Genomic DNA, 334,758 nt, shown 5'->3' with positions numbered 1-334,758 from the left:
CCGCGCTACGTGCACGTGGTCGAGGAGTTCCCGATGACGGTCACCGGCAAGGTCCGCAAGGTCGAGATGCGCCAACAAGCCCTCGACCTCCTCCACCTCCAGTGACCCACGGCGGGTTCTCATCGGAGTCCGGTCGAGCCTCGTCGCCGGTGCGGCTGCTCAGCCCATGACCAAGCCACCGTCGACCACCAGGTTCTGGCCCGTGACCGCCCGCGACCACGGGGAGGCGAAGAACAGAGCCGCGTCGGCGAACTCGCCGGGTGTCACCACGTGGCGCAACGGCGTGTTCGCCGCGATCGCGTCGAACACCGCCTCGGGAGTGGCGGCGCTCGCGTCGGTGGTGCGCAGCAGCCCGCCCGAAACCATGTTGACCGTGATGCCGTCGGGACCGAGCTCGGCGGCGAGGGTGCGGGTCAGCGACAGCAACGCCGCCTTCGCCGCGGTGTAGTCGTGGTAGGGCACCACCGGGTTCTGGAACAGGTTCGTGCCGACGTTGATGATCCGGCCACCACCGAGCTCCCGCATGCCCGGCAACGCGGCCTGCGAGGCGTGCAACGCACCGCGGACGCTGCCCTCGAACTGCCCGGCGAACTCACCCCACGTGATCGTGTCGGCGTGCGAACGGGCCTCACCGTTGAACGCGAAGTCGGCGAGGGCGTTGTTGACCACCGTCGTCACGGGAGTCCCGAAGCGCTCCCGCGCCGTGGCGAACAGGGCGTCAACCTGGTCTCGATCGGTGACGTCGGCCGCGACGGCGATCACCCGGTCGCCGAGCTCGGTGGCCAGGGCCTCGGCGTGCTCACGGCTGCGGCGGTAGTCGATCACGACACGGGCGCCCTGGCCCGCGAACGCACGCACCAACGCGGCGCCCAGTCCGCGTCCGCCTCCGGTCACCACGACGAGCTGCTCAGCGACATCCACACCCCGCACGGTAGCGGTCAGGGGTCAGCCCGCCGGGACGGGGAGCGCTCCAGGAGTTCACTCCCGCCTGGTGGAACCGGGGGCGCACCTGCCTCAGGTGCGCGCACTTCCGCTCTTCCGCCGGGAGGTGCAGCGCAGCCACCCCGGCATCCGCACCTCACGCCGTCGTGGAACCCCTTGGGCGGTAGTCGGATCCGGGTGAGCGGTGCGGCTCGGCGGGTGAACGGTCCGCCCTTCCGAAGGTGATCCCGATCACCGTAGCCTCCGTGGTCATCACGGGTTGATCGTCCGGTGGCCGGAGGTCGAGGCATGCGCACCGCCGTTCCACCGCAGGGAACGCCTGTGCTGGAAATTCGCTCCACACCGCGAATTCGGTGTCCGCAGCTGATCCCGGGGCCGGTTCCCGGTCGTCCTGTGCGCGGTCCGGATGCGGATTCGAACGAGGAGGTGAGGTCCGATGACGTCTACCCAGGAACGCGAAGACCTGCTCAGTGAACTCGGCTTGGACGCGCAGAACGGCGCAGCGCTCGGCCGGGTTCTCGGGACCGGCAGGATCGAGCGGGCCACCGAGCGCCCCGACGGCACGATGGAAGCGACCATCCGGATCCGGGAGGACGAGATCGCCTGGGACCCGGCGATCCTCGTCCTGCCGCACGGCGGTGACCTGGAGCTGACGGTCATCAACGACGACAAGAACACCCACGCCTGCCTGCTGCCCAGCAACGGCGACAAGAAGTTCCTGTGGCTGCTCAACCACTCCAAGGGCAGGGCGAAGCTCAACCTCGACGGCCCCGGCTACTACTGGTACAGCTCGCCCGGCGGCAACGACGAGGGGCGCGGTCTGACCGCCGCCATCGTCGTGCTCGGCGAAGTGCCTCCGGAAGCCCGTCTCGACCGCCCCGACCAGCCGCGCCCGTAGGGAGGACGAACCGATGACGATCGAGTACGTCGACGCAGGTGACGCGATCGACCACGGTGCCCTCAGCGCCGTCTCCGGCACGGCGCCCGGCGTCACCGACAACATCAACTACGAGCGCATCCTCGACGCGCGTGCGGAATCGCACAACTGGATCACCTACTACGGCGCCTACGACGGCCAGCGGTACAGCCTGCTGGACCAGATCACCACCGACAACGTCAAGCGCCTCGGCCCGGTGTGGATGTTCCAGGCCGGCACCGCCGGCCAGATCGCGGGGGCGTCCACCTACGCCTTCGAGGCGTGCCCGCTGGTCGTGGACGGGGTCATGTTCGTGACAGGCTGGGACGGCTGGTTCTGGGCCCTGGACGCCACGACCGGCGAGCAGCTGTGGCGCTACAAGCACGCCGTGCCGTTCGACGTCTCGCTGTGCTGCGGCAACGTCAACCGCGGCTGCGCGGTCGCCCACGGCAGGGTCTACTTCGTGACCCCGAACGCCCACCTGCTGGCGTTGGACGCCAGAACGGGCGAGAAGGTGTGGGACCAGACCATCGGCGACGTGCGGGCGGGCGAAAGCGCGTCGCTGGCGCCCCTGGTCGTCAAGGACACCCTCATCACCGGCAGCGCAGGCGGTGAGTTCGGCGTGCGCGGGCACATCGACTGCTGGGACCTGGAGACCGGTGCGCACCGCTGGCGCTGCTACACCGTGCCGAAGCCGGGTGAACCGGGTTCGGAGACCTGGCCGGACGATGGAGAGGCGTGGGCGCGCGGCGGCGCGAACCACTGGATCACCGGCACCTACGACCCGGACACCAACCTGTACTACGCGGGCACCGGCAACCCGGCGCCGGACTTCGACGGCGCGGTGCGCGAGGGCGACAACCTCTACACCGACAGCGTCGTCGCGGTCGACGTGGACACCGGTGAGATCAAGTGGCACTACCAGTTCACCCCGCACGACCTGTGGGACTACGACTCCACCATGGAGATGACGCTGTTCGAGCGGGACGGCAAGAAGCTGCTCGGCCACTTCGACAAGAACGGCTACTTCTTCGTGCTCGACCGCACCAACGGCGAGCTGCAGCACGTGACCCCGTTCGTCGACCGGATCGACTGGGGCACCATCACCCGCGACGGCAAGGTGATCCCCCGGAAGTACCCGGACAAGGAGGGGGAACCGGTCCACTTCTACCCGGGCCCGGCGGGTGCGAAGGAGTGGACGCACGCGGCCTACAACCCCACCCACGACCTGTTCTACGTCCCGGTCGCCGACGTGGGCGCCACCGCCACCCGGCGGCGTCGCGAGTTCAAGGAAGGCATGCCCTACTGGGGTGCGGCCGTGCAGGTCGACATCGACGACATGGCCGGGTCGATCAGCGCCTTCAACTCGAAGGGCGAGGAGGTGTGGCGCTGGCGCAACCCGCACCCGATGGCCTCCTCGGTGCTCACCACCGCCGGAGACCTCGTGTTCGCGGGCACTCCGACCGGCGAGTTCCTGGCGCTCGACGCCCGGACCGGTGAGGAGCTGTGGAAGTTCCAGTGCGGGAGCGGCCACCACGGCAGCCCGATGACCTACTCCGTCGACGGCAAGCAGTACGTCGCCGTGCCGGTCGGCTGGGGAGGATGGCTGGAGGGCATCATCCCGGGGATGCTCGGGGCCGGCCACGGCAGTGCCCTGATCGTCTTCGCGCTGCCGGACTGATCACCGCCTCGCTCGCGGCGTCCGGGCGTGCCCGGACGCCGCGACGCGTCGGCGCCACGCGGGAACCCTCGTGGCCACTGTGGACACCTGCCGTGGGATCACCTGTGGTGGGCGAGCAGCTCGTGGGCGGAGTCGGCGCCGGAGGCGGGCTCGGTGTGCACGATCGCGGTGGTCAGCCGGGGCACGTGGTGCACCAGCTGGTGCTCGACGTCGTGGGCCAGCCGGTGCGCGCGTTCGACGGTGAGCGCGGGGTCGACGGCCACGGCCAGTTCGGCGTGCAGGCTGTGGCCGATCCAGCGCATCCGCACCCGGTCGACACCCCGCACCCCGGTGACCTCGGCGGCGGCGCGTTCGGCGAGGTCCACGGTCCGCGGGTCGACGGCGTCCAGGAGCCGGTGGAAGACCTGCTTCGCCGCGTCGCGCAGGACGAACAGGATCGCCACCGTGATCACGAGGCCGATGACCGGGTCGGCCCAGGGGAACCCGAGCGCGACACCACCGGCGCCGAAGACCACGGCCAGCGAGGTGTACCCGTCGGCGCGGGCGTGCAGCCCGTCGGCCACCAGCGCGGCCGAACCGATCTGATGGCCGACGGAGATCCGCCAGCGGGCGACGACCTCGTTCCCCGCGAACCCGATGACACCCGCCGCCGCGACGACCCACAGGTGCTCGACCGGTCGCGGCTCGAACAACCGGAGCACCGCCTCGTACCCGGCGAAGGCGGCTGAGGCGGCGATGATGAGCACCACCACGACCCCGGCGAGGTCCTCGGCTCTGCCCAGCCCGTAGGTGTAGCGGCGCGTCGCCGCTCGGCGACCCAGCAGGAACGCGATCCCCACCGGGAGCGCGGTGAGCGCGTCGGCGAAGTTGTGGACGGTGTCGCCCAGCAGCGCCACCGAGTGCGTGTGCAGCACGAGCGCGAGTTGCGCGACCGCGGTCACCAGCAGTGCTGCGAACGACCACACCAGGGTCCGCACACCGCGCTCGCTGGTCTCCAGCTGCGAGTCGAACCGGTCGGCGCTGTCGTGGCTGTGCGGTGTCACGGCGTGCGTGACGTGGTGCCACCACCTCCGCCAGGCCACGCCGTGCCCGTGCCCGTGCCCGTGGCCGGTGGAGTGCTGCGCCATGAACTCGCCACCCTTGATCGCGTCCGGTTCCTTGCCAGAATGCCCTGGTCGAGGGCAACATGCAAGCATGCGCGCGCACGACGAAGTGGCAACTGCCAACGCCTCGCAGCAGCCGGACGACGCGCGGTTCGCGGTGGCGGCGGAGGTCCTGCGGCACCTGGCCGACCCGACCCGCCTGCACCTGCTGCGGCTGCTGAGCACCGAGCAGGACGTCAGCACCCTCACCGAGCAGGTGGCGGCCTCGCGCTCCTCGGTCTCGCAGCACCTCGGCCGGCTGCGGCTGGCCGGGCTCGTCCGCGCCCGGCGCGAAGGTCGGCGGGTGCTCTACCGCATCGCCAGCGACCACCTCGCCGTCCTGGTGGCGGAAGCGCTCGACTTCGCCGACCACACCGTCCGCGACATCCCGCACCACACCGGCGCCGGCTGAGCTACTGCAGGGCGAGCTTGTCCTGGTGCTGCTCGCGGGAGCCGGGGGAGAGGATGGCGTTGAGCACGAGCGCGGTCTGCTTGCTGACGTAGTCGTCGAAGCTCTGGGTCCGCTCGAAGTACCAGTGCTTGAGCGCCCAGCCGTGCGCCATGAGCAGCATGTCGTGGGCCACCAGGTCCACGTCGACCGGGACGAACGCCCCCGCGCGCATGCCGTCGCGGATCGCCTCTCGAAGCGGTTCGCTCGTCTGGACTTCCAGGTCTTTGATCTTGTCGCGGCCCGCTGCGCTCAACGTCCGGCTCTCCCGGTAGGTCAGCACCGCGGCGTGCCGGTGCTCGTCGATCACCTCGCAGTACGCGCGGAAGGACGCGGCCAGCCGGTCGACCGGATCCTCGACCGCCGCGACCGACCTCGGCACGCGGGTGGCGAACGAGCCGAGGACGTCGACGATCACCGCGAGCAGCAGGTCGTCCTTGCCGCCGAAGTAGCGGTAGATCAGCCCGACGCTGACCGAGGCCTCCGCGGCCAGGGCCTGCATGGAGACGCCGTGGAACCCGTCCCGGTCCATCAGCCGGGCGGCGGCGTCGAGGAGCTGCCTGGTGCGCCGCTCGGCGCGGACCGCGCGGGCCGCCTCGTCCGGGTCCTCGTGCGCCGGGTGCGCGAGCGAAGCCACCTGATCTCCCTTCCGCGGTGACCGGAGTTCACCGTCGTCGCTCCATCGTCACAGGGCCGATCTTCCTCGTGGCCTGCCGGGTTGACAGCCCGATGTTAGCTGAACCACTATTCATTGGCGATGAACGTTGATTCATTCGATGTGAACAGAGGTTCATCACACCGCCGGTGCCTGCGACGAGGAGAGGACGCACATGGGCTACGAGGACATCGAGTACGCGGTGGACGGACCCGCCGCGGTGGTGACGATCAACCGGCCGAGCCGCTACAACTCCTTCCGCGGCAAGACTGTCGAGGAGCTGATCGCCGCCTTCCGCACGGCCTGGGCCGACCCGCAGGTGCGCGTCGTGATCCTCACGGGGACCGGCGAGAAGGCCTTCTGCACCGGCGGCGACGTCAAGCAGCGCGCCGAGACCGGCGACTACGGGCCCACCGAGAGCGGCCGGTTCGAGATCGGCTACCTGCACAAGCTCATCCGCGACATCCCGAAGCCGGTCATCGCCGCGGTCAACGGGGTGGCCATCGGCGGTGGGCACGTCCTGCACGTGCTCTGCGACCTCACGATCGCCGCCGACACCGCCAAGTTCGGGCAGGCCGGGCCCCGGGTCGGCTCGTTCGACGCGGGTTTCGGAACGGCGTACCTGGCGCGGGTCGTGGGGGAGAAGCGCGCCCGCGAGATCTGGTTCCTGTGCCGCCAGTACGACGCGGCGACCGCCGAGCGCTGGGGGTTGGTGAACGCGGTCGTCCCGGGCGAGGAGCTGCTGGCCGAGGCCAAGCGGTGGGCCGAGGAGATCGCGGTGCTGAGCCCGACCGCCCTCAAGTTCCTCAAGCAGTCCTTCAACGCCGACACCGACCACCAGGCCGGGCTGAGCAACCTCGCGATGTCGGCCCTGGACGTCTTCAGCGAATCCGCCGAGGCGCACGAGGGGGCATCGGCCTTCGCCGAGAAGCGCAAGCCCGACTTCACCGACTACGCCGCGGTCTGACCACGACGACTTCGAGGAGCTAGGCCGTGGACTTCACCCTGTCGCCGGTCCAGGAGGAGCACCGCGACGCGGCACGCCGTTACGCCGCGGAGCGCCTCGCGCCGGACTACCGCGCTCGGGAGCACCGCGGTGCCGTGGGCCCGGACGTCCGCCGCGAGATGGGCGAACTCGGGTTCATCGCGCCCGAGCTCCCGCGCGCACTGGGCGGTCGGGACCTGGACCGGGTCACGACCGGCCTCCTCGCCGAGGAGATCGCGCGCGGCGACTTCTCGGTGTCCTACCTGCAGATCGTCGGTTCGCTGGTCGGCCAGATCGTGGCCACCAACGCCCGGCCGGAGCTCGCCGAGCACTGGGTGCCCAAGATCTGCGGTGGTGAGGAGGTCGTCGGCATCGGCCTCACCGAGCCGCACGCCGGTTCCGACGCGGGCATGCCGTTGCTGCGGGCCCAGCGCGACGGTGACGACTACGTGCTCAACGGGGTCAAGTCGCTGTCCTTCTGCACCGAGGCGGCGGCCGTGGTCGTCTTCGCCCGCACCGGCGAGGAGACCGCGCGCGGCAAGGGGATCAGCGCGTTCCTGGTGCCGCTGGACCTACCCGGGGTGGTGCGCGAGCCGTACCCGGACATGGGCACCAAGGCGGTCGGGCGCGGTGCCGTGCACCTGACCGACGTCCGCGTGCCTGCTGACCACCTGCTCGGCGAGGAGGGAGCCGGCTTCTCCCAGGTGATGCGGGGTTTCGACTTCAGCAGGGCGCTCATCGGCCTGCAGTGCGTCGGCATCGCCCAGGTCACGGTGGACGAGACCTGGCAGTACGTCAGCACGCGGGAGGCGTTCGACCAGCCGCTGAGCAGGTTCCAGGGCGTGTCCTTCCCACTCGCGGAGTCGGAGACGCTGCTCACCGCGGCGCGCCTGCTCTGCTACCAGACCCTCTGGCTCAAGGACCAGGGTCTGCCGCACACCGCGCAGGCCGCGATGTGCAAGTGGTGGGCGCCGAAGACGGCCTTCGACGTGGTGCAGAACTGCCTGCTGCTGCACGGCCAGTACGGCTACCGCACCGACCTGCCCGTCGAGCAACGGCTGCGGGACGTGCTCGGCCTGCAGATCGGTGACGGCACCGCGCAGATCATGAAGCTGATCATCGCTCGGGAGCGGGTCGGGCGGAAGCTCGCCCCCTGAAGCACTTCCCGATGACTCGAGAGGATTGAGATGGGACGACTGGAGAACAAGACCGCCGTGGTCACCGGTGCCGGCCGGGGCATCGGACGCGCGATCGCCGAGAAGCTGGACGCCGAGGGAGCCACCGTCGTGGTCTCCGACGTCGACGAGGCCGCAGCGGTGGAGACCGCCAAGGCCATCGGAGGTGACTCCCTCGGGCTGCGCGCGGACGTGACCTCGCGGGAGTCGGTCCGGTCCATGGTGGACCAGGTCGCCGACCGCTTCGGCAAGGTCGACGTGCTGGTGAACAACGCGGGTTGGGACAAGGCCGGGCCGTTCATCGACAGCGACGAGGCCGACTGGGAACGCGTCGTGGCGATCAACCTCTTCGGCGTCCTGCACACCACGAAGGCCGTGCTGCCCCTCATGGTCGCCGAGGGCAGCGGCTCGGTGGTCAACCTCGGTTCGGACGCCGCCCGCGTCGGGTCCTCCGGTGAAGCCGTGTACTCGGCCGCCAAGGGCGGCGTGGTCGCCTTCACCAAGACGCTGGCCCGCGAGATGGCGCGTCACCGCATCAACGTCAACTGCGTGTGCCCGGGACCCACCGACACCGAGCTGTTCGCCTCCGTCGGCGGTGATGACCCGAAGCTGCGCCAGGCGCTGACCAAGGCGATCCCGTTCCGCCGGCTCGGCGAACCGCAGGACCTCGCCAACGCGGTCGCCTTCCTGGCCTCCGACGAAGCCGGCTTCATCACGGGGCAGACCCTCAGCGTCAGCGGTGGCCTCACGATGAGCTGACCCGGGCGGACGAGGTCCCGCCCCCGCACTGTCCTCCCCATCCCGCCGCTCACGCCTCAACGAGGAGGTACCGGGAATGACGACCTACGACCCGCAGGCCTACCGCGAGTTCATCGAACGCGACTTCAGCTACATCGCCGGTTTCCGGCGCAACACCCACCGCTACGCCGACCGCGTCGCCGTGCTCGACCCCGCCACCGGGCGGAGCTGGACCTACGCCGAACTCGGCGCGGCCGTCGACCGGCTGGCGGCCTCGCTCGCCGACGCGGGCGTCGGACGGGGTGACGTCGTGGTCTACCAGCTCCACAACGGACCGGAGTTCGCCTTGCTGTACCTGGCGGCTCAGCGGTGCGGCGCCGTGGGTTCGCCGATCAACTTCCGCCTCTCACCGGGCGAGACGGCCTACATCCTCGACGACAGCCGGCCGAAGGTCTTCGTGCACGACGCGGCGCTGGGCGAGGTCGCCGGACCGGCGCTGGAACGCGCCCAGCACGAGCCGGACCTGGTGGTCGTGGTGGGCGACGGGGACGTCCCTGGCGGCGCGGTGCGCTTCGACGAGCTGCTCAGCGGTGACGGGCAGCCGCCCGCGCGGTCGGGTTCGGTCTACGACGAGACCACCCGGCTCTACACCTCGGGCACCACGGGCATGCCCAAGGGCGTGCCGCTGAACAGCATGATCGAGATCTTCACCGCCCACGACGTGATCATGCACTTCCTGCTGACCCCGGACGACCGCACGCTGAACATGACGCCGTGGTTCCACCGCGGCGGCCTCTACGCGGGCGGGCCGAACCCGGCCTTCTACGTCGGCGCGCAGGTCGTGCCGATGCGGGCGTTCGACCCGCAGCAGTGCTTGAACACCGTGGAGCGCCACGGGATCACCTACCTGATCGGTGCTCCGACGAACCTGGAGATGCTCTCGCGTGCCCAGGCCGAGCAGCCGCGGGACCTCTCGACCCTGCGCGGCATCGTCACCATGGGCGCACCCCTGGCGCGAGAAGCGGCGCTGCGCTACCAGGAACAGCTGTGCCCGCGCATCTTCAACGGCTACGGCACCACCGAGGCCTTCTGGAACACCTTCCTCCGCCCGGACGACCTGCCGGAGCAGGCCGGTAGCGCGGGACGTGCCTGCACCGACGACGACGTGGCGGTGGTCAAGGTCCTCGACGACCGGCTGGCCGGCCCTGAGGAGACTGTCGCGAAGGACGGGTCCGAGGTGGGCGAGGTGATCGTGCGCTCCCCGAAGTGCGGCTTGGCCTACACCAACGCCCCGGAGCAGGAGGCCGCGAAGTTCCACGACGGGTGGCTCTACATCGGCGACCTCGCCACCTGGGACTCCCAGGAGTTCGTCACGATCGTCGGCCGCAAGGACGACATGATCGTCTCGGGTGGCGAGAACGTCCACCCGGTGCAGGTGGAGGAGGCGCTCAACGAGCACCCGCTGATCGCCGACTCGTTGGTGGTCGGGATCCCGCACGAGCGGTGGGGACAACTCGTCGTCGCCTACGTCGTCCCCACCGAGGAGGCGGAGCTGACTGCCGCGGAGTGCGACCGGCTTTGCCGCGAGCACCCCTCTCTGGCCAGCTACAAGCGCCCCCGCGCCTACCGGTTCGTCGACGTGCTGCCGCTGACCGCGACCGGGAAGAAGGTCCACTACAAGGCTCGCCGCCAAGCCACCACGGACTACGAGCTCGGCCTCTTCGACGTGGTGGAGCCGAGCTTCACGGGGGTCGAGGAGAGCACGCGCTGACGGGCCACCGGGCACCGGTGGCCCGGCCGGTTACGGTCTGGGCTCAGGTCAGAACCCGAGGTCGAGGAGCCCCGATGCCGCACGTGAACATCAAGCACTTCCCCGAGGAGGTCACCGACGAGCAGAAGCGCGCGCTCGCCGAGTCGATCAGCGCGGCCCTGGTCGAGCACCTCGGCACCCGCGACGGAGCCGTCTCGGTCACCCTGGAACCGGTGGAGAAGGACGCCTGGAACGCCACCGTCGTCGAGCCCGAGATCCAGGGGCGCCCCGACCTCCTCATCAAGCGTCCCGACTACCTGTGAGCCGCAGGTAGGTCTCGACGAAGCCCGCGCGCACCCGCAGGGATCTCCGGCGGGTGCGCCTCGGCAACCCGCACGACGGTCGCGGGACGTCCGTGGCACCTGAGTCAGCGGTTCGCCGGAGCTTCGCTGAGCAGCTGCGGCGCGATCGCCACGCCTTGCGCGAAGTTCTGCTCGACCTCGGCCTTCTCCTCCGGGTTGGGGAGGTTGTTCTGGCAGTCGGTGCCGGCGCTGGCACCGGACATCAGGTCCTCGCACACGCCCGTGCGGTTGTCGGGCAGGCCGAGGATGTGTCCGATCTCGTGGGTGGCGATGCGCGGGATGTGGTGCCTCTCGTTCACGGCCTCGCGCCCCATCCACACCGTGCCCGCGCCGAGGTCCTCGACCTGTGCGCGCGGCCAGCCGTCGTCGGCGACGACCGTGAGGTCGGCTTGACCGTCGGTCGCCTTCTCGAACTTGACGTTGGTGACCTGCTCGTTCCACGTCGCCGCGGCTTCGTCGACGGCGGTCTGGAACTCCTCGGCCTGGCTGGCGTCGTAGGTGACGACGTGCGGCTCGGCGGTGTCGGTGGGGACCGCACCGGCCAGCGGTGCGCTCGCGACCAGGAGGAAGGCGGTCGCGGCACCGGCGAGCGCGGTGGTCGTCGAAAACCTGGGCATGTCGGCTCCTCACTGTCGACGTGCTCATCGGGATGCTGATGAACAAGTCCGGAGGCTAAGCACCCTCCACTCCCAGATCTGGACACTGGCGGGTACCCGCCAGCCGCGACCCCGCACTGTCCGAAGTGGATCCCAGGCTCCCCCGAAGTCTGAACGAACCCGCGCGGTCCGTCCCGGGGATGCCGCAGAACCGCAGCTCCCAGCCGCGGAGCACCACCGCCACCACCACCGCCCGTGGCGAGTGCCGGCTTCAGTACCGGCGGTCGATGACGGAGTTGTTGTAGGCGTACCAGCGGACGTAGCCGTGCTGGAAGTTGTTCTGCCTGCCGCCCGAGACCGAGAACTCGCCCGTCGTGGGGTATCCCAGGTAGGACCGCTCCCACCCCAGCGCCGCCCACCGCTCGCGGATCCGGCCGTAGACCTCGTGCGCCCAGGTCTGAGGCGTCCAGTAGATCGAGGCGGCCTTGCTGAAGTGGTTGTAGCGCCCGGTCCCGTCGGGCGTGACGGTCTCGTCGGTGGTCGGGTAGCCCATCGGGCCCGTCTCCCAGCCGATCTGGCTCCACAGGTCGCGGATCGCACCCCACACGCCGTGCGCGCCGGTCTGCGGGGTCCAGTAGATCGAGGCGGCCTTGCTGAAGTGGTTGAAACGCCCGACCCCGTCAGGTGTGCCGGTTTCGTCGGTCGTCGGGTAGCCGATCTCACCGGCCTCCCACCCGAGCCGGGCCCACTGCGCGCGGATCTCGCCCCACACGCCGTGCGACCCGGTGTCGGGCGTCCAGTAGATCGAAGCGCCGTCCGCGAAGTGGTTGTAGCGGCCGACACCGTCGGGCGTGGCGGTCTCATCGGTGAGCGGAGCTCCGAAGAACGCGTGCCCACCGAGTTCGAGGTACTGGGCGAGGTTCCCGCCGTGCACCTCGTGGACCCCGGTCTCCTTGGTCCAGTACAGCCTGCCGCCGGTGTAGGAGCGGTGGTGCACCGGTCCGTCGGTGATCTCCGGTCCGGTCGGTCCTCCCAACAGGTCCCGCAAGGCGGGGTCGTTGGCGTAGCGCTCGTCGATCGGGGACAGGTACTCGGCCGTGAGGGTCTGGTCGGTCGGCCCCATCGTGATGAACCGGGACCGCGTGGTGGGTCCGTCGGTCCACCGCACGAACGTCGACCCGCCGTCGGTGGCGGTCTCGGCGGCCACCACGTCCAACTGCGCGCCTTCGGTGACCATCGCCGAACTCACCGCGCCCTCGACGGGGATCTGCAGCACCGCCGGGACGTTGCTGGTCAGCGTCAGCAGGTGCTCCCGCGGGTGGGCCACGTAGCTCACCGACGAGGTGACGCCCTCGGAATCGGTCGCGGTCGCGGTGAACTCCATCCGCGAGTCGGGGTGCTCGGTGAACGTGGCGTCGTAGGTCGGGCCCTGCGCTCCGCTACCCGGGTGGTCGTGGCAGGTGCTCTCCTCCGGGCAGTGCAACACCGCGCTCGACCACCTCACCTCCAGCGGGCCGTCCTCGGTGTCGGTGGCCTCGGCCGAGAGCGAGACCGGGTCGCCCACGGCGAAGTCGGCCTGCGCGGGTGGGTTGAGCGTGAGGGCGGGGGAGTGGTTCGACGGTGCTACGACGATGTCGACCTGGTCGGACGCGTCGAGCGGGTCGCGCACCGTCAGTCGTGCCGTGAACCGCGGTGTTCCGGGAGCGTAGGTGTGCGTGACCCGCTCACCGGTGCCGGTGGTGCCGTCACCGAAGTCCCAGTCGTAGCGCACGGTGTCGCCGTCGAAGTCCATCGAGCCGGAACCGTCGAAGGTCACCGTGCGGGTGGCCGGGTCGGTCGTCGTGCTCGCCACCGCCACCGGCGGGTTGTTGGCCGCGGAGTAGCTCAGCCGGCGCAACGACCCGGTGTAGATGTCGGCGTAGACCAGGTCGCCGTTGGGTGCGGCCTCGAACTTGACCGGCCCCCCGATCCCGGTGCCCAGCGGCGGGCTCTGCGGCCGTTGCACCAGGTTCCCCTGCTCGTCCATCCGCAGGCTCCACAGCTTGCTCTGGCTGTAGTCGCCGAAGAAGTAGGCGCCCCGGTAGGTCTCCGGGTAGCTCTCACCCTGGTAGACGATGCCGCCGGTGACGCTGTCGCCCTGGTCGGTGCCGTTGCCGTGGTGGTACTCCCAGACCGGAGGCGTGTTGGCGACGTTGGTGCACTCCGGCAGCTCGGCGTACCCGGGGGACGGGTGGTTGCCCTCCCAGCAGGGCCACTTGTAGTTCTCCCCCGGTCGCACGAAGTCGATCTCCTCCCAGGTGCCGTAGCCGACGTCACCGACGATCGGCGTTCCGGTGGAGGGGTGCAGCGACAGCCGGAACGGGCTGCGGAAACCGCTGGCGTAGACGCGACTCCGCCACGAGTCCGGGGCCGAGGGCTGGAAGTGGGGGTTGCTCGCCACCCCGCGCCCGTCCGGCGTGACGTGCAGGACCTTGCCCGCGGGCGAGTCGAGGTCGTAGGTCCGGAAGGCGGCGGGATCGGTGAACCGGTAGTCGGAGAGGTCTCCGACGGAGACCCACAGCGTGCCGTCCTGCGCCGCCCCGATCCCGGTCAGGCCGTGCACGTCGGAGGAGCTCCGGAGCTCGAAGACGACCTGTTCCTGGGCGATCCCGGTCGGCTCCGGGCTGCCGGTGACCGTCCAGCGCGCCAGCCGCAGCAGGTGCCCGCTGGCGCCGTCCGGGACCGAGCGCGCGAGGTAGACGTGCCGCGAGGTCGCGTAGTCGGGCGCAGCGGCGATGCCGACCAGGCCCAGGTCCTGCGCGGTGACCACGGGCAGGGTGGCCAGCGTGGTGACCTCCCCGCTGGGCGAGACCCACGCGACCTTCCCCTGCTTGCCGGTGGTGAGCACGCTGTCGTCCGGCAGGAAGGTGAAGTCCGTGAGGTCGTAGGCCGCCTGCCCGCTGGGCTGGTCGCGGAGCACGAACCCAGGTGGCAGCGAAGGAGCCGCGGAAGCTTCGGGCGCCGGCGCGGCCACCAGCAGACCGACGATCATCAGCAGCGCGCACAGCACACCGCACGTTCTCCCACGACCTACGTCAACCATCGCCCACACCCCAGTTCTGCCGGGAACCAAGCAACTGTTGCGCTCCTAGGTCAACAACGAACAGGGACTGAAGGCCCTGTGCGGCACGGCTCCTCGGGTGTAAGGGCTCAGCGCGGCTGGAGGGTGTGCGGGAGCACGAGCTCCCCGGTGGCCCTGCCGTGCCGGTCGAGGACCCAGCCCATGCGCTTGCGGGTGCGCAGCGTCAGGACCGATTCGGTCAGCTGCAGCCACGGCAGCTTCTCGTCCACCGAGCGCTCGATCCGCATCAAGTCGCCCGAGGACCGCGCCCACAGCAGGAACATCAGGTTCGACTGGCCGACCGTGGAGACCAGGAGGCGCAGTTCGGGCAGCGTCGACAGCGCGCGGACCGTGTGGTCCAGCTCGGTCATCGGAACCCGGGCGAACCACGTGCACACGATCGGCCAGCGGCTCCGCAGGCCGGCGACCTCGCATCGGAACGCCAAGGCGTCGGTGGCCAACAGCCGGGCGACCTGCCTGCGCACCGTCGCCGGATCCCGGTCCAGCGCGCGGGCGATCTCGGCGGCGCTCTGCCTGCCGTCCCGCGCCAGCCGCTGCACCACCGGCCAGTAGGAGTCCGGAACCCGGCCAGGACCAGGGCTTTCCGCGTTGCGCGCCGCGTCGCGCAACGCCGCCTGCTGGTCGCGGTCGAGCGCGTCCAGCCGCCAGTCCGATCCCTGCCGGTGCACCCTGGTGGCCACGTGGGTGTTCACCGCCCGCACCCCCGGGGTCGTGGGCAGGTCGTCGAGGGTGAACGCCGCGAGCGAGTCGTAGTCCGGCACGATCACGGTCAGCACCAGGTCGCGGCCGCCGGCCGCCTCCTCGACCGAGGCCGCCCGGGGATCGCGGCAGATCCGCTCGATGGCCGCCGCCCGGCGCGCCGGGTCCACCTGCAGGTCCACGAAGGCCACCACGTCGCGCGACTGCTCACCGGAGTGCACCGTCACCCACGCCATGCCCGCTTCGCGCAGCCGCTGCCAGCGCGCTGCCAGCGCCGTCGGCGAGGAGTCCAGCACGCGTGCGGCCTCGGCCCAGCTCACCCGCGGTGCGATCTGCAGCGCGTGGATCAGCGCGAGGTCCGCTTCGGACAGCTCCGGGGCAGCGGAACGCACGAATCACCTCCGTGGACGGCGGCCGGTGCACGAATCCTGTGATTCGCCACGCCGGACCTGCCCGACATCGCACACTGACGCGCCCTGGCGTCGTTATGAAGCAGGTCACTTCCGGAGGTAGCAGTTGACTGTGCACGAGGACGCGCGGGCGATCCACGAGGAGCTGATCGCGCTGCGCCACGACTTCCACCGGGAACCCGAGGTCGGGCTGCAGCTCCCGCGCACGCAGGAACGGGTGCTGGCAGCCCTGGACGACCTCCCGCTGGAGATCACCACCGGGCGGGACACCACCTCGGTGACCGCCGTCCTGCGCGGCGGCGACGGGCCGACCGTGCTGCTGCGTGCCGACATGGACGGACTTCCGGTCCGCGAGCGCACCGGGCTCGACTTCGCCTCGCGGACCGGCGACACGATGCACGCCTGCGGCCACGACCTGCACACCACCATGCTGGTCGGCGCGGCCCGGCTGCTGTCCGCGCACCGGGACCGGCTCGGCGGTGACGTGGTGCTGATGTTCCAGCCGGGGGAGGAGGGCTACGACGGCGCGCGGGTCATGGTCGACGAGGGCGTGCTGGAGGCCTCCGGGCGCCGGGTAGACGCGGCGTACGGGATGCACGTGTTCTCCTCCGGCGCGCCGCAGGGCCGGTTCGTCACCAGGCCCGGCACGATGCTCTCCGCCTCGGACGAGCTGCACGTCCGCGTGCACGGTTCCGGCGGGCACGGGTCGGCGCCGTACCGCACCCAGGACCCGGTCGCCGCGATCAGCGAGATGATCACCTCGCTGCAGACCATGGTGACCCGGCAGTTCGACGTGTTCGACCCGGTGGTGCTCTCCGTGGGATCGCTGCACGCCGGGACCGCGGTCAACGTCATCCCGGAGACCGCGACCTTCGGCGCCACCGTGCGCACCTTCTCCCCGGAGGCGCGCGACCGGATGCGCGAGCGCTCCGCCGAGGTGGTGCGGGCGGTCGCCGCCGCGCACCGGGTCGACGTCGAGGTCGAGCACCGTCCCGGCTACCCGCCGACCAGCACCGATGCGGAGGAGACGGCGTTCGCCGACCGCACGATCCGCGGGCTCTTCGGTGAGGAGCGGCAGGAGACCCTGGTCAACCCGCTGACGGGGTCGGAGGACTTCTGCCGCGTGCTCGACCAGGTGCCGGGCAGCTTCATCGGTCTGGGCGCCGTTCCCGACGGACTCGACCCGCAGGCCGCGGACTACAACCACTCGCCGACGGCGCTGTTCGACGACGCGGTGCTGGCCGACGGCGCCACCGCCTACGCCGAACTCGCCTTGGCCCGCACCCGAGCGGAGGGATGACATGACGACGTCCGTGCCCCAGCCGGTGCGCCGCAAAGCGGTGCTCGCGGCCTCCATCGGCAACTTCATCGAGTGGTTCGAGTTCGGGCTCTACGGGTTCTTCGCCGCCGCCATCGCGGCGAACTTCTTCCCGGGCAGCCACAGCCTGATGGCCACCTTCGCCGCCTTCGGCGTGTCGTTCGTGCTGCGGCCGCTGGGCGCGCTGATCTTCGGCCACTACGGCGACCGGATGGGTCGGCGCACCACGCTGTCGATCTCCATCATCGGCATGTCGGTGGCGACCTTCGTCATCGGGCTGCTGCCCACCTACGACGGGATCGGGTTGGCGGCACCGGTCCTGCTGGTCATCGCCCGCGTGGTGCAGGGCTTCTCCGCGGGCGGGGAGTTCGGCGGCGCCACCGCCTTCATGGTGGAGTACGCCCCGACCCACCGGCGCACCTTCTACGGCAGCTGGCAGATGTTCACCCAGTACGCGGCGACGTTCGCCGCCACCGTGTTCGGTGCCGTGCTGTCGCTGGCGCTCGCGCCTGAGGCGCTCAACGAGTGGGGGTGGCGCATCCCGTTCCTGATCACGCTGCCGCTCGGTGCGATCGGGTTGTACCTGCGTTTGAAGCTCGACGAAACACCGGAGTTCCAGGCCGAGGCCACTGAGCACAGCGGTGCTCCGCTGCTCATCACGCTGCGGGAGCACTGGCCCAGCGTGCTCAAGGTGATCGGCCTGATCATCTCCGGCACCACCTGCACCTACATGGTCCAGGCGTTCTGGCCGGCGTTCCTGGTCAAGAACCTGCACGTCCCGCAGGTCGACATGTTCACCGCGATGCTGGTCGGCATCACCGCGCTGCTGCTGACCGTCCCGGCGTGGGCGCTGCTGGCCGACCGCGTCGGGCGGCGCAAACCGTTCCTGGTCGCCACCCCGCTGGCGCTGATGGTGCTGGCCGTGCCGATGTACCAGCTGATCCTCTCCGGCACGTTCGCACTGATCACGCTCGCGTACGTGCTGCTGGGACTGCTCATGGCACCGAGCCTGGCCGCGATCTCCACCGCGATCGCCGAGGCCTTCCCGACCAAGGTGCGCTACAGCGGTCTCTCGCTCGCCTACAGCGCGGCGGTGTCGATCTTCGGCGGCTCGACGCCGCTGATCCTGTCCACGCTGGTGGAGTCCACCGGCAACCCGATGACGCCGGCCTACTACCTGATCGGCGTGGCCGCGGTCTCGGTGCTCGCGGCGGTGCTGCTCGCCGACACCGCCCGCAAGCCCGCCACCGCCGAGTCGGTGGTACCGGTCTGACACACCGAGAGCTCGTGCGTGTGGCGGGACCGCGCTCGGCGGTGGACGATCAGAGCATGGCCGGTGAATTCCAACGGGACATGAACTACATCGCCACGCGGATCACCGCCGACGGGCGGGACGGACATCCGGTGGAGCCCGGGCGCTACCGCCTGGTGGTCGCCCGGGCCTGCCCGTGGGCGAACCGCGCGGTCATCGTGCGGCGCCTGCTGGGGCTGGAGCCGGTGCTGTCGATGGGCATCGCCGGACCCACCCACGACGAGCGCAGCTGGCGGTTCGACCTCGACCCGGGCGGGAAGGACCCGGTGCTGGGCATCGAACTCCTCCAGGAGGCGTTCCTGGCGCGCTTCCCCGACTACGACAAGGGCATCACGGTGCCCGCGATCGTCGACATCCCCAGCGGGCAGGTCGTCACCAACGACTTCCCGCAGATCACCCTCGACTTCTCCACCGAGTGGCGCGAGCACCACAGGCCGGGCGCACCCGACCTCTACCCGCAGGACCTGCGCGCGGAGATCGACGAGGTCAACGACCTGGTGTTCCGGGTGAACAACGGCGTTTACAAGACCGGTTTCGCCGAGACCCAGGACGCCCACGACAAGGCCTTCACCGAGCTGTTCGAGGCAGTGGACCTGCTCGCGGAACGGCTCTCGGGCCAGCGCTACCTCGTTGGCGACACGATCACCGAAGCCGACGTGCACCTGTTCCCGAGCCTGGTGCGCTTCGACGCGGTCTACCACGGGCACTTCAAGTGCAACCGCCACAAGATCTCCGAGATGCCGGTGCTGCGCGACTACACGCGGGACCTGTTCCAGACCCCGGGTTTCGGCGACACCATCCACTTCCCGCAGATCAAGGAGCACTACTACGTGGTGCACCGCAACATCAACCCGACCGGCATCATCCCCGCCGGCCCGGACTTGACCTACCTGCTGGAGCCCCACGGCCGCGAGGAGCTCGGTGGCCGCTCCTTCGGCAACGGCACCCCACCCGGACCACCACCAGCAGAGGAGCAGGTCCCCAGCATCGCCTGACCGCTGCACGACCGTGGAGGCGACACCCCCTGCGCACCTGGGACTGCGACGCAGCGGCGTGACTCAGCTCGCACCGCAGCAGGGTGCGAGGTAGCCCGCGGTGGCAGCCGCTTCGTCAGGTGCGGTGTGGCACTCAGCTCGCACCGCCGCAGGTTCTGAGCGGCTTCGTGGCGAGTACGCCGCGACGCCGCGTACCGGCGTAGATCAGGAGCGGCGCACGGGGTCCACCGTGCCGCTGTGCCCTCCCCTTCCGTGGGTCTCTGCTACCCGCGCCGATGAGCAGACCGAGCACATGCTCGATCACCCGCGGAGTTCGGGGAACTGGTCGTCGCGCCACTCGGTGCGTTCGTGGCTCGCGGCCTCCTCGCGGGCGCGCAGTTCGACGCGGCGGATCTTCCCGGAGATCGTCTTGGGGAGCTCGAAGAACTCCACGCGGCGGACCCGCTGGTAGGGCGCGAGGTGTTCGCGGGCGTAGCGCACGATCTCGAACGCCGTGGCCTTGTCGGGCTCGTGGCCGGGAGCGAGCGCGATGTAGGCCTTGGGAACCGCGAGCCGCACGGGGTCGGGGGCCGGGACCACGGCGGCCTCGGCGACCGCGGGGTGCTCGATGAGCACCGATTCGAGCTCGAAGGGGCTGATCTTGTAGTCGCTGGCCTTGAACACGTCGTCGGTGCGCCCGACGTAGGTGATGTAGCCGTCGCCGTCGATGGTCGCCACGTCACCGGTGTGGTAGTACCCGCCGTCCATCGCGGCGTCGTTGCGCTCGGTGTCGTCGCGGTATCCGGTCATCAGCGGGAGCGGGTGCTGGTCGAGGTCGAGGCAGATCTCGCCCTCACCGGTGCCCTCCACCTCGCGGCCCGTGGCCGGATCGACCAGCACGACCGGAACACCCGGCAGCGCACGGCCCATCGAGCCCGGGCGGACTTCGGAGCCCGGCGTGTTGGCGACCTGCGCGGTCGTCTCGGTCTGCCCGAACCCGTCGCGCAACGTCAGCCCCCACGCCCGCTGGACCTGTTCGATCACCTCGGGGTTGAGCGGTTCGCCCGCGCCGATGACCTCGCGCAGCGTGGCCGGTCGTTCGCCGAGGTCGGAGTTGATGAGCATGCGCCACACGGTGGGCGGCGCGCAGAAGGTCGAGACCTCGTACCGGCGCAGCCGGTCCAGCAGCACCGCCGGGTCGAAGCGGCGGTAGTTGCACACCAGCACGGTCCCCTCGGCGATCCACGGCGCGAAGAAGCACGACCAGGCGTGCTTGGCCCAGCCGGGCGAGGAGATGTTGAGGTGCACGTCGCCCGGGCGCAGGCCCAGGAAGTACATCGTCGTGAGGTGGCCGACGGGGTAGGAGATCTGGGTGTGCTCGACCAGCTTGGGCTGCGAGGTCGTGCCCGAGGTGAAGTAGTACAGCAGCGGGTCGTTCGGTGCGGTTCCCGGGTGGGCCACCGGCGTTGCGGGCAGCTCCGCCGCGTCGCGCAGGTCCGACCACCCGGCCGCGGGGCCGACGCTGATGCGGGTGTAGTCGCCGGGCACGTCGGCGAACTTGGCGGTGTCGTCGGCGTTGGCGATGACGTGCGCGGCTCCGCTGCGCGAGATCCGGTCGACCAGCTCGGCCGACCCGACCGCGGTCGTGGTCGGCACGATCACCGCGCCCAGCTTCATGATCGCCAGCATCGACTCCCACAGCTCGACCTGGTTGCCGAGCATGAGCACGACCGGATCGCCGCGCTCCACACCACGCTCGGACAGCCAGGCGGCCAACCGGTCGGAGGCGTCGGCCATCTCGGCGAAGCTGCGGCGCAGCTCGCCGCCGTCCTCCTCGACGATCACCAGTGCCGGGCGGTCGTTGTCGCGGGCGATCGCGTCGAACCAGTCGACGGCCCAGTTGAACCGCCCGCCCAGTTCCGGCCAGCGGAACTCGGCGACCGCGCGGGTGTGCTCACCGCGCAGCGCCAGCAGCTGGTCGCGACTCCGCCGGTACGCGCCGGTGACGTCCATGCGGCTTCCCCTTCGGTGTGACGACGCTGTCCCGAGGAGACTGCACCGGCGGCCCGGGCGGGGAATACCCACTCGCGGGGGTAGCGGTGCCGAGTCGCGGCGGGATATCCACCACCTGGACCGGCGATGGAGCTGGGGAGGGCGCATGGACGACGACGTGGTGGCCGACTGGATCGATCGGCTCCTGCCGGAGCGGCTGCGCTGGTTGGAGCGCTCGACCGGCGTCCCGGTCGTGTTCGGCGGGTCCACCTCCAAGACACGCCTGGTCATCGGCAGGTTGCGGGGCACTTACGGGACCGGCCTGAGCGGCCTGGAAGTGCGCCCGGGAACCGGACTTGGTGGCAGGGTTCTGCGCGATCGCACCCCGCACCGCGTCAACGACTACGCCCGCACTGCCGACATCACCCACGAGTACGACCCGATCGTCGTCCGGCAGGAGCGGCTGACCTCGGTGTTCGCCCTGCCCATCACGGTCGGGGACGCGGTTTGCGGTGTGCTCTACGGCGCTGTCCGCGACCACCTTCCGGTAGGTGACCGCGCGGTGCGCACCGCGGAGGTCGCGGTGGCCCAGCTCGGCCGGGATGTGGAGGAGCGGCTGCGGCCTGATCCGGGACTCGACGGCGCCGACCCGCTGGCCGAACTCGCCGCCGTCATCGCCGAGACCGACGACGAAGCCCTCCGGACCCGCCTGATGCGGATCCACCGCGAACTGGGTGGGCGCGAACCCGCGACCGAACCGCAGGTCACCCTCGCGCCACGGGAGGTCGAAGCCCTCCGCCTCGTCGAGGTCGGGGCGTCCAACGTGGAGATCGCGGCACGGATGGGCCTCAGCCCGCAGACGGTCAAGACCTACCTCCGCAACGCCGCCAGGAAGCTCGCGGTCCGCAACCGCACAGCAGCAGTGCACGCAGCCCGCACAGCAGGCCTCCTCTAGAACCGCGCCGCGCTCCGCGCGGCGGGTGCGGACACACAACGCCCCGAACCGGACAACGACTCCGCAGACTCCGAGCAACGCCCCCGCCCCCGACGCACGCCGGTGCACCGCATCCCGACAGCCACGGACGTCACCTGAGTGGGGCAAGCGCGAAACCCGCAGCGGTGCCGGTCGATTCCCGCCCTGAGGCCAGCGGCTCCGCCGGCTCGTCAACGCCGGGCCTCAGCCCTCGATTCCTCTCGCCACTCGCGGTGGGTGCCGGATCACCCCGGCTATCCGATCCCGGGTCACCTCGGTGATCCGTGGCCTGATCACTCCGTGATCCGGCACCTCGATCCCGGTGATCCGCCACCCGTACACCCCGTTCGGCGGCTACTGACGACGGTCTGCGGGGCGTGCGTCGCGGGTGGCGGTCGTGCGGTTCGCGGTGACGACGAGTGCGCTGGCCGCCAGGGCGGGGAGGGCCCACAGCGCTGCGAGGACGTAGTCGTGCTCGGGCGGCAGCGGTGCTCCACCGGCCGCCAGGAGGAGGCCGGCCAGCGCGCTGCCCATGCTGAAGCCGATGCTGCGGGAGATCTGGTTGATCGACAGCACGCTGGCCGTCTCGCCCTGCGGCACCCCGGCGAGGACGAGCCGCGGCATCACCGCCGAGATGCCGCCGACGGCGAACCCCAGCAGCGCGATCGCCGCGAGCACCACCACCAGCGACTGGTTCGCGGCGGCGAACAGCAGCGCGGCGGCGACGGCGATCGCGGTGGACAGCGCGTAGGCCCCGCGCTCGCCCACCCGCGCGATGAGGGACGGCAGCGACTTGCCCGCGACGAACCCGAGCACCGAGAACGGGATCAGCGCCGCACCCGCGGCGACACCGGGCAACGCGAACCCGTAGTCCACGCCCGCCGGGGTCTGCACGAAGCGCGTGAACAGGCTGAACAACAGGTACAGGCCCACGCCGGCGACGAGCAAAGCCGCATTGGCGCGGAGCACGGGACCTTGGCCGAGCACGCGCAGGTCGACCAGCGGGGCCGGCACCCGGAGTTCCACGGCCACCCACCCCGCCAGCACCACCGCGGCACCGGCGAGCACGCAGCCCACCCACCACGGCGACGCCCAGACCTCCGGCTCGGCGACGACCAGCAGGACTCCCGAGGTGCCGAGTGCCAGCAGGACCGCGCCCACGGTGTCGACCCGCGGCAGCTCACCGGGTTCCTCGACGGGCAGCGCGCGCCAGGCGATGCCCAGCGCGGCCGCGGAGAGCACGAACCCCAGCCCGTAGGCGGCGCGCAGGCCGGCGACCTGGTCGACGAAGCTGATCAGCGGGTAGCCGACCCCGATGCCGACCGTCGACGCCACGGAGAGCGCTCCGATCGTCGACGCCGCGCGTTCCGGGGGCAGGTGCGCCCGCGCGACGCTCATCAGCAGCGCTCCGCCCGCCACCCCGAAGCCCTGCAGTCCGCGCCCGACCAGCAGCACCCAGAACGGCAGGGGCAGCACCGTGAGCAATCCGCCGAACACGACCACGGCCAGCGTGATCAGGATGGTGACGCGCCGGTACGGCCCGCTGCCCAACCGGCCCAGCAGGGGGCCGGCGATGGCGCCGGTGAACAACGGGATCGTCAACGTCCACTGCGCGGCGTCCAGCGAGACGCCCATCCCCGTCGCCACCGCGGTGATCAGGGGCGCGCCGACGCTGCCGATGACCGCCGCCAGCAACGCCGTGCACACCAGCGAGCCGCCCAGCCGGGACCTCATCGGTTCGTCTCGCTCGTGATGTGCCGGAACAGGCCCGGTTGGACGCGGGTGCGGACGCCTTCCGCCCAGACCTCGTCGACCTGGTCGACGTCCAGGGCGGCACCGGCGTTGAGCAGCATGCCGAAGGCGAGGAACGCCTTGACCGCGACCGGGTCGAGCCCGGTGCCGTCCTCGGCCGTGCTCCACATCCGCGCGAAGCACGTCCGCACCGCGTCCTTGACCTCCGGGTCCCCGCACGCGGCGAACCCCTGCAGCTGCAGCAGCAGCGAAGTCCGGTCGGCGAGCAGGTCGTAGTACTCCGCACCCATCGCCGACAGCGCGTCGAGGCCCGACTTCTCGCCGCCGGCCTCGCGCATCGCCTCGCTGACCCGGTCGAACGCGGCTCGGACCAGCTCGAGGAACAGGGCCTTCTTCGTCCCGAACATCCGGAACACGTAGGCCTGGGTGATCCCGGCCTCGCGCGCGATCGCCTCCGTGGAGGCGCCGTGCAACCCGTGCTCGGCGAACTCCTCCGCCGCGATGGCCAGGACCTGAGCTCGCCGCTCGGCCCCGCTCATCCGTTGAGCCATGAGGCCAACTTACCAGTTACTCACTACTCACCTGAGCTGTCCCCACCGCGGGCTCGGCTCGCCTCGGCTGCTGCCCGGTTGGCATCCCCGGTGGTTGCGGCCCGGGTGGCCAGTTCGCGGTAGGTGAGGGGTGCGCGTTCGAAGCGGCCCTCGTGGGCGGCGATGGCCTCCTGGCGCGTGTGGTGCTCGGGGTGGCGCGCCTCGAACTCGCGGCGCGCCTCGGCGGTGCGGCGCCAGTGCGTGATCGTGGCCGGGTCGCCGTTGTTCAGCCCCTCCCAGGACTTCGGCGTGGAGCTCAGCGGCGTCGGGGGTGCGGCGCGCCCGTGCACCGCGGGGGACGGTGGGCGGCGGTGGGTCCGCGCGCCGCAGTCCGGGCAGTCGGGCGCGGGGGAGGACCAGGAGGGCACCAGCACCTCGAACGTGGTGCCGCAGTCGCAGGAGTAGTCGTACATCGGCATGGCGGCTCCCGGGGAGGTCGGCCCGCGCGGGCGGGCCGACCTGCTCGTCGATCAGGTGTAGTAGTTGCCGGGTCCGGTGCGCAGCTGCGTGATCTGCTCCGGGTCGTGGCCGAAGATCACCTGCGCGTTCGTGCGCTCCTGGATGCCGCGGATCTTCTCCACCGACTCCAGCCACGCCACCGAGTCGTAGACGATGCCCGCGCCGATGGGCGGCGGCCCGTAGGACTCCCTGCGGTACAGCGAATCCGAGGCGAACAGCATGGTTCCGCTGTCGGCCAGGTCGACCTGCAGGCTCATCGTGCCCCAGGTGTGCCCGGGGGTGCTCAGCAACGTCACGCCGGGCATCAGCTCGGTGTCGCCGCTGACCGTGTCGAGCTCCAGGCCGTCGTAGTCGGACTTGATGTGCGCGCCCTTGTTGTAGCCGTCGAAGGAGAACGCGCCTTCCTTCTCCTTCTGGTCCACGATGATCTTGGTGCCCGCGTCCTGCCAGAACTTCGCGTTGGCCGCGTGGTCCATGTGCAGGTGGGAGAGCACCAGGTAGTCGATGTCGTTGGGTTCGACGTCCAACTGCTTGAGCCGGGAGTCCAGCCACTCGTCCTCGGGGACGGTGTCGACCGGGAAGAACTGGTCGAGACCCGTTGGTCCCCAACGGTCCTCCCAGTCGCGCGGGACGCCGGCGTCCCACATCAGCTTCTGGCCGTTCGGATGTTCCAGGTAGACGACGTGGGTGGGCACCTCCACCCAGTCGCGCTGCTTGGACGGCGTGCCCTGGGTGGCCATCCGGTTGGGGTCGATGAGCAACCAGGTGAGGTCGGCGTGCATCGTTCCCGTCGGGATGATCGTGACCTTGATCTTGTCGTTGTCGGACATGTCGGTCTCCCTCAGTCGTGCACGATGACTCCGCGGATGAGCTTGCCGTCCTTGAGGTCCTGGTAGCCCTCGTTGACCTGGTCGAGCGTGTAGGTCTTGGTGATGAGCTCGTCGAGCTTGAGGCGACCGGTGTTCCACAACCGCAGGAGCTTGACGATGTCGTACTGCGGGTTGCACGAACCGAACTGCGCGCCGCGGATGACCTTCTCGTTGCGGGTGAACATCGCGCTGGGCAGCTGGATGGTCATCTCCTCCGGGTTGGCCTGCCCGACGACCACGATCGTGCCGCCCTTGCCGACGATGTCGAAGGCCTGGCGCACCACGACCGCGTCCATCACGCCGACCGTCAGGATCGCCTGGTCCGCGCCTTCGCCCCAGGTCAGCTCGTTGACCTTGCTCGCCGCCTCGTCCGGATCGGCGAAAACGTGGGTCGCCCCGAGCTCGAGCGCGGTCTGCCGCTTGAACTCCACCGGGTCGACGACCACGACGTACTTCGCACCCGCGTAGGCCGCGCCCTGCACCGCGTTGATCCCGACGCCGCCGGAACCGTAGATGACCGCCGTGTCACCGGCTTTCACGCCACCGGCGTTGACCGCGGAGCCCCACCCGGTCGGCACCCCGCACCCGGCGAGCACCGCCACCTCGAGCGGCAGCCACGGGTCGACCTTCACCGCCGAGCGGGCCGGGATCGTCGCGCGCTCGGAGAACGTGCCGAGCATGCACATCCCGCCGAGGTCGCGGCCGTCGCGGTGGTAGCGGAAGGTGCCGTCGGGCATGTGGCCCTTGAGGATGTTCGCCCCGAGGTTGCACAGGTTCGAGTGCCCGGAGGCGCAGTAGCGGCAGACACCGCAGCTGGGCATGAAGCTGCACACCACGTGATCACCGGGTTCCACGTGGGTCACGCCGGGTCCGACCGCCTCGATGATGCCGGCGCCCTCGTGCCCGGCGACGATGGGGTAGCGGGGCGAGTTGCCGTACACGCCGTCGGTCAGGTGCAGGTCGGAGTGGCACAGCCCGGAGGCGGTGAACTTGACCTGCACCTCCCCGACGCGTGGTTCGTCGACGTCGAGTTCGACGATCTCGAACTCCTTGCTTCCTTCTTCCAGAACTGCAGCACGGGACTTCATCGACCACCTCTGCGGAGTGGGAGCGAGCAAGCGCGGGAGGAGGACGGGCCGCGGGCCCATCACGGGTGCCGGGAGCGTGCGATCCGAGCCGGGGAGAACCCGGCTGAACTGGCGGGAATCGGAACTCAGATATGTACGGCCAAAGCCCCGGTAGTTTCTCGCCGGGGTCGTGGGGTGTCAAGTCGGACGCGCGAAAAGCAGGGTCTCGCAAACCAGTTCAGCGAACGTTGACACGCGGTGACCGCGCCCGCAGGATTGGCCGTACATTGTCTCCCGCGCGGCGTGCGCTGCGCACGATCGGAGCGCGGATGGATTCGACCGCTGAGACGCTCGCCCGGTGGGCGCAGGAGTTCGTCCCCGCCGCCGCAGACCTGGCGCTCGCGCAGCGCTCACTGGTGGACACCCTCGCGGTCACCCTCGCCGCCCGCGACGACGAGTTGGTCCGGGTCGCGGCTGAACTGCCGGACGCGGCGCGCTGGGCGGCGGTGGGGCACGTGCTGGACTTCGACGACCTGCACATCGAGTCGACCACCCACATCAGCGTGGTCTGCGTGCCGGCAACCCTCGCCGCAGGAGGGGACGCGCGTGCCTACCTGGCCGGCGCCGGGGTCATGGCTCGGCTCGGAGTGGCGCTGGGCTGGTCGCACTACACGAACGGGTGGCACGCGACCTGCACCGCGGGAGCTCCGGCTGCCGCCGCGAGCGCCGCCGTGGCCCTCGGGTTGTCGACCGAGCAGATCGCGACCGCGATGGCGCTGGCCGTGCCGGCGGCTGGGGGAGTGCAGCGCGCGTTCGGATCGTCGGGCAAGTCCCTGCAGGTCGGGTTCGCGGCCGAAGCCGGCGCGCGCGCCGCGGGGTTGGCCGCCAGAGGGGCCACCGCCGACCCGTCGGCGCTGGACGCGTGGCTGCTGCTGGTCGGGGGCGACCCTGACCGGATCGACGTGAGCGGGCCGGCGGTGCCCGGCGGGCTGGCGATCAAGGTGTTCCCCTGCTGCTACGCCCTGCAGCGACCGATCAGCGCGCTGCGCGAAGGGCTCCCGGAGCCGGTCGCAGCCGACGACGTGGCCGACGTCGTGGTGCGCACCCCCGCCGGAACCGTGCAGCCGCTCATCCACCACCGGCCGACGACCGGTCTGCAGGGCAAGTTCAGCTTGGAGTACGCCGTGGCCGCCGCCCTGCTCGACCCGCACCCCGGGTTCGCCAGCTTCACCGACCACGCGGTCAACCGTCCCGAAGCCCAGCGCCTCGTCCGCCTGGTGAAGGTGGACGAGGCGCCCGGCGGTGACTGGCTGCTCGACGGCCAGGTCGACATCACCGTGCAGCTGCACGACGGCACCACCCACGCCGTCGCCCTGCGGTTCCCGCCGGGCTCGCCCGATCGTCCGCCGTCCGAACAGGACGTGGACGCCAAGATCGCCGACTGTGGCGAGGACGTACCGGATCTGCTGTCCGAAGTGGACTGGCGCAGGGCCGCGCGTCTGCTCGCCGAACACCTCCCGGGAAGATGAGGAGGACCAGCGCGTGAACACCTTGAACGAAGAAGAGCGGGCCATCGTCGACACCGTGCGCGACTTCGTCGACCGCGACGTCCGCCCGGTCGCCCGCGACCTGGAGCACGCCGACGAGTACCCGGAGGAGCTCATCGAGCAGATGAAGCGGCTCGGGATCTTCGGCCTCGCCATCCCCGAACCCCACGGCGACGTGGCCGTGTCCACCCCGTGCTACGCGCAGGTCACCGAGCAGCTCGCGCGGGGCTGGATGAGCCTCGCCGGGGCCATGGGCGGGCACACCGTGGTCTCCAAGCTCATCCACACCTTCGGCACCGAGCAGCAGAAGCAGCGCCACCTGCCGAAGATGGCCACCGGCGAGGTGCGCGCCACCATGGCGCTGACGGAACCGGGCGGCGGCTCCGACCTGCAGGCGCTGACCACGACCGCGCGCCGCGACGGCGACCACTACGTGATCAACGGGTCGAAGACGTGGATCACCAACGCCCGCCGCTCTCAGCTCGTGGCTCTGCTGTGCAAGACCGACCCGAAGGCCGATCCCCCGCACCGGGGCATCAGCATCCTCCTGGTCGAGCACGGTGACGGGTTCACCGTCTCCGAGGACCTGCCCAAGCTCGGCTACAAGGGCGTCGAGAGCTGCGAGCTGTCCTTCGACGACCACCGCGCACCCGTCGAGGCGCTGCTCGGCGGGGAGGAGGGCCGCGGTTTCGCGCAGATGATGAAGGGCCTGGAGATCGGCCGCATCCAGGTCGCCTCCCGCGCGCTCGGGGTGGCGCGGGCCGCGCTCGACGACGCGCTGCGCTACGCGCAGGAACGCGAGAGCTTCGGCAAACCGATCTGGAAGCACCAGTCGGTCGGCAACCACCTGGCCGACATGGCCACCCAGTACACCGCCGCCCGGCAGCTGGTGCTGCACGCGGCCGACCGCTACGACAGCGGCGAGCGGTGCGACATGGAGGCGGGCATGGCCAAGCTGTTCGCCTCGGAGACCGCGATGGAGATCGCCCTCAACGCCGTCCGCGTGCACGGAGGCTACGGTTACTCCACCGAGTTCGACGTCGAGCGCTACTTCCGGGACGCCCCGCTGATGATCGTCGGCGAGGGCACCAACGAGATCCAGCGCAACGTCATCACCTCGCAGCTGGTCGCCCGGGGCGGACTGGACGCGTGACGGTGTCGGCGAGCTGACGGGACCGGCGCGGAGGACGGGTGCGGCGAGGTGTGATGAGCAGCAAGGACCAGAACGGCGAGGCGGCGTACAAGGTCCTCGCCCGGGAACTGCGGCAGGCGATCCTCGGGCGGCGTTACGTCGACGGCACGCGGCTGCCGACCGAAGCCGAGCTCGCCGCCGAGTACCAGGTCAGCCGGCAGACCGTGCGGCGCGCGTTCCACGACCTCGTTTCCGAAGGCATGGTCTACCGGGTCCCGGGGCGCGGCACGTTCGCCGCGCCCCGGGACGGGCAGTACCTGCGCCAGTTCGGGTCCATCGAGGACCTCATGGGGCTGTCACTGGACACCCAGCTCGAAGTGTTGCGGCCGCTGCGCCGCAAGGTCGACATCGACGCCGCCAGTCGCTTGCGGCTGGACAGCGACGCGGTGCACACCGTGGTCTTCCTCCGCACCCACAACGGCGAAGCCTTCTGCCACACCACCGTCCACCTGCACCCGGCTGCCGCGGAGGCCCTCGGTGACGTGGCCGAGCTGACCGAGCGAGGCGCGGTCAGCGACGTCACCATCATCGGCCTGCTCGACACCAGGCTGCCGTCCCCGATCGCCGAGGCCGAGCAGAGCATCACCGCCGCAGCGGCCGAGAAGCCTCTCGCGAACGCCCTCGGCTGCCACGCGGGCGACCCGCTCCTGCGGGTGGACCGCATCTACCTGACGACGGACCAGCAGCCGGTCGAACTCGCCATCAACCACTTCCTCCCGGAGCAGTACTCCTACCGGGTCAAACTTCGCAGGAACACCCGATGACCACCCCAACACCCAGGCGGGACCCCCGACGACCAGGCCACGACCCCCACGGCGGGCGGCACTCCATCGCCCGCACCCGGGCCGCGCCTCCTCACGTGGAACGGCGGTGCAGCCCGGCCGTCGAACTTCGCGCGAGGTTCGAAGCCGCCTGCGTGCGCGGGGCCGGACACGGCCGGGCCTCCAGTGACCTCGCCACCCGGTCACGTGCGGTCAGCGGAGGAGGCGCCGCCGCTCCAGACGAGGACTTCGGTGCGGGGAGTCCCGAAGTGCAACCCCGGGGCTCTCGGGGCTGCCCTCGGTCTGCCTCGGGAAGGCGTAGGAGAAGACCTCCACCCTGGTGTGGGTGGAGGTCTCCGCGGGTCCTCGAGGTTCCAGCCGGTGTGCCCGGCACCCTGACGGCGTCAGATCAGCGACGCGCACATCTCGCCGATCATGTACGACGGCGCGTTGGTGTTGCCGCCGGTGATGCTGGGCATGATCGACGCGTCGGCGACCCACAGGCCGTCGATCCCGCGCACCCGCAACTGCGGATCCACCACCGCGCGCTCGTCCACGCCCATCCGGCAGGTGCCGACCGGGTGGTAGACGGAGTGGATGCGCGTCGGCAGTTCGCGCCGCAGCGCGGCCTCGTCGAAGTACGCCGGGCCGGGGCTGAGCTCCTCGGTGACGTCCGCGGCGATCGTCTTGTTCGCCATGATCTCCCGGATCATGCCCATCGCCTCGATGAGGAACTCGGTGTCGGCCGGTTCGCTGAGGTAACCCGGGTCGATGAGCGGCGATGCCGTCGGATCGGTCGAAGCCAGCCGGACCTCGCCGCGGCTCTGCGGGTAGATCAGGGTCGGGAAGATCGTCATCGCCGGACGGGTGTCGGTCCGGTAGAGCTTGTCCTCGTCCTGGTTGGGAGTCGGGTAGCTCCACGGGATCGTGTGGATCTGCATGTCCGGCACGTCGCCCTGGGCCCGCGAGGTCTTCACGAACCCGACGGTCTCGAAGAGGGTCCTGCCGAGCCAGGACTCACCCCGCTTGCCGAGCGCTTCCTTGAGCATGCCCGACGCCATGTAGGTCGCCGTGGAGCGGTGCACGGCCTTCTTGGTCACGAAGGTCATCGGCACGAAGAGGTGGTCGTGCAGGTTCTGCCCGACCGGCAGGTCCGCCTTGACCTCGACGCCGACATCCTTGAGGTGCCCGGCCGGCCCCACACCGGAGAGCATCAGGAGCTGCGGCGAGCCCACGACACCGGCCGAGACCACGACACCGCTGCCGGCGCGCAGGGTTTCCCGGCGACCGCTCTGGGTGTCGATGACCTCCACCCCGGTGGCCTTGCCGTTCTCGATGATCACGCGCGCGACGTGCACGTGGGTGCGCACCCGCAGCGACGGCAGCTCGCGGTTGGTCAGGTACCCGCGCGAGGAGCTGTAGCGGCGGCCCTTGCTGGCGCTCTGCTGGAAGATGCTCACACCTTCCTGCGACTCACCGTTGTAGTCGTCGATCCGCGGCACGCCCAGGGTTTCCTGCGCGGCGGTCATGAACTGCTCACCGGCCGGGGTGATGTCCTTCTGCCGCGTGACCTCGATCGGCCCGCCCTCGCCACGCAGGTCGCTGGCGCCGTCCTCCCAGTTCTCCAAGCGCTTGAACGCCGGCAAGACGTCCTGGTAGCTCCACCCCTCGCAGCCCTCGGCGGCCCACGAGTCGTAGTTGGCCTTGTTGCCGCGCACGAAGAGCATGCCGTTGACCGAGCTCGACCCGCCGAGGACCTTGCCCCGGGTCATCGGGATCTCGCGTTCGTGGGCGTGCTTCTGCGGCGTCGAGTACTGCTTCCAGGCCACCTGCTTCTTCAGCTGCGGCACGACGTGCAGCACCGAGATCATGCCGGGAACCGTGACCGTGGGGAGGTCGTCCTTGCGTCCGGCCTCCAGCAGGAGCACGTTGGCGCCTCGCTCGGCCAGCCTGCTGGCCACGACGGATCCGGCGCTGCCCGCGCCCACGACGATGTAGTCGGCATCGCTCATGTTGTTCAACTTCTCCAGTGGTCGCCGTTGACTGCCCCGGTGCGCGTGATCACGTCCGGCTGGAAATCGGTGTCGCGTCGTCGAACCGCATCGACAGCTCGCCGATGTGGTTGGTGAACAAGGCTCGTCGCGGAAGCCCGAGCCGCCGCAGGTCGTCGCTGATCGGGTGGTCGCCGAGGTCGACCCGCGCGCCCCCGGGACGCATCCGGGTGCCGCCGGCGCGCATCGTCCACGGGGTGCGTCGCAGCACCCCGTCGCGGTGGGTGTAAGCGTCGAGGGTCATCGCCCCCAACGTCGAGGGAGCGGGAACACCGCGCGCGAACTCCACCGCGATGACCGAGCGCTCTTCCAACCGCACCTCGCAGCGGGTGCGCGTGCCGCGGGTGCGGACGTCGATGGCGGCGATCTCCTTCGGGAAACCCCAGATGGTCTGGCCCGCCTCGCAGGTGAAGGCCTGGTCGACGGGCAGCCAGTGGATGAAGACGCCGGTCGATCCGCGCACCCCGGGCTGCCTGCACATCAGCGCGACCAGGAACTCGTAGTACCCGCCCAGGTCGCAGTCGAGGTAGTGCATGAAGCCGAGGGTCGCCGCGATCCGTCCCGGCACCGGGGTCACCGGTTCCAGTCCGGCCGCGGCGAGGGTGTCGCGTGCCGGACCGGACGGCAGCAGGAACTGCGCGGTGATGCCGGTGGCCGCGCGGACTTCGACGGGCATCCGGACCTGCTCGCCTCGCACCAGGTGCACGGAGTCCGTGAGGGGCTTCTCGCTCACCGCTGACCTGCCCTTCCCCTCACGTGCCGGTACCGCTTCGGACCACGATCACCACGCGACAGTCATACAGATGATGGATTTGTGTATGGCTCGCGTCAAGACCGCGACGGGCGTGGAGGCAGGGTGGCTCGGCTGGGGCGGCGTTATGACACGGCGACCAGGGGACTGGCCAGAACGCGTGAACCACCCGCTGCGGCGCGCCTTTTCTCGGCTCGAGGGCCGCTCTCGCGTTCGCAGGGAGCAGGGGAGTGGTCAGCGCGACGTGCCCGCCATCAGGACGGACCAGCAGCGATCACGGGCTCCCGGTCCCGGATGCGCCGCAGCATGCGCGTGTCGGCGAAACCGACGGCCCGCGCGGCCCGGGTGTGGTCGACCAGCCGCGAGACCGGGTCGACGATGCCGGGATTTGCCACAGCGACCGGCGGCGGAAGGATTCCTGGACGTCCACGACGAGGAGCGCTCTGTTCACACCCCGAACCCTGCGCGACGCCGCCGCTTTTCCGACGGCACGATCCCGCCGCCTCCCGCACGATCCGGTCACGACCCCGGCTCGTGTGCGGGCCGGGGTTGCCCGCTGCGAGCTAGCAGATGTCGAACGCCGTACTGCCAGGCCGCTGGGGGCGGGGAGAGCTCTTCCTCGTCTCGGGCCTGACGAGAAGCCGGGGTGGGGAGCTCCCCTGGGAACGCCCCCACCCCAGCAGGGCTCAGCTCATGGGTGGGTTGGCGACGGCGGTGACCGTGCAGTAGCCGAAGGGGCCCTCGGGGTCGTGGAAGGTCGTGGAAGCCGTGGCGATGCCGGTGTGGCTGAGGTGGCCGGTGGCTTCCACGCCGATCTCCGGGGTGCTGGGCATGCGGCTGAGCGTGAGCGTGTAGTCGGCGTTGATGAAGCCGAGCGCGCCGCCCTTGGGCATGTTGGCCAGTGGGCTCGCGAAGTCGGCTGCGGTGGCCGTGCGGACGAACGGGCTCATGGGTTCGCCCTCGACGAGGTCGTGGATGTCGCGGAGCCAGGCGCGGCGGGCGCCCGGGTGCGCCCAGTCGGTGGGGGCGCCGGATTCGTCGAGCATCCAGACGTCGAACGGCGGCTCCCACTGGCCCGCAGCGCCTGCGGGAGGACCGAGCTCCGCGGTGGTGGGCATCGGCCACGGTGGTGTGGTCGGCACGTCGCCGTCCGGCTGCTCGCCCTGGCGCAGCAGGACGGCACTGGCTCGGGCGACCACCTTGTCGCCCTGGAGGACGGTGGCGTCGGCGACGCGGATGCGGCGCCCGTCGCGCACCCGCTGCGTCTCGACCCGGACCGGGGCGAGCTCGGCGCTGCGGAACAGGTCGACCGTCAACCGGGCGAACTGGAACTCCTCGGACGCGTGCTCGAGCTCCAGCGACCTGGCCAGCAAGCCGCCGAAGAGCCTGCCGTGCATCATCTGCGGCGACCACGGGCTGTTCGCGTGCGGGGCCGGGACCAGGAGGTCCCCGTCTGGGCGGAAGAACGGTTCGCCAGGGATGTCGACCATGTGCGGAGTCTAGAGCTCCGCGCAGAACACCCCCAGCAGCGGCTTGACACCCCGGTGACGTGCTGATCGACTGCTCTGCGCTGGTGCGGGACGTTCGAGGAACGGCGGAACCCATGGCGAACCACCACTTCCCCGGGAAGCTCTTGATCGGTGCCGTGGCGATGCTCACCGCCCTCCCCCTGGTGGTCGCGCCGGCCGCCCAGGCGCACCCCGCCTGCGACGCGTTCACCCCGCCCACCGTCGACGACGGCGTGCCCACGGCCCGCGACGTCCTGGGCTTCGGCCTCGGCGAGCGCGAGGTCTCCGCCGCGCAATCCGACACCTACCTGCACGCTGTGGCGCAGGCCAGCCCCAACGTCGTCGACGGTCGGCTGGCCACCTCCAGCGAGGGACGACCGCTGAACTACGCGGTCGTCGGGAAGCCGCAGTGGACCGGCCCCGCCGCGTTGGAGAAGATCGGGCACGACCTGAACCTGCTGCGCGACCCCGCCACTCCCGAACCGGTCGCCCAGAAGATCGTTCGGGACACGCCTTCGGTGCTGTGGGTGGCGGGGAACGTGCACGGTGACGAGGAGAGCGGGGCCGACGCCGCGCTGCGGGTGCTCTACGAGCTCGCCGCCCGCACCGACTGCACCGCACCGTCCCTCTTGGACGACGCGGTCGTCGTGGTGCTGCCGATGCAGAACCCCGACGGGCGCGAACGCGACACCCGGCGCAGCGCAGCCGGTTTCGACCTCAACCGCGACTGGTTCGCCCGCACTCAGCCCGAAACCGACGGCAAGCTCGAGAAGCTCCGCGCACTCCCGCCGCAGCTCTACGTCGACGCGCACGAGATGGGCAGCGACGACTACTTCTTCCCGCCCAACGCGGACCCCGTCTACCACGACATCGGGGAGGCACCGCTGGACTGGGTCTACGGCCTCTACGGCCCGGCCATGCAGCGCTCGTTCGAACGCTTCGGCATCCCGTACTTCAACGGCAGCTCCTACGACCTCATGTACATGGGCTACGGCGATACCGTGCCGTTGACCGGCTTCAACGCCGCGGGCATGACCTTCGAGAAGAACAACGCCGACCCGCTGGCCGACCGCGTGCGCGAGCAGTACACCGCGATCTGGACGACCCTGATGGCCGCGGGCGAGCAGAACGCGCAGCTGCGCCGGCAGTGGCGGGCCGAGCACGTCACCGCCCAGCAGCAGGGGCAGCGGGGCGAGCTGGAGCCGAACGAGCTGCGCTGGCAGGACGGCGAGATCACCAACCCGGTGCCCGACATCGCCGTCAAGCACTACTTCCTGCGCACGGACGACCCGGCCAAGGCCGAAGGCGTGCAACGCCTGGCGCGGCGGCTGCAGCGCATGGACGTCGAGGTCCACCGCCTCACCGCGCCGCTCACGGTGCCCGACTACACGCCCTACGGCCGTCCCACCGGCGAGACGACGTTGCCCGCGGGAACCCTGTGGGTGCCGTTGGCGCAGGGGCAGAAGCACTGGGTGCAAGCGATGCTCAACGAGAGCAGCTACGTGCCGTTCCCGTACTTCTACGACGTCACCGCCTGGAGCGGACCGCTGCTGGAGAACGTCGCCGGTGGTCGTTCGGGTGCCGACCTGCGGCCCGTCGCCACGCCCTTGCCGCCCCAACCCGAGCCCGCGCCGTCGGTCGTGCGCGCGCCGAAGACGGCCGTCTACCAGATCTCGGCCACCGACGGCTCCACGATCGAGTCCGCCGGGTGGTTGCGCCACTGGCTGCGGGAGCGGGGCCAGGACTTCGGCGACCTCACCGCCGAGCAGATCGCCGGGGGTGCGCTCGACGAGTACAGCACGCTGATCGTCCCGAACGGTTCGGACGAGGAAGCGGTGAAGGCGCTTGGACCGCAGGGCCAGGCCGCGCTCGCCGACTGGGTGCGCGGCGGCGGGACGCTGATCGGCCTGCGCGACGGGTCCCGGCTGGCGAGCCGCCTCGGGCTGACCTCGGCGACCTACGCCGAGCCGACCTCCGACATCCCCGGTGCGCTCATCCGCACCGAGACCACGCCCGGCAGTCCGCTCGCCGAGGGCGTGGGGGAGACGGCCTGGGCGATGTACGAGTACGACTTCGTCTGGTCGGCCCCGCCCGAGGCCAGCGCGGTGCGGTTCCCCGCGGCCGGTGACCCGGACTGGTACGTCTCGGGCTTCGCCGACGGCGCCGAGGAACTGCACGGCAAGACCGCTGTCGTCGACGAGAACGTCGGTACCGGCCGGGTCGTGCTGTTCGGCTTCGACCCGAACTACCGGGCCTTCACCCACGGCACCGCCCGGATGCTGCACAACGCGATCACTGGGCCCCGGCCTGCGACCGCACCGGCCTCGCGCACCGCCGCGCAGCAAGCCCCGGTGCCGTCGGCCGCCGGGCGCATGGTGCTCACGGTGCGGCCCGAGGTCGCCGATCGGGTGAGGGCCTCGCTGGGAGCCCGCTCGGCGGTGTTCGACGAGCTCAGGACCGGTGACTCGGTGCGGTTCCTGGTCGACCTCGGTGGCCGCAGCGCCGACGACCACCCGTGGGCGCGGTCCGTGGCCGACGAGGTGGCCCGCCTGGGAACCTCCGTGGTGGCGATCCGGCTGCCCTAGACCCCCGGAGACCCCTAGGCCCCCGGAGACCGCTCTGCGCTGCGGTGCGGCAGGACTGAGCGGCCCGTGGACTCCGCGCGGCTCCCCGCCAGGTCCGCGGCGTCACGGCAGCCTCGTCGCGAAGCCGATCGAGAGCCTGCGGCGATGCCGACGCCCGGGCGCCCCGTTCGCACTTCGCGAGAAGTTCGAGGGGACCTGCGTGACGCGGGTGCCAGTGACACGGGTGCCTGGGGACGGATGCCTGGAGACGGTTCCTCAGGCGCGTTCTTGGGCGGGTCCTGGTCAGCCGCGGGGTTTGGCGAAGGTGGAGGCGCAGGTCCAGGATTCGCCGACCTCGGCCCAGGTGCGTTCGCTGCTGAGCAGGGCGACCGCCGAGGTCTTCAGCTGGACCGGTTCACCGGTCAGCAGGTGGACCAGGTCTTCCAAGCCGGGGTTGTGGCCGACGAGGGCGGCCGTCATCGCGTGCACAGGCAGCTCGCGCACGATCTCGAGCAGCCGCTGGGCGGTGGCGTCGTAGATGCGCTCGTCGAAGCGCACCTGCGGTTCGGCGGGGATGTGCGTCCTGGCGAGCTCCCAGGTCTGGCGGGTGCGCAGGGCGGGTGAGCAGCGCACCGCCTCGATGGCGTAGGCGTTGTCCCGCAGCCACCGGCCGACCGCCGGGGCGTCGCGCCGGCCGCGGTCGGCCAAGGGGCGGTCGAAGTCCTCCGCACCGTCCGGGTGCGCCGACTTCGCGTGCCGGATCAAGATCAGCTTCCGCCGCGCGTTCGTCATCTCACGTCCTACGAGCTCGCCGTTGAATCGGCACCACACTACCCAACGTCCAGCCGCTTCCGCCCCGCGGAAGACTTGTGATGTTCGCAGGTAGCGGGTCTTCACCTGATGTTGGCCCGGTGTTCGGCGCACACCCGTTCACGTCCACAGTGGATGGTCAAGCGGAACTGTGACGCCCGCCCGCCCGAGGGTGAGGAAGCGTTCACCGCGATCTGTGCGGCACCGCCGCTGAGTGCGGGATCGTCCGGAGCCCCACGACATCACGACTGAGGGTGAGCTCGTTGCCCGACCTCGCACGAACCCCTGCCTCGCCGGTCCCGCGACGATCCGCAGTGCTGGCGCTGTCGTTGTTGGTGCTGGTCACCGCGTGTTCCGGTGGGGTTCCGAGGCCGGCCGGGTCACGCTGCGCATGGCGTGGTGGGGCAGCGACACCCGCCACCGGCAGACCGAGCGGAAGGAGGCGGAGCACCCGGACATCGACCTCGAACCGGAGTTCACCGGTTGGACGCCTACCGGGACCGGCTCGCCACCGGCCCCGCCGACGACCTGCCTGAGGTCGTCCAGCACGACGCGGACCACCTCGCGAACACGCCGACCGAGGTCATCTGGAGCTCGACGAGCACATCCCGCGCAACCTGGACACCCCGAGCTCGACCCGTCGGTGCTCCACACCGGCGAGGTCGAGGGCGGGACCGTGGGCATCCCGTCGGGCATCGACACCTGCGGCATCGCCGCCGACCCGGTGGTCTTCCAGCAGGCCGGGGTGCCGATCCCCGACGACAGGGCCTGGACTGGCAGCAGTTCGGCGACACCGCTGCGCAGATCACCGCGAACACCCCGGACGGTGTCCACGGCCTGCAGGACATCGGCTTCGTCGACGCGGGCCTGGTGGTGTTCGCCCTGCAGCGCGGCGAGCAGCTCGACACGCCCCAGGGCGGCCTCGGCGTCTCGGACCGGACGCTGGCGGGGTGGTTCAGGTTGATCCAGCGGACCCGCGACCAGCGAGCCGAACCGTAGCCCTCACGCACCACCGGGTGTACGCGGGCAACGTCGAGCGATCGCTGATCGCCACCCACCATGGCGCGGTGGGCGCCTGGTGGACCAACCAGCTGCCGACCATCACCGGGCTCTCCGGCCGCGACCTGCGGTTCCCGACGAGCAGGGCAGGCCGGGGATGTACCTCGAGCCCGCGATGCTGTGGACGGCCTCGTCGAGCGATGACCACCCGGAGGGGCAGCGACCCTGACCGACTGCCAGTGTCAACAGCCCGCAGGCGGCCGAGATCCAGCTCGGCGACCGCGGTCTCCCGATCAACACCGACGTCCGCCAGCACATCACCGGGGCTCTCAAGCCCGCCGATCGCCAAGCGCTCCAGTTCTTCGACGAGGTCGGGCCGACCCTCGCGCCGCCGCCGGAGGTTCCGCCGCCGGGCTCGCCCGAGGTCCAGGACGTGCTGGTGAAGATCAACGCTCAACGAATCGGTGCTGTTCCAACCGGCTCCCGGTCGACCAGGCCGTCCAGCAGTGCCGCCAGCAGGCCAGAGCGGCGTTCACCTGACCGCCGACTCCACCGTGGCCCGGTGCGGGGTCATCAGGTGCTGAAGGCGCGGACGTAGCGGCGTTGCCAGGGGGTTTCGACAGCGCCCGGGTGGTAGTGGGCGCGGACGGAGGCGACGGCGTCCGCGGGCGGCACACCGTCGAGGACCGCCAGGCAGGCCAAGGCCGTGCCGGTGCGACCTCGACCTCCGCCGCAGGCGAGCTCGACGCGTTCCGCGGCCGAGCGCCGCCAGGCCTCGCGGAGGGCGTCGGCGGCGTCGTCGCGGTCGCTGGGCAGCCAGAAGTCCGGCCAGCGCACGCACCGCGACTCCCAGTCGACCGGCTCGGGGCGGTGACCCAGCAGGTGCACCGCGAACTCCGGCCGAGGGCCGTCGGGGAGAGGCCTGCGCAGGCCGCGTCCGCGCACCCGCCTCCCGGACGGCAACGTCACCACTCCCGGCGCCTCGGCGTCCCAACCACCCATGCCCCGAGTCTCCACCCCACGCGCCCGTGCACACCGCTCACCGGAGCCTGGTGGGCACGCGTCCTTCGGCCTCTTCCCAGCGGCTGGTGGAGCCCTCCGGCGCGTAGTGGCGGAGGAGGTGGGAGGCGGCGCTGATCCGGCGCATCTCGTCCAGGTCGCCGACCTGACCCGCCGTCCGGGCCTGGACCAGGAGGTTCCCGGTGGCCGTGGCCTCCACCGGACCGGCGACGACCGGGGCTCCCACAGCGTCGGCGGTGAGCTGGCAGAGCAGCTCGTTGCGGGCACCTCCGCCGACGAGGTGGACCACGTCGACGTCCTGGCCGGACAGCTCCGCGGCCTCGCGGAGGGCGCGGCGGTGCGCCAGCGCGAGGCTTTCGAGCACGCAGCGCACCAGGGCGCCGCGCGTCTGCGGCACGGGCTGGCCGATCTCGCGGCAGGCCGCGGCGATGCGGGCCGGCATGTCGCCGGGTGCCAGGAAGCGGGTGTCCTCGGCGTCGACGACCGCGGTGAGCGGTTCGGCGCGAGCCGCCTCGGCGAGCAGGCCGGGCAGGGCCTCGCTGGTCAGGCCCCAGGTGCGGAGGCTCTCCTGGAGCAGCCACAGCCCCATGATGTTGCGCAGGAAGCGGACCGCGCCGTCGACGCCGAGCTCGTTGGTGAAGTTGGCGCGACGGGCCTCCTCGGTGAGCACCGGCGCGGGCAGCTCCAGCCCGGTCAACGACCAGGTCCCGGTGCACACGTAGGCGAAGTTCGCCGTCTGCGCGGGCACGCCGGCCACCGCCGAGGCGGTGTCGTGCGAGCCGACCGCCACCACGGAGGTGCCGGACAGCCCGGTCTCCGCGGCGACCGCCGGCAGCAGCTCGCCGACCACGTCACCCGGCCTGCGCAGCGCCGGCAGCAGGGACAGGTCGATGCCCGCCGAGCGCGCGAGCTCCGGGGACCACTCGCGGGTCCGCGCGTCCAGCAGCCCGGTGGTGGAGGCGTTGGTCAGCTCCGCACCCACCTGCTCGGTCAGCCAGTACCCGATCAGGTCCGGGACCAGCAGCAGCGCCTCCGCCGACGCGACCGCCGCTCCTCCCGCCGCAGCGAGCTGGAAGATCGTGTTGAAGGGCAGGAACTGCAACCCGTTGCGCGCGAACAACTCCCGTGCCCCGAAGAAGTCCACGAAGGACTGCGCGACCCCGTCGGTCCGCGCGTCCCGGTAGTGGAACGGTTCGCCGAGCAGCGAACCCGAGCCGTCGATCAACCCGTAGTCGACCGCCCAGGAGTCCACCCCGACCGACACCGGGTCACCCGCCTCGCGCAGCCCGGTGAGCACCTCCCGGAACAGCCCGACGGCGTCCCAGTGCAACCCGTCCGGCAGCGGCACCGGACCGTTGGCGAACCGGTGCACCTCGGTGGCCTCCAGCCGCCCAGCGGTGAGCCGTCCGAGGACGACTCGGCCGCTGGAGGCGCCCAGGTCCACCGCCGCGAACGTCGGCGAATCCGCCACAGCTGCCCCTTCCCTCAGCGGAGGAACGCCGCGGCGACACCCGCGTCGACCGGCACGTGCATCCCGGTGGTGTGCGTGAGATCGCCGCCCACCAGCACGAACACGGCCGCGGCCACGTGCTCGGGCAACACCTCGCGCTTGAGGAGGGTGCGCTGGGCGTAGAACCGGCCGAGCTCGCTCTCCTCCACGCCGTAGACCTTCGCGCGCTGCGCGCCCCAACCGCCGGCGAAGATGCCCGATCCGCGCACCACGCCGTCCGGGTTGACGCCGTTGACGCGGATGCCGTGCTCGCCCAGCTCGGCAGCCAGCAGTCGTACCTGGTGCGCCTGGTCGGCTTTGCTCGCGCCGTAGGCGACGTTGTTCGGGCCCGCGAACACCGAGTTCTTGCTCGCGATGTGGACGATGTCGCCACCCATGCCCTGGGCGATCATCACCCGCGCGGCCTCCCGCGATGCCAGGAACGATCCGCGCGCCATCACGTCGTGCTGCAGGTCCCAGTCGGCTGCGGTCGTCTCCAGCAACGGCTTGGAGATCGACAACCCGGCGTTGTTGACCAGCAGGTCCACGCCGCCGAAGGACAGCGCCGCGGTCCGGAACGCCTCAGCGACCTGCTCCTCCTCGGTGACGTCGACGTGCACCGCGACCGCCTTGTCCGGACCGCCGAGCTCCTCGGCCAACGCCTGCGCGCCGTCGAGGTCGCGGTCGGCCAGCACCACGCACGCGCCTTCGGCCGAAAGCCGTTGCGCGGTGGCCTTCCCGATGCCCGAACCGGCTCCGGTGACCAGCGCGACGCGGGTCGCCAGCGGCTTCGGCTTCGGCATCCGGGCCAGCTTGGCCTCTTCCAGCGCCCAGTACTCGATGCGGAACTTCTCCGCTTCGTCGATCGGCTGGTAGGTCGAGAGGGCCTCGGCGCCGCGCATCACGTTGATCGCGTTGCGGTAGAACTCGGCGGCCACGCGGGCGGTCTGCTCGTCCTTGCCGAAGGAGAACATGCCGATGCCCGGCACCAGCACGATCGCCGGGTCGGCCCCGCGCATCGTGGGCGAGTCCGGCTCGGCGAAACGCTCGTAGTAGGCGCGGTAGTCCTGCCGGTAGCGCTCGTGGAGCTCACCGAGCCGGGCCACGACCTCGTCGAAGTCGGCGTTGGGCTTGAGGTCGAGCACCAGCGGGCGGACCTTGGTGCGCAGGAAGTGGTCCGGGCACGAGGTGCCCAGGGCCGCCAGGCGCGGGTGCTCCTCGCGCGCCAGGAACTCCAGCACCTCTGGCGCGTCGTCGAAGTGGCCGACCTGCGGGCGGTCCGTGGAGGCCAGGCCGCGGACCACCGGCGCGAGCTCGGCCGCCCGCCTCCTGCGCTGCTCCTCCGGCAACGGCTCGAACCCCTCGACCACCGGGCCGAACGGCTCCGCCTTGCCGCGCTCGGCGATGAACTTCTCCGCCGTGCGGATGATGCGCAGCGAGTTGCGCTGGCACTCCTCGCTCGTGTCGCCCCAGGCGGTGATGCCGTGTCCACCCAGGACCACGCCGATCGCCTCCGGGTTCGCCTCCTTGATCGCGGCGATGTCCAGCCCCAGCTGGAACCCGGGACGCCGCCACGGAACCCACGCGACCTGGTCGCCGAAGCACTCCCGGGTCAGCGCCTCGCCCTCGGAGGCCGTGGCCAGCGCGATCCCGGCGTCGGGGTGCAGGTGGTCGATGTGGGCGGCCTCGACCAAGCCGTGCATGGCGGTGTCGATCGACGGTGCCGCGCCACCCTTGCCGTGCAGGCAGTAGTCGAACGCGCCGACCACCTCGTCCTCGCGGTCCACCCCGGGGTAGACGTCGACCAGCGCCCGCAGCCGGTCCAGCCGCAGCACCGCCAACCCGGCCTCGGTCAGCGTCCCGAGGTCACCGCCGGACCCCTTCACCCACATCAGCGGGACGTCGCCGCCGGTCACGGGGTCGGTGTCGGTGCCCTTGGCCGAGGCGTTGCCCCCGGCGTAGTTGGTGTTGCGGGGATCCGCGCCCAACTCGTGTGCGCGCGCAAGCAGCGCAGCCACTTCGGGATGCGTCGAGCTCATGGCCAACCTCTCGGTGCGTAGCGGAACATGTCGTCTCGGCCCCGCTCCCACCCGTCGCATCCGGTGGGACGTGGGTGCCTCCGGGGGAGGTTCCAGTGGAACTTCCGTGGCTCAGGCTTCCCAGCCCGCGGGGGTGCCCTCCTTGCGTCCGGCGATGATCTTCTCGCCGTAACCGGAGCGCTGGTAGGCGGCGATCGGGTCGGGATCAATGCCCATGTCCTCGCGGACCTCAGCGAGCAGCGGGCGGACGTCGGTGTTGTAGGCGTCCATGAGGACCGCGTGGGCACCGAGGACGTCGCCCTCGCGCTGGGCCCGGGCCAGGGCGTCACCGTCGACCAGCAGCGCCTTGGCGGTGGCCTCCTGGACGTTGAGCACCGAGCGGATCAGCGCCGGGACCTTCGGTTCGAGGTTGTGGCACTGGTCGAGCATGAACGCCACGTCCGCCGAGTCCTCCAGGGCGCCCGCGCGCACGATCTCGTGCATGATCCGGAACAGCTGGAACGGGTCGGCGGCACCGACCATGAGGTCGTCGTCGGCGTAGAAGCGGCTGTTGAAGTGGAACCCGCCGAGACGGCCGCGCCCGAGCAGGAACGCCACGATGAACTCGATGTTGGTGCCCGGCGCGTGGTGGCCGGTGTCGACCAGCACCTGCGCCCGCTCACCCAGGTCCAGGCAGTGCGCGTACGAGGTGCCCCAGTCCGGGACGTCGGTGGCGTAGAAGGCAGGTTCGAAGAACTTGTACTCCAACAACATCCGCTGGTGCTCGCCGAGTCGGTCGTAAGCGATCCGCAGTCCCTCCGACAGCCGCTCCTGGCGCTCGGCGATGGAGTCCTGGCCCGGGTAGTTGAGCCCGTCGGCGAACCACAGGCTCAACGCGTCGGAGCCGGTCACGTCCATGATGTCGACGCACTCCAGCAGTTGGCGTTGGGCCTTCTCGCGCACCGCCGGGTCGGGGTTGCAGAGGCTGCCGAGCTTGTAGTCGTCCTCCTGGAACGTGTTCGGGTTGATCGCCCCCAGCTCCAGGCCGAGCGATTCGGCGTGCGCGCGCAACGCGGCGTAGTCGTCGACCCGGTCCCACGGGATGTGCAGGGCGACGCTGGGCGCCACGCCGGTGAAGGCGTGCACCTGGGCGGCGTCGTCGAGCTTCTCGAACGGGTCGCGCGGAACACCCTCCTGCAGGAAGGTCTTGAACCGCGTCCCGGAGTTCCCGTAGGCCCAGGAGGGGGTTTCGATCCGCTGCTTGGTCAGCGCCGCTTTGACGGTCTTCTGGTCAGGCATCGTCGGCTCCAGTGCGCATCGCGGGCGAGGCACCACCGCAGCTCCGGACGGAGGGACGCGGTGACGCGAAGAGGGGGTTGAAACGTTTTAAGCTCCGAGGAAGCGTAGGCGGGTCCGGGAGCGCGAGTCAACAACCGTCTCGAAACCGCAGGTGGTGGGAAGCATCGCCTCGTCGGACGGGTTCGTCGTGGTCAAGCCCCCAGTGCGTCTCCGCTTCGAGGTCTTGTGGGCAGCTTGGCGCTGCAGGAAGTGACCGACGTGTGAAGCGTTGTGCGGCCAGGGGCTGGTGATGGCGGGTGTGGGGCGCTCGCCACGATCAGCGCTTCGCCTCTCGCGCTTGGGCGCGCAGGGGCGCTCCGCGGCCGGGCGGCTGCGGTACGACCGTCAGGCACAGGACTTGAGTCATCGGAGTGGTAGCCGCACGTGGCTCGGCGATGTCCAACCTGGACATCGACCCGTCCTTCTCGTGACGGCTCCCAGTGCGACCCCGTCCGCGGAGGTTCTGCTCCGAAGGCCAACGAATTCCGGCGCCGCCACGAGCACGCCTCCTGCCAGCAATCACTCGTCTTCGGGTGCTCCTCGCCGACGCGCCCGTGAGCCGATCAGCCTCTTGACGCGGGTGGGCCACCTCTCTAGTGTGCTCGCCACTAAAAACGTTTCAAGCGTCGTCTGCGCCCTGGAGCGGCCGACGTCCCGACTCGACGAGCTGCATGAAGGACAACGATGACTTCATCCGCTGCAGGAGTTCAGCAGAGCGAGAACGCCTCACCCCGACAGCACTGGAAGTGGTCGTTCGTAGCGGCGATGGCCAGCTACATCGACGCAGGATCGATCGTCGCCGGCTCGGTCGCGCTGAGCGTGTGGGTCTCGGCCTTCGGCCTCGGTGACAGCACCGTCGGCCTGCTCGGCGCGCTGAGCTCCAACGCGATCTCGGCCGGTGTGGGTGCGCTGGTCGGTGGGTACATCTGCGACCGCTACGGGCGCAAGAAGATCTACGCCTACGACCTGCTGCTGTACATGTTCGGCACGCTCTGGCTGATCTTCGCCGTCGACACCTGGATGCTGTTCGTCGGCTACATCCTGGTCGGCTTGGCCGTGGGCGCCGACATCCCGGCGTCGTGGAGCCTCATCACCGAGTTCTCGCCGGCTCGCAAGCGCGGCAAGCTCGGCGGCCTCTCGCAGGTCCTGTGGTCGCTCGGCCCGATCGTGACGCTGGCGCTCGGCCTGCTGCTGCAGCCCCTGGGCATGCTGGGCATGCGGTTGCTCTTCGCGAGCCTGTTCCTCGTCGCGCTGGTCACCTGGTGGATGCGGCACGGCATCGGCGAATCCGCGCGCTGGGAGTCGGAGGCCACCGGATCCGGTCCGGTGACGTGGGGCGCGGCGCTGCGCCCGCTGCTGAGCGGCAAGGGGCTGAAGCTGTCGCTGACGCTCATCGGCATGTACGGCATCTGGAACCTCTTCGCCGGCACCAACGGCTTCTACACGCCGTACCTGCTCAAGGCCTTCGGCAGCCAGAGCGACGCCGCCAGCGTCGGGTTGCAGTGCCTGTACTTCCTGCTGGTCGCGGTGTTCACCGTGCTGGTCTTTCATGCCGTTCAACGACCGGTTCAACCGCCGCCTGATGCTGGCCCTGTCCACGGTGGTCCAGGCGGGCGGCATGGTGCTGCTGGCGGTGCTGCCGCTGAACTTCGGTTCCGCGTTGGGCTACATCGTGGCCATCGGCATCGGTGGCGGGTTCGGCGCCCAGCACTTCTTCCAGATCTGGTCCGGTGAGCTGTTCCCGACCAAGCTGCGCAGCACCGCCCAGGGTCTGATGTTCGCGGTGGTGCGCATCGGTCTCGGTTTCTGGAGCTTCTTCGTGCCGATCATCACCGCGACCGGCTTCCAGACGCTGGCCTACATCCTGACCGCGTTCATCGTGATCAGCGGTGTCATCGGTGTCGTCTGGGGTCCGAAGACCGAAGGTCTGACCTTGGAGGAGATCGAGCAGGAGCAGGGATGGGCGACGTGATGCAGCGGATCTGCTTCGTCCTGCACGTCAGGCCCGACAAGGTCGACGACGCAGGAAGAGCGAGTAGTTGCGCCAGCCGGTGTCGTGCAGCGCCTCCCGCATCTCCGGCCACACCGCGCGGTGCCGTTCCCGGTACCCCGCTCCCCCAGGAACCTGCGTTCGCTCCGTGCGCGACTCCGCATCCGCTTCACCGCCCCGGAGCGGGTGAACGGCCTCAGATGGTGAAGGCGAGGTTCTTGGCGATGTGCTCGCCGAGCGCCTCATCGCCCTCGAAGGACACCGAGGGCAGGGCCTCGGCGGGGTCGACCCTGCCGCCGCAGAGCCGGGTGAACACGCCGAGCGGCAGGGTGATCCGGACGGTGGGGTCGCCGGGCAGCGAGTCGACGACCTTCGCCCGGCCGTCCACCGCGACGTGCAGGGTGCGCGACCCGAGCTCGAAGGTGACGCGGGATCCGTCCGGCGCGCTGGCGCGCTTGCCGACCACGAAGCCCAGCGCGGTGGTGATCTCGTCGATCGACAGGTCCGCCGGGGCTCCGCCGTCGCTCCCGGGCAGGCCCACCGCGTCGCGGACGTCCTGCTCGTGCATCCAGCAGTCGAAGACCCGGATCCGCATGAAGCGCGCGTAGGTGTCCTGGCCGGCCGGGGTCTTCGCCGGGGCGTGGAACTCCTCGTCCGGCATCATCCGCAGCGACTCCAGCCGTGCGGCCGTGGTGTCGCGGAACGTGGCGAGCACCGCCTCGTGCGGCTGCTCGCGGAAGTGCTCGACGTAGTGCTCGTTGCGCGCGCCGACGTCGTTGTGCACGTGCGGGTAAGAGGTCACGTCCTTGCCGCTGTCCGGGGTCGGCTCACCACTGAGCATCAGCTCGGTGCCGATGAGGTGTGCGGCGATGTCGCGCACCCGCCAGCCCGGCAGTGGCGTCTCCTGCTCCCACTGCGCGTCGTCCAGCTCGGTCAGCAACCGGTCCAGCTCGTCCCACTCGGTCGCCAGCGCGTCCACGATCCGTTCTCGATCCAGCACGCCTCGACACAAGCACCCCGAGCCCGGCGGGTCAACCGGAAGCGGTGAGGCAGACTGCGGGACATGCGTTCGGGTGTGCAGCGCGGCGCGATCGCCGTGGTCCAGGTGTTCGGGCTGGCAGTGTGGTTCTCCGTGTCCGCCGTGGTCCCCCCGCTGCGCCAGGAGTGGGGGATCAGCGCTGCCGCGGCGGTGTGGTTGACCGGATCGGTCCAGCTCGGTTTCGTCGCCGGCGCCGTCGGCTCGTCGCTGCTGAACCTCGCCGACCGGATCCGCCCGCACCTGCTGCTCGCGGCCAGCGCGGCCCTGGCCGCCGGGTGGACGCTGCTGCTCGCGGGCGCCGTCGACGGCATGGCCGGGGCGATCCCGCTGCGCTTCATGACCGGTGTGTGCCTGGCGGGCGTCTACCCGGTCGGCATGAAGCTGATGGCTTCCTGGGCGCCCAGCCGGGGGAGAGGTTTGGCGATGGGCCTGCTGATCGCGGCGTTGACGGTCGGTTCCGCGCTGCCGCACCTCATCGGCGGCTTCGGGGAGCTGCCGTGGCGCGCGGTGCTGGTCGCGGCCGCGGGAACCGCGTTGCTCGGCGCGTTGGTGGCGGTGACCGTGGTGCGGCCTGGCCCGCACCTGGCGGCCTCGGCGGGTGTGCACAACCCGCGCTACGCGGTGTCGATGTTCCGCGAACGCGGGCCGCGGCTGGCCAACCTCGGCTACTTCGGGCACATGTGGGAGCTCTACGCGCTGTGGACGTGGATCCCGACCTTCTTGCTGACCAGCGAGGCCGGGCGCGACCTGCCGGCCTCCACCGGGATCACCGTGTTCGTCACCATCGGCATCGCGGGTGCGATCGGCTGCCTGCTCGGCGGGTGGGGTGCCGACCGCTACGGGCGGTCCCCGGCGGCGGTGACCGCCCTGGTGATCAGCGGGGCGTGCTGCGCCCTGTCACCGCTCGCCTTCGACGCCGGACCCGTCGTGCTGGTGGTGTTCTGCGTGGTGTGGGGCGCTGCGGTGATCGCCGACTCGGGAGTGTTCTCGACGTCGCTGAGCGAGGCCGCCGACCCGCGCTTCGTGGGCACCGCGCTGACCGCGCAGACCGCCATCGGATTCGGGTTGACGGTGGTGAGCATCCAGCTGGTGCCGCTGCTGGCCGCGGCCGTGGGATGGCGCTTCGCGTTCCTGCTGCTGGCGCCGGGCCCGTTCATCGGCGCGGTCGCGATGCGCGCGTTGGGATCGCGCCGGGCGCGGTGAGTGGATTCGCGCCGCTCGCGCTGGTACCCACGGGGAGGAGTTCGCAGCGATCCGGAGGCGTGCATGAGCGACCCGTGGCCCCAGGGCAAACCCCAGGTCGGTAACACCGCGGAGATGTCCCGCACCATCGGGCCGACCGACATCCGGCTGTTCACCCAGATCAGCGGTGACCGCAATCCGCTGCACTACGACGCCGAGGCGGCCGAGGCCTCCCAGTTCGGGGAGATCGTCGTGCAAGGCGGTGTCACCAGCGCGGTGCTCAACGCGGTGGTGGCCGAGAAGCTTCCCGGCCCGGGCACGGTGTTCCTCAACGTGAACTGGAACTTCACCGCTCCCGCGCGGCCCGGCGACACCCTCACCGGGTGGGTGCGCGTCGACGAGGTCCGCGACGACAAGCCCATCACCAAGCTCACCACCACCGTCACCCGCGACGACGGCACGACGGTGCTGGAGGGCACGGCCGTCTGCTACACCATGGCCTTGTCCCGCCCGAGCGATTAGCGTCGCTCCCGGATCGGCCACAAGGCCTGCGCAGCAGGCGTTTTCTGAGGAGGTCGTGTGCGGGACGCGGTCATCATCGGCGCGGGGTTCTCCGGGCTCTACGCGCTGCACCGCTTGCGAGGCCTGGGCATGTCGGCCGTGGTGCTCGAAGCCGGGGACGGGGTTGGTGGGACCTGGTACTGGAACCGGTACCCCGGTGCCCGCTGCGACTCCGAGAGCTACTACTACTCCTACTCCTTCGACGAGGACCTGCAGCAGGAGTGGCGCTGGAGCGAGCGCTACCCGGCCCAGCCCGAGATCCTTGCCTACCTCGAGCACGTCGCCGACCGGTTCGACCTGCGGCGCGACATCCGGCTGAGCACGCGCGTGACCTCGACGGTCTTCGACGACGTCGCCTGGACCGTGACCACCGAGCGCGGTGACGAGCTGCGGGCGAGGTACCTGATCACGGCCGTGGGGTGCTTGTCCTCGGCGAACGTCCCGGACCTGCCGGGGCTGGAGGACTTCGGCGGCGAGTGGTACCACACGGGTCGCTGGCCGCACGAAGGCGTGGACTTCACCGGCAAGCGCGTCGGCGTCATCGGGACCGGGTCGACCGGTATCCAGGCCATTCCGGTCATCGCCGAGCAGGCGGCGCACGTGACCGTCTTCCAGCGCACCCCGAACTTCAGCGTGCCGGCGCGCAACGCGCCGCTGGACGAGGAGTTCCAGGCGTGGGTGCGCGCCCAGTACCCCGAGATCCGCGCGCTGCAACGGGAAACCGGCAACGGGCACCCGTTCCACGTCTCGTCCCGCAACGCCGTGGACGCCTCGCCGGAGCAGCGGCGGGAGGTCTACGAGCAGGCGTGGCAGCGAGGCGGCCTGCGCTTCCGCGCGACCTTCAACGACCTGCTGACCAGCAGGGAGGCCAACGACACGGCAGCGGAGTTCATCCGCGACAAGATCCGGGAGACCGTGCGCGATCCCGAGGTCGCCGAGCGGCTGCTGCCGCACGACCACCCGTTCGCCGCCAAGCGCCCGCCGATCGACACCGGGTACTTCGAGACCTACAACCGTGACGACGTCACCCTCGTCGACGTCCGCAAGTCGCCGATCGTGGAGGTCACCCGGGAAGGAGTGCGCACGACCGAGGACGAACACCCGGTGGACGTGCTGGTGTTCGCCACCGGGTTCGACGCGATGACCGGGCCGCTGCTGGCCATCGACGTTCGCGGCACCGACGGCACCCTCGCCGAGAAGTGGCGGGACGGGCCGCGCAGCTACCTCGGTCTGGCCGTGGCCGGCTTCCCGAACCTGTTCACCATCACCGGGCCGGGCAGCCCGTCGGTGCTGACCAACATGCCGACGTCGATCGAACAGCACGTCGACTGGATCGCCGACTGCCTGAAGCATCTGCGGGACCACGGTTTCCACCGCGTCGAGGCCACCGATCAGGCCGAGCGCGACTGGGCCCGCGAGGTCCGGGAAGCGGCGGGACGAACACTGCTCCCGCAGGCGGAGAGCTCCTGGTACCTCGGCGCCAACGTCCCCGGCAAGCCGCGGGTCTTCATGCCCTACGCCGGAGGGCTGGCGCACTACGCCCGCCTGTGCGACGACGTCGCCACCCGCGGCTACGAGGGCTTCCAGCTCGCCTGACCGAGCACCGCCGATGAACGGCGCTTCCGCGCGCTGCGGCGGCCGGGACATTTGTCGTGGTGCGGGCCAGACATCCACCGGGGGAGCGGTGGGTCATCGCACCGACGATCCGGGCTGGTCGCGGTGTTTGAGTGGTCTGCGGACAAGCGCTCCGGCCGAGCCGGGCGAGTCGATCGAGAGTGGGAGTACCGTGACGGGACCGGAGAAGTCCAACGCCAAGCCCCCGTTCCGCGCCGACCACGTCGGCAGCCTGCTGCGCCCGCAGCGACTGCACCGAGCCAGGCAGGACCACGCCGAGGGCCGCATCGACGCGGCCGAGCTGCGCGCTGTTGAGGACGAGGCGATCCGCGACGTCGTCCAGGCGCAGCGGGACGTGGGGCTGCAGTCGGCCACCGACGGGGAGTTCCGCCGCGCCTACTGGCACCAGGACTTCATCCTGCAGCTCGACGGCATCAAGCAGGGTGATGCGACCACGACCGTGCGCTTCCAGAACGAGGACGGCGTGGTCGAGTGGCAGCCCGCCGCGCTGCAGATCGCGGGCAAGGTCGGCCTGTCGGAACCGATCTTCCTCGACGCCTTCAACCACCTCGCCTCGGTCGCCGAAGGGGTCACGCCGAAGCTGACCATCCCGTCGCCGAGCATGGTGCACTACCGCGGCGGCAAGACGGCCCTGGACCCGTCGGTCTACCCGGACGTCGAGGAGTTCTGGAGCGACCTGTCCGCCGCCTACGCCGCCGAGGTCCGCGCCCTGGCCGACGCCGGGTGCACCTACCTGCAGCTCGACGACACGAGCCTGGCCTACCTCAACGACGAGAAGCAGCGCGCTGCCATCGCCGCGCGCGGCGAGGACGCCGAGCACCAGCACCTGCGCTACATCAAGCAGATCAACGCCGCGCTGGCCGACCGCCCGAAGGGCATGGCCGTCACCACCCACCTCTGCCGCGGGAACTACCGCTCGTCGTGGGTGGCGGAGGGTGGCTACGACTTCGTGGCCGAGGCCTTGTTCGGCGAGCTCGACGTCGACGGCTTCTTCCTGGAGTTCGACGACCACCGCTCCGGCGGGTTCGAGCCGTTGCGCTTCGTCCCCAAGGGCAAGCGGGTCGTGCTCGGTCTGGTCACCACCAAGCGCGGGGAGCTGGAGAGCAAGGACGACCTCAAGCGCCGGATCGAGGAAGCCACCAAGCACATCGACCTCGACCAGCTCTGCCTGTCCCCGCAGTGCGGCTTCTCGTCCACAGTGGAGGGCAACGCCCTCACCTACGACGACCAGATGGCCAAGCTCCGGCTCATCGTCGAAACCGCGGCAGAGGTCTGGGGCTGAGGAGGGCCCGCAGCGGCCGCCTCCCACGGTCGCTGCGGATCGTCTCCTCGGTGGTGCTGGAGCATACGACGGAGGCGCTGTTCCGCCCCCGCGCCGCCGCCACGGTGGGTTCGAAGTTCGCGAGAACTCCGACGCCCGAAGTCTCCCCGTCAGACCTCGCGCGAGTGGTGACGCCCGATCCCCGTCGAACTTCGCGCGACATTCGAACGGGGCCTCGGGCGGCACCCAACGCCGCGGGTGCGCGGGCGGTGTCGTGGCGAGGAGGTCGCGACGCCGTGCACCGGCGTGGGTCAGGAGCGGCGCGGGGAGTCCGCTGAGCCGCTGTGTTGCCCTCTCCCGGGTGGTGGCCACCCCCCGAGAACGCGACTCCTGATCAGCTCAGTCCTCGACGGTGATGGCCTGGGCTGGGCAGACCGCGGCGGCGTGCTGGACGTCGTCGGCCAGTTCGGGACTGGGCGAGTCGGTGAGCAGGACGGCGACGCCGTCCTCGTCCCGCTGGTCGAAGACGTCCTCGGCGGCCATGACGCACTGGCCCGACGCGACGCACTTGTCCTGGTCGATGGTGATCTTCATGGTTGTTCTCGCTCCGTGGTGGGTGTCGGGATCACCAGGTGCCGAGGCCGGGGTGCCGCAGGTGGCGTGCACGCGATCTCGTCGAGCGCGACGGCAGCTCCCTGCCCCGAGGCGCTGGTGCACGCCGAGGGGTCGTGCGGTCGGCGACGTCCGTGGGCATGGCCACGCCTCCGGGCCGGATGACCTCCGCTGCGCCCCTGCACATCGCAGACGGCGCCCTCGGGTCGGAGGCGCTCGAAGGTGACGCGTGCGGCAGTGGTTCGGAGAGGCGGCCCGCCGGAGCGTCCCGTCCACTGGCCGAGGACAGCGTGCTGGTCATCCCGGCCTCCCCTGTGATCTTGCTCGTACCACCTCGAAACTATCCCTGCCGACTGGATTAAGTCAACTGACTGAAATAGGGTGTCCGGGACATCTGCGGACACGAGGAGGGGCTCCCCGAGCATGCGAGCGATTCCCGGCAGGGTGGAGGAACCCGCGGCTCACGGGGAACAGGGGTCCACCTCGGTGGTGCTCGTGCTGGCCTTCGCCGGCATCGCGGTCTCCATGACCCATACCACGGTGGTGCCGCTGGTGCCCATGCTGCCCGGTCTGCTGCACGCCCCCGCCGCCGACACCGCTTGGGCGGTGACCGCGACGCTGCTGGCGGGCGCCGTGGCCACCCCGGTCGTCGGGCGCCTCGGAGACATGTACGGCAAGCGGCGGATGCTGCTGATCAGCCTCGCCACGCTCATCCTCGGCTCAGCGGTCTGCGGGCTGAGCTCCTCGCTGCTGCTGATCGTGGTCGGCCGCGCCATGCAAGGCCTGTCCTCCGGCGTCATCGCGCTGGGCATCAGCATCATGCGCGACGAGCTGCCCGCCGAGCGGCTCGGTTCGGGGACGTCGCTGATGAGCGCCTCGCTCGGCGTGGGCGGCGCGCTGGGGCTCCCGGCGGCCGCGTTCCTGGCCGAACGCACCGACTGGCACGTGCTGTTCTGGACCTCGGCGGCGCTCGGCGCGCTCGCCGCCGTGCTCGTGGTGCTGTGCGTGCCCGAATCTGCGGTGCGCTCCGGCGGTCGCTTCGACCCGGTCGGCGCTCTGGGGCTCTCCGCCGGGCTGCTCTGCCTGCTGCTGGTGGTGTCCAAGGGCGCGACGTGGGGCTGGGGGAGCGCGACCACCCTCGGGCTCGCCGCGGCGTCCGTCGTGGTCTTCGGCCTGTGGAGCCGGTGGGAGCTGCGCGTCGCCGAGCCGCTGGTGGACCTGCGCACCGTCACCCGGCGCCAGGTGCTGCTGACCAACATCGCCTCGGTCGTGTTCGGGTTCGCCATGTTCGCCCAGACGCTGGTGTTCCCGCAGGTCCTGCAGCTGCCCACGGCCACCGGCTACGGCCTGGGGCAGACCATGCTCGCCGTGGGACTCGTGCTGGCGCCCTCCGGTCTGGTGATGATGGCGATGTCGCCGGTGTCGGCCCGCACGTCCCGCGCGCGGGGACCGAAGGTGACGCTGATGATCGGGGCCGTGGTCGTAGCGGCCGGGTACGGGCTCGGCGTGGTGTTCCTGTCGCAGCTGTGGCAGCTGGTCGTCGTCTCCAGCGTCATCGGCGCCGGTGTCGGCCTGGCCTACGGGGCGATGCCCGCGTTGATCATGGCGGCTGTGCCGGTGTCGGAGACCGCCGCCGCCAACAGCCTCAACACGCTGATGCGCTCGATCGGCACGTCGGTGTCCAGTGCCGTGACCGGGGCCGTCCTGGCCCAGCTGACCATCGACTTCGGCCCGGCCACCCTGCCCTCCGAGACCGGCTTCCAGGTGATCATGGGCATCGGCTGCGCGGCCGCGCTGGTCGCGCTGGGCGTCGCCGCGTTTCTGCCCGGCCGGGACGAGCCGGCCGAGGCCGTTCTGGTCGCACCGCGGGCGGTGCGCTGAAATCGGTTGCGACCGGTGGTTGGATCGGTCCCGGTGCGGTGCAGGCGACCGCGCCGCGAGCAACGAGGAGAGTGCGATGCGCGAGGTTCTGCCACCGGTTCCCTTCGACCCGGAGCTGGAGGCTTTCCTGCGGACCATGCCCAGCACGGGCATGGGCTTCACGAGGGAGGAGATCCCGGGGCTGCGCGAGATGTCGCGGCAGTTCACCACCGATGAGCAGCTGGCGGCCGCGGGCTTCACCGTCGAGCACCGCGCGGTGCCCGGCCCGCAGGACGCGCCCGAGGTGCCGCTGGTGATCGTGCGCCCGGCCGAGCTCACCGAGGCGTTGCCGGTGATCTACTCGATCCACGGCGGCGGGATGATCATGGGCGACCACCGGCAGGCGCTCGACGTCATGGGCTCGGAATGGGGCCGTGACCTGGGATGCGCCATCGTGTCGGTGGACTACCGGCTCGCTCCGGAGAACCCGCACCCCGCGCCCGTCCAGGACTGCTACGCCGGGCTGCGCTGGGTCGCCGAGCACGGCGCGGAGCACGGCCTCGACCCGGCGCGCGTCGTGATCACCGGGGGCAGCGCGGGAGGTGGTCTGGCCGCCGCGGTCGCGCTGATGTGCCGCGACTTCGACGGTCCGAAGCTCATCGGCCAGCTGCTGCAGTGCCCGATGCTCGACGACCGCAACGACACCCCGTCGGCGCGCCAGATGCGTGGCCGGGGGATCTGGGACCAGCAGGCCAACGAGGTCGGGTGGACGGCGCTGCTGGGTGACGCCCGCGGTGGCGAGGACGTCTCGCCCTACGCGGCTCCGGCCCGCGCGGAGGACCTCTCCGGCTTGCCGCCGACGTTCATCGACGTCGGCTCGGCGGAGACCTTCCGCGACGAGAACGTCGACTACGCCACCCGCATCTGGCAGGCCGGCGGGGTCTGCGAGCTGCACGTCTGGCCGGGCGGGTTCCACGGCTTCCGGATGTTCCCCGAAGCGCAGCTCAGCAAGTCCGCCGCCGAAGCCCGCACCACCTGGCTGCGCCGGCTCCTGGAAGGCTAGGGATCGCTGCGCGTGGCGGTGCGGGAGGCAACCCCCGCAGGGGAGGAGGACATCCGTGCGCCGCTCCTCGAACGGCTGTCGCGGCGTGCTCGTGCCACGAACGTCACCAGAGCGGGGGTGGCGGACATTCCGCGCGAAATGTCGCCCCTCCCTCGCCGGGGTGACGCAGCACGCAGCCTCAGAACCCGTTTCGGTCCGGGCTGAGCCCCCACACCGGGAACAGCGGCTGCCGCGGCGAACCGCCTCGAGGCGGAAAACGCCCGCGTCCCTCCACCCCTCGCACTGTGCCGGGGGCGGAGAACGACTTCGCGCGAAATGTCGTTGCCCGGACGAACGACATCTCGCGCGAAATGTCGCTCAGTCGCCCGTACGGGCGTTCACCGCGGTGATGGGTTCGCCTCGCGGCGGGATCGCGTCGGCCTCGGCCGGGTCGACGTCGTTCACGGAGCCGTCGGCCGCGGCGTTGGCGATCGCGTGCATGGAAGCCAGGGCCGAGGAGATCTGGAACTGCTCGTGCTCGGCGCCCATGTCGCTGAGCTCGATGAGCACGCTGCCGCCGCCGAGCAGGCCGTAGGCGTTGCGGGCGATGCCCTGGTAGTCGCCTCCCGGGTACTGGGAGACGTTGGCGCCGCCCTCGTCCATCGCCGTCCGCGCGACGACGGAGACCTGCTTGGCCAGGTTCAGCGGTCCCTCTGCCACGTCCGGGTGCGTCGGCCACATCAGCGACGCGGTGATCTCCCGTCCGTCGTCGCCGACGTAGCGGCCCTGCATGTGGTAGTCGACCGAGACCTGGGGCTGGAAGTCGGCGTGGTGCCGCTGGATCAGGCCCGCTTCGGTCGCTGGGTTGTCCTCCGGCGCCACCGCCGGGTCGTGGTAGCGGTTGATGTCGTAACCCTTGCCCGCTTCACCGAATTCCGGCTCGGCGTCCGGGTCGTAGTTGTAGCGCCAGTCGTGCTCGTGCCCGTCGGGGTTGGCGCGCACGACGACGTCGACCGTCACCTGGTCGCGCAGCCAGCGCTGGTGCGGGTCGTTGCCGACACCGACCTCGCGCAGGAATTCCACGGCCGCAGGGGTTCCCAGCGGTTCGTCGCCGTGCTGCTGCGTGACGTAGAGCAGGCGCGTCGGGCCGTGCCCGACGCGAGCGCTCCACACCGGACGTCCCTGGTTGCTGGCGCCGATCGGCTTCACGCGGACTTCGCCGCGGCTGCGGAGCTGCAGGTCGAACAGCTTCCGCGCGAGCTCTTCAGTGCTCGGCCGCGGATCGACCTCGCGCGCTGCGCTCGCGGGAGCGATCAGCCCCAACGCTGTCACGACGGCGATGAGCACCGGCAGGAGTGCGAACCGTGTTCTCTTCATCATGACGAGGAAGTCTGCAGCCCCGAAACCGGCCGGACAAGATCTTCCGCGTTTCACCGCACCTCGCGTCGCATGCACGCCCGCGGCCACGCGTCCAGTCCTGCGACCCGTTCGGCCGCGCGGATGTCCCGCAACCCCGGGGTGAGCTCGTGCTCGGCGAGGTAGCGGAAGCCGCACCGCAGGTAGTACGGCCCGTTCCAGGGGACTTCGGTGAACGTCGTCAACGTCAGCGCGGGCAGGTCGCGCCGTCGCGCCCAGTTCTCGAGCGTGGCGATGAGCCGGTGACCGATGCGCTGCCGGGCGTGGCCCGGGTGCACGGTGACCTGCTCGACGTGCGCGCACCCGTCGACGAGGTCGGTGATGAGGTAGGCCACCGGGACGTCGTCGACGACGGCCACCCAGGCCCGGCCGGCCTCCTGGAACTCGCGCAGCACCTCCAACGGTGGCGGGGCGTCCTCGGCCACCAACGTCATGCCGAGCTCGGCGAACAACCTGCCCGCGGCCCGCTCCACCTCCCGCAGCACCGGGAGGTCCTCGGCTCTCGCCAACCGGATCACCGCTCCACCATAGGGGCTGTCGGGGATCGCTGGGGTCGGTTCGGGTCGCAGAACTTGAGCGGCTACCTGGTCTCCGGGCAACGCTCCTGAAGCACGTCGGCACTCGCGGCGTACTCGTCACGAACCTGCGGCGGTGCGAGCTGGCTGAGTCCCCACCTGGAACGCTGCGGCTCCACCACAGGGAGCTTCCCCGCGCAGCGGGCGGCGTTCAGGCGGACCGGTCGGCCAGGAAGGCGTCGAGATCGGCGCGCAGCGGCGCGGTCGCCGGCCCTCGGCGCAGCACCGACAGGGCCGCTGCTGCGTTGGCGCGGGTCGCAGCGTCGACCAGCGGGGCACCCTCCAGCAACGCTGCGGCGAGGACACCGCAGTGGGTGTCCCCAGCTCCGTTGGTGTCCACCGCTTCCACCGGGAAACCCGGCACGCGGCGGATTTCGCCCTCCACCACGAGAACGCACCCGGCGGATCCGTCACGCACCACGACCGCCGCCGACGGACCAAGCCGACCGGCGAAGACCCGGGCCGCCGCCTCCGCGTCGGCCGCGCCCGACAGAGCGCGTGCTTCCTCGGCGTTGCAGCTGAGCACGCCGACGCGCGACAGCACCGCGTCGAGCACCTCGGCCGGGATGTCGGCGACCAGCGGGCACGGGTCGAACAGCACCCGCGAACGCACCCCGGGGAGCCAGGCCAGCAACGCCTCCTGGTTGGCGGCGTGCAGCAGGCTGTAGCCGCTGACGTGGACGACGTCCTCCGGACCGGTGCCGACCCGGGCCAGGTGTTCCGGCAGCAACCGCCCTTCGGCGCCGACACCGGTGACGAACGTACGCTCGCCACCGGGTTCGACCATCACCACGCAGACCCCGTTGTCGGAGTCGGCCTGCTGGGGTTGCACGACCTCGATCCCTTCGGCGCGCAACGCTTCTCGCGCCTGGTCGGCGAGTCGCCCGGTGCCGTGCGCGCCCGCGTGGACGACGCGGGCGCCCGAGCGCGCGGCGGCGGCCATCACGTTGAAGCCACCACCGACCAGGAGCTCGGTGCTCTCAGCGAGCACGTCCCCGCTGGGTGGCGGCAGCGACGGCACCCGCATCACCAGGTCCAGCACCACCTGCCCGGTGTGCACGAGACGACCGCTCATGCCGACGACTTCCGAGCGCCGCCGAGCAGCGCGTAGAGCCCGGCCGAGACCGCGAACGCGAGCACCCAGCCCAGGCCGTTCTCGCCCAGCCAGGTCTCGGCGAACAACCCGGTGAAGAAGTCGTTGCTGCTGAACAGGTAACCGACCACGATCGCCAGCGCCCAGGCGGAGAACGCGCGCGGCTCGACACCGCCCTTGTACCAGTAGGAACTGGTGCTGCGCATGTCCACCAACCCGGCCGGGTCGTAGGTCCGGCGGTGCAGCATGTCGGTGAGGAACACCCCGAGCCACGCGGTGATCGGGATGGCCAGCAGGCTGATGAAGGTGATGAACGGGTCGTAGAAGCTCTCCGCGACGAGCATGAAGTAGATCGAGCCGAGGAACGTCACGACCACGTCCACCGCGACCGCGTACACCCGCTTGATGTCGATGCCCATGGTCAGCGTCGTCAGGCCCGCTGAGTACACCGAGAGGTGGTTGGACAGCAGCAGACCACCGACCGCGGCGATCAGGTACGGCACCGCCATCCAGGCGGGCAGCATCGCGCGGATCGCGGCCACCGGGTCGCCGGCCTCGGCCAGCGCCGGATCACCCGCCGACAGCAGGCTTCCCAGCGAGATCAGCAGCACCAGCGGGATGCCCGCCCCGACCGCCGACGAGGCGACCAGCGAGCCGGCCTTGACGGCGGGGGACTGGTAACGCGACATGTCGGCGGAGGCGTTGGCCCAGCCGATGCCGGTGCCGGCGGCGATCGTGCCGACACCGGCGATCACCACGCCGACCGGAGCCGGCGAGGCCGCACCGACCGCGTGCCAGTCGATCGTGGCCACCAGACCGATCGCCACCACCACGTTGAGAGCGCCGAAAACCCACGTGGCCCAACGCTGCACGGCCACCAGCACCGTGTGCCCGAGGCCGGAGACCACCAGCGTCAGCAGCTCGAAGACCGCGATGCAGGCGATCGCGAGCACCGGCACCGCCTTGGCGTCCTCAGCGGTGCCCAGGATGATCGTGCACAGCGACAGCAGCGCGAACGCGGCGGTGGTGGTGTTGACGGTCTCCCAGCCCAGCCGCGAGATCAGCGACACCACGGTCGGGCCGGCGTTGCCGTGCACGCCGAACACCGCGCGGGAGAGCGTCAAACCCGGTGCGCCGCCACGACGTCCGGCGATGGAGACCACGCCGACGATCGCGAAGGACCCCACCGAACCGATGACCGCGACGATCGCGGCCTGCCAGAACGCCAAGCCTTCGGCGACGAGCGTGGCGCCGAGCGGGAGGCCCAGGATCGAGATGTTGGCGGCGAACCACACCCAGAACAGCTGCATGGGGTGACCGGTCCGCTCGTCCTCCGGAACCGGCTCGATGCCGCGCGTTTCCAGTGCGCCTTCCGCGGTTTCGGTGGCCTCTCGGACCATGCGCTCTCCTTCAGCTGCCGGACTTCCTCAGGTCGAGCAGACCGTCCACCACCGGTTCCAGGTCGAGTCCGTTGACCTCGCGCACCGTGGTGAGCAGGTCCACCGGGAAACCGGGAAGACCGTGCTGCGCACCGAGGATCGCGCCGAGGACGGCGGCGATCGTGTCGGTGTCGCCGCCGAGGCCGGCAGCCGTGGTCAGCGCTTCCACGGGGGTGTCGCCCAGCGCCTCGGCGAGGGCGAACGCGGCGACCACCGACTCCTGCACGGCGACGGACGTTCCGATGACCTTCGACACAGCGTAGGACAGCGTGGTGCGGTCCATGCCGCGCACCCAGCGCCGCGCCCAGCGGATGCGACAGGCGATGTCACCACCCGCGCACCACCAGCCCTTGCGCGCACCCAGCGCCGCGGCGTGTTCGGCCTGGTCCAGCGCGGTGGACAGGTCGGCGCCGTCGATGCCCGCCGACACGGCGGCAGCGACCGCGGCGGCGCCCGCGATGCCGATGTTGGTGTGGTGCGTGAGCTTGCTGGCCGTCACGACGGACTCGACCAGCTCGGTGAGCTCCGGACCGGTCGCGATGGCGACCGGGGTGATGCGCATGGCCGCGCCGTTGGTGGTGCCGCCGCGGCCGGTCTCCTCAGGATCGGCACCGGCTTCCAGCAGCTGCAGCGCGCGCTTGGTGGACGGCCCGAGCAGGTCGACCAAGCCGCGGGCGACCATGCCGGCTTCCCAGTCCAGCAGGGCCGCGGCGAAGACCCGGGGGTCGATGGTGCCCTTGCCGCTGATGAGCAGGTCGGCCACCAGCAAGGCTTGTTCGGTGTCGTCGGTGACGGTGCCGGCGGACAGGTTCGGCGAGATCGGTTGTTCGGCGACCGCGTCGCGCAGCGACCGGATGAAGCCGTAGTGGGTGACGATGTCCTCGCGCGACATCGATTGCGTCGGCATGCCCAGGGCATCGCCGATCGCGAGTCCGTAGAAGGCGCCCAGCGCGCGTTCGCGGCTGCTCATGAGCGGCCGAAGGTCAGGTGGAACTGGAACCGGTCGGGGTCCAGCAGGCTGGTCACCTGCTCGACGAGCTCGCCGTGCGCGGTGACGCTGGTGCGCACCGCCTGCAGGAACAGCTCGCCCTCGCGACGTTCGAGCAACTCGGCCATCTGCCGGGACAGACCCTTGGTGCCGATGCGTTGATCACCTGCGCTCGCCCGCAACCCGGCCGCCAGCAGCGTCGCGGTGATCGAGTCGTCGACCAGCCCCTTCTCGGGCAGCTCCCGGAGTTCGCCGGTGGACGGGATCAGCGAGGTCTCGACCGACACAGGACCAGCCGAGCGGTCGCGCCGCAACCGGCGGATCGCGATGAACTCCGGGAGCTCGAAGCGTGCGGTGAGCTCCGCGTCGGTGGTGCGTTCGATGGACAGCAGCTCGGTGCTGATGTCGAAGCCCGAATCGGCCAGGGCGGTCGCCCAGCCGACGGTCTGGTCCAGGGTGACGCCGTCGAAGGTGACGAAGGAGCCGACGCCGCTGCGGGTGGCGATGAGTTCCTGGCGCTGCAGCTCGGAGAGGGCGCTGCGCACGGTACCGCGGCTGACCTGGTACTTCTCCGCGATCTGGTTCTCACCCGGCAACTGCTCGCCGCGCGCGAGCCGACCCGAGCGGATCTGCTCGGTGAGCTCGGCGATCAACCGGTCACGTTTCCCGAAGGGAACCTGTCCAGTCCTGTCCATTCCTGTACAGTAGAACTACTCCCGGGTAGGCACAACGGATGACACGCCGACGGAGTAGCCGCCCGCGAGAACGCGTCCCGCGGAAGGAGAACCCGCCGGGGTTCCGTGGACCTCGTGCGCGGCTCCTGGTGCGCGAGACGTCCCGGGCGCTCATCACGAAGCGGCGGTGCCGCTGTTCCCGCACCCGGGAACAGCGGCACCGCCGCGTCCTCGGCTCTCAGAGCGACTCGACGGTGCTCGGGTACAGCTCTTCGAGCACCTCGCGGTGGTTGTCCGCCACCGCCTTCCGCTTGATCTTCAAGCTCGGCGTGACCTCGTTGTGCTCGATGCTCAGCTCGCGCGGCAGGACCTTGAACGTCTTGATGGTCTCGTGCCGGTTCAGCGTGGCGTTGAGGTCCTCGATCGCGGCCCCCACCAGCTCGTGCGTCTTCGGGTGTTCGGCCAGCTCGGCGTAGGACAGGCTGCCGAGGTCGTTGGCCCGCGCCCACTCGGCGATCGACTCCTCGTCGAGGGTCACCAGCGCCGAGCAGTACGGCTGCTTGTCGCCGAAGACCACCACGTTGGACAGGTAGGGGCACTGGGCCTTGAGCTTGCCCTCCACCGACTGCGGCGCCACGTACTTGCCGCCCGAGGTCTTGATCAGGTCCTTCTTGCGGTCGGTGATGCGCAGCCTGCCGGCTTCGTCGAGCTCGCCGATGTCGCCGGTGTGGAACCAGCCGTCGGCGTCGAGCACCTCGGCGGTCGCCTCCGGCATGTTGTGGTACCCGCGCATCACACCGCCGCCGCGCAGCAGCACCTCGCCGTCCTCGGCGATGCGGACCTCGGTCCCCGGCAGCGGCTGCCCCACGGTGCCGATGCGGAAGTCGTTGGTGCGGTTGACGAAGCTGGCAGCGGTGGTCTCGGTGAGCCCGTAGCCCTCGGCGATCAGCACCCCGGCGGCGTGGAAGAAGCGGGCGATGTCGGGGGCGAGGGCGGCGCTGCCGGAGATGAAGAAGCGCAGCCTGCCGCCGAACTTCTCGCGCAACTTGGCGAACACCAGCTTGTCGGCGATGGCGTGCTGGACCTTCAGCGCCAGACCCGGGTGCTTCCCCTCCTGCTGCAGGTGGGAGATCTCCAGGCCCACCGCGCAGGCCCAGCGGAAGATCGTGTACTTGAGCTCGCCGCCCTCCTTGGCCTGCATGACGACCTTGTTGTAGATCTTCTCGAAGATCCGTGGCGCGCCCGCGACGAAGGTCGGCCGCACCTCGGCGAGGTTGTCCACGATCTTGTCGATCCGGCCGTCGACGGCCGTCAGGTAGCCGGTGCGGATCTGGCCGACCTGCAGGACCTTGCCGAACACGTGCGACAGCGGCAGCCACAGGTACTGCACGTCCTCGGCGGTCATCTCGCCGGTCTCGTGCATGGCCTCGGCCACGTAGGTCCAGTTGGCCTGCGCGAGCCGAACTCCCTTGGGGTTCCCGGTGGTGCCGGAGGTGTAGATCAGCGTCGCCAGGTCCTCGGTGTCGACCGCGTCGACCAGCGAGTCGAACAGGTCCGGCTGGGCCTCGCCCAGCTCGCGGCCCTTGGCCTCCAGGTCGGACAGGCTCAGCACCCAGTCGCCGTCGGGCGTGCCGTCGAAGGTGATCACGCGGGCGAGATCGGGCAAGTGGGCCCGCTGCTCGCGCAGCTTGGCGATCTGCTCGTCGTCCTCGGCGAAGACGATCGTGGAGTCGGAGTCGGCGATGATGTAGGCGCAGCCCTCGGCCGTGGTGGTCGGGTAGATCGTGGTCGTGGCACCGCCTGCGCACATCACGCCCATGTCGGCGAGGATCCACTCGATCCGCGTGCTGGCGAGGATCCCGCACCGCTGCTGCGACCGCAGGCCGATCGCGTGCAGACCCAGTGCGATCGCCCGCGCCCGCTCCCAGGTCTGCGACCACGTGAGCGAGCGCCACTGGTCACCGTCGGGGTAGCGGAAGGCTTCGCTGTCTCCCGAGCGCTGCACGCGGTCGCGCAGCATGTCGGGGACGGAACGGAAGTCGGAGGTAATCGCGGCAGGCATGGCCGGAAAGTAATCGAGGTCACTCACCTGCGCAATGGAGTCCGGACAAATCGGTACGCGACGGTTCCGCTCCGCCGCCGGAATGGCGCCGTCCTGGGGCCCGGTGTGGCACCGGTGGTCGGTCGGCCCGGAGCCGATCGGCCCTCGGCGGACCCGTCGTCGAGCGGGTCCGCCTGGTGCCGACCGGGTGGTGATCATCAGGGGTTCGCCCCCGCGTTCCCGGCCAGCAGGACCAAGGCGAGGACCGACAGGACGGTGAACACGGCCGCGGGCGGGCCGAGCACCGAGCGGAGGATGCCGGCCAGGCCGGACATCGCCCGGGCCAGCACCACCGCGGTCGCGAACAACGCGACCAGGACTCCCAACAACATTCCTTGCAGAGCGGTGGACAGCGAATCCGGCGTGACGACCTGTGGGTCGCTTGCCGAGAGCACTGCCGGGAGTATCGTGAACATGCGAGCTCCCTTCACGGGTCGTGCCCGTTGCGAGGGTGATCGTGAGTCGCGTAGCGCCCCCGGTCGTGGCCAAACGATGTCCGGGGGCGTTCGCATGTCCGGCCGACGGTGAGTCGGCCGCGCGCTCTGGCGATCAGCCGAGGTGCCCCGCACCTCCCCGGGGTGAAATTTCACTTCGCCGTTGAAGTTCTTCGCCCGCGAGTGAAACGCGCCACGGTCAGTATGCGATCACCTCCACGGAGCGTCAACGTCTTGGTAGGTCGCGCACTTGCCGATGGCCGGTCGAGGTGCGAGTATCTGCAGGTCTTCAACGCTTCAGTGAATTTCGGTGAATTTTGGGACTCAGGTGAAGGAGACGGCGTGATGGCCCGTCCCGGGAGTCGGAACGACACCGGGGAGCTCGGCTCGCGACTCCGCGAGCTGCGGGAATCCCGTGGCATGACGCAACTCCGGCTGGGACGCGCCCTGGGGGTCGCGGTTTCCAGCATCTCGTCCTGGGAGAGCGGGGCGAAACTGCCGCCGCCCGCCCGGTTGGCCGATTACGCCACCTTCTTCGCCTCGGGAGCCAGCTCCGGCGGGGTGCCGCCGGAGAACGCGCTCACCGACGAGCAGCGCGAGCAACGCCTCAGGCTCAAGCGCGAGCTCGACCGGCTGCGGACCACCGGGGAGGTGCACGAGTCGGTGGAACGTGAAGCGCAGCAGGACTTCTGGCGCTTCCCCGACGACGGCCCGGTCCGCATCGTCACCGGCGGGCTCAGCGAGAAGCACTGGTCACCGCTGGGCACTCCCAGTGAACCCAACTTCCTGTCGCTGGCACGCTGCGCCGACCTCGACGCCGCGGTCGAGCTGTTCGGGCACGTGCGGGCGGCGAACCCGCGTTCCGACGTCGAGATCCGGCTGGAGTACCTCGGCGACGACGACCTGCGGGCGCACCTGGTCTTCCTCGGCAGCGGCGCGGCCAACCCGTGGGTGGAGTGGCTGACCGCCGGGTGGCCCGTCCGCCAGGTCCCCGACGAGGAGGTCGTGGACGGCTCGGTGTTCCTCATCGACGGGGAACGCAGGCTCAAGCCCGTCTTCCGCGGTGACCAGCTGGTCGAGGACGTCGGGCTGCTCGCCCGGATCCCCAACCCGAACAACATCCGGCGCACCCTGACCTTCTGCAGCGGGGTGTTCACCCGGGGCGGGTTCGGCGCGGTGCGCTGCCTGACAGATCCGCAGGCTCGGGACCGCAACCTCGCCTACCTGCACGACAACGTCGAGGACCTGACCAGCTTCGGGATGCTCATGCGCGTGCCGGTGATGCGGCACGTGACCGGCACTCCCGACCTGCAGAACCCGGCGAACCGGCTCTACGAGTGGTGACCGGGGACCTGATCTCGGAGGAGGCGGCATGGTGAGTGCGCTGCGGCCCGGCCTCGGCGCGCGGCTGCGGGAACTGCGCCAGGAGCACGGGCTGACGCAGGGAGCCCTGGCGCGCGTCTTCGGCGTGGCGGTGTCCAGCGTGTCGCAGTGGGAGAGCGGGGCGAAGGTGCCACCGCCGGCCCGGCTGGGCGACTACGCGACCTTCTTCGCCTCGGACGCTCCGTCGCGCGCGGCGAAGCTCCCGGCGCTGACGTCGCTCAACGACGACCAGCGCCGCGTCCGCACCAGCATCAGGGAGGAGCTGGAGGCGTTGCGCTCGAGCCCGCCGGCGACCGAGGCGGGAAGCGACGTCCAGCGGGACTTCTGGCGCTTCGCCGACGGCGGCCCGGTGCGCATCCTCACCGGGCGGGTGCCCGCCCGGAACGTCTCGCCGCTGGCCTCGCCGGAGCGGCGCAACTACATCGGGATGTCGGAATTCGCCGACGGTGACTCGCTCATCGAGCTCTACGGCCACGTCCGCGCGCTCAACCCCACCTCGGACGTGCGGTTCGAGATCGCCCGCCGCATCGATCCGAACGACCTGCAAGCCCACCTCGTGCTGCTGGGCAGCCCGAAGATGAACCCGATGCGCAAGCAGGTGCGCTTCGGCCTGCCGGTGCGCCAGGTCGAGGTCGACGACCTCGGGCACGGCGAGATCTTCGAGGTGGCCGAGGAATCGCGGCAGTACCGGCCCCGGCTGCACGACGACCGGTTGATCGAGGACGTCGGACTGCTCGCGCGGTTCCCCAACCCCTACAACGTGCGGCGGACCCTGACCTTGTGCAGCGGGGTGTTCACCCGCGGCGGGTTCGGCGCGGTGCGCTGCCTGACCGATCCGGAACTGCGCGAGCGCAACCACGAGCAGCTCCAGCACCGCATCGCCGACCCGGACAACTTCGGGATGCTCATGCGCGTCCCCGTCGTCCGCAACGCCACCGCCACCCCCGACCTCAGCAACCCCGACACCTGGATCAGAGCCTGGTCCCCGATCAAGACCTAGAAGTCCTCCAGAGGGAGGCTCTAGGTCTAGGACCAGTTCACACCGCCGCAGGTACGACGGACCCGCGGCGGCAGCGGCTGTCCCGGTGCGGATTCACCCCGAACGGCACGCACGATCGAGGCGGTCCGCGGTGGCAGCCGCCTCGTCAGGTGTGGGATTCCACCGGGCCCGCAGGCATCGAGGCCGCGGCGGCAGCCGCTTCTCCAGGTGTGGGACTCAGCCGGCACCGCCGCAGGCCCTGAGCGGCTTCGTGGCGAGTACGCCGAGACGCCGCGTGACGAATGCTCGAGGAGCGGCGCACGGAGTCCACGAAGCCGCTCAGGACCTGCCACCCGCGCCGCCACGCACAGCGGTCCACGACAGCTCCGAGAACTTCGGTGGGCGATTTGTCGGGGGTGTTGGTTACCGTGGCTGCAGTCGAGGAGGGAACGCCATGACGAAGCTGGATTCGACGCAGCCCCACGGGACACCGACCTGGATCGACCTGGGGGTTCCCGACCTCGACCGCGCGATGGAGTTCTACGGCGCGGTCTTCGGATGGCAGTTCGACGTCGGCCCCGAGGCCATGGGTCGCTACACGATGTGCCTGGTCGACGGGCGCGAGGTCGCCGCCCTCATGCCCAACCACGACCCCGACGCCACCGAGTTCTGGTGGAACGTCTACTTCGCCACCGACGACGTCAACACGACCGTGTCCAAGGCCGAGGCGGCGGGCGGGCACGTGGTCGTCCCACCCATGGACGTGATGGACAAGGGCCGGATGGCCATGGTCAAGGACCCGGTCGGTTCCCAGTTCGGTCTCTGGCACGGCAACCGGCACGTCGGCTGCCGGTTGGTCAACGAGCCGAACGCGTTGCTCCGCAACGACCTCGTCACCCCGGACCCAGGCCCGGCGCGGGACTTCTACGCCCAGGTGTTCGGCTTCAGCCTGGACAGCGACGAGTACCTCGGTGACGGCGACTTCACGTTCCTCCGCCGTCCGGACGGGCACGAGATCGGCGGCGTCCTCGGCGACCCCGGTGCCGCGAAGTCCTCCTGGGGAACCCTCTTCATGGTCGACGACGCCGACGCCACCGCAGCCCGGGCCCGCGAAGCCGGAGGCACCGCCGCCCCGCCCTACGACATGGTCTACGGACGGGTCGCGGAGATCGAGGACCCCTTCGGCACCCCCTTCTCCGTCGGCGCCCCCAAGTACGGCTGACCGGCTGCCGGGGAGCGGTGATGCGGATCTCCCTGGCGGCGGAACAGGTGTTCAGCCCGGAGGCGAGGCTCGCTGCGCGCGGCTTCGAGGGTTGTCCGAGACCTGAACGTGGTTAGGCTTGAGGTGCTGGTGGTTCGTCCGGTCGCGTCGTGAGCGCGAGGGGACGAGGCAAGAGGGAACCCGGTGCGAATCCGGGACTGCCCCGCAGCGGTGAGCGGGAACGACCGCCGTCATGAGCACTGGGCAACGTGTCCGGGAAGCGACGGCCAGTAGGTCCGGTCTTCCACGAGATCGGGTGCTCGCGAGTCCGAAGACCTGCCACCGGTGCGCGCGCCGACGGTGCGCGCTGGTCCGAGGTCTCGCGGGAGGACCTGGCCGACGACCGGTGGGCGACGTGCGTCTGCTGGTCGGCGCCCACCTGCCGCGACGTCCTCGACCGACGAAGTCGAGCTCGCGAGGAGAGAGCGTTGACCAGCAAGATCGGATCCACCGTACTCGGACATCCCCGGATCGGCCCGAACCGGGAGCTCAAACGCGCCCTGGAGTCCTACTGGGCGGGCCGCATCAGTGAAGCCGACCTCCGGGAGGTCGCGCGGGAGCTGCGCGCGGACACCTGGCTCAGCTTGGCCCGGGCGGGCCTCGGCTCGGTGCCGAGCGGCACGTTCTCCTACTACGACCACGTCCTGGACACCGCCGTCACCTTCGGCGCCGTCCCGCGCCGCTACGCCGAGCTGGGCCTCGGGGCGCTGGACACCTATTTCGCGATGGCGCGCGGCACCTCGGAGGTGCCTCCGCTGGAGATGACGAAGTGGTTCGACACCAACTACCACTACCTCGTGCCGGAGATCGGCCCGGACAGCCGGTTCTCGCTCAGCGACCGGACCGCGGTCGAGCAGTTCCGGGAGGCGCGCAAGCTGGGCGTGGAGACCCGTCCGGTGCTGGTGGGGCCGCTGACGTTCCTGCTGCTGAGCAAGCCCGCTGAGGACGGCTTCGACCCGCTGGACAAGCTGCCCGAGCTCACCGACGCCTACGAGCAGCTGCTCCGCGAACTCCACCGCGCGGGCGCGCAGTGGGTGCAGCTGGACGAGCCCGCGCTGGCCGCCGACCGCACGCCCCGGGAGCTCGACGCGCTGCGCGACACCTACCGCCGGCTCGGCGACCTGGCGGAGCGCCCGGCGATCCTCACCGCCTGCTACTTCGGTGACCCCGGCGAGGCCCTGGGCGTGCTCGCGGCGGCGCCGATCGAGGGCATCGCCCTGGACCTGGTCACCGATCCGTCCACTCAGGACAGGATCGCCGGAGCGGCGGGGTTGAGCGACAAGGCGCTGGTCGCTGGGGTGGTCGATGGGCGCAACATCTGGCGCGCCGACCTCGACCGCTGCCTGACCACGGCGGCGACGCTGCTCGGCTCGGCCCGCGAGGTCGCCATCGGCAGCTCCTGCTCGTTGCTGCACGTGCCCTACGACGTCGACGCCGAACCTGACCTGGACCCGCAGGTCGCGTCGTGGTTGTCCTTCGCAGCGCAGAAGGTCCGCGAGGTCGGCACCCTCGGCCGGGCGCTGAGCGAGGGTCGCGACGTCGTCGCGACCGAGCTCGCCGAGGCGCGCTCGGCCATCGCCGACCGCGCCCGGGCGGAGAGGGTGCGCCACCACCGCGTGCGGGCGCGGATCGAGGCGTTGCGGCCGGAGGACTCGCGGCGGGCGGACTACCGGACGCGGCAGGAAGCGCAGCAGGAGTCGCTCCGGCTGCCGCCGTTGCCGAGCACCACGATCGGCTCGTTCCCGCAGACCACCGACGTCCGCAAGGCCCGCGCCGCGTTCCGCGCCGGCCGCATCGACCAGTCCACCTACCGGCAGCGGATGCGAGACGAGGTCGAGCGCGTCATCGCGCTGCAGGAGGACGTCGGGCTGGACGTGCTGGTGCACGGCGAACCCGAGCGGAACGACATGGTGCAGTACTTCGCCGAGCAGCTCGAGGGTTTCGCCGCCACCGAGAACGGGTGGGTGCAGTCCTACGGTTCCCGGTGCGTGCGGCCGCCGATCCTGTTCGGTGACGTGTGGCGGCCGGAACCGATGACGGTCGAGTGGGCCTCGTACGCGCAGCGGCTCACCGACAAGCCGGTCAAGGGCATGCTGACCGGCCCGGTGACGATGCTGGCGTGGTCGTTCGTCCGCGACGACCAGACCCAGGCCGACACCGCCCGGCAGGTCGCGTTGGCCATCCGCGACGAGGTCCACGACTTGGAGGCGGCGGGCATCCGCGTGGTGCAGGTCGACGAACCCGCGTTGCGCGAGCTCCTCCCGCTGCGCGCCGAGCAGCGGCCGCCCTACCTGGAGTGGGCGGTGGAGTCCTTCCGGCTGGCCACCTCGGGGGTGTCGGAGGCGACGCAGATCCACACCCACCTGTGCTACTCGGAGTTCGGCGACGTCATCGACGCGATCGTGGCCCTGGACGCGGACGTCACGAGCATCGAGGCCGCCCGCTCGCGCATGGAGGTCCTGGCCGACCTCAACGAGGTCGGTTTCCAGCGCGGTGTGGGCCCGGGTGTCTACGACATCCACTCACCGCGGGTGCCCGACGCGCACGAGATGGCCGACCTGCTGGAAGCCGCGCGTGCAGCCGTGCCCGCCGAGCGGTTGTGGGTGAACCCGGACTGCGGTCTCAAGACCCGCGACTACGCCCAGGTCGAACCGGCGCTGCGCAACGTGGTCAAGGCAGCCCGCCAGCTCCGGAGCTGACGGGACCGGAACCGGGGCCGAGCTCGGCCCCGGCCGCTTCGGGCGCCCCGGCCGCTTCGGGCGCCCCGGCCGCTCCCGGCGAACGCCCGCCGAGGAACCCCCTGTGCAGCCGCGGCGCGCTGCAGCCGGTGCGGAAGGCGGCCAGCGACGAGTCAGCACACGCCCTCGGACCAGCTCAAGGGTGTGGCGGAGTTGCTGTGCCGGACTCCGCCGCGGCCGGGCGCTTTCGAACTTCGCGAGAACCTCGACGCCTGAAGTTCCCCGTCGAACTTCGCGCGAAGTTCGACGGGGGCCCAGTCGGGGGTGCGCACTGCCCCAGGTCCTCCAGCGGCGTCCTGGCGAGTACGTCGGGACGCTGCTGGAGACGTGCACCAGGTCGGGGTACGGGTTGACGGAAGACGTTCCACCTCTGACGCCGATCGAGCCGGAGGTCTCGCGACCGGCTTCCTGGCCGGGGAGGAGGAGCCCCTTCCGGGGCCCTCCTCCCCGCACCGCTGAGCACGAGAAACCCGTCACCAGAGCGACCGGGTCAGTCCCAGCTGAGGGAGGCGCCTGACTGGTACTCGGTGACGCGGGTTTCGAAGAAGTTCTTCTCCTTCTTCAGGTCCATCGCCTCCGACATCCACGGGAACGGGTTGTCGGTCTCCGGGAACACCGGCTCCAGGCCGAGCTGGGCGCAGCGGCGGTTGGTGATGAACCGCATGTACTGCTCGCACAGGTCGGCGTTGAGCCCGAGCATCCCGCGCGGCATGGTGTCCCGGCCGTAGGCGTTCTCCAGCTCGCAGGCCTCGCGCAGCATCGTGCGGGCCTCCTGCTGGAACTCCGGGGTCCACAGGCGCGGGTTCTCCAGCTTGATCTGGTTGATGCAGTCGATGCCGAAGTTCAGGTGGATCGACTCGTCGCGCAGGATGTACTGGTACTGCTCGGCGATCCCGACCATCTTGTTCCGCCTGCCCAGCGACAGGATCTGCGCGAAACCGGTGTAGAACCACATGCCTTCGAAGATCACGTAGAAGGCGATGAGGTCGCGCAGGAACGCCTGGTCGGCTTCCGGTGTGCCGGTCGCGAAGTCCGGGTTCTCCAGGTTCTGCGTGTAGCGCAACGCCCAGGCGTCCTTGTCGGCGATCGACGGGATCTCCCGGTAGGCGTTGAACAGCTCGCCCTCGTCGAGCCCCAGGCTCTCGCAGATGTACTGGAAGGTGTGCGTGTGCACGGCTTCTTCGAATGCCTGGCGCAGCAGGTACTGCCGGCACTCCGGGTTGGTGAGGTGGCGGTAGACGGCGAGCACGATGTTGTTGGCCACCAACGATTCCGCGGTGGCGAAGAACCCGAGGTTGCGCTTGAGCATGGTGCGCTCGTCCTCGGTGAGCCCGTCGCGGGACTTCCACAGCGCGATGTCGGCCTGCATCGACACCTCGGTGGGCATCCAGTGGTTGTTGCAGCCGGCGAGGTACTTGTCCCACGCCCAGCCGTACTTCAGCGGCAACAGCTGGTTGACGTCGGCTCGGGAGTTGATCATCGCCTTCTCGGAGACGTCGACCCGTCCTGCGTCGCGGTCGATGGTGCCGAGTCCGGTGGTGGTGCTCATCCGGGTCTCCTCCTGGGGGTTCACTGGCAGGCCTCGCAGTCGGTGTCGTCGACCGAGCAGACGGCGGCGGGCACGGCGTTGAGCTTGCCGTCGGTGCCGCGCAGCGTGGACTTCTCCACGTGGGTCGCGCTGGAGGACCGCAGGTAGTAGGTGGTCTTGAGGCCCTTGCGCCAGGCCAGCCGGTACAGCTCGTCGAGCTTGCGCCCGCTCGGCTCGGCCAGGTACAGGTTCAGCGACTGCGCTTGGTCGATCCACTTCTGCCTGCGCGCGGCGGCCTCGACCAGCCAGCGCGGGTCGATCTCGAAGGCCGTGGCGTAGAGCGACTTCAGCTCGTCGGGGACGCGGTCGACCGGCCCGACGGAACCGTCGTAGAACTTCAGGTCGGCCACCAACGCCTCGTCCCACAGCCCTGCACGCTTGAGGTCGGCCACCAGGTGCGGGTTGACCACGGTGAAGTCGCCGGACATGTTCGACTTGACGAACAAGTTGCGGTAAAGCGGTTCGATGGACTGGCCGACGCCGCAGATGTTGGCGATGGTCGCGGTCGGCGCGATCGCCATCACGTTGGAGTTGCGCATCCCGTCGGTGCGCACCCGGCTTCGCAACCCGTCCCAGTCCAGTGCGGTCGTGCGGTCCAGCTCGTCGTCGCCGCGCGCCTCGCGGACGAACTCCTGGGAGTCGATCGGCAGCACGCCCCGGCTCCACAGCGAACCGTCGAACGAGGAGTAGCGCCCGCGTTCCTCGGCCAGCCGGCTGGAGGCGTCGATCGCGTGGTAGCTGATTTCCTCCGTGCTGCGGTCGGCGAACTCCACCGCCTCCTGGGAAGCCATCGGGACGCGCAGCGTCAGCAGCGCGTCCGAGAAGCCCATCAACCCCAGGCCCACCGGCCGGTGCCGCTGGTTGGCGCGCTCGGCTTCGGGGATCGTGTAGAAGTTGATGTCGATGACGTTGTCCAGCATCCGCACCGCGGTGCGGACCGTCGCGGCCAGCCGATCCCGGTCCAGTCCGTCGGCGGTGACGTGCCGGGCGAGGTTCACCGAGCCCAGGTTGCACACCGCGACCTCGTCCGCGGCGGTGTTGAGGGTGATCTCGGTGCACAGGTTCGACGAGTGCACCACCCCGGCGTGCTGCTGCGGCGAGCGCAGGTTGCACGGGTCCTTGAAGGTGATCCACGGGTGCCCGGTCTCGAACAGCATCGTCAGCATCCGCCGCCACAGGTCCAGCGCGCTGACCCGCCGGAACACCCGGACCTCACCCCGGTCGGCTGCGGCCTCGTAGGCCCGGTAGCGCTCGGCGAACGCGACGCCGTAGAGGTCGTGCAGGTCGGGGGTCTCGTCGGGGGAGAACAGGGTCCACTGCTCGTCGGCCTCGACGCGGCGCAGGAACTCGTCGGGAACCCAGTTCGCGGTGTTCATGTCGTGCGTGCGACGCCGGTCGTCACCGGTGTTCTTGCGCAGGTCCAGGAACTCCTCGACATCGATGTGCCAAGTCTCCAGGTACGCGCACACCGCTCCCTTGCGCTTGCCGCCCTGGTTGACCGCCACGGCGGTGTCGTTGGCGATCTTCAGGAACGGGACCACGCCCTGCGACTCGCCGTTGGTGCCGTGGATGTGCGCGCCGATGCCGCGCACCGGCGTCCAGTCGTTGCCCAGACCGCCGGAGTACTTGGCCAGCAGCGCGTTGTTGCGGTAGGAGCTGAAGATCGACTGCAGGTCGTCGTCCACAGTGGTCAGGAAGCAGGACGACAGCTGCGGCCGGGTGGTCCCGGAGTTGAACAGCGTCGGCGTCGAGCACATGAATTCGAACGACGACAGCAGCCGGTAGAACTCGATGGCGCGCGCATCGCGGTCGTCCTCGCGCAGTGCCAGGCCCATCGCGACCCGCATGAAGAACGCCTGCGGCAGCTCGAACCGGGTGCCGCCGTCGTGCAGGAAGTACCGGTCGTAGAGGGTCTGCATCCCGAGGAAGTCGAAGGCCAGGTCGCGCTCGGCCAGCAGGGCAGCGCCGAGGCGGGGCAGGTCGAACCGGGCCAGTTCCGGGTCCAGTCGTCCGACCTCGATGCCGCGGTGGACGTAGTCGGCGAAGTAGGCGGCGTAGCGGTCCCGCATCTGGTCCTGGTCGGCCTGCTGCGGCGTTCCCGCCAGGTAGCTCAGCGCTTCGCCGCGCAGCTTGTCCAGCAGCAGCCGCGCCGTGACCCGGGCGTAGTTCGGCTCGGACTCCACCAGTGTTCGGGCCGACATGACCAGCGCTTCGCCGAGCTCAGCGTCGTCGATGCCGGGGTAGATGTTGCGCTCGACCTCGCTGAGCACCGCCGACGGGTCCACGTCGGGGAGGCCCGCGCAGGCCTGCTCGACCACAGTGGACACTCGGCCGCCGGTGAGCGGGATGGGTTCGGACAGTGCGGTGTCGGTCACCGGGACTCTCTCCTCGCGAGCTCGGAAGGCGTGCCCGGAACCGGCAGCGGCAGCACGCGAGGAGGCGACGGCGCGAGCGGTCGTCGCACGTCCGCGTGGACCCTCCCGCGAGGTCCCGGACGGCGCGCACGGTCGTGCGCGCGCCGGTGGCAGGTCTTCGGACTTGCGGGCGTCCGGGGGTGTCGGAGCTCCGTGGAGGCTCCGGCTCCTCAAGACCGGTCCTACTGGCCGTCGCTTCCCGGACGCGTGGCGTCCAGTGCGTGATGACGGCGGTCGTTCCCGCTCACCGCTGCGGGGCAGTCCCGGATTTCCACCGGGTTCCCTGTTGCCACACCGGACCGCGGGTCCGGTGAACCACCAGCGAGCGACACTCTACATCTTGGGGATCAGGCGCCGTCCAACACCAACATGGGCGTGTCGGAGCCGGAGTCATGCGTCACACGCGGTCACCGAACCACCGGGTCAGGCTCGCCTCCAAGCCCTCCTGCTCGTCGCCGACCCAGGCCACGTGACCGTCCGGGCGCAGCAGCACCGCCGGTGCGGTCAGCTGCTCGCTGACGTCGACGACGTGGTCGACCCGGTCAGTCCAGCCTGCGACCGACAGGGTCCCGGTCTGGTCGAGCAGCAACCCGCGGCCTCCGCGCATGAGCTCGTAGAGCCGGCTTGCTCGCAGCGGCATGTCGCGCAGCCTCCTGCCAACCAGGTCGTGGTCGTCACCGAAGTCGTAGCGGATGCCGATCGCGACGATCTTCTCGACGAGGTGCCGGTTGACCTCCTCGAAGTCCATCAGCTCGGCGACCAGCCGACGCGCTGCCCGCGCTCCGGCGTGGTCGGCCATCAGCTCGGCCTGGGCCCGGGTGTTGTCCAGCACCGCGGCCGCGACCGGGTGCCGCTCGGTCTCGTAGGTGTCCAGCAGTCCCTCCGGGGCCCAGCCGTGGACTTCCGCGGCGAGCTTCCAGCCGAGGTTGAACGCGTCCTGCACGCCGAGGTTGAGGCCCTGGCCGCCCATCGGCGGGTGGACGTGCGCGGCGTCGCCGGCCAGCAGGACCCGGCTGCAGCGGTAGCGCTCGGCCTGCCTGGTGGCGTCGCTGAACCGCGAGAGCCACCGCGGCGAGTGCACTCCGAAATCGGTTCCCGCCCACGCCCGCAGCTGGCGCGTGAACTCCTCGAACGTCGGCGGTGTCGAGCGGTCTTCAGCCACGCCGTCGGCGGGCACGATGACGCGGTGCACCTCGCCGTCGACGGGGGTCAGCCCGAAGATCCGCTGCCGCTTGTTCACCTCGGCCTGCACCGCGCGGACCTGCTCCGGTGGATCGGCCACCAGCATCTCGCCGAGCAGCGTCTCCGACCGTGCGGGCTCGCCGGGGAAGCCGATGCCGAGCAGCTTGCGGACCGTGCTGCGGCCACCGTCGCACCCGACGAGGTAGCGCGTCCGGAGCCGGGATCCGTCGGCCAGCTCGACCGACACCGAGTTCTCGTCCTGGTCGAGCCCGACGACCTCGCAGCCGCGCCGGACCTCGGCACCGAGTCCGAGGGCGTGCTCGGCCAGCAACCGGTCGATCTTCGGCTGCGGGATGCCGAGCACGTAGCCGTGCGCGGTGTCCAGTTCCGGGGCCGGTTTCTGGATCCCGGCGAAGAACCCGTGCAGCGGGTACCGCGTTCCCTCCTCGAGGAAGCGGTCCAGGAACCCGCGCTGGTCGACGACCTCGATGCTGCGCACGTGCAGCCCCAGCGCCCGCACCACCTCCGTCGGCGCGGTCTTCTCGTCGAGCACCACGACCCGCACCTCGTGCAGCCGCAGTTCCGCCGCCAGCGTCAAACCGGTCGGACCGGCACCGGCGATGACAACGTCGAACATCAGTCGAACCCCCGCGATGGACCGCGCCGCGAATCAGAGAGTTCTCGCAGGTCGCGGCTTCATGGACGGAGATTCTGCGGCATGCCCGAGGTCTTGCCGCAAGGCCCCGGGTGCGCTATACGTTGAACATGGCGGGAACACCGCCGGACACCTCAGCGGGCCTCGAACAGCTCCACGACGTTGCCCGAGGGATCGCGCACCAGCACCTGCCGGCCGCCCGGGCCGCTGACCACGTCGTTGCGGAACTCCACCCCCTCGGCGCGCAGCCGGTCCACTTCCGCGGCGAGATCGTCGACCACGAGGGTGATGCGGTTCCACCCACCGGGCCCGGGAATCGCGCCGTCCGGCATCGGTCGAGCCGCTGAACTGGTCGGGCCGCTCAGCAGCAGCCGGAGCCCGTCCCGGGTGACGTCGGCGAACGCCGGTGCGAAGTCGGTCCGGACGGTGAAGCCGAGGTGCTCGGTGTAGAACTCGATGGCCTTGTCGACGTCGTCGACCAGGTACCTGACGCTGATGAACTCACTGGCGTTGTCGGGCATGGCCGTTTCCTCCTCCGTTCGTCACGTCCTGCGCGTCCGCGGGTTCACAGTGATGAGCCCAGGCGGAGGGAGGGTGTGACAGGTGGCGGCAGACGACCTGCTCTCTCGGCGGTTCGAGCAGCAGCGACCGCAGTTGCGCGCCGTGGCCTACCGGATGCTCGGGTCGGTGGCCGACGCCGAGGACGCGGTGCAGAACGCCTGGGTGCGCTTGAGCCGCGTCGAGCCCGACGAGATCGCCAACCTCGGTGGCTGGCTGACCACGGTCGTCGCCCGCGAAGCGCTGCACCTGCTGCGCTCCCGCCGCCGTCGCCGCGAAGAGCTCGTCGACACCGCCACCTCGCTACCCGACCCCGTCGTCTCCACTGCCGAGGGCGATGATCCGGAGCAGCAGGCTTTGCTCGCCGACTCGGTCAGCCTCGCACTGCTGGTCGTTTTGGAGTCGCTGACCCCGGCCGAACGCGTGGCGTTCGTGCTGCACGACATGTTCGACCTGCCCTTCGACGAGGTGGCGCGGCTGGTCGACCGGACTCCGGCAGCGGCCCGGCAACTCGCCAGCCGCGCGCGGCGACGTGTTCGTGGCGCCGAGCCACCCACGCCCGACGAGAACGGCACCGCGCAGCGGGCGGTCGTCGACGCCTTCTACGCCGCCGCGAACGCCGGCAACTTCACCGCCCTGGTGCGGTTGCTCGACCCCGACGTCGTCTTCCGCGCCGACTACGGCCCCGAGCGGCCTCCCGCGGTGCACCGAGGAGCCGAGACGGTCGCCCGGCAAGCCCGGGCGAGCCGGGGGGCCGAGATCCACCCGGTGCTCGTCAACGGCCTTCCCGGCGTGGTCGCCGCGCGCTCCGGCCGGCCGGTGTCGCTCATGGCGTTCACCGTCGTGGCCGGCCGCATCGTGGAGATCGACGGCATCCGCGACACCGACCGCGTGCGGCGGCTGACCGCCGGAGTCGTCCCGTTCAGCGGATGACGCCTGGATCAACCTGCCCGGGAGGGAGTCCCGGAGTCGACGGCCTCCGACTGGAGGCGCGTGACGGTGTCCTCCAGCGTCGAGCTCTCGGTGATGCGGACTTCGGGGACCAGCATCGTCCGACGTCGTCGAACCGCTCTCGCACCACGTCGACCCCGAACTCCTCCGACTGCTGCGTGGCGTGCGGGCGCACGGTTTCCGGCCAGCTGACGTCGAGGTAGTAGATCGAGGTCCGCCCCCGCGTGGTCGCGGTCGTGGGCGGCGAGCACCCCCGTGGCGACGAGCGGACATGATGCCTTCGAGGATCACGTCGAAGCCCCCGTCCAAGGCGATACGCGTCGTCTCCGAGATCAGCTCGATGTTCGCCGCCCACGGCCGGTCGTGTTCCCGGAGCAGGACCGCCGGAGGTAGTCCTGCTCCGGGAACGCCACGCCACGCCGCGACCGAGGCGTCGGCGCAGTTCCTCGGCCACGGAGGACTTCCCGGCTCCTGAAGGGCAGCGCAGCACCACGAGCCGCGTGCTCTGGGTCCCCGTCATGCGCGTGGCCCGGCTGCGACGCAGAACTCGTCGCCTTCCGGGTCCGCCAGACGACGTGGTGCCCGTCGACCGTGTGGAGGCGGGTGACGCCCGCTTCCACGAGCCGGTGGGCTGGCCCGGGCCCGGATCGTCACCGCGCTCCGCCGACGCGCACCGGACGAAGTCGCGGCGGCCACCAAGGACGCCTACGACAGCGACCAGCTGGAACACCCGGCGAAACTGCTCGCCGACCAGTGAGACCGACACCAGCGAGGGCGGGGACACCACACGGTGTTCCCGCCTTCGCTCAGGCGTTTGCGACGTGGACACACCGTGTGACAGCACCGCGCCGCCAGTCGCAACTGCTGGCACGATCAGCGCCGTGAGTGCCTATCAGGCCGAGGCGTGGGCCGACTTCGGTGTTGCGGTGGCCGGTGCCAGTGGTGCGCTGGCCGGTCTGCTGTTCGTGGCGTTGTCGATCAACCTGGAGCGGATCCTGGCCGGGTACCGGCTGACGGCCCGAGCCGGGCACACCCTGATGCTGCTCGCCGCACCCCTCATCATCGCACTGCTGCTGTTGATCCCCGGCCAGAGCGAAAGCGTCCTGGGCGCGGAGCTAGTTGCGCTCGGCACGGTCACCGCTGCATGGCTGGCGGTGTTGAACCGGCCCTGGCTGCGCTCATCGGAACAGACACTCCTGTTGTGGATCATCAACAGCGCCATCCCCGCCGGGTTGCTGTCGGTAGCGACGATCGTCGGGGGACTGGGGACGATCACCGGGACGCTCGGCGGGCTGTACTGGCTTCCGGCCGGGGTGATCGTGGCCCTCATCGGCGCGTTGGTCAACGCATGGGTGCTGTTGGTGGAAATCCTCCGCTGAGGCGGTTGGTGGGCGACGGTGGCCGTCGCCGTCGGACCGGCGCCTGCGACCAACTGGAACACCTGGCGGAACTGCGCGCCGACCAGTGAGACCAGGGAGGGCGGGGACACCACACGGTGCCCGTCCTCAGCCATGCGCCAGACGTTCACGACGTCACCACCCCGACAGGTCTCAACTAGGCTGATGATCACAGCACCTTCGGCTGGCCACCACCCCGCACCACCTGAGCGCCCGGCATGAACAAGACCGAAGCCGAGGAAGCGCGGGCTTCACCCCACAGGGGGTGGGCGGAGATTTCGCGCGAGAGATGTCCGGTGGTCACTCGAAAGCGTGGCGAAAGCCGGGTCGGTCAGCGGACGCTGGTGGAGGTGATCGCCACCGCGTCGGGCAGCCAGGTCACCACGGGGTAGTAGGGCTCAGCAGCGTCCGTCCCAGCCGGAGTTCCCGCCTCGTGTCCGTCACGGTGCGGACTTCGACGAGGCGGAGGTCGTGGGACCGCTGGGCCCCGCGTGCTCGTAGGTGACACGGCGTCCTCGGAGATGGTGCAGCACCTCGGTCCGCACGGTGATCGAGGGGCCGACGAGGAGGATCGCGGAGAGCAGAACAGCGGCGCAGGCGAGGACCCAGGTCGTGGCGCGCACCCGCGGGTGTCTGCCGGCGGTGGGGCCCGCACCCGGTGCGGGCCCCACCGCGTCGGTCAGTGGATGTGCGAGCCGCCGTTGATGTCGTAGGTGACACCGGTGAGGTAGCTCGACTCCGGGCGGCACAGGAACGCGACGACGTCGGCGACGTCCTCGACCCTGCCCGCGCGGCGCGTCGGGATGTCGGCGACCATGGCCGCCTTGTGCTCCGGGTCGAGCTTGCCGGCGGTGATGTCGGTGTCGATGAGCCCCGGGGCCACGGAGTTCACCGTGACGCCCGCCGGTCCCAGTTCGCGGGCCAGCGCGCGGGAGAACCCGAGCAACCCGGCTTTGGCCGCCGAGTACGCAACCCCGCCGAACACGCCACCACCGCGCTCGGCCGACACCGACGAGAGGTTGACGATGCGGCCGAACCCGCGCGAGGCCATGCCGTCGACGACCCGCTTGGTCATCAGGTAGCTGCCCCGGACGTTGACCTCGAAGACCCGGTCCCACTCCGCGTCGGAGACCTCCGCGAACGGGACCGGTGAGGTGATGCCGGCGTTGTTGACCAAGGCACCGATCGCCGGCAACAACTCCTCTACTGTGGACACCGCTGCGTCCACGGCGGACTTGTCGGTGACGTCGCAGGCAGCGCTGACCGCAGCGACCCCGTGCGCTTCGGTGAGGGCGTTGGCGGTGTCCTTGGCGCTGGCCTCGTCGATGTCGAGCACGGCGACGTTCCAGCCCTGCGCGGCCAGCGCGTGGGCGATGCCCTGGCCGATGCCGCGGCGCGAACCGGCTCCGGTGACGATGGCTGTGCGGTTGTCGGTCATGCGATCTCCTAGGTGGGTCAGCCGAGTTCGGCGAGCACGCGCTTCTTGATCTGCGGCACGGAAAGCCCGTAGCGGTCGTGCAGCGTGGGCAGCGCTCCGGCGGCGAGGAACTCGTCGGGCAGGCCGATGGGCACGATCCGCTCGCTGACTCCGGCGAAGGCCAGGCACGACGCGACCGCCTCGGCCAGGCCGCCGACGACGGTGTGGTTCTCCAGCGTCACCACGAGCCTTCCCCGACCGGTGGCGGCCAGGACCGCTTCGTTGTCCAGCGGTTTGATGGTCGGCGTGTGCAGCACGGCGACGTCGACGTGGTCCTCGGCGAGCTCGGCGGCCGCCGACAGCGCGCGCATCGTCATCAGACCGCTGGAGATCAGCAGCACGTCCCGCCCGGTGCGCAGTTCAGCGGCTTTGCCGAGCTGGAAGCGGTAGTCGTGCTCGTCGAGCACGGTCGGCACGGCACCGCGCAGCAACCGCAGGTAGGTCGGCCCCGGGGCGTCGGCGAGCTGCGGCACCGCCTGCTCGATGTCCACCGAGTCGCACGGGTCCACGATGGTCAGTCCCGGCATGCCGCGCAGGATCGCGATGTCCTCGGTCGCTTGGTGGCTCGGCCCGTAACCGGTGGTCAGCCCAGGCAGGCCGCCGATGACGTTGACGTTGAGCCCCGGTTCGGCGATGTCCAGGCACAGGAAGTCGTAGGCACGGCGGGTCGCGAACACCGAGTAGGTCGAGGCGAAGGGCGTCAGGCCCACCTCGGCCATCCCGGCCGCGGCTGCCAGCAGTGCCTGCTCGGCCATGCCCATCTGGAAGAACCGGTCCGGGTGGGCGTCGCGGAAGACGTGCATGTCGGTGTACTTGGCCAGGTCAGCCGACAACCCGACCACGTCCTGGCGCTGCTCGGCGAGCTGCGCCAGGGCGTGTCCGAACGGGGCCTTGGTGGTCCTGTGGCCTTCGTCGGCGAACGAGGCGATCATCGCCGAGGTGGTGGCCTTCTTCGTGTTCGCGGTCGTCATGCGCGGACCTCCTGCAGGTGGTCGCGTGCCAGTTGCCACTCGTGCGGTTCGACCCGCATGAAGTGCGCCTTCTCCCGGCTCTCCAGGAACGGGACACCGCGGCCGACGCGGGTGTCGCAGATCAGCACCGACGGAGAGCCCCGGTGCTCGCGCAGCCCGTCGAGAGCGGTGACCAGCGCGTCGACGTCGTTGCCATCGACGCGGACCGCGTTCCAGCCGAACGATTCCCACTTGGCCTGGACCGGTTCGGTGCGCAGCACGTCGACGGTCGGACCGTCCGCCTGCAGCGCGTTGACGTCGACGAGGGCGATGAGGTTGTCCAAGCCGTGGTGCGAGGCTGCCAGGGCCGCCTCCCAGGTGGAGCCCTCGTCCAGCTCGCCATCGGAGAGCAGGTTGTAGACCCGCGACTGGTTTCCCCTGTGCCGCAACCCGATCGCCATGCCGACGGCGACGCCGAGGCCGTGCCCGAGCGATCCGCCGGAGATCTCCACACCGGGCGTGTAGCTGGCCATGGCCGACATCGGCAACCGCGAGTCGTCAGCGGCGTAGGTCTGCAGCTCGTCGGTGTCGAGCACACCGACCTCGGCGAGCGCGGCGTACAGCGCGATGGCGTAGTGGCCGATGGACAGCAGAAACCTGTCGCGGTCCTCCCACTCCGGGTCTTCGGGCCGGAGCCGCAGCTGGTCGGTGTACATCACGGCCAGCACGTCCGCGACACCGAGCGCTTGGGCGATGTAGCCCTGTCCTTGCAGCTCACCCATGTCCAAGGCGTTCGTGCGGATGCGGCGCGCGGATTCCGCGATCCGCCGCGTGCGATCAGACAACTGCTTCCTCCTTGCCGGTGGTGGCGCGTTCGAGGGCCGCGACCTGCTCCTTCTGCTGCGGGCCCCAGGTCTCGCGGGTGAGCAGCGCGGCGACCAGGCCCAGCACGCCGTAGCCGCTGAACAGCAACGCCGGACCGGTCCAGCCGAACTGCCCGTAGAGGGCGGTGGCGATCATCGGTGTGAAACCGGAGACGACGGCGGAGATCTGGTAGGCCAGCGATGCCCCGGCCGTGCGGGTCTTGGTCGCGAACAGCTCCGAGAACCAGGCGCCCTGCACGCCTGCCAGCGAGTTCTGGCAGATCGCGTAGCTGATCACGAAGGCGACCACGACCAGCACCTCGGAGCCGGTGCCGGCCAGCAGGAACATCGGAACGCCCCAGGCCACCGCGATCGCGCAACCCAGCAGGTAGACCGGCGCCGGCCGAAGACGTCCGAGCCGTGGCCCCACAACGTCGTGGCCGCGATGCCGAGGCCCGCGGCGGTGGTCAGCGCCAGCAGGCTCGTCGAGTCCGAGGTGGGCGAGCCGTCGAGCTGCAGGTAGGTGAGCATGAAGGTCACCGACACGGCGTAGCCCGCGGTCTCGACCACGCGCAGGCAGAACGTGCGCAGCACGGTGCGCCAGTCCTCCCGCAGCACGTCGAGGAGCGGGTTGCGCGCGACCGCACCGGATTCCTTGAGGTCCTCGAACTCGGGCGACTCGTCGATCTTGAGGCGGATCAGGATGCCCACCACGATCAGCACTGCCGAGAGCAGGAACGGGATGCGCCACGCCAGCGTGCCGCCCATGCCCGCGCTGAGCAGGAACGCCAGGTTCGCCAGCAGCAGGCCCACGGGGAACCCGGCCTGCGTGATGCCGGTGTAGAGACCGCGCCTGCGCCAGGGAGCGTGTTCGAAGGTCATCAGGATGGCGCCGCCCCACTCCGCGCCGAAGGCGATGCCCTGCACGATGCGGATGGCGACCAGCAGCACCGGTGCCCAGACCCCGACCTGCTGGTAGGTGGGCAGGCAGCCGATGAGCACGGTGGCGATGCCCATCAGCAGGAGCGAGGAGACCAGCACCGGCTTGCGGCCGATGCGGTCGCCCAGGTGACCTGCGATGAGGCCGCCGAGCGGGCGTGCTGCGAAGCCGACGCCGAGGGTCGCGAAGGACAGCAGCGAGGCGGACAGCGGGTCGGAGTCCGGGAAGAACGCATCGCCGAAGTAGAGGGCGGCCGCGGTGCCGAACCCGATGAAGTCGTAGGTCTCGATCGTCGCGCCGACTCCGCAGCCGACGGCGACTCTGAACTTGTCCGGACTGCCGTGGACCGACGCCCGTGATGAGGAGCTTGCCATCGCGATCCTCCTTGATCGGGTGGCTTGATGTTGAGTGTCAACAGTCAATGTTGACAGTCATCATAGGGGCGACCGGGTGGGTGTCAAGAACACAGCTCCAGGCCTGAGGGGCGTGCCGAGCCCAGGAGGACCGCGGCGGCCTTGGACGTACCGGGACAGGCGGGAAGTCAGGTGCACGTGCCGACCTGGCGAAGGATCGGCGAGCCCCGCAGCGTTCGAGGCGCGGAGGTCAGGCCTGTGCGGTGAGCAGCGTGACCGCGGCCTGCATGTGCTCGCGGAGGACGCGCACGGCGGTGTCGGCGTCGCCGCGCGCGATGGCCTCGACGATCGGCCGGTGGTGGCCCGCGGACATCGGGAAACGCCGGTTCTCGCTGGACGCGCTCATCACGACGACCCGGATCGGGCCCTCGAGGTGCCGCCAGGTGTCGAGCAGGATCGAGTTGCCCGACAGCTCGCACAGCTGCGCGTGGAAGGCGAGGTCGGCTTCCAGCTGCTCGTTGAGGTCACCCGTGGCGGCTTCGAGCTTGTCCAGCGCCGCGTTCAGCTCGGCGACCAGGTGGGGGAGCTGATCGGACTCGACGATCTCGGCGACGGCTTGGCCCTCCAGCGCGCAGCGGACCCGGAACAGCTCGTCGACCTCCTCGTCGGTCAGGCTGCGCACCCGCAACATGCCGCGCACGCCCGGAGTGACGAGCCCTTCCTGCTGGAGGTGCCGCAACGCTTCGCGCACCGTGCCGCGGCTGATCGACAGCTGCGAGGCGATCTCGACCTCGCCGAGGTGATCACCCGGACCGTACCGGCCCGTCAGGATCGCTTCGCGGAGCGCCACCAGGGCGCGTTCCCGCAGGGTCATGCGATCCAGACTGCGCAAAGCTTCTTCCGCCACGGACGCGATGATAACCAGGTGTCGACAGTCAACGAGCGCGGGAGGGCTGCTGCTGGAGCGCTTCGGACGGGGAGCAGCCGTACTTGGCGCGGTAGGCCGCGGCGAAGCGGCCGGTGTTGCTGAAGCTCCAGCGCGCGGCGACCTCGGCGACCGTGGCCGCGCGGGCGGCGACGAGGTCGTCGTGGGCACGGGTGAGCCGGATGTCGCGCAGGCACGCCGAGGGTGTCGCGCCGACGTACTGCTGGAAGCCCTCCTGCAGGCGGCGGACGCTGACACCGGCGATCTCGGCCATCTCGGTGGCGGTCCAGGCGTGCGCGGGGTCCTCGCGAAGCCGGTCCAGGACCCGGTTGACGATGCGGGGCCGGGCGGGCGCTGCGCTGTGCCGGTCGGGGTGCGTGGCCAGGAGGAACCCAGTCATGATCGTGCTGGCCAACTGCTGCTTGAGGCCGTCGTCGGCCAGCATCGCGTGGGTCTCGCCCAGGTCGGCGGTGAGGGTGCGGACGAAGTGCAGCCAGCCGCGGGTGGCCGCGCTGCGCCGGTCGATCTGCGCGGGCAGCTCGAGTCGACCGGGCAGGGGAGCGGCCAGCACGCGGTCCGCCTCGCGCTCCAGGCACGCGCGGTCGAACTTGACGCCCACGACGGTGCACTCCGACGACCAGCGGGTGATGGGGGTGGTCCGGTTCGGCGGGAAGATGGTGCCGGTGCCTTCGCCGGAGACCACCTGGTCGCGGCCGTGCCGGGATTCCAGGCAGCCGCTCAGCGGCATGTTGACCTCGTAGGCGTCGGGGTAGGCGCAGTCGATGGCCACGTCCACGCCCCAGCCGATCCGGCCCACGGTCACCGGGCCCAAGTCGACGGTGTGCATCGCCAGGTCGAGCCGGTCCGCGGGTGACAGCGGGTGTAGCTCGTGCGGGAAGTAGGCGCCGGTGACGGCCCGGATCGCCTCGCTCCAATCGCGCGTCGCCGCCCGGCGGACTGCGCCTTCCGTCGTTGCGGTCGCCATCTCGCCTCCTCGTCGTTGAGCCGGCTCGCCGTATTGAATCCGGTGGCAGCGCCTGGTTGAAGCGGTGACGGGCCCGAATCCCGATTTCGTCGCGCAATCCGTCCCGGCACCGCGCGCAGCGGCTCGACCGCACCGGTCGCGGCGTGGTGTTTTCCCTGGTGACACCGCCGGCCGGCGATCCCGGACCCGCTGCGGACCCACCCGAGGTGCGAAATGCGCCGGAAGAGCGACGGAGGTACTGGCGATGACGATGACGACCCCGAGCTGGATCGCGGACGTGACGGTGGAGGAGCTGGAGCGCGATCCGTACCCGTTCTACGAGCGGCTGCGTGCCGAGGCCCCGCTTGCCTACGTCCCCGCGCTGGGCTGCTGGGTGGCCTCCACCAAGGAGATGTGCCAGCGGATCGCAGGCTCCGACGACAGCGACTTCGAGGGCGTCATCGCCCCGGCTGGTCGCCGCACCTTCGGCGATCCGGCGGTGCTGGACGCCAACGGTGCCGAGCACGACGACCTGCGCGCGATGGTCGACCCGGGTCTGCAGCCCAGCGAGGTGGACCGCTACGTCGACGGGCTGGCGCGGCCGATCGCCCGCCGCTACCTGGAGGCCTTCGAGGACGACGGCAAGGCGGACCTGGTGGCGCAGTACTGCGAGCCGGTCAGCGTGCGCAGCCTCGGGGACCTGATGGGCCTGCAGTCGGTGAGCTCGGACAAGCTGCGCGAGTGGTTCCGCAAGCTCAGCGTCTCGTTCACCAACGCCGGCGTCGACGAGAACGGCGACTGGGCCCACCCGGACGGTTTCCGGCCCGGCGACGAGGCCAAGGCCGAGATCCGCGCGGTGGTGGACCCGCTGCTGGACAAGTGGACCGTCGAACCCGACGACAGCGCGCTGTCGCACTGGCTGCACGACGGCATGCCGCCCGGGCAGGTCCGCGACCGGGACGTCATCTACCCCAACATCTTCGTCTTCCTGCTGGGTGCGATGCAGGAGCCGGGGCACGCGATGGCCACCACGATCGCCGGCCTGTTCACCCGGCCCGACCAGCTGGAACGGGTCATCGACGACCCGTCGCTGGTGCGCAGGGCGATCACCGAGGGAGTGCGGTGGGCGTCGCCGATCTGGTCGGCGGTGGCGCGGCGCAACCACCGGGACATGGTCATCGACGGCATCGAGCTGCCCGCCGGTTCGGTGGTGATGATGTCCTACGGCTCGGCCAACCACGACGAGGCGGACTACAGCTCGCCGGCGGCGTTCGACCTGGACCGCACTCCGGTGCCGAACCTGGCCTTCGGCGCGGGCAAGCACGCCTGCGCGGGAACCTACTTCGCCACCGAGGTCGTGCGCATCGCCCTGGAGGAGCTGTTCGAAGCCATCCCGAACCTGCAGCCGGCCGCCGGCCACGAGGTGGGCTTCTGGGGCTGGGGCTTCCGCGGCCCGGTCGAGCTGCACGCCGAGTGGGAGGTGTGATGTCGGCACCCGAAGTGGCCCACGACGTGCGCATCGACCCGCTGGACCGGTCGACGACGTGCGCTGCGGGCCAGTCAATCCTGGAGTCCTGCCTGCGGAACGACATCTGGCTGCCGCACTCCTGCACGCAGGGCACCTGCGGCAGCTGCAAGGTGAAGGTCCTCTCCGGCGAGGTCGACCACCGCGGTTCCTCCGAGTACACGCTCACTCCCGAGGAGCGCTCGGCCGGGATCGCGCTGGGCTGCCAGGCCACGCCGAGGTCCGGGCTGGTGCTGGAACCGGTCGAGAAGGTCGACCCGGACGACGGGGTTCCGCGGCACCCGCTGCGCGACCACACCGGCACCGTGGTGGTGCTCGACGACATCGCCCGCGACGTCCGCCGGCTCGTCGTGGAGCTCGACGAGCCGATGGCCTTCAACCCGGGGCAGTACGCCGAGATCACGGTTCCCGGGACCGGAGTCGCGCGGCAGTACTCGATGGCCAACCCGCCGTCGGAGACCTCGCGGCTGGAGTTCCACGTGCGCCGCACCCCGGGAGGGATCGCGACCGACGGGTGGATGTTCGCGGGCTTGTCGGTGGGTGAGCGCGTGGAGCTCGCGGGACCCCTCGGCGACTTCGGCATGCCCCTGGCGCAGGCGGAACCGGCGATCCTCATCGCCGGGGGCACGGGGCTGGCGCCGCTGAAGTCGATCGCGCGGCACGCGCTGGCCCACGACCTCGTTCCGGAACTGCACCTCTACCACGGTGGACGCAGCCGGCAAGACCTCTACGACGTCGAGCTCTTCGAGGACCTGGTGCGTGCGCACCCGAACTTCCGGTACCGGCCGTGCCTGTGCGAAGAGGACTGGGACGGATCCACCGGGTTGGTGACCGACGTGGTGCTCGCGGACTTCCAGTCCTGCCGCGGTCTCAGCGCCTACCTGTGCGGCCCACCCGGGATGGTCGAAGCCGGCGTCAAAGCCCTCAAACGACGCCGGATGGCCCCCCGCAAGATCCACCGGGAAGAGTTCCTGGACGCCTCCCACACCCAGCGGTGAGATCTCGTGCCCCTGCGCCACCTCGGGTGGCGCAGGGGCACGAGCGTCGTGAAAGCGGCGGAGCCCCCGTTCCCGCTGCGGGACTCGACCAGCACCGCGCAGGACCCAGGCGGCTCGCGGCGGCAGCCGTGTCTGGCAGCTGGCACCGCCGCGGGTTCTGAGCGGTTCGTGGCGAGTACGACGCGACGCCGCGTACCGGACATGCATCGAGAGTGGCGCACGGAGCCACGGAGCCACGGAGCCACGGAGCCACAGAGCCACAGAGCCGCTCTGGTTCTGCACCGGCACCGCCCAGCAACGCAACACGAGGACCCTAGAAAACCACGCCGGCGTCGTGGGTGAGGAGCTCGTCCGTGGCCCGCTCGGCCACTGCGGCGATGGTCATCGAGGGGTTGCACGCGGCGGTGTTGCCCGGCATGAGCGCACCGTCGAGCACGTAGAGTCCGCGCTGACCCCGCACGCGGCCGGCGAGGTCGCAGACCACGTTCATCGACGCGCCGCCCAGGGGGTGCCAGGTGTTGGGCACCAGGGAGGTGGTGTCGAGGCGGACCGAGCCGTCGCCGGCGACCGCGGCGACGCGTTCGTCGACGCGGTCGGCCAGCACCGAGTCCGCCTGCGCGGGCCAGTCCAGCACGGCGTCGTCCTTGTCCGGGTCGTAGACGAACCGGCCGCGTCCAGAGCTGACGCCGTAGCCGACCAGCATCGTCGTGCGCAGGTTCGGCAACGGCGGCAGGGACGCTTGGATGACGGTGTTGGCCAGCGTCGGGTCGTCCCACTCCTTGCTGCCGTAGACCACCGGACCGCCTTGCGGCGAGCCGAAGTCGTCGGCCACGTCGGTCCAGGTGTAGATGCGGTCGCCGTTGGAGCCCCAGTTGGAGCCGAGACCGTCCGGCATGTCCGGGACCTGGTCCTTGGCGGCGGCGCGCATCAGCAGCCGGGTGGTGCCCGCCGTGCCCGCGGCCATCACCAGCGCGCCGGTGGTGATGATCTTCTGCTCCAGGACGGTGCCGTCGGTGGCGATGCGGTCGACGTGGACCTCCCACCGGCCGTCCCGGGTCCTGGCCACCTCGGTGACGTTGTGCTGGGCGGCGACGGTCACCTTGCCGGTCGCCTCGGCCTGGGCGAGGTAGGTGACGTCCACGGAGTGCTTGCCGCCGTTGTTCACCCCGAACGCGCAATCCCCGTTGGTGTAGGACGGTTTCATCTCGCCGCGGAGCTCGCGCAGCGCGAAGTCCCAGTCGATCGGCATCGGGATCTTCTCCACCGAGAAGCCGGCGCGCTGAGCGTTGCGGGCGAAGATGCGCGAGGCCTTGTAGGTCTCGCTCTGGATGAGCTCGTCGGGTGCGGTGGCGATCTTGAGCATCTCGGCCACGCGCGGGTAGTAGACGCGGTCCATCCGGGCGTAGTCGAGCCGCTCGGGCATGTTGGCGTTGAAGACGTCCTCGGTCGGTTGCAACGTCATGCCCTGGTAGAGCAGGGAACCGCCACCGACCCCGGCCGCGCACATGATGTCCATGCCGTTGCCGGTCACGCGCTCCAGCAGGCCGGTGTAGCGCTCGAACGGTGGCGGGGCGATCCCGAACAGCGACGGGCCCGACCCGAGCCAGAAGAACCGCTTGTCCGGGGAGGCCAAGGTGGGGAAGGTGTCGGCGTCAGGGCCGGTCGGCCAGCGCTTGCCGCGTTCCAGGACCAGCACCGGGATCCCGGCCTGGGCGAACCGCAGTGCCGTCACACCGCCGCCGAACCCGGAACCGATGACCACCACCCGGTGTTCTTCGCGGGTCAGCCGCACGCGGCGGGACGCGTGGGCGGACGGTCCCAGCAGGGTGAGACCGGTGGCTGCGGCGGTTCCGGCGAGCAGGGTCCGGCGGCTCAGTTCGGGCATCGGCGACCTCCACGGCAGGGATGTGATCAACTGCGCCGGAAGCCTAGGCAGCCGAAACGAGACATTGAACTGGTCGACGATCTCACTACTGGCTAGTAGGTTGGGTCCTCGTGCGGTCTTGTGGTGGTGCGCGGTGCTGAACTCCCGCCGTACCGATGCGCGCCGCAACCGCGAGGTCATCCTGCGTGCGGCCGACGAGGCCTTCACCGAGGACGTCGACCTGGTACCGCTGACGGAGATCGCCCGCCGGTCCGGGCTGGGCCGGGCGACGGTCTACCGGCACTTCTCGGACCGCTACGCCCTCGGGCTCGCGGTGGCCGAGAGCAAGCTGCACTTGCTGCGCGAGCTCGTCGCCGAAACCGCGGGCGCCGACTTCCTCGAGGTGCTGGCGGAGCTGTTCGAGGAGCAGATCTCGCGGCGGCCGCTGGTGCGGCTGTTCCGCGAGCTCCCACCCGCCGACCAGCGCCGGTACGCCAACCAGCTGGTGGCGGTGCTCGCCCCCGGGTTGCGCCGGGCGCAGGAGGCGGGCGTGGTCCGGGCCGACGTCACCCCGGCCGACCTCGCCCTGATCTGCGAGATGGTCGAGGGGGTGTTGTCCTCGCACCTGCCGACCGGCGGTGTCGACTCGGTCGAGCGCGTCGTGGAGGTCCTGCTCGCCGGGCTGCGCGCCTGATCAGGCCTCGCCGGCCAGCACCTGCTGCATCCGCGCCGTCACCAGCGGCCGGCGCGAGTCGTGCCGCGGGAGCCGGTGCGCGAGCTGGCCCAGGACTTCCAGGTCGTCGGTCGGGTGGTCGCGGAACAGCGCCCACAGCGCGGCGACGTCGCCGCGGTCGAGGACGGCGTTGCGCAGCGAGGCGAACAGCTCCTCGCGCTCGTCGCGGATCGCGGGCGCCTCGCTGTCCTCCAGCAGCGGTCCCCGGTAGGTCTCCGACGCGGTGCGCAGGTCGCCGTCGCGCAGCGCCCGGCGCACGGTGAGGAAGTCGGCGTCGACCTCCGCCTGCAACCGGTAGGGCTTGGTGGCGATCACGTGCTCGCCCAGGTGCGCTCGCAACCGGTGGATCTCCGCCCGCGCGGTGACCGGGTTGCCGCGTTCGCCGTAGAGCTGGAACGCCAGCCGGTCGGCGGTCAGGCCCGCCGGCCGCATCGCCAGCAGCGTCAGGATCTCCGCGTGCCGCAAGGTGAGCGGGACCTCGCGCCCGTCGAGCACCGCGCGCGGACCGGAGCAGTCCAAGAAGGACAGTGACAGCACAGGCCGGGGGCGGGACCGCGCCGTGGGAGAACCCGGCAACCGCAGCAGGTAGCCCTCGACCAGCCGTTCCAGCACCGCCTCGCGGCCGTCGGCGAGGGTGACCCGGCCGCCGGTGACGTCGACCCGCTCGGGCAGCACCGCCGCACCCGGTTCCACCGCCAGCACCCGCCCGGTGCGGGTGAGCAGTGCGCCGGCCTCGCCACGCAGGGCTCGCAGGTGCGGCATGTTGCGGGCCCGCAGCTGCTCGTCGCGCGCGGCCATCCGCGCGCGCAGGTGGCTTTCGGCGAGCTGCGCTGCGGCGCTGACCAGCGACACCATCGCCGGGTGCACCGTGCGCAGCGGACCGCTGATGTCCACCGACCCCAGCACGTCACCGGTGTCCGGGTCGTGGATGGGGCTCGCCGCGCAGGTCCAGTCGTGGTAGGTCCGCACCAGGTGCTCGGCGGAGTAGATCTGCACCGGTGTGCCGACCGCGAGAGTGGTTCCCATCGCGTTGGTGCCGATGGACTCCTCCGCCCAGCGGGTGCCCTCGCTCAGCCGCACCCGGTCGGCGCGGCGTTGCACCTCGGCGTTGCCCTCGCGCCACAGGATCAGACCGTCCCGGTCGGTCACGATCATCACGTGCTCGGCCTCGTCGGCGACGTCGAGGACGGTCTGGCGCAGCACCGGGATCGCGGCCCTGAGCGGGTGTTCGTCGCGCATGTCGCGCACCTCGTCGCGTTCGCAGACCACCGGTGCCTCGCAGGAATCGGGGTCGACGTCGGCGGCCAGCGAACGCTGCCAGGACTCCGACACCAACGCCCGGGGCGAACGGGGCGCGCGGTCCCCGCGCAGCACCGCATCCCACACCCGACCGAGCAGCGACGCGTACTCCAGCGGATCGGCGAGCATCGTCGCGGTCGGGGTCTCCTCCTCTGACTGCACCGTGCCTCCACTCCGACGTCCTCGTCGACGCGCGAGGTCATGATGACCACCGGTGCCCCGGAGGACAAGGGTGTGAGCCGCCGTCAGGCGCAACACCGTCCGTTCGGTCAGTCAGCCGATCGGCCCAACGCCCGTGCAACCTCGTTGCAACGTGAGGCGCGACACGATCCCGTTCGACAACGGAAGTTCTCGCGCAGGAGGCAACGCATGACCAAGTACGCAGCGCCGGGTACGCAGGGCAGCGTCGTGGCCTACGAGTCCCGCTACGACCACTACATCGGCGGTGAGTACGTGGCTCCGGCCAAGGGCGGTTACTTCGCGAACCCGACGCCGGTGACCGGGGCGGACTTCACCGAGATCGCCCGCGGCACCGCCGACGACGTCGAACGAGCGCTGGACGCCGCGCACGGCGCAGCCCGGTCGTGGGGTCGCACCTCGGTCGGCGAGCGGGCCACCGTCCTCAACCGGATCGCCGACCGCATGGAGGCGAACCTGGAGAAGCTGGCCGTCGCCGAGAGCTGGGAGAACGGCAAGCCGGTCCGCGAGACCCTCGCAGCCGACATCCCGCTGGCCATCGACCACTTCCGCTACTTCGCCGGCGCCATCCGCGCGCAGGAGGGCGGTATCAGCGAGGTCGACGACAGCACGGTCGCCTACCACTTCCACGAGCCCCTGGGCGTGGTCGGCCAGATCATCCCGTGGAACTTCCCGATCCTGATGGCCGTGTGGAAGCTGGCGCCCGCCCTGGCCGCCGGCAACGCCGTCGTGCTCAAGCCCGCCGAGCAGACCCCCGCGTCGATCCACGTGCTGCTCAGCGTCATCGGCGACCTGCTGCCCGCCGGTGTGGTCAACGTGGTCAACGGCTTCGGCGTCGAGGCGGGCAAGCCGCTGGCCTCGAGCAACCGGATCAGCAAGATCGCCTTCACCGGTGAGACCACGACCGGCCGGCTGATCATGCAGTACGCCAGCGAGAACATCATCCCGGTCACGCTCGAGCTGGGCGGCAAGAGCCCGAACATCTTCTTCGACGACGTCGCGGCCTCCCGGGACGCCTTCTACGACAAGGCCCTCGAAGGGTTCACGATGTTCGCGCTCAACCAGGGTGAGGTCTGCACCTGCCCGTCGCGGGCGCTCGTCCAGGGCGGCATCTACGACGACTTCCTCGGCGAGGCCGTCGAGCGCACCAAGGCCGTGCAGCAGGGCAACCCGCTCGACACCGACACCATGATCGGGGCGCAGGCCAGCAACGACCAGTTCGAGAAGATCCTCTCCTACATCGACATCGGCAAGCAGGAGGGCGCGAAGGTCCTCACCGGTGGCGAGAAGGCCGAACTCGGCGGGGAGCTCTCCGGCGGCTACTACGTGCAGCCCACGGTCTTCGAGGGCCACAACAAGATGCGGATCTTCCAGGAGGAGATCTTCGGACCGGTCGTCTCGGTGGCCCGCTTCGACGACTACGCCGACGCGATCAAGACCGCCAACGACACCCTCTACGGCCTGGGCGCCGGTGTGTGGTCGCGCGACGCCAACACCGCCTACCGCGCCGGCCGCGAGATCCAGGCCGGCCGGGTGTGGGTGAACAACTACCACGCCTACCCGGCGCACGCGGCCTTCGGCGGTTACAAGCAGTCCGGCATCGGCCGCGAGAACCACAAGATGATGCTCGAGCACTACCAGCAGACCAAGAACCTGCTGGTCAGCTACTCGCCCGACAAGCTGGGCTTCTTCTGATGGAGCACGCACGGGTCGCCGTGACCCCGGAGGCGGCGGAGCTGCTGCGCCGCCTCCGGGCCGAGCACGGGCCGCTGATGTTCCACCAGTCCGGCGGGTGCTGCGACGGCAGCGCCCCGATGTGCTACCCGGCGGGGGAGTTCCGCACCGGAGGCTCCGACGTCCACCTCGGCGACCTCGACGTGGACGGCGAAGCGGTCCCGGTGTGGATGTCAGCGGCGCAGCACGAGTACTGGAAGCACACCCACCTGACGATCGACGTCGTGCGCGGGCGGGGCAGCGGTTTCTCGCTGGAGGCCCCCGAGGGCGTCCGGTTCCTGATCCGCTCCCGACTGCTCACCGACGACGAGCTCACGGCGTTCGGACTCGTCTGACCGGCGAGCCCCGGACGGAGGGGGCGGTGGCGGGACCTGCCCGACCGGGCAGGTCCCGCCCGTCCGCGCAGCTGTGGTGCGTGTCACGTTCCGGGCTAGGATGGTCCCGGTCCGGCGCGCCGACCTGGCCGGCGCTCGCAGATGCCCGCACCGGTGCCTGGAGGAAGCCTGATGACAGTGCGAAGCCGGGTGTCCAGCTCGCCCGAACTCGAAGTCGCCGAGCTCCCCGGGCCGCAACTCGCCTGCCCTGGGGGTGATCTGCCCCGGCTGGCGAAGTTCCACGTCCCGGAGGTCGTGTTCGGTCCCGGCGCGCTGGCCGAGCTCGGCCACTGCGCGCGCCGGCTCGGTGCGCGCCGCCCGTTCCTCGTCACCGACGGCGGGCTCACCGAAGCCCGGTGGGCTGCTGAGGCTGGCACGCACCTGGAGGCGGTCGGGCTCTCGGCCGTGGTGTGGGACGAGGTCACCCCGAACCCGAAGGACCACGAGGTCGAGGCCGCCTACCGGCGCTACGCCGAGTCCGGCGCGGACGTGATCGTCGGCGTCGGCGGCGGGTCGGTGATCGACGCGGCCAAGGGCGTGGCGATCCTGTCCGGCAACGGCGGCCGGATCCTGGACTACGAAGGTGTGGACCAGGTCGTGAACCCGATCCCGCCGCTGGTGATGGCCCCGTCCACCTCGGGGACCGGAGCCGACGTCTCGCAGTTCGCGATCATCACCGACACCGCGAACGCCACGAAGATCACCATCCTCAGCCGGGCGCTCGTGCCCGAGATCTCGGTCGTCGACCCGCGGCTGCTGACCAGCATGCCGGACTGGCTCAACGCGGCGACCGGCCTGGACGCGCTCACCCACGCCATCGAGTCCTACGTCTCCCGCGCGCACAACACCCTCACCGAGCAGCACTCGCTGCACGCCGCGAAGCTGATCACCGCCAACCTCGCCCGCACCCTGTTCCGGCCCACCGAGGCGGAACCGCGCATCGCGATGGCCCAGGGCGCGCTGGAGGCGGGGATGGCCTTCACCAACGCCATCCTCGGCGCCACCCACGCGATGAGCCACCAGGTCGGCGGGCTGCTCGACGCACCGCACGGAGTGATCAACGGCGTGCTGCTGCCGCACGTCATCCGGTACAACGCCGAGACCGATCCGGACCGCTACGTGCCGCTGGCCGCCGCGATCGGCATCCGGACCGACGGTGTTCCCGCCCAGGACGTGGCGCTGACCCTCGCGGAGCGGGTGCGCGAGCTGGCCGACGTGGTGGGCGTGCCCAAGACGCTGCGCTCGCTCGGCGTGTCCGATGTGGACGTCCCGGTGCTGACCCGCAACACCCTCAAGGACGCCTGCCTGACCACCAACCCGCGCGAAGCGCGCCCGACCGACATCGCCCAGCTGTTCCGGGCGGCGCTGTGAGCGGCGGTGCCGCGTCCGGGAGCGACTACGGCGGTGACTTCGGCGACGACCTGGGCGTGCTGACCGGGCTGCGCTCCGGCAAGCGGTCCTTCTACCCGGAGTACGTGCGCTCCGCCGAGCGGCTGGAGCTGGCCGTGCAGGCGCTCGACCGCATCTCCGGCGCGCTGGTGCGCACCGTCGAAGGCCCCCGCACGCTGGTCGAGGCCGTGGTGCGCGCCGCCGCGGAGCACCTGCAAGCCGACCGGATCCTGCTGGGCATCGCCGACGGCGCCCTGCGCGCCGCCCGGCCCCGGTTCCTGCTGCTGGAACGCGGCGAACTCGTCGACGACGAGACCGCGCTACCGGCGGAGGCGCGGGCGCACCTCGAGGTGATCCGCAACCGGCCTTGGGAGATCGAGCTCGACCCCGGCGGTGAGGATTGGGTCCGGGCACCCATGACCCTCGACGACGAACCCGTCGGTGGCATCGTCGGCTGGCCCGGCGACGTGCACGTGGCCGAGACGGACCTGGCGATCCTGCGCGTGCTGGCCAACCAGGCCGCGGTGGCCGTGCACAACTCGTTCCTGTTCCACGCCGCCGCGCAGCTGCGCGGACGCACCGAGCAGCTCTCCGAAGCGGCGGCCCAGCAGGCCCGCGACCTGGCCGCCCGCAACGCCGAACTGCAGGAGACCCAGCGGCGCTTGGTCGAAGCCATGCAGCGCCAGGCCCTCGACGACGAGCGCCACCGCATCGCCCGCGAACTGCACGACACCGTCACCCAGTACGTGCTCAGCGCCGGCATGACCGTCGAGGTGTGCCGGTCCGAACTCGCCGAGATGGGGCCGGAGGCGGAACGCGTCGCCGAGAAGCTGGCCCCGGCGAAGGGTCTCACGCAGCAGGCCGTGGAACGGCTGCGCGCGGCGATCTACGCGCTGCACCACGGCGCCGAGGAACCGCCGGGCTCGCTGCCGGTGCTGCTGGAGCAGCTGTCCACTGTGCACCTCTCCAGCGAGCTGCAGGTCGAGGTGCGCGTCGCAGGCAGTCCCGCGCCGCTGCCGCCGGAAGACGAGAGCTCGATCCTGCGGCTCACCGGTGAGGCGCTGTTCAACATCATCTCGCACGCCGAAGCCACCCGCGCCGTCGTGCACCTCGTCTACGAGTCCTCGCAGCTGCGGCTGACCATCTCCGACGACGGCGTCGGCGACCCGGCCCAGCTGCGGCGGACGCTGAAGCTGTCCTCGGCCACCGACCTGGTCGGTCGGCACCGCGGTCTCGTCAACATGGCCGAGCGGGCGCGGGAGCTCGGCGGGACGCTGAACATCCGCCGTTCCCGGATCGGCGGGGTGGCGTTGCAGCTGCACGTTCCGCTCTCATCGGCGCGGGAGGGCTCACCATGACGGTTCCCGGTCAGCGCAGGGCGACCGACCAGGTGCGGATCGTGCTCGTCGACGACCACGCGATCGTCCGGCACGGCCTGCGCTCGGTGCTCGAACGCGAGGACGACCTGGACGTGGTGGGAGAGGCAGCCACCGCGGCCGAGGCGCTGACCGTGGTGGCCGACGCCGAACCGCACATCGTGCTGCTCGACCTCAAGCTCTCCACCGGCGACAACACCGAGGGGTTGGAGCTGTGCGGGGAACTCACCGGGCGACACCCGGACCTCGGCGTCCTGGTGCTGACCACGTTCCTCGACGGAGGTCTCGTCGTCGACGCGATCCACCGCGGTGCTCGCGGTTACGTGGTCAAGGACGTCGACACCACCGAGCTCGTCCGCTCCATCCGCGCGGTGGCCCGCCGGGAGAGCTCCTTCGACTCGCGCTCGGCCGCCGCGATGGTCGAGTCGATGAACGCCCCCACCGCGGAACCGCGCCTCACCGAACGCGAGCTCATCGTCCTCCGCCAACTCGCCCACGGTCTCAGCAACCGCGACATCGGTACGAAGCTGTTCATCTCGGAAACCACGGTGAAGTTCCACGTCCGCAACATCATGCGCAAGCTCACCGCCACCAGCAGGGCAGAAGCCGTCTACGAAGCCAGCAAACTCCACCTCATCTAGAGCCCGTTCGAATGTCGCGCGAAGTTCACCCTGGTCTGGCCGGGCGAGATCTCGCGCGAATGTTGACTGGGCGGAGGTTCGCGCGAACTGCGCGCTCCAGAGGGTGGTGGGCACCCTGACGCAATGGGGCGTGTCGTGCCTCGTCGGAGGGCCCGCGCTGGGATCTGCCAGGGTGTGGTGGCTTCGGTCGGGGTCGAAGAGGTGCCGGCGGACGCACATGCCCGGGCGAGTTGTGGTGCGACCGCGCGCGCAGTGGTGGTGTCCTTGCTGTTCAGGCGGTTGTCGGGCCTGTCGCTGGGTGGTGTTGCTTCCAATGTCTTGCGAACTTCAACCCTGGCTTTGCGGGCCGAGATCTCGCGCGAAGTTCGACCGCCCTGCGCGGGGCGGAGGTTCGCGCGTGGTCGCCTGCGGCGGCGGGTGTGTCGTGGTGAGCGCCGCCCAGTGGGCGTGTTGTTGCTCGTGGGAGGGTCGCGGGGGTTCTGCTGGTGTGTGGTGACTTCAGTGGGGGCTCAGTGCCTTCCGAGCAGAACGGACATGCCCGGGCGAGTTGTGGTGTGTCCGCGCGCCTCGGGTGTCTTCTGCCTGGTGGGGTGGTTGCGGAACGCACAGTGCGTGGGCCCCGACATTCGCGGGAAGTTGTGCCCCCTGCGCGGGCCGGGATGTCGCGTGAAGTTCGACCACCCTGCGCGGGGCGAGAGTGCGCGCGAAGTGGTGGGAGTCGGTGGGTCAGGGGGCTTTGAGGAGGTCGAGCCAGCCTCCGTGGTGGTGGGTGACTTCGTAGCGGTGTCCGGTGCTGGCGCCGAGGTGGTCGAGGTCGGCTGCGGTGAAGGTGCGGACGTGGCCGAAGGCCGCGTTGGGCCGGTCCTCGAAGGGCACCGCGATGATGACGCGGCGGCGAGCCAGGCGCAGCGCCTCGGCGAGGACCGCGTCGCCCCGCGCGGGCTCGAGGTGTTCGAGCAGGTGCATCGCCGTGACCGTGTCGACCGCGCCGTCCGGCAGCGGGACCTGGGCGGCGTCGCACACCAGGGTGTGCATCCGGTGCCCCCGGGACGCCGCGACCACCTCCAGCAGTCGCATGCTGCCGGGAGCCAGGTCGGAGGCGATGACCGAGTGCTCACCGCGCTCGGCCAGCAGAAGCGGCAGGAACCCGAAGCACGACCCCAGGTCCAGCACCCGGCCCGGCGGAGCGACCTGCAGCACCCGCTGGTACAGCGGGGCGAAGTCGGCGATCGACGAGTGCGGCGCGCAGCCGGCCGGCCGCGCCCAGCACTCGCGGATGCGTCCCAAGGTGTTGTCGTAGAAGGTCGTCCACGCCCGCAGCGGGTCGTCGACCACGGACTGCACCACCTCGGTGAACACCCGCTCGAAGACCTCCACGCCGCTGAGCCAGCCGGGCGCGAACAGCTCGTCGGCGAGCAGGCCCGCGAGGTTGTTGTCCAGCTGCTCGGGGCGCAGCCAGTGGGTGATCTCCATCCGGTGACCGCGCCGGTGCAGGCAGAAGTGCTCGGTGTGGGTCACCATCACACCCGCTTCGCACGTCGAGTCGTGCTTGCCCACGGTGACCAGGGGATCGTGACCGTGCGGCGCCAGCGGGTCGATGTGGTGCAGCGTCGCGCGTTCTCCCGCGGTCACCGCCCGGTCACCTCCGTGGCGATGGACTCCGCCGCCTTCGCCAGCCCGGACAGGTCGCGCACGACCTGCACCCGGTCGCAGTGCTCGGCGTAGTCCGGCAGGTCGCAGCGGCCCAACCGCCACGAGTACCGCGGTTCCGGGGTGAGCCAGATGGTTTCCCGGGCGCGACGGGCGATCTCGGCGAGCGCTTCGACCTGGGGGTCGTTGCCGTTGCCGCGCCCGTCACCGAGGATGAGCACGGTGGTCCGGCGGTTGAGCGTGCTGCCGAACTCGTCGAGGAACTTCGCGAACGTCGCGCCGTAGTCGGAGTTGCCGTCCACGTCGAGGACACCGCCATGCGGCAGGCCGTCGAAGACCAGCCCCAGCGCGCGCTCCAGCGGGTGGTCGGTGAACAGCTCCGAGATCTCCACCGGGCCGTCCACGAACGCGAACGTGCGAACCTGCGTGAACAGCGACTGCAGCCCGTGCACCAGGTGCAGCGTGAACCGCGCGGTGGAGCGCACCGACAACGAGACGTCGGCGAGCACCACCAGCCGGGGCTTGTCCTCGGCGCGGGTGACCGTGACCGGGCGGAACGGGACGCCGTCGTAGCGCATGTTGCGCCGCATCGTCCGCGCCGGGTGCACCCGTCCGCGCGGGGTGTTGCGGCGCTTGCTGGTCGGCGCACCGCGCAGGCTGTGCACGATCCGCCGCAGCGACTCCTCCAGCTGCTGCCGTTCGCCCTCGTCGACCCGGTCGAGCCGCCCGGAGGTGACCTCGCGGGACTCCGTGGCCGTGCGCTCGAGCTCGGCGAGCTTGGCCAGGTGCTGCTTGAGCAACTCGGGCAGGTTCTCCAAGACACCGGTGAGCTGCCCCCGCGGCGTGGAGTCGGGCTCCTCGTCGTCGGCGAGCCAGTCCAGCAGCGTCTGCTCCTCGGCGATGCTCAGCGAGGTCTCGATGCGCTGGCCGGTGTGCTCGGCCAGCGAGCCGGGCGTGCCGGCGTTGTGCAGGTGCTCGGTCTCCAGCTGCACCGACGGCGCCGAACCGCCACCGGCGCTGCTGTCGTCGTTCGAGAAGACCACCTCGTCGGTCATCGACGCCAGGTCGATCTTGTTGCTCTCCTGGTGCAGGTTGTACTGCTGCGCCAGGTCTTCGGGATCGAAGTAGTCCCGGATGTCAGCAGGCTTCTCGTGCGTGTGGCCCTCCTGCGGGGTCTCCGCTGGTTCCTCGGAGACGGTGAAGGACTGCAGCTCGCCGGTGTCGGAGAGGTCGTCGTGCTCGTGGCTGTGCTCGTGCGCCCGGTCGTCACCGACCACCGGGCGCAGCGTGAAGAACGCCTCGAAGACCTCGTCGAAGATCTCCTCGTCGCGGCGGTCCTTGATCATCGCGACCTTCAGCGCGTCGCGCAGCGCCTCGCGGTCGTCGAGCATGCCGGGCTGGGCGGCGCAGCGCATCGCGTCGGTGGCCTCCGAGACCGAGATGCGCACGCCGAAGAGGCGCAACAAGCGCACGAACCGGTGCAGGGCTGATTCCACGAGGGGCTCCTCACGACTTGCGGCGGGTCACCGAGGAGAACGCCCGGTGTCCCTGCCCGCCCGTGCTGCGCTGCGCAGAGCTGCTGGAACCCGGTGCCCCGTAGTAGGCCTCGTCGTGCCGGCCGGGCTGGTCCTTGGCGGCCCGGACCTCCTTGCCGTCGAGGCCGTCGTGGTCGTGCCCATGTCCGTGGTCGTGCCCATGGCCGTGTCCGTGTCCGTGTCCGTGGGTGGGCAGCTGCTCGGGGACGTCGCGGTTCGGGTCGGCCATGTGCCCGATCACGTCGAGCGCCTGGTGCAGGTCCCGCTCGTACTTCACGACCACGTTGACCGTCTCCGACAGCACGTCCGGCCCCAGGTCGTCGGCCCCGAGCACGGCCAGGGTCCGCGCCCAGTCGATCGTTTCGGAGATCGACGGCGCCTTGCGCAGCTTCAACGTCCGCAACTGCCGCACCACCGACACCAGCTGCTCGGCGAGGTGTTCCGGCAGGCCGGTGCGCTTCGAGCGCACGATCTCCAGCTCCCGGTCGTGGTCCGGGTAGTCCAGGAACAGGTGCAGGCACCGGCGTTTCAGCGCGGCCGACAGGTCGCGGGTGTTGTTGGAGGTCAGCACCACGTGCGGCGGGGTGCTGGCGGTGTAGGTGCCGACTTCGGGCACCGACACCTGGAACTCCGCCAGGCACTCCAGCAGCACCGCCTCCAGCGCCTCGTCGGCCCGGTCCACCTCGTCGACCAGCAGCACCGCGGGCTGTTCACCGCGGATGGCTTCCAGCAGCGGGCGGGCGGCCAGGAATCGGTCGGAGAAGAACACGCTGTCCTGGGCGCCGATCCGGTCGATCGCGGTGGCCAGGTCCGGCGCGTCGGCGATGATCTCGCCGATCTTGTCCCGCAGCATCTGGGTGTAGAGCAGCTGCTTGCCGTAGTCCCACTCGTAGAGCGCCTTGCTCTCATCCTGACCCTCGTAGCACTGCAGCCGCAACAACTTCCGGCCGGTGACCTCGGCGAGCGACTTGGCGAGCTCGGTCTTGCCCACGCCCGCTGGACCTTCCAACAGCAGTGGTTTGTCCAACCTGGACTGGAGGTAGACGGTGGTGGCCAGGCGTCGGTCGGCGATGTAGCCGTGCTCGCCGAAGCGGTTGATCACCTCCTCCACCGATTCGAAGGGCTTGTCGCCGGGCTGGTCCGCGATGTCCTCGAGCACTGCGCTACCTCCGGAGTACGAGTCGTGCTGCGGTGGGAAAGGCCGTGGCGCCGCAAGGGGCGCGCGCGGCGCCACGGCCGGTCCGGGAGGGGGATCAGGTCAGCAGGTCGTCCAGATCCCCGGTCATGCAGTGCTCGACCACCGGGCGAACGGTGTCGAACGTGCACTCCTTGGCGTTGCCCGGCGTGCAGGCATCACCCAGGACGTGGTGGGTGATGCGGTCGACGTCGCCGGCGTCGCCCTTGATCTCCTGGGACTGCTCGTAGAACTTCGTCGGGCCCTGGCCCAGCCGGTTCTTCGAGTAGCTGTCGGCGTTGACGTCGACGAACCGCTCCGGGATGCCCACGTCGCGCAGCAGCCGGATCGCGGCGTTGAGCGCGGCGTCAGCGGCCTGCGGGTCGGTCATGCCGTGGGTGTCGACGCCCATCGCCTCGGCGATCTCGGCGAACCGCTTGTAGGCCACCGGCATGTTGAACGCCCACACGCGCGGCAGCGCGACGGCGTTGTTGAGCCCGTGGTGGGTGTCGTAGAACGCGCTGACGGCGTGCGAGATCGAGTGGATGATGCCCAGACCGCCCGAGTTGAACGCCTGCGCGGCGATGTACTGCGCGTACATCATGCCCTCGCGTCCGGGCAGGTCCTGACCGTTCCACACCGCCTGGCGCAAGTGCTGGGCGGTCAGCTTCACCGCGTGCAGGGCGTTGCCCAGCGACGGCGGGAAGTTCAGCCGCGAGATGTAGGGCTCGGAGGCGTGCGCGAGCACGTCGAAGCCGCACTGCGCGGTGTAGTCGATCGGGCAGTCGTAGTAGAGGACCGGGTCGTCGATGGCCAGCGTGGTCACCGAGTTGTCGTCGAAGGCGACGTACTTGTGCGGGTTGTCGGGGTCCGTGGTGGTGTCGGTGATGACGTAGGCCCAGGAGGTCTCCGACCCCGTGCCCGCTGTGGTGGACACCGCGATGTGCGGCGGGTTCTTGGGGTTCTCGGACTTGTTGAAGCCCTCGAACTCGTTGACGTTGCGGCCGTCGTGGGCCACCGAGATCCGCGCGCCCTTGCACGCGTCGTGCGAGGAACCGCCGCCGATCGAGACGAACGAGTCGCAGCCGTTCTCCTGGTACATCGCGACGGAGTCCATCACGTTGTAGTCCTTGGGATTGGACTCGACCTGGTCGTAGACCACCACTTCGAGACCGTGGTAGCGCATCGATTCGACGATCTTGTGCACGATGTCGGTGCCGCGCAGACCGGAGGTCATCACCAGCGTCTTCTTGAAGCCCAGGTTCAACGCCTCCGGGCCGATCATCTCGTGCGAACCGGGGCCCATCAGGGCCCGGGGGAACGGGTGGAACTCCTTGATCGGGAACGGCTTGAGCAGCTCATCGACCTGCATGTCGCTGTCCTTTCCACGCGCGTCGTGGCACGTTGCTCTCCGGCCGGGTGGAGGAGCGCCGCGGCCGGTTCCGGGGACACCGGCGTCGACCCGGCTCGGGGCGGAAGTTAGCCGTGCCGAACCCCCGGGGAGAACGGCAGCGGAGCAAGACCCCTCGTCCGAGGACCCAGGTCCGGACGATCGGTGAGGGCAGCACCCGTCCGATCGGTCAGGTACCGGGACGGGGACCTGTTCGATCGGAGGGGTCGGGGTGGGCCCGGTCGCACGGTGGCTCACCTCGGTGGCGGCGCCTAGCGTGATGTGGCATGGCGGAGTGGTTCGAAACAGTGGCGGAGGCGCACCGGCGCGCCCGCAGGCGACTGCCCAGGTCGGTCTACCTCGCGCTGGTGGCCGGCAGCGAGAGCGGCTCCACGCTCCACGACAACATCGAGGCCTTCCGCGAGCTCGGGTTCGCGCCGCGGGTGGCGGACCTGCCGGCCAAGCGGGAGATGTCGACGACCGTGATGGGACAGGAGTTGTCACTGCCCGTTCTCGTGTCACCCACCGGCGTGCAGGCGGTGCACCCGGACGGCGAGGTCGCGGTCGCCCGCGCCGCGGCGGAGGCGGGCACGGCGATCGGGTTGTCGTCGTTCGCCAGCCGTGCCGTCGAGGACGTGGCCGAGGCGAACCCGAAGACGTTCTTCCAGGTGTACTGGGTGGGGGACAGGGAGAAGGTGCTGGCCCGTGCCGAGCGCGCCCGCGCGGCCGGCGCGAAGGGGCTCATCGTCACGCTCGACTGGTGCTTCGCCACCGGGCGCGACTGGGGCAGCCCGCCGATCCCGGAGAAGCTGGACCTGCGCACCAAGCTGAAGTTCGCGCCGCAAGGGCTGCTGCGGCCGCGGTGGTTGAGCGGGTTCGTGCGGCACGGGCTCCCGGACCTGACCACGCCGAACATGGTGCCGCTGGGGCAGGACGCGCCGACCTTCTTCGGCGCCTACGGCGAGTGGATGTTCACCCCGCCTCCCACCTGGGAGGACATCGCGTGGTTGCGGGAGCAGTGGGGTGGCCCGTTCATGATCAAGGGCGTCACCCACCCCGACGACGCCCGGCGGGCCCGCGACATCGGAGCGACGGCGATCTCCGTGTCCAACCACGGCGGCAACAACCTCGACTCCACGCCGGCCACCATCCGACTCCTCCCGGCGATCGCCGATGCCGTCGGCGACGACCTCGAGGTGCTGCTGGACGGCGGGATCAGGCGAGGCAGCGACGTGGTCAAGGCCCTCGCGCTGGGTGCCCGGGCCGTCCTCATCGGACGCGCCTACCTCTGGGGACTTGCGGCCGAAGGTCAAGCCGGAGTCCGCAACGTCCTGGACATCATGCGGTCCGGCATCGACTCGTCCCTGCTGGCCCTCGGCCGGCCCTCGATCGACGACCTCAGCCTCGAAGACCTCATCATCCCGAGGGGCTTCACCCGGCACCCGGTCAGCGAGCACTGACGCGTCGAGTGACGGGCCCCGTGCCCTCCGTGCGGGGCCTTGCCTCAGGGAGCTAGGAGCTGTTCGAGAACTGCTCCGCCTGGCGGTGCGGGTGGCGGAAACCCCCGAACGGGAGAGCGCAGCGCGTCCGTGGACTCCGTGCGCCGCTCCTGATGCATGACTCACGCGTCCCGGCGTACTCGCCACGAGGGTGCTTCAGGTGGTGAGGGAGAACGCGGCCCCCATGCTGCCTCCGGCGACTGGACCTCGGCGGTCACCGCTCCCCGGTGCGGGGACCGCCGAGGGATCACGAGGTGGCGAGGAGGTCGAGGACGACCGCCGCTGTCCAGCTGAAGTGGTGGGCGCCCTTGCCCTCGCAGGTCCGGGGATCGATGTACTCGCGGAACCCGCTCCGGTTCGCTGCCGTCAGCATGCCCGTGCGGAGCACCTGGGCGAGCTCGGGAGCTCCGTGGTCGTCGAGCCCGCGCTGGAGGAGCCAGGTGATGTTGAACCAGGCCGGGCCCCGCCAGTAGCGGGACGGGTCGAACAGCGGATCGGTGAGGTCCCAGCTGGGGACGACGCCGAGCTCCTCGGCGCGGAACCGCGGTCCGGTGGCCGTGGCGATGAGGTCCTGGGCCTGCGGCAATCCGGGCACCACCAGCGGCACCAGTCCGGCGACGCTGCCGCCGCGGACCAGGTCGCCGCCGTGCACGTCGTAGGAGTGGAACAACCCGTCCTCGAGCAGCAGGGGCAGCGCGTCGCGGATCCGCGCCACCTCAGCTTCGTGCGGGTGCGCCGGTTCGCCGAGTTCCTGCGCGATGCGGACCAGCGCGGCCTCGGAGGCGGCGAGCAGCGAGTTGGTCACCGGGTCCTCGACGGCGAACTCGTGCACCTGCAGGCCATCGGCGTAGCCGTGGTCGCGGTAGGTGGCGGCGAGGCGGACGTAGCGGCCGTAGTCGGCGTCGGTGGGACGTTCCGAAGCGTCAGCGTGGTCGAGGTCCCGGCGCTGGAACTCGGTCGGCGGCACGGGTTCCACGCGCTGCAGCGGTGCGTCCCAGGACGGGCTGTTGTCCATCCCGGACTCCCACGGGTGCACGATCGACACCAGTCCGCGGCCGCCGAGATCACGCCGTCCGCGCAGGTAGTCGTGCCAGGCGACCAGCTTCGGGTACAACCGCTCCAGGAAGCTCCGCCGGCGCGAGGTCTCCGGGTCGGAGGCGTGCACCTCCCAGGCCGCCAAGGCGTGCACCGGCGGTTGCACGATCCCCGAGGTGTCGGGGTGCTGCGGCCCGTTGACCTCCTCGGAGCGCCAGAACTCGGGCCCGGGGAAGTAACCCTGCCGCGGGGCCTCGGGGTCGAAGACGATGTGCGGCACGCGTCCGTCGGCCCACTGCGCGCCGAACAGCGATTCCAGCTCCTGCTGCGCGCGCAGCGAGGAGAGGTGCCGCAGCCCGACGGCGATGAACGCCGAGTCCCAGCTCCACTGGTGCGGGTAGAGGCCCGGTGCCGGGATCGTGTTGTGGCCGCGCCAGTTGCCCAGCAGCACCTCGGCGGCCTGGTCGCGCAGGCTCATCGCTGCCTCCTCAGGAACGTCGGCACCGAAGCCACGGCCTGCTCGGGCTCGCCGCGCAGCCGGCACTCCACCGCCAGGTACCCGTCGTAACCTCCGGCGGACAGCGCGCCCAGCAGCGCCGACCAGTCGAGGTGCCCGGTGCCGGGCTGGAACCGGTTGGACTCGCTGACCTGCACGTGCCCGAGGTGGGGCACGGAGTTCAGCAACGCGGTCACGGGATCGTCCTCCTCGATGTTCATGTGGTAGGTGTCCGCCACCACCCGGACGGAGTCCACGCCGACCTCGTCCACGAGGTCGATCGCCTGGTCCAACCGGTTGACCATGTGGTCCTCGTAGCGGTTGAGGGGTTCCAGGTAGATCTGCACGCCCTCGGCCCGCGCGTGCTCACCCAGCTCCGCCAGCCCCGCGAGCAGCACCTCGCGGTCCTCCTCCGGGGAGCGGGGCGGCTCGAACGGCGGCAACCGTCGGGAGAACATCCCCCACGACGCCGGGGTCATCGCGCCACGGCCGCCGATCTCGGCCATCACCGACAGCTGCGACTTGAGCTGGTCGATGGCGTCTCGCCGCAGCTCGGCGTCGAAGGCCGCGAAGAAGTGCGGCATCTCGACGCACACGGTCGGCATCACGACACCGTTCTCGCGGGCGCGGCGCAGTTCCGGGAGCCGGTCGCGGAAGTGGAAGTCACCGCGACCGCGCAGCTCGATCGCGTCGAAACCGGCCTCGACGGCGAACTTCCACTTGGCCTCCAGCGACGCACCGGGCAGGAGTTGTTCCTGGCAGGCGAGTCTCACGTTCACTCCTGTTCGAAGTCGAGGACGATCTGCAGCACCTCGGGCGCCCCCTCGTCGAGCAGCCGGTAGGCGCGCTCGACGTCCGAGGGGGCGAGCAGGTGGGTGACCAGCGCGGTCGGGTCGACGGCTCCGCGGGCGCACTGGTCGAGGAAGGTCGTGGTGAGCCGGTCCTGGTCCCAGCGCCCGGCCAGCTTGGGCGGCACACCGCCGATCTGGGAGCTGACCAGCTCGACGCGGTTGTGGTGGAACTCCTCGCCGAGCCGCAGCCCCACGGCTTCGTCCTGGTAGAAGCCCGCGGCGACCACCCGGCCGCCGACCACCACGGTCCGGATCGCCTCGTGCAGCGCGCGGTAGGAGCCGCTGAGGTCGATCGCCACGTCCGCGCCGCCCAGCTCGCGCACCCGCTCCGCGGCCCCGGCGCCCTCCACGGCGTGCGCGGCGCCGAACTCGAGGGCCTTGTCCCTGCGCTGCGCGATGGTGTCCACGGCGACGACCTCGACGCCGCTGCAGCGCAGCAGTCTCGTCGCCAGCAGGCCGATCACACCCTGCCCGAACACCGCGACCCGCTCGCCGAGGTGCACCTCTGCGGACAGCACGGCGTTGAGCGCCACCGCTCCCACCCGCGCGAACGCGGCGGCCAGCGGGTGCACGCCGCCCGGGACGCGCCGGACCTCCTCCGCCGGGAGAACGGCTTCGCTGCGGTGGCCCCAGATGCCCCACACCTGCTCGCTCACCCGTGCCGGGTCGTCGGCTTCGACGACCTCGCCGACCTCCGAGTACCCCCAGCCGACGACGGGGTAGGGCTGCGTCGGTGCCGAGGCGGTGCCGGTGAACAGGCGGCGCTCGGCGTCCCAGGTCCGCGTCAGGTAGGGGTTCGTGCCGCGGTAGGCGGTGAGCTCGGTGCCGGCGGAGATGCCGGAGTACCGGGTGCGGACCCGGACTTGGCCCGCCGCACGGGTTTCAGTGGGGATGGCGGTGACGTCGACCTGTCGGGGACCGGTGAACTGCACGACCCGTGGCACGGGGCCTCCTCGCTCCGAGATTTGTCGCGCAGTCTACATACTTATGTCTTGCGGGCAATCATAAGTCTCTGGTGTGATGCGGCGGCGAGGAACGCGCGAAGGAGCGTGATGGTGATGCGGGCCAGGTCCAGGCTGATGGGCGTCGTGCTGGCGGTGGTCGGCTGCACCGCGCTGCTGTCCGGGTGCGCACCCCCGGCAGAGGACGACGCGCTGGTCGTGTGGAGCTTGGAGAGCCAGTCCGACCGGGTGCGCGCGACCGAAGCCATCACGCAGCGGTTCACCGCCGAGACCGGGATCCCGGTGCGCGTGGTCGCCGTCGACGAGAACCAGTTCAGCCAGATGATCATGTCCGCCGCTGCAGCGGGCACCATGCCCGACGTCATCGGTGCGCTGCCGCTGAGCGCGACCTGGCAGATGGCCGGCAACGAACTCCTCGACACCCGCGCCAACCAGGAGGTCCTCGACGCGCTCGGACCCGACACGTTCTCCCAGCGGGCGCTGCAGCTCACCGCCGACGGCGACCGCCGACTGGCCGTGCCCTCCGACGCGTGGGCCCAAGTCCTGGCCTACCGCAAGGACCTCTTCGCCCAGGCCGGCCTTCCGGTGCCTGACACCTACGAGAAGATCGAGCACGCCGCGCGGGTGCTCAACCGCGGTGGCACCTCCGGCATCTCGATGGCCACGCACGCCAACGACACCGCCACCGGCCAGGCCTTCGAATCCTTCGCGCTGGCCAACGACTGCCGGCTCGTCGACGGAGCCGGCCGCGTCGAGCTCGACAGCCCGCAGTGCCGCGAGACCTTCCGGTTCGTCCACGGGCTGATCAGCCGGTACTCCCCGCCCGGGGCGCAGGACATCGACTCCACCCGCGCCACCTACTTCGCCGGCCGCTCGGCGATGCTGTCCTGGTCGACCTTCCTGCTCGACGAGCTCGGCGGTCTGCGTGCCGACGCGGCACCCGCCTGCTCGCAGTGCCAGGACGACCCGACGTTCCTGGCCCGCAACACCGGGATCGTCAGCGCCCTCAAGGGACCCGACGCCACCGAACCGGCCCAGTACGGCGAACTCACGTCGTGGACCGTGCCGGTGGGCGCCAAGCGCGAGCAGGCCAAGCGCTTCGTGGAGCACATGCTCGACGAGGGCTACCCGGACTGGCTGGGCATGGCGCCGGAGGGGAAGCTGCCCGCCCGCAAGGGAACCGCACAGGACCCCGAGCGCTTCACCCGCGCCTGGCAGCAGGCACCGGCCGGTGTCGACGTCAAGCGACGGCTGGGCGAGATCTACCCGCCGGAGACGATCGACGAGCTGCGCACCGGCGCCGACCGGTTCCGCCGCTGGGGCTTCGAGCAGCGCCAAGGCGTGCTCGTCGGCGCGACCCTCGGTGAGATGCCCGTGCCGCACGCCGTGAACTCGTTGCTCAACGGCGGCGATCCGGCCGAGACGGCCGGCGAGGCCGCCGACGAGGTCCGCGCCATCCAGACCTCCTTGAACTAGGAAGGCCCGACCATGACTTCGACGACGACCCCGACGACGAGGCGTCGCACGTTGCGGCAGCGCGAGAACCGGGACGGACTGCTGCTCATCTCGCCCACGCTGCTGGTGGTGCTGGCGGTCGTGGTGCTGCCGATCCTGTGGACGGTGGTGCTGGCCTTCCAGCGCATCCGGCTCATCGACATCCAGAGCGCTGGGCTGTTCGACGCCTACACGCTGCGCAACTTCAGCACCGTGCTCGGGTCCCCGGGCTTCTGGAGCTCGCTGGGCACCACGGTGGCCTACGCGGTGGGCGGCACGCTCCTCTCGCTCGGGCTCGGCCTGGTCGCGGCTCTGGCGCTGCGGCGGCCGTTCCGCGGGCGCGCCCTGCTGCGCGGCGCGATGCTGCTGCCTTACGTCGCGCCGGTGGTCGCGGTGGCGTTCGTGTGGGAGGTGATGCTCAGCCCACAGTACGGCATCGTCAACGACTGGGGGATGCGCCTGCTGGGGTGGGACGAGCCGATCGCCTTCCTCACCGACCGCGAGACCACGGTCTCCCTGCTGGGCCTGCAGGTCCCGGTCCCCGTCGCGCTGCTGACCGTGATCGTCTTCGAGGGGTGGCGGTACTTCCCCTTCGCGTTCCTGTTCCTGCTGGCGCGGATGCAGGCGATCCCGCGCGACCTCGAAGAGGCCGCCGTGGTCGACGACGCCGCGCCGACCCAGCGGTTCCGGCACATCGTCTGGCCGCAGCTCGCTCCCGTCCTGGCGCTGCTGGCGATGCTGCGGTTCGTCATGAACTTCAACAAGTTCGACGACGTCTACCTGCTCACCGGTGGCGGGTCGGGCACGGACGTGGCCAGCGTGCGGGTCTACGACTTCCTCACCGCGCGCTTCGACGTCGGTGCCGCCTCCGCACAGGCGCTGGTGCTGGCGGCGGTGCTGCTGGTCTTCCTGGCGGTCTACCTGAAGTTCTTCGCCCCCAGGGCGGACGGTGAGGAGTCGTGATGACCCGGAACGGTTTCGAGACCCGGCTCTTCGGCGCGCTGCGCTGGGTGGTGCTCGCGGGACTCGCCGTGGCGACGCTGTTCCCGTTCTACTACATGCTGCTGCTGTCGGTGCGCCCCGTCGAACAGCTGCTCCAGGACCCGGGAGCGCTGTGGGTGGGCTTCTCGGAGTGGACCACCGAGACCTACGCCGAGGTGCTGCGGTCCGAGGACGCCGAGGGCCAGGGCATGCTGACGCTGCTGACGAACTCGGCGCTGGTGTCGCTGGGGACCGTGGTGCTGACGCTGGCGGTGACCATCCCCGGCGCCTACGCCGTCAGCCGGCTGCGCTTCACCGGACGAGGACAGGTCCACTTCCTGTTCCTGGCGGTCTACATGTTCCCGGCGATCCTGCTGGCCGTGCCGCTGTTCGTGGCGTTCACCCGCCTCGGCCTGCGCGGGTCGCTGCTCGGCCTGGCGATCGTCTACATCGCCCAGACCGTGCCGGTGTCCATCTACATGCTGCGCAACTACCTGTCGACGATCCCGGACGCGGTCGAGGAGGCCGCCGCCGTCGACGGGTGCACGCGGTGGCAGACGATGTGGCGGGTCACGATGCCGTTGGCCGCGCCCGCGCTCCTGGCCAACGGCTTGTACGTGTTCATGATCGCCTGGAACGAGTTCCTGTTCGCGCTGCTGTTCCTGGTCGAGGACCGCGACGGCTGGACGGTGTCACTGGGCCTGGCGCAGCTCTCCAGCGGCATCGAGGTGCCCAAGACCGTGCTCATGGCAGGATCGGTGGTGCTGACGGTTCCGATCGTCGTGCTGTTCTACGCGGCGGAACGAATGCTGACCGAAGGGCTCACCAGCGGTGCCGACAAGGGCTGAGGACCTGACCAGCGCGGGCCACCTGCTGTGGCTGGTGCGGACCGGGCGTGCCCGCACGCGCGCGGAACTGCAGAAGGTCACCGGCCTGTCCCGGTCCACCGTGGGCCAGCGGCTCGACGCGCTGCTGTCCCACGGGTTCCTGCGCCCGACCGGCGTCGACTCCTCCACCGGTGGACGGCCGCCGGTGCGGCTCGACTTCAACCACGAGCACGGCCTGGTGCTGGCCGCCGACCTCGGCGCCACCCGCGCCCGCACCGCGCTGTTCGACCTCGCCGGCCGCGCGCTGGCCGAGGAGGTCGAGCGGATCGACGTCGCCGACGGCCCGGACGCCGTCCTGGACTGGGCGGACCGGCGCTTCCGGGACCTGCTGGAGCAGGCCGGGCGCTGCCCGGACGAGGTCCGCGGCATCGGGCTCGGCGTTCCCGGGCCTGTCGAGTTCGAGGCGGGCGTGGTGCGCCAGCCGCCGATCATGCCCGGCTGGGACGGGTTCCCGATCGCCGAGCACCTGCGTGAGCGCTGGGACGTGCCGGTCCTGGTGGACAACGACGCCAACGTCATGGCCATCGGTGAGCGCACCGCGCGGTTCCCGGAGAGCTCCTCGCTGGTGCTGGTGAAGGTCGCCACCGGCATCGGGGCGGGCATGGTCCTCGGCGGCGAGGTCTACCGGGGGGTCGACGGAGGCGCGGGCGACCTCGGCCACGTCCGGGTCGAGAACGCCTCGGAGGCGCAGTGCATGTGCGGCTCGACGGGCTGCCTCGCCGCGCTGGCCAGCGGCTCGGCTCTCGCGCGACGGCTGAACGCCGCCGGTGTGCCGACCGCCTCCAGCCGCGAGTTCGCCTCCCGCGTCCGCGAAGGGCAGCCGGAGGCGGTGCGGCTGGCCCGGGAGGCGGGGCAGCTCATCGGCGAAGTGCTCAGCACCGTGGTGTGCCTGGTCAACCCGCAGGTGCTGGTGCTCGCCGGAGACCTCGCCGAAGCCCAGTTCGTCAGCGGGCTCCGCGAAGTGCTCTACCAGCGGGCCCTCCCGCGGGCGACGCGCAACCTCCTGGTCACCACGACGGAACTGGGCGAGCGGGCCGGGATCCTCGGCCTCCACGCCACGGTCGTCGACTCGGTGTACTCGCCGTCGTCGGTGGACGTGCTGCTCGCCGCCGAATGACAGCCCGTGCTGCGCGTTCTCGACGCACCGCCGTCGCGGGCTGCGGAACGACGGAAGGGCGGGACGCCGGCCTCATCCCATCGTGGCGTCGCGCTGCACGCCTCTCGACACCTAGTACCTCTGGGTGAGCCGGAAAGGGGCTTACCTCTAGGAGGTCGTGATGCGGTTGCGTTCCACGTTCGTGGCGACGATGGCGGCGGGCTTCGTGCTGGCGGGTGGCGGGATCGTGGTGGCAGCCCCCGCGGGCGGGCCGGAGCAAGCCACCGAACTCCTGCACGGTGCTCTGCAACTGGCCCAGCAGACCGCCTCGGAAGCTGCCGGCCTGCTGGGTGCGCCCGTGCAGGAGTTGGCTGCTGCACCCCAGTAGGGACGACCACGTCCCGTGCCCGGTGGTGCGGCGGTGGTCCGTCGCTCGCACGGTCCTGCGCCTCCTCGACGGTTCCCCATCGATGTGGAACATGTTCCAGGGATGGGGTGCGGGCGGGTAGCCTCCGGCGCGGATGTCGATCGGCGAGGAGGCGGGCGCAGTGGGAATCCGGGTGGCGCACATCGGCACGGGCAACGTGGGACGACTCGCGCTCGCGGGGGTGCTGGAGGCGCCCGAGTGCGAACTCACCGGCGTGTGGGTGTCGAACGCGGCGAAGGTCGGTCGCGACGCCGGTGAGCTCGCCGGGCTCGACGGCGTCACCGGCATCCCCGCCACCGGGGACTTCGACGAGATCATCGCCGCACGACCGGATTGCGCGGTGTACTGCGCGATGGGCGACACGCGGCCGTTCGAGGCGATCGAGGACGTCCGGCAGCTGCTCGCCGCGGGCATCGACGTCGTCGGATCGGCCCCGGTGACCCTGCAGCACCCGTGGCAGGTGTTCCCGCAGGACGTGGTCGACGGCGTGGAACAGGCCGCGCGGGACGGCGGTGCGAGCCTGTTCATCACCGGCGTGGACCCGGGTTTCGCCAACGACCTCCTGCCGTTCGCGCTGATGAGCACCTGCCGGCGCGTCGAGCAGGTGCGGTGCCTGGAGATCGCCGACTACGCCACCTACGACGGCGCCACCGTCATGTTCGACGTCATGGGCTTCGGCAAGCCCGAGGACGAGACACCGATGCTCTACCTACCGGGCGTGCTGGGGATGGCGTGGGGAACCACGATCCGGCAGCTGGCGGCCGGTCTCGGCGTCGAGGTCGACGAGATCACCGAGCACGTCGAGCGCGAACCCGCGCCGGAGGCCTTCGACGTCGCCGCCGGCCACATCCCGCGCGGCGGCACCGCAGCGGTCCGCTTCGAGATCACCGGTGTGGTGGCGGGGCGTCCCGCGATCGTCGTCGAGCACGTGACGCGGCTGCGCGAGGACCTGCGGCCGGACTGGGCGCGACCGGCGCAGCCCGGCGGTTCCTACCGGGTGGAGATCACCGGAGAACCGTCCTACGCCGTCGACATCTGCCCGACCAGCCGACAGGGCGATCACAACCACGCCGCCATCGTCGCGGCGGCGGGCCGGATCGTGAACGCCATCCCGGCGGTCGTGGCCGCCGAACCCGGCATCCGCACCACCCTCGACCTGCCCCTGGGCACGGGGAAGGGCCGCTTCGCCGCGTAGCTCGGCTGCGCGGCCCTCCGGTCAGGCGTGCGGCACGTCGGCGACCAGACCGCCGTCGACGACGAACTCCGCCCCGGTGGCGAACGACGACTCGTCGCTGGCCAGGAACACCACGAACGTCGACACCTCCTCGGGGTCGGCGGCGCGGCCCAGCGGTGTCTTGATGATGTCCTCGGGCAGGTTCTCGGTCATCGGCGTGCGGATCAGCCCCGGGTGGACGGAGTTCACCCGGATCTTGTGCGGGGCGAGCTCCAGCGCCGCCGACTTCGCCAGGCCGCGCACGCCCCACTTGGTGGCGACGTAGCCGTGCGCCCAAGGGCTTCCGCGCAGTCCCTCGACCGACGAGATGTTCATGATCGAGCCGCCGCCCGCGGCCTTCATCGGCTCCACCGCCGCCTGCACGCCCAGGAACGTGCCGGTCAGGTTGACGTCCAGGATCTGCTGCCAGCGCGCGAGGTCGAAGTTCTCGATGGTGCTGCCGTTGACGATGCCCGCGTTGTTGACCAGCACGTTGAGCAGGCCGAACTCGCCGATCGCGAGGTCCACCGCCGCTCGCCAGTCCTCGGGCCGGGTCACGTCCAGGTGCGCGTAGCGCGCCGCCGGGCCGATCTCGTCGGCCAGCGCCTTGCCCTGCTCGTCGAGGATGTCGCCGATGACGACCTTCCCGCCCTCGTCGGCCAGCGCCCGAGCGTGCGCGGCGCCCATGCCCCGGGCGCCACCGGTGATGATGGCTACCTTGCCGTCCACACGTCCCATGCGGGTGACGCTACCCGAGCGCTAGAACATGTTTCAACGAGTGCTGCCGTGACCAGGGAGATCATCCCGCCGGACGGCCGATTAGGATGGCCCGGATGACTGCGTTGGACGACCTCGACCTCGAGCACCTGGACACCTCGGTCCTGCCGGAGCGCCAGCAGCGCATCCTGGCCACCATCCGGGACTGGGTGCTCAAGCACGGTTACGCGCCGAGCACCCGGCAGATCGGCGAGGCGGTCGGGCTGCGCTCGTCGTCCTCGGTGTCGCGCCACCTGGCGAGCCTGGAGGAGAGGGGCTTCCTGCGGCGCAGCGACACCCTCTCCCGGCCCATCGACGTGCGGATCTTCCTGCAGGACAGGCAGTCCCGGCCCCGCGACGACCGGAACGTGCCGGTGCCGGTCGTCGGTGACATCGCGGCCGGAACGCCCATCGCCGCGGAGGAGCACGTCGACGACGTGCTGACGTTGCCGCGCGAACTCACCGGGCGCGGCAACGTCTTCGGGCTGCGGGTGCGCGGTGACTCGATGGTCGACGCCGCGATCTGCGACGGCGACATCGTCGTCGTGCGCCAGCAGCCCGAGGCGCACTCCGGGCAGATCGTCGCCGCGATGCTCGACGACGAGGCCACGGTCAAGGTGTTCCGCCGCCGCGGCGGTCACGTCTACCTCGAGCCCCGCAACCCGGACTACGACGTCATCGACGGTGACGACGCCGTGATCCTGGGAACCGTGGTGTCCGTCCTGCGCAACGTGTGACTCACGCGTGGGCGCGCAGCGCCTCGACGAGCCACTCGAAGTTCGGGACGTGCGGGTCGAACGCGGGCCAGCCGTTGAGCACGCCCAGCAGCTGCCAGTAGCGCTCCACCCGGCGGTCGGTGAACGTCTCGACCGTGTCGGCCAGCGCTCGGCGCTCGGCCGAGCTCAGCTCCGGGTCGACGATGCGGTCCAGGACCTCCTTGCCGCGGGCGGAGTCCGGCGCGATCCCCTCCCGCCGCGCGGCGGCCGCGTGTTCCATGACCTTCTCCGGCGAGTAGCCGCCGGGCTGCTCGACGCCCTGCGCGCCGGTGACCGCCATCTCGCGGCAGCGCCGCTGGAAGTCCTCGTCGCCGACCAGCTCGGCGAGCTCGACCCACGCGTCCACCTGCTCGGTGGTGGGGTCGGCCGGCAGCTGGGGCGGCATCGAGCGCATCCCCTTCGCGATCTCCGCGCCCGGCGCGTCCTCCTCGATGCCGTCGAAGGTGCGCTGGACGAAGTCGTCGATGATGCGCTGGCGCTCGTCGGCCGACATCTTCGCCACCTCGTGCATGGTCCTCATCTCCTCGGTCGTGGTGCCACGTCGAGCGATCCACCGCAGCACCGCGCGCCTGACGTGCAACGTGCGCAGTTCCGCGTCGAGCGCCCGCAGGTGCTCCTCGGCGACGTCCTGGACGGACGCCTGCCGCGCCAGCACCTGCCGCACTGACGTCAGGTCCAGCCCCAGTTCCCGCAACGTGCGGACCAGGTCCAGGCGCGCGACGGCCTCGGCGTCGTAGAGCCGGTAGCCGCCCGCGGAACGTCCGCTGGGCGCCACCACGTCGCTGTCGGACCAGAAGCGGATGGTGCGCACCGCCAGTCCGGTCCGCTGCGCCAGCTCACCGATGGTGAACAGCTCGGGTTTCTCGCTCACGGGGACCACCTTCAACCCTCCACCGGCTGGAGACTCAAGCCCATTCTTCACCGAGGACCAAAGATGGCACTCGAACTACGCAAAGGGACGCGAGTAGTGCAGTATGAGTAAGGATGCGTAAGCATGGGGAGGGGAGTGAGAGCGGTGGGGATCTACAAGTCCGAGCGTGGCGAGCTCGCCGTGCAGCGCGCGTACCGGGACGTGCTCGACAGCTGGCCGGTGCCGGCCGAGCGTCGGACGGTCGAGACGTCCCTGGGGCCGACGTTCGTGCTCGAATCGGGGCCGGAGGACCGCCCGCCGCTGGTGCTGCTGCACGGGTCCGGCACCAACACGGCCATGTGGCGGGCGGAGGTGCCCACGTGGTCGCGGCACCACCGCGTGCTCGCGCTCGACCTGCCCGGTGAGCCGGGGCTGAGCACTCAGGTCCGCCCGGACCTGGACTCCGACGCGCACGCGCGCTGGCTCGGTGAGGTCTTCGACGCGCTCGGCCTGCGAGCGCCCGCGGTGGTCGGTGGCTCGCTGGGCGCGTGGGTCGCCCTCGACCTCGCCGTGCGACGGCCGGACCGGGTGGGGCGGCTCGTCCTGCTCGCCCCGGCGGGCGTCGGCAGGCAGACCTACGGATGGATCTTGCCGGTGGTGCTGCTGCGGTTGCTCGGGCCCTGGGGCAGGCGACGGTCGGTGGCCGCGGTCGCCGGGCTCGCCGACGAGCAGTTCCTCGACCACCTCGCCGCGACCCACCGCGCGTTCCGGCCGCGGACCGAGCGGCTGCCGGTGTTCACCGACGCGCAGCTGGCGGGGTTGTCGATGCCGGTGCTGGCGATCGCGGGGGAGCGGGACGCGATGTTCGACACCGCCGAGACCGCCCGCAGGCTCGGGGAGGTGCCCGGCGCGGAGGTGCGCGTGCTCGCCGGTGTCGGCCACTCCGTCCTCGGCCAGGCGGCGGTGGTCGAGGAGTTCCTCACGAGCCGGTCCACAGTGGAGTAGTGGGCGGCTGCGTGGGCGCGGTGCGCCGCTCGTCAACGCGGCGTGCTCCCGAAGTCGCCCAGGGCCTTCGGCGGCGAGCTGAGGCCCGCACCGGGCAGCGGCACCTGGTCGGCGCCGGAGGTCTTCCGGCTGTTCCGCTCTCGGGTGACCTGACGTCCACCGCTCCTCACGGCGAAGCCTGGGATGACGCCCGATCGGTGCACGCGACCGGTCACGCTTCTGCATCCTTGATCATGGCCCGGCCGATGTACGGGGGCGGTGCGGACACGAGGGTCCGCCAGGTTCGCCTGGAAGAGTGGGATGACCGCTGCAGGAACAGATCTGCACGGGCCGGGACCACCGACCTTGGCGCTGGGCTGTCCACTGCGCACCTAAGTGGTGCGGTGGCTGGAACCGCCGCTGCAGCGGCGGTTCTGCCCGGACTGCGCGGTGTCCTGGAGCAACCCGCGGGCCGGGTCTCCGGGAGGAGCCGATCCGCACCGCAGGCGCGGTGGTCACGACCGCACCGGCCCTGGTGGAGGGCGGCAGGTGACCACGGCGCAGTCGGTGCAGGTGCACCCCCGCACGATCACCGCGCACACCGTGTCGAGCACCCTGCCCGGCACGCTGCTCGTCGAGCGCGGCGAACCGGTGCTGGCGACGGGAGCGGTGCTGGCCGGGACGTCCCCGACGAGCTCGCGATGCTCGGGCGCAGCGGGGTGTACGAGCGCACCGCGCCGACCTTGCCGGGACAGGTCGTGCGCATCGAGGGCGAACGCGGCCCCGTACCCGACATCGGCCGCCAGACCTGGACCGCCCGCGCGATCAAGGTCGACACCGGCCGGCAAGCTGGAGTGCTGCACCACGAGGTGGCCACCGTCGACCGCGCACGCTTCTCCCGGCGGCGCCACCGATGACCACGCCGTGAACGGCGCAGGGCGGCCTGCTCGACCGCGCCGACGCCGAGCAGGCAAGGCCAGGCCCAGGGCTCAGCCCAGCGCCGCCCGGAGGTCCTCCGGGGCGGGCAGGGTGTCGAAGACGACCTCGGCGCCGGCGGAACGCAGTTCGTCGGCGCTGTAGGACCCGGTGGCGACGGCGACCAACCGCGCGCCCGACTCGTGGGCCGCGCGCACGTCGTTGAGCGTGTCACCGATCAGCACGATCCGCTCCGGCGCGAAGTCGATCCCGAGCTTGCGCTCAGCCCGCTCACGCGCGACCGGAACCAGCCCCGGCCGCCGCAGGTGGTCGTCACCGAAAGCGCCGATCTCCAGGTCGAAGTGGTCGAGCAGCGCGAACGCGTCGAGCTTGATCCGCGCCACCTCGGCGGTGTTGCCGGTGAGCACGCTCTGGTGCACCGCGGGGTCGGCGCCGAAGGCCGCCAGCGCGTCGCGCACGCCCGGCAGCACCCGGCCCTTCTCGGCCAACTCCACCCGGACCTCGTCGAAGACCCCGGCCAGCGCCGCGGTCATCTCCGCCACCACCTCGTCGGTCGGCTCGATGTCGTGCGCGCGCAGCATCTGATCGATGGTGCCGAGGTCGGTGCGGCCGTCCATCAGGGCGGGCTCGCGCACCGGTTTCCCGGTGACCTCCGGGAAGATGCGCTGGTAGGCGGTGCCTCCCAAGCCCAGGGAGTCGATCAGCGTGTGGTCGACGTCCCACAGCACCAGGTGCTGGTCCACTCGCGGCTCCTCCTTCGGGGTTGAGCGGTTGATCTGGTCGGCGGGGCAGGTGGTGCGCGCAGCGTCTCGGCGTGTTGACGGCTGCTAGTTCTCCGAGGTCTGCTGGCGCACAGTCTGCACGCCTCGGACCTCGTCGCGCAGCTGCCGGATCTCAGCGAGCAGGAGCGCGGTCTGGTTTCCCTCGGCGATCTCGTGCTCGCGCGCCACCTGCGACCGCATCGCCGAGACGGTCACCGCGATGAACAGGTTGAGCACGGTGAACGTGGTGACGGCGATGTCGGAGATGAAGAAGCCCCAGGCCAGCGGTTCGGCCTCCATCACCGACCGCGCCACCTCCGACCACGCCTCGCCCGTCATGACGAGGAACAGGGTGAACAGCGAGGCACCGAGGTCACCGAAGTACTCGGGTGCCACCGCGCTGAACAGCGTGGTGGCGATGACCGAACCGACGTAGAGGACCAGGCCGATCAGTGTGGCGATCGAGGCCGTCCCGAGCAGCGCTCCGAGCAGCGCACCGACGACCCGCCGCATGCTGGGCACGGCCGAGACCAGCCGCAGCGCCCGCAGGACCTGCAGCGCCCGGAGCACGCCGAAAGCGCCCGAGGTGGGCAGCAGTGCGACACCGATGATCACCGCGTCAAAGCAGTTCCACGGATCCGGGAAGAACGAGGGCCCGTGGGCGTCGAGGCGGGCGGCGAGCTCCACGGCGAAGATCGCCAGCGCGATCCGGTCGGCCGCGTGCAGCAGCACCCCGTGTTCGGCGACCAGCGCCGGTGAGGTCTCACAGCCCAGCGTGATGGCGTTGACGAGGATGACCCCGATGATGACTGGTGGCACCGCGGTGCGTCGACCAGCGCCCGCAAGCGCTCCCGTGTGCTCATTCGTCGTCCCCCCGGACGTCGTGATCCGACATGGCCGCTGATCAAGCTCACCGCCGCTCGACCGCGGACGGACGACCGGTCGCAGGCCTCGGGAGGTGCGGCACCGCATCGGCGTCCACCCGTGACCATGAACGGCGGTGAGGTGGACCGGCCGCACGGAATTCATCGGCGCGGGAATGCGGTGAGTTGTCCCGTGCGATCGCTGGGATCACCCTTCTCCACCGCACGATCGGCACCCATCCGCGTGGCTCGCGAGCATCCCGGAGAAACGCTCAGTCGCGGTGTGGACGTTCCTCTGAGGAAACGGCGACGTCCACCGTGGGTGGCGCGTGAGGATCGGTTCCGCGTGGTGCGTCGCGGTGCCGAGCGCGTCGCTCACGTCTCAGTCCACCTCGAAGAGCGCGAGCCCCACGGGTGAGTCGTCCTGCACCTGCTGGGAGGTGGCTGCGGTGCGCTCGTGTTCGACGGTCGACGAAGCGGTTCAGCGACGAGGTCTCATCCCGTGCGAGGAGTGACCTGGAACAACGAGTGGGGGCTGCTTCCGCTTCTGGGAGCGACCTGGCCGGAGCGCGGCAACTCCCACCACCACGGTGACAACCCGTCAGAAGACCCCCAACGGGAAAGCCTGCCTGGGTGACTCCCGTTGGGGGCCGGTGCCAATCTAAACCCGAATTCGCATTCCACCAGGTCCAACACGCCGCCGGCTCTCCCGATCAGGGGAACTCCGGGCGACGGGCACGCGCGGACTCGCCGTGCCGGTCACGCGTTCGGCGAGCTCTCCCCCTCGTGGGGTTCGCTTCGCTGGGCCGTGCGACGACGTGGGCGTCACCCGCGCGTTCCGGGCACCTCGTGCGTGGACGGCGGCGGCAACGTCTCCCGGGACGGGCGTATGCCGTCGAGGAGGAGCGCCAGGTAGCGCCGGCGGTCGACGCCTCCGGGATCGTCCGGGTGCACCGTGCTCAAGGTCATCACGATGACCGCCGCGAGGTCGCGGACCTCGAGCTCCGGGCGGACTGCGCCCGCGGCGGTGGCGCGCTGCAGCATCTGCTGCAGCGAATTCGCACAGCGTTGCACGCTGTCCACGTCGAACGCGTGGGTCTCGCGGGCAGCGGCCAGCAATCCACGGTGCCGGGCGAGCGATTCCACGGCGGTGGCCAGCAGCCCGGTCAGGTCGTGCCAGGGGTCGTCGGTGTGCGCGGCGGCCACCGGTTCGACTTCGGTGCTGAGCACGTGGTCGAACACGGCGCGGACGACCTGGTCGCGGTTGCGGAATCGTCGGTAGAGCGTCGCCACGCTCAGCTCCGCGCGCTCGGCGATCTCGTCGAGCGTGACGTTCGGGCCGACGTCCTCGAACGCCGCCAACGCCGCGTCGACGATCCGCTGGTGGTTGCGCGCGGCATCCGCCCGCAATGTCCGCTCTGCCATGGCCTCGCCACCGTAACAGCACGTCAGCCGCGTCGGCGATCACCAGGTCAACCGCAGCTCCTGCAGCCCGTAGACGACGTTGAACACCCGGAAGTCGGGCTCCGCGCCGGGATCCGCCAGCGCGAGGTCCGGGAAGCGGCGCAGCAGCGCCGGGAAGGCGATGCGCATCTCCATGCGGGCCAGCGGTGCTCCGAGGCAGTGGTGCACGCCGTGGCCGAACGCCAGGTGGCCGCCGGCGCCCCGGGTGATGTCCAGCGTCTCGGGGTCGTCGATGAACGACGCGTCGCGGTTGGCCGTGGGGATCGACATCACCACCAGCTCGCCGGCCGGGATGGTGCGTCCGGCGATCTCCACGTCCTCGGTGGTCATCCGCATGGCCAGCGAGTGCACGATGGAGAGCCAGCGCAGCAGTTCCTCGACCGCCGGTTCCACCACTGCCGGGTCGTCGCGGACCAGGGCCAGCTGGTCCGGGTTCTGCAGCAGTGCCAGGGTTCCCAGGCCGAGCATGTTGGACGTCGTCTCGTGCCCGGCGATCAGCAGCAGCGAGGAGATGCCCACCAGCTCGTCGGTGGTGATGTCGTCGCCGTGCTCGCGCACCAGCATCCCCAGCATGTCCTCACCCGGGTCCGCTTGCGCGCGGGCGACCAGTCCGGCCATGTAGTCGCGGTTGGCCCGCTGCGCGGCCACCCGCTCGTGCAGCGGAAGCGAGGCGTCCAGCAGGCGGGCCGAGACGGCCTGGAACTCGTCGCGGTCGGCGTAGGGCACCCCCAGCAGTTCGCAGATCACCAGCGAGGGCACCGGCAGCGCGAAGTGGGTCACCAGGTCGGCCGGCCGCCCGGCGCGCTCCAGGTCGTCGAGCGCGGCGTCGACGATCTCCACGATCCGCGGTTCGAGGCGGCGCATCCGCCGCACGGTGAACTCCGGGGTGAGCATCCGGCGCAGCCGCGAGTGCTCGGGCGGGTCGTAGCCCAGCAGGCCGCCGGCCCGCATGCGGGCCGCTTCCTCCTCGGTGAGCTCGGCTTCCAGCGGCGAGGCCGCACGGGCGCGGGCGTTGCTGAACCGCGCCGGGTCACCGAGCACGCGGCGGACGTCGGCGAACCGGGTCACCAGGTACCCGGTCTGGCCGAAGGGCGTTCGCACCTCCACCACGCCCTCGCGATCGCGCACCTCGCCGAGCTCGGCGATCGGGCCGAACCCGTCACGTCGCATGTGCAGGGGTAGTTCCACCGTCATCGTCCGCCCGCCCTTCCCACAACCCGGTCCTCAAGTGAAAGCCTACTAGCACTTATCCCTCCTTCGCCACGACCACGCGGGGTTCCTGCTCCCGCCGGAGCTCCGCACGGCGCTTCGGAGGGCACACCCGAGCCGCTCCTAGCGCCGTGGGTGGACCAGGGCACGGCCACCCCCCCGCTCGGGTGACGCGGCCGCTCTGAAGCCGCGGTGGTGCTGGGGGTTCCGCACCTGGCGCTGGGGCTCGGGCGGTTGCTGGTGAGGCGGGGGTCGGCGTCAGTCCTGTCGCTCACTCGGGTACGTCGCGGCTGTGCGGTCGCGCGCGATCCAGCTGCGTGCGGTGGATCTTCGGCGTGTGTGCCGGTCCTCGGCGGGGACTCGGTTCGCGCCCGGTTGCTGGGCCTTCGGGATGGCGAGGGTCGTTGTGCGGCGGGTGTTCCCGAAATCGCCGGTGGGGGCTGCGGGGTGCGCGCTAGGGTGCCGGGAATGAGTGCCCGCCTCGGGCGGCTGGAGCGCTGGGGGATCGAGTGGAGCACGTCGTCATCAGCGGGGGAGGGATCGCCGGGACGGCGCTGGCGCTGGCCCTGCGAACCGCGGGAATCGGCGCGACGGTGGTGGAATCGCGGCCCGCCGATCACGGCGAAGGCGCCATCGTGCGGTTGAACCCGAACGGGATGGACGCCTTGCGGGCCGTGGGCGCGCACCAGGCGGTGATCGCCCGCTCGTTCCCGCTGGTGCGCAGCGAGCGCGTCCGTGCCGACGGCACGCGGGTCGGGTACGCGCTCGGCGCCGACCCGAGCTCGGACCGCGGACTGCCGCGGGTCATGCACTGGCCGGTGCTCTCGGCCGTCCTGCGCGAGCTGGCGGTCGAGCGCGGAGCGCAGTTCCGCCACGGCCACCGCGTCGTCTTCGTCGACGTCACCGCACCGTCGGTGGTGCTGGACGACGGCAGCGCGGTCGAAGGGGACGTCCTCGTCGGCGCCGACGGCACGCACTCCACGGTGCGCAGCCGGATCGCCCCCGACGGCCCGGTCCCGGAACGGCTCGGCACCCGCACGGTCTACGGCTACGCCGCCGAACCGGCGTGCGAACCACCGCCACCGGAGGTGCTGCGCTCCTACGTGGGCGCGAAGAGGTTCTTCGCCGCCACGCGCGACTCGCACTCCGGCGGCTGCTTCTGGTTCACCAGCCTTCGCGCCCGGGGGAGACCGCCCACCACCGACGAACTGCGCGCCGAGCTGGCCGAGCTGTTCGGCGGTGACGGCACGATCGCACCGATCGTCATCGGCAACTCCGAGCGCGTCCTGTCCTTCGACGACCACGCCCTCCCGCACCTGCCCCGCTGGTGCACCGAGCGGGCGATCGTCATCGGCGACGCCTTGCACGTCGCCCCGCCGGCGTCCGAGCAGGGCGCGGCGATGGCGGTCGAGGACGGCGTCCAGCTCGCCCGCTGCCTGCGCGACCACGCCACCCCGGCCCAAGCCTTCGCCGCGTTCGAGCGGCTCCGCCGCGACCGGGTTGAGGCCGTCGTCGCCCTGGGCATGACCGGCACCAGCCGTGCCCACAGCCCCCTGGCACGCCACCTCCGCGGCCTGCGCACCCAGGCCAAGCGCCTGGTGCAGTGGCAGCGCACGCCGCCGATGGGCGGGGGCTGGGTCTACGACCACCACATCGACTGGCCCGCGACCACGTCCTGAGGACTTCGGCGAGTCCTTGGCGCGCGGTGCGCTGTGGGACACACTGTGGCCGTGCGTCAGGAGAGCTTCGAGGCAGCGCTGCCGGTCGGGGAGGACCCGCACCGCTACGCGCGGCTGCTCGCCCGGGTGCACGACGCCGCGGTGGCCGGTGAGACACCGCCGGCGCCTCCGCGACCGGTGATCGGTGCGTCGTGGTCGCGGATGCTCTCGCGCGGCGTCGACCCGGAACGCGGTGGCACGGCACGCCCGCTGCGGGCCGACCAGCTCGCCGAGCGCAGGCGCGCTTCGCCGCTGGCGGAGGTGCTGCCTCTGCTGCGCGGCAGGCTCGGCGACGTCGCGGAGCAGACCGCGAACATCATGGTGATCACCGACGCCGACGGCCACGTGCTGTGGCGGGACGGCAGCTCGGCCGTGCGCCGCAACGCCGACGCGCTCGGCTTCGTCGAAGGCATGAGCTGGGGCGAGGACGCCGTCGGCACCAACGCTATCGGCACGGCGCTGGTCACCGGCCTGCCGGTGCAGGTGTACTCCGCCGAGCACTACGTGCGCAGCCACCACGCCTGGACCTGCGCCAGCGCCCCCATGCGGGATCCGCGCACCGGCCGGCTGCTCGGCGCGGTGGACCTCTCCGGGCCGGCTGCCACGGTCAGCCCGACCACCTTGGCCTTGGTGCAGACCGTGGCCCAGCTGGCCGAGTCCCAGCTGCACACCAGCCACCTCGCCGCCCTGGAGGCGTTGCGCGGCTCCGCGGTCCCGATCCTGGCGCGGGTGAGCGGTCCGGCCGTGGTCACCGACCCGCACGGTTGGGTCGCCGCGTCCTCCGGGACCGCCCCGGTCGGCCACGTCGCGCTGCCCGCCGAGTGCGGGGCCGGTCGCGCGTGGCTGCCCTCGCTGGGCGACTGCGCCGTGGAACCGGTGCCGGGCGGGTGGCTCGTGCGGTTGCTCGACGAGGACCCCGACGCGGCCCTCGACGAACGCACCCGGGTGCGGCTGGACCTGCGCAGCTCCCAGGCCCGCGTCGAGGTCAGCTCGGCGTCTGGCGACTGGAGCCACCCGCTGAGCCCGCGGCACGCCGAACTGCTGTTCCTGCTGGCGGTGCACCCGGGTGGTCGCACCGCCGCGCAGCTGGCCGCCGACGTCTTCGGCGACGAGCGGCGCACCGTCACGGTGCGGGCCGAGATGTCGCGGCTGCGGCGCAACCTCGGTGGTCTGCTGAGCCGACGTCCCTACCGGTTCGGCGACACCGTCGAGGTCGCGGTGCTGCGCCCGGACGACCCGGCCGCGCTGCTGCCGCACTCCACCGCTCGGGCCGTGCGCGGCTGAGGACCGCTGCAACCCCGTGCAACCCGTGCGCTGCGGGCGGCGGTGTGGCTCCATGACTGGTGACATGTGATCGCGACCACTCAGGGCGTCGCGGCGAGGGCAACGACGCCCACGCGGGAGGTAGTCCGTGAGCCAGACCGTCGAGCACACCGCGACCCGGACCCGGGTCGAGCAGTGGATGTCCGAGTTCTCCGACGCCATCGCCGCACGCGACGCCGACCGCGTGGCGTCGCTGTTCGGCGAGGAGAGCTACTGGCGCGACCTCGTCGCGCTGACCTGGAACATCAAGACGTCGGAAGGGCGCGAGGAGATCGCCGCGATGCTGCGGGCCACGCTGGAGCACGCGGCACCGAGCCGGTTCGCGCTGCTGGGCGAGCCGGCCGAGACCGACGGCGTCACCGAGGCGTGGTTCTCCTTCGAGACCGCCGTGGGCCGCGGCACCGGCCACCTGCGGCTGGTGGACGGCGCGGCCTGGACGTTCCTGACCACCCTCGACGAGCTCAAGGGGCACGAGGAACCGAAGAACCACCGCAGGCCCCGGGGCGCCGAGCACGGCGTGAACCCCGACCGGGTGACGTGGTGGGAGGAGCGGGAAGCCGAGGCCGCGGAACTCGGCCGCACGAAGCAGCCCGAGGTCGTCATCGTCGGCGGTGGCCAGGGCGGCATCGCGCTCGGCGCGCGGCTGCGCCAGCTCGGCGTGCCCACGATCATCGTCGAGCGCAACGAGCGGCCCGGCGACTCCTGGCGCAAGCGCTACAAGTCGCTGGCCCTGCACGACCCGGTCTGGTACGACCACCTGCCCTACATCGACTTCCCGGAGAACTGGCCGGTGTTCTCGCCGAAGGACAAGATCGGCGACTGGCTGGAGATGTACACCAAGGTCATGGAGCTCAACTACTGGGGCTCCACGCACGCGCTCAGCGCCAAGTACGACGAGGCCGAAGGCCGGTGGGAGCTGGTCGTGGACCGCGCGGGTGAGGAGGTCACGCTGCGGCCGCGCCAGCTGGTGATGGCGCTGGGCGTCTCCGGCAAGCCGAACGTGCCGGTCTTCCCGGGCCAGGACCGGTTCCGCGGCGACCAGCACCACTCCTCGGCCCACCCCGGTCCGGACGCCTACCGCGGCAAGAAGGCGGTGGTGATCGGGTCGAACAACTCCTCTCACGACATCTGCGCCGCGCTGTGGGAAGCCGGTGCCGACGTCACCATGGTGCAGCGCTCCTCGACCCACGTGGTGCGGTCGGACTCGTTGATGAAGCACAGCTTGGGGCCGCTGTACTCCGAGGAAGCGGTCGCCGCGGGCATCGACACCCGGACCGCGGACCTGACCTTCGCGTCCATCCCGTACCGGATCCTCCACCAGTTCCAGAAGCCGGCGTTCGACGTGATCCGCCAGGAGGATGCCGACTTCTACGCGCGACTGGAGCAGGCCGGGTTCGAGCTCGACTTCGGCGACGACGATTCGGGCCTGTTCATGAAGTACCTGCGCCGCGGCTCCGGGTACTACATCGACGTCGGCGCCTGCGAACTCATCGCCAACGGCAGTGTCCGGCTCGCGCGCGGCGACGTTGCGGAGCTGACCGAACACGAGGTTGTGCTCACCGACGGAACCCGGCTGGAAGCCGATCTCGTCGTCTACGCAACGGGTTTCGGCTCGATGAACGGGCTCGCCGCCGACATCGTCGGCCAGGAGGTGGCCGACGAGGTCGGCAAGGTGTGGGGTCTGGGGTCCGACACCACCAAGGACCCCGGCCCGTGGGAGGGCGAGGAGCGCAACATGTGGAAGCCCACCCAGCAGGAGGGCTTGTGGTTCCACGGCGGCAACCTCCACCAGTCCCGGCACTACTCCCTCTACCTCGCCTTGCAGCTCAAGGCGCGCGCGGAGGGGATCCCGACGCCGGTCTACGGCCTGCAGGAGGTGCACCACACCTCGTGAGGAGTGGGGGAGGGGTGGGCGCGGTGCCCACCCCTCCCCTCCGGCCGCTCCGGGTCGATCCTGGAACACCAGGAGCGGAGCCGTTCCTCGCCACGCCCTGGGCTCGCCCGTCGTGACGGCCGCACCAACGCGGCTCGCTGCGCGGACTTCCGGCGAGGGCACCGCTTCCTCGCGCATGCACCCGCACGAACGTGCTCCGGGTCACAAGTCCTTGCCCCGCATCGCGCGGTGCGCCCAGGATCGGGCGGCAAGAACGATCAGGAACCCTGATGGTGCGCGCGAGAGAGGTCCACCATGTCCGCTTCGTCTGACGAAGCCCCCTGGGGCAACACCGTTCTCGTCGAGTTCGACGAGGGCATCGCCTGGGTCACGCTCAACCGCCCGGACAAGCGGAACGCGATGAACCCGACGCTCAACGACGAGATGGTCCGCACCCTCGACGCGCTCGAAGCCGACCCGCGGTGCAAGGTCCTGGTGCTCACCGGCGCCGGCGAGTCCTGGTCGGCCGGGATGGACCTCAAGGAGTACTTCCGCGAGGTCGACGAGGCCGACGACCCGTCGGTGCAGATCCGGGTGCGGCGGGCCAGCGCCGAGTGGCAGTGGAAGAGGCTGGCGAACTGGTCGAAGCCGACCATCGCGATGGTCAACGGTTGGTGCTTCGGCGGCGCCTTCACCCCGCTAGTGGCCTGCGACCTGGCGATCTCCGACGAGGAGGCGCAGTACGGCCTGTCGGAGATCAACTGGGGCATCCCGCCCGGGGGCGTGGTCACCCGCGCCCTGGCCGCTACCGTCAGCCAGCGCGACGCGCTCTACTTCATCATGACCGGCGAGCTGTTCGACGGTCGTCGCGCCGCCGAGATGCGCTTGGTCAACGAGTCCGTTCCGGCTGACCGGCTGCGCGAGCGCACCCGGGAGCTCGCGCTCAAGCTCGCCGCCACCAACCCGGTCGTGCTGCGCGCGGCCAAGGTCGGGTACAAGGTCGCCCGCGACATGCCGTGGGAGCAGGCCGAGGACTACCTCTACGCCAAGTTCGAGCAGTCGCAGTTCCTCGACCGCACCCACGGCAGGGAGAAGGGCATGTCCCAGTTCCTCGACGACAAGACCTACAAGCCAGGCCTTTCCGCCTACCGGGACTGACCGGCCCACCCGCGTGCGGAGGGCGGACATCCGCGGGATGTCCGCCCTCCGAGGTGAGTGAGGGCACGTCGAGTTCGTGGGCTGTTCCGATGTGGCGCCCGGATGTGGCCGGGGCCCGCGATGCCGAGTGCCCTGGAGCTGTCCTGGAGGAGCGGGGCGGTGTCTGCGGACCACGTCCGCTCGCCGCGGGATGGAAGGATCGCTGAGAGGTGCGCGATGATGGGGGCGTGACCGACGACGCCCAGCCGCTGACGCTGTACCTGGTCAAACGCCTGGAACTGGCCATCCGCGCTCGGATGGACGAGGCGTTGCGCCCGCTCGGGCTCACCGCGCCGCAGTTCACCGCGCTGACCGTGCTGCGCCACCGCGACGGGTTGACCTCCGCGCAGCTGGCGCGCCGTTCGTTCGTCACGCCGCAGACCATGAACGAGATGGTGCGGGCACTGGAGCGCCACGGTCGCCTGGAACGCCACCGCGACCCGAACAACCGGCGGGAGCTGCTGATCGCGCTCACCCCCTCCGGGCATGACCTGCTGGAACGGTGCGACCCGTTGATCTCGGCGATCGAGGCGGCGATGCTGGGCGCGATTCCTGCGGTGCAGCACGCGCAGTTCCGGCAGAGCCTGGAGCTCGGCTGCGACGCGCTCAGCTGATGGCGGTGGAGGAGAACGGGTGGACGTCGAGGAATACCTGCGGCACGACGGTCTGGGGCTGGCACACCTGGTCGCCTCGGGACAGGTGACGGCGGGTGAACTGCTGGAGGCGGCCAGGACCAGGGCGACGGCGGTCAACCCCGCCATCAACGCCCTCGTCGCCTGGCTCGACGAGCACGCGGACGAACGGGTCGCCGGGGAGCTCTCCGGTCCCTTCGCCGGCGTGCCCTTCTTGCTCAAGGACCTGCACCAGGACCTCGCCGGGACGCAGAGCGCCGACGGTTGCCGAGCTCTGGCCGATCGCAAGGCGACCGGGACCGACACGGTCGTGCAGCGCTGGCTGGACGCCGGACTCGTCGTCTTCGGCAAGACCAACACGCCCGAGTTCGGCTCCAAGGGCGTCACCGAACCGGAGCTGTTCGGCCCGACCCGCAACCCCTGGGACCTCGCGCGCACCCCGGGCGGCTCGTCCGGTGGTTCCGCGGCGGCCGTGGCCGCGGGCATCGTGCCGGTCGCGGCGGCCAGCGACGGCGGCGGCTCCATCCGGATCCCGGCCGCCTGCACCGGTCTCGTCGGTCTCAAGCCCGGGCGCGGTCTGCTGCCCGCGGGCCCGGTGGAGAGCGAGCAGTTCCACGGCATGGCCACCAACGGGGTCATCTCCCGCACCGTGCGCGACTCCGCGGCGATGCTCGACGCGCTGTTCGGGTCCGAACCGACCAGCCCCTACGTCGTCGAAACTCCGCGCCGCCCGCTGGCCGACCAGCTCGACGACGCTCCCGGCGCGCTGCGCATCGGGTACACCACCCGGTGCGCCCTGCGCGAGAAGCCGCACCCGGAGGCGGTGCGCGCGGTGGAGCGCTCGGCCGAACTGCTCACCGAGCTCGGCCACCACGTGGAGGAGGTCGACCCGCCGCACGACGACCGCCGTCTCGGCAGGGACTTCCTGCTCATGTGGTTCGTCAAGCAGGCCGCCGAAGTCCAGCGGATCAAGCGCGAGACGGGGTGCGGCGACGAGGCTTTCGAGCTCGACACCCTGGTGATGGCCGCGCTGGGCCGGTCGACCGGGGCCATCGCGCTGCACGAGGCGCAGGAACGGCGGCGCGAGCACGTCGCGGCACTGGCGGGTTTCCACGACGAGTTCGACCTGCTGATGACGCCGAGCCTGGGCGAGCCCCCGATCGAGATCGGCGCGCTGGACACCCCGGCCGCGCTGCGGGCGGTCGTCAAGGGCCTGCTGCGGACCAGGACCACGCGGGTGCTCACGCTGCTCGGCACGGTCGAGCAGATCGTGGACAACAGCCTGCGGTGGGTGCCCTACACGCAACTGGCCAACATCACCGGACGTCCGGCGATCAGCCTGCCGCTGCACCGCACCGACGCGGGACTGCCGCTGGGCGTGCAGTTCGTCGGCCCGCTGCAGAGCGAGGGCCTGCTGCTGAGACTGGCACGCCAGCTCGAGGTCGCCGCCCCGTGGACGCAGCCCACCCCGCTCGTCGAGGCAGCCTGAGGGGCTCGGGCCCGGTGTGCTCGCGTCGTGGAGCGCGTGCTCCACGAGCACTCTCCAGCCGTGCGGCGAAAGCCGCTGGCCCGGCCCCCACGCTGCGCATGCGCCTTCGAACTTCGCGCGAAGTTCGACTCTCGAAGTTCCCCGTCGAACATCGCGCGCAATGCGAACGCGGGAGTTGGTCGGCGGACCGCGCCAGGTGCTGCGCTGCTTCGTGGCGAGAGCGCCGTGACACCGTGCACCGCGGCGTGCACCAGGAGCGGGGGGCGGAGTTCACGGAGGGGCTCGGGTCGTGACACCCGCGCTGCTGGGCGGAGCGGTCTCGGGAGGGTGCTCAGTCGGTCCAGTCGGGGTGGCGCTTCTCGAGGAAGGCGTTCATCCCTTCGCGGGCGGCGGGAAGTTGTGAGGCGGCGGCCATGACCTCGAGCGCGATCGCGTAGGCGTCCTGCTCGGGGCGGCCGAGCTGGGCGTAGAGGGTCTGCTTGCCGAGGGCCTTGCTGGTGCGGCTGCCGCGGGTGGCGCGGGCGAGCAGGTCCGCGACCGCCTCGTCCAAGGCGTCGTCGGCGACGACGCGGTTCACCAAGCCCCAGTCGAGGGCCGTGGTCGCGTCGATGACGTCGCCGGTCAACGCCATCTCCATCAGCCGCTTGCGTCCGATGTTGCGCGCCACGGGCACCGCGGGGGTGTGGCAGAACCAGCCGCCCTTCCCGCCGGGCAGCGCGAACCCCGCCGACTCACCGGCCACCGCCAGGTCGCAGGCACCGACCAGCTGGCACCCGGCGGCGGTCGCCAAGCCGTGCACCCGGGCCACGACGACCTGGGGCACCGACTGGACCGTGTCCATCAGCTCGGTGCACAGGCGCAGCAGGTCGCGCACCCCGGTGAGGTCGCGCGCGGCGACGTCGGCGAAGTCGTGCCCCGCCGAGAACACCGGACCCGTCCCGGCCAGCACGATGCCCGAGGCGTCCGTGTCGCCGGCCTCGCGGAAGGCCGCCAGCAGTTCAGCGAGGTGCTCGTGGGAGAGGGAGTTGCGCCGCTTCGGCCGGTCCATGGTGATCGTGACGGTCTCGCCGTCCCTCTCGCTCCGGATGTGCGCGTAGTCGGCCATGCACCGACCGTACTGCACCCGAAGATCGACAACCGGAACCCGCGGCTCCGAGTGGTTCAACCAACGCATCCGATCAGCGGTACAGGTGCCCGGTGCGCGTTCGAACAATCGGTACCTCGCGAACCCGCCCAAGTCCGACAGGGGCGGGTGGCAGGAGGTGCGGGTTGTGACGGTGCCGGAGGAGTTCAGCCGGGGGGAGCGGTTCACCGCGGTCACCACCGGGGTCTTGGTGGCGTTGCTGCCGGTCCTGGCGATGCGGGGGGATTCCGCGTTCGACGCGGGGGAGCAGCGCGCGCACGCGGCGACCGCCCCGGCGCCGAAGCCGCCGATCGGTGACCGGACGGGCGTCAACGGGCGGACGTCGCACGACCCGGTCCTCAGCCCCCGCTTCCACGACGACCTCCGCAACGGCGGGATCGGGCGCGGTACCGGACGGCTGGGGCAGGTCCCGCCCGGGACCCTGGGGATCCCCGGGGTGGTGCTGGCCGCCTACCGGAAGGCGGAAGGGTCGTTGGCGAAGTCGGACCCGGGGTGCGGCCTGCACTGGTCGGTGCTGGCCGGCATCGGGCGCGTGGAGTCCAACCACGCCAGGTCCGGTCAGGTCGACAAGGCCGGGCGCACGTACTCGCCGATCTTGGGTCCGCGGCTCACCGGCGGTCCAGGCATCGCGGCGATCCGCGACACCGACGGTGGCGGGCTCGACGGCGACGCGGTGTGGGACCGAGCGGTCGGGCCGATGCAGTTCATCCCGAGCACCTGGCGCTCCTACGCGCACCGCGGGGCGGACCCGCACAACGTCTTCGACGCGGCCCTGGCCGCGGGCCGCTACCTGTGCGCCGGTGGCGGTGACCTCCGGGACCGGGAGCAGCTGGCCGCGGCGATCTTCCGCTACAACCCCTCGGAGACCTACGTCCGCACGGTGCTGGCCTGGGCCGACCGCTACGCGAAGGGCGTCATCACCACCCCGGGCCTCCCGCCTGGCGCCCCGGACCCCACGCCGTCGCTGGTCGACACGCCGCTCGGCGTTCCGATGAACGCCGCGCCGCCACCTCCGGCTCCCGCGGGTGCTCCACCAGCGCCGCCTCCGGGCCCCGCGCCCGCCCCTGGTCCCGCGCCGGGGCCAGCGCCCGCACCGGGCCCGGCTCCGGCCCCGCCACCGGAACCGGCGCCCTCGCCGGAACCGCCGCCCCCACCACCGCCGTCGTCGAGCGAACCTCCGCCGCCACCGCCGCCCTCGGAGGAGCCCCCGCCGCCTCCGCCACCGAGCGAACCGCCGCCCTCGAGCACCCCGCCTCCGGAGTCCAGCGAGCCACCCCCGCCACCACCGGAGTCCAGCGAACCACCACCGGAGGAATCACCCGAGACCACGACCTCCAGCCCCTGAAGGGCGGCCACTCCCACCCGCAGCCCGACCAGAGCCGCACCGCGCCCGCGGTGCACCGACCTGGTCGGGCTGGGGGTGGGTGCACGTCGCGACCAGCACCGCGACCGTGCGGGCCGGGTCGTCCGCGCACCGCGTCAGGAGCAACGCGGTGCGAAGCGGGTGAATCCCTTGCCGCGCGAGGTTCGCGTTCCTACCGTCGAGGCGGATCGGAGGCACCATGAAGATCGCCGACATCACCCTGGAACGGCTGCGCCTGGAGCTCGACCCGCCGCTGCGCGCCGCCTGGGACCCCGACCCGCGCAGGCACTTCGACGCCACGATCGTTCGCGTGCACACCGACGAGGGGATCGTCGGGATCGGCTCGGGCGACACCATGGACGGCTTCGACGCCGTCCGGCACCTCTTCGTCGGGCAGGACCCGCTCGACATCGTCCGCCACGTGCGCGCCATCGAGACCGCGAACTTCCACGGCGGGCGGTTCTGGCCGCTGGAGGCGGCGCTGTGGGACGTCTTCGGCAAGGTCGCGGGACTTCCGGTCGCGACGCTGTTCGGTGGTGCGGGCCGCGCGCTCCCCGCCTACGCCTCCACCGCGGAGCTCAAGGCACCGCAGGAGCGGGTCGAGGTCGCCTGGCAGGTGCGCGAGGCCGGGTTCCAGGCGATGAAGATCCGCATCGACCGGGACCGCGTGGAGGAGGGGGTCGCCGCGGTGGCGGCGGTTCGCGAGGCCCTCGGGCCGGAGTTCGGGATCATGGTGGACCTCAACCAGTCCTGGCGGATGGCCGGGGACACCGCCGACGCCACGGACCTCGCAGCGACCCGTAGGCTCGTCCGTCGACTGTCCGAACTGGACGTCTTCTGGGTGGAAGAGCCTCTCCCGTACGCGGATCGGCGCGGGTTCCAGCAGTTGCGGGCGGACAACCCGGGCGTGCGGATCGCGGCGGGGGAGATGCACCACTCCGTGCCGGAGCTGCTGTCCTGCTTGGACGAGGACGTGCTCGACGTCTACCAGATGGACGTGGTGCTGGCCGTGGGCATGCACCGGGCGCGAACGCTCGCCGAGCTGGCGCAGCACAAGCACCGCGCGTTCACCCCGCACAGCTGGACCAACGGCATCGGTCTGCTGGCGAACCTGCACGTGGCCGCGGGCGTCGGCGGCGGTCCGTTCTTCGAGTACCCCTACGACCCGCCGGGCTGGACACCGGAGCGGCGCGACTTCATGCTCACCGAGCCGGTCCGGGTCACCGCCTCCGGCGAGCTCGAGGTGCCGCAGCGGCCGGGCTTGGGCGTCGAACTGGACGAGGAGGCGGTGCAGCGGTGGCGGATCGGTTGAGCGTCGAACCACCCGGGCGGACGGAGTTCGGCGCCGGAGTGGTCGCGGAACTGCCCACGTTCCTCGAACCGCTCGAGGAGCAGCGGGTCCTCGTCGTCACCGACCGCGGACTGCGCGCCAGCGGCATCGTCTCGCGGATCGAGCAGATCCTCGGCGACGTCGAGCACGTGGTGCACGAGGACGTCGGCCCCAACCCGACGACGGACGAGGTCGATCGCGGCGCGGCCCGGTTGCGTGAGTTCGGCAGGGCCGTGGTCCTCGCCGTCGGCGGTGGCTCGGCCTTGGACGCGGCCAAGGGGATCGCGTTGCTGGCGGCGAACCCGCAGGCGACCGCGACGGGTCTGCCGGGCCGCCCGGTCGACGGGTTCCCGCTGGTGGCCGTGCCCACCACGGCCGGAACTGGCGCCGAGACCAACGGTTTCGGCGTGGTGGAAGACCCGCGCCTCCGACGCAAGGTCTACATCGGACATCCCTCTGTCCGTCCCCGCACCGCTGTGCTGGACCCGGAGCTCACCCTCGGCCTGCCGCGGTCGACCACCGCCTCCAGCGGCTTCGACGCGCTCGTGCACGGGATCGAGTCGCTGGCCTCGCGAGGCGCCAACCCCGTCTCGCAGGCCTTCGCCACGCAGGCGATCACCATGCTCGGCCGGTCCCTCCCCGCTGCCCACCGGGACGGGACCGACCTCGACGCGCGAGCGGAGGTGCTGTTCGGGGCGCACCTCGCCGGGCACGCGCTCACGCTCTCCGGGCTCGGCCTGGTCCACGGCATCGGCCACGCGCTGACCGCGCAGGCCGGCATCCCGCACGGCGTGGCGCTGGCGGCGGTGGCGCAGGAGGTGATGGCCTTCAGCGCTGCCGAAGCCGCCCACGCCTACGCCACGACGGCACGTGCCCTCGGGGTGGGCGACGCCATCGAGGCGGTGGCCGAGGTGTGCGCCGCGCTCGACATCAGGAGGCCCCTGCGGGAGCTCGGCGTCGACCGCGAGGCCCTCCCGGGGATCGCGGCAGGCGCGGCGGCCGATGCGGTCACCCGCAACGCGCCTCGCCTCCCGCGGGATGCCGAGGTCCTCGAACTGCTGGCGTCCGTCCACTGACTCAGTAGAGGGTGTTGAGCGCGTCCTTGGCGAACGGGACGAGTTCGTGCTGCCGGTCGGCGAGCACCTTCTCCGCCCACAGCGGGTCGGCCAGCAGTGCGCGGCCGACCGCGACCAGGTCGAACTCGTCGCGCTCGAAGCGCTCGAGCAGCCGCTCGATGCTCTCCACCGACGCGCCCTTGGTGCCCAGCGTCTCGGGCTCGAACATCGCGTCCAGCCCGACCGAGCCGACGGTGATGACCGGCTTGCCGGTGAGCTTCTTGGCCCACCCGGCGATGTTGAGCTCCGAACCCGACTCGGGGAACTCCGGTTCCCAGTAGCGGCGTCCCGAGGCGTGGAAGGCGTCGACGCCGGCGTCCGACAGCGGCGCGAGGACCTCCGCCAGCTCGTCGGGGTTCTCGGCCAGCTTGGCGTCGTAGTTGTTCGCCTTCCACTGCGAGAAGCGGAAGACGACGGGGAAGTTCGGCGACACCCGCTCGCGGACGGCCTTGACGATGTCAGCCGCGAACGTGGTGCGCTCGACGTGGTTGCCGCCGTAGGCGTCGGTGCGCTTGTTGGTGCGCTCCCACAGGAACTGGTCGACGAGGTAGCCGTGCGCGCCGTGCAGCTCGACGCCGTCGAAACCGATCCGCTCGGCCGCCCAGGCGGCCTCGGCGAAGGCGTTGACGAGGTCGTCGATGTCGGCCGACGTCAGCGGCGAACCGGCGCCCGGCTCGCCGTCGAGGCCTACGCCCGAAGGGCCGACCACCGGGGCGTCCTTGAACGGGCCCGCTCCGGCCGGGCGCTGGATGCCCACGTGCCACAGCTGCGGCATGATGGTGCCGCCCTCGGCGTGCACGGCGTCGACGACGCGCGCCCAGCCCGCCAGCTGCTCCTCGCCGTGGAAGCGCGGGACCCGGGAGCTCATGCCCGCCGACGGGTGGTCCACGAAGGTGCCCTCGGTGATGATCAGCCCGGTGCCCGCGGCGGCGCGGCGCGCGTAGTACGCGGCGACGTCCGCTCCGGGGATGCCGCCCGGGGACATGGTGCGCGTCATCGGCGCCATGACGATGCGGTTCGGCAGCTCGGCCGAACCGAGCGTGAACGGGCGGGCCAGTGCCTGCGAAGCGCGACTGCTCACAGCGTTGATCTCCTGTTCTGCGTTCCAGGCGTGAAGTCCCGGAGCTGAAGTGTGCTTGTCAAACGTACAGATTCGCTCCGGAAAACTGCAACTGTGACAGTCGCTGTTGTGGTGGCGTTGTTAGACTGCGGTCTGACCTGCGGACGGAGGTGAAGGCGTGCTCGACATCCGGTTCTGCCGTGCGCTCCAGGTGATGATGCGGCTGGCCATCGCCGCGGAGGATGGCTCCGAGGTCCGCAGCTCCACCCAGTTCGCCGAGGAGCTCAGCACCAACCCCAGCCTCGTGCGCAAGCTCCTCGTCCCGCTGCACGCCGAAGGGCTGGTGATCTGCACCAAGGGCCGTGGCGGCGGAGCCCGGCTGGGCCGACCGGCCGAGGAGATCACCCTCGCCGAGATCTACCGCTGCGCCGTCGGCGACAAGCCGTTGTGGGCGCGCTCACCCGACGGAGAGCACGTGTGCATGGTCGCCGCCCGCACCGGCGAGTACTTCGCCAGCCTCACCGCCGAAGTCGAGGGGGCCGTGCTGGCCGCCCTCGGCGACCGCACGCTGGCCGACAGCGTCCGCGAGGTCCGCGGCCTCGACGCCGAACCCGCGCACCGGTGACGTGCGGTTGACGCGACGTCAACTGGTTGGCTGAACGCCGTGGACCCGCTGCAGCACGCGCCGTTGACGATCGGCCAGGTCGCCGAGCTCGCCGACGTCTCACCGCGCACCCTCCGCCACTACCACCAGATCGGGCTGCTCGGGGAGGCCGAACGCGACTCCGCCGAACGCCGGGCTACCGGACCCGGCGATCGCGCGGCTGCTGTGGATCCGCAAGCTCGTCGACCTGGGCTTGCGCCTGACGCAGATCCGGGACCTCCTCGACGGCACCGCTGAACTCACCGACCTGCTCGACGCCGTCGAGCACGACCTGGCCGAGCAGGAGGCCCGCGTCGCGCGGCAGCGCGAATCGTTGCGCCTGGTGCGCGCCGCCGGGGGCGGTCCGGCGCTGATCGGCGAGGTCGGTGGCGAGAGCGAGCAGGTCGCTGCGGGGCGCCGGCTCGCCGGTGTCCCCGGCGAGCAGCAGCGGGATCTCCTGCTGCTGGTGGAGAAGGCGTTCGGCCCGCAGCGCGCCGTGCTGCAGGCCGCCACGGACAACCTCGCCGCCTCCGACGAGCGGCTGCGCGCCCTGCGCGACCGGGTCGCCGACCACTACGACCGCCTCGCCACGGCGGACCCGGACGACCCGCTGGTCGAGGAGTGCGTTCGCGACCAGCTCGCACTCGCCGAGGCGGTCCACGAGGTCGAGCTCGCGGCGGGCCTCGACGGGGACGCCCTCTGGGGCCAGCTCGCGCCGGAGGAAGCCCCGGACCCGGCCGTCAAGAAGCTGGCGATCCAGGCCATGAACGCCGAAGCCCCCGTCCTCTCGCCGGCGCAAGAGCGCGCCATGCGGCTCTACCTGCGTCGTGCGCTGGAAGCCGCCCCGGAGTGACCGGCCCCGTTCAGCCCTCCAGATCGGCGGTGCGGCGGTAGCCGTGCACCGCTGTCCGGGCCGCGCGGGCTGACTTCTCGACCACCAGCTCCGGGGTGTAGCCGTGCCGGGCGAAGACCCCGTTGAGCCAGAAGACGCCGTACCCGTGGGCCTGGGTGAACAGCTGCTCCACGAGCTGCAAGGCGTCCGGCGGCGCGGCCACCGCCATGGTGCGCTGGAGGAACTGGTCGCTGAGCCGGCGGGTCTGCTCGTGCAGCTCGGCGTGGCGGACGCCCCGCAAGCTCTCCGCGCTGAGGAGGTCCAGGCCGACCCGCTGCCGGACCAGGTGGCCGGTGTAGGCGCCCGCGGCGGCGGCCAGGGCTTCGACCGGGTCGGAGTGTGCGCCCGCCGCCCGCTCGACCTCGTCGGCCAGCTGCCGGGCCACCTCGGTGGCCACCGCAGCGACCAGGCTCTCCCGGTCCGGGAAGTGCCGGTACGGCGCCGCAGGGCTGACCTCCGCACGCCGCGCGACTTCGGCGACGGAGAAGCCGTCCACGCCGCGTTGGGCGATCAGCCCCAGCGAGACGCGCACCAGCTCAGCCCGCAGATCGCCGTGGTGGTACGTGCCGCCCATGCGTCGGATCACACCTCTCCTTCGGAATGCGAACAACCGCTGCCGCGCTGCGATGTAAGACGGCTCTTACATCGAGGGCGCGTGGACGATCTGTTCCGAGGAGATTTCATGAGCACGACCACGAACGCTATCGCCGTTCCGTCCCCGGGGGCACCCCTGGAGCAGACGACGATCACGCGACGCGACCTGCGGCCGAACGACGTCCTGATCGACATCGCCTACGCGGGCATCTGCCACAGCGACATCCACCAGGCTCGCGAGGACTGGGGCACCGCGATCTTCCCGATGGTCCCGGGCCACGAGATCGCGGGGACGGTCGCCGCGGTCGGTTCCGAGGTGACCGCGTTCCGGGTCGGCGACCGCGTCGGCGTCGGGTGCATGGTGGACTCCTGCGGCGAGTGCGAGCACTGCCGGGCTGGTACCGAGCAGTTCTGCGTCAAGGGCAACGTGCAGACCTACAACGGCGTCGGCTTCGACGGCGAGAACACCTACGGCGGCTACAGCCAGCAGGTCGTGGTCAAGGACGCCTTCGTCTGCCGCATCCCGGAGGGCATCGGCCTGGACGTCGCCGCGCCGCTGCTGTGCGCCGGCATCACCACCTACTCCCCGCTGCGCCAGTGGGGAGTAGGCCCCGGCAAGAAGGTCGCCGTCGTCGGCCTGGGCGGGCTCGGCCACATGGCCGTCAAGATCGCCGCCGCCATGGGTGCCGAGGTGACGGTGCTCAGCCAGAGCCTGAAGAAGCAGGAGGACGGGCTCAAGCTCGGTGCGAGCGACTACTACGCGACCAGCGACGAGTCGACCTTCGAGGCGCTCGCCGGCCGGTTCGACCTGATCCTCAACACCGTCTCGGCCGAGCTGCCCGTCGACTCCTACCTCGGGCTGCTGCGCGTCGGCGGTGCCATGGTCAACGTCGGTGCGCCTGCCACGCCGCTGTCCTACAGCGCGTTCTCGCTGATCGCCGGCAACAAGTCGCTGGCCGGTTCGATGATCGGTGGCATCCCCGAAACCCAGGAGATGCTGGACTTCTGCGCCGAGCACGGCATCGGCGCGGAGATCGAGACGATCTCGGCCGACCAGGTCAACACGGCCTACGAGCGCGTCACCAACAGCGACGTGCGCTACCGCTTCGTCATCGACACCGCCACCATCGGCGCCTGACGAACCGGAGGTCAGGCCCCCGGGAGGCGTTGCCTCCCGGGGCCTGTTCACTCGGGCCGGTAGACGTGGAGCGCGCCGTCGCGGGCGGCGAAGTCGAAGACGTTGCCCATGAGCGACACCTCGCCGTCGCGGGCCAGCGCCACGGGCGAACCGAGCACCTCCACCCGGACCCGGTCGCGTTCCTCCTGCACGTAGGCGCGGTTGTGGAACAGCGCTCCGGTCACCGCGCCCACCACGAAACGGGTCCGGGAGAACGGCAGGTCCGCGCGGATGTAGCGGACGTCGAGCACCCCGGTGTCCAAGCGCGGCCGCCACGTCGGAGCCAGCCCCTTCGGCTGGTACCCGTTGTTGCCGACGAACATCAGCCAGATCTTGCGGTGGATCCCGTTGATGCGCACCGGGATCGGCTCGGCACTGGCCAGCACCCGCACCAAGGCCGCCGCCCCGGCCGGCCACTTCCCCCAGCGCGGCGCCCACTTCTCGCGCAGTCGCACCATGTCCGGATAGCCGCCGAGGCTGGCGGTGTTGATGAACCACTGCTGCGGCAGGTCGTCGACCAGCACCGTGCCCAGGTCGACGTTGACCGCCGAACCGGAGCGCAGCGCACGCGTCGAGTCCTGGGCGTCGAGGACGCCGAGGTCGCGGGCGAAGTGGTTGAACGTTCCGGTGGGCACCACCAGCAGCGGCAGGCCCCGGGTGGCCGCGACCGCTGCTGCCGCCGCCACGCTGCCGTCGCCGCCCGCGACGCCGAGCGCCTTCGCCTCGCCGGTCGACTCGAGGTGCGTGTGCAGTTGCTCGACCAGGTCGGTGCCGGGCACCGGGTGCACCAGCTCGGCGCGCGGCAGCAGTCGCGACAGCTCGTCGGAGGGGTCCCGGGCCGGTTCCCCGGACGAGGGGTTGACCAGCATGACCACGCCCTCGCCGTCCTCGAGCGCGACCGTGCGCGTGCTCGGGCGCGCGAGGCCCGGGGCCGTTGGCCGCACCGGCCACCACCGGCTGGTGGCCACGGCGACGGTGCTGCCGATGGCGGCGCCGAAGACCACGTCGGTCGGCCAGTGCACCCCGGCGTGCACCCGCGAGTAGGCGACCGCGGCGGCCAGCGGCAGCAGCGCCAAGCCGAGTTGCGGCGCCTCCATCGCCACGGCCGTGGTGAACGCGGCTGCCGAGGCCGCGTGCCCGGACGGGAACGACGAGGACGAGGGAGGTGTCCGGAGCCTGCGTCGGTGGGGCAGCAGGTCGGCCGCGGGGCGGCGGCGGGGGAGCAGCGGTTTGCCGATCCCGTTGGTCACGGCGCTGGTGAAGGCGATGGCGCTCGTCCCGCGCAGGGCGGCGCGCCGCAGCCGCCCGCGCCGGGTGGCCATCACCGCGGCGAGCCCGAGCCACAGCTTGCTGTGGTCGGCCAGGTGGGTGAGCCGGCGCAGCGCGGGATCAGCGGTGCTGCGCGGCCACGTGGCGGAGTGCAGCACGAAGCCGTGGTCGGCGGACCGCAGCCGGTGGACCGTCTCGCGCACGTTGTTCAGCACGTCGAGAACACTAGTCCGCGTGAACGGGGATCACCGCACTTCCGCGTCCCGGAAGACGACCCACCGCATCACGCTGTACGTGTAGACCGCCTCGCACACCCCGGCGGTGAGCCGCGAGAGGTGGTACTGGACGCCGAGCGCTGCCAGGCCGCTGCCAAGGCCGAGGACGAAGACCAGGTAGTTGATCAGGACTGCCACCCCGTAGAGCACGGCTTGCGGGCCGACGGGGGCGTGCGAGCGGAAGTTCAGCGCCCGGTTCAGCGCGAAGCTCACCGCGAAGGCGATCAGGTAGGCCACGGTGAAGGCCACCGGCACCGGCCAGCGCAGCACGCTGCGGAACAGGGTGAGCAGCAACAGGTCGAGGGCGAACGTCGAGCCGTTGATCAGCGCGAACCCCAGGAAGCTGGGAGCGACGACGCGCCGGAGGCCGAAGGGGAGGCGCCGCGTCACCGCCTCCACCGCGGCGTGGAACCGCCGCCCGAGGTCGGGCGTTCGCGCTGTGGTGGCTTCCTGCCCGGCGGTCATGGGTTGACGCTGGCAGCTCCGGGTGAACACGAGCCGACGAAGGCCTTGCGCGCACGACGACGACGTCTGCCGCTTCAGTGAAAGGTGAAACCAGTTCAAAAGTGCTGCGGCCCGCGGGGTTCGGTTCCGGTCCACAGTGGACCGCGAGGCGGTTCGGCGTTCAACCACCCCGACGTGAAGATCGACAACGGATGCCGCATAATCGAGATCGGCAGCGCGTGCTCTCCTGCCCGAATTTGCCTTTTACCTACTCTTTCGCTGGTGAGAACTGTGTCCAAGCACGCCCAGTCCCGCCCCGAGGGCGGTCTGACCCGGCTCGCCGAAGGCGGGCGAACCTGTCCGGTCCCGTCCGACATGATCACGATGCACGGTCCGTGGGGTACCCGTCGCGCCAGGCGGCGGCTCGGCTCCACCGGCGTCGTCACCGCCGACGTCGGAGCCCGCGCCTGACCAGCCGGTCGGCAGTCGCCCCCGCCTGGCGGGGCGGCCGACCGGCACGCGCCGCCCCCGGCCCTCGTCCCGCGGGCGGGCCGCACCCGAGCAGCCGTGCGCCCCGCGGTGTGCGGTCCGCGACCTGGCGGAGGTAGAAAGGACGCCATCGGTGTCCCCGGATTTCGCAGGAGGCGGATCATTCGCATCGAGCGGCCTGTCACCAAGGCGGCCTTGGTGGTCAACGTGCACTCGCGCAGCGGGGGCAAGGCCTACACCTACGCCCTGGAACGGCTGCGCGAACTCGGCGTGCCCGTGGGCGCCACCTACCCGCTCCACGACCCGTCCCGCCTGGTCGAGACCGTCGAGTCCGCGGCCGCGAGCGGTCACGACCTGATCATCGTCGGCGGGGGAGACGGCAGCGTCAGCTCGGTGGTCGACTGCCTCGCGCACCGCGACGTCCCGCTCGGCCTGCTCCCGCTGGGCACGGCGAACGACTTCGCCCGCACCATGCACATCCCCGAGGACCTCGACGGGGCGTGCCGGACCCTCCGCGACGCGCACATCGTCGACGTCGACCTCGGGCTGTGCGGGGACAACTACTACGTCAACCGGGCTTCGGTCGGCATCGGCGCGGAGGTCGCGCAAGCCATGTCGCCGCGGTTGAAGCGCTTCCTCGGGCCGCTGGCCTACCCGGTGGGCACCGCGAAGGCGTTCCTCAAGCACCGGCCCTTCGCTGCGAAGCTGCACTTCCCCGACGGCGACCACGAGGACCGCGAGTACGACAAGCTCCTGCAGGTCTCGGTCGCCAACGGCCGCTACTTCGGAGGCGGGCAGGTCGCGGCCAGCGACTCCGGCATCGACGACAACGCGCTGGACATCACCGTCCTCCGGCAGGGCAGCATCCGGCAGCTCGCCGGCGTCGTGCGCGGGCTCAAGACCGGGGAACCCAACGACCAGATCGAGCAGTTCCGCACCCGCGCGGTCGAGGTCGGCACCGACGAGCCGCAGCCGATCAACATCGACGGCGAGGTCGTCTCCAGCACGCCGCAGACCTTCGAGGTCGCGCGCAACGCACTGCACGTGGTCACCCCACGCACCTGGACCGACGGCGAAGCCCCCGAGTAGCAGCGCAGCGGAAGCCCGCTGTTCCGGGCCCCGCGCAGCGCAGCTACCGTCGAACTTCGCGCGAAGTTCGACGCTCGAGGTTCTCCGTCGAAGTTCGCGCGAAGTGGGAACAGGCACTCCGGCGGGTTCGTGAGCCGGTTGGCGGCAGCAGGCCGGGACGCCGTGCGTCCCTCAGGGCAGGGCACGGTCCGCGGGGACGGTGAGGATCTGGCACGCGCTCTGCGCAACCGACGCCTGGACAGGGCTTGGCTCGAGTTCTGCCCCCGCCTCGTGCGATCGACACAGGGTCTTGGGCTCGGGTTCGGCCGCCCGCCCCGCACGCTCGACGCCTGGACAGGGCTTGGCTCAGGTGTACGCGGTGGGGGTGGGGAGTTCGCCCAGCAGCGTGTAGCGACCGACCTCGACCCGCTTGTAGGCGACCGGGTCGTGGAGGCTGTGGGTACGCAGGTTGCGCCAGTGGAGGTCCAGGCCCACCGAGTTCGCCGTGGCGCGGGCTCCGGTGAGCTCGAAGACCCGGTTGGCGACCTCCAGCCCCACGTCGATCGCCCGCTGCTTGGCCGCTGAGACCAGCACCGCGGCGCGGCCCCGCTGCTCGCGGGTCACCGCGTCGCGGTCGGCGTGCAGCAGATGCGCGAGGTTCGTCCCGGCGGCGTCGGTGAGCGTCTCGGCCGCCCACAGCTTCGACTGCAGGTCGCCGTAGCCCTCCAGGACGTAGAACTCCTCGGTGCCGGAGTTCTTGCCTTCGCCGCCGTACGGCCACGCCCGGGTGTGGCTCCGCGTGTAGGACAGGCCGGCGCGCATCGCGGCCTGGGCGATGCCGAGGTAGAAGTTGGCGAACACCAGGTGCAGCGCGGGCACGTGCAGCGTGCTCTGGGCCGACGGCTGGAAGCGCTTGTCGACGTAGCCGGCAGCGTCCGACCACGGCACCCGGACGTCGTCGATCTCGACGCTGCCGGAGGTGGTGAGCCGCTGGCCGAGGTTGTCCCAGTCGTCGCCGAAGGCGATCCCGTCCTGCCGGGCGGGCACCACGGCGAACACGCTGTTCCCGCTGGTTTCCAGTCTCCCCTCCAGGACCAGCAGGTCGGCGACCTTGGCGCCGGTGGAGAAGTACTTCTTGCCGCGGTAGACGAGCTCCTCGCCGTCGTCGGTGACGAGGAGGTCGTGGTCGCGCGGGTTCACCACACCGCCGAAGAAGTGCGTGCGGGAGGTGCAGAGCTCCTCGACCTCGGCGACCTGCTCAGGCGTGCCGACGAGCCGCATCGCCCACGCCCAGACGTAGTGGTGCCCGAGCAGCTGGCCGATCGACCCGTCGCCCGCGGCGACCTCGCGCACCAGGCGGAACGCGGTCGTCCAGTGCTGCTGGGCGCCGCCGTGCGCGGTCGGCCCCAGCAACGTGACGAGCCCGGACTCCTTGAGCAGGCCGACTTCTGCGGTCGGCGTCGCCCCGGCCCGGTCGCGCTCCACGGCGTCGGCGGCGAGAACTCGGGCCACCGCACGGGCTCTCGCGATCCACTCTTCGGCGGTCGAGGGTGTGGGCTGTTCGGCCCAACGCGGGGTTTCGTTGCTGCTCAAGGCATCCCCTCCGAAGAGTGCAGGGCCCCGGCGTGCGAGACGACCGCCGGTGAAGCGAAAACGCCACGGTGCCAAGCACGATAGTGCCCCCGATCACGTGCCCCCACGCGGGTGCGCACCGTGCCGCCGCGGTCACCCTGAGCTCGGCCGGGGCGGACCGTCCCGAGCGGCGGGCCGCACCTGCCCACGACCAGCGATCACGCGCCCTCCCCGCGGACGCCCGCTCGTCGGTCGGCAGCCGCGGGCGACCGATCCCGACCCGCGGAGCCGCGGACGGTCGCGCGGATCCCCCGGGGGCTCGTGGCTGTCGCGGCGACGGTGTGCGGGCCGCGTGCCGTGGGGCCGTTCCCGCCGGGTGGGCTTGGCTGCGACTCCCGTCGAACTTCGGGCGACGTTCGACGGGAGTCGCACAGCGTCCGCGGTCGGCGTCGCCGGCCCCGGGAGGCGAAACGCGCACCCCGGGCGCCTGGGTCAGGCGAGGGGAGTGGCCTGGGTTTCCGTGCGGTCGGTGGCCGGGGGCGGGGTGGGGGAGAGCAGGGAGATCTCCTCGCGGAGGTCCGGCGTCATGTCGATGTCCAGCGCCGCGAGGGACTCTTCCAGCTGGTCGAGGTCGCGGCCGCCGATGATGGGTGCCGTGACGGCCGGCGCGGACATCGCCCAGGAGACTGCGAGGGTCACCGGGGAGACGCCCTGCTGCGCCGCGAAGTGCGTGAACTTCTCGGCCGTGACGTAGTCGGACTGCTGGCCGTAGCGCCGGGCGTAGCGCTCGTTGTCCACCAGGCGCCCGGTCTGCGGACGCCGATCAGTGCCGTACTTGCCGGTGAGCAGGCCGCCGCCGAGCGGGCTGTAGGTGATGACGCCGAGACGCTCGGACTCGGCCAGCGGCAGGATCTCCACTTCGGCCTGCCTGCGCACCAGGTTGTACATGGGCTGGACGAGCTCGAACCGTGCGAGCCGGTCCTTGGCCGAGATGCCGAGGGCCTTCGCGATCTGCCACGCGGCCCAGTTGCTCACCGCCGGGTAGCGGATCTTGCCCTGCCGCTGCAGGTCGTCGAGCACGCGCAGCGTCTCTTCAACGGGGGTGTGCACGTCGAAGGCGTGCACGAAGTAGAAGTCGATCCACTCGGTGCCCAGGCGCCGCAGGCTGTCCTCCACCGCGCGAACCAGGTGACGGCGGGAGGAGCCCTGGGCGTTGATGTCGGTGCCGGTCGGGAAGAACGCCTTCGAGGTGATCACGACCTCGTCGCGGCAGTCGGCGATGAGCTTGCCGAGGATCTCCTCGGAGCGCCCACCGGCGTAGACGTCGGCGGTGTCGACGAAGTTGAGGCCGAGGTCTCGCGCCCGCTGGAACATCGCTGCCGAGGTCTGCTCGTCGGCTTCGGCCCCGAACGACATCGTCCCCAAGCACAGGGGCGACACCCGAACACCGGTCGCCCCGACGGTGCGGTACTCCATCCAGATCCCTCCCGTGTTGGTCGGACCACAGTCTCGCGCACGGACCGTGCGACGTCAGGCTTCGCCGCGCCCGCGGTGACTGCGGAGCACGGGGTGCGCGCGGCGGTGGCGGGACCTGCTCCGCCCCGCGGTCGCCGGGCCGCTCCGGTAGGGGGCGACATGTCGCGCGACATGTCGCCCCTCCCGGACCGGGTGAGGCGCGGCAGTGTCGGGGGCCGAAGCGTGGAACGCGGCTCCGCCGTTCCTGTCGCGGGCGGTGTGACCCTTCTCAGCGCCGCCGGGAGCGGGGTCCGGTCACCGCGGTCAACCGGAGTGGTGTCCTCCGGTACACGCCGTTGTCGCTGGTCAACAAGCGTCATGCTGGCCGGGGGGCGAGGTCGCCTCATCCGGACGGGTTAGCCTGGTCGGGGCTATTCGAGCGGAAGGGCTTCGTGTGACAGAGGTGGGCGCGCTGCTCGCTGACCGGTACCGCCTGGAGCGGCAGCTGGGCAGCGGCGGCATGGGCGTGGTGTGGCTGGCCACCGATGAGCTGCTGCAGCGGCCGGTCGCGGTCAAGCAGCTCAACGCGGCCGAGGGCGCCAGCCCGGAGGTCGCCGAGGAGGCTCGGCAGCGGGCGATGCGCGAGGGGCGCATCGCGGCGCGCCTGCACCACCCGAACGCGGTCGCTGTGCACGACGTCACCCAGCACGACGGGTTTCCCGTGCTGATCATGGAGTACCTGCCCTCCCGCAGCCTCGCCGAGGTGCTGGCGGGGAAGGGCCGCATGACCCCGGGCGCGGTGGCGAGCATGGGGGCGCAGGCCGCCGCGGCACTCGAGGCGGCGCACGCGGCCGGCATCACCCACCGCGACATCAAACCCGGCAACATCCTGCTCGGTGACGACGGCACCGCCAAGATCACCGACTTCGGCATCTCGCACGCCGCCGACGACGTCGCGGTCACCAGGACCGGGGTCATCGCGGGCACGCCTGCCTACCTGGCTCCGGAGGTCGCCCGTGGACAGGCGCCGACACCCGCCTCCGACGTGTACTCGCTGGGCGCGACGCTGTACGCGGCGGTGGAGGGCGCACCGCCCTTCGGCGACGAGTCGACGAACTCGATCGCCCTGCTGCACGAGGTCGCCGCCGGGGACTTCCGCCCGCCGCAGCTGGCGGGCGTGCTGGCGCCGGTGCTGACCCACATGCTGCAGGTCGACCCCGCGCAGCGTCCCACGCCCGCGCAGGCGCGCGAGGCGCTGCAGGCCGTCGTCTCCGGGGCACCCTCTCCGCTGCCCGACCTCGACCAGACCCGCCCGATCGCGGCGGCGGCCCCCGCACCCGCCGACAGCGGCACCCGGCTCGACAACGTTCCGGTGAGCACCCCGCGGCGCTCCCGGCGCGGGCTCTACATCGCCGCGGCCGCCGTCGCGGTGGTGCTCGTCGTGCTGGCCGTCCTGCTGCCCTTCAGGAACCAGCAGCAGCCGCAGGAGCAGCTGGCCGCACCGGGCGAGCTGGAACGGGTCGTCTCCGACTACTACGCGTTGCTGCCCGAGCACCCGGGCAACGCGTGGACGCGCCTGGGACCCGGTCTGCAGGCGCAGGGCCGCGCGGGCTACGAGGGCTTCTGGTCGACCGTGGCCGACGTGCGCGTCGTCGAACCGCCCAAGGCCACCGGCCCCGACGCCGTCCGCGTGACCGTCGAGCTGGTCCTGCCCGACCGCACCCGCATCACCGAGCTCCACCAGCTCGGGTTGCGCGGCGCGCAGCGACCGCTGATCGAGTCCGACTCGATCCTGAACTCCTCGACCAGCACCCCGCCGCCTCCTCCGCCTCCTCCGCCGGCACGCGTGGAGCGTCCGCAGGACGACGAGAAGGACGAGAAGAGGGAGCACCGGAAGGGCGACGAGGACCGCAAGGGCGGCGACCGCAAGGGCGACGACAAGAAGGGCGAGGACAACTGACCGGTCGCCGAGGGGGAGGCCGAGTCGTGCGCGCGCTGCTGATCGACAACCACGACTCCTACACCTACAACCTGTTCCACCTGCTGGCCCGCGTCAACGGGTGCGAGCCGCACGTGGTCACCAACGACGCGATCGACCCCCTCCACCTCGACGCCTACGACGCCGTCGTCCTCTCGCCCGGCCCCGGCACCCCGGAGCGCGCTCGCGACTTCGGCATCTGCGCCGACGTCCTGCGCCGGACCACCGTTCCGGTGCTGGGCGTGTGCCTCGGCCACCAAGGCCTGGCGGCCGCCGAAGGGGCGCGCGTCGAGCCCGCACCAACCGCCCGCCACGGCCACCTCACCCGCGTCACGCACGACGGGGACGCGATGTTCGCCGGCATCCCCGACGAGTTCCGGGCCGTGCGCTACCACTCGCTGTGCGTCGCCGAACCGGTTCCCGAGGAGCTGCTGGTGACCGCCCGTGCGGAGGACGGCGTCGTGATGGCGTTGCGGCACAGGTCCTCGCCGCGCTGGGGCGTGCAGTTCCACCCGGAGTCGATCGAGTCCGAGCACGGCGAACGGCTGCTGGCCAACTTCCGCGACCTCGCACGCGGCCGACAGGTCGCGCCATCGCTGGTCCAGCCGCGCACGACACCCACCGAGCACCGGTACCGGGCGAACGTGGTGGAGCTGCAGGGTGCGGTCGACGCGGAAACCGCGTTCGCGCACCTGTTCTCGCAGTCCGCCAACGCGTTCTGGTTGGACAGCTCCCGAGTTGAGGACGGCCTGTCGCGCTTCTCGTTCTTGGGCGACGGTTCCGGTCCGCTCAGCGAAACCCTCGTCTACCGCGTGGGTTCCGGCGACGAGCCGGTGCTCGACCGGTTGCAGCGGGAACTGGCGACCCGCGAGGTCGAGGCGCCGCCGCTGCCCTTCGACTTCACCGGCGGCTACGTCGGGTACTTCGGTTACGAGCTCAAAGCCGACTGCGGCTCGCCCAACCGGCACCGCGCATCCACCCCGGACGCGGCGTGGCTGTTCGCCGACCGCTTCGTCGCGATCGACCACCTGCAGCACCGCACCTACCTGGTCGCGCTCAGCGAGGGGGACCGCGCGGACGCGGTCGACTGGCTCGCCGACACCGCCGCTCGGCTGTCCCGCGCGCCCGAGCTCGACGAACCCGAGCAGGCCGAGGCCGGGCCGGTGGAGCCGGCCCTGACGCGAGGCCGGGCCGAGTACGTGCGCGACGTGCTGCGGTGCAAGGAGCACCTGCTGGCGGGCGAGAGCTACGAGATCTGCCTGACCGCCTCGGCCGAGCTGCCCGCCGTCGAACCGGCGCTGGAGACCTACCGGCGCCTGCGCCGCCGCAACCCCGCGCCGTACTCGGCCTTCCTGCGCCTCGGTGGTGTGGAGGTGGCCTGCTCCTCGCCGGAGCGGTTCCTCGAGGTCGGTGCGGACCGGGTGGTGGAGGCCAAGCCGATCAAGGGCACCGCGCCGCGCGGCGCCGGTGCCGAGGAGGACGCGCGCCTGCGGAGCGAGCTGGCGGCCGATCCGAAGACGCGGGCCGAGAACCTGATGATCGTCGACCTGATGCGCAACGACCTCGGCCGGGTGTGCGCGGTCGATTCGGTGCACGTGCCTGAGCTGATGGCGGTGGAGACCTACGAGACCGTGCACCAGCTGGTGTCCACGATCCGGGGAAGGCTGCGCCCCGACCGGGACGTCATCGACTGCGTGCGCGCCTGCTTCCCGGGCGGTTCCATGACGGGCGCGCCCAAACCCCGCACGCTGGAGCTCATCGGCGCCCTGGAGGACCGGGCGCGCGGGGTGTACTCCGGCTCCATCGGCTACCTGGGTTGCTCCGGCGCGGCCGACCTCAACATCGTCATCCGCACCATGGTGCTGGTCGACGGCCGGTGGGAGGTCGGGGCCGGCGGCGCGATCGTGCTCGACTCGGACCCGGAGGCCGAGTTCGACGAGATGTTGCTCAAGGCCGCGGCCCCGACGCGCGCGCTGCCCTCAACCGGGAGCGCGGACGGCGGTGGCCAGCAGCGCCGCGGCCGGACCGGTGAGCTGCAGGCCTGAGCGCCACACCGCGTGCAGCGGTCGCCGCAGGTCCAGGTCCGCGACCGGGACCTCGATCAGCCGGTCCTCGTCGAGGTCGGTGGCCGCGGCCAGGACGCTGAGCACCGCGGGTCCGGCACCGGCGACCACGGCGTTGCGCACGGCGGTGGTGGAACGCAGCTCCAGCAGCGGCGCCACCGGTGTCGCACCGACGTCGGACAGGGCGCGGTAGAGCTTCTCGCGGGTGCCCGAGCCGTGTTCGCGCACGATCAGCGGTGTCGCGGCCAGTTCGCTGGGTGTCAGCGGTCGCCGCAGCCGGGACCAGGGGTGGCCGGGCGGCACGATGACCACCATGCGGTCGCGGGTCACGTAGCGCACCGAGACGCCTTCGGGCGGGTCGGGTGTCTCGATGAAGCCGAGGTCGGCCTGCCCGTGCCGGACGGCTTCCGCGACGGCGGCCGAGTTGGTGACGTCGAGCTCGAGGTGCACCTCCGGCAGCGCTTCGCGCAACCGGCTGATCCACCGCGGCACGAGGTACTCGGCGACGGTCATGCTCGCCGAGATCCGCAACTTCGACTCCTGCTGGGCACGCAGCGCCCGGACCCCGTTCATCAGACCGTCGACCTGCGCGAGGACTTCGCGGGCCCAGCCGCGCACCATCTCCCCGGCCGGGGTGGTGGTGCAGCCCTGCCGGGTGCGTTCCAGCAGCGCCAGCCCCAGCTGCCGTTCGAGCCGGTTGAGGCGCTTGCTCGCCGACGGCTGGCTGATGTGCATCTCGGCGGCCGCGGCGCCGATGCTGCCCAACTCGCCGACCAGCACCAGCAGCCGCAGCGATTCCGTGTCAGGGGCGGTCATGCTCGAAGGGTAGGACCTGCGTGGTACCGCCGGGTGGCGGACATTCCGCACGGCTATGACGACCTGCGCGGGCAACGGCTACCGGGACGCGGCGCGGTCGGCGAACCTGATCGGTGTGAAGACGCTGACCAGCACCGATTCCGCCCTCCTGCCGGGACTCGTGCTCACCGGGGCGGTTGTCGCGGTGGCGATGGCGGTGTCCTCGCAGGTGCCCGCGCTGAGCGCGCTGACCGTCGCGGTCGCGCTGGGTGTCGTGGTCGGGAACCTGCCTAGGCTGCCCGCCGACGTGCGCCCGGGACTGGCGTGGGTGTCGCGCACACCGCTGCGCGCGGGCCTGGTGCTGCTGGGTCTGCAGCTGAGCCTCGGGCAGCTGCTCGGGATGGGCTGGGGCGTGGTCCTGGCGGTGCTCATCACCGTCGTGCTGACCTTCGCCGGAACGGTGTGGTTCGGTCGGCTGCTGGGTGTGCCGCGCGGGCTGTCGATCCTGGTGGCGACGGGGTTCTCGGTCTGCGGTGCCTCCGCGGTGGCGGCGGTGGAGGGCGTCGTGGACCGCGAGGAGGAGGACGTGGCCACCAGCGTGGCGATGGTGACGGTCTTCGGCACCGTCGCGATGGTCGCGCTGCCGGTGGCATTCGCGCAGACGGGCGTGGGCGGCGAGCTCGCGGGCCGCATCGCGGGTGCCGGTGTCCAGGAGGTCGCGCAGGTGGTGGCGGCCGCGTCGCCGCTGGGCGCCTCGGCGGTGGCGGTCGCGGTGGTGGTCAAGCTCAGCCGCGTCGTGCTGCTGGCTCCGCTGGTGACGGTCGTCAGCGCCGTGCAGCGGCGGGCGGTGACCACGCGGCGACCGCCGCTGGTTCCGCTGTTCGTCGTCGGCTTCCTCGCCGCGGTGGCGCTGCGCAGCAGCGGCGAGCTGCCGGACTTCCTGCTGGACCTGGCCAAGCCGGTCACCACGGTGCTGCTGACCGCCGCGCTGTTCGCGCTCGGCACCACGGTGCGCCTCGAGGCGCTGATGCGCACCAGCCCCCGCGCCTTCGCCCTCGGAACCTGCTCCACCCTCCTCGTGACCGCTCTGGCCACCACCACGATGACCCTGCTGAGCTAGGAACTGCGGGAGCACGAGGCGGAGCTGTTCCAGGGCCAGCGCTGCGCAGGGACGTCGAACTTCCCGCGAATGTCAAGCGCTGGCGTTCCCCTTCGAACCTCGCGAGAACGTCGACGTGACGCGAGGGACCGACATGTCTCGAGGAGACAGCGTCCGGTTCGTGCGTCATCGTCCGCGATACCGAACTCGAAGCTCGCGACGTGGGCTCCGGCCGCGGTGTTCGCCCACTTGGTCAGTCCGACCGACGAGACGCGCCTGGCCACCAGCGCCGAACTCCGGCGTTCGCCGCCGACCACGGCGTGCACCCCGCTGACGCCCGGGAGCTGACCGAGCGTCGCCACCTCGGCACGCGGGCACGACGGTTTCCTGGTCGAGACCGACCAGGTCAGCGCGATCCTCGAGCGGGCGCTCGGAGAACCGGTCGACCACCCGCGCCAGGGCGCGCACACCGCAGGACGCCGTGCCCACCGGTGAGCGCCGTTCGGAGGTGTGGCTCGGGTCATAGCGCGGGTGGGAACTGCCCGCGAGCTCCGTCCGACCACCTGGACGTGGGATCGATCGCGAGGGGAACTGCTGCGGTGGACGAGATCGGCGTGATCGGAGCCGGTGGTGAGGGCTTGGCGGTGGCCGCCCACCTGGCTTCGGAAGGGCAGCGGGTGCGGCTGTGCACCCGCGACCCGGACCGCGTCGCGGGCATCCGCGACTCGGGGGAGCTGCGGGTGACCGGGGAGCGGCGTGGGCGCTTCCCGATCGCCGAGGTCACCGCCGACCCGGGGGAGCTGGCGGCGCGCTGCCCGGTGCTCGTGGTCGCGGCGATCACCACCGCCTACCCGGAAATCGCCCGCTCCCTCGCCCCGCACCTCACGGCTGATCACGTCGTCGTGCTGTTCTCCGGGAAGCTGTGCGGCAGCGCGGAGTTCGCCACCGCGCTGCGCCGGGCCGGGGCGCCGGAGGTGGACGTGGTGGAGACCGACGCGCTGTTCGCCGCCCGTCCCGAGGGTGACGACGGGGTGCGGGTGCTCGGCGTGAAGCGCTGGAACCTCGTCTCCGGTGCCACCCCTGAGGCGGTCGCCCGCCGCGCTCCGGTGCTGCGGACGTGGTTCCCGCACCTGGAAGAAGCCGCCAACCTCGTCCACAGAGGACTCACGGACTTCGGCGCCGTCGCGCACGCGCCGATCGCGCTGGCGAACCTCGGCACCATCGACCGGGGCGAGGAGCTGCTGTTCTACCTCGACGGCGTGTCCGACCGGACGGTGGCGCTGCTCCACGAGGTCGAGCAGGAGTTCCGCGCCGTCGCCGCCGCGTACGGCGCCGCGTTGACGCCCATGCCCGAGGTCCTCGACCGCTACTACGGCTGCACCCCCACCGACCTGCTGGCGGCGATGCGCAGCGCCGAGCCGTACCGGACGATCCTCGCGCCGGAATCGCTGGACCACCGCTTCCTGCGCGAGGACATCGCCTCGACGCTCGTCCCGCTGGAAGCCCTCGCCGCCAAGGCCGGCGTGGCCACGCCGATGGTCGGCTCGATCATCACCGTGATGTCCACGCTGTCCGGGACGTCCTTCCGCCGCAGCGGGCGGACCCTGGACGGGCTCGGCTGGGCCGAGCTGACCTCCGAGGAGATCCGCTGCGAGCTCAACTCCGCGCGAAACGGCGCCGCTCGAACCTCGCCGCCAACGCCGGGTAGAGCCGCGGCAGCAGTCTGACCAGCAGGTCCACCAGCTTCGCGTCGGCGCCGACCAGCACCCGCTCCCGGCCCGCCTCGACGCCGTCGACGACGATGCGCGCGGCCTGCTGCGGAGGCATCTTCAGCAGCTTCTCGTTGTAGGTGCGCACCCGTGCCTCCTCCTCGGGGGAGACCTCGCCGCGCCGCCGCGCGTCCTCCAGCGCGGCCGAGGCGATGCCGGTGCGCACCCCGCCCGGGTGCACCACCGTGACCGTCACCGGGTGACCCGCCAGCAGCACTTCGCCGCGCAGGCTCTCGGTGAACCCGCGCACGCCGAACTTGCTGGCGCAGTAGGCGGTGCTGCGCGGCTGGCCCATGATCCCGTTGAGGCTCGAGAGGTTCACCAGGTGACCGTCGCCGGAGGCGATCAGGTGCGGCAGGAAGGCCTTGCTGCCGTGGATCACGCCGAACAGGTTGACCCCGAGCACGCGCTCGTAGGTCTCCCAGTCGTTGTCGACGACCGCACCACCCGAGGCGATACCGGCGTTGTTGTAGACCTGGTGCACCACGCCGAAGTCCGCGGCCACCGACGCCGCGTGATCTTCCACCGCCTGCCGGTCGCTGACGTCCAGCCGCGCCGAGCGCACCTCCGCGCCCAGGGCGGCGACGGGTTCGGCCGTGGCGGACAACCCGGTCTCGTCCACATCGGACACCGCGAGCCGCGCGCCGCGACGGGCCAGCTCGAACGCCAGCTCGCGCCCGATCCCCGAACCCGCTCCGGTGACGACGGCGACCTTGCCGCGAACCGCGCTCATCCGGTCTTCTCCTCCGCGTTCTTCCGGACGTGGTCGGTGGTCAGCTCCACCAGCCGGTCGATCAGCCCGGGTGCGAGGTGGTGCCCCATCCCGTCGATCTCGACGTAGCGGGCGCCCGGGATCGCCGCAGCCGTGGCCCGACCACCGCTGACGTGCACCATGCGGTCGGTGTCGCCGTGCACCACCAGCGTCGGTGCGGTGATCCGCCGCAGCTCCGCGGTGCGGTCACCGCTGGCGTGGATCGCGCCGATCTGGCGCGGACGGCCCTCCTTGGAACGGGCACCGCCGCCGCGCTCCCACAGGCCCGCCGCCCAGGCGCGCTCCAGGTCGTCGTCGGGCGGGAACGACGCCGACCCGATGTGCCGCAGCATCCACAGGTGCCGTTCCACCGACTCCTCGAGCGTGCGCGCCGGGCCCTTGGCCATCCGCACCAGCGTCGAGCGCGCGGGCTGGCCGACCTTGCGGGCACCCGTGGTGGAGAAGATCGAGGTCAGCGAGCCGACCCGATCAGGGTGCCGGGCAGCGACCGTCTGGGCGATCATGCCGCCCATCGACATCCCGACCAGCTCGGCCCGCTCCACGGCGAGGTGGTCGAGCAGGCCGATCGTGTCGGCGGCCATGTCGCCCAGGTCGTAGGCGTCGGGCCTCGGCCGGGCGAACAGCTGCCGCAGCCGTCCCGGCGGGGGAGCGTCGATGCGCGAGGAGCGTCCCGCGTCCCGGTTGTCCAGGCGCAGCACGCGGAACCCGCGCTCGGTGAACCCGTCGACGAGGCGGTGCGGCCACGAGGTCAGGTCCAGGCCCAGCCCGGCGATGAGCACCAGCGGAGTCCCGTCCGACGGACCGTCGAGGCGGTAGCAGATCCGCGGTCCGGCGGGCAGGTCGACGAAGCGGTCCTCGCTCACCTCGCCACCACCGATCGTGCCGCGGCGCGGGAGAAGCGCAGTTCCGGGTCGGCGACGCTCTCCGAGCGCAGCAGCGTGACGTCGGAGTGGTAGCTCAACGACGTCAGCCACGGCATCCGGTCACCCTGCTTGGGCAGCTGGTCCACCGCGCGCTGGATGTAACCGGCGCCGAAGTCGAGGAACGGTCGCTTGGGCATCGCCGGATCGCTCGGCTCAGGGCGGCAGATGTCGAGCCCGTAGTGGTCCATGTGGGACAGCAGGCGGCAGAAGTGCTCGCACAGCAACCCGATCTTCAGCGTCCACGAGGAGTTGGTGTAGCCGATCGCGAAGGCGAAGTTGGGCACGCCGGAGAGCATCATGCCCTTGTAGGCCACCGTGTCCGGCAGGTTCACCCGCTCGCCGTCCACGACCAGCGGGACACCGCCGAAGGGCTGCACGTAAAGGCCGGTGGCGGTGATGATGACGTCCGCCTCGAGCTCCTCGCCGGAGCGCAGCCGCACACCGCGTTCGGTGAAGGTCTCGACGTGATCGGTGACCACCGACGCATGGCCGCGCCGGATCGCCTTGAACAGGTCGCCGTCGGGCACCGCGCACAACCGCTGGTCCCACGGGTCGTACGGCGGGTTGAAGTGGGTGTCGACCGGATACCCCGCCGGCAGCGCCTTGGCGTTGATGAAGCGGATCAGCTTGCGCGCCGCCTTCGGGAACCGCTGGCAGAAGCTCCAGATGAACCGCTGCTGCAGGATGTTCTTCCGCCGCGCGATGGCGTAACCGCGGTCGGGGCCGAACAGCCTGCCCGCGAGGTTGGCGAGGGCGTCCTTCTTCGGCACCGGCATGATGTAGGTCGGCGTGCGCTGCAGCATCGTCACGTGCGCCGCTTCGTCGGCCATCGCCGGGACCAGCGTCACCGCCGTGGCGCCGCTGCCGATGACCAGCACGCGCTTGCCGGTGTGGTCCAGGTCCTCCGGCCAGTGCTGCGGGTGGATGATGGGGCCGGTGAAGCGCTCGCGGCCCTCGAAGTGCGGCGTGTAGCCCTCGTCGTAGCGGTAGTAACCGCCCGCGCTGAAGATCCAGTTCGCGCTGAGCTGGTGGTGCTCCCCGGTCTGCGGGTTCTTGACGTCGACGAGCCAGCGCGCCTGCTCCGTCGACCACTCCGCGCCGGCCAGCTCGTGGTGGAACCGGATGTGGGGTTCGAGGTCGTTCTCGGCGATCGCCTCGCGCAGGTAGTTCAAGATCCGCGGCGCCGAGGCGATGGACTCCTCGTCCCGCCACGGCTTGAACTCGTAGCCGAAGGTGTGCAGGTCGGAGTCGGAGCGGATGCCGGGGTAGCGGAACAGGTCCCACGTGCCGCCCGAGGCACCGCGCGCTTCCAGGATCGCGAAGGTCTTCGCCGGGTGCGAGGTCTTGAGGTAGCGGCCTGCGCCGATACCGGAGATGCCTGCACCCACGACGAGGACGTCGAGGTGCTCGACCGGAGGTTCGGGGTGGGTCACGTGCTGCTCCCGCGCGGACGGACTGCTGGTCCGTACGAGCATGCCCGGGACCGGTCGACTTGCGCCACAGCGGGGTGCACCAGGATCATGCGGCGGTGGTGCAGAACGCTGCGTCGGAGTGGCCGAGGCCGTCCCCGCGCGTGCGGGAGCTGTTCCGGCGGGGAGCCGAGATCGCCCTCAACCCGCACGCGGAGTGGGTCGAGGAGCTGCACGCCGCCGCCCTCGGCGGGGCGCGGGTGCGGCTGGTCGCCGAGGACCCGGCGCTGGCCGCCGCCACCCGTCGGGCGAACCTGGCCAACCTGCTGCACTGGGCGGCCGCCAACGTTCAGGACCCCGGACGGCGGGTGCCGCCCAACACCGGCTCCGAGCTGCTCGAAGCCGCGCGCGACCTGGTGCGCCGAGGTCTCGACGAGACTGCGCTGGACTCCTACCGAACTGCGCAGAACGTGGCCTGGCGGCGCTGGATCGACATCGCCTTCAGCCTCACCGAGGACCCCGACGAGCTGCGCGAACTGCTCGACGTCTCCGCGGTGTCCATCGCGACGTTCATCGACGACACCGTGGCCGCGGTGAGCGAGCGGATGCAGCAGGAGCGCGACGAGCTCACCCGGGGCGCGCACGCCGAGCGCCGCGCGGCCGTGACGCTGCTGCTGGAGGGCGCGCCGATCGGGCGGGCGCGGGCGGAGAGTCAACTCGGCTACCGGCTCGCCGGAGCGCACACCGCCGCGATCGTCTGGAGCGGCCCGGCAGGGGCCGAGCAGCTCGAGGCCGCGGCCGAGTCGGTGATGCGGGCGGCCGGGGCCGACCAGCGGCTCACGGTCATCGCCAGCGCCGCCGCGATCTGGGTCTGGCTGCCGGTCGCCACCGCGCCGGCTGCGGACGAGCTCGCGTCGCGGCTGGCCGAGTACCCCGACGTGCGGGTCGCCGTCGGCCGGCCCGGCACCGACCTGGAGGGGTTCCGCCGCAGCCACCTCGACGCGGCCACCACGCAGCGCATGGTCGCCCGGCTCACCTCGCCGCAGCAGGTCGCGCGGTACCAGGACGTGCAGCTGGTGTCGTTGCTGACGAGCGAACCGACGCAGACCGAGGAGTTCCTCGCCGACACCCTCGGCGACCTCCAGCACGCGGACGCCGACACGCGCACCACGGTGCTCACCTACGTCCGCGAACTGGGCAGCACCACCCGCACCGCCGCACGGCTCTACACGCACCGCAACACGGTCGTGCGCCGCCTGGCCCGGGCCGACGAACTCCTCCCCCGCCCGCTCGCCGAGAACGCCCTCGCCGTCGCCGCCGCCCTGGAAGCCCTCCACTGGCGCGGCACAGCCTGACCCACGGCGAGATCGGGGGCGCGAGAAGCTCCGCGATCGCGGGGGATCTGGCAACCGCGAGCGACCCCGGGAAGGGCGAGATCCCTCGACGCGAGAGGCCCTGCTCGCGAGCCGTCCGTCACGCGCGAAGCGCCCTGGACGTAGCTCGAACGGTCGACACCGGGACGCCGCCCTCGCCGTCACCAGCGCCGACGTTCGGGGTGGCGTCACCCGGACAGGCGAGGGGCGGACATGTCGCGCGACATGTCCGCCCCTCACTCGAAGAGGGCGGCCTGGTGGGAGTGGGCGGCCGCCCCGGCTGGGAGCGTCCGGTGTCAGAACCAGTGGGAACGCCCGCCGATGGCGTGGCCCGCGGAGCCGGCGATGGCGAGCACGGCGCCGAGCACGACAGCCACGATGCCGAGGACCCAGATGATCTGGACGCCGGTCAGATATCCGACGATGAGCAGCACGATTCCCAACGTGATCATGATGTGCGTCCTTCCGTCCGGGTGATCTTCCCGCCTCGACTACCCGCTTCCGCCGATCTTCACTCTTCCCGGTTGTGAACGTTTTCAGCCGAGTACTCGCGGGAACTCCTCGCACGGTCCCGATCGGGGCGAGGGGAGTGGTCGCGGTGTCGTGGTCGTTCGACCGCGCCGTGGTGACCGGCGGTGCCGGTTTCCTCGGGGCGCCGGTGTGCGCGGAACTGCTGCGTCGAGGGACGTCGGTGCGCTGCCTGGACAACTTCGCCACCAGCGCGGTCGACAACGTCCGAGCACTGCTCCTGGACCCGCGGTTTGAGCTCGTCGAACACGACATCGCCCGGGAGCCGTTCCCGGCCGAGGACGTCGACCTCGTCCTGCACTTGGCCTCGCCCGCCTCGCCGGTGGACTACCTGCGGATGCCGGTGGAAACTCTGCAGGCCGGGAGTCACGGCACCGCGCACGCGCTGGAGCTGGCCGAGCGCACCGGAGCGCGGTTCCTGCTGGCGTCCACCAGCGAGGTCTACGGAGACCCGTTGCAGCACCCGCAGCGCGAGGACTACTGGGGCAACGTCAACCCCGTCGGCCCGCGCGCGGTCTACGACGAGGCCAAGCGCTACGCCGAGGCGCTGACCTCCTGCTACCGCGCGCACCGGAGCGTCGACACCCGGATCGTCCGGTTGTTCAACAGCTACGGCCCGGGGATGCGGCCCGGCGACGGCCGCGTGGTCTCCACCTTCGTCTCCCAGGCGCTGGCCGGAGACCCCATCACCGTCAACGGGGATGGGAGCCAGACGCGTTCACCGTGCTATGTGGACGACACCGTGCGCGGGCTGCTCGCGGTGGCCGCCGGAGATCACGTCGACCCCGTCAACATCGGCCGGCCCGACGAGATGACCGTGCTGGAGATCGCTGAGCTGGTGCGCTCACTGACCGGGACCGGCTCGCCGATCACCCACGTCGCCGCCGTGGTCGACGAACCCGCCCGCCGCTGCCCGGACATCACCGTCGCCGAGCAGGTGCTCGGCTGGCGGCCGGAAGTCGACGTCGTGGAGGGGCTGCGCCGCACCATCGACTGGTTCGCCGCGCGGCCTGCCGCCACCGCGACCGGTTGATCTCCACCTCCGCATCGGCGCAGGTCAGCCGCCCGGTGTTTACGAGTCGATGCAGAGGGTAGCGGTATAGGCAGGAAGTGTGCGCTCGCCCACGACGGGAGAACGACCGTGCGAATCCTGGGGATCAACGCCGTGTTCCACGATCCGGCGGCCGCCCTCGTGGTCGACGGCCGGACCGTGGCCGCCGCTGAGGAAGAACGCTTCTCCCGGCGCAAGCACGGCAAGACACCGGTCCCGTTCGCCGCGTGGGAACAGCCCGAGCAGGCTGCGGCGTGGTGCCTGCGCCAGGCCGGCGTCGAGCCGTCCGAACTGGACGTGGTCGGCTGCTCCTACGACCCGGCGCTGGTGGACGAGGCGCTGGACGGCCTCGACCCCGGGTGGGAGTGGTTGCGCACGACCTACGCCGAGCGAGCACCGCACTTCTTGGCCACCGCGCTGCCCGGGTTGGACACCGATGTCGTGGTGTGCGTGCCGCACCACGTCGCGCACGCCGCTTCCGCGGCCCTGGCCGCGCCGTTCGGCGACTGCGCCGTGCTCACCGCCGACGGCCGCGGGGAGAGCACCTCCGGACTGGCCGGGTCCTACTCCGGCGGTCGGCTCACGACTCTGGCGGAGCAACGGCTCCCGCACTCGCTCGGCCTGATGTACGAGGAGCTGACCGAGCACCTGGGCTTCCGCCGCTCCAGCGACGAGTACAAGGTGATGGCGCTGGCCTCCTACGCCGAACCCGCGTTCCTGGCGGACTTCCGGGAGCTCATCCGCACCGGCGACGGCCACTACACCATCGATCCGATCGACTGGCAACGCTGGGCGCCGCGCCGGACCGGGCGAGAACCGCTGGGGGACAAGCACGCCCAGCTCGCTTCGAGCGTGCAGGAGCGGCTCGAAGAGGTGCTGCTCGACCTCGCGCGGTGGCTGCACGACCAGACCGGCGAACGGCGGCTGGCGATGGCCGGGGGCGTCGCGCTGAACTGCGTGGCCAACACCCGGATCGCCTGCGAAGGCCCGTTCGACGAGGTGTGGGTGCAACCCGCCGCCGGTGACGCGGGCACCGCGCTCGGCGCCGCTCTGCAACTCGCCGCCCAGCACGGCGAACCGATCGCGCCGATGCCCGGCGCCGACCTCGGTCGGGAGTGGAGCGACCAGGAGGTCGAAGCCGTCCTGCGCACCGCGAACCTCCGCTACGAACGTCCGCACGACGTCGCCGAGGTCGCCGCCGAGGCGCTGTCGCGCGACGCATCGGTGGGCTGGTTCCAGGGCCGCAGCGAGTTCGGGCCCCGCGCACTGGGCCACCGGTCGCTGCTCGCGCACCCCGGCAACGCCGACAACGTCGAGCGCCTCAACGACATCAAGGGCCGTGAGCAGTTCCGCCCGGTCGCGCCGGTGGTCCTGGCCGAACGCGCTCGCGAGCTGTTCACCCGAGGCCCTGAGCGCAGTCCGCACATGCTGTTCGTGCACGACGTGACGCCGGAGTGGCGCGACCGCATCCCGGCCGCCGTGCACGTCGACGGCACCGCGCGTCCACAGACCGTGGAGCGGGATCGAGAACCGCTGCTGGCCCGGTTGCTCGAGGCCTTCGCGGCGCGCACCGGCTTGCCGGCGCTGATCAACACGAGCTTCAACACCGCGGGCCGCCCCATCGTCGACAGCCCGGTCGACGCCTTGGAGTGCTTCGGGGCCTCGCCGATCGACCTGCTGGTGCTCGGTCCGTTCGTGGTCCGCCGCGGGGGTGAGCGCGCGTGAGCGGGCGCCACGGCGAGTACACCGTGGTCATCCCGACCACGGGCCGCGCCAGCCTCTCGGGCACGCTCGCCGCGCTCGACACCGGACGCGGACCGGGACCGCGGGAGGTCCTCCTGGTCGACGACCGGCCTTCGCCCGCAGAACCGTTGCCGTTGCCGGAGAACGACCTCCCGATCCGCGTGGTGCGGTCCGGCGGGCGCGGTCCCGCCGCCGCGCGCAACATCGGCTGGCGGGAAGCCGGTGCGGAGTGGGTGGTGTTCCTCGACGACGACGTGGTGCCCTCCGCCGAGTGGCGCGAGCAGGTCGAGGACGACCTCGACGTCGGCCCGGACGTGGCGGCCTGCCAGGGTCGCCTCGTCGTCCCGCTGCCGGGCGACCGGCGTCCCACCGACGCCGAGCGCGACACGGCCGCGCTGGCCGGCGCGCTGTGGATCACCGCGGACATGGCGTACCGGCGCGAAGTGCTGTCCGCCTGCGGTGGTTTCGACGAGGAGTTCCGCCGCGCCTTCCGGGAGGACGCCGACCTGGCGCTGCGGGTGCAGGCCGCGGGGTGGCGGCTGGTCAGCGGCGCGCGGGTGACCAGTCATCCCGCGCGTCCGTCCGGTTTCTTCGCCAGTGTCCGCGCGCAGCGCGGCAACGCCGACAACGCCGTCATGCGCCGCAAGTACGGCAGGCGGTGGCGCAGCCGGATCGGCGAGGGTCCCGGGCGCATCCGGCGGCACGTGGCGACCACGGTCGCCGGAGCGGCCGCGCTCGTCGCCTGGGCCCTGGGCGCCCGCCGGACAGCGGTCTGCGGTGCCGCGACCTGGTTGGCGCTGACCGCCGAGTTCGCCGCTCGCCGCGTCGTCCCCGGTCCCGGGACGCCGGCCGAGATCGCGCGGATGCTGGTGACCAGCGTGCTGATCCCGCCGGTGGCGTGCTGGCACCGGGCGCGCGGGGAACTGGCCGTCCGGACGCGGCGACCCCGGCGGCCCGCGGCGGTGCTCTTCGACCGGGACGACACGCTCATCCGCGACGTTCCCCACAACGGCGACCCCGGCCGCGTCCGCCCGGTCCGCGGTGCGCGGGAAGCGCTGGACCGGTTGCGCGTGGCCGGGATCCCGATCGGCGTGGTGAGCAACCAGTCCGGTGTGGCGCGCGGGCTGCTGAGCCAGGAGGACGTCGCCGCCGTCAACGGGGCCGTGCAGCGCGCGCTCGGTCCGATCGACACCTGGCAGTGGTGCCCGCACGACGAGGACGACGGATGTGCTTGCCGCAAGCCGAAGGCCGGGCTCATCGAACGTGCCGCAGCCCGGTTGGGCGTGCCGCCGGGGGCGTGCGTGGTCATCGGCGACACCGGGGCCGACGTCGCGGCAGCGCTGGCCGCCGGGGCCAGGGCGATCCTGGTGCCCACCGAGCGGACCAGGACCGAGGAGACGACCAGGGCGCTCGTGGAAGCCGAAGTCGCACCGACCATCGAGGCGGCGGTCGCCCGTGTGCTGCGGGGCGGCCGGGTGTGGGCGGCGACGCGGCGTCCCGTCCGGCAGGAGGTGCCGCGATGAGGATCGACATGGTGTCCGAGCACGCCAGTCCGCTGGCCGCCCTCGGCGGTGCCGACGCGGGCGGGCAGAACGTGCAGGTCGCGGAACTAGCCACCGGGCTGGCCCGGCGCGGCCACGACGTCGTCGTGCACACCCGCCGCGACTCGCCGACCCTGCCCGCACGGGTGCGCACCGGCGAGGGCTTCACGGTGCACCACGTGACGGCGGGACCGGCCGAACCGATCCCCAAGGACGACCTGCTGCCTCACGTGGACGCCTTCGCCGCACAGCTCGCCGAGACCTGGGCTGGTGCGCCACCGGACCTGGTGCACGCGCACTTCTGGATGAGCGGGCTGGCCGCCCAGTTGGGTGCGGCGCGCCTCGACGTCCCCGTGGTGCAGACCTTCCACGCGCTCGGTCGGGTCAAGCGCCGCGAGCAGGGCGCCAAGGACACCAGCCCACCGCAGCGCGTCGAGCTGGAGGCCCAGATCGCTTGCGGTGCCGACCGGGTGATCGCCACCTGCACCGACGAGGTCGGCGAGCTCGCCGAGATGGGCGTGCCACCGGAGCGCACCGCGATCCTGCCGTGCGGCATCGACCTCGACCGGTTCCTCCCGGCCGCACCGCGCCGGCCCCGGTCCGGTCCCGCGCGGGTCCTCAGCATCGGCAGGCTCGTCGAGCGCAAGGGCGTGGACGTGATGATCCGCGCGATGCGCGACATCCCCGACGCGCAGCTGCTCATCGCGGGTGGGCCGCCGGAGTCGGAGTGGGCCGACGACCCGGAGGTGAACCGGCTGCAGGCGGTGGCCCGGCAGGCCGGCGTCGCCGAGCGCACCGCGTTCCTCGGCCAGGTCCCGCACGACGAAGCGCCCGACCTCTACCGGTCGGTCGACGTGGTCGCCAGCGTCCCCTGGTACGAGCCGTTCGGGACCGTGCCGCTGGAGGCGATGGCCTGCGGCGTGCCGGTCGTGGTCAGCGCGGTCGGGGGCCACCTCGACACCGTCGTGGACCGGCGGACCGGGCTGCACGTGCCGCCGCACGACCCGGCCGCGCTCGCGCGGGCGGTGCGGGAACTGCTGGAAGGGCCAGGGCTGCGCGCGGAGCTCGGAACCGCAGGCGCGCACCGGGTGCGGTCCCGCTACGGCTGGGACCGGTTGGTCGCCGAGGCCGAGGACATCTACCACCAGGTGCGTTCGGCGCGGGCCGAGCGGGCCGCGGTGGCCGCCGCGCCGGGAGGGGAAGCACCGTGATCGAAGAGCACTTCCGCGACCTGGGCACCGCCGCGCGGCACGCCGGCGCTGCGGCGCCGACGTTGCGCGCGTGGGCGACCGTGCTGGCGGAGCGGCTCGGTGCCGGAGCGCGCCTGCTGACCTGCGGCAACGGCGGCAGCGCCGCGGAGGCCCAGCACTTGTCGGGTGAGCTGACCGGCCGGTTCCTGCGCGACCGCAAGCCGTACTCGGCGATCGCGCTGCACGCCGACACGTCGGCGTTCACCGCGACGCTCAACGACTACGGCGAGCAGGAGGTCTTCGCCCGCGCGGTGCGCGCGCACGGCAGACCGGGTGACGTGCTCGTCGCGCTGTCGACGAGCGGCCGCAGCCAGAACGTGCTCGCCGCCGCCAAGACCGCCCGGGAGATGGGTGTGCTGACCTGGGCGATGACCGGACCCACCCCCAACGACCTCGCCGCCGTCTGCGACGACGCGGTGGCCGTGCAAGCCGCTGGCGTGGCCACGGTCCAGGAGATCCACCTGGCGCTGATCCACGCCCTGTGCGGCGAGTTCGACGCGCTGATCGCCGGCGAGGTGTCGGAACACCAGTGACCGCAACGGTCCTCGTGCTCCGGGCGCTCGGGCTGGGTGACCTGCTCACCGCGGTGCCCGCGCTGCGCGGTCTGCGCAGGGCCTACCCGCGGCACCGGGTGCTGCTGGCCGCGCCGGCACCGCTGGGCGCCCTGCTCGGCCTGCTCCCGGAGGTCGACGAGCTCGCTCCGACGTCCGGGCTCGCCGGGTTCCGCTGGGAGCGGCGAGCACCCGACGTCGCGGTGAACCTGCACGGCAGTGGTCCGGAGTCGGTGCGCGCGGTGCGCTCGACCGGGGCCCGCCGGATCGTGAGCCACCCCCACCCGGCGGTGCCGGAGGTGCATGGCCCGGCGTGGGACGCCGAGCAGCACGAACGGCAGCGCTGGTGCCGGCTGCTGCGCCACCACGGCCTGGAGGCCGACCCGGACGACCTGCTGCTGCCCGTGCCACCGGAACCGCCCGCCCGGCCGGGCGCAGTGCTCGTGCACCCGGGTGCCAGCCACGGTGCGCGCCGCTGGCCGGTCGAGCGCTACGCGGAAGTGGCGCGCTGGGCCTCGGACGCCGGTCTCGACGTGGTGGTCACCGGTTCCGGGCCCGAGCGCGCCCGCGCCTCCCGCGTGGCCGAGCTCGCCGGGCTCGACCCGGAGTCCGTGCTGGCCGGGCGGACGGGGCTGTGCGAGCTCGCCGCGCTGGTCGCCCACGCCCGCCTGCTCGTCTGCGGCGACACCGGGATCGCCCACCTGGCCAGCGCGTTCCACACCCCGTCGGTGGTGCTGTTCGGGCCGGTGGCACCCCGCCTCTGGGGCCCACCGGTCAGCGCCCGCCACGCGGCGCTGTGGCACGGGCGCCACGGCGACACCTTCGCCTCCGAACCCGACCCCGGCCTGCTGGCCCTGACCACCGAGCAGGTGCTCGGTGCCGCGCGGGAGGTCTTGCGCGCCGCGTGAATCAGGGCCGTTCGCCGACGCCGGTGCGCAGTTCCTGCAGCCTGCCGCCCGGGATCGGCGACTGCAGCGGCGGGGTGTCGTGACCGGTGGCCGCACGCAGGCCGAGCAGGAACTCCGCGATCGCCGTGGTGGAACTGCGCTTCGGGTTCCACGCGAGTTCGACCTGCGCCCTGCTGGTGTCCATCACCGGCAGCCGCATGAAGGTGTCGAACAGCTGCGGCGAGGCCGGGACCAGGTGCAGGTGCCACGCGGCCGACAACGCCCCGCGCACCAGGCGCGGCGGCACGGGGACCGGGCGGGCGCCGAGGAGTTCGCCGAGCACCGAGGCGTCGATGAGCGGTTCGGCGGCGATGTTGAACGCGCCGCTGAGCTCCGAGCGCACCGCCAGCCGGTAGGCCTCGCCGACGTCCTCGCTGTGCACGGCTTGGAAGCGCAGACCGGCCGGCAGCGGGAACGCCGACAGCAGTTCCGGGCGTGCCAACCGGTTCGGCAGGAACGGGCCGATGAACAGGCGCCGCTGCTCCTCGGCCGACTGCGGCTTGAAGCAGAACGCCATGCGCATCCGGACGACCCGGATGTCGGGGTGCCTGCGCTCAAAGGCGTCCAGGTAGCGCTCCAGGTAGGCCTTCTCGCGGCTGTACGCCGACGTGGGGTAGCCGTGGGTCGGCCAGGACTCGTTGACCGGCTGCCTGCCGCGGCCGGGCGAGTAGGCGCCGATCGAGGAGGCGTAGACGACCGAGCGCACCCCGGCGGCGGCCGCGGCTTCGAACACCCGGATCGACCCGAGCGCGTTGTTGCGCCAGGTCGTCACCGGGTCGTGCGTGGGCTGGAACAACCACGCGAGGTGGACGACGGTGTCCACGTCGGCGAAGCGGCCCACGAGGTCGTCCTGGCAGATGTCGGTGCGTTCCCAGCGCACGTCCGTGCCGAGCGGGGGTGGTTGCCGCCGGGACATCGCGGTGATCTCGACGTCGGGGTCCTGGCGCAGCGCACCCATGACGCTGGTGCCGACGTTGCCGGTCGCACCGACGATCGCGACTCGCCGGGTGTCTCCGGTTGAAGCCATGCCCACCTCCCGTGCTCTTCGGACGGACCGCCCTCACTGGCTTCCCCGCACGGCGCAGCGCAAACGCGCGGGGTTTCACCGCACCCCGCGCGTGGAAAAGACAGGGCCGTGCCTGAGGAGGTGAGATGACCGCGTGGGAAGGCGGGTCCATCAGGGTCGGGCTGGTGGCCGATCCCGGTGTGCCCACGGAGATCGCAGAACGGCTCGCGGAGGAGCTGCCGGACGAACTCCGGGACAAGGTCGCGGACGTCGACTGGCAGGTGCGGGCGAGTTCGGAGGGGCTGCCGCTGAGCGAGGAGGGCACGATCGAGATCGCCGCGAAGGCGTCCGAGATGGGGCGCAGCGACCGCTGGGACCTGCTGATCTGCCTGACCGACCTCCCGCGCATCGATCCGGCGGGGACGGTGGTCGCCGAAGCCGACGCGAGCAGTGGTGCCGCGCTGGCCTCGGTGCCGGCGATCGGCTCGATCCGGCTGCTGCCCTACGCGCGCCGGGTCGTGGTGCACCTGGTCGGTCTGCTCGCGCGGGAGTCGCTGCGGCTGACGACCAAGGGTGACTACCACGCCGGGGCGTGGGGCGTGTTCGGCACCCGCGTGCGGCAGGTCCCGTCCCACCACGAGGACATCGACGCGAACCTGGTGCTGCCCGGCAGGCTCGGCCGGATGCGCCTGCTGTTCGGCATGGTGCGGGACAACCGGCCGTGGCGGCTGGTGCTCGGCTTGTCGCGAGCGGTCGCGGCAGCAGCGGGCACGGCGGCGTTCGGCGTTTTCTTCCCCAGCATCTGGACCCTCTCCGACAGCCTCGCCGCGCCACGCCTGGTGCTGATCAACTTCTTCGCGGTGGCGGTGATGGCCGGCTGGCTCGTCGTGCACAACAGCCTGTGGGAGCGGCCGGGCAGGAGCGCCGGCGTGCACAAGACGCGGATCTACAACGCGGCGACCGCGCTGACGGTGACCGTGGGCGTGATCTGCATGTACGCCTTGCTGTTCGCGGTGACCACGCTGGGCGCGGCGATCGTCATCAGCCCCGAGTACCTCGGCACCCAGCTCGGCCACCCGGCCGGTGCGCTGGACTACTTGGGGCTGTCCTGGCTGGCGAGTTCGATGGGCACCGTCGCCGGTGCGCTCGGGTCGAGCCTGGAGACCGAAGCCGCGGTGCGGCGGGCCACCTACAGCAGGCGGGAGCGGGAGCGTCGCGAACGTCGCCGTCGTGAGCAGCAGGAGTCACGTCAGGTTTGACCTCGGCCACGCGCGGCTATGCCGTCGGGGACGACGAGCCGATGGAGGAGGTCGCTGGTGAGAGCGTTGACCTGGCACGGTCCCCGGGACGTTCGAGTCGAGGACGTCCCCGATCCGAAGTTGGCGGACGACACCGACGCGATCATCCGCGTCACCAGCAGCGCGATCTGCGGATCGGACCTGCACCTCTACGAGGTGCTGGCGCCGTTCCTCGACGCCGGTGACGTGCTCGGGCACGAACCGATGGGCGTGGTGGAGGAGACCGGTTCCTCGGTCACGCACATCGCGCCCGGCGACCGAGTGGTGGTCCCGTTCAACATCTCCTGCGGCCAGTGCTGGATGTGCGACCGCGGCCTGTTCGCGCAGTGCGAGACCACGCAGGTCCGCGAACAGGGCAGCGGCGCGGCGTTGTTCGGCTACACCCGGCTCTACGGCAGCGTCCCCGGCGGCCAGGCCGAGTACCTGCGGGTGCCGCAGGCGCACTTCGGGCCCGTCAAGGTGCCCGAAGGGCCGCCGGACGAGCAGTTCCTCTACCTTTCCGACGTGCTGCCCACCGCCTGGCAGGCCGTGGAGTACGCCGACGTCCCCAGGGACGGCAGCGTCCTGGTGGTCGGGCTGGGCCCCATCGGGCAGATGTGCGCCCGCATCGCACGCCACCGCGGCTTCCGCCCGATCGGCGTGGACCTCGTGCCGGAGCGGTTGCAGATGGCCGAACGCCACGGTGTCCGCACCATCGACGCCCGCGCGAACGACGACGTCCCCGAGGCGGTGCGCGAGCTCACCGACGGTCGCGGCACCGATTCGGTGATCGACGCCGTCGGCATGGAGGCGCACGGATCGCCGGTGGCCGAACTGGGGCAGAAGGTCGCCACCGTGCTGCCCGAGTCGATCTCCTCCCGCTTGATGTCGACCGCCGGGGTGGACCGGCTCTCCGCGCTGTACCTGTGCATCGAGTGCGTGCGGCGCGGCGGCACGATCTCGCTCAGCGGCGTCTACGGCGGCATGGCCGACCCGATGCCGATGCTGACCCTGTTCGACAAGGGCGTGCGGATCGCCATGGGGCAGGCCCACGTGAAGCGCTGGATCCCGGACCTGATGCCGCTGGTGTCCGACGAGTCCGACCCGCTGGGCGTGCGCGACCTCGCCACGCACCGCGTGAAGCTCGACGACGCCCCGCACGGCTACGACATCTTCCAGCGCAAGGAGGACGGCGCCATCAAGGTCGTCCTCGAACCGGGTCGCTGACCGGCCGCGACGACGAACGCCGGGGCGAAGACCTCTTCTTCGCCCCGGCGTTCGCCGTTCCTCCCCGGTGGTGGTTCAGGACTTGTCGAGCTCGAAGGGGAGGAGCTCCACGCAGCGGTCGAACTTCGCCTGCAGATCGTCTTCGTCGGCGGCACCCAGGTAGACGGCGAACAGCTCGAAGCTGTAGCTGTCCTGGGCGGGCAGCTCGGAGAGCCGCTTGCCCTCCTCCGCGACGATGTCGACCATGGCGCCGGGGAACTCCTCGCGCACCCGCGCGATGTCCTCCTCGGAGGGCGTGCTCTTGACGTGCGCGTCCCGGAACACGCGGTGGAACCACTTGGCGGCCACCTGGTGATCACCTTCGCGGCTGGGCATGGTCGGTTCCTCACCGACCGCGAGCTGCACCAGCGCCTGGTGGTTGGGCATGCCGTCGACCAGCTCGAAGAGCGGGGCGTGCGACTGCGACAACCGCGGGTTGATCTCCAGGATGTTCAGCGCACCGGTGTCGGGCTCCCAGAAGAACTCGATGTTGAACGTCGAGGCGTCCAGCCCGATGTGCTCCATGACGTCGGTGCTGATCCGGGTGACCCGCTCCTGCACGTCCTCGGGGATGCGGGAGGGGTACTGGAACCGCAGGAAGCTCGACGACCCCGAGTAGCACAGCGAGTCGATGATGCCGTGGACGTGGGCCTTGCCGCCGTAGCAGTAGCCCTCGGCGGTGATCTGCTCGCCCTGCACCGCTTCCTCGGCCAAGCAGGCCATGCCGCCGGCCTCCTCGACGGCGGGCGGGAGCTCCAGCATGGACAGCAGGAAGTCGAAGGCCTCACCGGTCCGGCCGATGCCGTCGCGGATCTCAGCCACCGCTTCGCGCAGCTCGTCCTCGTCGCTGACCTTGAACGCCAGCGCCGAGGAGTAGGACTTCACGGGCTTGAGCCACATCGGGAAGCGCAGCCCGGGAGGCGTCTGCGGGTCCTCGAGGTCGACGATCGCGAACCCGGGGTGCGCGTCGGTGACCTCGCGCTGCACCAGCCTGCTCCAGTACTTGTGCTCGCACTTGACCACGGATTCCAGACTCGGCCCCGGCAGGCCGTACTCGGTGGCCAGCACCGGGACCATGGAGCTCACGGGGAAGTCCCAGTACCCGACGATCGCGTCGATCGGTTCGGAGAAGTCGTTGAGCCGCTGCCGCGCCTGCTCCAGCAGCTCGTCCAACCCGGTGTCGCTGAACATCAGCGTTTCCTTGTCCAGCAACGGGTGGAAGCGGTAGGGCTCCAAGTGGGTCAGCTCGCGCATCAGCGCGAGGTTGCGTTCGTCAGGTCCCAGCAGGAACACGTTCTTCGGCTTCTGCTTCTCAGTCACACCACCTCGCGTACCCGGATCGTGCCGGGCTAATCAGGTCGTTCGTTTCCTCACACGGCTTGCGTGCCGCTCACCGAGAAGCGATCACGCACGCGCGCACGGAGGGGGCACCACGGGGTACGACGACCCCCATCGCTTTGGGGCTCCGCCTCGGCGAGCACGGGACGACCCAGGGCGCCGAGCAGGGCACCTGCTGCGTGCCCGTGGGCGCGGGGCGCGCAGACGCCGCGGCCGGTGATCTCGCAGCGCCCGGTGAGCTGGCAGGGGTCCGCGCTCGGCGGTGTCGGAGCCGGAGGAGCTCACCGGCGCGGTCACGGCCCGACCTGCTTGCGGTCGGCGTCGTTCCTTTGGTGGCCTGCGCCCGCCGGCGGCGAGCTCGACCTGCGCAGCCAGCTGCCCAGCGGCTTCGGCGGCTGCTGCCGGGTGCCCGGAGCTGACCTGACGCACGGTCGGGTGGTGTGAGCCGCACGGGCACGGGGTACCTGCCTCGACGAGAGTGATGTGTCGACGTGGAGGACGTCATGGCCGAACCCCAGAGCGCACCTGCCCAGCAGCAGCAACCGCCCGGCGCCACGGAGCCGATGGAGCCCGACCCGCACGACGAGATGCGCGGCTACGTCGGAGCCGGGCACCTGTCGGGCAAGCGAGCCCTGGTGGTCGGTGGCGATTCCGGCATCGGGCGCGCGGTGAGCGTCGCCTTCGCCAAGGAAGGCGCCGACGTCGCCGTCGCCTACCTCGACCAGAGCGAGGACGCCGACGCCGAGCGCACCGCCGAGCTGGTGCGCGAGCAGGGCCGGCAGTGCCACCTGTTCCGCGGCGACGTCGCCGACGAGGACTACTGCAACCGCCTGGTCGACGACGCCGCCGCCCGGCTGGGCGGCCTGGACGTGCTGGTCAACCACGCCGGGACCCAGTTCCCCCAGGACGCGATCCAGGACATCAGCACCGAGCAGTTCACCCGGACCTTCGAGGTCAACGTCTACGCCGTGTTCTGGTTGTGCAAGGCCGCGCTGCGGCACCTGCCGGAAGGCGGCGCGATCATCAACACCGGGTCGGTCAATGGTTTGCGCGGCAACAAGTCGCTGATGGACTACTCCGCCAGCAAGGGCGCCGTGCACGTGCTGACGCAGTCCTTCGCGCAGGCGCTGGCGACCAAGGGCATCCGGATCAACTGCGTCGCGCCCGGTCCGGTGTGGACGCCGCTGATCCCGTCCACCTTCGGCGAGGAGAAGGTGGAGGGCTTCGGCGAGCAGACCCCGATGGGGCGGATGGGGCATCCGGACGAGATCGCGCCGTCCTACGTCTTCTTCGCCTCCGACCGCTTGTCGAGCTTCTACACCGGCGAGGTGCTGGCCCCGGTCGGCGGCGAAACGCATCCGGGCTGACGAGGTTGAGCGGGCGCCGCAGCGGGTAGATCAACGGCGTGAACGGCACCCAATCCGAGGATCGGAGAGTGCGGCATGGCCGAGACGGTGGCCGACTACTTGCTGCGACGCCTGCGGACGTGGGGAGTGGACCACGTCTTCGCCTACCCGGGTGACGGCATCAACGGCATCCTCGCGGCGTGGGAGCGCGCCGACGACAACCCGCGGTTCATCCAGGCGCGGCACGAGGAGCTCTCGGCGTTCGAAGCCGTGGGGTACGCGAAGTTCTCCGGCCAGGTCGGGGTGTGCGCGGCGACCGGGGGACCGGGCGCGATCCACCTGCTCAACGGGCTCTACGACGCCAAGCTCGACCACGTGCCCGTGGTGGCGATCGTCGGGCAGCAGGCCAGCACCTCGCTCGGCGGGTCCTACCAGCAAGAGGTCGACCTGTCCTCGCTGTACAAGGACGTGGCCGAGTACCTGCAGGTGGTCACCACGCCGCAGCAGCTGCCCAACGCGCTCGATCGCGCGATGCGCACCGCCTACGCGCGGCGGACGGTCGCGGCGCTGATCGTGCCCGGTGACGTGCAGGAGGCGGAGTACTCGCCCCCGACGCACGACTTCAAGATGGTGCCCTCCAGCGTGGGCATCTCCGAGGCCGTGACCGTGCCGGCCGAGGAGGACCTCGAGCACGCCGCGGAGGTGCTCAACTCCGGCGAGCGGGTCGCCATCATGGTCGGCCAGGGCGCGCGCAGCGCCGCACGCGAGGTCACCGAGGTGGCCGACGCGCTCGGCGCCGGTGTGGCGAAGGCCTTGCTGGGCAAGGACGTGCTGCCCGACGACCTGCCGTGGGTGACCGGTGCGTCCGGGCTGCTGGGCACGAGACCGTCGTGGGAGCTGATGCGCGACTGCGACACGCTGCTCATGATCGGCGCGAGCTTCCCCTACAGCCAGTACCTGCCCGAGTACGACCAGGCCAGAGCGGTGCAGATCGACATCGACCCGATGATGATCGGCATGCGCTACCCGTTCGAGGTGAACCTGCTCGGTGACGCCAAGGCCACCCTGCAGACGCTGCTGCCGCGGTTGCAGCGCAAGGACGACCGGAGCTGGCGGGAGAAGGTCGAATCCGGCGTGCGGGACTGGTGGGAGCTGATGGATCGCCGCGCCCACGTCGACGCCGACCCGGTCAACCCCGAGCGGGTGTTCCACGAGCTCTCGCCGCAGCTGCCCGAGGACGCCATCATCACCGCCGACTCCGGTTCGGCGGCCAACTGGTACGCGCGGCACCTGAAGGTGCGGGAGGGGATGCGCTGCTCGCTGTCGGGCACGCTGGCCACCATGGGCCCCGGTGCGCCCTACGCCACCGGCGCGAAGTTCGCGCACCCGGACCGCCCGGTGATCGCGGTGGTCGGGGACGGCGCGATGCAGATGAACGGCATCAACGAGCTGATCACGATCGGTGAGCACTGGCGGGAGTGGTCGGATCCGCGGCTGGTCGTCGGTGTGCTCAACAACCGCGACCTCAACCAGGTGACCTGGGAGCTGCGGGCGATGGGTGGTGCGCCGCAATTCGTCCCCTCGCAACGGCTTCCGGACTTCGACTACGCGGCCTTCGCGCGCAGCACGGGGATGCGCGGCATCAAGGTCGAAGACCCGGGCGACGTCGCCGATGCCTGGCGCGAGGCGTTGGAGAGCCGGCAGCCGTGCCTGGTGGAGTTCGTCACCGACCCGACCGTGCCGCCGATCCCGCCGCAGGCCGACTGGAGCCAGGTGGAGTCGATGGCGTCGGCGATGCTCAAGGGCGATCCGGAGGCGTGGTCGGTGGTCAAGGAAGGTGTGAAGGCCAAGGCCCAGGACTTCATGCCCAAGCGTCACTGATCCAGCAGCGAAGCGTGCAGCTCGCGCGCCACGGCGTCGAGCAGGGCTGGGCCGGTGCCCGCCGCGTCGCGGACCTCCGCGGCTCGGCGGGCACCGGCGTCGGAACGGCACCAGTCCCACCAGTGGTCCAGTTCCTCGCGCGACAGCGAGCCGGGGCCGAGCACCGCGGGCCAGTCGTGCGCCTGCGCCTGCGCGGTGACCTTGCCGCCACCGGTGACCGGGTCCACCGCGATCGCCGGCACTCCTTCGGACAGGGCGAACACCAAGCCGTGCAGTCGCGTGGTGACGACGAGGTCGGTGCGCGCGATGAGAGACGCGAACGCTTCGGGTGTGGCGCAGTGGCGCCAGTCGTCGTGGGCGAGTCGGGTGTCCAGCGGGACGCGAGCGGCGTCCAGGCCGGACAGCCAGTGCTGCAGGAGGTCGTGCGCCTGCTCGTGCCGGGCGCTGTCGCCGTACTCGGGTTGGTCTGGTGCGAGAACCGCGCCCAGGACCGGCACTTCGCGGTGCCGCAGGCCCGCCGCGAGGTCTCGGGAACTCCGCAGGCCCGGGCCGTCTCGGGGCAGGAGGCGGTGAAAACATCTGGCAGCGGGCGATTCCGGATCGACGACCGAGACACCGACGGCGATGCGCGTGCACTCGAAGAACCGGTGGTGCAGGTCCTCCACCTGCCAGCCGTGCACCGGACCGCAGCAGAAGAGCAGGTGCGTGTAGTCGGACGGGTCGACGTCGTCGAAGTGCGTGGAGCCGGGGGCGAAACCGGGGCTCCAGACGACGTCGTGCTCGATGCCGTCGTCGGCGAGCCGGGCGGCGACCCGCTGCAGGCTCGCCACGTCTCCCGCGGTGGCTTCCCCGTGCAGGAAGCTCGCCCAGCCGGTCACCACCACCCGCATCGAACCCCCCGGGCAGAAGAGGGCGCCCCGGGTGGTCATCCCGGGGCGCCACGCTCAATCCTTCTGGTGGTTGCCTGACTGGGGCGGCACGCGCGGACCCGTGTCCAGCAGGGAGTTCGCCCTGCCGGAAGACTCCTCGTGGGCGTTCGCCTCGTTCTTCGGCTTCACCGGGTTGTGCTGCGCGATGCCGTCGCGCACGCGCTTGGTCAGTTGGCGGATCCGGTCACCGGCCATGGTGATCAGCTCCTCTCAGCCGCTCTCCTGCAGCCGCTGGAGCAGCATCTGCTTGCCCTGCTCCCCGGCCTTGACGTTGTTCTCCTGGATCCGGTGCAGCCACTTGGCGAGCTCCTCGTCGCCCTGCGCTTCGGCATCCTTGACGTACTGGTCCAGCATCCAGGCGTGGTGCAACGACAACTGCAACACGGTGATGAGGTTGTAGTTCTTGTCCTTCACCGGGCTGTCGGGTTCGCCGGCCATGGAGTTCCTCCCGTCGTCACGGATGTTTCCGTTCGCACCACTGGGGTTGGCAGCCACGACCATGGTCAAACTCGCTGCAGCGGGTGGATTTCCCACGCGGTCGAGCGACCACCCGGCGCTCACGCTTCGTGGTCAGTATGGGGCTTGTACGTGCGAATCACCTGGTAGAGGGACGTACTTCTTGAGAGGCCGGGCACAAAACGTGTCGATCTCGGCGAACCGGCTGGCACCGTCGTGACGGTTTCCCACGACGGCTCCCGACCGTCCGGAGATCGACCGTTCGCCCTCGCCGAAAGGAAATCCACGTGCGCGAAGCCGTGGCCCCGATGTTCCGCGCGCTCCGGCATCCCAACTACCGCCGCTGGGCGGTGGCCGACTTCGTCTCCGTCACCGGGGCGTGGATGCAGAACCTCGCGCTGAACTGGTTCGTGCTCACCAAGACCGGTTCTCCCGGACTGCTCGGGCTCTCCCTGCTCTTCCAACTGCTCCCCGGTGTGCTGCTGGGTTCGGTGGCCGGAGCGGTGGCCGACCGGTTCCCCACCAAGCGCGTGCTCCTGATCACCCAGGCGCTGCACGGGGTGATCGCACTGGTGCTCGCCGGCGTGGCCTGGGTCGACGGCCCGCTGCCCGCGGTCTACGCGCTGGCGCTCATCGGCGGGGTCGTCACCGTGTTCGACGCCCCCGCGCTCGGCCGGTTCGGGTCGCAGCTGGTGCCACGCGAAGACCTGAGCAACGCGCTGGGCCTGGGTTCGATCCTGAGCTCGGGCGGACGGATCCTCGGCATGGGTCTGGCCGGGGCGATGGTGGCCGTCACCGGCGTGCCGCTGCTGCTCGCGATCAACGCGCTCAGCTTCGGCGCGGTGCTCGTGGCGATCAGCAAGGTGCGCCGCAAGGGCATGTTCGAACTCGCCAAGAGCACGGCGGAGCGCACCGGTGTCAAGGCGGGCATCCGGTACGTGCTCGGCCACCGGCCCCTGGTGCTGATGTTCCTGCTCGGCTTCGTGCTGTCCTGCCTGGGCCGCAACTACCAGGTCACGATGGCGGCGATGAGCAACGGCCCGCTCGCGGCCGGTCCCGAGGGCTACGGCCTGCTGTCGGTCCTGTTCTCGGCGGGCACCGTGCTCGGCGGGTTCGTGGCCGCCGCCTGCAAGAACCTCACGTTGCGGCTGATCCTGTGGACGGCGCTGGGCACCAGCGTCCTGCAGTTCTTCAGCGGCGCCACGCCCACCCTGTGGAGCTTCGCGGCACTGCTGATCCCGATCGCCATTGGTGCGGTCGTCCTCGACACCGCCACCAGCACCCGGATCCAGCTCGACACCGACGAGGACATGCGCGGCCGGGTCCTGGCCGCCAAGGGCATCGTGACCGCCGCGTCCGGCGCCGTGGGCGGCCCGCTGCTGGGCTGGCTGTCGGAGTTCGCCGGACCCGGGCCCGCGCTGGAGATCGCCGGTGTGGCCACGGTCGTGGCCACCGCCGTGACCTGGTGGCTGTTCGCCCGCTCCCCGCAGCGCCGCGCCATGCCCGCCGAGCAGCGCTGGGCGCGGCTGGCCGGGGTGCACCCCGCGACCCCGCAGCCGACGCACCCGCGGGTGCCTGCCAGGGCCACCACGCGCCCGGACCGGGGGACGAGGTGGACGAGGCCGGGTCAGCGGCTCACCGGCGGCCGTCGCCGGGCCGTGCGCGAGCGCGAGCCTCAGCCCACGTAACGGCGGGCGGGGGAGCGGCGCTGCGGTTCCTCGAGGAGCCGCAGCCCGCGTTCGACCTCGGCGGGCACGACGCGGCGCTCCCGCAGCACCCAAGGCCACATGCGCGCGGCCTCCAGCGCCGCAGCGGCCGTGCACCGGTCCTTCGGAGCCGACCCCAGCACCTGGCCGCTGCGGCGCAGAGCGCTGCCCACCGGCCGCCGCAGCCACGTCGTGAGCAGCGTGTTGCGGATGCCGAGGGCCCTGCGCCTGCGCGCGTCCCTCGCCCGGGACGGCGCGTGGTGGATCACCACGTCCTGCGCCCAGCACAACCACCACCCCCGGGCGACCAGGTCCAGCGCCAGCAACTCCTCCTCCCCGCCCAGCCACAACCGCTCGGAGAACCCGCCGACCTCGCGGAAGGCGCTGACGCGGAACGTGGTGAGCCCCGCCATCACGCTCAGCAGCGCGGGGCCGGGCAGCCAGTGCGGCGCGGGCACCGGCGAGGTGCGCAGCTCCGGGGTGAGCGGGTCCTCGACCAGGTCGGGCTCGACCAGGCAGCGGCCCATCACCGCCCCGATGTCGGGGTGGCGGTCGAGCAGCTCGCTGGCCCGCAGCAGCGAACCCGGCTGCCACCGGGTGTCGTCGTCGCAGAAGCTCACGTGCTGCGTGCGGACCCGCTCCACGGCGGCGTTGCGGGCGGAAGCCCCGAGGTTGCGCTCCTGCACCAGGAGCTCGACCTGCGGGAAGTGCTCCCGCACGGCCGAGGCCGTTCCGTCGCGGGAGGCGTTGTCGACCACGATGACCGGCGCCGCGTCGGGCAACGCGGTCATGTGGTCGAGGGTGCGCAGCAACTCCTCGCGGCGTTCGTGCGTCGCGATGACCACTGTGGTCCCGAACACGGTCACCTCCTCGCCAAGGCGTGCAGGTTGCGCCGCACCACGTCCTCGTCGGCCTCGTCGAACGCGCGCGAGCGGTGCGCGTAGAGGCTCAGCGCCCCGGACGGGAACGCCGGTTCGAGCGGCACGATCAGCAGGCTGTGCAGCCGCAGTTCCCGGGCGCGGCGGGCGAAGTCGGTCCAGTAGGTCCGGATCTCGTGGAGGTCGGCGAGCACCGCCCGCTGCGAAGCCGCGACCTCCACGCTCGGCCCTCGGCCGAGCAGCAGCTGCTCGGCCTCCAACGCCCGAGCCCGCTCGTCGGTGTGGGCCAGCACCGCCGCCACCGGCGCGGTCGTGCCGAGCACCGCCATGTCCGCGCGCGGGACGCGTCGCAGCAGTTCGGAGAGCCGCGTGATCGCCGGCGAGGTCCGGGAGGTCGTCATGACGTCTGGGACTCCACAGTGGTCAGTTCTCGTTCCACCTGTTCGGGGAGGCGCCGGCGGCGTCGCAGCGCGACCGGCAGGCGCCGCAGCGCCCCGGCCGTGGCACGGCGGGACCGCCGCAGGGCGTGCAGCGTCTCGGTCACCGCGGCCGGGGGAGACCGGCGCATCCACGCGATGATGACGTTGTTGCGCAGCTCCAGCGCTTCCCGCTCCGCACGGCTCATCCGCGCGGGGGACGGGTGGTGGTGCGCGACGACGTCGTCAGCGTAGACGAGGTCCCAGCCCGCGGCCGCCAGGTCGCACGCGAGCAGCTTCTCCTCCGCTCCGAAGAACAGCACCGGGTCGAACCCGCCGGCCTCCTGGAACGCGCGACGCCGGACGACGGCCGCGCACGCGGTGAAGCCCAGCACGCGCGGACCGGGCAGCCCGGGTGAACCGAGCAGCGGTGAGCGCGCCATGAGGTCGTTGACCGGGTCGAGCCTGTCCTGCGTCCCGACCAAGGTCTTCGCGGCGATGAGCCCGATGCCGGGGTGCGTGGCGAAGAGGTGTTCGGCGCGTGGCAAGGCGTCCTGCTCCCACCACGAGTCGTCGTCGCTGAAGGCCACGTACTCCGCCCGGCTGCTCAGCACGCCGAGGTTGCGCGCCGCGGCCCCGAGGTTGTGCGGGGCGCGGATCAGCTCCACCTGCGGGTGGAGCCGTTCGACCGCCTCGGCGGTGCCGTCGGTGGAGGCGTTGTCGACCACCACGACGCGGGGACGCGGGCGCAGCGCGAGCAGGTTCTGCGCGGTGCGGAGCAGTTCGTCGCGCCGGTTGCGCGTCGCGATCACCACGTCGGTGTTGATTCGACCGTCCATTCGGCACTCCCCGGGGACCGGCGTTCACGTTCCTGCGGATACCCGCAACCTGCGGGGAAAACCCGCAGTCGCTCGCTCAGAGTCAAGGACTGGTGCCGAACGGCGCTGTGCGCAGGACTTCCGGGAGCGCAGGTGTAGGAGAGCCGCTTCGCTGGGTAGCGGTGTGAAGGGAGTTCCTCGCGAACGGCGAGCGCTCCGAACAGCAGCACGAAGCGCGGGAGGCGTAGCTGTGCTCGTTCCAGGACCACACGCGACACCCGTTCTCGCCCGCCGCTCGCGAGTTCGTGCCAGGAGTGCGTCGTGAACGGGCGGGTGCTCGTGGTGCGCCAGGACAACCTCGGCGACGTGCTGCTGGCCGGTCCGGCCGTGCGCGCCGTGGCCGCGCACGCCGACTCCGTCGTCATGCTGGCCGGCCCGCGCGGTGCGGCCGCGGCCGACCTGCTGCCCGGGGTGGACCGCGTCGTCACCCGGTGCGCGCCCTGGATCGACCCCGAACCGCCACCGGTCCGCGAAGCGGCGATGCACGAACTTGTCCAGACCTTCCGCGGGATCGGCGCCGGGACGGCGGTGGTGTTCACCTCGTTCCACCAGTCCGCGCTGCCGCTGGCGCTGCTGCTGCGGATGGCCGGCGTGGAGCGGATCGCGGCGATCAGCGACGACTACCCGGGGTCCCTGCTCGACGTCCGGCACCGGGTCGAGGGTGACCCGCCTGAACCCGAACGCGCGCTGTCGCTGGCCCGCGCCGCCGGTTTCCACCTGCCCGCCGGCGACGACGGGCGGCTCGCGGTGCGCCGCCCGCTGCCCGACGTCACCGCCCTCGTCGGCGAACCGGGCTACGTCGTGGTGCACCCGGCGGCCTCGGTCCCCGCCCGCGAGTGGCCGATGTTCCGCTGCCGCGAGGCGGTGGCGGAGCTGGCCGCCTCCGGGCGCCGGGTCGTGGTCACCGGCGCACCGGCCGAGAAGGAGCTGACCGCCCACGTGGCCGGGCACGACGGGATCGACCTGGGAGGGCGCACGACCCTGCCGGAGCTGGCCGCGGTCCTCGACGGCGCGTCCGCCGTCGTCGCGCCCAACACCGGGCCCGCGCACCTGGCCGCCGCGGTGGGCACGCCCGTGGTCTCGCTGTTCGCGCCCGTGGTCAGCGCGGCCCGCTGGGCGCCCTACGGGGTGCCGCGCGTGGTGCTGGGCGAACAGCTCGCCCCGTGCCGCGGCACCCGCGCGCGGACCTGCCCGGTTCCCGGGCACCCGTGCCTGACGTTGGTGACGCCGCAGGAGGTCGTCGCCGCGGTCGGGGAGGTGACGTCGTGAGCGGTCCCGGCAACGCCCGTGAGGGCCTGCGGATCCTGGTGTGGCACCGGCACGGGTCGTGGACCACGTCGTTCGTGCACGGCCCGCACACCTACCTGCTCCCGGTGACCGACGACCGGGGCCCGGACGGGCGGGGCCGCTCGCAGACCGTCCCGTGGCCGGACAACGCCGTGGAGGTCGACCCGGCCACGTTGCGCGACGAGCAGATCGACGTCGTGGTGCTGCAACGCCCCCACGAGCTCGAACTCACCCACGCGTGGACCGGCCGCCGGCCCGGGATCGACGTGCCGGCCGTCTACGTCGAGCACGACGCACCGCGCGGACCCGCCTGGCCCGACCGGCACCCGGTGGCCGACCGCGAGGACATCCCGATCGCCCACGTCACCCACTTCAACCAGGTGTGGTGGGACAACGGGCGCGCCCCGAACACCGTCGTCGAACACGGCGTCGTCGACCCCGGCCACCGCTGGACCGGAACCGTGCCGCACGCCGGAGTCGTGGTGAACGAACCGGTGCGGCGCAGCCACATCGCCGGGACCGACCTGCTGCCCCGGCTGAGCCGGGGGGCGCCGCTGGACGTGTTCGGCATGCAGGTCGCCGCACTCCCGGACCGCCTGGGCTGCGACCGGATCACCCCGCACGAAGACCTGCCGCAACCGAAGATGCACGCCGAACTGGCCGCGCGCCGCGTCTACCTGCACCCCTACCGGTGGACCTCGCTCGGGTTGGCGCTGCTGGAAGCCATGCACCTGGGCATGCCGGTCGTGGCCGTCGCGGCCACCGAAGTCGGAGAGGCCGTGCCGCCGGAGGCCGGGGTCATCTCGACCCGGGTCGACACGCTCGTCGACGCGGTCAGGACCTTCACCGCCGACCCGGACCGGGCGCGGGCGGCGGGTGACGCGGCCCGCGAAGCGGTGCTGCGGAGGTACTCGCTGGACAGGTTCCTGGCCGACTGGAACGCGCTCCTGTCCGAAGTGGACCGGTGAACCGAGGAGGTCGACGTGAAGCTCGTCATCGTGGGTGACGCCCTGCTGGACCTGGACCTGACCGGGAGCGCGACGCGGCTGTGCCCGGACGCCCCGGTGCCGGTGGTCGACGTCGAGGCGCGACGGGGCAGGCCCGGTGGAGCCGCGCTGGCCGCCGTGCTCGCCGCCGGCCAGGGCGTCGAGGTGACCCTGATCAGCGGTCGCGGCGCCGATCCCGCGGGCTACGAGCTCGACCGCCTGCTGCCGGCGGGGATCCGCGCGGTCGACCTGCCCTTCACCGGAGGCACGCCCAGCAAGACCCGGGTGCGGGCGGGCGGCCAGTCGGTGGTGCGCCTGGACTCCGGCGCGGGTTTCGTGCCCGACGTGGCCCCGGGCCCGTCGGTCGTGCGGGAGCTGCGCAGCGCCGACGCCGTGCTCGTCGCCGACTACGGGCGCGGCGCGACCGCCAACTCCCGGCTGCGCCACGAGCTGTCCCGCTTGCCTCCCGGCACCCCGCTGGTGTGGGACCCGCACCCGCGCGGAGCCCCGCCGGTGGCCCGGGCGGACCTGGTGGTGCCCAACGAGTCCGAAGCGACCCTCTTCAGCGGCATCACCGCGCAACCGGCGGGCGCGATGGCCCTGTGGCGGGAGTGGGAGTGCGGCGCGGTGGCGGTGACCAGAGGGGAGCGCGGAGCCGCGCTGGCGCCCAGCGGCGAGCTGATCGCCGCACCGGCGCTCGACGGGGCGGTCGACACCTGCGGCGCGGGAGACGGTTTCGCCGTGGCCGTCGTCCTGGCGCTGGCGCGCGGGGAGTCCACGTCGGACGCGGTCACCGACGCTGTCCTGGCGGCCACCCGCTTCGTCGCCTCCGGGGGTGCCGGTGCCTGGACCGCGAGCGAACAACCCGCCGCCGCGACCGGTCTGGACGTCGTCCACCGCGTGCGAGAGCGCGGCGGCAGGCTCGTCGCCGCGGGCGGCTGTTTCGACCTGCTGCACCCGGGCCACGTCAACCTGCTCAACCAAGCCCGGGGCCTCGGTGACGCGCTGGTCGTGTGCCTCAACTCCGACGCCTCGGTGCGCAGGCTCAAGGGTCCGCCGAGACCGCTGGTGGGCGTCGAGGACCGCAAGTGCCTGCTGGAAGCGCTCGGGTCCGTCGACGCCGTCGCGGTCTTCGAGGAGACGACGCCGTGCAGGTTGCTGGCCGAGCTGCGGCCCGACGTGTGGGTCAAGGGCGGCGACTACGAACCGTCCCGGATGCCCGAGGCGCGCATCGTCGAGCAGTTCGGCGGCGAGGTCGTCCGGGTGCCGCTCACCGACGGCTACTCGACCACGCGGATGTTGCGAAAAATGCTGGAACTGGACGTGAATCGGGAGGACCTCCATGAACGAGCCGGGTAATGTGGTGATCACCGGAGGCGCTTCGGGTCTCGGTGCGGCGGTCGTCGACGCGGTGACCGCGGCAGGCGGGACGGCGCTGGTGCTCGACCGGGAGGCGCCCTCGGCGCCGGTGAAGCACGTCCAGGTCGACCTGGCGAACCGCCGGGAGGCCGAGCAGGCGGTGCGCGAGGTGGCCGACACCGCAGGAGGCCTCGACGGGGTGTTCACCGCTGCGGGCGTCGACTCCTGCGGTTCCCTGGGTTCGGTCCCGGCCGAGGACTGGGAACGCGTGGTGGAGGTCAACCTGCTGGGCACCGCCGCCGTCGTGCGCGCCGCGCTGCCCTACCTGGAGCGGAGCCGCGGCACGGTGGTCACCTGCTCGTCCACGCTGGGGCTCAAGGGCGTGCCGGACGCGACCGCCTACTGCGCCTCGAAGTTCGGCGTCGTCGGTTTCTCCCGCGCTCTGGCCGCCGAGCTCAGCGGTCGCGTCGGCGTGACGACGCTGGTGCCCGGCGGGATGTGGACCTCCTTCTTCGACGGCAGGCCCGAGCAGTACCGGCCCCCGCAGGACGCCAAGCTCAACCGGCCCGAGCACGTTGCCGAGGCGGTGCTGTTCGCGCTGCGGCAACCGGCCGGCTGCGAGGTCCGGGAGCTCGTCGTCTGCCACTCCGAGGAGTCGTCATGGCCGTGAGGCAGCCGCGCGCGAGGGTGTTCGGCGAGGGTCTGACGGCGGTCGCGGTCGCCACCGGACTGGCCTGGTGCGGGGTCCGGGTGAGCTGCGCGCGCCCGGACCGGGCTGTGGTGGAGCACGAACCGTGGCTGCCGGAGGTGCTGCGGTGCCTGCACCGCAGCGGCACGTTGAGCTACGGCGAGCTCGCCGCCCCGGACGCCGTGTTCGTCTGCGGCGCAGATCAGGTCAGGGCCCCGGCGGGCAGCGCGGTGATCAACTGCGTGCTGCCACCGTGGGAATCCACCCGGGACCTCCAGAAGGCGCTGGGCAGACCGGTGGTGAGCAACCCGCAGCAGCTCCGGGAAGGGTCGGCGCTGGAGGACTTCCTGGGCGCGGGCTGCCAGGTGCTCGGCGCCGACGACGCCGAGTCGCTGGTGCCCGCCGACGTGGTCCTCTCCTGGGTTCCCGTCCCGCCGCTGCACTGCGACGTCGACAGCGCCGACCTGGTGCCGCACGCGATCGACGGACTGCTCGCCGTGGAGCGCGAGTTCTTCGACGAGCTCACCGAGCTGTGCCGCGCGGTCGGGGCGGACGAGGCCCGGGTGGTCGAGTGCGTCCGCGCCGACCCGCGGATCGGCCCGGACCCGGCCCGTGACGCCGAACAGCACCCGCAGCCGCGGTGGCGCGATCCCGCGCGGCTGTTCGAAGCGCACCCGCCGCCGGTGCTCGCGGAGCTCGGAACCTTGCGCTGAGCAGCGTTGTCGAGGAGGCCCGATGGACTCGGCACGGATCGTCGTGGTCGGCTGCGGTTACGTCGGCCTCACCACGGGTGCCTGCCTCGCGCGGCTGGGCCACGACGTGACCTGCGGTGACGTCGACGGCGAGAAGATCTCCCGGCTGCGCCGCGGTGAGGTGGACCTCCGCGAGCCCGGTCTCGGCGAGCTGCTCGCGGAAGGCGTTGCGGCGGGCCGGTTGCGGTTCACCGAGGACAGCGCCCAGCCGGTCACCGGTGCCGAGTTCGTCTTCCTGTGCCTGCCCACGCCGAGGGGGGTCGAAGGCGAGGCCGACCTCAGCGCCGTCGACTCGGTCGTCGGTGACATCCGTGCCCTGCTGCCGCCCGGGGCGGTGGTCGTCGCCAAGTCGACCGTGCCGGTGGGCACCGCGAGACGGCTCGCCCGGTCGTTGGCGCGCGAGGACGTCGCGGTGGTCAGCAACCCCGAGTTCCTGCGCGAGGGACGGGCCGTCGAGGACTTCCTCCACCCCGACCGCATCGTCGTCGGGGCCGACGACCAGCGGGCCGCCGAGCGCGTCGCCGGCCTCTACGCTTCGGTCCAGGCTCGGGCTGAGCTGGTCGACTCGGTCAGCGCCGAGGTCGTCAAGTACGCCTCCAACGGCTACCTGGCCACCAAGCTCTCCTACGTCAACGACCTCGCCGAGCTCTGCGAGCACACCGGCGCGGACGTCGAGGCCGTCACCGAAGGCATGAAGCGCGACCACCGCGTGGCGCCGTCGTTCTTGAGCGCTGGGCCGGGCTGGGGCGGCTCGTGCCTGCCCAAGGACACCGCGGCCCTGCTGCACACCGCCGCCTCCCACGGGGTGGAGATGCCGCTGCTGCGCGCGGCGATCCGGGCGAACGGGCACCACCAGGCCCGCGTCGCCGACAAGGTCGTCGAGTGCTGCGGCGGTGACGTCTCCGGAGCTCGGGTGGGCTTGCTGGGGTTGACGTTCAAGGCGCACACCGGCGACCTGCGCGACTCGCCCGCGCTCGCGGTCGCCCGCCTGCTCGCCGAGCGGGGCGCGCAGCTGCGCGGATACGACCCCGCCTGCGCGGAGAGGGTGGCGGTGGAGGGGGTGCGCTGCGTCGCCGATCCCCGCCTGGCCGCCGAGAACGCCGACGTCCTGGTGCTGCTGACCGACTGGCCGGAGTTCGCGGAGCTGGACTGGGAGCAGGTCGCCGCGGTGATTCGGACGCCGGTGCTCGTCGACGCCCGCAACCAGGTCGACCCGCGCGAGGTCGCCCGCGCGGGGTTCGCCTGGCGGGGGACCGGCCGCAGCCTGCGGTGAGCGCTCAGCTCTCGGCCGCCTCGCGCAACGCCGGGAGCAGCCTCTCGCGTGCGAAGCCGAAGAAGCCGTTGGGGTTCTCGTCGACGCCGACCTGCACCAGCGCGATGTCGGTGAAACCGGCTTCCCAGTACGCCGACATCGACTTCACGATCGGCTCCACGTCCGGTCCGCAGGGGATGCCCGCGCTGACGTCCTCGACGCGCACGTGCTGGGTCGCCGCGGCGAACGCGGCCGTGCCGGGCAGTTCGGCGTTGACCTTCCACCCGCCGGCGAACCAGCGCATCTTCGACCACGCGCGCTGCGCGCCGGCCTCCGCGGAGGGGTCCCAGCTGATCGGCTGCTGACCGTACTTGCGCTGACCACCACCGGTCGCGGAGTCCCAGCTCTGGCACAGCCGGGCCTCCGGCTGGACCGCGATCATCGCGTCCGCCAGCGGTGCGCACTCCTCGATCGACTGCTCGCCCGAGACCGCGGTGGCGATCGGCACCCGCTGCTCCGGCAGGTCCCACAACGTGGCCGAGTCCACGCGGTAGTGGTCTCCGGCGAAGTTGACGTAGCCCCCCTCGAACAGCGCCGAGATGATCCGCAGCGCCTCACCCAGCATCTCGTGCCGCACGTTCACCGGGGGCCAGCCGCGGCCGACGACGTGCTCGTTGAGGTTCTCCCCGGCGCCGACGCCGAGCGTGAACCGGTTGTCGGACAGCAGGTCCACCGTGGCGGCCTTCTGCGCGACGACCGCCGGGTGGTACCGCATGATCGGGGCGGTCACGAAGCTCATCAGGTCCATGCGCTCGGTGGCCTGGGCGACCGCGCCCAGCACGCTCCACGCGTAGGGGGAGTGCCCCTGCGCGTCCAGCCACGGCGAGTAGTGGTCGCTCATCACCGCGAAGTCGAAACCGGCCCGCTCGGCCGCGCACGCCTGCTTGACGAGCTCGCGGGGACCCGACTGCTCCGTCATCAGCGTGTAGCCGAACCGCACCATGCTGCGCACCTCCACCGCAGTCGTTCGTGGGAAATCCCTGTTCGGCGAGTAGCCGCTGGGTCACGAAGCGAAACGTGCGCTGATCGTGCATGGCCGGAACGGTGGACGGGTAGTGCAACGGGTGGCGCCTGGGACCCGCCGTGACAACAGCGAGGAGGACATGTGCGCGAGGTGAGCGAACTACCGCTCGAGACCAAGCAGGAGGAGATCTGGATCCCGCTGTCCGACGGGACGCGGCTGTCCGGTCGCCTGTGGCGGCCGGTGAGCTCGGACACCGAGCCGGTTCCGGCGGTGCTGGAGCTCATCCCGTACCGGCTGCGCGATCTCACCTCCATCCGCGACTCGATCCACCACCCCTACATGGCCGGGCACGGTTACGCCTGCGCCCGGGTGGACCTGCGGGGCAGTGGTGAATCCGACGGAGTGCTCACCGACGAGTACCTGGAACAGGAGTTCTGCGACGCCGAAGACGTGCTGGCCTGGCTGGCCGCGCAACCGTGGTGCAGCGGCAGCACCGGCATGATGGGCATCTCCTGGGGCGGTTTCAACGCCCTGCAGGTCGCCGCCCGGCGGCCGGAGAGCCTCGGCGCGATCGCCGCGGTGTGCAGCGCCGACGACCGCTACGCCGACGACGTCCACTACATGGGCGGCTGCCTGCTCAGCGACAACCTGTCGTGGGCGAGCACGATGTTCGCCTACAACTCCTGCCCGCCCGACCCGGCCGTGGTCGGTGACCGCTGGGAGGAGATGTGGCGTCAGCGCCTGGACGAGAGCGGTCTGTGGCTGGACACCTGGTTGCAGCACCAGCGTCGGGACGACTACTGGCGGCACGGGTCGATCTGCGAGGACTTCTCCGACGTCACCTGCCCGGTGCTCGCGGTGAGCGGCTGGGCGGACGGCTACTCCAACGCGGTGTACCGCCTGATGGAGAACCTCGACGTGCCGCGCCGCGGCCTGATCGGGCCGTGGTCGCACAAGTACCCGCACCTGGGCAAACCGGGGCCGGCCATCGGGTTCCTGCAGGAGCTCGTGCGCTGGTGGGACCGTTGGCTCAAGGACGTCGACAACGGCGTGATGGACGGGCCGATGCTGTGCACCTGGATGCAGGAGAGCATGCCGCCCTCCACGAGCTACGAGGACCGGCCCGGTCGCTGGGTGGGTGAACCGTCCTGGCCCTCCCCGCACGTCCACCGCACCCGGTTCCCGTTGGCGCAGAACACGATCGGGCGGCCGGGGGAGGAGCACCCGAGCCCGCCGCTGACGTTGTGCTCACCGCTGTCGGTCGGCCAGTACGGCGGCAAGTGGTGCTCCTACAACGCACCGCCGGACCTGCCCTACGACCAGCGCGAGGAGGACGGCGGCTCGCTGGTCTTCGACACCGAGCCGCTGCGCGAGCGCTCCGAGATCCTCGGCGGTCCGCTGCTGGACGTCTGCGTCGAGGTCGACCGCCCGGTGGCGATGCTGGCCGCGCGGTTGTCCGACGTCAGCCCGGAGGGCCAGGCCACGCGCGTGACCTACGGGCTGCTCAACCTCACCCACCGCGACGGGCACGGTGAGCCGGAACCCCTGGAACCCGGCAAGCGGTACCAGGTCCAGCTGCGGCTCAACGGTGCCGCGCAGGCCTTCCCGGAAGGACACCGGATCCGGCTGGCACTGTCCACCTCGTACTGGCCGCTGGCGTGGCCACCGCCCGAGCCGGTGCGGTTGACGGTGCACCCGTCCCAGAGCCAGCTGGAACTGCCGCTGCGCCCGCCGGAGGAGGCCGACGAGCTGCCGACGCCCCTGTTCGGCGAACCCGAAGGCGCACCGCCGATCTCGGCGAAGCAGATCACCCCGGGGGAGCAGCGCTGGCAGGTGAGCCGCGACCTGGCCGACTACCGGTCGTCGCTGGAAGTCGTCAAGGACCTGGGCCTGGTGCACTTCGAGGAGAACGAACTCGACTGCCGCAGGAGAGCGGTGGAGCGCTACAGCTGGGTCGGTGAGGACTTCAACTCGGTGCGCGGCGAGACCGACTGGACGATGGGCTTCAGCCGCGGAGATTGGTCGGCGACCGCGAAGACGCGCACCACGCTCACCTCGACACCGCACGAGTTCGTGCTGCACGCCGAGCTGGACGGTTACATCGGTGAGCAGCGGGTGTTCTCCAAGAACTGGGACCGCCGCATCCCGCGCGACCACGTGTGACGCCGCGAGAACAGGGGCGGCGCCGGGAAGATCCCGGCGCCGCCCCTGCTTCGTCCTTCACCGACCGCCCTTGTGCACGTAGCCCCGGACCAAGTCCTCAGGAGACTCCTCAGGACGTCGTCGATCTCGTCCAGCAGGTCGTCGGTCTCCTCGTCGAGCTGCTCCCGCCGCTGCCTGCCGGACGTCGTGGGAGATGCGGCGGCCTCGTCGTCGTGGGGCGGTGTGCGCGGTCGTCCTCGGTGCTCCTCGCCTCCCCGATGGCCAACGGTGCTGACCGTCGGAGATGCCCGTGGTGGTGGAGGGGCCAGGATCCGCCCGCCGTCGCACCCGCGTCACCCGGAACGGGTGCGACGCCGTGGGAAGGGGGTCATGCAGCCGTGCCTGCCCCCGCCGACTTGCGGGTGTGGCCGAGCAGCACGCGGCGTTCCTGCTCGCCGAGCCCGCCCCACACGCCGTAGGGCTCCTGCGCCTGGAGCGCGTGCTCCCGGCACTGTGCGATGACCGGGCAGGTCCGGCACACGGCCTTGGCGTTGCGCTCGCGCTCGGCGCGCCGTTCGCCGCGTTCGTTGTCCGGGTGGAAGAAGTGGCTGGTGCGGAGGTCGCGGCAGGCCGCCCGCAGTTGCCAGTGCCACGCTTCACTGGTGGGCTTGGGAAGTCGAGTCGTGGCTGTCATTGTTCACCCCATCAGCGAGAAGCGTTGATCAGTCCGTCTCTGCTCGACTACCCGGAAGATCCCTCGTTCACACATCTGGGGTGCATGAATCGAGGAATAATCTTGTGCGCCCTGGTGTGGTCCAGGCGGCATGTGTGCACGTCCGGCCCTGAGGGGCGTGCTCGCACCCGCGATGTGCAGGATGTGCGAAATGCGGCGAGAGTCGTCGCCGGCGTTCGGTCCAGCCGGGCGGCGACGGCCCTTTCGGGAACCGTTCAGGACGAAAGGGGTGGTGGGCACAAACCGGCTTGCGCCGGAGGAGCCGGTGCGCGAGAGGGTCGGCGTGGGCGAGCTGGGGCCGGACGAGCGACGAACCAGAGGGCCGCAGCGGAAGACCTCCGCGGACACCGCCTGGGGGAGTGGGCCGCTCGACGAACGATCACGGGGTTGCCGAAACCCGTGGGTGGATCAGGAACTCGGCGCTCCACTGGGGACTGCGCCCGTGAGCTCGATGCTGGAAGTCACGTGATCAGAAGAGGGGCGCGATGTCGGGATCGCGCCGGGTGCGGACTACCCGCGATGCACCTCGGGCTCGGCGCCACGCGGCGCCGAGCCCGAGGTGAGGGAACTGCGTCCGGGAGCCTTAGCGGCAGACGCTCGGTTCGCGGTGGCGAACCGGCAGCGTCCAGCGCATCTGCACCCGCGTGCCGTGCTGACCGGAGGTCACCACGGCCTCGTCGGCGAGCCGCTCGATCAACGGCAGGCCCCGCTTGCGCATCGGGTCGCTGTTCTGCGGCGGACGCCACGTGCCGTGGTCGGTGACCGTGACCTCTATGCCCGACTCGTCGCGGACGGCGTCGACGTCGAGAACCCCATCCCCGTCCGCGTAGGCGTGCTCGATCGCGTTGGCCATCGCCTCGTAGGCGGCCAGCGCCAAGGGCTCGGCGATGTCGTCGCCGAGCCCGGCGGCGCGGGCCCACTCGTTCACCTCGTTGCGCAACCTCGGCAAGCTCGAGACCGAGGCCGGCACGTCGTGCCGGTGGAGTTCTTCAACGCCGTCGGAGTTCGACTCCGGCCCGCCTGGCTGAGCGGGTGCCATAGGTGCGTCCTCACGGTTCGGGGCTCTCCCAGCTCTCAGGGTCGGCCGGATCGGGCGTTCACAAACCTGCGGCGCCGGCGAGCGCCCCTTCCCGGTCGGCGAAGAGCTCGAACTCCTGGTCCAACCCCATGAGCTGGATCGGCCTCCTGGTGGCCGGGTTGTCTGCGACGACGCCGAACCGGATGCTCGCCGCCTCGGCGTTGCGGTGAGTGCGGACGAGCACGGCGAGCCCGGCCGAGGACAGGAACGTCACACCCGTGATGTCGAGCACCAAGACCTCGGGGCGGTCCTCGATCGCCTGCTCGAGCACCGACGCGAGCTTGGGCGCGTTGACCAGTTCGACTTCACCCGTCGCGGTGACGAGCAGCGTACGCCCCGACCATTCGGTCTCCGCGCTGAAGGGGGTCTGGTGTTCGGTGTTGTCGGGCTCCATGGTCTCCATGATGATGGTTCAGGCCGATCCTGGCAAAGATTGGCTCCCGGCCGCAGCTCCGTGAAGCCCTCACGGGGTACGGTGACGGACATGCATGCTTCCGCGGAGCTATCCGCAGAGGAGCGTTTGCGACGCATTGAACGGGTCACGGACACCTCTCTCGCCAACCTCGACGTCAACGGACTGCTGCGGGACATACTCGCTCGGGTCAGAGAGGTGCTGGGTGTCGACATGGCAACCGTGATGTTGCTCGACCCCGCCGGCGAAGAACTGATCGCCACCGCGGCGGTGGGCCTCGACGACGCCGTCAAACAAGGCGTGCGGATGCCGGTGGGACACGGTTTCGCCGGCACGGTCCTGGCAGATCGCCAAGCCTCCGTGTTCGACCAGGTGACCGATGACCTCCTCGTCAGCCGTGCGCTGCGCGAGCGGGGGATCAGTTCGCTAGCGGGTGCCCCGATGGTGACCAGCAGTGGGGTGACCATCGGAGTGCTGTGCGTAGGCGCTTTCACAGAACACGCGTTCACCGATCACGACGCCCGCCTGGTGCAGGTCGCCGCCGACCGCATCGCGTCGGTGTCGCAGGTGAGCTCCTCCCGGGCCGAACGCATCGCGGCCACAGTCCTGCAGCACAGCCTGCTGCCCGGCAAGCTGCCCGAGATCCCGTCGGCGACCATGGACGGCCGCTACGTCGGCGGAGCCGACCACGGCATCGGCGGTGACTGGTATGACGTCTTCGCCCTGCCGGGGGACCGCACCGGCATCGTGGTGGGCGACGTCGTCGGCCACGGGTTGTCGGCGGCCGTGGTGATGGGACGGCTCCGCAGCGCTCTGCGCGCGTACGCGCTCGACGACGACAACCCGGCTCACGTGCTGCACAAGCTCGACCGCAAGGTCACGCACTTCGAGTCCGACGCCATGGCCACCGTGTCCTACGCCATCTACGAGCCGGCGACGGCCCGCATGGTGTTCTCGCTAGCCGGCCACCTCCCACCGGTGGTGGCCAAGTCCGGCGGGTGTGGAGAACTCGTCGACGCCCCCGTCGACCCGCCCGTCGGCGTCGAGGTCTCGAAGAAGCCGCGGCGCACGACCGAGATCGAGGTCGCGCCCGACTCCGTGGTGTGCTTCTACACCGACGGGCTGGTCGAACGCGGCAAGCAGCCGATCGACATCGGCCTGAAGAACCTGTGCGGGGCGGTCACCTGCGCACCGGCCGGCGCGGTGTGCGCCACGGTGATGAACGAGCTGGTCACGGAATCGTCGAACGACGATGTGACCTTGCTCGTCCTGAGCAGGGCGACCGCCGCCGTCTAGCGGGTCAACTTCCGAACGCGACCTCGTCGCGCACCTCTTCCTGCGTTTCGTAGGTGCGGTCCGGAACCAGCCGCACGGCTCGCAGCACCTCGGTGTCGACGTCCTGCTCCTCGGCGATGTGCACGAGTTCGGCCTTGCTGACCGGGTAGTGCACCTCCTTGAGGAACGGCTGCACGCGGTCGGGATTGGGCGGATGCGTCATCGCCGCTCACCTCTTCGGCATGTCGGGGATCACTTCAAGGACGGTTTCCCCGGTTCGCCCGGGTTCAATCACCGACGAGCGCGGAAACGCGGTTCCTCGCGTGCTCGGCTTCCGGGAGCGACTGCAGGACCCACCCGTGGAACATCCCGGTGTACTCCTCGTAGTCGATCTCGGAGCCGCTCTCGCGGAGCCGGTCGCGCAACCGCCGCGAGTCGGCGAGCAGCACGTCCCGGGTGCCGGTGAACACGCTCATCGGCGCCAGGCCGGACAGGTCGCCGAACAGCGGGCTGATCCGGTGGTCGCGCAGGTCGAGGTCGCGGGTGTAGAGGCGGGCGGCCTCGCGCAGCCCCGGGGCGCTCAGGAACGGGTCGTGCGGCTCGAGCTCGTCGATCCGCGGATCGCTCGTGGTGAGGTCGAGCCACGGCGCGAACAGCACCAAGCGGCGCGGCTGGGGCCCGCCGTGCTGCTTGATGCGCTGCGCCACGAACAGCGCCAGGCCGCCGCCCGCCGAATCACCCATGACCACCTGGTCCTGCGGGGGCAGCCGGCTCAAGACCTGCTGGTAGGTCTGCCACACCATCGCCAGCGTCTCGTCGTAGGCCGAGGTGGGTGCCAACGGGTAGATCGGCACCGTCACCACCGACCCGGTCGCCTCGATCAGCCGCGCCAGGAACCGCCAGTGCGCGGTCTCCACTTGGTGCACGTAGGCGCCTCCGTGCAGGTAGAGGATGTGCTGGGTGTTCTCCGGCCGGCGCGGGTGCAGCGTGTAGCAGCGGTGCCCGTGCACGTCGGACGCCTCGACGCGGAAGCGCCGGTGCACCCAGTTCGGCACCTGCACGCTCTCCGCCTGGTGGCTCTCGGCGCTCTCCCGCAGCTTCTCCGGGTCGGCGAAGACCTGCTTGCGTCGAGTCAGCCAGTACTGGGCGAGGACCAGTCGTGCCTGCCAGCTCACCACGCCGCGAAACCTCCGTTCCCGTCGAACCCCGGACTCCGCTCGGAGGAGTACCCGCGCAGCGCGCCGTGAACCGTCCGGGGCGGTCGAGCGGACGCCCCGGTTCCACTTGGGACCGCCGGATCCTGTTGAGTCGCAGTCGTTTTCGTGCCAGCTGAACTGGTCACATCGTCGTCGCTCCGCGCTGGGTTACGGGTGATGTGCACCAGGCTGGAGGAATCGTGGGGCAACGTGCCCCTGGAAGCGCCGAGTGCCCTGGATCACCCTGGATGCCCTGCCGAGATCACCGGGGAGCGGCGATGGGTGTGGGTGTGGCGCGACCGGGCGGTACCGGTCCGCTCAGCGAGACGGGACGGCTGTTCCTGCACGCCGTGGACGTGGCCAGGGCGTTGTTCGTCCGGCCCTTCCAGTGGCGCGAGTTCGTCCAGCAGTCCTGGTTCGTCGCCAGCGTGACCATCCTGCCCACCGCCCTGGTGTCCATCCCGTTCGGGGCGGTGATCGCGCTGCAGCTCGGGTCGCTGACCAAGCAGATCGGGGCCCAGTCGTTCACCGGCGCCTCCAGCGTGCTGGCCATCATCCAGCAGGCCAGCCCGCTGATCACCGCGCTGCTCATCGCCGGTGCCGGCGGTTCGGCGATCTGCGCGGACCTGGGCGCGCGCACCATCCGCGACGAGATCGCGGCGATGGAGACCCTGGGCGTCTCACCGGTCCACCGGTTGGTCGTGCCACGGGTGCTCGCGGCGATGCTGGTCGCGACCTTGCTCAACGGCGTGGTCAGCGTCGTCGGCGTGCTCGGCGGCTACTTCTTCAACGTGATCATGCAGGGCGGCACGCCCGGCGCCTACATGGCCAGCTTCAACGGCCTCGCCCAGCTGCCCGACCTGTGGATCGGCGAGATCAAGGCGGTGATCTTCGGGTTCATCGCCGGCGTGGTCGCCGCGCACCGCGGGCTCAACCCGGCGCCCGGCCCGAAGGGCGTGGGCGACGCGGTGAACCAGGCGGTGGTCATCTCGTTCATGCTGCTGTTCCTGGTCAACGTGGTGCTCACCGCGATCTACCTGCAGCTCGTCCCGCCGAAGGGGATGTGAGCCGTGGTCATGGCGACGGGCCGCGTCCGGCGGCTGCTCAACCGGCCGCTGCAGGTGCTCGACACCTCCGGCGACCAAGCGCTGTTCTACCTGCGCGCGCTCGCGTGGGCGCCCCGGACGCTGCGCCGCTACTCCAAGGAGGTCGTGCGGCTGCTGGCCGAGGTGACCTTCGGCAGCGGGGCGCTGGCCGTGCTCGGCGGCACGATCGGCGTGATGGTGGGCATGACCCTGTTCACCGGCACCGTCGTCGGGATGCAGGGCTACACCGCGCTCAACCAGCTCGGCACGGCCAGCTTCACCGGGTTCGTCAGCGCCTACTTCAACACCCGGGAGGTCGCCCCCTTGGTGGCGGGGCTGGCGCTGTCGGCGACCGTGGGCTGCGGGTTCACCGCGCAGCTCGGCGCGATGCGCATCTCCGAGGAGATCGATGCGCTGGAAGTCATGGCGGTGCGCAGCGTCCCGTTCCTGGTCACCACGCGCGTGCTGGCCGGGCTCGGCGCGGTGGTCCCGCTGTACGTGATCGGGCTGATGTCGTCCTACCTGGCCTCCCGCGTGATCACGGTGTACTTCTACGGCCAGTCGGCGGGCACCTACGACCACTACTTCCACCTGTTCCTGCCGCCGCAGGACGTGCTGTTCTCCTTCGGTAAGGTGCTGCTGTTCAGCCTGGTGATCATCCTGGTGCACTGCTACTACGGCTTCCGCGCCGCCGGTGGCCCGGCCGGAGTCGGCAGCGCGGTGGGCCGGGCGGTGCGCACCGCGATCATCTCGCTCAACGTCCTCGACTTCTTCCTCAGCCTCGCCATCTGGGGCGCGACCACGACGGTGCGGATCGCCGGATGAGCGCGGGGGAGCAGGTGGGAGTGCTGCGCCGACGGGTGGTCGGCGCGGTGTTCATCAGCGTGATCGTGCTGTTCCTGGCCTCGACGGTCGCGGTGTACCAGAAGGCGTTCACGCCGGTGGTGCACGTGCTGCTGCGCACCGACCGGGTCGGCAATCAGTTGCAACCGCCCGCCGACGTCAAGGTCCGCGGACTGGTCGTCGGCGAGGTGCGGGAGGTGCGGGCCACCGCGAGCGGAGCCGAGCTCGACCTGGCGCTGCACCCGGACAAGGTCGCCCTCATCCCGGCCGAGGTCACCGCGCGCCTGCTGCCGAAGACCTTGTTCGGCGAGCGCTACGTCAGCCTCGTCCCGCCGGCGACGCCGTCCCCGGAGCCGCTGCGCGACGACGACGTCATCGAGCAGGACCGCAGCACGGCCTCGATCGAGCTGGAGGAGGTGCTCAGCGACCTGATGCCGGTCTTGCGAGCGGTCAAGCCGGACAAGCTCGCCAGCACGCTCAACACCGTCTCGATGGCGCTGGACGGACGCGGCGAGCAGCTCGGCGAGACGCTGGCGGAGACCAACCGGCTCCTGGAGCAGTTCAACCCCGCGCTGCCCGAGCTCCAGGCCAACATCCGGGCGCTGGGCGACGTCGCCCACCTCTACGCCGACACCGCCCCCGACCTGGTGGGGGCGCTGCGCGACCTGGCGGTCAACCACCGGACCGTGGCCGAGAACCGCGCAGGGCTGGAACGCCTCTACCGCACGGTCACCACCGGAGCAGGGGACCTGGACGGGTTCCTGCGGGCCAACCAGAACAACATCATCGAGCTCAACGCGGCCAGCCGCGAGCAGCTCCGCCTGCTCGCCCGCTACTCACCCGAATACCCCTGCCTGTTCGAGGACCTCGCCGACGCCGTGCCGCGCTTCGACCAGGTCGCCGGCAAGGGGACCGACACACCGGGGGTGGTCCGGCTGCGGGTGGAGATCAGCGATGACGGCGACAAGTACCTGCCCGGCCACGACGAACCCCGCTGGGAGGACCGGCGCGGACCCCGCTGCTACGACCAGGTCCCGATGCCCGCCGACCTGCCGGGTGGCGGACCACCGCGTGACGGCTCGACCCACCCGCCGCGGCGCGAGCAGCACACGCCGCCGGCGTCGACCAGTCCGAGCTCGGCCACCGGACCGTCGGGTTCGATCCAGCACTCGACGGCCGAGCGGCGCCTCATCGCCGCGCTGCTTGCCCCCTCGACCCGGTTGCGCCCGGAGGAGGTCCCGGGCTGGAGCAGCCTGCTGGTCGGCCCGCTGTACCGGGGAGCGCAGGTGGAGGTGCGATGAGAGCGATCAGGCCGTCGCTGACCAAGCTCGTGGTGTTCGTGGCGGTGACCTTGCTGGCCACCGGCCTTCTCGGGATCACCATCGCCAACACGAGCTTCGGCCCGACCACCGAGTACTCGGCGCGGTTCACCGACGTCACCGGGCTCAACGAGGGCGACGACGTGCGCATCGCCGGGGTCAAGGTCGGCCAGGTCGACTCCATCGAGATCGCCGAGAGGCGGCAGGCGCACGTGCGGTTCACGCTCTTCGGCGACCGCTCCCTGCCCGCCTCGACGACCGCCTCGATCAAGTACCGCAACCTCATCGGCCAGCGCTACCTCGCCGTCGAAGGAGGGGAGGGTTCCCCCGAGGCGATGCCGGAGGGCTCGACGATCCCGATCGATCGCAGCAGACCCGCGTTGAACCTGACCGTGCTGTTCAACGGGTTCAAGCCGCTGCTGCAGGCCCTCGCGCCGGAGGACGTCAACAAGCTCTCGCACGCGATCATCCAAACCCTGCAGGGCGAAGGCGGCACCGTGCAGAGCTTGCTGTCCCACATCGCCTCGCTGACCCAGACGCTGGCCTCCCGCGACCAGGTGATCGGCGAGGTCGTCACGAACCTCAACGAGGTGCTCGGCACCATCAGCAGCCGCAACGCCGAGCTCGACGAGGTGCTGGTGCAGACCCAGCAGGTGGTGTCCGGTCTGGCCGCCGACCGCGAGCAGATCGGCTCCGCCGTCGAGGGCATCGGGGAGGTCAACGAGGCCACCGCGGGGCTGCTCGCCGAAGGCCGGAAGCCGCTGCGGGAGAGCATCCACCACCTCGGCGTGCTCTCGCGCAACCTCGACGACCACCGCCCGCTGGTGGAGCGCTTCGCCAGTGGACTGCCCGACAAGCTCAACACCATCAACCGCACCGCCAGCTACGGGTCCTGGTTCAACTACTTCTTGTGCCGGAGCTCCGGGCAGGTGCGCATCTCCAGCCTCGGCGTGGCGGTGCCGCTGCCGACCACGCCTCCGGAGCAGATGCCGGGGAGGTGCCGATGATCCGCCGGCTCAAGCAGCGCGACCCGGCCGCCGCCGGGGTGGTGGGACTGGTGCTGATCACCGTCGTGTCATTGCTGGCGTTCTACTTCGAGGACCTGCCGGTGGTCGGCGGCACCACCTACCGCGCGCAGTTCACCGAGGCCGCCGGGCTCAAGCCCGACGACGAGGTCCGCATCGCCGGCGTCAAGGCCGGCACGGTGACGTCGATGTCGTTGCGCGGCAAGCACGTCGAGGTCGCCTTCCGCGTCGACGACGCCTGGGTCGGCGACCGCACCACGGCCTCCATCGAGATCAAGACCCTGTTGGGCCAGAAGTTCCTGTCGCTGGACCCGCGGGGAGAGCGCGAGCAGGACCCGTCCGAGCCGATCACCGCCGAGCGCACCCGCTCGCCCTACGACGTCACCGAGGCGTTCCAGGACCTCGGGCGCACCTCCGGCGAGGTCGACACCGCCGCGCTGGCGCAGAGCTTCCAGACCATGGCCGACACCTTCCGCGGCACTCCCGCGCACGTCGGTGAGGCGCTGCGCGGGCTTACGGCGTTCTCCCAGGTCATCTCGCGGCGGGACGAGCAGCTCGACCAGCTGCTCAGCGGCACCCGCCAGGTCAGCCAGGTGCTGGCCGACCGGGACCAGGTCTTCGCCAAGCTGATCGCCGACGGCAACCTGCTCATGGAGGAGATCCGCTTCCGCCGAGACGCGATCGCCACCCTGTTGCGCAGCACGCGGGAGCTCTCCGAGCAGCTGCGCGGGCTCGTCGCCGACAACCGCGCGCAGCTCCAACCCGCGCTGGCCACGCTGCAACGGGTCACCGAGGTGCTGCACCGCAACCAGGACAACCTCAACCGCGGCCTGCAGAACCTGGCCCCGTTCGCGCGCTACTTCAGCAACACCGTTGCCAACGGGCGCTGGTTCGACAGCTACGTGTGCGGTCAGGTCCCGCCCGTGCTGCAGCTCGGCCCGGTGACGGCCAACGAGCAGGGCTGTGCCCCGCCGATCGAGGGCGGGTCCGGTCGAGGAGGTCCGCGATGAACCGCCGGGTGATGGCGATGGTGCTCGCCGCAGCGCTGCTGCTCACCGGAGGTGCCTGGTGGGCCGTGGCGCTGGCCGAACGCACCTCGGTGACCGCCTACTTCAGCGCCGCCGTCGGGTTGTTCCCCGGCACCGACGTGCGGGTGCTGGGCATGCGGGTCGGTTCGGTGACCGAGGTCGTGCCGGAAGGAACCCGGGTGCGGGTCGAGATGCGCGTCGAGGACGGCACCCCGATCCCGGCCGACGCGAAAGCTGTTGCGGTCGCGCCGAGCCTGGTCAGCGACCGCTACGTGCAGTTCACCCCCGCCTACGAGGGCGGGCCCGTCCTCGAGGACGGCGCGGTGGTCCCGCGCGAGCGCACCGCCACACCGCTGGAGCTCGACGAGATCAACCGCAACACCGACCGCACGATGCGGATGCTCGGTCCGGAAGGTGCCAACCGCGACGGCGCGTTGTCGGACTTCCTCGACGTGCAGGCCGCGAACCTGGGCGGCAACGGCGCCCAGCTCAACGACATGCTGCGGCAGCTCGGCGAGGCCACCAGCACGTTGGCGGGGTCCAAGGAAGACCTCTTCGCCACCGTCGACAACCTGCAGCTGTTCCACCGCACCCTCGCCGACAGCGACCACGAGGTGCGGCGGTTCAACGCGCAACTCGCCGACACCGCCGGGATCCTGGCCGCCGAGCGCGGCGAACTCGGTGCCGCGCTGCGGGAACTCGGCCCCGCGCTGTCGGAGACCGCGGCCTTCATCCGCGACAACCGCGCGGTCCTGCAGTCCAACGTGGACCACCTGAGCGCGGTGACGCAGGTGCTCGTCGACCAGCGGGCGGCGCTGGAGGAGGTCACCGACCTGGCACCGCTGGGCATGTCGAACCTGGCCAACACCTACGACGACTCCGCCCGGGTCACCCGCACCCGGGGCAACATCAACGAGCTCACCCACCCGCCGATCGTCCTGGTGTGCAAGCTGCTGCGCGAGGCGCCGCCGCAGCGCCCGGTCCCGCCCGTGCTCGCCGACGCCTGCAAGCGCGTCGAACCGATCGTCTCCGGCGCGGTCCCGCTGCCGTCCCCGGCCGACGCGGTCGACTCGCTGCGGCACGGCCGTGCGCCGGACCTCCCGCTCCCGCTGGTCGACGCCCTGCGCGACACCGGCTCACCGCACCCGGGAGGTGGGCGCTGATGCGGGTCGCCCTCCCGCTGCTGCTGAGCCTGCTGCTGCTCGCCGGGTGCGGCCAGCAGGGCTTCACCGGCATCCACAACGCGCCGCTGCCCGGCGGCGCCGACCTCGGCGACGACCCGTACCGGGTGACCGCGCAGCTGGCCGACGTGCTCGACCTGGTGCCGCAGGCCAGCGTCAAGGTCAACGACGTCGCGGTCGGCCGGGTCTCCGGCATCCAGCTGGCCGAGGACGGCTGGACCGCCGAGGTCACCATGGAGATCAACCGCGACGTGCGACTGCCCGCGGGCGCCCACGCGCAGTTGCGCCAGTCCAGCCTGCTCGGCGAGAAGTACGTGCAGCTCGACGGTTCCGCCGAACCGGGTGCTCCGCTGCTGTCCGACGGCGACCGGATCCCGTTGTCCCGCACCCAGCGCCACCCGCAGGTCGAGGAAGTGCTGGGCGCGCTGTCGATGCTGCTCAACGGCGGCGGCATCGGCCAGCTGCAGCAGATCAACCAGGAGCTCGGTGCCGCGCTGTCGGGCAACGAGACCGACATCCGGTCGCTGCACCGCAACGTGGAGGTCTTCACCCGCGAACTCGACGGCCAGCGCGACGAGATCACCCGCGCCATCGACGGGCTCAACCGGCTCGCCGCCTCGCTGGTGGGGCAGAAGCAGAACATCGCGTACGCGCTGGACAACCTCGGGCCCGGGTTGCGGGTCATCAACGAGCAGCGCGGCCAGCTGGTCGGCATGCTGCAGCAGGTGGACCGGCTCTCCGAGGTCGCCGTGGAGACCACCGAACGCAGCGAGCAGGACACCCTCGAGAACCTCCGGTCGCTGAGCCCGATCCTGCAGAAGCTCGCCCAAGCCGGCGAAGACCTGCCGAGGTCGCTGGAAGTCCTCGTCACCTTCCCGTTCACCGACTACACGGTGAACGCCATCAAGGGCGACTACACCAACTTGGACCTGCAACTGGACATCGACCTGTCCACCTTCGTGGACAACGTGCTGCAGGGACGCCCGCCGCCCACCGGCGGCGCCGGGCCCAGCGAACTGCCGCTGCCGATCCCCGCTCCGGCCCAGCCCGGGCCCGCTCCGGCCCCGCCAGCACTGCCGCCGCCACCGAGACCGGGCGGACCGTTCGACGTCGTGCTCGGAGGTGCCCGGTGATCTCCCAGCGCACCAAGCTGCAGATCGGGGCGTTCCTGCTGATCGCCCTGGTGGGCATCACCTACGTCGGTGCCACCTACGCCGGGCTGGACCGGCTGGTGTCCTCACGCGGCTACACCGTGGTGGCCCGGTTCCGCGACTCCGGCGGCATCTTCACCAACGCCGAGGTCACTTACCGCGGACTGCCGGTCGGGCGGGTCGGGCCGCTGCGGCTCACGCCCTCGGGCGTCGACGTGCACCTGGACATCGAGGACAGCGCGCCTCCGGTCCCGGCCGACACCGAAGCCGTGGTCGCCAACCGCTCCGCGGTGGGCGAGCAGTACGTCGACCTCCGGCCCCGCTCCGACGGTGGCCCGCACCTGGCCGAGGGTTCGGTGATCACCAGCGACCGCACCTCGATCCCGGTGCCGCCGGAGGAGCTGCTGGCCAACGTGGACCGCACGGTCGACAGCATCCCGATCGGGTCGCTCCAGACGGTGGTCACCGAACTGGACCTGGCGTTCACCGGCCTCAACGGACCGCTCGGCACGCTGCTCGACACCTCCCGCGCCTACACCCGGGAGGCCACCGAGCACCTGCCGCAGACGCTGGACCTGATCACCAGCGGCCGCCGGGTGCTGGAGACGCAGCGCGAGCAGGGCGCTGAGATCGCCTCCTTCAGCCGTGACCTGCACCTGTTCGCGAGCCAGTTGCGTTCCTCCGACCAGGACCTGCGGCGCGTCATCGGCGCGGCACCGCCGGCGGCCGAGCAGGTCAGCGGACTGCTGCGGGAGTCCGGGCCGCAGCTCGGCACACTGCTCGGCAACCTGCTGACCACCGCCAACGTCTACCGCACCCGCCTCGACGGGGTCGAGCAGCTGCTGGTCACCTACCCCAGCATCGCGCAGGGCACCAGGACCACCGTTCCCGGCGACGGCCGCGCCCGGTTCGGCCTCGTGCTCAACAGCTTCGACCCGTTCGTCTGCACCCGCGGCTACGAGAGCACCCAGCAGCGCGCCGGCACCGACCTCACCGACGTCCCGGCCAACCTCCAGGCCCACTGCGCCGAACCGCCCGGCAGCCCCACCAACGTCCGCGGTGCCGAGCGAGCGCGCGAGCCGGGCTGATCCGGGCGGAGCCGTGCTGCGCGGTCAGAACCGTTCAGCGGCAGGGGACTTCCCGGAATCGGGCGTCGTGGGGCATAGTGCCTGCCGTGACTCGATCGTGGCCCTGCCCCTCCGCTCGAGTTCGGGAGCTGATCCGGGCCGGCGCGGAAAGCGCGCTGCGGCCGCCCGCGATGTGGGCGGAGGAGTTGCACGCCGCCGTGCTCGACGCCGACCGGACGCAGGCCATCGCCGCCGATCCCGTGCTGGCCGACGGGTTGCGGCAGACCAACGTCGACAACGTCGTGCACTGGGCCGCCGCCAACATCCAGGACCCCGGCTGCCGCGTTCCCCCGCACCTGGGCACCCAAGCCCTCGACACCGCCCGCGACCTGGTCCGGCGCGGGCTCGACACCAACGCCCTCGACACCTACCGGGCCGGGCAGAACGTCGCCTGGCGGTTCTGGATGGAGATCTGCTTCTCGCTGACCTCCGACCCCGACGAACTGCGCGAACTCCTCGACGTCACAGCGCTGTCCATCTCGACCTACGTCAACGACACCATCGCCGGCATCAGCCGGCGGATGCAGGAGGAGCTCGACACCCTCGTCCACGGCACCAACGCCGACCGCCGCGCCGCCGTCGCGCTCATCCTCGAGGGGTCGCCGATCAGCGCCCGACGCGCCGAGCTGAAGTTGGGCTACGGGCTGACCGGCCCGCACACGGCCGCCGTCGTGTGGAGCACCGCGCGCGGGGGCCTGGAGGAGCTGGAGGCCGCGGCCGAGGAACTGGTGCGCCTCACCGGTGCCCGTCGCCGGCTCACCGTGGTCGCCACCGCCGGAACCCTGTGGATCTGGCTGCCGGTGGCGAACACGGTGTGCACCGAGGAGCTCGCGGAGGTGCTGAGCTCGCGACCGCACGTGCGCGTGTCGATCGGCCGGCCCGGCCGGGACGTGGACGGGTTCCGCCGCAGCCACCTCGACGCGCTGACCGCTCAGCGAATGCTCGCCCGGCTCAGCTCCTCGCGCCAGGTCGCCCGCTACGAAGACGTGCAACTGGTCGCCCTGATGACCGCCGATCCCACCCACGCCGACGAGTTCGTCTCCGAGGCGCTCGGCGCGCTGCGCCACGCCGACCCCGAGTTGCAGCAGGTGGTGCGCACTTACGTCCGCGAGCAGTGCAACGCCTCCCGCACCGCCGAACGGCTCTACACCCACCGCAACACCGTGCTGCGGCGGCTGGCCAAGGCAGACGAGCTGCTCCCGCGCCCGCTGTCCGAGGACGTCGTCGGGGTCGGCGCTGCGCTGGAGGTGCTGCGCTGGCGCGGCGCCGACTCCTGAGCTCAGCCCGGGACACCGAAGGACGGGGACCGCGCTGCCCCAGGACATCGTTCGCTGCGAACCGCACCGTCCGGTGTGGACGCGAACAGCGACGTCCGTGCTCGTCGCGCGGCGTCCTGGGCCTGTCCGGCCGCGCAGCACGGCGCGTTCACCGATGGTTCGCTGCCCAGGAACTGGTGAAGGATCGCTCCGCTTGGCGGTGCGGGTGGCGGAAATCCCCAGCTCAGCCCGGACGCCGAGGGACGGGGACCGCGCTGCCCCAGGACATCGTTCGCTGCGAACCGCACCGTCCGGTGTGGACGCGAACAGCGACGTCCGTGCTCGTCGCGCGGCGTCCTGGGCCTGTCCGGCCGCGCAGCACGGCGCGTTCACCGATGGTTCGCTGCCCAGGAACTGGTGAAGGATCACTCCGCTTGGCGGTGCGGGTGGCGGAAATGCCCGAACGGGAGAGCACAGCGCCTCCGTGGACTCCGTGCGCCGATCCTGATGTGTGGCCAGCACAACGCCGTCCCGGCGTGCTCGCCACGAAGGCGCTCAGAACCCGCGGCGGGCCAGTGCTCCAGGCACTGCTGGACGAGAACGCGCATCCTTCCACCAGTTCCAGGTGGGGAGGTCGACGGCTCTCCGAGCCGTGGGTGGGGTGGGGGCTTCGTCGCCGCGGACGGCACGCTCCACTTCAGAACTCGGACGCCGGTGACGCGGGGAGGTGCGCGGTGATCGAGAGGAGAACGTGACCGGAGGTGGGTGGCGCCGTTCACCTCCGGCTGAAGCGGAAGGCCGTCGTCAGATCGGTGATCGGCGCCGGGAACCGTGCTGGTACTGTCCGGGCCGCGCGGATGATCAAGGAAACCGAGGCGCTGCACACCCACTCGCCCCGGTCGCGGTCCTCGGACGTCGTGGACTCCCGGCGAAGCGCACGCTTCGCGTCGTTCCGCGCGAAGGCCGGCTGGGGGCATGCCTCGCCCGAGCACAACCGAAGGAGTGCCGTCGACGTGCAGTTGACCAGGAGCAGAACGCGCGAGCCGGACAAGACGAGCCTCCGGCGGCGGATCCGGAACATCCTGATCACCATCGTCGCGCTCTTCTTCGTCGTCGTGCTCGCCGGTTTCGCCCCCTCCTTCGTCGACGGCCTCATCGTCCGCTACGTCGCCGTCACCGTGCAGGACACCTCGATCCCCGCGGTGCGCGCCTTCACCGCCGTCCAGGCCGAACGTCAGCTGGTCTCACGCGCTTTCGCCGGTGAGGCCCGCCAGGACGCGCTCGCCCAGCGCTACGCCGCCACCGACCGCGCCGTCGCGGAGCTCTCCGGCAAGCTCACCGACCTCGTGTCGAACCCGGCCGTCCCGGCGGACATGCAGGCCAAGATCAACCGGCTGCGCGGCCTCGTCGCGCAGCTGCCGCGCGTCCGCCCGACGACGCCGTCCGACCCGGCGCGCAGGGACGCGACGCTGCGCGAGTACAACGAGGTCCTCGAAGCCGGCGCCGACCTGTTCGACGGTCAGGCGCGGTCCGTCGAGGACGCCCAGGCCGGGCACGCCGGTGTCACCGCCACCGAGATCTTCCGCGCGGGCGACCAGATGGCGCAGACGGCGATGCTGGGCAGCCGTGGCGTGGAAGGCCAGATGCTGCCGGCCGAGCAGGTCGAGTTCGCCGTGCTCGTCGGCTCCTACCACGGCGAGCTCGACGAGCAGACGCCGCACGCCTCGCCGCGGGTGGAGGAGCGGTACCAGGAGCTCACCCGCTCGGCGAACTGGCAGCAGTTGCGGGCCGTCGAGCAGCAGCTGATCACCCGCGGCCACGCGGAGGGCGTGACTCCCGAGCAGTGGCACCAGATCAGCGACCAGGTCGGGGCCGAGATCACCGACCTGGCCGTCGAGCAGGCCCGCTACGGCGCCGACCTCGGGCTCGCCAACGGGACCAACGCACTGCTGCGGACCGCGGTGCTGGCCGGGCTGGTGCTGCTGGCCACCGCCGGGGCCGCGGTGCTGATGTGGTGGTTCGCCGGCCGCCACCTCGTGGCCCTGGTGCCGCAGCGGCTGGTCGAACTGCGCGACGCCGTCCGCACGATCGCCGACGAGGACGTCCCCGAGCTGTTCCGCAAGGTCGAGCGCGGTGAAGAGGTCGACGTCTCCGCGCCGCTGCGCTCGCTGGACTTCGGCAAGGACGAGATCGGCGACGTGGCCGACGCCTTCGCCGGCGCCTACCAGGTCGCCGTCCAGGAGCGCATCAAGCAGAAGCGGACGGGCGACGCGTTCACCCGCGTCGTGGTCGGCATGGCCGCGCGGGTCCAGCAGATCGTGCAGAACGCCATGCAGATCGTCGACACCGAGGAGCGCGAAGCCGGCGAGGCCGCACCCCGCTACCGCGCGCTGCTGGTGCTCGACAGCCTCCTGCTGCGGGCCCGCCGGCTCGCGGAGAACCTGCGGCTGCTGTCGGGGAACCGGCTCGCCCGCTACCACCGGGGTCCGACTCCGATGGAGGTCATCCTCGAGTCCGCTCGCGCCGAGATCGAGCACTACGACCGGATCCACACCCGCCACCCGGGTGCGGTCGCCGTCGACGGCCAGGCCGCCCCGTACCTGATCCGCGTGCTCGCCGAGCTGATGGACAACGCCGCGAACTACAGCTCGCCGCAGGGCAAGGCCCGGGTGTGGACCGAGGAGCGCGGTGGTGCGCTGGCGGTCGTCATCGAAGACCGCGGTCTGGGCATGCTGCCCGAGAAGCTGAGCGAAGCCAACGCGGTCCTCGGCAGCGACACCGACTTCGCGCTCAGCGACGTCCAGCGGCACCTGCAGCTGGGCCTGCCGGTGGTCGCCCGGATCACGCAGCAGTGGCAGGTCGAGGTGTCGCTGGCCGCGGGCGAGGCGGGCGGCATCCGCGCCGAGGTGACCATCCCCGCCGACCTGCTGCGCGAGCTGGAGGTCGAGAGGTCGTCGCCGATGGTCCTCTCCACCGCTCGCGGCACGCTCGGTGGCGGCACGGCCGTGCTGGCCGACCCGGTGGAGGCGCGCACCGAGAGCCGTCCGGAACCGCCGAAGCCGCGCGCCGAACCGGCCGCGGACGAGCCGCTGGAGACCTCGCCGGTCGGGTTGCCGGTGCGGCGCCGGGGTGCTTCGGCGGTCGGCCGCGCGCTCGACGAGGAGAAGAAGGCACAGGGAGCGGGTCCGTCCGATGAGGACGCCCGGGGGCGTCGCAGCGCGGGCGGCGGAGCGATGGGTTTCGTGTCCGGCCGGCAGAACCACGGGAGCGAGCAGGGTGAGGGGTGAACGCAGTGAGCGGTGGTCGTGACGACCTGAGCTGGGTGCTGACCGACTTCGCGCAGCGCGTCGCGGACGTGGACTGCGCCGTGTTGTGGTCGTCGGACGGGTTCCCCAGAGCCGCGTCCGAGGGCGTGCCGGAGGAGCAGGCGGAGGACCTCGCCGCCATGTCGGCCTCGGCGTTCAGCTCCTCGAAGCGGGTGAGCGTGATCGGCGGGGGCGGTGAGCTCGCCAAGACGGTCATCGAGGGCGCGAACCGGTTCGTGGTCCTCGCCCTGGCCGCCGAGCGCACCGGGATCACGGTGGTGGTCGACACCGCCGCCGACCCCTTGATCGTCAACGTCGAGCTCGACCGCCTGCTCGCCCAGGTCGGCGAGCACCTGGTGACCGAGGGCCGCGGTGGCTCAGCCGATCCGCTGACGGGGACGAGGCCGTAACCGATGGCAGACCAGCAGAACGTCCACGCGGAAGACCCCGGAGCAGGTGTCCGCCCCTTCGTCGTCGCCGGCGCCCCGGAGAAGTCCGACCTGGACCTGGACCTGGCCACGCAGGTGGTCGCCAAGCCGGGGAGCGCGTCCGCCGACGACCTCTCGATGGCCGACAGCGCCGCTCTGGAGCTGGCGAAGAACCCGGTGGCCATAGCAGAGGTCGCGGGGAGCCTAGGAACCCCGGTGCTGACGGCTCGCGCTCTGGTGGGTGCGTTGCTGCGGCGGGGAGTCCTCACCCTCGACGGCGCGAGCGCCTCGGGGGACACCGTTTCCGACGCAACACTGGAATACCTGCAGGGGGTTCTGGACAGTGTCAAGCAGCTTTGAGCGGCCGCCGGTCAAGCTCGTCATCGCGGGCGGGTACGGCTGCGGCAAGACCACCCTGATCAAGAGCGTGGCCGACCCGGACCGGTACGTGCGGCTGACCGACGAGCCCATCACCGGCGCCAGCGCCGGGGTGGACGCCCTCACCGGTGTCCCGGAGAAGACGACCACCACGGTCAGCATCGACTTCGGCCGGATCAACCTGAGCAACGGCACGCCGCTGTTCCTGTTCGGGATGCCCGGCCAGTCCCGGTTCTGGTCGGTGTGGGACGACCACACCCACGGCGCGTTCGGAGCCGTGGTCGTGGCCGACACCCGCCGTCTCGACGACTGCTTCTCCAGCCTGGACTTCTACGAGGACCGCAGGATCCCCTACGTGGTCGCGGTCAACGAGTTCGACGGCACGCAGCGCTACGCGCCGGAGGACGTCGCCAACGCCCTGCAGCTCGACACCGCCAAGGTGCCGGTGATGAACTTCGACGCCCGGCGCCGAGCCGACGTCAAGGACGTCCTGGCCCGGCTGCTGGAGCACGTCATCGGCACCGCCGCCGCGGACGCGGCGGCCGGGCGAGGGCGGGCCACCTCCGGCGTGTGAGCGGCCGCCCGCCGCCCGGTCACGACGCGGACGGCCACTCGGCGGGTGGTCTGCGCAGCCCGGTGATGCCGTTGCCCACGTTCTCGACATGGCTTCGGGAGGTCGCGGCCGGCCGGTTCCGGCCGCGTCGGCGTTCTCGCTGGAGCGACCGCACGTACACGGGGACGTCGATGTTGAGCGCGTCCTCGGGCCGTTCGACGCCGAAGCGCTGGGCGGTCCGCTCGAGGTGGCGGTTCACCTCGGCGGCCATCTCGTGCTCCGCGGGCAGCGTGGCGTCCCCGCAGACGAGGTCGCCGATCCACTCGGCCTGGAGCTCGGCGAGCCGGGTGAGCGCGCCGACCGGGCGCAGGAATCCGGCCAAGTACAAGCCCTGGTGGCCGAGCGGCACGATCCGCTGGTACAGCGCGAGGCGCCCCTCCGCGTCGAGGGCGACGTCCTCGGGCAGCGGAAGCTCCATGTCGTAGCCGGTGCAGAAGATGACCGCGTCAGCGTCCTCCGCGCTGCCGTCGCGGAACGCGACACCACCGGCCGTGAGCTCCTCGACAGCCGGCTTGACGGCGATCGCGCCGTGCGCGAGGCGGCTGAGCAGTTCGTCGGAGATGGTGATGGGAGCCTCCATCACCCGGTGATCGGGTTCCGGCAGGCCGTAGTCGGCGATGCGTCCGCGCGAGAGGTGCAGCAGCACCTCGATGAGCCTGCGCTGCACCCGGAACGGCAGGAACGACCACCAGCGGCTCTGGGCGATCTCGTCGATCGGCAAGCCCATCAGGGTCTTGGGCACCACGTGCGCACCCCGGCGGACCGACAGGACCGTCTTCGCGGCCACCCGGGACAGTTCGACGGCGATGTCGCAGGCGGAGTTCCCGAACCCGACCACGGCGACCTTCTTCCCGCGGAAGGGCCCCGGATCGGTGTAATCGGCGGAATGCAACCGCCTGCCCCGGAAATCTTCCGAACCCGGGGCCTCCGGCTCAGGCAACCGCGGCGTCGAGTGGTAGCCCGAGGCCACCACGACCTCGCGGAAGTGCCTGGTGCGCACGGACCCTCGCGCATCGGCGCTGGTGACCGACCAGCCCCCACCCGGAGCGGGTTCCACGTCGTGGACGGTGGTGCCGAACTCGATCCGGCCGGGCAGGTCGTGCGCTTCGGCGAAGCTGCGCAGGTAGGAGGCGAAGTGGTCGTGGCGGGGGTACCGGGGGAACTCCTCGGGGACCGGGAACCCGGTGAAGCCGGTGACCTTGCTGGAGGTGTTGAGGTGCAGGGACTCGTAGGCGGGGTGCGTGCGCTGCGACCGGGACGTGCTGAAGTTCCACACGCCACCGACCGCGTCGTCCCGTTCCAAGCAGACGAAATCAATTCCGCGGCGCCGGAGCGAGCGCATCACGGCAAGTCCGGAAATTCCGGCCCCGATCACGCACACATCACGGGAATTCGACTGGTGAGGTGGATTTCCGTCGCCTTCGTCCACAGTGCCCATTCGCACCCCTCCCAGGTTCGGGCCATTCACAATTCGGAGTTCGGATGAGATCGTGCAGGTGTCGTTGAAAGGCGCCGTGCCGAGATCAAGAGTAGCCGCGATGCGGAAGGTCGGGGTAGTGCACAGTTCACAGGAGATCTCGCCGTCGCCACGCCGGTGGGGAGTGTTCCCCGTTCACGAAGTCTCATTCACACAGTTCCTGACCAGCCAGTACCGAACCGCAGCCGAACACCTCGGGTTCTCGCCCTCCGAAGTGGAGACCCTCATCACAGAACTCAGTGTGTCGTTGAGCCCGTGGGGTGATCACCCGATCGGCTCTTGTCCGGAGGTTCCCTCTTTTGTTTCCGCGGACGGTTTTCCGGCCGAGATGTCACTCAGCTGGCGATCGCACCGCCCAGAACTCCGCGTCCTCTTCGAATCGTTCGGAGAGGACGCGACACCGGCGGGTTGCCAAGCCGCAGGCCGGGAGCTGACCGACAGGTTGGCGGATCGCGACGGCGTGGACCTGCACCGCTACCGCCTCGTGGAAGACCTCTTCGCGAGCGAGGACCCGCGGGTGAACCGTCCCACCATCTGGCATTCGCTGGCCTGGCGACCCGGTGAAGCCACGCGGTACAAGGCCTACTTCAACCCGCAGGCGAGGAGCACCGACCCGGCCGCAGTCCTGGACACCACCACGGAAGCGGTGGAACGGCTCGGGCTCGGCCGGTCCTGGTCCTCGGTGCGGGCGACGATGCCCGAGATGGCGGACCGCGGGAACGAGATCGAGTTCGTCGCGCTCGACCTGGTGGGTTCGGAGCGGGCGCGGGTCAAGGTGTACTTCCGCATCACCGGTCGCTCCTGGGAGGACCTGGACTCCGTCGCCTCGTTGGCGGCGGGGCACGACCCGGCGAGGGCCGAACGCGTCTGGCGGTCGCTCTACAACGGGCAGGACAAGGCCGAAGGTGAGGAACCCATGGTCTGCCTCGCCTTCCGGGCGGGAGCGCCGCAACCGGAGGAGGCCAACCTGTACCTGCGGTTGACGGGCAACACCGCCTCCGATGAGGAAGCCGCCGAGCGCACGGCCGGACTCATGCGGCAGGAGGGCCTCGACCCGCAGGCCTACCTCGACGTGGTCGAGGCGCTCGCACCGGAACCGCTGGCGGCCACGACGGGCTTGCAGGACCTGCTCGCCTACCGCACGACGGCTCCGGGCGCACCGGCCGACGTCGGCACCTACTTCCGCTTCTCCGTCTACGACCAACCCGTCGAACCCTGATCCGCGCTGGCGTGAGGTGGCGGTCCTGGGCGGGCCGCCACCACACGCCGCTCCTGCCGTAGCTTCGGGGCATGGACGACCTCGCAGCACGTGATCTCATCCGCTACTCCGGGCACGGCGCCTTCACCCCGGGTGTCGTCGAGCGCGCCGAGGGCGCCTCGGTGTTCACCGAGGACGGGCGTGCGCTGCTCGACTTCACCTCCGGGCAGATGAGCGCGATCCTCGGGCACTCCCACCCCGAGATCGTCGCGACCATCCGCGAGCAGGCCGCCCGGCTCGACCACCTCTACAGCGGGATGCTGAGCCGTCCCGTCGTCGACCTCGCCCGGCGCTTGACCGGCACGTTGCCGGAACCGCTGGACAAGGCTGTGTTCCTGACCACCGGTGCCGAGTCCAACGAGGCCGCGCTGCGGATGGCCAAGCTGGTGACCGGCAAGCACGAGATCGTGTCGTTCGCCCGCTCCTGGCACGGCATGACCCAGGCCGCCGCCAGCGCCACCTACGTCGCCGGGCGCGTCGGCTACGGACCATCCGCACCCGGCAACTTCGCGCTCCCCGTGCCCGACTCCTTCCACCCGGACATCGTCGACGCCGACGGCCGGCTCGACTGGCGCCGCCAGCTCGACCTGGGTTTCGACCTCATCGACGCCCAGTCCGTCGGCAGCCTCGCCGCCTGCATCGTCGAACCGGTCCTGAGCTCCGGCGGCGTCATCGACCTGCCGCCCGGTTACCTGGCCGCGCTGCGGGAGAAGTGCCACGAGCGCGGCATGCTGCTCATCCTCGACGAGGCCCAGACCGGTCTGTGCCGCACCGGTGACTGGTACGCCTTCGAGCGCGACGGCGTCGTCCCCGACATCCTCACCCTGTCCAAGACCCTCGGCGCCGGCCTGCCGCTGGCCGCGGTGGTCACCAGCGCGGACATCGAGGAACAGGCCCACGAGAAGGGGTTCCTGTTCTTCACCACCCACGTCAACGACCCGCTGCCGGCCGCCGTCGGCGGCACCGTCCTCGACGTGCTCAGGCGCGACCGCCTCGACCTGCGCGCGCGGGAACTGGGCGAACGGCTGACCGGTGGCCTCCGCGAGCTCACCGGTCGGCACCCGGTGATCGGCGACGTCCGAGGCCGGGGCCTGCTCGTCGGCCTCGAACTCACCGCGGGTCCGGGCGAGGGAGACGTGGACAAGCTCGGCGCGGCGGTCACGCGCCGGTGCACCGAGCTCGGCCTGCACATGAACATCGTCCAGCTCCCCGGGATGGGCGGCACCTTCCGCATCGCTCCGCCGCTGACGGCGACCGAAGCGGAGATCGACCGGGGCCTGTCGATCCTCGACGACGCCCTCACCGACGTCACCCGAGCCGACTGAGGCCCGTCGAAGAACCCCGAACGCGGAGCGGGACGGAGAACGAAGCGGACCTGCCCCGAAGGCACCGCGAGCCGCCCCTGCCGCACGCCGGTCCAGGGCCACGGTGTCACCTGGACGGGAGAGAGGTTGACATTTCGCGGAATGTCCACCCCTCCCCCGCAAGGGTGACGCAACCGCTGAGAGCGCCTCGATCAGCGGGTGACGTAGTCGTCGAGCCTGGCCGGGCGTGGGGCGACCACGGGCATCGTCCCGGGGTCGTTTTCACGCGCTCGGCGGTGCCGCCTCCAGCGCCACCACACCACCGTGAGTGAGGGGACCGCGAGGGCCGCGCAAACGGGGCACATGCGATGAGTAGGCCGCATGTGGGCCATCGCGTCAATCCCGCACTTCGGAACCGGTCGCCGGGCAACTCCTGGGGGAGGGGAACGCGATGGGGCGCGATTCCGCGGGAACGACTCTGCCTCGACCGCCGGGCCTGCGGGGCCCGCTGACGAACCGGCGGCTGCGGCGGGTGAGCGGACTCGGCCTCGCGCTGGTGCTGATCGGGCTGCTGCCGAACCTGCTGGGCGGCCCTGACTGGTTGCGCGCGGCCGGGCTCGTCCCCGGCTTCGGCGTCGTCTTCGCCCTGCCCGCAGCGGGGTGGTCGGTGGAGCTGTGGCTGTGGGTGCTGCTGCACCTGGTCGTCTTGCTCGCCGTCGTGACCGGGTTGCGGGTGGGCGTGCAGCGCGCGATGACCAAGGGTGACTACCTCGCCCTCCCCGCGGTGGTCCTCACCTCGATGCTGGTGGCGGCGGTGCTGGCGGCCGTGCACGACGGGCACGGGCACGCGCCGCAGGAGTGGGTGCCGGCAGCGGAAGTCCTCGCGGTCCTCGGCGTCCCGACCGCGCTGCTGCTGCGCGAACGGCGCCGGGGGCACGCTGCCCGCCTGCTGGGCGATGAGCGTCAGCGGTGCTTGGACACCGCGGAGCGCGGCGAGTGGTGCCCGAGCAGCGACGTGCCGAGCGACCAGGCCGACCGGGCGCGCCTCGCCCGCTGGGCGGAAGCGCTTGCCCTGCAGCCCTCCCACGAGTGGAACGGTTTCGGCGGGTTCGACGACGAATACCTCCTGCCCGCCATGCGCTACCGGATCTGGGCGGTCTTCCTGCTGCTGGCGACCCTCCGCCACACCCACGCGCCGGCGTGCACCGGCTACCGCGACGACGCGCTCCGGGCGTTGGTGCAGCGGATGACCGACAGGTCCGTCTGGAGCTACTGGCGGCGGGAGAACCGGTGGGGCATGCTGCGCGGCAGTCCCGATCCCATCGGCGGCCCGGCGAACGTGATGTACTCCGGGTACCTGCTGCTGATGCTCTCGGCGTACCGGCAGGCGACCGGCGACGACAGCTTCGACCAGCCCGGCGCGCTCCGGTTCCGCTGGGACGACGACACCGAGTTCGCCTACAGCCACACCGACATCGCCGAGCGCGTCAGCGCGAACTTCCAGCGCAGCCCGCTGGTGCTGTGGCCGTGCGAACCGGGTCTGGTGTTCCCGTTCTGCAACGCCGTCGCGCTGGCCGGCCTGCGGATGTACGACACCGCAACCGGAACCCGGCACGCGGAAGCCCTCGTGCCGCGCTTCCTGCAACGGCTGCGCACCGAGTTCACCGCACCGGACGGCGACATCTGCACCTTCCAGGCCACCCGGTTCGGCATCACGGCCCGATCGGCCCGGGGCATCACGAACACCGCGCAGATCGCTGCGCTGCTGTCACCGCTCGACCCGGACTTCGCCTGGCGCACCTGGCGGTTGCTGCTCGCCGAGGAGCTCCTGCCCGGCCGCTACACGCGCACCGACCGAGCGGGCAGCCCGGCCCCCACCGACGCGGACTGGGGCGGTGGCTCCAACCGCGCGAACGCCTTGGCCTGGAGCATGTTCCTGGCCCGCGGCCGCGACGAATCCTGGTTCCGCGCGCTGCGCGAGGCGGCGCGCGCCCTCGAGAACCCGCCCGGCGAGCAGCCACCGTACCGCGCGTCGGTGCACGCCAACGGCGTCCTCGGCACGGGCCTGCTCACCGACGAGAACGCCTGGCGCTGCATGCTCCTCACGCCGGCCCGCCACGCCGGGCCTCGCCTCGCCGAAGCCCCGTGGCCCGACATCACCGTCGTCACGGCCACCACCGACGGCCGCTCCCACCACGCGGTCCTGCACCCCGGCACGGACACGGCGCCACGCCGCCACCGCCTGGGCTACGACCACCTCGTGCCGAACACCACCTACACCGTCCGCGGCGCCACCGCACCCGAGACCACCTCCAACGCCCACGGCAGAGCAGTCGTCGAGGTCGACCTCCAACCCCACCACCACCTCCACCTGACCCCGAACCCCTGACCGGATCCACGGAAGGGCGTCTTCGCGGGACCGGCGAACGGCGGGGTCAGGTGGTTCCCCGCCGGGTTCACCGGCGGAGGTGGAGGACGTTCCAGGACAGCGGCGGGAGCGTGGCGGTGAGCGTTCCGCTCTCGACCGCCGCGCCGTCGAGCCGGCGGGGTCGGACGCGGTCGGGCTCGGCGAGCGTGTTGCGGGCGTGCCGGTCCGGGTCGGCGAGCACCCGGTGCTCCACGACGCGCGTGCTGCCGGCCGCGCGGACGTCGGCGACCAGGTCCAGCGGCCGGTCCGTGCTGCGGTTGACCGCGAACACCGCCACGGTGTCCTCGTCCTGCTGGACCGCGGTGGCGTGCAGCAGGTCGACCTCGCCGTACTGGGCGGTGTCGTGCCTGGTCGATCGCGGCTCGACGCGCAACACCCGGCCGTGCCCGTGCCGAGCGGCGTCGGCGAAGGGGTAGAACGTGGTCTGCCGCCACGCCGGTCCGCCGGGTTCGGTCATGATCGGTGCGATGACGTTCACCAGCTGGGCCAGGCACGCCGCCGTGACCCGGTCGCAGTGCCGCAGCAGCGTGATCAGCAGACTGCCCACCACCACGGCGTCGGTGAGCGTGTAGTTGTCCTCCAGCAGCCGCGGTGCCACCTCCCAGGCCGGTTCCGTGGCGGGGTCGCGCAGCCGCCGGTACCAGACGTTCCACTCGTCGAACGACACCTCGACCCGCTTCGGGTGGCGCAGCTTGGCACGCACGTGGTCGCAGGTCGCCACGACGGAGTCGATGAAGTGCTCCATGTCCTCCGCCGAGGCCAGGAAGCTGTCGACGTCACCGTCGGTCTCCTCGTAGTAGGCGTGGCAGGAGATGTGGTCGACGTGCTCGTAGGTGTGCTCCAGCACGGTGTGCTCCCACGCGGCGAACGTCGGCATGGCCGAGTTCGAGCTGCCGCACGCCACCAACTGCACGCCGGGATCGACCATCCGCATCACGCGGGCGGTCTCGGCGGCGACCCGCCCGTACTCCTCAGCGGTCTTGTGGCCCATCTGCCACGGACCGTCGAGCTCGTTGCCCAAGCACCAGGAGCGGATCCCGTGCGGGGTGTCGTGACCGTGCGAACGCCGCAGGTCCGACCAGGTGGTGCCGCCGGGGTGGTTGCAGTACTCCAAGAGCTCCCGCGCTTCCTGCGGGCCGCGCGTGCCCAGGTTCAGCGCCATCATCGGTTCCACACCGGCGACCTCGACGAAGCGCATGAACTCGTTGAGCCCGAACTCGTTCGTCTCCACAGAACGCCAGGCCGGGTCCAGCCGCCGCGGTCGTTGCTCGACCGGGCCGACCCCGTCCTCCCAGCGGTAGCCCGAGACGAAGTTGCCTCCTGGGTAGCGCACCAGCGTCACACCGAGCTCGCGCACCAGGTCGAGCACGTCCTGCCGCAGACCGTCCTCCCGAGCTGTGGGGTGTCCTGGCTCGTGGATGCCGGTGTGCACGCAGCGGCCCAAGTGCTCGACGAACGAGCCGAACAACCGCGGGTTGGTCTCGCCGACCTCGAAGGCCGGGTCGATCGTCAGGCTCGCCCGCGCGGTCTCGCCGTGGGTCATCTCCCAGTTCCTCCCTACCTCCCCGCCAGACCGGTGTGCGCGATGCCGCGCACGATCTGGCGTTGGAACAGCACGAACAGCAGCAGCAGCGGAAGTCCCGCGATGACCACGGTTGCCATCACCTCGGCGTAGCGGACGCCGTAACTGCCCTGGACCGTGGCCAGGCCGACGGGCAGCGTCATCGAGTTCGGGTCGGCGGTGACGATGAACGGCCAGAGGAAGTTGTTCCACGTCGTGATGAAGGTGAAGATCGCGACGGCGGCCAGCACCGGGCGCGAGAGCGGCATGACGATGCGCCAGTAGATCCGCCACTGGCTCGCCCCGTCGACGATGGCGGCCTCCTCGAGCTCACGCGGCACGCCGTCGAAGAAGACCTTGAGGATGAACACCATCGCGGGCAGCACCACTTGCGGGAGGATCACGCCCCACGGCGTGTCCACCATGCCCAGGAACACCATCTCCTGGAACAGCGGCACGATCAGGACCTCGGTGGGGACCAGCACCCCCGCGACGACCACTCCGAACAGCGCCGTGCGGCCGCGGAACTCCGTGCGCGAGAACCCGTAGGCGGCCATGCTCGACAGCAGCACCACCAGCACCGTCACCGCACTGGCGGTGAACACGCTGTTGATCAGCCAGGTCCAGATGTCGTCCGTGGCCAGCACGCTGCGGTAGGCCTCGGTGGTGAACTCGCTGGGCAGCCAGCGCAGCGGCACCTCGGTCGTCTCCGACTCGGGTTTGAGCGAGGTCAGCAGGGTCCACACGAAGGGCAGCGACCACAGCGCCGCCAACCCGATCGTCGCGAGGGTCAGAAGTGCTGTGCCCCAGCCGAACCGGCCGTTCATCGGTCACCTCCTGCGGCTCGGCGGCGTTGGACGCTCAAGTGGGTGAGCGTGACCAGCAGGATCGCTCCGAAGAAGACGTAGGAGACCGCTGAGCCGTAGCCCGTGCGGTAGTGGGTGAAGCCCGACTCGTAGACGTACTGCAGGATCGGCCTCGTGCTGTGCTGCGGTCCGCCGTTGGTGATCAGGTAGAACTGGTCGAAGACCTTCAGCGATGCCAGCACCTGCAGCACCGCGACCAAGCCCGTCGTCGGGCGCAGCCCCGGCAGCGTGATGTGCCAGAGCTGGCGCCAGCCTCCCGCGCCGTCCAGCGACGAAGCCTCGTAGAGGTCGTCCGGGATCGCTTGCAGCGCAGCGAGGTACAGCAGGAAGTTGAACCCGACGGTCCACCACACCGTCGCCACCACCACGCCGAGCATCGCTGCGACCGGGTGCGCCAGCCAGCCCACCGGCCCGATGCCGAGCCAGGACAGCAGTGAGTCGGCGAGCCCGAAGTCCGGCTGGTAGATCCACGTGAAGATGAGCGCGATGGCCGAGGAGGGCAGCACGTAGGGCGCGAAGAACGCCAACCGCCACAGCCACCGCGCCGGTGCCAGGTGGTGCGTCAGCAACGCCATGACCAACCCGGCCAGGACGAGCGGCGGCGTGCTGGCCGCGGTGAAACCGACGGTGACGCCGAACGACTGCCACATCGCGGGATCGGTCAGGGCTTCGGCGAAGTTCGCCAACCCCACGAACTCGGTGCTCCCGCCGGTCAGGCTTGCGTTGGTGAGGCTGGTGACCAGTCCCATTCCCAGCGGCAGCACCAGGAAGAGCACGTAGGCGGCGAGGAACGGGGCCACGAACGCGAAACCCGAGCCTGCTCTGCGCGTGTTCATGCGGCCTCCCCTCACGCCGTGGGGTTCGGGGTGGCGAGCAGGTCTTCGACGACGTCCCGGATCTGCGGCACCGCCCTGTCGACGCGCACCCGTCCGTCCATCGCCGGTCCGAGCACCGCGTTGAGCTCGGTCCACAGCCGGGAGCCGGAGCCGGCGAACCAGACCTCGGGGTCGAGCTGGACGTCGTCGATCACCGAGCGGTACTCCGACTGCGGCTGCATCCGCGCGTAGGCCTCGCTGCGGGTGACGGGCAGGTACGCCGGGATGTGGCCGCCCTCGGCCCACCTCGTGCTGTCGCGCAGCAAGGCGGCGATGAAGTCGTAGACCACCAGGTGGTCCTCCTCGGTGCGGTCCCGGTGCGGTAGCACGAACGCGTGCGAGTCCGCTTCGGCGAGAGGCGGGCCGAAGATGCCCGGGAAGCGGGTCATGCCGAAGTTCACCTGCGCCGTGAGGAAGGTCTGCACCTCCCACTCGCCGTACCAGAAGAACCCGGCCCGCCCGCTGCTGAACAGCGCGATGGCTCCGTCGGCGTCCATCTCACCGGTGGCCAGCTCCTCCTCGTGCAGACCCTGCACGAATGCGAGGACGTCGGCGGTCTTGCGTTCGTCCAGCGCCGAGCGGGCGCCGTCCGGGGTGAACAGTTCACCGCCTGCCTGCCGGTACAGGCTCCAGAACAACCGCCACGGGGCCACGCCGTCGCCGGTGGTCTCCAGCAGCAGACCGGTGGACCCGGTCACGCGCCGGACGGCGCGCAGCGCCTCCCGCACACCGTCCTGGCCCACCAGGGTGCGCAGGCGGCCCTGCTCGTCGAGCAGGCCGGCCGCCCGGCAGACGTCGGTGTTGTAGTACTGGACGAACGGGTGCGTGTCGAGCGGGATCGCGAAGAGCCTGCCGTCGTGCGTCGCACGCCGCCACAGGCCCGGCGGGAAGTGCTCGGGTCCGATCCCGACCTGGCGCAGCAGGTCGGGACGCATCTCGTCGATCAGTCCGCCGGGCGCGAAGGCGGGCAGGCGCCCCAAGTGCAGGACCGCCACGTCGGGCGCGCGCTCGGCGGCTCCGGCCATCGCGAGCTTGGTGTAGTAGCGGTCGCCCCACTCCAGCGTGACGTCCTCGAGTTCGACCCCGGGATGCGTGGCGCGGTAAACGTCGAGCATCGCTTTCATGGTCTCGCCGTCGCCGCCGCCGAAGAGGTTCCAGTAGCGCAGCGCGTCTCCGGCGCGCGCGGATCCGCAGCCGCTCGCCAGTCCCGCGCATCCGAGGGCCGCTGCACCGAGCAGCGTCCTCCGGCTCACCTCGCCACCTGGCACGTCGTACCTCCGAGACATCGTTGTCCGGCAGGAATGTTCGGTATTTCGCACGGTGTCCGGTTCAGGCTGTGGATCAAGCTAGAGGCTCGTCGGGGTGCGGTCAATGGGCCGGTCGGGCGCCTTCGGGGTGGTCGGGCGCGGGCGTGCGAGGATGTCGGCCGGTGAGCGAACGGTGATCGTGGGGGAGTGGTGACGGCGCGGATTCCGGTGGTCGTGCTGGCGGGCTACTTGGGCTCGGGCAAGACGACGTTGCTGAACCACCTGCTGCGCAACAACGAGGGTCGCCGGATCGGCGTGCTGGTCAACGACTTCGGCAGCATCAACATCGACGCGATGCACGTCGCCGGTCAGGTCGACGCCGCGATGTCGCTCGAGAACGGCTGCCTGTGCTGCGCGGTGGACGTCGACGGCGTCGACTCGATGCTGGCGCGTCTGGCCTACCCGGGCGCTCCGCTGGACGCCGTCGTGATCGAGGCGAGCGGCATCGCCGAACCTCGGCAGCTGGTGCGGCTGGTGCTGTCCTCGCAGAGCCCGCACGTCGAGTTCGGCGGCCTGGTCGAGGTCGTGGACGCGGCCGAGTTCGACGACACCCGCGCCCGGCACCCCGAGCTGGACGACCACGTGCGGCTCGCCGACCTGGTCGTGGTCAACAAGGTCGACCGGCTCGACGAGCCGGAGCGGGAGCGGGTGCTCACCGAGGTCCGCGACATCGCCGACGGTGCCGTGCTGGCCGCCGAACGGGGCCGGATCTCGCCTGGGATCCTCCTCGACGCCCCCGGGGCGCGGGAGTCCGTCGGTGCGAAGCAGCTGTCCTTCGCCGACCTCGAGGAGTGCGGGGGCGATCATGCCCAGCACATGCACGCGGTCTACGAGTCGGTGGAGTTCACCGCGGAGTACCCGCTGAACCCCTCGGCCTTCCTGCGCTTCCTCCACGAGCGCAGCCGAGGTGTCTACCGCATCAAGGGCCCGATCGACTTCGGCGCTTCCGGTGATCACCGCCGGTTCGTGCTGCACACGGTCGGCGTGTACGCGGCCTTCGAGAAGACCCGCTGGAAGGGCGAACGCGCCACCCGCCTCGTCCTCATCGGCACCGACCTCGACCGCCAGGAGCTCACCGAGCGCCTCGAGGCGTGCATCGACCCGGACCCCACCAAGATCGACGAGAGGGGGATGCTCAACCTGGCCCGCCACCTCGACGGTTGAGCCCGGTCGGACGGTGCCGGTGCTGCTCCGGCCGAGCGACCCGCACCTGTTCGGCCTCGAGAACCCGACCACCTCGGTCCGAAGCGGTGGCAGGCTGGGTGAACTCGGCCGAGGGGAGAGCACGTGCATCCGGAGGTCGAACCGCACGAGTCCGGGATGGTGGAGGTCGGTGGTGACCACCGCCTGCACTGGGAGGTGTGGGGGAACCCCGCGGGCAAGCCCGCCGTGGTGCTGCGCGGAGGTCCGGGGCGGGGTGCACGCCGCGGTTGCGCCGGTACTTCGACTGGAGGCCTACCGGATCGTGCTGTTCGACCAGCGCATGTGCGGGCGCAGCACGCCGCACGCGGCGATCCGGGTGCCGACCTGTCGTTGAACACCGCGGACCACCTCATCGCCGACGTGGAGCGGATCCGCGAGCACCTGCACGTCGACCGCTGGCTGGTGGAGGGCGGGTCCTGGGGGTGCGTCCTGGCGCTGGCCTACGCCCAACGGCACCCCGAGCGGGTGTCGGAGCCCGGAAGCGTGGGCCTGGTTCCGGGAGGGCGTGCCGGAACAGGACCGGGACGGCGACCTCGTGGACGCCTACCACCGGCTGCTGGTGGACCCCGACCCCGCGGTGCAGCTCCGAGCGGCCCGCAACTGGTGCGCGTGGGAGGACGCGCTCGTCCCCGACACGACGCCGAACCCGGCCTTCGCGGACCCGCGCTTCGCGCTCGGTTTCGCCCGCATCGTCACCCACTTCTGGCAGCACGGGTCCTGGCTGGCGGAGGAGGTCATCCGCTCGGTGTCGCGGCTCGCCGGTGTTCCGGCGAAGCTGCGGCACGGCGTGCTCGACCTCCGCAACCTCTTGGCCACGCCGTGGCAGCTCGCCGCGGCGTGGCCGGGGAGCGAACTCCGGATGGTCGACCCCGGACATCGAGCGGCGGGTCAACTGGCGGAGGCGGTCGTCGACGCCACCGACGCGTTCCGCGAGTAGCGCGCGGTCGGCGTCCGTCAGCGAGGCCGCTGGTCCTGGTGCCACGGGGTCACGCGTGGTGTCCAGCGGGGACTGCGCGGGCAGCAGCGCTCGTGCTCCTCGCCGAAGCGCTCCCTGAGAGGTTCCTCCCGCAGCGGGACGTGGCGGGCGGGGGAGGGATCGCGGCGAGGGCGGCCTAGGCGTGGAGGCGCGGCTGCTGCAGCAGCGGCGCCTGCCCGATCGTTATCAGGTGCACGGCAGGTGCATCGGGTTGCGCCGGGACCGGTAGAGCCCGGTGGTGACCAGCTTCGACGGTGGTGCCGCTGGGGCCGGGTGTGCTGAGTCCCTCGACCGCGAAGTGGGCGAAAGATCGCGCCGGTGCGGCACTTCCAGCGACGATCATGGTGGTGCCCAGCAGCCGGGCCGGCAGGCCGTCCGGGGCCGGTCGGCGGGTCCGCCAGGGGGTGAGCAGCCAGCGGCCAGGCCGGTCAGGCTCCTTGGGCCGATCACCAGGAACGCGGCGCTGCCCCACGCCCCTGTGAGGCGTGCCCGCAGGCCGCCCGGGCTCGGGGGTCAAGGGACGGGACCTACCGCGCATCGTCACGCCAACGGGTGAATTTTCATTCGCTCGTGTTGGAAAATCTGCATTGGCGAATGCAGGATGTGTGTGCAAGCGAGAGGAGGTACGGCCCCTGTGGGCCAGCTCGAAAGGGGGGGCGTCGGCATGACGATGGCGTTCGATCCGCTGTTCCGGGACCTGAACCGCTTGGCCAACGAGGTGTTCGGTTCCAGCCGCGCACCGCAGGCGATGCCGATGGACGTCTTCCGGACGGGCGACCAGTACGTCGTCGCGTTCGACCTGCCGGGCATCGATCCGGACTCGCTGCAGGTGCAGGCTGAGAACGGCACGCTGACCGTGCGGGCCGAGCGCAAGGGGATGCCGGCCGGCGACGGCGACGTGAGCTACATCAGCGCGGAGCGTCCGCGCGGCACGTTCTCCCGTCAGCTGTCGCTGGGTGACGGGTTCGACCTGGACGGCGTCACCGCCGACTACACGGACGGCGTGCTGACGGTGATGTTGCCCGTGGCCGAGCAGGCCAAGCCGCGGCAGATCAAGGTCGGCCATGGCGGCGGCCAGAAGGTGATCGAGAGCGGCGATCGGTGACCGTCGAGGAGGAGCAGGCCTGCGGCGCCGGGTTCGCCGCAGGCCTTCAGCTGTCCGCCCGGCGGCCGGTGCGATGACGGAGCGAGGGGGCCGTGTGGGCGCTGACCGAGCGGGTGTCGAGGGCAAGATCGACGACGCCCACTACCCGGCTTACACGATGGGTCGCGCTGCGGAGATCGTCGGCGCGACCCAGCCCTTCCTGCGCTCCCTCGAGGAGTCCGGCCTGGTGCGCCCGGAGCGCTCGGCGGGCGGGCACCGCCGGTACTCGCGCTCGCAGCTCCGGCTCGCCGCGCGGGCGCGGGAACTGGTGGACCAGGGCATGCCGGTGTGGGGCGCGTGCCGGATCATCGTGCTGGAAGACCGGCTGGCCGATCTTGGCGTGGACCCGCCGGACCACGAATCCTGAAGCGCTGCGCGGGCTCAGCCACGAGAGCCCTCGACGCTCGCCACGAGCCAGGCGGCGACGTCGGTGAGCTTGAGGTTGGTGTGCTGCGAGCTCTCCACGAGCATCTGGAACGCCTTGTAGTCGTCGATCTTGAAGCGTTCCATCAGGATTCCCTTCGCCTGGCCGATGAGGTCGCGCGTGCTCAACGCCGTGCTCAGCTGGTGGGCGTTGTGGGCGTGGGCCAGCGCCAAGCCCGCGTGGGAGGCGAACAGTTCACCGAGCAGCACTGCCTCGTCGTCGAAGACCCCCGGCCGCCGCGAGTAGAGGTTCAGCGTCATGCGCCGCCGGTCCAACCCCGTGTCGAGGCGGTAGCACAGGGCGCCCGCGATGCCCTCGTGGCGGGCGGCCTCGGCCAACGCCGGCCACCGCTCGGTCTCCTCGCCCAGGTCGTGGATGCGCACGGTGCCACCGGTGGCCAGCGCGAGCAGGCACGGACCTTCGCCGGTGTCGTTCTGCACCCGGTCCGTGCGGTCCGCGAGGTCGCAGGTGGAGACCCGTTCGACGAGGCGCCCGCCCCGGGTCAGCTCCACGATCCCCGCGCCCTCGGTGCCGGGGATCGCCGCCACCGCGCTGCGGGCGGTCGTGTCGAGGGCCTCCGCCAGGTCGTGGGCAGCGTTGAGCCGGCCGACCGCGTCGGCGAGCCAGGAGATGAGGCGCCCGGCTTCGTCCTCGGTCAACATCGGGTGCGGACCTCCCGGAGTGGCGGGGAGTTCGAAGGTACGCGTGAGCTCCGCCGCGTGCGAACGATCGACTTCGCGCTTCGTGCGAAGGTTTCACGCGTTGTGTAGGGTCGGGTGCTGTCGGTTGAGGTCACAGCCGCTGACGTTCCGCTGCGGGTGCGCGGTGCCGAGTTCCGGATCGGTCGGTTCCCCCTGCGGCGTGCCGCGCCGCTGCCGGTGGAACGCGTTCTATTGCCTCGGATCGTGCGCTGGTGCGCGCGCTCGCTCGCTCAGGTGTTGAGGTGGTGTTGAGTGACGAACGCCGACGTGTCGGGCTTGGAGAGCCCGGTGCCTGCCCCCCGCGGGACGTCCCCGCGTTCGGCCGGATCGGTGTGCGGCGCGTTGCGCGTGCGCGTGGTCCGGCCCGGCGGCGGCGTGGTGGTCGTGCAGGTATCCGGCGAGATGGACCTGGCCGCCCGGCACTTCTTGGCGGAGCCCGTCCGGCAACGGCTCGTGGGCACGGCTGCCGTGGTGGTGCTCGACCTCTCGCAGGTCACGTTCATCAACTCCGACGGTGCGCTCGCCCTGCTGGAAGCGCGCCACCTCGCCGATGCCCGTCACAAGGAGCTCGTCCTGGTCTCCTCGCGCGTCGTCGACCGCCTGCTCGGACTGCTCAAGCTCAGCGCCCGCTTCACCTACACGACCGGCGAGGAGGTCCCGGCCTCGCAGTGACGGCACGCACAGGCGTGGCTGCGGGGTGCAACCGTGATCGTCGCGCCTCACCGTGCGATGCTGTGTCCCTTGGGAAGAGGGAAGGAGCAGCATGGCCGAGCAGGACCGGGACAACGCCACCGGGGAAGCCGGTGACCCGGGTGGCGAGGTGCACGACGAGGGAACCGAGAACCACGAGCAGGCCGAGGAACTCGCCGAACGCGGTGAGCCGGAGTCGGGAGAAGCGCCGAAGCGGCGCTTGGGGCTGATCGCGGACCCGGACATGCCCGAGCGGGTCACCAGGCGCCTCGCCGACGACCTGCCCGACATGCTCGGCCAGGAGTACGTCTCCTGGGCCGTCGAGGTCGACGTCGACCCGGTCACCGCGGGCCGGCACAACACCCGCGACATCCTCGCCTCCACCCGCGACCGGATGGACCACCACAACTGGGACTACGCGATCTGCCTGACCGACCTCCCGGTGCGCACCCACGGCCGGCCCGTCGTCGCCGAGGCCGATTGCGACCGCAACGTCGCCGTGGTGTCGTTGCCCGCGCTGGGCGGCACTCAGGTCTACCGGCGGTCCAAGCAGATCATGCTGCTGATCGTTGACGAGCTCACCGGTCACCGCGGCGGCGGGGAGAACCGCTACGGCCTGGACAACACGCTCACCAGGATCCTCGCTCCGGTCGAACGCCACGAGCAGGACGAGCAGCACGAGGCCGACATCCGCTACACCACCACCCCCAAGCGCGGCCGGATGCGGTTGCTGGCGGGGATGGTCCGGTCGAACGAACCCGCGCAGTTGATCTTCGGCTTGCGCAGCGCGCTGGCCGCGGCCGTGGCCACCAGTGCCTTCGGGCTGTCGTCGAGCACCATCTGGCAGATCGGTGACCAGCTCGGCGTGCTCCGGCAGCTCCTCGCCGCGTTCGTGTCGGTCGCCCTGCTGGTGTTCTGGTTGATCACCGCGCACGGGCTGTGGGAGAAGCGCAAGAGCGGCAGCGAGGCGGACCGCGAGCAGGTGCTGCTGTACAACACCTCCACCGTGGCGACGCTGACGATCGGTGTCGGGGTCATGTACCTCGGGCTGTTCGTGATCAACCTGGCGGTGGCGATGTTCGTCGTACCCGAAGAGCTCCTCTCCAGCACCTTGGGGCACCCGGCCGACTTCACCCGGTACCTGACCTTGGCGTGGGGCTTCACCAGCATGGGCGTGGTCGCCGGAGCCCTCGGCTCCAGCCTCGAGTCGGACCAGGCGGTGCGCCAGGCCGCCTACGGCTACCGCGAAGAGCAACGCCGCACCGAGCAGAGCGAGCAGAGCTGAAGCTGGGCTTCGAGGAGCCGCTCGGGGCGCGAACCCGGGCGGCTCCGTGCTTTCCAGGTGTCTGCGGCGCGCCCGGCCACGAAGCCGCTCGCGACCCCGCGGTGGTGCGCGGGCACCAGGCAGGCCTCCGCATCCGCGGGCAGCCCCACAAGCCCGGGGCCAGGTCCCTGCACCGGGGCGTCGCCCTCCGCGAGGAACTCGACCCCCGAAGTTCCCCGTCGAACTTCGCGCGAAGTTCGACGGGAGGACGTGGCCGGAGCCGCGGCAGGTCTCCGGCGCCGCTGCGCACAGGCGACCCGCGCAAGGCGGCGACTCAGGCGTGCAGGCGGGTGAGTGCTTCCCGGCGCCAGCGTTCGGTGCGCTCGAGGTCGTTGAAGGTGAAGACGTGGACGCCGTTGATGGCGTTGCCGGGCTCGGTGATCTGGTCGGCGACCGCGGCGGCGAGCTTGTCCGGGCGGTACCCGCTGGGCAGGAAGAACCGCCAGAGCACCCCCGACTGCTTGGCCAGGAACCGCGCGGACTGACCCAAGCCCAGGCCGGCTGACACGCGGACCAGCTTCTGCCGGTTGACCTTGCCCGGGATGCCGACGCGCACCGGCGTGGTGATGCCCGAGGCGCGCAGGCCGGTGGCCCAGCGGGTGGTCGCCGCCGGGTCGAAGCAGAGCTGGGTGACGATCTCGTGAACGCGGTCGGCCTTGCGCCGCAACGCTTCTGAGATCACTTCGGCCGGGATCCTGCCGTGGCCCTCCGGGTACCCCGCGATGCCGACGTGAGCGAACTCGTGCCCGCCCTCGGCGAGGGCGAGCAGCAGGCTCTCCGCGTCGGGGAACTCCCCGGCCGGCTCGGCCGCGTCACCGCCGATCACGAACAGCCGCTCCACGCCCGACTCCAGCAACCGGCCGGCGATCTCGTCCAGCTCCGCGCGGTCGCGGACCAGCCGCGCCGCGAGGTGCGGAGCCGCGGAGTAGCCGTTCTTGGTGAGCCGGACGGCCAGGTCGATCGTCGGCTCCAGTCCCCTGGCCTCCGTGGTGGTGACCGTCAGCGGCACATCGCACGGCACGTGCGCGAGGACCTGCTCCTCGGTGCTGCGGAAGGGCAGGACCTCGTAGGAGGCGTTGCGCAGCGCACCGGCCAGCCCTGCGCTCACCGCGATGCCCACTCGTCGAACTGCGCCGCGACCTCGCCGATGGTCGTCCCCGGCCCGTGCCCGGGGCGGACCCGGGTCCGCGGGGGCAGCGGCAGCAGCCTGTCCCGGATCGAGTCGAGGATCGCGTCGTGGTCGGAGAACGACCGGCCGGTCGCGCCCGGCCCCCCGGCGAACAGCGTGTCGCCGGTGAACACGGTCGCCAGGTCCGGGCAGTAGAGGCACACCGATCCCGGGGTGTGCCCGGGCGTGTGGACCACCTGCAGGCTCAACCGTCCGATGTGGAACGTCTGCCGGTCCAGCAGCCGCCCGTCGGGCTGCCGGGACGGGTGCGTCAGCTCCCACACCGGCCGGTCGGCCGGGTGCAGGTAGATCGGCGCGCCGACCGCGTCGGCCAGCTGCGGGGCTGCGCGCGCGTGGTCGTCGTGGGCGTGGGTGGCCAGCACGGCCACCACCTCGCGGTCCGCGACGAGCTCGCGGACCGCGTCGACGTCGTGCGGTGCGTCGATGACCAGGCACTGGCGGTCGTCACCGACGACCCACAGGTTGTTCTCGACTTCGTGGACCTCGCCGTCGAGGGAGAACTTCCCGTCGACGGTGGCGTGGTCGATCCGGATGCCCATCAGAACGTCACCACCGAACGCAGCACTTCACCACGGCTCATCTTCTCGAAGGCCGCTTCGACATCATCAAGGGAGATCTCCTCGCTGACGAACTTCTCGAGCGGCAGTCGGCCCTGCAGGTGCAGTTCGGCGAGCACCGGGAAGTCGCGTTCGGGGAGGCAGTCACCGTACCAGCTGGACTTCAGCGCTCCGCCGCGGGCGAAGACGTCCAGCAGCGGCAGCTCCAGCCGCATCGACGGGTCCGGCACGCCCACCAGCACGACTGTGCCTGCCAGGTCGCGGGCGTAGAACGCCTGCTCGTAGGTCGCGGGTACGCCCACCGCGTCCACGACCACGTCGGCGCCGTGCCCACCGGTGAGCTCGCGCACGGCCTCCACGGTGTCGGCTTCGGCGGCGTGGACGGTGTGGGTGGCGCCGAACTCGCGCGCCCGCACCAGCTTCTCCGGGTCCTTGTCCACCGCGATGATCCGCCGCGCACCGGCCAGGGACGCGCCCGCGATGGCGCCGTCGCCGACGCCCCCGCAGCCGATGACCGCGACCGAGTCGCCGGGGCCGACCTGCCCGGTGTTGATCGCGGCGCCGATGCCGGCCATCACGCCGCAGCCCAGCAGGCCTGCCGCCGCGGCCCGGGTGGCGGGGTCGACCTTCGTGCACTGTCCTGAGTGGACCAGAGTGCGCTCGGTGAAACCGCCGATGCCCAGCGCGGAGGAGAGCGGGGTTCCGTCGGGCAGCGTCATCGGCTGGGCCGCGTTGTGGGTGTCGAAGCAGTACTGCGGGCGGCCGCGCTTGCAGGCGCGGCAGACGCCGCACACCGCGCGCCAGTTGAGCACCACGAAGTCACCAGGCGCGACACCCTCGACCCCGGCGCCGACCTGCTCGACGACACCGGCGACCTCGTGGCCTAGCAGGAACGGGTAGTCGTCGCTGATGCCCCCTTCCCGGTAGTGCAGGTCGGTGTGGCAGACACCGCAGGCCTGCACCTGGACGACGACTTCGCCCGGGCCGGGGTCGGGGACGTGGATGGTGGTCACCTCGACCGGCTTGCCCTTGCCGGTGGAGACCACTGCGCGTGCTTCGGTCACGTCAACGCTCCTGTCGAACGGGTTCGGTGATGCTCGGCGGCCGCGTCGCAGAGCCAGTCGGCGAGGTAGCGCGCGAACGAGGCGCGCACGAAGATCCAGTAGTGCGGCGGGTCGGCCTCGCGGCACAGCAGCAGCACGCCGGCGCGGGCCAGCAGGGTCTGCGCGCACTGGTCCGGGCCGAAGCTGCGCCGGTGCAGGTCCAGGGCGCAGCCCTTCGCGAGGAGTTCGGGAGCCTTCGGCCCGGAGACCTCGATGATCGTGCGGTGCGCGGAGACGTCGACGACCGCGCCGTGCTCCTCGCCGAGGGCATCGGTGAGGGTGGCCTGGAGCTGCCCGGCCGAGCCCTCCGGACCGACCAGCAACCACTCGTCGGGACCGAGCCAGGCGACCAGCACCCGTTCGGTGCGCGCCACCTGCCCGGCCTGGTTGGGCAGCATCGCGCCCAGCGCGGTGCCGATGCGTTCGGCGGCAGGGCTCTTCGGGTCGACCCGGAGCGAGACCTGAGCGGTGAAGGCCACTTCGGACAACCGCAGCGCACCGGGCGCCGCAGCGTCGGCCAGCGCCTCGGCGCGGGCGGCCAGCGGGGATTCGCCGTAGGGCTCAGCCATCGCGGCGTGCTCCTTCCTGGTCGTAGAAGACCGGTTCGGTGATCTCCACGGGCACCAGCTGGTCACCGACGTGGCTGTAGATCGTCTGCCCGATGCGGTCGCGACCGCTCTTGACCAGCCCGAGCGCGAAGGTGCGGCCGAGCGTGGCGCTGCGGTAGCTGGAGGTGACGTGACCGAGCATCGGGACCGGCGGCTCCGGCAGTTCCGCCGCCTCCACCAGCTGCGATCCTTCGGGCACGACCGCGGCATCGGCCGGCGGCAGCAGGCCGACCAGGTGCTTGCGGTCGGAGCGGGCGGTGTCGGCGCGGGTGAACGAGCGCATGCCGAGGAAGTCGGTCTTCTTCTTCGACACGGCCCAGCTCATCCCGAGGTCGTGCGGGGTGACGGTGCCGTCGGTGTCCTGGCCGACGATGGGGAAGCCCTTCTCGGCGCGCAGCACGTGCATCGTCTCGGTGCCGTACGGGGTGAGGCCGAACGGCCTTCCGGCGTGGTGCAGCGCCTCCCACACCTCGCGGCCGTACCAGCGGGGCACGTTGATCTCGAAGGCGAGCTCGCCGGAGAAGCTGATCCGGCACACCCGGGCCTGCCGGCCCGCCACGATGCCGTCCTTCCAGGCCATGAACGGGAACGACTCGGGGTCCAGCTCGATGCCGGAGGTCACCTGCGCCAGCACGTCGCGCGAGCGGGGCCCGGCCAGGGCAGTGGTGGCCCACTGCTCGGTGACCGAGGTCAGGTGCACCCGCAGGTGCGTCCACTCGGTCTGCAGCCAGTCCTCCAGCCACTCCAGCACGCCGGCGGCACCACCGGAGGTGGTGGTGATGAGGTAGCGGTCCTCGCCGGTGCGCATCACCGTGCCGTCGTCGAAGACCATGCCGTCGGCGGTGCACATGACCCCGTACCGGATGCGGCCGAGCTTGAGCGTGCTCATCTTGCCGGTGTAGACGAGGTCGAGGAACTCGGCGGCGTCCGGGCCCTGCACGTCGATCTTGCCGAGCGTCGAGACGTCCTGCACGCCCACGCCGGTGCGCACGGCCTCGCACTCGCGCAGCACCGCAGCCTCCAGGTCCTCGCCGGGCTGCGGGTAGTACCACGGGCGCTTCCACTGGCCGACGTCCTCGAACTGCGCGCCCTGCTCGACGTGCCAGTCGTGCATCGCGGTCACCCGGACCGGGTCGTAGAGGTCGCCCCGGTCGCGGCCGGCGAGGGCGGCGAAGGCCACCGGGGTGTAGGGCGGGCGGAACGTGGTCGCCCCGACCTCCGCGAGCTCCACCCCGAGCAGTTCCGAGATCACGCCCGAGGACAGGATCCCGGAGGTCTTGCCCTGGTCGTGCGCGGTGCCGATGGTGGTGAACCGCTTGATGTGCTCTACCGAATCCATGCCCGCGCCGACGGCCTTGCGCACGTCGGCCACCGTCGCGTCCCGCGCCAGGTCCACGTACTGCTCGTCCTCGCACGCGCCGGTGATCAGCCAGGTGGGCTGCGGCGCGACGACCGGGGGAGCGGCGGCGGTGGGGACCTCGGCGAAGTCCGCGTCGAACCCCGCGTCCCGCGCCGCGTCGCTGCCGGCCTCGGCGCCGGTGCGCAGGCAGTCGACCGTGCTGAAATCGCCTGCCGCAGCGCCGGTCGAGCGCACGCCTCGCGCGCTGCGGTCGGGCACGAACGCGCCGATCTCGGGCGAGTAGCGCAGCGTGCCCCGCGACTGGCTGTGCAGGTGCACGGCCGGGTTCCAGCCGCCGGAGACCAGCAGCAGGTCGCAGTCCAGCTCCGCGGTCGACCCGTCGTCCGCGCGCTGCGCGGTCACCCCGGTCACGCGCTCGGTGCCGGTGGTGCCGATGACGGCGGAACCGTGGCGGATGGCGATGCCGCGTTCCACGCAGCGCGACGCCCACACCGTCGGCACGACCGGGCGCACGTCGACGACCGCCGCGATCTCGACGCCGGCGTCGTGCAGGTCGATCGCGGCGGCGTAGGCGCTGTCGTTGGTGGTGAGCACGACCGCGCGCCTGCCGGGCAGCACGCCGTAGCGGTGCAGGTAGGTGCGGGCAGCCCCGGCGAGCATGGTGCCGGGCCGGTCGTTGCCGGGGAACACCAGCGGGCGCTCGTGCGCACCGGTGGCCAGCACGACCTCGCGTGCCCGGATGTGCCAGGTCCGCTGCCGGACGAAGGTGTCCTCTCCCTTGTGCTCCACGGCCACGAGGTAGTTGTGGTCGTAGTGGCCGAACACCGTGGTGCGCGGCAGCACCACGACCTCCGGGGAGTCCTGCAGCTCGGCCACGACCCGCGAGATCCACCGGTCGGCGGGCCCGCCGCCGAGGTGTTCGCCGCTGCCCAGCAGCTGCCCGCCGAACTCGGTGTCGGCGTCGGCGATGACGACTCGCGCCCCGCTGCGCGCCGCGCTCAGCGCCGCGGCCAGCCCGGCCGGGCCGGCGCCGACGACCAGCACGTCGCAGTGCGCGTGGGTCGCCTCGTAGCGGGCCGGGTCCGGTTCGGTGGCCAGGCGCCCCTGGCCGGGCAGGCCGGTGGCGGCCAGCCCGTCGCGCAGCGCGACCGTGGTCGCGGTCAGCATCGGTTCTGGGAAGGGTTCGTCGATCTGCACCAGCGCGTTCGGCTCTTCCGGGCCCGCGGCCGCGATCCCGCGCGGGCGTCCGTGCTTGATGCTGGTCGTGACCTGGTGGACGCCGTTGGCCAGCACCGCGGACGCCAGCGTGTCGCCCTGGTAGCCCTCGTAGTCGCGTCCGTCGAAGCGGAACCGCAACACGCGGTCGCGGTCGACCCGGCCGCCTGCGGCGAGCCTGAACTCGTTGCTCACCTCGTCACCGCCCTGTCGTCGTGGAGGATCTCGTTGGTCCGGGTGTCGCGGCGGAGGGTGAACCAGCGACGGCACCCGGCCTGGTGGTTCCAGCGCTCGGTGAAGGCGCCCTTGGGGTTGGCGCGGTAGAACAAGAAGTGCGCCCAGTCCACATCGGACACCGCGCTCGGATCGGCCGGGTACGACACGTCGGCCTGGCCGCCGTGGTGGAACTCCGTCTCGTTGCGAGGCCCGCACCACGGGCAGGGGATCAACATCATCGTGGGTGCCCTCCTGGGGGTTGTCAGAGGTGCGGCGGTAGCCGGTGCGCGACCCAGCCCGCACCGCCGAGCGGACGAGCCGGGAAGCTCCCGTTCAGTGCGCGACCCCGGCGGCGCCGTGTTCGTCGACGAGAGCGCCCGTGGTGAACCGGTCGAGGCTGAAGGGGGCGTTGAGCGGGTGCGGTTCGTCGTGGGCGATGGTGTGGGCGTAGCACCAGCCGACGCCCGGTGTGGCCTTGAAACCGCCTGTGCCCCAACCGCAGTTGACGTAGAGGTTCTCGAACGGCGTGGTGCCCGTGATCGCCGAGGCGTCGGGGGTCACGTCCACCACGCCGGCCCAGGTGCGCAGCACGTGCGCTCGGGCGAACATCGGGAACAGCTCCACGGCCGCGGTCAGCTCCCGCTCGATGGTGTGGAACGAGCCGCGCTGCCCGTAGGAGTTGTAGGAGTCGATGCCCGCGCCGAGGACGAGCTCGCCCTTGTGCGCCTGGCTGACGTAGACGTGCACGGCGTTGGACATGACCACCGTCGGGTGCACCGGCTCCAGCAGTTCGGAGACCAGCGCCTGCAACGGGTGGCTCTGGATCGGCAACCGCAGTCCGAGCTCGTCGGCCAGCACCGAGGTGTGCCCGGCCGCGGCCAGGGCGACCTTCCCGGCGGCGATGTCGCCGCGGGTGGTCTTCACGCCCACGATCGTGTCGCCGACCCGGTCGAACCCGGTGACCTGGCAGTTCTGCACCAGGTCCACGCCCATCCGGTCCAGCGCGCGGGCGAAGCCCCACGCCACGTGGTCGTGCTTGGCGATGCCCGCGCGGGGTTGCCAGGTGGCGCCCATGACCGGGTAGCGCAGGTCGGGGGAGGTGTTGAGGATCGGGCAGATCTCGGCCACCTGCTGGGGGTCGAGCCATTCGGCGTCGATGCCGTTGAGCCGGTTCGCGCCGACCCGCCGCACGCCGTCGCGGACCTCCTGCAGCGAGTGGGCCAGGTTGAGCACGCCGCGCTGGGAGAACAGCAGCGGGTAGTCCAGCTCCTCCTCCAAGCCCTCCCAGAGCTTCAGCGCGTGCTCGTAGAGCCCGGCGCTCTCGTCCCACAGGTAGTTGGAGCGGATGATCGTGGTGTTGCGGGCCATGTTCCCGCCTGCCAGCCAACCGCTCTCGAGCACGGCCACGTTGGTGATGCCGTGGTTGACCGCGAGGTAGTAAGCGGTAGCCAGGCCGTGACCTCCGCCGCCGACGATCACCACGTCGTAGGACGGTTTCGGGTCGGCGGTATCCCAGAGCCAGTCCGGGTGTTCGGGTAGCTCAGCGCCGGGAGTGCGCGGCATGAGAGCCCTCCGTTCGAGGTGCGAGGGAGCAGGTGCTCAGCAGGGGAGACGCGCTAGGAAGACAACTGATGTATCAGATGGATACCAAGGTAGCACCACGCGCCGCCCGGTCAAGCCCTCTCGCTCAGGCGCGGGTCAGGAAGGCGGGGGAGTTGCCATGACCGGCGGCCGGCATCCGCCGGTGCTGAGCGGGTTCCGAGTGCGCCGGCGTGCTGGCGGAGCTCCTGCTCCCGGCGCTGGGCGAACGGCCCTGACCGGGTCGAGGGAGCGCGCTCCCTCGACCTGCCGATCGCCGCGTCGTTCGCCCGTGCGAGGGAGGTTTCCCCTGGGGCGGCGGAATTTCCCGGCCACGTGTTGACCGCGGTTCGGCGGCCGCTTACCTTGATGTCCAGTTGATATATCAGTCCTCTTCCAGAGAGTGTTGATCTTTCTCCGCACGGCTCCGCTCGGTGCCGGAAATCCCTCCCCCGCAACGCCTCTCGCCTCGTCGCAGGCGGGTCTCCCCAGCTTCACGCCTCCGCCCGTTAGGAGATCAGCATGGGCACGACACCTCGCGTCGTCATCATCGGAGCCGGGATCGTCGGTGCGAACCTCGCCGACGAGCTCACCAGCCGCGGGTGGAACCAGGTCACCGTCGTCGACCAGGGACCGCTGCCGCTCACCGGCGGTTCGACGTCGCACGCCCCGGGCCTCGTCTACCAGACGAGCCCGTCGAAGACGATGACCGAGTTCGCCACCTGCACCGTCGAGAAGCTGCAGGGCCTCGACGACGACGGCGACCGGTGCTTCAACCAGGTCGGCGGCCTGGAGATCGCGACCACCCCGGAACGGCTCGCCGACCTGCACCGCAAGCAGGGCTGGGCCACCTCCTGGGGCGTTCCGGGCGAGGTCATCGGACCCGAGGAGTGCGCGAAGCTGCACCCGCTGCTGGACGCGGAGAAGGTGCTCGGCGGGCTCCACACGCCCACCGACGGACTCGCCAAGGCGGCCCGCGCGGTCGTCGCGCTGGCGCGGCGCTCGGTGGCGCGCGGCGCTCGGTTCCGCGGTGCGGTGAAGGTCGTCGGCATCAACCACAGCCACGGCCGGGTCACCGGGGTCGAGACCGACCACGGTGAGATCCCCGCGGACGTCGTCGTGAGCTGCGCCGGGTTCTGGGGCCAGGCCATCGGCGAGATGGTCGGCATGACGGTCCCGCTGCTGCCGATGGCCCACCAGTACGCCAAGACCGCGCCGCTGCCCGAACTGGCGGGGCGCAACGACGTCCGCACCGAGGCCAACCTGCCGATCCTGCGCCACCAGGACCGCGACCTCTACTACCGCGAGCACGTCGACCGCCTCGGCATCGGCACCTACGCCCACCGGCCGATGCCGGTGCGGCTGGACGAGCTGCCGCAGGACGAGGAGACCTCGGAGCGGGCCATGCCGTCGATGCTGCCGTTCACCGAGGAGGACTTCGCCCCGTCCTGGGAGCACAGCAAGCACCTGCTGCCCGCGTTGCGGACCGCGACCGTGGAGGAGGGCTTCAACGGGGTCTTCTCCTTCACCCCCGACGGTGGGCCGCTGGTCGGCGAATCGCCGGACGTGCACGGCTTCTGGATCGCCGAGGCCGTGTGGGTCACCCACTCCGCCGGCGTCGCGCGGTCGGTCGCCCAGCTGCTGGTCGACGGGCGCAGCGAGGTCGAGCTGCACGGGTGCGACGTGCACCGCTTCGACGACGTCGAGACCGCGCCCGAGCACGTCGAGGAGACCTCCTCGCGCAACTTCGTGGAGATCTACGACGTCAAGCACCCGCTGCAACCGAAGTTCTCGCCGCGGAACCTGCGCGTGAGCCCGTTCCACGCGCGGCAGGTGGACCTCGGTGCCGTCTTCCTCGAGGCCCACGGCTGGGAACGCCCGCACTGGTTCGAGGCGAACGCCCCGCTGGTCAAGGACCTGCCGATGGAGTGGCAACCGCCGTCGCGGGACGCCTGGTCGGCGATGTACCACAGCCCGATCGCCGCGGTGGAGGCGTGGAAGACCCGCACCGCCGTCGCGCTGTACGACATGACCTCCCTCAAGCGCCTGGAGGTCAGCGGACCCGGAGCGCTGGCGTTCCTGGACGGGCTGACCACCAACAAGGTCGACAAGTCGGTCGGGTCGGTGACCTACACCTTGATGCTCGACGAGGCCGGGGGTGTGCGCAGCGACCTGACCGTGGCACGACTCGGCGAGCAGCTGTTCCAGGTCGGGGCCAACGGCAACCTCGATCACGAGCACCTGCGTCGCAAGCTCCCCGACGACGGGAGCGTGGCGTTGCGCGACATCACCGGAGGCACCTGCTGCATCGGTGTGTGGGGTCCGCTGGCGCGGGACCTGGTGCAACCGCTGAGCCGGGACGACCTGTCCCACGACGGGTTGAAGTACTTCCGCTGCAAGCGGATCCGCATCGCCGGCGTCCCGGTCACCGCCATGCGCGTGTCCTACGTCGGGGAACTGGGCTGGGAGCTCTACACCAGCGCCGAGCACGGCCAGCGGTTGTGGGACGTGCTCTTCGAAGCGGGCCGTGACCTCGGAGCGGTGGCCGCCGGCCGCGCCGCGTTCAACAGCCTCCGGCTGGAGAAGGGCTACCGGGCCTGGGGTGCGGACATGACCACCGAGCACAACCCCTACGAGGCCGGTGTCGGGTTCGCCGTGCGCCTGCAGAAGGGGGACTTCGTCGGCCGGGACGCCCTCGCGCGGATCGAGCCGGAGGTCGTCGCACGACGGCTGACCTGCCTGACCATCGACGACGGACGCAGCGTGGTCCTCGGCTCGGAACCGGTGTTCCTCGACGGCGAGCCCTCGGGCCACATCACCTCGGCGGCCTTCAGCCACACGCTCGGCACCCCCATCGCCTACGCCTGGCTCCCGGCGGAGGCCGAGGTGGGAACCCCGGTGCAGATCCAGTACTTCGACCGGCTGGTCCCGGCCACGGTCGCGGCAGAGCCGCTGGTGGACCCCGACATGCACCGCATCCGCCGGTGACCCGGGCCGCCGTCCCCTCCGTCCCCGCACACGACCCGATCGGAGCACGCACATGAGCCTGTCCACGTTCGACTTGTTCAAGGTCGGCATCGGGCCGTCGAGTTCGCACACCGTCGGGCCGATGCGGGCGGCCTACCGGTTCGTCGAGCACCTGCGCGCCACCGGCGCGCTGCCCGAGGTCGCGCGGGTGCGCTGCGAGCTGTTCGGATCGCTGGGCGCCACCGGGCACGGGCACGGCAGCGTCACGGCCGTCGTGCTCGGGCTGGCCGGGGAACAACCGCACCTGGTCGATCCGGTGGCCGTGGAACCGCAGGTGCTCGCGGTGCGGGAGGAGAAGCGCCTCAGCCTCGGCGGTGAGCACAAGATCGCCTTCGACGTGGACTCCGACGTCGTGCTGCACCGCCGGACGCGGTTGGAGTTCCACAGCAACGGGATGGTCCTCGAGGCCTTCGACGACAGCGGTGCCCGTCTCGTGCGCCGCGAGTACTACTCGGTCGGGGGCGGTTCCGTCCTCGACGAGGACGAGGCGGCACGTCCGGCGCCTTCCGACGCCACCCCGCTCGCCCACCCGTTCCGCAGCGCCGCCGAACTGCTCGCCCACACCCACCGCACCGGGCGGCGCATCAGCGACCTCGTCCTGGTTAACGAAACCGCCTGGCGCACCGAGGAGGAGGTCCGCGCGCAGCTGCTGCACATCTGGCAGGTGATGCGCGAGTGCGTCGAACGGGGCGTGCGCACCAGCGGGGTCCTGCCCGGCGGCTTGCGGGTCCGCCGCCGAGCCCGCGCGCTGCGCGCCAGCCTCGACGACACCGCCGATCCGATGGAGTGGGTGTCGCTCCACGCCTTGGCGGTCAACGAGGAGAACGCCGCGGGCGGTCGGGTGGTGACCGCCCCGACCAACGGTGCCGCCGGGATCGTCCCGGCGGTGCTGCACCACGCCCACCGCTCCGTGCCCGGTTTCGACGACGACGCGGCGGTCCGGTTCCTGCTCACCGCCGGCGCCATCGGCGTGCTGTTCAAGCAGAACGCCTCGATCTCCGGCGCCGAGGTCGGGTGCCAGGGCGAGGTCGGCTCCGCCTGCTCGATGGCCGCCGCCGGACTGGCCGAGCTGCTGGGCGGCACGCCCGAGCAGGTGGAGAACGCCGCCGAGATCGGCATCGAGCACAACCTCGGGCTCACCTGCGACCCCGTGGGCGGACTGGTGCAGATCCCCTGCATCGAGCGCAACGCCATCGCCGCGATCAAGGCGATCACCGCCGCCCGGATGGCGCTGCGCGGCGACGGCCGGCACCACGTCTCGCTGGACACGGCGATCAAGACGATGCGCGAGACCGGAGCGGACATGAAGGACGAGTACAAGGAGACCGCGCGCGGCGGCCTCGCGCTGAACATCGTGGAATGCTGAGGAGAATCCCGTGACGTTCACCCTCACCTTGAGCTGCCCGAACCGCACGGGCATCGTCCAGGCCGTCAGCTCGTTCCTGTTCGAGCGCGGGTGCGACATCGGCGAGTACCGCCAGTTCGACGACGCCGTGCGCGGGCGGCTGTTCCTGCGCGTGCAGGCCACCGGGGACGCCGACCTCGAGCACCTCTCACGCGGGTTCGAGCAGGTGGCGGCGGACTTCGCGATGGACTACGCCTTCCACCCCGACCGACCTGCCCGGGTGCTGGTGATGGTGTCGAAGCTGGGGCACTGCCTCAACGACCTGATCTACCGCTGGCGCGCGGGTGGGCTGGGCGCCGAGATCGTCGCCGTGGTCTCCAACCACGTGGACCTGCGCCCGATGGCCGAGGCCGCCGGGCTGCCGTTCCACCACATCCCGGTCACGCCGGAGACCAAGCCGGCGGCCGAGGCGCGGTTGCTGCAGGTGGTCGACGACCACGCCGCCGAACTCGTCGTGCTCGCCCGGTACATGCAAGTGCTCTCCGACCAGACCTGCAAGGCGCTGCACGGCCGCGCGATCAACATCCACCACTCGTTCCTGCCCGGGTTCAAGGGCGCGAAGCCCTACCACCAGGCCTACGACCGGGGCGTGAAGCTCGTCGGCGCCACCGCCCACTACGTCACCCCCGACCTCGACGAAGGGCCGATCATCGAGCAGGAGGTCATCCGCATCGACCACACCCACGACCCGAAAGCCCTGCAGACCGTCGGCAGGGACGCCGAAGCGCTCGCGCTGTCCCGCGCGGTGCGCTGGCACTGCGAGCACCGAGTCCAGCTCAACGGCACCAGCACCGTCGTGTTCCCGTGAAAGTCCTCCCCCTGCGCTGAGAGGTTGTCGCCCATGACCACCGGTGAGCTCCCCACCACCGAGTCCCCGCTTCCCGAGAGCCTGCGCGAGACGCTGCCGGGCCACTACTACACCGACCCCGGGATCTTCCGCCTGGAGCAGGCCACGATCTTCGAGGCGAGCTGGTTCTGCGCCGTGCGCAGCGCGGACCTGACCGGGCCGGGCACGTTCGAGACCGTCCAGATCGGACGTGAGAGCGTCCTGGTCACGCGGGGCCGCACCGGCGCCGTCAAGGCCTACCTCAACGTGTGCCGGCACCGCGGTGCTCGCTTGTGCACCGAGGAGGAGGGCGAGGTCCGCCGGTCCTTCCAGTGCCCGTACCACGCCTGGACCTACTCCCTGGACGGCGCTCTGATCGCCGCGCCCAACCTCGGTGCGATGGACGACGTCGACCGCACCCGGTACGGCCTGCACGAGGTGCACGTGCGCGAATGGCTCGGCTACGTGTGGCTGTGCCTGGCCGACGAGCCGCCCTCGTTCGAGGACACCGTCATCGGCGACGTCGCCACCCGGCTGGGCACTCCGGACGCGATCGTGGGGTACCAGGTCGCGGACCTGAAGCTGGGCAGGCGTGTCGAGTACGACGTGCAGGCGAACTGGAAGCAGATCGTCGAGAACTTCATGGAGTGCTACCACTGCGCCACGATCCACCCCGAGCTCACCGACGTGCTCCCGGAGTTCGCCGATGGCCTGGCCGCGCAGTACTTCGTGGGACACGGCGCCGAGTTCGGCGAGGACGTCGAGGGGTTCACGGTGGACGGTTCGGCCGGGCTGACCAAGTTGCCGGGCGTGAACGAGGAGCAGGACCGCCGGTACTACGCCATCACCGTGCGGCCGCAGGTGTTCATCAACCTCGTGCCCGACCACGTCGTCTTCCACCGGATGTTCCCGCTGGCGCCGGACCGCACGCTGGTGCGCTGCGATTGGCTGTACCTGCCGGAGGTGGTCGACTCGGGAGCGGACATCGAGCGCTCGGTGGAGCTGTTCCACCGCGTCAACCAGCAGGACTTCGAAGCCTGCGAGCGCTGCCAGCTGGCGATGGGTTCACGCTCCTACGCCGCGGGCGGCGTGCTCGTGCCCAGCGAGCACCACATCACCGAGTTCCACGACTGGGTCCGGGAACGCACGGGCTGAGCGCAGCACCCGGGCAGCCCCGCACCGAGTCCGGTGCGGGGCCACCCGTCGTCCGCCCACCGGGGAGAGGAGTCCGTCCTGGGACCGCTGATGTCGTTGCGGCGCAACGCTCAGCGGGGCAGCTCCAGCGGCACGCCGTCCTCCGACAGCGGCGGGGGCGGGAGCTCGGCGCTGGAAGTCAGCGGAGCGGCCCCGTCGAGGGGCCTCCCTGCGTGCTCCCGCAGGAAGTGCGTGGCGACGATGCCGACGACCCCGGCGCCGACGAGGTAGTAACCCGGCCAGTCGAGGTCGCCGGTCGCGGTCACCGCGGCCTCGATGATCGTCGGAGCGGTGCCGGCGAACAGCGACACCGAGAGGTTGAAGATGACCGCGAGGCTGCTGCAGCGGATCATCGTCGGGAACAGGGCGGGCAGCGTCGAGGGGGAGACGGCCGCGAAGCACACCAGGCACAGGCCCACGATCAGCAGCCCGAGCGCCTGGCCTGCGATCCCCTCGCGCAGCAACCACACCGCCGGCAGTCCGAGCAGCACCAGCGCGACGCTGCCGGTCATCAGGACCGGTTTGCGGCCGATGCGATCGCTGAGCCTGCCCACGCCCACGACGGCGCACAGCATCACCACCATGACCGCCACCAGCAACCCGGTGGTGACGGCACCGCTGGTGCCTCCTCCGCCGTGGCGGGGGAGCGTGCTGGTGAGGTAGGTCGGCGCGTAGTTGGTCAGCACGTAGTTGGTGACGTTCCAGGCCACGATCACCCCGGCTGCGACCAGCGCGGGCGTCCGGTAGTGGCGGCGCACGATCTGCACCGCACGTCGAGTCGACATCGTGGCCAGCACCGGGGAGCGCTCCATGAGCTGCCGGAACGCCGGGGTGTCCTCGAGCCGGATGCGCAGGTAGAGGCCGACGATCCCGAGCGGAAGCGCGAGCAGGAACGGCACCCGCCACCCCCAGGACAGCAGGTCCTCGGACGGCAGGAGGGCGATCACCGCGCCGCAGGTGCCCGCGCCGAGGGTGTAACCCGCCAGGGTGCTGAACTCCAGCCAGCTGCCGAAGAAACCGCGTCGCCGGTCCGGTGCGTACTCGGCGATCAGCGTCAGGGCTCCGGTGTACTCGCCGCCCGCGGAGAAGCCTTGCAACATCCGGATGAGCAGCACCAGCAGGGGAGCCAGCCAGCCGACCGCACCCGAACCGGGGACGAGGCCGAGCAGCACGGTGGCCCCCGCCATCATCAGCACCGTGGCGGACAGGACCTTCGTGCGGCCGAACCGGTCCGCGAGCCGGCCGAAGACGAAGCCGCCCAGCGGGCGCATCACGAACGCGGCGGCGAACGCGCCGAGGGTGTAGACGGCCGCCCACGGCCCGAAGTCGGAGAAGAAGACCCGGTCGAGCACCCCCGCGGCCAGGTAGGAGTAGATGCCGAAGTCGTACCACTCGGCCACGTTGCCCACCGATGCCGCCGCGACCGCCCGGTGGACCGTGCGTTCCTCTTGCACGACAGGTGGTCTCAGGCCTCGCCGAGGCCGTCTGGGGCGATCGGTCATCAGGGTTCCCCCGGGTGCGGCGCAGCGCTGGGGCCGCGGTCCTCGTGGCGGCGCGCGGTTGTGACCGCGTTCGACAACTGATATATCTGTTGTCGAGAAGGTATCCCCTCGGCGTCGCCGAATCAAGTCCTCCACGCATCCGACCACGGGGTCGCCACGTCTCGTCGGCGGCCTCGCGACGACGCGCGCCCGCTGGCGCCGTGGACGGGAGAACCCGTTGCCCCGAACGGATTTCCCCATTGACGAGCGGGTCGCGGACCTCCATCCTGTTGTTGCGCATAGCACGCGGTGTTCCGCTATCTGCAACAGGAGGCGTCATGATCTTGGTTGGTGAGCTGGGCGATCTGCCACCGGGGGAGTCGGTCCGCGTGCACGGTGACGTGGCGATCGCGGTGTTCAACGTGGACGGGGAGCTCTACGCCATCGACGACACCTGCTCGCACCAGGACGCGTCGCTGTCCGACGGGTGGCTGGAGGGCTGCGCGGTTGAATGTCCGCTGCACGCTGCGTGTTTCGACTTGAAGACCGGGATGCCGAGCGGTCCGCCCGCCAAGAAGCCGGTCCGCACCCACGTCGTGTCGGTCGAGGACGGCCTGGTCTACGTGCACGAGTCGTCCCGCGTGGGCGGCGCGGTGCCGGAGGAAGTGGTCTAATGCGGCACATCACCGTCGTCGGGGCCTCGCTCGCCGGCCTCTCGGCGATCCGCGCGCTGCGCGAGCAGGGGTACGACGGCCGGATCACGGCCATCGGCGACGAACCGCACCCGCCCTACGACCGGCCACCGCTGTCCAAGGAGTTCCTGGCCGGGACCGCGGACGAGGACGACCTCCGCCTCACCGACTCCGACGACGACGAGCTCGACGTCGACTGGCGGCTCGGGCGGCCCGCCGCCGCCCTGGACGCCGCTGACCGCGCGGTCGTGCTCGCCGACGGCACCCGCGTCACCACCGACGGGGTCGTGCTGGCGACCGGTGCGCGGGCGCGCGAGCTCCCCGGCGCGCACCTGGCAGGAGTGCACGCGCTGCGCACCCTCGACGACGCGATCGCGCTGCGGGCCGACCTGGTTCCCGGTGCCCGGCTGGTGATCGTCGGAGGCGGGTTCATCGGCGCCGAGGTCGCCTCGACGGCGGTCGGCCTGGGCTGCGAGGTCGACCTCGTCGACAACGGGCCGGTGCCGCTGCGGCGCGCGCTCGGCGCGGAGATGGGCGAGGTGTGCGCCCGCCTGCACGCTCGCCACGGTGTGCGGGTGCACGCGCTCTCCGGCCTCTCCGAGCTGGTCGGGGAGTCACGGGTGAGCGGTGTGCGGCTGTCGGACGGGCGCGAACTCCCCGCCGACGTCGTGGTGGTCGGGATCGGCGCCGAGCCCAACACCGAGTGGCTGGCGGGCTCGGGGATCGACCTCGACGCTGGTGTCCGCACCGACGCCGCGGGGCGCACCCTCCTGCCGGAGGTGGTGGCCGCGGGGGACTGCGCCTGCTCCTTCCGGGACTACACGGCGCGGCCGATGCGGCTGGAGCACTGGACCAACGCGCTGCAGCAGCCGGCTGCGGCCGTCGCGGCGCTGCTCGGCCGCGAGCGTTCGGCTCCGAAGCACCACGCGGTGCCCTACTTCTGGTCCGACCAGTACGGGCACAAGATCCAGTTCGCCGGGCACCGCACCGAGGACTGCACCGTCCAGGTCGAGGAGGGCGACCTCGAGACCGGCGACTTCCTGGCCCTCTACCTCGACGCCGCGGACGAACCGGTCGGCGTCCTCGCCGTAGACCGCTCCCGTCCCTTCGGCCAATGGCGCCGAAAACTGGCCCAACGCCTGTAGGACTGCAGAAGCCGACGGAAGAACAACTGTCCACGAAGGACATGAGTGAGAAACGCCCCGCAACCCCGGACTCGCTCGATCGCCGCCATGCGGGGCGGTTCCCACGGCGAGGAGCTGCAGAAGCACGCGGCGAAGAAGACGCTGTTCTCAGCGTCACCCCGCAGGATCCCCCACCACTCACCGAATTCCCGCGACGTGAGAAGTCCCCACGGCATCGAGGCGGTTCGCGGCGGCAGCCGCTTCGTCAGGTGTGGGACTCAGTCAGCCGGCACCGCCGCAGGTTCTGAGCGGCTTCGTGGCGAGTGCGCCGCGACGCCGTGTGCTGGCACACATCAGGAGCGGAGCGGAGCCACGGAGCCGCTGTGCTCTCCCCTCCGGGGGTTCCTGCCACCCGCACCGCTGAGCAGAGCAAGCTCAACAGGGCGGTTCACACCAGGGACCGCATCGCCTTGTCGAAGTTGAGGACGTGCTCCCTGGCCAACTGCTCCGCCTTGTCGGCCCGCTGCGCACCGATGGCGCGCAGCAGGGCCGAGTGCTCCATGACGTGGCTGTCGAAGTCCTGCATGCGGTCGAGGAAGACGCAGAAGATCCGCGTGGCGAGGTTGTCGTAGCGGATCAGGGTGTCTTCGAGGTGCGGGTTGCCGGCGGCTCGGTAGATCGTGCGGTGGACGTGCAGGTCCCAGCGCATGATCTCGTCGCGGACCATCGAGCGGAAGTCCATGCCGTCGAGGCGGTCGACGAGCGAGCTGATCTCCGCCCGGTCGTCGTCACCGGCGACCTCGGCGGCCCGGCGCGCGGCCAGCGGTTCGAGGTGCACCCGCAGGTCGGAGATGGAGGCGAGGTCGGTGATGTCCACGGCTGTGGCGAAGGTGCCCCGGCGCGGGTACGACACGACCAGCCGGTCGATCTCCAGCCGCTTGAGGGCCTCGCGCACGGGGGTGCGGCCGATCTCGAGCGACCGTGCCAGCGCGGCGTCGTCGATGGGCGCCATCGGCGGGATGTCGAGCATGATCAACTTGTCGCGGATGGCGAGGTACGCCTTCTCCGCCATGGACAGGTTGGCCGGTTGCTCCTCGATCGCAGTCATCATCGCCCCGACTTCATCAGAACGCAGTTCTGCTGCATTCGAATTCTGGTACATCAGTAGTATAGCAGAAAGCCAATTCTACTCCGCCCACCGTTTTCGAACTGCGGAAGAATGCTGAAATGTGATTTCGTCGACTCGAAAGGCGATTGCGCGGCACCCGCTGCTCGCGGACGAGCGCAGCGGGGCGGTCAGCCACGACGGACGGACATCCAGCTCAGCGCCTCGTCAGCGGCGTCTGCGGCGCGGTCGTGCGATCCGGTTCCACACCAGCTGACCAGGGCGGCGAAGGTCGCGGCCTGGTAGCCGCTGGCCACGGCCGTGGCGCACGCGGGGGTGATGCCGGGGACGCGCTCGCGGAGGAACCCGGCGAGTTCGGCGATCCACGGCCGGTAGGCGGTCGGGGCGGTCCCGGCCAGTTCGGGTTCGGAGCACACCACGCGGATCCAGTCCGGCCCCGCCGGCGTCATCGGGTCATCGGCGATGGAGGCGACGATCGCGCGGCGGACCGCGTCGTCGACCGGGACGTCGTCGGGGACCTCGTGGAGCGCGTGGCGGAGCCGGCGGGTGGCCGCGGGCACGCCGAGCCAGGCGATGTCGGACTTGTGGGCGAAGTGCCGCACGAGGGTGCGGACGCTGACGCCGGTGGCCTCGGCGATGTCCTTCCACCCGACGTCGGCGTACCCGCGCTCGCTCCAGAGCCGGAAGGTCGCGGCGGCGATGGCGGCGCGGTCGAGGACGGTCGGGCGGCCGCGCTGCGGCGCCGGGGCATCGCTGTGGCTCACGCGGCGACCATACCGAACCCCGGTGCAGGTCAACGGCACGGCAAAAATTTTTGGCGACATGCGCCAAAATGCTGGTAGGGTTCCGACCGCGACGCTGCGGGAGGAGGCACCAATGGGCACCTACGCGGTCACCGGGTCGAGGTCGGGCATGGGCGGTGAGGCCGCGAGCAAGCTGCGCGCGGCCGGTCACACCGTGATCGGCGTGGACCTGGCCGACGCCGAGGTCGAGGCCGACCTGTCCACCCCGTCGGGCAGGCGCACCGCCGCCGACCGGGTGCTCGACGCCGCGGGCGGCCGTCTCGACGGTGCGGTGCTGGCGGCCGGGCTGGGGCCCCTCCGCGGGCGGGAGCGGCAGATCGCGCAGGTCAACTACCTCGGCGTGGTCGAGCTCCTGCGGGCCTGGCGTCCGGCGTTGGCGGGCGGCGCCAAGGTCGTGGTGATCTCCAGCAACTCGACGACCACGACACCGCTCGTGCCGCGGCGGGCGGTGCGCGCCCTGCTCGGCGACGACCCGGGCCAAGCGGTGCGCAGCGTTCGGCTGTTCGGCCCCGCGGCGCCGTCGATGATCTACGCCGCCTCGAAGCTCGCGGTGAGCCACTGGGTGCGCCGCACGGCGGTGCGGCGCGAGTGGGCCGGAGCCGGGATCCGGCTCAACGCGCTCGCCCCGGGCGCGATCCTGACCCCGCTGCTGGAGCGCCAGCTGGCCGACCCGTCCCAAGCGCGTGCGGTCAAGGCCTTCCCAGTTCCGGCAGGCGGGTTCGGCGATCCCTCGCAGCTCGCCGACTGGGTGGTCTTCATGCTCTCCGACGCCGCCGACTTCCTGGTGGGGTCCGTGGTGTTCGTCGACGGCGGTTCCGACGCCCACTTCCGTTCCGACGCGTGGCCGCGACCGGTCCCGCTGCGCGGTTTACCGCAGTACCTGCGCCTCTTCGCAAGGCGGTGAAGGACGACGTGAGGAGAAAGCGATGCGCGAGAAGGTTGTTCCCGACGTCCTCGGGCCGGCGAAGCTGGGACCGGTGCGGTTGCGCAACCGCGTCCTCAAGGCGGCCACCTACGAGAAGCGGGCGCGTCGCGGCCTGGTCACCGACGAGCTGATCGACTTCCACGTCCGGCACGCCGCCGGCGGCGTCGGGATGACCACGGTCGCCTACTGCGCGGTCTCGCCCGAGGGGCGCACCGACGGGCACCAACTCGTGTGGCGCGAGGAAGCGGTCCCGGGCCTGCGGCGGTTGACCGAGGCCGTGCACGCGGAAGGTGCCGCGATCTCCGCGCAGGTGGGTCACTCCGGCCCGGTCGCCGACTCGACGAAGACCAAGCTGCCCGCCCTCGGTCCCAGCAGGTCGCTGAGCCTGCAGTCGCTGCGCCCGGTCAAGGCGGCGACGCAGGCCGACATCGACCGGGTCGTGCAGGCGCACGGCGACGCCGCGAAGATGGCGGTGGACACCGGGTTCGACGCCGTGGAAGTCCACTTGGGACACAACTACCTGGCCAGCTCGTTCCTCAGCCCGAAGATCAACAAGCGCACCGACGACTACGGTGGTTCCCTGGCCAACCGCGCTCGTTTCGCGCTGCGCATCATGCGCGCCGTCCGCGACGCCGTGGGGGACCGGATCGCGATCCTGGCCAAGCTCAACATGGACGACGGCGTGCCCGGGGGGTTCTGGCTCGACGAGGCGATCACCGTCGCGCAGTGGCTGGAGGCCGACGGCACGGTCGACGCGCTGGAGATGACCGCGGGCAGCTCGCTGCTCAACCCGATGTACCTGTTCAAGGGCGAGGCGCCGGTCCGCGAGTTCGCCGAGGTGATGCGCGAACCGATCCGCACCGGCGTGAAGCTCGTCGGCAGCAAGTTCCTCCGCGAGTACCCGTACCAGGACGGTTACCTGCTCGACGACGCCCGCCAGGTCCGCGCGGCGGTCGGGCTCCCGATGGTGCTGCTGGGCGGCGTCACCAACCGGCAGGTCATGGACACGGCCATGCACGAGGGGTTCCAGTTCGTCGCGATGGGCCGAGCGCTGCTCCGCGAACCCGACCTGGTCAACCGCATCGCGCAGGACCCCACGACGCGGTCGCTGTGCAACCACAACAACCGCTGCATGGTCACCATCTTCACCGGCAGCCGCTGCGTGCTCGTGCCGGACGACCAGGCCGGGCCCTGATCACGACCGGGAGCTGTGGGTGTACGGCGGAGCCGCTGCTCCAGGTGTGGGGCTCAGCCGGCACCGCCGCAGGTTCTGGGCGGCTTCGTGGCTCCGTGGCGCACGGAGCCTCGGAGCCGCGGTGCTCTCCCCTTTCCGGGGGTTTCTGCCACCCGCACCGCCGAGCACAGCGACCTCTCGACCCAGCGCTCGTCAGCGGCCTCGGAAGTCGGCGGAGCGCTTGTCCAGCACGGCGTCCATGGCTTCGGCGTGGTCCTCGGTGTGGTGGGAGAGGGCCTGCATGGTGGCCGAGAGCTCCAGGACGTGGCGCAGGTCGTGGGTGCGGGACTCCTTGAGCAGGCGCTTGGCCATGCGGGTGGCGTGCGGCGGGTTCTTGGCGACCCGCTCCGCCAGCGCCCTGGCCTCGTCGAGGAGCTCCTCGGGCTCGACGACGTGGGCGACCAGGCCCCACTCGAGGGCCTTCTGGGCGTCGACGCGGTCCCCGGTCAGGGCCATCTCCGCCGCGCGCTGCGGACCGACGGCCTGGGTGAGCAACCACGCACCCCCGTCACCGGGGATGATGCCGAGCTGCACGAAGGACTCGGCGAACCAGGCGTGGGTGGAGGCCACCCGCAGGTCGCACATCAGGGCCAGGTCGCAGCCCGCGCCGACCGCCGGACCGTTGACCGCCGCCACCACCGGGACCTCGCACTCGGTCAGGGCGAGCGGGATGCGCTGGATCCCGTCCCGGTAGCCGTTGCGCATCTGCCACGGGCTGCCGCTGAACATGCCGGCCTTCTCCCGCATGTCGTTGACGTTGCCGCCCGCCGAGAACGCCTTGCCGGCCCCGGTCAGCACCACGCACCGCACGTCCAGGTCCTGCTGCACCCGTCGCACGTTGACCTCGAACGCCTCGACCACGTCCGCACCCGAGATCGGGTTGCGCTGGTCGGGCAGGTTGATCGTCCAGGTCTCCACGTGATCGGTGCGCTCGACCACCAGCACATCGGACATGAGCAGCGTTCCTCCCAGCAACCGGGCCTGATCGGCGACACCATACGTGCGCGGACGAGCCCGGGTCACCAGGAAGGTCCGTTGACCGGGGGCGTGCGTACCGGTTACGTGGGGAACGCACCCGTTCGCACGCTGCGCAGGAGTGGTCGATGCCGTCTCTGATGCCGCCGCCCGTCCGCGAGGACGAGGCGCTGATCTCGTTGCGCCGGGAGGTGCGGTCCTTCCTCACCGAGCAGGTGGAAGCGGGAGCGTTCGTGCCGACCGTGGACAGCTGGCTGAGCGGGTGGGACGTGGCCTTCACCCGAGCGCTGGCCGAACACGGCTGGCTGGGGATGACCGTGCCCACCGAGCACGGCGGGCACGGCCGGACGTTCCTGGAGCGTTTCGTGGTCACCGAGGAGCTGCTGGCGGCGGGAGCGCCGGTCGCCGCGCACTGGATCTCCGACCGCCAGGTGGCGCCGAACCTGCTGCGCTTCGGCAGCGAGGAGCTCAAACGCCGGTACCTGCCGCGCATCGTCTCCGGTGAGGTGTTCTTCGGGATCGGCATGAGCGAGCCGGACTCGGGCTCCGACCTGGCGTCCGTGCGGACGCGGGCCGAGCGGGTGACCGACGGGTGGCGGGTGCACGGCACGAAGCTGTGGGCCTCCGGCGCGCACGTCGCGGACGCCTTCATCGCGCTGGTGCGCACCTCGCCGCAGGACGGCGACCGGCACGCCGGGCTCAGCCAGCTGCTGGTGCGGCTGGACTCGCCCGGGGTGGTGATCCGCCCGGTCGTCTCGGCCAACGGCACGCACCACTTCAACGAGGTCCACCTCGACGGGGTGCACGTGCCCGACGACCACGTGGTGGGGGAGATCGGAGCGGGCTGGCATCAGGTCACCTCAGAGCTGTCGTTCGAACGGTCCGGCCCCGAGCGGTTCCTCTCCACCTACCAGTTGGCGACATCCCTGGTCGGTGGCCTGGACCCGGCCGAGGCCGGGCGGATCACCGCCAGGTTGGCGGGGCTGCACCAGATGTCGCTGTCCATCGCCGCGGCCCTGCAGCGCGGTGAACGGCCGGACGTCCCGGCCGCGCTGGTGAAGGTGCTGGGCACGACGCTGGAAGGCGACATCGCGGACCTGGCCGACCTCGCCACGCCCACCGGCGCCACCGCCCACGTCGCGGCGCTGACCCGGCGGTCGGTGCAGCAGCGGCCGGGGTTCACCTTGCGCGGCGGGACGAGCGAGGTGCTGCGCGGGGTCATCGCACGGGGATTGGGGATGCGCTGATGAGCACGGTGGACCACGACCTGCGCGGGGTGCTGCGCGACGTCCTCGCGGGCGACCTCACCGACCGCCTCGACCAGGCCACCAACGGTGTCGACTTCGACGCCGACCGGTGGGCGCAGCTGGGCGATCTCGGGTTCACCGCGCTCACCGCACCTGAGGAGCACGGCGGATCGGGTGCCGGTTGGCCGGAAGCCGCCGCGCTGCTGAGCGAGAGCGCCGCGGCGGCGCGCCACCTGCCTTTCGCCGAGAGCGACCTGCTCGCCCACTGGCTGCTGCGCGGCGCGGGACGTCCCTCGGACGATCCGACGGCGCCGCGCACGGTCGCGGTCGTCGAACCCGACGGCACGGCCCGGACGGTGCCGTGGCTCGGTCACGTCCCCGCGCTCCTGGTCTTCCGCCGCCCCGACGGCACCTGCGCCCTGGCCGAAGAACCTGTCACCCCCACGGACCTCAGCTCCGCGGCGGAGGGAGTCGAGCACCTCGGTGACGGGGTCACGCAGTCCGGGCTACCGCGGGGAGACCTGCGGTGCGCTGCGGAACCTCGAGGGGCCGTGGAGCTGGACCCGGCCCTGCTGGACCGGCTGGTGCTGCGGGGTGCGCTGGCCCGTGCCGTGCAGGTCGTGGGGGCGCTGGACAAGGCGGTGGACCTGTGCGTCGAGCACACCCGCGTGCGCGTCCAGTTCGGACGTCCGCTGGCGAAGTTCCAAGCGGTGCAACACCTCGTCGCCGACGCCGCCGCCGAGGCGGCCCTCGCACGGGCGGCGGTGGACGCGGCCGTGCTCGACGCGGTGGAGACCGACCTCGCCGGCCCGGCCTCGGCGGCCAAGGTCGCCGCGGCGCGCTCCTGCGCCGGGCACGCCGCCTCCGTCGTGGTGCGCAACGCCCACCAGGTCCACGGCGCCATCGGCACCACCCAGGAGCACCCGCTGCAGCTGTTCACGCTGCCCGCGCTCGACTGGCGCGGCGAGTTCGGCACCACCCGCGACTGGGACCGCTTCCTCGGCGGAACCGCGCAGACCGGCCCGCTGTGGGACGTGGTGCTCGGCGCACCTGCGCAGACCCCCGCGATCCCCGGCGGGCGTCGATGAACGGGGACTTGCTGTCCGGTGTGCGGGTGCTGGACCTGTCCACCGTGTTCATGGGGCCCTACGCGGCGCAGGTGCTCGCCGAGTGGGGCGCCGACGTGGTCAAGGTCGAGTCCCTGGCGGGCGACCAGGTCCGCGGCATCGGCGACGCCTCCGGGTCGGGCGTCGGCCCGATCTTCGTCAACGCCAACCGGGGCAAGCGCTCGCTGGCGCTCGACCTCAAGAGCGACGACGCCCGCGAGGTGCTGCACGCGCTCGTGCGCAGCGCGGACGTCCTGCTGCACAACATCCGGCCCCCCGCGGCGGAGCGGCTGGGGTTGACCTGGGACGCGCTGCGGGAGGTCAACCCGGAGCTGGTGCTCTGCGCCTTCCGGGGTTACGGCAAGGGCGGGCCGCACGCCGACCGGCCCGCCTACGACGCGTCATCCAGGCGGCTTCCGGCATCGCCGACGCCCAGGCCGCCGCCGGTGGTGAGCCCGAGTACTGGCGTTCGGCGGCCTCCGACAAGATCATGGGCCTCTACGGCGCCGCGGCGACCTGCGCGGCCTTGCGCGCCCGGGAGGTCGACGGTGCCGGTCGGTCGGTGGAGGTCCCGATGTTCGAGGGCATGGCCTCGTTCATGCTGCTCGACCGCCAGGGCGGCTGGATCACCGACCCGCCGTCCGGGCCGACCGGCTACGCCCGCACCGATTCACCCCACCGACGTCCGTACGCCACCCAGGACGGGCACCTGGCGGTCATGATGTAGGCCGACAAGCACTGGACGGTGTTCTTCGACCTGATCGGCCGGCCCGAACTCGCCGAGGACCCTCGGTTCCGCGACCTCCAGGCCCGCACGGCCCACATCGACGAGCTCTACGCGCTGCTGGCGGAGGAGATGGTCACCCGCACCTCCGCGGAGTGGAGCGAGGCGTTCGCACGCGCCGACATCCCGCACGGCCCGGTCAACTCGGTCGAAGACCTCTTCACCGACCCGCAGTTGACCGCGACCGGGTTCTTCCGGACCGTCGAACAGCCCGGGGCGGGACCGGTCCGGCTCGCTCGCCGCCCGATCGACTTCGGCGGTCCCGCGCCACCGCCGCGTCCGGCTCCGCTGCTCGGCCAGCACTCGCGGGAAGTGCTGTCGGAAGCGGGCGTCCCGGACGACGCCGTCCAGCGCCTGATCGAGGGGGGCGTGGTCACCGAGAGCCGGGAGCGCGGCTGAGCAGGGCGACCAGGAACTGGGAGTCGTCGCGGAGCGGGCGCAGGTCCCACGTGGCCAGCGCCAGGTCCGTCTGGAGACCGGCGGCCTCCGCGTCGGCGAAGAACTCGTCGCGCTCGTAGCCGCGGCCGGTGCCGAAGCCCACCGCCACTCGGCCCTCCGGTGCCAGGTGCTCGCGGAAGCGCTGGAGCACGGTCCTGCGCGTGCTGGGGGCGAGGAACGTCATGACGTTGCCGGCGCACACGATCACGTCGAAGGGCTTGGTCACGCCGTGCGCGGGCAGGTCGATCTCGGCGAGGTCGCTGACGATCCAGCGCGGCCCCGGGTAGTCCTCCTGGGCGGCCTGGATCAACGCCGGGTCGACGTCCACGCCGACCACCTCGTGCCCTGCCGCGGCCAGCCAGCCGGCGACCCGGCCCGGTCCGCACCCGGCGTCGAGGACGTGCGAGCCGCGCTCGGCCATCGCGTCGATCAGCCGGGCCTCACCCGCGAGGTCGTCACCGGCGCGCGCCAGACCCCGCATCCGCTCGACGTACCAGGCGGAATGCCCCGGATCAGCCGCCACCTTCTGCATCCAGATGCTCTGCTCGACCATGCCTCCATTGTGCGCACCGCAGGGGCCCGGGCAGGCCCGCGGAGACGGCCGTCACGTTCCGGGCCGGATCTGCTCGATGACCGTTGCGGCGAGATCGGCCGTCGTGGCCCGGTAGTGGTGGGCGAGCTCGCGGAAGACCTTCTCCGCGCGGATGGCCGGCCAGTCGGCGTCGAGGTGCTCGGCCGGCAAGTGCGGGTCCTGGCGGACCAGCTGCAGCCAGTCGGTGTGCAGGACGAGCTGGCGGGCCAGGTCGTCGGGGGCCGAGGGCAGCGGGTCCGGGGTGTCCCACCGCGCGAGGAACGCCCGGTAGCGCTCGGCGATGGCGTCGATGTCGAACGCCCTGCGGACCAGGTCCGCGGACTCCGTCGGGCCCGCTTGCCGCGCGGCGAACACCGTGACGTGGTCGGCGAGCCCCAGCTCCCCGACGATGCCGGTGACGTCCTTCTCGCCCGGGGCGGCCCACAGGCCGTTCTGCAGCAGCCCGAAACCGGCCCAGACGAGCTTGGACCGCAGGTCGTGCCGCTCGTTGCGCCGGGTGTCGGGCAGCGAGAACGCCACCAGCGTCCACGTCCCGTCCCAGTCCCGGTTGACCGCACCGGTGTCCCAGATCCGCTGCTCGCCGTCCTGGAGGACGTGGCCGGCGTGCTCGGTGAGTCCGAAGTAGACGCGTCGTCCCCGCCGGTGGCGGGTGAGCAGACCGCGGTGGCACATCCGGCGCAGCGTCGTGCGCACCGCCTCCTCCGAGACGTCGATCCGGCCGAAGACGTCGATGACGCTGCCGGAGTAGACGGCCGAGCCGTGGCCGAGCACGTGCAGTCCCAGGAAGCTCAGCATCAGGGACTGCGGCCGAGCCGAGTAGGTGAGGGGGTCGTCGGCGGAGGTCACGTGACCAGCGTAGTCGTTCTGAAGTTGGGCACAACGTTGACGGCCGTCAGTTCGGAGCCGTACTTTTCTTCCCGGTCGGCACGCTCGCGGAAGGACGCCGGAGGCTCCGAGGATGAACGTCGACGAACTCGTCGCCATCGATGTGCACACCCACGCCGAGATCTCCCAGGACGGGCACGGCTCGCTGAGCCCGGAGCTGTTCGGGGCGTCGGAGGAGTACTTCAAGGCCGAGGGCCACCGCCAACCCACCATCGCCGAGATGGCCGACCACTACCGGCAGCGCACGATGGCGGCCGTGGTGTTCACAGTGGACGCGGAGTTCGCCACCGGGCACCCCCGCATCGCCAACGAGGAGGTGGCCCAGAGCTGCGCCGAGCACTCCGACGTGCTCATCCCGTTCGCCAGCGTGGACCCGTGGAAGGGCAAGGCCGGTGTGCGCGAAGCGCGACGGCTGGTGACCGAGCACGGGGTGCGCGGGTTCAAGTTCCACCCCAGCATCCAGGGGTTCTCGCCGAACGACCGGATGGCGTACCCGCTGTACGAGGCGATCGAGGAACTGGGCGTGCCGGCGCTGTTCCACACCGGCCAGACGGGCATCGGTGCCGGTGTGCCGGGTGGTGGCGGCATCCGCCTGAAGCACTCCAACCCGATGTTCGTCGACGACGTGGCGGTGGACTTCCCCGAACTGCGCATCATCCTGGCGCACCCGTCGTTCCCGTGGCAGGACGAGGCGCTGGCGGTGGCCACCCACAAGCCCCACGTGCACATCGACCTCTCCGGGTGGTCGCCGAAGTACTTCCCGCCGCAGCTGGTGCACTACGCGAACTCCCTGCTGCAGGACAAGGTCCTGTTCGGCTCCGACTTCCCGGTGATCACACCGGACCGGTGGCTGGCGGACTTCGAGAAGCTGGACCTCAAGCCGCACGTGCGGCCCAAGATCCTCAAGGACAACGCCGCGAAGCTCTTCGGCTTGGCGTAGGGCGGTCACCGGACCTCGCCCTGCCCGAACTCGCCGCGCCCGAGCTCGAGTGATCGAACCACCCGTTGTGGACAGTCCATCCGTGCTGGTGCCGAGAGCGCCCCCGACGACGAGGGTTCCCGCATGACAGATCCGGCCAGATCCGACCGCGGTTCGGCGCAGCTGAGACGTGCGGTGGCGTCCAGCTTCCTGGGCAGCGTGATCGAGTACTACGACTTCCTGCTGTACGCGACCGCCTCGGCCGTGGTGTTCAGCCAGGTGTTCTTCACCCACCTCGACCCCCTGGTGGCCACGGTCGCCAGCCTGGGCACCTTCGCCACCGGCTACCTGGCGCGGCCGCTGGGCGGCCTGCTCTTCGGCCACTTCGGCGACCGGCTCGGCCGCAAGCGGATGCTGGTGCTGACGATGGTGCTCATGGGCGTCGCCAGCTCGCTGATCGGCCTACTGCCCACCTACGAGCAGATCGGCGCGTGGGCGCCGGTGGGCCTGGTGCTGCTGCGCGTCGTGCAGGGCGTCGCGGTCGGCGGTGAGTGGGGCGGTGCTGTGCTGGTCTCCGCCGAGCACGCCACCTCCCGGCGCGGTCTGTGGGCGAGCTTCACCAACGCGGGAGCGCCCTGCGGCATGGTGCTCTCCACCGCAGTGCTGACCGGATCGTCGGCCGTCCTCGGCGAGGAGGCGTTCCTGGACTGGGGATGGCGCATCCCCTTCCTGCTCAGCGTCGTGCTGCTGGTGCTGGGGCTGTTCGTCCGCCTCAAGGTCGCCGAGCCCGGTCTGTTCCAGGACGCGCGACCCACCCGACGCGCACCGCTGGTCGACGTGCTGCGCAACCGACCGCGCCAGCTCGCGCTGGGAGTCGGCGTGGGCCTCGCGGCCTTCGTCGCCCAGTCCACCCTGACGACCTTCGTGCTCGCCTACGGCGTGCAAGCCGGCTTCAGCAGGCAAGTGGTGCTCAACGCGATCACGGTCTCGTCGGTGACGGCGGTCCTGGGCATCATCGGCTGGTCGGCGCTGTCCGACCGGCTCGGCAGGCGGCCGGTCGTGCTGGTCGGCGCGCTGGCCATGGCCGCCTACAGCTTCGTCCTGTTCCCGATGGTCGACAGCGGAAGCAGCGCCCTGCTGCTGGTCGCGCTGGTGCTCGGGCAGGGCGTGATCCACCCGATGATGTACGGCCCGCTCGCAGCTCTCTACACCGAGCTGTTCAGCACCGGGAGCCGCTACACCGGTGCCTCCCTCGGGTACCAGCTCGCCGGGCTGGGCGGTGGGCTGGCGCCGGTGCTGTTCGCGCAACTGCAGAGCAGTGGCGCGGGCACGACCGCGATCGCCGGCACGATCACCGCGTTCTGCGCCCTCACCGTCGGCTGCGTGCTGGCCCTGCGGGAGACCAGCGGGCAGGACCTGGCCGAGGTGGCGGAACCTGCAGTGGAGGAGGGGAGGCGCTGATGCGCAACCACGGCTTGGGCGGCTGGCCCGCCCGTCGAGCGCTCATGACACCGGACCGCACCGCGTTCCTCTTCGCCGGCACCGCGGTCAGCTACGCCGAGTTCGCCCGCCGCAGCACGCGAGCGGCCCACCGGCTGCGCGCCAGCGGGGTCGGACCGGGCGACCGGGTCGCCTACCTGGGGCCGAACCACCTCGCCTTCGTGGAGACCATGTTCGCCGCGCACCAGCTCGGCGCGATCTTCGTCCCGCTGAACTTCCGGCTCGCCGCTCCCGAGGTCGACTACCTGCTCTCGCACTCGGGGGCCGCGGTCCTCGTCTACGCGCCCGAGTGCGCCGACACCGCCCGAGCCCTGCAGCACCGGCCCGCGCACGTCGTGGCGCTCACCGGTCCGGCCGCCGGCGAGCAGGACTACGAGACCTGGCTCGCCGCAGGTGATGAGGAACCGATCGACGTCGAGGTCGGACTCGACGACACGGCGTTGATCCTCTACACCTCCGGCACCACCGGCCGCCCCAAGGGCGCGATGCTCACCCACGGCAACCTGGTGTGGAACACCTACAACTTGCTGGCCGGGGTGGACGTCGCCAGCGACGACGTCACGCTCATCACCGCCCCGCTGTTCCACGTCGCCGCGCTCGACCAGACCCTGCTGCCGACCTTCCTCAAGGGCGCCTGCTCGGTGATCGAACCCGGCTGGAACGTCGACGCTTGCTACGACCGCATCGAACAGCACGGCATCACCTGGATGTTCGGGGTGACGACCATGTTCGCCGACCTCGCCGCCTCCCCGCGCTGGGCCGACGCGGACCTGTCCTCGCTCCGGATCGTGATGAGCGGCGGGGCGGCCATCCCCGAGTCGCTGATCCGGACCTACCAGGAGCGCGGACTGGTGTTCTGCCAGGGGTACGGCATGACCGAGACGGCACCCGGTGCGACGTTCCTGGAAGCCGGGGAGAGCCTCCGCAAAGTCGGCTCCGCCGGTGTCCCGGTGTTCTTCACCGAGGTTCGGGTGGTTCGCCCGGACGGCACCGACGTCGAGCCCGGGGAACCGGGGGAGGTGCTGGTCAAGGGACCCAACGTGAGCCCGGGTTACTGGCGCGATCCCGGCGCGACGGAGGCCGCCTTCGACGCGGGGTGGTTCCGCTCCGGCGACCTGGCCAAGCTCGACGAGGACGGCCACCTCCACGTGGTCGACCGGGTCAAGGACATGTTCATCTCCGGTGGGGAGAACGTCTACCCGGCGGAGGTCGAGAGCGCCCTCTTCGAACACCCGGCCGTGGCCGAGGCCGCGGTGGTGGGCGTGCCGGACGAACGCTGGGGCGAGGTCGGCCGCGCCTTCGTCGTCTGCCACCAGGACGCCCAGCTGACCGGTGAGGAGCTGCGGGGCTTCCTCCGCGGCAGGCTCGCCAAGTACAAGATCCCAGCGCACGTCGACGTCGTCGACCGGCTGCCCCGCACGGGGTCGGGCAAGGTCCAGAAGGCGCAGCTGCGCGCCGCACCGCTGCCGTGAGGCTCAGCGCTCCCCAACCGGGTGCACCACCAGGACCGGGCATGCGGCGTGCTGGAGGAGGGTTTGGCTGTTCGAGCCGAGGAGCATGCCGAGGAAGCCACCGCGCCCGCGGCTGCCGACCACGACGAGCTGGGCCCGCTTGCTCCAGTCCAGCAACGCGTCACGGGGCAGGTTGTTGACCGTGTCGCGTTCGACCTCGACGTCGGGGTACCGCTCCTGCATGCCCGCGAGGCTCGTGGCCAGCACGCGTGCGGGCTCCTGCGGGTCGGTCCGGGCGCGCCCGACTCCCACCTCGCGGATCGACGGCTCGTAGTCCCGGGTGGCGTGCACCGCGACGAGCTTCACCCGGCGCCACGACGCCTCCGCGAAGGCCGCGCTGAGCGCGTCGACGCTGTTCTCGCTGCCGTCGACACCCGCCACCACCGGTCCGTCCGGGGTGCGGGCGGGGCGGATCACGGCCACTGGGCAGCGCGCGTGCGCGGCGGCGGACGCGGCGGTCGAGCCGAGCAGCATGCCGGTGAACCCACCGCGCCCGGACGCGCCGAGCGCGAGCATGTGGGCCTCCTCCGACAGGCGCAGCATCAGTGAGATCGGCTGCTCTGCGGCCTTCTCGGTGGTCACCGGGAGCTCGGCGTCGATCGCGGCCGCGCGCTTGGTGGCCTCCTTCAGCCGGGTGCGGGCCAACTCGTCGATCTCGCTGAAGGCCTCGGGCGGCACGGGCATGCCTGCTCCGTAGAACCCGCGGTAGTAGGGCTCGGTCGACGAGACCAGGTGCAGCGACAGCTTGCGCGCCGAGGCCACCTTCGCGGCCCAGCTCACCGCGCTGAGCGCCTCGTCGGAGCCGTCGGTCCCGACGACGATCGCGTTGCTCAGGTCAGACATCCTCGTTCTCCCCGTCTCGGCGCGGCTCCGGACCACCCGCCCTGCACCGACCATGCCGGAGGGACTGCAGGTCCGCCCGCTGATCAGGTGTCGGATCCACCCGCGCCGCGCACGGTTGTTCGAGGAGGACCTCCTGCGGCTAGTGATCACCGTTGCGGCCCAACGCCTTGACGACGGCGGAGGTGCGGTCCCCGACGCCGAGCTTCGTGAAGATGTTGCGGAGGTGGTTCTTCACCGTGCGCTCGGAAATGCCCAACGAGCGGGCGATCTGCCGGTTGGAACAGCCCTGCGCCAGCTGGTCGAGCACTTCCTTCTCCCGCTTCGTCAGCGGTGAGAGCACCTCGCTCTGCGCGGTCCCGGCCGGATCGCTCTCGTCGTCCCCCCGGAGCATGGTGATGCGCAACGACGCGAGCTGACCGACCTGGTTCAGGACCTGGCGCATCGCCCGCGAGTGCTCGACGGCTTCGTGCAACAACGCGGTGATCGCCCGGTCCAGAGCCCGGTCAGGGGAACGGGCCATGAAGCGCCTCCACTCGGCGGGTCGTCCGGGGCACCCTGCACCCGTCCATTCCTACTCCCCATGTCGCCGCAGATTTGCGCTCGAATTACGAACCGGGCGCCGAATCCCTCGGATGGGTGGGGAAATGCCCCGGGTGGACCAGTCCGCACTCGCGGGAACTAGTGCGGAAGATGTGGTGCGAATTGTTCATGGCGACTGGTTCTCGGCCGGTCCTAGCGTGGAGATCGTTCCGATCACCGGCAGAACAGGAGCTGGCCACGATGTCTGCTTTACCGAAGGCGCACGAGGATTCATCGGTTTTCTCGGCGCATCTTCGGGGCGGGATACCTCTTTTCGGAAGGGACGCGGACACGGCGCTCGAGGTCGTCATGGACAGGCTCCGGGCGGGCCGCCGGCCCGAACGCAACCTCGCGACCTTCCTGACCACGTCGATCGAGCCGGAAGCTCAACGGCTCTACCGCACCTACCTCAACCACAACCTCGTCGACCGGGAGCAGTACCCCGAGATCGACGCGATGCTGGGCGAATGCGTCCGCATGATCGGTGCGCTGTGGCACGTCGACGGGCACCGGGCGGTGGGCAGCGCGACCACCGGGTCCAGCGAATCCGCGCTGCTGGCCGGGGCGGCGTTGCTGCGTTCCTGGGAGGAACGCACGGGCGGCGAGCTGTCCCGGCCCAACCTCGTGATGGGGGCGGGCGCGCACGCCTGCTGGCGGAAGTTCTGCCGGCACTGGGGTGTTGAGGCGCGGACCGCCCCGGCCACCGGTGACGGACCAGCGCTCGACACCGCGTCGGTGGCGCAGCTCTGCGACGAGCGCACCATCGGGGTCGTCACCATCCTCGGGTCCACTCTGGACGGGAGGTACGAACCGGTCGAGGACATCGCCGAGGAGCTGGACCGGCTCGAGCAGCGGTCCGGGATCGACGTGCCTGTGCACGTCGACGCGGCCGCCGGCGGGTTCATCGCACCGTTCCTGGACCCCGAGCTGCGGTGGGACTTCCGCGTCCCGCGCGTGGTGTCCATCAACGCCTCCGGCCACAAGTCGGGCATGGTGCCACCCGGTCTGGGCTGGCTGCTGTGGCGGGACCGGAGCAGACGTCATCCCGGACTGGGGATCCGGATCAACTACCTCGGCGGCGACGACGCCCACTACGAGCTGACCTTCTCCCGATCGGCCGCGCCGGTGGTGCTCCAGTACTACAACTTCGTGCGCTTCGGGTTCGCCGGGTTCCACGCCGTGCACGCCCGGTGCCGCGCGCTCGCGCGCAAGTTGGCCACCCGGCTGCGGGAGACCGGACGGCTGCGCGTGCTCGGCGACGGCAGCGAGCTGCCCGTCGTGGTCGTGACCGCGCACGACGGGCTCGAACTGCGAGACCTCGCCAAGCACCTGGCCGAGCGCGGGTGGTCGGTGCCCGTCTACACGCTGCCACCGCAGCTCGACGACGTCGAGGTGATGCGCGTCGTCGTCCGCAACGACCTCACCGCGGCGGCCGTGGACGACTTCGCGACCGCCGTCGAGGAATTCCTCCGGAACGACATCTGATCAGTGAGGAGCACATCCATGCGTCCAGTCCGGATCGTGAGCCGGTTGACCGACCGCGAACCACCGCGGAGCGGGACCGGGATCCGACTCGCCCTCTTCCAAGGTGAGAACCCGTCGGGCTCCTCGGCCGCGGTGGCCGAGAACCTCGCCAGGATGGAGGAGGTCCTGGCGTTGGCCGCCGGCTACGGCTGCCAGCTCTGCGCCTTCCCCGAGTGCTTCACCACCGGCTACGCGCTCGACCGCGAGCAGTGCGAGCAGCTCGCCGAACCCTACGACGGGCCCTCCGTGCAGGTGGCCCGGAAGGTGTCCACCCGCCACGAGATCGCCGTCGTGCTGCCCTACGTCGAGCGGGCCGCGAACGGCGACCTGCACGACTCGGTGGCCCTGGCTGCCGAGGGGGAACTGGTGGCCAACTACCGCAAGACCCACCTCTACGGCGAGGCCGAACGGGAGAACTTCACGCCAGGGCACGAACTCCCGCCCGTGGTGGAGGTGAACGGCTTCCCCGTGGGGCTGCTCAACTGCTACGAGTGCGAGTTCCCACCGCTCTACCAGAGCCTGGTCGGCAGGGGAGCGCGGCTCATCGTCGGGCCCACCGCCGCGGACCGGCACTTCACGCTGCGCAGCGGTTCTCCCACGCTGGTGGCCTACCCCGACGCCACCGAGCACATCATTCCCGCGATGGCCGCCGTGTGGCGGGTTTTCGTGGCCTACGCCAACCGGCGCGGCTGGGAGGTCTCCGACCGCGGGCAGTGGGAGTACCGCGGCAACTCGGGCATCTGGGCGCCTGACGGCACGGCCGTGGTCAGCGCCGGCCCGGAGGAGCGCGCCGTGGACTCGCTGCTGCTCGGCGATTGCCTGCCGAGCACCGTGCCGCCGTTCAGCCCGGAAGGTGATCACCTCGCCGATTCCCGCATCACCGCGTCGAACCGGCTGCTGCCCGTCGGCTGATTCAGCCCCGGGCGTCGGCGACCTCGGTCATCGGCGCGAGCCGGACACCTGCGGAGGCGAACCGCGCGCGGATCGCCTCCGCGATGTCCACCGCGTTCGGCCGGTCGCCGTGCACGCAGATCGTGTCGGCGTCGACCGGCACGGGCTTGCCGTCGACCGAGCGGACTTCACCGCGCAGCACCGCTTCGGCCTGGTCGGCACACGCCTCCGGAGGCTTGGCCTGCGGGTCCGGCTCGATGATGATGTGCCCGGAGTCGTCGTAGTCCAGGTCCGCGAAAGCCTCGCGGACGACCGGAAAACCGCGCTGCGCCAACCGTTCGGACACCGGACCGGCCAGCAACACCACCCGCACGCCGGGGGCGGCTGAGGCGAAGGCTTCCACCACGGCCTCCGCGGCAGACTCGTCCTTGATCGTCAGGCCGTAGAGCGCACCGTGCGGTTTGACGTGCGCGATCTCCTGGCCGAGGTGCGCGGCGATCGCCTGCAACGCGCCGAACTGGTAGAGGCAGGCCTGCGCCGCTTCGGTCGGGCTGAGCGCCATCGCGCGCCGGCCGAAGCCGGAGAGGTCGGGAAGTCCGGGGTGCGCACCGATGGCGGTGTCGCCGTCGCGCGCCAGTTCGACGGAGCGCGTCATCGTAGCGGGATCTCCGGCGTGCCAACCGCACGCGATGTTCACCGAGGTCACGAGCGGGATGAGGCGGGCGTCGTCACCGAGCCGCCACCTCCCGAAGCTCTCCCCGGCGTCGGCGTTGAGATCGACGAGAGTGCGCACGGATCACCTCCAGCTCGGGCGTCCACCTTAGGATTCAGTGTTTGCGCACGCAGATCGATGAGCTTACGCTCTCACCCGAAGGTGGTCGATTGGTGACCGACGCGCTGCGTCGAGCCGTCCCGCGGCGCATTCTCGACTGGCACTCGTCGGGGTATGCGGAGGTGCGCGGTGGCCGTGGTGGAGGTTCAACTACCGCCTGCGCGGTACGAGTTCGGTGGTGACGAGTTCGTCTTCGTCGAGATCGACCGCGAGATGAGCTTGCAGGCCAACCTCAAGGCCATGGCGATCACCGGAGCCCTGCGTCAGGAGAACATCGACGGGGTCATCGACATCTGCCCCTCGAACGCCTCCTACCTCGTGCGGCTCGACCCGGACCGCCTGCACCCCGCGGACCTGGTGTCGGAGCTGCAGCGGCTGGAGCACACCGCCGGTGAGCTGAGCAGCGACGACGCCGTGCAGACGCGGATCGTCGACGTTCCGGTGCTCTTCGACGACCCGTGGACCCGCGAAACGCTGATGCGGTTCCGCGACCGCCACCAGGACCCCGAGGTCACCGACCTCGAGTACGCCGCGCGGATCAACGGCTTCCGGGACGTCCCCTCGCTGATCGACTCGATCACGGCGGCGCCCTTCTTGGTCACCATGCTCGGCTTCGTGCCCGGCCTGCCGTTCTGCTACCAGATGGTCGAGCGGGAGAAGCAGATCGAGGTCCCCAAGTACGTGCGACCGCGCACCGACACCCCGGAGCGCGCGTTCGGCTACGGCGGCGCGTTCGCGGTGGTCTACCCGGTGCGCGGGGCCGGTGGGTACCAGCTGTTCGGGATCGCTCCGGCCCCGGTGTTCGACCTCTCGCAGCGGTTGCCCGACTTCGCCGACGACATCGCCTTCCCGCGGCCGAGCGACGTGCTGCGGTACCGGGCAATCGACCGCGACGAGTACGAACGCACCCGTGCGGAGGTGGAGGCCGGCCGGTTTCGCTACCGCATCCGCGAGGCGGAACTGGTGCCCGCCGAGCTGCTGGCGGACCCGAACGCGGTCAACGCCCGGCTGTTGGAGGTGCTCTACCGGTGAACACGCTGATCGTGCGCAAGGGTGGGCTGTCCACGACCGTCCAGGACTCCGGCCGGGACGGCCAGTACGCCATCGGCATGCCGCCCTCGGGAGCGATGGACCAGTACTCCTTCACCGTGGCCAACATGCTCGTGGGCAACCCCGATGGTGCCGCGGCGCTGGAAGCGACCTACATCGGGCCTGAGCTGGAGTTCACCGACGAGCGCAGCGTCGCGGTGACCGGCGCCGACATCGGGGTCACCATCAACGGTGAACCCGCCTCCACCTGGCGGACGCTGCGGGTGTCGGCCGGGGACGTCCTCGCGGTGCAGCAGGTCCGGGCCGGCGCCCGTCCTTACCTCGCGATCAGCGGCGGGGTGGACGTGCCGCTGTACCTCGGTTCGCGCTCCACCTACATGCTCACCGGTATCGGTGGTTTCGAAGGGCGCGCGCTGGCCGACGGCGACCGGGTGCCGCTCGGCGCGAGCACGGCCGCTCCGCCGGCGGGCACCGAGGTGCCGGCGGAACTGCGGCCGGAGTTCCCCGAGCGGACCGTGCTGCGCCTGGTCGTCGGGCTGTGCGCGTACCGGCTCACCGAACGCGCGCTGGAGTCGTTCCTGAGCACCGAGTGGAAGGTGACCAAGGACGCCGACCGGGTGGGCTACCGCTTGCGCGGCGGGTCGCTGGAGTTCATCGAGCGCGAGCAGCCCTTCGGCGCGGGCAGCGACCAGGCCAACGTCGTCGACCTCGGCTACCCCGTCGGGTCCGTCCAGGTCCCGGGCGGCGACGAACCGATCGTGCTGCTCAACGACGCGGTCACCGGTGGGGGCTACGCGACCATCGGCACGGTGATCTCGGTCGACCGGGACCGGATGGCGCAGGCCCGGACCGGCGGCAAGGTGCACTTCGAGCAGGTGGACGTCAACGAAGCGGTGGCGGCCCGGCACCAGCGGCGTGCACGGCTGGAGAAGGCGCGGGCGGCGGTCGCGACCGCCTGAGGACAGGAGGAGTCTATGTCCACAGTGGATGCTCAGATGCCCGGGGTCTTCTACCGGCGTCCGTCGCCCGACGCGGACCCCTACATCGAACCGGGCACCGTCGTGCAGCCCGGCCAGACGCTCGGGCTCATCGAGGTGATGAAGACCTTCAACGAGATCAAGGCCGAGAAGGCGTGCCGCGTCAAGGAGGTCCTGCTCGAGGACGGCGAGGAAGTCGACATCGGACAGTCCATGTTCGAGGTCGATGACGCATGAGCGGGGTGCAGCGGGTCCTCGTGGCCAACCGGGGCGAGATCGCCGTCCGGATCATCCGCGCCTGCCACGTGGCGGGTCTGGAAGCGGTGGCGGTCTACTCCGACGCCGACGAGAACTCGCGGTGCGTCCACATGGCCGACCACGCGGTGCACATCGGCCGCTCCGTAGCCCAGAAGTCGTACCTCGACCCGGACGCGCTGCTCAAGGCGGCGCGCACCGCTGAGGTCGACGCCGTGCACCCCGGGTACGGGTTCCTCTCCGAGAGCGGTGCGTTCGCCAGGGCGGTCGAGGACGCGGGGTTCGTCTTCGTCGGGCCGCGCCCGTCCGTGCTCGAGCAGATGGGGGACAAAGCGGCCGCGCGTGCCGCCGCGACCGCCGCCGGTGTCCCGGTGGTCCCGGGAACCGAGCCGATCGACGACCCCGAGGACATCCGCCGGCTGGCGGACGAGATCGGCTTCCCGCTGCTGCTCAAGGCCGCCGCGGGCGGGGGAGGTCGCGGCATCCGGCCCGTGAGCAGCGTCGATGAGCTGCTCGACGCGCTGCCCGCCGCCCAGGCCGAGGCGCGGTCGGCGTTCGGGGACCCGGCGATCTACCTCGAGCGCGCGATCCAGCACGCCCGGCACGTGGAGGTGCAGGTGCTCGCCGACGGCCACGGCAACGTGGTGCACCTCTTCGAGCGGGACTGCTCGGTGCAGCGGCGCAGGCAGAAGCTCATCGAGGAAGCACCCGCTCCTGGCCTCAGCGAGGAGACCCGGCAGGCGATCACCGCGGCGGCGGTGCGACTCGCCGAGCACGTGGACTACCGCGGCGCGGGGACGGTGGAGTTCCTCGTCGACGACGCGGGCGAGTTCTACTTCATCGAGATGAACGCACGCGTGCAGGTCGAGCACCCGATCACCGAGGTGGTCACCGGTGTCGACGTCGTCGCCGAGCAGCTGCGCATCGCCGGAGGTGAGCGGCTGGCGCGGGACCAGGAGTCGATCACGCGCAGGGGAGTGGCCGTCGAGCTGCGCATCAACGCCGAAGACCCGGAGCGCGACTTCGCCCCCACCCCGGGTGAGATCACGGAGCTGGTGCTGCCGGGCGGCCCCGGGGTGCGGGTCGACACCGGCATCACCCAGGGCGACCGGATCAGCCCGTTCTACGACTCGCTCATCGCCAAGCTCATCTGCTGGGGCGAGGACCGCGAGCAGGCCTACGCGCGGGCGCGCCAGGCGCTCGCGGAGTTCCACGTCGAGGGAGTGTCCAGCACCGCAGGCCTGCACCGCACGCTCATCACCGACCCGGAGCTCACCGCGGGCCCGGTCCACACCAAGTGGCTGGAGGAGCGCCTCGGTTAAGGTGCTCGCTCCTCGGTGCGGTCGAGGAAGTCGAGGGCCGCTGTCTTGAACGCTCGGCTGGAGACGGCGTTGACGTGGTTCCTGCGTCCCAGCGAGACGTGGACCGCGCCGATCTCCTCGGCGAAAGCCGCTGCGTCCGCGGCGATCTGGTCCTCCTCACCCGCGGCGAACAACGCCGGTGCCGGGGGTGCTCCGGTGAGCCGGTGACCGGTCATGCCCTCGACGCACGGCGTGCGGTCCTCGGCCGAGAGGGCCTGCTGGACCTCGAGCATCGCCTCGCGGCGAACCGCACCACCGCCGATGCCGCCGAGCGCCAGAGCGCGGACCCGGCCGGGCGCCAGGCGCGCGAGCTCCCAGCCGACCAGCCCGCCCATGGAGTAGGTGACCGCGTCGACCTCGGGCACCTGCGCCGCGTCGAGCACCGCCAGCGCGTCGCGGGCCAGCTCGTCGGGCGAGAAGCCCGTCGCCGCCCGCTCGCTCTGGCCGTGCCCGCGCAGGTCGGTGACGACGTGGCCGCGGTCGGCGACCGCCCGCAGCCAGCCGGTGCGCTCCCACGTCCGCTCCGAGTCGGAGGCGAAGCCGTGCAGGAACAGCACCGGCCGGGGACCGGGGACGTGGTCGTACCAGAGCTTGACGCCCTCGCGCTCGATCATCGGCATCGCTCAGTCCTCCGGCGGGGTGAGCCGGACCCGGCGCTGCGGCTTGCCGTCCTCGGGGACGGTGCCGACGATGCCGGCGTGGTCCTCGACGGTGAAGGTCACCAGCGGTGCGCCCACCTCGAGCTCCTCGTCCTCGCCGACGTGCAGCCGCGTCACGCGGCCCGTCTGCGGGGACGGGATCTCCACGGCGGACTTCGTGGTCTCCAGTTCCACCAGGGGTGCGTTGCGCTCCACCAGATCGCCCTCGGCCACGAGCCATTCCAGGATCCGGGCGCTGATCAGCCCCTCACCGAGGTCGGGCAGCGGGAAGGTCACCTCAGCCACGGCGGTACTCCAATGTGGTCTGCACTGCGGTCAGGACCCGGTCGGCGCTGGGCAGGTACTCGTCCTCCAGCGCGCCGGACGGGTAGGGCACGTCGAACCCGGCCACCCGCTGCACCGGGGCTCGCAGGTCGCCGAAGCAGCGCTCGGTGATCAGCGCCGACACCTCACCGCCCAGCCCCGCGGTCAGCGGCGCTTCGTGGACGACGACCGCGCGGCGGGTGCGCGAGACCGACTCGGCCAGGCCGTCGGCGTCGATCGGCTTGAGCCAGCGCAGGTCCAGCACCTCCAGCTCGACACCGTCCTCGGCGGCCAGCTCGGCCACCTGCCGGCAGCGCGACACCATCGCACCCCAGGCGATGAGCGTGGCGTGCCTGCCCCGGCGCACCACCCGGCTGCGCCCCACCGGCAGCGTCTCGACGGGCTCGGCGGGGTCGAACTCCTCCCGCTGCCAGTAGCGGGACTTGGGCTCCATGAAGATCACCGGGTCCGGGTCGGCGATCGCCTGCCGCAGCAGGTGGTAGCCCTCCGCCGGCCCCGAGGGCGAGACGACCTTGAGCCCGGGCACGTGCGCGAACAGCGACTCCAGGCTCTCCCCGTGGTGCTCGGGAGCCTGGATGCCGCCGAAGCTGGGCAGCCGCAACGTGATCGGCATGCCCAGCGCGCCGCGGCTGCGGTAGTGCATGCGGGCGACCTGGTTGACGACCTGGTCGATCGCCGGGTAGCTGAAGCCGTCGAACTGGATCTCCGGGACCGGGCGCCAGCCGGCCATCGCCAGTCCCACCGACATGCCCATGATCGCCGATTCGGCCAGCGGGGTGTCGAAGACGCGGTGCTCGCCGAACTTCGCCTGCAGACCGTCGGTCACCCGGAACACCCCGCCGAGCGTGCCCACGTCCTCGCCGAAGACCAGAACCCGGTCGTCGTCCTCGCAGGCGTGCTGCAGCGCGGTGTTCAGCGCCTGCTGCAGGGAGAGCTCAGGCATCCTGCCACTCCTTCCAAGCGCGGTGCTGTTCGAGCAGAGCGGCGGTCGGCGCGCGGTAGACGAAGCTGAACAACTCGTCGGCCGGCGGAGCCTGCAGTCCGCGCAGCCCCTCGGTGGTCCGGGCTACGACGGCGGCCGCGTGCTCCTCGGCCTCGGTGACCTCCTCGGCCGACAGCGACTGCCCAGCGACCTCGACCGGGTCCCGCTCAGCTCGCGCGCGCTCCTCCTCGGGGCTGCGGTAGCGGCTCGGGTCGTCCGATGTGGAGTGCGGTCCGAGGCGGTAGGTCATCGCCTCGACCAGCGTCGGCCCCTCGCCCGCGCGGGCACGGTCCAACGCCTGCCGGGTCGCCTCGAACACGGCCGTGACGTCGTTGCCGTCGACCTGCAGGCCCTCGAAGCCGTACCCGGCCGCGCGTGCCGCCACCGAACCGCCTGCGACCTGGTCGGCGGTGGGCAGCGAGATCGCCCAGCCGTTGTTCTGGCAGAAGAACACCACCGGCAGCCGGTACACGCCGGCGAAGTTCATCGCCTCGTGCACGTCGCCCTGCGAGCTGGCGCCGTCGCCGAAGTAGGTCAGCGCCGCGCCGCCGGTTCCGTCGAGCTGCGCACCCATCGCCCAGCCCACCGCGTGCAGCACCGGCCCGCCCACGACGGCGTTCGGCGGCGCGAGCCGCGCGACGTTGGCGTCGTAGAGGCCGCCGTGCCAGATGTTGCGGTGCATCGCCAGGTAGGCGACCGGGTCCACCCCCATCGCCACCGCGGCGCCCAGCTCGCGGTAGGTCGGGAAGGCGAAGTCGCGGGCCAGGTCCAGCGCCGCCGCGCTCCCGACCTGCGCGGCCTCCTGGCCGCGGAGGGGAGCGTAGGCCGGCAGCACGCCCTGCCGCTGCAACGCGATGGCCTCCTCGTCGAGGCGCCGCGTCACCACCATGAGGCGGAACAGCTCGCGCAGATCTGCGTCGTCCATGTGCGAAAGCGTGCGCACCCCAGGCGCGACCGTGCAACAGGCCTTGATCGGACTGCTCATGTTGTCCGATCTGCCGCATCGGAGCGGCCTGAGGCTGTGCACGTTGTCCAGTCCGAGGAGGCAGGTACTCCGATCGCGTGGCGCGGGCGAGCCCCGGTGCGGGCCCCCGCCCCCGCAGGGCCGACGATGGCTGCATGGTCAAGCTGGACCGGTTGATCAACGTCCTCGGCGGCTACGGGGCCCACCTGGTGTGCGCTCCGCGCAGCCGGGCGACCGAACTGCGGGCGGTGGCCCTGCACGACCCGACCGAGCAGGCGCGCGGCGGTGACGAGGTGCTGCTGGCCGTCGGCGTCGACGAAGGGCGGGCGGCCGAGGTCTTGGCGCAGACCAGCGCCGTGGTCGTGGTGTTCCGGCTCGACGGGCTCGGTGAGGCGGCGCTGGCCGTGGCCCGCGACCGCGAGATCGCGGTGCTGCTGGTCGACCCCGCCGTGTCGTGGGGCCAGCTCGCCGGCGTGGTCTACGGCCTGGTGCTGGAAGGGCGCGAGACCGAGGCCGGGCGAGGGCCCACGGACCTGTTCGCGCTGGCCGACGCCCTGGCCGAGTCGCTCGGCGGACCGGTCACGATCGAGGACCACCGCTCGGGCGTGCTGGCGTACTCGCGGCGCCAGGAGGCGGCCGACCAGGCCCGGTTGGAGACGATCCTGGGCAGGCGCGTCCCCGAGGAGATCCGCCGCGAGCTCAGCGAGCGCGGCGTGTTCCGGCACCTGGCCACCTCCGACGAGCCGCTGTTCGTCGAGCCCTCGGGCTCGCGGCAGGGCCGGGCCGTGGTCGCGGTGCGGGCCGGGAAGTCCCTGCTCGGTTCGATCTGGGTCGGCACGCCGTCCCCGCTGGACGCCGAGCGCCAGTCCGCCCTAATGCAGGCCTCGCGCACCGCCGCGGCGCACCTGCTGCGCACGCGCGCGAGCGCCGACCTCGAGCGGCAGGTCGAATCGGACCTGGTGATCGGCCTCGTCGAAGGGCACTCCGACGTCGCGACCGTGCTGCGGCGGCTCGGCTTCCGCGGCGACCGCTTCCGCGTCGTCGCCGTCCAAGCCCACAACCAGGGCGAGCACGACTCGGCCGCGCTCCTGGTCTTCGAGCTCGCCACGGTGGGCTTCGGGTGGTCGCGCCCGGGGCGGAGCGCGCTGTTCGCCAACACCGTCTACACGATCCTGCCGCACGAGGACGGCGCCCCGGCGCGCGAGTGGGTGCGGGCGCTCGCGCGCGAGATGCCCGCAGGCGTCGAGGTCTTCGCCGGCATCGGCGGTGCCGCGGGCCTGGACGAGCTCGTCGACAGCAGGCGGGAGGCCGACGAGAGCCTCGCCGTCCACGCCGCGAAGCCAGCGGGCTCGCCCGCCGTGGTCTACGACGACTCCTGGCACGAGGTCCTGCTGCGCCGCCTGCAGCGCGTCGCCGCGAGCGGGCGGGCGCCCGAGCGCGGTCCGGTGGCGCGGCTGCGCCGCCACGACCGCGAGCACGGCGGGCACCTGATCGCGACCCTGCGGACGTGGCTGGAGGTGCAGGGCGACCTCGGTGCCGCGGCCGCGCGCCTCGAGATCCACCCGAACACCGTCCGCAACCGGATGCGCAGAGCGACGCAGGTCGGCTCGCTGGACCTGGACGACCCCGACACCCGGCTCGCGCTGATCATCGCCCTCGCCGCCGACCAGTAGTGGGACCAGCACAACTCGCCCGCGGTTAGTTGTGCCAAATCCACATCGCGCTCGTCGTCCGGCGCGAGCATCCTCGGGACCAGGAGGGAGACGAGCATGGGTTCTGCAGCGAACGCGCCGCGCACGGCCGTCGTCGTCGGTGCCGGCGTGGTCGGCCTGTCGACCGCGTGGTTCTTGCAGGAGCGCGGGGTCGACGTCACGGTGGTGGACCGGCGCGGAGTCGCCTCCGGCGCCTCGTGGGGCAACGCGGGGTACCTCGCCCCGGCGTTCAGCGTCCCGCTGCCCGAACCGGAGGTGCTGCGCTACGGCCTGCGCTCGCTGTTCGACCCCGCCGCGCCGCTGTACGTGCCCCGCACGCCGGACCCCGGGTTGTGGGCGTTCCTGGCGCGCTTCGCGCGGAACTGCACGCGCGGCCGCTGGCAGCGCTCCATGCGGGCACTGGCGGAGATCAACGCCGACGCCCTCGACGCCTTCGACGAGCTGGACAAGGGCGGTGTGAGCGCCCCGACCCACACCGCTCCGGTCGTCGCGGCGTTCGACGACGCCGCCCAAGCAGGCGGACTCCGCGCCGAGTTCGACAGGACTCGCCGCAGCGGGCAGGAAACGCGGCTCGGTGAAGCGACCACGAGCGACGTGCCGCAGCTGTCGTCGAAGGTGACGACGGTGCTCAAGATCGAGGACCAGCGCCACGTCGACCCCGGTGAGTACACCAGGTCGCTCGCCAAGGCGGTCGAGGAGCGCGGCGGCCGCGTCCACAGCGACTTCACCGCGCGCGACGTCCGCCGCGAGGGCGGCCGCCTGGTCGTGGAATCCGAGCAGGGCGAGCGGTTCTCGGCCGATGCCGTCGTGCTGGCCACGGGTGCGTGGCTCCCGCAGCTGGCCGCGAAGGTCGGTGTGCAGCGGCAGGTCCGGGCCGGCCGCGGTTACTCGTTCACCGTGCCGACCGACGAACCCGTGCCGTGCCCGGTCTACCTCCCGACCGTGCGGGTCGCCTGCACGCCCTACCAGGGCGCGCTGCGGGTGGCCGGGACCATGGAGTTCCGCGCACCGGACGCCGAGCTCGACCGCCGGCGGATCGAGGCGATCGTGCGCTCAGCACGGCCGTTCCTGCGGGGCGTCGACTGGGACCGCCGCCACGACGACTGGGTCGGCCCGAGGCCGGTCACCACGGACGGCCTGCCGCTGATCGGCGCTTCGGCACTGCCCGGCGTCCACGTCGCCGGCGGACACGGGATGTGGGGGCTCACCCTCGGACCGATCACCGGGCGGCTGCTGTCCGACCAGATCGTGACCGGCGAACGCGTCGGCGCGCTCCGTCCGTTCGACCCGCTGCGATGACCGGCGAGCTGTCCGCGTCGGAGCGCAGCGAACTCGAGTGGTTGCGCAAGGAGAACAAGCTCCTGCGCACCGAGAAGGAGGTGCTCCTCCGGATCGCCACCGAGTACGCCCTCGAAACCAGCGCACCCGCACCGCCGAACACCGGAAGCTGATCGTCGCCCGTGGAGGTCACCATGCCGGAGTGGTGCGAACTCGTCCTCGCGACCCTCGCCTTCGTCCTGCTCGCCGTGCAGCACCGGCTCGTCCGGCGAGCGCACGATCTCCGGAACCGGGGTTCGTGACGGGGAGTTCACCGGCCGCACGGGTGTGGTCGTGAAAACCTGGCTCGAGCAGTGGGTCCTCGCCGCGCGTGCGCGGTGACCGGCGGTGCTCACTGGACTGGTCAGCGGCTGCCCGAGGGTGGGGCCCTGGCAGAGACCCGAAGGGAACCGCTCGGGGACGGCGCTGGTGAGGTTCCCCGAGCCCCTCCCTCCGGCGGGAACCTCGCCACGCTCCTCCCGCGGCGCAGTGGTCGATCTCGACGGCGCCGAACGGGCGAAACCCGGGCACGCCGCGCGAGCGGCTCCCCCCAGCGCGACGCTGCGCCTACGGTGTAGCCAGGTGCACTCGGCTTGGGGGAGCGGCGATGGCCCTGGGAACGCGGTTCGCGGCAGCGGTTCTGGGAGCACTGGTGGCCGTGACGACCTCCTCGGCGTGCGCCGAGGAACCGCCCCAGGGCGGGGGCGAGACCGCACCGGCGCGCTCCGGTCCGACCACGGTCGTCGACCGGTTGGTGACGCCGTGGTCGGTGGTGTTCGCGGGCGAGACGCCGATCATCAGCGAGCGCGACACCGGCCGGATCCTCGAAGTCGACCCGGCGGGGCGTGCGCGGGAGATCGGCGTGGTCGCCGGTGTCGTGGCGGAGGGGGAGAGCGGCCTGCTCGGCCTGGCGCTCAGCCCGGACGGTTTCCTCCACGCCTACTCGACCGGTGCCGACGGCAACCGCATCCAACGCTACCCGCTCTCCGGTGCGCCCGGGTCGTTCCAGCTCGGCGCCGAGCAGACGATCCTGGCCGGGCTGCCCTCGGCCCACTTCCACGACGGTGGGCGAATCGCTTTCGGGCCCGACGGCATGCTCTACGCCACCGTCGGCGAAGCCGGAAACCGCCCCGACGCGCAGGACTTGGCCAGCCTCGGCGGCAAGATCCTGCGCATGACCCCGGACGGAGGCGTCCCGCCGGACAACCCGTTCCCGGGCTCGCTGGTCTACAGCTACGGGCACCGCAACCCGCAGGGGATCGCCTGGGCACCCGACGGGACCCTGTACGCCTCCGAATTCGGTCAGAACACCTGGGACGAGCTCAACGTCATCGTGCCGGGCGGCAACTACGGGTGGCCCACCGTCGAAGGCATCGCCGGACGGCCGGAGTTCACCGACCCGGTCCAGCAGTGGGGCACCGCGGACGCCAGCCCTAGCGGCATCGCCGTCCACGGCGGCTCGATCTACCTGGCCAACCTGCGGGGCGAGCGGCTGCGCGAGGTCCCTCTCGCCGACCCGGGCACCTCGACCGAGCACTTCGTCGGCGAGTTCGGCCGCTTGCGCGACGTCGTCGTCGCTCCGGACGGCGCGCTGCGCGTGCTCACCAGCAACACCGACGGCCGCGGCGCACCCGCGCCGGGCGACGACCGGATGCTGACGGTGCAGGCTCCATGACCCCGGGCCGAAAGCCTCTGGCCCGCAGGAGGTGGTGGTCCCACGGTGGTCGCATCCGGATGTCCAGGAGGGGCCGACACCATGACCACCCGCAGTGCCCAGGCCGTCGACCACCGCGGCTTCGACAACCCCGACGAGGTACGCCAGTTCGAACACGGGCGCTCGGAGGTGCTGCACATGGGCGGTGGCACCATCGGGCGGCACGTGTTGCACCCCGGCTGGCGGTGGCGTGATGATGTCAAGCCCCTCGCCGGTACGGAGTGGTGCGAGGCACCCCACTTCCAGTACCACGTCGCCGGAACGTTGCACGTGCAGATGTCCGACGGCACCGAGTTCGACCTCGGTCCCGGCACGGTCAGTTCCCTGCCGGCAGGCCACGACGCCTGGGTCGCGGGAGACGAGGACGTCGTCCTGGTCGACTGGTACGGAGCCAGCGATTACGCGAAGCGGCGTTGAGGGTAGTGCGTAGTCGTCTGGGAAGGTGTCTGAACGGGGATGACGGACGTGGGAATCGACGCGGGAGGAGTGCGCGCTGCGTGCTCGCTGGCGGATTGCGTGCCGTCGCTGTTGGCGGCGAAGCCGTGGCGGTGGAACCACCACGGCGACTCGTTGCAGCTGCGGCTGGACACCTCCCCGGAGCTGCCGGAGTCGGATCCGGCGGCGCGGGCGTCGGTCATCGCCTGCGGCGCGGCACTGCACCACGCGGCGCTGGCGCTGCGCGCGCAGGGCTCGCGAATTCAGGTCGACCGCTTGCCGCTCCCGGAGGACCCGAGCTTGCTGGGCCAGATAAGGATCCTGGGTACCCGCGATCCCGTCCCCGCTGATCGCGCGCTGGCGCGAGCAGCGCGACGCCGGCACCTCGACAAGCGGAGTTTCGCGCCCATGCCGGTCCCGCCCGGGTTGCTCGTGGACGTCGAGTCGGTGAGCGATGCCGCCGACATCACGGTGATCACCGGCGAGCAGCAGTGCGCGCTGTCGCGGGCGTTCACCATGGCAGCGATGATCCACGCCGCCACCGAAGCTTCCCGAGCCGAACTCATCGGTGCGCGGCTCACCGAACGCGACACGCCCGAGTCGGCGGGCAGTCTGCTGCTGATCAGCACGCCCACCGACGACAGGGAAGCGCACTTGCGGGCCGGTGAGGCGCTGGGCGCCGTGCTGTGCTGGGCGGAGCTCGCCGGACTGGCCGCGTGGCCGTGCAACGAAGCGTTCGAAGTCCCCCGGACCCGAGCCGCGGCGAAGCGGGAAGTGCTCGGCGACGCCGCCCACCCGCAACTGGTCGTGCGCCTCGGCTGGCCGGCCGCCCGCGGTTGACCGGAAGCTCAGCGCTCTCCGGGTTCGCGCACGACGACGACCGGGCAGCGCGCGTGGTGCACGACGTTCTGGCCGACCGATCCCAGCAGCGCCTCGGTGAACCCGCCGTGACCGCGGTTGCCGACCACGATCAGGTCGGCCTCGGACTCCTCGGCCAGGTCCAGCAGCGCACGTGCCGGGTGGCCGGAGGCGACGTTCTTGCTCACCGGGACGGCCGGCTCGGCACCCAGGACCTCGGTGATGACCTCGTCCAAGTTGGCCGCGGTCCGCCGCGAGAGGTCCTCGCTGTCCGGCACCTCCCAGTTGTAGATCAGCGGGGCGTCCCAGGCCATGACGGTGACCAGGGACCCGCCCACCAGTTCCGCGTGCCACGCGGCCCAGCGCAGCGCGGCCCTCGACGCGGGTGAGCCGTCCACGCCGACGACCACCGTGTACTGATGACCTTCCATCACATGCGAGTACCCAGCGTGGCCGGACCGCGAAACGGCGTGCGGCTCCCACCAGTCGGACGGGGGAGCTGTGAGAACAAAGACGATGGGCTGCTCCCGAGCGTCCGAGGTGGTTGCATGGCCCCTCGGCACCTGGACCGGCTCAACCGGTCCAGCGACCGAAGGCAACACTCCGGAGGAAGGGAACCGATGGGCCACGGGGCTTTCGAGAAGACCTACGCGGCGGCCGAGGACCGCTACGAAACGATGGAGTTCCGGCGCGCGGGGGCGTCCGGCTTGGACTTGCCCGCGTTCTCCTTCGGCCTGTGGCAGAAGTTCGGCTTCGACTACCCGTACGAAACGCAGCGCGACATCGTGCTGCACGCCTTCGACATCGGCATCACGCACTTCGACAACGCCGACCGCTACGGGCCGCCGCACCGCGCCGCGCAGAAGTTCTTCGGCAGGGTGCTGGCCCAGGACCTGGCGCCCTACCGCGATGAGCTGATCCTGTCGACCAAGGCGGGCAACCCCATCGGCCCCGGTCCGTACCAGAAGGGCGGTTCCCGCAAGTCGCTGCTGTCGTCGCTGGACCACAGCTTGCGCGACTTCGGGACCGACTACGTCGACATCTTCTACAGCCACAGCCCGGACGAGACCACCCCGCTGGAGGAGACGGTCGGTGCGCTGGTCAGCGCGGTGCGGCAGGGCAAGGCGCTCTACGTCGGCATCTCCAACTACCAGCCGGAACGCGCCCACCGCGCCGCCGAGCTGCTGCGCCATGAGGGGGTTCCGCTGCTGGTCCACCAGCCGCGGTACTCGATCTTCGACCGCACGCCGGAGAAGAACGGCCTGCTCGACCTCGCCGCCGAGGACGGTTTCGGCCTCGTCGTCTACTCGCCGCTGGCGCAGGGGTTGTTGACCGACAAGTACCTCCGGGACATCCCCTCCGGGGCCCGGGCGGAGAACAGCGCGTTCCTGTCGCCGGACGTCATCGACGACACCTACCGCTCCCGCGCCGCCGCCCTCAACGAGCTCGCCCAGAAGCGGGGGCAAACCCTGGCGCAGCTCGCCCTGCAGTGGGTCCTGCGGCGTCCGGAGGTCACCTCCGCCCTCATCGGCGCCAGCTCGGTGTGGCAGCTCGACCACAACGTCCAGGCGCTGGAGTTCCCGCCGCTGACCGACGACGAGCTCGCCATCATCGAGGAGCACGGAGTCCACGGCACCGGCCTCAAGCAGTGACCGCCCGCTGAGCACGCGCTCGGCTCAGCGGCGCCAGGAGCTGACCCGAGCAGCTCGGCGCCTGCTCCATGCACGGCCACGAGGACGTGTCACCTGAGTGGGGGTCGGCGCACATGTCGCGCGAGATGTCACGCCCTTCCCTCGTCAGGGGTGACGGCGTCGCTCAGAACCCGCGGCGGCGCGGGGGTGGCCCGGCCCTGGACAGGTCAGGCTGATTCCACCGCCAGCCTCGAAGTGCACATCTCGCACGAAGCGCACCTCTTCGCTGGGGGTTTCGGCGCTGACGGACGACGAGCTCGCCCTCTCGAGGCGCGTGGAGTCCTCGGCGCCGGCCTCAGGTGGTGGGTGCCGGCTGAGCACGTGCTCCGCTCGGCGGCGCCAGGAGCTGACGTGAGCAGCTCGCCTGGCCGGTCTTGGACACGGATGTCACCTGAGTGGGGGATGGGTGCGCCCTTCCCTCGCAAGGGTGACGGCGTCGCTCAGAACCCGCGGCGGCGCGCAGGTGGGCCGCGCCTGGAACAGGTTGGGCCGCATCCACCACCAGCTTCCGAAGCGCACATCCGCACGAAGCTCACTTCTCGCACGGGATTTCCGCACGCGCCGCTGAACGGCGGCCGGTGCGGAGGTGTCACCCGGTCCTGACCAGCGGCAACGCGGCGAACGGTCGCGCTGCCGCCGGTCGAACCGGGTCGAGGCTCAGGCTCGGCTGGCGGAGGGCCCGTGGGCCGAGTGGAGCGCTCCCGCTTCGAGCGTGGGGGAGGGGAGCTCGTCGGCCGTCGGCGGTTGGGCCCCGGGCCGGGAGCAGGTGAGCGCGGCGGCGGTGGCGGCGTAGGCGAGGGCTTCCCGCCACGCGGCCGCGGGCATCGCCCTGACCGCGGAGTGGCCGAGGGCGTCGTTGTGGTGCAGCCAGTGCAGCAGCGCTGCTTGGACGGTGTCCCCGGCTCCGATCGTGTCGACCACCGCGGACCTCTGGCACTCGACGTCGAAGCGGGTGCCGTCCGGGCGGACCACCGAAAGCCCGTCGGCGCCGCGGGTGAGCACGACCGCGCTCGGGCCCATGCCCGCCCACCGCTGCACCGCCTCCGCCACCGGCTCGGCTCCGGCGGCAAGCCAACAGGCGTCCTCTTCGGACACCTTGAGCAGGCCCAGGTGGGGCAGCCAGCGCTCGAAGCGCGCCCGGTAGGCGTCGGCGTCGTCGATCAGCTCGGCCCGCACGTTCGGGTCCAAGGCCACGAACACCCCGCGCGCCGACTCGCGGCGGAGCAGCGACTCGTAGGCGCTGGCGCCGGGTTCCAAGACCATCGAGAGGGTGCCCAGGGACACCGCGCTCACCTGCGGCGGCAGCGGACCCGGGTCGACGACCAGCCGGTCCGCGGTGCCCTGCACGGAGAAGCTGTACCGCGCGGACCCGTCCGGACCGGGTGAGGCCACGGCCAACGTGGTCGGCTCGGGGCCGCGCTGCAGCAGTCCGGTGTCCACACCGGACTCGCGGAGCCCGTGCACCAGCGCCTCGCCGAAGTCGTCGGTGGAGATCCGCGACAGCATCGACACGGGCGAGCCGAGCCGCGCGAGCGCGATCGCGACGTTGTACGGCCCGCCGCCGAGCCGCGACGCCCGGTCGGGCAACGCCGGCGGGGCGACGGACTCGGTGGCGACGAGGTCGATGAGCGCTTCGCCCCCGACGACGATCATGGGAACTCCTCCTCAGTGCGGTTCAGCGGCAGCCGCAGGAATCCCGGTGCACGAACCGGGACGCCAGGCGGCGTTCGACGGGGTCGCGGGTGGGATCGCCGAGCCGGTCCAGCAGCAGGCGCAGCGCCTCGGCGCCGATCTCGCGGCTGGGCTGGGCGATCGCGGTCAGGCGAGGACCGAACAGCTCCGCCCACGGGAAGTCGTCGAAGGCCACCAGCGCCACGTCGGCGGGCACGGTGAGCGAGAGGCCGCGCACGGCCCGCATGGTCCCGATCGTCATGGCGTTGTTCGCCGCGATGATCGCCGTCGCCGGGTCGGACGCGCTCAGCAGCTCGGTCGCCGCGCGGCGGGCGGCCTCGGACTCCGAAGCCCCCTCCCGGCACAGCTCCGGATCGTCCTCGAGCCCGTTGCGGCGCAAGCCTTCCCGGTAGCCGAGGAGCCGTTCCGCGGTGGTGCTCAACCCGTGCAGGCCGGCCACGAACCCGATCCGCCGGTGGCCGAGGCCTGCCAGGTGGTCGACCAAGGCGGCCGTGGAATCGGTGTTGTCGGTGCTCACCTGGTCGTACCCGCTGTCGACGACGCGGTCGGCCAGGACCGTGGGCACCTCGTGCTCGGCGAGGTAGCGCATCGTCCGCGACGGCTCGGGCGAGGGGGCCAGCACGATCCCGTCGATCCGGCGCTGGTGCAGGTGGGAGACGACGTGGAGCTCGTGGTCCGGGTCGTCGCGCGGGTCGGCGACCAGCAGGCTGTACCCGCGGTCGACCGCCTCGGCCTCGATGCCCTGCAGGATCTCGGTGAAGTACGGGTTGCTCACCGACGAGATCGCGACCCCGACGGTCAGCGTGCGCGCGGTGGCCAGCGACCGGGCGAGCGTGTTCTGGATGTAGCCGACCTGCTCGACGGCGGCCTGCACCGCTTCAGCGGTCTCCGGCCGCACCCTGCGCGTGCCGTTGAGCACGTAGGACACCGTCGCCGACGACACGCCCGCTACCCGTGCGACATCCGCGATGGTGGCCACGTGCAACTCCCTCGTTCCCGGTCTTGGCGAGGAACCTAACATGAAGTTAAGCGCTTGCCTAAGCGCTTAACCAACGTTATCTTTCCCGGCACACCGCGCCGAGGCGGTCCGCTCCGCGAGCTCCTCGGCCGGTGCGAACCAGCGTGCGTGCACCGAGGGGCACGCGGGACGAGATGAGTGATCGTGCAAGCCGTAGTGATCGAAGGACCAGGTCGGGCCGTCGTCAGGGAGGTCGCCGACCCCGAACCGGCCGCCGGCCAGGTGGTCGTGCGCGTGCGCGCCGCCGGCCTGTGCGGAACCGACCTGCACCTGGTCGACGGGGTCCTGCCCGCCGAGTACCCGCTCACCCCGGGGCACGAGTTCGCCGGCGAGGTCGTGGCGCTGGGTGAGGGCGTGGACGCCCTGGACGTCGGCGACCGCGTCGCGGTGGACCCGAACCTGCCGTGCGGCGTGTGCCGCTGGTGCCGCGCGGGACGCGGCAACCTGTGCCAGGTGTGGGACGCCATCGGCGTGAGCAGGCCCGGTGCGGCGGCCGAGCTGGTGGCGGTGCCGGCGGGCATCTGCTTCGCGGTGCCCTCGACGGTCTCCTGCACGGCCGCGGCGATGGTCGAGCCGCTGTCCTGCGCCGTCCACGGTGCGAGCCGGTTGCCCCGGTTGCCGGGTGCGCACTACCTGATCTACGGGGCGGGCACGATGGGTCTGCTCATGGCCGTCCTGGTGCGCCGCTCCGGCGCGGCGTCGGTGTCGATGGTCGACCTCAACGACGCGCGCCTGGACTTCGCGCTGGCCTACGCCGCCGACCGCGCCACCACCCAGGCCGACGCGCTCGAGCAGCCCGACGGCTACGACGTGGTCATCGACGCCACCGGCGCGGTGCCCGCCATCGAGGATGGCCTCGGTCGCGTCCGCAAGGGCGGTACCTTCCTGCAGTTCGGCGTCTCCGACCCGAACGCCACGGCGAGGTTCTCGCCGTTCCGGGTCTACCACGAGGAGATCGACATCCTCGGGTCCATGGCCGTGCACCGGGGCTTCCAACCCGCCATCGAGTTGATCGCTTCCGGAACGATCGACGTGGAGTCGCTGGTCTCCGCGACCTTGCCGCTCGCGGACTACGCCCAGGCCGTCGAGAAGTTCCGCGCCGGGGAAGGCCACAAGATCCACGTGGCGCCGAAGAGCTGATGAGGACGTGGTGTGCAGCGGTTCGAGCAGCAGAACCGCGGACTCCGCACGCCGCTCCCGGCGGGCTCGCCACGAAGCCGCTCAGGAGCTCCGGCGGCGCGAGCTGAGTCCCACACCTGGAGGGGACGCGGCTTCTCCGCGCCTCTGAACTCTCCGCCACGACGGGCGTGGCGGAACTCCTTCCTGTGAATCCGACGAAGGGTACGTGCAATGACGCCCACCACCCCCGCACCGGCGCGTTCGCGCACGCGCAACGCGCTGATCTGGATCTTCGGGGCGCTCGGCGGCATCTTGTGGGGTTATGACACCGGGGTGATCTCCGGTGCCATGCTGTTCATCAAGCAGGACATCCCGTTGTCCCCGTTGCAGCAGGGACTGGTGGTCAGCGGGCTGCTGGTCGGTGCGATGGCGGGGGCCGGTGGCTCCGGGCGCCTCGCCGACGTGTGGGGCAGGCGCAAGCTGATCCTGTGGGCGGCCGTGGTGTTCACCGCGGGGACCGTCGGCGCCATGCTGGCGACCACGGCGTGGATGCTGGTCGTCTTCCGGTTCGTCATCGGCACCGGGGTCGGCATCGCCTCGGTGGTCGTGCCGCTCTACCTCACCGAACTCGCGCCGAAGCAGTCGCGCGGCGGCCTCACCTCGTTGATGCAGCTGCTGGTCACCGTCGGCATCCTCCTCGCCTACATCACCGACTACGCGCTGGCAGGGGCCGGTGCGTGGCGCTGGATGCTGGGGCTGGGCGCGGTCCCGGCGGTGCTGCTGGGCGTCGGCATCTACTTCCAGCCGGAGAGCCCGCGCTGGCTGGTCAAGCACGGTCGCGCCGACCAGGCCCGCGCGGTGCTGACGAACTTGCGCGGCGCCGGCGCGGTGGAGGTCGAGCAGGAGCTCGACGAGATCCAGGCCGCCGACCGGGAGAAGGCCGTCGAGAACGCCGTGGGCGTCCGAGAACTGCTGACCCCGAAGTTGCGCCGGGTCGTGCTGCTGGGCCTGGGGCTGGTGTTCTTCCAGAACTTCATCGGCATCAACACGATCATCTACTACGCCCCGACCCTGCTGACCACGCTCGGTTTCGGCACGTCGGGCGCGATCCTGGCCAACGTCGGCATCGGCCTGGTCAACGTGCTGATGACGTTGCCCGCGCTGCGCATGATCGACCGCGTCGGCCGGAAGTCGCTGCTGGCGGTCGGCAGCATCGGCATGCTCGTGTCGATGCTGGCCCTCGGCGCGGTGAACGTCGCCGGCGTCTCCTACGGACCGGTGCTCGTCGCGGTCACGCTGGGCAGCATCCTGGTCTACATCGCTTCGTTCGCGGTGTCCTGGGGCCCGGTGCAGTGGGTCATGCTGCCCGAGCTGTTCCCGCTGCGGATGCGCGGTTCCGCGGTCGGCATCTGCCTGGTGTTCAACTGGTTGTTCAACATGGCCGTCGCGCTGGTCTTCCCGGTGCTGCTGGACATCACCGGTCCGGGTGCGATGTTCCTGTTCTTCGCCCTGATGGCGGCGCTGTCCTCCTGGTTCGTCCACCGTGGACTGATCGAGACCAAGGGCAAGAGCCTGGAGGCCATCGAGCAGGAGGTGCTGGGCGTCCCGGCCGCCGAGGATGCCCGGGTCCGGCAACCCGCGTGACTCCCGAGACGCCCGCGGCTCCACCGTCCGAGGTGGAGCAGCGGGCAACTCGTCTCACGGCCCGGTCGGTCAAATGCGGACCGGGCTCGTCGGCGCTGCGTTCCCCGCACCGCCCGGTGTGGCCCGCCACTGCAGCCGCTCGACGCGGCGCCGAACCCGGCGAGCCCCAACCCGGCCCTCCGGTTTCAGCCCTCACCACCGCGGGTAGGCCGCGCGGGAGCAGGTACGCGAGCAGTCCGGAGGGAGCGCCGCCGCCCATGGACACACCGGAGCGCTACCCGGCGTTCGACACCATGCCCCTCGCCGGGCAGTGGCGAGCCGGGAGCAGCGGGAAGGCCCAGACCGACCTCGACCCGTGGAGCGGCGAGGCCCTCACCGAGATCCCGCTCGCCAACACCGACGACCTCGACGAGGCCTTCGCCGCGGCGGAGGAGGCGCAGCGGGACTGGGCGGCTGCCGCACCGGCCGAGCGGGCGGCGGTGCTGCGGCGAGCCGCCGAGATCGTCGACGAGCGCCAGGACGAGATCACCGACTGGCTGATCCACGAATCCGGCGGCACGGTGGCCAAGGCGCGGCTGGAACGCGATCTCGTGCGCGCGGGGCTGCACGAGGCCGCGACCATGCCGCACCACGTCGAAGGCCGGATCATGCCCACGGACGTCCCGGGCAAGGAGAGCCGCGTCTACCGGCAACCGGTCGGTGTCGTGGCCGTGATCAGCCCGTGGAACTTCCCGCTCCAGCTGACCAACCGGTCGATCGCCCCGGCGCTGGCCGTCGGCAACGCCGCGGTGGTCAAACCCGCGAGCGACACACCGGTCACCGGCGGCTTGCTGCTGGCCCGCGTGCTGGAGGAGGCCGGGCTGCCACCGGGCGTGCTCAACGTGGTGGTCGGCGCGGGCGGCCAGATCGGTGACGCCCTCGTGCAGCACCCGGCTGCCCGGGTGGTGTCGTTCACCGGCTCCACACCGGTCGGTGAGGGGATCGCGGCCAAGGCCGGCATCAAGAAGCTCGCGCTGGAGCTCGGCGGGAACGGTCCGCTCGTCGTGCTCGACGACGCCGACCTCGACCGAGCGGTCGACGCCGCCGTGTTCGGCTCGTTCTTCCACGCCGGGCAGATCTGCATGATCGCCAACAGGCTCATCGTCGACGACTCGGTGCACGACGACTTCGTCGAGCGGTTCCTGACTCGCGTGCGCGCGCTGACCGTCGGCAACCCCTCGGACGAGTCGACCGACATCGGCCCGGTGATCAACAGCCGTCAGCTCGCGTCCGTGCAGGACAAGGTTGCCCGGGCCCGCTCCGAGGGGGCCGAGCAGGTCCTCGGTGACGAGCCGGGCGGGCCTTCGGGTCTGCTCCTGCCGCCGCACGTGCTGCTCGCCTCCCACGACGTGGCCACGGCCCGCGAAGAGGTCTTCGGGCCGGTGATCACGATCGTGCGCGCGAACGACGAGCAGCACGCCCTGCAGCTGGCCAACGACACCGAACTGGGCCTGTCCAGCGCGGTGTTCACCTCCGACGTCGCACGCGGGGTGCGCTTCGCGCTGCGCGTCGACGCGGGCATGACCCACGTCAACGACGCGCCCGTCAACGACGACCCGAACACCGCGTTCGGCGGCGAGAAGGCTTCGGGGATCGGGCGTTTCGGCGGCCAGTGGGCCATCGAGGAGTTCACCACCGACCACTGGATCACCGTGCAGCACCAACCGCGCCAGTACCCGGTGTGACCGCCCGCGGTCCCTCAGGTGCGCTCCTGGGCCGGATCGCCCGCCTGAACGGGAGCCGGGACGTCGTCCCGCAGGTGGTTGTGCCGCTGCACCGCGCGCCCGACGAACATGCCCGCGATGAGACCGGCGGTCACGATCCCGAGCAGGGCCGCGAACGTCGCGCGCGGAGCGCTGGTCATCAACGTGGGTGTGAGCGCTGCGGCGATGGCCGCCACGACTCGTGCCGCGCCGACCACCGTGCCCTGCGCGGTGGCGCGCAGCAGGGTCGGGAACGCCTCCTGGCACCAGACCTTCAGCATCGCCTCGAACGCGAGGGCACCGCCGATGGCGGCGAAGACCGCCGAGGTGGCGAGGCTCCAGACCGTGACGCCGAAGACCACCACGATCGCCATCGCCACGACGTAGCACGCGGCGCCGAAGAGGTACCAGCGGAGGCGGTTCCGACCGTCGACGACCTTCATGAACCACAATGCCAGCGCCAGGCCGAGGCACTGCGTGATGACGCTGATGGTCGAGGCGACCGCCACCGTGGAGCCCGCGACGTTGACGTACAAGAAGGTCCCGAACTGGCCCTTGGTGTTGGCCACGACGTTGACCAGGGCGTAGAACGTGATCAAACCGAGCAGCGGGAGCAGGTGCACCCCCGAGGCCAGCGCCCGGAGGCTCGGCGCCTTCCGCTGCGGTTCCCGTCCGGTGAACTCCTGGCGCGAGGCCACCCACTTCGACGACTCGGGGATGCGCAAGCGCAGCAGCAGCACCACGACGGCGACCACCGCGACGTGGGCGTAGAGGACGCGTCCGCCGACGCTGCCGAGGTCACCCACGACGACGCTCAGCAACTGCGTGGCGATGATGCCGCTGAACCACAGCACTTGCGAGAGCCCGACCAGCTTCCCCGCTTGTCCTGGCGGTGCCTCCTCCGCGATCAGCGCGAGCGAGACCGGCAGGTCCGCTCCGGAGGCGTACCCGATCAGCACCACACCGACGTAGAGCATGATCGGGCTCGCCGCGGCGGCGAGGAGGCCCGCGCCGAGTGCGAGCAGCACCATCGTCAGCGAGAACATGGTTCTCCGGCCGAACCTGTCGCCGAGCCGGCCCCCGGTCAGCGCGCCGACGGCGATGGACAGGGTCAGCAAGGACGACAGGACGCCGATCTGCAACGGGTCGAGAGCGAGGTCGTCCTGGAACAGCACCAGAGCGGTACCGGTGGACACGATCGCCGCGGCGTCCAAGTAGGACGCCATGCCCGCGACGGTGGACCGGGTCCAGTCGCGAGCGGTGAGAGCCGGGGTGGTCATGGGCGGATCTCCTTCGATGGCCAGACCAGAGCGGCGCTTCGCTGCCCGGTGGAGCGGTTACGGCGGACGGAGCGGCGAAAGCAATGAATCGTTTCACAGCATGGTGGTGTGATCTGGACTACGTGTCAACGGATTCGTGCCGGGTTCCCGTTCAGTGGCAGTGCGGTGGAAGCAGGGCCGAATCATGGGCATTGGATGCCCACTCAGATCGGTTCTTGTGGGTTGCGGTCCGAGTCTCTACCGTGCGAATTGAAAGCTTTCAAATCCCCTTTTCCGGACGAGTGCACGTCGAAGACGACGCGAGAAAAGGACCTCGACGCATGACCGACGTCATCCCCCACGCTCCGACCGTCGAGAACCACCGGGAACCGATCGGCATCGGCGCCGAGTCTCCTCGGTTGTCCTGGACCACCTCCGCTCCGGCCGGCTGGACCCAACGCGCCTACGAAATCGAGATCACCCGAGGTGACCGGGTCACGAAGCACGGCCCGATCAGCGATGACGAGTCCCGCTACCGACCCTGGCCGGAATCTCCGCTCGCGCCGCGCGAGTCGGCGGCAGTCCGGGTGCGCGTGCACGACGCCCACAGGGCCTCCGAGTGGAGCGAACCCGCGGTCCTCGAACGCGGACTGACGGCGGCCGACTGGGTCGCCGTTCCGATCGGCGGTGTCCCGGGGGAGCCCGGTACCGAGCGCCGTCCCTGGTTGGTGCGACACGGGTTCTCGCTGCGCGGCGCGATCGCCTCGGCCCGGCTGTACGTGACCGCGCACGGCCTGGCCGAGGCCGAGATCAACGGCCGGCGGATCGGCGACGACGTCCTGGCGCCCGGCTGGACCACCTACTCGCAGCGGCTGCGCTACCGGACCCACGACGTCACCGACCTGCTCGTCGACGGGGACAACGCGATCGGCGCGTGGCTGGCAGACGGCTGGTACCGCGGCCGGATCGGGTTCCGCGGCGGGGCTCGCGATCGCTACGGCACCGACCAGTCGCTCCTCGCGCAGCTGGAGGTCACCTACTCCGACGGCCGCCGCGAGACCATCGCCACCGGCCCCGGTTGGGTCGCCGCTCCCAGCCCCGTCCTCTCCTCGTCGATCTACGACGGTGAAACCTTCGACGCCCGGCAGTTCCCGCACGGCTGGTCCGAGGCCGGCTTCGACGACGCGGACTGGGTCCCGGCGCACGTGTTCGAACGCGACCCGGCGACGCTCGTCGCCCCCGACGGGCCGCCGGTGCGCTGCACCCGCGTGGTGCGACCGGCACGCGGTGAGCGGCGCGCCCCGGACCGGTTGCTGGTGGACTTCGGTCAGAACCTGGTGGGACGGCTCGCGATCGCGGTGCGCGGTGAGAGGGGGCAGGAGGTCGTGCTCCGGCACGCCGAGGTCCTGCAGGACGGCGAGATCTACACCCGCCCGCTGCGGCAGGCCGCCCAGACCGACCGCTACGTCCTGGCCGGGCGCGGAACCGAGGAGTGGGAACCGCGGTTCACCTTCCACGGGTTCCGCTACGTCGAGGTGACCGCCCCGCCTGCTGTCCTCGACGGCGTGCAGCTGGAAGCGCGCGTCGTGCACAGCGATCTGCGCCGGACGGGGTGGTTCGCCTGCTCGGACCGAGACCTGAACGCCCTGCACGACAACGTGCTGTGGTCGATGCGCGGCAACTTCGTGGACCTGCCCACCGACTGCCCGCAGCGCGACGAACGGCTCGGCTGGACTGGTGACATCCAGGTCTTCGCGCGCACGGCCACTTTCCTCCACGACGTGACGGGAATGCTGTCCTCGTGGTTGCGCGACCTGGCGATCGAGCAGAACGACGACGGCGCGGTCCCGGTGTTCGTGCCGGTGCTGGACAACCCCGGCACGTGGGACATGGACGAACCGATCGCCGCGTGGGGCGATGCCGGTGTGCTCACGCCCTGGGACCTCTACGTGGCCTCCGGTGATCGGGCGCTGCTCGAACGCCAGTGGGACAGCGCGAAGGCGTGGGTGGACCTGCTCGACCGCCGTAGCGGCGAAGACCGGCTGTGGAGCGGTGACCACCAGCTCGGGGACTGGCTCGACCCGGCGGCCCCACCCGACGACCCGGCTGCGGCCACGACCGATCGGGACCTGGTGGCGAGTGCCTACTTCGCCCACTCCGCGCGGAGGCTCGCCGACATCGCCGAGGTCTTGGGTCGCGCGGACGACGCCGAGCGCTACGGCGCGCTCGCCTCCGAGGTCCGCGCGGCCATCCGGAACCGCTGGACCGACGGCGCAGGTGCGCTGACCGAGGAATCCCAGTGCGGCTACGCGTTGCTGCTGGCCTTCGACGTCCTGGAGGAGTCCGGAGCGCGCGCCCGCGCGGGCGCGCGGTTGCGGGACCTGGTGGTCGAGGCGGATCACCGGATCGCCACCGGATTCGTGGGAACTCCGCTGGTCTCCGAGGCGCTGTCGTCGACGGGCGGGCTCGACGTCGCTTACCGCCAGCTCCAGGAGCGCGGCTGCCCGTCGTGGTTGTACCCGGTGACCATGGGAGCGACGACCATCTGGGAGCGTTGGGACTCGATGCTGCCCGACGGGACGGTCAACCCGGGTGAGATGACCTCGTTCAACCACTACGCCCTCGGTGCCGTCGCGCACTGGATGCACAGCACCATCGCCGGCCTCGCCCCGGCCACCCCCGGGTGGCGGCGGATCCGCTTCGCACCACGACCCGGGGGGTGGCCTCACGTGGGCTCGAGGCGCCTACGACGGCCCCTACGGCCGCGTCGCCCTCGACTGGTCGATCGAGGACGACACCTTCACGGTCCACACCGAGGTTCCGGCCAACTGCACCGCCGACCTGCACCTGCCCGACGGCACGACTCGCGAGCTCCGCTCGGGAGCAGCGACCCACACCTGCCCGATGCCTCGCGAGTCGGCCTGACCGGCGGAGGTCAGCACCCCGCTGCGTAGACGTAGCAGCGCAGCTGCGGTTCCCGGTCGACCGAAGGGGCGCCCACCAGGTTCACGCCGGGCAGCGCGGTGCTGGCCAGGCCGGGGATCGCCTGCAGCGGCTGGAGGTAGGTGTTCACCGACGCCGGGTCGACGTGCGGCATCAGCGGCTGAGCGCACACCGACGGGTCCACGCGATCCGGTTCGGCCGGGCCGGGGTGGTCCAGCGCGTCGGTGACCAGGGCGTAGGTCACCGGGTCGGTCGTGCCGACGATCAAGTGGGTGGAGGTGTTGGTCGCGCAGACGTCCTGGGTCGCGACGTTCGAGATCGACCCGTCCCCGGTGTGCAGCTCAGCCGACTCCGGAGGTGTGACCACCTCGTCGTGGCGGGTGTAGACGACGGTGTAGCTGATGCCGGCGAAGGTCTCGGCCCGGCTGTTGAGCGCCCGCATGAACTCCGCGCCGGCCTGCTGCTGCCACACCGCCGGCTCGCAGGAGTTCGGGCCTGGTCCGCACAGCGGCATCGCGTCGGTGCCGTGGTTGGACGGGGCCATGCCGATCACGTCGTCGACCATCGGACGCAGGTCCGGCCAGAACCGCAGGGCCCAGCGCATGCTCATGCCACCCTGCGAGTGCCCGAGGACGGCGATGCGCTTCCCGGTCAACCGGTGCACCTCGCGGATCGCGTGCACCAGGTGCTCACCCGCGACCTGGATGTCGCCCATGGTGTGCTCGGGCATCGTGACCACGCACCAGAAGCGGTCCTGCGCGGTGAAGGCCTTGGCGTAGGTCCAGGAGTAGTTCTGCTCCGGAGTGACGCTGGTGGCCGGGCTCAGCAGCACCGGTTGCTGATCGCTGCCCGGGTCACCGTGGCAGGACAACGCGGCCTGCAACTCCTCCGGCGGAACGCTCAGCTCAGGCCCCGGCCGGTCGACCGGAGCGAACCCGGATTCGGCCTGCGCAGGCACCGCCACCGTGCCGAGCAGCAGGACGATCCCCAACGAGAACACGACGTTGTGCACCCTACGGCTGATCATGCCGATCTCAACGACCAAGATCCCCGGACGTTGCGGTCCGCGCCGGTTCAGGTGCTGGGTGCTCCCGCCCTGCGCGATCGGCTCACGCTCGCGTTGATCGCGCTCGTCCGGAAGGGCACCCCCGACGCGGCCCTGCGCGGAGCTGTTCGAACATGATCACGGCGCGCTCGGGAACATGCCGCCTGAAGTGCGGCGACGCGCTTGAGGAGGGGGTCATGATCGCCGCTGGAACCGTGGGGTAAGCTAGGGGCACACCCCACGGGGTGGCCGGGACGTAGCGCAGCTTGGTAGCGCACTTGACTGGGGGTCAAGGGGTCGTGGGTTCGAATCCCGCCGTCCCGACGGCCGAAACAGCCCGCTGGCTATGCACGTAAGTGCAGGTCAGCGGGCTATTTTGTGTTCGGGTGTGAATCTTGCATTGATCAGTTTCGCAAGATCGTTTCGGCCGATCTGGAGCGAAACTGGAGCGAGCTGGCTCCTACTTTGACTGATCATGCAAATGGGGTGGCGTTGCCTGGTCACCCTATGTAGTGATCTTTCAAGGTTCGTCAACGGTCGCCAACTGTGTCGGAGTGCTGCCAACGGCCTTGCTTCCGTTCGGTGACGGTTGCTGGGTATTCGACACGTCTGATGCGTGTTGCCGGCGGTTTGTGGTCACGAGGTGATCTTGGTGTCTGCACGACACGGTTAGTTACCGGTCGCGGCGCGAGGAATTCGACGGGACACGGTGCGGGTCGGTTGTGTGACGAGGGGCGAAGTGCTGAGTACTGCTGTGTTGACTGACGGTTCCCGCAATTCGTCTTGTCGCCTGTGATGCGAATGCGTCGGCAGAGTCAGGTGGTTGTTCCTACTCGAGGATCAGATCGTCGATGGCTCGGCGCGGAGCGGGAACGGTGGGGCCTCCGTAGCCGATCCGCAACAATGCCTGGGGATGCAGCGTTCCGCCCAGCAAGTGGCGTAGTTCGTCGCGGGTGTCCCGCACCTCGATGACCTCCGAGATCATCGAGGCGGCGAGGCCGCGGGCGGTCGCCGTCAACCAGACGTTCTGAACAGCCTGCCCGGCTTGTAGTTCGGCATACGGGCTCTCCTGGTGCGTGCACAGCACGACCAGCAACGGGTGGGACTCGTACTCGACTCCTTCTGGGCGCGGTGACACCCCGGCCGAGAAGTCCCGGTGCACCCACTGGTCTTGCGGCCCCGGACGGGGGCCCGCGGCTGAGGTGGGCACTCCTTCCAACGCATCACCGGGCCGGCCCGTCCACGCTGCTAGCTCGGCGCGGAACCGCGAATCGGCCTCCTGCACCCGGTGCGCCCGGTGGACCAAGCCCTCCAGCGTCCCGAGCTCTCCCGGTGTGACGAGGTGCAGCCAGCACTGCTCGGCTTGAGCGGCGAGGAGCATGTCGTTTCGCTCCGTGGTCGGCACCGGTACGTTGCGGAACGGGGCGCGGTGGCTGTGCCGCTGAGGAATCGCGGCGTGCAGGCGTAGCGTCTCCGGTCGAGGAGCGGCGTGGCCGCCGCTGCGTATCTCCGCGAGCGCGGTGGGCCCAGCCAAGTGCGGGAGCAAGGCCACGTTCGGTCGAATTCCGGCGCTTTCAAGCGCGAGCCGCAGGTTGAACAACGCGGCGCCGCAGGCCAGGCGGAGCTCGCGTCCCGCCGGATCGGCGACCGGCAGGCGGCGTGCCGGGTCGTAGTGCAGTTCGATCATCTGCGGCAGGATTCGGAACCGCCACGGCTGCGTGTTGTGCAGCGACGGAGCCAAACCCGCTCGCCTGATGACCTGCTCGATCTCGGCAGGCGTCAGATCGAGTGCGTTGGAGATCCTGTGCACGGCCACCTCCTGGTCGGGCGTGCAGTTCGATGGGATGTTGTGACCGTGGCGGAGCTCGATCTGCACCGCCAGGGTCCAACGTCCGTAACGTCGGTGGCTCGCCGTGGGGACTTGGCACGAGTCTCGGCCCGTGACGGCGTTCGGAGCCGACTTGGTCCACCGGCACAGCGGTTGTCGGCAACTGGTCTCAGGTCAAGACGGCCTCAGTCGGCGAAGCCTTCGAGGTTCCCCGCAGGCGGAGACCGGTGCGGGGAGAGGCCCTCGGAGATTTGGGGCGTCGCAGCTGGTTGTTCGCGTCGGCTGGCCGACCGCGGACGAGAAGCCTCGGAAGAGTGCCCGCCGGGAGGTCGACGAGGTGCTACCCCGGGAGAGTTGAGTGCGTCGAACCTGTTTGGGGATCGCGCACGACGACGACGGGGCAGGTGGCGTGGTCGACGCAGTATCGGGCGGTGGAGCCGAGGAGGGCTTGTGCGAACGTGCCTGTGCCGCGGTGGCCGACGACGAGCAGCTCGGCTGTCCGGGCGTGGTCGAGGAGCACCTCAGCGGGATGGCCGCCGGCGGTGCGCAGGTGGATGCGCGGCAGTTCGTCTTCGGGTACTGCTGCTCGGACGATGTCGTGAAGCCAGTTCTTCGTCGCGAGGTCGAGTTGTGCGGCGGTGGGCATGGGCCAGTCGTAGAGCTCGGGCACCGTCCAGGCCATCACGGCGGTGACGGGGGATTCGGTTCGCCTCGCTTGGTCGAGCGCCCAGCGCAGCGCCTGCAGAGAAGCGGGTGAGCCGTCGACCCCGACCACGATCGGGCGTTGAGACGGGGTGTTCATGTCGTGCTCCGCGAGGTCTCAGGGCGCGGGACGCGCGCCGTCGGGTGTGGGCGGGCTGGCCGGATCACAGCGGTTCACCGGCGGAATCCGTCGCGGGGGTGGCGTCCATCGAGAAGCGGGCGGTTTCGCCTGGTCTGAGGTGGGCGCGGTGTGGTCCGCAGACGCAGGTGACGGTCGGCGCTGGTGGTTCTGGGGCTGTTCGCACGGCGACCGCGCGTCCGGAGACGCGGATGGTCAGTGGTTGGCCGTGGTAGCGCACCGTCAGTTCCAGGGGGCCGAGTTCGGTCGGCCATTGGGGGTTGAGGTGCAGGCCGTCGGGGCGGATCTCGATCCCGGTGAAGCAGCGTTGTACCAGGTCGAGCGTTCCGGTCATGGCGGCCAGGTGGATGCCTTCGGCCGTGGTGCCGTGCTGGGTGTCGTGCAGGTCGCTGACCAGCGCGTCTTCGAAAAACTCCAGAGCCCGGCGCCGGTTGCCGCGGGCGAGCACCCATGCGTGCACGACGGCGCTGAGCGTTGAGCCGTGGCTGGTGCGTGCGAGGTAGTGCTCGACGTTGGCGGGGATGTCGACCATGGGGTAGCCGAGGCGGCCGAGGACTTCGTCGAGTTCTTCGGCGGAGAGCAGGTAGAACAGCATGAGCACGTCGGCCTGCTTGCTGACCTGGTAGCGGTTGGGGTCGTCTCCTTCGGCCTCGAGGATGCGATCCAGGCGCTGGATGTCGCCGTAGCGACGGCGGTAGGCGTCCCAGTCGAGCTCGGTGAGCTGGTGGTAGCCCTCGAACTGGCTGAGCACTCCGCGGTCGTGGAAGGGGACGAACATGCGGTGCGCGAGTCGGTCCCACCGGTCGATTTCGTTGTGGCGCAGGTCGATCTGGTCGGTGAGTTCGCGTCGTCGCTGGTCGGGAAGCTCTCGCAGGAGCTGGGTGGCTGTCGCGCACAGCCAGGCGGTCATGACGTTGGTGTAGGCGTTGTTGTCGATGCCCGGCGCGTCGTTGCCGGGGTAGGCCGTGTGGTATTCGTCCGGGCCGACGACGCCGCGGATGACGTAGCGGTCGATGCTGCGGTCATAGGTGGCCAGGGATGAGAAGAACCGGGTGATCTCGCAGATCAGTTCGGCACCTTCATCGTTGAGGTAGTCATCGTCGCCGGTGGCGAGGTGGTGGTGCCGGGCACTGTGGGCGATGGCGAGGCCGACGTGGCGCTGCAGGTGGGTGTGGTCGGGCAGCCAGCGGCCCGAACGCGGGTTGAGGTGCCAGGATTGGCTCTCCTCGCGCCCGTTACTGCCGCTCTGCCACGGGAACATGGCTCCGTCCAGGCCGGCGTGCCGGGCGGCACCGCGTGCGCGGGGGAGGCGCCGGTACCGGTAGCGCAGGAGCGCGCGTGACAGCTGTGGTAGCCGCAGGTCGAGCACGGGTAGCACGAAAAGCTCGTCCCAGAAGACGTGGCCGCAGTAGGCCTCGCCGTGCAATCCGCGTGCGGGCAGGCCGACGTCGAGGTCGGTGCTGTTGGGTGAGACGGTCTGGAGCAGGTGGAACCGGTGCAGCGCCAGGGTTCGCCGAGCCGGTTCGCTCAGCGAGGTGGCGGTGGAGAAGTACCGGTGCAGCCGCGCCCAGGCCACGGCCTGAGTTCGGCAGAGCTCGTCGAATTCGGGTGCGTCGCGAGCGCTGTCCACGGCTTCGGACACGGGTTCGGTGCTCGCGGCGTCGCGTGAGGTGTGCAGGGAAACGATCTTCTCCACCTGGACCTGCGCGTCCGGGGTGATCTCGCAGGTGAACTCGTGGTCCACGCGCTTGTCGCCCAGGTCGGTGGTCGGTGCCTGGTGCGGCGTGCCGTCGATGAGGAGCCGGTTGCGTTGCGCCACGGCGATGCGCACGCGCGACTGGGACGTCAGCACGTCCAGCACCGCCAGATCAGGACTCGCTTCGGTGACGTGGTGGTCGACGAGGTGGTGCGCGGCGAGGTCGCGGTAGCGGGCGACACCGGTGTTGGCCACGGCACCGTCGAGGCCGCTGCGGACCGTGATGGCTCCCGACCAGTCCTCGGGTTGCAGGGAGGTGTGCAGTCCGGCGAGGTGCGGGTGAGCGAGGTGCACCAGGCGGTGCTGCACCAAGCGTGTGGTGCGCTGGTGCTGATCGCGGAAACGGAGTCGCCGAACCAGGATCCCGCGCTGGAGATCGAGTTCCTGTTCTGCGTCGAAGATTTCGACGTGATCCAGTGCGAACCAGGGCCCCTGGTCGATTCGGAAGGTCAGTGGCAGCCAGTTCGGTGCGTTGACGATCGATTCGTCCTCGAGCCGGTGTCCGGCGACGTCGGTGGTGAGCCGGTTGAAGCATCCGGCGAGGTAGGTTCCGGGGTAGTGCACATCGTCGGCGACCGATTCGGGTGCGGCACCCCGGGTAGCGAAGTACCCGTTTCCCAGGGTGCACAACGCTTCGCGGCGTCCTTCGTCGTCGGGGTCGTACCCCTCGAACCTCAGGCGCCCCGCGGTCATCGGGAGTTGTCGCGGACCACGACCACCGGGCAGCGCGCGTGGTGCACGACGTGCTGGCTGACCGAGCCGAGCAGGGCTTCGGTGATCCCGCCGTGCCCGCGGTTGCCGACCGCGATCAGGTCCGCTCCGGTCTCCTCGGCGAGGTCCAGCAGGGCGCGCGCCGGGTGTCCGTTGGCGACGTTCTTGCTCACCGCGAGGTCGGAGTCCGGGTCGAGGACTTCGGCGATGATCTGGTCCAGGCCTGCGGCGGTTCGCCGGGAGATGTCGTCGCTGTCGGGAACCTCCCAGTTGTAGATCAATGGGACGTCCCAGGCCATGAGCGTGGCGAGCGTGCCTCCGAGCTGTTCGGCGTGCCAGGCCGCCCAGCGCAGGGCTGACCTCGACGCGGGCGAGCCGTCCACGCCGACCACGATCGTGTACTGGTGCCGTTGGTCCATCGCAGCCTCCCGGGTGTGTCGGATGCCCGGCTCGTGTCGTCGGCGAACAGCGGTTCGATCCTCGCGCGCCGGTCGCGGGCCGCTACGGGTGCTCCGACTGCGGCCCCACTGTGATGGTGAGGCTTACCCGGTTTCACGGCACGGTCGAAAGTAATCACGTGTCAGGAATTTTCGTGATCACGCGGGTGAGAGAGCAGAAATGCCCTGTTGTTGATGTCCGATGATGCTCACCATGGCTGGTGCCCCGGAGTTCGTCATGGGGGAGCAGGTGCATGAAGGAGCGCTATTGGACTGCGGGCATCAGCTGGCTCGTCCACGCACTGGGGATGCGGCAAAACCCGGTGCGACGTCGGGTGGACCGCCTCGTGGCCGTGGCGTTGCTCGGACTGCTCGTCGTGGCGCTGACCGTCGTGCCCCTGCTGGCCCTGTCTTCGGGCAAGGCGGAATACGTTGCGCAACGACGCGAGGCGGCTGTGATGGCGAGCAGTCAGCACGTGGTGGATGCCGTTGTGCTGACAGCCCCTGAGATGGTCGGTTCCTCACCCGGCGGAGGTGCGAGCGTGCACGCTGATGTCGGGTGGACGGGTGGTGACGGTCGCTCGCGCGCTGAGCGCGCCGAGGTGCCCTCCAGCAGCCACGTGGGAAGTCGTGTGCCGGTGTGGGTTGACGGTGCAGACCGCCTGGCGCCGACCCCACCGACGGAGGTCACCAGCATCGCGTCAGCGACGGGCACTGCGGTCGGTGTGCTCGCGCTGGGCCTCCTCGCCTGCGCGGGGATCATGAAGACCGTTCGCGCGGTCGCCGACGGTTGGGCCCGGCGTCGCTGGGAGTGGGAATGGGTGAACGTCGAGCCCGATTGGACCGGGCCCGGACGAGGATGACGCTTCCGCCTACCCGCTGCCGAACAGTGGATTGGGTGGGCGCTCCTTCGACCGGGTAACCCGGGGCCACGGTCATGCGAGACGTCCAGCGGAAGGACTGAGCGAGCCATATGGACGACATCGAACGCGTCGACGACGGACCGTGGTCACCGGAAGAGGTCGCGACCATCGCTCGCGCTGTCAACCGCGCGCCGTCGGTGCACAACACGCAACCGTGGTCGCTGTCGGTGCACGACCGGGTGGTCGAGTTGCACCAACGAGGTGACATCGCACCGTCTCAGTACGACCCGGAGGGCAGGGACCGCTTGATCTCGTGCGGCGCTGCGCTGACCAACCTCGTGCTCGCTATCCGCAAGCTGGGATGGCGAGCCGAACTCGCGTTCGGGGAGGACCCGAGGCAGCTTGTTTCAGTGGCGGGCAGCACCCGGCTGCTGCCCAGTGAAGCCGAACTCCAGCGGTACGAGGCGATCGCACACCGCGCCAGCCATCGTCGGCCCTTCGACTCACGCCCGGTCTCCGGCCCCGACGAGGAGGCCCTGCTGAGCGCGGCGGAGTGCCTCCCATCGCTCCGGGCCCGGTGGATCACCGGAAGCGAGGAAGCGCTGCATCTGGCGCGCTTGCTGACCTACGCCGCCCGCGTCCAACACGCCGACGAGATCTATCAGCGGGAACTGGCGAGCTGGATCGATGATCCGACCGATTCGAGACCCGGGGGAGTGCCCGCGAAAGCGCTGGGCACGCAGGGGCTCGGCGCGGTGGGGTTGGTCAGCGGATCGACCCACGTACCGGATGAAGCCTGGCTGGCAGCACGCATCGAAACGGAATCGGTGTTGCTGCTGAGCACTCCGGACGATGGGGTCCGTGCTCACCTCGACGCTGGTGCCGCATTGCAGAACGCGTGGCTGGAGGCCACCCACCGCGCTCTGGGCGCCTCCGTGATGACCCAATGCCTGCAACTCGATGAAGTCCGAGAAGGACTCGCGCAGCCTGGCCACCAGCCCGATTCGATCCAGGCGCTGATGCGCTTCGGCCACCCGGCCGGCATCGTTCCGCGCAGCAGCAGGCGTCCGCTCGAAGAGATCTTCAACGACAATCAGAGATGAGGTCTCCACCGCCCAGTGGACCACGACCACCGGACACGGGGGCGTGGAGCAGGAGTTCCAGCGACCGTCGAACCCTCCGATGCCCGGTGTCGGACGAACCGAGCGTCGCGTGCGGCATCGATACTGGGCCAAACACGACGAGGCCAGCGGGGATTCGCGTTCGCGCAGTCGCGCGAACAGCGTCGCGGGTCGTCACGCGGTGCGGGGGTGCCCGCGGACGACGAGCACGGGGCATCTGGCGTGGTGCAGAAGCGCCTGGCTGGTCGACCCGAGCAGCATGCCGCGGAACCCACCCCTCCCTCGGGTTCCCACCACGACGAGCTGCGCGCGGTCGCTCCAGTCGAGCAGGACGCCCGGTGGCCGGCCGCCGACCGCGACGCGCTCGACCTCGACGTCGGGATAGTGTGGACCCCAACCTGCGAGGGATTCGGCCAAGATCCGCTCCACATCAGCGGGTCGCTCGTGGGCTCGGCCGACGCCGACCTCTCTGATCGAGGGGTCCTCACCGACGTGCACCGCCACCAGGCTCACCTTTCGCCACGAGGCTTCGTCGAACGCCACGGCAAGCGCGGCCATGCTGATCGCGGTGCCGTCGACACCGACGACCACCGGGCCATCCGGAGTGTTCGGATCACGCACGACAGCCACCGGGCTGGACGCGTGCACGGCGACGGCGGCGGCCGTGGAGCCCAGCAGCATCCCGCTGAAACCGCCACGTCCCGAAGCACCTAGGGCGATCATGTGCGCGGTCTTCGACATCCGGAGCAGCAGCGAGATCGGTGGCTCCCGCAGGTACTCGGTGTGCACGGGTACTTCGGGGTCGACCGTGCTCGCGCGATTCTGTCCGTCGCGCAGGTTCGCACGCGCCAGCTGATCGATCTCTTCGAACACTGCGGGCAGGTACGGCAGCTCTGGCCCGTAGAAATTGCGGAGGTAAGGCTCGGTCGAGGACACCAGCCGCAATGAAAGATCGTGCGAGGACGCTTCCGCTGCGGACCAGGCCACCGCGCTGAGTGCCTGCTCAGAGCCGTCGATGCCGACGACGATCGTGTCGGTCAGATCAGTCATCCGCCTTACCCCCGGTTGTGCTGAGAATTCGAAGGGCGACGTCTCCCGGGACTGGCGCAGCCGTACAGCCCCGACGACGCCAAGACGTCATCAACGCGCTCTCGACCCCCGGGTCGAAACCTGGAACGGAGCTTCTCCTCGATTCCCCGTGTGCGGCACGGGGCAAACTCGAATAGATCCGACGATGGTTCTGCTGGGTGCTTGGTGAGTCCAATGGCGCCCAGGGTGCTGTCCGTTTTGGGGGCGTCACTGCCAGTCAGGTGGTCGAAACGCGCTCAGGCGCCGCCGTGCAAGTAAGGTCGCTCGGCCCTACAGCTGGCGCCGGTGAATCGGTTCGACTGGTGTCGTGGCAAGGAGCGAGGAGCCGCGTGCTTGGACCGTTGGTGAGCCCGGACCGCTGACGAGCGGGCCGCTATCGCTGCGTGCCCGACCACGGCCAAGACCAGGAGCGGACGAACTCCTGGTGCGGGTGCTGGTGTGCGGAGTGTGCCGGACGGACCTGCACATCGTCGAAGGAGACCTTCCCGTGCGCAAGGCCGGGGTGGTTCCGGGCCACGAGGTGATCGGTGAAGTGGTCGGGAAGGGCCCTGACGCGTCGGGGTTCGAGGAGGGCGACCGCGTTGGAATCGCGTGGCTGCGCAGTACCTGCGGGAGCTGCCTGTACTGCCGCAGCGGCCGGGAGAACCTCTGCCCGAACTCGCGCTACACCGGTTGGGACGCGGACGGAGGTTACGCCGAGTGGACTACGGTTCCCTCGGAATACGCCTATCACCTGCCGACCGGCTACTCCGACGAGGAACTCGCACCACTGCTGTGCGCCGGCCTCATCGGTTACCGGGCGTGGAAACGTGCCCGAGTGCCCCACGGCGGTCGGCTCGGCATCTACGGCTTCGGCGCCAGCGCCCACCTGACCGCCCAGGTCGCCCTGGCACACTGCGCGACGGTGCACGTGCTCACGCGCTCGGAAGCGGCACGAGCCCTCGCTTTGGAGCTGGGAGCGGCCTCGGCCGGAGGCGCGGCGGACAGCCCACCTGAGCCGCTCGACTCGGCGGTGCTGTTCGCCCCGGTCGGAGATCTCGTCCCGGTCGCGCTGGAGGCGTTGGACCGCGGTGGCACGTTGGCGATCGCCGGGATCCACCTCAGCGACGTGCCGGTGTTGGACTACCAGCGACACTTGTTCTTCGAACGCACCCTGTGCAGCGTCACGGCGAACACCAGGCTCGACGGCGAAGACTTCTTCCGCTTCGCTGCCAGCAACCCCATCCACGTCACGACGACGCCCTACCGGTTCGAGGAAGCTGATCGCGCGCTCGCGGACCTGGAAGCTGATCGCGTGCGCGGCGCGGCCGTACTCCGCGTCGACTCGCGCACTGCTTCTTGAAAAAAGTCCGCTCAACGCGACTGCGCGGTGAGCAAGGGGCTTCGCGTGACGAAAGACCCTGGATGAATCCCGCCTGCTCACCGAGTCTGAGCCTGAGCAGCTCCTTGGAGAAGTGTGATGTTCGTGCTCTGTGATTGGCGCAGGTGCTGAGGCCGAGGCTGAAGCCCTCGCCGCGTCGGTTGGATCGCCTCACGGTGTCGGAGTGGGAGGTCGTTGGACCGAAGTGGACACGGCAGGAGTGCTGATTTCGTGCGGGAGGGATGATGACTCAACCTCATGAGCGACGTCTTCTCGATCAGATCGAGCGGGAGCTGCGCGTAGCGGATCCGGGGTTCGCGGAGAGGATGACCCGCGCGCGGCCGCTCACGAGAGTTCGGGCGTGGATGAGTTTTCACAGGGCTCTCGGCGTGGTCGCGGCCTTCCTCGCGCTGCTGTGCCTGGTGCTCGGTGAAGGAGCCGGGTTCATCGTCTCCGGTCTCATTGCCGGCGCACTGCTGGTCAGCACCGGGTTGAAGCTCCGTACCGAATGACGGGGGAGCGGCTCATGCTCGCGACGGAGGCCTGGACTGTCGACATTCACCTCGAGGAGGACCACGACCCCATCTGCGCCCTGGCGAGCACCCCGCACTCGATGCGCCACACCTTCAACACCATCGCCCGGTGCACGGCCGTGACAGCGAACTGCGACAGCCTGGCACCTGTTCAGGGAGGCGGCGTCTGAGGTCGACCAGCTCACGGGTGCAGCCCCGTGCGATCAACACAGCTGCCTCGACCGCAGCCGGGTGAGCGTGCGTTCTTTCCACTGCGTTCGTGCGGTGGTCGCGCGCCCACGTCGCTGCGATCGGCATCGGGGCCCGAACCATCGGCGGAGGCTTGCCCGCGCGGAGAACTCGGTCGACGAATCGTGTCGTTAGCCCCTCCGGCAACCACACGCGGCGCTCCATCGTGAATGAGGATGCTTAAGAGCGGACGAGGAGTGGGATGCGCGGCAGGACTCGCGCGATCGTGCAGTGGACGGTCGCGGTGGCGGGGTTGGGCGTGTTGGCGTGGCAACTGCCCGCCCTGGTGGGCGAAGGGGGTCGCCTCGCCGGTGAACTGGCCGATCTTCGCTGGGGATGGATCGGGTTGGCCGTCCTGCTGGGCATAGGAGCGCTGGTGCTCTACGGGGAATTGCACCGGCGCCTGCTGGCTGCTGGCGGTGCGCGGTTGTCGGTGAGGTCCGTCCAGGCCATCAACTTCGCGGAGAACGCGCTGTCGACCACCCTGCCCGCTGTGGGCAACGCCGCCGGGTTCGTCTACGCCACGTACCAGCTGCGGAGGCGGCACGTGGAAGTGGCTTTGGCCGCTTGGTCGCTGATGTTGGCGGGAACGGTCTCCACCATCGTGGTGATCTTGCTCGCCGTCCTTGGCGCAGGTATTACGGGGCGAGTACCGGTGCTCGTCGCGGTCCTGGTGGTCTTGGGCCTGCTCTTGGCGACCTGGGCGTGCTGGCGTGCTGTGAACAGCGCCCCCGTGCTGCGTCGCTGCCTCAGATGGCTGGTCCGGCTTGGGCGGCACCTGCCGGCCTTCCTCGTGGGTTCCCGCACGTCGGCGGTGGACCCCGATTCGGTGTCGCAGCGCGTGTCCGACCGGATCGGGCTGCTTCGACCGAGCGGGGGCGGATGGGTTCTCATCATCGGATGCGCCGCCTTGAGCTGGGCGATGGATTTTCTGAGCCTGTACGCGAGCGTCGCCGCGGTCGGGCATCCGGCGCCGTGGCCGGCCTTGGCGCTGGGTTTCGTCGTGGTGCAGATCAGCATCGCGTTGCAGCTGTTCCCGGGTGGTGCGGGGATCGCCGAAGCCGGATTGCTCGGGGTGTTGATCGCATCCGGTGTACCGGTCGCCCCTGCCGTGGCGGGAACGTTGGTCTACAGGCTGATCAACTGGCTCGGTCTGGCGGCGATCGGTTGGGTCGTCTACGCCGTCCAAATTCACCTGATGTCACCGCCCCAGCAGCAGCTGCGCGCACGAGGATCCCCTTCTCGAGAACCGGAGACCGGATCTTGCAGCTGAACGGGTGGACGCGGCTGCGACCGTCGAGGGCGGACAACTGGAGTTGCGGGCGGACTCGCTGCGGGAAGCGGTCTACCTAGCGTTGGCACTGGGGAATCGAGGCCCTGTCAGGGGTGCTGGTTCTGGCCGGGATACCACCAGGCCCGCGGCGGTTGGCTCGCACCTTCGGCAGGGGAGATGCAGCTGTCCTGGTCGGCGACGGTGCGACTGATGTCCGACGGCGCGAGGATGCCGACCAGCTGGCCCTCGTCGAACACGAGGACTCGTCCGTCGGTGGCGGTGGACAGCCGGGGCAGGATCGAGGCCATGGACTCCCCCGGGGCGGCTGTCGCGGTTTCTTCCAACGGTGTCGCGGTCTGCCGCACGGTGGTGCGGTGCCGCGCTGGCTGGGGCACGGCTTGGATGCGCCGGACGGTGGCCAGTCCTTCGGCCTGCCCGGTCTCGTTGACGACGGGATATCCCGCATGAGGACGTTCGAACGGGGATTTCTCCAGGAACTGCTCGACGGTCAAGGCGCCCTCGACGGTGTCGACCGGGTGGGACATCACCTCACGGATCCGCACGTCGACCAGCGCAGCGCCGAGGTGGGCGCGTTGCTCTTCGGCGGCGGCCATGCCGGCGATGAACAGTCCCAGCAGGATCCACCACAGCCCCTCGGCGTGCTGACCGATCAACTGCGTGAATCCGGCGATGATGAGGAGGTAACCCAAGCCGAGCCCGGCCCGCGCTGACCAGACGGCCTTGAACCGGTCGCCGCTCCAACGCCACAGCAGAGCTCGCAACACTCGCCCGCCGTCCAGCGGTGCGGCAGGAACGAGGTTGAACACCGCCAGCAGGGCGTTGAGCAGCGCCAGGTAGGAGACCACGGCCACCAGGAGCTCGTCCGAACCGGCGGAGCGCGCACCCCAGGCCGCTGCGCCGAACACGCCGGCGAGCAGGGCACTGACCAGCGGGCCCACCACCGCGATGCGCAGCTCGGCGGCGGCACTGCCCGCTTCACCGCGGAGTTGGGCGATGCCGCCCAACAACCAGAGGGTGATGCCTTCCACGGCGACGCCGTTCCGGCGGGCCACTGCGGCGTGGGCGAGTTCGTGCCCGAGGAGCGAGCACACCAGCAGCGAAGAGGCTGTGATCCCGCTCACGACATAAGCGGTGGTGGAACGGCCGGGGAAGACCAAGGGAAGCTGGTGGATGGCGAGCCCGACCGTGACCAGCACCAGGATGCCCACCACGCTCCAGTGCAACCCGATGCGCACTCCGGCGATCCGGCCCAGCGGGATCGTTGTGTTCATGACCACGCTCCGAGGCAGAGGGTTCTTCTCCATTGTGCTCTGCGCCCGTGGTGATCGACGAAGGTTGCTCGCGGTGCGGGAGTTAGAGCTGTCGGCTGCTGGGGACAACGAGTTTACCCGCGGAGCAGTCCTCAACCTAGGGAGAGGCGCACTAGCGCGTCCGGCGCAGCCTTCGAAATGGTTGCGAATCCACGCAGTTCGGGAATCGACGACGATGACTGATGGTCCTCATCAACAAGGCCGCTGAGGGCGCGCTCCAGTAGATCGAAAGTCGTTCTCGGATGAACACTTTCGGACATCTGCGAGTTGTGCGAGACGAGGCGGTTCGCGCGATATGTGAGATTCCGATGCTCGTGTCACAGTGCGACTGTCGCCAGCGACCGTGCCAGGAGCTCGACACGGCGGTGAGGAGTGGGGCGAGATGACGGCGAAGCAAGAACTGCCGGTTTTGGTGGGGGTCGATGGGTCTGAGCCGTCGTTGGCCGCTGCGGTGTGGGCGGCTGAGGAGGCATTCCTCCGGCATTCTCCGGTGCGGCTCATGGCTGTCGGCAACGATTCGGCGCAGGACGAGGAGATCCGGGCGTCGCTGTCGAACGTGGCAGAGCACTGCCGCAAGAAGCATTCCCAGGTCGAGGTCGTCGAAGAGATCGAACACGGGAGTCCGACAGAGGCGCTGGTCCGGTGCTCCGCGGGTGCACGCCTGCTCGTGGTCGGATCACGTGGCCGCGGAAACCTCGCCGAGGTGGTGCTCGGTTCGGTGAGCACCGCGGTGGCGATGCGTGCCCGATGCCCCGTCGCGGTCGTTCGGGATCGCCGCACGAGCTTCTCGGTCGGCCCGGTCGTGGTCGGCGTGGACGGCTCGGCATCGAGCCGGTCGGCACTGCAGTTCGCGTTCGATGCGGCCACCGCACGGCAGGCGGATCTCGTAGCGATCTATGCCTGGCGGCCGGAAAACGCCGGGCATTCCCGGCGTGATGTGCCGCAGGGGGCTGTCTGGTTCAGCCTGGACGACGCACAGCGCGAGCTGGCAGCGCAGCTGGAACGATGGCGCGAGAGCCACCCGGGTGTTGTGGTTCGCGAGGCGGTTCAGTTCGGACACCCGGTTGAAGAGCTGGTGTCGGCTGCTTCGCACGCCCAAGTGTTGGTCGTCGGACATCGAGGCATGGGCGGGTTCGAGCGGCTGCTCCTGGGTTCGGTGGCCCACGGGGTGCTGCATCACGCCGAGTGCCCAGTGGTCGTCGTGCGCCCCGGCCAGACAACATGAGGTCCCCCGAATCTCTGGTGCTCCTTCGGCTAGCGCGGTCCGAGGTCCTCCGCGCGGTGTCCGAGGCGGGCCGCGTCGAGCATGATCTTGCGCTCGGCGGTGTCCACGGCCTGACGCACCGCGGGCACGGCGTCGGGATTGACTGAGATCGACGTGATGCCGTGGCGGACGAGGTGTTCGGCGAAGCCGGGGTCCGCGGAGGGTGCTTGACCGCACAGCGAGGAGGTGATTCGGGCTTGGCGGGCGCTTCCGATGATGTTGCCGACGGCGTCGAGTACGGCTGGGTCTGACTCGTCGAACAGCGGCGCGCATTCCTCGGAGTCGCGGTCCACGCCGAGGACCAGCTGGGTCAGGTCGTTGCTGCCGATGGACACGCCATCGATTCCCATCTTGGCGTACTCGGGAAGCCAATACCGCACCGATGGAACTTCGGCCATGACCCAGCGGTGCAGACCACGTGCCCCGCCGAGTCGGCTGCGGTCGATTTCATCCATGCACTGCGAGAGCTCCCACCGCGTGCGGACGAATGGGATCATCAGGTGCAGGTTCGGTGTCGTCTCCCGGACGTGGGCCAGCGCTTCGAGCTCCAGCCGGAACAACGACGGGTCGCGCACGTAGCGGTAGCAGCCGCGGTAGCCGATCATCGGGTTGCCCTCGTCCGGCTCGAAATCCTCGCCACCGGCGAGATTGCGGAACTCGTTGCTTCGGAAGTCCGCCGTGCGGTAGATGACCGGCCGCGGCGCGAAGGCAGTGGTGATCGTGGACAACGCGGTCACGATCGCGTTGATCGCTTCCTCCTTGCCACCTCGTGCTAGCACGAGGCCGGGGTGCTCGCCGCCCAGCGCGTCGGTGAGCAGGAATTCCGCGCGCAGCAGCCCCACGCCGTCAACAGGCAGCGCGGCCACCCGTGCTGCCTGCTCGGGCAGGGCGAGGTTGACGTAGATCCGAGTGGCGAGCGACGGTTCCGCAGCCGGTGGTCGTTCGGCTGCGAGGGTCGGCGTCCGGGCCGGAGTGCTGCGACCCTCGGTCACGGTGCCGTTCGCGCCGTCGACGGTGACCCGCGCACCGGTGCGCAGCGTCGTGGTGGCGGTGCGGGTGCCCACCACGCAGGGCAGGCCCAGTTCGCGGGCCACGATCGCGGCGTGGCAGGTCATGCCGCCGCTGTCGGTCACGAGCGCCGCCGCTCTGCGGATCGCGGGAAGCCAGTCCGGTGCGGTCATCGATGCCACCAGCACCTCACCGGTCTGCAACGCGCCCGCCTCTGCGGGAGACCGCAGAAGTCGTACAGATCCGGAGGCTGTGCCGAACGATGCGCCGAGTCCGGAGACCAGAACCGCTCCGGCGACTGGACGTCGGTCGAGGGTCGTGATCGGGCGGGACTGGACCAGCCACCACCGGCCGTCGGCGATCGCCCACTCGACGTCCTGCGGGCTGCCGTACAGCTGCTCCACCTTCGTCACCAGCTCGGCCAGCTCCGAGATCTCGGCGTCGCGGAGCACGCGTTGTTCAGCTTCGGTCGCCGCCACTTCGACGCGCGCTTGCCGTCCGCCGGAGTCTTTGACGATCTTGTGCGTTTTTCGGCCGATCGTCACGCGCGTGGGCTGGCAGTCCGTCTTCCTGACGGTGTAGCTGTCGGGTTCCACGGTGCCACCGACGACCGATTCCCCGAGCCCGAAGCCGGCTTCGATCAACATCTCGTCCTCGTCCCCGGTGGCGGGGTTGGCGGTGAAGGCGACTCCGGAGCGGTCCGCATCGACCATCTGCTGGACGATCACCGCCATCACCGGCTGCTCGCGCACTCCTTGCGCCGCGCGGTAGACGAACGCGCGAGGGCTGAACAGCGATGCCCAGCAGTCCACCACCGTGGCGGCCACGTCGCCTGCGCCGTTGACGTTGGTGAACGATTCGTTGACACCGGCGAAGGACACGTCGGGTGCGTCCTCCGCGGTCGCCGACGAGCGCACGGCGACTCGAAGGTCGGTGCCCAGGTCGGTGTAGGCCTCATCCACGGCAGCGCGAACAGCCGGGGCCATTCCCGCCCGGTGTACGAGCTGCCCCAACCGGTCGCAGATTTCGGTGAGCCGGTCCGGATCATCGACCACTCGGACGGCGTCGCCGATCAAAGCGTCCAGCTCGGATTGCGTGCCCGATTTTTCGATGCACGCGCGGTACGCGTCGGCGACCAAGACGAATCCGGGCGGAACAGGCAGATCCGCGCGTGTCAGCTCGCCGAGGTTCGCTCCTTTGCCGCCCGCCTCGAACACGTCATCGAGACCGAGTTCGGACAACCACCGGATCCACGGCATGGTCACCTCTCATTGTGCCGATCAACGCTTTTCGCGGGTGTGTGCCACTCCCCGTGCCTACCCCGGTCAACACATGAGGGAATCGTTGCCACGGCGTTGTGGATCGGTTCGTCGGGCAGGGACAGGCCGTTTCGCTGCGCCGCGACGATGCGCACTGGCGATAGCGCGGGCAGGGCGTGCTCCTGGGGTCGGCGGCAGCGATCTGGTGCTCGAACAGGTTCCGGCCTGGGCGCCGCGCCATGCCACGACTACCGCAGGCCGGTACCGTTAGTCCTTGTTGCGGACGACGACCACCGGGCAGTGCGCGTGGTGCATGACGTGCTGGCTGACCGATCCGAGCAGGGCTTCGGTGAATCCACCGTGTCCGCGGTGGCCGACGGCGATCAAGTCCACTACCACGTCTTCTGCGGCGTCGAGGAGGGCACGGGCCGGATGCCCGGAGGCGACCTCGTTGCGCACTGTGACCGCGCAGCTCTCGGTGACGACCTCCGCGACGGCCTCGCTCAGCCGAGTTGCAGCGCGACGTGCGATGTCGTCGCTCTCAGGCACCTGCCAGTTGTAGATCAACGGCTGGTCCCAGGCCATGACGGCCACGATCTGCCCGTCGGTCTGAGCGGCATGCCACGCGGCCCACCGCAACGCCGCGACCGACGGTGGCGAACCGTCCACGCCGGCGACGATCGTGTACTTGTGCGCATCGTTCATGGAGCCTCCCCGGAGACCGGATCGGACTACCCCGTGTCCGCTTGACCGAAACGGAGTCGCTCGAGCGAGAGAACGGGTTCGCCTCTACGACGGGTATGTCCAGCTTCCGGTTAGACGATGACGAAATGCCCTAATCTTCCCGTTACGGGAGGCTCATTCTTGGGTGGGAGCGGTCCACCGGGAGAGCGGACGCTCCGCCTGACGAGATCGTCGGAGCGAGGGGAACGCTGTGACCGAGAGCAGGTTGTTCGTCGTGGGCGTGGACGGCTCGGAGGCGAGCCAACGTGCGCTGCAGTGGGCGTTGCGGGAGGCACGGGAGCGCGGGGCTCCGGTCGCCGCGATCATGGTGTGGCAATCGCACGCGGTGCTCTCCGGTCCCGCTCCGCTGATGATGAACCCCAGGTTGGCACCGCACGAAGTGCGCGATCAGCACTGGCAGGAGCTGACCCGGGTCGTCAGCGAGTGCCTCGCGGGCGCCTCCACGCCCCAGTTGCAGGAGGAGCTCGTAGAAGGGCACCCGGACGAGGTCCTGGCCGCGAAGTCGGTCCACGCCGCGATGCTCGTCCTCGGTGACCGGGGACGTGGTCGCGTCGCCGATGCGGTGCTGGGCAGCACGGCGTTGCGCTGCATCCACCACGCGCGGTGCCCGGTCCTGATCATCCCCAGCGGCTTCGACCTCGGGGAGGTTGGTCCGGAAACGGCGCACGAGGCCGGTGATCCGGTCCTCGGCTGAGTCGGTCGACTGTCCGCGCAGGTATGCATCGCCCGCGGGGTAGATCATCGGCCGGGTTCGCGCGAATCGATCACGTGGCTGTGTCATCCGAGCTCCGGACGACCGCGACCGGGCAGGGCGCGTGGTGCAGGACGCCGGCGGCGACCGAACCCAGGAACACCCCGTCGAATCCGCCACGTCCGCGGTGCCCGACGACGAGCAGCTGCGCGTCCCGGCCCGCGTCGGTCAGCGCCGCGACGGGGTGGCCGCGCTGCGCCAGCTGCCGAGTTCGGACGTCCGGGAACTGCTCGTGCAAGGCGGAGACTTGCTCGGCGAGCGACTGCTCGACGTCCTGCTGCACGCGGTCACGCTCGTCGGGCGGCAGTGGTCCGGCGAGCAGATCCCCTTCGTGCCACACCTCCATCACGAGCAACTCGGCACCGGCGCGTTGGGCCTCTTCGAACGCGAACCGCAAGGCGGCAGAGCTGGATTCAGAGCCGTCGACACCGACCGCCACCGGCCCGACGGTCGTCGGTACGCCCCGGCGGACTACGACGACCGGACACGAGCTGTGGGTGGCCACGGCGGAGCTCACCCCGCCGAGCAGTGCGTCCGCGAATCCGCCGTGCCCGCGTCCGCCGAGAACCATCAGCTGCGCCTTCCGACTGTGCCGCAGGAGTTCCTCGACCGGTCTTCCTTTCGCGATCTCGACGTCCACCGCGAGGTGGGGGGCCATGGCCCGGCACTTGGCGGCGGCCTTGTGCACCGCGCTCTCGGCGTGGGACGCGCGGGCCGGGTCGTCGTTGACGATCACGAGCAGCAGAGCTGCCCCGCGGTGGTTCGCCTCGCCCACGGCCCAGTTGGCCGCGTGCACGGCGTCCTCGGAACCGTCGATTCCCACGACGATGGGTTCGTCCGGTGTCGTCATGTCGGTCTCCCAATCGGCTTGCGCTGCGAACTGAGCGGTCCCCGCTCCTCGTCGCCGATGACGCGGCAATGTTGCGTCCGCTCTCTTCCCGAAGGTCTGTTCGTCCGGTTCCTCACCACCAGCGACACGAGTCCAACGTTCTAGGCGTACCCGTGGCGAGCACCGCCACGCGAGGCCGAAGGACCTGTCCGGGTGACCCGCCGGCGGCGACGGCGTGGTGCGCCGGCCCCAGCGCGCTTCGCCGCCTCCATTCGCTGTTCAGGAGCGGCCGGGGTCGGCCGCGAGTGAGACGAAGCGGGCTAGCAACCCGGTCAGGGAGCTCGGGTCGTCGACCCCGTAGTGGGCCCAAGTCAGGCGGTCGCCGTGCTCGGCGCTGCGCACGACCACGCCGATGCCGTCCTCGTGGATCTCGCGCAGGGCGTCTTCGTCGGTGTAGTCGTCTCCGGCGAAGATGGGCACCGCGCCGGCGCCCGCCAACCCCATGTGCTCCAGCAGCCAGCGCAAGGCCCTGCCCTTGTTCCAGTCGACGTCCGGCAGCAGCTCGATCACCCGACGTCCGTGCGCAAGGCGGAGCGCGGGGAACGTGCGACCGATGCGGTCGACCGCGGAGAGCACCTCGTCGGTGGAATCCAGCCGGACGTTGCGGTAGTGCACGGCGAGGGCGAAACGCTTGCGGTCGACACGTGAACCTGGAATGAGCTTCAGCTCCTCGCGGAGGTGCCGTTCGGCTTCGTCGAGGCCGAGCAGCGCCGAATCGCCGACGTCGTGCGCGATCAAGGCGCCGTCGGGGCTCGCCAGTTCGAACCCGTGGCTGCCAGCGTACCAGAGTTCGTCGAGGTGAACTCGGCGGCGCACGTCGTCAAGATCCCGGCCGCTGAGCACCGCTACCGGGCTGCGCCTGGAGAGCTGCTGCAGGACGTCTCTCGTGCTTGCGGGCATGACGACTTCGGTGGGGTCCTCGCGGATCGGAGCGAGGGTCCCGTCGAAGTCCAGCACCAGCACGAGGCCGCGATCTCGTAGCCGCAGGGCGATCTCGTCCCAGCATCGGTGGGCGTCGGCCACCTCGGACAGACGCCGATCGGCCGAGGTCGTGACGGAAACGTCGCTGAGCGTGGACACGACCACATCGGCACCTGCTTGCAGCAATCGGCTCGGCGGACCGGTGCGGGCAACTCCGATGACGCGGCCGAAGGATCCGGCCTTGGCCGCCTGGACTCCGGCTTTGGCGTCCTCGACGGCCACGCACGCCGAGGCCGGCGTGTCGAGGCGGCGCGCTGCTTCGAGGAAGATCGCGGGTTCCGGCTTGCCGGGCAGGCCGAGCCGATCGGCGAGCACGCCGTCGACGCGGACGTCGAACAGCTGCGCCGCACCTGCGCGCCGGAGTACCTGCCGGCAGTTCCGGCTGGCGGAGATGACGGCGGTTCGGATGCCGCGTTCGCGCAGGGATTCGATCAGCGGTACCGCGTCGTCGAACAGCAGCGCACCCGCCGCGGCGAGGGCCTCGAGGAAGTAGCGGTCCTTGAGCTTGCCGAGACCGTGGGCGGTTTCGAGACCGGCAGCGTCATCGGCGTCGCCGCGCGGCACCGAGATGCCACGTGAACCGAGGAAGTCCAGCACTCCGTCGACCCGCCGCTTGCCGTCGACGTAGTCGGCGTAATCGGCTTGCCGGAACGACTGGTGATCTTCGTTCGAGGCATGGGGGCGCTCCGCCAAGTACTGGTCGAACAGGCGTTTCCACGCCGCTGAGTGCACGGCGGCGGTATCGGTGATCACACCGTCCATGTCGAACACCACGCCGCGGTAGCGTCGAGGATCGATGTTCGTGGCGACCATGTCGGCTCCCGCGACCGCTGTGCCAAGCGTGGCTCGTGGTTACCCGGCTGAGCGCAGGGGTATTCACCGTGCCAGGCCGTTCCGCGAGGCGCGATCGCTCACAGCTGTGCCGCGATCACCGCGAAGGCCCGCTGCGCGATCTCGGCACCGAGAGGTAGATCGGCAACGGCGCGGAACTTCGGTGACGTCTACCGGGTTGGTGGTGGCCGGTTCCCGGCCACCGTCGGAGGGAGGATGACGCGGTTGGACCGTGGCGTTGCGCAATCCTGCCCCGGGCACCTGCGGGTACCGGGGATGGGCGGCGTCGCGAAGTAGCTGAGGTGACAACTCCGCGCCACGCCGCATGCGCCGGTCGAGAACGAGGCCCGGTGCCCATCGATCCGCGCGAGCCGACGGCGCGCGTGTTCAGGGACCTGCGGACGACCGCTGGAGGACTCACCTCGCGGGAAGCACGGCGGCGGCTCGAGGTGCACGGACCCAACGATCTGCCGCATCACGCGGTCAGGGAGTGGCCGGTCGCGTGGCTGCGGCAGTTGACCCATCCGCTGGCACTGCTGCTGTGGATCGCCGGGGTGCTGGCCTGGATCGTCGGTACGCGGGAGCTCGCATTGGCGATCGTCGCAGTCATCCTGCTCAACTCAGCACTCGCGTTCTGGCAGGAAGAACAGGCTGAGCAGGCCGTCGAAGCGCTCGGGGACTACTTGCCGCAGCACAGCCAGGTCCGGCGGGACGGGCGCCCCACGCGGGTGCTGGCCACCGAGCTCGTGCCAGGCGATGTGCTGCTGCTCGGCGAAGGCGACCGGGTTCCCGCGGATGCCAGACTGCTCAGCGGCGCCCTCGAAATCGACGCCTCCGCGCTGACCGGCGAGTCCAGTCCGGTCGAGCGGACCGCGGATCTGCCGGACACCGCGCGACGCCCGGTGGACTCGCCGGTGCTGGTCTTCAGCGGCACGGTGTGCACCGGGGGGAGCGCGGAAGCCGTCGTGCACGCGACCGGTCGGCACACGGAATTGGGCCGCATCGCGATGCTCTCGGCACGGGTGCGGCTGGCCGAGAGCCCCCTGGAACGCCAGGTGCGCCGGGTCGCGTGGTTGATCGCGGCCGTGGCCACCAGCGTCGCTGCCGCCTTCCTGCCCCTGGGCGTGCTGGCCGGCCTGACCTGGACGCAAGCCTTCGTGTTCGCGATCGGACTGCTCGTGGCCAACGTCCCCGAGGGACTCCTGCCGACGATCACGCTCTCGCTCGCGGGCGGGGTGCGCAGCATGGCGCGGCGCGGTGCGCTGGTCAAACGCCTCTCGGCAGTGGAGACGCTCGGCTCGACAACCGTCATCTGCACGGACAAGACCGGCACCTTGACCCGCAACGTCATGCGGGTCCTGGAAACACGAGACGGCGTCGGCGCGCCCGCTTCACCCCGGCCTGAGTTCGCCTTGGCGGTGGCCCGGTGCACCACGGCTGACGAGCGCACCAATTCCGGCGACCCCATGGAACTGGCCTTGCTGGCGTTCTCGCACTCCACCGGCGAGGGCCTGAGCTCCGAACGGCGGGACGCGGAACGGGCCAGGCTGTTCAGGTTCGACCCGCACTTGAAGCGGATGACCACCGTGGACCACCTGGCGTCCAGGTACGTCGCGCACGTCAAAGGCGCTCCTGAAGAAGTGCTGCCCCGGTGCACCAGCGCCCGTGGCGCTGGTGGTGTGGTGCGGCAGTTGACGGGCCAGGAGCGGTCCAGGTTGCTCGACGTGGTGAACGAGATGGCCGGTCGCGGGCTGCGGGTGATCGCGGTGGCGCGTCGCGACTTCCCGGAGCTCCCCGCCGATCGCGAGAGGGCCGAATCGGACCTGTGCCTCTTCGGGCTGATCGGGCTGATCGACCCGCCACGAGCGGAGGTCGCCGCCGCGGTGAGCGCGTGTCACGCGGCGGGCATCCGCGTGCACGTGGTCACCGGCGACAACGGTCGTACCGCGACGGCGATCGCGCGGCAGGTCGGCATCGGTGGGGACCAGGTGGTCGATGGGTCGGAGTTGGACGCGATGGCCGAGACCGACCTGGACGAGCTGTTGATGAGCGGTCAGGAGATCGTGTTCTGCCGGGCCGCCCCCGAGAGCAAGCTGCGCATCGCCGATGCCCTGCACCACTGCGGGCAGGTGGTCGCGATGACGGGTGACGGGGTCAACGACGCACCTGCTCTGCGTCGGGCCGATCTGGGCGTGGCGATGGGGGCCAGCGGGACCGACGTCGCCCGCGAGGCCGCTACCGTCGTGCTCACCGACGACAACTTCGCGACCATCGTCAGCGGGATCGAAGAAGGCCGCCGGGTTTACGACAGCGTGCGCAAGTTCGTCCTCTACATCTTCGCCCACGCGGTGCCCGAGGTCTTGCCCTTCCTGCACTTCGCGCTCTCCGGCGGAGCGATCCCGCTGCCCCTGACGGTGCTGCAGATCCTCGCGATCGATCTGGGCACCGAGACGCTGCCGGCCCTGGCCCTGGGGCGGGAGCGCGCCGAGCCCGGTTTGATGGATCGACCGCCGAGAACCCGGTCCGACAGCGTGGTCACGCGGCGTCTCCTGCTGCGGGCGTGGGGGATCATGGGAGTCCTCTCCGGGATTCTCGTGCTCATCGGGTTCTTCGCGGTGCTGCTGGCGGCCGGTTGGCGGCCAGGGGCGGACGTGTCGGAGAACGCGGTGCTCCACCACGCCTACCTGCAGGCGACCACCGTGACCTTCCTGGGCATCGTCTTCTGCCAGATCGGTACCGCGTTCGCGTCCCGAACCCAGTACGTCGGACTCCGGGACATCGGGCTGACCAGCAACAAGCTGTTGCTCGCCGGCTGTGCGTTCGAGTTGCTGTTCGCGGCCGCGATCGTCTACCTGCCACCGCTGCGCGGCGTGTTCAACACCGCACCGCCGCCGGGCTGGACGTACGCCCTCATGCTGCCGTTCCCGGTGCTCGTGTGGGGCGCCGACGAGCTCTACCGACGCTTGTCGCGTGCCCGGACGTCTCGAAGCCGACGACCGTGAACGTCCTCGCCCGGGCGCTGCGGTGGCTGGCCGATGACGAAAGACCCTGGTTGGGCCTCGTCTGATCACCGAGCCTGAGAGCCAAGGAGCCTCTTCAGGAGAACGCGATGCGCGGTGATCAGCTGCTAACCGGGGCCCATTGGCTCGGTCAGGCGCTGAGATCGACACCGAACCCCCTGCGGCGTCGGCTGGATCGGCTCACAGCCATCCTGGTGCTCGGGCTGTGTGGAGGCCGTCGCCGTCGCACCCCCCACCGCGCAGGTCGTAGGAATCACCCCAGACATCCAAACGACCACCCATCGCGCCGACGTGAGGTGGGGTGGTGTCGACGGGACTCCCCAGAATGCCAACGTCGAGGTCGGGCGAACAACGGAGATGGGCGGGAAGGTCGTGGTGTGGGTTGACGACGTCGATCGGGTCGTCGCGGCGCCGTTGACCGAAGGCCAGCTCCGCGCCTCTGAAGTCGCGTTGATCTTCTGGGCGATCGCCATGGGTGAGGCGCTGTGCGCGGCTTTGATCGCCTGTGTTCACCGGATCGCGAACGTTCGAGCGCAGGGCGCGTGGAGCCGCGAGTGGGAGATCGTCGGCCCCAAGTGGACACGGCAGCAATACTGACGCCGTTTGACGGGACCGGCTGGTGAACCGCTCCTGGGAGCGGGTCGGCTTGCCTCATCCCGCACGACACTCCCGTTATCGTGAGGTCCCGGCACCGATGTCGACTGCGGTGACCTTGTACTCGGGGCAGCCGGTCACCGCATCGGTGTGCGGCGAAGTGAGTCTGTTGACGGCGGCATGCGGGAAGTGGAAGGACGTGAACACCTGTCCCGGTGCGACATCTCGTGTGACGTGGGCGGCCAACGTGGCCTGGCCCCACCTGCTGGTGACCGTCACGTCAGTCCCTTCCACCACCCCGAGGTGCGCCGCGTCGGAAGGGTGAAGTTCGAGGGCTTCGCCAGGGAGCAGCTCGGTGTTCTGGGTGCGCCGTGTCATGGATCCGGTGTTGTAGTGCTCGAGTCGACGGCCGGTGATCAAGGTGTACGGATACTGGGCGTCCGGTTCCTCGCCTGGCGGGAGGTAGGGGCGCGCCGCGAATGCGGCGCGGCCGTCAGGGGTGGCGAACCCGTTGAGGTACAGGACCGCGCTGCCGGGGCGATCGGGCGTCTGGCAAGGCCAGTGCAGCGGGCCTTCGGCGTCGAGGCGTTGGTGTGACAGGCCGGCGAAGATCGGTGTGAGTGAGGCGCATTCGGCGAGCGCCTCGGCCGGCGTCCGGCAACCCAGGTCCACGCCCATGGCTTCGGCGATCCGGTGCACGATGGTGAAATCGGTGGCGGACTGCCCGGGCGGGATGAGCGCGGGACGGACTCGCTGGAAGCGGCGGTCGAAGTTGACGAAGGTGCCGTCCTTCTCCAGGAACGAGGCAGCGGGCAGGACCACGTCGGCGAGTTCAGCGGTGTGAGAGAGGAAGATGTCCTGGCAGACCACGAAGTCGCATGCCCGTAGGGCGGAGCGGACGTGGTTGGCGTTCGGGTCGCTGTGGGCAACGTCCTCGCCGATGACGTGCAGCGCTCGCAGCTCTCCGGAGATCGCGGCGTCGAACATTTGCGGGATCCGCAGGCCCGGGCGCCCAGGTAGCGCACCACCCCAGCGGGCTGCGAACCGGTCGCGCACTGCGGCGTCGGTGACCGGCTGGTAGCCGGGCAGCAAGTCCGGGAGCGCCCCCATGTCGGACGCGCCTTGGACGTTGTTCTGACCTCGCAGCGGGAGGATTCCGCAGCCTTTGGGGGTACCGACGGAGCCGCGGAGGAGGGCGAGGTTGGCGAGGGCGCGCACGCCGTCGGTGCCGTGCGCGTGCTCGGTGATCCCGAGGCCGTAGACGATGGCCGGATGTTGCGCTCGCCCGAACAGCCGTGCGGCCTCGACGAGGTCGGCAGCTCGCACGGAGGCGATCTCGGCGGCGTGGTCGAGTCGATTTTCCTGCACGAGCTGGGCGAGGTCGTTGAAGCTCGTGGTGCGTTGCTCGATGAAGTCGCGGTCCAGGTGCCCCTCCTCGATCAGTACTCGGGCGATGGCGTTGAAGACGGCCACGTTGGAGCCGGGCCGGGCTTGCAGGTGAACGTCGGCCAGGGAGGCCAGTTCGGTGCGGCGCGGGTCGATGACGATGAGCCGTGCCCCGGCCATCACGCGCTGCTTGATGCGCGCTCCGACGACGGGGTGCGCTTCCGAGGGGTTGGCGCCTGCGAGGAGGACGCAGTCGGTGCGGTCCAGGTCGTCGAGCGGGTTGGTGCCGCCGGCCAGCCCGAAGGAGGCGGTGAGCCCGGCCGCCGAGGGTGAGTGGCACAGCCGCGAGCAGTTGTCGATGCTGTTGGTGCCGATGGCGGTGCGGAGGAACTTCTGGGCGAGGTAGTTCTCCTCGTTCGTAGCTCGCGCGGACGAAATCATGGCGATGGCGTCCGGCCCGTGCTCGTCCCGGATCGAGGTCAAACGGTTCGCGATCGTGGACAAAGCTTCGTCCCAGGTGGTTTCGACCAGCTGGTCGCCGCGTCGCACCAGAGGCGCGGTGAGGCGGTCATCCGCGCGGCTGAAGGTGTGGGCGAACCTGCCCTTGATGCAGGCGTGCCCGCGGTTGACAGGTGCTCGGTGCGTCGGGGTGATGGCGGCGACGGCGCCGTCCCGGACGTGGACGTCGAGCGTGCAACCGACCCCGCAGTAGCCGCAGGTCGTCGTAGTCGTCGTAGTAGGGCGGAGGTCTAGTAGGCCCGGTTCGGAAAGCGCTCCGGTGGGACAGCTGTCCACGCAGCCACCGCACCCGACGCACGGGGAGGAGACCCAAGGACCACCATCACCGGCGGTGACCACGGTGTCGAAGCCGCGGCCGGTGAGCTCCAGGGCGAACGTTCCCTGGACCTCGGCGCACATGGCCACGCACCTACCGCAGGCGATGCACAGGTCGCGGTCGAGCTTGACGTAGGGGTGCGAGTGGTCGAGTCCCCGTTCGTGCCCCGCACCGCTGAAACTGCTGGTGGTGATGCCGAAGTGGGCGCAGGCCCGGACCAGCTCGCTGCGCTCGGCCGGCAGGTCCAGGGCACGCTCGGGAAGTTCGGACACGATCAGTTCCACCGCCTCACCAGCGGTTTGCCGGGCAACCGGATCGTTGAGGCGGACCCGCAATCCGTCGCTCGCGGGCGTCGTGCAGGCAGCGACGAGGCGCTCCCCGGCTCGCACGAGGCAGGTTCGGCAGGAGCCGCGTGGCGACAGCCGCTCGTCGTGGCAGAGCGCAGGCAGATCGGCACCCGCGGCGTGCACGGCATCGAGCACGGTGGCACCGTCCGGAACCGTCACCGACGCCTCTTCGACGAGGACCTGCATCAGGGCTCCTCTCCGGTGAGCTCGTCCGGGTACACCTGGAGCAGGCTGCGCACAGCGGCGGAGACGCCCCGACCGAAAGCACACAGACTCCCCGCTGACATCACGCTCAACACCTTGTCGTGCTGCTCCAGGATTCCTCTGGAACTGGTCGGGAACTGCGTCGCCAACTCCTGGCCGCGGTGGGTTCCCACCCGGCACGGCGTGCAGGAGCCGCAGCTTTCAGCGGCGGCGAAGCTCCACGCGTGCTGGAGCAGTTCCCACGCGTAAATCCGGTCGTCGATCGCGACCAGGCTGCCGTGCCCGAGCCCGACCCCTGATTCGGCAAGGTCTTCTGCCAGCAGCGGGACGTCCAGGTCGTCCGGCGAGAGGAAGCCGCCGAGCGGACCGCCGATCTGCAGGGCCCTGAGCCGGTAGCCTGGATCGAGGCCACCGCCGAGCTCGTCGACGAGGTGGCGCAAAGACACACCGAACTCGACCTCGTACACGCCCGGGTTCGCGAACCGCTGACTCAAGCACACGAGTTTGGTGCCGGTCTCGACCGGATTGCCAAGCCGTGCGTAGGCGGTGCCGCCGTGGCGCAGCACCCACGGCACCGCGGCCAGCGTCTCCACGTTGTTGACCGAGGTGGGCTGCCCGTTGAGGCCATGTTCGGTTGGATATGGCGGCCTCGGGCGCACAGCGCCGCGGAATCCCTGCAGCGCGTGCAGGAGGGCGGTTTCCTCCCCTGCGACGTAGGAGCCAGCGCCCTGCACGACCTCGATGTCGAAGTCGACCGGGGAGCCGTGCACACCGCGGCCCAGGTGCCCAGCTTCGCGTGCGCTCTTCACCGCGTCGCGCACCTTCTCGGCAGCCGACGGATATTCGGAGCGGACGAACACGACTCCCCGGTTCGCTCCCGTCGCGAAGCCCGCGAGCGCCAGCCCTTCGAGGACTCGGTCCGGGTCGCTTTCCAGCAGCAGCCGGTCGCAGAAGGATCCGGGGTCGCCCTCGTCGCCGTTGGCCACCACGAATCTCGGCTCCGGGCCGGTCGCGGCCGCCCGCCACTTGTCGGCCACCGGGAACTCGGCACCACCGCGACCGCGCAGCCCGGCGCGCGCGACCTCGGATCGGACCGCCCTCGGGGACCCGGTGGCCACGATCTGCGGCCACACCTGCCACGAGCCTTCCTCCCCGGTCAGTCCCGCAAGCACGACGGTCCGACCACTGGTGGCCCGGTAGGGGATCGCAGGTGGTGGTGCGCTCCGGAGATCGGTGGAGCGCAATCGTTCACCGATGTCAGGGCCGGTGATCGGTGTGCGCCTGTCCAGTGCCGCCGGAGAGGCGTAGCAGTAACCGAGGCAGTACGCCCCGGCCAACGACCGCGAGCCATCCGCGCTGGCCTGTCCGGCGGTCACACCCAGTGCCGCCTCCGCCACCGGCACGGTCGGCCCACCGGCCGAGACGAAGCACGACGTACCGGCGCACATCTGCACGTGCCGGCGCCCACGGACACCGGCGAAATCAGCGTAGAACCCGGCCGCGCCGGTCAACGCTGCCACCGGCCGCCCTAGGTCGTCGGCGACGGCGCGCAGGTCGGCTTGGTCGATTCGCGCGTGCTGCGCCGACGCGTCGTGGAGCCTTCCGAGCGCACGGCCGTCGCTTCGCCCGAACCGCCGTTCCCTTTCGACGAACGCGTCTCGACCCATGGGCTCCTCCCACTCGGATCGTCAGCGTGGAACCACCGCGCAGGGCGGGCCACGTGGAGCGGCGCGCCTGCGCAGGCGTCCCGCCATTCCCTCGAACTCACGGTGACCGACCACGTACGGCTTCGCGAGCCGAGCTGCTCCGGGCAGCACCCGCGGCTGCGAGACGTGAATGCGGTATTGCGCGACTGGCTCGACCCTGATCGTCAGCCGGGGACCACCGCGACAGGACAGAGAGCGTGGTTCAGCGCGCCACGCGCTATTGAACCCAGCAGCAAACCGGTGAATCCGCCTGTCCCGCGGTGGCCGACCACGAGCAGCTGGGCCTGCCGAGCCGCGTCGCGCAGCGCCTGCACGGGCGGGATGTTCGATACCACCAGGTGCACGACGACCTCCGGAAAGTCTTCGGCCCAAGGCGATACCTGGGCTTCGAGACTGCTCCTGGCCGAAGCCAGCAGTTCGTCGCGGTCCGGGTGGTCGTAGGGGCCCGGGATGAAGCTGGCGTCGGGAAATGCGTGAACCGCGACGAGTTCGCTGTTGAAGCGCATTGCAGCGTCGAAGGCGAAGTGGATCGCGTGGTGGCTCTCCGTCGACCCGTCGATCCCGACCACCACTGGCCCGGACTGCGGGAGTTCCGTGCCGGGCACGACGACGACCGGGCACGATGCATGGGTGGCGACCGCAGTGCTGGTCGAGCCGAGCAATGTCGTCCGGAACGCGCCTTGACCACGGGATCCCACCACGATCAGCCGCGCTGCGGCCGATCGGTGGACCAGTTCTCCAGCGGGATGGCCGGACCTGACCTCTTCGGTGATCTCCAGCTCGCCTGCGATTTGCCGACAGCTGTTGCTGATGTCGTGGACCACCTCCTTGGCGTGCGACTCCCGGTCCGGTTCGTTGTTGACCAGAACGAGATGCAATGGGGCTGCCAGGCGCACTGCTTCTGCCGCCGCCCACACCGCAGCCTGCGCGGAGGAGTTGGAACCGTCCACGCCGACGACGATGGACTGCTCGGCTCGCTCCATCTTCTCGCACCTCCACGGATGTCGGTGCGCGCATCGACCACCGTCGACTGCACCTGGCGTGCTGATGGGTTCTCCGGGCCCTATCGTTGCTTGCGAGCGCGAGGTCCGCGTCTACCACGACGGGCGTGAGGGAGTGGGAAGCGCTTCGCACAGCGCCCGAGAGGCCCCGGGGACCGAGAATGCGCGCTTGGGAGTCGGCTGGCAAACCAGGAACCCGCCGGCCGTTCAATCCTCGGAGATGATGAGGACCCGGCCCGATGTCGACAGGTGGCGGGGCGGACCACGGCCCTGAAGAGCAGGAAACGGCGCAGGTCGCGCGTGCGGTGCTGACCGATGGCAGCGTCGTGACCGTGCGACCGCTGGAAGTCCGCGATCTTGCTGAGGTCGAACGTCTGCACTCCGCGCTTTCGGAGGTGGACCGCTACTTCCGGTTCTTCGGTGCGCCATCGGAAGTAGCCCTGGAACGTTTCATGCGGAGGCTGGTGGATCAAGGCGATGCGCGTGCCCTCGCCTTGGGAGCGTTCGACGGGCACCGCTTGATCGGGGTCGGCCATTTCGAAGTGTTGATCCCGGAAGTCGCCGAGGTGGCATTCGTGGTGGAACGGGCGCGGCACGCGCGCGGAGTGGGAACCTTGCTCCTCGAGCACCTGGTGTCGGCGGCACGACGTCGCGGGCTGCGAGAGTTCCGGGCTGAGGTGTTGGCGGCGAACTCAGCGATGATGCGGGTGTTCCAGGACAGCGGCTTGCAGTACGACGTGTGCGCGGACGGATCGTCGTACCAGGTGACGGTTGCGCTGGACCCGGGAGAACCGTACTGGGCCAAGGTGAGCGACCGTGAGCGAGTGGCGGACATCGCCAGCTTGCGCCGGGTGCTATGCCCTGCCTCGGTAGCTGTCATCGGTGCGAGTCATCGGGCGTCAGCGGTGGGAAACGCTCTGCTGAGCAACATCATCCGCGGCGGCTACACCGGAAACGTTTTCGCGGTCAACCGGAGTGGAGGAGAGGTCCTCGGACTGACCGCCCACCGGTCCGCGTCCGATCTTCCGGAGACTCCCGAGCTCGCAGTGCTGTGCGTGCCCGCCGAGCACGTTCCGGACGTGGCGGAGGAATGCGGAGATCTCGGGGTACGAGCACTGGTCGTTCTGACTGCCGGGATCTCGGGGTGTCCGATGTTCGCGGAGGGGCTCGTCGCAGCCGTCCGGCGCTGGGGGATGAGGTTGCTGGGTCCGAATTGCCTCGGCCTGGTCAACACCGATCCGGTCGTGCGGTTGGACGCGACCTTCAGCGCCGCGGGTGCGCCTCAAGGCGAGGTAGGGCTCGCCACGCAGTCCGGAGGAGTGGGGATCGCGCTGATCGAACGGCTGTCCGGACTTGGTCTGGGGATTTCCACGATGGTGTCCACTGGCGACAAGTACGATGTGAGCGGCAACGACATGCTCCTGTGGTGGGAACGCGATCCGCGCACCATCGCGGGGGTCCTCTACCTCGAATCCTTCGGCAATCCGCGAAAGTTCGCGTGGCTGGCGCGCAGGTTCAGCGAGCGGAAACCCTTGATCGTGCTGCGCAGTGGTGCCAGCCCGATCGCCCAGCGAGCCGCGCTCTCGCACACGGCAGCGGCCGCTACTCCGAGCACCACTCGAGAGGCGTTGCTCCGGCACACCGGCGCCATCGGCGTCGACGATCTCGGAGAACTGGTGGCAGTGCTTGGTCTGCTCAGCTGGCAGCGACTCCCAAAGGGGCCGCGCGTGGCCGTGGTCAGCAACGCCGGAGGGCTCGGCCTGCTTGCGGCCGAGGCCTGTGCGCAGGCCGGCCTCGAGTTCTCCTCGTTACCGGAGGCCGGGCCCGACCTGGCCGCCTTGTTGCCGGAGCAGGCCAGTTCGCGCAATCCGGTTGACACCACGGCTGCGATCGACGTCGCCACGTTCGCTCAAAGCGTGGAGTTCGTGCTGCGCGACGAGACGGTCGATGCCGTGGTCGTTCCGGTCTTGCGGACCGCGGTGAGCGACCCGATCACGGGTTTGACCGACGCAGTCTCTCGCGCTCGGGCGGACGGCTGCGACACGCCGGTGCTCGCGGTGAGTGCTGGGCAGGAAGAATCGTTGGCGTCGCTCGTCGACGGTGAGGCACGAATCCCCGTGTTCGCGGATCACACCCTCGCCGCTCAGGCGCTGGCCGATGTCACAACCTACAGCCGCTGGCTGAAGCGATCTCACGGCGTGGTTCCCGACCTCGCACGCATCGACGTCTCGACCGCACGCGATTTGGTGGGTTCCGCGTTGGACCACCTACCAGCGGGCGGTTGGCTGGGGGACGACGTGGTTCGGAAACTCCTCGGGTCCTTCGGGCTCCCCAGCGTGCCGTCGTGGGAATGCGCCACCGAAGACGACGCCGTCGTCGCTTTGCGCGAGTTCGACTGCCAAGTGGTGCTCAAAGCCCATGTCGAGGGGCTGGTGCACAAGGGGCGAGCTGGTGGCGTCGTACTCGGTGTAGCGACGGTCCCCGATCTTCGCGCCGGCTGGGCACGCCTGCGGGCGCGCTTCGGCACCGACCTGCGTGGTGTCACGGTGCAGCCCATGGTCGCGCAAGGGCGGGAGTTCCTGGTGGGGACGCTCAGCGAGCCCGCCTTGGGGCCGATAATCGTTTTCGCGCTCGGCGGAACGGACACCGACCTGATCGCCGACCGCAGCCGGCGACTCCTGCCGCTGACCACGGGCGATGCCGAAGACATGCTGCACGAGCTACGGGCCGGGCCCCAGTTGTTCGGTCCTCGGTCCGACGAAACGCTGGACCGCGACGCCGTGACAGATGTGCTCCTGCGGACGGCTCGCTTGGCTGAACTGTTGCCGGAAATTGCCGAGATCGACCTCAACCCGCTGATCGTGACCGCAGGAGGCGTGCAGATCCCCGATGCTCGCATCCGTTTGGAGCCGCGTGAAATCGAAGACCCCCTGATCCGGAGATTGCGGCTGTGAGCGAGGCCTGAACTGCGGTAGCCCCGATGGAAATGGGACCTGAGGTGCGCGCGATGGGGCTGTGACAGCAGTGTTCGGGCAGGACCCCTGCGCTCGTGCGTATAGACCGTAGGTGGCCGTGGTACCCGAGGAGTGGTGCACGCGGTGACGCCGTCGGGAGACCGAACGCTCTACCGAGGAGGAGACCCGATGAACAAGAGAACCAGGGAGACTGACGTGACAGCGGAGACGCACACCACCGCGGACTCGACGTCGTGGGAGGTCATCGGCCAGTCCGTGACGATCGACGATTTCGCCGCCGAGAGCGATTTCGAAGCCGTCGAACACCTCGTGGTCAACAAGGCGCCGGACGCGATGTATTCCGCGCTCCGGAACCTGGACCTGCTCACGATCAGGTCATCCACGGCGGACCTGGCCATGTGGGTGCGAGGTTTGCCTGAGCGCTTGAGGAGGCGGGTCCCACCGAGGCAGCCGACCAGGCTGACCTATGACGATCTCGTCGCGAGCGGCGACTGGGTTCTGCTGGGCGAGCAGCCCGGAAGAGAGGTCATCTTCGGGGCGGCGGGCCGGTTCTGGACTCCGATCGTGCGATGGGAGCAAGTCGAGGCCGAGCAGTTCACGGAGTACGGCAAACCGGGGCGGGGCAAGATCTTCTCTTCGTTGTCGGTCCGACCGTACGGGCGAAGCAGCAGCCTGGTGACCTACGACATCCGCACCGTTCTCAACGACCCGATCACACACCGAATCTTCAAGCTGTACTGGGTCGTGGTCAAGCCGTTCGTCAGGGCCATCATGCGAGCCACCGTCCGCACTGCCGCCGAGCAGGCGGCGTAGCCGTGCTAACAGGACCGAGGCCGTGCCCAGTGATGACGGCCGGTCTCGCGGCTGCGCGGTAGGCCCGGTGCTGAACACTTCTCGAAAAGGGCGGGTTCATGAGTGAGAACGGACCGCGAATCGTCGTCGGAGTCGACGGCTCACCGGGCTCGCGAGCGGCACTGCGGTGGGCGCTGCGCTACGCCGAACAGACCGGTGGGGAGATCACCGGAGTGCTGGCGTGGGCCCCGCCGAACTTCACCGAGCCCGCACCCATGCCACCGTTGATGTCCGATGACGAGTTGAGAATGCGCGCGGAGAAGGGGCTTCGGGAGATCGTCGACGAGGTCACGGCGGCGTTGCCGACATCGGTGCCCATCCGCAGAGAGGTCGTCCGCGGTCATGCCGCGGGTGTCCTGCTGGTCCAGGTGAAGCACGCGGATCTCCTGGTCGTCGGAAGTCGTGGGCACGGCGGATTCGTGGGTGCTCTGCTGGGGTCGGTGAGTCGGCATTGCGTCACCCACGCACCGTGCACCGTCGTCGTTGTTCGTCCGCCGGCCCAATGATGACGATGAGAGGAAACGGGTGATCTTGCCGGTGATGCGCGAGGATCCTGGTGGGGGTGAATACGATGGCCGGAAGGTGGGTTCCGTCGCGGGAGACGGTGCGCGCGGCGTTGGCGTTGGCGTGCCGGGCGCCCTCGGTGCACAACAGCCAGCCCTGGCTGTGGAAGGTGGCCGAGCATTCGGTGCACCTCTACCTGGATCCTTCTCGCGCGTTGCCCGTTGTCGACCCGACCGGCCGGGAGAGAGTGATGAGCTGCGGCGCTGCGTTGAACCACCTGCGCATCGCCTTGGCCGCCGAAGGATGGCAGGCCCGGGTGCACCGGCTGCCGAACCCGGATCAGCCGGACCACCTCGCCTCGATCGAGTTCACCAGGCTCGACGAGGTCGATGAGCACGTGCTGACCTTGGCCGCCGCGGCTGCTGACCGGCGCACCGATCGGCGGCCGTTCCTGACCGACCCGGTGCCGCAGGAGGTGCTCGCCCCGTTGCGAGAGGTCGCGGGGTCCGAGGGTTGCCGGCTCGTCCTCGCCTCGGACGACCGGTTGCGCAGAGAGCTGGAAGTGGCCATCGAGCAGGCGAATTCGGAGTTGCGTCAGTGGCCCGAGTACCGGCAAGAATTCGCCACGTGGGCAGGGCGCCACGCTGCCGCTAAAGGGGTACCGGCTCACAGCCTCCCGGCGGAGCACCTGCGTGGTATGCCGGAGCGGAACTTCGCGCTCGTTGCCGAGGGGGAGCTGGAGGTGCCGATCCTGGACGATGGGGCGGTCTTGGCGGTGCTGGCGACCCTGGGCGATGACCAGGGGAGTTGGCTGGCGGCGGGTGAGGCGCTGAGCGCTGTCCTGCTCTGCGCGACGGAACAGGGCCTGGCGACGTGTCCGCTCAGTCAGATCGGTGAGAGAGCAGTGTCCCGCGACCACGTCCGGGAGCAGGTTCTCGGGGGAGACGGGTTTCCGCAGCTGGCGCTGCAGATCGGGTGGCCGGTGACGCACGAGTTCCCCGGGCCGCTGACACCGCGTCGAGCGCTGTCGGACGTCATCGAAGGGTTGTTCCCCGAAGAGTGAACGCGTGCCAGCGCACCGCCCCGACACCTCCCTCGACCGCTGCGCTCGTCCACCTCCCTGATTCTCACGGCGCGGACGCCGGAAGCGGTGACCTCGCAGGTTCACCTGATGACCGCTACGGGGCAGGCTGCGTAGTGCACCACGGCGTGGCTGACCGAACCGAGCAAGGTCGAGCGGAGGGCACCGCGCCCGCGGGTGCCGACCACGAGGAGATCGGCATCGACCGCAGCGGTGAGCAGCGCATCGGTCGGGCCTTCAGTGGTGATCAGCTCCTGGTGTGCCACGACGTCCGGGTACCCCTCGGCGCATCCCGCCACGGACTCGGCCAAGACGCGGCGCTGAGCGTCGATGGCATCGGAGCCGAGGGTCCATCCGCGGTTCGGTGGCAGCGGGTCCGATGCTTGCTCTGCGATGGCCAGCAGTGCGGTGAGTTCCGCGTCGTGGCGGAACGCGAGGTCGTAGGCGAATCCCGCTGCCCGCGCGCTGCATGCGGAGCCATCGATGCCCACGACGACCCGTTCGATCCCTGCGGGAGGTCCGGCGGAGCCGGACCAGCGGTGGCCGCGCACGATGACGACCGGAGCGGGCGCCGAGCGCACCAGGTTGCCGGCGGTCGAGCCGAGCAGAAGATGATGCGCCCGCCCCTTCCGGGGCGGGCCCAGCACGAGGACGCACGCGTTTGTAGCGGCGTCGCGCAAGATGCTTGCCGGGTCGCCCATGCGTGCCTGCGTCCGCACTTCCAGACTGGGGTGTTCGCGACGGCATTCGGCAGCGATGTCCGCCAGCACCCGCTGTGCGGCGCTGCGCAGCGGTTCGAACGAAACGGTCTCGCTGGGCAGGTGTATGCGCGTCAACTCCTCGAGCGGGATGGGTGTCGCGTGAACGACCTCCAGCGGCCGCCCGCGTGTCGTGGCTTCGAGCGCCGCCCACCGCACTGCCGTCCGCGATTCTGCGGAAGCATCGAATCCGACGACGACGCCGTCGTCGTGGACCGTCGACATCGCGATCAACCTCCGGTGGTCGGGCTCTCGCAAGCGTCGCTCAATCGGTGCTGCGCCGCAGCCCGCGTGCCGTGTGTGCGTGAGGCGTCACCGGCTTGGCGCCCGGTCGCGCTCATGGCCGCCCGGCCGTAGCGTTTTTTGCCATGGATGCAGTGGTGAAGACGATTTCGCCTCGCACCTCCCAGGCCCAGAACCTGATGGAAGAGCAGGTGGGAAGCGGACTCAGGGCATCGCAGCAGTACCTGGCCTGCGCGGTGTGGTTCGACCAGCGGGATCTCCCGCGTCTGGCGTCGTACTTCTACCGGCAGTCGCTGCGCAAGCGCGATCACGCGATGCGGATCGTGCAGTACATGATCGACAACAGCGTTGCGGTGGAAGTCCCCAGCGTTGAGGCGGTCCGAAACGACTTCTCGGACCCTCGCGAGCTGATAGCGCTCGCCGTTGAGCAGGAACGCGTCGCGACCGATGAAGTCACGACGTTGTCTCGAGTCCTGCGTGAGGAGGGAGATTACCTCGGCGAGCAGTTCGTGCGCTGGTTCCTGTCCGAACAGGTCGACGAAATCGCGCAGATGAACACGATGCTCAACGTCGCCGATCGCTCGCAGGGCAACATGTTCGACCTGGAGGACTACCTCAAGCGGGAATCCGTGGAGAACGAGAGGTACGAATCGGGAGCCCCTCAGGTCGCGGGCGGGAAGTTGCGATGACGTCCCGCGCACCACGTGGTGCCGGCTCCGGAGGCGGCAGCTGCGGTGAGCACCAGTGCGTCGTGGCTCACCGGGCGTGGCGCGGTGCTTCCGGGCTTAGGGGGCCCTGGTCGGTTTCCGCCAGCGCGAAGTAGCTTTCCTCTTCCTGGGTGAAGTGCAGGAGTAGCACGGTGTGCAAGCCGTACAGGGTGGCGAGCAGGTCCTCGACTTGGTCGTCGCCGATGTGCCGGCGCGTTTCAGCGAGGTTCAGGTGGGAGCGGATCCTGGCGCTGAGTCTGTCGATCTCGGCGTGCATGCGGCTCATCGTCGCGGTGGCCTCGGCGCCGCCCAGTGCGGCGGCGAGGGCGGGGTAGAGCTGGGTTTCCTCGGCTCGTTCGTGCGGAACGAGCCGCTGATCCAGGAATTCACCGGTCCGACGCAGCGCGGCCAGTACATTCGTGGACCTGGAGTTTCCGGAGATGAGGTCCGCGGTATCGCGGATCAGGTGCAGGGTTTCCCGGAGCTCGTTCTGCTCGGAGGCGAAGTGGTGCAGCAGGTCTTGCGTGGCGGGTGGCACGGTGCGCTCGCCGCGATCGTGGCCGCGCAACGCACGCAGCGCGTTGAGGATGACCGCGACGTCGATGCCTTCCTGCAGGAGAGCCCCCGCGGCGGGTTGCAGCAGACCGGCTACGGCAATGCCCATGGCCAGGAGCGACAGGCTCATGCCGACGGCGGCGCTCTGCACCGCGATGCCGCGCGCGCGACGGGCGATGCTCATCGCCTCGGCCAGCGGGTCCAGCCGATCCGCTGTGAGCACCACATCGGCGGCCTCCGACGACGCGGTAGAGCCGCGTGCACCCATCGCGATCCCGACCGTCGCCGCCGCTAGGGCGGGAGCGTCGTTGACGCCGTCGCCGACCATGATGGTAGTCGCGGATCGGCTCTCCTCGCGCACACTTGCGATCTTCTCCGCGGGACTCTGCTCGGCGTGCACCCCGTCCAATCCCAGCACTGTCGCGACTTCCCTGGCCGGTTCGAGGCGATCGCCGGTAAGCATGACCAGGCGGCGCAGGCCTGCTTCCCGCAGCCGCCGGAGGGTTCTGGGGGCGTCTCGGCGCACTGGATCGCGCAGCAGCACCGCGCCTACGAGTTCGCCTTCGCGGCTGACCCAGGCGATGGCAGCGGCGTCGAGCATGGCGCGGTTCAGCGTGGTGTCGATCCAGCGCGGTCTGCTCTCGGGAAGCGCGAGTTTGCCGACCTCGATTCGGTCACCCTCGACGATGCCGCTCATCCCGCGGCCCGGCTGTTCCGATGCGTCGCGCGGCTGTGACAGCACGAGCTGAAGCCGGCGCGCGTGCCCGACGATGGCCTCGGCGAGCACGTGGGGGGATGCCTGGTCCAGCGAGGCGGCCAGCCGGAGCACTTCCGTGGCCTCGATCGCCGGTGCGTTGATGACGTCCAGCACCGCTGGGTGTCCCGCAGTGAGGGTGCCGGTCTTGTCCATGACCGCGGTGGTGGCGCGGCCGAGGTTCTCCAGCGCAGTGCCATCGCGGATGATCACCCCGGCTCGAGAAGCCCGGGACATGCCCGATACGACCGCCACGGGAACCGCCAGAAGCAGCGGGCAAGGTGTGGCAACGACCAGCACGGCGACCGCACCGACCGGGGAACCCGTGATCAACCAGCTGGAACCGGCGAGGAGCAAGGTCAGCGGGAGGAACCACGTCGCGTACCGGTCGGCGAGCCGGACGACGGGTGCGCGCTCAACACTGGCCTGCTCAGCCAGTCGTACGATCCCCGCGTAGGTGCTCTCCTGGGCTCGAGCGTCGGCCACCAGTTCGAAGGCTGTTCCCGCGTTGACGACACCGCTGCGCACGGTGTCTCCGGGACCACGTTCGACGTGCGCGGATTCGCCGGTGAGCACGGACTCGTCGAGGAGTGCGGGATCGCTGCCGACCCGACCGTCGACAGGCACCACCTCACCGGGGGCCACCAGCAACAGGTCGCCGACGCGCACCTCGTCCGCGGAGACGTTCTCGATGGCTCCTTTCGCGCGCCGATGGGCGATACGGGGGGCGTGCTCCAGCAGCGCGTGCAAGTCGTGGGAGGCTCGGCGCTGCGCTGCGGAGTCCAGGGTCTGCCCGGAGGCGAGCATCACGGCGATGAGCGCTCCTGCGAGGTACTCGTGCACGGCGAGGGTGCCGCCGAGCGAGAGCACCGCGATGAGGTCGACGCCGGTCCGGCCCTGCCACAACGCCAGCACCATCCAAACCAGCGCGGGCACGATGGCAGCGGCTGTTGTCGCCATCCACACCGCGTCGGCTATGCCGGGAGCCCCGACTGCCCAGGCGCCGACGCCGACGAGCGACCCGCTTGTCGTCACGACGAGAAGCGTTGGCTCGAACCAACGTCGGAGCCGACTCGCCTTATTCTGATGCGTCGACCGTGGATCGGGCATCGCCCGCACATCCTTCTCGCTACTCGTCGCGTACCAAACACCCCGCGCGCACCGGGTCGGCAAAAACCGGCCCGGCGCAAACTGGCCCTCTGTCGCCGCTCGCCTATGGCTGGCGGGAGCCACACGCCGCCTGAGCGCGCCAGGACGCGGAGGCCAACGTTAGGAAGGCTGCCCTCCGGCAGTTAGGGCCAATGTCCTCTCCCTCAACCATTGCGGGTCTGGCGACGCCCGGCGGGGGGTTCTTGCTGGAGGGGAGGAGTATCGGCCGGAAGGCTCGGCCGGGTATCCGGCGCGCTTGCCGTCCGTTCGGCGGGGTACCCAATCGGCGTCGGCGTTCGGTCGTCGCAGATGAAGGCCTGAGCGGTTGCCTGGCAAACGCGTGGTTGAGGAGGTTGCCATGATGTTCGGAGACGGGGGTATGGGCGTGTGGGGGTTCGCGTTCATGACCGCGAGCACGGTCCTGTTCTGGGCGGTGATCATTCTCGGCATCATCGCCTTGGTCCGTTATCTGTCGCGAACGGCCGACCACGGCAGGTCGCAGGATTCGACCAGCAGTGCGGAGCGCTTGCTAGCTGATCGGTTCGCGCGTGGCGAGATCGACGAGGAGGAATACCAACGTCGTCTTCAGGTGCTGGGCGAGCGAGCGCGAGGCCGGTAACTCCAGCGGGGTTGAGGAAACGTCCGGCCCCATCAGTGTCCGGCCGCTGCCGTTGTTCACCCAGCGGTCCCACGTTCGTCCTGATCAAGATGGTGGTTTCGACGTCGCTCATGGGGTGAAGACGTGCGGTCGGCGGCTTGAGGCAGGACACTCGGCTGTGTTCGGCCGTGACACCGAGGGGGCGGCTGTGGGCAAGCGAGCACTCGTCGCTTATGGCAGCAAGTTCGGTGGTACGGGGATCAACGCAGCGATGGGTGATGTCCCTGGCGCAGTCGGATCTCGATGTCGGCGTCAGCCGTGCTGGACATGCGCGTGGACGTGAACTTCGGCATCGTCGTTCTGGGGAGTGCCGTATACATGGGACGTTGATCGCGTCGGCCGCTGAGTCGCCGAGAACTGGTCGGGCGCCAAGTCTGATTGTTCGGCAGTGCTACCGCGCACGCGGATTTGACGCATCAACCTTCGTCATCGGGGAGTGGAAATGAGCAGTCAGAGCCTCAAACCGGTGATCGTGGGTGTCGACGGCTCGTCGTCGGCCGTCCACGCGGTCCGGTGGGCTGCGGCCGAGGCGCATCGCCGGAACGCGCGGCTGCGGATTGTGTACGCCGATGTGCTCTCGCTGGTCTACCTCCCCGATCTGCCGGGTTACCCGCTTCCCGTGCCCTACATCCAGGCCGCGCAGCGACAGGGCAAGGAGTGGCTCCGCCGAGCAGCCGAGGTCGCCAAGTCGGAGGTCGCCGACCTCGTGGTGGAAACCGAAATGCGTGTTGGACAGGCGGGCGCCGTGCTGGTCGACCAGTCGGGCGAGGCGCAGTTGGTCGTGGTGGGCAGTCGGGGTTTGGGTGGGTTCACCGGGCTGGTGGTCGGGTCGGTGGCGGTGGCGCTCAGCGTTCATGGCCACTGCCCGGTCGGGGTGGTGCGCGGCCCTGGGACAGCGTTGCCCGAGGCTCCGGTCGTTGTCGGGGTGGACGAGTCCGCCACCGGCGAAGCGGCGTTGACCACGGCGTTCGAATGCGCAGCGCGGCGCGGTGTGGCGTTGCGAGCAGTGCACACGTGGAACTCCGTCGATGCGGACGCTGCGCGGTGGACCGAGGGGGAGGGCTGGGACGTCGCGCAGACCGACCAGGAACGGTGGCTGGCCGAGCACCTGGCGGGCTGGAACGAGAAGTTCCCCGATGTCGAGGTGCATCGCTACGTGTCCCACGACAAGCCCGCCCGAGCACTTCTCCAGCATGCCCAGCAAGCGCAACTCGTGGTAGTGGGCGCACGCGGTCGTGGCGGGTTCACCGGCTTGCTGCTCGGTTCGACGAGCCAGCAGCTGCTGCAGCATTCGCCGTGCCCGGTGATCGTCGCGCGCTGAAGCCCGTCGGGGTGAACCAAGGCGGTTCCAACTGCCGGGTCGAAGGAGGGGACGTCGTGGACCTGACCAGCTCGTTGCGGGTGGTGGAGGGCGTTTCGGTAGCCAGACGTGAACCACCCGAGGCCGCGGCCGTGGCGGAAAGCCACACGGCCGTGGTCGCGTTCATCGGTGACCGCGCGTACAAGGTCAAGAAGCCGGTGGACTTCGGGTTCCTGAACTTCACCAGCGTCGAATCCCGCAAAGTGGCTTGCTCCCGGGAGGTGGAGCTCAACCGGCGATTGGCGCCGGACGTGTACCTCGACCTGTCCGAGGTGCTCGACGGTGAGGGCCGGAGTTGTGACTGGATCGTGGTCATGCGGCGAATGCCTCCGGACCGGCGGCTGGCGACGTTGGTGGAGCGCGGCGAGGACGTGCGCTCGGACCTCCAGCAGCTCGCCCGGAAGTTGGTGTCGTTTCACAGCACCGCGAAGCGGGGCCCGGATGTCGAATCAGCCGGCGAGCCAGCGGCGTTGCGCAGGCGATGGGTCGACAACTTCACAGGGGCAGAGCCGTTCGTGGGGAGCATCTTCGACCGCGACACGTTCGAGGAGATCGTCTGGCGGGCGCTGGACTACGTCGATGGCCGTGCGCGTCTGCTGGGCGACCGCGTGCGCCGCGGGTATGTGGTGGACGGCCACGGCGATCTTCAGGCGGAGGACGTGTTCTGCTTGCCCGACGGACCACGTGCGCTGGACTGCCTGGAGTTCGACGACGCGTTGCGCTACGTGGATGGTCTCGACGACGCGGCGTTTCTGGCGATGGATCTGGAACGTCTCGGTGCGGCGGAGCTGGGACGGGAGTTTCTCGGCTGGTATGCGGAACTGTCGGGTTCTCAGGTTCCCCGCTCTCTCGCCGACCACTACATCGCCTACCGCGCCTTCGTGCGGTGCAAGGTCGCGTGCCTGCGTCACGAGCAGGGTGTGGAATCTGCGGCCGACCAGGCTCGGAAGCTCGCGGGTATGGCACTGGACCATCTGCGCTCAGGTCAGGTTCGGCTGGTCGTCGTAGGCGGCCTGCCGGGCGTGGGCAAGTCCACGGTGGCGGGCGCGCTCGCGGACCGGATGGGCGGGGTGCTGCTGAGGACGGACCAGATCCGCAGGGAGATGCCGCACGCGGCCGACCTCGACCCCGGAGCGGGCTATGGCAGGGGCTTGTACGACAGAGCGCAGGTCCACGACACCTACGGTGAGATGTTCTCGCGGTGCCGCCGGCTGATGGAGTACGGCGAGAGCGTCGTCCTGGACGCGAGTTGGAGCAACGCCGATGAACGAGAGGCGGCTCGAGCACTCGCGCGCGAAGGACGCGCGATGATCACAGAGCTCAGGTGCGACGCGCCGCGGGACGTGGCAATGGCTCGCCTGGCCGCTCGCGTGGATGACGTCTCCGACGCCACCGGCGCTGTTGCCGAGGAGATGGCGGGCCGGTTCGCCGCGTGGCCGGAAGCGGTCGAGGTGGACACCGCAGGAGAAGCGGAGTCGGCCGTGGCCGCGGCCTGGAGGATCCTGCAAGCCTGCCGGTGAACTGCGGGCACGGGCGGGCCGAGCAGGAGCGCAGTCAGGCCAGGTTCGCCGGAGTCCGCGGGGAGGGCGTTCGGGCAGCTGGTCGCGGGGCTGGGGTGGCCTTCTGGCTGGGGACTTCTGGCACTGGCCGCTCTCATCGTCCGAGCGCACATTAACCGGGTGCGGTTCCGCGATGGAGACGGACCGTCGGGGACAACTGGAGGTATCGATGACCGAGCAGCAGACACGGACTGCGGAGGGCCGCAGGTCCGTGCCCAAGCCGCGCTCGCAGTACGGTGGGGCGATTCAGGGCTCGGGCGCAGGAATGGACTGGGTGCGCTTCGGCGGCGTGATGATGGCGGTGCTCGGAGGGTTCGGTGTGATCGAAGGTCTGGCCGCGTTGTTCTCCCCGACCTACTTCGTCACCGTCGGAGGTGCGGTCCTGGCCCTCGACCTCACCGCGTGGGGATTCGTGCACATCATCATCGGCGCCCTCGTGCTGGCGACGGGGTTGTCCTTGCTGGGCAATGCCCCGGGTTGGGCGCGCGCTGTCGGGGTCGGCCTGGTGGCGATCAACATGATCGTGCAGCTTGCCTGGCTTCCAGCCTTCCCGATCTGGTCGATCCTCCTGCTCGTGATCGACGTGCTCATCATCTACGCGCTGATCGCCACCTGGAACGCCCAGACCGAGCGGTGACGCCCCTAGGAGCTGTTTAGGAACGTGGGGCCCGGTGGTTGAACATAGTGAGGTCTCCGGTAGATGGATCAGCGACGAAGAAGATCAACATCTATCCGG

288 protein-coding genes, 1 tRNA gene, 4 pseudogenes and 2 riboswitches are annotated in these 334,758 nt (G+C 70.8%); of the genes and pseudogenes, 161 read left to right on the top strand and 132 right to left on the bottom strand.

Annotated elements, in window-relative coordinates; translation table 11 throughout:
* Positions 1–159 precede the first annotated feature (159 nt).
* Positions 160–921: a 3-oxoacyl-ACP reductase gene (locus EIL87_RS21575; RefSeq protein ID WP_125092383.1), complete on the bottom strand. Its 762-nt coding sequence runs from the start codon at positions 919–921 to the stop codon at positions 160–162.
* A 457-nt stretch (positions 922–1,378) separates the two neighbouring features.
* Between EIL87_RS21575 and EIL87_RS21570 the strand changes: the two genes are divergently transcribed.
* Positions 1,379–1,840: an MSMEG_3727 family PQQ-associated protein gene (locus tag EIL87_RS21570; RefSeq protein ID WP_125092382.1), complete on the top strand. Its 462-nt coding sequence runs from the start codon at positions 1,379–1,381 to the stop codon at positions 1,838–1,840.
* A 13-nt stretch (positions 1,841–1,853) separates the two neighbouring features.
* Complete coding sequence (locus EIL87_RS21565; RefSeq protein WP_125092381.1) at positions 1,854–3,539, top strand: PQQ-dependent dehydrogenase, methanol/ethanol family; 1,686 nt, start codon at positions 1,854–1,856, stop codon at positions 3,537–3,539.
* Positions 3,540–3,637: 98 nt separating this feature from the next.
* Here EIL87_RS21565 and EIL87_RS21560 read toward each other — a convergent pair whose 3' ends face one another.
* The gene (locus EIL87_RS21560; RefSeq protein WP_125092380.1) at positions 3,638–4,666 is read right to left on the bottom strand and encodes a cation diffusion facilitator family transporter; all 1,029 of its coding nucleotides are present in this window, start codon (positions 4,664–4,666) and stop codon (positions 3,638–3,640) included.
* 67 nt (positions 4,667–4,733) lie between these two features.
* Between EIL87_RS21560 and EIL87_RS21555 the strand changes: the two genes are divergently transcribed.
* The gene (locus EIL87_RS21555) at positions 4,734–5,093 is read left to right on the top strand and encodes an ArsR/SmtB family transcription factor (protein ID WP_125092379.1); all 360 of its coding nucleotides are present in this window, start codon (positions 4,734–4,736) and stop codon (positions 5,091–5,093) included.
* A gap of 1 nt (position 5,094) precedes the next feature.
* Here the strand turns inward: EIL87_RS21555 and EIL87_RS21550 are convergent, their stop codons facing one another.
* Entirely contained in the window at positions 5,095–5,766 is a 672-nt protein-coding gene (locus EIL87_RS21550) for a TetR/AcrR family transcriptional regulator (RefSeq protein ID WP_125092378.1), read from the bottom strand.
* A gap of 193 nt (positions 5,767–5,959) precedes the next feature.
* On the opposite strand from EIL87_RS21550, the gene EIL87_RS21545 reads away from it, so the two are divergent.
* The 5 genes from EIL87_RS21545 (at position 5,960) to pptA (ending at position 10,755) form a co-directional block, all read left to right on the top strand.
* Positions 5,960–6,751: an enoyl-CoA hydratase-related protein gene (locus EIL87_RS21545; protein WP_125092377.1), complete on the top strand. Its 792-nt coding sequence runs from the start codon at positions 5,960–5,962 to the stop codon at positions 6,749–6,751.
* A 26-nt stretch (positions 6,752–6,777) separates the two neighbouring features.
* Positions 6,778–7,926, top strand: a complete 1,149-nt coding sequence (locus tag EIL87_RS21540; protein WP_125092376.1) for an acyl-CoA dehydrogenase family protein — start codon at positions 6,778–6,780, stop codon at positions 7,924–7,926.
* A 30-nt stretch (positions 7,927–7,956) separates the two neighbouring features.
* Entirely contained in the window at positions 7,957–8,703 is a 747-nt protein-coding gene (locus EIL87_RS21535; protein WP_125092375.1) for an SDR family NAD(P)-dependent oxidoreductase, read from the top strand.
* Between the two features lie 76 nt (positions 8,704–8,779).
* Positions 8,780–10,453, top strand: coding sequence for a class I adenylate-forming enzyme family protein (locus tag EIL87_RS21530; protein ID WP_125092374.1), 1,674 nt, complete (start codon positions 8,780–8,782; stop codon positions 10,451–10,453).
* 74 nt (positions 10,454–10,527) lie between these two features.
* On the top strand, positions 10,528–10,755 hold the full coding sequence (gene pptA, locus EIL87_RS21525; RefSeq protein ID WP_125092373.1) for a tautomerase PptA: 228 nt from the start codon (positions 10,528–10,530) through the stop codon (positions 10,753–10,755).
* Positions 10,756–10,859: 104 nt separating this feature from the next.
* Here pptA and EIL87_RS21520 read toward each other — a convergent pair whose 3' ends face one another.
* The 3 genes from EIL87_RS21520 to EIL87_RS21510 form a co-directional block, all read right to left on the bottom strand.
* Positions 10,860–11,411 carry a snapalysin family zinc-dependent metalloprotease gene (locus EIL87_RS21520; RefSeq protein ID WP_125092372.1) on the bottom strand — a complete coding sequence of 184 codons (552 nt, stop codon included), beginning with the start codon at positions 11,409–11,411 and terminating at the stop codon, positions 10,860–10,862.
* A 250-nt stretch (positions 11,412–11,661) separates the two neighbouring features.
* Positions 11,662–14,472, bottom strand: coding sequence for a PQQ-dependent sugar dehydrogenase (locus EIL87_RS21515; RefSeq protein ID WP_407690562.1), 2,811 nt, complete (start codon positions 14,470–14,472; stop codon positions 11,662–11,664).
* Positions 14,473–14,579: 107 nt separating this feature from the next.
* Positions 14,580–15,602, bottom strand: a complete 1,023-nt coding sequence (locus EIL87_RS21510; RefSeq protein WP_199740541.1) for an Lrp/AsnC family transcriptional regulator — start codon at positions 15,600–15,602, stop codon at positions 14,580–14,582.
* A gap of 124 nt (positions 15,603–15,726) precedes the next feature.
* On the opposite strand from EIL87_RS21510, the gene EIL87_RS21505 reads away from it, so the two are divergent.
* From EIL87_RS21505 to EIL87_RS21495, 3 genes are read left to right on the top strand one after another with little or no spacing between them, the layout of a single operon-like run.
* A complete protein-coding gene (locus EIL87_RS21505) occupies positions 15,727–16,920 on the top strand; it encodes a M20 metallopeptidase family protein (RefSeq protein WP_125092371.1) in 1,194 nt (397 codons plus the stop codon).
* A 1-nt stretch (position 16,921) separates the two neighbouring features.
* Entirely contained in the window at positions 16,922–18,211 is a 1,290-nt protein-coding gene (locus EIL87_RS21500) for an MFS transporter (RefSeq protein ID WP_125092370.1), read from the top strand.
* 56 nt (positions 18,212–18,267) lie between these two features.
* Complete coding sequence (locus EIL87_RS21495) at positions 18,268–19,245, top strand: glutathione S-transferase family protein (RefSeq protein WP_125092369.1); 978 nt, start codon at positions 18,268–18,270, stop codon at positions 19,243–19,245.
* 300 nt (positions 19,246–19,545) lie between these two features.
* Here the strand turns inward: EIL87_RS21495 and EIL87_RS21490 are convergent, their stop codons facing one another.
* Positions 19,546–21,237 carry an AMP-binding protein gene (locus tag EIL87_RS21490; RefSeq protein ID WP_125092368.1) on the bottom strand — a complete coding sequence of 564 codons (1,692 nt, stop codon included), beginning with the start codon at positions 21,235–21,237 and terminating at the stop codon, positions 19,546–19,548.
* 145 nt (positions 21,238–21,382) lie between these two features.
* On the opposite strand from EIL87_RS21490, the gene EIL87_RS21485 reads away from it, so the two are divergent.
* Positions 21,383–22,171 carry a helix-turn-helix transcriptional regulator gene (locus EIL87_RS21485; protein ID WP_158628683.1) on the top strand — a complete coding sequence of 263 codons (789 nt, stop codon included), beginning with the start codon at positions 21,383–21,385 and terminating at the stop codon, positions 22,169–22,171.
* A gap of 372 nt (positions 22,172–22,543) precedes the next feature.
* Here EIL87_RS21485 and EIL87_RS21480 read toward each other — a convergent pair whose 3' ends face one another.
* The 5 genes from EIL87_RS21480 to EIL87_RS21460 are packed head-to-tail and all read right to left on the bottom strand — an operon-like array spanning position 22,544 to position 26,947.
* The gene (locus EIL87_RS21480; protein WP_125092366.1) at positions 22,544–23,923 is read right to left on the bottom strand and encodes an MFS transporter; all 1,380 of its coding nucleotides are present in this window, start codon (positions 23,921–23,923) and stop codon (positions 22,544–22,546) included.
* Complete coding sequence (locus EIL87_RS21475; protein ID WP_233576454.1) at positions 23,920–24,492, bottom strand: TetR/AcrR family transcriptional regulator; 573 nt, start codon at positions 24,490–24,492, stop codon at positions 23,920–23,922. The genes EIL87_RS21480 and EIL87_RS21475 overlap by 4 nt, the downstream gene beginning before the upstream one ends.
* A 23-nt stretch (positions 24,493–24,515) precedes the next feature.
* Entirely contained in the window at positions 24,516–24,950 is a 435-nt protein-coding gene (locus tag EIL87_RS21470) for an FmdB family zinc ribbon protein (protein WP_125092365.1), read from the bottom strand.
* 51 nt (positions 24,951–25,001) lie between these two features.
* A complete protein-coding gene (locus EIL87_RS21465; RefSeq protein WP_125092364.1) occupies positions 25,002–25,820 on the bottom strand; it encodes an N-acyl homoserine lactonase family protein in 819 nt (272 codons plus the stop codon).
* 11 nt (positions 25,821–25,831) lie between these two features.
* Positions 25,832–26,947 carry an NDMA-dependent alcohol dehydrogenase gene (locus tag EIL87_RS21460; protein ID WP_125092363.1) on the bottom strand — a complete coding sequence of 372 codons (1,116 nt, stop codon included), beginning with the start codon at positions 26,945–26,947 and terminating at the stop codon, positions 25,832–25,834.
* A 308-nt stretch (positions 26,948–27,255) separates the two neighbouring features.
* Between EIL87_RS21460 and EIL87_RS21455 the strand changes: the two genes are divergently transcribed.
* Genes EIL87_RS21455 through EIL87_RS21445 form a run of 3 tightly spaced genes read left to right on the top strand, consistent with a single transcriptional unit; the run spans position 27,256 to position 30,429 of the window.
* Entirely contained in the window at positions 27,256–28,455 is a 1,200-nt protein-coding gene (locus EIL87_RS21455; protein WP_125092362.1) for an MmgE/PrpD family protein, read from the top strand.
* A gap of 13 nt (positions 28,456–28,468) precedes the next feature.
* Entirely contained in the window at positions 28,469–29,626 is a 1,158-nt protein-coding gene (locus EIL87_RS21450; RefSeq protein ID WP_125092361.1) for an acyl-CoA dehydrogenase family protein, read from the top strand.
* Between the two features lie 53 nt (positions 29,627–29,679).
* On the top strand, positions 29,680–30,429 hold the full coding sequence (locus EIL87_RS21445; protein ID WP_125092360.1) for a GntR family transcriptional regulator: 750 nt from the start codon (positions 29,680–29,682) through the stop codon (positions 30,427–30,429).
* Positions 30,430–30,830: 401 nt separating this feature from the next.
* Here EIL87_RS21445 and EIL87_RS21440 read toward each other — a convergent pair whose 3' ends face one another.
* The 4 genes from EIL87_RS21440 to EIL87_RS21430 form a co-directional block, all read right to left on the bottom strand.
* On the bottom strand, positions 30,831–32,438 hold the full coding sequence (locus EIL87_RS21440; protein ID WP_125092359.1) for a GMC family oxidoreductase: 1,608 nt from the start codon (positions 32,436–32,438) through the stop codon (positions 30,831–30,833).
* Between the two features lie 49 nt (positions 32,439–32,487).
* Positions 32,488–33,210 (bottom strand): acetoacetate decarboxylase family protein, encoded by a 723-nt coding sequence (locus EIL87_RS21435; RefSeq protein ID WP_233576453.1) that lies wholly within the window; start codon positions 33,208–33,210, stop codon positions 32,488–32,490.
* Positions 33,211–33,482: 272 nt separating this feature from the next.
* Complete coding sequence (locus tag EIL87_RS26905; RefSeq protein ID WP_158628682.1) at positions 33,483–33,623, bottom strand: hypothetical protein; 141 nt, start codon at positions 33,621–33,623, stop codon at positions 33,483–33,485.
* Between the two features lie 291 nt (positions 33,624–33,914).
* On the bottom strand, positions 33,915–34,718 hold the full coding sequence (locus tag EIL87_RS21430; RefSeq protein ID WP_125092358.1) for an acyl-CoA thioesterase domain-containing protein: 804 nt from the start codon (positions 34,716–34,718) through the stop codon (positions 33,915–33,917).
* A gap of 113 nt (positions 34,719–34,831) precedes the next feature.
* On the opposite strand from EIL87_RS21430, the gene EIL87_RS21425 reads away from it, so the two are divergent.
* On the top strand, positions 34,832–37,321 hold the full coding sequence (locus EIL87_RS21425; RefSeq protein ID WP_125092357.1) for a M14 family zinc carboxypeptidase: 2,490 nt from the start codon (positions 34,832–34,834) through the stop codon (positions 37,319–37,321).
* 282 nt (positions 37,322–37,603) lie between these two features.
* On the opposite strand, the gene EIL87_RS21420 is transcribed toward EIL87_RS21425, so the two are convergent.
* Entirely contained in the window at positions 37,604–38,092 is a 489-nt protein-coding gene (locus tag EIL87_RS21420; protein ID WP_125092356.1) for a SixA phosphatase family protein, read from the bottom strand.
* Positions 38,093–38,593: 501 nt separating this feature from the next.
* Here EIL87_RS21420 and EIL87_RS21415 point away from each other — a divergent pair.
* Positions 38,594–39,109, top strand: coding sequence for a hypothetical protein (locus EIL87_RS21415; protein WP_125092355.1), 516 nt, complete (start codon positions 38,594–38,596; stop codon positions 39,107–39,109).
* Positions 39,110–39,682: 573 nt separating this feature from the next.
* Here the strand turns inward: EIL87_RS21415 and EIL87_RS21410 are convergent.
* The 4 genes from EIL87_RS21410 to rhaI form a co-directional block, all read right to left on the bottom strand.
* Complete coding sequence (locus EIL87_RS21410) at positions 39,683–40,111, bottom strand: protein-tyrosine phosphatase family protein (RefSeq protein WP_125092354.1); 429 nt, start codon at positions 40,109–40,111, stop codon at positions 39,683–39,685.
* A 37-nt stretch (positions 40,112–40,148) separates the two neighbouring features.
* Positions 40,149–41,600, bottom strand: coding sequence for a rhamnulokinase (locus tag EIL87_RS21405; RefSeq protein ID WP_233576452.1), 1,452 nt, complete (start codon positions 41,598–41,600; stop codon positions 40,149–40,151).
* A gap of 14 nt (positions 41,601–41,614) precedes the next feature.
* Entirely contained in the window at positions 41,615–43,657 is a 2,043-nt protein-coding gene (locus tag EIL87_RS21400; RefSeq protein WP_125092353.1) for a bifunctional aldolase/short-chain dehydrogenase, read from the bottom strand.
* 111 nt (positions 43,658–43,768) lie between these two features.
* On the bottom strand, positions 43,769–44,935 hold the full coding sequence (rhaI, locus tag EIL87_RS21395; protein ID WP_125092352.1) for an L-rhamnose isomerase: 1,167 nt from the start codon (positions 44,933–44,935) through the stop codon (positions 43,769–43,771).
* 723 nt (positions 44,936–45,658) lie between these two features.
* Here rhaI and EIL87_RS27560 point away from each other — a divergent pair.
* Both EIL87_RS27560 and EIL87_RS27555 read left to right on the top strand, forming a co-directional pair.
* A pseudogene (locus EIL87_RS27560) lies at positions 45,659–46,462 on the top strand (MFS transporter); the annotation flags it as partial.
* A gap of 61 nt (positions 46,463–46,523) precedes the next feature.
* On the top strand, positions 46,524–46,946 hold the full coding sequence (locus EIL87_RS27555) for an MFS transporter (RefSeq protein ID WP_233576451.1): 423 nt from the start codon (positions 46,524–46,526) through the stop codon (positions 46,944–46,946).
* 48 nt (positions 46,947–46,994) lie between these two features.
* On the opposite strand, the pseudogene EIL87_RS21385 reads toward EIL87_RS27555, so the two are convergent.
* Positions 46,995–47,087: pseudogene (locus EIL87_RS21385) on the bottom strand (L-rhamnose mutarotase); the annotation flags it as partial.
* A gap of 73 nt (positions 47,088–47,160) precedes the next feature.
* Positions 47,161–47,964: a maleylpyruvate isomerase family mycothiol-dependent enzyme gene (locus EIL87_RS21380; RefSeq protein ID WP_125092351.1), complete on the bottom strand. Its 804-nt coding sequence runs from the start codon at positions 47,962–47,964 to the stop codon at positions 47,161–47,163.
* 63 nt (positions 47,965–48,027) lie between these two features.
* On the opposite strand from EIL87_RS21380, the gene EIL87_RS21375 reads away from it, so the two are divergent.
* The 4 genes from EIL87_RS21375 to EIL87_RS21360 all read left to right on the top strand — a co-directional run bounded on the left by EIL87_RS21375 (position 48,028) and on the right by EIL87_RS21360 (position 52,663).
* The gene (locus tag EIL87_RS21375) at positions 48,028–49,206 is read left to right on the top strand and encodes an MFS transporter (RefSeq protein WP_125092350.1); all 1,179 of its coding nucleotides are present in this window, start codon (positions 48,028–48,030) and stop codon (positions 49,204–49,206) included.
* 63 nt (positions 49,207–49,269) lie between these two features.
* Positions 49,270–49,707 (top strand): MaoC family dehydratase, encoded by a 438-nt coding sequence (locus tag EIL87_RS21370; RefSeq protein WP_125092349.1) that lies wholly within the window; start codon positions 49,270–49,272, stop codon positions 49,705–49,707.
* 57 nt (positions 49,708–49,764) lie between these two features.
* On the top strand, positions 49,765–51,342 hold the full coding sequence (locus EIL87_RS21365; protein WP_125092348.1) for a flavin-containing monooxygenase: 1,578 nt from the start codon (positions 49,765–49,767) through the stop codon (positions 51,340–51,342).
* 190 nt (positions 51,343–51,532) lie between these two features.
* Positions 51,533–52,663, top strand: coding sequence for a 5-methyltetrahydropteroyltriglutamate--homocysteine S-methyltransferase (locus tag EIL87_RS21360; protein ID WP_233576450.1), 1,131 nt, complete (start codon positions 51,533–51,535; stop codon positions 52,661–52,663).
* 378 nt (positions 52,664–53,041) lie between these two features.
* Here EIL87_RS21360 and EIL87_RS21355 read toward each other — a convergent pair whose 3' ends face one another.
* Entirely contained in the window at positions 53,042–53,236 is a 195-nt protein-coding gene (locus EIL87_RS21355; protein WP_125092346.1) for a ferredoxin, read from the bottom strand.
* Between the two features lie 441 nt (positions 53,237–53,677).
* Between EIL87_RS21355 and EIL87_RS21350 the strand changes: the two genes are divergently transcribed.
* The gene (locus EIL87_RS21350) at positions 53,678–55,135 is read left to right on the top strand and encodes an MFS transporter (RefSeq protein WP_125092345.1); all 1,458 of its coding nucleotides are present in this window, start codon (positions 53,678–53,680) and stop codon (positions 55,133–55,135) included.
* 76 nt (positions 55,136–55,211) lie between these two features.
* Positions 55,212–56,177 (top strand): alpha/beta hydrolase, encoded by a 966-nt coding sequence (locus EIL87_RS21345; protein ID WP_125092344.1) that lies wholly within the window; start codon positions 55,212–55,214, stop codon positions 56,175–56,177.
* A gap of 357 nt (positions 56,178–56,534) precedes the next feature.
* On the opposite strand, the gene EIL87_RS21340 is transcribed toward EIL87_RS21345, so the two are convergent.
* From EIL87_RS21340 to EIL87_RS21305, 8 genes are all read right to left on the bottom strand, one after another.
* Positions 56,535–57,536: a M14 family zinc carboxypeptidase gene (locus tag EIL87_RS21340; RefSeq protein WP_125092343.1), complete on the bottom strand. Its 1,002-nt coding sequence runs from the start codon at positions 57,534–57,536 to the stop codon at positions 56,535–56,537.
* 50 nt (positions 57,537–57,586) lie between these two features.
* The gene (locus EIL87_RS21335) at positions 57,587–58,090 is read right to left on the bottom strand and encodes a GNAT family N-acetyltransferase (RefSeq protein ID WP_199740539.1); all 504 of its coding nucleotides are present in this window, start codon (positions 58,088–58,090) and stop codon (positions 57,587–57,589) included.
* Between the two features lie 208 nt (positions 58,091–58,298).
* Entirely contained in the window at positions 58,299–59,222 is a 924-nt protein-coding gene (locus tag EIL87_RS21330) for a PfkB family carbohydrate kinase (protein ID WP_125092342.1), read from the bottom strand.
* Complete coding sequence (locus tag EIL87_RS21325; RefSeq protein WP_125092341.1) at positions 59,219–60,640, bottom strand: purine-cytosine permease family protein; 1,422 nt, start codon at positions 60,638–60,640, stop codon at positions 59,219–59,221. Before EIL87_RS21325 ends, EIL87_RS21330 begins: the two co-directional genes overlap by 4 nt.
* 10 nt (positions 60,641–60,650) lie before the next feature.
* Positions 60,651–61,649, bottom strand: a complete 999-nt coding sequence (locus EIL87_RS21320) for an ADP-ribosylglycohydrolase family protein (protein ID WP_125092340.1) — start codon at positions 61,647–61,649, stop codon at positions 60,651–60,653.
* Entirely contained in the window at positions 61,646–62,362 is a 717-nt protein-coding gene (locus tag EIL87_RS21315) for a GntR family transcriptional regulator (protein WP_125092339.1), read from the bottom strand. Before EIL87_RS21315 ends, EIL87_RS21320 begins: the two co-directional genes overlap by 4 nt.
* 217 nt (positions 62,363–62,579) lie before the next feature.
* Positions 62,580–64,403 carry an AMP-dependent synthetase/ligase gene (locus EIL87_RS21310; protein ID WP_125092338.1) on the bottom strand — a complete coding sequence of 608 codons (1,824 nt, stop codon included), beginning with the start codon at positions 64,401–64,403 and terminating at the stop codon, positions 62,580–62,582.
* A 197-nt stretch (positions 64,404–64,600) separates the two neighbouring features.
* A complete protein-coding gene (locus tag EIL87_RS21305; RefSeq protein WP_125092337.1) occupies positions 64,601–64,858 on the bottom strand; it encodes a hypothetical protein in 258 nt (85 codons plus the stop codon).
* 222 nt (positions 64,859–65,080) lie between these two features.
* Here EIL87_RS21305 and EIL87_RS21300 point away from each other — a divergent pair, with 222 nt between their 5' ends.
* The 4 genes from EIL87_RS21300 to metE all read left to right on the top strand — a co-directional run bounded on the left by EIL87_RS21300 (position 65,081) and on the right by metE (position 71,198).
* Positions 65,081–66,220: a helix-turn-helix domain-containing protein gene (locus tag EIL87_RS21300; RefSeq protein ID WP_125092336.1), complete on the top strand. Its 1,140-nt coding sequence runs from the start codon at positions 65,081–65,083 to the stop codon at positions 66,218–66,220.
* Positions 66,221–66,248: 28 nt separating this feature from the next.
* Positions 66,249–67,259, top strand: coding sequence for a helix-turn-helix domain-containing protein (locus tag EIL87_RS21295; protein WP_125092335.1), 1,011 nt, complete (start codon positions 66,249–66,251; stop codon positions 67,257–67,259).
* Positions 67,260–67,692: 433 nt separating this feature from the next.
* Positions 67,693–68,460, top strand: a complete 768-nt coding sequence (locus tag EIL87_RS21290; RefSeq protein ID WP_125092334.1) for a VOC family protein — start codon at positions 67,693–67,695, stop codon at positions 68,458–68,460.
* A gap of 113 nt (positions 68,461–68,573) precedes the next feature.
* Positions 68,574–68,797: riboswitch (cobalamin riboswitch) on the top strand.
* A 130-nt stretch (positions 68,798–68,927) separates the two neighbouring features.
* Complete coding sequence (metE, locus tag EIL87_RS21285) at positions 68,928–71,198, top strand: 5-methyltetrahydropteroyltriglutamate--homocysteine S-methyltransferase (protein WP_125092333.1); 2,271 nt, start codon at positions 68,928–68,930, stop codon at positions 71,196–71,198.
* Between the two features lie 529 nt (positions 71,199–71,727).
* Here metE and EIL87_RS21280 read toward each other — a convergent pair.
* From EIL87_RS21280 to EIL87_RS21265, 4 genes are all read right to left on the bottom strand, one after another.
* A complete protein-coding gene (locus tag EIL87_RS21280; RefSeq protein ID WP_125092332.1) occupies positions 71,728–72,786 on the bottom strand; it encodes a ribonucleotide-diphosphate reductase subunit beta in 1,059 nt (352 codons plus the stop codon).
* 20 nt (positions 72,787–72,806) lie between these two features.
* Complete coding sequence (locus tag EIL87_RS21275; RefSeq protein ID WP_233576448.1) at positions 72,807–75,200, bottom strand: ribonucleoside-diphosphate reductase subunit alpha; 2,394 nt, start codon at positions 75,198–75,200, stop codon at positions 72,807–72,809.
* Between the two features lie 131 nt (positions 75,201–75,331).
* Positions 75,332–75,574, bottom strand: a riboswitch (cobalamin riboswitch).
* A gap of 62 nt (positions 75,575–75,636) precedes the next feature.
* Positions 75,637–77,058 carry a rifampin monooxygenase gene (gene rox, locus EIL87_RS21270; protein WP_125092331.1) on the bottom strand — a complete coding sequence of 474 codons (1,422 nt, stop codon included), beginning with the start codon at positions 77,056–77,058 and terminating at the stop codon, positions 75,637–75,639.
* Between the two features lie 152 nt (positions 77,059–77,210).
* Positions 77,211–77,597 carry a VOC family protein gene (locus EIL87_RS21265; RefSeq protein ID WP_125092330.1) on the bottom strand — a complete coding sequence of 129 codons (387 nt, stop codon included), beginning with the start codon at positions 77,595–77,597 and terminating at the stop codon, positions 77,211–77,213.
* Between the two features lie 82 nt (positions 77,598–77,679).
* Here EIL87_RS21265 and EIL87_RS21260 point away from each other — a divergent pair, with 82 nt between their 5' ends.
* Together EIL87_RS21260 and EIL87_RS21250 are read left to right on the top strand one after the other, a co-directional pair.
* Positions 77,680–78,567, top strand: a complete 888-nt coding sequence (locus EIL87_RS21260) for a sigma-70 family RNA polymerase sigma factor (protein ID WP_125092329.1) — start codon at positions 77,680–77,682, stop codon at positions 78,565–78,567.
* An 899-nt stretch (positions 78,568–79,466) separates the two neighbouring features.
* The gene (locus tag EIL87_RS21250) at positions 79,467–79,964 is read left to right on the top strand and encodes a hypothetical protein (protein WP_125092328.1); all 498 of its coding nucleotides are present in this window, start codon (positions 79,467–79,469) and stop codon (positions 79,962–79,964) included.
* A gap of 458 nt (positions 79,965–80,422) precedes the next feature.
* Here EIL87_RS21250 and EIL87_RS26900 read toward each other — a convergent pair whose 3' ends face one another.
* The 8 genes from EIL87_RS26900 to EIL87_RS21215 form a co-directional block, all read right to left on the bottom strand.
* Complete coding sequence (locus tag EIL87_RS26900) at positions 80,423–80,605, bottom strand: hypothetical protein (protein ID WP_125092327.1); 183 nt, start codon at positions 80,603–80,605, stop codon at positions 80,423–80,425.
* Positions 80,606–80,661: 56 nt separating this feature from the next.
* Positions 80,662–81,420: an SDR family NAD(P)-dependent oxidoreductase gene (locus EIL87_RS21240; protein WP_125092326.1), complete on the bottom strand. Its 759-nt coding sequence runs from the start codon at positions 81,418–81,420 to the stop codon at positions 80,662–80,664.
* A gap of 17 nt (positions 81,421–81,437) precedes the next feature.
* Positions 81,438–82,430, bottom strand: coding sequence for a transketolase family protein (locus EIL87_RS21235; protein WP_125092325.1), 993 nt, complete (start codon positions 82,428–82,430; stop codon positions 81,438–81,440).
* On the bottom strand, positions 82,427–83,254 hold the full coding sequence (locus tag EIL87_RS21230) for a transketolase (RefSeq protein ID WP_125092324.1): 828 nt from the start codon (positions 83,252–83,254) through the stop codon (positions 82,427–82,429). The genes EIL87_RS21235 and EIL87_RS21230 overlap by 4 nt, the downstream gene beginning before the upstream one ends.
* On the bottom strand, positions 83,247–83,621 hold the full coding sequence (locus tag EIL87_RS27550; protein WP_233576447.1) for an MFS transporter: 375 nt from the start codon (positions 83,619–83,621) through the stop codon (positions 83,247–83,249). The genes EIL87_RS21230 and EIL87_RS27550 overlap by 8 nt, the downstream gene beginning before the upstream one ends.
* Positions 83,567–84,586: an MFS transporter gene (locus EIL87_RS21225; RefSeq protein WP_233576446.1), complete on the bottom strand. Its 1,020-nt coding sequence runs from the start codon at positions 84,584–84,586 to the stop codon at positions 83,567–83,569. Before EIL87_RS21225 ends, EIL87_RS27550 begins: the two co-directional genes overlap by 55 nt.
* Positions 84,587–84,815: 229 nt before the next feature.
* Positions 84,816–85,439: a GntR family transcriptional regulator gene (locus tag EIL87_RS21220; RefSeq protein WP_233576445.1), complete on the bottom strand. Its 624-nt coding sequence runs from the start codon at positions 85,437–85,439 to the stop codon at positions 84,816–84,818.
* Positions 85,440–85,500: 61 nt separating this feature from the next.
* Positions 85,501–86,475 (bottom strand): AraC family transcriptional regulator, encoded by a 975-nt coding sequence (locus EIL87_RS21215; RefSeq protein WP_125092323.1) that lies wholly within the window; start codon positions 86,473–86,475, stop codon positions 85,501–85,503.
* 244 nt (positions 86,476–86,719) lie between these two features.
* Between EIL87_RS21215 and EIL87_RS21210 the strand changes: the two genes are divergently transcribed.
* Entirely contained in the window at positions 86,720–87,940 is a 1,221-nt protein-coding gene (locus EIL87_RS21210; RefSeq protein WP_125092322.1) for a cytochrome P450, read from the top strand.
* Positions 87,940–88,977: an NADH:ubiquinone reductase (Na(+)-transporting) subunit F gene (locus EIL87_RS21205; protein ID WP_125092321.1), complete on the top strand. Its 1,038-nt coding sequence runs from the start codon at positions 87,940–87,942 to the stop codon at positions 88,975–88,977. The genes EIL87_RS21210 and EIL87_RS21205 overlap by 1 nt, the downstream gene beginning before the upstream one ends.
* 313 nt (positions 88,978–89,290) lie before the next feature.
* Here EIL87_RS21205 and EIL87_RS21200 read toward each other — a convergent pair whose 3' ends face one another.
* The gene (locus EIL87_RS21200) at positions 89,291–90,862 is read right to left on the bottom strand and encodes a GMC oxidoreductase (protein ID WP_125092320.1); all 1,572 of its coding nucleotides are present in this window, start codon (positions 90,860–90,862) and stop codon (positions 89,291–89,293) included.
* A 133-nt stretch (positions 90,863–90,995) separates the two neighbouring features.
* Here EIL87_RS21200 and EIL87_RS21195 point away from each other — a divergent pair, with 133 nt between their 5' ends.
* Positions 90,996–91,535, top strand: coding sequence for a TetR/AcrR family transcriptional regulator (locus EIL87_RS21195; protein WP_233576443.1), 540 nt, complete (start codon positions 90,996–90,998; stop codon positions 91,533–91,535).
* Here the strand turns inward: EIL87_RS21195 and EIL87_RS21190 are convergent, their stop codons facing one another.
* On the bottom strand, positions 91,536–93,002 hold the full coding sequence (locus EIL87_RS21190) for a helix-turn-helix domain-containing protein (RefSeq protein WP_125092411.1): 1,467 nt from the start codon (positions 93,000–93,002) through the stop codon (positions 91,536–91,538). It lies immediately after the preceding gene.
* Positions 93,003–93,242: 240 nt separating this feature from the next.
* On the opposite strand from EIL87_RS21190, the gene adh reads away from it, so the two are divergent.
* The 5 genes from adh to EIL87_RS21165 all read left to right on the top strand — a co-directional run bounded on the left by adh (position 93,243) and on the right by EIL87_RS21165 (position 98,585).
* Positions 93,243–94,766: an aldehyde dehydrogenase gene (adh, locus tag EIL87_RS21185; RefSeq protein WP_125092319.1), complete on the top strand. Its 1,524-nt coding sequence runs from the start codon at positions 93,243–93,245 to the stop codon at positions 94,764–94,766.
* Positions 94,766–95,140 (top strand): DUF779 domain-containing protein, encoded by a 375-nt coding sequence (locus tag EIL87_RS21180; protein WP_125092318.1) that lies wholly within the window; start codon positions 94,766–94,768, stop codon positions 95,138–95,140. Before adh ends, EIL87_RS21180 begins: the two co-directional genes overlap by 1 nt.
* Positions 95,141–95,311: 171 nt before the next feature.
* Positions 95,312–96,550 carry an iron-containing alcohol dehydrogenase gene (locus EIL87_RS21175; protein WP_233576441.1) on the top strand — a complete coding sequence of 413 codons (1,239 nt, stop codon included), beginning with the start codon at positions 95,312–95,314 and terminating at the stop codon, positions 96,548–96,550.
* Complete coding sequence (locus EIL87_RS21170) at positions 96,547–97,926, top strand: MadS family sensor histidine kinase (protein ID WP_233576439.1); 1,380 nt, start codon at positions 96,547–96,549, stop codon at positions 97,924–97,926. Before EIL87_RS21175 ends, EIL87_RS21170 begins: the two co-directional genes overlap by 4 nt.
* Positions 97,923–98,585 carry a MadR family response regulator transcription factor gene (locus tag EIL87_RS21165; RefSeq protein WP_125092316.1) on the top strand — a complete coding sequence of 221 codons (663 nt, stop codon included), beginning with the start codon at positions 97,923–97,925 and terminating at the stop codon, positions 98,583–98,585. Before EIL87_RS21170 ends, EIL87_RS21165 begins: the two co-directional genes overlap by 4 nt.
* 726 nt (positions 98,586–99,311) lie before the next feature.
* Here EIL87_RS21165 and mftM read toward each other — a convergent pair.
* From mftM to mdo, 4 genes are all read right to left on the bottom strand, one after another.
* Positions 99,312–100,217 carry a mycofactocin oligosaccharide methyltransferase MftM gene (gene mftM, locus EIL87_RS21160; protein ID WP_233576437.1) on the bottom strand — a complete coding sequence of 302 codons (906 nt, stop codon included), beginning with the start codon at positions 100,215–100,217 and terminating at the stop codon, positions 99,312–99,314.
* Positions 100,214–101,731: a VWA domain-containing protein gene (locus tag EIL87_RS21155; RefSeq protein WP_125092315.1), complete on the bottom strand. Its 1,518-nt coding sequence runs from the start codon at positions 101,729–101,731 to the stop codon at positions 100,214–100,216. Before EIL87_RS21155 ends, mftM begins: the two co-directional genes overlap by 4 nt.
* 10 nt (positions 101,732–101,741) lie before the next feature.
* Positions 101,742–102,929 carry an AAA family ATPase gene (locus EIL87_RS21150; RefSeq protein WP_233576435.1) on the bottom strand — a complete coding sequence of 396 codons (1,188 nt, stop codon included), beginning with the start codon at positions 102,927–102,929 and terminating at the stop codon, positions 101,742–101,744.
* A gap of 94 nt (positions 102,930–103,023) precedes the next feature.
* Positions 103,024–104,316 carry an NDMA-dependent methanol dehydrogenase gene (mdo, locus tag EIL87_RS21145; protein ID WP_125092314.1) on the bottom strand — a complete coding sequence of 431 codons (1,293 nt, stop codon included), beginning with the start codon at positions 104,314–104,316 and terminating at the stop codon, positions 103,024–103,026.
* 305 nt (positions 104,317–104,621) lie between these two features.
* Here mdo and mftD point away from each other — a divergent pair, with 305 nt between their 5' ends.
* Complete coding sequence (gene mftD, locus EIL87_RS21140; protein ID WP_125092313.1) at positions 104,622–105,794, top strand: pre-mycofactocin synthase MftD; 1,173 nt, start codon at positions 104,622–104,624, stop codon at positions 105,792–105,794.
* A gap of 286 nt (positions 105,795–106,080) precedes the next feature.
* On the opposite strand, the gene EIL87_RS21135 is transcribed toward mftD, so the two are convergent.
* From EIL87_RS21135 to EIL87_RS21125, 3 genes are read right to left on the bottom strand one after another with little or no spacing between them, the layout of a single operon-like run.
* On the bottom strand, positions 106,081–107,346 hold the full coding sequence (locus tag EIL87_RS21135; protein ID WP_125092312.1) for an MGH1-like glycoside hydrolase domain-containing protein: 1,266 nt from the start codon (positions 107,344–107,346) through the stop codon (positions 106,081–106,083).
* Positions 107,343–108,137: a sugar phosphate isomerase/epimerase family protein gene (locus tag EIL87_RS21130; protein ID WP_125092311.1), complete on the bottom strand. Its 795-nt coding sequence runs from the start codon at positions 108,135–108,137 to the stop codon at positions 107,343–107,345. Before EIL87_RS21130 ends, EIL87_RS21135 begins: the two co-directional genes overlap by 4 nt.
* 2 nt (positions 108,138–108,139) lie before the next feature.
* Positions 108,140–109,159 (bottom strand): zinc-dependent alcohol dehydrogenase, encoded by a 1,020-nt coding sequence (locus EIL87_RS21125; protein ID WP_125092310.1) that lies wholly within the window; start codon positions 109,157–109,159, stop codon positions 108,140–108,142.
* 114 nt (positions 109,160–109,273) lie between these two features.
* Here EIL87_RS21125 and EIL87_RS21120 point away from each other — a divergent pair, with 114 nt between their 5' ends.
* The 6 genes from EIL87_RS21120 (at position 109,274) to EIL87_RS21095 (ending at position 115,257) form a co-directional block, all read left to right on the top strand.
* Positions 109,274–110,653, top strand: a complete 1,380-nt coding sequence (locus tag EIL87_RS21120) for an ABC transporter substrate-binding protein (protein WP_125092309.1) — start codon at positions 109,274–109,276, stop codon at positions 110,651–110,653.
* Between the two features lie 12 nt (positions 110,654–110,665).
* Complete coding sequence (locus EIL87_RS21115; RefSeq protein WP_125092308.1) at positions 110,666–111,634, top strand: carbohydrate ABC transporter permease; 969 nt, start codon at positions 110,666–110,668, stop codon at positions 111,632–111,634.
* Positions 111,634–112,500 (top strand): carbohydrate ABC transporter permease, encoded by an 867-nt coding sequence (locus EIL87_RS21110; protein WP_125092307.1) that lies wholly within the window; start codon positions 111,634–111,636, stop codon positions 112,498–112,500. Before EIL87_RS21115 ends, EIL87_RS21110 begins: the two co-directional genes overlap by 1 nt.
* The gene (locus EIL87_RS21105; RefSeq protein ID WP_233576434.1) at positions 112,484–113,656 is read left to right on the top strand and encodes an ROK family transcriptional regulator; all 1,173 of its coding nucleotides are present in this window, start codon (positions 112,484–112,486) and stop codon (positions 113,654–113,656) included. The genes EIL87_RS21110 and EIL87_RS21105 overlap by 17 nt, the downstream gene beginning before the upstream one ends.
* 160 nt (positions 113,657–113,816) lie before the next feature.
* The gene (locus tag EIL87_RS21100) at positions 113,817–114,023 is read left to right on the top strand and encodes a hypothetical protein (RefSeq protein WP_125092306.1); all 207 of its coding nucleotides are present in this window, start codon (positions 113,817–113,819) and stop codon (positions 114,021–114,023) included.
* A 133-nt stretch (positions 114,024–114,156) separates the two neighbouring features.
* Positions 114,157–115,257, top strand: a complete 1,101-nt coding sequence (locus tag EIL87_RS21095) for an NAD(P)H-dependent amine dehydrogenase family protein (RefSeq protein ID WP_199740538.1) — start codon at positions 114,157–114,159, stop codon at positions 115,255–115,257.
* Positions 115,258–115,278: 21 nt separating this feature from the next.
* On the opposite strand, the gene EIL87_RS21090 is transcribed toward EIL87_RS21095, so the two are convergent.
* Positions 115,279–116,013: a glucose 1-dehydrogenase gene (locus EIL87_RS21090; RefSeq protein ID WP_125092305.1), complete on the bottom strand. Its 735-nt coding sequence runs from the start codon at positions 116,011–116,013 to the stop codon at positions 115,279–115,281.
* 95 nt (positions 116,014–116,108) lie between these two features.
* On the opposite strand from EIL87_RS21090, the gene lexA reads away from it, so the two are divergent.
* Positions 116,109–116,768, top strand: coding sequence for a transcriptional repressor LexA (gene lexA / locus EIL87_RS21085; protein ID WP_125092304.1), 660 nt, complete (start codon positions 116,109–116,111; stop codon positions 116,766–116,768).
* Between the two features lies 1 nt (position 116,769).
* Here lexA and EIL87_RS21080 read toward each other — a convergent pair whose 3' ends face one another.
* Positions 116,770–117,678 carry a helix-turn-helix domain-containing protein gene (locus EIL87_RS21080; protein ID WP_125092303.1) on the bottom strand — a complete coding sequence of 303 codons (909 nt, stop codon included), beginning with the start codon at positions 117,676–117,678 and terminating at the stop codon, positions 116,770–116,772.
* A 144-nt stretch (positions 117,679–117,822) separates the two neighbouring features.
* Between EIL87_RS21080 and EIL87_RS21075 the strand changes: the two genes are divergently transcribed.
* Positions 117,823–118,662, top strand: a complete 840-nt coding sequence (locus EIL87_RS21075; protein WP_325049497.1) for an alpha/beta fold hydrolase — start codon at positions 117,823–117,825, stop codon at positions 118,660–118,662.
* A 680-nt stretch (positions 118,663–119,342) separates the two neighbouring features.
* A complete protein-coding gene (locus EIL87_RS21070; RefSeq protein ID WP_125092301.1) occupies positions 119,343–119,558 on the top strand; it encodes a hypothetical protein in 216 nt (71 codons plus the stop codon).
* 72 nt (positions 119,559–119,630) lie between these two features.
* Here the strand turns inward: EIL87_RS21070 and EIL87_RS21065 are convergent, their stop codons facing one another.
* The 4 genes from EIL87_RS21065 to EIL87_RS21050 form a co-directional block, all read right to left on the bottom strand.
* The gene (locus EIL87_RS21065; RefSeq protein ID WP_125092300.1) at positions 119,631–120,320 is read right to left on the bottom strand and encodes an HAD family hydrolase; all 690 of its coding nucleotides are present in this window, start codon (positions 120,318–120,320) and stop codon (positions 119,631–119,633) included.
* Positions 120,321–120,404: 84 nt separating this feature from the next.
* A complete protein-coding gene (locus EIL87_RS21060; protein ID WP_233576433.1) occupies positions 120,405–121,157 on the bottom strand; it encodes an ion transporter in 753 nt (250 codons plus the stop codon).
* Between the two features lie 869 nt (positions 121,158–122,026).
* A complete protein-coding gene (locus EIL87_RS21055) occupies positions 122,027–122,626 on the bottom strand; it encodes a TetR/AcrR family transcriptional regulator (RefSeq protein WP_125092299.1) in 600 nt (199 codons plus the stop codon).
* 39 nt (positions 122,627–122,665) lie between these two features.
* Positions 122,666–123,835, bottom strand: a complete 1,170-nt coding sequence (locus tag EIL87_RS21050) for a cytochrome P450 (RefSeq protein ID WP_125092298.1) — start codon at positions 123,833–123,835, stop codon at positions 122,666–122,668.
* Between the two features lie 548 nt (positions 123,836–124,383).
* On the opposite strand from EIL87_RS21050, the gene EIL87_RS21045 reads away from it, so the two are divergent.
* From EIL87_RS21045 to EIL87_RS21020, 6 genes are all read left to right on the top strand, one after another.
* Positions 124,384–125,553, top strand: a complete 1,170-nt coding sequence (locus tag EIL87_RS21045; RefSeq protein ID WP_158628680.1) for an FAD-dependent oxidoreductase — start codon at positions 124,384–124,386, stop codon at positions 125,551–125,553.
* 51 nt (positions 125,554–125,604) lie between these two features.
* Positions 125,605–126,876 (top strand): helix-turn-helix domain-containing protein, encoded by a 1,272-nt coding sequence (locus EIL87_RS21040; RefSeq protein WP_233576432.1) that lies wholly within the window; start codon positions 125,605–125,607, stop codon positions 126,874–126,876.
* A gap of 127 nt (positions 126,877–127,003) precedes the next feature.
* The gene (locus tag EIL87_RS21035; protein WP_199740536.1) at positions 127,004–128,809 is read left to right on the top strand and encodes an NAD(P)/FAD-dependent oxidoreductase; all 1,806 of its coding nucleotides are present in this window, start codon (positions 127,004–127,006) and stop codon (positions 128,807–128,809) included.
* Between the two features lie 294 nt (positions 128,810–129,103).
* Positions 129,104–129,946 (top strand): p-hydroxycinnamoyl CoA hydratase/lyase, encoded by an 843-nt coding sequence (locus tag EIL87_RS21030; protein WP_125092296.1) that lies wholly within the window; start codon positions 129,104–129,106, stop codon positions 129,944–129,946.
* Positions 129,947–130,173: 227 nt separating this feature from the next.
* A complete protein-coding gene (locus EIL87_RS21025) occupies positions 130,174–130,599 on the top strand; it encodes a MarR family winged helix-turn-helix transcriptional regulator (protein ID WP_233576431.1) in 426 nt (141 codons plus the stop codon).
* A 19-nt stretch (positions 130,600–130,618) separates the two neighbouring features.
* Positions 130,619–132,106, top strand: a complete 1,488-nt coding sequence (locus EIL87_RS21020; RefSeq protein WP_125092295.1) for an amidase — start codon at positions 130,619–130,621, stop codon at positions 132,104–132,106.
* 331 nt (positions 132,107–132,437) lie between these two features.
* On the opposite strand, the gene EIL87_RS21015 is transcribed toward EIL87_RS21020, so the two are convergent.
* Positions 132,438–133,211: an enoyl-CoA hydratase-related protein gene (locus EIL87_RS21015; RefSeq protein WP_125092294.1), complete on the bottom strand. Its 774-nt coding sequence runs from the start codon at positions 133,209–133,211 to the stop codon at positions 132,438–132,440.
* 166 nt (positions 133,212–133,377) lie between these two features.
* On the opposite strand from EIL87_RS21015, the gene EIL87_RS26895 reads away from it, so the two are divergent.
* The 3 genes from EIL87_RS26895 (at position 133,378) to EIL87_RS21000 (ending at position 137,019) form a co-directional block, all read left to right on the top strand.
* Positions 133,378–134,595, top strand: a complete 1,218-nt coding sequence (locus tag EIL87_RS26895; protein WP_158628679.1) for a lytic transglycosylase domain-containing protein — start codon at positions 133,378–133,380, stop codon at positions 134,593–134,595.
* 217 nt (positions 134,596–134,812) lie between these two features.
* A complete protein-coding gene (locus EIL87_RS21005) occupies positions 134,813–135,925 on the top strand; it encodes a mandelate racemase/muconate lactonizing enzyme family protein (RefSeq protein ID WP_125092293.1) in 1,113 nt (370 codons plus the stop codon).
* Positions 135,910–137,019 carry an iron-containing alcohol dehydrogenase family protein gene (locus tag EIL87_RS21000; protein WP_125092292.1) on the top strand — a complete coding sequence of 370 codons (1,110 nt, stop codon included), beginning with the start codon at positions 135,910–135,912 and terminating at the stop codon, positions 137,017–137,019. Before EIL87_RS21005 ends, EIL87_RS21000 begins: the two co-directional genes overlap by 16 nt.
* Position 137,020: 1 nt before the next feature.
* Here EIL87_RS21000 and EIL87_RS20995 read toward each other — a convergent pair whose 3' ends face one another.
* The gene (locus EIL87_RS20995) at positions 137,021–138,139 is read right to left on the bottom strand and encodes an NADH:flavin oxidoreductase (protein WP_125092291.1); all 1,119 of its coding nucleotides are present in this window, start codon (positions 138,137–138,139) and stop codon (positions 137,021–137,023) included.
* 157 nt (positions 138,140–138,296) lie between these two features.
* Here EIL87_RS20995 and EIL87_RS20990 point away from each other — a divergent pair, with 157 nt between their 5' ends.
* The 3 genes from EIL87_RS20990 to EIL87_RS20980 are packed head-to-tail and all read left to right on the top strand — an operon-like array spanning position 138,297 to position 139,614.
* Complete coding sequence (locus EIL87_RS20990) at positions 138,297–138,743, top strand: Rrf2 family transcriptional regulator (protein WP_125092290.1); 447 nt, start codon at positions 138,297–138,299, stop codon at positions 138,741–138,743.
* A 39-nt stretch (positions 138,744–138,782) separates the two neighbouring features.
* Entirely contained in the window at positions 138,783–139,019 is a 237-nt protein-coding gene (locus EIL87_RS27980; protein ID WP_158628678.1) for a MerR family DNA-binding transcriptional regulator, read from the top strand.
* Entirely contained in the window at positions 138,976–139,614 is a 639-nt protein-coding gene (locus EIL87_RS20980; protein WP_125092289.1) for a hypothetical protein, read from the top strand. The genes EIL87_RS27980 and EIL87_RS20980 overlap by 44 nt, the downstream gene beginning before the upstream one ends.
* A 10-nt stretch (positions 139,615–139,624) precedes the next feature.
* On the opposite strand, the gene EIL87_RS20975 is transcribed toward EIL87_RS20980, so the two are convergent.
* Positions 139,625–140,227 carry a TetR/AcrR family transcriptional regulator gene (locus EIL87_RS20975; protein WP_233576430.1) on the bottom strand — a complete coding sequence of 201 codons (603 nt, stop codon included), beginning with the start codon at positions 140,225–140,227 and terminating at the stop codon, positions 139,625–139,627.
* Between the two features lie 108 nt (positions 140,228–140,335).
* On the opposite strand from EIL87_RS20975, the gene EIL87_RS20970 reads away from it, so the two are divergent.
* Positions 140,336–141,385, top strand: a complete 1,050-nt coding sequence (locus tag EIL87_RS20970) for an NAD(P)-dependent alcohol dehydrogenase (RefSeq protein ID WP_125092287.1) — start codon at positions 140,336–140,338, stop codon at positions 141,383–141,385.
* 47 nt (positions 141,386–141,432) lie between these two features.
* Here the strand turns inward: EIL87_RS20970 and EIL87_RS20965 are convergent, their stop codons facing one another.
* Complete coding sequence (locus EIL87_RS20965) at positions 141,433–142,908, bottom strand: bifunctional phosphatase PAP2/diacylglycerol kinase family protein (RefSeq protein WP_233576429.1); 1,476 nt, start codon at positions 142,906–142,908, stop codon at positions 141,433–141,435.
* Positions 142,909–142,938: 30 nt separating this feature from the next.
* Positions 142,939–143,433 (bottom strand): GtrA family protein, encoded by a 495-nt coding sequence (locus tag EIL87_RS20960; RefSeq protein ID WP_125092286.1) that lies wholly within the window; start codon positions 143,431–143,433, stop codon positions 142,939–142,941.
* Between the two features lie 261 nt (positions 143,434–143,694).
* On the opposite strand from EIL87_RS20960, the gene EIL87_RS20955 reads away from it, so the two are divergent.
* Positions 143,695–143,883 carry a hypothetical protein gene (locus EIL87_RS20955; protein ID WP_125092285.1) on the top strand — a complete coding sequence of 63 codons (189 nt, stop codon included), beginning with the start codon at positions 143,695–143,697 and terminating at the stop codon, positions 143,881–143,883.
* Positions 143,884–144,099: 216 nt separating this feature from the next.
* On the top strand, positions 144,100–144,990 hold the full coding sequence (locus EIL87_RS20950) for a diacylglycerol/lipid kinase family protein (RefSeq protein WP_233576428.1): 891 nt from the start codon (positions 144,100–144,102) through the stop codon (positions 144,988–144,990).
* 345 nt (positions 144,991–145,335) lie between these two features.
* Here EIL87_RS20950 and EIL87_RS20945 read toward each other — a convergent pair whose 3' ends face one another.
* Together EIL87_RS20945 and EIL87_RS20940 are read right to left on the bottom strand one after the other, a co-directional pair.
* Positions 145,336–146,562: an acyl-CoA dehydrogenase family protein gene (locus tag EIL87_RS20945; protein WP_125092283.1), complete on the bottom strand. Its 1,227-nt coding sequence runs from the start codon at positions 146,560–146,562 to the stop codon at positions 145,336–145,338.
* 471 nt (positions 146,563–147,033) lie between these two features.
* Positions 147,034–148,017, bottom strand: coding sequence for an aldo/keto reductase (locus EIL87_RS20940; protein WP_125092282.1), 984 nt, complete (start codon positions 148,015–148,017; stop codon positions 147,034–147,036).
* 433 nt (positions 148,018–148,450) lie between these two features.
* Here EIL87_RS20940 and EIL87_RS20935 point away from each other — a divergent pair, with 433 nt between their 5' ends.
* Both EIL87_RS20935 and pabB read left to right on the top strand, forming a co-directional pair.
* A complete protein-coding gene (locus tag EIL87_RS20935; protein WP_125092281.1) occupies positions 148,451–149,956 on the top strand; it encodes a serine/threonine-protein kinase in 1,506 nt (501 codons plus the stop codon).
* A 26-nt stretch (positions 149,957–149,982) separates the two neighbouring features.
* Entirely contained in the window at positions 149,983–152,019 is a 2,037-nt protein-coding gene (gene pabB, locus EIL87_RS20930; RefSeq protein ID WP_125092280.1) for an aminodeoxychorismate synthase component I, read from the top strand.
* Here pabB and EIL87_RS20925 read toward each other — a convergent pair.
* On the bottom strand, positions 151,954–152,853 hold the full coding sequence (locus EIL87_RS20925) for a LysR family transcriptional regulator (protein WP_125092279.1): 900 nt from the start codon (positions 152,851–152,853) through the stop codon (positions 151,954–151,956). The two genes, pabB and EIL87_RS20925, sit on opposite strands and share 66 nt — an antisense overlap.
* A 55-nt stretch (positions 152,854–152,908) precedes the next feature.
* Here EIL87_RS20925 and EIL87_RS20920 point away from each other — a divergent pair, with 55 nt between their 5' ends.
* Positions 152,909–153,952, top strand: coding sequence for a YeiH family protein (locus EIL87_RS20920; RefSeq protein ID WP_125092278.1), 1,044 nt, complete (start codon positions 152,909–152,911; stop codon positions 153,950–153,952).
* Between the two features lie 578 nt (positions 153,953–154,530).
* Positions 154,531–155,658, top strand: coding sequence for an NAD/NADP-dependent octopine/nopaline dehydrogenase family protein (locus tag EIL87_RS20915; RefSeq protein ID WP_125092277.1), 1,128 nt, complete (start codon positions 154,531–154,533; stop codon positions 155,656–155,658).
* On the opposite strand, the gene EIL87_RS20910 is transcribed toward EIL87_RS20915, so the two are convergent.
* The 3 genes from EIL87_RS20910 to EIL87_RS20900 are packed head-to-tail and all read right to left on the bottom strand — an operon-like array spanning position 155,588 to position 158,828.
* Complete coding sequence (locus EIL87_RS20910; RefSeq protein WP_125092276.1) at positions 155,588–156,433, bottom strand: SDR family NAD(P)-dependent oxidoreductase; 846 nt, start codon at positions 156,431–156,433, stop codon at positions 155,588–155,590. The genes EIL87_RS20915 and EIL87_RS20910 overlap by 71 nt on opposite strands.
* Entirely contained in the window at positions 156,430–157,335 is a 906-nt protein-coding gene (locus EIL87_RS20905) for an alpha/beta fold hydrolase (RefSeq protein ID WP_125092275.1), read from the bottom strand. The genes EIL87_RS20910 and EIL87_RS20905 overlap by 4 nt, the downstream gene beginning before the upstream one ends.
* Positions 157,332–158,828, bottom strand: coding sequence for a flavin-containing monooxygenase (locus EIL87_RS20900; protein WP_233576426.1), 1,497 nt, complete (start codon positions 158,826–158,828; stop codon positions 157,332–157,334). The genes EIL87_RS20905 and EIL87_RS20900 overlap by 4 nt, the downstream gene beginning before the upstream one ends.
* A 95-nt stretch (positions 158,829–158,923) precedes the next feature.
* On the opposite strand from EIL87_RS20900, the gene EIL87_RS20895 reads away from it, so the two are divergent.
* The gene (locus tag EIL87_RS20895) at positions 158,924–160,159 is read left to right on the top strand and encodes a PucR family transcriptional regulator (protein WP_125092273.1); all 1,236 of its coding nucleotides are present in this window, start codon (positions 158,924–158,926) and stop codon (positions 160,157–160,159) included.
* A gap of 314 nt (positions 160,160–160,473) precedes the next feature.
* On the opposite strand, the gene EIL87_RS27145 is transcribed toward EIL87_RS20895, so the two are convergent.
* On the bottom strand, positions 160,474–160,629 hold the full coding sequence (locus EIL87_RS27145; protein WP_199740535.1) for a DUF6131 family protein: 156 nt from the start codon (positions 160,627–160,629) through the stop codon (positions 160,474–160,476).
* A 146-nt stretch (positions 160,630–160,775) separates the two neighbouring features.
* Between EIL87_RS27145 and EIL87_RS20890 the strand changes: the two genes are divergently transcribed.
* The 6 genes from EIL87_RS20890 to EIL87_RS20865 all read left to right on the top strand — a co-directional run bounded on the left by EIL87_RS20890 (position 160,776) and on the right by EIL87_RS20865 (position 167,749).
* Positions 160,776–161,738, top strand: a complete 963-nt coding sequence (locus EIL87_RS20890) for an NAD-dependent epimerase/dehydratase family protein (RefSeq protein ID WP_125092272.1) — start codon at positions 160,776–160,778, stop codon at positions 161,736–161,738.
* A 108-nt stretch (positions 161,739–161,846) separates the two neighbouring features.
* Entirely contained in the window at positions 161,847–163,481 is a 1,635-nt protein-coding gene (locus EIL87_RS20885) for a carbamoyltransferase family protein (protein WP_125092271.1), read from the top strand.
* Positions 163,478–165,022 (top strand): HAD-IIIA family hydrolase, encoded by a 1,545-nt coding sequence (locus EIL87_RS20880; RefSeq protein ID WP_125092270.1) that lies wholly within the window; start codon positions 163,478–163,480, stop codon positions 165,020–165,022. The genes EIL87_RS20885 and EIL87_RS20880 overlap by 4 nt, the downstream gene beginning before the upstream one ends.
* Positions 165,019–166,251 carry a glycosyltransferase gene (locus tag EIL87_RS20875; protein ID WP_125092269.1) on the top strand — a complete coding sequence of 411 codons (1,233 nt, stop codon included), beginning with the start codon at positions 165,019–165,021 and terminating at the stop codon, positions 166,249–166,251. Before EIL87_RS20880 ends, EIL87_RS20875 begins: the two co-directional genes overlap by 4 nt.
* Positions 166,248–166,823 carry a D-sedoheptulose-7-phosphate isomerase gene (locus EIL87_RS20870; protein WP_125092268.1) on the top strand — a complete coding sequence of 192 codons (576 nt, stop codon included), beginning with the start codon at positions 166,248–166,250 and terminating at the stop codon, positions 166,821–166,823. The genes EIL87_RS20875 and EIL87_RS20870 overlap by 4 nt, the downstream gene beginning before the upstream one ends.
* Entirely contained in the window at positions 166,820–167,749 is a 930-nt protein-coding gene (locus EIL87_RS20865) for a glycosyltransferase family 9 protein (protein WP_125092267.1), read from the top strand. Before EIL87_RS20870 ends, EIL87_RS20865 begins: the two co-directional genes overlap by 4 nt.
* Before the next feature lies 1 nt (position 167,750).
* Here EIL87_RS20865 and EIL87_RS20860 read toward each other — a convergent pair whose 3' ends face one another.
* Entirely contained in the window at positions 167,751–168,815 is a 1,065-nt protein-coding gene (locus EIL87_RS20860) for an NAD-dependent epimerase/dehydratase family protein (protein WP_125092266.1), read from the bottom strand.
* Positions 168,816–168,940: 125 nt separating this feature from the next.
* Here EIL87_RS20860 and EIL87_RS20855 point away from each other — a divergent pair, with 125 nt between their 5' ends.
* Positions 168,941–170,053 carry a DUF2267 domain-containing protein gene (locus tag EIL87_RS20855; protein ID WP_125092265.1) on the top strand — a complete coding sequence of 371 codons (1,113 nt, stop codon included), beginning with the start codon at positions 168,941–168,943 and terminating at the stop codon, positions 170,051–170,053.
* 57 nt (positions 170,054–170,110) lie between these two features.
* A complete protein-coding gene (locus tag EIL87_RS20850; protein ID WP_125092264.1) occupies positions 170,111–171,298 on the top strand; it encodes a zinc-dependent alcohol dehydrogenase in 1,188 nt (395 codons plus the stop codon).
* A 75-nt stretch (positions 171,299–171,373) separates the two neighbouring features.
* Here the strand turns inward: EIL87_RS20850 and EIL87_RS20845 are convergent, their stop codons facing one another.
* Positions 171,374–172,657: an ATP-grasp domain-containing protein gene (locus EIL87_RS20845; protein WP_233576424.1), complete on the bottom strand. Its 1,284-nt coding sequence runs from the start codon at positions 172,655–172,657 to the stop codon at positions 171,374–171,376.
* A gap of 521 nt (positions 172,658–173,178) precedes the next feature.
* Between EIL87_RS20845 and EIL87_RS20840 the strand changes: the two genes are divergently transcribed.
* Positions 173,179–174,042 (top strand): SDR family oxidoreductase, encoded by an 864-nt coding sequence (locus EIL87_RS20840; RefSeq protein ID WP_125092263.1) that lies wholly within the window; start codon positions 173,179–173,181, stop codon positions 174,040–174,042.
* 75 nt (positions 174,043–174,117) lie between these two features.
* Positions 174,118–175,902 carry a thiamine pyrophosphate-requiring protein gene (locus tag EIL87_RS20835; protein WP_125092262.1) on the top strand — a complete coding sequence of 595 codons (1,785 nt, stop codon included), beginning with the start codon at positions 174,118–174,120 and terminating at the stop codon, positions 175,900–175,902.
* On the opposite strand, the gene EIL87_RS20830 is transcribed toward EIL87_RS20835, so the two are convergent.
* From EIL87_RS20830 to EIL87_RS20820, 3 genes are read right to left on the bottom strand one after another with little or no spacing between them, the layout of a single operon-like run.
* A complete protein-coding gene (locus EIL87_RS20830; protein ID WP_125092399.1) occupies positions 175,896–176,792 on the bottom strand; it encodes a polysaccharide pyruvyl transferase family protein in 897 nt (298 codons plus the stop codon). The two genes, EIL87_RS20835 and EIL87_RS20830, sit on opposite strands and share 7 nt — an antisense overlap.
* Before the next feature lie 54 nt (positions 176,793–176,846).
* Positions 176,847–177,026, bottom strand: a complete 180-nt coding sequence (locus tag EIL87_RS20825; protein ID WP_125092261.1) for a hypothetical protein — start codon at positions 177,024–177,026, stop codon at positions 176,847–176,849.
* 15 nt (positions 177,027–177,041) lie between these two features.
* Positions 177,042–177,269 carry a hypothetical protein gene (locus EIL87_RS20820; RefSeq protein ID WP_125092260.1) on the bottom strand — a complete coding sequence of 76 codons (228 nt, stop codon included), beginning with the start codon at positions 177,267–177,269 and terminating at the stop codon, positions 177,042–177,044.
* Positions 177,270–177,574: 305 nt separating this feature from the next.
* Between EIL87_RS20820 and EIL87_RS20815 the strand changes: the two genes are divergently transcribed.
* Complete coding sequence (locus tag EIL87_RS20815; protein ID WP_233576423.1) at positions 177,575–178,975, top strand: MFS transporter; 1,401 nt, start codon at positions 177,575–177,577, stop codon at positions 178,973–178,975.
* Here EIL87_RS20815 and EIL87_RS20810 read toward each other — a convergent pair.
* From EIL87_RS20810 to EIL87_RS20800, 3 genes are read right to left on the bottom strand one after another with little or no spacing between them, the layout of a single operon-like run.
* On the bottom strand, positions 178,963–179,853 hold the full coding sequence (locus EIL87_RS20810) for a glycosyltransferase (protein WP_125092398.1): 891 nt from the start codon (positions 179,851–179,853) through the stop codon (positions 178,963–178,965). The two genes, EIL87_RS20815 and EIL87_RS20810, sit on opposite strands and share 13 nt — an antisense overlap.
* A gap of 2 nt (positions 179,854–179,855) precedes the next feature.
* A complete protein-coding gene (locus EIL87_RS20805; protein WP_125092259.1) occupies positions 179,856–180,272 on the bottom strand; it encodes a GAF domain-containing protein in 417 nt (138 codons plus the stop codon).
* Entirely contained in the window at positions 180,269–181,126 is an 858-nt protein-coding gene (locus EIL87_RS20800) for a glycosyltransferase family 2 protein (protein WP_125092258.1), read from the bottom strand. Before EIL87_RS20800 ends, EIL87_RS20805 begins: the two co-directional genes overlap by 4 nt.
* A gap of 300 nt (positions 181,127–181,426) precedes the next feature.
* On the opposite strand from EIL87_RS20800, the gene EIL87_RS20795 reads away from it, so the two are divergent.
* The 6 genes from EIL87_RS20795 to EIL87_RS20770 are packed head-to-tail and all read left to right on the top strand — an operon-like array spanning position 181,427 to position 187,510.
* Complete coding sequence (locus EIL87_RS20795) at positions 181,427–182,434, top strand: glycosyltransferase family 9 protein (protein WP_125092257.1); 1,008 nt, start codon at positions 181,427–181,429, stop codon at positions 182,432–182,434.
* Entirely contained in the window at positions 182,431–183,420 is a 990-nt protein-coding gene (locus tag EIL87_RS20790; protein WP_233576422.1) for a glycosyltransferase, read from the top strand. The genes EIL87_RS20795 and EIL87_RS20790 overlap by 4 nt, the downstream gene beginning before the upstream one ends.
* Before the next feature lie 15 nt (positions 183,421–183,435).
* Positions 183,436–184,797, top strand: coding sequence for a PfkB family carbohydrate kinase (locus EIL87_RS20785; RefSeq protein ID WP_125092256.1), 1,362 nt, complete (start codon positions 183,436–183,438; stop codon positions 184,795–184,797).
* Positions 184,781–185,467, top strand: coding sequence for an SDR family oxidoreductase (locus EIL87_RS20780; protein WP_125092255.1), 687 nt, complete (start codon positions 184,781–184,783; stop codon positions 185,465–185,467). Before EIL87_RS20785 ends, EIL87_RS20780 begins: the two co-directional genes overlap by 17 nt.
* Complete coding sequence (locus EIL87_RS20775; RefSeq protein ID WP_125092254.1) at positions 185,458–186,198, top strand: hypothetical protein; 741 nt, start codon at positions 185,458–185,460, stop codon at positions 186,196–186,198. Before EIL87_RS20780 ends, EIL87_RS20775 begins: the two co-directional genes overlap by 10 nt.
* A gap of 22 nt (positions 186,199–186,220) precedes the next feature.
* The gene (locus tag EIL87_RS20770) at positions 186,221–187,510 is read left to right on the top strand and encodes a UDP-glucose dehydrogenase family protein (RefSeq protein ID WP_125092253.1); all 1,290 of its coding nucleotides are present in this window, start codon (positions 186,221–186,223) and stop codon (positions 187,508–187,510) included.
* 4 nt (positions 187,511–187,514) lie between these two features.
* Here EIL87_RS20770 and EIL87_RS20765 read toward each other — a convergent pair whose 3' ends face one another.
* Positions 187,515–188,489 (bottom strand): TIGR03557 family F420-dependent LLM class oxidoreductase, encoded by a 975-nt coding sequence (locus tag EIL87_RS20765; protein ID WP_199740545.1) that lies wholly within the window; start codon positions 188,487–188,489, stop codon positions 187,515–187,517.
* Positions 188,490–188,654: 165 nt separating this feature from the next.
* Between EIL87_RS20765 and EIL87_RS20760 the strand changes: the two genes are divergently transcribed.
* Complete coding sequence (locus EIL87_RS20760) at positions 188,655–190,676, top strand: CocE/NonD family hydrolase (RefSeq protein ID WP_125092251.1); 2,022 nt, start codon at positions 188,655–188,657, stop codon at positions 190,674–190,676.
* On the opposite strand, the gene EIL87_RS28020 is transcribed toward EIL87_RS20760, so the two are convergent.
* The 4 genes from EIL87_RS28020 to EIL87_RS20740 form a co-directional block, all read right to left on the bottom strand.
* Positions 190,610–190,984 carry a ubiquitin-like protein Pup gene (locus EIL87_RS28020; RefSeq protein ID WP_456114903.1) on the bottom strand — a complete coding sequence of 125 codons (375 nt, stop codon included), beginning with the start codon at positions 190,982–190,984 and terminating at the stop codon, positions 190,610–190,612. The two genes, EIL87_RS20760 and EIL87_RS28020, sit on opposite strands and share 67 nt — an antisense overlap.
* Positions 190,985–191,043: 59 nt before the next feature.
* On the bottom strand, positions 191,044–191,349 hold the full coding sequence (locus tag EIL87_RS20750; RefSeq protein WP_125092250.1) for a WhiB family transcriptional regulator: 306 nt from the start codon (positions 191,347–191,349) through the stop codon (positions 191,044–191,046).
* A gap of 622 nt (positions 191,350–191,971) precedes the next feature.
* Positions 191,972–192,427, bottom strand: a complete 456-nt coding sequence (locus tag EIL87_RS20745) for an ATP-binding protein (protein WP_125092249.1) — start codon at positions 192,425–192,427, stop codon at positions 191,972–191,974.
* Positions 192,428–192,485: 58 nt separating this feature from the next.
* Positions 192,486–192,860: an STAS domain-containing protein gene (locus EIL87_RS20740; protein ID WP_125092248.1), complete on the bottom strand. Its 375-nt coding sequence runs from the start codon at positions 192,858–192,860 to the stop codon at positions 192,486–192,488.
* Between the two features lie 90 nt (positions 192,861–192,950).
* Between EIL87_RS20740 and EIL87_RS20735 the strand changes: the two genes are divergently transcribed.
* Positions 192,951–194,174: a PP2C family protein-serine/threonine phosphatase gene (locus tag EIL87_RS20735; protein WP_125092247.1), complete on the top strand. Its 1,224-nt coding sequence runs from the start codon at positions 192,951–192,953 to the stop codon at positions 194,172–194,174.
* 4 nt (positions 194,175–194,178) lie between these two features.
* Here the strand turns inward: EIL87_RS20735 and EIL87_RS20730 are convergent, their stop codons facing one another.
* Positions 194,179–194,376, bottom strand: a complete 198-nt coding sequence (locus tag EIL87_RS20730) for a DUF2795 domain-containing protein (protein ID WP_125092246.1) — start codon at positions 194,374–194,376, stop codon at positions 194,179–194,181.
* Positions 194,377–194,440: 64 nt separating this feature from the next.
* Positions 194,441–195,331 (bottom strand): alpha/beta hydrolase, encoded by an 891-nt coding sequence (locus EIL87_RS20725; RefSeq protein ID WP_125092245.1) that lies wholly within the window; start codon positions 195,329–195,331, stop codon positions 194,441–194,443.
* Positions 195,332–195,627: 296 nt separating this feature from the next.
* Between EIL87_RS20725 and EIL87_RS20720 the strand changes: the two genes are divergently transcribed.
* From EIL87_RS20720 to EIL87_RS20660, 13 genes are all read left to right on the top strand, one after another.
* Entirely contained in the window at positions 195,628–196,416 is a 789-nt protein-coding gene (locus EIL87_RS20720; RefSeq protein ID WP_125092244.1) for an MlaE family ABC transporter permease, read from the top strand.
* 9 nt (positions 196,417–196,425) lie between these two features.
* Complete coding sequence (locus EIL87_RS20715; protein WP_125092396.1) at positions 196,426–197,259, top strand: MlaE family ABC transporter permease; 834 nt, start codon at positions 196,426–196,428, stop codon at positions 197,257–197,259.
* Positions 197,256–198,578 (top strand): MCE family protein, encoded by a 1,323-nt coding sequence (locus tag EIL87_RS20710; protein WP_125092243.1) that lies wholly within the window; start codon positions 197,256–197,258, stop codon positions 198,576–198,578. The genes EIL87_RS20715 and EIL87_RS20710 overlap by 4 nt, the downstream gene beginning before the upstream one ends.
* Positions 198,575–199,603, top strand: coding sequence for an MCE family protein (locus EIL87_RS20705; RefSeq protein ID WP_125092242.1), 1,029 nt, complete (start codon positions 198,575–198,577; stop codon positions 199,601–199,603). Before EIL87_RS20710 ends, EIL87_RS20705 begins: the two co-directional genes overlap by 4 nt.
* Positions 199,603–200,631, top strand: coding sequence for an MCE family protein (locus EIL87_RS20700; RefSeq protein WP_407690563.1), 1,029 nt, complete (start codon positions 199,603–199,605; stop codon positions 200,629–200,631). The genes EIL87_RS20705 and EIL87_RS20700 overlap by 1 nt, the downstream gene beginning before the upstream one ends.
* On the top strand, positions 200,628–201,812 hold the full coding sequence (locus EIL87_RS20695; protein WP_125092240.1) for an MCE family protein: 1,185 nt from the start codon (positions 200,628–200,630) through the stop codon (positions 201,810–201,812). The genes EIL87_RS20700 and EIL87_RS20695 overlap by 4 nt, the downstream gene beginning before the upstream one ends.
* The gene (locus tag EIL87_RS20690; RefSeq protein WP_125092239.1) at positions 201,812–202,963 is read left to right on the top strand and encodes an MCE family protein; all 1,152 of its coding nucleotides are present in this window, start codon (positions 201,812–201,814) and stop codon (positions 202,961–202,963) included. The genes EIL87_RS20695 and EIL87_RS20690 overlap by 1 nt, the downstream gene beginning before the upstream one ends.
* Positions 202,960–204,069, top strand: coding sequence for an MCE family protein (locus tag EIL87_RS20685; protein ID WP_125092238.1), 1,110 nt, complete (start codon positions 202,960–202,962; stop codon positions 204,067–204,069). Before EIL87_RS20690 ends, EIL87_RS20685 begins: the two co-directional genes overlap by 4 nt.
* A gap of 86 nt (positions 204,070–204,155) precedes the next feature.
* The gene (locus EIL87_RS20680; RefSeq protein ID WP_233576421.1) at positions 204,156–205,385 is read left to right on the top strand and encodes a PucR family transcriptional regulator; all 1,230 of its coding nucleotides are present in this window, start codon (positions 204,156–204,158) and stop codon (positions 205,383–205,385) included.
* A 992-nt stretch (positions 205,386–206,377) separates the two neighbouring features.
* Positions 206,378–208,651 (top strand): sensor histidine kinase, encoded by a 2,274-nt coding sequence (locus EIL87_RS20675; RefSeq protein WP_158628677.1) that lies wholly within the window; start codon positions 206,378–206,380, stop codon positions 208,649–208,651.
* A gap of 5 nt (positions 208,652–208,656) precedes the next feature.
* Entirely contained in the window at positions 208,657–209,079 is a 423-nt protein-coding gene (locus EIL87_RS20670) for a roadblock/LC7 domain-containing protein (RefSeq protein WP_158628676.1), read from the top strand.
* A gap of 3 nt (positions 209,080–209,082) precedes the next feature.
* A complete protein-coding gene (locus EIL87_RS20665) occupies positions 209,083–209,457 on the top strand; it encodes a DUF742 domain-containing protein (RefSeq protein ID WP_125092235.1) in 375 nt (124 codons plus the stop codon).
* The gene (locus EIL87_RS20660; protein ID WP_125092234.1) at positions 209,441–210,049 is read left to right on the top strand and encodes a GTP-binding protein; all 609 of its coding nucleotides are present in this window, start codon (positions 209,441–209,443) and stop codon (positions 210,047–210,049) included. Before EIL87_RS20665 ends, EIL87_RS20660 begins: the two co-directional genes overlap by 17 nt.
* A gap of 19 nt (positions 210,050–210,068) precedes the next feature.
* Here EIL87_RS20660 and EIL87_RS20655 read toward each other — a convergent pair whose 3' ends face one another.
* Positions 210,069–211,526, bottom strand: coding sequence for a flavin-containing monooxygenase (locus tag EIL87_RS20655; protein ID WP_125092233.1), 1,458 nt, complete (start codon positions 211,524–211,526; stop codon positions 210,069–210,071).
* Positions 211,527–211,626: 100 nt separating this feature from the next.
* On the opposite strand from EIL87_RS20655, the gene EIL87_RS20650 reads away from it, so the two are divergent.
* From EIL87_RS20650 to EIL87_RS20640, 3 genes are all read left to right on the top strand, one after another.
* The gene (locus EIL87_RS20650) at positions 211,627–212,784 is read left to right on the top strand and encodes a tryptophan dimethylallyltransferase family protein (protein WP_125092232.1); all 1,158 of its coding nucleotides are present in this window, start codon (positions 211,627–211,629) and stop codon (positions 212,782–212,784) included.
* A 71-nt stretch (positions 212,785–212,855) separates the two neighbouring features.
* Entirely contained in the window at positions 212,856–214,148 is a 1,293-nt protein-coding gene (locus tag EIL87_RS20645) for an aspartate aminotransferase family protein (RefSeq protein ID WP_125092231.1), read from the top strand.
* A gap of 511 nt (positions 214,149–214,659) precedes the next feature.
* Positions 214,660–216,516 carry a linalool dehydratase/isomerase domain-containing protein gene (locus EIL87_RS20640; RefSeq protein ID WP_125092230.1) on the top strand — a complete coding sequence of 619 codons (1,857 nt, stop codon included), beginning with the start codon at positions 214,660–214,662 and terminating at the stop codon, positions 216,514–216,516.
* A 67-nt stretch (positions 216,517–216,583) separates the two neighbouring features.
* Here the strand turns inward: EIL87_RS20640 and arfA are convergent, their stop codons facing one another.
* The 4 genes from arfA to EIL87_RS20620 are packed head-to-tail and all read right to left on the bottom strand — an operon-like array spanning position 216,584 to position 221,110.
* Complete coding sequence (gene arfA, locus EIL87_RS20635) at positions 216,584–218,098, bottom strand: arabinosylfuranosidase ArfA (RefSeq protein ID WP_125092229.1); 1,515 nt, start codon at positions 218,096–218,098, stop codon at positions 216,584–216,586.
* 14 nt (positions 218,099–218,112) lie between these two features.
* Positions 218,113–218,943, bottom strand: a complete 831-nt coding sequence (locus tag EIL87_RS20630; protein WP_125092228.1) for a carbohydrate ABC transporter permease — start codon at positions 218,941–218,943, stop codon at positions 218,113–218,115.
* Positions 218,940–219,818, bottom strand: a complete 879-nt coding sequence (locus tag EIL87_RS20625; RefSeq protein ID WP_125092227.1) for a carbohydrate ABC transporter permease — start codon at positions 219,816–219,818, stop codon at positions 218,940–218,942. Before EIL87_RS20625 ends, EIL87_RS20630 begins: the two co-directional genes overlap by 4 nt.
* A gap of 11 nt (positions 219,819–219,829) precedes the next feature.
* The gene (locus EIL87_RS20620; RefSeq protein ID WP_158628675.1) at positions 219,830–221,110 is read right to left on the bottom strand and encodes an extracellular solute-binding protein; all 1,281 of its coding nucleotides are present in this window, start codon (positions 221,108–221,110) and stop codon (positions 219,830–219,832) included.
* Positions 221,111–221,311: 201 nt separating this feature from the next.
* On the opposite strand from EIL87_RS20620, the gene EIL87_RS20615 reads away from it, so the two are divergent.
* The 4 genes and pseudogenes from EIL87_RS20615 to EIL87_RS20600 all read left to right on the top strand — a co-directional run bounded on the left by EIL87_RS20615 (position 221,312) and on the right by EIL87_RS20600 (position 224,854).
* Complete coding sequence (locus tag EIL87_RS20615; protein ID WP_125092225.1) at positions 221,312–222,328, top strand: CobW family GTP-binding protein; 1,017 nt, start codon at positions 221,312–221,314, stop codon at positions 222,326–222,328.
* Between the two features lie 156 nt (positions 222,329–222,484).
* Positions 222,485–223,304 (top strand): annotated as a pseudogene (locus EIL87_RS20610) (alpha/beta fold hydrolase).
* A 703-nt stretch (positions 223,305–224,007) separates the two neighbouring features.
* Entirely contained in the window at positions 224,008–224,448 is a 441-nt protein-coding gene (locus tag EIL87_RS20605; protein ID WP_125092394.1) for an Hsp20/alpha crystallin family protein, read from the top strand.
* A 94-nt stretch (positions 224,449–224,542) separates the two neighbouring features.
* Positions 224,543–224,854: a helix-turn-helix domain-containing protein gene (locus EIL87_RS20600; RefSeq protein ID WP_233576418.1), complete on the top strand. Its 312-nt coding sequence runs from the start codon at positions 224,543–224,545 to the stop codon at positions 224,852–224,854.
* A gap of 14 nt (positions 224,855–224,868) precedes the next feature.
* Here the strand turns inward: EIL87_RS20600 and EIL87_RS20595 are convergent, their stop codons facing one another.
* Positions 224,869–225,573 carry a GAF and ANTAR domain-containing protein gene (locus tag EIL87_RS20595; protein WP_125092223.1) on the bottom strand — a complete coding sequence of 235 codons (705 nt, stop codon included), beginning with the start codon at positions 225,571–225,573 and terminating at the stop codon, positions 224,869–224,871.
* A 291-nt stretch (positions 225,574–225,864) separates the two neighbouring features.
* Between EIL87_RS20595 and EIL87_RS20590 the strand changes: the two genes are divergently transcribed.
* Together EIL87_RS20590 and EIL87_RS20585 are read left to right on the top strand one after the other, a co-directional pair.
* A complete protein-coding gene (locus tag EIL87_RS20590; protein ID WP_125092222.1) occupies positions 225,865–226,284 on the top strand; it encodes an STAS domain-containing protein in 420 nt (139 codons plus the stop codon).
* A gap of 91 nt (positions 226,285–226,375) precedes the next feature.
* On the top strand, positions 226,376–227,587 hold the full coding sequence (locus tag EIL87_RS20585) for a hypothetical protein (protein WP_233576417.1): 1,212 nt from the start codon (positions 226,376–226,378) through the stop codon (positions 227,585–227,587).
* 313 nt (positions 227,588–227,900) lie between these two features.
* On the opposite strand, the gene EIL87_RS20580 is transcribed toward EIL87_RS20585, so the two are convergent.
* The 7 genes from EIL87_RS20580 to EIL87_RS20550 form a co-directional block, all read right to left on the bottom strand.
* Entirely contained in the window at positions 227,901–228,734 is an 834-nt protein-coding gene (locus EIL87_RS20580; RefSeq protein ID WP_233576416.1) for a methylenetetrahydrofolate reductase, read from the bottom strand.
* Positions 228,731–229,354 carry an MBL fold metallo-hydrolase gene (locus EIL87_RS20575; RefSeq protein WP_125092221.1) on the bottom strand — a complete coding sequence of 208 codons (624 nt, stop codon included), beginning with the start codon at positions 229,352–229,354 and terminating at the stop codon, positions 228,731–228,733. The genes EIL87_RS20580 and EIL87_RS20575 overlap by 4 nt, the downstream gene beginning before the upstream one ends.
* The gene (locus EIL87_RS20570) at positions 229,354–230,436 is read right to left on the bottom strand and encodes an S-(hydroxymethyl)mycothiol dehydrogenase (RefSeq protein ID WP_125092220.1); all 1,083 of its coding nucleotides are present in this window, start codon (positions 230,434–230,436) and stop codon (positions 229,354–229,356) included. Before EIL87_RS20570 ends, EIL87_RS20575 begins: the two co-directional genes overlap by 1 nt.
* Entirely contained in the window at positions 230,433–231,044 is a 612-nt protein-coding gene (locus EIL87_RS20565) for a sarcosine oxidase subunit gamma (protein ID WP_125092219.1), read from the bottom strand. The genes EIL87_RS20570 and EIL87_RS20565 overlap by 4 nt, the downstream gene beginning before the upstream one ends.
* The gene (locus EIL87_RS20560) at positions 231,037–233,853 is read right to left on the bottom strand and encodes a 2Fe-2S iron-sulfur cluster-binding protein (protein WP_125092218.1); all 2,817 of its coding nucleotides are present in this window, start codon (positions 233,851–233,853) and stop codon (positions 231,037–231,039) included. Before EIL87_RS20560 ends, EIL87_RS20565 begins: the two co-directional genes overlap by 8 nt.
* Positions 233,850–234,113, bottom strand: a complete 264-nt coding sequence (locus tag EIL87_RS20555) for a sarcosine oxidase subunit delta (protein ID WP_125092217.1) — start codon at positions 234,111–234,113, stop codon at positions 233,850–233,852. Before EIL87_RS20555 ends, EIL87_RS20560 begins: the two co-directional genes overlap by 4 nt.
* Positions 234,114–234,207: 94 nt before the next feature.
* Positions 234,208–235,437 (bottom strand): sarcosine oxidase subunit beta family protein, encoded by a 1,230-nt coding sequence (locus tag EIL87_RS20550; RefSeq protein WP_125092216.1) that lies wholly within the window; start codon positions 235,435–235,437, stop codon positions 234,208–234,210.
* 537 nt (positions 235,438–235,974) lie between these two features.
* Here EIL87_RS20550 and EIL87_RS20545 point away from each other — a divergent pair.
* Genes EIL87_RS20545 through EIL87_RS20530 form a run of 4 tightly spaced genes read left to right on the top strand, consistent with a single transcriptional unit; the run spans position 235,975 to position 241,865 of the window.
* The gene (locus tag EIL87_RS20545; protein WP_125092215.1) at positions 235,975–238,440 is read left to right on the top strand and encodes a GcvT family protein; all 2,466 of its coding nucleotides are present in this window, start codon (positions 235,975–235,977) and stop codon (positions 238,438–238,440) included.
* Between the two features lie 52 nt (positions 238,441–238,492).
* A complete protein-coding gene (locus EIL87_RS20540; protein WP_125092214.1) occupies positions 238,493–239,845 on the top strand; it encodes an L-serine ammonia-lyase in 1,353 nt (450 codons plus the stop codon).
* Positions 239,846–239,855: 10 nt separating this feature from the next.
* Positions 239,856–240,692, top strand: a complete 837-nt coding sequence (gene purU / locus EIL87_RS20535; RefSeq protein ID WP_125092213.1) for a formyltetrahydrofolate deformylase — start codon at positions 239,856–239,858, stop codon at positions 240,690–240,692.
* 33 nt (positions 240,693–240,725) lie between these two features.
* Positions 240,726–241,865, top strand: coding sequence for an aromatic ring-hydroxylating oxygenase subunit alpha (locus EIL87_RS20530; RefSeq protein WP_125092212.1), 1,140 nt, complete (start codon positions 240,726–240,728; stop codon positions 241,863–241,865).
* Between the two features lie 110 nt (positions 241,866–241,975).
* Here EIL87_RS20530 and EIL87_RS20525 read toward each other — a convergent pair whose 3' ends face one another.
* Positions 241,976–243,358, bottom strand: a complete 1,383-nt coding sequence (locus EIL87_RS20525; protein WP_325049495.1) for an MFS transporter — start codon at positions 243,356–243,358, stop codon at positions 241,976–241,978.
* A 365-nt stretch (positions 243,359–243,723) separates the two neighbouring features.
* On the opposite strand from EIL87_RS20525, the gene EIL87_RS20520 reads away from it, so the two are divergent.
* Together EIL87_RS20520 and EIL87_RS20515 are read left to right on the top strand one after the other, a co-directional pair.
* On the top strand, positions 243,724–244,059 hold the full coding sequence (locus tag EIL87_RS20520; protein WP_125092210.1) for a bifunctional 3-phenylpropionate/cinnamic acid dioxygenase ferredoxin subunit: 336 nt from the start codon (positions 243,724–243,726) through the stop codon (positions 244,057–244,059).
* Positions 244,059–245,222 carry an NAD(P)/FAD-dependent oxidoreductase gene (locus EIL87_RS20515; RefSeq protein ID WP_125092209.1) on the top strand — a complete coding sequence of 388 codons (1,164 nt, stop codon included), beginning with the start codon at positions 244,059–244,061 and terminating at the stop codon, positions 245,220–245,222. The genes EIL87_RS20520 and EIL87_RS20515 overlap by 1 nt, the downstream gene beginning before the upstream one ends.
* A gap of 427 nt (positions 245,223–245,649) precedes the next feature.
* Here the strand turns inward: EIL87_RS20515 and EIL87_RS20510 are convergent, their stop codons facing one another.
* Both EIL87_RS20510 and EIL87_RS20505 read right to left on the bottom strand, forming a co-directional pair.
* A complete protein-coding gene (locus EIL87_RS20510) occupies positions 245,650–246,309 on the bottom strand; it encodes a GntR family transcriptional regulator (RefSeq protein WP_125092391.1) in 660 nt (219 codons plus the stop codon).
* A gap of 188 nt (positions 246,310–246,497) precedes the next feature.
* Complete coding sequence (locus tag EIL87_RS20505) at positions 246,498–247,091, bottom strand: TetR/AcrR family transcriptional regulator (RefSeq protein ID WP_199740533.1); 594 nt, start codon at positions 247,089–247,091, stop codon at positions 246,498–246,500.
* A 112-nt stretch (positions 247,092–247,203) separates the two neighbouring features.
* Here EIL87_RS20505 and EIL87_RS20500 point away from each other — a divergent pair, with 112 nt between their 5' ends.
* The gene (locus EIL87_RS20500; RefSeq protein ID WP_125092207.1) at positions 247,204–248,034 is read left to right on the top strand and encodes an SDR family oxidoreductase; all 831 of its coding nucleotides are present in this window, start codon (positions 247,204–247,206) and stop codon (positions 248,032–248,034) included.
* Positions 248,035–248,056: 22 nt separating this feature from the next.
* Complete coding sequence (locus EIL87_RS20495; RefSeq protein WP_125092206.1) at positions 248,057–249,250, top strand: NADH:flavin oxidoreductase; 1,194 nt, start codon at positions 248,057–248,059, stop codon at positions 249,248–249,250.
* 192 nt (positions 249,251–249,442) lie between these two features.
* Here the strand turns inward: EIL87_RS20495 and EIL87_RS20490 are convergent, their stop codons facing one another.
* Positions 249,443–250,243: a crotonase/enoyl-CoA hydratase family protein gene (locus EIL87_RS20490; protein WP_125092205.1), complete on the bottom strand. Its 801-nt coding sequence runs from the start codon at positions 250,241–250,243 to the stop codon at positions 249,443–249,445.
* 149 nt (positions 250,244–250,392) lie between these two features.
* Here EIL87_RS20490 and EIL87_RS20485 point away from each other — a divergent pair, with 149 nt between their 5' ends.
* The 3 genes and pseudogenes from EIL87_RS20485 to EIL87_RS27975 all read left to right on the top strand — a co-directional run bounded on the left by EIL87_RS20485 (position 250,393) and on the right by EIL87_RS27975 (position 253,800).
* A complete protein-coding gene (locus EIL87_RS20485) occupies positions 250,393–251,511 on the top strand; it encodes an acyl-CoA dehydrogenase family protein (protein ID WP_199740532.1) in 1,119 nt (372 codons plus the stop codon).
* Positions 251,511–252,599: an acyl-CoA dehydrogenase family protein gene (locus EIL87_RS20480; protein WP_125092204.1), complete on the top strand. Its 1,089-nt coding sequence runs from the start codon at positions 251,511–251,513 to the stop codon at positions 252,597–252,599. Before EIL87_RS20485 ends, EIL87_RS20480 begins: the two co-directional genes overlap by 1 nt.
* Positions 252,596–253,800 (top strand): annotated as a pseudogene (locus EIL87_RS27975) (CaiB/BaiF CoA transferase family protein). Before EIL87_RS20480 ends, EIL87_RS27975 begins: the two are co-directional and overlap by 4 nt.
* Here EIL87_RS27975 and EIL87_RS20470 read toward each other — a convergent pair.
* A complete protein-coding gene (locus EIL87_RS20470; RefSeq protein WP_125092203.1) occupies positions 253,775–254,392 on the bottom strand; it encodes a class I SAM-dependent methyltransferase in 618 nt (205 codons plus the stop codon). The pseudogene EIL87_RS27975 and the gene EIL87_RS20470 sit on opposite strands and share 26 nt — an antisense overlap.
* Before the next feature lie 51 nt (positions 254,393–254,443).
* Entirely contained in the window at positions 254,444–255,277 is an 834-nt protein-coding gene (locus tag EIL87_RS20465; RefSeq protein WP_233576414.1) for a PaaX family transcriptional regulator, read from the bottom strand.
* Positions 255,278–255,389: 112 nt separating this feature from the next.
* On the opposite strand from EIL87_RS20465, the gene EIL87_RS20460 reads away from it, so the two are divergent.
* The 3 genes from EIL87_RS20460 to EIL87_RS20450 all read left to right on the top strand — a co-directional run bounded on the left by EIL87_RS20460 (position 255,390) and on the right by EIL87_RS20450 (position 259,207).
* The gene (locus tag EIL87_RS20460) at positions 255,390–256,256 is read left to right on the top strand and encodes an amidohydrolase family protein (RefSeq protein ID WP_125092202.1); all 867 of its coding nucleotides are present in this window, start codon (positions 255,390–255,392) and stop codon (positions 256,254–256,256) included.
* A 123-nt stretch (positions 256,257–256,379) separates the two neighbouring features.
* On the top strand, positions 256,380–257,696 hold the full coding sequence (locus EIL87_RS20455) for an MFS transporter (RefSeq protein WP_125092201.1): 1,317 nt from the start codon (positions 256,380–256,382) through the stop codon (positions 257,694–257,696).
* Positions 257,696–259,207, top strand: coding sequence for an acyl-CoA synthetase (locus EIL87_RS20450; RefSeq protein ID WP_125092200.1), 1,512 nt, complete (start codon positions 257,696–257,698; stop codon positions 259,205–259,207). Before EIL87_RS20455 ends, EIL87_RS20450 begins: the two co-directional genes overlap by 1 nt.
* Before the next feature lie 3 nt (positions 259,208–259,210).
* Here EIL87_RS20450 and EIL87_RS20445 read toward each other — a convergent pair whose 3' ends face one another.
* On the bottom strand, positions 259,211–260,089 hold the full coding sequence (locus tag EIL87_RS20445; protein WP_125092199.1) for a universal stress protein: 879 nt from the start codon (positions 260,087–260,089) through the stop codon (positions 259,211–259,213).
* Between the two features lie 139 nt (positions 260,090–260,228).
* The gene (locus EIL87_RS20440; RefSeq protein ID WP_125092198.1) at positions 260,229–260,609 is read right to left on the bottom strand and encodes a helix-turn-helix domain-containing protein; all 381 of its coding nucleotides are present in this window, start codon (positions 260,607–260,609) and stop codon (positions 260,229–260,231) included.
* A 323-nt stretch (positions 260,610–260,932) separates the two neighbouring features.
* Between EIL87_RS20440 and EIL87_RS20435 the strand changes: the two genes are divergently transcribed.
* Together EIL87_RS20435 and EIL87_RS20430 are read left to right on the top strand one after the other, a co-directional pair.
* Entirely contained in the window at positions 260,933–262,153 is a 1,221-nt protein-coding gene (locus EIL87_RS20435; protein WP_267898870.1) for a glutamate decarboxylase, read from the top strand.
* Positions 262,154–262,171: 18 nt separating this feature from the next.
* Positions 262,172–263,104, top strand: coding sequence for a nitrilase-related carbon-nitrogen hydrolase (locus EIL87_RS20430; RefSeq protein WP_125092196.1), 933 nt, complete (start codon positions 262,172–262,174; stop codon positions 263,102–263,104).
* 1 nt (position 263,105) lies between these two features.
* Here the strand turns inward: EIL87_RS20430 and EIL87_RS20425 are convergent, their stop codons facing one another.
* Entirely contained in the window at positions 263,106–263,876 is a 771-nt protein-coding gene (locus EIL87_RS20425) for a LamB/YcsF family protein (RefSeq protein ID WP_125092195.1), read from the bottom strand.
* A gap of 168 nt (positions 263,877–264,044) precedes the next feature.
* Here EIL87_RS20425 and EIL87_RS20420 point away from each other — a divergent pair, with 168 nt between their 5' ends.
* The 4 genes from EIL87_RS20420 to EIL87_RS20405 are packed head-to-tail and all read left to right on the top strand — an operon-like array spanning position 264,045 to position 267,519.
* Positions 264,045–264,947, top strand: a complete 903-nt coding sequence (locus EIL87_RS20420; protein ID WP_125092194.1) for a 5-oxoprolinase subunit B family protein — start codon at positions 264,045–264,047, stop codon at positions 264,945–264,947.
* Positions 264,944–265,924: a 5-oxoprolinase subunit C family protein gene (locus EIL87_RS20415; RefSeq protein WP_125092193.1), complete on the top strand. Its 981-nt coding sequence runs from the start codon at positions 264,944–264,946 to the stop codon at positions 265,922–265,924. Before EIL87_RS20420 ends, EIL87_RS20415 begins: the two co-directional genes overlap by 4 nt.
* 15 nt (positions 265,925–265,939) lie before the next feature.
* Entirely contained in the window at positions 265,940–266,179 is a 240-nt protein-coding gene (locus EIL87_RS20410; protein WP_125092192.1) for an acetyl-CoA carboxylase, read from the top strand.
* Complete coding sequence (locus EIL87_RS20405) at positions 266,176–267,519, top strand: acetyl-CoA carboxylase biotin carboxylase subunit (RefSeq protein ID WP_125092191.1); 1,344 nt, start codon at positions 266,176–266,178, stop codon at positions 267,517–267,519. The genes EIL87_RS20410 and EIL87_RS20405 overlap by 4 nt, the downstream gene beginning before the upstream one ends.
* Here EIL87_RS20405 and EIL87_RS20400 read toward each other — a convergent pair.
* Genes EIL87_RS20400 through EIL87_RS20385 form a run of 4 tightly spaced genes read right to left on the bottom strand, consistent with a single transcriptional unit; the run spans position 267,516 to position 270,448 of the window.
* The gene (locus EIL87_RS20400; protein ID WP_125092190.1) at positions 267,516–268,178 is read right to left on the bottom strand and encodes an alpha/beta fold hydrolase; all 663 of its coding nucleotides are present in this window, start codon (positions 268,176–268,178) and stop codon (positions 267,516–267,518) included. The two genes, EIL87_RS20405 and EIL87_RS20400, sit on opposite strands and share 4 nt — an antisense overlap.
* A 3-nt stretch (positions 268,179–268,181) precedes the next feature.
* Positions 268,182–268,502, bottom strand: coding sequence for a biotin/lipoyl-containing protein (locus tag EIL87_RS20395; RefSeq protein WP_125092189.1), 321 nt, complete (start codon positions 268,500–268,502; stop codon positions 268,182–268,184).
* Complete coding sequence (locus EIL87_RS20390; protein ID WP_125092188.1) at positions 268,495–269,484, bottom strand: alpha-ketoacid dehydrogenase subunit beta; 990 nt, start codon at positions 269,482–269,484, stop codon at positions 268,495–268,497. The genes EIL87_RS20395 and EIL87_RS20390 overlap by 8 nt, the downstream gene beginning before the upstream one ends.
* Positions 269,477–270,448: a thiamine pyrophosphate-dependent enzyme gene (locus EIL87_RS20385; RefSeq protein WP_233576410.1), complete on the bottom strand. Its 972-nt coding sequence runs from the start codon at positions 270,446–270,448 to the stop codon at positions 269,477–269,479. The genes EIL87_RS20390 and EIL87_RS20385 overlap by 8 nt, the downstream gene beginning before the upstream one ends.
* A gap of 194 nt (positions 270,449–270,642) precedes the next feature.
* Here EIL87_RS20385 and EIL87_RS20380 point away from each other — a divergent pair, with 194 nt between their 5' ends.
* The 6 genes from EIL87_RS20380 to EIL87_RS20360 all read left to right on the top strand — a co-directional run bounded on the left by EIL87_RS20380 (position 270,643) and on the right by EIL87_RS20360 (position 276,505).
* Complete coding sequence (locus tag EIL87_RS20380) at positions 270,643–272,160, top strand: PucR family transcriptional regulator (RefSeq protein WP_125092187.1); 1,518 nt, start codon at positions 270,643–270,645, stop codon at positions 272,158–272,160.
* A 96-nt stretch (positions 272,161–272,256) separates the two neighbouring features.
* A complete protein-coding gene (locus tag EIL87_RS20375; protein ID WP_125092186.1) occupies positions 272,257–273,498 on the top strand; it encodes an NAD(P)/FAD-dependent oxidoreductase in 1,242 nt (413 codons plus the stop codon).
* Complete coding sequence (locus EIL87_RS27130; protein WP_199740528.1) at positions 273,495–273,650, top strand: hypothetical protein; 156 nt, start codon at positions 273,495–273,497, stop codon at positions 273,648–273,650. Before EIL87_RS20375 ends, EIL87_RS27130 begins: the two co-directional genes overlap by 4 nt.
* Positions 273,651–274,123: 473 nt before the next feature.
* Entirely contained in the window at positions 274,124–275,191 is a 1,068-nt protein-coding gene (locus tag EIL87_RS20370) for a PQQ-dependent sugar dehydrogenase (RefSeq protein ID WP_125092185.1), read from the top strand.
* A gap of 81 nt (positions 275,192–275,272) precedes the next feature.
* The gene (locus EIL87_RS20365; RefSeq protein WP_125092184.1) at positions 275,273–275,647 is read left to right on the top strand and encodes a cupin domain-containing protein; all 375 of its coding nucleotides are present in this window, start codon (positions 275,273–275,275) and stop codon (positions 275,645–275,647) included.
* A gap of 39 nt (positions 275,648–275,686) precedes the next feature.
* Positions 275,687–276,505 (top strand): hypothetical protein, encoded by an 819-nt coding sequence (locus EIL87_RS20360; RefSeq protein WP_125092183.1) that lies wholly within the window; start codon positions 275,687–275,689, stop codon positions 276,503–276,505.
* Between the two features lie 8 nt (positions 276,506–276,513).
* Here the strand turns inward: EIL87_RS20360 and EIL87_RS20355 are convergent, their stop codons facing one another.
* The gene (locus EIL87_RS20355; protein ID WP_125092182.1) at positions 276,514–276,954 is read right to left on the bottom strand and encodes a universal stress protein; all 441 of its coding nucleotides are present in this window, start codon (positions 276,952–276,954) and stop codon (positions 276,514–276,516) included.
* A 189-nt stretch (positions 276,955–277,143) separates the two neighbouring features.
* Here EIL87_RS20355 and EIL87_RS20350 point away from each other — a divergent pair, with 189 nt between their 5' ends.
* On the top strand, positions 277,144–278,175 hold the full coding sequence (locus tag EIL87_RS20350) for an aldo/keto reductase (RefSeq protein WP_125092181.1): 1,032 nt from the start codon (positions 277,144–277,146) through the stop codon (positions 278,173–278,175).
* Between the two features lie 696 nt (positions 278,176–278,871).
* Here EIL87_RS20350 and EIL87_RS20345 read toward each other — a convergent pair.
* Positions 278,872–279,867, bottom strand: a complete 996-nt coding sequence (locus EIL87_RS20345) for a carbohydrate kinase family protein (RefSeq protein ID WP_125092180.1) — start codon at positions 279,865–279,867, stop codon at positions 278,872–278,874.
* A 22-nt stretch (positions 279,868–279,889) separates the two neighbouring features.
* A complete protein-coding gene (locus EIL87_RS20340; RefSeq protein ID WP_125092179.1) occupies positions 279,890–280,885 on the bottom strand; it encodes a LacI family DNA-binding transcriptional regulator in 996 nt (331 codons plus the stop codon).
* A 183-nt stretch (positions 280,886–281,068) separates the two neighbouring features.
* On the opposite strand from EIL87_RS20340, the gene EIL87_RS20335 reads away from it, so the two are divergent.
* The 3 genes from EIL87_RS20335 (at position 281,069) to EIL87_RS20325 (ending at position 285,411) form a co-directional block, all read left to right on the top strand.
* Positions 281,069–282,064: a zinc-dependent alcohol dehydrogenase family protein gene (locus EIL87_RS20335; protein WP_125092178.1), complete on the top strand. Its 996-nt coding sequence runs from the start codon at positions 281,069–281,071 to the stop codon at positions 282,062–282,064.
* Positions 282,065–282,274: 210 nt separating this feature from the next.
* On the top strand, positions 282,275–283,687 hold the full coding sequence (locus EIL87_RS20330; protein WP_125092177.1) for a sugar porter family MFS transporter: 1,413 nt from the start codon (positions 282,275–282,277) through the stop codon (positions 283,685–283,687).
* A gap of 257 nt (positions 283,688–283,944) precedes the next feature.
* Positions 283,945–285,411 carry an aldehyde dehydrogenase family protein gene (locus EIL87_RS20325; RefSeq protein ID WP_125092176.1) on the top strand — a complete coding sequence of 489 codons (1,467 nt, stop codon included), beginning with the start codon at positions 283,945–283,947 and terminating at the stop codon, positions 285,409–285,411.
* A 14-nt stretch (positions 285,412–285,425) separates the two neighbouring features.
* On the opposite strand, the gene EIL87_RS20320 is transcribed toward EIL87_RS20325, so the two are convergent.
* On the bottom strand, positions 285,426–286,709 hold the full coding sequence (locus EIL87_RS20320) for an MFS transporter (protein WP_125092175.1): 1,284 nt from the start codon (positions 286,707–286,709) through the stop codon (positions 285,426–285,428).
* Positions 286,710–287,029: 320 nt separating this feature from the next.
* Between EIL87_RS20320 and EIL87_RS20315 the strand changes: the two genes are divergently transcribed.
* Positions 287,030–289,642, top strand: coding sequence for a family 78 glycoside hydrolase catalytic domain (locus EIL87_RS20315; protein ID WP_158628674.1), 2,613 nt, complete (start codon positions 287,030–287,032; stop codon positions 289,640–289,642).
* Here the strand turns inward: EIL87_RS20315 and EIL87_RS20310 are convergent.
* Entirely contained in the window at positions 289,624–290,658 is a 1,035-nt protein-coding gene (locus EIL87_RS20310) for an esterase/lipase family protein (RefSeq protein WP_148101524.1), read from the bottom strand. The two genes, EIL87_RS20315 and EIL87_RS20310, sit on opposite strands and share 19 nt — an antisense overlap.
* 268 nt (positions 290,659–290,926) lie before the next feature.
* Here EIL87_RS20310 and EIL87_RS20305 point away from each other — a divergent pair.
* Positions 290,927–291,000: transfer RNA gene (locus tag EIL87_RS20305), tRNA-Pro, on the top strand.
* A 505-nt stretch (positions 291,001–291,505) separates the two neighbouring features.
* On the opposite strand, the gene EIL87_RS20300 is transcribed toward EIL87_RS20305, so the two are convergent.
* From EIL87_RS20300 to EIL87_RS20285, 4 genes are all read right to left on the bottom strand, one after another.
* Positions 291,506–292,486 carry an Acg family FMN-binding oxidoreductase gene (locus tag EIL87_RS20300; RefSeq protein WP_233576409.1) on the bottom strand — a complete coding sequence of 327 codons (981 nt, stop codon included), beginning with the start codon at positions 292,484–292,486 and terminating at the stop codon, positions 291,506–291,508.
* A gap of 358 nt (positions 292,487–292,844) precedes the next feature.
* Positions 292,845–293,306: a universal stress protein gene (locus tag EIL87_RS20295; RefSeq protein WP_125092172.1), complete on the bottom strand. Its 462-nt coding sequence runs from the start codon at positions 293,304–293,306 to the stop codon at positions 292,845–292,847.
* A gap of 64 nt (positions 293,307–293,370) precedes the next feature.
* Entirely contained in the window at positions 293,371–295,794 is a 2,424-nt protein-coding gene (locus EIL87_RS20290) for a glycoside hydrolase family 65 protein (protein ID WP_125092171.1), read from the bottom strand.
* A complete protein-coding gene (locus EIL87_RS20285) occupies positions 295,791–296,231 on the bottom strand; it encodes a universal stress protein (RefSeq protein WP_125092170.1) in 441 nt (146 codons plus the stop codon). The genes EIL87_RS20290 and EIL87_RS20285 overlap by 4 nt, the downstream gene beginning before the upstream one ends.
* 272 nt (positions 296,232–296,503) lie before the next feature.
* Here EIL87_RS20285 and EIL87_RS20280 point away from each other — a divergent pair, with 272 nt between their 5' ends.
* Together EIL87_RS20280 and EIL87_RS20275 are read left to right on the top strand one after the other, a co-directional pair.
* A complete protein-coding gene (locus EIL87_RS20280) occupies positions 296,504–297,112 on the top strand; it encodes an Rv1733c family protein (protein ID WP_125092169.1) in 609 nt (202 codons plus the stop codon).
* Positions 297,113–297,222: 110 nt separating this feature from the next.
* A complete protein-coding gene (locus EIL87_RS20275) occupies positions 297,223–298,215 on the top strand; it encodes an Acg family FMN-binding oxidoreductase (protein ID WP_125092168.1) in 993 nt (330 codons plus the stop codon).
* 192 nt (positions 298,216–298,407) lie between these two features.
* Here the strand turns inward: EIL87_RS20275 and EIL87_RS20270 are convergent, their stop codons facing one another.
* Positions 298,408–299,283, bottom strand: coding sequence for a universal stress protein (locus EIL87_RS20270; protein ID WP_125092167.1), 876 nt, complete (start codon positions 299,281–299,283; stop codon positions 298,408–298,410).
* 346 nt (positions 299,284–299,629) lie between these two features.
* Here EIL87_RS20270 and EIL87_RS20265 point away from each other — a divergent pair, with 346 nt between their 5' ends.
* From EIL87_RS20265 to EIL87_RS20255, 4 genes are all read left to right on the top strand, one after another.
* Positions 299,630–300,664, top strand: coding sequence for a zinc-binding alcohol dehydrogenase family protein (locus EIL87_RS20265; RefSeq protein WP_125092166.1), 1,035 nt, complete (start codon positions 299,630–299,632; stop codon positions 300,662–300,664).
* Positions 300,665–300,924: 260 nt separating this feature from the next.
* On the top strand, positions 300,925–301,194 hold the full coding sequence (locus tag EIL87_RS20260) for a DUF3040 domain-containing protein (RefSeq protein WP_125092165.1): 270 nt from the start codon (positions 300,925–300,927) through the stop codon (positions 301,192–301,194).
* 14 nt (positions 301,195–301,208) lie between these two features.
* Entirely contained in the window at positions 301,209–301,385 is a 177-nt protein-coding gene (locus EIL87_RS26890; RefSeq protein ID WP_158628673.1) for a hypothetical protein, read from the top strand.
* Between the two features lie 260 nt (positions 301,386–301,645).
* Entirely contained in the window at positions 301,646–302,716 is a 1,071-nt protein-coding gene (locus tag EIL87_RS20255; RefSeq protein WP_125092164.1) for a lysylphosphatidylglycerol synthase transmembrane domain-containing protein, read from the top strand.
* Between the two features lie 107 nt (positions 302,717–302,823).
* On the opposite strand, the gene EIL87_RS20250 is transcribed toward EIL87_RS20255, so the two are convergent.
* Positions 302,824–304,008 carry a site-2 protease family protein gene (locus EIL87_RS20250; RefSeq protein WP_125092163.1) on the bottom strand — a complete coding sequence of 395 codons (1,185 nt, stop codon included), beginning with the start codon at positions 304,006–304,008 and terminating at the stop codon, positions 302,824–302,826.
* A gap of 421 nt (positions 304,009–304,429) precedes the next feature.
* On the opposite strand from EIL87_RS20250, the gene EIL87_RS20245 reads away from it, so the two are divergent.
* On the top strand, positions 304,430–305,272 hold the full coding sequence (locus tag EIL87_RS20245; protein WP_125092162.1) for a universal stress protein: 843 nt from the start codon (positions 304,430–304,432) through the stop codon (positions 305,270–305,272).
* Between the two features lie 29 nt (positions 305,273–305,301).
* On the opposite strand, the gene ppsA is transcribed toward EIL87_RS20245, so the two are convergent.
* Positions 305,302–307,578 (bottom strand): phosphoenolpyruvate synthase, encoded by a 2,277-nt coding sequence (gene ppsA / locus EIL87_RS20240; protein ID WP_125092161.1) that lies wholly within the window; start codon positions 307,576–307,578, stop codon positions 305,302–305,304.
* Between the two features lie 267 nt (positions 307,579–307,845).
* Complete coding sequence (locus EIL87_RS20235) at positions 307,846–308,283, bottom strand: universal stress protein (protein WP_125092160.1); 438 nt, start codon at positions 308,281–308,283, stop codon at positions 307,846–307,848.
* 229 nt (positions 308,284–308,512) lie between these two features.
* Between EIL87_RS20235 and EIL87_RS20230 the strand changes: the two genes are divergently transcribed.
* Positions 308,513–309,016, top strand: coding sequence for a universal stress protein (locus EIL87_RS20230; protein ID WP_125092159.1), 504 nt, complete (start codon positions 308,513–308,515; stop codon positions 309,014–309,016).
* Between the two features lie 70 nt (positions 309,017–309,086).
* Here the strand turns inward: EIL87_RS20230 and EIL87_RS20225 are convergent, their stop codons facing one another.
* Both EIL87_RS20225 and otsB read right to left on the bottom strand, forming a co-directional pair.
* On the bottom strand, positions 309,087–309,923 hold the full coding sequence (locus EIL87_RS20225) for a universal stress protein (RefSeq protein ID WP_125092158.1): 837 nt from the start codon (positions 309,921–309,923) through the stop codon (positions 309,087–309,089).
* 258 nt (positions 309,924–310,181) lie between these two features.
* The gene (otsB, locus tag EIL87_RS20220) at positions 310,182–311,756 is read right to left on the bottom strand and encodes a trehalose-phosphatase (RefSeq protein WP_125092157.1); all 1,575 of its coding nucleotides are present in this window, start codon (positions 311,754–311,756) and stop codon (positions 310,182–310,184) included.
* A 320-nt stretch (positions 311,757–312,076) separates the two neighbouring features.
* Between otsB and EIL87_RS20215 the strand changes: the two genes are divergently transcribed.
* The gene (locus EIL87_RS20215; protein WP_125092156.1) at positions 312,077–314,776 is read left to right on the top strand and encodes a cation-translocating P-type ATPase; all 2,700 of its coding nucleotides are present in this window, start codon (positions 312,077–312,079) and stop codon (positions 314,774–314,776) included.
* Positions 314,777–315,001: 225 nt separating this feature from the next.
* Positions 315,002–315,391 (top strand): hypothetical protein, encoded by a 390-nt coding sequence (locus tag EIL87_RS20210; protein ID WP_125092155.1) that lies wholly within the window; start codon positions 315,002–315,004, stop codon positions 315,389–315,391.
* A gap of 75 nt (positions 315,392–315,466) precedes the next feature.
* Here the strand turns inward: EIL87_RS20210 and fdhF are convergent, their stop codons facing one another.
* The 3 genes from fdhF to EIL87_RS20195 form a co-directional block, all read right to left on the bottom strand.
* A complete protein-coding gene (gene fdhF / locus EIL87_RS20205) occupies positions 315,467–318,142 on the bottom strand; it encodes a formate dehydrogenase subunit alpha (protein ID WP_125092154.1) in 2,676 nt (891 codons plus the stop codon).
* Entirely contained in the window at positions 318,142–319,827 is a 1,686-nt protein-coding gene (locus EIL87_RS27760) for an NADH-ubiquinone oxidoreductase-F iron-sulfur binding region domain-containing protein (protein ID WP_125092153.1), read from the bottom strand. Before EIL87_RS27760 ends, fdhF begins: the two co-directional genes overlap by 1 nt.
* A 203-nt stretch (positions 319,828–320,030) precedes the next feature.
* Positions 320,031–320,849: a universal stress protein gene (locus EIL87_RS20195; RefSeq protein WP_125092152.1), complete on the bottom strand. Its 819-nt coding sequence runs from the start codon at positions 320,847–320,849 to the stop codon at positions 320,031–320,033.
* Between the two features lie 257 nt (positions 320,850–321,106).
* Here EIL87_RS20195 and EIL87_RS20190 point away from each other — a divergent pair, with 257 nt between their 5' ends.
* The 4 genes from EIL87_RS20190 (at position 321,107) to EIL87_RS20175 (ending at position 326,261) form a co-directional block, all read left to right on the top strand.
* Positions 321,107–323,821 carry a bifunctional acetate--CoA ligase family protein/GNAT family N-acetyltransferase gene (locus tag EIL87_RS20190; RefSeq protein WP_125092151.1) on the top strand — a complete coding sequence of 905 codons (2,715 nt, stop codon included), beginning with the start codon at positions 321,107–321,109 and terminating at the stop codon, positions 323,819–323,821.
* Between the two features lie 189 nt (positions 323,822–324,010).
* On the top strand, positions 324,011–324,655 hold the full coding sequence (locus EIL87_RS20185) for a hypothetical protein (RefSeq protein ID WP_233576408.1): 645 nt from the start codon (positions 324,011–324,013) through the stop codon (positions 324,653–324,655).
* A gap of 98 nt (positions 324,656–324,753) precedes the next feature.
* Positions 324,754–325,200: a universal stress protein gene (locus EIL87_RS20180; protein ID WP_125092150.1), complete on the top strand. Its 447-nt coding sequence runs from the start codon at positions 324,754–324,756 to the stop codon at positions 325,198–325,200.
* Positions 325,201–325,265: 65 nt separating this feature from the next.
* Positions 325,266–326,261 (top strand): Acg family FMN-binding oxidoreductase, encoded by a 996-nt coding sequence (locus tag EIL87_RS20175; RefSeq protein ID WP_199740527.1) that lies wholly within the window; start codon positions 325,266–325,268, stop codon positions 326,259–326,261.
* Positions 326,262–326,362: 101 nt separating this feature from the next.
* Here EIL87_RS20175 and EIL87_RS20170 read toward each other — a convergent pair whose 3' ends face one another.
* A complete protein-coding gene (locus EIL87_RS20170; protein WP_125092149.1) occupies positions 326,363–327,262 on the bottom strand; it encodes a universal stress protein in 900 nt (299 codons plus the stop codon).
* A 143-nt stretch (positions 327,263–327,405) separates the two neighbouring features.
* On the opposite strand from EIL87_RS20170, the gene EIL87_RS20165 reads away from it, so the two are divergent.
* Positions 327,406–327,969, top strand: a complete 564-nt coding sequence (locus EIL87_RS20165) for a ferritin (protein WP_125092148.1) — start codon at positions 327,406–327,408, stop codon at positions 327,967–327,969.
* 67 nt (positions 327,970–328,036) lie between these two features.
* On the opposite strand, the gene EIL87_RS20160 is transcribed toward EIL87_RS20165, so the two are convergent.
* On the bottom strand, positions 328,037–330,406 hold the full coding sequence (locus EIL87_RS20160) for a heavy metal translocating P-type ATPase (protein ID WP_125092147.1): 2,370 nt from the start codon (positions 330,404–330,406) through the stop codon (positions 328,037–328,039).
* 397 nt (positions 330,407–330,803) lie between these two features.
* Between EIL87_RS20160 and EIL87_RS20155 the strand changes: the two genes are divergently transcribed.
* The 4 genes from EIL87_RS20155 (at position 330,804) to EIL87_RS20140 (ending at position 334,659) form a co-directional block, all read left to right on the top strand.
* Entirely contained in the window at positions 330,804–331,064 is a 261-nt protein-coding gene (locus tag EIL87_RS20155; RefSeq protein WP_125092146.1) for an SHOCT domain-containing protein, read from the top strand.
* Positions 331,065–331,569: 505 nt separating this feature from the next.
* The gene (locus tag EIL87_RS20150; RefSeq protein ID WP_233576407.1) at positions 331,570–332,424 is read left to right on the top strand and encodes a universal stress protein; all 855 of its coding nucleotides are present in this window, start codon (positions 331,570–331,572) and stop codon (positions 332,422–332,424) included.
* Between the two features lie 56 nt (positions 332,425–332,480).
* A complete protein-coding gene (locus tag EIL87_RS20145) occupies positions 332,481–333,983 on the top strand; it encodes a bifunctional aminoglycoside phosphotransferase/ATP-binding protein (RefSeq protein ID WP_233576406.1) in 1,503 nt (500 codons plus the stop codon).
* A 208-nt stretch (positions 333,984–334,191) separates the two neighbouring features.
* The gene (locus EIL87_RS20140; RefSeq protein WP_125092144.1) at positions 334,192–334,659 is read left to right on the top strand and encodes a DUF7144 family membrane protein; all 468 of its coding nucleotides are present in this window, start codon (positions 334,192–334,194) and stop codon (positions 334,657–334,659) included.
* The last annotated feature ends 99 nt before the right edge of the window (positions 334,660–334,758 follow it).

This window comes from Saccharopolyspora rhizosphaerae (assembly GCF_003931915.1).
In the GTDB taxonomy this organism is placed as follows: domain Bacteria; phylum Actinomycetota; class Actinomycetes; order Mycobacteriales; family Pseudonocardiaceae; genus Saccharopolyspora; species Saccharopolyspora rhizosphaerae.
This window is presented reverse-complemented; position numbering and strand designations above follow the sequence as displayed.

What these genes read in the sequence shown, in the direction of transcription:
- EIL87_RS21570 (WP_125092382.1), top strand. Translation starts at nt 1,379, where the DNA reads ATGACGTCTACCCAGGAACGCGAAGACCTGCTCAGTGAACTCGGCTTG.
- EIL87_RS21565 (WP_125092381.1), top strand. Translation starts at nt 1,854, where the DNA reads ATGACGATCGAGTACGTCGACGCAGGTGACGCGATCGACCACGGTGCC.
- EIL87_RS21560 (WP_125092380.1), bottom strand. Translation starts at nt 4,666, where the DNA reads ATGGCGCAGCACTCCACCGGCCACGGGCACGGGCACGGGCACGGCGTG.
- EIL87_RS21555 (WP_125092379.1), top strand. Translation starts at nt 4,734, where the DNA reads ATGCGCGCGCACGACGAAGTGGCAACTGCCAACGCCTCGCAGCAGCCG.
- EIL87_RS21545 (WP_125092377.1), top strand. Translation starts at nt 5,960, where the DNA reads ATGGGCTACGAGGACATCGAGTACGCGGTGGACGGACCCGCCGCGGTG.
- EIL87_RS21535 (WP_125092375.1), top strand. Translation starts at nt 7,957, where the DNA reads ATGGGACGACTGGAGAACAAGACCGCCGTGGTCACCGGTGCCGGCCGG.
- EIL87_RS21530 (WP_125092374.1), top strand. Translation starts at nt 8,780, where the DNA reads ATGACGACCTACGACCCGCAGGCCTACCGCGAGTTCATCGAACGCGAC.
- pptA (WP_125092373.1), top strand. Translation starts at nt 10,528, where the DNA reads ATGCCGCACGTGAACATCAAGCACTTCCCCGAGGAGGTCACCGACGAG.
- EIL87_RS21520 (WP_125092372.1), bottom strand. Translation starts at nt 11,411, where the DNA reads ATGCCCAGGTTTTCGACGACCACCGCGCTCGCCGGTGCCGCGACCGCC.
- EIL87_RS21515 (WP_407690562.1), bottom strand. Translation starts at nt 14,472, where the DNA reads ATGGTTGACGTAGGTCGTGGGAGAACGTGCGGTGTGCTGTGCGCGCTG.
- EIL87_RS21500 (WP_125092370.1), top strand. Translation starts at nt 16,922, where the DNA reads ATGACGACGTCCGTGCCCCAGCCGGTGCGCCGCAAAGCGGTGCTCGCG.
- EIL87_RS21495 (WP_125092369.1), top strand. Translation starts at nt 18,268, where the DNA reads ATGGCCGGTGAATTCCAACGGGACATGAACTACATCGCCACGCGGATC.
- EIL87_RS21490 (WP_125092368.1), bottom strand. Translation starts at nt 21,237, where the DNA reads ATGGACGTCACCGGCGCGTACCGGCGGAGTCGCGACCAGCTGCTGGCG.
- EIL87_RS21485 (WP_158628683.1), top strand. Translation starts at nt 21,383, where the DNA reads ATGGACGACGACGTGGTGGCCGACTGGATCGATCGGCTCCTGCCGGAG.
- EIL87_RS21480 (WP_125092366.1), bottom strand. Translation starts at nt 23,923, where the DNA reads ATGAGGTCCCGGCTGGGCGGCTCGCTGGTGTGCACGGCGTTGCTGGCG.
- EIL87_RS21475 (WP_233576454.1), bottom strand. Translation starts at nt 24,492, where the DNA reads ATGGCTCAACGGATGAGCGGGGCCGAGCGGCGAGCTCAGGTCCTGGCC.
- EIL87_RS21470 (WP_125092365.1), bottom strand. Translation starts at nt 24,950, where the DNA reads ATGCCGATGTACGACTACTCCTGCGACTGCGGCACCACGTTCGAGGTG.
- EIL87_RS21465 (WP_125092364.1), bottom strand. Translation starts at nt 25,820, where the DNA reads ATGTCCGACAACGACAAGATCAAGGTCACGATCATCCCGACGGGAACG.
- EIL87_RS21460 (WP_125092363.1), bottom strand. Translation starts at nt 26,947, where the DNA reads ATGAAGTCCCGTGCTGCAGTTCTGGAAGAAGGAAGCAAGGAGTTCGAG.
- EIL87_RS21455 (WP_125092362.1), top strand. Translation starts at nt 27,256, where the DNA reads ATGGATTCGACCGCTGAGACGCTCGCCCGGTGGGCGCAGGAGTTCGTC.
- EIL87_RS21445 (WP_125092360.1), top strand. Translation starts at nt 29,680, where the DNA reads ATGAGCAGCAAGGACCAGAACGGCGAGGCGGCGTACAAGGTCCTCGCC.
- EIL87_RS21440 (WP_125092359.1), bottom strand. Translation starts at nt 32,438, where the DNA reads ATGAGCGATGCCGACTACATCGTCGTGGGCGCGGGCAGCGCCGGATCC.
- EIL87_RS21430 (WP_125092358.1), bottom strand. Translation starts at nt 34,718, where the DNA reads ATGGTCGACATCCCTGGCGAACCGTTCTTCCGCCCAGACGGGGACCTC.
- EIL87_RS21425 (WP_125092357.1), top strand. Translation starts at nt 34,832, where the DNA reads ATGGCGAACCACCACTTCCCCGGGAAGCTCTTGATCGGTGCCGTGGCG.
- EIL87_RS21420 (WP_125092356.1), bottom strand. Translation starts at nt 38,092, where the DNA reads ATGACGAACGCGCGGCGGAAGCTGATCTTGATCCGGCACGCGAAGTCG.
- EIL87_RS21410 (WP_125092354.1), bottom strand. Translation starts at nt 40,111, where the DNA reads ATGGGTGGTTGGGACGCCGAGGCGCCGGGAGTGGTGACGTTGCCGTCC.
- EIL87_RS21400 (WP_125092353.1), bottom strand. Translation starts at nt 43,657, where the DNA reads ATGAGCTCGACGCATCCCGAAGTGGCTGCGCTGCTTGCGCGCGCACAC.
- rhaI (WP_125092352.1), bottom strand. Translation starts at nt 44,935, where the DNA reads ATGCCTGACCAGAAGACCGTCAAAGCGGCGCTGACCAAGCAGCGGATC.
- EIL87_RS27555 (WP_233576451.1), top strand. Translation starts at nt 46,524, where the DNA reads ATGCCGTTCAACGACCGGTTCAACCGCCGCCTGATGCTGGCCCTGTCC.
- EIL87_RS21375 (WP_125092350.1), top strand. Translation starts at nt 48,028, where the DNA reads ATGCGTTCGGGTGTGCAGCGCGGCGCGATCGCCGTGGTCCAGGTGTTC.
- EIL87_RS21370 (WP_125092349.1), top strand. Translation starts at nt 49,270, where the DNA reads ATGAGCGACCCGTGGCCCCAGGGCAAACCCCAGGTCGGTAACACCGCG.
- EIL87_RS21355 (WP_125092346.1), bottom strand. Translation starts at nt 53,236, where the DNA reads ATGAAGATCACCATCGACCAGGACAAGTGCGTCGCGTCGGGCCAGTGC.
- EIL87_RS21350 (WP_125092345.1), top strand. Translation starts at nt 53,678, where the DNA reads ATGCGAGCGATTCCCGGCAGGGTGGAGGAACCCGCGGCTCACGGGGAA.
- EIL87_RS21345 (WP_125092344.1), top strand. Translation starts at nt 55,212, where the DNA reads ATGCGCGAGGTTCTGCCACCGGTTCCCTTCGACCCGGAGCTGGAGGCT.
- EIL87_RS21340 (WP_125092343.1), bottom strand. Translation starts at nt 57,536, where the DNA reads ATGATGAAGAGAACACGGTTCGCACTCCTGCCGGTGCTCATCGCCGTC.
- EIL87_RS21330 (WP_125092342.1), bottom strand. Translation starts at nt 59,222, where the DNA reads ATGAGCGGTCGTCTCGTGCACACCGGGCAGGTGGTGCTGGACCTGGTG.
- EIL87_RS21325 (WP_125092341.1), bottom strand. Translation starts at nt 60,640, where the DNA reads ATGGTCCGAGAGGCCACCGAAACCGCGGAAGGCGCACTGGAAACGCGC.
- EIL87_RS21320 (WP_125092340.1), bottom strand. Translation starts at nt 61,649, where the DNA reads ATGAGCAGCCGCGAACGCGCGCTGGGCGCCTTCTACGGACTCGCGATC.
- EIL87_RS21315 (WP_125092339.1), bottom strand. Translation starts at nt 62,362, where the DNA reads ATGGACAGGACTGGACAGGTTCCCTTCGGGAAACGTGACCGGTTGATC.
- EIL87_RS21310 (WP_125092338.1), bottom strand. Translation starts at nt 64,403, where the DNA reads ATGCCTGCCGCGATTACCTCCGACTTCCGTTCCGTCCCCGACATGCTG.
- EIL87_RS21305 (WP_125092337.1), bottom strand. Translation starts at nt 64,858, where the DNA reads ATGTTCACGATACTCCCGGCAGTGCTCTCGGCAAGCGACCCACAGGTC.
- EIL87_RS21300 (WP_125092336.1), top strand. Translation starts at nt 65,081, where the DNA reads ATGCGATCACCTCCACGGAGCGTCAACGTCTTGGTAGGTCGCGCACTT.
- EIL87_RS21295 (WP_125092335.1), top strand. Translation starts at nt 66,249, where the DNA reads ATGGTGAGTGCGCTGCGGCCCGGCCTCGGCGCGCGGCTGCGGGAACTG.
- EIL87_RS21290 (WP_125092334.1), top strand. Translation starts at nt 67,693, where the DNA reads ATGACGAAGCTGGATTCGACGCAGCCCCACGGGACACCGACCTGGATC.
- EIL87_RS21280 (WP_125092332.1), bottom strand. Translation starts at nt 72,786, where the DNA reads ATGAGCACCACCACCGGACTCGGCACCATCGACCGCGACGCAGGACGG.
- rox (WP_125092331.1), bottom strand. Translation starts at nt 77,058, where the DNA reads ATGTTCGACGTTGTCATCGCCGGTGCCGGTCCGACCGGTTTGACGCTG.
- EIL87_RS21265 (WP_125092330.1), bottom strand. Translation starts at nt 77,597, where the DNA reads ATGCCCGACAACGCCAGTGAGTTCATCAGCGTCAGGTACCTGGTCGAC.
- EIL87_RS21240 (WP_125092326.1), bottom strand. Translation starts at nt 81,420, where the DNA reads ATGACCGACAACCGCACAGCCATCGTCACCGGAGCCGGTTCGCGCCGC.
- EIL87_RS21235 (WP_125092325.1), bottom strand. Translation starts at nt 82,430, where the DNA reads ATGACGACCGCGAACACGAAGAAGGCCACCACCTCGGCGATGATCGCC.
- EIL87_RS27550 (WP_233576447.1), bottom strand. Translation starts at nt 83,621, where the DNA reads ATGTTCCTGCTGGCCGGCACCGGCTCCGAGGTGCTGGTCGTGGTCGCC.
- EIL87_RS21225 (WP_233576446.1), bottom strand. Translation starts at nt 84,586, where the DNA reads ATGGCAAGCTCCTCATCACGGGCGTCGGTCCACGGCAGTCCGGACAAG.
- EIL87_RS21220 (WP_233576445.1), bottom strand. Translation starts at nt 85,439, where the DNA reads ATGACCCTGCGGGAACGCGCCCTGGTGGCGCTCCGCGAAGCGATCCTG.
- EIL87_RS21215 (WP_125092323.1), bottom strand. Translation starts at nt 86,475, where the DNA reads ATGGCGACCGCAACGACGGAAGGCGCAGTCCGCCGGGCGGCGACGCGC.
- EIL87_RS21210 (WP_125092322.1), top strand. Translation starts at nt 86,720, where the DNA reads ATGACGATGACGACCCCGAGCTGGATCGCGGACGTGACGGTGGAGGAG.
- EIL87_RS21205 (WP_125092321.1), top strand. Translation starts at nt 87,940, where the DNA reads ATGTCGGCACCCGAAGTGGCCCACGACGTGCGCATCGACCCGCTGGAC.
- EIL87_RS21200 (WP_125092320.1), bottom strand. Translation starts at nt 90,862, where the DNA reads ATGCCCGAACTGAGCCGCCGGACCCTGCTCGCCGGAACCGCCGCAGCC.
- EIL87_RS21190 (WP_125092411.1), bottom strand. Translation starts at nt 93,002, where the DNA reads ATGCTCGCCGATCCGCTGGAGTACGCGTCGCTGCTCGGTCGGGTGTGG.
- adh (WP_125092319.1), top strand. Translation starts at nt 93,243, where the DNA reads ATGACCAAGTACGCAGCGCCGGGTACGCAGGGCAGCGTCGTGGCCTAC.
- EIL87_RS21180 (WP_125092318.1), top strand. Translation starts at nt 94,766, where the DNA reads ATGGAGCACGCACGGGTCGCCGTGACCCCGGAGGCGGCGGAGCTGCTG.
- EIL87_RS21175 (WP_233576441.1), top strand. Translation starts at nt 95,312, where the DNA reads ATGACAGTGCGAAGCCGGGTGTCCAGCTCGCCCGAACTCGAAGTCGCC.
- EIL87_RS21165 (WP_125092316.1), top strand. Translation starts at nt 97,923, where the DNA reads ATGACGGTTCCCGGTCAGCGCAGGGCGACCGACCAGGTGCGGATCGTG.
- mdo (WP_125092314.1), bottom strand. Translation starts at nt 104,316, where the DNA reads ATGCAGGTCGATGAGCTGCTCAAGCCGTTCCCGATCAAGGAGTTCCAC.
- mftD (WP_125092313.1), top strand. Translation starts at nt 104,622, where the DNA reads ATGGCGGAGTGGTTCGAAACAGTGGCGGAGGCGCACCGGCGCGCCCGC.
- EIL87_RS21135 (WP_125092312.1), bottom strand. Translation starts at nt 107,346, where the DNA reads ATGAGCCTGCGCGACCAGGCCGCCGAGGTGCTGCTGGGCAACTGGCGC.
- EIL87_RS21120 (WP_125092309.1), top strand. Translation starts at nt 109,274, where the DNA reads ATGCGGGCCAGGTCCAGGCTGATGGGCGTCGTGCTGGCGGTGGTCGGC.
- EIL87_RS21115 (WP_125092308.1), top strand. Translation starts at nt 110,666, where the DNA reads ATGACTTCGACGACGACCCCGACGACGAGGCGTCGCACGTTGCGGCAG.
- EIL87_RS21110 (WP_125092307.1), top strand. Translation starts at nt 111,634, where the DNA reads ATGACCCGGAACGGTTTCGAGACCCGGCTCTTCGGCGCGCTGCGCTGG.
- EIL87_RS21100 (WP_125092306.1), top strand. Translation starts at nt 113,817, where the DNA reads ATGCGGTTGCGTTCCACGTTCGTGGCGACGATGGCGGCGGGCTTCGTG.
- EIL87_RS21095 (WP_199740538.1), top strand. Translation starts at nt 114,157, where the DNA reads ATGTCGATCGGCGAGGAGGCGGGCGCAGTGGGAATCCGGGTGGCGCAC.
- EIL87_RS21090 (WP_125092305.1), bottom strand. Translation starts at nt 116,013, where the DNA reads ATGGGACGTGTGGACGGCAAGGTAGCCATCATCACCGGTGGCGCCCGG.
- lexA (WP_125092304.1), top strand. Translation starts at nt 116,109, where the DNA reads ATGACTGCGTTGGACGACCTCGACCTCGAGCACCTGGACACCTCGGTC.
- EIL87_RS21070 (WP_125092301.1), top strand. Translation starts at nt 119,343, where the DNA reads ATGCTCGGGCGCAGCGGGGTGTACGAGCGCACCGCGCCGACCTTGCCG.
- EIL87_RS21055 (WP_125092299.1), bottom strand. Translation starts at nt 122,626, where the DNA reads ATGGCAGAGCGGACATTGCGGGCGGATGCCGCGCGCAACCACCAGCGG.
- EIL87_RS21050 (WP_125092298.1), bottom strand. Translation starts at nt 123,835, where the DNA reads ATGCGACGTGACGGGTTCGGCCCGATCGCCGAGCTCGGCGAGGTGCGC.
- EIL87_RS21030 (WP_125092296.1), top strand. Translation starts at nt 129,104, where the DNA reads ATGTCCGCTTCGTCTGACGAAGCCCCCTGGGGCAACACCGTTCTCGTC.
- EIL87_RS21015 (WP_125092294.1), bottom strand. Translation starts at nt 133,211, where the DNA reads ATGGCCGACTACGCGCACATCCGGAGCGAGAGGGACGGCGAGACCGTC.
- EIL87_RS21005 (WP_125092293.1), top strand. Translation starts at nt 134,813, where the DNA reads ATGAAGATCGCCGACATCACCCTGGAACGGCTGCGCCTGGAGCTCGAC.
- EIL87_RS20975 (WP_233576430.1), bottom strand. Translation starts at nt 140,227, where the DNA reads ATGGGCGGCACGTACCACCACGGCGATCTGCGGGCTGAGCTGGTGCGC.
- EIL87_RS20970 (WP_125092287.1), top strand. Translation starts at nt 140,336, where the DNA reads ATGAGCACGACCACGAACGCTATCGCCGTTCCGTCCCCGGGGGCACCC.
- EIL87_RS20960 (WP_125092286.1), bottom strand. Translation starts at nt 143,433, where the DNA reads ATGACCGCCGGGCAGGAAGCCACCACAGCGCGAACGCCCGACCTCGGG.
- EIL87_RS20940 (WP_125092282.1), bottom strand. Translation starts at nt 148,017, where the DNA reads ATGGAGTACCGCACCGTCGGGGCGACCGGTGTTCGGGTGTCGCCCCTG.
- EIL87_RS20925 (WP_125092279.1), bottom strand. Translation starts at nt 152,853, where the DNA reads ATGACCGCCCCTGACACGGAATCGCTGCGGCTGCTGGTGCTGGTCGGC.
- EIL87_RS20920 (WP_125092278.1), top strand. Translation starts at nt 152,909, where the DNA reads ATGACGACCTGCGCGGGCAACGGCTACCGGGACGCGGCGCGGTCGGCG.
- EIL87_RS20910 (WP_125092276.1), bottom strand. Translation starts at nt 156,433, where the DNA reads ATGAGCGCGGTTCGCGGCAAGGTCGCCGTCGTCACCGGAGCGGGTTCG.
- EIL87_RS27145 (WP_199740535.1), bottom strand. Translation starts at nt 160,629, where the DNA reads ATGATCACGTTGGGAATCGTGCTGCTCATCGTCGGATATCTGACCGGC.
- EIL87_RS20875 (WP_125092269.1), top strand. Translation starts at nt 165,019, where the DNA reads ATGAGGATCGACATGGTGTCCGAGCACGCCAGTCCGCTGGCCGCCCTC.
- EIL87_RS20860 (WP_125092266.1), bottom strand. Translation starts at nt 168,815, where the DNA reads ATGGCTTCAACCGGAGACACCCGGCGAGTCGCGATCGTCGGTGCGACC.
- EIL87_RS20855 (WP_125092265.1), top strand. Translation starts at nt 168,941, where the DNA reads ATGACCGCGTGGGAAGGCGGGTCCATCAGGGTCGGGCTGGTGGCCGAT.
- EIL87_RS20840 (WP_125092263.1), top strand. Translation starts at nt 173,179, where the DNA reads ATGGCCGAACCCCAGAGCGCACCTGCCCAGCAGCAGCAACCGCCCGGC.
- EIL87_RS20835 (WP_125092262.1), top strand. Translation starts at nt 174,118, where the DNA reads ATGGCCGAGACGGTGGCCGACTACTTGCTGCGACGCCTGCGGACGTGG.
- EIL87_RS20830 (WP_125092399.1), bottom strand. Translation starts at nt 176,792, where the DNA reads ATGCGGGTGGTGGTGACCGGCTGGGCGAGCTTCCTGCACGGGGAAGCC.
- EIL87_RS20825 (WP_125092261.1), bottom strand. Translation starts at nt 177,026, where the DNA reads ATGGCCGGTGACCGGATCCGCCAACTGACCAAGCGCGTGCGCGACGGC.
- EIL87_RS20820 (WP_125092260.1), bottom strand. Translation starts at nt 177,269, where the DNA reads ATGGCCGGCGAACCCGACAGCCCGGTGAAGGACAAGAACTACAACCTC.
- EIL87_RS20805 (WP_125092259.1), bottom strand. Translation starts at nt 180,272, where the DNA reads ATGACGACCTCCCGGACCTCGCCGGCGATCACGCGGCTCTCCGAACTG.
- EIL87_RS20800 (WP_125092258.1), bottom strand. Translation starts at nt 181,126, where the DNA reads ATGGACGGTCGAATCAACACCGACGTGGTGATCGCGACGCGCAACCGG.
- EIL87_RS20780 (WP_125092255.1), top strand. Translation starts at nt 184,781, where the DNA reads ATGAACGAGCCGGGTAATGTGGTGATCACCGGAGGCGCTTCGGGTCTC.
- EIL87_RS20775 (WP_125092254.1), top strand. Translation starts at nt 185,458, where the DNA reads ATGGCCGTGAGGCAGCCGCGCGCGAGGGTGTTCGGCGAGGGTCTGACG.
- EIL87_RS20770 (WP_125092253.1), top strand. Translation starts at nt 186,221, where the DNA reads ATGGACTCGGCACGGATCGTCGTGGTCGGCTGCGGTTACGTCGGCCTC.
- EIL87_RS20750 (WP_125092250.1), bottom strand. Translation starts at nt 191,349, where the DNA reads ATGACAGCCACGACTCGACTTCCCAAGCCCACCAGTGAAGCGTGGCAC.
- EIL87_RS20745 (WP_125092249.1), bottom strand. Translation starts at nt 192,427, where the DNA reads ATGGCACCCGCTCAGCCAGGCGGGCCGGAGTCGAACTCCGACGGCGTT.
- EIL87_RS20740 (WP_125092248.1), bottom strand. Translation starts at nt 192,860, where the DNA reads ATGGAGCCCGACAACACCGAACACCAGACCCCCTTCAGCGCGGAGACC.
- EIL87_RS20735 (WP_125092247.1), top strand. Translation starts at nt 192,951, where the DNA reads ATGCATGCTTCCGCGGAGCTATCCGCAGAGGAGCGTTTGCGACGCATT.
- EIL87_RS20730 (WP_125092246.1), bottom strand. Translation starts at nt 194,376, where the DNA reads ATGACGCATCCGCCCAATCCCGACCGCGTGCAGCCGTTCCTCAAGGAG.
- EIL87_RS20720 (WP_125092244.1), top strand. Translation starts at nt 195,628, where the DNA reads ATGGGTGTGGGTGTGGCGCGACCGGGCGGTACCGGTCCGCTCAGCGAG.
- EIL87_RS20715 (WP_125092396.1), top strand. Translation starts at nt 196,426, where the DNA reads ATGGCGACGGGCCGCGTCCGGCGGCTGCTCAACCGGCCGCTGCAGGTG.
- EIL87_RS20710 (WP_125092243.1), top strand. Translation starts at nt 197,256, where the DNA reads ATGAGCGCGGGGGAGCAGGTGGGAGTGCTGCGCCGACGGGTGGTCGGC.
- EIL87_RS20705 (WP_125092242.1), top strand. Translation starts at nt 198,575, where the DNA reads ATGAGAGCGATCAGGCCGTCGCTGACCAAGCTCGTGGTGTTCGTGGCG.
- EIL87_RS20695 (WP_125092240.1), top strand. Translation starts at nt 200,628, where the DNA reads ATGAACCGCCGGGTGATGGCGATGGTGCTCGCCGCAGCGCTGCTGCTC.
- EIL87_RS20690 (WP_125092239.1), top strand. Translation starts at nt 201,812, where the DNA reads ATGCGGGTCGCCCTCCCGCTGCTGCTGAGCCTGCTGCTGCTCGCCGGG.
- EIL87_RS20665 (WP_125092235.1), top strand. Translation starts at nt 209,083, where the DNA reads ATGGCAGACCAGCAGAACGTCCACGCGGAAGACCCCGGAGCAGGTGTC.
- EIL87_RS20655 (WP_125092233.1), bottom strand. Translation starts at nt 211,526, where the DNA reads ATGGGCACTGTGGACGAAGGCGACGGAAATCCACCTCACCAGTCGAAT.
- EIL87_RS20650 (WP_125092232.1), top strand. Translation starts at nt 211,627, where the DNA reads ATGCGGAAGGTCGGGGTAGTGCACAGTTCACAGGAGATCTCGCCGTCG.
- EIL87_RS20645 (WP_125092231.1), top strand. Translation starts at nt 212,856, where the DNA reads ATGGACGACCTCGCAGCACGTGATCTCATCCGCTACTCCGGGCACGGC.
- arfA (WP_125092229.1), bottom strand. Translation starts at nt 218,098, where the DNA reads ATGACCCACGGCGAGACCGCGCGGGCGAGCCTGACGATCGACCCGGCC.
- EIL87_RS20630 (WP_125092228.1), bottom strand. Translation starts at nt 218,943, where the DNA reads ATGAACGGCCGGTTCGGCTGGGGCACAGCACTTCTGACCCTCGCGACG.
- EIL87_RS20625 (WP_125092227.1), bottom strand. Translation starts at nt 219,818, where the DNA reads ATGAACACGCGCAGAGCAGGCTCGGGTTTCGCGTTCGTGGCCCCGTTC.
- EIL87_RS20605 (WP_125092394.1), top strand. Translation starts at nt 224,008, where the DNA reads ATGACGATGGCGTTCGATCCGCTGTTCCGGGACCTGAACCGCTTGGCC.
- EIL87_RS20595 (WP_125092223.1), bottom strand. Translation starts at nt 225,573, where the DNA reads ATGTTGACCGAGGACGAAGCCGGGCGCCTCATCTCCTGGCTCGCCGAC.
- EIL87_RS20585 (WP_233576417.1), top strand. Translation starts at nt 226,376, where the DNA reads ATGGCCGAGCAGGACCGGGACAACGCCACCGGGGAAGCCGGTGACCCG.
- EIL87_RS20575 (WP_125092221.1), bottom strand. Translation starts at nt 229,354, where the DNA reads ATGGGCATCCGGATCGACCACGCCACCGTCGACGGGAAGTTCTCCCTC.
- EIL87_RS20565 (WP_125092219.1), bottom strand. Translation starts at nt 231,044, where the DNA reads ATGGCTGAGCCCTACGGCGAATCCCCGCTGGCCGCCCGCGCCGAGGCG.
- EIL87_RS20555 (WP_125092217.1), bottom strand. Translation starts at nt 234,113, where the DNA reads ATGATGTTGATCCCCTGCCCGTGGTGCGGGCCTCGCAACGAGACGGAG.
- EIL87_RS20550 (WP_125092216.1), bottom strand. Translation starts at nt 235,437, where the DNA reads ATGCCGCGCACTCCCGGCGCTGAGCTACCCGAACACCCGGACTGGCTC.
- EIL87_RS20545 (WP_125092215.1), top strand. Translation starts at nt 235,975, where the DNA reads ATGGGCACGACACCTCGCGTCGTCATCATCGGAGCCGGGATCGTCGGT.
- EIL87_RS20540 (WP_125092214.1), top strand. Translation starts at nt 238,493, where the DNA reads ATGAGCCTGTCCACGTTCGACTTGTTCAAGGTCGGCATCGGGCCGTCG.
- EIL87_RS20530 (WP_125092212.1), top strand. Translation starts at nt 240,726, where the DNA reads ATGACCACCGGTGAGCTCCCCACCACCGAGTCCCCGCTTCCCGAGAGC.
- EIL87_RS20520 (WP_125092210.1), top strand. Translation starts at nt 243,724, where the DNA reads ATGATCTTGGTTGGTGAGCTGGGCGATCTGCCACCGGGGGAGTCGGTC.
- EIL87_RS20515 (WP_125092209.1), top strand. Translation starts at nt 244,059, where the DNA reads ATGCGGCACATCACCGTCGTCGGGGCCTCGCTCGCCGGCCTCTCGGCG.
- EIL87_RS20510 (WP_125092391.1), bottom strand. Translation starts at nt 246,309, where the DNA reads ATGACTGCGATCGAGGAGCAACCGGCCAACCTGTCCATGGCGGAGAAG.
- EIL87_RS20500 (WP_125092207.1), top strand. Translation starts at nt 247,204, where the DNA reads ATGGGCACCTACGCGGTCACCGGGTCGAGGTCGGGCATGGGCGGTGAG.
- EIL87_RS20495 (WP_125092206.1), top strand. Translation starts at nt 248,057, where the DNA reads ATGCGCGAGAAGGTTGTTCCCGACGTCCTCGGGCCGGCGAAGCTGGGA.
- EIL87_RS20490 (WP_125092205.1), bottom strand. Translation starts at nt 250,243, where the DNA reads ATGTCCGATGTGCTGGTGGTCGAGCGCACCGATCACGTGGAGACCTGG.
- EIL87_RS20485 (WP_199740532.1), top strand. Translation starts at nt 250,393, where the DNA reads ATGCCGTCTCTGATGCCGCCGCCCGTCCGCGAGGACGAGGCGCTGATC.
- EIL87_RS20480 (WP_125092204.1), top strand. Translation starts at nt 251,511, where the DNA reads ATGAGCACGGTGGACCACGACCTGCGCGGGGTGCTGCGCGACGTCCTC.
- EIL87_RS20470 (WP_125092203.1), bottom strand. Translation starts at nt 254,392, where the DNA reads ATGGTCGAGCAGAGCATCTGGATGCAGAAGGTGGCGGCTGATCCGGGG.
- EIL87_RS20460 (WP_125092202.1), top strand. Translation starts at nt 255,390, where the DNA reads ATGAACGTCGACGAACTCGTCGCCATCGATGTGCACACCCACGCCGAG.
- EIL87_RS20455 (WP_125092201.1), top strand. Translation starts at nt 256,380, where the DNA reads ATGACAGATCCGGCCAGATCCGACCGCGGTTCGGCGCAGCTGAGACGT.
- EIL87_RS20450 (WP_125092200.1), top strand. Translation starts at nt 257,696, where the DNA reads ATGCGCAACCACGGCTTGGGCGGCTGGCCCGCCCGTCGAGCGCTCATG.
- EIL87_RS20445 (WP_125092199.1), bottom strand. Translation starts at nt 260,089, where the DNA reads ATGTCTGACCTGAGCAACGCGATCGTCGTCGGGACCGACGGCTCCGAC.
- EIL87_RS20440 (WP_125092198.1), bottom strand. Translation starts at nt 260,609, where the DNA reads ATGGCCCGTTCCCCTGACCGGGCTCTGGACCGGGCGATCACCGCGTTG.
- EIL87_RS20430 (WP_125092196.1), top strand. Translation starts at nt 262,172, where the DNA reads ATGCGTCCAGTCCGGATCGTGAGCCGGTTGACCGACCGCGAACCACCG.
- EIL87_RS20410 (WP_125092192.1), top strand. Translation starts at nt 265,940, where the DNA reads ATGTCCACAGTGGATGCTCAGATGCCCGGGGTCTTCTACCGGCGTCCG.
- EIL87_RS20405 (WP_125092191.1), top strand. Translation starts at nt 266,176, where the DNA reads ATGAGCGGGGTGCAGCGGGTCCTCGTGGCCAACCGGGGCGAGATCGCC.
- EIL87_RS20400 (WP_125092190.1), bottom strand. Translation starts at nt 268,178, where the DNA reads ATGCCGATGATCGAGCGCGAGGGCGTCAAGCTCTGGTACGACCACGTC.
- EIL87_RS20390 (WP_125092188.1), bottom strand. Translation starts at nt 269,484, where the DNA reads ATGCCTGAGCTCTCCCTGCAGCAGGCGCTGAACACCGCGCTGCAGCAC.
- EIL87_RS20385 (WP_233576410.1), bottom strand. Translation starts at nt 270,448, where the DNA reads ATGGACGACGCAGATCTGCGCGAGCTGTTCCGCCTCATGGTGGTGACG.
- EIL87_RS20380 (WP_125092187.1), top strand. Translation starts at nt 270,643, where the DNA reads ATGGTCAAGCTGGACCGGTTGATCAACGTCCTCGGCGGCTACGGGGCC.
- EIL87_RS20375 (WP_125092186.1), top strand. Translation starts at nt 272,257, where the DNA reads ATGGGTTCTGCAGCGAACGCGCCGCGCACGGCCGTCGTCGTCGGTGCC.
- EIL87_RS27130 (WP_199740528.1), top strand. Translation starts at nt 273,495, where the DNA reads ATGACCGGCGAGCTGTCCGCGTCGGAGCGCAGCGAACTCGAGTGGTTG.
- EIL87_RS20370 (WP_125092185.1), top strand. Translation starts at nt 274,124, where the DNA reads ATGGCCCTGGGAACGCGGTTCGCGGCAGCGGTTCTGGGAGCACTGGTG.
- EIL87_RS20365 (WP_125092184.1), top strand. Translation starts at nt 275,273, where the DNA reads ATGACCACCCGCAGTGCCCAGGCCGTCGACCACCGCGGCTTCGACAAC.
- EIL87_RS20360 (WP_125092183.1), top strand. Translation starts at nt 275,687, where the DNA reads ATGACGGACGTGGGAATCGACGCGGGAGGAGTGCGCGCTGCGTGCTCG.
- EIL87_RS20355 (WP_125092182.1), bottom strand. Translation starts at nt 276,954, where the DNA reads ATGGAAGGTCATCAGTACACGGTGGTCGTCGGCGTGGACGGCTCACCC.
- EIL87_RS20350 (WP_125092181.1), top strand. Translation starts at nt 277,144, where the DNA reads ATGGGCCACGGGGCTTTCGAGAAGACCTACGCGGCGGCCGAGGACCGC.
- EIL87_RS20345 (WP_125092180.1), bottom strand. Translation starts at nt 279,867, where the DNA reads ATGATCGTCGTCGGGGGCGAAGCGCTCATCGACCTCGTCGCCACCGAG.
- EIL87_RS20330 (WP_125092177.1), top strand. Translation starts at nt 282,275, where the DNA reads ATGACGCCCACCACCCCCGCACCGGCGCGTTCGCGCACGCGCAACGCG.
- EIL87_RS20325 (WP_125092176.1), top strand. Translation starts at nt 283,945, where the DNA reads ATGGACACACCGGAGCGCTACCCGGCGTTCGACACCATGCCCCTCGCC.
- EIL87_RS20320 (WP_125092175.1), bottom strand. Translation starts at nt 286,709, where the DNA reads ATGACCACCCCGGCTCTCACCGCTCGCGACTGGACCCGGTCCACCGTC.
- EIL87_RS20315 (WP_158628674.1), top strand. Translation starts at nt 287,030, where the DNA reads ATGACCGACGTCATCCCCCACGCTCCGACCGTCGAGAACCACCGGGAA.
- EIL87_RS20310 (WP_148101524.1), bottom strand. Translation starts at nt 290,658, where the DNA reads ATGATCAGCCGTAGGGTGCACAACGTCGTGTTCTCGTTGGGGATCGTC.
- EIL87_RS20295 (WP_125092172.1), bottom strand. Translation starts at nt 293,306, where the DNA reads ATGAACACCCCGTCTCAACGCCCGATCGTGGTCGGGGTCGACGGCTCA.
- EIL87_RS20290 (WP_125092171.1), bottom strand. Translation starts at nt 295,794, where the DNA reads ATGACCGCGGGGCGCCTGAGGTTCGAGGGGTACGACCCCGACGACGAA.
- EIL87_RS20285 (WP_125092170.1), bottom strand. Translation starts at nt 296,231, where the DNA reads ATGGACCAACGGCACCAGTACACGATCGTGGTCGGCGTGGACGGCTCG.
- EIL87_RS20280 (WP_125092169.1), top strand. Translation starts at nt 296,504, where the DNA reads ATGAAGGAGCGCTATTGGACTGCGGGCATCAGCTGGCTCGTCCACGCA.
- EIL87_RS20275 (WP_125092168.1), top strand. Translation starts at nt 297,223, where the DNA reads ATGGACGACATCGAACGCGTCGACGACGGACCGTGGTCACCGGAAGAG.
- EIL87_RS20270 (WP_125092167.1), bottom strand. Translation starts at nt 299,283, where the DNA reads ATGACTGATCTGACCGACACGATCGTCGTCGGCATCGACGGCTCTGAG.
- EIL87_RS20260 (WP_125092165.1), top strand. Translation starts at nt 300,925, where the DNA reads ATGATGACTCAACCTCATGAGCGACGTCTTCTCGATCAGATCGAGCGG.
- EIL87_RS26890 (WP_158628673.1), top strand. Translation starts at nt 301,209, where the DNA reads ATGCTCGCGACGGAGGCCTGGACTGTCGACATTCACCTCGAGGAGGAC.
- EIL87_RS20255 (WP_125092164.1), top strand. Translation starts at nt 301,646, where the DNA reads ATGCGCGGCAGGACTCGCGCGATCGTGCAGTGGACGGTCGCGGTGGCG.
- EIL87_RS20250 (WP_125092163.1), bottom strand. Translation starts at nt 304,008, where the DNA reads ATGAACACAACGATCCCGCTGGGCCGGATCGCCGGAGTGCGCATCGGG.
- EIL87_RS20245 (WP_125092162.1), top strand. Translation starts at nt 304,430, where the DNA reads ATGACGGCGAAGCAAGAACTGCCGGTTTTGGTGGGGGTCGATGGGTCT.
- ppsA (WP_125092161.1), bottom strand. Translation starts at nt 307,578, where the DNA reads ATGCCGTGGATCCGGTGGTTGTCCGAACTCGGTCTCGATGACGTGTTC.
- EIL87_RS20235 (WP_125092160.1), bottom strand. Translation starts at nt 308,283, where the DNA reads ATGAACGATGCGCACAAGTACACGATCGTCGCCGGCGTGGACGGTTCG.
- EIL87_RS20225 (WP_125092158.1), bottom strand. Translation starts at nt 309,923, where the DNA reads ATGACGACACCGGACGAACCCATCGTCGTGGGAATCGACGGTTCCGAG.
- otsB (WP_125092157.1), bottom strand. Translation starts at nt 311,756, where the DNA reads ATGGTCGCCACGAACATCGATCCTCGACGCTACCGCGGCGTGGTGTTC.
- fdhF (WP_125092154.1), bottom strand. Translation starts at nt 318,142, where the DNA reads ATGCAGGTCCTCGTCGAAGAGGCGTCGGTGACGGTTCCGGACGGTGCC.
- EIL87_RS27760 (WP_125092153.1), bottom strand. Translation starts at nt 319,827, where the DNA reads ATGGGTCGAGACGCGTTCGTCGAAAGGGAACGGCGGTTCGGGCGAAGC.
- EIL87_RS20195 (WP_125092152.1), bottom strand. Translation starts at nt 320,849, where the DNA reads ATGGAGCGAGCCGAGCAGTCCATCGTCGTCGGCGTGGACGGTTCCAAC.
- EIL87_RS20190 (WP_125092151.1), top strand. Translation starts at nt 321,107, where the DNA reads ATGTCGACAGGTGGCGGGGCGGACCACGGCCCTGAAGAGCAGGAAACG.
- EIL87_RS20185 (WP_233576408.1), top strand. Translation starts at nt 324,011, where the DNA reads ATGAACAAGAGAACCAGGGAGACTGACGTGACAGCGGAGACGCACACC.
- EIL87_RS20180 (WP_125092150.1), top strand. Translation starts at nt 324,754, where the DNA reads ATGAGTGAGAACGGACCGCGAATCGTCGTCGGAGTCGACGGCTCACCG.
- EIL87_RS20175 (WP_199740527.1), top strand. Translation starts at nt 325,266, where the DNA reads ATGGCCGGAAGGTGGGTTCCGTCGCGGGAGACGGTGCGCGCGGCGTTG.
- EIL87_RS20170 (WP_125092149.1), bottom strand. Translation starts at nt 327,262, where the DNA reads ATGTCGACGGTCCACGACGACGGCGTCGTCGTCGGATTCGATGCTTCC.
- EIL87_RS20165 (WP_125092148.1), top strand. Translation starts at nt 327,406, where the DNA reads ATGGATGCAGTGGTGAAGACGATTTCGCCTCGCACCTCCCAGGCCCAG.
- EIL87_RS20160 (WP_125092147.1), bottom strand. Translation starts at nt 330,406, where the DNA reads ATGCCCGATCCACGGTCGACGCATCAGAATAAGGCGAGTCGGCTCCGA.
- EIL87_RS20155 (WP_125092146.1), top strand. Translation starts at nt 330,804, where the DNA reads ATGATGTTCGGAGACGGGGGTATGGGCGTGTGGGGGTTCGCGTTCATG.
- EIL87_RS20140 (WP_125092144.1), top strand. Translation starts at nt 334,192, where the DNA reads ATGACCGAGCAGCAGACACGGACTGCGGAGGGCCGCAGGTCCGTGCCC.